This window comes from Paenibacillus lutrae (assembly GCF_009757775.1).
GTDB classification, from domain to species: Bacteria; Bacillota; Bacilli; order Paenibacillales; family NBRC-103111; genus Paenibacillus_F; species Paenibacillus_F lutrae.
On sequence record NZ_RHLK01000001.1, the window covers coordinates 156,121 to 617,493 of the forward strand.

The following is a 461,373-nucleotide window of genomic DNA, read 5'->3' on the forward strand; positions in this document are numbered from 1 at the left end:
GTTGTAGTGAAAATATGGGAGGACCCCGCATACAGGAACGGACAAGTAATCGGCTATATTCTTGTGATTACTGCCGTGCTGATGACGCTCAGGTTCTTATGGGTGTGGGCCACAGACCGGGAGATCCGTTCGGCGCTGCTGACCGCTCTCTCTGGAGTGCGTGGCGCCTTGACACTCTCGGCCGCATTCTCCATTCCATTGATTCTGGCGGATGGAAGCCCGTTCCCCGAACGGAGCCTGATCCTGTTTATATGTGCAGGTGTCATCCTGCTGACGCTAATTTCGGCCAGCGTGCTCCTTCCCCTGCTGACTTGCAGGCCCGAAGAACCCGGTACGGATACCCGGGACCGGATTGAAGAAGAGCGCAGTGCGCGAATCCAGGTGCTTAGTGCCGGGCTGCGCTCGGTACGTGAAGAGATGGACGATGAGAATACACCGGAAGTGCTGGAACTGATTTCCGATTATAGCCGGCGTCTGCAGCAGACGAGATTGGAAGGCAAATCAGACTTCGGGGAAGGCTGGAAAGCAGCAGTCGGCATTCGTTTAGAGGCATTGAAGACAGAACGAAGAGTCGCCGAAGAGTGGCTGCTGGATAAGAAAATCTCACAGGAGCTTGCAGACAGATTCCAATCTTCGCTTAGCCAGATGGAGCTGATCCTGACGAACCGGCTGAAGGTGAAAATCCTGTTGATTCTGGCAAGATCAGCTTTGTCCCGAATGCTTAAAAGGAGCAGAAAAGGGTTAATGACGCCTTCGCATCCAAGCTGGGATACGTTCAAAGCATTGAAATTGGAGGCAATTAACGCGGCCATTGAACAAATGAAGCATTTGGAGACCCAGGACAATAAGGATACGGTACATTCGGTCATTGCTGATTACCGCGATATGGAGCTGCATCTACAGAACGACAGATACCGAGGTTCTTCCAGGAGCAAGCCCAGCTTGAAGAGCAGGGAGCTGGAGTTGAAAGCGATCCAGGCTGAACGGAATGAAATTCAAAGAATGTATGAGCAAGGAGATATCGATCGCAACCTGGCGGGTATTCTGAGAATGAATGTCAATTACCGCGAAGCGAGTATGTTTGCATCCAAAACCGTTCATGCAGAAGCTTAAATCATGGAGAAGTATGCAGGATAGAAGTCCGCAAGTTTAGCTTGCGGACTTTTTTTCATTTTGTTGAAGGCTTCTTCTACCATTATGCTGCCGCCCATCTTTATACAAAAAAAATTTTAGGAAAACTATGGAAATGATTCTGATATAATAAGCTGGTGCGCTAATTTAGAATAACTAAACGGATTAATCCATGTATTAATTACGTGCGAAAGGAAACAAAATCATGGGAATTAAAGCGGTACTATTTGATTTTGACGGAACGTTAGCGGATACGCTGCCACTTTCTTTTGCAGCATTCCGGTCCGTTTTTTTGAATTATGAGAACCGTCAGATGAGCAACGAAGATATTATACATACATTCGGACCGACCGAAGAGGGGATTATCAAACTACATATTACCGATAAAAAGTCCGTACATGCGGCAATCGAACATTACTATGAAGTGTTTGAGAAAGACTTTGAGAATCAAGTCGTCCAATCGCCGGAAATGATGGATCTATTGGAACAATTAGCTGAGCGCGGTATTAAACTGGGGATCATAACCGGGAAGAGCAGAAGATGCCTCGATATTTGTTCCGTTAAATTAGGACTGGAAGGGAAATTCGAGCTGTCTATTACGGGAGATGACGTCGTTAAAGCCAAACCCGATCCGGAAGGAATCTTAAAGGCTATCCGGCAAATGGGGCTTACAAAAGAAGAGGTTATCTTTGTAGGAGACAGCAATGCGGACATGATGGCAGGCAAGTCGGCAGGTGTTGTTACAATGGGCGCCCAGTGGTTCGGTACCGTTCAGAATCAAGAATTGTCACCGGCTCCGGATCATGTATTAACAAGTACGCTTGAGTTGATTAAGCTGGTGAAAACGCTTAGAACATAACCCCGATCCTTTTATTCCCACAAGTAAAAGAAAAAAATGTCACAAAACAGACGAACCATATATATCCAATTCCTGCTATACTAGTCTAGCTTTGAGAAACAGATATACTAGGGGGCAGGAAAAGATTTATGTGGGATGCAATAGGAGCAATTGGAATGTTAGGTTGTCTGGTTCTGCTTGTCTGGGCCGTCATTTCGTTGGTTAAGCGTAACGGAAAGGCTAAAAAAATGTTTGTAGGTTCGGCTGCTTTATTCATAGTCATGGTGATTGGGGCTGTGAATTCATCTTCATCCAAGCAGTTAACGCCTGCGGCTCCGGTTATTTCGCCAACGGCCGTGCCGACGCCGACGGCTGAAGCCGCTGCGACACCAACAGTGTCACCAACCGTGACACCAAGCGCGACACCAACCGCGACACCTGCGTTGGAGCCGGCATCTACCGCAGCCGCGGAGCCAGCTAAGACATCGGCGGCGACGCAGGCGCCGGTACCTACAGAGGCGGCACCTGTACCTGCAGCGCCAAAGCAGGAGTCTCCTAAAGAAGCCATAAAACCGGCTGCAACCGCAGCACCGAAGCAAGCAACGGCCAAGCCGGCACCAACACCTAAGCCAGAACCCAAGAATGCAAATGTGTCTTACAAAAACTGCACAGAGGCCAAAGCGGCTGGAGCCGCGCCTCTTTATGAAGGCGATCCGGGCTACAGTACGAAGCTGGACAGAGACCGGGATGGAGTTGCCTGCGAGAAATAACATCAGGACTTGCAAGTAAATGATAGGCTCCCCTTGTAGTAGGCAGGTTAGATAACATAACCTGCCGCTATAAGGGGAGTTTGTCATGTCAACATTATGGTATGATTTCCACAACAATTTACAAGGAAAGAGGGGATCACTTGAACAAGCGGGAGCAAGATTTTCTTCTTCGTACGGAGAAATTTGTCCAGCAGTGTCTGGCTGGGGACAGCAGCGGTCACGACTGGTGGCACATTCACCGCGTCAGACAAATGACCCTCCGTCTTGCCGCACAAGAGAGAGCAGATTCTTACGTGTGTGAACTGGCTGCCTTACTACATGATGTAGCGGACGAGAAGCTTAACGATTCCAAAGAGGGTGGCCTTAATAAGGTTAGAGTTTGGCTGGAACAAAACCAGCTTGAACCTGATCAAATAGAGCATGTGCTGGAAATTATATCGACCCTGTCATTTAACGGGGGATCCAATCCGCCTATGCGCACGATTGAAGGCAGGGTCGTTCAGGATGCCGACCGCCTGGATGCTTTGGGAGCCGTCGGGATTGCTCGTACTTTTGCCTATGCAGGTTATAAAGGACATATAGTTATTAATCAAATAATAGGAGGATGTAAGCTTGCTCGACTATTTATCCATACATGCACAAAAAGCCTATCGTGAAATCATTAACATCACCGAGCACCCGGATCTGTTATTTTCAAACGACCCCGCTTTGCTTTCTTCTGAATATGCTTACAATTCAACTTATTTATTCGGCTTTAATCGCTTAATCCGTAAGAATCGGATAACAATACCCGTCCTTGCAGCTTCATTGAACGGTTTAATGGATGGGATAGAGAGCTATTTACGCCACTATTACACAGCCAAAGATTTTGTTATAACCGTTAGTGCTGATCCGCTGGTTCCGGCTTTTAAATTGTCCATCGTTTCTTATTATAAAGAACATCATCAGTTAGACGGGCATGTTTCTTTGGATGAAGTTGTGGAGTGGTATAGGATGAATGCCTGCTGGGATGGAATTAAAATCGTGAGTGAAGAAAAGCCTAATGGAATTTTATGTGAAGACATAGAGGAGGCGAAGACGGAAAATATTTATCCTAAACATTTTAGAATTTTAAATTTAACATAATAAATATTATGTAAACAATAACAGATCAAGGAACTCTCCTTGATCTTTTTTTTATGTAATTCACCTGATTGTATCGTTGACAATTAATTGAATACAAATATACAATATTAAACAATACGAAGTAATACGAAATAATAAAAGTGTGGTGTAAATCTTTTGAAATCCATGTTCACGGAAGAGCGTCGAAATAAAATTCTTGAATTACTGAAAAGAGAAGGCAGAGTTCAAGTGAATCAGTTAGCAGGAATGTTAGCAGTCACAGAAGATGCTATACGAAAAGATCTGCGATTTTTGGAAAGTAACGATTTGTTGAAAAGAACATACGGTGGCGCTGTGTTACCCTCCAAACATTCCAGTTTTGTTCCTTATCAGGAAAGGGGGGAACCCGCCCGGAAATTACCTTTTGCAAAAGCCGCCGCCTCGTTGATTCAACCCGGAGAAACCGTGTTCTTGGAAGCTTCCAGTTATACGAATCTCATCTTTAATGAAATTGGCCCCATACCAGACGTTACATTCGTAACGAACGGAATTTATGGTCTTCCTGACCTAATCCAAAAGGTTCGCGTGATTCATCTGGGTGGAGAAATCCATCCGAAAGACGAATCCTGTTATGGCAGTATTACGCTTGACAGTATGGCAAGTATAAATTTTACTAAATGTTTTTTACGGACGTCGGGGATTACTCCAGACTGGATGGTTACGACAAGTTTAAGGGAGAGCCTCGATCTCAAAAAGCTTGCGATGAAAAATTCAGAGCAGATTATTCTTTTAGTTGAAGAGAGTAATTGGAACCAAAGGGATATGTACAATGTTTGTTCTCTTCATGAAGTTGATCTTGTTGTAACCAACACTGCTGATACGTCCATCATTAATCATATGGAGAAAGATGAAATTCCTTATATAATCACCTGATGTAGTTTGTGTAATTATTCTAAATGGGAGGCTGCTTATGCCTGTATACGAAACGATTATATTTGATGTGGATGGCACCTTAATCGATACCGAAACGGCCGTTTTAAGTTCGCTTCAGAAGATGCTGAAAATTGACTACAACCTACATACTGAACTCTCAGATCTAGCTTTTGTACTAGGTATTCCTGGTGCTGCGGCATTGCCTCAATTGGGAATACGAGATATTGCCCGAGCAAATGAAAGATGGAACCGCTACATGAAGGAGTTCTATTCTTCCATACAAGTATTTGAAGGCATCGCTGACTTGATGAGCCATTTAAAGAACGAAGGCGCCGTTCAAGGGATTGTAACTTCAAAAACGATTGAAGAATTGAACAATGATTTTGTCCCATTCGGACTAACCCAATATTTATCACACATTGTTTGTGCAGACGATACACAGCGGCATAAACCTAATCCGGAGCCTTTGCTTAAATTTTTGGAAATATCTAATGCCGAACCAGCCGCCTCCATTTATATTGGAGATACAATTTATGATTATGAATGCGCGCGGGATGCTGGTGTAGACTTTGGGTTAGCTCTATGGGGATGTAAAAACCACAATAAAATACCCGCCCAATACAAATTTGACAAACCGCAAGATCTAATCAAATTACTCAAAGAATGAGGGATCTATTGTGAATAGAGCTATCCTGTTTGATTTTGACGGAACGTTAGCCGATACTTTGCCCATTTGTTTCTATGCTTTTCAAAGTGTCTTTAAAAAATTTGATAATAAAGACCTTGCACAAGAAGAAATAAAGGCCATGTTCGGCCCTTCAGAGATTGGAATTATTCGAGAGAATCTTTCTCATGCGGATCAGGATCAAGCGGTAGAATTGTACTATGAGCAATATTCGGATTACCACAATCAATTCGTTAAGCAGAACAAGGAGATCAACAATTTAATCGGGTATTTGAAAGAGGAAAGAATGAAACTGGGCATTGTGACGGGAAAAGCAAGCAGAAGCTTGGAAATATCTTTGAAAGCCTTGCAAATGGATCATGTATTTGATGTGATCATCACAGGGGATGATGTAAGCATACCAAAGCCCCACCCGGAAGGAATAAATAAAGCATTATCGCAATTGGGTGTACCCCCGAGGGATGCAATTTTTATCGGAGATAGTGATGCGGACATTCAGGCGGGAATCCAAGCGAATGTGTATACGGTAGGAGTAAATTGGCTGCCTGACTACACAGCACCGGAATTTACTTATAAACCTGATTATAGTGTCCATAGTGTATCAGAATTTATAGACTTTGTGACACAGCATACAAGCAAATAGAGAAAAGAGGGCTGCGCCCTCGGGAAATCGCTTAATCTAGTGTTCGTATTCTTACTTATATTTCACTCTCACTGCTGCTGAAAAAGTAATTTCCCCCGGTTCAATAGGGGTAACGGCCGATGCGCTTTGAGTAAAAGCGACCGCTTTGTAAGGGACGGGGCCGCCTGCAAGGGTAATTTCTTCAACCTCACCCGGAACGGGCGGTAAAGAGACACCAAGCGTTCGCGCGATGGTTGCGGCTTTGTGTTGGGCGTTCACAAGAGCGGCTGACAAAGCTTTGTTCTCATAAATTTCCGGCTTGGCTGCGGCAAAACGGATGCTGTTCACGGTATTGGCACCACTGGCGACAGCCGTGTCCACGATCGTTCCTGTCTGCCCGACACGATCCGTGGTAACTTGAAGAAGATGAGTCACCTTGTAGCCCCGGAAAGTCTGCTTGCCGTCCTCGAAATCGTACTGCATATCGATCCGGAAATCTTCTGTCTGAATGTGTTCACCGGGAATGCCTAATCCCTTCAAGGCGTTGATGATACGGGTCATGACGGCGACATTCTCTTGTTGTACTTGGGCGAGCACCGTTCCTTCGGTTATCGCACCCAGCACGATGAGGGCCCGGTCCGGCACGGCTGTCAGTATCCCTTGACCATTAACTTCTATAAGGGGATTCTTGCCCGCTTGAACGGAGTCTGGGGAATGGGGCCAGTAATCTGGATAAGGATCCATACGAGATTGCTCCTTCCTTGGAGTTTTACATCTACTATATGGGGAAGCAAGATTCTTTATTCGGTTCATGGCGTGAAAGCCCGATCAGACAACATTTTAATGAACAGATACGCTAAGCCATTGAATGTGATCGGCTTGGCGTTTCTCTGCTGCTGCAGCGCGGGATCCATGCAGACCGCCAAAAGCTGATTGCGGCCAAATTAGCCATCTGGATACAGCATAACAAGTCTTAACTTCCAATATGGTTTAAGATTTTTTTAGCCATATTATGAAGTCCGTTTGGCAGTGATAGCTCTGTTATCGAGAACACGAAAATATTATCTTTCGCTGATTCTAATCCATCCGGGAGGTCGTCGTAAATTGAGGTTATAAGGAAATTAGGAAAGGCTTTATGGCCGGCAAGCGTTTCACTTATGTTTAAAATCAGTGCATGTGAAACATTTTCGTTAACATATTGGCATCCGAAAGTTGGAGCCCAGTACCAAGATTGGAATAGGCTCCAAGCGTTCTCGCTGTTGCTTTTATCTTTAAACATATGATCGAAAAGCCACGGATTGGTTAGGTATCGAAGATCCAAAATTGTAATAGCTTCACTTGAGAGTCTTGAAATCATTGAATTACTTAAATTTTCAAGGTATCGGTTCCACATTTCTTTTTTATTGTGAATAAAGACATCGTGTTCAAGAAGCCCTTCTTTATTGGAGTTAATCGCAGGGAATTTAGCTGAACCGGTATAAAAATTGGTATAGATATTATCTAGGAATTGCAAATAATTAAGAACAAAAGAACACGAATTAGATAGTTGGTGTAGTGTCATATTCCCTCCGCTATAAAATCTTATAGGATTCTTAGAATTCTATTGTACAACCAGGAAAGTTGATTCCAATAATGTAATATATTGTTAAATTATAAAGCGATACTCTAGTGAAATCAAACCGCAAAAGTCTAAGTACGCTGCTTTACAAGTGGACATGATTCGGCTATACAAGAAAAAGACGCATTCAGCATTTTAAGCTGTGTGCGTCTTTTTAATAAGTGAAGCTGCTTACGGAAATGTTAAGGATCAACCTAGTAATAGGCGGTGATCAACAAGAAATCCCTTTTTAACTTTGCAGGACCATGACCGCCTCGCCGCCGGTATCCTGCTCGCCGGTCAACCGGAAACCGAATGATTCATATAGTTTCCTGGCGGGGAGATTTTCTTGGTGGACACTCAAGTAGATTCGCTTACATGAATACTCTTGGCGGATCCGCTGCAGAAGCAAGGGAAAAATCATCCTTGCATAACCTTTCCCCTGGAAGTGATGATCGATCATAAACCTGTCCAGCCATATCTCGCGGCTCATCAGATCCTGCCCGTACATCGCATACCCGATTAATGTGTCTTCATCATAAATCCCGATGGAAACCCAATTTGTTTCGAACTGGGATTCCGCCAGGGAATAAGCATTGGATTCAATAAAAGTCTGTTGGTGTCCGGCGACGGTCAGCTCAGCTATACCGCGCCAGTTCTCGGAAGTAACCTCTCGGATGCAGAGGCTCATAAATTTCATCTCTCTTCGTTTATTTTTAAAGTAGGTTGCGGGTTCTTTTTTGTCCGGCCGTCATCAAATAGAAAAGTAGGAAACCGGCAAGGAGGAGCGCACTGCTGACCAGATAAATCGTCTTAGGGACGCTGAAGGTATCAGTCAGCACCCCGCCGAGGAATGGACCGACAATCATACCGACGGCGTGGAACATGTTGAAAAGCGAATAAGCGGCGCCATAGGAGCCTGCATTGCCGCCGGAGTCGACAATCGTGCCGAGTGTCGACAAGGTCGGAGACAGCGCGAAGCCGACGCTGGCTCCGACCAGCAGCATGGCTCCCGCCTGCTGCCACATCGTCTGCGAAACCGCGATAAGAGGCATGGATGCGGCCAGGCAGGACAGGCCGATCAGCATCAGATAGCGCGGGTTCCAGCGGTCCGCCAGCATGCCGGACAGGGGCGCCACGGCGCCGTATGCTACCGACATAACGGCGAAGAGCAGCCCGATCATGGACGGGCTGGCGGCCACACGTTCGGTCAGGAACACCGGCAGAATCGGTTCGAGCAGCGTGAGAACCGTTTCGGCCGTCAGGACGACTCCGGCGATGAACAGCACGGACCGGTTGCGCAGCAGGTATAGCGCATTGGTTTTTTCTTCCTGGATACGCGGTGGTTCCCGGAGCAGGAAGAAAACAAGTCCAATGCATACGACCGTCAGCCCTGCTGCAAAGTAGAACGGCGTGGCATAGCCGCCGAAGTCCAGCAGCCAGCCTCCGAATGGGGCGCCGAGCAGAGTGCCGAGGGACATGCCGGTTAAGGCTGTCCCCATAGCTCCGCCGCGCATCTTCGGAGGAAAAAGGTCGGCCAGCAGCGCGAGAGCGGCTGTCCATGTGGCGGCTGCCGCTATCCCCTGCAGGAACCGGGCACCGATCAGCATCCACATCGATTCCGCATAGGCGAACAGCAAGGTGGATAGGGTCATCCCCGCCAGGCCGATCAGAATGGGCTTTTTCCGTCCGATTCTATCCGATAAAGGCCCGAGAATCGGGGTGAAAGCAAACAAGGCGATGGCATAAGAGCTGAACAAAATGCCCGTCATAGTAGAAGATGGCTGAAGCTTCTGGGTTAAATAGGGAGTTACCGGTATAATAAGACTATAGAGCAGCATGTCTATAAAAAGGATAGCAATGACCAGACTGAGGCCAGTCAGCTGGAGCCGGGTCATTTTATAACGCGAAGACATTTCTTTTCACCTCAACGTGTAAAAAAAGCAAAGTGGTATTAACTAGTCTGTCATTGAAAAGGGTCACACTGGAAACTAAAAATGTTTTTATAGTTTTCACAATCGAAAAAGAAAGAATAAAAGCGGATTTATCTTTTATTCTCAGGGATAAGACCATATAGCAGAATATCAACGATAGACAGAAGCGCTTCGGAGACCGTGATCTGATTTTCCTGATAGAAACGCTGATCGAGCGTAGAGTTCGTGCCGTCAATAATCAGTTTCATGATTAAAGAAACGTTGATATCAAGCATTTCTTTCTGTTCAATAGCTTCCGTGATTAAGAGGCGGAGCGCATTCCAATCATCGGTTAATTCGGTGTCGACCTTGCTCCACTGCTGCGGATAATAACGCTTCATCTGGTCGAGAATGCGCAGATCATAGAATTCCCAGTGGATCGGGAGTACCGTAATTACCCCTCTAATCTTCTCAATTAGGGTCAGGTTCTCATCCTGGATGATACGGTCGGTTATTTCATTGCGGTCAGCTATGGATTGATCGATAATCGCATCGAGAATATCAACCTTGGCATCAAAATGTTCATAAAGGGTGCGTTTGCTGATACCAAGTCTTTTGGCGAGATCATCCATTGTAAACTTCATGCCATTCAGATGAATTTCTTCAATAAATGCGGTCATAATCCGGTGTTTCATCTATCAATCCTCCCTTGATCTGGAGAAGAAAACTCAAAATACTATTATAGTTTTCATGTATACAAATCTATTCTAGCTTAAATTACTGCCGACTTCAACTACAGGGTAAACTTACCGGATACAAATTAGTGAAGAAGATGTAAACACTTGAATCAGCGAACAGGAAAATGCCTGTTAACCGCGAATACTCATAATCAAGGCACTAAACCTCCATGTTCGGATATTTCGGCATAAGAAAGGAAGCTTTATCTTCTATGGATACCGTTACACATGCATTATTCGGCTTAACCCTATACGGTGCAATCGACAAAAGCAGAATGTCCCTGCGGGACAAACGCGCGCTTCTGTTCACGACCGTCATCGGCTCAGAAATTCCCGATATTGATGTGATCTCACAGGTGTGGGATACGACCGGCCGTTATCAAATGTGGCATCGGGGACTCACTCATTCCGTATTTCTTATTCCGGTATGGGCGGCGGTGCTCGTGATCTTAACCAAGCTGTTCTGGGGACGTGCGAGCCGGAAACTGTTTGGGATAGGGGCTCTCGCTGTCTTCATTCACAGCACGAGTGATTTGTTTAACGCTTGGGGAACCGGTTATCTTGAACCGGTATCAAGCACAAGAATTACCTTCGGTACGATTCCGATCGTTAGTGTAACCTTCTGGCTCATCATGCTGGCCGGACTGCTGGCTGCACGATTCACCCGGGGAAAGTGGGCGCCGCACCGCATTTTCAAAGTGGTCTGGCTGCTGATCGCTCTTCATGTAGGCATGCAATCCGTTCAAGGCTATATGCTGTACCAGCAGGCTCAGACCAAGTACGAGCAAGTGGCGTTGTCCGCCGACTTTGTGCCGGGCGTGTTTACGATTATCGGGAAAACAGGCGATCAGGTCGAGCTGACGAAAGGATCCACATGGGCCGGCCAGCAGACCGTTGCTTCTCTACAATCAAGCGAGACTGCCGATTTGAATGAGCTGTTTACCGGCAATCCCAAAGCGAAAACCTTGCAGGAATGGTCCCCGTTCGTCGTGGTGGTGGATGACGGGAAACAGCTGGGTATCTATGATCCCCGCTTTTACCGGGATGGCCAGTCCTTCTTGTTCGAAAGCATAGAACGTTCTGCTGCCAAATAGGAAGCGGATAGTATCTGACTAATCTCGAAAATACCTTTCCTTTGTGCTGCAAAGGCGGGGTATTTTTATTTTTTGCCGGCCGGATTGATCTGCTTGTCCGCAATTTATTGAACTGTCTATGCATTCCAGCAGCCCGCCTGAACTAAGCATGAGATTAAGCAGAGAAGGCAGATTGCAAATCAGCTTGCAAATTCAGTTTGGCAAGTATGCGAACACAAAATAAAGTATTTTCCAACCTCACGACTAGGAATACTGGATATTAAAGCTTGCACAAAAGGTTGGGCATGGTGTATAGTCATTCCTAATCATACCAATCATACATAACCCCATATTTGTGGGAACAGGTGCGAAGCCAAACGGCCTAGCTTAAAAGGGAAGTCCGGTGGAATGCCGGCGCGGTCCCGCCACTGTAACAGATGAGCCCGGGTAAAGGCCACTGATCGTTAAGATCGGGAAGGCACCCAAGGACGATGATTCTGGAGCCAGGAGACCTGCCTGTTCTGACAACACTGCTTCACCTACGGGAGATAGGGAGGTGTTAAAGATTCCAACCACTGCGCATTCATACAGAGGGTGTCTTTATCCTTGTCTTATCGGATAAAGATACCCTTTTTTTATTTCATCGGTGTTTCAGATCATTCATAATTCAGGAGGTAACATACATGACTAAAGTTAAGAGCAGCATCCTCGGCTACCCGAGAATCGGGGGCGGGCGTGAGTGGAAGAAAGCACTTGAAGCATACTGGTCCGGCAAAATTAACGAAAGCGAACTTTACAGCCGTTTGGCGGAAGTCCGTCTAGCAAGCTTGAAGCTGCAGCAGGAGAAAGGGATTGATTTGATTCCGGTCAATGATTTCACACTCTATGACCACATGCTGGATACTGCTGCTATGTTCGGATTAGTTCCGCAGCGATTCAGCGGCTATAAGGGCGGTGTGGTTCCGCTCGATATTTATTATGCAATGGCAAGAGGTGCCGAAGGCGCGACGGCCTGCGAAATGACCAAATGGTTCAATACCAATTATCATTACATTGTTCCTGAATTAAACGGAGCGGAGCCCCAGCTTGTCGAGAACAAACCGCTTCTGGCTTACCGTGAAGCCAAAAAACAGCTGGATATTGAGGGCAAACCGGTTCTGGTCGGTTTGTTCACTTTCCTTAAATTGTCCAAAGGCTACAAAACTGCCGAAACGGATGCCTGGATCGACAAGCTCCTTCCCCTGTACGAACAAGTTCTGCTGCAATTGCAGCAAGAAGGGGTGCAGTGGGTACAAATCGACGAACCGGTTCTCGTGACCACACTTTCCGAAGAAGATCTTACCCGAGTAGAGCGTATCTACAAACAGCTGGGAGCGGCAGTTCCCGGAATTAACATTCTGCTTCAAACCTATTTCGAATCTGTGGATGCGTACAGCCGAATTGTTCAACTTCCTGTCGCCGGAATTGGCCTTGATTTCGTACATGGAGGCAAGCAAACGCTTCATTCCCTTGAGAAGGAAGGATTTCCGCAGGATAAGGTGCTCGGAGTCGGGCTGATTGACGGACGGGGCATATGGCGTGCGGATTTATCCGCTAAACTCGGCGTTCTGGAGCGGGTGTTTAAAGTTGTGGCGAAGGAGAAAGTCCTGATCCAGTCTTCCAGCAGCCTTCTTCATGTGCCTGTCTCCACCTCGTATGAAGAGAAGCTGGAGCCTGTCCTGAAGGATGCCCTTGCTTTTGCGGATGAGAAGCTTGACGAAATCACCTTGCTTGCTAAAGCCGCATCGGAGGGAACGGACGCCATCCGCGCTGAGCTGGAGCAGAACGGACAAGCTCTGGCTGCTCTGCAGACATCGGCGGCGCGCAGCAACAAGACCGTGCAGGCAGCGGCGATTCAGCTGAAGCAGCAGCCGGCCGCCCGGCGGGAGAGCTTTGCCGAGCGCAGAACAGCGCAGCGTGAGCGCTGGAAGCTGCCGCTTTTGCCGACTACGACGATCGGGAGCTTCCCGCAATCGCCGGAGGTGAGGCAAGCCCGCGCCAAGTGGAGAAAGGCGGAATGGAGCGACGCGCAGTACCGCGATTTTGTCCGTCAAGAAATTAGCCGGTGGATTCGCATCCAAGAGGAAATCGGTCTGGATGTCCTCGTACACGGCGAATTCGAGCGGACCGATATGGTTGAATTCTTCGGAGAGAAGCTGGACGGGTTCGCTTTCACACAGAACGGATGGGTGCAGTCCTACGGGTCCCGTTGTGTGAAGCCTCCGGTCATATACGGAGATGTGGCTTACACCAGTGCGATGACGGTGGATGAAACCGTCTACGCCCAGTCTCTGACGGACCGTCCGGTCAAAGGGATGCTGACAGGTCCGGTGACGATCCTGAACTGGTCGTTTGTCCGGGATGATCTGTCACGGGAACTGGTCACCTACCAGATCTCACTCGCGTTAAGCCAAGAGGTTCAGGCACTGGAGCAAGCCGGAATCGGTATGATTCAAGTGGACGAACCGGCGCTGCGGGAAGGTCTGCCGCTCAAAGAGCGGGATCACGCGGAGTACCTGAATTGGGCCGTGGATGCATTCCGCAGCTCGACCTCGAATGTGGATGCCACAACCCAAATTCACACGCACATGTGCTACTGTGAGTTTAACGATATGGTCGGGTCGATCCGGGATCTGGATGCGGATGTTATATCCATTGAGACTTCCCGCAGCCATGGCGAACTCATCCACAGCTTCGAGGAACACACGTATGACAAAGGAATCGGTCTGGGCGTCTACGACATCCACTCTCCAAGGGTTCCTTCTGCCACAGAGATGGTCAGCATGATTCATCGCGCTCTGCGTGTCCTTGACCCGGAATTGTTCTGGATCAACCCCGATTGCGGTTTGAAGACTCGAGGCAGCGAGGAAACGATCGCGGCCCTGCGCAATATGGTGCAAGCGGCCGGTGAGTCAAGAGAGAGTCTCACAGTAACGAAGTAGTCAGCCATACACACATGCTAGTCAGCCGTACGGACCTATTTCCGTGTGAAGCCGGAAGCTATGCCTGTGTACGAATAGGTCCATGTAATCCGTTTGGCAAAAAACACACAAAAAAGGGCTTGGATTGTAAGCCCTTTTTTGTGTGTTTCTTTTTACTCCCGGGCAATGCATCCGTTCCCTTGAAATCTCCGGCTGTGCAGAGCACTCCTCCGGATTGGGGTTGTGCCGGTCTGACAAGCGAAAAGAAGACTGCTGGAGCCGGAAGCGGGGAGGGGTCACGTCTTGGAGCGAAGTACACTCTCGATGACTTGCTTCATACGTCTCCCGGAACGGTTCCATGACCACTGGAACATGTCTTTACGGCCCTGCATCCCTTTCCGGCGGCAAAGCTCGGGATTCTCGTAGGCAAGACGCATCTGCTTTCTCAGGCTTGCCAGATCAGCTTCAGCCCACTGTTGTCCCTGCTGTGCGAATAAGAATTCGAATTTTTTCGAAATGGATTGTTTCATGCTGGCAGTCGTCGGACGCAGGTCATAATCAACGAGGAAGGAGTTGCCGCTGTCAACAAAATCCATGTGTCCGCCCCAGCCTGTAGCAATAACAGGAGTCCCGCTTGCCAGCGATTCAAGGAAGGGAAGACCCACACCTTCGCCGCGGGTAGGAAGGACGAAAGCATTTCCTTTGGTATAGATGCCTTTAAGTTTACGCGGATCTGCCCGGCCGTTCATGATATACAAGGGGGATGTTTTCTTAGTAATCCCCAGCTTTTTCTTATAAGCACGAATTTGACCTTGTATGTTCGATCCGCTTGTCTTGATTAATAAAGCCACATGATCAGCCGAGGAGAACTCTTCCCAGTAAGCTCTTAATAAGGTCTCCGGATTCTTTCTGTGCTGAAAAGTAAAGACGGATACGAACACAAATGTTTGCGGAAGAAGAGGGAGTGATAATTTAGGATTTGCAGGTGTAAATTTGTTCGTATGCACGCCATGAGGGACTAGGTATACGGGAACCTTGACTCCGCTGTCCCGCAGAGCCTTCCGGTTCTGGTAAGAAGGAACGCAGACGGCATCAAACCGGTTAATATTCGGGAACCAGCTGCGCGGAATCTTAGTCGTTTCCCAAACCGTATTAAGCAGGAGCACATCGCTGTTTTGACGAGCCTCCTGAATGTTTAACGTGTTGGGATGACCGTGATGAATCAACACGCGTTGTTTACCCTGGGCATAGCCTTTGTGAATTAATTGATCCAACTGATCCGTCGTTTTCCGGTATTGGCCCTTCCCGTGTCTCCGGGACTTGATTTTGACATCGACTCCTTGACGGTGAAGAGCAAGGGCATACTCTCTGCTTGCGGTATTAATTCCGCTGGAATTCCTTACAGCTCCATTCCAGATCACCTGATAACTCTCCACACATACCCCTCCTTTAATTATCTATACACCCGGGAGCCGCAAGAGATGGGGCGCCAAGCTTATGCAGCAGGATGCGGCAGACCGATCTCCTATTCAATCACATCAAATGAAGCGTATGTAGGCTCCATTGCTCCGGCTTAGCCCTATACTATGCACTTGAAATGCCGATGGAAGCGGCGGATGGACTCTCTTATCAGAAGGGGCCGTAAGTACGACGTGATGGACAGAAAAAGGGAAGGAGCGGGGGATTTCCAGAAGGCGCTGCCTAAATGAGATGTAAGTAAGCAAAAGGAAGCAAGGCTGGTAAACAGGCGGATGGAGTCGTTACTTACAGACAGAAAAAAGCCCGCTGATGTATACATCAACGGGCTCTCTCGAACGTATTAGCGGTTCTTGTAGAATTCCTCAGCTTTAACGATAAAGCTTTTTTCTTCTTCGGGAAGCTCTTCATCCCAGAATACGGCGCCTACCGGGCAAGCAGCCTCGCAGGCTCCACATTCGATGCAGGTATCGGCATCGATGTAATATTGGTCTGGACCTTCGGCGATGCAATCCACCGGGCATACGTCCACACAATCAGCCGCCTTCTCATCAATACAAGCAGAAGCAATTACGTAAGTCATTTGAATCCACCTTTCCTTTACGGGTTGTCATTTCTTGATTTTATTGTACTAACAATTCTATAGACAAGCCAACTGTTTAAGAACTTTCTCAGCTAACTCGTCAAATATTTTGCGCTGCTCGGAGTGCTCCGGGTAAACCGAAGATGCCGTTTGCGCTTCGTCAAGCGGGATTCCGCCCAAGGAACGGATCGGGATCTGGGCGAGAAGCTCCGTCTCCATCTGCTCTGCAAGTGCAGCGCCGCCACCCCGGCCGAACAAATCGTGCCGGATTCCGGCCGGGTCCGTGAAATAAGACATGTTCTCAACGACACCCAGGATCGGGTGATTCGTCTGCCGGGCCATCTCACCGGCACGGGAAGCCACATGCTGGGCAGTGGGGTGGGGAGTGGTCACCAGAATTTCGGCGCAATGCGGAATTCTCTGATGCACATCCAGCGCGATATCACCTGTTCCCGGGGGCAGATCTATCACGATGATATCCAGCGGTCCCCATTCTACCTCGCTCAGGAAGGTCGTGAACATCTTCGCCAGCATAGGTCCGCGCCATACAACAGGCTTATTGCCTGCTACGAAGAACCCGGTCGAGATCACCTGGAGTCCTTCACGTTCAATCGGCATAATCCGGTTATTATGCTTCTGCGGCCGCTCGTCGATGTTCATCATGGATGGGATACTGTGCCCATAAATATCCGCATCGATGACACCTACGCGTTGGCCGGATCGCGCAAGCGCTGCAGCGAGGTTAACCGTCACCGTGGATTTGCCGACGCCTCCTTTGCCGCTGGCTACGGCAATAAACTGGATGCCGGATTCTTCGGAGACGATGGAAGCGTAAGCTGGCATCGCGGGTGCTTTTTGTACAGGAGGCTGTGCGGGTTTGTTTATCCTGGAATTGACGATTTCTTGTCTTTCCCGGGGAGAAACTTCTTTGAAACGCACATGTACTTCGGTTATTCCTTTCGGGCTTAATGCTTGTACAATCTGATCCTTGTACCATTCCTGTTTATCGGACATATCCGTACTAAGAGTGACCGTAAGAGCGGCATAATCCCCGCGGGTCATAATGTCACGGATAAGCCCCAAATCAGTAAGAGGCAGTTGATGCTCTTCATCTGTCAGATGAACAATAGCCGAGATAATATCTTCTTTATTCATGGTTTATCACCTTCTGTCAGCTCTGTCCTTGACCGCCCTCCCGATCAGTCTTATACCTGTGTTCCTGCAGTCATCAGATGCAAGACGGCTTCACCCCGATAGTTATTATGAAATAACGGATCGGAATAATCGGGATGTGCTTTCGGACCTTCATGGACTGAAGGCCTTATAACTTTGAGTTTACCACGCTTGCCGGCGCTGTGCTAGGCCCCGCCGCTGTCAAAAAAAGAAAGCAGGTATGAGCGAAGCTAACGAGTATGACCGTTTCTTATGTAAGTTAGCTAGTCTTTTTGTAGAAAGAATCAAGCAGGAACCGCCGGTAGAAGATCCATAACCGGAACCGGATAGACAAGTTCGGAAGCTGATAGGTTAGACCAACCTCCTCCACTAATAATGTAGCATAATAGGGTAATTGTAGAACACTAAAGATTCCCTAGTCAACAACCTAGTAGGGCCGATGACTAATTATTTCCGGTGTGCTCTTGACATCTGGGTTAAGGGTTATAATAATTAATATACGAATATGTATAAAAACTCCCGGAACGCTCTTTGATCCGGTTTCAATTGAATGGAGGTCACAGGCGATGGATCTGTTTGCACAAATGGGAGGGGAACGGACAATTCAACGGATTGTTGAAGCTTTTTACCCCAAAGTACTCGAAGATCCGCTGCTTGCTCCCTTATTTCCCGAAGATATTTATCCCGTAATGGAGAAGCAGACTCTATTCTTGACGCAATTCTTCGGAGGCCCCCCTCTGTATACATCTGAATTCGGACATCCGAGAATGAGGGCACGCCATATGCCTTTTCCTATCACGCCCAGGCATGCGGATGCATGGCTGGACTGTATGAGAAGGGCACTGGAGGAAGCAGTTCCGGATGAGAACCTGCGTCAGGCTCTATTGGAACGGCTGTCCGTCTCTGCGCATTTCTTTGTGAATACGGATGAGCAGGCTACCTGACTACAGGCCCTTCTTGCTCTTAAGGAAAGTCCGTAGCCTAAATGCAGCAGGGATTGTAAAATAAGATTCAAATACAAATAAAGGAGCAATTTCAGATGAAGTTAGTAGGTATTTCAGGCACTATTATCGGGGCCAAAACAGAGATTGTAGTTAGCAGCGTTCTGGAGCAGGTTAAGAAGCACTATCCCGAAGTCGAAACGGAACTTCTGGATCTCAAGAAGTTCGATGTCCAGTTCTGTGACGGACGTGATCCTTCGCAATATACGGGCGACACGAGAGCGGCTATGGATATGATCGAATCCGGTGATTTTTTCTTGATCGGAACTCCGATTTACCAAGCTTCCATGTCAGGCGTGCTCAAAAATTTATTCGACTTGATTCCTGTTACAGCGCTTCAGCAGAAAGTAGTCGGTTTTGTAGCAACGGGCGGAACATACCAGCATTACCTGGTGATCGAGAATCAGCTGAAGCCGATTGCAGGATTTTTCAGATCCTTTGTGGCGCCTAGTTACGTCTATGCCCATGACGATCATTTTAATGAACATAAAGAATTGACAGATCCCGATGTACTCGCAAGAATCGAGAAATTAGCCCATGAGCTCGTATTTATGCAGCAGAGATTGAAGTCCGCGGAATAGAGAGTGGATGCGATGATGGAGTTACAAGGCCGCAGCATCGTTAAAGAAGTAGAGTCGGTCATCGGGGCTTCCGTCCTGGAGCTCGCGAGAGAGCATAAAGTCGACTGGGGTTTTAATTGTACGCGGGGAACTTGTGCACGATGCCGCTGCCATGTTAGTGAGGGCATGGAGCATTTAACGGAACCGGCGGAGATCGAACTCGTCCGGCTTGAGCCCGAAGAGATTGAAGCAGGATTCCGGCTTTCTTGCCAGGCCAAAGTTCAGAGCGCAGGAATGGTTAAAGTCAGGCACCGTCCGTATTTTTAAAGCGAATTAATTAACCCATTATACTTAAACAAGATACACAGGTATTTCAACTTGGTTGAGATACCTTTTTTTGTGCATCCTTGGAGGATGACATCTGCTGCCGATTAGTTTCCAAAACAAAAGGGGATACTGGAAATTCATCCAGCATCCCTTTCGTACATTTTCATGGGACAGCATTCTAAACCGGAATCCGTCTGTTGTGGTGTCAGGCATCAAAAACAGCGGCGAACAAGGTAAGCATGGCGACTGGAACCGTATGAACGGAACCTTACAACGCCTGCAGCCGGATTCGGAAGGTCGTTCCTTGGCCCAATACACTGTCGATCTCGATTGTACCGTGGTGCAGATCGATGATTTTATGCGCAATAGATAAACCGAGACCACTGCCGGAACCCGGACGCTGACGGGCTTTATCCGCTTTATAGAACCGGTCGAAAACATGGGGGAGATCTTCCTCGGCGATTCCTGCTCCGGTATCACGGATCGTTACCGTACAGCCAGCCGCAGTGTCTGAGGATATCCCTTTTTGGATATGGACAGCAAGTGTGTCCCCAGGTTGTGAGAATTTGATGCTGTTGGTGATCAAGTTAAACCAGACCTGATGGAGAAGCTGCGGATCTGCCGTGATGACGACCTCAGGGAGATCAAGATCCAGCACGATCTGTTTCTCCGCCCACTGCCACTCCGTTGTGATCAGAATTTGCCGGATTTGTTCATCCAGTCTAAAGGGTTGGGGCTTAACCAGATTGGTTTGTTTGTCCAGCGCGGCAAGTGTCAGCAGCTGTTTGCTTAGTGACGAAAGCCGCTTGCTTTCTTCCTCAATAATGTGAAGATAACGCGTCTTTTCCTCCGGATCCGCTGTTCCCGTCAGAATCGCATTCGCAAATCCCTGAATCGATGTAAGGGGGGACTGGATCTCATGGGACACATTCGCTACAAATTCAAGACGCATGTCGTCGAGTTTCTTGAGAGATTGGGCCATTTGTGTAAAATGACGGGCCAAATTGCCGATTTCATCCCTTCTTGAGACATCCATTACCATGTCATAATTTCCGCCGACGATCTCATTGGTTGCTTGAGTCAGTTTTTTGACAGGCTTAACAATGTAGCGGGTGAAGATAGCAATAAACAATATGCTGAAAACAAACGTAAACACGAACAGAAGAGCGACAATCACCCGAACTTCTCCAATCTGCTGCTCTAAATTAGGACGTACGAACAGAGCATACGTCGTATCGTCAGCCCGGATTGGAATACCGATACTGTTACGCAGGCTGTTCTCAAAAAAGCCCGTGATCATGAGAAAATTTTCTTCTTCCTTGATGCCGTTGTAGGTTTCACCGCGCAGAACCCGCTCGATTGTTTCCGCCGCCAGTTGAGTGTGTTTGAACGGTTCACCATAGTAGGTTCCCGTCAAGTTCTCATCTACCGTATACAGTTGGAAGCCCAGATTTGCAATCCGGGTCAAATAATTAGCAAGCTCAAGCTGCGGAGACTGCTCGTATAGCTGCTTAATCTCTTTGGAAATGTTCAGGATTTTCCGTTCGTTATAGTCCTTAAGCTGGTACATATAGAAAGCGTTAGCGGCTGCCAGTGCAAGGATGCTGCTAAGCATGGCAATGAAGATATAAGTAATCACGATGCGGATATATAAGGTTTTCATGAAGAGAGGGCCTCCAGCTTATAGCCCAGACCCCGCACGGTGGTGATGACGAAATCATCTCCGCGGTCTGTGAACCGTTCCCTCAATCGTTTGATGTGGACATCGATCGTACGGCTGTCGCCTTCATAATCCGAACCCCAAATAAGCCGGAGCAGCTGTTCCCGCGTGAAAATACGCCCGGGATGGCTCGCCAGCTGCGCCAGGAGTTCAAACTCTTTGAGAGGAATAACTCTTTTGTCGTCACCGCATAGGATTTCATAACTCTTCCGGTCAATTTGTGTCTGGCCTAGCTGGATAACAGCGGATGAAACCATCTGATACCTCCGCAGCAGGGCTTTGATCCGGAAAAGCAGTTCCTTGGGCTCAAAGGGCTTGACCAGATAATCGTCCGTCCCGGACAGGAACCCCTTCTCCTTGTCTTCCAATTCTCCCTTGGCTGTTAACATGATGACGGGGATATCATAAAATTTCCGGATCTCCTTGCACAGCTCCCAGCCATTTTTGGCCGGCATCATGACATCGACCACTGCCAAATGGATTTGTTCTTGTTCCAGCAGGAGCGAAGCATGTTCGCCATCCTCGGCTTCTTTGACGGCATAGCCCTCCTTCTTCAAAAGGAAGCGCAGCAGTTCACGGATATGCGGATCGTCATCCGCGATAAGGATTTGAAGTCTCACCATTCACACCTTCTCCAGTCCAGTAAAGATCCATTTGCAATGAACAAACCTTAAACGAATACGGACGAAATTTCAAGTGAATGAATAGTTCCTGTCTTGTAAGGGAACTCAGTGGCAGGTGGAGGGGGTATTATTTCACCTCATAAAGTCTGTCTTTATATTTTCCGTAATGATCAATGTGGATTTTCACATTAACTTCATTCAGACTATCCTTTTTCAAAGGAAATTCCTTTTTATCATAGATTTTTTTCCATACTTTCGGGTGTTTCCTATATAACGTTTTGCTTAACATATAGATATCGACTTTTTTAAGAATCGCCTTGTTGTAGGTGTTTCGGATTTCATCCTCAATGACTTTCTCCGCGGCTTTCTTAATATCTTCCCCCGATACATTCTCGCGGAGTTCGTTTACATAAGAAGAAAGCTCAATATCAATGTTATAGCGAACTTCTTCACCTTCAATAAGAGAAGTAATGGCGAATTTGGGGTTTTCCATAAAGAGCACGGCAAAAGGTTGTTCGTCCGGCACGTTAATAGGTGACCGTCTTAATTTGGTCTGAAGCCAGCGTGCTCCCAGCAGATCTGAGATCGGCATCCAATCGGTGTATTTCAGGTCGTTAAAGAAATAAGCGCCATCAATATCAAGCATTCCCTTATTCGTCGTATCCTCTGTCCAAACACCATTTCGAATGGCTAGTGAAGGCAGTAAAGTAGAATTACCCGCCTCATTTAGCTGAGCAATGAATTTAAAACCATACAAAGGGAGTATTAATGATTTCTGGTCATAAAATTGCTTCGGTCTTGCCAAGAGAGACTCCAAAGGTGAAAAGTTCAGCAATGATTTGCGGGAGAGAAGCTCGGTCGGAGATTCATTAGTTCCGTAGAAAAGGACATTAAAGCGTATCTGATGGAACCGGTTCATTTCATCGTAAACTTCTCTTAACCCTCTTCTCATCATATTCTCGGTCACAACGACTGCTTTGAGGTGCCCCCAGAAAATCCGTAGTTGGGAAGTGGCATAGAAAGTAGTCATCGCCTCCGTAACGGTGGTTCCTTCACTTTTACCTATCCAGATCGGAACCTCTTGACCAATTTGAGTCGATTCATTCTTGGCGATATTCGAGAAATTCAGAATTTGGGCGTGAATGACATATTTATTATCTACAAAATCCACGACTAATGCGGTCGCATAAGCCATGGTTTGTAGATCTCTGGAGCTCCAGCAACCAGTCATCAAAGAGACCAGAAGCAGGAAAATCGAACCTGTTTTAAGAATTCTCACGGTTGTCACTCTCCTGGTGATCGGGATCTTGAGGATGCAGGTTCGGCGAACGTTTGGTTAACAAAGGCCACGGTAGACGAAGGATTCCAGGAATCATCTGTTTGAAGAAAGGTGGAGAAAACGGCGAAAGGTAGGGAATACCAAACGAGCGGAGTCTGGACAAATAGAAGACGAGCAGCACCGTCCCCATAATGACCCCGAACATGCCGAGAAGTGCACTGCAGAAAAAGAGGAAAAACCGGATAATGCTTACTGTAGATCCTAAATTCTGATTGACAAGCGTAGCGGCGCATACCGTCGTGACGGCTCCTACAACGACAACGGAAGGGGAGACCAGCCCGGCGCGGATTGCGGCATCTCCGATTATGAGACCGCCGACTACCGTTAAAGTCTGACCGATGGAGCTGGGCAGACGTACCCCTGCTTCACGGAAAATTTCAAGCAGAATCAGCAGGACGAATAGTTCGATTTGGGCGGAGAACGGCAATCCCAGTCTGGCCGTTGCAATCGTCGCCAGAAGACGGAAAGGGACCTGGTCCTGATGGTAAGCGGTTAACGCAACCCATAGAGCCGGCAGCAGAATAGTCAGGAACAGACTGATAATGCGAATGATACGTGCAAATGACGTATAAATGAAATTGAAATGAAGATCTTCAGCAGACTTTAGCTGTAGAAAAAGAGAGGCCGGTCCCACCGTAATCATCGGACTCCCATCCACTATAATGGCAAATCTTCCATTAAGAAGAGCATCGACAATAAAATCTGGCCGACCTGTGTTATCCACTAGAGGCACAAGTGAATATTTATAGTCAGCAATTAATTCTTCGATCTGGTTGGAACTGTAGATGCCATCCACTTTAATGTGGTTCAATCTTTGGCGGACTTCATTCAGAATGACGGGGGATATAATATCATCCACATACATCAAACCCACTCTGGTTTTTGTTCTTGTGCCAATGACGAAATTTTCATTGCACAGCGAACTGCCTCGGAGTCTTTTGCGTATTAGAGCCGTATTGATCACTATATTCTCAACAAAACCGTCTTTCGGCCCTTTAATCGAGATTTCCGTAGAAGATTCTTCAGGTGAACGCTGGGGAAGCTTGCTGATATCCATCAGAAAAACGGCATGAATCTCCGGGAAGATAATCATGATTTCACCGAGAAATAAATGATCTGTCATTTTCTCCAGGTCGATCTCGCCTTTAAAATGGGTAAGGGGCAAGCTTGCATAGAGATCAAGTCCATGGAGAAAGAATCCTCCTTCGGACTTGTAAAGTCTTTCCAGAGAAGGGAGAATGCTCATACCGATGATGCTGCTGTCGCACGTTCCTTCACTGAAGACCAGAATCACTTCTGCCGCATTCTCATCGCCGAAGTAATGAGTCATAATGACCAGATCCGCGTATTTCTCGAATAGTCTTTTGAGCTGCTGTTCACTCCAGATTTGTAAATTATTTTGCGACATCTATACCTTCCTCTCCTGCCCGGATTTAGCGAATATAGAAATGAGGAACCAAATTAGTGCGAGTGCGACCATCACATAGAGCGTAATTTGAAAATAGTAATCACTCATAAATTTGTAGAATAAGAGTTGATTGATCGGCACCATACTGATTCCAAAATAACTGATGGCCATACCGATGATGAAACGTTTACGCATTTTTTTGTCAGGCAAAGGAAGCAGGTCCGACAATAAATAGAGCGACAAACTGATCCGGATTGAGGTTCCGGCGAGCCATTGATAGACTGAAAAGAAATCAACATGTTCGATGAAATCACCGACTGTTACAAGCCGCCACTGTTCATAGGGGGATTCCGTCTGTTTCGCTGCTTCAACAGGGCCAAATTCCGTTATAGCGCCTACCAGGGGACCCAGCATGATATGAAGCAGGACAAGTCCAAGAACCAGCAAATACCATAATTTCACCGGTGCTTTTAAATGATGCTGCAGAGCGATCAGTAAGATAAGTTCCGTCAATCCGCCGCCGGCAGTTATCATGCCTTCAAAGACAGGTCCGGGACCGTATTCCAGAAAAGGTCGTAACAATCCCAGTTCTTTCTCCGGAGTGTTGGCAATAGCAACGAAATAACCGAGTACAATTACAAAAGGCAGTAAGATGCCGGCTCCGATTGCAATGGCCCTGATCCCTGAGACAGCTGCATAACCGCAAATCAGGACCAAGACGATGGACAGCACCATTTTGGGCGTAGAGGGCAAATAATTGGTAACGGTCCATCCGGTTGTATGCAGAAGTGTCGTCGCCCCAATCAGATAAACCTGAATATATAACGGAACAACCAGAAGCCAGGCAACAACCGGGTTTGTCTTCTGGGCAAGCCAGGGTTGAAGCTTCTGTTGTCCCGATTTCTTCATAATGTAATACAGCAGGATGCACCAAATGGCTAGCGGAACCGCGATAAAAAAAGGGATGAGCCAAGCGTCCCTGCCCGAAGCGTCCAGGACAACCGGATTGATAATGACGTGGCTTGTCAGCCCGTTGACCAGCAAAAAAATCATAGCCAGCTGCAAAAATGAAATTCTACCGTGCGATGTATGCATGAGAAGACCTGCCTTGTCGGGAGTCTTTTGACAGATGCTGGGGGAAGTAACTGGAATAACATCCCGTTTATTTTTGGATACGTGTTAGATAGGATGTACCAGACGTGGGGATTTTATGAATAAGCCATTGGCATTTCAGTACTCTCAGAACGGATATGCGCAGCCCGGAACGCAAACAAGCAGCCCAAGTATCGGCTGCCTGTGAATGTGATGTATACTTATGACCCGGTCGAACGGTAGTGACGAACCCCGAAGTGCCAGATCGTCAGACAGGGGATGAGGAATAGGAATCCGGCAAGGGGAGCGAGCATGTGGAGGAGATCGTGCCCGTTATTTTTGTCTACGATATATAGAAGAGGGTAGTAGTTGACCAATCCGAACGGGATGATGAAGGTGAAGAATCTGGACACCCATTTCTTATAAATATCGAGCGGATATTGTGCCATTTCTCTACCGCCGTCTGTAAAAATATTCGCAACCTCAAGCCCCTGGATCGTCCAGAAAGAAAGGGTTGCCGCCAGTATAAAAATACCCGAGAAGATGAACACTCCGCTTGCGATCATCAATACCAGAGTCAGCATCTTGAGTAGGGTCCATTCGACAGGCAGCTGACTGACCGCCCACAACAAGACGAGGAGACTCTGAACCAGCCTGCCGAACCGGGTGAATTCAAACTTGGAACCGAGTACCTGAATGACCGTACTGCGGGGGCGTACCAGGACGCGGTCGAAATCCCCGTTCACGACCATGGTCGAGAAGGAGTCGAATCCGCGGGCGAAGCACTCGGCAATGGCAAAGCCCATGTGAATAACCGAAAAGCAAAGGGCGACTTCGGGGAAGGACCATCCCTTGATTTGGCCGAATCGCTCAAACAGGAAGTATACACCGGCAAACATGGAGAAAGGGATCAAAAATTGGCCGAGAGTAAGCAGCCAGAATGAAGTCCGGTACTGCATTTGAGATTTGATCAAAATATTCATATAGCTGATAAACAGTTTCACTGGGTTATCCTCCCTGTACGACGACTCTTCGAAGCGCCCGGCTCATCGCATATTTTCCAAGTACAACTAGGACTGCAAGCCAAACCGCTTGGATGGCGATTCCCACGAAGGCATCCTGCATGAGGATATGCCCGGAATAGACCCGGAAAGGGAAGTCGGCCGTATAACGGAACGGAAGTAAGTTCACAATCGACTGCAGCCACCCGGGCATCAGAGGAACCGGGATTACGGCTCCCGCAAAAAACTCCCCGATTACCGCGAACATAAGTAAAGAACCCATCGGCGACATCGTCACAAAGACCGAAATGTAAATGAGCATCGAAATGGCAATAACAACGAAGAGTCCCATTACTAACGAGACAGCAAAAAGTACAAAAGTGAGAACACCAGGCGGAAGTGTCATCCGGTAAGGCTCCGGGAGGAAACAGGCTACGATGAGTATCGGACAACTGCGTAATAAGGCGCTGGCCAGCCTCTGGGCTAGAAGCTTTGCGTACCAGAACGAATAAATTTGGGCCGGGCGGCATAATTCATACGCGATATTACCGCTTGTGATCAAATGAAACAGTTCGTTATCCCGGAACCAGAGCATGATTAAAGCCAGAAAAGCTTGCTGGAGCCAGACATATGTAATGAGCTGCTCAAGAGAAATGGGCTGCGCTGCGGATGCTTGGCCGTAGAAGGCTTCAAATACCATAATGATAATAAATCCCCAGAAGAATTGGGTTGCGACACCGGCAAGTGCTGCGGCGCGGTACTGCAGGCCTGTGTACAGCCGGAGCTTGAAGACAGAGGTATAGGCTTTCATGACAACTGGTACTCCTTATACAGTTCAACGATCATATCTTCAATGGGCTGGGCATCTACCGTTACATCCAGCAGTTCCACTTGATTGGAGAGACAGGCAATGACGTCCGAAATCTGTGCATGCTGCGTATCCACCTGAAGGACTGCGCGCTCGGGTGACCATGAGATTAGAGAAGCTCCCGGAATCTCAAGGGTGGCAGCATGCGGTCTGTAATCAACGGTAATGGTTTTACGTGTTCCAAACCGGCTGCGGAGTGTATGGATGCTGCCGTCATACAATAAACTTCCTTTACCGATCAGAATAATTCTTTGTGCGAGCGCTTCAATGTCATTCATATCGTGGGTGGTCAATACGATGGTCACGTTTTTTTCTTTGTTGATCGTCTGGATAAACTTACGTACCGCGATTTTGGAGACGGCGTCAAGCCCGATCGTCGGTTCGTCCAGGAAGAGAATACGGGGGCTGTGCAGGAGAGAGGCGGCGATTTCGCAGCGCATGCGCTGGCCTAAGCTCAGCTGGCGTACGGGCGTATGTATAATGCCGGACAAATCAAGCGTTTCTATAAGCAGCGACAGATTGCTGCGGTATTCGGTATGGGGCACATTATAGATATCCTTCAGCAGTTCAAAGGAATCCATCACAGGGACATCCCACCACAGCTGGGACCTCTGTCCGAACACCACTCCGATATGTTTGACGTAGGGGACGCGTTCCAGCCACGGCGTGTAACCCATAATCGAGCAGGAACCTTGGTCCGGTACCAGAATTCCGCTCATAATCTTGATTGTGGTTGACTTCCCCGCACCGTTGGGGCCGATGTAACCGACAATCTCCCCGGGCTCGATCTGGAAGGAAATATCCCTCAAGGCTTCTATTTGTGTATATTCCCTGTGAAAAAGAGCTTTGACGGCGTTCTTCAAACCTGTTGTGCGCTGGGCCACTTTGAATGACTTGCCTAAACCATTTACATGGATCACAGTTAAAATCCTCCATCTTTTTTAGTGAAAGGAAGAAAATATTACCACTCCGGTGTAAGGGCTGTCAATCTTTTTCTGAAGACGGGTAGGAAGATGGCGATTTAATTGACAATGATAATCTTTATCAACTAGAATAGGGTAAACATCTCATAAGGAAGTGGTCATCTATGTTTATTCAAACCCGCAGTATCGTCGTACAAAAAGGTTTTGCTGATCAAGTTGTGGAACGTTTCAGTAAAGAGGGTCTTCTTGATCAGAGGGAAGGGTTAATCGACATTAACGTCATGGTTAACCGGATCAGTAAAGAAAATGAAGAAGTGCTTGTTCTGATCCGCTGGGCGTCTCTTGAAGATTGGAAGAATTGGGAGAAGAGCCCTGAACATATTCAAGGACACAAAGACAAGAAAGGTCAGCCTAAGCCGGACTATATGATCAGCATGAATGTGAATTCCTACGAACTGAAGACAACCAGATTCGGTCCGGCCGGGAAGTAATACATTCTCGTTATTATAGACATAACAGCGTGGACTCTTTTGGGTTCGCGCTGTTTTCTTATAGGCTGGAAGTCCTGACTGTACGGTTCTATACCTTGGTAGGAGGCGGCGGAATTCCGCGATTAACAATGAGAGTTATAAAGTCATCCGGTAGACATCGGCTGGCTTTTTTTGGCTTTACTTTCATCCGATTATTCCCATACAATTAGGATTACTCAAAAAATCACGGAATTTGATACAAATATCCTCTCTTGACCGTCTTACTTATAGCTGCAGCAGAAAGGAGGCTTACCGATGGGAATTCCGGAATCCGATTCATTTCAAACTGTATTTTATGAACATTATCCATCCGTAAGAAGAAAGCTGCTCGGTTTAGTACGTAGCGAGGCGGCAGCCGATGATTTGGCGCAGGATGTGTTTATCAAATTATACCGTAATCCGCCCGAAGATCCTGCTTCGCTGGGAGCATGGCTTCACAGGGTCTTAACCCGGACGGCCTATGATTATATGGATAAGCTTGCAAGAGAACGCAGACTTCTGAATAAACAAGAACAAACGTATGAAATGGTTTCGCCTCCTTCAGGGGAAGAAACGGTTCTAAGGAATATGGACCAGCAAGAAGTACGGGAATGGCTGGAAGAACTGAGTGAAAGGGATCGTCAACTGCTGCTTCTCCGCTACTCCGGTTACAGTTATCTGGAAATTGCGGAGCAGCTGCACGTGCGTCCCCCTCTGGTGGGAACCATGTTGAACCGGGCGACAGCGCGGCTGAGACAAACGGCCGCGAAAGTACTGGCACAGAAAGACTAAACTCACAAGTAACACACATAGAACCGCATTGAATTTCAAGGAGATGATGAGATGTCTGATAATCGTCACAACTCAGATGAGAAGAATAAGACGACGGATGAGGCTTGGAACCGGATCCGCAGCAAACTGGCCGATGAACCCGCACATCCAAGATGGCAGTCCTGGAATCACGAACTGAAGCGGGACCACGAGTCTCTTCACGGACAGGTATCCGGCCAGCCGGACAGCAATGAGGATCATGACCAAGCATTCTCACAATCGATGTCTGAGGAAGACTCTTTCGATCAGCTTTCTGTTCCCAAGGTTCGGCGGACATCGTCCTTCACCGTATCGGGCAGGAAGAAGAGAAACCGCAAGTGGGCGGGATTAGCCGCTGCCGGTCTTCTCTTCGGGGTAATTCTCGCTACACCGACCGGGAATAATGCACTGGCCGCAATACTCGGCCAATTCCGGGTCCAGGAGGTTGCGGTGGTCCAGGAGGAAGATGTGCGAGCGATTTACAACGAATTTAGGGGCCCCGGACAAATGCAGGAAAGTATTACGAAATATGGCGTTCTTAAGACCGATCACGGATCTTTGACAGGGGAATTCACATCACTGGAGGCTGAGAAGAAACTGGGCTACAAGATCGGTCCCAAGGATGCCAAGTTATTAACGGATAAAGTAAACATTAACGCTTCGTCGACTTTCACTTTCAACCTGAATGTCAAAGAAGTGAATGAAGTCATGCAGCGTCTTGGCGCTAAGAAACTTCTTCCCGAGTCTGTGGACGGCAAAGAAATCAAAGTCTATTTTCCGGAGAGTGTCTTTATCCATCTACCCGCAGATAAGGACGGGTCTGCAAGCCTGACTCAACAGAATGTGCCGGTCGTGACTGTAGATCCTTCCCTTAAGCTGGAAGAAGCAGTCGAAGCGATCATCCAGTTCCCGCTCATGCCTGATTATCTCAAGAACAGCTTGAAGCAGAATCAGATTCTGTCGGGTACGATTCCGATGCCGCTCGTCTCCAATCAGAATACGGAGAAGATCATGATTCACAACACACCGGTGACCTTACAGCTCAAAGGACAGAACGACTTTTTCCAGGCGACCTGGATCAAAGACGGCCAGTTGTTCAATTTTCAGGGAAGAGGCTTCTTGAGCGAGAGAGAACAATTAGTCAACAAACTTAAGGAGCTAATTCCTTCATGAGTTCATTAACCGCCGCAATACGATCCGAAGGATTAACGAAGGAATATAAGAACGGCCGCGGCTGCCGTGAGATTACCATTCAAGTCGGTCAGGGGGAAGCCTTTGGCTTCCTCGGACCCAATGGGGCTGGTAAGAGCACGTTCGTCAAAATGATGGTCGGGCTTATATCGCCTTCACACGGTGAAGCTTCTTTGCTTGGCTATCCGATCGGCAGTTTGGATGCAAAACGACAAATCGGCTATTTGCCCGAGCTTTACCGTTATCAGGAATGGCTGACCGGAGAAGAAGTGGTCCGGCTTCACGGCAAATTGTGCGGCTTGGAACGCTCCGCCCTGCAGAAGCGTATTCCACAGCTGCTGGAGGAAGTCGGGATCGGGCTGAGAGGAAAGGACCGGGTCAAGCATTATTCGAAGGGAATGCAGCAGCGTCTAGGGTTAGCCTGCGCACTGGTCGCTGATCCACCTGTTGTATTTCTGGACGAGCCTTCTTCTGCGCTTGATCCGATCGGCAGGAGAGAAGTGAGAAGAATTCTCGCCGGTTTAAAGGACCAGGGCAAGACGATTTTTCTGAATTCACATCTGCTGGAAGACGTCGAGGCATTATGTGACCGGATGGCCCTCCTTAATAACGGCCAAATCTTGAGACACGGCACCGTTGCAGAAATGCTGCAGAAGCGCACACTTTGGCGGTTTAGAGTGGGCGGATTCATACCGGCTGTTCTTCCTTGGCTGCATGAGGTGTCCGGGTGTGAAATCAGACTTAGCACTGATACCGGCACGGCCGATAACAGGAATGCGGTACGGTCCTCCTCCGATTCCTCCTCTCTGGCTGAAACGGTCTGGCTGGAAGCGGAATTGGATCAGGAAGATCAGGCCGGCTGGCTGAACCATTTGATGATGGAGCAGGGAATGACCTTATATGAGGCAGGCCCCGTTAAAGAGCGACTGGAAGAATGGTTTATGGACACCCTGACGGGTCTTAGCCATAGAGGTGAACGGGAATGTACATAATTGCCGCCATGACATGGAAAGAAATGCTGCGCAAGCGGGTACTGCTGCTGACACTGTTAATGACTGTTGCTTTTTTACTCGGGTTCTGGTTTATTGCCGATACCATTAGTATGGATTTAAATGTTAACGAAACAAATGGAGAAAAAATCATCGAGAGATTTGAGCGGGGCGTTTTTATACTCATACTTGGTTTCTTTTTTGGTTCGTTTGTTCTGGCTTTTCTGGCCATTTTCAGCTCGTTTTCCGTTATTTCGGGCGAGGCGGAACTAGGTGTTATGCAGGCGCTTATGCCGCGTCCGGTTCCCAGATGGAAGTGGTATGCGGGCCGCTGGCTTGGTTATGTTACACTTGGGGTTTTGTACGCCTTTATTCTTTTTGCAGCGATTCTATTGATTACCGATTATCACGCTACGGTTCCTCGCCAGACGGGCGTACTCCTGCAATCTTTTCTGCTGTTTAGTTCCGTTGTGCCCCTCTTGATCTCCATCTCGATGTTAGGTTCCGGAATTTTCTCTGCCATCGGCAACGGGGTGTTAATGACTATGCTTTATGGCGGCGGCTGGCTGGGAGGCATGATTGAGAAGGTAGGGGGTATCATGGATCTGGCCGTTCCGGTGAAGAACACGTTATCTAATCTGTCGGTATTGTTGTCGCTTATGATGCCCGCAGACGCGATTCAGAAAAAAATGGTGTATGTCCTGTTCAGTTACAATGAATTCAAAGACCATTTTATAGGCAACGGGAGTATCTTTAATTTATTTATCGGGGGACAAGTACCTTCGACAGCTTTCGTTGTGTATGCCCAAATTCTGACTTTAATTGCTTTTGTCGTCGGGATGATCCGGTTTAACAAGCGGGATTTATAGAAACGGGTTGATTAGATTAATTCCATAAAATGTCAATACATTCCCCAGTATAGTGACTTGCGGACTTCTCTGCTGCTTCACTTTAGGGGATTTTTGCCTTGTTGCTTGCAAACGAACGCTCTGGTAGGCTGAACTTACACAATGTTGACAGGAGGATACTATGAAAAGTAAGCTTGAGCCCCCGAAACTCCCGCAAAACTTACCGGTTTTATCCAGAGAGCTGTACTCGCTGCAGACCAAAGATGAATTCAGTCAAGGCAGCATAGAGGATATCGTCATAGATGGTCAGGAAGCGACAAAAGTCTCTTTTGATCAGTTCGTCTTTAGAAATGTAACCATAATGGAATCGACTTTGATGCAAAGTGAATTCATAGATGTTATTTTTGAGAAATGCGATCTGTCTAATGTGAATTTCACGGATTCAATCATACATCGGGCAGAGTTCATTAATTGCAAACTAATCGGTACTGATTTTACCCGATCGCGATTTCAGAACGTCCGATTTCAAAGCTGCATGAGCGATTATGCTACGTTCCGTTTTGCTAATTTTAAACAAGTCTATTTTGAAAACTGCGCTTTAAATCGTGCTGATTTCTATCATTCTACTGTACAAAAACTATCGTTTGGCACTTGTAAAATGGATGAGGCCATTCTATCGGGTACCCAATTAAGCGGAATAGACTTGAGCGATTGTGAATTCGACAGTTTGCGCGTTGAAATCGAAGACTTGAAGGGCTGTATCATATCGGCATCACAGGCTTCGTCCTTTGCAGGACTTCTGGGTTTATTGATTAAGTAGAACTAGAAGTATAGATTGCCCGGTCAGGAGATCAGGACGTATGCTTGTAACAAAATGAAAGAGAACGTTTCAAGGAGTTTATCGGTTTGTTTCAGCGAGGACTTCCTGCGATCGGCTTATGTAGGAGCCTGCTCAATATTTTTGTAATTTCTTCAAAACCAGTGGCTGTTAAACTGCTGTTTAAGCTGACTCCTATGGTTCTCATTCTGCTGTATGCTTAGCGGCTTGGCTTTGGCAAGGCAGACCCAATCGTCATTCCACGCTTATGCTGGCCGGGGTGTTTTTCTGTATGAAGGGTGAGGCTCCGCCGGTCTGATTTGTCGTCGGACTTACCGCTTTACTTATCGGACATGTATTCTACAAAGCGTTTTTTCTTACACGCCGGCGCAATTTCTGATGGCACTCAGCATCGGGGCTCAGCGAGCATGTTTGAGGTGATAACAAATTTTTCAACAGCTGGCCCTGTAGTTCAAGTGCTATTTAGAATGACAAAGGAAATCGGCAGCCTGATGTATCAGGCTGCTTTTTTACGTCGGTTAGACACGGGAATCTATGAAAGTAATCTCTCTCGGGGAAGAAAATCGGTATATGCATTTAGCTGGTAAAGTAATAAGTGAGCTAATATACAATTGAATCCATTTCTGGATAAAAGTATCCCTGTATAAGAGTAATCTTCCCCTTGTTAAAAATGCTTGTGTACCCAAAACTGAAAGCATAAGAAGTTGAGACGGCGGTATAACCTCCGACTACCGGAGCTTATATACAATTCTAAGCGGAAAGGAGTGAAGGATCGACTATCCACCGTAAACAGGACCATGAAACCAAATAGCGAAAGGAGTTTTTTTAATGCACGTAAAACATGCGTTCGGAAAGAAATTACTCCCCTTCCTGCTGCTGGTCGCCTTAGTTTTCAGTATTGTTCCGCTTAGTCCCACCCCTACTTTGGGAGCGGTTACAAACTGGGCTCCCAATACCGCTTATAAAGCCCAAGACCTGGTAACTTACAACAATGTAACTTACGAGTGTGTGCAGCCGCATACCTCGCTGAATGGCTGGGAACCCCCTAATACGGGCGCTCTCTGGAAAAAATATACGGCCCCGAGTCCGACCCCAACCCCAAGTACTAGTCCCAGCCCGACGCCAAGCACAGGTCCCACACCTACTCCAAGTACCAATCCTACACCTACTCCTAGTACCAATCCGACGCCAACTCCAAGTACGACTCCAAGCCCGACCCCGGATCCCGGCACAGGCCCAGCTGCCTGGAAATCGAATACGGCCTACAAGTTAGGCGATCTTGTGACTTATAACGGCAAAACCTATAAAGTTATCTACGCACACACGTCCCTGCCGGGTTGGGAACCTTCGAATGCGCCAACTTTATGGAAGCTGGAGAGCGGTACCGGACCAGGCACTCCAGACCCGACGACACCATTCTGCGCGCCAGACTGGGTAGCGACCAAGATTTACTCCAAAGGGAAAATTGCAGGCTACAAAGGAAAAGCATATCGTGCTAAATCGGATGTGCATGCGATTGCCCCTGATGATACGATTTATAACCTGTGGGAAGTAGCCGGAGTAGTCAACAACGACCTGTGTCCGGTATCGATCCCGAATAACATTAACTATGGAGAACCTTCCATCGCGACCGGCAATGCCAAATCCGGCCTATTAAATCCGACCGGCTCCATCTCCGCTTCGCATCCGGTGTCGGGAACGGGAAGCGGCGGGGTGCGCGGAGGAATTGATCCGGCCACTGACCCTGGCGGCAATCATCCCGGATTCAATGCGGATACAGGCGGACGCGTATCCAAGCTTGCACCAGGCACACTGCCGCTTCAGCATAATACTTACGACATCACCTCGGGACAGGAGGTCGTTGAATATTTAGGCGACTGGGCCATTTACGGCCGCCGCTTCGATTTCAACAAATTGCCGGTCAAGAACGTGAACCGGCTGGTATACGGCTTCTCGGGAGTCTGCTTCCCGGCCGCAGTGAACACGCAGGACCCCGGACTACCCATTACGGCTCCTGCATCTGTCAACCGCACCTGCAAGCAGAGCAAGCTGCCTGACGGGGCAATGGCTATCGCGGATTTTGAAGCCGCTTTCTTGCGCACGCAGCCGGGTCAGACCGGCGGCAAGGTAACCGGCACCGAAAGCATGTACGATCTGGATCCGAAAGATGTGGCGGGCGTCTTCGGCGTCCTCTATAAGCTGCGCAATGAGAATCCGCATCTGAAGCTGGATCTGTCTGTCGGAGGGTGGACACTCAGCGAGGGCTTCCCTTGGATGGCGTCTGATCCGGTGAGACGCAAAGCTTTCGTCGATTCCATCGTCCGTTTCCTTGAGCAGTTTGAATTCGATGGTATCGACATCGACTGGGAATATCCCGGCTCAGATGGAGCTGTTCCGGGAATGTCGCGTCCCGACGATCCTCAGAACTACGTCCAGCTGCTGAAAGAGCTTCGGGCGGGAATGGATTGGCTCACCAAACGTACCGGCAAAGAATATCGTCTATCCAGCGCGATCCCGGCAACGGAAGACAAACTGAAAAAAATCAATTGGGTAGAGGCAAGTAAATATCTGAATCGTCTCTACGCCATGACTTACGACCTGAGCGGTGCCTGGGAGCGGAATCTTGGACACCATACTCCGCTCTACAGTAATCCGAACTCCAAGGATGCTGAGGGCAAGCCCGTCGATCAATCGCTCGATAAGACTGTAAGGCTCCTGAAAGGATACGGCGTTCCTGCGAACAAAATCATGATAGGAATTGCCAATTACCACCGTGCCAAAGCGATTAAAAACGGGGACATCACAGAATACAAGAACGGTTTGGTCGGTAAATCCACATTCGGCGATCTGAATGCGACAGGCAAAAATCTGCTGCTCGGCATCGCGGGCGTCGGCTCGTGGGAAGCCGGGGTCATTGAGGGTTATGATCTCTACCAGAACTTCCTGGATAAAGATTTGAAGCCTAGAAACGGCTACAAGCTTTATACAGACAAAGCATCCAATGCGGACTTCATTGTAAATCCGGTCGGTTCTTTCCTGACAATCGAGACGCCGCGTACCGTCGCTCTGAAAACTCAGTATGCCAAAGATAACGGCCTTGCCGGGATTTTCGGATGGCAGCTGGAACAGGACAACGGCTACAATCTGAACGCACTTCATCATATTCTCGGCAACAGACTTGTATCGGATATTTCCGATGGCAAACCAAAAGATCAGATAGCGGTGTGCGGTGAGAATGTAACGGCAGCCGAGTGTGAACAACTGAATCAGAGCCTTAAGAAGTAATAACGGGTGCAAGAAGCTCACTCACGAAAGAGACCGTCTCTTCCATTAAATAGGGAGAGGCGGTCTTCTCATTTTTGGAAAGCTGAGGCCGTAAGTTGAAAGCATTCCTCTTCAAGCGGGTTTTTTGTTATAATGATAAAAGCAACGAAAAAGGCTGACGCACGCAGCTGTAAGCGTGTGCACCTAACGAAGACGAGGGAGCATACGGGATGTTGACGATTCGTAATCTTAGCAAATCACTGCAATCAGGCCAAGAGGTCTTATCCAAAATAAGTGTCCAAATCGATGAAGGTGAGCTGATTGGCCTCGTCGGGGGAAGCGGCAGCGGCAAGACAACGCTGCTCAAATGCATCGCTTTGAAAGAAAAATGGGATGAAGGCCAGTTCATTTACGAGGACCGCGATATTACTTCGCTGGGCATGATAGAGAAATTTAAAGTTAAACGAGATTGGGCCTATGTGGAGGAAAAGGCTCCGCTGGATCTCAAGAAATCTGCGGTCAAGAATGTGCTGCAGGGCCGTTTTTATGAGAAATCAGCACTGCGTGTACTCACGGGAACCCATGCCAGAGACGAGCATGTACTTGCGATGGATTATCTGGAGAAAGTCGGCCTGCTGGATAAAGCGGAGATGAAAGCGCAAGATTTGAGCGGGGGAGAGCGGCAGCGTATTGCTATCGCCCGGGCACTCGTGCAAGGCGCGAAGATAGTCATTGCGGACGAGCCCGTCTCCGGTCTTGATCCCGATTCAGCGAACAGCGTGCTCAGCGATCTCCGCGATCTCTGCAAACGCGAGAAGGTTACGGTTATCGCCAGCTTGCACCATCTGGAATTCGCGGAGAAATACGCAAGCCGGATTTGGGGCATTAAGGAAGGCCGAATTGTACTGGATATTGCCGGCCGCCGTTTGACCTCTCTGGAGCGCAATAAAATATTCGATTAATATTTTTCGACATTCTCTCGTAAAAAAGATAGGAAAATTGAGACATACATGATACAATTTCTTTTAATGCAGTAAAACGGTAATGCACTTATCAGATAGAAGCAGGAGGAATCATCAATGGCTAAAAAAGGCATGAGAAGTGATATGATCAAAAAGGGGTTCGACCGGGCTCCTCACCGCAGCTTGCTGCGGGCAGCAGGTGTAAAAGAAGACGATTTCGATAAACCGTTTATCGCGGTTTGCAACTCTTATATTGATATTGTTCCAGGCCATGTACATCTTCAGGAATTCGGTAAAATTGTAAAAGAAGCGATCCGCGAAGCTGGCGGCGTTCCTTTTGAGTTCAATACAATCGGCGTCGATGACGGAATTGCCATGGGCCATATCGGCATGCGCTATTCTCTGCCAAGCCGCGAAATTATTGCTGACTCCCTCGAAACGGTCGTATCCGCCCACTGGTTCGATGGAATGGTCTGCATTCCGAACTGCGACAAGATCACGCCGGGCATGATGATGGGCGCACTCCGTGTTAACATTCCGACCATGTTCGTAAGCGGCGGCCCGATGAAAGCCGGTAAAGACAGCAACGGCCGCTCCATCTCGCTGACGTCGGTATTCGAAGGCGTAGGCGCTTACCAGGTCGGTAAAATCGACGACAAGGCTTTGCTCGAGCTTGAACAATACGGCTGTCCGACTTGCGGTTCTTGCTCAGGCATGTTCACAGCCAACTCGATGAACTGCCTCTGTGAGGCGCTGGGGCTGGCAATGCCGGGTAACGGAACGATCCTTGCCGTAGCTCCGGAACGTAAGGAATTTGTCAAAGAATCCGCGAAGCAGCTGATGAAACTGATCGAGCTGGATATCAAACCGCGTGACATCGTGACGATTGAAGCGATTGACAACGCCTTTGCGCTGGATATGGCAATGGGCGGGTCTACGAATACCGTTCTGCACACACTGGCTCTTGCACACGAAGCGGGCTTCGAATACCCGATCGAACGCATCAATGAAGTGGCCAACCGTGTACCTCATCTTTCCAAAGTCGCTCCGGCATCCGATTGGCATATCGAAGATATCCATGAAGCTGGCGGCGTCAGCGCCGTAATCAACGAACTGCTGAAGAAACCGGGAGCTATCCACGGTGACCGTATCACCGTAACAGGCAAGACGCTTGCCGAGAACGTAGCCGGCTGTGAGATTCTTAACCATGATGTTATTCATGGTCTGGATAATCCGCATTCCGAGCGCGGCGGTCTTGCGGTTCTGTTCGGTAACCTGGCACCGAACGGCAGTATCATCAAAGTAGGCGCGGTTGACGAATCTGTCGGCGGACGCCATGTCGGCCCTGCGATCTGCTTCGACTCACAGGATGATGCTCTCTACGGAATCGCGAATGGCCACGTCAAAGAGGGTCACGTAGTCGTCATCCGTTACGAAGGACCTAAAGGCGGCCCTGGTATGCCGGAGATGCTTGCTCCGACTTCCCAGATCGTCGGCATGGGCCTTGGGGCCAAAGTAGGCCTGATCACTGACGGCCGCTTCTCAGGAGCTTCACGCGGGATCAGTATCGGTCATATCTCTCCTGAAGCAGCGGAAGGCGGCCCGATCGCTTTCGTTGAAGATGGCGATATTATCGAGCTGGATCTCATCAACCGCAAGATTGAGCTGCAAATCAGTGACGAAGAGATGGAAGCGCGCCGTAAGAACTGGAAAGGTTTCGAGCCTAAAGTTAAAACCGGCTATCTTGCACGGTATTCGAAGCTCGTAACGAGTGCCAGCACCGGCGGCGTTATGAAAATTTAATCGGACTTCATCCCTATATACATTAAGCAGAGTCCCGGGTTTGCCGGGACTCTTTTATTTACCCCATCCGAAAAAATCGTTAGAATAAATCTTTACCGTTTTATTAATTGACTGGGAGATATTTGGTAGGCTATACTTCTGTAATAAAAAGAGAAGCAGTTCTTCCGTTTAAACGGAGAACTGAGAGGGAGATTCCATATGTCAATGAAAGACCGCAGTTCACCATTGGTCATACTTATGATCAATATGTTTATCGCAATGCTGGGTATAGGATTAGTCATTCCTGTCTTACCCGATTTTTTAAGAGAGTTTAATGCAGGAGGCAAAACTGCAGGGTACTTGATCGCCGCTTTTGGATTAACCCAGTTCGTTTTTTCACCGATTGCAGGGGAGTGGTCCGATAAATACGGCCGCAAGAAAATGATTGTAGCCGGATTGCTGTTATTCTCCATTTCCAATCTGCTGTTCGCAACCGCATCACAAATTTGGCTGCTCTACGTCTCACGGCTTATCGGCGGTATTAGTGCAGCGGCCATGATCCCGTCCATGATGGCATACATTGCAGACGTTACGACGGAAGAGAAGCGGGGCAAGGGGATGGGACTTCTCGGCGCTGCGATGTCGCTCGGTTTTGTAATCGGGCCGGGTATCGGCGGTTTCCTGGCGGATCTGGGTCTGCGAGCACCCTTCTACGTGTCTACCGCAGTAGGAACCCTGGCATTGATCGGTTCCGCCCTGCTGCTTCCTGAATCTCTTTCCCGGGCACAACTGAAGGAGAACCAGAACAAAGTCGTCGTGAAGGAAAATATTTTCGCACAGATGGCCAGATCATTCTCGGCACCTTACTTCATCCTGCTGCTGCTCGTTTTTGCGATGACGTTCGGCCTGGCTAACTTTGAAGCGGTATTCTCCCTTTATGTCGATAAGAAATACGCTTATTCGATACGTGATATTTCCATCCTGATTACATTCGGCGCTTTGGTGGGAGCTATTATCCAAGGCCTGCTGATTAACAAACTGATTACCAAGTTCGGAGAAAAGAAACTGATTAATGTCACGCTTCTGTTATCCGCGCTCTCACTTGTTATCATGTTGTTCTCAGGTAACTTCTGGTATGTCCTGATCATCACCATGCTGTTCTTCACGCTAACTTCCATCATGCGTCCGGCCATTAATACGTTAATATCCAAAATGGCAGGGAATGAACAAGGATTTGTAGCCGGAATGAACAATGCGTATATGAGTCTCGGGAATATTTTCGGCCCTGCGATTGCAGGAATACTGTTTGATGAACATGTAGACCTTCCTTACTTGTTTGGAGCATTAGTATTGCTCATTTCATTCGGTGTCTCAGCAGCTTGGACCAGAAGAAGCAAGCTAAGCCCTTCTGTGAATGAAGGCTGATCGTATCATACAAATAAGCCGTCCATAGCGCCGGCTGTCTAGTATTTAAGAGCCAATCAGACTAGTTCTGGTTGGCTCTTTTTCATACTAAATGGTGTAAATGTGATTATTTAAAAGAATTTGTTCGAGAAAAAGGGGATTACTGAAATCATATCGAATTAGTACACTGGGACAATTTACCTAATTATGAGGAGAAGACAGTGAACGCAGTTTACATAATTATTAATATGTTAACAATAGTGTTTGAAATTTATGCAAGAAGGGTGGGCTAAGCGATGAATCGGAGTCGCAGCTGGTGGATCGGGACAATCGGTGCCTTTCTCGTTGCCGGGAGTATGCTGGGTTATCTCACCTATACCAAAAGCCTGGATTTCAGATTAAAAGTATCCGATGGGGACTTGCTTACGTTGGAGCATATGGAAAGGACCTGGAAAATCCAGCCTGAATCTACAGTAAAGCTTCTGGTTAGTTCAAAAATGGAGTCGTTATTAATTGATTTTCCTGTGTTATCCGGTTATTGGATACTTAATGTACGAAGCCCTGAACTTATGAAGGGTGAGGTTCGAGCGGATATTTCTGCGCTGAATACCGGAAATCGGTATAGGGATGAGACTTTGAAAGATTGGGTTTATTTTTACGTGAAAGCGTATCCGGAAGTAACGTTTCAACTCGATAAGGTGGAGAATTGGCATCGAAGCTGGATAGAAGGCAAACCTAATACGATGAATATTGAAGGGATATTAACGGTTCGTAATGTTTCCCAGAAAGTCATATTTCCAGTGGAGGTACTGCACCGCAACAATCAAATTTATGTGAATGGAACAAGTGAAATTAATATTCAGGATTTCGGGATTACCAATATTCTAGATCCGGAATCCGAAGAAATCAATGAGACTAAACTCAGTGTACAGTTTGTACTAGGTGAAGGGGATACACTTACAAATGAGGGAACGTGAGACCGTTCTCGCACACATTTTACAGCTTATTGGCGCTTGACCCGTACCAAACTCTAATTTCGTCCATACCGTAATAGTATCAGCGGGGATGGGAGCGATAAAGATGAAGATCGATTTGGGATGCGGCACTCGCAAACATCCTGGCTTTATCGGACTCGATAGAATTGCGCTGCCAGGTGTTGATGTAGAATGCGACTTGAACAATGGGATTCCTCTCGAAGATCATTCGGTCGATTTTGTTATGGCAAGCCGCTCATTGGAGTATATAGAGGATTTGATGGGGATCATGCGTGAGATTTACCGGGTATGCAGGCATAAAGCCATCGTTTGTATTCTGGCCCCCTATGCGCATACCTCCTACCATTTGACTAATCCCTATTTCCGTTCTTATTTTGATGAGCATCTTCCCCGGTATTTAACGGACGAAATGTATTTGTACGACCCTTTACAGGAGAATCAATATTTTATCGAACCTCTTGCCGGCATTAATCGGGAAGGCAACAGCGAGATTGATTTCAGACTTCTTCAATGTGAATTTTATTATATGCCTTCGTACCAGTCCCCCATATATGAGGAGGAAGACAAGCGGGTGCTAAGACAATCCAGTCTCAATGTAGTGGATGAAATCTTGTATTATTTTGTAGCAGTCAAAGAACCGATTACAGCGGAGGAATTGGAGGAATCGGCTCAGCGAACGTATTTGGAGCCTGTGGGTTTAACCGAACGGCGTGCTGGCGAAAGAGAACCTGCGGAATCGGAATTGCACAAACCGGGCCTTTTCCGGCATGATTCCGGCTCTGTGCTTCCCGTGCGGGAAGCGGAATTTACCGGTAGTAAACCGGCACGAATGAACCGTAAAGGAAAGAAGTCCAGAGCGGCGGCTAACAAAGTGAATGCCAAAACGAGAAAAAAAGCGGCCCGCAAGGCATAAAATTGCCGAGGGCCATCTTTTGGTTTTATATGGAAGGAAGATGCCTCTAATCCCTGCGTATATCTTCCTCCAGTATGGCGTAAATATAATGATCCTGCCATTCTCCATGAATTTTGACATTCTTACGGGCAAGGCCTTCCCTCTGGAATCCGGCTTTCTCTAATACTCTTATGGAACCTCTGTTACGCGGCTGCACGCCCGCTTCAATCCGGTGAAAACCGGCTTCTTCGAATGCGAAGTCCACGATTACACGAACGGCCTCCGATACGATTCCTTTGCCGTTATGCAACATGTCCAGACAGTACCCCAGCATGCATTTTTGCAAGGGGCCGCGGGCCACCTCGAATAAAGAAATATCTCCAATCAGCTGATCTGTTGCTGCCGCAAAAATACCGAAAGAATACCGTTCATCCGCTTCTCTGGCTTGTGTCCAGAGTTCGATATTCTTACGCTGCTCTGCCGCTGTATAGTAAGATTCGTTGCGGGTAGGGGTAAAGGGATCGAACAGCTCACGATTGCGAACCATCAAATCACTTAATGCATCCGCATCTTCCAAAACATACGGTCTAATAAAAAACTGACTCCCTCTGTAATACATATAGCTAGTCCTCCCGAACATTCTCAACATGCTGTTTGTTTTTAAATTATTAATAGCATTAATTATATAGGTCATTAATTAAATTCCGTGTATGTTATGCTTCTTCTTTGCGCTTGTCGATGGCTTCTTCCATAGTCTTATCGGTTAAATGCGCATAGATCTGAGTCGTATCGGAAGAGGCATGTCCCAGCTGTTCCTGGGTTTTGTACAGGTCATTCTGCAGGTAATAATCCGTTGCAAAAGAATGCCGCAGCTTATGTACACTCAAGAATGGCTTGCCAAAACGTTTGGCATACTTGATTACCATTTCCTGGATTGCCCGTTTGGTCATGATCTTGCCTTCTTTTTGACCATTTGGAACGGTGAGAAAAAGAGCCTTCTCTTTCTTGGGACAGTTATACCGGGTTTCCCGTAGCTGCAAATAGCAGGCAAGATCATCGACCGCCTCCTGCCGGAAAAACACCCGGGTCTTGAAAGAACCGTCGTTGTTCCCTTTGCGGTACACGTAGACGGTTCTCTTTTTCATATCGAGATCATCAATCGTCAGATTCACGACTTCAGAAACACGCAGACCGGAATGCAGAATAAGACTAACGATGCATGCATCACGTGTTTTATTAAGCTCATAGGCATATAAGGCTTGTTTGTTCTTGGCAATATCTTGTTCATAACCGCTCCGAATATAGTCGATAAAATCAAAAATCTCATTCTCTTGAAGTAATTTTCCCTCAAGTTTACCCGCAAGATCTTTGGCTTTGTTCGTACGTTTGATCTCAATTTTGGCCATCACGTTACGCTTTAACAGCGGATAATAGTGTTCATCTTCCGCAATTTGGCTCAAGTAATGAAAAAGTGAACGAAGGGACGAAATTTTGCGGTTGATCGTGATTTTAGTATTAGCCTGATCTTTCTTCGTTGCCAGAAAAGCCCTGTAGTGATCAACGCTTTCCATATGAAGCTTTTCGAGATCATCCAGAGGGATTTGGGTCATCTTTTCTGCTTGAGTAAGTCCCTCTGCCATCAGCCAGGACAAGAACATATCGTAATCCCGTACATATTCGAGCAGGGTAGAAGGGGAAAGGTCCGGTAATTTATGGTTAATAAATTTTTCTATATACCAGGGCATGGTAGGTATTCTTTTATCGAGTTCTTCTCTGTCTTTTTGCTTTTGAATGTTCATGTGCTGCACCTCAATATAGGAAACTGGATGTACTTGGAAAAGAAAAACGGAGATAATGGATACATAATAATTATTATGTAAACAAGTATCCATGCCTGCATTAATCGAGTTATAGAAACCTATATTCTTATTATAAACGAAATTGCTGTGCAGGGCATTCTGTTTGCAGAAGCTGTATTTCGGTTATTGGAGAGTAGATCTTGGAATGAAGATGCGGCTACAATAAGGAAAGCGGGGTCAATTCTATGGACTACCTGTATATGAGTATTAAATTGCTTACCGGTTTTATCGGCTTGTGGGCCATAACACGACTCCTCGGCAAGAAAGAAATTTCTCAGTTAACACCGTTTGATTTTGTATCGGCTCTCCTGCTCAGTGAGCTTGTGGGCGATACTATCTATGATAAGGAAATTAAATATGTCGAACTGCTGTACACGTTAGCATTCTGGACAGCCCTTTCACTCGTATTCGAAAAAGTAACCCAGCGTTACAAAAAAGTCAGGAAAGCGCTGGAAGGCAAACCGGCCGTCGTGATTGAGAACGGGATTCTTCAGACGGACCGGCTGAAATCGACCCATTTAGACTTGGAACAGCTGCTCATGCTGCTGCGGGAGCAGGGCATATTTTCTATGCATGAGGTTGCCTATGCCATTTTTGAGAATAACGGTTCCATTAGTGTCCTTAAAAAATCTTCTTACGAATCCGTCGTTAGAGAGGACCTCAAGCTGTCTAAAGAACATGTCCAGCTGCCGGTACCTCTAGTTGAAGAGGGGGAGATCAATCACAAGGAATTAGATCGAATAGGACGGGATGAGGCTTGGCTGAGTGAACAGCTTCGTATGAGCGGATACGATAAAATCAGTGAGGTCTTCTATGCGGAGTGGCACAACGAGCACGGCCTTTATGCAAGCGGATGGGGCAGATAAGGAGGAGTCAATCAAGTGAAGTGTACCGGATTTGCACCAGTGATCGATGAGAACAGCTCCATGCTTCTTCTGGGTTCCATGCCTGGAGAACAGTCATTAACGAAACAACAGTACTATGGGAATCCGCGTAATGATTTCTGGAAGCTGCTGGCCGCTCTTTATCAAGAAGAAATTCCTGACCGGTATGAAGAGCGGATGGAATGGGTGAACAGCCTAGGAATCGCATTATGGGATGTTCTGGCTGCTTGTGAAAGAGCGGGGAGCTTGGATTCGAACATCCGAGAAGCGGTCAGTAATGATTTCGAGGAACTATTCTCACGATACCCGCGTATAAGAACCGTCTTATTTAACGGAGCGGCGGCCGAGAAGCTGTTTAATCGATATACAGCGAATGCTGCGCAGCTTAAAGCAGACCGGACTTTCATACGCCTGCCTTCTTCCAGTCCCGCGAATGCGATTGGGTGGCAGCGGAAATTGACAGCTTGGCGGGAGCTTTGGCCCCGCATTCCGGAATAATCGATCAGGCACGATGAGGAGGATCAGATGTCCCTTAACTATGAGGAGCTGCGTACGAAAGCGCTAACGATTGTTGCAATCCCCGGACATTACCAACTGGTCATGGAGGACAGTATCCCCAAGGACAATGAAGTCGAACGTGCGTTTATCTGGGAGAATCCCGCTGCGGACAGCGGCACAATTGAGATTGCACTGGATTTGGAGGCCGGGTACCTGGTTCGGCTGGATATCGAACCGGAAGAGAAGGAAGATATTGAATTTCATCCATCATTTGAGGACGCACAAGCTATAGCGGATGCTTTCGTACGCATCCATGCTCCTGCTCATGCCGTATTCACATGGACAAGAATTGAAGTGGTTCGTAATCATTATTGTATTACGTATAGGGAAGAAGCGGGCGGGCTCCCGCTTCCGGATACGGGCTGCGTCCTGACCCTCAGCGCGGGGCTTAATCTAATCCGGTATCAGCTTCACGGTACACGGAAGCGGGCCGCGCCTAAACCGCAGTGGCCCAGCCGTCTGGCGTGTGAAACTGCCGTTAGGCGGCGAATACTTCAAGATATACGGATGGAACTGACACTGGTTACTCTGCATCCGTCCTTGCACGAAATGAAGGCATCTGACCCCGTTCATCGTCTCGTTTATGAAGCGGTTCCGGACTATCGGTTTATGGATGCCGTTACGGGTTCCGATCTATATGAAATGGATCATTATGTGCTTCCGCCCTGTTATCCTCTTCCAGCCGATGGCCCCATTACTGCGGCGCAGCAGCCTAATCATCCGGATGCCGATTCCCGCCATCTCATCCGTGATTGGGAGCAGTTATTCGGGATCGATCCAGCCCTTTATACGATTCATAAGTCACCGGAAGATGAGGAGCGATTGAGATACTTGTACAACTACAAAGAAGAAGAGGAAGAACAAGATCCCGATATAGATCCGCTTTCTGCCGATGCTTATATGAATCGCAAATGGGGAGATTCCCTGCGTAACTTCGGGGCTTCTTTTATGTTTGAGATAGAGAAATCAACGGGAAGATTGCTGAATTTCCACCGGATGGAGAGGGGAGAAGAAGATGCACCACCGGTACTAAGCCGCGAAGAGTGCTGGGCAAGGGCGCAGAAGTTCCTGCAGAATGCTTTTCCGGATTATGCGTCTTATCTTCAGCTCGAAGCCGGTCCGGATCGGGGCTTAGAAGAGGAGGCGCCCGCACGTGAATTTTTCTATTTGCCGGTTTACATAAACGGGAATGCCGTTAAGCATGAAAGGATCATGATCAATGTAAATGCATCAACAGGGAATATAGGCTTATACATGGGCGTTTCTTATCAGAAATTACGAGAACTGGCTAAGTTTTCTGGCCGGAAAGCAGTCCTCACTCCGGAAGAAGCCTTGCACCGGTATGCACCGTATTTTAACCTTGAGCTTAGATGGTTCTTAGACCGGGACGAGGAACACCCCCTTTACAAACTGCAATATATGGCTACAACCGCTTCTAAGGAAAGAACGTCTTTGGATGACGGTTACAAGCGTAAATTACGTTATGTGGATGCTTGCAGCGGGGAACTGATTTGGGACAAAGAGATGAACATGTATTGAACGAAAGGACAGATACTTAAAAAGCCCGGAGGCTCTGACCTAACGTCAGAAGCTGCCGGGCTTTACTTTGTCTTTTATAAAGAAGCGCGATAAATGGCTAGTACATCTTCTCGGTCTAAACGTTTAAAGTTGCCGAAAGGACCGTTAAAAAGCGTGCGATCCACCATCACATCGAAGTTCTTGTCGTCAATCTTGTAATCCGCCAGTCGGCTTGGAGCGCCGATGGATGTCCAGAAGTCACGCAGCGCCTGGATGCCTTCTTCGGCCACCTGACGATCGCTCTTGCCGGACGGATCAATGTTAAATACATGAACAGCGAATTGTTTGAAGCGGCCGACATTCTCATCCAGCACATGGTTCATCCAGTTAGGGAAGAGGATCGCCAGACCGCCTCCATGCGGAATATCATAAACCGCAGACACGGCGTGCTCCAGATTGTGCGTAGCCCAGTCGCCTTTAATACCCATAGCCAGCAAACCGTTAAGCGCCATCGTTCCACTATAAAGGATGATTTCACGGTGCTCAAAATTCGTCGGTTCTGCGAGCAGCTTGGGGGCTGTTGAAATAACGGTCTTCAGAAGCGCCTCGGCAAGTCCATCTTGAACCGGAGAGTGCGGGGTATGGTGGAAATATTGTTCCAGTACATGGGACATAATATCTACCATTCCATATACGGTCTGATCCTCAGGAACCGTTGCCGTAAATTCCGGATCGAGAATAGAGAATTTCGGGAAAGCATAGGGAGATCCCCAGCCGAGCTTTTCCTGAGTGTCCCAGTTCGTAATAACCGAACCTGAATTCATTTCGGAGCCGGTAGCGGCCAAAGTTAGCACGGTACCAAATGGTAGAGCATCCTTAGGCAGAGCCTTCCGTTTCACGAAGTCCCACATGCTGCCTTCGTACTTGGCACCTACTGCGATGGCTTTGGTGCAATCGATGACACTGCCACCGCCGACGGCAAGAAGCACATCGATTTGCTGCGCTTTGCAGATTTCCACACCGCGTTCCACTGTTCGCAGTCGGGGATTGGGCTCTACGCCTGACAGCTCATGGACCTCGGCTCCCATTCCTTTCAAAAGCCCGGCAACCTGATCGTAGACGCCGTTACGCTTAATACTGCCGCCGCCATAGACGAGCAGGACCTTACTTCCGTATGCCGACAGTTCCTTAGGAAGCTGTTCAAGCTGCCCGCGGCCAAAGATCAGTTTCGTAGGGTTATAAAATATAAAAGGATTCATTATTCCACTCCTTCTGACTATACGAATTGGCGATTCCGCCGGATAAGTTCCCTTCTATTGTAGCGCAACGATGCAGGGGGATTCCAGCAAACGCTTTGGCCGAAGGAGGGAGGGTCATTTACACCGCGACCAGCTCTACATCAATATTGTTGCGGGTCGCCCGGGAATACGGACATACTTGATGAGCTTCCTGCAGCAGCTCTTCGATCTGACTGCGCTCAAGACCTGGAACCGACAGCTGAAGTTTCGCTGCAAGCTGAAGGCTGCCATCGTCATTTTTACCGATTGAAATTTCCGCTGTAAGCTTACCGTTATCTACCGGAATTCCTTTTTTCTTGGCTACCAGTTCAACGGCACTCAGAAAACAAGCGGAATAACCGGAAGCGAACAATTGTTCGGGATTCGTTCCAGGGCCACCATCTCCACCCATTTCCTTAGGCATGCTGAGCTGCAAATCAAGTTTGCCGTCTGGAGTAGCTACCCGTCCTTTGCGTCCATTTTCAGCTGTTGCACTTGTCGTATACATGGTTTTCATGAGAAAAACTCCTTCCGGATAAGGGATTTGGTCATCATAAGTCCTCTATTTCTTAAAGCAACGAAAGAATGTTGAAACTTACTGCGGAGGGCCGGCCAGCTGAGAGTGCAGGAAAATGCCCAAAACACGGGGTGGGGAACGTGTGTTTGTTTTTGCTGTATTTAGAGCTATACCGGAGTTGGACACCTGTCCTGCGTACCGGGCGTTACGGTTAGATATATAGGGCGCAAAGCATGGGTGCAGCAGCGTGATTGGCCTCTGTTCCAGATCAATACGCGGTGCGCAGCATTGACATGATAACCCCCGGATGGGCGTAAGATAGAAGAGACTTCCAGGCAAAGAAGGATCGGATACACATGGGCCTTATCCTTTCGTTCCAGCCAGAATAGGAAGACTGTCTATATTGTTTCAGAAAGTGGAACAATTATGTACGGAATTATGATTGTCACCTAAACGGAGCGTGATGAAACAAAGTGATCGTTATGGCCTCATGTGGGTATAATTATTAATATAAACTCATTTTGGATAAGCTCGATGTAAAGATTTCTCCAGCCCATTGGTGATGGTACGAACAAGAAGTAATTTCCAAGGGAAAAAGAGGGGTAATCTTTTTGCTATTTTGCTCGTATTCAGGCATAATGACACGTGGGACGCTTGATTCAGCACCCAAAATCACAATTTTCTTTCGAATAGTATACTTAATATGAATGAATCAAGCAGGCACGGACGGGGGGCTGTTAAAATGGAACAACGCATAGGGGAGCGGTACGTGCTTTTTGAACCGGTACATCCTTTAGCGGATGGCGTCATGTATGCAGGGAAAGACCTGTCTTTGCATCGGGATGTATTTCTTCTTATGGTTGAGAAAACTGGAGACGATTTTGCTTCGGATTATTTGCGCGTATTGGGACAAGCGGCGCAATTTTCGGACGAACGTTTTTTTCATATTTTAAATGCGGGCGTTACGGATCATCACTTATATGCTGTACTTACCGCGCAGAAGGGAAATCCGCTGATAGCGCGGCTTGGCCGCCATCAGATGAGGGGCAATGAGGTCTTAGCCGCTATTTTCGAGCTGGGTAAAGGCATGCAGGAAGCCATGGAAGAGCAGATCTCGGGATACTCCGTTACAGCAGAGAATATGTGGCTTACCGAACATAACCAGCTTAAGGTGATGAACTACTGGTCACCGGGTAAGCTAGTCCAGCGCGGATCGCTTGGATTGTGCACATTGTTGTATCAGATATGCACCCATTCCAGACAAGCGCCAAGTAATTTTGAGCAATATCAGTCGAATTTGGTACCGAGTCTCGATGGACTTACTTCTGCTCAGAAAGAGGCTTTCCTTGCTTTGGCACGCCGTGTATTCAGGGAAGAGGTATCGCTTTCTTCGTTTACCTTCAATCTGCGCGAGATTATAGCGCTGGAGAAAATCGAAACGGCTCCACGGGAGAAAATCTCCTATGCCGCCGCTCCAATAGTCGAGCGTGAAGCTTCATCGGCAAGGGAGCATGTGCCAAGCGAGGAGAACATGCCTCCGCGCAGAAGTGCGCCTGCCGCTCCGCCTGCTGAGCCTTTGCGCGAAGAAGCGGCGGCGGTGAGAACACGGAGTCCGCAGCAGAGGACTCCCGTGAAGGAGCGGCCGGAGGAGGAAGCGCCGAAGAATCGGATCGCACTGCGCCGGACGATTTGGGTGCTGGGCACAGCCGCCGTGCTATTACTCGCCATTGCGGGGTTTATGTACCTCGGCCTGCCGGATGCGCCCGATCAGCAGGCAAATCCGAATCCTGCGGCAACGCCTGCCCCGCCAGCTCCATCGCCTACGGTGAATACAACATCACCGACACCGGCACCAACCGTGACGCCACCTGAAGCAGTGGCTGGTGAGGTGCCGAATCTTGTCGGGTTATCACAGAGCGCCGCGGAGAAGCTGGCCGTTGAAGCAGGCATGAGATATAAATTTTTCCTGGAGCCAAGCGATCAGGAAAAAGGAAAGGTCTTCAGACAGGAGCCGGGTCCCAATACTCCGGCTGCCAAAGGAGACACGATAACCTTCTGGGTTAGCAAGGGAATTTAGTTCCCAAGACCTGAAATCATAACCGATCTGACATAGGAATAATCGCAAAACAACGGGCTGTCTTCCAGATCAAACGATCTGAAAGGCAGCCCGTTTACTTTGTCCAACCTTTTAAGAGAACCGGAAGCAAAGGATTTTGCCCCTTCAAAAGACATATGAATCCTTTCCGTTTACATGGTAATCGATTACCATTATTGTAAAATAAGGTTAAATAGAGAAAGGACAGAGGCGAGTGGATAAGGAATGGTCGGTATGGGGCAATGAACGCAATATTTTTAAATTGCTTACGCATTCAGAAGGATCCTCTGTCAATATGCTGGAGATCCTTTTGCAGGACAAATTATCTTTCCGTTTAATCGACCATCAAGTTATACCGGGTTCAGAGATACAGCCAGAGGTCCAAACTGTCCTTCAGACAACAGATCCGATTATCCGGCGTGTCAGCGCTTGGATCTACCGGAATGAACTTATTGCTTACCAGCAGCTGCTTGCTCCCGTAAATGTCATGCTTGAATCCCAGACTGAAGAACTGGATGGGGACGGCGAGCCTCTGGAGAAACAAATCGATCATCTGGAAACGCAGAGGAAAATTGTATACACCGGATTTGAATCCAGTCAAACGGCCTCAGAGTACTTGAATCCCATCCGGTTGCCCAAAGATATGTACCCTGTCAAAGAAACGCATCTGATTTCCAGTGGCTCTGTATGTTTTGTACTCAAAGAGCTGTTCGATGCCGAATTAATTCTACGTCAGATAAGACTGCAATTTCGCAAAGAAATTTTTATGTAAGATATCCTATCTTAGGATGAGTACCTGCACAACCCGCTCAATCAGCGGGTTTTTGTTTATGTCGATTTTATTAACGATATCAATTATCCGTGATAGCTCCCGGAAGGTTCGTTTAAGACCCACTCTAACATCATCGTCATATCTTCTAATTTCTCGATTTGTATGTTCAGGATATTGTTCTCTTTATCCTTTTCCAGCTGCTGCTGAATAAATTGTTTCTGTTTAGTTAACTCCGTTAATTTTCTTCTGACTTGATCCGCCGTCCGCATGAATTACCCTCCCATTCTTTCTTCTTGAATTTTATGATACCAAATTATTCTAACATGGCCTAATACGGAAGGGTCAAGGGCAGGCGTTTGTCGTATGAAGACGAATAAACGCATATTTCATAGAAATTTTGCATAATAACTCGCAACCTCGTTTTGAAACTGGGTAAAATAAGGTATGATCATGTAGGGTTCTAATACTGGGATATTCGGGAACACTAGTTTACGGAGGTTAATCATCTTGGAAATTATGCAGCATATCTACTCCTTAATCCCCATACTGAACTTGCTGTTTGCCGCAGCCGTGGTTTTTTTGGAGAGAAAGAACCCGGGAGTAACATGGGCCTGGGTAATGGTTCTCGTTTTTTTACCGGGTTTCGGATTTTTTCTCTACTTGGTTTTCGGGCAGAACCTGAGCCGCAGAAAAATCTACAAACTGAAAGAATTTAATCAAAAAGACATTGAAGCGATTATTGAAGGACAGCGGCAAGGTTTCCGGGAAAGTGAAATTCAATATAAAGATCCGCTTATGGCGGATTATCAAGATTTGATTTATATGAATTTATCCAGCAGTGCCGCCGTCTATACGCAGGATAACGAAGTGGTTACCTATACGGATGGAAACCGTAAATTCAATGCGTTGCTAGATGCCATCCGGAAAGCTACAAATCATATCCACCTCATGTATTACATTGTGAAGGACGATCGGCTGGGACAACGGATTCTGGAAGCGCTGACGGTCAAAGCGAGAGAAGGCGTCAAGGTACGTTTCCTCTACGACGATATCGGGAGTGTCTGGCTGCCTAAATCTTTCTTTCGTCCGCTGCTTGAAGCCGGTGGCGAGGTTGCCGTCTTCTTTCCTTCGAAGATCCCTTATCTAAACTTCCGGTTCAATTACCGCAACCATAGGAAACTCGCTATTATAGACGGGGCAGTGGGCTTCATCGGGGGATTCAATATTGGGGACGAGTACTTGGGGCTTCTCCAGCGCTTCGGATACTGGCGTGATACTCACTTGAAGATTGAGGGAAGTGCGGTTCTCCAAATGCAGGCGCAGTTTTTTATGGACTGGAACCTTGCTTCTTCTAATGCGATTAAGCCTGAAGGCCGGTATTACCCGCGCATTCCTTTTAACGGAAAAGTAGGGGTTCAAATTGTATCGAGCGGACCGGACAGTGAACTCGAGCAGATTCGCAACGGGTACCTCAAGATGATTTATGCAGCCAAAGAGAGCATCTATATTCAAACCCCTTATTTTATCCCGGATGAGAGCCTAATGACAGCTGTTAAAATGGCAGCCTTGGCGGGGGTGGACATCCGCATCATGATCCCTTCGGTTCCGGACCACAAAATGGTTTACTGGGCTACAACATCTTACTTGGGGGAACTGCTGAACCTGGGCGTGAAAGGATTCTTATATGAAAAAGGCTTCCTACATGCGAAAACGATTGTTATTGACGGCAAAGTCGCTTCGATCGGGACAGCTAATGTAGATATTCGCAGCTTTAAGCTGAATTTTGAAGTGAATGCCTTTATTTACGATACGGAAACCGCTGCGCGGCAGAAGAAGATTTTTGAGAAAGACATGCTTCACTGCTCGGAATTTACACCCGCTATGTTCCGGAACCGCTCTCTGCCAGCCCGGTTTAAAGAATCGCTGGCCCGGCTTATCTCCCCGATTTTATAGATCTGTAGATTTAGAATTTCGCGTCTTAAAGATACGGTGATAAGGTGAGCAGGTTAAGTAGAAGCCGTTTATAGGGATTCCAAAGTTAAAAAAGCCATCCTTTTACCCGACAGGGGAAAAGATGGCTTTTTGCTATTGGACGAATGTCTTACGAGAATCAGGTTACCGGCTCTGCTCATGGGTGGAGCGCTCCCATTAAGATTAAACATTAAAAGTCAGGAGAATATCCTCCGCCTATTGACAATAAAGACAATCCCTTGTATGGTTAATTACATGAGTAACTAACCAGCTAACTATCAAGGATTGGAGGATACCCAATGGGCTTTGAGATCGATGACAGCCGGCCGATTTTTGTGCAGATCGCGGAGAAAATTGAAGATGACATCATGGAGAAGCGGCTGCCCGAGGAAGCACAAGTGCCATCAACCAATCAATTCGCCGCCTTTTATCACATTAATCCTGCAACGGCGGCAAAAGGCGTAAATTTACTCGTTGACCAAGGTATTTTATACAAGAAGCGGGGGATCGGAATGTTCGTGGCAGAAGGAGCACGTGGTGTTTTAATGGAGAAACGCAAGACCGAGTTTTATGAACAATATGTCATTACGATGATTAGAGAAGCGGAGAAGCTTGGCATTACAACCGACCAATTAACGGATATGATCCGCTCAGGAGGCAAACGATGATCAATTACGCTGTGGAGGTTAACCGTCTGACGAAGTCTTTCGGCACTGTAACGGCCGTGCAGGATGTAAGCTTCAAGCTTGAGAGCAATAAAATCTATGGGTTTCTTGGCAGAAACGGGGCGGGTAAGACGACAATCATGCAGATGCTCACATCTCAATCGTTCGCATCGTCCGGGGAAGTGAAAATATTCGGCGAAGACCCGTACGAGAACTATAATGTGCTTCGGCAAATATGCTTTATCAAAGAAAGCCAGAAATATCCGGATTCCTTCCGTATTAAAGATGTATTGAAAGTATCTGAGGGAATTTTCCCCGATTGGGATGAGGAATACGCGCTGAAGCTTATCGAGGATTTTCAGCTTCCCTTGAACCGCACGATGAAAAAATTGTCACGCGGTATGCTATCGGCAGCCGGGATAGTCGTTGGGCTGGCCAGCCGTGCTCCGCTGACGATCTTTGACGAACCTTATCTCGGGCTTGATGCGGTTGCCCGGGGGCTGTTCTACGATCTGCTGATTGAAGATTATGCGATGCATCCCCGGACGATCATTCTGTCAACCCATCTGATAGATGAAGTCAGCAAGCTGCTTGAGCATATCATCCTGATCGATAAGGGCCGCCTTTTATTGAATGAAGATGCAGATGCTTTGCGCGGACGTGCCTATACGGTTGTAGGAAGCACTTCTTCTGTCCAATCCTTCATTACCGGTAAAGAAGTCATACACCTCGAACCGTTCGTATCTATGCTTTCGGCTACTATAATGGGGGCGTTAAAGTCTGAAGATAGGTCACTAGCGGCTGAGATGGGCCTGGAGATATCTCCGGTATCGCTGCAGCAGCTCGTTGTCCATATGACGAAATCTAACCTCGACGAAAAGGTGGGGAACGGAAGATGAGCAGAATTCAGGGGGCTTTGAATATCCATCTCAGGCAGATCATCGGGTGGGTATACGTTCCGTGGGGTATTCTATTGGCAAGTTTCTTGGTTAATTACACGATTAGCCTGGCGCTCACCAGCAAGACGGATTTTTACACGGGCGGCATTTCTTCCATTGTTGTCTATATGTTTGTTGCAGGCATTATTGCGGTTACTCAGACTTTTCCGTTTGCTTTAAACTTAAGCATCCGGAGGAAGGACTATTTTCTTGGTACGATTCTCATGATAAGTATGACAAGTTTTTTTACTTCTATCGTTTGGATGCTTTTGTCCGGAGTAGAGGTATGGACGAATTCGTGGGGGACCCAGCTGCACTTTTTTAATCTGCCTTATCTGAACGAGGGTTCCCTGTTTCAGCAAATGATTTTGTATTTCCTTGTCCTGATCAATCTGGGCATCCTGGGCTTCGGTATCGGGAGTATTTATCAGCGGTTTGGCGGTAAAGGAACGCTTCTCTTTTTTGCCGTCCTATTCGTTCTTAGCTCGTTCTTGGTTTTCATAATCTCACGCCAGGAACTCTGGGTGTCCTTATTCCGCTGGTTTGTAAGTCATTCCGCTTTCGAAATAGCTTTAAGTACGATTCCGTTGACACTTGTCTATGCCGCGATTACTTATCTATTGCTTCGCAGATCAGGTGTACGTTAGAGGGGTAACATATTATTTATTATGTAACCAATATTTCATAAGCCACCAGCGTTGGTATGGTGTGGATGAGTCCCGCATCCAATAAAAGGCCCAAGCACTTAAGAGTGCTTGGGCCTTTTAAACTGGCAAACCTACTGGCTGCCGCTTGCAATTTCTTTCTCCGCGCTGTCTTCGATAATCATTTCAACCTTGCGGATCCGGTTCTTGCTGACTTCACGTACGATAAAGTGAAGTTCTTCATAAATATATTTTTTACCCATCTTAGGCTCGGTCATACGGCTGTAGAGCCAACCGCCCACGGTATCAACTTCTTCGTCATCAAAATTCTTCCCGGTCAGATCACTTAATTCATTCAGGGAAACTTTACCGTCGAGCAGGTAGCAGTTTTCATCAAGTTTCTCGATATCGATACGTTCGTCTGCATCGAATTCATCCCGGATTTCACCAACGATTTCTTCCAATATATCTTCGATGGTAATGATACCGGATGTTCCGCCATATTCGTCAACCAGTACAGCAATATGAACCCGCTCTGACTGCATTCTCTTGAGCAAAGACTTGACCGGTGTTACTTCGGACACCGTAAGAACCGGATGAACCAGCGTTCTGAAATCAAGGTCCCGGTTATTCTCAAGTTCGAGGAAGAGCTGCTTGGTGTTAATCATACCCACAATATTATCTTTACTGTCTGTTGCGATCGGAAAACGGGTATATTGTTCCCGGCGGATAATATCCATATTGTCTTGCAGGGATAAATTAGTGAACAAACAGATCATGTCTGTGCGTGGAACCATAATTTCTTTGGCCAGCATTTCATCGAATGCGAAGATACGGCTTACATAACCATATTCGGTTTTGTTGATTTTACCGTTCTGGAAGCTCTCGGAGAGAATGATCTGAAGTTCTTCTTCCGAATGGGCATCTTCGTGCTCTTTGGCAGGCTTCATTCCGAACAATTTAATAAGGGCATTCGCAGATCCGTTAAGGACCCAGATGAACGGATACAAGATTTTATAGAACCAGATGATAGGCCTTGCAACCAGGAATGAGATGAATTCAGCTTTTTGAATCGCCCATGATTTAGGTGCAAGTTCGCCGACTACGACATGAAGATAAGTCATGGAGACGAAAGCAACGGCATAGGAAATCAAATGACTGAGATCGGGACTAAGATTCCACTGCTCGAAAAGAGGTGTCAGTATCTTCTCTACGGTTGGTTCACCGAGTGTACCGATACCCAGAGCGGTCATCGTAATACCAAGTTGACATGCGGATAAATAACCATCCAGGTTGCTCGTTACTTGCTGTACAGCTAACGCGTTCTTTCGTCCTTCGAGAACCAATTGATCGACCCGGCTGCCCCTGATTCTAATGATGGCAAACTCTGTCGCAACAAAAAACGCGGTTAAAAAGATTAAAACGGCAACCAAGAAAAGATTTAACCCTATACTGCCCATACTTCATCGTCACAATCCTTTATGTATAAAATATAAGTTCTTATGAACTAATATAACGAACTTAGCGGGTCCTGACAAACTCAGTTTTACCCCCTCACAGACAATGAAAGAGGATATTTTCTAAAAAATCTGATTATACATCCATTTTTCATGGGATATCTGGTCTTTACAAGCTAAAGGACTAGGCGTATGATAAGTTCATATGAACTTGAAATTAAAAGTACGGAGGACCATCTATGGAATCTTTTACACTGACACGAAAAGAGATGGCATGCCTATTACTCTCATTAGACGGCCGACACCGCCACAAACCCATAGAGGTTTTACAACATGCATGGATGAAAAACCATCGGTATGACATGGAGAAAGGCACAGCGCTGCCTGCCTTTTTATCCACAACATTACCTCCCGTCATTGAGAAACTCATCAAGGGCAACGAGATCAAAGGTTTCTCTCTGCAGGAGATTGCCGCCCTCGGCCAGCTTATCGAATATTCTCACCTGTCCATTACTTCCATGCAGAACTGGGTGAAAAGAGACTTCAAAGAATTTTTTGATTCCCCCAAGGTGGGGAAAAAATATTCATTGAATCAAGCGGCGCTGCTGTTTATAATCGATGACCTCAAATCCAATCTTGATTTTGTCTCTATACGGAAGCTGTTTGATATTATACTCGGCAAGCCCGATCTGGATAGCGATGACTTAATAAGTCCGATGAAACTCTACAGCACATACACGGCTATGTTCGAAGAACTTGACGCCAACAACGACCAACTGCTGGACACAGTGGGCCACGATCACGGTAACCGCAACCATGACTTACTCGCCGAGAATGTGATTCGTTCATCCGCAGAGAAATTCGCGGCTCAGATTATGGATGTGACCGAGAAACAGAAGGAAGAGATACGCAACATCTTGTTTATCGCGGTTATTTCCATTCAAACCTCGTACTTTCACACACTGGCCAGACGCTATTTCAATGCAACCTTATTCCTATAGAAGCATGAATGTGAGGAGTTGTTCTGTTGAACGACTCTTTTTTTGTTGTGCATGTCCGGGGTGACTTTTACACAAACTAGCCACTATGCAGGACGTTCAGCTTCAGGCTGATGGCCGGTGTGTATCTTGAATCCCGGAAGGAAGATCTTCGTGCTCCTTAATCTGTTCTTGGTCGCGCTCCTCATTATTTTGACAGCCTTCTTCGTCGCCACAGAATTTGCTATTATACGTGTTCGTCCCAGCCGGGTCGATCAGCTGGTTCTGGAAGGAAGGAAGAATGCGATTGCCGTTCAAAGGGTAACCAGTAACCTGGATGGGTATTTGTCCGCCTGTCAGCTCGGAATCACCATTACAGCGCTCGGGCTGGGGTGGCTCGGGGAACCTACAGTTGAGAAAATTTTGTTTCCGGTTTTCGACCGTTTCGGGATTAACGTAAACATGAGTCACATTTTGTCATTCGTCATCGCCTTTGCCCTGATCACCTACCTGCATGTGGTGCTTGGAGAGCTGGCACCGAAATCTCTGGCGATTCAGAAGGCCGAACAAGTTTCTCTTCTGCTGGCACCTGTCATTATCCTTTTCTATAAAGTGATGTACCCGTTTATCTGGGTGCTGAACGGTTCCGCGAACGGATTTATTAAAATGTTCGGCGTCCAGCCGGCAAGCGAGCACGAAGAGGCTCATTCGCAGGAAGAGATCCGGATCATTCTGTCCGAAAGCTATCAAAGCGGCAAAATCAATAAAGCGGAATACGGATACGTGAACCGGATTTTTACATTCGATGATCTGCTGGCCCGTGAAATTATGGTGCCGCGCACCGATATGGTGTGCTTATATGCCAATAAGTCTTTTCAAGATAATCTGTTGATTATTAAAAGAGAACAGTATACACGTTTTCCGGTTGTCCTGGAGAGCAAAGACAATATTATCGGGATTGTGAACACCAAACAGTTTTTTCTGCGCTATGATAACAATCCGGACTTGGATTTTAAATCCTTGCTTCAACCGGTTCTAACGGTTCCGGAGGTTATGCCCGTCAAAACCCTGCTCAAAAGAATGCAGCTGGAACAAGTTCATATGGCCCTTCTTCTAGATGAATATGGGGGGACGAGCGGATTAATAACCATTGAAGATATTCTGGAAGAAATCGTCGGGGAAATACGGGATGAATTCGACCAGGACGAGAAAATTGAGATCGAGAAGCTTGGCAACGATCATTACCTGGTTCAAGGCGTTGCTCTTATAGATGAAATCAATGCCATGCTGGGCATTCATCTCGAACATTCGGTTGTGGATACAATTGGCGGCTGGTTCTATAATCATTATCCTGATCTGGAGACGGGTGTGGAGTGGCGGCATGGAGATTGGATTTTTATCATTAGAGAGAAAGACAAACACCGGATACGGAAAATTGAAATTGAGAAGAAGACACAATCCGGTGAGAGCAATCTAATAAAAGAGAAAGACTTATAAGCCGCGGGTTTCATACCTATCTGCGGCTTTTTTTAATGGCAGGTTGAGGTGAGTCCAAGTTGGCTGAGCTTACTTCAAAGTTCCTTCGCATGGATTGGAAAGGTCTTTATTCTCAACCAGCTTTAATAAAGAATCAAAAAATTGCTTGCGTTCATGCTCCTCAAAATTAGCAAGGAGCTTATCCGCAATTTCATTCTGGGAGGAAAGTACTTGATTAATGCTGGCCTGCGCCAATTCTGTCAGCTCAATCAGAGTTGCCCTGCGATCTTTGGGATCCTGAACGCGGATCAGGAGCTGTTCCTGCTCAAGAGCATCCACAAAATCCGTCACGGTGCGTGCTCTAATACCTAGCTTAGAGGCCAATTCGTTCATACGGATGCTGCCTGATTTAGATACAACAGAAAGAAGGCGGAGCCTGGGACCTGTGATTGCATAGGGGGTATCGAGAGCCGAAAGCTGGGTATCAAATTCCCTTTGGATGGCATGGGTAGTTCTAACAAGTAAATGAATCACGTCGATGGACAAGGGATTAGGAGAGTTGTTAAACATATTTTCCTCCTTGACAAGTTAGGTTAAAATTAATAAGCTCTTTAATAGTGAGGAGGCTCACTATATTATATACACTTAATGAGTGTGCTCATTATATTATACATTCATTTAGAGGTTGCAGCTACGTGTTTATACCTGAAAGCTTTATAAGTAGGGGGATCAAAATGGTTGTTGCGTAAAGGATAGTGCCTCTCGTTCAGATCAGTCTTGCACTCCTGATTGCCGTCTTTCACTTGCCCGCCTTACAAAATTATTTCAACATCTATTGACTTGTATTACGAGCTATTACAGGAGGAAGGATCTAATCATGAACGAATCCACTCACACTCAAGGTGATAAATTACTTCGGGTACTTGTGGTAACCTTAATTTTCTCGGTAATGAACGGCACGATGTTTAATGTGGCTTTACCGGTCATCGGTAAAGAATTTGATCTTGCTCCTTCGCAAGTGAGCTGGATCATGACAGGTTATATGGTCGTCTACGCGATAGGATCTGTCGTCTTCGGTAAACTCGCAGATAACTACAGCCTCAAAAATCTGTTGACATATGGGCTTATTCTATTCGCTTTAGGTTCAAAAGTAGGCTTGGTGGCAGCCGATTATTGGATGGTCGTTCTAGGCCGGATTCTACAGGCTTCAGGAGCCTCCGTGCTGCCGGCGACAGCCATGATTATTCCCATCCGCTACTTTGCGCCTGAGAAGCGGGGAAGAGCCCTGGGTACATCAGCCATAGGGCTTGCTCTGGGTAATGCTCTGGGTCCGATAGTCTCCGGACTCATAATGAGCTTGGGCAACTGGAGAGTTTTGTTCTTGCTTTCTATGCTGCCGCTGCTGACATTGCCGCTTTTCCGCAAATACCTGGATGACGATAAGGGAAAGCAGGGGAAGATCGATATCATGGGCGGAGGCATGCTCGCTTCTGCGGTCGCGCTTCTTCTACTCGCTATCACGCAAAGCAGCTGGGTCCTGGCTATAGGCTGCGCAGTTGCCTTTATGCTCTTTGTCAGCAGAATAAGAACAACTTCGGATCCTTTTATCAATCCGGCACTGTTCGCTAATAAGAAATTCTCAGGCGGACTCTTGATTGCTTTTATCGCAACAGCCATGAATTTCAGTATTACGTTCATGACCCCGCAGTATTTGACGGCACTGAATCAGCTATCGCCCGGGAGTATCGGGATTGTATTGTTCCCCGCTGCAATTGCTTCAGCTGTTCTGGGACGTAAAGGGGGTAAGCTGGCGGATGAACGCGGTAATTTCATGCTTGTAAGTCTTGCATCCTTGTTCATGATCCTGTGTTTTTCCCTTTTATCCACGTTCGTCGGAGTGACGGCCTATGCCATTGCCATCATCCTAATTCTAGGTCAAGTCGGACAAACCTTTATGCAGATTGCGCTATCCAATACGATTTCCAGGACGTTGATGAAAGAGCAGACCGGTGTAGGGATGGGGTTGTTCTCCATGCTGAACTTTATCTCCGGAGCGCTTGCAATGAGCGTTATCGGGAAAATGCTGGATAGGAATTCAGCGGAGTTTCATTTGAATCCATTCGTCGGACATGAGCCGGCATATGTATACAGCAATATTTTCTTCATTATGACTGTATTGACCGTTCTTGTGTGGAGTCTTTACCGGTTGCAGTTCGGAACTCAAATCCGTCCTGTCGAAATGAAGCATTGACACATCCAGGCGAAGCTGGTAACTTGTAAGTAATCTCATATCCCTCAAAGGGGAGTAGCTTATAAATGCTTAGTCGTCATTACGTGGCCTATCAGCCTCCGGCTCTGCATTCGACGTCGTTATTGAAGAACGTTGTTAGCGAGACCTTTGCCTTTCGGCATTGGTCTTTTGCAGGTATAGCAGCCTTTGCCGGAACACCGGCGGAGGCTGCTTTTTTGTTTTATTTTCGTACATTCGAGGAAAGGAGGAGGGAAGGAACTGAACCTGTTCTTTCCCGTGATGCTATTCTTGAAGCAAATATGCAACCTATGAACGGAGGGTGACACTCAATGCTTCAATCTTCATCTAATCGTTTGAATGAGAAAGCACTCGACTTAGCGGCTGCCAGGCATCAGGCGATTCTTAGTAACATTGCTAACGCAGATACACCGGGTTATAAAAGTAAATATGTTTCGTTTGAAGAAGAATTACGGAAAGCAACGGGAGACACGAAAGAATTAGAAGGAATCCGATCACACAAGCTCCATTTTCCGATTCCGGGCCGTGAGGATTCAAGCCTTATTCAGACGAAAACTACAGGGCCGTTCGTATTTAACAACAATGAGAATAGCGTCGATGTAGATAGTGAGATGAGCTTGCTTGCCAAGAATCAGCTTTATTATTCCTTTTACGCGGATAGAGTCAGCGGACATTATAAGAAAATGAACGGAATACTCAAAAATTTAACTTAGCTTATTTATTTAATGAAAAATAAGCACCGAAACCCATCCTAAACTAAGGATGGGTTTTTCGAGTGGTTGATCCTTACTTTAAAATGATGTATATTGATTTTACATTGACATTACAGCAGGTCTAAAAAAAGGAGGAGCCATGTCACCACGTACCAAAGAACAAAATGATGCGATCCGGGAGATGCGGATGAACCAAATTATGCAAGCGGCGGCGGAAGTATATTTAGAGAAGGGCATTCAATTGGAAATACGCGATGTTGCGGTCAAGGCAGAGCTCGGCTACGGAACCGTGTATCATTATTACAAAAACAAGCACATGCTTTTGGAAGATTTACTGTGGGATGCCCTGAATCGAACGGAGTCGGCAGTACTGCCCGCTTTGAAGGGGGACGGAGGCAGTTTGCTTAAAGCGGAGTCGTTCGCAAGGCTGCTCCTGCAAAAGTGTATCCAGGATCTTTCCGTATTTATTTTGCTTAAAACGGTTGCGGATAATTTTCATCACTTCCCGGGCAACCGGTTCACCAAACTGTTTACCGACTTTCAGGAGCGGATCTATTTGCCGTTTGTGGAAATGATTCGCGAAGAAATTCGTTCCAAATCATCGGAGGTAACAGCTAATCTCATATTTGGCTCGCTTGTTGGCTGCACTGCATTGAATATCCACCACAATATGAGCAGCGAGATGGACGTGGAAGGGATCGTCGATATGATTTTTTCAGGCGTACAGTCAAAGGAGAGATGAATGGAATGATCATCCTGAAAACAAGATCAGAAATTGAAGAAATGAGAAGAGCCGGCCGAATTGTCGCTGCTTTTCATCAAATAATTGCAGGTATGATCCGGCCGGGGATCACGACGCTCGATATCGAATCGTTTGCGGTGCGGTTCCTGAAGGAGAATGGCGCCAAGGCTTATACGATAGGATACAACGGTTATCCGTTTGCAACATGTGCGTCTGTCAACGATGTCATTGCGCATGGTTTTCCGGACCGGAAGCCGCTTAAGGAAGGCGACATCGTCAAAATCGACATCGTCGCGGATGCGGATGGCTGGATCGGCGATTCAGCTTGGTGTTATGCGGTCGGCGAGGTGCCTAACGAAGCCCGTAAACTGATGCGGGTAACGAAGGAATGCTTATATCTTGGTATCGAAAAAGCTGTCGTCGGAAACCGGATCGGCGATGTGATGCACGCGGTTCAAACCCATGCCGAGCGCAACGGATTCTCGGTGGTGCGCGAACTGCTCGGTCATGGCGTAGGAAGGGAGATGCACGAGGAACCTAGTTATTCCCACGTCGGGAATCCGGGCAAAGGGTTCCGTTTGAAGGAAGGGATGGTTTTTACGATTGAGCCGATGCTAAATGCCGGAAAAGCGTTAATGACGATTGATGCCGACGGATGGACCGCCAGAACCGCTGACGGCTCGCTATCCGCACAGTACGAGCATACGGTCGCCATTACTGCGGATGGCCCGATTATATTGACCGAACAATAGAATTCATATCCTTTTAGAGGTGCATTCAAGCGTGCTTTCAAGCAGCCCGGGGAATCGCCGGGAGCAGACTGTTGTCATCGATTGTCAACACAGCAAGGTGAAACGTATTTGTTATATGTTGAATAAACGAAGATCCGATACCTATACAATCGGGTCTTCGCTTATATAGGATGGTAATGAGGAACGATTTTAAACTGACGGGCCCTAAGACGCGGATCGAGATGCTTGACCCGGACCGATCTGCTGGTGTCGAACAAGGGGGAAGTCCTAAGTTGAGTTATTTATTAAGATTAAATCAAATGAAAAATCAAAATTACCATGAACTATTCCCGGGCGTTTTAACAAAAGGCTATAGAAATGCGGAGTCTGTTTATATTGAAGATGACTTATTTGTCTTTTTAAAACCGGCGATTAAAAACGGATATGAACCTTTCGAATGTTTCCATCGTTTTGAAATTCCAAAGGAAAATTGGTTTCGGATCATAAGTGGATTCGTCCTGATAAGGGAGTATTTATATAATCATCAGACGACTGAACTAACCGAGTACATACAACCACATTTTCAGACACTCACGGAAAGCACCTTAACAAAGTATTTGAAAAATCGGGTGCAGATTGATGAAATGATCCATGATTTGATTACCTGGATTGAAGAACAGTTAATAACAAACAAGTGTATTACCCTCATTGGAATATAGGGCTTCGAAGGAAGAATCCAAAAGCGTTAAGCGAACAATGGAGTAGTCGGCCATTTCGTTCCGGTATAAAGGAGATGTATAGGTGAATATTGACGTGAAGGTTTTAACGGAAATCATTAATAGCTGGGACCCCGTTGGCCTTTTAGCTGGAGGAGCTCCAGAAGACGAATACAGCATTGAAATAAGGGAAATTGTAGCGGGGGGCACTTTTTATACGCGTGAAACGGACCTAGCGAGACTTATTTACACTGTGTTCAACGACAAAATGGGGGTGAAATTAAATCTTCTTGCTTGTTTAAATCAAGCATTTAAATTAACGGAACAAATGAAATAACAACAGCAATTATTGAACTACGGGTTACTGTATCAGCACTGTGCAAAAAGCCCTGTCGGCAAACATGGATATAATTTTCCTTGAAATACACAATCCCAGGATGTTACATTTTGATAGGGCAGTATAGTCACTACCACAAATGGAAAGAAGGCTGATAACATGGGAATGCGCGGATATTACTTTGCTATAGATGACAACCTGTTGCAGCAAATCACAGCAGGCGACATTGCATGTAAGAGTTTGAAAATAGACGATTATCCCGGACTGGACATTGATAGATCCTGGGAGGCAATTCACTACTTGCTTTGTGGAGATATTTCCGATGGAGAGCCCCCTCTTGGCTATGTTGTTCCGCTGACATCAGACAAAGGCATCGATTTCGGCTCGTTCGGGGCGTTTTCCTTACGCGCCGAGCAAGTTGCAGAAGCGCTTCAGGCTATGTCTGAGCTGGATGAAGCGCAGCTTCGCTCGCGGTATGATTTCCCGGCAATGGTTAAGGACGAGGTATATCCTCTTGAGCCTGACACGGTTTCAGACGAGGATGAGGACGCGTTCTTTGCCTACATGCTACAGCATTTTAACGAAATCCATCGTTTCTACAGCCAAACTGTAGCCGAGGGCAAAGGTCTCATCTTCTATATTTTCTGATTCCAATAAATGAATCATCGCAAGCGGTAAAAAAATCATGACATACTTAAGAAACGACCCCGAGCTTAGATAAAGTTCGGAAATATACGAGCCGGAGGAAAAAAATGACCGAAGAAGTAAACACAGCAGGATGGGATGCAATTGAAGAGGAAGTAACGAAGCTATACGGGAAGCAGGAACCGAAGCATTATGGTACCGCGATTCCTTATATGCTTGGTGGTCAAGACCCATTAGATGGCCTCAGTGCTTATAAAGCGGAAATACCTTTTCCACACTGGCATATTATAACTTTTGGTTTCTCGGAGCTCTATGAGAAGGAATCGGAAAATCCTGATTATAGCGGCTATGGGTTTGAGCTTACTTTTCGGGTTGCCCGTAGTAAGGACGAGGAGGAGCCTCCCGCATGGGCATTGAACCTGCTTCAAAACATGGGGCGGTATGTGTTTAACAGCGGCAATATATTCGCTGCAGGTGATTATTTGGATGCTAATGGACCTATATGCCTGGGAGCCGATACAATGCTAACCGCGCTTGCCTTTATACCCGATCCAGAACTTGATACACTGCATACGGCTAACGGACGGGTTGAGTTCCTGCAAATGGTTGGGATTACTGAGGATGAGCTGGAAGCTATGAAGACATGGAATACACGAGATTTACTTGAAGCTGGAAAAGCAGAACTTCCGGGTTATATTACGGATTTATCCCGAAATTCTATTCTGCGAGTCCCTGCTGTGCAGGAGAGTGTTCGAATAGGAATAGAACGTGACGGTTCGAGCACCGGGTTTTTATTTGTGGATCAATTGGCCTGGGACTGCGGTAAGAATGGTTTGTTCAGTAAGAAGCCGTCTATGCTCACACTAGGAGCGAAGCAAGCTGATACGGTTGGAAAGCTGCTGCGCGGCCGGCTGCTTAAGGGTAAAAATTTGATTTTATCGAACAAAGAGATAAGCGTAACATTGGAGCCCGCTTCAACGACGGGAATCGAAATAGATGAGAATAAGGTCCATTTGAAACTGGATGAAGCGGTTGTCAACGAACTTATAGACGAACTTATGCCCAAAGAAGGAGAAATTCGTTTGTCTTCTTATAAAGATTTAATCATACAAGTCGTCAAAACGTACATCAAGGATCAAGATGGAAATGCGGTATCTACCATCGGTTAAATAGGAACTTTACCTAACATAACAACGAATATATGGAGCTTGCACGAGTTATAGAGTGTCTGAATGTTGGATCCGCTAAAAAATGAATGACGGAGACCCAGTGGAGATAGCAAAATAAAAGAAGAGCCCGCTTCCGAAGCGAGCTCTTTCTCATTGTTACCGATAGATTGATCTGCTATTAGGCTTCTCTTAACTGCTTAATTACTTCCTCAGCAAACGGATCGGTAAACCGAATGGTTCCGTGTTCCTGTATAATTCGCCCTTCCTTGATGCGAAGATCAAGCCAATCTGTAATAAAGTAAGCGTCAAATAGCCCACATCTTGAGTACAAGATGTGGGCTATTTGACGCTTACGTTGAATATGAGCGGCTCCTAAACGAGAGCCCTACAATAGCCCTGCTTTTTGAGCAAAGTGGCAATCTAGAATCTGGAAAAGTGTTTAAGTAAAGAAAAGAGCAGTTCGTCCCTCGTCCAATGGCGGGCTATTTCTGTTCTATTAGCTTTTTTCTGATTAAGCTGGTCATTGTTATATGATTATACCGTTTATGACTTTACTTATTTAAAATAGGTATTTCTCCAAGCAGTTTCTTCAAGTTAATATAATCCCACGGCATATGCTCCGTAATACCTAATCCAACTACATCTGTTTCTTCAGATAGTTCTTTAATCAGATTAAGTAGTTGAGGCATTTGCATTGTTCCCGCAGGAGCTAAATTATAAGGTGCTTCAGGGTTGGCGAATAATAAAGAACGAAATGCCTTTGGGTCAAGCACATCTAAATCAATGTGAATCGCTAGGTGCTTTATGCCACTTTCTTTAATCCACTCTTTTATAGATTCAGTATTGTTCATTAACTCTTTAGTCCCAGCAGTTTTTAAACCTAGTCTTTGAATGACTTCTGTATCTTGTTCTGTAGGAGCTTCTAATCCCGCGATAAAGACATTTTCAGGGTTTAGAGGGATTTTCACATGTTTTGCGAACTCTTCATCTCCTTCTCCCAAAAGATTCCCGAGAGGTAATGTATGTCCGTTGTCATACCCAACAATTCTAACTAAATCGCTGTGGGCATCGATCCAAATTAAACCTAATTTCCCGCCGTATCTTTCGTTTAAATAGGCAAATGGGGCTTGTTCGACTAAGCAGTCACCACCGAACATTACAATGCGATCTGGCTTATGAGCATCAATGATATGATGAGCTGCCTCTAATTGTTCAAGTAACTGTCTTCTTCCATTCGTACCGTTCTCGTTTTCAAGCGGAGTTCCATCATAAGCATGAACGGGTACATGAATAAGGGGTTGATCATTGTCCGGAGCTAACCAAGCAAGTAGTTCGGCTCCAAAAGAGTAGTTAGGGTTGTTTCCCCCTTGCCATTGAGGCATTAACAGGCGTATTGTTTTTTTAGTCATTTTTTTCTCTCCTTTACTTGAACGTAAGGCTAGTATAAAATGAGCACAAATAAAAAAAAAGTACGCACTTTATTGATAGGTACTACCTGAAAGGATAGTGTAAATATGAGTATGGCTGAATATAAAGGTAAAGTTAAAAATATTCAAGATACACCTTTTGGTTATACATTGTCAGTTATCGGTGGTAAGTGGAAAATGGTTATTATTTACCTCCTCGCAGAAAACCAACCGGTTCGTTTTAATGATCTGAAAAGACAGATAGGATCTATTACTTATAAAATATTGAGTTCACAACTAAAAGAATTGGAAGCGGATGGAATGGTGAAACGAAAAGAGTATCCCCAAGTTCCCCCTAAAGTCGAGTACAGTCTCACAGATAAAGCGGAAACATTATTACCCGTTTTGGAAGAGTTATGTGAGTGGGGAGTAAAAAACCAGAATAATTAAATCCATCGACAAATGCAGCCATATCCACTGGATAAGATCCAATCATAATTTTAGGTATATTCATTATTAGCTCAACTAGCTTTGTTACTCAAAAGAGAACTCCCTCCACAACACTCCGCATTCTTTGCCAATGTTCAGCCATATTCTCGCGACCACCTGCCTTTTCAATGTAAGTTATTCAGCTATCGTTACCCGTTAGACCAAATTTGAATGAAGGTAGTCCGGACAATAAATTGAAAGCATTAATCGATCCGGAATTGATTAAACAGAGGTGGGGGACAGTCGGCTTCACGACTTGCAAAATCGCGGAGAGAGCGGTTGTGATTGACAAAGAACATATCTGTATCGGAATCATATTCAGAATATTGAAACGATAACTGCCCAAAAAGCGTATAATTTAATGCGATATACCCTTGCTTTTTTTCAAACACATAATCCAAGAGGAGTGAGATGAAGTTGAAGAACAAATTAGCCGTTACCGCAATTGGAGCTGCCATGGTACTCAGTATGGGTACAGGTGTGTTCGCCGGAGCCAATCTCCAGGAAATTAAAGCTTACTTAAACGGGTCCATCACGGTAAAATATAATGGTTCCCCGGTCCAGTTGCAGGACGAGCAGGGAGCTGTCGTGCTTCCGATCACCTATGATGGCAACACCTATCTTCCGGTACGCAGCATTGCCAAAACCTTGAACGTGGCGGTCAACTACGACGGGGCAACTAACACGGTCCTGTTAGGCGAGCAGATTGAAGGCGTCGCACTGGCCAAGAGTTTCAGCGATTCTTCGTATCATACAAAAGATCCGGATTTGACTACATACAAGGGCAAAGACTATAAAGACGTTTATTTTGATAACGCAAAATCGACCCGGGGCAGCAGTTTTATGCTGTATCCGAAAGGCAAATACCAAAAGCTCGTGCTCCAGGCAGCCGCGACGGGCAATGATATCGAAAAATTTTTCGTTCAAGACAGTGACAGGGATATCAAATTAAAAATTACGACAATCGCCGTCGCCGAAGGTTTGAAGACCATTGAAGTTGATATTGCCGGTGTCGATAAACTATTCGTTCATGCAGATATCAAAGGAAGTGGAGGCTTGTTCGTCCCACTTACCACATCGTACTTCAAATAAACCAGTCCGAGAGTAGAACAGGACAAATGCGGAAAATGGCAATCTTCGAGACATCTGTGGAAGGAAGCAGACTATAAAACGCAGATCAGCTAGCGTTAAACTAACGAGGTATCATCACGAATGAAACAGCGACAGTCTAGGACTTATTTTGGGTCCTTGACTGTCGCTGTTCTAGACAGATTAATTTAGATATTTCCCATATTGCGGAACTGCTATAGTATCAAAATTGTCCGTCAATCTCTTCAAGCTATTTGTTAATATTGCTCCGGTAAAGGGAGGACCATGACCAGTAACTGCATTCACCGGGTTTAACTTTTCTAATAACTTAACCGATTCTGCAGCAGCTTTCCAATCTGTGGTTAGATACCGAGGGGGACCGCTTATTTCTGGTGTTTGGGTTACAACACTATACAAATTCTCTTGCTTGACTGTTACAAAAGCATCACCCGCAATAAGCGAACGATCCCGTTCTCTAAATAATGAGACATGACCAGGAGTATGTCCCGGCGTGTGAATCCAGCGCCATTCCGGCATTGCCGGCACCGTGAAGTCGGAGGGGAGCTTTGTCACATGATTGCCAAGATGGATAGCTTCATTTGGAAATAATGGAGACATTTTAGCAACTAATCCACCTTCAACACTCGGATCTGGTTCTGGATAGTCTTGCTTTCCAGTTAAATAAGGTAATTCCAGCTCATGGGCATAAACGGGAACTGCCCAATGTTGTACTAATTCGATGATGGCTCCGACGTGGTCAAAATGCCCATGCGTTAAAATGATGGCTTGCGGTCTGCTATTAGGGCCGAACCGTTCTTCTGATGCTCGAATAATCGTGTCACCGGAATGCGGCATTCCTGCATCCACTACTATCCATTTATCCGAATCAGGCTGACCGACAAAAATGACGTTGACAATTTGAGTTGTTAAACAAAATAAATCTGAGCTGATTTCCTGTCCTACACCACTCTCGGTAGAGGTGACAGGCAAGTAGTGGTAGTCATTCCCATAAGACATTTCTTTATCCATTTCAGTTCGCCTCCTAGTATATCGCCTTAATCACCCTTGCAGCCAGTCAAAAACAATAAAGCCTGCTTAGTAATAAGCAGACTCAATTTCATCCCTAAGCATTCAAATCATAGAGTCCAGGGCTATGTTCATTTGGCATTTCAGGTAAGTAGGGGAGGGGAAACCCATCTGGAGGTGATATTACTTCTAGTTGCCCTCCATTGCGGCTAGGTGTTGTGCCGTTAAAGATCTCACCGATACGTGTCTCATCCAACCGAAAGTTAAACTGTGCATTGTGATATCCGAGATCCACATACTTGCGGCATTCTGGATATTTATTAAGATCGTAATTGGGAACCGGGAACAGCTTGCCCCATTCAACTCCCAGCGTTTCCAAGGCTTTAGCGAAGGCGTTCTGATGCGCGTTATCCCTTACGATTAGAAACGCAAGTGTTTCGCGAAAAGTTTGGTTTGAACTCATTTCATAAATTCGAGATTTCTGCAGGACCCCAGTTGATTCTAGGATTAAATTGTCTAACAAATCACTAATCAGATTGCCATGGCTGTATACATAATTTCCTAACCACGGATTTCCAGCCGCATCGACAGGCAGAGAAGCTTTCGCACCCATAATGAAATGATGCGGATTGGCATATTTAATGGCTTCATCCAATGGGGCTGTATCTGCTCCTGCATTTCCAGGTGAGTTTTCCCCAGAGTCATTAAGCAGTTGGTTAATGGTTTGTTGGACAAGCTCAACATGGCTGATTTCTTCGAGAAACACACCGCGTATTAAATCGCGATATTGTGTAGCGTTTCCGCGAAAATTACTGCTTTGGAAAAAGTATTGCATCATCGTGCGCATTTCTCCAAACTGGCCCCCAAGCGTTTCCTGTAGAACTTTAGCGGCTGCCGGATCCGGTTTGTCTGGTTTAATCCTATTAATTAAATCTTCCTTGTAGAAATACATTAGAAATTCTCCTTTTTATTCAAGGGCATGATTATTCATCATAAGTATGCCTTGTTTTTTGATACAGAAATTACTATTTGTTCCTTCTGAAATAATTATGCAAGCTAGTTTAAGGAGGATAGGATTCAATTGGAGCATAAAACGAAAAAATCCGTCAGAACCCCCCAATGTGGAGATGACGGATTTTTAATTTGTTTTGGATCCAGACAGCCTTTAAGATAACGAAGATGTCCCGTTGGTGATCAATCAACTTCTTGAAGCTTATGGAAATAATGGATTGGCTGTTCTAGTCCAATAGGGATTTGACATGGATTCCTTTTCAGCAAAAAATGGTTAAACAATCCGGCTAAGATTTTTTCCCGATCAACGTGTAGCTCATGGGTAGCTTTTCTTCTTTTTCCACATGGTCGTAAATGCAGGAAATATCATGGGGGTGCTCCTCGTACTCTGTGATATTGATGCCGCTTTGAATAACCGCGTTAAAAATGGAAGCCAGCGTGTGGCTGAAGCTGTAATTGGTTTGAGACTCATAGGTCGTATTCCCGACATAGTCGATACCGGTATTGGCGATCCAGGGATCGCTTTTGAAATATGAAAAGGCGATTTTCAACGGGTCTTCAAATTCAGGCTCATCCTCCATAGCCAGCATGTTCAGTAGTGGGTGCATTTCATAAATAACTAGCATACCGTCTTTTTTCAGCAAGGTAGAGGCAATGCCGAAAAATTTGTGTAAATCAGGCAGCCAGGTGAGCGCTCCGATGGAGATGTACAGCAGGTCATACTGGTTGATATGCGTACTATCAATGTCATAAACATCGGTGCGCACGAAAGTGCAGGGCAATCCGGAAGTTTCGGCAAGCTCTTTGGCTTCCTCTATGACATGATCAGAAATGTCGAAACCGGTGCCACTTTGAGCCCCGAGGTTGACCAGGGACAACAACTCCCTGCCGTTGTTGCAGCAAAGCTGTGCTACACGTTTTCCTTGTAGTCCGAGCCGCCGAAATGTGTCCGTGATGTGTTCGTCGAGGGTAGAGAAGCCTATAGCTTGAAAGGCCTCCTTTAAATTGATCGGATTGTGCTTCTGATGGATCGGATTCACTTCATTCCAGGCTTCACGGTTGGATTGGGTGTACGTTTTGATATTCATTTGAACAACTCCTATCCCATATAGAATGTATATGCAAATAAAAGAACCGCACACCGTCCAAAGACGGCATACGGTTCTGTTTCAATTAGAATTGCTGCATGCCCAGTGTGTTCAGCTTCTCGCCTGTAATATCAATGTTCGCTTTCGCAGCAAGCTCGGTGTAGTGAGCAACGCGGCGGCGAATCCGATTGTCGGTTTCATCGAGGTTGCCTTCCTGTCCACCGTTGATAACCATGATGGTTGTACCGAATCCTGGTACAAGCCCTTTCGCTAGCTGCGCAGCTGTCGGCACATAATTGCCAACGATCACATCGTGAGCAGAAGGTTTAGGATCTTGAGGCGTCATCCAGAAGAGCATCGCAGTCATAAAGCCGAGGCGGCCATCGTCTGCAATTCGGTCTGGATCGTTCAGCAACACGTTTTTATCTCCGTAAATGATAGAGCTAAAGAGTCCGTAGTTATAGTTCCAGCTCAACTGGATCGGACCGCGTCCATGATAAGACTTGCCGGCGACAGGCGCGTAGTCTGTATATTCAGGGGCAATGTAGCCGATTGAACCCGAATTGACATAACTCCGCTCTTCGTTGAAGAACAATCCCCATCTTAGTTCGCCATCCGGAGCTGTCGGCCAACCGCCGCCTGTCTCATGGGCGATGTTAGCGATGAAGGCTGCAAACTCGCGCTTGCGGTCTTTCTCTACACCTTCCTTGAGGAACGTTCCAAAATCGACAATCCGGGTGATCAATGGCTTGTTAATTTCCCCAGGGGCGTTGAAATCCGCTGAACGATGGATCAAAGTTTCGGTTTTGGTTGTTTTATCCAAACGATACAGTTCTCTCACTAACGGGCTGCCTGTACGGTATACTTCCTTGTATTTGATATTGGCTGTATCACGAACTGCTGCGATGAAATTGTCATAGGAGTAATAGTCGCTTAATTCAGCTCTGTAGTAATCTTGATTCTGGGCAATGGCGTGCCAAGCCGGCGTTCCAGCGCGACGAGGAAAGAGTGTCTCGTACTCAGCGCGAGGCAGAATAGATGTAACCGCTTGCGTAGCTTTGTCAGGACTATACTGCTCATTGATGCCCTGCCAGGAATTGTTGATCTGATCCATCGTCAAGACACGGCTTTGGCCAACGTTTAGGACCGGTCCTGTACCTTCACCGGCAGTGGTTTTTACGGACAGAGTCGCACCTGCCGATTCATTGTTTGCGCCATCTACAGCTTTTAACGTATAAGCATAAGTCGTGCTAGGTTGAAGATTGCTGTCGGTATACGTTAAGGATGCAGTAGTGCCCACCTTTACATTGTTGCGATAAATATTGTATCCGGTTACAGAAACGTTATCGGTAGAAGCTCCCCACGTCAGTGTGATCGAGTTTGCCGTTTTGGCTGTATTCGTCAGTGCGGATGGTGCTGTAGGCGCTTGCGTATCTACTGGAGCCGTGTTGACTAATTGCCATGCGTCCGACGAAGAAGGTATGCTGCCATAGGACCACCATTTGGCTTTATACGTTTTGCTTTGGTACGTTACAAGATCGCCGGCTACATATGCCTTATTACTTTGCCAAGCTTGAGCCGCCACAGGGGACGTCGCCATTACCATCGTAACGGGCGCGAGTACCGTTATACTAGTTGCTACAGTTACACTTTTAAACATAAGATTGGTAGACAAAAGCAACTTCTTCATCATAAATCTCCCACCTTTATCCTATAAAATTAGTATTACACATTGATATTATACAACAAGACCAGTAAATTCCATAGGAAGGAAAGAGTCTTTCAATTAAATAATAGATTTTTATCATTTTTGGTAACTATGTGATGGTGCGCGGACTCAGGAAGTAAGTTCTTTCGAATAGTAGATAGAGAGAATGGGGGGAACCGAGTCTCCAATACCGCAAGACCGAATTACAAAATTGTAAGGTAGATGTAAGGCAAATCGATAGCTTAGGCCAGCTTGGCAGGATAAGATTGGAACAAACCAAAATAGAAGGGAGAATTGAGATGAGGCTGTTTGAACTGCTGCTTTTTTTGTCAAACATCGGCTTGTTTGCATTAACAGTCCTAGTAAAAAAAGGACGGCGTAGAATTCCAGTATTCGTTGCAAGCGGGATCGCCGCACTTTTACTGGCCATTCACTGGACGGTGGAAGGATACAGAGTTCAGTTATTTTTCCTATATTGCATAACGATCATTTTTTTAGCCATTTCAGGTTGCAGCTATTTCACAAAAACCGGGCCACGAAATACCCCACGGCTCATGTTAGGTTCAGCTTATACCGCTATAGCGATAATGCTGGTCGTAACAGGGGGTCTCATGTATGCTTTTCCTGTATTTAAACTGCCTGAACCGACAGGCGAATTCAAGGTAGGAACGCAAACGTTTCATTTCGTGGATACAAATAGGGAAGAGATTTTCGACGAAGCCAAAGAGGGCAAGAGAGAATTGATGGTTCAGGTATGGTATCCGGCTCAAGCTGGCACCGGCGAATACGCTCCCTTTGTTCCCGATACTCAGATATTGCCTTATATGGCCGCGGAGTATGGCCTTCCCGGGTTTACTTTTCAACACCTGAAGTATGTATCCAGTCATGCTTATTCGGGGGCCGAAGTTTCTTCGATACAGACTTCATACCCGCTGATCCTTACGAATCCCGGCAATGCCTCTTCCAGGTTCCTCCACACGTCACAAGCCGAAAATCTCGCGAGTCACGGATATATCGTGGCAGTGATCGACCACACCTACAACACATTTGCAACTGAGTTTCCGGACGGGCGAATCACGACCAGCACAACCAATGATTTATTCTCGCCCATCGATGATTACCGGACAAGCAGAGGAAATCGCGACAAGTTGGGAAAAGTTCTAACCGGCGATGTGGCGTTTGCGCTGGACCAATTCGAGCTCATCCACTCGGGACAAATTTCAAGTGATTTAGACGGGAGGATTGATCTCGGTCATGTCGGGGTGTTCGGTCATTCCATCGGCGGAGCGACGGCCTATGACGCTTCATACGATTCGCGAATCGCGGTTGGAATAGACCTTGATGGAGGGCTTTACCGTATGCGTGACAGAGAGGGTCTGCGAAAGCCGTTTTTGTTTATCAACTCGGAAAGCTATTTCAATAAATTAAAAATGGTGATGGATAACCGGGTATACACGGATACAGAGCTTAACCGTATGGGCTCAACAAGGGAGTGGGAGGATCAAGTATCGGTAGATAAAAAGTTGGAGCTTGAACGGATGCGCGAAACGGTCGCCGAAGGGGGCCAAGTCCTCTATATCGAAAATACGGAGCATTTGAATTTTGCCGACGTACAGTTCATTTCTCCGATTTTCAGAATGCTGGGCATTACAGGAAAGATTGCGCCCGAAAGAGTGAACTCCGTTATCAATGCCTATATGCTGGATTTCTTCGATATGTATCTGAAAAATCAAGGCGAAATGAAAGGACCGGATAGCCGCTTTCCGGAGGTGAAGTTCGTAACCTCGCTATTATAAATTGAGATTGAGCTGTAGCCCTCAAAGAAAAGGACCCGACTTTTGTCAGGTCCTTTTTCTGTACCAAGCCTATAATCCGTTCTCCAGAGCGTGAATTATGGAATGTACTGCTGAACGATTTTCACGACCTTACCGTCTTTGATCGTTAAATGGAAAGGAAATGTGCTTACGTCGAGCAGGCCGTTGTTAGGATAAATGTTCAGGAACTTGCCGAGCGTTACTTTTTCGTTCCACTTGATGTCCGTACCTTCGTAAGTGCCGTCACGGTCGTAAAGCTGCATGAGGACCTGGGCGTTCGAATCAATCTCGAAGGTTTCGAGCTTTTGCTGATCGTCAACGATATAGTAGCCGTCGGGGGCGTGTGTCATGTCGCCGATGTCCGTTTCGTGCTCAACGAATTTCCGGTCGGCTTCCTCGCCTTCGTACCATTCGATCCGGTCCCCTTGAAGGGTGAGATCGCCCTTACTCTGCCCGAGGGAGGAGATCATAACGGTTATAGTATCTTCGCCGCGGGGAACGGGCGTATATTCGGAACCGACTGCATGGGCGGAAGTGACGAAAGCCAGCATGGATATCATGAGCGTTGTGAAAAGGACCATCTTTTTCATGTGTGTAACCCCTTTTCGGAAATAATTAGAATAGAATGTTCGTACTGTTTCTTACCCCGCAGGTCTGGTTTAAAACATCCATCCCGCGCTGGTACTCTCATCATAAACCAAATCGAGCATGGAATGGTCACAATGTAGTTACAAATGATCCGTAATCACATATCCCTGCTCGGGTTGAAATTCCACAAAGCCGGCCCTATGGCGGGGTTGACAGGTTAGGGGGCCGTTGCTTCCGGCCAGAAGGATGTTGAGCGTGTCGCGGGCGCTTTCCGAAGGGAGATAAAAAGCTTTTCGCCAAGTAAAAGCTTCGCCAAGCGTCGTGTGAACGGCGCCGATCTGTTTGTCGCGCACACTTTTGCCGAACAGATTCATTAAAAGGACGCCGTCCGTACGGAGTTTGTCCCGGCTAAGGGATCGTGAACTCGGCTTCGGAAATCCAGCGCTGCCGGTAGAAGTCGCGTCCCTTAATGCTGACTTTGTCCTTATATACTTCGACGTAGAGGCCCTCGCTTTCTTCCGGACCCGTAAGTATTTCACCTCCGTTTCCGTTGTCGGTCCAAGGCTGGAAGACGGAAGACGAGTTCACCATCGTAAACTTGTTCCGGACGAGGGTGCCCGGCAGTTTAAGCTCCCAGTGTGTATGACCCGAGAAAAGAATCGCCTGGGGATACGCGGAGAGGATTTTGGTCAGCTCCTCATGCTGGACGATCGCCCGGTTATTGACGCAGCAGAAGCTTGTGCCGGATACCGTGCCGGGAAGCGGCTGGTGAAGAAAGACGAAGACGGGTTTACCGCTCGCGGCTCCTTTGCGCAGGGAAGCTTTCAGAAATTCAAGCTGTTCCACCGAAAGCCAGGCGTCCTCCAGGTTGGACGGGTCCGACTGCCGGTACTGCTCCGAGCCGAGGAAAATGAAGCGGAAGCCATTCACGACCTCGTCGCCGTATACCTTTTTGCCGCCGGAAAAGCGAAGAAACCGTCCGATGGATGCCTGCTCCGTCTCGCCGTTCGGAAACGCATCCGCGTTCCATGAGCCGTCTTTGTCCATCCAAGCTTTATAAAATTCGTGGTTGCCCATCGTGTAGAACACTTTGCGGGGATGCGGGTTCTCCTTCATGAGCTCGCTAAGCTTAGCGTAATCCGCCGGCATACCGTTCGTGAGATCTCCGTTGATCACCAGCGCGTCCGCCTCGGGATCGATCGTCCGGAGGTCGGCCAGGGCTGCCTTGAACTTTTGATGCGACCGGGGGTCCCAGGACTGGATGTGAATATCGCTGAGCACGGGAAAAGTGAGAAGCGGCTTCTCTTCGCCGGGTATAGCGCCGACTGCGGAAGGAATTACTGCGACGGCAAGAAGCGACAGGGACAGGACGGCGGAGAGGAACGTTTTTCTTAACATAAAATCCTCCTCTGTTGATTGAATGTGTTTTACATTCCTTACCATACCTGTCATTTGTCAGAGAAAGATTGGTTCTGTTTAAAGATTTTATGAAAAAGAAGAAGGGGTCTTTCCCAAGTCGGAATATGAATTCGACTTTACAGCTTACCGATGGGCGAGCGCCATTCGTTACATGTTTAGTCGGCATGCCATACAAGCTCGAACTGATCATGATACTATGCAATTCTAATTTTTCTTCAATAAGAACGAATCATTCATCTGAAAATATTTTATAATGAGTCGGAGGAGGGGCACCCAAATATAAAAACACTTTGCAATATGCATTGTTAAAAAAGAATGGCTCACAAGTCAGTGACAAGAACTTATATGGTTCCCCGTAACTGAAGTTATTTCTCAATCATTATGCGGTATGATTCACGTATTATTTAGGTTAACAAGGTTTAATTCGAGTTTCCGAGGGTGATTTCTATCAAAATTTCCATCGAAGTAATAGACCATACAGAAGAAGAGGAGATCCGCATCAGGTGTCACCAAGTAGACGAAGAAATGCATGAGCTCGTTAATAAAATAAAAGCTGAAACGCTCATTATACTTGGTTATCAGGAGGATCGGATCAGCCGCATCAAACTGAGTGATATTTATTATTTTGAAGCTGTTGACGGGAAAGTGTTTGCGTATGGCAAGAACACCGTCCATGAAGTCAAACAAAAGCTTTATGAACTGGAGGAACTTTGCAAAGAGAAACATTGTTTCCGCGCCTCCAAATCGACCATTCTAAATATAGCTAAGATTGCCAGTGTTCATCCGTCGATCAGCGGCCGTTTTCATGCATTATTGGATAACGGGGAAAAGGTAGTCATATCACGGCAGTATGTGCCAATACTTAAACATATGCTTGGATTATAAAAGGGGGGAACTATATGAAGTATTCCGAGCTCATAAAAGAAATGATTAGAGATTTCTTAATTATATTTGCCTCCATCATTATAATCATCGCTATTTTACGGCAAATCTATGCTCCCGATGCAAGTTTCGAATTAAATACGCTTTTTACAATTATGGCTTTCTCTTTTCTGGGCGCTTTGACCGGAATCATTTTATATACGCCGCATGCGATTAGCGAGAATAAAATGCGCATCCGAGTGATTGTTCATTTCTTTTTTCTAGAGATTCTATTAATTTCTCTGGCTGTCCTATTGAATCTTGTATACAGCACTTTCGATATACTAGTATTGGCTTTGGAAATTGCCGCCGTATACGCTATCGTTCGCCTACTGACGTATAAGAATGACAAAAAGGAAGCTCAGAAGATCAATGAAAGATTAAAAGCATCTAAAAACAAGGTTTAGAAGATATACACAAACCGCTCCTAAATAAAGTCGTATTCGCAGCGTAAATGCACTTGATTGCGCTGTTTTTTACAACCTATTGCCTCTCAGCTACAGCTTATCGTTAATGCGTATACACCTGCTCGGCCATTTATTATGATGAACTCATAAAAATTTGGAGGAGGAGCAGAGAAGTCTTATGCAGATTTTAATACTTGTTGTTACGTTGGTCTTTGAGCTGGCAATTGCCGTTCATTCCATTGCAACCAAGCAAAGCCGCAGCAAGATAAAGAGTTGGACGAGAATTGCAATGTTTATAGGATTCGTGATGCTCATCTTGGGGAAAGTTGTCGTATGGGAGTACACTTGGGGGCTGTTTGCAGGCTTGCTTTTTATATTAGCGTTCAAGGAAATTGTTGCACTCCAACGCAAACAAACACACACTGCGCGTTACAAAGTTTTTTCTGCGATATGGAAATTCCTCTTGGTAGCACTGACCGTATTCGTTACTCTTGTTCCTGTTTTCCTTTTTCCACAGTATAGGCAGCCGCAAGTGACAGGTCCGTATGCAGTGGCGACCGCCACTTACAGCTATATGGACAAGAATCGTATCGAAGAATTTACGGATCAAGGAGACAATCGGTTTGTTAACGTGGAATTTTGGTATCCTGAACAGGCAGACGGAACATATCCTTTGCTTGTATTCTCCCATGGAGCTTTCGGTATTAAATCAAGCAACACTTCTACCTTTATAGAACTTGCGAGCCACGGCTATGTCGTCGTTTCGATTGACCATCCCTATCATTCTTTTTATACCGTTTCCGAGGATGGAAAGGTCGTGACGATTAATCCCGAGTACATGCAAGAAGTCAACCGTGCAAATAAAGAAGGGGTTTATTCGCTTGGTGAGTTTTACGAGCTTACTCAAAAATGGATGAAATTGCGAACGGATGATATGGATTTTGTCGTGGATACGATTCTGGAACAAGCCGAGCAAAAAAAAGATTCCATATATGAACGCATCGATATACAGAAAATAGGCGTGTTCGGTCATTCTATGGGGGGAGCGGCAAGCGTAGCACTGAGCAGAGAACGCGATGATATTGACGCCATAGTAAATATAGATGCTCCGTTCTTTAGCGAGCTTATGTATGATAAAGTTACAAACGAATTAACTGCAAAATCCGAACCCTACACCCTTCCGCTTCTTAACGTTTATTCGGATGATGTGTGGATACAGCTCGACAGCAGTTCTTCGTATATCGCGAATAAAATTTCGAATAAAAATTTTAAAGATGCATACAATGTTCATTTTAAAGGCGCAAAACATTTAAGTTTAACCGATCTGCCTTTATTCTCGCCTATATTGGCAAACCTGCTGCAAGAAGGCAGAAAAGCAGATATCGATAAATATTATGTGATTGAAACTCAAAATGAACTTATCCTTCGTTTTTTTGACTATGCACTAAAGAATCAAGGTCAGTTTGCTCCAAAAGCGACGTATTGAGTATCTGTTCCGTATGCAGGAAGAAGAATCTGAAAATCGAAACTCAGTGTAGCCGATCCACAATGTACCGCAGTTTATCGCAAGGGGCAGCTTGCAGAGAACCTGGGACGGGTATCCGGTTCGGGCAGTTGCGATGGTGAAAGTTGGATCGGCTGGGCTTGGAATGTACACATAAAATGTCATAGTGGAGAACGATAGTGAGGAGTTGCCGTAAGGGCAGCTCCTCTTTAATGTTTCAATGAAGTAACTTCCTTAAAAGGCTTAAAAGTCTTAATTGGATGCCGGGACGAGGATAAGGGCAGAACTGCAGTTGAACAAATGAACAAGGAAGGGGTGGCGGTTGAATTAGAAATAATTGATTTGAATTCCCGTGATAGTCGTTGGGAGTAGGATCTTTTCAAGTTCATGAAGGCATGTTAGGTTTAAAAGGAAACTCGTCAGCCTGCCGCATCTCAAAAATGATGGTAAATGTCCAGCAAAGGAAATACGTAAGCGATTCTCGCCAGAAATCATTCAAGAGTTACTGGAAATAAAATGGTGGGATTGCGATATAGAAATCATCAATCAATATATTGGCGCGATCGTAAGCGGAAATATAAATACGCTTAGACAAATGAAACATATATTTTAATACTTTTGGAGGAGGTAGATTTTATGAAGATCACGATAAACGAATATGCAATCGCTAGATCAGATGCGGGGCCTTATGGAATAACCGTTGGAAAAGATGGAGCCCTATGGTATACGGAACAGAAAGGGAATCGAATTGGACGAATAACTGCCAAGGGTGAGATGAATTCTTTCCCTATCCCAACACCGGATGCTGGTGCTATGACTATTGTATCGGATCAATCTGGCGATTTATGGTTTACAGAATATAAAGCAAATAAGATCGGCAGAATATCGCTGAACGGTCTTTTTGCAGAATATGAGCTTCCATCGGCAGACGTTTCGCCTTTTGGCATTATACAAGGACCTGATGGCGCTTTATGGTTTACAGAAATGAACAGTGGCAGAATAGGAAGGATAACACCATCTGGTGACATAACCGAGTTTGACTTACCGAATCGCAAAGCTTTTCCCTCTTTTATTACTCAAGGATTAGATGGAGCATTGTGGTTTACCGAGAATCAGAGCAATACAATCGGTCGAATAACCACAGAAGGTGAAGTTATAGAATATTCAATCCCAACACTTAACTCAGGCCCAGTCGGCATTACAAGTGGACCTGATGGCGCTCTATGGTTTGTACAGAAAAACGGCAATAAAATTGGAAGAATTACAACATCAGGTGAGATGAAAGAATATATTATACCGACGCCTGGCGCCCGTCCTCATGCCATTGTTTCCGGGAAGGAAGGAGAACTCTGGTTCACAGAATGGGGGGCGAATCAAATCGGTCGAATTACAACAGAAGGAGTTATTACGGAGTATGTAATACCAACAAAGAACGCCGAACCTCACGGCATTACGGTTTGTCCTGCAGGAAATGTTTGGTTCGCTGAAGAGTGTAATCAAATCGGTTGTTTGATGGTATTATCGGAATGAATTTTCAACGTGTGTCGCTTGGGCTGCTCAAATAAATAGACTGGCCTGAGGAGGCCAATATTTTCACAGAAAAGCTCGGACCTACCACATTAAACAAACCCCTTATCAGCTCTTTGATGATCAATGTATAAAGAGATCAGAAAGGAAGGGGGAGTATAAATGGATATTTATGAGAGAGCAGAGCTTGCAAGGCAAGGGGAAAGGGAAGCTTTAGTACCATTAATAAGGGCTTACCAGCAAAGTCTTTATGTAAGGGTATAGCTTGGTAAATGATTTAGAAAAAGGCTGGTTAGATGAAATCCCATTTTATAGCGCTCAGAGAGATTGGTCGATATATCAACCTCTAAAACAACACAATAGGTTGCCGAGATCATCGACAGCCTGTTCAGCTAACGGCCAGCATAGCTGCACAATACACTCATAAAATGAAAACATTATCTTTGAATTTTCATAAAAGGGGAGTCGACCGTGGATGAAAAAGTCTTTATATTCGTCTAACCTCATCATTAGAAGCGCAGTCTTCGACGACGTCGACATGCTTCGCGATGTCTTTCGCCGTGCGTCGCTGACATTCGAGGGCGACCGTGATCTCATCGCCACTCACCCTGAGTGGCTCCTGTGGGACGACGAGATGTTGCCGTTCACACGTGTCGCTGTTGTTAACGGGCGGGTCGTCGGCTTTGCGTCAGCACGTCCTTTCAACGACTGCCTCGAACTAGAAGATCTGTTCACTGATCCTGACTGGATGCGCCAAGGCATCGCGAGTACCTTGATCGAAGACATTGCGCGCCACGGTGTGCGTGTAGAAGTGACCGCCAACTCGTACGCGATAGGATTTTACGAATCCGTCGGCTTCGTCGCCCGCGGCTTCACCAACACACAGGGTGGGCCAGCGCCGCGGATGTACCTCAATGTCACGCATACTCGACCTTGAAAAATCATTAGAGATAAAACACTTATAAATCAGTGAATTCCTGGGCTCTATTGAAAGTACTCATCCATTGATGCCAATACAAAAAGGCAGCCTCGTAGAGTTTTGAATCTCTGCGGGGCTGTTTCTTTCTTGTTTACGGCTTTTGATTTGAATTAATGCCTTTATATGTATTGACGTGTATATACATTAAAGTGTATATTAAGTTCATGAAATCAGCAACCTTACAGTTAACGTTACTTACTCTTGCCGAACCCAATCGATTCAACATCGTTGAGTTACTAAGGAATGGGCCCAAATCGGTAGGGGAAATCGTCCAAGCGCTAGGCATCAGCCAGCCGCACGTATCCCGTCATTTGCGGATCTTGAGCGAGGCCGGGATGGTACGCTCTCGCAGCAAAGCACAGCTGCGAATTTACAGTCTCGAATCCGGACCGTTCCAGGAGCTGGATGAATGGTTTGATTCCTTCAGCATTCTATGGGAAGAGCGTCTCGACAATTTCGAGGAGTATATGCTGGACTACAAGAAGAAGGAGGACTTATGACAGGTATCACCAGATTTAACGCGAGCTACATGCTGAATTAACGCAAAGTCTGGAACCAAAGGCTGGATTCCCTTGAAAACTACCTGAAAAGGATGACTGCAAATGATAAGAAAAACAACCGTTCGTAAAAACCGCGATCGCAGAGAACTTACTGTCGAGCGTAACGTTGCGATGCCTGTCCAGTTGGCATGGGAAGGCTGGACGGAGCCCAAGCATATTACAAAATGGTGGGGGCCAAAGGGCTGGACGACAACTGTTTACGAAATGGATGTGCGGCCAGGTGGAGTGTGGCGGTATAGTCTTCAAGCGGATGACAATAGCGGCGAGGCGGCCTTTTGCAGAGCCACATATGACGTAGTAGAAGCACCGGGCAAACTAGTGTACGTAGACACTTTTGCCGACAGCGATTGGAATATCGTTTCGGATAGCGAAATGTACACGACCGTGTTGTTTGAGGAGAAAAGCGGGGGAACGCGAATTAGCATCGTGACGCGATTCGCTTCCAACGAACAATTGGACAACGCTGAAGCAATGGGAATGATTGAAGGATTCACCGATGCTTATGATCGACTGGAAGATTACTTAGAAACGTTAATGGGAGGCAAGAACCCAATGGAAACAGTTATTTCAAAAGATGGGACACAAATCGCTTATACCAAACAAGGGACTGGCCCTTCCATCATCCTCATATCATCGGCAGCGGCTGATTATCAGGATGCTTCACCGTTAGCCGAGCACTTGTCGGTCAACTTCACCGTATACAATTACGATCGTCGCGGACGAGGCCGCAGTACGGATACCTCGCCTTACGAAACCGCACGTGAAGTGGAAGATATCGAGGCTTTAATTGCAGTCGCCGGAGGGCAAGCTTACTTGTTCGGAAGCTCATCCGGAGCCGTGTTGGCGCTTGAGGCCGCGAACTTGTTAGGAGATTCGGTCGCCAAGCTCTTCTTGTATGAACCGCCATTCATTATTAACGACAGCCGTAAGCCTGTACCTAATGACTACGTCGAACATTTGAATGCACTGATCAAAGCCGGGAAAAGGTCTGAAGCAGTTGAATATTTCGCATCCGAGGCTCTAGGCATTCCCGGAGAATACATCGGCTATATGAAATCCGATCCTTCTTGGAACAAGATGGAGTCCCTGGCGCATACGCTTGCTTACGATGGCATCATTATGGGAACGACACAATCCGGAAACCCGCTGCCAACCGGCAGATGGAACGTTACGATTCCTACTTTGATTATGACTGGGGAAAACAGCGAACCGCTTTTCCATGACGCGGCACATGCGCTTGTCGAGCTTCTACCAAGGGCTGCTGCTCATTCGCTCGCCGGTCAAGATCATTCCGCGGTTATTATGGCTCCTGAAGTAGTAGCAAAAGCCATAGTGGACTCCGAACGATAAGGAAATGGGAGCATGACGAATCTTCAACGTTAGCGACTAGCCGGAGTTCGTTGCCGGCGGCAGTAACACATCCGCTTCACTCGTAATATGATGAGTCTAGAAATCTAAAGAGGTGAGCGGAATGGCAGTTGTAAAAGCCAGAGACCAGGATATTGATATGTTGGCAAGGTTGCTTCGAGCCGAGGCGGAGGCCGAAGGCGAAAAGGGCATGTTGCTTGTTGGAAATGTCGGCGTTAACCGAATAAGAGCGAATTGCTCTGATTTTAAAGGAATCCGGACAATTCCTCAAATGATCAATCAGCCGCATGCTTTCGAAGCCTTGCAGCATGGTTTGTATTATCAGAAGGCAAGAGACAGGGATCGTCGTTTGGCTCGCCGGGCCGTGAATGGGGAGCGGAGTTGGCCAGGTAAATTCTCCTTGTGGTATTTCCGACCGGGTTCATTTGAAAGTCCGGGACCATGTCCGCCGACTTGGTATAATCAGCCGTTCGCGGGGCGATGGAAGAAGCACTGTTTTTATGAACCGACCGCCGAAGAATGTGAAAATATCTATAACACGTTTTAAGTTTATAAACGAAAAGAGTCCAGGCGCCACTAGGCTTCACTCATTATGTCCCGATCATATGTCGATTTGTAAGAATATTATCCCATTAAGCGCTGCGTACATCGCGGCTTTTTTTGGTTTTAGTGGAATAAAGCTAGGCCGCGCGGTATTATAAAATTACTAATTAAACTGATTTTCAAAGATGCTGTAAAAACTGGCACAAGCCGGATTACTACCAAAAATTACATATACATATTCATAAAATCCGTATTTTATACACATGTCTAAATCCGCTGCTACGGTCATTTTTAATGATTATTTAAACGAGAATTTTGATAGACTCGCCTGCTTTAACTTATTTAGCGCCTCCCATTTGAGTACGGATTCACTTCCATTTTGTAGACAGTCTGTACACCAGTTTAAATGATTTGTTTGTTACTTTGTTTTGTTCATGGAGATCGAAATCCAATATTTGTTAAAATCTCTTCGTCAATCCCTTTTAATTCAAACAATTCCTTCCATACCTTCCCCACTTTTTTCATATTCCTTAATTTTTGTACTTGGTCGACACCAAACAGTTTTAAAATGTCATTACGAGTTGTTTGATTTGCAAACAATATTTTTTCAAATATCGACCAAGGTGCCTCATACTTATGAATCCATTGGCTCCTTTATGTACTAAGGCCATATATACCTCAGATTCTATCCGTCGATTTCGTTATGCTTACTTCAGCCAACATCCTAAGTTGTTTGACTGGTTAACCCCTGAGGAAGGTGAGCCTCCCCAGGGGCATTGCTTCAGTTCTTCGCTACAGCAGAGATGGAATCGCGGATTATACTCAATATCCCATCGATAATCGTGGCGTTTCTGGGCAGATGCTCCGGATTCAACATATTGAAATGCTCTCCAGAGCCTTGATAAATGCGTTGTGTACCTGCCGTCGCACCCTGCCATAGGCCAATACCATATTGCTGGGAATCAACGGCCGTATCCGAAAGAATCATATGGATGTTCGCCTGGACAAGCCCAGTATTCACCATATCGTTAAAATACATTTGGTAGTTCCTGCGCTTATTCACCGCCTGTGCAATCAGCTTCTGGTTATCGGTGATTGCGTCGTAATACAAGACAACGGCCTCTTCCAACTGCAGTTCAATCTCTTCTTGCGTCTGCTGGCCGCCCCGGTCTTTCTTCCATGCGTCAAGCATGATGAGATCCGCTACGGCCATCCCGCGCTGTTCTGCCAACTGAGCCACCTCAAACGCCAGATTCCCGCCCGAGGAGTAGCCTAGAAACACAAGTTGTGAAGACCTGGCAATGCCGGTATGCGCCAGCTCCTCCAAGTAGCGATCTAGTCGGTCGTCCTGCTCAATGAAGTCGAACCCGTAAACCGTCGCATAAGGCGACAGCCGGTCGGCAAGCTCTTTAAACACAAGCGCGTAACCCGCCACCGGAGGAAAGCAAATCACGGTCAGATCCGTACGCGAGCCTTGCTTTAGCATAATTAGGCTTTGTCTATTGTCTGGCAGATCCATATGCTCAGCTAACTGGCGCACGGTCGGATATTCGAAAAGCATCCGCATCGTGAGCTCCATATGAAGCTCGCGATGAATGCGGCTGATCGTCTCGAGTACTTTTAACGAATTGCCTCCTAAATCGAAGAAACGGTCGGTGACGCCGACTCGATCCACGCCCAGCACCTCCTGCCAAATGCCGGCAAGCTGTTCCTCCACCCAGTTGCCCGGCGGGGTGTATGCCCGAACGGCGTGAGATCCTTCGCCTAGCGCTGCGAGCTTTTTACGGTCGATTTTACCGTTCGCGTTAAGAGGCATCTGATCCAACCGCATAAACTTCGCGGGCAGCATGTAATCCGGCAGTTTAGCCGCTAAAGCCGTACGAAGATCGGCGGGCGACAGCGGCCGGTCCGCTGTATAATAGCCGCTCAGCTCGGCGTGATCCGTCGATTTGCCGGGGAGCAGCAGCACGGCGGCCCCACGAACACCACTCACTTGAAGCAGGTGATGCTCGATTTCCTCCAGCTCGATCCGGTATCCGCGAAGCTTGATTTGGTTATCCGTGCGACCGACATAATCGATCGAGCCGTCCGGTAGCCATCTCGCTAAATCACCTGTCCGGTACAATCGGCCTTCAGGTGAATACGGGTCCGCCACAAAACGGGCCTGTGTCTGTTCCGGCTGGTTGAAGTAACAACGTGCCAGCCCTTCCCCGCCAATGCACAGATCTCCAATCACGCCTTCCGGAACAAGCCGCAGCGAATCATCTACAATGCGCGCGCTTGTACCCGCTACCGGAATGCCGATGCTGACCCGCTTTCTCCCGTTAAGCCGCTGCACGGTGGAATACACGGTCGTTTCCGTCGGTCCATACAAGTTATAGATGTCGGCGTCCGTCGACTGTTCGAGCTGCTCCAGCAGCTCTTGCGGAAGAGCTTCCCCGCCTAACATCACCAGTCTTGCCCGGCGAAGGCCCTCCACGGTTCGCTGATCGCTGAGCAGCAGTTTCATTCGGGACGGGGTCGTCTGTACGATATCCGCAGGAAAACGGAGCAGCAGCCGATTCAACAAGGCCGGATCGCGCTGTTCGTCTTCATCTGCAATAATCGTGTGAAGGCCATTCAACAAGGGAAGCAGCATCTCCACAATATGAATGTCGAAGCATATTTTCGTCACGCAAAGCACCGATTCGTGACGGTCGAACCCCACCATCTCGCGCAGGGAATGATTCAAGTTCATCATGCTGCGATGCTCGATCATGACCCCTTTCGGTTTCCCGGTCGAACCGGATGTGAATATAACGTAAGCGAGCCGTTCCGGACCAATCGCAAGTGAAAGACGATCAGGCGTGTAAGCCTGCAGCTCCTTCAGCCCGTGCTGGAATTTGTGACGCCCTTCCGAGCTGTCAGGGCGAAGCTTGCCGGCTGCTGCTTGCGGGTCGAGCTCCATCACGACGTCGTAACGAAACCTCGTCAGCTCGTTTTCCACGGTGGCGAGCTTATTGCTGAATTTTATATTTGTTATGCCGGGAAGATCGTAGGCCAAATCCTCGAAGAACGGCTTTGCCACGAACCACTCGGACGAAAAATCGGTCTTGACCGTATGATCCGGATGATTCGCTTGATGCAGGCGCAAGGAAGACAACAGCTCGGCCCTCAGCTCCAAATCCATTACATCGCCGATGAACAGCACACCCCGCCCCCGAAGCTTGGCGATGATTTGACGAAGCACCCGCCGTAAATAATTTGGTCCGTGGAAATACTGGATGACGCTGTTCAGGATTACGATATCGAAGTCGGCTTCGTCCAATTCAGCGATCTGGTCGGCCGGCATGCAGTGCAACCGAACATGGTTCCAGCCCTCGGCATCGGAGGCAGCATGGGTTCGTTCAATCATGGAAGGCGACAGATCAATGCCGCAGTACATGCCGACATGCGGAGCGATGCGAAACAGACTGATCCCCGATGCGCATCCGATCTCCAGCACCCTTGCCTCGCTGTGTAAGTATGGCTGTAACTTGTGCAGCACATTGTCCGCGTACTCGTCCATTTCCAGCTTGGAGAAAGGCTTGCCTGTATAGCTGCTGACCCAGCCTCCGCCGCTAATGTCGTCTTCGCCCTCCGTTCGGACATGCTCCCATAAACGTTCATCCATCAAAGCATTTTTCTCGTTCTCTTCCACCTTGTGGGGATCGTCACAATCCAGGCATATATAGCTTTGCAGTTCGGGGCATTCCCATTGCAGATCGTTGAGCGCCTTGAGCCGTGTGCGCGATGAGAGCAGAACGGACAACCCGGCATCGCGCACAATAGCGCCGACTCGATCGGCAGGCATATCGGGATCGATGGGTACGTAGCCTCCCCCTGCTTTCATCACACCCAGCATGGCGGCAGCACTGTCCGGGGATGCATGCATCCAAACGCCGATTAGCTGCTCACTCTCGCCTTTACTGCGCCGGTGCAAGTAAGTGGCGATCCGATTCGCACGCTCTTCCATCTGCCGATATGTGAACGATTCTCCCTTGTAGAGGGCAGCCACACGATCCGGATAGCGGTCGGCCGTCTCTTCGAACAGACCGTGTACGGTTTGATGACTTTTCTCAGCTGCCAGCTCAGGGTTTCCCGCATTCAAGAGATGTTCGATATCCTGCTTTGTCAAAAGCGGTAAATCGGATAAGCGCTGGTTCGGATCGGAGGTGATCGAATGCAGCAGCGTTTCTAAATGGGCGGCCCAGCGCTTGATCGTCGATTCCGCGAACAACTCTGTTGAATATTCGAAGCTGCACCGTAGCGTACCCTCAACTTCCGTTACATAGAGGGACAAATCAAATTTCGCAGTCGGATGCATGTAGGGATATGCGGACATGCGAAGGTCGCCGAGATCGAGCGCTCGCTGATCCATGTTCTGCAAAGCCAATAGAACATCGAATAACGGATTACGGTTTAAACTCCGGTCTACCTCCAGCTTATCGACCAGCTCCTCGAACGGATAATCCTGATGTTCCAGGCTTTCTAATGTCATTTCCTTCGTTTCGTTCAACAAAGAGAGGAACGATTGATCCCTACGCGGAGACGTGCGCAGCGCGAGTGTATTCACGAACATGCCGATGATCGGTTCCAGTTCAGCACTCTGTCTTCCGGCTGACGGCGATCCTATGACGATATCCTCCTGTCCGCTCAACCGGTGAAGAAATGTAGAGAGCGAGGCGAGCAGCACCATGTAGAGCGTACTTTGCGTATCGGAAGCAAGCCGATAAAGCCGTTCGGTAGCCACCTCATCCAATGTAAAAGGAACATGTCCACCCTCATTCCGCATACTGGAGGGACGAGGATGATCCGTCGGCAGCTGCAGAAGCGGCGGCGCAATGGCGAACCGGTCAAGCCAATACTTTTCCTGCAAGCCATACGCTTCGCTCTCAGCAAGCTGCCGCTGCCAAACCGCGAAATCTTTGTATTGTACGGCCAATTCAGGCAGCACTTCACCCCGGTACAACCTGGAAAATTCATCGATCAGCAGTGGGACCGAGGTGCCGTCCGCTATTATATGGTGAATATCGAATAAAAACAGATGAAGCGTCTCCTCCAGCCTGATCAGGCCGACCCGAAACAACGGAGCTTGGTGAAGGTCGAACGCCCTCACGAATGATTGAACAATCGCATCCGTGTCCCTTCCGTCTGCATGTTCATAAAGGAAAGGAAGATCCTGGTGAGCGTGCACGATTTGCACGGGCTCGCCGTCCTGGATGTCGAATGAAGTGCGCAGGCTGTCGTGACGCCGCATGATCTCGCGGAAGGCGGATTCGAACTGAGTAACGTCTACCGTTCCCTCGATTTCAAACATATAGGGAATATTGTAATGATAGTGTGACGTGTCCATTCGATTCAGCAGGTACAGACGCCTTTGCGAATAGGAAATTGGATAGTACGGCTGGATTTCGACCGGTTCTAGTACCGGGCCCTTGACGGTGCTTCCCGCTGCGATCCGCTCGGACATTTGCTCGATCGTTGTGTACTGAAATATATCACGCAGCGTAAGTTCACGATCGAACGCTTTATTAATACGGGATGCGAGCGTTGTCGCTTTAAGAGAATGGCCACCGATCTCAAAGAACGATTCCCGGATGCCGATCGGCCGTTCGATGTCCAGCACCTTCTGCCACAAACGGGCAAGCTTCGCTTGAGCCGAATTGCGCGGGGCATTGTACAGGCCTCCGCTTGCAAACGCAGCGCCGCCCGAGGGAAGTCTTTGACGGTCGACCTTCCCGTTAGACGTAAGCGGCAGATGATCCCATCGTACGAAGCGTGATGGGATCAGAGGCGCAGGGAGCACCCGGCTGAGCGCGTCACGAAGCGAGGCTTCGGTCAGATGGTTTTCCCCCGTCACATAAGCCCACAGCTCGCTTTGTCCGTCGATGCTTTGGGCCGCTACAACCGCTTCTCGTACCCCGTCGATTTGCATTAATCGCGCCTCGATTTCCGCCGGCTCGATCCGATGACCCCGAATTTTCAGCTGCTGGTCGATCCGGCCTATGAATTCGATGCTGCCATCAGGCAGCCACCGGGCCAAGTCTCCGGTTCGATACATTCGCTCGCCGGGGACATAAGGATCCTGCACGAACCGCTCTTCATTCAGCTCTTGCCGATTCCGGTAGCCTCTTCCGACACCAACGCCTCCGATGCACAGCTCACCCGGCACGCCGACTGGCTGCAAGCCGAAGCCCGGATGAACGATATAAGTACGCACGTTAGGGAAAGGACGACCAATGGGGACAGTACCCACGACCGGCAATCGCCGGGAATCAAGTTCGTATAAGGTCGCATCCACGCAAGCTTCCGTGACACCGTAACAGTTGATCACTCGCGTGGAAGGACCGAGCATTTCGACCGCTTGTTCAAAATCGGCGGCATGACAAACGTCCCCACCCGTAATGAGAGTACGCAATGAACGCAGATTCCGTCTGTGTCTGGCCGCATGTCGGACAAGCGGAACGACGACTGCAGGCGTCGCATTGAGAAAAGTAACGGATTCCCGTTCGATCAACCGACACATGGCGTCAACATCTGTCCGTGCTACCTGCGGGCATAAGACGAGCGTGCCGCCGTACGACAGAGCTCTAGCTAGGTCGGCTGCAAAGACGTCGAACGAGAAGCTGGCGATTTGCAGCAAAGTTACCTCGGTCTGATCCAGCCTATAGGTCGTCCGCCAAGCATCCGCCATTCCTGCATAGCTTCTATGCTCGATTGTTACTCCCTTCGGATTCCCCGTCGTTCCCGATGTGTAGATCATGTATGCAGCATGCTCCGGCCGGATGCGCAGCGGTACAGCCAAGCCTTCTTCCATGTGTTCCGTAGCAGCTGCCTTCTCATCAAAAGCCAACGTTCGGCCGGGATAATCGGCCGGCGCTTCTGCCGGACGGTCGGTCAGCAGCAGCTTAGCCCCGCTATCGGTCAGCATGAACCGGATGCGTTCGTCCGGATAATCGGCATCAATAGGCAGGTAGGCACCGCCAGCTTTCCAAACGGCAAGCACGGCGACCAGCATATCGGGAGTTCGTTCAGACCGAATAGCCACGATGTCTTCAAACCCCACCCCCTCCGCCCGCAGTGCATGAGCCAACCGTGTAGCGCGTGTGTTCACCTCGCGGTAGGTCAACCGCTCATTTCCGCTAACGACAGCGATTCGATCCGGCGTCTTCGCAGCCTGCTCCTCGAACAAATGCGGAACCATTTTCGGACACTCTGGATCAGTGATGACCTGATGAAAGCGGGATAGCAGTTCTTCCGTTTCATCCCATGTTAAAAGATCGATCTCGCCCGGATCTACATACGGGTTGTCCAACATGGCAGCGAGCATTTGACGCAGATGTCCCTGCATGCTGCGGATCCCATCCTTATCGTATACGTTCGCATTGTAATGGAAACGGATGAAGAGGCTCTCGCCGGGCACTACCGTGACATTCAAGTCATAATGCGACTGTTCCCGGACGACAACGTGTTCTACCTGCAGCGTATCCGGCATGCTAGATGAGACGCCCTCACCTGTCGGCAGCGGATAATTCTCAAACACAAACAGGTGATCGATCAGGCTCTGCTTGGCCTCAGTCCTCGCCTGAATTTCATACAGCGGATAATAGCTATGCGGTTCTGCTGCCAGAGCGGCTTCCTGCACAGCCTGAGCAATCGCCAGAAAACCGCCCTCCCGCCAGCTAACCCGTACCGGCAGCGTATTGATGAACAGCCCCACCATCGTTTCGATGCCCTCGATCTGCGCCGGTCGCCCCGATACGACGGCCCCGAATATAGACTCATCCTGTCCGCTGTATCGCTGCAGCAATACGCCCCACAACGTTTGTATCAACGTCGCGACGGTTATGCGGGTTGATTGCGCCAGCGCGTTCAACCGGTTCGTCAAGGCTTCTTCCAGTACCAACGTCACCTCTTCCTGGCGGTACCCGGCCTCCGGGCTGCTGCGCCGCCATGGTAGGGAGCAGGCTCCTGCGCAGCCTTCCAACTGCCGGTCCCAGAACGCCGCCGCTTCGCTGCTGTCTCGCCCCGTCAACCAGCGGATATACTCGCCATACGGACGAACACGAGGTAAAGCGACTGGAAGTCCCGCCTCCAGCAAGCGATACGCCTCGAAAAACTCCTTCATCACGATCCCGATGCACCAGCCGTCCATCAAGATGTGATGATGACTCCATACGCAGATGTATCGCTGTTCGCCCGTGCGCAGCAGGGTGAGCCGCAGCAGCATATCCTTGCTCAGATCAAACCCTCTCGCTCGATCCTCACTAACAAAAGATTGTACACGCTCGCTTTGCTCGTTTTCAGACAACCCGCGCAAATCCTCCATGTGAACTTCCGCATCCCGCTGCTTTAAGACTACCTGCTGTGGGCGATTCATTTCAGCAACACTAGGCAAAAAGACGGTACGAAAAATATCATACCGGTTAATCAGCAGTTGAACGCTTTGCCGGAAGGCCTCCTCGTTCAAAATCCCTTGCAGCGTAAGCGTTGTTTGTTCGACATAGGCACGGGCTTCCCCGTCATACAACGTCTGAAACAGCATGCCTTCCTGCATGTAGGATAATGGGTAAATATCTTGAATTTCCGCTTTATTTTTCATCGTCCTAAGTCCCCCTTTCGTTTCTTGGTTCGTTTTCGCGTCTTGGAGCGCTCGGATTGTTGCTATCAGCTCTATAACGAGCCGATCATCGAACGAATGTCGTCCAAAGCAGAGGACGTCAACTCCTTGCCGGTGAAATCGGACGCGGTTTGTTCAGGCTCCTGCTTGTGAACGCAGTGTGCAAGGATGCTTATTAAATGGTTGTGAATTCCTTCCGCAAAGCTGCTCATCGTCTGCTCGCGATAATGATGCCGATTGTAGTTTACCGTCAAGGAGAACCGCCCCCCCACGACTATGCAATTTATCTCAAGCACATGTAGCCGTGTGTTGTCCAAACAAGTGTCAAATGCCCCATGAAGCGGAGAAAATGAAAACACGGGGTTATCCGCCTCCCGGTCGAATTGACCGAGGTAGTTGAAAGCAATGTCCGCCTGTGCCCGTAAAGGCTGATCCGGGACGTGCGCTTGCCTCTGTGACAACTGTGCCAAGTACCTCAGGATACCGTATCCGGCCCCTTGGTTTGGAACGCGCCGCAGTTCATCTTTAACGCTCTTAATATCAGTCCCCAAGAGCAGCGCCTCATCATCTTCAACTGGAGTCGCTAACGTCTCTTCAGGCGCGTCCTCCATTGGTTCCACTTCAAGCAGCACCGGATATAGTGTTGTAAACCACCCGACCGTGCGCGATGCGTCCGCGCCCTCCGGCAGTGCGTCACGACCGTGTTTTTCTAGCTCCAGCCGCATGCGGCCGCTTCCCGTCCAATCTCGAACAGCCCGTGCCAAAGCCGCGACTATAAGCTCCGTCGTTTCTGTATGGTACGCCTTATTCGCCTCCCGCAGCAGCAGCTCCGTCTCCGCTTCGCTCAGCGTCACGCTGACCGTCTCCGAATCGGACCAACGGCCGTTTCCTTCAGCGCCTGCGAAGTCTTTCGGCAGCGGAGCCACTTGCGCTTCCTGAACTCTCTGCCAGTATTGCCGCTCCGATCGGGACCTCGGCCGCTCAGCCGCTTTTGCCAGCAGGCGTGCACAGTCCCGGTATGACGTCGTTTTTGCAGGCAGACTTGGCTCGTCGGGTAATGAGATGTTCTTTATCGAAAGTGTATATAAGGATTGAAAATCCTCCAGGAGGATTCGCCACGACACCCCGTCGATTACCAGATGGTGTACCGCGATCAACAGGTGGTCTCCCTCAGCCGTGCGAAACAGCCCAAGCCGCACCAGCGGTCCCTCGTCCAATCGCATCGCGGCCTGAATTCGCCGCTCCTCCGCCCGAATGCGATCCGCCGCATCCGGGCTTGTGCTAAAGTCCAGCACGTCCATCCCGAAGGAGTCACCTTCGGCCAATCCCCTGTTTCGTTGGCTCCAGCGCCCGTCTTCTTGCCGGAATACAAGTCGCAATGCATCGTGGTGCACAGCCAGTCGCCGGAACGTCTCCCGCACGACCGCCTCGGAGAAGCCATCCTGCCTATACAGCATCAAGGATTGGTTGAAATGAGTCGGTGCCGCCATATCCTGTTCGAAGAACCAGGCTTGAATCGGCATGAGCGGCGCATCTCCTTCTACCGGACCCTGCTCGGCCACAGGATCATGATACGTCAAGGCCTCGGCCAGCGCTTCGAGGGTCGGTTGCTGAAATAGCGCCTTCAGCTCTAGCCCATACCCGTACCGATGCAGGCGCGATGAGACTTGAAGTCCTTTGATCGAGTCGCCGCCCAAGTCGAAAAAGCTATCGTGGATGCCGACTCGCGGCACGCCGAGCACCTGTTCCCAAACGGCGGCGAGCAAGCGCTCCCGCTCGGTCCGGGGAGCGATATACGCCGTGCCGAGCGCCACTCCCCCGTCAGGCACCGGCAGCGCCCGCCGGTCGAGCTTGCCGCTTGACGTCAGCGGTAACGCGGGGATCTGCACGAAGTACGACGGGATCATGTAGCCAGGCAGCATAGCCGCCAGAGAGGTGCGCAGCTCACTGACGAAGAGCACTTCGCGGGAAGTGACGTACGCGCATAACTGCGAGCGGCCTTCCGCATCTTCGCGGGCGACGACGATCGCGTCGTCGACGGAAGGCACGCGCCGCAGCCCGGCTTCGACCTCTCCGAGCTCGATCCGGTAGCCGCGGATTTTCACCTGATGATCGTTCCGTCCCGCATAGACGAGCTGCCCGTCCGGTAACCAACGTGCGAGATCGCCCGTACGGTACATCCGCTCGCCGGGCATGAACGGATCGGGCACGAACCGCTCCGCCGTCAGTTCCGGCCAGTTCAAATACCCTCTCGCCAGCCCTGCTCCTGCGATGTACAACTCTCCCCTTACTCCAACGGGCTGAAGCTGCTGCTGCGGTCCCAGCACATACACCCTCGTATTGGAGATAGGCCGTCCAATCGTGATCTCATTCTGCTTCTCCAGTTGGCGGGAAATGGTTGTCGCTACACTGTTCTCGGTCGGACCGTACTCATTGATCAGCTCCGCCTGAGGGGAGGCTTGCTTGCTAAGTTCCACGAGCGTTTTCGGCATCGGCTCCCCTGCCAGCGTCACCGACCTAAGCGGCAGCTCCTCACCTGTTTCGATTTCTCCCAGGTCTGCTTCCAGAATCGCCCGATATAAGGTGGGTACGACAAACAGTCGCGTAACCCCATGCTTGCGAATCATCTCGACAATGGCGCGAGCGTCGACGGCCTCATCCGCTGTTGCCAGTACGGACGGACTGCCTAACAACAGCGGAGTAAACAAGCTCGTGATGAAGCCATCGAACGTAAAAGAAAACAATTGAAGACTGCGATCCTGTGGCGTAAACCGATATTCCTCCTGCCGCCAGAGCAGTGTATTCGCGACGCTGCGGTGCTCAACCGTTACGCCTTTCGGTCGTCCGGTCGAACCGGACGTATAGATGGCGTAAGCGAGTTGTTCCGCGGCCGCGCTGTGCCGCGTTACCTCCGATTCTTGAATCGGAGGTATAAGATCGGCCGCTAAACGGGCTTCGCTTAGATCGATTATCATACCGGAGAAGTCGTTAAGCGCATTTGCCCGCCGTTCCACCAGCAGCGTCTTAACCCCGCTGTCTTGCAGCACGAAGCGGTTTCGCTCCTCGGGATGATCGGGATCGAGCGGCAAGTAGGCGCAGCCTGCTTTCCAAATGCCCAGGATGGCCGCGACCATTCCCGGCGAACGGTCAACCATCAAGCCCAAGATGCTGCCCGTCTTCACCCCTCGGACGCACAGGTAGCGGGCAAGCCGGTTCGCCTGAGCGTCCAGCTCGCTATACGTTATCACCGTGTCTCCGAATATAAGCGCTGCTTGCTCGGGCGTCTTCTCCGCCTGTTGTTCGAATAGCATATGCAGCGTCGCATCCTTCGGATAGTCCCGCTGCGTTTGGTTGAAATCAAGCACCACCTGCTGCCGCTCAGCTTCCGATACGATGTCGAGATCTGCGGGCTGGGCTGCGGGATTGTCCAAGACGGCATCGAGTACCCGCCGTAAGTGTTCGACCATCCTAAGGATGCCCCCGCTATCGTATACGTTCGCGTTGTAATCAAACGTTAGAAGCAGTTCAGCCCCTGGAACGATGATTACGTTCAGGTTATAGTGCGTCTGCGAACGAGCCGACACCTGTTTAATCCGCAGACTATCGCCTCCAGACTCACCTTCCATATGCTTCGGCAACGGATAGTTCTCGAATACGAAGATATGATCGATGAGATTGTGTTTGGCTTGCGAACGCGCCTGAATGTCGTACAGCGGGTAGTAGCTGTGCGGTTCCGCTGACAACGCGGCTTTCTGGACTTCCTGTGCAGCTGCAAGAAAACCGCCTTCCTGCTGGCGTACCCGAACCGGGAGCGTGTTAATGAACAGCCCGATCATCGTACCGGAGCCTTCAAGCTGGGAGGGACGGCCCGATACGATCCCGCCGAACACCGCCTCGCTCTGTCCGCTGTAGCGCTGCAGCAGGAAGCCCCACGCGGTTTGCAGCAGCGTCGCAATCGTCACACGCGACGTTTGCGACAGCGCGTTCAGGCGGGTCGTAGTCGCTTCATCTAATGTCAATGTCGCCTGCTCTTGGCGGTAACCGGATTCGGGATGACTCCGCTGCCATGGCAGCGGAGCAGGTCCCGGGCAGTCTTCCAGGTACTTATCCCAGTAAACTGCGCCTTCGTCGCGGTTCCTCCCTGTCAACCAGCGAATGTACTCGCTGTAAGGATGAACCCGAGGCAGCTTCACACTTTGTCCCGCTTGCAACAAGCGGTACGCCTCGAAAAACTCCTGCATCACGATTCCGATGCACCAGCCGTCCATCAGAATATGATGGTGGCTCCAAACGCAATTGTATTGCCGTTCGCCGGTTCTGAGCACCATAACCCGCAGCAGCGTATCTTTGGTAAGGTCGAACCCTCTCGCCCGGTCCTCGCTGCGAAACGCTTCCAGGCGAACGATTTGCTCTTCGCCCGAAAGTGTCCGCAGGTCTTCGAAGCGCACATCCGCTTCGCGTCGCTTCAAGACGACTTGGCGCGGCTTGGATTGCTCCGCCACCTGCTGATAAATAAAAATCGTCCGAAAAACATCGTGTCGATCCATCAAAAGCTGCACGCTTTGCCGAAACGCCTCTTCATTCACGTCGCCCATCAGCGTAAACGTAGTCTGCTCGATGTAAGCAGCCGATTCCCGGTCATATAGCATTTGAAACAAAATGCCTTCCTGCATGGAAGAGAGCGGATAAATATTTTGAATGTTGGACAGATCCATTCCGGCTTGCACCTCCACAGTTCTATAGGCTGTTCACAATGGCGGCAATGTCTTGCAGCGCATCCGTCGTTAATTCATCGTCGTCATAATCGCTTAGCGTCGCCTCGGACTCGGGCTTGCTCATGCAATGCCCAATGACGGAGAGCAAATGCTGCTTATAGGAATCGATAAATTGCCGCATCGTAGGTTCCCGGTAAGCCAATCCGTTGTAATGAATGCTGCATAGAAAGCGGCCGTCCTTAATCAACGCGGTCAGATCGAGCTGATGCGCGCGTTCCAATCGGCTGCTGATCGGCGACATCGGCGTCACAGCAGACATCGCAAACACGTCATTGGTCATCTCCCGATCCCATTGCCCCAGATAGTTGAAGCTGATCTCTGGCCGAATTTCTGGAACCCGCAGGCTCTCTTCGGCCCTATAAGCTAACACCCCGTACCCGACTCCCTTGTTCGGCAATCGTCGCAGACCATCCTTGACGGCTTTGATGTCATTCGATATCAGGTTCTCTACTCGTTCCTCTATTGACGTTATCTCCAGAAGAACGGGCACGAGCGAGGTAAACCAGCCGATCGTTCGCGATACGTTCACCCCTTGTCCTTGCAGCATATCTTCCCGGCCGTGGCCTTCCAGCGTGACCCATACGCGTTCCTTACCGCTCCATTTCCGCACCGTCATTGCAAGCGCGCTGAGCAGCAGCTCATTGATTTCCGTCCGGTACGCCTTATTGGCTTCCCGTAACAACTGCGCGGTTGTTCTTTCCGAAAGCTCGATATGGACCGAACGGGCATCTCCAGTCGCATTGCTTGTCACGGCAAGGTCACGAGGCAGCGGCGATGCCAGTAGCCCTACTTGCCGCTCCCAGTATGAACGTTCTTGCTGGAGCCCATAGCTGTTCGCATAGGCTCCCAGCTTCTCCGCATAATCCCGGAACGAAGTCGTTTTCATCGGAAAACGCAGCTCCGTCGGCTTGCTCACAAACGGAAGGCTCGCGAACGCCGGGTCGCGGTTCTCCCGCTCCTGCCAATTCCGATACCCCCAAGCAAAGTCTTCGAGTAAAATGCGCCATGACACCCCGTCCATCACCAGATGATGGATAACGATCAGCAAATGGTCTCCTTCCTGTGCCCTGAACAGGCCGAGCTTGATAAGCGGCCCTTGCTCCAAATCGATGCCGCTCTGCAGGCGAAGCTCGGATTTCCGAATAGCTGACTGCGGATCGGCCTCCTGTGTCACATTGACGATTTCGAGCGATAATCGCATGTCTTCGCTGCCAAGATGATATGCCGTACGATGGCCATTATGCAGCGGAAATACGAGACGCAGAGCATCATGATGCATGGTCAGCGCTTGGAATACACCCTGTACCGCCTCGGGGACAAAACGTTCCTGACGAAACAGCATAACCGATTGATTAAAGTGATGTTCATCGTTCACACGCTGCTCCAGAAACCAACGTTGGACCGGCGAGAGCTCTGTAACGCCCACCACCTCGCTTTGGTCCGCCTCCGGTGCGTGGTGCTCCAATAATCCAGACAGCATGGACACCGTCGGATGCCGGAACACGTCCTTCAACGCCAGGGTAAAACCATGCGGGAACAACTGGGACGCGACTTGCAGCGCTTTAATCGAATCACCGCCCAGCTCGAAGAAATTGTCTTCGATCCCGATAGGTGCAGCACCGAGCACATCTTCCCAGATGGATACCAACAGCCGTTCCGTCTCGTTTCGCGGAGACGCTCCAGGTTCTCCGCTGCCGATATCCGGACGAGGTGCGGGAAGCGCTTTGCGGTCCAGCTTGCCGCTGCCCGTCAACGGCATGCGTTCGATACGCATGAACAGAGCCGGTACCATGTAATGAGGCAGTCGTTGAGCCAACGCTTGCCGCAAGTGCTGGACGTCTATCTCGGGAGCGACCACGTACGCGCACAGCTCCGGCATCCCGCCCGAACCGCTGCGAACGATGACAGCCGCTTCGTGCACGCCCGGTACACGCAGCAGACCGGTTTCAATCTCCCCCAGCTCGATACGGTAGCCGCGGATTTTGACCTGATGGTCCAGTCGGCCCATGTATTCAAGCCGTCCGCACGGCAGCCACCGGGCCAAATCGCCGGTCTTGTACAGCCGCTCGTTGTCCGCGAATGGATGCGGGACAAACCGTTCGGCGGTCGCTTCCGGCCGATTCAGGTAACCCCTCGCTAAGCCGGCGCCAGCGATGCAAAGCTCGCCGGGAACGCCGATCGGACTAACGTGGCCATACGCATCCAACACGTACAAAGAAATATTGTCGATCGGCCTTCCGATCGGTACAGTGCCGCTTACAGTAGCAGCATCTTCCGCTACGCATTCATGAAACGATACGTCCACGGTTGCTTCCGTCGGACCGTACAAGTTTACGAACGCGGTTCGAGGCGGCATTAGCTCGCGGAACAGCCGCACATGCGAAGACGCGAGAGCTTCGCCGCTGGCGAATACCCGGCGGACGCCGGTCAATTTCGCGGATAACGACGGCTGCATCCGCAGCGTGTCCAGAAATGCCTGCAGCATCGACGGGACGAAATGCAGGGTGGTGACGCCTGCCGCTTCGATTGCCGAGGCGATTGCGGACGGATCTTTCTCCTCGCCTGGCGCGAGCAGGCATACTTTGGCTCCCGCCAGCATCCACCAGAACAGCTCCCATACCGATACGTCGAAGCTGAACGTCGTTTTTTGCAAAATCACATCTTCGGCGGTTAACGGATATTGACGCTGCATCCACAGCAGCCGGTTGACGACCGAACGATGCTCGATCATGACGCCTTTGGGCATTCCCGTGGAACCGGACGTATAGATGACGTACGCAAGCGAAGAAGCTTGGACGTGGGCCGATTGTTGTAGCGCCCGGGCTCCTGTAACACGCCAGGACTGTGGATCGTTCAAATCCAGCGTGTATGCCGCTTCAACTTCTGCCGGTCCGCTGCGATCCGTCAACAGCACGGCTGCTCCGCTGTCTTCAAGCATGAAGCGGATACGTTCAAGTGGATACTCAGGATCGATGGGCAGGTAGCCTCCCCCGGCTTTCCATACCGCCAAGAGGCCGACCAGCATGCCGACAGATCGCTCGGTCATCACCGCTACAACCGAATCGGCGCGAACGCCTCGCTGTCGCAGCGCCACGGCGAGCCGCTCAGCTCGGTCGTTCAGCTCGGCGTAAGTGGTTTGCTCATCACCGGCTATAACCGCGATACGGTCGGGGTTTTGCGCAGCCTGTTGTTCGAATAAGCCATGTATCGTTGCATCCTGCGGATAGGCGACTTGCGTCTCGTTGAATGTATGCACGAGCAGTGCCCGTTCTTGCTCTGAAACGAGTTCGATGGAAACAAGTGGCGCATCCGGAAGCTCGGAGACGTACGAGGCCAAACGAACAAGCATGTCCACCCATCGCCGGATTGTCTCCACTTGGAACAGGTCGGTGCGGTACTCCAGTATGCAATGAATCCCATCCTCCGCTTCCGTCGCATTGAGCGTCAGATCAAACTTGGTGGCCGTATGGCGGTACGGATAAGGCGACAGGGAGATAGCTTCCGACTGCCAGTCGGCCTTCTCCATGTTGTGCAGAGCAAACATTACGTCGAATAGCGGGTTGCGGCTAACGTCCCTTCTTACCTGCAGAGCCTCGACCAATTCTTCGAACGGATAATCCTGATGATCCAGCGCGCCCAGCGTCACTTGCTTGACGTTCTTCACATGATCCGCGAAGCTCCCTTCAGGCGAAAGCTTGGTTCTTAGCGCGAGCGTATTGACGAACATCCCGACGGTCTGCTGCACATCGGCATGAGGTCTGCCTGCTGCCGGGGTACCGACGATGATATCCTCCTGGGCCGACAAACGGCCCAGCCACGCCGTATAGACGGCAAGCAGCACCATGAACAGGGTGGCGCCTTCTTGCTTCGCCAGTTTGCGAAGACGTGCGGAGGTAGCCGGATCAATCGTAAACGCCTCGCTGTCGCCTGCGAATGTCTGAACCGGCGGACGAGGATAATCGCTCGGCAGCTGCAGGACGCCAAGATCCCCGGCCAGCGCATCCTGCCAATAGGCCCGCTGCTTGCGCACAGTTTCGCTGGCCAAGTGGCTCTGCTGCCATACCGCATAGTCTTTATAGGTGATCGACGGCTGCTCCAGAACCTCCCCGTCGTACAAACGGGTCCAGTCTCGGATGAGCAGCATCGAAGAGACCCCGTCCGAAATGATATGGTGCATATCGATGAGCAGCACAAACCTTCTCTCCGCCACCCGCAATAACGCGGACCGCATAAGAGGAGCTTGCCCAATCTCGAACGGGCGGAAAAAGGTACCCATATAGGCTTCCACTTCTGGCTCCGTTACTTCGTCGTATTCAAAATCCGCAGGAATATTCGGATGAATCCGTTGCACCGGCAGCCCGTCCTCCAGATCAAACGAAGTCCGAAGCGCCTCGTGCCGCCGGACCAAAGCGTGGAACGCCCGCTTCGCCCGCTGCGGATCGACTTCACCTTCCACTTGCAGCGCTGACGGCATGTTATAGCTCAGCCCGGCTGCATCCAAGTGATCCAGTACGAACAATCTTTTCTGTGCCGAGGTCAGCGGATACGATGCTCGTTCCTGAGCCGGCTCGATTCGTTGGAATGCTTCCGAAGCTCCTCCGGCCGCAAAACTAAGGGATTCGACAGTCGGGTGCTGGAACAGCATACGCAGCGATACATTCAAATTCAACCGTTGATGGAGCAGGCTGATTAACGTCATCGCCGACAACGAATGACCGCCACGTTCAAAAAAGTTATCGCGGATGCCGATTTTCTCCTCGCCAAGTACCTGCTGCCAAAGCTCGGCCATCGCCGCTTCGGTTTCATTGCGCGGAGCATCATACGGACGCTCGTCTCCATCCGTCTGTTGAGCGGGAGACGGGAGACGGCTGCGGTCGACTTTACCGTTCCGGGACAGAGGCAGCCGATCCAGCCGGATGTAATGCGCCGGAACCATGACGGCAGGCAGCTCACCGGTCATATGCTCGCGCAGCCGGCTATTCGCGAGTTCGCTATCCGCGACGTAATACGCGACCAGCGATTTCCCCGCTTCCGTTTCCAGGACGATGACGGTCGCCTCCCGTACACCTTCCAGCTGAAGCAGACTTGTTTCGATTTCGGCAAGCTCAATGCGGTTCCCCCGGATTTTGACCTGCTGATCGATTCGTCCCAGGAACTCGATCGTACCGTCTGCGAGCCAGCGTGCCCTATCGCCGGTACGATACATGATCGTTCCCGGCATCGAGGGATGCGAAACGAAGGTGGCAGCCGTTAAGTCCGGCCGGTGTAAATAACCTTGCGACACTCCTCCGCCTGCGATGCACAGTTCGCCCGGCAGCCCGATTGGTTGAAGCTGACCGGATGTCCCTACAATCAAGACTGTCGCTCCCGTTACAGGTGTTCCGATTGGAATCGGAACAGACGGCGAGACCGCGTCTACGACTGGATAGTAAGTAGCTGCGACGGTCGTCTCCGTTGGTCCGTATATGTTGAACAGCGTTCCGGGACCGGAGAGCGCCAGCGCTTTGTTGACATGGACGGCCGATGCTATTTCGCCTCCGAAAACCACTCTTCGAATGCCAGGGAAGCAACCCGGAGCATGATCGACCAGCAGATTGAACAGCGACGTCGTGGCAAAGAACGTAGTAATCCGTTCCGATTGAATCAAATCGGGCAAGCGGCGCAAGTCTGCCATTTCTTCCTTGGACAGCAAGACGGTCTTCGCCCCGTTCAGCAACGCGCCAAACAAATCGATGACGAACGCATCGAATGCCGGGTTTGAGAATCCCAATAAGGCATCCTGTTCATCCAGACCCAAATATTCCGCATCGGGAACCATGCTAACTACATTGCGATGCGTAGTAACAATGCCTTTCGGTCGCCCCGTCGTTCCCGACGTATAGATGATGTATGCCGGGTCGTCAGGCTCTGTCTGGTCCGTTGTTTCCTCTGTGGCTTCGTCCATGGGTTCGTCGGTCTCGAGGTGCTTGGCATCCCGCCATGCTTCCGCTTCTACCGCTTCATTCTCTTCCACCTCGATGCAAATGATGCTGCTTGGCCATGCCAACTCCGGCTCAAGCTTCATTGCAAGAGCAGATACGGTCAAAAGCATGCCGGCACCACTGTCGGAAAGCATCCACGACCTGCGCTCAGCCGGATCGTCCGGAACTAGCGGCATATAGGCGGCCCCTGCTTTTAATATCGCCATAATGCCAACAGCCAGGTCGATGGACTTCGGCATTAGGATACCGACGACCGCGCCTTTTCCCACGCCTTTGCTGTTCAGGCGCCCAGCCAATCGGTTAGCACGGTCGTTAAGCTCCCGGTATGTGATCCGGTTATCCCTGTCAACGACGGCCGTATGATCCGGCACCCGGCTTACCTGAGCTTCAAATCGCCTGTGAATGGTAGGAACGGGTTCAAGCACCGCCGCAGTGAAATCTCGGTAACCAGTTTGCAAGCTATTCTCCTCATGGAGAATGAGGGGCGCGTCACCTATCGCCGTTCCGGGACTCGAAACCAGATGGCGAATAAACGCATCGAAGTAAGTCACCCACCGTTCGATCGTGTCTTTACGGAATAACGCCTCCGCGTATTCAAACACAAGTGCAATGCCCTCGTCCGTTTCTTCCGCAGACAATAGCAGATCGAATTTGGCTGTCCGGTGCGGAAGCGGGTATGTTTTTAAATTAAGAGAAGGTAACGATACGATAGAACGGTCTATATTTTGCAGGACGAACATCGTATCGAATACTGGATTGCGGCTGACATCGCGCGGGAGATCCAGCTTTTCCACCAGCTCGTCGAACGGATACTCCTGATGGTCGAGAGCCTCCAGCACGATCTGTTTGATTTCCATTACATAATCGGACAGCGGCTTATGGAACTGCGGGAAGGTTCGAATTGCAAGCGTGTTGACGAACATGCCCACCATACGCTCTACATCGCTATGTGATCGCCCTGCGACGGGAGTGCCGACTATCATATCCTCTTGCCCGGTCACCCTGGACAGGAAAGCGGTGTATAACGCCAGAAGCACCATATATAACGTAGCTCCGTTCGCGGCAGCAAGTCTTTGCAAGCGTTCGTGACAAGCCTGGTCAAGCGTGAAGGCGACGGTTTCCCCGGTAAAGCTTCGCACGGCAGGACGAGGTTGATCCGCCGGCAGGTCAAGCGATGGCAATTCGCCCGACAAGACCCCGAGCCAGTAGGCTTCTTGCTCGCGCAAAGCGTCCGAACGCAATCTCTCTTGTTGCCACGCGACGTAATCTTTATAGTGAATATGAAGCTTGGGCAGCTTCTCTCCGGCATAAAGACGGCCGAATTCTTCGATCAGCAGGTTCACGGACATGCCGTCTGCGATAATATGATGCAAATCCACGAGCAGTAAATGCGTCGAGTCGTTCATCCGCAGCAGGCCGACACGCAGCAGTGGAGCCTCGCTAAGCTCGAACGGGCGCACAAAGGCTGCCGCCGCTTGTTCGGCCTGATCCGCCGTCCATGTTCCAGTCAGCTCGTCGATGGTGAAATCGACTTTATCCGCAATGCGCTGACGCAGCTCTCCTCCCTCCATAACAAAGGAGGTACGCAGCGATTCATGCCGGTCGACCAACTCGCGCCATGCCTGTTCAAAGCGTTCGCGTTGGAGTACTCCGGTCATCAATACGGCCGATGGCATGTGGTAACTCTGCTCCGCGCCTTGAATTTGGCTCAAGACATACTGCCTTCGCTGCACGGACGACACGGGGTACGAATCTTGTTGCGGCAGCAGTTCAATAGGCGATTGCTTGATTTGATCCTTGGTCTCTATAGCCAAGGCCAAACCCTCGACCGTCGGGTGGGCAAATATGTCCTGCAGCCGGAGCGCCCTGCCGAGTTGAAGCTGCACCCGGGCCACAAGCAGCGATGCTTTTAGCGAATGCCCTCCCAGCTCGAAAAAATTGTCGTGAATGCCGATTCTGTCTATGGCGAGCAGGTCTTGCCAAATCGAAGCGATATCCTCCTCGAGCTTTGTCCTCGGCAGCGCTGAAGGCGGCAGCTGTGACTGTTCGAAGCGGTGGCGTGACAGCGCCTTGCGATCCGGTTTGCCGCTCACGGTCAGCGGCATGTCTTCGAGCCGTACGATGCGGGAAGGAATCATATAGCCCGGCAGCATCGTTTCCAGCAGGCTGCGCAGCTCCTGCACGTGTAGTTGTTCGGAGGTAAAGAAAGCGGACATTTCCCGTTCGTCGCCTGCTTCTTCTCTAATGACAACCACAGCCTGCCGAACGCCCGGAACCTCCATAAGGCGCGTCTCGATCTCCCCGGGCTCAATACGGTAGCCGCGAACTTTCACTTGGTCGTCCCGGCGGCCCCGGTATTCGAGCGTTCCGTCCGGCAGCCAGCGAACCAGGTCTCCGGTACGGTATAACCGTTCTTCTTTACCTGGCGCATAAAGCCGGGTGAACTGCCGCTGCGTCTCTTCGTGACGCTGCCAATATCCTCTGGCTAAGCCGATGCCTGCGATGCACAGCTCCCCTAGCACGCCGACGGGTACGGGGCGAAGGTTGCGGTCCAGGACGTACACCCGCGTATTGACGATTGGTCGGCCAATGGTGATTACCGGTTGACGTTCAAGGCGGCGAAGAACCGTTGTAGCTACGCTGTTCTCCGTCGGTCCATACTCGTTCACAAGCTCAACGCCTGAACCGAGAACGCGGGCGGAAGCGACCAGTTCATCGCTGACGGCTTCGCCGGCCAGTGTGACGACTCGAAGCGATGCCGTTTCATCAGGATCCATACCGATCAGCAGAGCACGGAACAGCGACGGCACACAAAGCAAGTGGGTAATCTGATAGGAGCCAACCGCTTTGCGAATAGCAAGCGGATCCTTGACCGTCTCGTCATCGAGCAGAACAGCGGTACTCCCGGCAAGCAGCGGAGTGAACAGGCTCGTCACGTAGCCGTCGAACACGTACGAGAACAGCTGCAGGCAGCGGTCATGCTCCCCGAGCGCATACTCCTGTCTTCGCCAATGCAGCGTATTCGCAATGGAGCGATGCTCGATCATGACCCCTTTGGGCGTTCCCGTCGTTCCGGATGTATAAATGATATAAGCCAAGTGATGCGGCTGCACATCCGTTACGACGTTGTGCGCCGTATACGGTTCGACAGCGTCCCAGCCGTGTTGCTTTTTCCATGCGGTCGCCCGGACTTTGCCTTGATCCTCGCTATGTTCTTCCCTACTATGTTCTTCCTCGCGGTCTTCTTTTTCATGCTCTGCTGCACATGGTTCGAGGCTTGAGCATACCGCTATAGTACTCTTGTCGATATGCGCCATGACATCGTATCGGAATCGTGTAAGCTCGTTCTCAATCGTATGCCGCTTGCGGGAGAAGTGCAGCTTGCTCACACTTCCGGTTGCGGCGGCCCAGTCTTCGAAGAACGCTTTGGAGAGAAACAGCTCCGCAGACAAATCTGTCTTAGCTTTAGCATCGGGATACTCTTGTTTATAGGCGATCAGCGACCTGTGCAGCACTTCTTTGCTGGCGAGATCCATGACGTCCCCAATGAACAGCAGGCCGCGATCAGACAGCAGATTAACCGCCTTTGCAAGTACCTGTCTCAAGTAATTATGACCGTGAAAGGCTTGAATAACGCTGTTTAAAATGATGATATCGAACGACTGTTCCTCCAGCGTGTCGATATGATGTGCAGGTATGCAGGCGAGCCGGATGTTAGCGTGACCTTCCTCGTGGATGCGAGCGCGGTTTTTCTCAATAATCACATCCGATAAATCCGTTCCGACATACAAGCCGACATGCGGCGCCATGCCAAACATCGTGATACCGGAAGCGCAGCCGATTTCAAGCACTCTGGTCGAGCTATGCAAATAAGGCCGCAGCTTCTCCAGCACGTTGCTTGCGTATTCGTCCATTTCCTCTCTGGTCAGCAGATCGCCCGTGTAGCTATTCGTCCATCCCCCGCCAGCGATGTCGTTCTCCGCCTCCCGGCCAATGAACTCCCACAGCTCACGGTTCATAAGTCCGTTGCGCTCCGATTCCGGTTCTTCCAGCACATGCCGGCTGTCGAGACAAACGAATGTGCCTAGCGCCGGACATTCCCATTGCAGAGCATTGGCGATGCGAATATGCCGCTTCTCCGTCAGCAAGACAGGAAACGCCGTATCGCGAGCAATGGTTTTCAGCCGTTCCAGTGGAGCGTTTGGGTCCAGCGGCACGAAAGCGCCGCCCGCCTTTAAGACGGCGAGAATCGCGGTCACGCGGTCCGGGGGATGCTCCAGCAGCAAGCCGACAGGCGAATCCGGCTTCAACCCATGCTCGTTCACTAAATAAGAGGCTAACTTGTTCGCTTTCTCGTTCAGCTCACGGTACGTGATTGACATATCCCGCCATTGAAGCGCCACACGGTCGGGCGTACGTTCTGCCTGCTCCTCGAACAGGCGATGCAGCCTATCCGATTCCGAGGCGGGCGCATCCGTATCGTTCCATGCGGTAAGGACAGCATGCGTCTCCTCCAGCGTCATCAGAGAAACGTCACCGATCACTCGGTCTGCATCGCGGGCGATCTCTTCAACCAGTTGCGTGAAGTGACCCATCATCCGCTCGACGGTCGAGCGCCGGAACAATGCGGTTGCGTATTCCAGGCTGAACGTAAGCCGATCGGGCTGTTCCCACGCGAAGAGCGTCAAATCGAACTTGGCCGTCCGGTTTCTGTATGTGCAAGGCGTGCAGCGGAGTCCGGAAAGACGAATTTCGGGCATATCCATGTTCTGCACGACGAAGGAGGCGTCGAACAGCGGATTGCGGCTGACGTCGCGTTCGATACCGCTGCGTTCAACAAGCATTTCAAACGGGTAATCCTGATGCTCGAAAGCTTGCAGTGACGTCGCCTTTACTTGGCGGATCAATGTCCGAAACGTTTGCTCCTCCTGTATCTTCACGCACATCAACAGCATATTGACGAACATGCCGATCATCGCCTGCAATTCGGCTTGATTCCGCCCCGCCACTCCGCTGCCGATCACCAGATCGTCCTGTTCTCCATATACGGCCAGCAGACGCGCGTATGCCGCCAGCAAAATCATATACAGCGTCGTGCCTTCCTCCTTGGCCAAACGGCGTAAACGATCCGTTGTTTCCGGGGAAACGGCGAACTCGTAATGATCCCCTTCGAACGTTTGAACCGGCGGGCGAGGGAAATCCGTAGGCAGCTGCAGCACGGGAATATCGTCCGACACGGCATCCAGCCAAAACGCTTCCTGCCGGGCGAGTGCGCCGCTTTCGATCATGCGGTTCTGCCAGACGGCAAAATCCTTATATTGAAGCAAAGGCTCGGGCAACGCTCGCCCTTCATACAACGCGGCGAACTCGTCGATCAGCACGCCGAGCGAGGAGCCGTCGGCCACGATATGGTGAATGTTCAAATAAAACAAGTAACTCGAAGGTGCCGTGCGGACAACCCCGGCCCGCAGCAAAGGAGCTTTCGCCAAATCGAACGGAAGATTGCACCGTTCGAGCAGGTTCCCCTCGCCCGCATCCGGTTCGTCGGTGAATACGAGGTCCGCCACAACATGATCGTGGATGCGCTGCACCGGCTCGCCGTTCACGAGATGAAAAGACGTTCGCAGCGATTCATGCCGCTGCGTCAACCGGTGGAATGCCTCTGCAAACCTCCGTTCATCCAAGTCGCCTTCGAGCCTCAGCAGGATCGGAATATTATAGCTCGTTCCCGTTTCGCCCCGCTGATCCAGCAGATACATCCGTTTCTGCGCCGAAGACACCGGGTATTCCGCTTGAGGCTCGGCACGTTCGATGACTGGACGCTGTGAACGCTCGGCCTGCATCACATAAGCAGACATGTCTGCGACAGTAGGGGTAGCAAAAATTTGCTGCAAGGGCATCTCAATGCCCCACCGCTGACGCATTTGGGCAGCAAGCTGCGTGGCCTTCAACGAGTGGCCGCCAAGCTCGAAGAAATCGTCCTCCATACCGATGGCCTCTACGTCCAGAAGCTCTTCCCATAAGGCGGCAAGCTGCGCCTCCCACTCGTTGCGGGGCGGCGTTGCTCCCTCTCCCCGTGAGGTTCCCCGTTCAGGCCGGGGCAGCTTAGCCCGATCCAGCTTGCCGTTTACCGTCAACGGCAGCCCATCCAGCATTACCACCTGAGACGGCAGCATAAAGGCTGGCAGCGTCAGGGACAAATTTTTGCGCACGCTCGAAGCCGTTACGGCTTCGGAGGCGACCAGGTAGGCGCATAGCTCCTGCTGCCCGCTCCCGCCATCCCAGGCAAGCACGGCGGCTTCCCGGATGCCCGGTATAGCCAGCAGGCGCGCTTCGATCTCGCCGAGCTCAATGCGATGGCCGCGGATCTTCACCTGGTAATCGGCCCGGCCTCCATACTCCAAAGTTCTGTCCGGCAGCATTCTCGCCAAATCGCCCGTCTTGTAGAGTCTCTCACCCGGCACAAATGGATTCGGTACGAAGCGTTCCGCCGTCAAGTCCGGGCGATTCAAGTAGCCGCGTGCCAATCCGGCTCCGCCAATGTGCAGCTCGCCGGTCACGCCGACAGGCTGCAGCCTGCGCTGCGCGTCCAAAACGTAAGCTTGAAGCGGGCCAAGCGTGCGTCCGATGGGGCTGGCTTCACGTTGGAAATCTTCGGCATTCAGTTCCTTGTACGTCACATGAACCGTCGTTTCCGTGATGCCGTACATATTGACCAGTTTGACTTGAGGATAAGCGTCATACCAGGCCCGAATCCGTGCAGGGGTTAGCGCTTCTCCGCCAAAGATGACCACCCGCACCGGGAGGTCCGCTGCCAGGCCTGCTTCCACGTTCAGCAGCTGATAGAACGCCGTTGGCGTCTGATTCAGCACGGTGACCTTTTCCCTGCGCAGCAGGCTGGCGAACGCTACCGGATCGCGGGTCGTTTCCTTATCGACGACGACCAATTTACCGCCATACAGGAGCGCCCCGAACAACTCCCATACGGAAAAGTCGAAGCTGCACGAATGAAATAACGTCCATGTATCGTTCTCATTGAAATCAAATGGGAAGCCTTCATGGAACAAGAGCTGCACCACGTTGCGATGCTCGATCATAACCCCTTTCGGCCGTCCTGTCGTTCCCGACGTGTACAGAACGTAGGCCAGATGGTGCGATTGTGTCCCCTGCAAATACCCAGAGGAATTCTCCGGGAGCTGTTCCTCTTCGCTCTCCCCTGCACGGCCGACGGTTATTACGCTGCCCGTTGTAAGCGGAATCCGGCCTGCATTTGCGCCGTCTGTTACAACAAGGGTTGCTCCGCTATCCTCCAGCATGTACCGGATACGGTCCTCCGGGTATTCGGGATCGATAGGCATATAGGCGCCGCCCGCTTGCAGAATAGCAAGTATGCCGATCACCATATCGACGGAGCGCTCCATCATCAGCCCTACAATCGTATCCGGCCCTACGCCTCGAGCGCGGAGCTCGAATGCCGTCCGCTTGGCGCGCTTGCTCAACTCGCCGTACGTCAAGCTGTCGTCGCCACATACGACAGCTATGCAATCCGGCCGCTTGGTCGCCTGCTCCTCGAACAGCTCGTGCAAAGTAATGTTGGCAGGATATGCCGCGGCGCTCCTATCGCGAAGCAGTTCATCTAGCATGCGCTCTTGCTCCGCTGCGTCGAGAAGTGTCGCATCATGCAGCTTCGTTTGCTGATGGGCTGCGAGCTGACGAAGCAGCTTTGTGAATTGCCCGCTCCACCGTTCCACCGTTTCTCTGCGAAACAGTGCAGCTGCGTACTCGAAGGTAAATTCGATCCCGCGCTCGGTTTGCGCCGCAAAGAGCGTCAGATCGAATTTGGCCGCATGATGCTCGAGCGGGTATGGACCCACGGTCAAATCCCGGGTATACCGCAGCAAACGCTCTTCCGCCGATTGAAGCACCAGCATCGTATCCAGTAACGGATGGCGGCTGAGATCCCCCCGGACGTTCAACTTTTCAACCAATTGGTCGAAGGGATATGACTGATGCTCGAACCCCTGCAAGACCATCGCTTTGACTTCTCTCACAAACTCGGTAAACCGTTTGTCCCCCTGCGGCTGCAGCCGAAGCGCCAACGTATTGACGAACATGCCGACGATCCGCTGCGTGTCTGGGTGCGTTCGATTGGCTACGGGCGATCCGATAATGAAGTCGTCCTGTCCCGTACTTTTGGCCAAAAATACGGAATAGGCGGCGAGCAGCACCATATAAAGTGTCGCCCCGGTATCCGCACAAATCCGGTTCAAGCCTTCGGAGATTTGGGGCTCCAGTGCGAACGTTACACGATCGCCCTTTCCCTGATACGCGAGACTGCGCGAAAAATCGGCCGGAAGAGACAGCAGCGGAAGATCGCCGGAGAGCGTTTGCAGCCAATACGCTTCATGATGCTTCATCTCTTCGGAAGCAAGCGTCTCCCGCTGCCAAACCGCGTAATCTTTGTATGTCAGTCCGGCAGCAGGCAAGGCAGCGCCCTCATACAAGGCGGTGAATTCTTCAATAAGTACTCGAATCGTTACCCCGTCCGCATGAATATGATGCATGTCGAAAAGCAGCACATGACGCCTCTCCTCCAGACACATCAATCCGATACGCCACAGCGTATGGGCGGCAAGGTCAAACGGGCGGATAAAATTCGCCGCCACACGTTCCGCTTCTTCCGCGTTCACGTTCCACACGGTCTTGTCCAATTGCACGAACCGATGAATCCGCTGCGCGGGCTCCCCATCCTGCAGCTCGAACGTGGTGCGCAGCGTTTCATGCCGCTCTCCAAGAAGCTGCCACGAGAGCCAGAACCGCTCCTCATCGAGTGGGCCTTCCAGCAGGAAAGCCGCCGGCATGTTATAGGCCGTAGAATTCGGCTGCATCTGCTGTAGGATGTACTGTCTCCGCTGGGACGAGGACACGGGGTACGTTTCCGACATCCGCGCCGGAGCCTGCGGAATCGGTTCATATGCCTGATCGCTCCCACGCTCTATAAACCGGGCCAACTCGCCAAGGGTTGAATATTGGAACACGTCCTTGACGCTGACGGATGTTCCGAGACGTTTGTGCAGACGGGCTGCGACCGCCATCGCTTTCAACGAGTGGCCTCCCAGTTGGAAGAAATCGTCGTCGACGCTTACCTTTTCAAGCTCCAGTACCTCGCTCCAAACTGCAGCGATCTGCTGCTCCAGCGGCGTTCGAGGCGCTGCCCGAAGGTGTGATTGCTCGGCTGCATCGTTTACCGGTTTCGGAAGTGCTCTTCTGTCAATTTTACCGTTTGCCGTAAGAGGCAAAGCCTCTACAAGGATGAACGCCGACGGCAGCATGTATGACGGCAGGTAACGGAGCAGCCATGCCTTCAACTCCGACGGCTGCAAGCCTTCCCCAACCACATATGCCGCGATACGGTCTTCGGCTTGGTCGCCCCGAATGGCGATAACGGCGGCCTGGCTCACGCCTGGATGATCGAGCAGCGTTCCTTCGATTTCTCCTAATTCGATGCGGTAGCCGCGAATTTTAACCTGATCGTCATTACGTCCGAGAAACTCGATGTTGCCGTCCGGAAGCCATCTCGCCAGATCGCCTGTCCGATAACAAATTTGCCCGGACCCGCAAGGATCGGGAAGGAATTTGGCAGCGGTTAGCTCATCTCTTACGACATATCCTCTGCCGACGCTATCTCCCGAAATATATAGCTCTCCTGGAACGCCGATCGGCTGCAACAAACCGGTTTCTGACAACACGTATACGTCTGTATTTGCTATCGGCTGGCCGATCGTGGGAACGCCCGCTTCTGCTTCGTCCGGTCCGATGGAAAGCGAGGTAACGACATGGGTTTCCGATGGACCGTAATGATTGTGAAGCCATATGCCGTTGCGCCGCAGGAAGCTTGCCAGGCCTTCAGGAACGACAAGCTGTTCACCGGCTGTCACGAGATGCCGCACGCAGGCAGGGAATCGCTCGGATATCCCTTCTTCCAGAAATAGGAACTTGGTCAGTGCCGTAGGAAACAGCACAACCTCGATTCGCCAGCGTTCGATGAAAGCCAATAGCCGTTCGGAGTCTCTCTTCTCTTCCTCTCCGATCAGAAACAGGCAGCCGCCTGCCGTAAGCGTCGAAAAGATTTCCTGATAACACATATCGAAGCTGGCCGTCGCATACTGAAGGACATTGCCGTCGAAGGGAATCGCCGTATATTTTGCTTGATGGTGCAGCAAGTTTGCCAAGTTGCGGTGCTCCAGCATGACGCCTTTCGGTCGACCTGTTGTGCCTGACGTATAGATGATGTAAAGCAGGTCGCCAGCATAGCTTTCGTTCCGGACGCCATGCTCGCTTCCTGTTTCGCTCGGATTCCGATCGTCATGCCCGCTTCTCGTTTCGCACGAATTCCGATCATCATGCTTGCTTCCGGCTTCAAGCGAATTCCTGACGTCGTGCTGGCGTCTTGATTCGTCCATTTCCCCGGCGTCATCGGCGCTGTCCGCTTCTCTCCAGTTCTGGTTAACTTGTATGTCTTTAGACTCGTAGGGGTCTTGAACCTGGTGCAAATCAAACAGCTCTACATCGGAAAATTCCGACTGTAGACGCTCCACAGACGCCGTTTCCGTTACAAGCAGTCTCATGCCGCTGTCCTTGATCATGTATTGAATGCGTTCGGTGGGATAAAGTGGATCAACTGGAACGAAGCAGCCTCCTGCCTTGATGATGCCAAGTACACCGGCCACCATGTCAATCGACCGCTCGGCCATTAAACCGACGATGCTTCCGAATGTTACACCTCGGGTCCGCAGCTTGTGGGCCAGTCCGTTTGCCCGCTCGTTCAGCTCCCGATAGGTAACTTGACTGTCATCAACAACAAGCGCCGTCCGCTCCGGCGTCCTGGACGCCTGTTCCTCGAACAACCTGTGAAGCGTCTTATCCGGCTTGTAGTCCCCTCGCGTTCCGCCAAACGTCGTAAGCAAACGGTTCCGCTCAGCTTCTGTCACGATATCGATATGGTCCGTTTGGATATCAGGCCTGTCCAATACGACCTCAATTACGCGGCTCAGGTGTTCCGCCATCGTTCGAATCCCGTCACCGTCGTATACGTTCGCATTAAAGTCGAAAGTGATGAGCATCTCTTGTCCCGGAATGATCAACACATTCAAATCGTAATGCGTCTGTTCCAAGCGGGTAACATTGCAAATTTGCAACCCGCTGCGGCTCTCCCATTGGTTCGGTATGGGATAATTTTCGAACACGAAGATGTGGTCGATCAGTCCCTGCTTGACCTCCGTCCGTGCCTGAATTTCGTACAAGGGATAGTAGCTGTGCGGCTCCGCCTCCAGCGCCGCTTCTTGCACCGCCTTGGCCAGCGCCGTGAACCCGCCCTCCGACTTGCCCACGCGCACCGGCAGTGTATTAATGAATAACCCCACCATCATCTCTATGCCTTCGATGGAAGCCGGACGTCCTGACACGACTGCGCCAAACACGGCCTCGTCCCGCCCGCTGTACCGCTGCAGCAGCACACCCCACATCGTTTGCAGCAGCGTCGATACCGTTATCCGTGAAGATTTCGCTAACCTATGCAGCCGTTTCGTCGTCGCTTCGTCCACCTTCAGCGCCACCTGCTCCAGTCTGTAACCGGCCGCTTTGGAACTGCCATGCCGCCATGGCAGTGGTGAAGAGCCTTTGCAACCTTCTAGCTTCCGGTCCCAATAGGCCGCCGCTTCCTTGCGGTCCTTGCTTGTCAGCCAGCCGATATAGTCACCATAAGGGCGAACCTGAGGCAGCGCTGGCTTAATACCCTCTGCCACCAGCGATCCATATAGTTCCAAGAACTCGTCAATCACAATGCCGATGCACCAGCCATCCATCAGAATATGATGATGGCTCCACACGCAGGAATACCGCGCATCCCCCAATCGGAATACGGCTACGCGCAGCAGCATGTCCTTGCTCAGGTCGAAGCCCTTGGCCCGATCCTCGTCGCGAAACGAGTCCAGTCGGGCAAGCTGTCCTTCTTCGGACAGCTCCCTCACATCTTCGAACCGCAATTCGGCTGCTCGTTGCTTTAACACGACCTGCCGGGGCTTAGCGATATCCTGGTACAGGAAAACCGTACGGAAAATGTCGTACCGTTCGATCATCGCCTGCAAGCTTTGACGAAAACGATTCTCATCAAGGTTTCCTTCCAATGTGCACACGGTTTGCTCAAAATAAGCCCGGCCGCCGAGGTCATACAAGGTCTCGAACAGAATTCCCTCTTGCATATAGGATAGCGGGTAAATGTCTTGAATATCTGCTGTTTTCGCCACAGTTCTTTCTCCTTCCGGCTACAAAGCACCCAATGAGCGGGTAATGCTTTCCAGCTCTTCCAAGGTAAGTTCCGCATCTCTGAATTCCGAAGCTGTTTTCTCGTTCTCAGTGCGGCTTGTGCAGTGTTCAATAGGTCGGTAGGTCAAAGCATCCGCTAACTTCTCTATGGTTGGACGACGGAACAACTCCTTCAGCTCCGCCTCGTAGCCGTGGCGCTGCAACCGTGCAGCCACCTGAAGCGCCTTGACCGAGTCGCCGCCGAGGTCGAAAAAGTTATCCCGGATACCGATATTTTGTACACCCAGAACATCTTCCCATACGGCGGCAAGCAGCCGCTCTCGTTCCGTGCGGGGTGCGGCATAGTCCACGCCTAACGCTGCTGTGAACCCTTCCGGCGCGGGCAGCGCCAGCCGGTCGATCTTGCCGCTGGGCATCAGCGGCATAGCGGCGAGCTGCACGAAATGCGCCGGGATCATGTAGCCCGGCAAGAACGAGCTGAGCTCGTCACGCAGTCCGCTTACGGTAAGCGATTCACGCGAGGCAATGTAGGCGCATAGCTGCTGGCTGCCGTCCGCCGCTTGGCGAGTAACGACCGCGGCATCGTCAACGGAACACATGCGCCGAAGCTGCGCCTCGATTTCTCCCAGTTCGATCCGGTGACCGCGAATCTTCACCTGATGGTCGATCCGTCCCAGACACTCGACCGTCCCATCGGGCAGCCAGCGTGCCAAGTCGCCCGTTCTGTACCATTTTCCTGCCGAATTCAAGGGACAGTCTATAAATTTCTCGGCTGTCAGCTCCGGCTTCCCGATGTATCCGCGGCCCACACCGTCTCCGGCGATACACAGCTCTCCGGCGACGCCGGTAGGCTGAAGCCGGCCGCATCCGTCTATAATGTACAATTGCGTATTGCCGATCGGCTTACCGATGACGATCTTCTTTTCTCCCTTGACGATCCTATCTTCCTCATTTCTATTTTCCTCATCTCTTTCTTCCCCATCCAAGCGCTGCACGCTTGACCATACGGTTGTTTCCGTTGGGCCGTACATGTTGTACACCGCACCTATCGCATTCGCTGCTTTCAGATCACGAAGCAGCGTTTGTGGAAAAGGTTCTCCCCCGACAAGCAGCAGACGGGGTCGTTGCAAGCTTTGCGCTGTGGGCGGATAGTCCAGCAGCATCCGCATTCGTGACGGCGTTGCCTGTATCCCGTCCGCTTGCTCAATTAATCGGCTCAGCATGCTGGGGTCCTGCTGCGCTTCCTCATCGGCCAGAATGACCGTGCATCCGTAAGACAGCGGTACTAGCGTCTCCAGCACGAAGATATCGAACGATACGGATGTTAACGCCAGCATCGTTCTTATCTCGCTCATCCTAAGCCGCTCTTCCATGGAGTGGATGAAATTGATGACGTTGCGATGCTCGATGATGACACCTTTGGGCTGCCCGGTCGAACCGGATGTATAGATCACATACGCCGAATCACCGGCCGTGGCGGACGGGGGCAGATTAGAGCCGTCCTTTGCATAAATACCTGCTTCGTCCGTATATAAGATCGTTCCGCCATAACCGCTGCTGCCGTCGGTTTTCTCCAGGAGTTCGGACAAGCTGCGCTGTGTGAGCAGTACGCTCGTTCCGCTGTCGGCCAGCATATAGCGGATTCGCTCCCGAGGATAAGCCGGATCTATAGGCACATAAGCGCCGCCAGCCTTCAAGACAGCCAGCAGGCCGACCAGCAGCTCTGCGGAGCGATCCGTCAGCAGCCCGACAGTCCGGTCCGGCCCCACGCCATGATGGCGCAAAGTCCTTGCCAAGCGGTTGGCCCGCTCGTTCAGTTCGCTGTAGCTTAGCCGCTCTTCCCCGGCGATAAGCGCCGTTTGATCCGGCGTCCGCTCTGCCTGCTCCTCTACGAACCAGTGAACCGTCCGGTCCTTCGGATAAACCATCACCGTGTCGTTGAAGGCAATCGTCAATTTGTTCGTCTCTTCCTTCGTTAGCAGCTCGAACTCGGAGATCTTCGTCTGGGGGACTCGCACCGCTTGTTCCACGATCCGTAAGAAGTACCCGACCCATCGCTCAATCGTTTCCCTTTTAAAAAGGCTTGTTTTGTATTCCAGGGAGCATCGCACGACGCCTTGAGCCGTCTCCACCGCGTACAGACTCACATCGAACTTGGCGAACGGATGGATGTAGTCCGCCGAAGTAAAGCCCAGATTAGACAGTTCTTCCGACGCGGAGCCTTCCATATTTTGCAGGACAAGCATGGCGTCGAACAGCGGATTGCGGCTCCAATCGCGAGGAAGATTCAGCGTTTCCACCAGTTCTTCGAACGGATAATCCTGATGCTCGAAAGCATTCAGGGACGCCTGGTTCACTTCCTGTAAGTAATCGATGAAAGAAAGGCTTCCTTCCGTTCTCGTCCGGATCGCCAGCATATTGATAAACACGCCCAGGACAGACTGCAAATCCGGATGATTTCGACCGGCAACCGGCGTTCCCACAATAAGCTCATCTTGGCCGGATAATCGGGACAGCGTAACGGAATAGACGGCAAGCAGCGTCATGTACAAGGTGCTGTCCGCTGCCGCCGCAAGCTGTCTTAACCGCGTGTTCAGCTCCGAGTCGATGATAAAGTCCACCCGGTCTCCGGCGAAGCTCTGTTCAGCCGGACGGGGATAGTCGGTAGGCAGCATCAATACGGGCAGCGCTCCCTCCATCGCTTGGAGCCAATAAGATTGCTGCAACGTGTACAGATCGGCTTGATTGTGCTGCCAGACGGCAAAGTCCTTGTACTGAATTTGCAACGACGGAAGCTGATCGCCTTCATACAATTGAGCGAATTCCTTCATGAGGATGGACATCGATGTCCCATCCGAGATGATATGCGGCATATCGAATAATAGCAGATGGCGATCCTGCGCAAGCTCAAGCCATCCCACACGCAGCAGCGGAGCCTGGCCAAGATCAAACGGACGTACAAATTCGCCAATGCGCGCCTCTATTTCTTCCCTGCTTGCTCCCCCATGCTCATCATCAAAGTCTACGCTAGGCTTCACACGCTCCACTTCAAAATGTACATCGCGATGTACACGCTGCACGGCTTCGCCGTCTACCAGCTCAAAGCTTGTTCGCAGCATTTCATGGCGGGCAATCAGGCTGCGGCACGTCTCCTCCAGCCGGTTCATATCGAGTGCCCGCTCGATGCGGATCACGCCGGGCATGTTGTAGCTGATTCCTCCACCTTCCAACTTGTTCAGAATGAACAACCGCTTCTGTGCGGAAGAAAGTGGATAATGGTCCCTCTCAGGGGTCACCGGGATCGATACGTAACCTGTCTGTTCGATAGAGGTGAGGTAAGCGGCCAGTTGTTCGATCGTCGGCGACTGGAACACGGCTCGCAGCGGCAGCTGCTTGCCCATCTCCTTGTAGATGCCCGACACCAGGGTCGTTGCCCGCAGCGAGTGCCCGCCGATCTCGAAGAAGTTGTCTTTCACCCCGATGGCTGCAATGCCCAGCACGTCTTGCCAGATTTCCGCCAGCTTCTTTTCCGTCGCCGTTCGTGGAGCCACGTATTCCGCACCGGTCTGAACGCTTCCTTCGGGCGCAGGCAGCGCCCGCCGGTCGAGCTTCCCGTTTGGCGTCAGCGGCAGCCGCTCCATCTGCATCAAGTACGATGGCATCATATAGCCCGGCAGCTCCTCCGCCAGCGCGCTTCTTATGTCGCTTACAGGCAGCGCTCCGTCCGCTACGAAGTAGGCGCACAGGAACTTGTGTCCCGCCTCGTCTTCGCGGGCGATCACCACCGCTTCTCGTACGGAGTCTATTTTCTGCAGTTGCGCTTCTACCTCGCCAAGCTCAATCCGGTGACCGCGAATCTTCACCTGATGGTCGATCCGGCCCATGTACTCGATGTTCCCGTCCGGCAGCCATCGGGCCAGATCCCCCGTCCGGTACAGCCGCTCTCCCGCCGCAAACGGGTGGTCGATGAACTTCTCTGCGTTCAGCTCGGGACGGTTTGCATATCCCCGGGCTACCCCTTCGCCTGAAATGCATAGCTCCCCGGCCACCCCGATCGGCTGCAGCTGGAAGGCTGGGTCCACGATCCATATCCGGACGTTCCCCATCGGTTTGCCGATCGGAACGTTGTTCCGCGTACCTGCTTCCGCATTTGTGGTGAAGGTTGTTGCGTACAAGGTCCCTTCCGTCGGGCCATAAATATTTTCCAGCTTTGCCGTCATCGATAGTTTATGATACTGCTCCACCGACCGGGCCGGAAGCGCCTCCCCGCAGGCGAAAATGTACTTCAAGACCTGGTTTGGAGCACCGTCTCCCAACTGCTCCAGAATCGGCAACCATGCGCCGAACATTGACGGCACAACGTTGACATGCGTGATGCGCTGTGCCCGAATTGCTTGAATTAACGAGGCCGGATCTTTCTCCAGTCCCGGTTGTAAGATCATGAGCCTACCATTGCCAAAAAACCAGCCAAACAACTCCGCAACCGACACATCGAACGTGTAAGCCGTTTTTAACAGGTAGGCATCGCCTTCCAGCATCGGATACGCACGTTCCAACTGCGTCAAGATGTGCACGACCGACCGGTGCTCGACCATAACCCCTTTAGGCTTGCCCGTTGATCCCGACGTGTAGAGGATGTACGCCAAATCACCTGCGGCAGCTGCTGGCTCCAGATTCGAACCGTCTCCGTCGTAGACCTGCGGATCATCCAGATCCACGAGCTTCCCGTTGAAGGGAATGCGCTCTCGCAGATGGCTCTGCGCCACCAGCACCGTTGCCCCCGAATCGTCCAGCATGCTGCGGATACGCTCCTGCGGAAACTCCGGATCAATCGGCACGTACGCGCCCCCGGCTTTCAAGATGCCGAATATGCCGATGATCATCTCCAATGAACGTTCAACCAGCATGCCGACAGGTGTGTCAGCCTGCACGCCTGCAGCCCGCAGCGTGCGCGCAAGCCGGTTTGCCCGTTCGTTCAGCTCCCGGTAGGTCAGCGCCTCATCGCCATACACAACCGCCACCTGCTCGGGTATGCGCGCGACCTGTTCTTCGAACAACGCATGGAGCGTCTTGTCTTTTGGATAATCCGCAGCCGTATCGCCCCATACCTCAACAATCTGCGCTTTCTCTTCCGGCGTTACGATGGCGATGGACGCAAGCTTTGTCTGCGGCTCGTCCACGATGACGTCTACTACTTGCACAAAGTGTTGCGCCATCCGTTCGATCGTCTCCCGCTTATACAGCGCGGTGCTGTATTCGAGACGGCATTCGATCGCCCCCGCATCCTCGGCCGCCGTCAGCGTCAGATCAAACTTGGAAACGCCGGGCTCATTCCCGTACGGCTCAAGCTCCAGTCCTTCAAGACGCAACTTCCCTTGCTCTGTATTTTGCAGAATAAACATCGTGTCGAACAGCGGGTTGCGGCTCAAGTCCCGGCTCACGTTCAGCTTTTCGACGAGTTCCTCGAATGGATAATCCTGATGCTCAAATGCCCTTAGCGCACTTTCTTTTACCTTCTGCAAGTAAGCCTGGAAGGTGCTCTCCCCTTCCGGAACATTGCGAAGTGCGAGCGTATTGACAAACATCCCGATGATCGGCTCCAGATCCGCATGCGGCCTTCCGGCAATCGGCGTTCCGACCACGATATCCTCTTGCCCGCTATATTTACCGAGCAGCGTCGTATAAACGGCGAGCAGTACCATATACAGCGTCGATCCCGTTTGTGCGGCAAGCCGGCTCAGCCCCTCGCTTCGATGCGGATCAAGCGTAAACGTCGCCGTGTCTCCCCGGAAGCTCCTTGCCGCAGGCCGCGCATAATCCGTCGGCAGGTTCAGCACCGGAAGTTCACCGCTTAACACGTCCAGCCAGTACGCTTCCTGCTTTTTCATTTGCTCGCTTGCAAGTCCCGCTTGCTGCCAAACTGCGTAATCCTTGTACTGGATGCGCAGAGTGGGCAGTTCTTCTCCCGCGTACAGCCGGATGAACTCCTCGGTCAGAATGCCCATGGATACGCCGTCGGAGATCATATGATGCATGTCGAACAGCAGCAGATGACGGTCCCGCTCCAGTTCTATCAATCCCACCCGGAGCAGCGGTGCTTGGCCGAGATCGAACGGGCGAACGAACGCGTTGACCCTATGCAAGACGTCCTCTTCCGTTACCGTTCTCGCTTCTCCGGCTGCTTGTGTTTCCGTTTTTCTTACTGTTTTTCTTTCCGTTTTATATTCCGTTTTGCTTTCCGTTCCTGCCGCATTGTTTGCTTCTCCAGCTTCAATCTGTGCAAGCCGCGTGACTTCCAACGCGAACGGCACCTGCTCTTGTATGCGCTGCACCGGCTCCCCGTCCACGATCGTGAACGACGTCCGCAGCGATTCATGGCGTGCGATTAATCGACGGAACGCCAGCTCGAGCCTCTCCACATCGAGCGGTCCCGTAATGGTGTATACGCCCGGCATGTTGTAGCTTAACTCAGCACCTTCCAACTGGTTCAAGATATACAACCGCTTTTGTGCGGAAGAAAGTGGGTAATGGTCCCTCTCAGGGGTCAGCGGGATCGATGCATAGCCGGTCTGTTCAATGTGGTTGAGGTAAGCGGCCAGTTGTTCAATCGTCGGCGATTGGAACACAGCCCGCAACGGCAGCTGCTTGCCTATCTCCTTATAGATGCCCGACACCAGGGTCGTTGCCCGCAACGAGTGCCCGCCGATTTCGAAGAAATTGTCCTTCACCCCGATGGCTGCAACGCCCAGCACGTTCTGCCAGATTTCCGCCAGCTTCTTTTCCGTCGCCGTTCGTGGAGCCACGTATTCCGCATCGGTCTGAACGCTTCCTTCGGGCGCAGGCAGCGCTCGACGGTCAATCTTCCCATTCGGCGTCTGTGGCAGCCGCTCCATCTGCATCAAGTACGATGGCATCATATAGCCCGGCAGCTCCTCTGCCAGCGCGCTTCTTAGGTCGCTTACAGGCAGCGCTCCGTCCGCTACGAAGTAGGCGCACAGAAACTTGTGCCCCGCCTCGTCTTCCCGGGCGATCACCACCGCTTCCCGTACGGAGTTTACCTTCTGCAGCTGCGCTTCTACCTCGCCAAGCTCAATCCGGTGACCGCGAATCTTCACCTGATGGTCGATCCGGCCCATATACTCGATGTTCCCGTCCGGCAGCCATCGGGCCAGATCCCCTGTCCGGTACAGCCGCTCTCCTGCCGCAAACGGGTTGTCGATGAACTTCTCTGCGTTCAGCTCGGGACGGTTTGCATATCCTCGGGCTACCCCTTCGCCTGAGATGCACAGCTCCCCGGCCACCCCGATCGGCTGCAGCTGGAAGGCTGGGTCCACGATCCATATCCGGACGTTCCCCAGCGGTTTGCCGATCGGAACGTTGTTCCGCGTACCTGCTTCCGCATTTGTGGTGAAGGTTGTTGCGTACAAGGTCCCTTCCGTCGGGCCATAAATATTTTCCAGCTTTGCCGTCATCGATAGTTTATGATACTGCTCCACCGACCGGGCCGGAAGCGCCTCCCCGCAGGCGAAAATGTACTTCAAGACCTGGGATGGCGCGTCGTCTCCCAACTGCTCCAGAATCGGCAACCATGCGCCGAACATTGACGGCACAACGTTGACATGCGTGATGCGCTGTTCCCGAATTGCTTGGATTAACGCGGCCGGATCTTTCTCCAGTCCCGGTTGTAAGATCACGAGCTTGCCATTGCCGAAAAACCAGCCGAACAACTCCGCAACCGACACATCGAACGTGTAAGCCGTTTTTAACAGGTAGGCGTCGCCCTCCAGCATCGGATACGCGCGATCCAACTGCGTTAAGATGTGAACGACTGACCGATGCTCGACCATGACCCCTTTAGGCTTGCCCGTTGAGCCCGACGTATAGAGGATGTAAGCTAAATTGCTCGCGGTAGCTGCCGTCTTCAAATTCGAAGCGTCTCCTTCGTACGCTCGCGGATCGTCCAGATTAACAAGCTTCCCTGTAAAGGGGACGCGCTCTTGCAGATGGCTCTGCGACACCAGCACCTTTGCCTGAGAATCCTCCAGCATGCTGCGGATACGCTCTAGCGGAAACCCGGGATCGATCGGCACGTACGCGCCCCCGGCTTTCAAGATGCCGAATATGCCGACGATCATCTCCAATGAACGTTCGACCAGCATGCCGACAGGGACGTCTGCCTGTACGCCTGCAGCCCGCAGCGTGCGCGCAAGCCGGTTTGCCCGTTCATTCAGCTCCCGGTAGGTTAGCGAAGCATCGCCATACACAACCGCCACCTGCTCGGGTATGCGCACAGCCTGTTCTTCGAACAGCGCATGGAGCGTCTTGTCTCTCGGATAGTTGGCCGCCGTATCACCCCATACGTCGATGATCTGCGCTTTCTCTTCCGGCGTTACGATGGCGATGGACGCAAGCTTCGTCTGCGGCTCATCCACGATAACGTCAATGACTTGCACGAAATGCTGTGCCATCAGCTCGACGGTCTCCCGCTGAAACAGCGCGGTGCTGTATTCCAGGCGACATTCGATTGTTCCCGCATCCTCGGCCGCCGTCAGCGTCAGATCAAACTTGGAAACGCCAGGCTCATTGCTGTACGGCTCAAGCTCCAGCCCTTCGAGACGAAGTTTTCCTTGCTCTGTATTTTGCAGAATAAACATCGTGTCGAACAGCGGGTTGCGGCTCAAGTCCCGGCTCACGTTCAGCTTCTCGACGAGTTCCTCGAATGGATAGTCCTGATTCTCAAACGCTCGCAGCGCGTTTTCTTTCACTTTCTGCAAGTAAGACTGGAAGGTGTTCTCCCCTTCCGGAGAATTACGGATTGCGAGCGTGTTGACGAACATCCCGATAATCGGCTCCAGATCCGCATGCGGCCTTCCGGCAATCGGCGTTCCGACTACGATATCCTCTTGCCCGCTATATTTACCGAGCAGTGTCGTATAAACGGCGAGCAGTACCATATACAGCGTCGATCCCGTTTGTGCGGCAAGCTGGTTTAACCTCTCGTTTCGCTGCGCATCCAGCGTAAATGCTACCGTGTCTCCCCGGAAGCGCCTTGCCGCAGGCCTCGCATAATCCGTCGGCAGGTTCAGCACCGGAATTTCTCCGCTGAACACGTCCAGCCAGTACGCTTCCTGCCCGTTCAATCGCTCGCTTGGGAGGCCCGCTTGCTGCCAAACGGCGTAATCCTTGTACTGGATACGCAGAGGCGGCAGCCCCTCTCCCGCGTACAGCCGGACGAATTCCTCCGTCAGAATGCCCATGGATACGCCGTCGGAGATGATATGATGCATGTCGAACAGCAGCAGATGGCGATCCCGCTCCAGCTCGGTCAATCCCACCCGCAGCAGCGGTGCTTGGCCGAGATCGAACGGGCGAACGAACTTGTTTACCATAAGCAAGATGTCTTCATCCGCTAACGTTCTCGCTTCTCCGGCTGCTTGCGTTACCGTTTTGCTTTCATTTCCTCCCGCTTTGTCTGCTTCTTCGGCTTTCGCCTGTGCAAGCCGCATGACTTCCAGCGCGAACGGCACCTGCTCCTGAACACGCTGCATGGGCTCCCCGTCAACAACCGTGAACGTCGTCCGCAGCGATTCATGCCGTGCGATTAATTGGCGGAACGCCAGCTCCAGCCTTTCCACATCGAGCGGTCCCGTAATAATGAATGCGCCCGGCATGTTGTAGCTCAGCTCCGCGCCTTCCAACTGGTTCAAGATATACAACCGTTTTTGAGCGGAAGCAAGGGGGTATTCAGCACGAGCTTCCACTGGCTCGATCCATGTGTGGGGTTGTTGCTCCATCCCTTCCAAAACCAGCGCAAGCCGTTCCGGTGTCGGCAGCTCGAAGATCATCCGCAGCGAAACATTGACGTCCAGTTCCTTATGCATCCGTGCAACGAGCATCATCGCTTTTAGCGAATGCCCTCCAAGGCTGAAGAAGTCGTCTTTCACGCCGACTCGTTTCACGCCAAGCACATCTTGCCAAAGCTCTACCAACTGCTTTTGAAGCATCGTACGTGGCGGGACGTAGGCTTGACCGACCAACGTGCCGGTATCCGGTGCTGGGAGCGCATGACGGTCAATCTTCCCGCTTCGCGTGTGCGGCATTCGCTCCAAGGATACAAAGAACGAAGGGATCATGTAGCCCGGGAGCTGCTGCTCCATATCATGACGCAATGCCGATGCATCGAACTCCCCTTCGGTCACCACATAAGCGCATACATACATATCGCCCCGCTCATCCTGTCGGCCGACGACCGCAGCTTCCTTCACCGCTTGCTGCTCAAGCAGCACGGACTCAACTTCTCCAAGCTCGATCCGATAGCCTCTCACTTTCAATTGATGGTCGGTCCGTCCCATATATTCCAGCGTCCCATCCGGCAGCCAACGGGCCAAATCCCCCGTTCGGTACATGCGCTCCCCGGGATGAAACGGGCTTATGCCAAATTTGCTGGCCGTCAGATCCTTGTCATTGATGTATCCTCGGCCGACGCCTTCTCCGGCAATGTACATCTCCCCAGTCACACCCTGTGGCTGCGGTACCATACGCTCATCCACAACGTAGATGCGCGTATTGCTGATGGGCTTGCCAATCGGGGGCCGGTCGGCAATCTCCTCATTCGGGTGGATCGTTAACGCAGTCACAACATGCGTTTCCGAAGGCCCGTAATGATTATGTACATACATACGATGATCGCGTATATATGCCTTCAACTGGGGGGGGACAACCAAGGGTTCTCCCGCCGTTACCAGATGCTTGACGCATTCGGGAAAACGATCCACATACGTTTTTTCGGTAAATATAAAATGCAGTAAAGAAGGCGGCAAAAACCATACCTCAATATGCTGCCGGGAGATATACTCCAGCAACGGAGCAATATCCCGTCTGAGCTCCTCGTGAACGATATGTAGCTGCCCTCCTGCAAGAAGAGTCGAGAACATCTCTTGATAGCAAACGTCAAAGCTGCAAGCGGCATATTGCAGCACATGAGCGGTGAAGTCGATATTCGTTTTTGTATATTCGAAGTAAAGCAAGTTCACGATATTTCTATGTTCCAGCTGCACGCCCTTGGGTTTCCCTGTCGTACCGGACGTGTAGATGACATAGCACAAGTCGCTTGGAAGATTGACAGAAGAGAGATTGCCGGCACTTTCCTGAAGAATATGCTCATCTTCCAGCCACACAATCTGATGCTGTGACGCCAAGCGGTGACCGGCAAGACATTGCCGCTGACTAACGATAAGCGATGCTCCACTATTGTGTAGCATATGGTTGATTCTGTCGGAAGGGAGATACGGATCAATAGGTACGAACGCGCCACCGGCCTTCATTATTCCAAGAACGGTAACCACAAGCTCTAGGGAGCGCTCCAACATCAAGCCGACAATGCTTTCTCGCTGCACGCCGCGCTTGCGAAGCAGGGCAGCTAATCGGTTTGCTCGCTCGTTCAACTCCCGATACGAAAGACTTTCTTCGCCGAAAACGACCGCTATATGATCGGGCGTCTGCACTACCTGCTCCTCGAATAACTCGTGAAGCGTGCTCCCTCGCGGATAGTCAGCTGACGTATCGTTAAAGTCGGTCAATACCAAATTCGTTTCCTCTTCCGTCATGAGGGATATGTCTGCAATCTGCGCATTCGGATGATGAATAGTTTGGCTTGCGATGAGGAGAATTTGCCGGATCAGCCGCTTCACTTCCTGATTCGTGAACAGCTGCGTGCGATAGTCCACAAACAAGCGCAGCTTCTGTTCGTCTATCATGTCTACCACATGAATGTCACAATCATTGATCGTATGTCCGCAGAACTGCTTGTCAATCTGAAGACCGATTTCATTCATATCCAGCCAGCTCATTGTTCGATATTGTATCGAAACACCGAATAACCGTTCTATATTTTGGTTATTATGCATCTCCCGAAGATCTTGAATTAACGTATTGTAAGGGTATTTCTGGTGGCGCAAAATCGAGGCCTGTTCCTTGCCCACCATCTGCATGAATGGAACTATCTCCATTTCTGGGTTAACGAACAGCCGGGTAGGGACAGTGCTTACGAACATCCCTACCGTATCCTTTTCCTTCTTCGTTGTCCGGTTGGCGTAGATCGTGCCAATGGCGATATCATTTTGCCGGGTTGTTTTATACATGTACATATACAAAGCCGCTAAGAAAAACGTAAAGATACTTATCTGGTGCTGCGCGCAAAATGCTTTTACACCTTCATAAAGATCATTTTCCAAGGTTATGCCTTCACTAATGGCAGTTGTACTGCATGTAAAAGGATTGTAAGACTTTAATCCGATAACCTCGGGCAGACTGCCGAATTTGTCCAGCCAGAACGCGCGGTCTTTTTGGAAACGTCCCGATTTTTCATATTCCTGCTCCGTGCAAATATAGTCGATAAAGCTGTTTGTATCCTGATTCGGTACCCCTTGGCCGCTGGTTAGGCACACATAATTGTGAAGGATTTGATTCGCAATCAGACTCATGGAAACGCCATCGGAGATGATATGATGCATGCTCAGATGGACCCAATACTGGTCATCGTTCACTTTCAGAAGCGTGAATTCGAATAACTTGGAGTCTAGAACGTGAATGGCTTTCGTGCCGTGAAGACGCAGCCACTCGTCAGCACCCGATTCCTTACCGGCTCCGGAGAAATCGAAGATCGGGATTTCCGACTCTGTGTCAGTGTTTAACCACTGCTTCGGCACGCCGTTGTCATGACCGATCTGGATACGAAACGCATCGTTCTGCTGTATTACAAGCCAGATAGATTGCTTTAGCACATCCTCATGAAGAGGTCCTCTCATCATAGCTATTCCGGAGACAATGCCCGCCGTTGTGTTTGGATACAGAAGATCGGTATACCATATCCGTAGTTGGGCTTGTGTTAAAGGCTGTGTTACCAGATCAATGCTACTCATTTGGTTCCCTCCCTATATCCTGAAGGCGTGCTTTTCCTCATAGTCTGTATCCGTAATCGAATTCGTCTCATCCATGATCACAACACGAGGTCGATGAGATCTCGCCTCTTCGTCCGTCATCAGTGCATAAGAAATAATAATAACCTTATCGCCAGGCTGAACAAGTCTAGCCGCAGCGCCGTTCAAACAAATCGTCCCGGAATTTCTTGGCCCGGAGATGACATATGTCTCCAACCGCGCACCATTGTTCACATTGACAATCTGAACCTTTTCGTTCTCCCAAATGTCGGCCGCATCCAAAATCGATTGATCGATCGTAATGCTCCCTACGTAATTCAAATTCGCCTCGGTTACAACCCCTCGGTGAATTTTCGATTTATGCATTTCTCTAAACATCTGCTTCCTCCCTTAAGGTCTGAGTCTAGTTAAGCGCTCCTTGCTCTGAAATTGTAGAATCTCGTAAAATGGAAATGGGCATGAGTATAGGAAGTAAACACTTCCTAACTCATGCCCTTGCGGTAACACGTTAGTTTGAGTGAAGCAAACAGCGAACATATGCGATTACTGATAAGTATATATCTTCCATTATATGAATGTCAATCTAACTATGTTATTATTTACCTTTATTCCGACGTTTCGTGTTCACGGAGAGTCAAGAATGCTTGTTGCTTAACCTGCATAATGATACTTCTAATCGAGACGGTTGATTTACCTCACAGCCAATCCATCGCCGCTTATGAACAGCTCGACGCAGAAATCTAAATTGCCGGTAGATATGTCCTATATATTCGAGACTGCCGTCTGGCAGCAAGCGGGCCAAATTTAGACAACTTTCGCTCGGAGCAGTATGGTTGTCAACAAATCTCGCTGGCATATTTAAGTAACGAGGCGTAATGTCTGCCCTACAACGTTAGTTTGCTGGAAACCATTACCTGCGCTAGCTTCCTTTTAGCGACCTGCTCAATGTTATCCTCATTTATAATGTAGACGTCTCGCAGAGCAGGAGGTTCATCACTCTTGCTCTTTTTGTTTTCATAATAGGCTAATGGCCCTACATCAAGATCCGTCACCACAGAAACTGGCATCATAAGCTATACGTCAGGTTATTTTTCCAGCCAAGCTTCAGATCTGGAGTAAATACATACGTACCTTTTAAATGCCGTGTTACCGATATTGACAATGGATACTCCGTATTTATATAGTGGGCGAATCCATCAGCTTTGCATTCGTGGGCAGAAGCGATAAAGTTCTTGTCACTGACTTATGACAAGAACTTATATCGTTAAAACAAAAAAAGCCGCTGCTACGCGACTTTTAAGCATATATGTTCTTGTCATCCGACACTTTTGTCTTTTGTAAAACTCTTTTTGATTCTAAGATGTCTATGATTCCAAAAGAGTAAACTCATATTCCAGTTAAACCAAAAATTTCGCCGTCGCTTATGATAAGGTTCCCTGTGGATAATACTTCTTTACTCTCGTTTCCCATTCAATAAAAAGAGCGCTCCCGCGCCTTCGCTTGAGCTACGTCCTTCTCCTTGTATTACATTTTGATTGTATCACAATCCATAAGTTACATAGTATTTTGTACATATGTTTATGTGTTATAAGAAAAAATATCAGGTCCCTGTGACATTTAAAATAAAAAAAGCCGCTGCTACGCGACTTTTAAACATCCGACATGGATGGATTTATTGCTGCTTTTACCTAAAGATTTATTGTACAGATAAAGTAAAATTAGCTGCACTTCCTTGTAATCCACCAGCTTCAATGACATACTTTTGTCCTGCTGTCAGATTTAAAGTCATACTAGAATATGTAGTATTGTTATAATCGTCATTCGTTCCTAATAAAGTGTTATTAGCATCATAAATATTAAGAATTGTATCCGAGGGGCTTTGGAGAAAACCTGTTGAGATCGTAACCGGTCCACTTGTCTGTGGAACATACACATACTTTTGCATAGTTCCTGGCGTCAAATTTACTGATTTTACATCACCTTTGGCAATTTGCTGTTCATCGAACAACGAAAGACCGACAACCTGTCCCGCGTGTTCCCTTGTAATATCAGCTCCGCTGCTTATTGTTCCATCTCCTAATTGCCCATTCGAATTGTATCCCCAGGACCAAACAGAGCCGTCATTTTTGATGGCAAGCATGTGCGTACGACTTACTTTACCGGAAATAATTCCTGTTAGTGGTGTATAATGATCAGACAAAACAACTTGTCTTGCTTTGTAATCTCTATCATATCTTACATCCGTGTAGCCAGTCCCGAGTAATCCGGTTTGGTTATATCCCCAGGTCCAAATAGTACCATCTTCCTTGACCGCCAGCACTCTAATACCGTGTTCACTAACGGTCTTTACATTGCTAAGCGATGAAACTTGAGAAGGTATTTTAGTTGGATTGCAACCAGTTCCTTCCCCCTTTGTATCACACCCATTTCCCCAGTGCCACAGTGTACCGTCCTTTTTCAAACCAAGACTTCCTCCAGGTTCGATCATTAGAGCATTAGAAAAGTTAATAGGCGTTGGATTAGGTCTTTTATTGGTTGCACCGCTAGATCCATCCCCCACCTCTCCTTCATAATTCGTTCCCCATACCCATAAATTACCATCATGGGAAATTGCAGCAGTATGCCCATAACCTGTGGAGATTTTTTCAGCATTCGTTACCACAGGTACTCTTACGGGTAAACTGTTGTGCCCTGAAGCGTTCCCAAGCCCCGAAGCATTCGAGATACTTCCCCATGTCCAAAGCGTTCCATCACTTTTTATAGCAAAACTTAAATTGATCTCACCAGTACCAATATCCGTAACATTACTCAGGTTTTTTACTTGAACAGGAGTTTTTCGATCTACTGTAGTGCCATCCCCCAATTTTCCGCTGCCATTGTCTCCCCAAGCCCAGACTGTCCCGTCTGATTTTAACGCCAGCGAATGACTTCCGCCCGCCGAAATTTTAACAACATTATCAAGGCCGGGTACTTGTTGCGGCAAGGGCCTTTTAGTTGTGGTTCCGTCGCCGAGTTGTCCAGACGTATTTATACCCCATGCCCACACGGTACCATCTGCTTTCAACGCTAGTGAAAAGGATGAACCTGGCGCCACATCTGGCGTAACCGTTGCTGCACTCGCTAAGGATGAAGAAAAACTGCTTGTTAAAAGTGCTAATACAGTAACACCCATCAAAGTTCGAAATTTCATAGCCCAACTTGCCTCCCCGTAATTTACACTTCTACTAGTACTTGGTGACATCATAACATACAAAAAAATAAAATAGAATACTTTTCCATAAAATATATTTTATGTTTTAAGATGGATTTTTTTAATTAGATACGATATATCACTAAACTCTTTAAGAATGTTAATTTCTCCGCAGGATGGATAATGTCCGCCTCCTATGGCAGTGAGCATTTAGAAAATGTCATGATTTTCTATATATGCTAAATTTAACTTTACTTTTCTTTTCAATGTGATACGTTTACAGCTGATGAGAAATATGATTTATTATCCTAATCAATTGAGGTGCTGCTATGAAACAAAAACATGTTTTTCGTTTTGGAATGGTTTGTTTAGCTTTTGCAATCATGTTTACCTTTGGTTTGTCAGCCCCCGTACAGGCATTAAACACTACCTATTCGAATCTAATTCCAGGCTCTGTCTATGATCTCCCAGTTCCAGATGAAACAATAACTAATACTGTCTATGATCTCCCTCTTCCAAATGAAACAATAACTAATGCTGTCTACACTTCCCCCAAGGTCACATCCAAGTACCTAATTAAGTTTAGAAATCAAACCGACAAAGAACGTGAGGCTGCCCGTATAAAAAAATATGCGGATAACCGCGCTTTAAAAAAAACCAGTTATTTTGACGAATACAAGTACTTGTCTGTAATTGCTTTAGAATTAACAGAAGATGAGTACGAAGCATATCATAGCCGTCAAGATGTAGAATTCATCGAGCCTGATCACAAAGTCACGTTGCTTGATACACAGCAAAAAAACCATTTATATCCTGAGGATGAAAAAACTTCATGGGGTTATAATTTGTTAGCAGCAGGTTCCTTAGCTGAACAAGGCATTCAAGGCAAAAATGTTCGAATTGGTGTCATCGATACTGGTATTGATGGATCTCATGAAGATCTTCAAGTAGATGGTGGAACATCATTTTACAGTTCATTTAATCAGGATGAAAATGGCCACGGTACCCAGATGGCCGGTATTATCGCAGCTCAGCTTAATGGTATTGGCACAAAAGGCTTGTCTCCTGCTGCACAACTTTTTTCTATCAAAGCGTTGGATCGTTCAGGTACTGGAAATTATAGTGATATCATCGCAGGAATCGACTGGGCGATTGAAAATAAAATGAATATATTGAATATGAGCTTCGGGGGCCAGAATCCCAGTCCCTCCCTACTCGAAGCACTGAGGAAGGCGCGACAAGCGGGAATATTAATTATTGCTCCATCCGGAAATAACGGCACAACACAACTACTTTATCCTGCTGCTTATGCGGCGGTTATGTCTGTGGGATCGGTGGATACTTCTTTAAAACGATCCAGCTTCTCCAACTTCTCCGACCAATTGGAACTAAGCGCGCCTGGCGAATCTATTATCACTTCCAATGCGAACGATCAATATATGACCGTTTCCGGTACATCAGCGGCAGCGGCCCATGCAACAGCTTCAGCTGCTTTGGTTTGGTCTGTTCACCCAAATTGGCACGCAGACGACGTCAGGAAAGCTCTGATTAATACTGCTGATGCGAATGCCGGTACACAAAACATTGGTTATGGCGTTATTCAGCCTATAAATGTTATCCATGAGCAATATAAGCGAAATATTAATTTACGAGCAGATGAAGATAACAGCCTTACGGGATTGCCCAGCGGAAATGTTCATATTCAATCTACTCATCTTAGCAGTGATAAAACGGTGACAACGGTTAAAAGCAGTGTTAGAGTGAGTTTTCGATACGATGACCAACCCCATCCTACCCGAGTAGTCGCAACTGACTCCAACGGGAAAACTGTAGACTTTAAATTTTTCGATTCTGCAATGACCGGCGTTTGGGATTTCATCCCTTATGAACCTGGCATATTTCGAATTCAAGCATTCCCAGTAGACGCACCAGACTACCCAAGCAATACAATTACGATTACCGTAAACCCTGCAGCTCCGCTTGATACTATAGCTCCGGTGGTTGAATTTAACTTGGAAACAAACGACAAAATACAGATCGGTACTGCTTACACGGTTAGTTTTAAAGCCACAGATAATGTGGGTATTGCTAAATTTAGGGTTTTACTTGATAACAATGAGTTCGCAATCGTTCAGGGAACGGCCACTTGGAATCCTACAACGCGTGGTGTCCATCAGTTTACTGTGATCGCTGAAGATACCAGTGGCAATGTTACAGAGAAAAATTTTGACTATACTGTTTTTTCCAGAGGGAGAGTAGTATTGATCCCCGGGGTTACAGGAAGTGAGCTTTATAATAAAGACGAATCGCTGAAACAATTATGGCCCATCCCGTCAAATATCTTTAGTGTCCTTGGTGATTTAAGTATGAATTCGGATGGTTCATCAAAAAAGAATATTGTTCATGGTCCTCCCGTTTTCTTTGTTTATAATCCAATGAAGGTTACACTTGAAAATGAAGGTTTTGATGTCACTGATTTTGGTTATGATTGGCGAGTCGATGTTGCAGATACGGCAAGGCGCCTGCAAGCGCTAGTGGAGACGCTTCCGGAGGAAAAAGTTACGATTGTTGCTCACAGCATGGGCGGGCTTGTTGCAAAAAAATTTGCACAAAGCAATGCCAGTCGAATCAATAAAATCGTTTATATCGGTGTGCCTTTTCTTGGCTCTGCATCATCCTTTCAAGTATCGCAAAACGGCTTATTTGACATTCCCCTATTTGCACAATTATCAATAAATATGACTTCAGCCTATCAACTCTTGCCTCCTGAAGCACATTTTCAGCTGACAAACAGTCCTTATCTCGAAACTAAGTTTACAAGATGGTTTGGCCGCAGGGATATCAAAAAATTAACTACCTATCAACAAACGGTCGATATATTGACTGGCCGCGGGACCAATGGAGCTGCAATTGATTGGTTTAATGAATCTTTGTACCGTAAAGCCGAGCAACTGCATTCATCTATACGTGTCAACCCCGAAGTAGATAGTTACTATATTGTCGGTACCAGGAGCGAGACTCCCGGATTAATTCAGCTCGGTTTCTCAGAAACCGGTCCTTTTTCGAATAAATACTCCTATGACGGAATAAGCGACATCTCAATGCTCGATGGAGATGGTACTGTTACGATAACCAGTGCAACAATGAATTTTTTAACTCCTGAAGCAAAAACGTATTATATCGAGAGAGCCGAACATAAAGCGTTGCCCAGTAAAGACGCGGTAATGCAGCTAACGGCGAATATTTTGAAAAATATTAGTGACTTGCCAAATGGAATCTTAAAGAAACCAAATCTCAATGATAAAAGCCTTAAACTTCTTATTGAATGTCCCGTAGATTTGCATGTCTACGACGCAGCAGGCAACCATGACGGGCGCGTTAACAACTTGGAGCAATATGAAAGTAATATTCCTGGCAGCTCCTACAATGTGTTGGGTGACAAAAAATTGGTGGCTTTAAATGATGGAACATACTCTGTCAAACTCGTAGGTACTGGTTGGGGTAAGATGACCCTCACATACTTTGCTTACGATGAAAAATACAACAAACAGAAAACAATCAAATTTGAAGAAGTCGCGGTCACCCCTTCGACAGTCATGAATACTCAAATAAATATAAATGGTACTCATACTCTCCAAGTGGATGAAAATGGGGATGGTATCATTGAACGAACGCTTCAGCCTAGTGTTGTGCTTGATGCTGAGGGAAGCAATGATAGTATTAATCCGAAAGTATTCTATCAGCTTACCGGAAGTATGGGTCTAAAGGATTGGTATTCGTCCGATGTGACCGTGAACTTAACCGGCTTTGATTCAGGATCCGGCCTCCGAGACATCCTGTATAGCGTTAATAGCGGCGAATTTAGAAAATATGCTGCACCATTTAAAATAAACCAAGATGGAGATTATCATTTCACGGCATTCGCTTTAGACAAAAATAATAATCATTCAGACATCATTGAATTTGATGTCCATATTGATAAGAAGCCGCCGCTCCCCCCTATCGCAACCACGGATTATACCGATTGGACGAATAGGGATGTTACCGTTACGCTGAATTTGGGTGATAAACAAGATCACAATGTAAAATTAGAATATCAGCTAAATGGCGCTGGTGAATGGTATACTTATTCAGGTCCTTTTCAAATATCTACTGATGGAGTGACCTCCATTCTCGCAAGAGCGACTGACTGGGCTGGAAACGGAAGCGCAAAGGTAACCTCTAAAGTTTATATCGATAGAAAACAACCAACCACGCCTATTTTACAAACTACTTCGACAGAGTGGACGGAGGATAATGTCAAGATTACAGTAGCGGCGGGAAAAGATCTGGAAAGCGGTGTGCGAGGTGCTCAGTATAAAGTAGGCGCAACAGGCATATGGAATGACTATACGGTACCATTTGTCGTAACCGCAGAAGGAGAAACTTTTATCTATGGTCGTACGGTCGACAATGCCGGTAATGTAAGTGCTGAAACTATCGTGCCCGTTCGGATTGATAGAACATCACCCATTCCACCAGTCTTGAGTCCAAATATCAATGAATGGACGAATAAAGATACTTTGATTAAACTTCAACACGGTTGGGATGCAGCGAGCGGTGTGAGCAAATCACAGTATAGACTACGTGAAAACGACGTTTGGACTGAATATAGCAGGCCAATAACCATAACGTCTGAAGGAGAAACCAAAATTTATGCCCGGAGTATAGATAAATTAGGACATATCGGGGCTTCAAGTGACATCACGATAAGAATCGATAAGACAGCACCCTCAACACCACTTCTGACTATTAGTAATTCAAAATGGACAACATCCAACGTTCCTTTTTCGGTGGTGTCAGGTAAGGATTTTTTGAGCGGCGTGTATCGGACAGAGTATAAACAGAATTCAGGTAATTGGACAGAATACGTCTCCCCGGTCACCGTAGAAACCGAAGGTATAACTACAGTATATGTACGAACCATTGACCGAGCCGGCAATGTAAGCTTAGAAGTTTCGGGAACCATACAAATTGACCGAACAGAACCATCGCCCACGATCATGCTTAATAATCTGGAGTGGCAAAATACGAAAGCAACTTTCCACCTAAGTACCGGAAATGAAACAGGTAGTGGAGTTGCTAAGCAGCAATATAAAATAGGAACAAATGGCCTTTGGGTTGACTATTCATTGATGGTTCCATTTAACATGGAAGGCATGACTCCTGTGTTCGCCCGGGCAATCGATAAGCTCAGTAATATGAGCCCAGAAAGCGTCGCTTACATTAAGATCGACAAAACACCGCCTTCAATGCCAAACAATCTGATTTCTACCGGCAAAACAACAAATACGATTTCCTTATCCTGGGGAGCATCAAATGACAGCATCTCCTACGTCAAAGGATATGAGATTTATCAGGGAAATACACTTGTTGCATATACCGCAGAAACCAATTATACAGTAAGCGGTCTAGTTTCAAAAAAGAGCCACATGTTTACTATAAAAGCTCGGGACGCAGCCGGCAATGTAGCTCCATCTAATCCCTTGACGGTTACTACGAACTAAATTGTAAGAACAAAGTAAAAAAAAGGAGCCTTCGCCAACCAATTTTGGCTTAAGGCTCCTTAAAATGTTGAACTGTAACTTTTGAAAAGTAACAATTGCCGCTTTACTTATCAAAACTGTCGATGCAACCACAAAACCGGCTATGATCATCAGGATAAGCTTACCGCTCCCTCATTAAAACATAAAATTTATTATGTGAACTATAGCTTATTCACTACAGACCAAACGAAAAAGACGTCCAAATTTCCCGTAATTGAGGATCTTTCTCAATACGCAAAGAGAACGATGTGGGTTAAACGTATTATAAGTTCTTGTCACTGACTTGTGCCAAGCATTTATATCGTTACAAAAAAAGCCGCTGTTACGCGACTTTTAAGCATATATAGCATATATGTTCTTGTCATCCGACATATGACCACCCCCGTTTTATGTGTGCCCAAAAGTTCCCCTTAGGTCTTTAAATTCGCAATCTTTAAAATCATTAAGTCTTCATCGAAATACTGTTCATCAAACTTTAATGCATGTGGTTCTACACCGTAAACTTCAAACCCCAGCGAGACATATAAGCGTTTAGCTGAATTGTTATTAGACACAACCGTCAAATGAATCTGTTCCAACCCTTCACATTCTCTTATTGCTCTTTCAATCAAGGCTATTAGAAGGGCTTTACCTGACCCCCGTCCTCGAAATTTAGGCTCTACGTACATGCCGTAAATATTTCCTTTATGTGCCGTCTTAAGCCTGTTCTCTCGTGAAAAATTGACAATGCCAACTAATGTGTTATTGTCGTCAAAACATCCCAAGGCAAATTGATCTTTGTATGGTGTATCCTTTCTATAATGTGCCCCAGAGGTTTAGTTTCTTCTTGCTCATACGTTGATCCAAATGAATCAGGATCATTTTTCAATGCACGCAACCTTACTTCCTTGTAAACTTGGGCATCAGAGTCATTCAACAGACGAATGTTCATTAGTCACTTCCGTTCATTTATCAAATTGTTTTAAATAAAAAATTGCGGTTTGAAGCAAACTCCGTTTGGTAATCATAAACACCTCAATTTAGAAAGTATCACAACATCAAATATACCACATTTATAAAGGCGTTTCTGCGGACTTCACCAGTTCCTACAGTCACCTGCGCTACTGCCTGGACATCGCGTTTTCTACACTTAATTCACATCGTTCTCTTTGCGGTTTGAGAAAGATCCTCAATTACGGGAAACGATATAAGTTCTTGTCCCAATACGGCAAACGATATAAGTTCTTGTCATCCGACATTAATAATGTATGACATTATTAATTATATACGAAATTATTAAGTAGAACCTTGTGTCACTGATTCCAAGTAGCTACAACTACTACTTTATCCAGTTCTTCAACAATTGCTGTACTTACTACCTCAACTATGTTCTGGTTTGCTCCAAATCCAAAGGCATTCCATAAATAGTTTATAATCGTTGATAAAACCACTTCTAGAAGATCTGGATTTGCAATCGGATCAATCATAATTTCTGGCAGCTGAAGTAAATCATCATCAATTGATTGAGGAGCTGAAATGTAATATGCCGTAAGAATTTCCTATTACTCCACTTGGTAAATATTATCGTTTGCTAGCATTTCTGAATATGTAAGTTACATAATATTTTATACATATGTCTATAATGTTGATTTGTTTTGTTGTTTCCAACCCACTACTATGAGCGGTATAAAAGATTGCATACAATTGATTTTTTCTTTATTAACACATGAATCTGTTCTTGTTATCGCTACTGATTTAATGCACGGTCAGGACAATTCATATTCGGGTTGTCCCTGGTCAACCTCGGCGCTCAAAGCGGCACCGGTTTCGACATTTCCGATCATGTCATCGAGGAAGCCAAAGAGCTTGCCGAGACTTCCGGATTGCCCTGTACTTTCGTGCGCACCGATGTTTATGACATTGATAGTACGCCTATCAACCAGTATGACCTGCTGTACATCTCCATCGGAGCTCTCACCTGGCTGCCTGATTTACACAAATTTTTCGGCATTGCCTCTACCTTGCTGAAAAAAGACGGTATGCTAGTTATTTATGAAATGCACCCACTACTGAACATGCTGGCTATGGAGGATGAACCTGAATTTGAAGACCCGTTGAAAATCGCCTTTTCATATTTCAAAAGCGATCCCTGGATCGCCAACACCGGTATCGACTATGTCGGGAATACAGATCAACGGCAGTCACAGCAAGGGACCAATACTTTCCTCCGGAAAAAGAAGCTCACAAGCTAGCTCAATTTTCTTGTTGTGCGGCCCATTTGAAAATGTACCGTTAATTTATGCAACGGTAGCTCCTCTGCCCCAGATAACAAATGAATCAGCTGGCGCCTAGTCCTAGTCGGATCGGCAATGTCAAACACATCTCGCAACCGCTTATTCTCGCTCACAACAGTCTCCTCCGAAACTTATTTACTGTAATAGACTCCATGGTGTATGAAGGGACAGCCGTTAAATACGCGTCCTCTTTCAAGTTCGCTGCTCTTCGGACGCGGCTTCAGGCAATATTCAGTACAGCGTAGAATAACGGAAGGATCATTCTGTAAATCACTGATCTTTTACATCTCCATTTCACTTCCGCATCACCTTTCCAAAAAAACTATTGACGCCAGGAGCTCCCCCGCTCTATAATTCCTACTAATCGGATAAGAATTTCCGTACATAATCTGTTGACCAGATCGCTGGAGACACTATTTCGTTTACCGAATAGTGTCTTTTCTTCGTTTACTGGTCATGACCAGAATACCAGTCAGCCAAATCCGACCGATCAAAGGGGAGAAAGACATGGAACTGCTACAAAGCTCAGTCCCGCTGTATTACCAGTTGAAAAGCTATATCAAGCAGAAAATCGACTCGGGAGAATGGGCGGCCGATTCGGTCATTCCAAGCGAACGCGAGCTTCAGCGGCTGCTGGGGTTGAGCCGCTCGCCTGTACGGCAGGCCTTGGGAGAGCTCGTCTCGGAAGGGCTGCTCGTACGTAAGCACGGCAAGGGCACATTCGTAACGAGGAGGCAAGCCGTTCCGACGACAACCAGGCTGGTCGGCCTAGTCGAGCAGCTTCACCGGCAAGGACTTGCGCCGATAACCGAAGTCGTGGAATTCGCCGCTTGCGGCGCCCCGCCAGATGCTGTGGATTCGCTTGGCATAGCGCCGGGAACAAGCATGCTGCGCGCGGTACGCCGGGTGTCGGTGGACGGAGCTTGCGTGCTGGCTGACGAGAATTACTTCAACATTAATCTCTCGCCGGTCTTGACCCCTGAGGAGCTTGCCGAAACAACCGTGTTCGAGCTGCTGGAACGAAACGGTGTTCATGTGCAGAAGGGCGCACAGCGCTACGGCGCCTTGATTGCCGATGAACGGATCGCCCGGCTGCTCGATGTTGAGACCGGCACGGCCGTGCTCCTCATCCGCACGCTGCTGTTCAACAATCGCAATCAGCCGCTGCAGTATTCGTTATCGTATTGCCATCCCGACCGCTACGCGCACGAGATTTTATTAAGCCGATAACCAAAGGAGAATGAACGATGAAAGCTTGGAGAAGGACCACCCTGTTGCTTACCGTTGCCGTGTTGATCTTTATGACGGCTTGCGGCAGCATTTCGGATGGCGGAAAAAAAACCGGGAACGCCGGCAACGATGCCGGCAAGGGCGATGAGACGATCGAGCTCACTTTCGCCAACTGGATCTCGACCGAAGACTCCACTAAGGAAGCTTTCGCACAGCTTGTTGCGGGCTTCGAGGCTGCGCATCCGAACATCAAGATCAAGTCGCTCGGCATTCCGTTCAATGAATATAAAGATCAAATGCTTGTCGCCTCCACGGGCGGCAATACGCCGGACGTTCTTATGGCGAACCAAGGGTTTACGCCAGCCTTCGCAAGCGCAGGTATCGCCCAGCCGCTCGAACCGCTGCTCGGCAGCGACGTCATCGCCGATATTTTGCCGCCCAGCAAGTCGGGCGTTACATTCGGCAGTCAAGTCATCGCGATGCCGTGGACACCTCATCCGAATGCCCTTTTCTGGAACAAGACGCTCTTCCGGCAAGCCGGCCTCGACCCTGACAAGCCGCCGAGAACGATAGATGAAATGCTCGAATACGCCGCCGCTATCGCGAAGCTGGGGAAGAACGAGCAAGGAAATCCGATCTACGGCATCGGGGAAACCACGAAGACGGGGGCGTATACAGGACAGATGCTCCTTCGCAATACGCTAGCCAGAGGCGGTAAATTTATTGACGACCAAGGGAAACTGTCGTTCGATCAAGGACCGGCACTGACCGACTCGCTGAACGATTTGCGCGAATTGGCCGTTAACAAGATCACGCCGGTCGGCGCCGAGATCAAAGACCTGCGCGCTATGTTCGGAACAGGCTCCCTGGGCATGCTCGTGGACGGCGACTTCGGAAGGAATAACTTCCGCCAGACGAGCGGCAAAGGCGAAGCGTTCGACCGGGAATGGGGTGTCGCGACGATACCGGCCGGGGTTACCGGCCGCTCCGAGACGGTATTCACCGAGCATCAGCTTCTCATCTCCGCTTCTACGAAACACGCTGGCGAGGCTGCCGAATTCGTAAATTATCTCGTGTCGAAGGAAGCCATGATTCTATACCACAAGCTGAACGGCGTCATGTCTTCTCGTATCTCCGTCGCATCCCTTCCGGAGCTTAACTTGGACGATTACGCCAAAGTGTTCAACGAGCAAATGAAGACGGCGAGCCTGCTGCCCACGGCCAATCCGAAATTCGACCAAGCGATGAAGGAAGCGTCCAATCTCGCCGTACTGGCCGCAACCACGAACGAACCGATACCGGCCCTTATCGACAAGATAATGCCGAAGCTGAAAGCCTTGTATAAATAATAGTTCACGTACCAGACTTTTCATAAAAGGAAGGTGAGGTTATCGTGCCAATCAGACGGACGCGTACCCGCAAAAATCAAGCCCTCGGCATCCTGCTCATCCTTCCGGCCGCGCTGCTCATGTCCATGACGATCCTGTACCCTCTCTCTCGCTCCGTGCTGACGAGTTTTCAGCTGTCTTCCTTACTTTCATCCGAGCGGCAGTGGTCCGGTTTGTCGAATTATACGTCGTTGCTTGCCGGTGGGGAATTCTACCATTCGCTTTCGGTTACGCTCGTCTATGTCAGTCTGACTGTCGCAAGCGAGATCATGCTCGGGCTCGTCACGGCGCTGCTGCTGCAGAGCAATATCAAGTTTCGTACTTTCTTCCGAAGCGTGCTGCTCATCCCGTGGGCGATCCCGACACTTGTCGCGGCGCTCGTCTTTATGCTTATTTATCAAGCCGATTACGGTTTGTTGAATGGTCTACTCCTCCAGAGCGGTCTGACCGGCGAAAAGTTGAACGTGCTGAATGACATGAAGCTTGCGCTGTTCGGCATTATGGGGGTGGCCGTCTGGCGTCAAACGCCGCTCGTCGCGGTTATGACCTTGGCCGGATTGCAGGGCATTCCCCATGACCGTTATGAAGCGGCAAAGATCGACGGAGCGGGCGGCACGCAGACATTTTTCTACATCACACTGCCTGCTTTGAAACCTGTTCTCGCCAACGTAACCCTGCTCATGATCATCGCGAACTTCCAGATGTTCACCTTGTTTTACACGATGACCGGAGGCGGTCCCGCTGCCGCTACCCAATCTCTGGCTATTTTTACATACGAGACCGCCTTCCAAACGTACGATCTTGGCAAAGGCTCGGCGATCGGGGTTCTTTGGATGCTCCTTCTCCTTCTCGTAAGCATTCCGCTGAATCGCCTCGCAAACCGCGGTTCGCAAGGAGGCGACTGATCCATGGTTCTCTTTCAACGCGCGAATCAACGCGCCAAGTTTCAAAGAACGAAACCGCTCGTCTACATTCTGCTCGCCCTCATTCTCGTCCTGTTCCTGTTCCCGGTCTATTGGCTCGTGTCCGTGTCTTTGCGGACGAACGGGGAACTCTTCCAGTTCCCGCCCCGCTGGTTCCCGGCACAATGGACTTTCCAGAGCTATCGGGACATTGTGCTGTCCAAGGAATTTCTGATGTTCTATCGGAATACTGCTGTCGTTGCCGCCGGATCATCCCTGCTCACCATCTTGGTTTCGGTGCTGGCCGGCTATGGGTTCTCCCGGTTCCGGTTCCGCGGCAGCCACCTGCTGCTCGTCTTTTTCCTCTCGTCACAAATGTTTCCCGCGGTAACACTGCTTATCGGACTCTATACGCTGTACAGCAAGCTGCATCTGCTGAACACGCTTCCCGCGCTGATCCTCGCGGCGACAACGACCGCTCTGCCCTTCTCCATCATGATGATGAAGACATTCATCGACGGCATCGGAGGCGAACTGGAAGAAGCGGCCGAAGTGGACGGAGCCACCCGGCTGAGGGCGCTTGTCCATATCATTCTGCCTCTGACCAAACCGGGCATCATGGCGGTAACGATCTACACGTTCCTCGTCGCTTGGGATGATTTCCTGTTCGGTATGACGCTTGTTCGCGACCTGGAAATGCGGACACTCAGTCCGGGCCTGTCGCTAACGTTCCTGGGCGAGTTCAACACGGATTGGTCGGGCGCTACCGCCGCCGCTGTGACCGCTACTACTCCGCTGGTTGTGCTGTTTCTGTTTTTGCAGCGATACATGGTGGAGGGCTTGACTGCCGGAGGAATTAAGGAATAAACAAATGTACGACGACTCGAGAGGAGTTTTTTCATGACAGCACCTGTATGCAAACCTAACATCATCGTCTTTTTCACCGATCAGCAGCGCTGGGACACGACAGGCATTCACGGCAACCCGTTGGGATTGACGCCGAATTTCGATCGCATGGCGGCTTACGGGACTCATGTCGAACATGCCTTTACGTGTCAGCCCGTGTGCGGACCGGCACGTTCCTGCCTGCAAACCGGTGTGTATGCGACGACGTCCGGCTGCTACAAAAACGGAATTCCCCTGCCGGACACGCTGGATACGCTCGGCGACCATTTCAAACGGGCCGGCTACCGGACCGGTTATATCGGCAAATGGCACCTTGCGGCCGAAGAACCCGTTCCGGCGGACAAACGGCAAGGATACGAATATTGGCTTGCCTCCAACATTTTGGAATTCACGTCGGACGCCTACAGCACCGTTGTTTACGACAAGGACAGCAACCCCGTCCGGCTTCCCGGCTACCGGGTCGATGCCCTGACCGACGCCGCGATCCGCTATGTGGATGGGCATCAAGAGGAGCCCTTCTTCCTGTTCGTCTCCTATCTGGAGCCGCATCACCAGAACCATATCGACAACTACCCGACTCCTACCGGTTATGGCGAGCAATATGCCGGACGATGGCTGCCTCCCGACTTGGCGGCGCTCGGCGGGAGTGTGTATCAGCATGCCGGTGGCTATTACGGTATGGTCAAACGGCTGGACGAAGCCCTCGGTCGGCTGCTTGACGCGCTGAAGAGCCTGGATTTGGAGGAGAATACGATTGTACTGTTCACCTCCGATCACGGGAATCACTTTAAGACGCGCAACGAGGAATACAAGCGATCGTGCCACGAAGGCTCGATCCGTGTGCCGATGGCGTTTACGGGGCCGGGCTTCAGCCGGGGACGCAAGCTTGCGGAGCTGGTCAGTCTGATCGATCTGCCGCCGACTCTTCTCGAGGCCGCCGGCATTGAGGCGCCTGACTATATGCAGGGCCGGTCGATTTTGCCGCTGGTCAAAGGAAAGGGCGAAGCGGCAACCGAACCCTGGCCGGAGGAAGTATTCGTCCAAATCAGTGAAAGCAGCGTCGCCCGCGCCATTCGGACACGCAAATGGAAATACGGGGTCGTGGCGGAAGGGAAAGACGGCAATCGGCAGCCAGGCTCGGACGTATACACGGAGACATTCCTCTATGATCTTGAGACCGATCCCTACGAGCTGACCAACCTGGCCGGTTTGGATTCGCACCGTGAGGCCGCTGATGTGCTCAAGGCACGCTTACTTCGGCGAATAGTCGAAGCCGGGGAAATTGCGCCCGTCATCATGAACGCGCCGGCCAGAGCCGGCGGCCAGCGGAAAGTAACGCCGCAAGAAGCAAAACGATAAGAACCCCGAGATGATCATGGTCTGTTCCAATCTGTCCGCAAGTATCGCCGAATTCGGCGATTCGAGTAAGCTCCGGACCGGAGAGACGGTCATTGTGCTCGACAATCCACTCGGGTTCGGCTAGGCACGTCATACTCGCACAGCCTCTGCTATACCTAGAGCGCGCCCGTAAAGTCCCCTATCAAAATGAAAGGGGGTGGTTATGCCTACCCGATAAACAAACGAAAAGAGGAATGGCTGACGCGTCATCTGCAAGGCCTGCTCGGGTTTTGACCGGACAGATTTGAATCCTTCATCACGTGATTCACGTACTGCTCCGATCCTGCAGACGAAACCGATCCGCCTGCATCTGAACCAGGACCCGAGCCCGTTCCTCTTCTATCGTTTATTTCCGCTTTGCCAAGGACTCCTTCCGAGACGGGCGCCGATAGGCTACCCGCCGGCGATGGCCGTTACCGAGCCGACGGTCGCGTTTCTCCGAGATTCGGATAAGCACCGGGATGCTCGATGAACGCTTGACCCCACATCGATTAAAGGAGCTGACGATTTATGTTCAGAAAGACCGTTCTTATTCTCTTCTCCCTCTTCGTTTTTCTCCCCTCGCTTGCGCCTTCCGGCTGGTTGCCTTCTGCGAATGCCGCCGGTTCGACGTATTATGTCGACTGCAAAGCGACGACTGCCGGGAACGGCACATCAACCTCACCTTTCAATCAATTGGCTTCGATTAACGGCGTTACGCTGACGCCCGGGGATACCGTCCTGTTCAAACGCGGTTCCGCATGCAATGGCACCTTCGCTCCGATCGGCAGCGGCAGCGCCTCGTCGCCTATCGGGATCGCCGCCTATGGCACCGGTACCGCCCGTCCGGTCATTCATGCCAACGGACAGGAAGATGCCGTCCGTCTGCGGAACATTCAGTACGTGCACGTGCAGGATCTGGAACTGACCGCTTCCGGCGACAATACGACGGCTCGGCGCGGAGTGCATGTTCTCGGTCAGGATGCCGGCGATCTGTACGGCATCACGCTTTCGAACTTGTATATCCATGACGTCCGGGGCTATATGCCGTCTACGGTGAGCGGCAATTACCACGGCACGGGCAAATACGCGAACGCCTCCGGCGGCATCGTGCTCCAGGTGCTCGGAACGACGGTTCCGACCGCTTTCCATGATGTGCGGATTGTGAACAATCTCATCAGCAGTGTCGACCGGCAAGGGATTTATGTCTGGTCGAACTACTGCCAGCGGACACAACTTGCCGAATTCTGGGGTAGCTTGTGCAGCGGCGCATGGAAGCCGATGACCGATCTCATCGTTCGCGGCAATACGCTGAACGATATCGGCGGCGACGGCATCGCCCCGATGACTGTAGAAGGCGCCCTCGTGGAGTCGAATACGCTGGCGGGCTTCAATGTCCGCTCGAACTCTTATAACGCCGGCATGTGGACGGCGAATTCCAACGCCGTCACATTTCAGCTCAACGATACGTCCGGCGGCAAAACGACTCTTGACGGTATGGCGTATGATGTGGATCATTCGACGAGCAATGTCGTGTTCCAGTACAATTACTCGCACGGCAACGAAGGCGGCTTCTTCCTCCTCTGCCCGCAAGGACGCGGCAAACCGGTTAACTTTACGATTCGCTACAACATATCGGTCAACGATCGGGCCAGAATGTTTCAGAGCTGCAGCGGAGAAGTCGAAGGTCAAATTTACAACAATACGATGTATATCGGTTCAGGCTTGTCACCGGTTATTTATGAAGAAAACACCAGCCAGCCCCAAACGGTCCGATTCCGCAACAACCTCGTTTACAAGGAAGGCAGCGGGAACGTAACCTGGTCTCTGAACGATCCGACCTTCGTCCTGGACCGTAACGTTCTAATCGGAGTTCCCGTGCCGGTCGGCGCCACGAATACGATTACGACCGACCCGTGGCTTGTTCAAGCCGGAAGCGCGGCCACGGATGGTTACAAGCTCTTTGCCGGATCGGCTGCGCTCGGTTCCGGTGCGGTCATTGCCGGAAACGGCGGGCGCGATTATTTCGGCAACCCGGTATCGGCCGGTAGTTCCCCGAATATAGGCGCATTCGGCGGGCCGGGGCTGCTTCCCGCGGTTGCCGCGCCGCTCGCGCATTACCGTTTCGACGAGACGACCGGATCAACCGCCGCGGACAGCGCCGGGACCGCTGCGGCTGCGCTGAAGAACGGTCCCGTCTGGGATCCGGCCGGACGGCTCGCCGGCTCGCTCAAGCTGGACGGCACGGACGATTACGTCAGCGCTCCCGTGGGCATCAGCGCGGGAGCCGGCGACTTCACGGCGGCCGGCTGGGTGAAGCTCGGCGTGTCCGCCGGTACCAGCCAGACCATTCTGCAGCAAGAAGGCACCTCAGGCCGCACGTGGCTGTATCGCGAGACGGCAACGGGACAGCTCGGCACGTTCCTCGGTGGGAGTGCGCTGCTCGGCAGCGGTACGATCCCGACGGGTGCCTGGACGCATGTCGCGGTCGTCCATCGTGCGGGAGTCGTGACGTTGTATGTCAACGGCAGTTCCTCCGGTTCCGCAGGCCGGACAATCGAAGCCCAGACCGCGCCTTTTCGCATCGGGGCTCACAAGTCTCCGACAAGCGCGAACCCGAATTGGAACGGCCAAACGGATGATTTCCGCTTCTACTCGTCCGCTCTGAACTCGGCGCAAATCTACCAGCTCGCTCATCCTTGAATAGGAGATAGCTGTCGATCACAGCGGCCAGCTTCATCTATAGTTAGATACAAAAAAATGTATATTTATGTATATTGTAATCAAAAAAGCTTGATGCCGTCGTTTAAGGGCATCAAGCTTTTTTGATTACTTCGGAGGGATCCTTCTATTTGGAACTTTTCAAACTCGTTTTTCAACCATTGATTATCAACTATCGTGTCACGTTAGAGTAGAATCATTATCAGCAAGTGATTGCACCACAAATCTCTCAATTGCAACAGCAACACCATCGTTATCATTTGATTCGGTAGGTACTATTTCTTTACCAGCCCACCAAACCCTATTTCCATATGTCTGACGATAACACAGGTAATTGAATTTTTTGCTTTTCTACTATTTATGATACGGTTCACCGCGCTGTCTGTAACGGCAAGTTTTGTTTTCTCACGACATACGTAGGTTCCCATTTGCCAGGCTCTCTCTTGACTTAAGTCAATGCACGTAAACATTCCCCTAGTTACAATTAACTTAGGGGATTTTTCATGGGTACTCAAGGAAAGGGTTATTGGATCAGCGGGAGTCTTGGTCGATTCTCTTCTTAATTCTACTTAGTGACTCTGGAGTAATGCCGAGATAACTGGCCAATTGATGTTGGGGTACCCGGTCAATAAGAGAAGGGCGTTTCATTTGCAGTTTCTTAAAGCGTTCTTCAGGCGTAGAAGCGATAAAAGCAGCGAATTCTTCTTGGACCTGACTAAAGTTTTCCTCGATCATCCTACGGGTCATTATCTCCAATTGAGGGTGTTTGTCGTACATGTCTTGTTCTATATTCAGGTCGCCAACGACCATTACAGAGTCTTCAACGCACGTGAACGTGTAATCGGACGACTTCTCTGTTTTGTGATGATTGAAAATGGCGATGGCTTGCTCTTCAGAGTAGAAATTGGAGGTGACCTCTCTTCCCTCTTCATCGATCGAATACTGCCTTACGCAACCTTTTAGGATGAAATAACAGGTTGTAGGAGCATCTCCTTGTTTGAAAAGAACGGTTCCCTTTTTAAATTCTTCTATACGAATCTCGTCCACAATGGCTTGCTGATCTTCCTCGTTAAGGGAAGTCCATCTCGACATATACTTATATAAAATGTCTTCCATTACCACTTTCTTTCATCTCCTTCTCTTCTGTCCTTACTCCAATCCATTTTCTAATGTTAGAGAGCCTTCTGTAAAGGACCATTGCAGTGGATCATAAATAATTTTCATTGTTTGTGATGGTATGTTCTATATAATACGCACTAATGAATAGGAGGGAAAACTCATGAGAGCCATGGTACAAATCTCGTATGGTTCAGCAGAAGTGATTGTCCCGCAAGAAATCGCAAAACCGTCGCCTGGAATCAAGGAAATTCTCATACGAATTCACGCTGCCAAAGTAGGACCTTCGGATATTAGCTTTCGCAAGGGCGATCCGCTTATGATTAAATTCATATACGGGTGGTCCAGACCGAAATATGCAATTGGAGGAGTCGAGTTTGCCGGAGAGGTTGAGGCGGTCGGCCAAGAAGTGAAGCACTTTAAAGCGGGGGACCGCCTTGTGGGGATGAGTGTCAAAAACTTCGGTGCTTATGCCGAATATATGTGCCTCACCGAAGAGAGTCCGCTCTCGGTCATACCGGACGCTATCACCTTTGAAGAAGCCGTCGGCGTCTGTGACGGGGGTGCCACCGCTTTGACATTTCTAAGGGATAAGGCCAAGCTGCGAAAAGGGCAGAAAGTGCTGATTAATGGCGCTTCGGGAGCTGTCGGGATTTACGCAGTGCAATTAGCCAAATACTATGGTGCTGAAGTAACTGGTGTTTGCTCTGCCGGCAATGAAGATTTGGTAAGAAAAGCAGGGGCGGATTTCATTATTGATTATACCCAGGAGGATTTCACGAAAGCGGACAAAGCCTATGATGTCGTTTTTGATGCGGTAGGCAAGCGTTCCTTCTCTGTATGCAGACGCGTACTTGTGCCTAAGGGAATCTATCTTACTACCGCACTTAAGTTATCTATCGTGTTACAGATGATGTGGACTTCCCTGTATAAAGGCAAACGAGCTGTTTTTGCAACAGCCGGCCTTATGCAGAACAAAGCGAATTTGGCGTTTCTCATGAAACTCACAAGAAAGGGAACGCTTAACGCCGTGATCGATCGTCGATATCCTCTGGAGCTCCTCCCAGATGCCCACAAGTATGTAGAGACTGAACGTAAACAAGGGAACGTAATTATTAAGTTCTAAAGTCAGCCGTGACCCTTGCAATAAGTTTGCCCTTATTTAGGGTACGGTTCAGCTTTCCCCCTCAAATGGTGAAAATTTTCGAGCAGACGAAACCAGTTTTCTGATGAAACAACAGCACAAAAAACGGGTTGAAACAATCAGGCTGGACTGAAGCCAAATCGTTTACGAAATCCGGCTTGCTGCAGAAATTTCATGTCGGTCAGTTCTTGAAAAGCAACCTTTAATGCAAAGATTCAAGCCGATCTTTGATCTGTGAAAGTTGAGTTACAAAGTAACCCTTTCTAACGATTTGTTCTCCTTACTGGCTATGGACCGTAAGGATATCACAAATTCGTTTAATTGGGTTATTTTGCCTTGTGACAATTTTCTACAAGAGCTTTTCACTGTCCAGTAAATAATATGTACCATTTTTTATCTCTATTTGTTAAAATTATTATATTCTAAACTATTGGTAATCTATTAAACTTTATTCAACAATAACAAAAAAGGAGCAAGAGATTTGAAAAAATGGTTGGTTGGTATCAGTGCAGCAGTGGTTTTGCTGGCGCCGCAAGGCAGCATCTTTGCTGCAACTTCGAAAAACATGCAGGTTTATTTTAACAAGGTAAATATTGTCGTGAATGGACAAGCTTCGGCTAGTAATACCATTTTATATGACGGCAGTACATATGTTCCGATACGAAACATCGCAGAAATGATGAAGGATTTACCAGTCACTTTTTACCCGAATGAAAAAATAGCCAATATCGGCACAATCCCAGTGGGACAACAAGAGCCAGGCGTCCCTTCTGTGCAAACGGATAACTCCAAGAATGATGTACGGGAACAAAAAAGGGATACGGAAATTAATGCGGTTTTTGACACGATAACGCTCATGGTGAATCTCCAAAAAGTAGAAGCCAACAACTTTTTGTATAACGGACGAACCTATGTCCCGCTGCGAGCCGTTTCCAACATTCTAGGATTAGGTGTTGCTTATGATGATGCTACCGCTACTGCCTATATCGGCACTGTTCCTGAGGGAATAACGATTAAACCTTCAGACTCCTCCAAGTCCCCTGAAGCAAGCGGCATGTATCACGTACCTGCGCATGGGGAGATGAACGGCTGGAACCTGCTGAAAGGACATCCTTACGAAGATATGACGGAGATTTATTATCAAGTCAATGGCAGCATGGTTCTCACACAGGTTAAAGACATCCGCAATATGGACATGGACGAATTGATCACTTGGGTCGACGATGATGGAAGGACAATAAGAAATACAAGGAGAGATATTCACAAATTCTTCGGATCGTTCAGCAACCAATATACGTCGAGCTGGTTTTCCTCCAAATTCGGCGATGTGTATGCAGATTATTTGAAAGTAAGCGCCTTAAATGCGAATAATCTGGTTGATCAATATTTATATGAAACCGGACAGTTAGAAGTTCCCGAAAGCCAGGTTACCCTAAAACCGAACACTCCAACTATCGAGGCAACTCCAGATTCAGGATATAATAAATATGGGGATGGAACCGTCGTATTCTACGCGTATGATCGATCCGGCACTTATAAAGGGGAGTTCATTGACTCAGACGATAAATACTACGTCAAAAATGCAGATGAAAATTCCCACCCCCCCAAGCTGTCCGACGGGTGGATATCTTTAGGAATCCTGCAGAACATCTATCAAGTAAGCTATCAAGATACACAAATCGTAATCAAGCAGGGAACCGAAGAAGTTGTACGTCTCCCTCTCCCATCCAATTGGAATCAAATTGACGTAAGAGAGACCACCTCGAGCAACATACGGATCAAAAAGTATGATACCGGCATCAATAAACAAATTACGGAAGCCTGGATTGATGAGGACACTTTGAAGGAAAAGACCGGGGTTAGATTCGCTTTCACCGGTAAAACAGGCGTTGACGATTATGCCCTTACCGCCCCTCCTACGAAGAATTCCACAGAAAAGCAGATCACGTTGGAATTGAAGCTTCCAAGCCATTGGAATACAAGCTCCTCGGGAGATGCTACGGAAATTAACGGACTGCATATCAAAAAGGAAAACGGGAAACGTTACTTTTTGGTGAAGGATTTAGAGAAATTTAATTTTATTACCCCCATTAAGGAAAGCAAGGACTTCACCGTCTACTTTAAAGTCGATGACTTGACTGCCGCTGGACTTCTTAAATAACGCATTATGCGATTGCTTTCGATTTTGCTTCTAATTCAAAAAGGGGGCCTCTTCTAATAGAGGCTCTTTTGCTGATCTATCTGTCTCGTCGTCACTTATGGTAGGGTTCACCGCGAGTAATCTTAAATTATCCTTCTCTGCAGCACAGTCAGGACATGGCCCGTCGCTCATAGTACGGGTTACGCCTCCTCATTAAAACATAATATTTATTATGTAAACTAGAGTCTCTTCACTACAGACCAAACGAAAAGACGTCCAAATTTCCCGTAATTGAGGATCTTTCTCAGACGTGGGTTAAACGTAGTATATGTTTTTGTCCTAATACGGCAAACGATATAAGTTCTTGTCACTGACATGCGACAAGAACTTATATCGTTAAAACAAAAAATGCCGCTGCTACGCGACTTTTAAGCATATATGTTCTTGTCATCCGACAGTTCATCACATCGCTACTTTGAGCGGTAGTATAAAAGATTGCATATGTTTGAATCCTATAAGACTCGAGTACTGATAAACGGTCGTTTTTGTTAATGTATTTAAACGAGAATTTTGATAGACTCGCCTGCTTTAACTTATTTAGCGCCTCCCATTTAGGTACGGATTCACTTTAGGCACCGTTTGTGCTACTTGGAGCCATAACCTAAAATGATTCAAACAAAAATGTGTTGTGAATTTATTCTGCAGCCAGACGTCTCTAGCCCTCAAACTGCGGTAATGCTACCCAATTGATCTCCTTCACTGAAAACGATTTTCTACCTCCTCACGTTTCCTTGCTCTTTTTTCTTTCAAGTATCTCATTTAACCAGTATTTTAAGCTTTTGTTGAAACGAGTAATTTCATGGATAGCTCCAGTATTTATTCGGATTGAAGCTTTCCGCTTCATTGCATATAATGAAGGTACTACCCTTCGGGGAGATCGTTAAGGGAGGCCGCGATGAACGAGACCGCATTTGACGAACTATTATTTGCAAGCTTGAAGCCGGGCTTAACCTCGTTCTGTTACCGAATGCTAGGCTCTATGGACGATGCGGACGATGCCGTTCAGGAGACGAGTATTCGGGTCTGGCAGAGCTGGAGCACGTTCAGACAGGATTCCTCGTTCAAAACTTGGGTCTATCGGATTGCCTCCAACCTTTGCTTGGACAAGCTGAGACAATCCAAACGCCGCGCGCTTCCCGTTGACCTGTTCGACCCGGCCGTCGCCATCGTCGAGCCGCGCGACACGCTGCCGGACTCTGCCTGGATCTGGCCGTCTCCCGACTTTGGTGGCAATCCGGAGGATCGGCTCGTCCGCAGAGATACCCTTCAACTGTGCTTCATCGCTCTCCTGCAGACCTTGCCTCCGCGGCAGCGTGCGGCACTCATTTTGAAGGATGTATTTGAATGGTCCTCCAAGCAGATCGCGGAGACGTTGGCGATGTCACCGGCAGCGGTGAACAGCGCCTTGCAAAGAGCCCGAGGGACGATGGACCGGGCGCAGCTTCGCTCGGATGAGCTCAGCAGCATGAACGTTCAACCGGAGCAGCAGCTGCTGTCCCGGTATGTGGAGGCCTTCGAGCAATTCGATATTACTGCGCTCGTCGCGTTGTTCCACGAGGAAGGCTGCATGTCGATGCCGCCCTTCGAGATGTGGATCCGCGGCAAGGAAGATTTGTCCGCCTTCTATTCGCTTACTCGCTGGCATTGCGAAGGTTCGCGATTTGTGTCCATTACGGTGAATGGCGGTTATCCGGCGTTGGCCCAGTATATGCCTGGCAAAGAGGGCTCTGGCCTGATACCCTGGGGCATCCACGTCATCGAAACCAAAGAAAATCAAATCCTGCACGTTCAAAACTTCATTCATACGCCATTATTTTCGCGATTTGGGCTGCCTGAGCGAATTGACCAATGAATTTCGTCATTGGCTTACGTCTATATCATTGAACGACGAATATCATAAGAGAGGTGTCTAATGGAAACGAGTCAACCGAAGAAAGTAACCGTGCAAGCCGTCATTCAAGCCCCTGTCGAGAAGGTATGGCGTTATTGGACCGAACCGGATCACATCACGAAGTGGAATCAAGCGTCCGAGGACTGGCATGCGCCGAGAGCCGAAAACGATCAGCGGGTCGGTGGCAAGTTTCTGACACGGATGGAAGCGAAGGATGGCAGCATGGGGTTTGATTTTGGCGGCGTCTACGATGTCGTGAATCGGCATGAGGCGATCGGCTACACCATGGAAGACGGAAGAAGAGTGGATATTGCTTTCGTCGATCAAGGGAATGAGACGAAGGTCATTGAAACGTTCGACGCGGAAAGCTCCAATCCCGTCGAGTTCCAGCAAGCAGGCTGGCAAGCGATCATGGACAATTTCAAAGCCTATACCGAACAAAACTAATCATCGCGAAGAAGACGCCTGGGAAGAAGCCCGGCGTCTTTCTTTTTGAACCCTAGTACGAGCGTGCTCTCCGTTAGCCTTAACTTTGTGCCGCATCTATGTTCATATAGTTAATGGCCCACAGATGGCCGTCCAAGTCCACGAAGCCCCAATGATACATGAACCCATGATCTTCAGGTTCAGCGTGCAATTTCCCGCCCATGGAGACCGCGGTATTCACGATTTCATCGACCTTTTCCCGGCTCTCAAAGGCCAAGGCGATCGTCATCTGCGCATACTTGCTCGTATCGACGGTTTCCTTCTCCGTGAGCGTATTAAAGAATGCTTGATTGATCAGCATGACCTGCAGGTTGTCGCCGATCACGATGGCTACCGAATTCTCGTTCTCGGGGAATTGCGGGTTGAGCTCGAATCCGATTCCGGTGAAGAACGCTTTGGATTGTTCTACGTTTTTTACAGGCAGGTTGAAGCTCGTGAATGCGGACGTTAATGCCATTTTCAAAACACCTCTTCGTAAAATTAGTTTGTGTTCATTGATGCCTTCGTTTATATAGACGACATCCGATCCGGAAATTCATCGGTCTCATGGATTCGGAAGCGTAAATTTTGAAAAATAACTTGGTATTGAGTTCGGATACCCGCCATTCCCGTAAGGTTGCTTATTCTTATTGTGCAGGGATAAAGATTGAACCTCTTTAAAAAGGAGTTCGTCTGAATATATGACAATTAAAGGGTTAGTATCGAGTGTCAGAACAGGGGTTCTTGTTAAATATTCACTAACTACTAAAGAGAAGGAACCTACTTTACGGGAACCTAAATAAGTTCTTGTCCAAATACGGCTATCACTGACTTGTGACAAGAACTTATATCGCTAAAATAAAAAAAGCCGCTGCTACGCGACTTTTAAGCATATATGTTCTTGTCATCTGACAGTTTGGATACAAATCGGTTATCATAAAAGGCTTTATTTTTTAGGAAGTATTCCAACTGCTCTTGCAGCAGCCGCGCTTTTTTCAACAAATGCAACTGGATTATCAATTGATTCCCAGTGGATATATTTGAATGGATTGCTCTGGAAAAGCCAGTGGTTATGAATTGCAGTGATTTTGATACCACGCTTACGTAATTCTGAAACAAAAGGATTGATTTCACTTTCTAATATAACTGTTTCCCCCAAGTTTAGCGTGCGTCCGCGGGAATCAGAAGATTCTACCGATAATGCAAATGGTAATGTTAATGGGGATCTACTCCGTCGACCAAGAATCTTAACATTTAAATTCCGTAAAGTTTGGACAACGCAAGCTGGTTGAGTTGACGCTACCTGGCCACCAATAATTTTTGCTAAACGTGCACACAAAGCTTTGTTAATCATATTAAATACCTCCCCTATTAATTTAACGAACAATATAGATTATGATTACAATTTTATTTTGACAGGATCATTTGATAGGAGATAATAGTATATTATTAAATGGTTGTAAGGCTGTTGTCACGGTGTCAAAAATGGATTGCTTGCCAAGAGGGCGTATCCTTTTCCGTAAGCTGTTTTCATAACAATGTATTGAGAATATTTTCAATTACGGTTAACGATATAAGTTCTTGTCACTGTCTGTGACAAGAACTTATATCGTTAAAATAAAAAAAGCCGCTGCTACGCGACTTTTAAGCATATATGTTCTTGTCATCCGACACGATCCGTCGTTGCTCGGGTACCGGTTTGATTCTCTTTTATACATTATCTGCAGGACGATTTGATTCCGTACATTAGGATCCCCGCCAAGGAGCCAGCTGCACAGAAACATCAACCAGTGCAAAAGCCTGATCAAGTCCTCCTCGGCGAGACAACTGGGAAACCAGAGACGATTACAATCGCCTCTTTGCAAGACCCCGATACCCGTCAAAGCACACCTTCGTTCGCGGTTCTTGGAAGTTGAATGAGGCCTTCAGTTTCCATTTCAAGTCTCTTGAAACAGGTGGGTAACCCCTTACCTAAGAATGAGAAAACGGCATTATAAATTGATTATGGAAGCCGTCACCAAGCGGTTAAATCACGGCTGTTGCGCAGTAAGCGTTGTTGTCATCGTCGACGTACCCATATACGAGCAAGTTGTCCCGGACAGCCAAGGCAGTACGATATCCCTCGGCGATTCGCTTGGGCTCCGAGTCCCAGTTAATGACAAACGTCTCTTCATGAACTTGTCCCGAACGGAAATAGATGGAGCTGCCCTTCTGGTACATCAGATAGACCCTTCCTTTATCATCAAGGGCTACGGACGGAAACATGCCTTCCATGCTCGTTTCGAAGGCTTGATAGTTGAGTGTCCCTCCCGAAACAAGCGCAGTGGCAATCACCATGTTTGAATCAAACAGATTGTTTGAGAAAAAGGCGGATACCATCAAATGTTTGTTGTTTAAGGCAAATCTCGGTGAGATCGCCCTCATTCCCGTCGGCAGGTCGTGAACACTTCCCCACTGTACGACATTCCCTACTATGGAACCGACCAAATAATGCAGCAGCATAAGATGGCTGTCGGTCTGGAAAAGCGCCACTACTGTGCCTTCATTATTGATACGGATACAGGGATTGCCTCCTCCGTAGGTGTCATCATCCATACCAACTCTTATCGATTTCTTGTAGTCGATGCCGTTCTTATTCGCCGTTCCGGTATGATACCACATCTGTGTCGTGAAAGGGCCGTCCGATTCGTGAATTTCAAGAAGCTTGCCGCTTCCGCTTACCGCAATGGACGGATCCATACCGTCGTCGTAAGTATTGGGATTGTCGCTCCACCGGAGCTGGTTATCCGCTCCCGGCACTCCATAGCTGCTCATCAAACTGCTGCTGCGGCGGGCCAACCATGCGGCAACCACCGTGTAATCGGGTGCGATCGCGAGATCAAGGCTTGCTGCTCCGCTTGCAAATTTTTTGGCTTCGGACAAAGAAATAGACATTCTACAAAATCCCCTTAAATTTGAATGGCAACCGTTTTATTCATACATGTAGTTATCACTGGATGAATAAGATATTTATCGGTTTTTTGTCGTAATTTCGTAGATGTTTTTTGTAAAAAACAATTCGAAAGAAAAAGGAGCTCTGTCAGCGGAATTTACTTTACAATAGGAAAGCATAGTTTTCATGCACATAGAGTAGAGAGAATTTTTATGCAATTGATTAAGGTGGGATTCCCCTTATGGAAAAAACGCCGAGCTGAAGAGATATTACTTTCTTCAACTAAGGGATGAACAGGAAGACGATGATAGTAACGATTTTCGCCTGGACGGATGCGGCTGCATCGTCGATCTCGAAGCGGGAGATAACGTCCGCGTCCCCTCAATTACGGGAAACAATATAAGTTCTTGTCCCAATACGGTAAACGATATAAGTTCTTGTCACTGACTTGGGACAAGAACTTATATCGTTAAAAAAAGCCGCTTCTACGCGACTTTTAGGCATACATGTTCTTGACATCCTACAGCAATCCCGGAATGTGTTTTAAGCGTTCGGTTCGCTTGATTCCTATCATGGTTAAAACTGAGATGAATACGGCCACCGCATAATCGTCGCCTGAAATGACTTTGTTAGGGCAAAGGTACCAAAATCGATCCCAACATAACCAGCCCCAAAAGCCTCTGGATAAACTCCTCTTGCTGCTTTGCTTTACTCTTTCTTCGTGCCATTGTAAATCCCCCATAGCGTGCAATCCCTCAATTCGACAGAGGGGACTTTATTCCTGCAAGAAGAAAAGTTACAATGTCATCCTAATTTAAGGTTGAACGAATGAATCCACCATCCACTTGGAAAATGTCTCTTTCTCTTCAAATTGTGGATAATGAGCAGATTGCTCGTATGTTATAAATTCCTTTGAACTCGCTTCAATTTGATCGAAGTATGCTTTGGCCGATTTTGCGGAAGTCATGTAATCATACTGTCCCATGATAAAATACACGGGTACCTCTAGTTTCGTAACGATTGCAGGCAGAGGCTCTGCAAGGGCTTGCTGAATTAAAATGCCTTGTGAGTAAGCTGCACCACGGTTATAACGGATGCGATCTAACAAGTTATACTCAGGTCCAAACCATAACCCCTGTTCCATATCCGCCTCAGCATCGATCAGTCTTGCGGCACCTCCATATTTGTGAACATATTGGCGAGGTACTAACGCCGTGCCGTTTCGGACTTGTTCGGTTAACCCTTGCAAATATTGAACGTCGGTCGTATTACCGCTTTGTTTCGCTTGATCAATCACATAATTCAAACTATCCCATTCACTATCAACAATATTAGACACCTGTCCGATGCCAATATAAGCTTCATATTTATCAGGAGCTTGCTGTGCCGCCTGTATGCCAATATACGTTCCGGAGGAATGTCCGGCGAGGATGACCTTCTCTTGATTCAAACGAGCCGAAATGTAATCCGTCAAAATCAATAAATCCTCCACTAATAGATCTGTCGAAAGATTGGAATATTCCTCTCCAAAGTGATAAGATTTGCCGCTGGCTCGTTGGTCATATCGGACAACCGTAAAGTCCTTCTCCAGCAGGTCTTGGTACTTGGTGGCATAGGGGATTTCTGAAACCGCCGGACCTCCGTGTACAAAAATAACAACCGGATTGCTCTTATCCTGACCTCGTATCAGAAGTTCATGACCTGTGCCATTAATTTCGACTTGCTCAAGTATGCTTATGCTGTTTTTGCCCTCTAGCTTGGGTGTCCAAGTGGGAAAAAACAACGCTAACCCAACAAGCAATAGAATAGCTGCCCCCGAATATACCAACATCCTTCTCACCTTTTTGATAATCTCACCTCATTAATAAGAATAGTTTTCTTAAATCAAATCTTACTCTCATTAACAAAATTTAACATCTGCCTTACGAAGTAAGTCCAGCGAATGATTACTTCTAGGACGCCTTTGCTGCCCTCTCCACCCACTTCTCACGTAAAGCTATCAAGTCCTCGACAAAGAATCTTCGCAGATTGGGTCTTCTTCTCAAGGCCAGCGGGTTAGCTGCCTTCATGTAATCAGCACCAGAAGGACGACAATAATAATCATCGCTAGTACCCCCATATATACGGGGATCTTAATTTGAGAGACCCCAGATCTATCCATTATATAATCTAATGCAATGAGGACGAGCGTCCCTATCACTATTCCCCAGACGGGATCGACGTCGATATAAAAATAAGCCAAGGTGAACACCGCTATAAAGAAAAGAAAGTTTAAAGGATAGCGTACACTCAATAATTTACCTCCTCCCTGGTGTTTAAAATTATATACTAAAATATACCTAAAATTCCTAACGAATGTAAATTCGATGAGTGTTTTTTCTATAACTTAGTAATAAAGCCCGTAACGTTGAAGGATTTCGTCCGGAACTCTGGTTCCTGTCCCATAGTATTGTATCTCGATTGGCGTCTGGTAGCTTGAATTCGAATATCTGACAGATGCGTTCGTGTATTGGTTATTGGAAATTATTTGTGTCTTCGCCTTTGTCGAAGGAAAACAAAGTATTAGACTGACCCTCAAATTAGAAACACCGACAACCTGGACAGGAAAATAAAGTCCTAGACTGTCGCTGTTTTATTAAACTAACGTTTCCCATCAGCTTAGAGATGTGCGAGTTCGAACTGTCACATAAAAGATGACAGAAATTCGAAGATTACCCTCATCCCAAATTCACATGCAGCAGCTTATCCGGATTGCGGATGAGATAAATCCGCTGAATGCGGTCGTCTTTAAACGCTAGGCTGACGACTGTCGGGAAAGGTTCGGAGGGGCTGCTTAGCACAAAGCCAAGCTGCCCGTTGACCTTGACGAGGCGCACGGCTCCTGCCCCGTCATCCTTGGATACAAGCCCTTGAATGAATGCGAGGACGCGCTGGCTCGATGTAATAGGTTTAATCGCCGCCATGACTTTACCGCCACCGTCGCTATAAAGCACGATGTCCTCGGAGAGCATCGCGAATAGCCCGTCCATATCGCCAGTAGCCGTCGCATGGAGGAAACGAAGTACGAGCTGCTCGGACTGGGCGCAGGAAATCAGCTCGGCGGGCGGCTCGTCTTGGATTTTTCGTTTGAGGCGGCTGTAGATCTTGCGACATCCCAACTCCGTCTTGTTTACGAAGTCCGCAATATCGCGATAGTCGTATTCAAAGGCTTCCCGAAGAATGAATACCGCACGCTCAATAGGGGTTAGCCGATCGAGCAAGATGAGGAAGGCGTATGATATCGTATCCTCCAGCACGATCGTTTGGAGTGGGTCCTGTCCCGCCGCAGTGGCCGAGCCTGGAACGACCGAGTAGTCTTGCACGAGAGGCTCCGGCAGCCAGGGTCCGACGTATACTTCTCTTTTCTTTCGCGTGGATTTTAAGTAATCGAGACAGCGATTCGTAACGATTTTGCATAAGTACGCTTTCAGGTTGCGGACGTGACCGCCATCCTTATGGAGGTCCTGCTGCTGTACTGTTTCAAATGCATCTTGTACTAAATCCTCGGCATTCGTGACAGATCCCAACATGCGATATGCGATGGAAAGAAGAAGCGGTCTGTAAATCCGGTATACGGAATCAAGCTCCACGATGTATCCCTGCCTTATCTTGTTCTCTTACGGCTATTATACCTTGAGCGGCATCTTTCGCGCTCGCCAAAGATGCGTTAAGCAGCATACCCTTAGATCCTACCCAATCGCCAGCGACATACAATCCGGGCCGTCCTTCGACCGCAGGTCCCGGTCTGCCCGGGAGGCCGCCGCTCATGGCGGTTACGACGCCATGCGAGACAAGCATTGTCGGCAGGAAGCGCTGCTGAACGACATGCTTGCGCCAACCCGGCTGAATGAAATCGAGAAAGCTTTTAAGCTCGTGTTCATCTTGCTTGGGGTCTGAATTTTGTGAATCCGACAAATACTTCATGACGTGAATGACCATGTGTTCTGGATTATCGGATAACTTGGCCGCTGCAGAATGGTTGGAGTAGTACCACGGATAATCGGCGCCTAATACAAATTTCGTTTTTGGTTGAGGCATCCCGGATACGACGAGATCCAGGCATGCGGCATGGACAGGAATAAGCTGCTCATAGATTGCCGCTTCCGTAGTGGTAAGAGCAGGATTGAGGAGAGCAAGCGTACCCGCAGGTCCGGTAGTGGATATCACGTGACGGGTTGTCAGCTGCGATCCATCTTTTAAGGTAACCATCATTTGGGGGTAACAACCGGCAATTTCTCGAACAGGCGAGCTCGTGCGGATTGACACGCCTGCCTGCTGTGCTTGGTCCGTCAGTTGGCTCACGAGGGATTGCCAGCCTCCATCCACATACAACACCTGGCCTTGTTTGAGCTGCTCGATGACAGCGCCTGCGCTCAGCAGGTCGGGGGCATCGCAGTACGTGGATAAGCGAACCAGCGCAAGTAGGATACTGCGCACGCGCGGACTAGAGATTTGGGATTCCAAGTAAGCTTGCAGACTTACCTTGTGCAGAGCAGAAATGTCTATTTTGCGTAGGTGGCTGTAAAAGAGAAGGAGTTGGGTCTTCTCGTGCCATTTTAGGAACGATCCAAGCAAGAGCTGCGCGAGCGGGAGCGCCTTGTTCGCACCGTCTGCTCCTTCGAACACGAACATGCCTGGAGGCTTCGGTGCCGCCCCGGTAGGTGTGACGCCTATCTCTCGTAAAATAGGGAGCGTGCTTTTGTAGAGAGCATGCGCTCCCAAGTTTACCCGGGCGGCCGCGATCGGGGTCGAAGCGGCACGGCCTCCGAGATGCGCTCCTTTGTCTATCAACAGTACGGTCTGGCCAGCCCGTGCCAAATATATTGACGCGGTTAATCCAGCGATGCCGGCTCCAATAATGACGACATCCCATATCGACTCATTGCGATTCTGTATCATGTATATCAATCCTTTCCGGTCTGATGCATATACGACGATTAACCGAACCGGTTTGTGACATGTTACGAATCTCCGAGAGGGATATTAATGAATAAGGTATGGAATCCGTTTTCAGATACCTTAATCAATTCGTTATTGGAGCGATAAAATGAACCGTACTAAATTCAGAACAGAGAACCGTGATTGCGTTATCTACTCGCTAGCTTAATCCGTAAGCCGAGCGCCTACGATTTCGTATACTCTCCTCTTCCCCTTCATTTGAAAAGGACTAAAGCAACGATTAGCAGGAGCAAAACAACGACTGCAGATATTACCGTTTTTGCCCATCCCGGTGTTGTATAAGGCTCGGTGTTGCTTTTGCTCTCCGGCTGCTTACGCCATCCATACTTCGTCATACCTTTTGGTTTGTACACCGACAAGACTGTAACCACAACCACGATCAACAATCCTCCGCTTGGATGTACGATATGAATCGAATCTTTCAAAATACTTATGTCTTTGCTCGACAATGGTCTTTTTGATGCTACGGATAACGCATGGCTCAGTTCCTGGATGTATGCCACCAACATAAATACGGCTATAACGGTAAACAAAAGTTTAAAAAAGATCCAATAATGACGAAATAACCCCCACCTAGTGCCAAGTGATAACGCAATTCCGGTGAGCAGCGATGCAAAAGCCACGGGTACAACAATAAAATTAGCAATTAAGGACATGATTTCGATAGCGGGTCGTAACATATCGGTATCTTGATTGTTTAGAACATAGACGGCTATGGGGATATAAGCGGCTGCAGATCCGAGCCATCCCATGGTAGTAATCACGTGTATAGTGAGTATTAGCTTACGGAAAGAAGGTGAAAAAGTCATGTGCCCCTCTCCCTTGTCCTATGCTCAGTACTTGGTTTTTTAGCAATATTTTTTTCACTGCAATATCCTCCTGATTCATAAACATGATAGTGTCCCCGGATATTTCTGACAAACGATCAGAATTGGCCGGGAGCCCCCATCTTTTTCCGTCATTTCCTATTTCACTTTTACAACGGGTCTAGGCATCAGCGGAGCACTCCAAGCCTTTTCGATTTGTTCTAGAGCAAACTCTGCTGTGGCAATTTTGAGCTTTCCCTCGGCTGCCATTTCAAAAACGCCTTTAACAGCGGTTAGCATATCGGCTTTAGAGACACTTTTATCTCCGCTTCCTACGAGTTCGATTGTTGATGAACGTAAAATACTCGAAGGTAATTGAATGCTTTCTTGGCCAGATGAAGTTCCGATGCTTACAAAGCGTGTTGCACGATCCGTATTTGTCTTAGCAAGAACAGACATGATGGCAAATGCGCTGTCGCCCCAAAGGTAATCCAATACCACATCAACACCTTCAGCAATAAGTGGCACCAGGGCATCTTCAAATGTTTTTTGTCCGTTGTCGGCTGTCATATCAAATGCAATGGCCTCTTCCGCTTCAAGTGCTTGCAACTTCAATTCGTTGCGTCCCGTTACAATGATCTTCTTGGCCCCCAGGCCCTTAGCAATCTGAACGGCTAAGCTACCTGATGCACCAGTAGCGCCATTGATCAACACCGTTTGACCGGATTGGAAGCCAGCTCGAAAGACCAATGCAGCCCATGACGACATAGCGGGGTTTGCGATAGCTGCAGCAGTGGCATCATCAATATCATCTGGCAAACGTACAGTCAGCTTTTCGTTGACAATGGTTTGCTCAGCCAAGCTGCCATAAGGTGCAGTAGGCAGCACAAAGTAAACGCGCGACCCATCTTCCATAGTTCCAACACCGTCGATGCCGGCTACTATGGGAAAGTTTACTTGGGATGAGTAGTGCATGCCCATTGAACGGAACTTGCTAACTCGGCTCAAAGCTGTCGCTGAAACGTTAATTAAAATTTGTCCGTCTGTCGCAACGGGGGAATCCAGATGACCCATTACGGGATCGGTCCCTCTTTCCTTTACGATGGCAGCCCTCATAGTTATCACACCGTTCTTTCTATTAAAATGTGCGGGCACCAACTCTTGCTTGGCATAAGTTGTAACGCCGATTACCCGGGATGATTTTACTTGAAATGAGCGTTATTTTCCTCATTGTTTGATCGGTTCCGTTAGTTAACTTTTAATAAAGATGTGGCGCCTAAAGTCATGACATGCTGTGGAGGCAAACCCATCAGTACTCTTCCGTATAGCTCTAGTCCAGTCGATGCTGTAGTCAGCGCATGATTGGCCCCGCCTCTAATATCCCGGAATATTTGAGACAAGTGATTGGAGTCGGCAATGACACTCCCCCCGCTCTCTGCCGTTAGCAGATCTACGGCTTCCCAGCATAACATGGCTGCATAGGTTATATCTGTCTGAAGCTGTGCCATTTCTTTTAAACTAAATTGTTCGGCATTTTGAGCGTGACGCTCCAAATTGTCAATTGATCGGCTAATATGAAGATGAGCGGATTCGACCTTCATAGCCGCAAGTCCTACTTTATACTGAATATGACCCACAACCGCTTGAGAAGGGTGAACCGTCATTGAAATTCCCTTATGAGGTGCTTTTTCAACAAAATACTCGATCGCTCCTCTGGCGAGTCCGAGAATCGCGCTTATTCCTGTTGTGATGCTAATGATCTGCTGTGCGTAAGGTCTATATCTATCACGCCCCTTCAGCTGGACAGGCGGCATACCTCCCTGATGCATTTCTTGGGTTATGACATACTGCTCTGGTACAAACGTATTTTTGATTTCCAGACTATTACTCGAGGATCCCTTTAAACTCATCGTATACCAATCGTCAACAATCGTGACTTCACTCATCGGAACAACGGCCAGCATCATCTTCATAGTCTTGTCTTCTCGCATGGATTCTCCGTCCTTCAAGCTTAACAAAGCATGGGTAGCATGCATCGAACCTGAACCGAACCTCCAAAAGCCTTCTTCTATCCAATACCCTCCGTCCACTTTCTTCACGACAGCTTTACTAGCTAGTAATACAGAACAGAAGCGTATCTCCTCTACCTCGTTATAAATCGAATCTAATACACCGGAAGGTAGTGATAGTGCCGCGTTATAGTTATTTCCGTTGATGATTTGAACGACCCAGCCAACAGAACCATTCCCCTTGGCCACCTCGGAAATAATCTCGACCATGGCGCGAATACTCACATCATGACCCCCGTACTCTTTCGGTGTGCCAAGCTTAAACAGCCCCGCATCCGAAATTTTTTGAATCACTTCATCAGGAATGTGTCGTTGTTCATCAATAATCGTACCGTGCTTCTGCAGATAGGGAACTAACTCGGTAGCATAATTTAGCAATTGCTTTTCACAAGCAGTGAGTTGACAAGCTGTACTTAAATTGGTCATTGAAATCCACTCCTTAATTATACATAGGTGTATTTAACTGTATTTGTAGAGTAAATATATAATGTATAATAGGTTTCAACAACCGATAAAATCGCAGATATGTCGAGAAACAATACAAAGGGAGGAATCTGTCATGAATAATAAAACATCCGAAGACCTGCGCGTCAAAAGAACTCATAAGCTTCTATACAATGCTCTAATGGATTTGATGGATAAACACCCGTTCGAGAATATAACGGTGAAGCAAATCTGTGATCTAGCGATGGTACATCGAACTACGTTCTACACACATTTTCAGGATAAATTCGATTTACTTTCACGGGCTATGCAGCAAATTGCCGAAAAAGAATTTAAGGGACTCGTCGATGCTTCCTTTTCTCCATCCGATAATTTTAGAGAATTATTTTCTCTAGCCATGAAACATAAGAAATTGTTTTCCATTCTTTTAGACGAAGAGAGGGATTCCTTGAGAAATTTGTTGCGAAAAGAAATGGGGAGGGGCATGAAGCAGTATTTGATTGAGCATAATTCGATTGAAGAGAATTCCATCGACATGCAAATTAAAATAGAGGCATACATCGGAGCCGTACTTGGCGTGGTTAATTGGTGGATTCAGAGCAATATACCTATCGATGACGAAGAAATATATGCAAAAATGAATATCTTTTCAGAATGGAAATTCGCAGATTAACGTCGTTTTTACTGTTAACTCTATCCCTCTTCATTTTGTTTTTAAGTGGTCCCATTTATAGGGGGTAATCTCTGATTCAAGAACGATCCCATACATCTTCCGTATTTCACCCATGAAAAATCCCCTCCAAGTAAACCATAGTGCGCTTTTCACACACTGTCCACTTAAAGGGGATAATATCAAATATACGGGCGGCCTTTTACACTTTAGCAGCCCATACTTCAATTTCTATTTTTATCTCTGGCAATCCTAATTCAGAAATATAGCCAATCGTCATGGCGGGATAATCATTACCAAACAATTTCTCCCATTCTTCATATAGATTATCCCAATTAATTTTTTGGGTTGCCCATATATTTACTTTGATTATGTGTTCTGATGTTAACTCCTCTGAACGTAAAACGGATTGGATATTCTCAAAAGTAATTTTAATTTGTTCGTCCAGACTATCGGGAATATCCCCATTTTGATACGCTCCGATTTGACCGGAAGTCACATACAACTCTGAATTTCTTGGAATTTTGGTGATATGCGAGTAGTTACCTACGGGGTGATACATATCTACCGGATTTTTTCTGGATATTTCGGCCTTTTCCATCTTTAATTACCTCGCTTTTCAAAAAGGAATTTTCTACCGTTTTACAGTTCATTTTTGGACAAACTTCACCCGTGAAAATGAATTTTAGAAAAAAACAGCAGTGGAGTATCCATATCCAAAAGATATAAACATTAAAGACTTTTTCTTCATGAATTGGATCCCCCTTTCATATTAAACGCGAAGTATTAATTCATTAGAATTATAGTCTAAAAGAAAATTTGATTCAAATAACCTGCCCCTTAACTTAATGAAATATCTTTAAACTTCAGTTAGATTCCAGTAAGATATGTGTCCTTGTCATTCACAAGTGAACGCCCCCCCTATTCACCTCACAATTTCCTGAATTACCGCTACCATATCAGCTATCTTCATTACTAAAAATTAACTCATCCATCTTCGTATTCAAGGAAGTTCATTAACTAGTTAAAAAGATTTTTAAAGTTTTTGTTTGTTTATACATAGACAAATTTTATTTTTGTTTGTAAAATATTAAAACAAGAGGATGATGTGTACATTAATCAATAGGAGGTTGGCACCATATGAAGGAAGAACAAGAAATTATCATATACCCTGCTGTACCACAGGATCGAATGACTTACTTAATGGGGTTGTTTTCTGCAGTCCAACAAATTGGGGTTACACTACATTTTTCTAAGCTGCTCGATACAAACTTATTAAAGCAAGCCCTTCAACTTATAGCAGCCCAAAATCCCATTTTAAACAGTAGATTTGTAGAAGCTGAAACGCCTTTTTGGGAGAAATGTACAGATCGTTCATTCGAGGTCATATTGTCGGTTCAGAATTGTGAAGATAATGAAAGGAAAACAGCAATAGAAGACTATCTGGCGCAACCGATCGATTGGATCGGTTCTATGCTGGAAGTGCGGTTGTTTAGGTCCGATCATGATTCCCTGTGCTTGAAAATTTCGCATCTATGCATGGATGGAGCAGGCGTGAAAGAGTTTATACGGCTATTGGCTGCGCTATACACGCGACTATATGAGAGGGAGTCTTACCATTCGATCCATCAAGAAATGATGGAAGGTGGACAAGGTTTTCGGGATCAAGCCCCTTTGTTTGCGGCGGCAGGAATAACAGATATTTCGTCAGCCTTCCACCAGCATGCAGAGGCTGCTTCCCTCTGGTCTTTTCCATTCTCTTCACTAGATAACCTAAATCCTGTTATAGCCATGAGAAGCATGGAGCCGCATCAAATGGAAAAGCTCACTAACCAAACTAAAGCAGTTGGGGCAACGATCAATGATGGATTGCTTGCGGCGTATTTCCGCTCCATCGCCAAGCAAGCGATCTACATGGAGCCTCGTACCAAGAGAACGGCCATTGGCATGACAATCGATCTGCGCCGATATTTGCCGAGCTTTTCAACCGGTGCACTGTGCAATTTGTCCGGCATGGAGATGCCTGAGATTGAATTGAACGAATGTGAACCGTTTGAGACAACCTTGGAAAAAGTGAAGCGCGCCATGGATACGATTAAGGGGAATAAGCCCGGCATGTCTTCTGCAGCAGGGATGGAGAAAATGGCGGAAATGCCGCTTTCTACTGCAAGAGCAGTGATGGCCAAGCAGCATGAAATGGCCTGTCAGCAGAAAATGACATTGCCGCTGATGACCAATTTCGGCGTCATATCAGAGCATGATATCCAATTTGGAGCTTGCTATGCGGTAAAGGGGGTCATGACTTCGCCGATCATGTATGCCCCGTTTTTCTGTATGGGTGCAAGCTCGTATCGCAATATACTCACGTTGTGTGTAGGCTATCATAAACCCGCTGTTTCAGAACACGAGGTAAACAGACTTCTGGACGATATGATGATGGAGCTGACGAAGTAGACATTCAATACGCCGCAGTGATCCGAAGCTCTCGGGAATATGGGCTCAATTAACATATTAGAGGAATGGAGAACGAGTGAAATGACTGAAAATAACTTATTTTCGCCTAATGATATTGGTCGGGGTATTATTCAATTCCAGTATCAAATCTCAAGTCAATTGCTGGACATTCATCTAACCGGGCTTAGTGAGGAAGAATATTACTGGAGACCTGCAGCACGGGGACTACATCTAAGTAACGATTCGGGAATCTGGCTTGCCGATTGGCCCGAGTCGGAGAGCTATGAAATCGGACCTCCAAGCATCGCTTGGCTAACCTGGCATATTATTTATTGGTGGTCCATGGTCCTTGATTATTCGTTCGGCGACGAAACACTTCAGCGGGAATCCGTCCCTTGCCCCGACAGCGCTAGCGGAGCAGTTAATCGAATTTATCAGCTAAAAGAGCTGTGGGAAGCTTCAATTGCAACGCTGTCCGCTAATGAATACCATGAACGCGCCCGAACCAATTGGCCCTTCAGCGACAAGCCGTTCTATGAGCTTTCCGCCTGGCTTAATGTGGAGCTTATGAAGAATGCTGCGGAAATAGGATATTGCCGGTTTCTGTTTGCTTCCCAAAAGAGGGAAAGCCTCCGGCCCTAGATCCTGAGAACTGATTGATTGTCTCTTCTCTCCCATAGCTAGTGGCAAATAGAGAGTGCCAACCACGACCTTATGAGAAACCTCCTCATTTAGGGTAGGCGCACAATTAAGAGCTGCTATCCAACTGATAAATGAGTTGTACAACGCCTGAGGAGAACGTTCTCGTGTTAACCATTTTTAAATTCAATCTATGCTTAATATCCACAAACAGCGGTTTTCCTTCTCCTAACACAACAGGGTGAACAGATAATCTAAATTCATCAACAAGCCCTAAATGGATGAAAGTTGTAATAAGACTTGCTCCGCCATATAACCAGATGTCTTTACCCGGCTTACTCTTTAATCTATTTACTTCTTCAAGAATATGATCGTTTATAAATGTCGCTGCATGATCAGTCCCTTTTTGTGTCCTGGAAAACACATATTTTTCTTTACTATGAACCAATTCCCAAAGTTCTTTTTCAGAATCCGCATGTTCAATTTCCGGAGTGAATTGTCCCCATAAATCATAGCTTTTTCTTCCATATAAAATTGTATCAATTTGGTTTAAAAAATTTATAAATCCCATCTCAGCGTCCATAATGCACCAATCAACTTCACCCTGTTTCCCTTCAATAAAACCATCTAAAGTAACCGCTAGATCTAAAATTATTTTTCGCTGCATGAGGTGTTACTCCTTTCGTTAATCTACCTACCACCCATTATAAACCTCAAATATGTCACCTTATGTCCTATTATTAAAAGGGAGAATACTTTTTTAACATTGCTGGTCGGTCAGAACGATTCCCTGAAAGCAATACAAGCTTTTCTTCTACGTGGATTCTCATTGATACTACTCATTCACTTAAACGGCCCGTTAGCTCCCGTTAGCTTACGAAGCATGGGCAGCCTAACATTTTATTTTCTCTGTCTGCAACTTTATTTTCCGAGTCCAAGACTTAATTACGCTGCCTAATCCGTTCCACAACGCGATTTTCCTTTGATATGCTTTTATCTATCTATAATGACTTTTTTCTAAGTTATTTAAGTTCTTTCCCTTTGAAAGTATCCATAACCTTAACCCTACTAAATAATATCTTGTATATGAAATTAAATCAGACTATTCTTTATAATTAATCCAAATAAAAAGGACACTCGTATAAGTGTCCTTTTTAGAAATAGAGTTATTCATTGAATTGCTCAAAAACATTTTTCTAAATTCACAACACTGTGACTCAGCGCTCTGTCGACTGCGCCCCTTGGATAATGTCGCGTATGTTTCACAGAGTACTAGACTCTTAAAAGACCTTGCGAATATGACTAATTTTATCATGCCTGAAGATCGGAAATGAATACAGGTTCTTAGCCTTCGACAATAATTGTTCTATGCATCAGTCAAGAGTAGCGGCATAGGCTAGGCAAGGGATGGCAAGCTGCTCTAACCATCCGATGACAGCGGCGGCGTTCCGTACCGCTCCAGCACCCGGTAAATCGCATCCGTGCCGAACCCGATCGCTTCTATGGGAATGCGTTCATCGGCGGCATGAATCAGTTTGGTAAACTGCATGTCCTTGGGCAGCGGCATTGGCAGGAAACCGTAGGTTTGGATGCCGAGCCTCGCAAACAACCTTCCGTCCGTTCCACCGGGCAGCAGCATAGGAACCGGAACGGCCTCCTTATCCGCTTCTTGCAGCACATCGGACAGCAAACCGAACATCCCCATGTCGGGAGCTGCGGCGCACGGGTCATGGCGCAGCACTTCCAGCTCGATCGAATCATGAATCGCGAATCGGCGCAGCTCGTCCATAAATTGCTGCGGAGTAACGCCCGGCAGCGTTCGGCCGTCCAGCTCGACCGTAATTTCGCTTGGATGAACGTTGATCTTCTCGCCGCCGCGAACGACGGTCGCACTGACCGTATTATGCAGAAGCGGGGCGAAAGTCCCGCCCTTTTCCCCCAGCAGCTTCAAGATGAGGCCGCCCAGCCGGGGACGCAGCAACCCCTTCAGCAGCAGTGCCGGCAGCAGCGGCAGCGCGGCGGCCATGCTTTCAATCATCAACCGGGCCGCAGGTGTCACACGTATCGGGAGCTTACTGCTGCTAAGCGATTGAAGCATGTTCCCCAATTGCGCCATACAGCCGGCATCCGGCTTGCTCATGGAGCCGTGGCCTCCGTCTCCTCGAATCGTCGCTTTGAGCCAACACAGCTGCTTTTCTGCCACCATAATCGGATAAAAGGTTTTCCCCAGCGCATGAAACGCGAAGCCCCCGAATTCGCCGAGCGCATATTTTACGCCCGCAAAGTAATCGGCATGCCGCTCTACCAGGAAGGAAGCCCCGAATTCGCCCCCTGCTTCCTCGTCGCTGACAATCGCCAGAATGAGATCGCCCCGCAGCGGCAGCTTGCGGACATGTGCGCGGAGGAAAGCCGATACGAGCATCGCCACGCCGCCTTTCATATCAAGAGCGCCCCGCCCCCAGACGAAGCCGCCCTCAATGTCGCCCCCGAACGGGTCGCGGCTCCAGGCTTGCTTGTCGACACCTACGACGTCGACATGCCCGTACAGCAGCAGCGGCGGTGCTTCTCCGCTGCCCTTTATCTTGGCCAGCAGATTGGGCCGGCTGGGATCAAGCGCACAGATCCGCGTCTTGATGCCCGCATCCTCAAGCAGTTGCCGGATATACATGATGCATGCGGCTTCCTCGCCCGGCGGATTTGTTGTATTAAAGCGGATCAATGCCTGCAAAATCTCCACGGGAGACGGCAGCCGCGCGCAGCGCCCGACTCCATCCTGTTCCAACTCGTTATTGGCAGGCCGGATAACCATGACCCCGCTCCTTCCTGTAATGGACTGCCCGCGGTATGGTCGGTCAGAAGGAGAAACGCCTTGCAAGCTGCGCAGGACGAGCTCACCCTACAGTCTTGCAAGCCGCCGCTCCTGCTATTAGGCAGACGTGGCTTTGGTGCGAAACACCGACATGTTGACGCAAGCAGCCCTTTACGCGCCGGCGACAAGCGTGGTCCAGAACGCTTTTTCCTTCGCGAACAAATCGTCCGCGAGTGCCAGCTCTCTGCCGCGTTCGAAGTCTCCCGTCACAAAGCGGTCCTTCATCAGATCCCATCCGTCCCTCACGGCGCCGAGCTGAACCGACAGCGACTCATGCAGCGCTTCGCCGATCAGCCCCTTCTCCCGCATGGAGCGGAGCAGTGACATGTTGGCGATATGCCGGTTGCAAATGATATTGACGCCGACAAGGCCATAGGTCAAATGAGTTTGCTTCTTCTCCGGGTCGGAATCTACATTCCACATGCCCTCTATTGAAAACTCGCCAAGCTCCCTGACCAGCCGCTCCGCATTTTCCACCACTTCTGCCAGCTTCAATTCGTAGGGCTGAACCTTTTCTTGAAGGTTGTAGACGTAATAGGCAGGCCCCAAATAGTTCGGGTTCACGTTGTATTCCGAGTTCCCGTACGCCTTAAGCAGCCTTTCCTCCGGCACCTCGTGCTCCTCGTAGCCCGCAAGCGTATCGTCAATGACGTAGAAGACGCCGCGCTCCTTGTCGTATCCGTTAATCAGCGAATAATGATACCAATGGAACTTTTTCCAGGCCATGCTGCCCGGCAGCCAGTCATACAAATCGACGTTTACGCTCAAATTGCGTCCGCCCGTAAGCATTGCCCTGATTTCCTCCAGCACTGTCTCCTTGCTCCGGAAATGACCGGGCTCAATATAACGGATCACTTGCGACAGCGGGAATCTGGCCGGATCGTCCAAATAATACAGAGAGTCAATTGTGGGATAGCGGAAGTCCTTGTCCGTTGCGGCCTCCCATGGAAAGTAACGGTAAATGTTCAAATACGCCGCATCGCTGTAGCTGGGCTCCTCCGACACTGCAATGGAAAACGCCTGGTTCAGCATGCAGTTCATCCAAAACTCGTTAAACGGTTTCCTTTTCATCGACAGTTTCATCGTTCCCCGCCTCCTTAGGCTCACTCAGTATGTTAGTTCAAGCAAGCTTTACTTTCCGCAAGCACAGCCCTGATTTTTTTACTTGCTCCGTCTTCGACCATCGCGCGCATAATTGCCGTATAATCATCGGCAAGCGCACGGGCGGTCTCTTCGCGGAAAAGACTTGTCGCATATTCCAGTGCAAAGCCGATCTTGTCACCCTGCTCCGCCGCTTCCAGCGTCAAATCGAATTTGCTGACGCCCGGATCGAACTCCTTGGGGTCGAATTCAATGCCACCCGAACGGTAAGCGACGCGATCCATATTTTGCAAAATAAACATCGTATCGAACAGCGGATTACGGCTGCGGTCCTGTTCGATTCCGAGCTTTTGCACCAAATCTTCAAACGGATAATCCTGATGCTCCAGCGCCTGAAGCACATCCTCATGCAGCTCGGACAAATAATCGCCAACCGTCCGGTACGATTCTGGGAAGCTGCGAATCGCCACCGTATTGACGAACATCCCGATCAGCCGTTCCAGTTGGGCATGATTGCGGCCCGCTACCGGCGTGCCGATAATGATATCCTCCTCCCCGCTCCATTTGCTCAGCAGCATCGAATAAGCCCCGATCAGCACCGTATACAACGTCGTGCCGCGCTCGCGCGCAAACGCTTTGATCTTGAGCGTCAGCTCCTCATCCAGTTTAAAGTTGATCAGACCGCCCTCGAAGTTTTGCAGTTCCTGCCTTGGCAAGGCCGTCTTAAGTTTCAGCGTCGGCAGCTCTCCTTCGAAGGCATCCAGCCAGTAGCGCTCATGCCCCATATAGGCTTCGCTGCCGATTCGTTCTTCTTGCCATACCGTGTAATCCCGGTATTGGATATCCAGCTCCGGCAGCTCACCGCCTCCGTACAAATGGGTTAGTTCCTGCAGCAGAACGCTGACAGAGACGCCGTCGGTAATAATATGATGAAAATCCAGCAGCAGCAGATGGCGCTCTTCGCCAAGTGAAACCAATCCCGCCCGGAACAGCGGGAGACTGCCGAGATCAAACGGACGGATAAAGCGCTCCATCAGCGCGCTGATGCCGCCGAACAATCCTTCGTCTCCGCCTTCCGCGAGCAGCTTGCCCGCCGCCATTCTCAGCCTGGCGCTGCGCTCCAGCGTAAATACCGGCTCCGCATGCACGCGCTGTCGGAACTCGTCCTCCTCGTGATGGAACGTCGTTCTTAGAGATTCATGGCGGCGTATGACCACAAGAAAAGCTTCCTCCAGCCGCTCCACATCGAGATTGCCTTGCATATGCACGGCAAACGGCACGTGGTACATCGTTGCCTCGCCCGAGATCAGCCCCATCATAAATTGACGGCGCTGCGCCCTCGACATCGGGTAATGCTCGCGCTGTGGCTGCTTCGGAATGAGCGCGGCCGCCACGGTTCCGCTAGTGTCCAGATGGGCAGCTAAACCTTCCAGCGTAGGATTCATAAAAATATCGCGCAGCGGCATTTGGATGCCAAAGCGTTCCGCAATGCGGCTGACCATGCCCGCCGCCTTCAGGGAATGGCCGCCCAGCAAGAAAAAGTTGTCCTTGGCACTGATTGCATCCGTACCGAGCAGCTCCTTCCAAATCTCCGCCAGCTTGCGCTCGGTATCCGTTGACAGCGGAACAAGCTCCCGTTCGCCCGCGTCGGCAGGTTCCGGCTTCGGCAGCGCCCTTCTGTCGATTTTGCCCGTTGGCGTAAGAGGAATCGTATCCAGAACGACCATGAAGGCCGGAACCATATAAGAAGGCAGCTTGTCCCCGAGATAATCGCGCAGCTGTGCGGCCAAGCGGCCGGATGGCGTGTCGTCGTCCGGCTCCGCATCCGCAGTGTCCTGCATGACGACATACGCACAAAGCGCATATTCCTCATCCTCTTCCTGAAACGCGGTGACGACCGTTTCCTTCACCTGTTCATGACGAAGCAGCAACTGCTCAATTTCACCGATTTCAATCCGGTGTCCCCTGATTTTCACCTGGAAATCGCGGCGTCCCGCATAGGCAAACTCCCCGTTTTCAAGTCTGCGCCCAAGGTCGCCCGTGCGATACATGCGTTCGCCCGGCGCATACGGATTCGGCACAAAAGCGACATCCCATTCGGGATGGCTGAGATACCCGCGCCCGACGCCCGGCCCGCCGATGCAAATTTCACCCGTCACGCCTGTCGGCTGCAGCTTCATTCCTTCGTCAAGCACCATCATGACGGAACCTTCGATCGGTCTGCCGATCGAAATGTCCTCGCCTTCGGTCACTTCCCGGATTGAGGTCCACACCGTCGTCTCCGTCGGACCGTACAAATTAAACAATCTGGCTCCCGTAGCGGCGCGCAGCCTGCCGAGCACATCGGCCGTCAGGGGCTCCGCGCCGATCATCACTATGCACAGCTTTTGCAAGCCGTCCGTCTCGCCTCGCTGATTCATCCACCATTTGAAGCGTGATGGCGTGATTTGCAGCACATCGACGCCGTGCGCGTCGACCAGGGCTTGCAGCAAGGCGGCGTCTCCCCGTTCCTCTTCGCTCGCGAGTACAATCCGCATACCGAGCGTGAGCGGGAGCAGATTTTCAACGACAAAAATATCAAAGGAAGCCGATGCCATCGCCAGGATACTCTGACCCTTCTTAAACGGAATCCGCTTACGGAATCCGCTGATGAAATGAGCCAACCCGCGATGCTCGATCATGACTCCTTTGGGACGACCGGTCGAGCCTGACGTATACAGCACATATGCCAAATGGTCCGGCTTATGGATAAGCTCCGGATTGCCCCTGTCAGCCGCATACAACCCCGGATCGTCCAGATACCACTCGGCAACGGCTTTCGTTACGACTCCCGCATAGGCTTTTTCCGTCAGCAAAAGCGCTTCACCGCAATCCTCAAGCATCCATTCGATCCGCTCTTTCGGGTAAGCGGGATCAATGGCTACATATGCGCCTCCGGCTTTCAGAACACCCAAAATGGCGACAAGCAGCAGCGGACTGCGGGACGCCATCAGCGCGACTGTGCGCTCGGGCCCCACACCCTTCTCCCGTAAGGAATGGGCAAGCCGATTCGCGCGTTCATTCAGCTCTGCGTACGTAACCGTCTCTGTGCCGAATTGAATCGCCGCGGCATCCGGCGTACGTGCAGCCTGGCGCTCCACTTCCTGTACAAACCCCGTCCATTCCACCGCTACATGCGCAGAAGCCGCCGTGTCTTCTTGTCGGTCCGTCATGTCTTTCTCAGCTCGAATTTCCATTCTATCATTGCTCCCCTCTCCACTCGCGGCCTGTACCGGCATGCTTCCCCCGGCCAACAGAGCCAACAATTGCTCCCGCTCGTTTTCACTCATCAGATCAAGCTCGCCGATCGTGCGACCCTGCGATCTGCACATTTCCCGCACGAGTACGGTATAGCTTTCCGCCATACGGCGCGCGGTTTCCTTATCAAACAAATCGGTTGCGTATTCCAGTTGAAGCTCAATTTCCGCTTCGCGCTCTACCGCTTCCAGAGTCAGGTCGAACTTGCTTGTCCCCGCCTCGAACGGCATTTCGCCAAAGACGAGGCCGCCTTCTTCCATCACCGGCCGGTCCATATTTTGCAAGACAAACATTACGTCAAACAAAGGATTGCGGCTTCTGTCGCTATCTGCCTTCAGTCCTTGGACCAGCTCCTCGAAAGGATACGTCTGGCGTGAAAGCGCCTCTACGACATGCTTATGCAGCTCCGCCATATAGGCCCGTACCGTCTTGTCTCTTGCCGGCCTTGTCCGCAGCGCCAGCGTGTTGACGAACATGCCGATCATCCCATGTGTATCTGCATGCTCTCTGCCGGCGGCCGGAGTTCCCACAATTACTTCAGCCTGCCCGCTGTATTTGGCCAGCATCGCCGCGAAAGCGCCCAGCAGCACCGTATACAGCGTCGTCTTCGCTTCCCGCGCCAGCTCTCGCGCCTCCGCCGTTGTCTGCGCGTCCAGCCGGAATGAATGGCGGCGGCCCTTATAGCTCGGCAGAGACGGCCGCGGACGATCCGTCGGCAGCTCCAGCACAGAGAGCTTGCCTTCGAAGATTTCCATCCAGTAAAGCTCATGCTCCGCATAAGCGGCATTTGCAAAGCCGGCTTCCTGCCACAGCACATAATCGCTGTATTGCACGCGCAGCTCCGGCAGCGCTTGTCCGGCATACAGCTGGGACAGCTCATTCACCAGCAAACCCGATGATACGCCGTCCGTAATAATGTGATGAACATCCAGCAGCAGCAGATGATCATCCTCATTCAACCGCAGCAGCCCCGCCCGCAGCAGCGGCAGCTTGTCCAAATAAAGCGGGCGCTGGAAATCTTCCATCAGCCTCGTCACCCCGGCGCCGTCCGGCGGCGCTCCACGCAGCGCTTCGTCCCCGGTCAACGCTGCCGGGTCCAGCGTCTCCAGCTTGAACGCATACGGCGGATGAACCACTTGCCTGAACTCGTCTTTTGTCATATGAAAAGTCGTCCGCAAGCTTTCGTGGCGGGCGATCAGCGCCGTAAACGCGTCTTCCAGCCGCGCCGCATCCAGCCTGCCCTGCAAGCGGAGCGCAAACGGCACATGATACATGGTGGCGTCACCGGCCAGCATCTGCATCATATATTGGCGGCGCTGAGCATGCGACATCGGATACCAATCACGCCGCTCCGACTTCGGAATCGGCTCCGCCGCCGCAGCGGCGCCGTCCCGCTCCTTCAGCCAGGCGGCCATTTCCGCGATGGAGGTAAGCTCGAATATTAGGCTGAGCGGAACCTCTGCGCCTGTCGCCTGCTGCAGCTTGCCTGCCAGCACCGCAGCCTTCAAGGAGTGGCCGCCAAGCTCGAAGAAGTCGTCGTGAATGCCGATGAGTCCGGCCGTATCGCCCAGCACTTCCCCCCAAATGGCGGCGACGAGCTCTTCCATCCCGTCTCGCGGCAGCTCCGGCGCTCCCCGCTCCCGGAGCCCGAATTCCAGCTCCGGCAAGGCGCGCCGGTCCACTTTCCCGTTCGGCGTCAGCGGTAACGCGTCAATCGTAGAGATATAGGTCGGAATCATCGCCTCCGGCAGCTTGTCTTTCAACTTTCTTCGCCATTCCCGCGAAGAGAGCTTGACCGAAGCGACCACATATGCGCACAGCTCCTTGTCGCCGCTTGCCTGATCGTGGACGACCACAACTGCATCCTCTACTTCGGGAAGGGATATCAATTGCGAGCGAACCTCGTTCATTTCAATTCGCACGCCTCTGATTTTTACCTGTTGATCGGCCCGGTCCACATACATTGCGTTGCCGTCCGGCAACCATTTTGCAATATCGCCGGTGCGATACATGAAGCTGCCCTCTCGGTACGGATGCGGCAAAAAGCGATCGGCTGTCATTTCCGGCTTGTTCACATAACCATCTGCAAGGCCGCTGCCGGCAATATACAGCTCCCCGGCTGCACTGATAGGGGCAAGCTGGCCTCCGTAGCCGAATATATAAATTTCGACATTGTGCATCGGCCCTCCAATCGGCACATAGCCGCCGCGATAAGCACCCGGCTTGTATGCGTACATATTGGAGCAAACCGTCGCCTCTGTCGGGCCGTAGCCGTTAATAATCCGTATCTCGGGATTAAGCTTCGTATACAGCTCCAGCGTTTCGTCACTAATCGGCTCTACCCCAACGAGCATTTTGTCTAGTGTAATCGCGGAATCCGATTGCTCCAGTATCCGCGCAACCTCTTTCAGCAAAGACGGCGGCAAATAAGCGAATGTAATCCGCTCTTCCGCAATCACCTCGGCAATTCGCCGCGGATCAAGCAATTTCGGCTCCGGGTAAAGCACCGTGCAAGCCCCGAACATAAGCGGCATAAACAGCTCCGCTACGCTGACGTCAAACGAAATATTGGTCAGACTGAGGCATCTGTCTTTCTCGCCGTATTGCCCATCGAAAAATGCCCTGAACGAATGTCCGAAGTTGTAAAAGCTGCGGTGCGGCACAATGACGCCCTTCGGCTGACCCGTTGAACCGGAGGTATAGATGACATACATCGGATCGGCTGCGTCCTGCGGCCATGCGGCGGCGGCATCGCCTCCGCCGAAGAACAACGTCTCATCCGCAATGTCCAGCACCTGCGAGGAGGCCGGCAAGACAGCCGCGGCACCGGAACGCGCGCCGTCCGCCAGTACCAGCTTCGCGCCGCTGTCCTCCAGCATGTAGAGGATGCGTTCCTCGGGATAATGCGGATCTACAGGCATATAAGCGCCTCCGGCTTTCATAACGGCGAGCATAGCGGTCAGCATGGGGATGGAGCGCTCCGCCATGATGCCGACTACGCTGCCGCGTCCCACACCTTTGGCGCGCAAGGTTCGCGCCAGCGCATCGGTGCGGCGATCCAGCTCCCGATAGGTCATGGATTCACTGCCGCAAGATACAGCCGGGAGGCCCGGAACGGCTTCCGCCCGTTCCTTGAAGCATTCATGCAGACAGCGCGGCGGCGGGAAGTCCGCTTCGCGTCTCCCCCACGCCAGCATGTGCAGGCGCTCCTCCTCCGTCAGCATCTCCGCTTCGCCGAGTGCGGCATCGGGACGGAGCGTTACGCTGCGCAGCAGCTGCACATAATGCCGAATGAACCGCTCGGCTGTCGCGCGGTGAAACAAATCGGTGTTATATTCCACGACAAGCCGCAATTGCGTGCCTTCCTCTACAGCCTGAATCATCAAATCGTATTTGGCCGTGCCATGCTTAAAACGGTGGTGGCGATACGATAATCCCTCGGACGAAGCATTCGGAATACCCAGGTTTTGCATGATGAACATCGTGTCAAACAGCGGACTCCGGCTGGCGTCCCTTCTGTCCATCCATTGCGCGATTTCCTCGAATGGATAATCGGCGTGGGCGTAAGCACCGGTCGCCATCTCTTTCACTTCGGACAAAAAGGCTCTGAACGGCTTGTCCGCGCACGGATAAGCGCGCAGCGCCAGCGTGCCGGTGAACATGCCCGCGATTGCTTCGAACTCGCGCCTGTTCCGACCCGCAATCGGCGTGCCGATGGCAATGTCCTCGGCCCCTGTATAGTGGGCGAGTAAAGTGTAATACGCCGATAGCAGTACCATAAACGGAGTCGCGGCAGATTCGGCCGCGAGTCTGCGCACAGCCGCCGTCAAATCTGCCTCGACGTATACGTCGAACGTTTCGCCGCGATTGCTTTTGACGGACGGACGCGGGGCATCAGTCGGAAGCGCAAGCGTCGGCCAGTCTCCCCGGCATTGCTCGCGCCAATAACGTTCGGCGTCCCCGGAGAGCGGCCTGCTCTCCTGCCATACCGCATAATCTTTGTATTGCAGAGGCAGCGGCGGCAGCGAACGGCCCCCATATAAAGTCACCAGATCGGACAAAAGAATGCCTGCCGACATGCCGTCGGATGCAATATGATGCATATCAAGAAACAGTACATGGCGCTCAGGCCCCAGCGTCAGCAAGGCTGCGCGGAGCAGCGGAGCCGTATCGAGCCGGAACGGCCGGAACAAGCTTTGCAGCACCTCGTCCGTTTCCGCTTCGTCGGCTTCCATGCGAGTCAGGCGAAAAGGAATGGCTGCGTGAATGCGCTGCCTGATCTCTCCGTCGATGACGTGGAAGGTGGTGCGAAGCGTTTCGTGACGCTCCACGATAGCTTGCAGGACAGCCTCCAGCCGGTCTGCATCAATAGCCCCGTCCAAGTACAGCGATTCGGGCAAATTGTAGCTCCGATCATCCGGCATCGCCTGCTGCTGCAAATACATGCGTTTCTGCGGCGATGAAACCGGATAATGCTCTTGTGGGGCCGCCTTTGGAATCGGCTCCATCGTATCGCCGGACAAAGATTCGGACGCTTGGCCGGTCAACGGTCCGACATATCCGCTGGCCGCTCCTGCTTCTGCTCCGTCACAGCCGCCGTCCGCCGCTTGCCCGATATGACCGATGTTCGCCTCGTGGCCGCCGTTCCCAACGGCCGCCCCTTGTTCATCGTGCCCAGCGTTCGATCTTTGTGCTGTCGCTGCGCCGCTCACCCTGAGCCGCCGCTCGATCAGCGCCGTGAACGAAGGCAGATCGGCATGCCCCAGCAAATCTGCCGCCTGAATGCGGACGCCCGCAAGCTCGCTGAGCCGGTTTACAATTTTGAGCGCAATAATGGAATCTCCGCCCAACTCATAAAACCCGGCATCCGCAGGCAATTCGTCATAACCGAGCAGCTCTCCCCAGACATCTGCGACATGCTGCTCCCATTTCAGGCCGGATCGTTCCCCGGTTAACGCAACGCCGCTACGACGCTCACTCGCCATCCCGCCGCTCTGCTTCAGTGCGGCGTGCCATTTGGCAAACAGCTCGTTCATTTCTTGCTCAAGCTCCCGGGGAATATCTCCACCGAGCGAATATCTGTTCCAGGCCGCAAATGGCGTAGGAAGCGCCGATCCGGAGGGCGTCTCCTCCACCCAGCACAGGTGAGAATCGAACGGATACGTGGGAAGCGGCAGCCGCTTCCGACGTTGTCCCAGGTAGATCGCCTTCCAGTCGATCTCGTATCCGTCCACGTAATGTTGGCCCAGCTCCATCACTTCCATTTCCCGTTCGTTTGGAACGGGTTGCTTCCGGCTATTCCCGGCCGCAGCCGAATCGACCATTCCGAATCGGACGTTCGGCAGCACAAGTCCGGTAAGGCCGTTTTCAGCTGCCGCATGCAAGGTCTGGGCAAGCTCTTCCCAGCCGCTTACCGCAATCGCCAGGCGATACCGATGGGCTCCCCGGCCGACGGCCAAAGTGTAGCAAAGATCGGCCAAGCTGCTGCTCTCATCGCCGCGGTGCTTCAGAGCCCAGTCCCGTATCAGCAGCACGAGCCGCTCCAGCGCCGTTAGGCTGTGCGCGGACAAGCAGAACAGCTCCGCTCTGTCCGAACGACCCGAAGGCATCCCGGGGGGAGCCTCCTCCAGCACAATATGGCAATTGGTCCCGCTCATGCCGAACGCGCTTACTCCGCATCTTCTTGCTTCACCGTCCGTTTCCCATGGTGTCAATTCGTCATTGACATAAACGGGCGAATCCACAAACGAAATGTTTCGGTTCGGCGAGCGGTAATGAAGCGTTGGCGGAAGCTGCTTGTGGACAAGCGACAGGATCGCCTTGAGCAGCCCGGCAATACCGGCGGCATGGTCGAGATGGCCGATATTTGTTTTCAGCGAGCCGATGGCGCAAAATTGCCGTTTATCGGTATATCTCCGGAAGGCGCGTGTCAGCCCGTCGATTTCGATCGGGTCACCCAGCGAGGTTCCCGTGCCGTGCGCTTCCATATACGTCACCGTTTCGGGATCAATGTCCGCATCCTGCCAGGCACGCGCAATGACGTCCTCCTGCGCGAGGGCATTCGGGGCGGTAATGCCGACCGAGCTGCCGTCCTGATTCATCGCGCTGCCTTTGATGACGGCATAAATAGGGTCGCCGTCCTCCTGCGCGCGGGACAGCGGCTTCAGCAGCAGCGCAATCACGCCGTCGCCGATGCCCGTTCCGTCCGCTGAGTCATCGAACGTTCTGGCCCGGTTGTCGCTTGACTCGATGCCAAGCCGTATGCCGGTATCCAGCGGCAGTACGTTAATTTTGACGCTGCCGGCAATCGCCGCCTCGCATTCACCGCTGCGGATCGATTGGCATGCCAGATGGACCGCTACCAGCGAGGAGGAGCAGGCGGTGTCCACGCTGATCGCCGGTCCGCGCAAATTAAGCAAATACGAAATCCGGCTCGGTATCATAGAGCTCAGATTGCCGGGAGCCGCCATGGACAAGGCATCCGGGTCCAGCGCTTCGATGATTCGCTTGTAATCATGGAGCGCGTCCCCGTTATAGCCGACAAAGACGCCTGTGCGCGAACCATGTAGCGCATCTCCGCCGTACCCCGCATTCTCAAGCGCCCCCCAGGCCGTTTGCAGGAACAGGCGCTGCGCCGGACTCATCAGCGAGGCTTCCTTGGGCGAAAGACGGAAAAAAGAATAGTCAAAACCTGAAATGTCTTCAATATATGCACCGTCAAAAAAGGAAACGGAGCCGTATTGCGCCTCCATGCGGCGCAAATACGGCTTCAATTCCTCCTTGCGGGAATCGGGAAACCCGCCTACCAGGTCTTTGCCGCTCCGCAGAAGCTCCCAGAAGGCTTCGTGCGATTCCGCGCGCGGCAGCTTGGCGGATATCCCGACAATCGCAATATCTTTAAGGGAAACATTGGAGACGGAGCCCCCGCTCCGCCCCCTCCGCCCGGATGTGTCTTTTTTGGTATCCAGCAAATCCAGTTGAAACATGGCGCACTTCCCTCCTAGCTAGTAATGGAATCGCTGACGAACTGTTCTTTACCCGTCCTTCCGCCGCTCCCGCGCAGCAGCAGCAAAACATGCGCCGCGATGCCGAGTCCGCTGATCAGGGCTAATAATCCAAGCGTACCGGACTGCCAACCGCCCGCCCACTGCAGCACGATATATAAGGTGCCTGTGCTGCACACATGGGCCGCAAGCGACCCCCAGAGCGAATGCGAACCGGCGCGAACGGCGCCGTATACGATCGCGCCCAGCGCTGCAAATGCGCCAACCGTTACATTCATAAATACCGCGCCGAACAATACGGCCTGGAGCACAACCGTCCACGGAACCGAAAGACGTTGACTTAACGTGTGAAACAGCATTCCTCTGAACAGCCATTCCTCCAGCAAAGACCCCAGCAGCAAGCTGCCGAGCACAAAAATGATCAGGCTGCCGCCGGCGACAAAAGCGACCAGATCCGAAATGGCCGGAAAGGTCGCTTTTATCCACGGAAGACGGGTAGACGCGGCGATAAACAAGCCGAGCCAGACGCCCGTCCCTGCGGACAGCAGCAATGATCCGCCGCGCGCAGGAACAACCCCCAAATCCCTCAGCGAGATTTTTTGCAAGCGCAGCAGCGGAAGATAGACGGCAAGTACGAGTATATTGGCTATAATCAGCACGATGCCGGAATTGCCTGCGATCCAGTCTTTCAACCCGGGATCACCGACCCAGTTGTAGAGCGCTTGATTGACAAGCATCACAATCGCCGCATAAATGACCAAATATAAGACGGTATTTCCCATTATTCGCAAGCCCTTCACGCCGGCTTCACCGCCTTGGGAGACAGAGGCGCGGAGATCGAAGAGCGATGCTTGACCGCAAGGAATATGCCAACGGCAATCATGACGGCCGCCACAGCCATACAGGCAGACATGACGGTGACGTCCGTCGTCTTTGGCCCGTAGTGCCAAAGCAGGTACTGGCTGCCCTGACAGGCGACTTGCGCGGCAATGGGCGCCCAGATGGATTTAAACCAGACATACAAGAGCGCAAATATAACCGCGCCGAGAAAGCCGTATAGCGACAGCGGAATGTCTCCGAGAAAGAACAACGCCCCGTATAACACGCCCTGAATCACAATTGCGGCCCAAACCGGAAGCACGCGTCTGAACTCATTCATCAGAATGCCTCTGAACAACGTCTCTTTGTAAATATTTCCGAGAATCAGGAAAACCAGAAACACATACCATTCCGCGCGGTTCAGATAATCAAACAATTCGCGGAACTGGTACTTGTCCGACGCAATAGCGGGAAGCCGCGAGAAAGCGACTGTAAACAGGCCGGCTCCAAGCCCGATCCATAAAGCGATCGCCACCGATTTACCGCTCATCACGCGGAACTTAGCCGCCTTAAACAGATTTTCTTTGAATATAAACCTCCAGGCCAGCAGCATGAGCGGCAAACCTACCAGATCGTTCAAAATAATGACGGTTACCGTGTTCTGTTCAAACCACGTGCTTCTGGGGTACACATAATCGAAAAATAATGTCGTCACGGTAAAAAACCATGCAAAATACAGACCGATAACAGCGGCCACGCGAGCCAGCATCATTCCCCACGCATTCATGCGGTCAGCCCCCCTTTTGTACTGCCGACGGCGCGTCAGCCGTCAGCGCTTGACCGGCGCGTGCGCCGATGCCGCCGGTGCCGGAGGTCCGCCAGACATAGACGGAACCTCCAATCATTGCAGCCAGACAGAGTGCTGTAATGATATACAGCGAAACATCGCCCAGCTTGTCAAACCATTCGTAGAACCCGATGTATTTAAATAGAAAAATTGTACCCATGGCCGTATTCTGTACCAGAATAGGCGCCCACAGCGACCCGGTGCGCAAATACAGCGACCCGTAAATCAGGCCCGAACCGATGCTGATGACCGCAAGCGCCGCGCTCGGCTGAAAATAGGCGTAAGCAGCGGCTTGCAGTACCAGAGCCACATATACCGGCATAACCCTGCGAAGCTCGTTGAAAATGAGGCCCCTGAACAATATTTCTTCATATGCCGGGCCGATCAACCCGGCGCCCAGAATGACGTACCAGATCGAATCCCCCCTGAGCGTATCGTCGACCAGCGCGGGAATGGACGGAAATTGCCGCGCAATATCGTCAATGACAATAAGGCCGATGCTGAACAAGCTTCCGGCAAGGCCCAGGCCAATCATCAACAAGATGCGCGAGGCGCTCAGCCGTTTGAAGCCCGCTGCGCGGAACAGATTTTTTTCCGCATGGGGCCAGATCCATCCTTTAATACGAAAAATGAGCATGTACACAAGCGTAATCAACGTGAACAGAACGACCATAAACATAGCCGGGTTGCGATCCAGAAACTGGGCGAAGGACAGCGTCACTTCGTAATTATAAGTAGACCGAAGCAGATAGAGCAGCGCATAAAAGACCCCGAGATAAAGCGCGATATTCCCTATCGTCGTCAACACTTTTTTCACAGGAAAGCTCCTTTCTTCTTCTGTCAGTACGTGTTTAAAAAGTCAGACTTTCAGCACCGAAGCTTATGTTTCCGATGGGCGTTTTTACAAAACGCTTCAGTTGGATGAAGCCAGGGACTGAGGAGCGGAGCGTACGTTTTGGGTACGTGAGCACCGGAAGGTCCGGCTGAATTCAAGATTTGATGTCGAATAAGCTCCCGAAATAGCTTCGTGATCAAAGGGGGCTTTTAAAACAAACTCTGTCAGATGTTTTCTCAAGGTAAACACACCCCCGACTTGACCCATGCTACGCCCCCGAGACGGCGCCGTCCGTTGCCGCGCGATATTGTTCGACCACGCCCGACAGCAGATCCAGATAAGCGGAAGCCCACTCCAGCACCGCTTCCTTGCGGAGACGCCGTGCGTTGTACACCCATACCCCGCCTAGTTCAGTCGCTTCCGCCCCGCTTGGCGCGGCAGCCCCATCCATATACAGCACAACATCGAATCGTTCCAATAGCGCCTCCCGCTCCTTGAACCCGTGCTGCGCTGATCCTGCAAATAACGGGAACAAGGCAAAGCCAGCTTTGGCTTGCGGCTGCTTTCTGATTTGCCGCGGGTTATAACATTCTCCCGCGCTCACACGATTGGCGGCATGCAGCAGAAGCGTATCGAAATCACGCACCTCCGCAAAGTCGATTTCCTTCGGTGCAATCAACCCGTTGTCCGTTATTGCCGGAAGCACAAGCCGGCCCATGCCGGACTCACCGCGCCAGAAGTACAGATATACGGCATAAGCCGCGGCTTCAACGGTTACCGAGCGGGATGCCGCTAGTTCCGCAAGTTCTTTTGCAACAACACTGTCCAGTTCGAACTGAACGCTTCCGATACGCTCCGTAGCATAGCCGCTGCTGATGCAGTCGTCTGCCACAGGCAGACCGCTCCAGATCCAGCTCGCGAGCTCGCGATTGCTCGACTCCAGAAACGCCGCAAGCGATGCGATCGTCGGATAGGTGAACAAATCCGTTACGCCGAGAACGCCGGGATACAACTCCTCCAGCCGTTGATGCGCCCGCACCAGCAGCAGCGATTCTCCCCCTACATCGAAGAAACGATGATGGATGCCGAAGTCGTCCCTTTGCAGGATTTCGCGCCATACGGCGGCAATCGCAAGTTCGATATCGCTTGCCGCTTCGACAAACGGAGTCCGGCTATCCGACGCAGGCTCCGGTTCCGGCAGCGCCTTCCGGTCGATTTTGCCGTTTGGAGACAGCGGCATGGCCGGCAGTTCCACCACGGCCTGCGGAACCATATAATCCGGCAGGCGCAGCGCTGCAAAATCCCGCAGTTCCTGAGCGCCCGCAGGTTCGGAGCAAACGATGTAAGCACATAAATATTCGCTGCCGCTTGAGGAGTCCCGCTTCATGACTACCGCTTCCGAAACTGACGGATGGTCAAGCAGCACATGCTCGATTTCTCCGCATTCAATGCGTTGGCCTCTTATTTTTACTTGATGGTCGATTCGGCCCAAATATTCAATCGTTCCATCAGGCAGCCATCTGGCAAGGTCTCCTGTCCGATACATGGGACTGCCCGCCGCAAACGGATTATCGACGAACTTTGCTTCCGTCAAATCGGACCGGCCGATATAACCTCGTGCCAGGCCCGCGCCGGATATGCACAGTTCGCCGGTAACGCCGACAGGCTGGAGCTTCATCGCTTCGCTCATGATATAAAGCGAGATGTTGTCGATCGGTTTACCAATCGGAATCTGGTTCGGAATATCGCCTTCAGAGCAATCGTAATAGGAAACGTCAACCGTCGCCTCAGTCGGGCCGTACAAATTCACAAGCCTGGCATCGAACGGAACTCCAATCCGCTCGCGGAACCGCCTCACCTGATCCGCAGTCAGCGCTTCGCCGCTGGCGAACACATGACTCAGGCTCTCCAGCCTGGCCTCGCCGCGCAGCAAGCCGGGTTGCTCCAGGAACAGGTGCAGCATGGAGGGTACAAAATGCATCGTCGTTACGCCATGCCGCGCTATCGTATCCATCATAAGCGCGGGGTCCTTCTCGCCGCCCGGAGGCAGCAGGACCAGCTTGGCTCCCGCAAAGCTCCACCAGAACAGCTCCCAGACCGATACGTCGAAGGTAATCGGCGTTTTTTGCATAATGACTCCTCTTGCGTCCAGTCCGTACTGCTTCTGCATCCAACCGATCCGGTTGACGACGGAATGATGTTCGATCATGACCCCTTTGGGCTGTCCGGTCGATCCTGAAGTATACAGCACATAAGCAAGCGAACGTGAATCATGCAGCTTCTCCACAGGGATGTCATCTCGCTCCTGCGCCAATGCCTCATGAACGTCCATACATGGCAGGAGCGTCGTCAGTCCTTCGGGGGCTTTGCCCTTCGTCAAGAGGAGCTTGGCTCCGGAATTGTCCAGCATGTAGCGGATTCGTTCCGGCGGCAAGCCCGGCGTAACAGGCACATAAGCTCCGCCCGCCTTCAGCACGCCAAAGATTGCAATCATCATCTCCAGGCTCCGGTCCATCACGACGGCCACGCACTCCTCGCGCTCCACGCCTTGCTTTCTGAGCGCCTGCGCCAGCCGGTTCGACCTCCGGTTCAATTCCGCATACGTCAATGCTCCGTCCTCCGCCGCAACCGCAATGGCCTGCGGCGTTACCGCCGCTTGTCTTTCGAGGTAAACCTCTACCGTATCGCCGCTTGCGTACGGTGCGGCCGTGCGGTTGAACGCTTCGCTTTGCTTCTGAGCTGTCGCGGCGCTCTGCAGCCCGATCCCTCCAAGCGGCCGCTCCGGCTCGGCCAGTGCAAGGCCGACAATACGGAAATACCACTGTGCCATTCTGTGTATGCTGTCTTCTTTAAACAGCGCCGTCGCATATTCGATTGTCAAGGCTGCGCCTTTTGCGCCCTGATCCGCAATTTCGAACGTCAAGTCAAGCTTCGATACGCGAGTATCCGGCACTTGCGCCTCGAATTGCAAGGCATCCGCCGCTTCTCCGCCCTCCATATGCTGCATGACAAACATCGTGTCAAACAGCGGATTGCGGCTCAGGTCGCGTGGTACATCCAGCATCGTCACCATTTGCTCAAACGGAAGCATGCCGTTGTCCAGCGCTGCAAGTACAGTCTCTTTGAGCTGCTCAGCGAACGCTCTGAACGGCAGTTCGCCGGATGGTCTGCTGCGAATCGGCAGCGTGTTGACAAACATGCCGACCAGGGACTCGGTTGCGGGATGGAAGCGGCCGGCGATTGGCGTGCCGACAATAAGATCGTCTTGCCCCGTCATCAGATGCAATAACGTATGGTAGGCGGCAAGCCAGATATGAAATGGCGTAACGCCCCATTGTTCCGCCGCCGCGCCGATCTCCTCGGCAAGCTCTGCCGCAATCGGCAGCGCAAGCTTGGCGCCTTCGAAGCTTTGTTCAGGCGGACGCGGATCATCGGTCGGCAGTTGCAGTACAGGAAGCGTACCCGCCAGCCGGTAAGCCCAGTACTCCTCTTGCTGCTTTCTCTCCTCTGAAGCCATCCACTCCTGCTGCCACACGGCGGCATCCTTATAGTGAATAGGCAGCGGCTGCAAGGAGCCGCCCCGATACAATTGCGCGAAATCGCTCGCCATCACATTCATGGAAACACCGTCGGCGACGATGTGGTGAATGTCCAGCAGCAGCGTGTGCCGACTTTGGCCGTCCGTTGCAAGAAACGCCCGAATTAACGGCGCTTTTCGCAAGTCGAACGGACGGACGACCGCGCGAGCAAATGTATTCAGGTCCGCCGCATCCGTCAAGGCATGCACGGCGAGTTCAAACGAAACCCTCTCATGAATATGCTGTACCGGCTTGCCGTCTGCCCAGTCAAAGCTGGTGCGCAGCGGTTCATGGCGGTCAATCAGCCCTTGAATCGCCTCGCGAAGCTTATCCTGATCAAGCTTGCCGGTCAGGTTCAGAGCGAGCGGAAGATTGTAGGCCGTGCTGCCTTGATAAAGCTGCTGCAGCACAAACAACCTGTTCTGCGCGAGCGACAACGGGTAGAACGGCCGGCTTTCGGCCCGGGCAATGACCGCGGCCCGTTTTGGGGCCGCGTTGTCAATGCGGGCCGCCATTTCCCGCAGCAGGGGAGCGTCGAACACATTCTTCATCGCAAACGTCGCTCCATAACGCTGCTCGATCAAGCCCGCAAGCTGCGCGGCGCGCAAGGAATGGCCGCCCAATTGGAAGAAATGGGCTTCTCTCCCGAACGCTGCGGGTTCGTCCGGCCCATTTGCGGCCAGACCGAGCACCTCCCGCCAAAGCTCGGCCAGCCGCTGCTCTGTCGGCGTAGCAAGCGCCTCGCCGAAAGCCGCCGGTTCAGCGAACCGGGGCTGCGGCAGGTTGCTGCGGTCTGCTTTGCCGCTCGGACTCAGCGGGAACGCTCCCATAGCAACAAAATACGAAGGAATCATATACTCCGGCAGTAGTTCCTTAAGTGCGGCCCGAAGACTCGCTTCCTCCGGAGTCTCCCCATCCGCTGTCACGAGATATGCGCAAAGCGCCGGCTCTCCCGCATGGTCCGTCACCGCCGTCACCACGGCATCGCGAACTTCCGCCTGCAAAAGCAGTGCGTGCTCGATCTCGCCGCATTCAATGCGGAGGCCGCGCAGCTTGACCTGGTGGTCTAAGCGTCCCAAATATTCTATATTGCCGTCCGGCAGCCACCTTGCGCGATCACCGGTACGGTAGAGCTTCTCTCCTGGGGCAAACGGATTCGGCACAAAGCTTTGCTCCGTCAAATCCGGCCTGTGGCGATATCCGCGCGCAAGACCGGCACCCGCGATACACAGCTCGCCGGACACGCCGATCGGCTGCGATCTCATCCGCTCGTCCACAATGTAGAGCCGAATATTATGGATAGGCTTGCCGATCGGAATCGTATTTGCCCCAGCGTCCGGGCAATCGTAATAGCTGACATCGACCGTCGCTTCTGTCGGGCCGTACAGATTAATGAGCCGGCACTTACCGCCGCCGCGCTCCATCAAGCTGTAAAAACCTGAGACATGCGCAGGCTTGAGCGCTTCGCCGCTCGCAAATACGTATCGCAGGGAACCAAGCTCGCCGCCTCTGCCGCTGTTCGCCGTATAAGGCAGAAAGACGCCCAGCATGGACGGCACAAAATGCATAACCGTAACCGCCTGTTCCACAATCGCGCGCAGCATGGAGGGCGGCTCCTTTTCCCCGCCGGGCTCGAGCAAATAGAGCGAAGCGCCTGCAAAGCTCCACCAGAACAACTCCCAAACGGAAACGTCGAACGTAATCGGTGTTTTTTGTAAAATAACGTCGCGCTCATTCAGCGGATAAGCTGTCTGCATCCAGTTCAGCCGGTTGATCACCGCGCGGTGTTCCACCATGACGCCCTTGGGTTTGCCGGTGGAGCCTGACGTATAAATGACATAGGCCAAATGCTCGGGACCTGCTTGAGGCGACAGGGTCATTGCTTCTTCGCCCTTCGGCAGCTCCGATGCGGCGGCTGCCGCAAGCGCCTCCAGATCGAGTGTTTCTCCCTGGAAGGCCGGGAGCGTGTGCATCCACTTGTCCCCCGCCAGAAGCAGTCTGGCCCCGCTATCCTCCAGTATGCCGCGGATCCGCTCGGGCGGATGCTCCGGGTCGATCGGCAAATAGGCTCCTCCCGCCTTGAGCACTGCCATGATCGCAATCATCATGGACAACGAGCGCTGAGCGGCAATCGGTACAATCGTTTCGACTGCAACCCCTTTGGCTCTTAGCACGGCCGCCATGCGTTCGGCGCGGTCATTCAGCTCCCTGTACGTCAGCGAGCCTTCGGCCGACCGCACCGCCGGGAAGTCCGGCCACCGCCTTGCGGACTCGGCGAACCATCCGTGAATCGTCTTCTCCTCCGGGTACGAATGTCTCGTATCGTTCCATGCCGCAACGGCGGCTTCTTCGGCAGGCATCACCATTACGACGTCGCCACAGATCAGGTCGGGCCTGGCAGCCGCTTGCTCCAAAATGTAAAGCAGCCGATCCGCCAACCGCTCCATCGTGCCTTTATGGAACAATCCCGTGTTATACTCCAGCTCCGCCCGCAGACCACCTTCTCCATCGCTGTACAGATCGAGCTTGAAGTCCAGCTTGGATGTTCCATGTCTGACGGGTAAAGGTTCCATACTCCAACCGTCGCCGCGCGCCGTCAGCTTCTCGTCTTCAAACTGGTTGTGAACGATCAGCATCGTATCGAACAGCGGGTTGCGCGACGGGTCATGCGGATGCCGGGTCGCTTCTATCAAGTGCTCGAAACTGACATCGCCATGTTCGTATGCGCCTAGTAAACGCTCATGAGTCTCGCTGACAAACGCCAGGATCGGCAGCTCGTCCGCCACTCGCATCCGAATCGGCAGAAACTGATTGAACATGCCGATCATCCCGGCCGTGTCCGGATGCGTCCGGCCTGCCGCCAAAGAACCGATTGTCAATTCCGACTGATGCGTCGTTCCCTTGAGCAACAGCGCGTAAGCCGCAAAAAGCAGACTGTTCATGCTCGCTCGGGCACTTGCGGCCGTCTCTTTCAGCCGTGCGGCGAGCGCCGCCGGAATGTGGAAGTTATACGTATCGCCCGCAAATGTCTGACGGTCGCCGCGCTGCCGGTCCAGCGGCATATCGAGCGGTGCCGGCGGCTCTGCAAGCTGCTCCGCCCAGAATGCTCTGTTTGCCTCGGTCCGCTCCGAACCGGACTGTCGCTCCTGCCAAACGGCATAATCTTTGTAATGCAGAGCCGGTGGCGCAAGTTCCGCGCCGTCGATCAAAGCGGTCAACTCCTCCAAGAGCAGCTTGACGGATATGCCGTCCGCCGCGATATGGTGGATGTTGAGCAGCAGACAGGCCTCCGCTCCTTCCGATTCGGGCCGGCAATAACGTGCGGCGAGCAGCGGAGCTGCGGCAAGCTCAAGCGGCCGGAAAAACTCGCTCAAGCATTCCGGAAGCGGCGTCTCTGCGAGGTCCGCCGTTTGCAGAACAAAGGCGGCCGAATCGTGCACAATCTGGGCCGGAACGCCGTCGATCCAATGATAGGAGGTTCGCAGCGGCTCATGCCGTTCGATCAACTTCCGAAGCGCTGATCCAATTCTGGTTTCATCCACCGCACCCGAAAGTTTAAGCGCAAGGGGAATATGGTAGGTTAGTCCGATATCAGCCATGTTTTCGGCCAAAAACATACGCCGCTGCGGCGGGCTGAGCGGATAAGAGGCGGCTTTAGGCGCCTCTGCAACAGGCTCGTACGTTTCTTTGGCAGCCCTGTCGATCCAGGCCGCCTGCTCTCTGACCGTCGGCAGCTTGAAAATTTCCTGAAGGGGCATGCGCACCCGGCAATGCTTGTATATTGCCGATGTCAATGCGGCGGCCTTCAGGGAATGACCGCCATGTTCAAAGAAGTGGTCAAGCGCGCCCACCTGCTCCGCATGAAGAACTTCTTGCCACAATCCCGCGACAGTGACCTCGGTATCAGTGACGGGTGCTTCATAGGGGAACGTGCGCTCCGGCACAGGGAGATGTTTTTTGTCCACCTTGCCATTTGCGTTGAGCGGCAGCTTCTCCAAATGCACAAACGCAGCAGGAATCATAAATGCCGGCAGCTTGCCTGTCAGTTGGTGCCGAACGTTAGTTTGCCCTTCAGTTTGCTCCGCAACGATATAAGCGCATAAATACGGCGCCCCGTCATTCTCGATCAGCGTTACAAACGCTTCCTTGACGCCCGCGCAATTCAGCAGCCTGCTTTCGATTTCGCCTAACTCAATCCGGTAACCCCGCAGTTTGACCTGGCTGTCGATCCGGTCCAGAAACTCCAAATTTCCGTCAGGCAAGCGACGCACCAAGTCGCCGGTTCTGTACACGGTTTCGCCTTCACGGAACGGATGCGGCCGGAACTTCGAAGTGGTCTGCTCCGGCAAATTCACATAGCCGGATGCGACACCGTCGCCGGCAATCCACAGCTCCCCCGGCACCCAGTCCGGCTGCAATCGCCCTTGCTCACTTAGCACCAGCGTTTCCGAACACGCGATTGGCGTGCCGATCGGCACGGTGGCCGTTCCTTGTTCGTCCCATGTCTCCGTGACCCTATAGCAGGTAGCGAATACCGTCGTCTCCGTAGGGCCGTAGACATGCAGCAGCACGCCCGGTCCGAGCGCGCGGAACGCTTTGCGGATATGCGGCACGGAAGCCCGCTCTCCGCCAAATAAAATATGGCGCAAACCGCGCAGCGACTCCAACCCATGATCGACCAGCGTATTGAACAGTGCCGTCGTCACAAAGAATACGGTAATGCCTCTGCCCTCAATCAGCTCGGTCAGCCGCACAACATCGGCAACCTCTTCCTCGCCGACCAGCGTCAGCTTCGCGCCGTTCAACAGCGCTCCGTACACATCGAACGTTGAACCGTCGAAAGCATAGTTGGAAAGCTGCAACAGCGCATCGTTTTCCGAAATGCTTACATAATCGGCATGGACAGCAATCCGGGACACATTGCGATGCGTGGTCATAATCCCTTTCGGCTTGCCCGTAGAGCCGGATGTATACATAATATAAGCGAGATCGTCCGCCGAGCCGTCGATGTCAAGATCAGTGCCGGACTCGCCAGCCCATCTCGCATCAAGTACATCCATGCTGATGACATCTATGCTGTCTCCGGCAATCCGGGCGCCCATCTCCATCGTCGCAGCCTCGGTCACGATCACCTGCGCTTTCGTATCCTGAAGCATATATAAAATCCGCTCTTCGGGATATTGCGGATCGATCGGCACATAGACGGCTCCCGCTTTCAGCACAGCCAGTATCGCCGCAATCATATCGGGCGAGCGCAAGAGCAGCAGCGCCACCTTCGCTCTTGGCGCGACGCCGCACCGCACAAGTTCGCGCGCGAACCGGTTGGCACGTTCGTTCAGCTCGCTGTAGGTATACGCCCGCTCACCCATTTCAACGGCAATCTGCTGTGGTGTCTCCACCGCTTGCCGTTCAAAGAGTCTGTGCAGCGACAGCTCTTGCCGGGGTGCGTTGAATGAACGGCCAAGCCGGAGCAGCCGTTCCCGCTCCTCTGCATCGACGGGATCAAGCTCGCCAAGTACCGCATGCGGGTGCGCGGCGAATGCCCGGGCCAGCGCCACATAATGCCGGGCCAATTGCGCGGCGGCCCGCTCATCGTACAAATCCAGCACATACTCCAGCGAAAATGCGATACTAACGCCGTTATCCGTGCATTCCCAGGTAAGGTCGAACTTGGCCGAGCCGCTGTCCATGGCTTGAGGTGTATAAAAGACATCCTTGCTCCGCCATTCAGGCAGTTCCATATTTTGCAGCGTAAACACGGAATCAAACAGCGGATTACGGCCGTGTTCACGTTTCACATTCGCCAGCTCGGTTATTTCTTCATAAGGCACATCCCCGTTGCCGATAGCCGTCAGCACCGCCCCATTGACCTGCTTCACCCATTGATCGAAGCGTAAACCGCTTTGCCCGGTCAGACGGATCGGAACCATGTTGACGAACATCCCGACTACGCTTTGCAGCTCCGGCCTCACCCGTCTCGCGGCTGCCGTGCCGACCACGATGTCGGATTCGCCCGTATATTTCGCAAGCAGCGCATAATAAATCGAAAGCAGGACGGTGTATAACGTCACGCCCTCGCGTCTGGCCAGCGCCCGCAGAGATCCGGCAATCTCCGGGTCCAGCTCGAAGCGCTCAATTGCCCCGCGATAGCTTGGCGTCTGCGGCCTTGGACGGGGGGACGGAAGCGCCGGAGACGGCACGCCATCTCGAAAAATTTCGCGCCAATAAAGCTTCTGGCGCTCCAGCCAGCCGCCGCTTCGGCCCGCTTCTTCCCACAGCGCCATATCCCCGCCATGAATGGACAACGGCTCCGGCGAGTTCCCATCATAAAACTTCGTAAGATCGGACATCAAAATCCCCATCGACGTTCCGTCTGTAATGATATGATGCATATCCAGCAGAAGCACGCTTGACTCGCGCTCCAAGCGCACAAGCTCCAAGCGCAATAGCGGCGCTTGCTCCAGACGAAACGGCTGCAGGAAGCTGCGCTGCCGCCGGGCCAGCGCAGACGCCGGCCAGCCGCTTCCGTCAACCACGGTAAGCGGCGGCTCGACCCCCTGCTCGATGCGCTGCATCACATTGCCTTCTTCCATATAAAAGGACGTTCGCAGCGCCGGATGCCGCTCTGTCAGCGCGCGCCACGCCGAACGGAATCGTTCGATATCGAGCGGGCCCTTCACCTGGACCGCAAACGGCAGGTGGTAACCCAGCAGTCCCGGATTCAGCTCTTCCAAAATGAACAGCCGCTTTTGCGCCGAGGTTGCCGGGTAAACCGTCCGCTCCTCCACTTTGGTCACCGGCGGCATAGCGGCGGCAGTTCCTTCGCCCTCCTGCGCCTTTTGCTCCAGCAAAGCGGCCAGCGAACTTACCGTATCATGCAAAAACAGCTCGGTAAGCGTAAGCCGGGCGCCAAATGCCTCTTGCAGCCTGGCGGCGGCATAAGCCGCCTTGAGCGAATTGCCTCCTTGCTCGAGAAAGCTGTCCTTTGGGCCTATGGAATCCTTGTTCAACACCTCGCGCCAGATGGACATGATCCGCTCTTCCGTCTCCGTGGCCGGCTCCAAAACGACATCCCCGCGCAAGACTTCGACGCCATCCTCATCACACCGCTTAAACGCGGCGGCCGCTTCCAGCTCCGTCAGCTCGGCAAGCGCTTGGGCAAAATCTCCTTCACGCAGCGCTTCCGCCAATATGTAGCGTTGAATTTTGCCTGAGGTCGTTTTGGGAATTCGCCGAACGGGAACAACAAAAGCAACGTCCAGACCGGCCGATCCGTTCAACAGTTTTTTCACCTCGGCCATCAGCGGTACAAATCCGCCTGTCTTGCCGCGATGCTGAATAAAAACTGCGATCGCATCCCGTTTGGTCGTCGCATCCTGAACGGCGGCAACTGCCGTTTTCCCGATTTCGGCCCCTTTCAATCCGCTGATCAACGCCTCCAGATCATGCGGATACACATTTTGCCCGTTGACGAAAATGACGTCCTTCATGCGGCCGGTCACATACAAACGCCCATCCAACAAAAAACCCAAATCTCCCGTATTCAGCCAGCCGTCCGGAGAAATCGTTTGCTTGTTTACATCGGGCCGCTTATAGTAGCCGCTTGTAACGTTGCGGCCTCTAATATGTATGGAGCCTACGCTGCCTGCCGCCGAAGGGTTCCCCGCTTCATCGCAAATGCTCACCTCGCACTCTTGCACGGGGAAACCCAGCTCGACGATCTCGATCGCAGTATGATCCCCGTGCGCGGCTATTCGTACAGGTTGTCCGACAGCGAGCGATTGGCGCTCGAGCTTAACGGTAGTCAGGTGGTCTTCCGTCCCGGGAAAGGTCACGGCCAGACTCGCTTCCGCAAGCCCGTATACCGGGAAAATGCAATTGCCTTTTAAACCGTACGGCTTCATCGCCTCCAGAAAATCACGGCAATGGGCGGCCGATATCGGTTCGGCTCCGTTAAAAATCAGTCTGACGCAAGATAAATCCCATGCCGCCGCTCCTTCTGGCTTCCAATGCTGCAGAAAATGCACATAACCGAAATTTGGAGAAGAGAGACAGGTCACCCGGTGCTTATGTGTGAGTTCCAGCCATTTCATCGGATGAAGCACAAACGTCGAGGTCGGCAAATGCAATTGATTCATGCCGCAAAAAAGCGGCGTAAGATGAAAGCCGATGAGCCCCATATCATGCGTCAGAGGCAGCCAGCTTAGCGAAGAATCCCGCTCTGTCGACTGCGCTCCTTGGATAATGGCACGCATGTTCGACAGAAGATTGCCATGAGTCAGCACAACTCCCTTCGGATCTCCGGTTGAACCTGATGTAAACTGGATAAATGCAGTGTCCGTTTCGGCTGCGTTATACGGCTCTGCCTCGGGACGGCCAGCATCCGCAGCCGCCGCAAGCACTTCCGCAATCGGCATGCCGCCAGACTCGAGCCGGGCCAGCACCTCCGTCTCCCCGTGCTTTAAAGCATAGCCTTGAATTCCCGGCCACAGATCTTCATCGCAGAGAAATGTAGGCGCTTCCAACTGCTTGCATACCTGGATGAGCTTTTTGCGTCCTTCGTCCGTACGCGCCGCCGTTACAGGTACGGGTACAATGCCGCCGAGCACGCAAGCCCAGAATAGAAGGATAAAACGTTCGTTATCTTCCGTCTGCATGACGGCAAAGTCTCCTGGCCCCAGGCCCTGCTCGCGCAGCAGATGGAGCGCCCTACCAGCCCATGCAAGTAATTCGCCGTACGACAAGTAGCGTTCCTGACCGCTTTCGCAAAATAAAATTCCTGCATCGTTTTCCTTGCGCGCCAGCAATGCGCCGGACAAACTACTGATGGTTCTCATAGACGGCAGCCCTCCGTTCTGTCATATCACACCGTTGTGGAATGCAGCTCTTGATAGTCATCCGTTACGATGCGATTATGATCGTCCATAATAACGACATGCGGACGATACGTGCGGGCTACCGATTCCTCCATCATCGCGTAAGAAATAATAATGACGCGGTCGCCCGGCTGCACCAGTCTGGCAGCGGCGCCGTTCAAGCAAACCACACCCGAGCCTCTTGGACCGGTTATGACATATGTCTCCAGCCTGGCTCCGTTATTTATATTGACAACTTGCACTTTTTCGTTCTCCAGGATGTTCGATGCATCCAAAATATCCTCAGCGATGGTAATGCTTCCTACGTAATTCAAATTGGCCTCTGTCACGACAGCCCGGTGAATTTTGGACTTATGCATCTCTCTAAACATGAATACACTCTCCTTGTGGAGTGGGTTGGATTAATAAAACAAAGCTAATTTCTTATACCGAACACTTTTTTTCCAAATATTCTTTCAAGGAACATTCGGATTTTAAACAACCTACATTATTTCTCTGTTTTAAAGAAAAAAATAGCTGGAGCAACTAAGCTGCTCAAAAAAGAAATGCTGCGGCAAACTGGTGCCAATTGGGCTCTTTGTACGGAATAAGCAAGCTCATACTTATGTGTGTGGGATCAAGTTGAATGGATCATTTCATGCGATTGTGAAGGGGACATGATGACAGGCAAGCTCAAGCTAATCAGGCTGTTTTGTAGGATTGTGCGGGTTCTAGTTGATTGAAAATTCTGACAGTAAAAACGAAAAACGTGGCTTATACATCGCAGCAGCTCATCCTACTGAAGGCTCAGTGCTGCGAATGGAGAAAATGAAACCGTGCAACCAGGTGGAGCGGTAATGAATTAAAGTATTGCAGTGCAATACTTATTTCCTTTCCTTTTGATAAGGAAATTTCTTGCAACCTAACCTTATAGTAGTGCTAAACCTTAACTGGCGATAGGGTGATAATCTTACAATAGAGGGAGAAATTCTTTTACTTTTTTGAGCAGACTTACCAGAAATTAAGAGCCCTATGCAAGAAAACATTTCCGCTTTTGCTTGAAAACAGCAGTTTCACAAACAGAAACAGATTAAAAATCGTAACTTTGTAACGAAGGGATTGGCGGCAATAGTGGAGTGCTTTTTTGCGGTTGTAACGGTTTAAATAGCTGAGCGTATAATATTTGCTTGCGATGCCGATGTCAATGTAGGAAAGCTGTTTCGCTTTTTTGCTGACGGAACGGGACTGAGCGACCAAATCCCGGATATGCTCGCGCACCTTGATAGATTTGAAACTAAGTCCCTCGATTTTTTTGTATATTTCCTCGTTGAGATGAAGCGTATCGGGATCAAGCTGCCAGCGGTCGCAGAAGAAGTAGAGGCTGTCGGGAGACTCCCGGTAGACGGAATGAGGTTTGGTTTGCAGTGCAATTCTGTATTTGTCGAAAAAGCGGAGCAGATAGGTCGTATCCTCCCCGAGATAAAAATGTTCGTTGATCAAGCCGACTTCGTCCAGCAGCTCCTTGCGGAATACCATCGTGTTTAATTGAAAAAAATTGCGCGTATGCGACAAAAACGCCTCGAACAAACCTTTCTCGAATACGATCGTTTCTCCGTCATTCCATGTTTCGAACGTTGCTCGCATCGAATTTAGCAAATGCCGCTCAACCTCATTGTCGAAGTTGTAGGAGGTTATATCCCCGTGCCGTTCCACCCATAGCGCAAAACTGATATCCGCTTTCGTAAGTGCATGTGTCTTCATGCTGTCGGCCAAATGGTTGGGAAACCATTCGTCATCGGAATCAAGAAACGCCAAATATTCGCCTTGCGCCGCCAGCATCCCCGCGTTTCGCGCGCCTCCCGGTCCTTTTTCCCGTTCATTGCGCACATAGCGGATCCGCTCATCTTTGCGCCTCCACTCGCGGATCGCCTCTTCCGTATGATCCGTACTTCGGTCATCAACGACGATCAGCTCCCAGTTGGCGTAAGACTGATGCAAGATGGACTCGATCGCGCCGGAAATGATCTGCGCCCGATTATAGGTCGGCATCACAATGCTTATCAACTGCTCCATTCGCTTCCCTCCAATCGTTAATTTAATCATCGTCAGTGTAGATGCGAAGCCGGAAGCCGTCAAGTCTAAAAAACGTGAGCCGGTTTAAGCACGTCCTGCTTATGAGTTAAAAACGTCCTGATTCCCATATGGATATGCCAGCCTGCTCGCAGCCTTCCAAACGTTCGAACACCGCATCGATATCATCGACTTCAATCGAAAGATCAGGTGTAGGCTTATTGGAGCCGCCTTGTGCGGCGAAACTAATTTGAACGTTCTCTTCCCCGAGTAAACCGTATGTTTCAATCCATCCATGATCCATCAATAAATCAAGTTCGAGTACGTCCTGGTAAAAGCTTTTTGCTGCCTGAACATTCTGCGTATTAATAGTGGTAACAATTCGTTTTACTCTCATTTTTCACACCTCGATTCAACTCATTTACTTACTTGATTAGGAATATTTGACCTTATTTTACATTATCATTTCGGGCTGTGTTGTACAATCATTTTCCCTCTACGGACAATTAGTTTTCTTTTAAATGCTCACGTTTACTTTGATTTTGTCCCAAGTTTACAACTTAGCAGATAGCATTTAGGTGGAACGAAGTTGTAAAGGTAATAGTGCTTTTGATAGGAAAAAAAGTCTCTACATAAACCACTCATTTAATTTTCCCGTAGTTCGGCATAATCCCTTGAGAAGCTCGGCTGCTAGGAAGATAAGTTGTACGCAGCAGGAGACAAGACTTACAAACGTTAAAATAAAAAAGCCGCCATCTTGGCAGCTTCTTATGCATGTATGTAATTGAACAAATGATCGAGTTCCAACTCTTGTGCAAGCTGTTGAGATGCCTAACCCATTGAACAAAATTGTTTATTGATCTGCTTCTTCATTTCTTCTAGCGGATAATGCTCGGGGTAAGTGGACATCAAGAGCATCGCTCCGTGAAGTGTGGAGGAGAAGTAAAGTGATCTTAAGTTCGCATCGTCTGCCCCAAGGCTCATAAACATACCGTTCTGCAGTTGATAGTTTTTAGCCATCGCTTCATTGAGCATGCGGCTGTACTTGGAGACGATTTCATCTTCCTCGGGCTGTGTTTGCAGATGCAAATAAAACCGGTACTCTTTGGGACGTTGTCCCACGTTATCAAGTGCGCCATCGATGATATGTTTCAACTGTTCAGTCGGAGAGTTTTGGGCTGCGGCCTCTTGCATTACTTTATTGATCTCTTCGATCCGGCTCCGTACCATATCGGCTAGCAGATCTTCTTTTCCCTTGAAATAGTTATACATTAAGCCTTTAGAAATACCGGCGCTTCTCGCAACCTCCTCTATTGAAGCGTTATGATATCCGCGTTTAACAAAAATCTCCATCGCAGCCGTTCGGATATTTTCTTTGGTGGATTGTCGAATTCGATCATTTTGTTCCCGTGTTCTCGGCATTGTCTTGTTCTCCCTGTATGAAGTTCCGGATGTATTCGGCGAGTTCCGACGCGTGAGTCAAAATAAGCATATGATCTCCTCCGTCAATTTCGGCAAATCGGATTGTGGGAATTCGCTTAAATTGGTCTGCAATTTTAAATAAATCCGGCCATTCTATTGTACCGTGAATAAACAGCGTTCGAACCGCAATCTCCTCTAATCGCTCGATCGCAGCCGGCTCTGGCCAGCGGACTTCGAAGCTTTTCCACTCGGTAAATACCCTGGTCATGTAGTGAGTATGCAATTCACGAAGAAAATCCGCATGTGAGCTTGCCATTGTAGCGCGATAGATGGGTCCGGCTAAAGATAAGTCAACCAGCCGTGAAATATCGGGAGCAGCCGCATTCACCGATGCCATATATTGCATGAATTCTTGCGAATAGGTAAAACCCGTTAATGACGGAGCGATCACAACAAGCCTCTCTACCCTGGAAGGAAATGATAATGTAAAATCCGTAGCGATCTGCCCGCCCATAGAATGGCCGACAAGTGTGACCCGATCCAGCTTCAAATGTTCAAGAAGGTTACGTAAATCCTCCACTAAGGAGATCGGCTCTAGTAGAGCGGGCGAACGTCCGGTACCTCGGCCATCGTATGTAATCACTTTAAAGTGATTTGCTAGATCTCGCACCATATACTTCCACACCCTCGAATCGACGCCCCCCGAGTGAATCAGGACCACTGGCGACCCATTTCCTTGGATTTGGTAAGAAAGTTCCATGTCGTTACCCTCCTTGGTAGACAATCCATAGTCTTTATCCTGATTATATTTATGACTGAATGTACAGTCAATATAAATCTCCTCATTTTCCCTTCGTTCCTTGTACACATGTCCCCTACTAGCACACAGCGAAATATTCATGTACTTATATTCTTGTCACGCATTCACAGCGATTCCACCAGAACATCGCCTTATAGGCGTATTGAATTTCGATCCAATTATTTGGATGGAGCTAATTCATGTAAGCTATCCGTTGCTTCAACTAAAACAGGGAGCAGCCCCGTTGCGGTCTGCTCCCTATTAGGATCGTATGATCGTCCCCCCGCTTAGCTGAACTGATTCGGCCAGTGTTATTTTCCCGTGTCAGGACAGTAGAAGGTTAACACCTCACATGCTTCCGTTTGAAGCCAAGTCTCCCTTTCTCTACAGTCTTTTGAATATTTTCGGCAGCGTTCAGGAACTTGCTTTTTCCCGTGTCACTTGTGACTTCTACCGGACATACTGCCTTCGCTGTTGCAACCGCCTTGTCATGGAGTGGCGAGTAGGAGGTCGCAACTGTGTACATAAAGTTATTCATTGAATATTTCGTTCGCTCGGGAGCATCGTGAACCGTTTCTTCCACTTGTTCAAGCATCTTGGAAAGTTTGCTTTCCGTAAATTCGCTGTCCGGCCGACTTCCCAGCAGCCAGCAATAACAGCTCCAGCCTGCTGACATAATCAAATCTTCGCCACTTGCAATCCACTTATCGGCAACATCTTGCGCAATATCCGCTTCCGATAAAGTGACAGCTACTACATAATCGGACAACATATAAAAATAGGCCGAAGCCAGCCAACGGTCATAATCCGCCTCCGTCATTGAGTTAGGCTCAGCTATGATTCCCGCAAAGTACATGGCGTCGTAATTCCCCGTGGCATAAAGTTGCTCCGCCAAAGGTTGATTGAGCTTGATCTTCTTGAAGATCGGCTTCATTTCTCCCGTTGCCACGCCAAAAAGCGGCTCCCGCGCGCCTTTGGATAGGTACATTTTCTTGAGACAATCCTTGCCGAGAGCCTCAAGCTCTTGCATAACCATTTCTAAATTCATCGTTCTGCACTTCCTTTCTCAAATTATGTAGGATATTGGATACTTCTACCCTAAATGACGGAGGAATCATTTGCATTCGAACAGCAAAGACTTATTTGCTCATCCGCTTAAAGCTGAAAAATCCACCTAGCAATTATGAGTTTATTGAAAAATTCTAACTTTCGCTACAATGGGTCCAAGCACCTGGGGAACGCGTTCATTCAAAATAAGATGTACGTCCTCATTGAAGAGCATCAGTTCCTTGTACGGTGCCTTAATCATCTGGAATATGGTGCGGGTGTATGCCTCCGGAAATAATGGATCGTCCTTTGCCGCAATAACGATGACGGGACATTTAATCCTTCCATCCTGAATAGAGCTCAGATCGGCATTAAATAGACTTGATAAGAAATGGAGTGGATAACTCATAAATCCATACGGATCGTCGTAGAATTGCTGAATAATTCTATTATCTCGCGATATCTTTTTCAAATCCAGATATAAACTTACAGGGATCGGAAAGTTCGGAAAAATCTTGGCCATACGCGTGATTCCAGTAACGAATAATGTATAGTTCTTTCGTAAAAATCTTGGGAATCTTGTAACTACGATGGAATCAGACACTTGTGGAATAAGAATATTATGAGGAAAAACAGCCCGGATACGGTCATCCTGGCCAGCTAGTGCAATAGCCACAATTCCTCCTTGACTGGAGCCCATTACGATAACATTGCTATTAAAGTGCCTAATTGCATAGGTAACAGCATCTTTTCCATTTTGAATAATGTCCTCAAACATGAATATCTTCTGAATACGGGGACTTTTCCCATGACCAACAGGATGACACCAATGACATTAAAACCGTTCTGAGCAAGAGAGCGGAGGAAGCAAAATGGTTGAAATCTTGCTCGCAATGATCTTATATGTTATTGTGATGAAAAAGTTACAAGCGCCTAACAGAAGGGTGATAATGAATGATACAGTCCATAAATAAGGCGGAATATTGCGATACGAATTGCGCGGGTACCACTGTGGATCTGAATGCAGTCAAGGCAGAGCTTATTGATGACCAGGAAGCGAATCAATTGGCCGACTGGTTTAAGGCTTTCAGTGATCCGACGCGTGTCAAAATTATCAGTGCCCTGCTGAAACGGGAGCTTTGCGTGCACGACTTGACAGTGCTGCTCGAAATGGGGCAATCGGCCGTCTCTCACCAACTGCGATATTTACGCAACCTTAGAATCGTTAAGCGGCGTAAGACTGGAAAAACGGTCTATTATTCACTCGACGATGCTCATATTGAGCAAATTTTTCTGCAAACCCTCCAGCATACCAACCACGGATAATGCCGCTTGTGCTGTAAATTACAAGGACTGCCCCTAGCCAGCTTCAATGGCATGCGGACAGTCCTTGTTTGGTTGCTTCCTTATACGCTCAAGTACGATTTTGCGATCCATTCCCCCTGAACATGGCTGGTTTATTCTCACGAATGAACAGCCGCCAGGGTACTCTTTTAAACCAAATTAGGTTGGATCTTCAATACGCGCATCGCGTTCAACACGGCTAGCAGGGTGACGCCCACATCAGAGAACACCGCTTCCCACATTGTCGCTATTCCGAACGCGCCCAAAAGCAGAAAAATTGCTTTGACCAGCAGTGCAAAAAAGATGTTCTGCCATACAATGCGCCGGGTTCTCTTCGCAATATAGATCGCGGAAGCGAGCTTGGAAGGCTCGTCAGTCATGATGACGATATCAGCGGCTTCAATGGCCGCGTCGGACCCGAGGCCCCCCATTGCCACGCCTACGTCCGCTCTGGCCAAAACCGGCGTGTCGTTGATGCCGTCACCGACGAACACGATCTTTTCTCTGCTCGATTTTTGACGGTCGATCTTCTCCAGCTCTTCGACCTTCTGCTGCGGCAGCAGTTCGGACCGAACCTCGTCGACATCCAATTTTTTGCCGACCGCCTCACCCACTGCCTTGATGTCTCCCGTCAGCATAACAATTTTCTTTACGCCGAGATTTTTTAGCAAACGGATCGCCTTGGCCGAGTCCTCTTTGATCTCGTCGGCAATAACCAAATAACCGGCATATTGTTTGTCGATCGCAATATGCACCACAGTACCGAGTTCGGATGGTGCGGCGAAATCGACATTTTCCCTTTGCATAAGCTTCGCGTTTCCAGCCAGCACTTGTTTGCCCTCGAACATAACCTGGATGCCGTGTCCCGATATTTCGTTATAATCCGAAAGCAATTCTTCATTCAATTGCTGTCCGTACGCTTCCCTGATGGACTCTGCAATCGGATGGGTGGAGTGCATTTCGGCAAAAGCGGCTTGGCGTAACAACTCTTGTTCGTTCCCTCTCTTTTGCGGATAAATACCGGTTACTTTAAATGCACCTTTAGTCAGCGTTCCCGTTTTATCAAATACGACGTATTTGACGTCATTCAGCGCCTCCAGATAATTGCTGCCCTTAACTAGGATGCCGTTCTTCGAGGAAGCCCCGATGCCGCCGAAGAATCCGAGCGGGATGGAAACCACCAATGCGCAAGGGCAGGAAATCACTAGGAATACCAAGGCACGGTACACCCAATCCGTGAAAGTAGCTCCACTCAAGAGCAGAGGAGGCAAAACGGCCAGCAAAGCGGCGACAATGACGACAAAAGGCGTATAGTAACGGGCAAACTTCGTAATAAAGTTTTCTGTCGGCGCCTTTTTACTGCTCGCGTTTTCCACCAGGTCCAAAATTTTGGCGACAGTTGACTCCCCGAATACCTTCGAAACTTCAACCGTCAGAACCCCGTTTTTATTGATGAATCCGCTCAGCACATCCTCCCCTGCAGTCACTTCGCGTGGCACGGACTCGCCGGTCAACGCCGAGGTATCCATTGCCGAATTCCCCTCGATGACTTTACCGTCTAGAGGTACCTTTTCACCGGGTCGAACGACAATCAAATCACCGATCTGCACTTCCTCCGGACTCACTCGTTTGATCTCATCGGCTGTTTTCAAATTGGCAAAATCGGGTCTGATATCCATCAGCTTACTGATCGATTTGCGCGACCGGTTGACTGCAATGCTTTGGAACAGTTCGCCAACTTGATAAAAGAGCATAACAGCTACGCCTTCGGGATACTCTCCGATTGCAAAAGCGCCGACAGTCGCGATCGACATGAGGAAGTATTCATCGAACACTTGACCTCTTATGATGTTCTTCAGTGCTTTGAAAACAATATCTCCGCCCACGATGAGATAGGATGCAATAAACAAGATCAGTTCAAGTTCCCGGCTCATGGTTAATGCGAGCGCCGCCGCGCCAATGACAAGACCTGCAATCAGCCGGGCGACGATGATCTTAATGCTTTGCGCCCCATGGTCATGAGTATGTCCATGGCCGTCATCCGCCGATTCGGCACCGTGATCATGGCTGTGGTTATGATCGTGGGCGTGTTTCTGTTCGGAGGGTCCCCTTTTTCGGCTTCCCCTCTCACCGTATTCCACTACTTTTATACCAGGCTCAAGTGTACGAATCTTTTTCTTCGTCTGCTCAAGAATGTCATCCGATCTTTCCGACGCCATCTCTACGGTTAACGTTTGGTTTGCGAAATTCACCGAACAAGTCCGAACCCCATCAATTTTCTGGACCCCGTTCTCGATTTTCAGAGCACAGTTCGCGCAATCCAGACCCTGCAGCACCAATTTTCGTTTAATAGCAGAACCACCTGTTTCCATTTCTTGTCTCACCCCTTCACAAAACTATACATGAGCACTTGTTCATGTATAATATATTCTTGATGTCTTGCACTGTCAACAAAATAGAGGCAGGTTCATCTAAAAACGGAAAAAATACGTTCATTTTCAGCTTGTTCTTTGAAAATTCGTGTGATGAGATTATAATTTCTTCACTATTGACCATGAATGCTTCGTAAAGACTAATGACGCCTGGTGGAATACTTTGGCTGGATGAGTTCAGAGAAAACTGGTACATTATTTGGAACAATAGCACGAGTGTTCGTGTTCGGAATGGGTTATTGGGATAACGTGTAAGTCAGGATATGCTTTAAGGCTCATACTATTTACATGTGGAAAGGGCGTTGGAATGGATAAGAATTCGGTGCATAAACCTAACGTTATAGGCGCTGGCGAGGCCGGCCATGCTATCCCGGTCGACTTGGACAAGAATTCGGTTTATGAAACAAACAGCTTCTATTGGGACACACAGGGAAATGACTTCTTAGGAGCAATCGTGCTGCCTTTGTACGGACAATACGTCTCCGAAGAAAAATGCCGGCTCTTTGGCGATGTCTCGGGGAAAAAGATGCTGGAGATCGGCTGTGGTAACGGTCAATCCTTGCAATATCAGGGGGAACGCCACGCATCTGAACTGTGGGCTGTGGATATATCGGAAATGCAAATCGAAAAGGCATCCCGGCATTTGAAAACATGCGGCCTCTCGGCAAAATTTATCTGTTCTCCCATGGAAGAAGAATGCGGCATTCCCGCAGATTATTTTGACTTTGTATATTCCATTTATGCCATAGGCTGGACCACTGATCTTGAGGGGACTTTTGGTCGGATCGCTTCTTATCTTAAAAAAGATGGTGTCTTTATTTTCAGCTGGTCTCACCCGATACACAAATGTGTTGCTGCAGAAAATGACAGCCTCGTTTTCAAAAAAAATTATTTCGATGAATGTTGTTATTCGTTCTCGCTGGATAAAGGTGAGCTGACCTTATCGGATCGTAAACTATCCACGTATGTGAATGCGTTGGCAAAAGCGGGATTCGTCATAGAGGAAATGATTGAAGAATCGGATGAGGAGATTATACAATCGTGGGGCGATAACAGCGATTTTGCGAGCAAAGCAAGGATGCTCCCCGTAACTTTTGTAATCAAAGCAAGAAAACTATAATACTTGCCGTATCATAATAAGGAAAGAACAAGTGAGTTAAAGCATGAAGATGGTACAATCAAGAAAACCGGTGAAACGATGACTATTATCTCCTAACATAAAAAGCACTTTGCTTATCTACCAAGCAAAGTGCCTTTAATTTTTGATTCTCTTCGATTTTCTTATTTGTTATACGGTAGAATAACGCCGTTACTTCTTGTTTCCCTCTTCGTTCTGAATATTGTTATGCCTCGGGCATTTCGTTGAAGAATGTGGTATCCTCAATCGGCAATCTTACCGTCGGATGTCCCGGCTGCGTCGCCTTACCGATGGCGATAAGCATAACAGGAGCGTAGCGTTCTGAAATATGGAATGCTTCTTTGAACTTGGCCTCGTCATAGCCGGCCATCGGGACCGTATCGTAGCCTTTGGCGCGGGCTACAAGCATGAGCTGCATGGATACCAATCCACCGTCAGTAGAAACGATTCGGCGAATAGTCTCCGGAGGCATGCTCTTAAACATCCCCTCATAGCGTTCTACGAACGATTTAGCCGTCTCGGCAGACATGTAACCCGCATCAACCGCCATACCGTAAATTTTGTCGGTCACTTTATAGCTCTCCATATCTCCTAACACCGCAATGACGGCCGAAGCCTCGATCACTTGCTGCTGATTAAACATGATCGGAAGCAGCTTTTGCTTCAGCTCCGGCGAATCGATCACGAGGAACCTCCATGGCTGCAAATTGGCAGCTGAAGGGGCCAGCGTCGCTTGCTGCAAGATTTCGCTCATGTCTTCCCTCGAAATCTTGAATTCGGGATCGTAACTGCGGACGGACCGGCGATCCTTAATTACATTGAAAAATTGCTGCTGATCCAAAGTTAGAGATGGTTGTGTAATGAACATAGTTCTCTCCTCCTCAATATCTACTGTGCTCAAATCAGGCACAGAATATCTTAAATAATCGTGCGGCCTAACATTAACTGAAACATATTTTATTACAGTATATAACGTTCCGGTTCACATTGCAAGATGGAAATTATACTTGCATCAAATTACGATTTCTCCCAAAGCTCGATCAGTCGACCATCCGGATCTTCAATCCAAATAAACTGTCTAAATTCACTAACCTCTTTTTTCTTTGCCAGAGGCACACCGATTTGTTCAAGATGGTTAATAGTCTCATTCAGGTTATGTACCTGGAAATTTAGCATGACTTGTTGTTCTGTGGGAAAATAACTGTCATTCTCGGTAAAGAATGAAAAGATAGTTTCATTTCCTAATTGGGGTTTTATCACAGTCCCATTCCAATTTTCTATTTCAATCATCAACACTTCACAGTACCATTTTTTTGTAACTTCAATATCCGTGGTCCTCCAGAATATCCCTCCGAAACCTTTTATCATCGTGTCTGGCTCCTCTCTATCAGTAAACATTTGGCTGCTGATTAGGTAAAGATATTCGAGATTTTGTTTTAAAATCCTTTTATATCCATATCGCCCGACCCGCAATAAACGGATGTGACAGGATTCAGCTCAACTCGTTTGGCGCTTCAGCAGCGAACAGCAAAAAGAGGGAGCAATCGCTCCCCCTCTCCTCGTTGTTCGCTTCCTCTCGTTGCCGCCGACTAATCGATCAGACTATCGGTACTTCATAATAAGCACCCTATGCACAATGAAATCCACTCCGGGCTTCATAGCAGGATCGATTCGAATCTGCTCGACATCGCCATCGACCATCATTTCGATTGTTTTGCCGGAGAATACTTTGCTTTTCGCTTCCGAAAATGATTCCCCGGTTCCCCTCCAGAACACTTGAACCTCACCTGCGCCATTTATCGTCAGTTCGATACGCGCATAAGTTTGCTTGGCTCCAGAGGTTACCATGGAAGGACCGATCAAGATCGGGTCATTGGTGGAGGAGGTCCACTTGCTTCCCTTTTTGCTGATGTTGTAAGCCGTCCAATTCTCAAAATCTGTGTAGAGGATTTCCGCAGTTTTCTCTGCCTGGGCCTCTCTCCATTCCAGCTCTCCCTTTTCCCGGTCGAAGATCAATACGCTGTACAAGACAAGGGCGGTAAACAAGACGATGACTCCTGTATAGCCTTTATAAAGCATGTCGATCCGCCTTCTTTGCTCTCTTGTTAACCGCATCATAAAGCAGACTCATTCCGAAACAGAAAAAGATAATCATGTAGGGCATGATCGGGTAAGCATACCGGGGAATCGGCAGCATGATTTGATGCATAATCGTATAAACGACGATAACCAGAGCCAGCCAACCGGTTGAATGCTTTCGCAAAACACTCGCCGTTAACCCCAGCCAGCCTCCCGCAACGAACAAAAGGTGCAGCGGTTCTCGCCATTTTTCGAACAGATGAGCAATCTCTCCGTTTTCGACCCAGGGGATGCTCCAGAAGTAGTTCAGCTTGCCGATCAGAAACCATTCGATAAATGGTGCCTGCTGAAGCTGCGACTGTAACAATTCCTCCGCCTTCTTACCCCACAGCGCATTCCGCTCAAGCTCGGTGGGATTCAATTGATAAATCGATTGGAAAGTGTTTTCCCATCCAATTAAGTACGGGTGAACACCCCACAGTAAAGGATTGTTCCCGGATGTAGAAAACAGCACAGGCTCGCCGTATAACAGGAAATTACGAATCCACCACGGGAGAACGACGATAAACGAACTGAAGCCGACATAAATCAGCGCCCGAAGGACAAGCTTGCGGGACGGAAGCGTAAGCGCAAAATAAAGCGCTAGGGGCAGCACGAGAACCGCCGGCGTCGGCCGCACCATAACGCTGAGACCCAGAAGTATCCCGGCCGCAATCAATGTCGAACGACGGCCGCTTTGTAATCCCTCCAGCAACAACAATAAAAATAAGGCCAGCAGCAGCGTAAACGTAACCTCGGTCAGAAGCAGTCCGTTGGCATAAATAAAGCTTGGATAAACCGCCATGCACGCAGCGCTAATCAAACTGAACGTCTCGCTCAAATATTTTCGGGCAATCCGGTAGACCACCCAAATCGTGAGCACGCTGAACGCGACTTGCGTGAGTTGAAACCCCAGCGGATCGGTACCGAATATCCCATACACGGCGGCAAGAAGCAGCGGAAATCCCGGCGTGACATAGGCATTGGGCTCCGATTGATTATAGCCAAGCATGCCGGTCTCTAGAAACTGTTCCGCCATCTTGCTGTAGAACATGGCATCACCGACCGGAGGGGGGAACGAGTTGCTGAAAATATAGATGAGCCGAAGCGCCAATGCGCTCAAAAGTATAAGATAAATCCATCTGAAGCGCATTCGTCCAGCCTCGTTCTCCATAAAGTTCTCGCGACACGGACTCATGGTTCTTAAGACCGGCAGTCCTGGAGAATGCTATCCACGAGAAGCCGGACGCACTGCTCTGCAGGCTCGTTTTCTGTATCAACCGTCAGTTCCGCTTCCATGGGAGGCTCATACAGCGAGTCGATTCCGGTAAACTGCTTGATGAGGCCGGATCTCGCTTTGCGATACAGTCCTTTGGGATCGCGCTGTTCGCACGTCTCAAGCGAGCACTTTACATAGACCTCGCTGTATTCTCCCGGCCCGAATCGCTGCCGAATCGTGCTCCTGGTTTCCGCCAAAGGAGAGATCATGGGCACCAGAACGATAAATCCGACGCTTAAAAAGAGCGCAGCGATTTCCGCCGCACGCCGCAGGTTCTCGTTGCGGTCCTCATCCGTGAACCCAAGGTCGCGGTTAATGCCCGATCGAAGCTGGTCTCCATCGAGCACCACGCACCGGATGCCTCTCCGGAACAACTCCCTCTCGGTTTCGGCAGCCAACGTGGATTTGCCCGAACCCGACAATCCCGTAAACCACAGCACTTTGCCTTTATGGCCGTTCATTCGATTCCATTCACTTTGTTCTATCATAATATTCCTCCTTCAGTTTCAAGCTTTATGCTCCCGCCCAGCGCCTATCAATCCCAATCGTACTCTTCTCCGATCAACTCGAACAACCGCCGGTTTGGTTCCGCATAGTAGCTCCGCAGCCACTGCATCGTATCTTTCGGAATAGACTCCTTGTATTCGCCTTCATTTAACGAAGCAAAACCGTCCGGCTCCCACAGCGGCATACCGAGAAAAGCCAGCACATTCCGGTAGCTTTCCGCCGCATCTCGGAGCAAGACCTCACTGTTCATAACGAGGATCTGATTCTTGGGAAAATATCGGTACCATCGCTCCAATTGCTCGGCGTATAACCCCCGCTTCAAATATGAGTAAATCGAGCAGTTCTGGCTTGAAAAGCGCGGATCCCGGCTCATGCGCTCATACTCCTCTTCCACCCTGGAACGCTCTGCCTGCAGCGCATCCGGAAATGACATCGGTTCCAGACCTCGCCTGACCATCATCTGATAATGCGAGTAGGCCCGGTGAACAGGATTGCGCAAGAGTGCAATCAGTTTAACGTCAGGCAGCCATTCGCGTACCCTGCCGGGCGTCTGGGGATGGAACATATAGTAGGGACTGGCCTCTCCCGTTATACTGCCTTCCGGCAGATCGGGCGGGAAATTTTTCTTATACCAGTCATAACCGAAGTGATACTGTTCATCGAAAAAATGAACTTCCTTAACTGCGGCGGATTTGATGCCCGGATGCTGCGTGAGATCGTGATACAGGGAGGTCGTGCCTCCCTTTTGCGTCCCGATAATCAGAAAAGCTGGTTCTGTCTTCGCGTTATCGAACAGCTTGGTCCGGGCGGATGCTACCCATTCCACGTCGCGTTTGCTGTTGACGAAATGAACGTGCTGGACAACGCTCTCCATATCCGTGCCCGGCGGTGCGATCTCCAAACACCGAATGGCATCCTCGCCCGCCTCTTCCTGCATCCCTAATTCCAGGTACACGGACGAGCGCAAGATTTTAACGGAAAATTCATTGTAGTTCTTGTCGAGCGATTGATCAAAAAATTTCAAAGCTTTTTCAAAGTCCTTCTGCTGCTGGCTCCTGCAGCCCATCCGGTAATAATATTCCGCCAGATAATCATGGGCAGCCGCGCTCTGTTCATAGGCCATGACTACGTCACGCGTCGGCCCGCTGAGCTTGATTCGGCCTTCCTCAAGCCAGATCGCCTGATCACAAATAATAGTAGCCTGTTCGCCCGCATGACTAACGAATACAATCGTGGTGCCCGCGCTCTTCAGCCGCAAAATCGCATTGATGCATTTTTTCTGGAATTCATGGTCTCCGACGGCCAGCACCTCGTCGATCAGCAAAATGTCCGGAGTCATGTGGATGGCTACAGAGAAGCCCAGCCTCATATACATCCCGGTCGAATAGCCCCGCACCAACCTGTCGATGTCTTCTCCGAGTTCGGAGAATTCGATGATGCTGTCCATCTTTTCATGAATCTCCTTGCGCGTAAACCCGAGAACGGAACCGTTGAAGTATATATTTTCTCTCCCGGTGAAGTCGGCATGAAATCCGGCCCCGAGTTCCAGCAGCGTAGCCACTTTTCCGCTGACCTTGACTCTGCCTGAGGTAGGCTGCAGGATGCGGCTGATCAGCTTCAGAAGCGTGCTCTTGCCGGAACCGTTTTTGCCGATCAACGCCAAACTCGTTCCTTTCGGAATTTCCAGCTCGATATCGCGCAGCACCCACTTGTCCTTCGCTGCCGCAGGCGCGGGCGTCGTCACGATGTCCTTGATCGTATTTCGTTGCCCGCTAAGTTTGTTGAATTTTTTCGATACTTGATGCAGCTCGATTGCGTTTCTCATGTGTCCACTCCCGTTCTTAAGCCCTTCATACTTCCTCGACCACATGCTTCTGTAATAGCGAAAATACAGCCAGCATCCCCGCGTTAACGACGGTGAGAACGAGCAGCATCGGAAGTAGAATGCCAAAGTCCGGCCACTGGCCGTATAAAAATATGTCCCGGTAAGCATTAATGATCGGCGTCATCGGATTGTAGTCGAATACCCATCGGAACGAGTCCGGAATCAGTGATAAAGGAAACAAAACCGGTGTCAAATAGAAACCTACGAGCATGAGTGCGTTAACGATGTGCTCCAGATCCCGCAGGTATACCGTGCCCAGGGCAGCAAGCATCACGATGGGCAAGATAAGCAGCGTCTGCACAAGTAATATGATCGGAAAAGCCGACAGGGTCGATGCGAGTGGAACTCCGCTGAGCCAGAGAGCCGGCACTAAAATAATTAGCGTAAGCAAGTAGTTGACCAGATTGCTCCCGATGACCGATAGCGGAATCACTTCCCTCGGAAAATAAACTTTCTTCATAAGATCCGCATGATTAAGCAGGCTACGGGCGCCGCCCGTGACCGACTGGGAGAAAAAATTCCAAGGCAGCAACGCTACCAGAATGAATAACGGAAAATGGGGAATATCCGCCTTCATGATGAAAGAAAAGACTCCAGCGTATACACCCAGCATTAGAAGCGGATTCAGGAACGTCCAGAGGAATCCTAGCGCCGAGCCCTTGTAACGCGTCCGCAAATCCTTCAATATCATGTTCCGAAGCATCTCCCGATATTGGTAGATGTCCTTCAGCGGATGTATCGAGTCTCTCTCCTGGAGAATGCGAACGGTCAGCTTATACATTGCCTTCAACGCATAGAAGCTCCCGCGCCAAGCAAGATTAAGCAAGAGAGACAAGCTTGCGATGATGACGGCGACGATCGGTACATAAACCAAAGGATGACCCTGAATAATGTCCCACGGCCGGCGCTCGTAAAGCCACTCCATGATCAGCACATGGCTTAAGTAAATATGGAATACAGAGGAGCTCATAAAAGATAGCAACCGCGGGCCGTCTGCAGCTGCCGTGCGGAATCCGAACTGCTTGACTCCAACGAAGACCGCCGCAGCTATAAAGATAACGGGAACAGACGTATATTTGTAAAAATACATATCCGCAGAAGGGTGCGCCGTCAATAGCCAGTGGCTTCCACCTACGATGGCTATATACGACAAGAGACCGAATCCGTAGAGAAGCCGCCTCTTCTCCTTGTTCAACTCTATCCTCGACAATACGTAACCGAGCAGAAAATAACCGATATAGCCGGGCATGCTGAAGGCCTCTATTACGAATCCCGAGCTTTTCCAACCTGCGAGTGCCGATAAATTGGAGAAGGCCAGCCCCGCCGCTCCTGTATAGAAGACAGCGCGCAGCGAAGCGCGTCTCACCAGCACTCGAAGAAGAGGCGTAATCAGATAAAGAAGAATGATCATATATACGTACCAGAGATGGTAGTGAAGCGTCCCCTTGACCAAACCTGTGGCGAACCCGCCCCATTCGAAAGAACCCGATTCCTTGCGAATGTCCCACAAATAATAAATCATGCTCCATAGGACAAAAAGCGGCAGAAGCTTGCCGAGCCTATTGCGATAAAACAACCTAGCCGATTCGTTCCGGCCCGGAGCTAGAAGAAGCATCCCGCTAATCATGACGAATACAGGAACGCTCCAGCGGAACGCGGCGTTAATGATGTGGGCCGTCCACCAATAGTGGATCTCTCCGACGCCGCTTTTGATTCCAATGACCGGAGCGGTTAAGTGTATGAGTACCACTCCGATAATCGCCGCGACTCGAAGAACATCCGTATAGATCCATCTTGAACTTGCCATAAATGTATTTCTCCCAACATAAAATTCCGCCGGCCTCACGAATTAACGGTTAATCAAGCGTTTCAGCAGCTTTTTTCCTTGCCTGATCACATTGCCGGCAACCTGTTCCACGCTGATATATCTTTCGAAATACTCATTGCCAAGAGCGAAGGGGTTGTCCACACGGTACAGAATCTCAGGCGTATCCCGGTAAACGATGCGGGCATCTCGCTGGATCCGCTCACCGCTCCTATAGAAATCGTAAGACCAATTGGTACGGCCAAGATGGGTCTGATCCGCCTCGTGCAGCTCCCGGACGTATTCATCGCGCAGCAGGTACACGACGTTGCTTCGATCCGGTACATACTTGTTTATCATCCCTTCGTTAGCGCCCGAATCAAACCCGGAGTAGTGGAAAAATCGCAATGGCTGTCCGTTGACCAGGCATCCGCCGGCCGCAGCCGACAGCTTGCGCCTGGATAGATTCCACGGCGCCACATTATAGCCCGGATGCTTCAGAATATAGACATCGAAGTAGCAGGGCGCCAGATCGATCCACTTCTGATCGGTGAAGATGCCCCTAGGGATATCGTCAAAGCAGAACATGGCCAGCCGGCTAGCCCACCACTCGGCGAAGCGCACAGCCTCTTCGGATCTGGAGATCGCAAGAAAGCCGAGGTTGAACACGCCGTGCTGCAGGGCGCTTAATTCATTGTCCATCACCGCGTCCATAATGTCCTCGGGATGGCACAGATGCGGCGTCAACACGATCGGATGACGATCCATCGCCTCCGCCAGCTCCGTCAGTTCACCATAGACCTTGATGTCCGGATCCAGATAGACGAAGCGGTCTTCTGCGGTATAGCGCCGCAACAAATAAAGAAACAGTTGTCCCTTAACCGCCGTCGAAGCTTCGACGATCGAATGTTTAAAGATAAACTTCTCGAACTGTTCGAATCCAAGGTCCTTCGCGAGTATGACATCATCGAAATGCTCGCAGCTCTGCGCGGCGGGATGGATGTCCCGTTCCAGCAGACACACGATGAATTGTGCGGCCGGATTCGTCTCCTTCAGCGATTTTGCCAGCACCATTGCTTTCGGCAAGTAATTCGCGCATATGGATGTAGTAACGATCATGAACGAGCCTCTCTTCTACCGGTAGGCAAATGGTTGTATTCCAGCACGTAACGCGCCCGATCCCCCGAAACATAATTTCGTACATGCTCGGAATCGAACAAAAATGCTTTAAGTTCATCTTCGCCGTTCAATATCATACCCAGCTCGGGGTGGGCATCGATGGTCGCGGCAATATTACCGCTGAGCGGCGAGGTCAGGACGGGAACGCCTGCCGCAATTGATTCCTGGAGCGTGTAAGAGTAGCTCTCCGGAACAATCGACCATAGCAACACCAGGTCGATGTCTTGCGAGATCAGCAGATCGGGCGCCCCCATCTTTCCTTCCCGGAGGAAGGAATAGGAATGTACCGTGACCTGATCGGCATATTTCTCTTGCGAGCCTATATGATGGAATTCATACAGGCGTCCGAGCGCTTCATCTTTATATAAGCGCTCCCACAACAACCATCCTTTATTTTCCATTTTGTAACCAAGGAAAGCGAGTCTGATTTTGCGATTCTCCGGCCGGGGCTTGTAAATGATCGTTTGCCTGTCAAAGATCAAATGTCCCCTGACCCGTATTTTATTGGTGATATCCGGATAGACAGCAGCCACCGTCACTTTGACAAAATCAGAAGGAACTACGATTCGATCGGACTGATGAAGCACGGGTTTAAGGGCCTCCCGCCACTCCGCGAGCACTATGCCGTGGGTACAGTTTTGACAGATGGCCGCACCGGTTCCCGCAGCGGAGGCGACATCGGCAATGCAGGAACGTCTTTCTTTGGCTTCTACGATACTCTGGCGGATCTTGGGCTGGTACATCATATGATAGCTGGAACATAACGCGAAAAAGTCGTGCATAAAAAACGTCTGAGGAAGGACGCCCGACTTTTCCACGTTCTGCAGCAGTGCCGTATAATCTCTTATCTGCCAGTTCAACAGATGATGGGTATAAATCTCAGCAAGATACTTATGAATCCGGGAGAGCCACTCCATAATCTCTCTGACCGAATAAAAGCCTCTGAATTGATCGTTCACGACCACTCCATAAAAAGTGTCTTCCTTTGTATGCAACAAAGAGTAGCTCTGACCTGGAAAGATCTGAATGGTACCTACGTTGTTCTGAGACAAATACGAAGCTTGCTCATAAATATACTTCTCAGTACCGCCCATAGATTCCAAGTAGTTCGTGTGGGAGAAGACGAGCGCATACTGCTTATGAGGAAGCCTGCCGGTCAAGCCGGCGTAACGCGAGTTCCGGTTTCTTTGAATCGCGTATCGCTGTAGTAAGCTCTTGGCCTTTTTTTTGAGCCCCCGCTTGGCCCTGCGCCCGATCTCTCTCGCCATTCGGAGCGGCAGGGTTACCTTCCAGGACAGCGACCCCGCATATGCAGCGACATCCCGCCGGTAGTTTTCGATCTCCAAATCCTTTTGTCGAATCAGCAGGATTTGATCTTCCTTCGCCCGCTGCTCTCTTCTTTCTATCTCGGCGTTTAACCGGCTCGCTTCGGCTCGTTGCTCTTGCAACTCAAGGCTAAGAGCGGTGAGCTTCGCCTCGCGTTTCCTGCTATCCTCGCATAGAAGCTCAAGCGTATCGATCTGCTGCTCAATCTGACCGGCGGCCAGTCCAAGCGCTTTCTCCTTCTCGGCATTCGCTGTCAACAGTCGTTCGATTCGCAAGCTGGCATCGTGAAGTGCATAGGACAGAGCAGCTTCGGCAGGGCGCTCAAGTTGAAGGGCCTGAACCACATCTTCGCCTATTCCAAACGAGCAGCTTAGCTCCAGACGCAAGGTCGCGGCCATGCCATGAGGAGGCAAATCTCGAATCACTAGCTGCGACGAGCTGCCTGTGCTTATGCCACTGACACAACCCGCTTCTTCGCCAGGCCGTGTGAAGGGCAGAAACTGCACATAGTCTTTGGCATAGTCGCGAAGAAGATTGACTTCTTGTCCATCATATACAAGACTCAGCTTGGACAACTTGAAGTACGCGGGCTCAGCAAAAAAATCGATTCGTAAAACCGAACCGAGATGTTCGCGAATTTCGACCGTATGAAGATTTTTCTGTCCATTTGTGCTCACGGTGATATACGTCGATTTGTCTTCTGTGAACCTCTCGTCTGCTCCCGCCCAATACATCCGGATTCGATGGGATTTCTCATGGCTCAAGAGCCGATTGAGTTGCAGCAGCTGGTCATAGGAGTTTTGGACACTCTCGTGCAGCTCTTCTTTACACAGCGCATTAGAATCTCTCTCGCCCATCATTCCGAGTTGGAATGTTTGTCGTACTATGGCGGGGACCAATTGATCCTCCCACACATCCTGCATTGAAAAGCTGGCATGCCGCAGGGAAGGCTTTGGCAAACCGCCGACTCTCGCCCGCTCCATAGCGCCGTACGGAATGTCTAGAAAATCGCTGATTTTCCGGCCAGTCTCGGCAGGCTGTTCCAGCAATCGGTCGTAATCAATTACGATTCGCCGCTCATGGCTCGTGTAATACAAGCTGGAGAGGACATACAAATTCCACATCGCGTATGATTTGTCATTCTGGAATTGATCTCTCTTATACAAAGAAGCGGCTACGTTCAAAGGATTGCGCAAGCTGAGAATATATCGGGGTTCAATGTTTAGTTCGTCAAACACGGACTGCCACAGCGGAAGCAGCAGGCAGGTTCGCGGATCCTTGAATCCCCATAGCGGGTGTTTGGAGAAGTCTCTGGCGATAATATCGGTCAGTCTCGCCCGACTCGCCATTCCCGCCCCGGTCAGCCACCACTGCTCCGGCAGCGGCTTGGTGGCATCCCAGGAAGAAGATAGACGAGCCAGCAGCTCATCGTGAACCGCTACGATCTCGGCGTGTTCCCAGAATCCCTCAGGGTTGTCCTCCCTGGGAGGAACCATCTGATGATCATCACCCAAATAGACGCCCAGCGATCTAACCGTTTGAGCCAGCAGCGAGGTGCCGCTTCGATGCATCCCCAGGATTATTACCGCAATTGGTCTATCTGACATGGCTGCACCTCTTTTAGATAAGTAACGAACACGATCTCTACATGACAATGCTCGATTTAATTCGACAAAATCTCGTATGATTCCTTCTATATAAATTCTTATTTAATTATTTGTTCCGTCGCATGATATCTCTCCAGAAATAATTGTAAATCCAGCCATATCTTCATCGTTGTTTTGTTCGGCACCATTTATGAAAGGGTTCAGCTCATTTAAGGCTTTCGCAACGAAAAGAATATCATGCTGCGAGGTTCCCTCACCTATCACTAAACCAGATAATGAAGCAAAGGACTGTCGAATAAAGGATTTTTATGTCGTATCCGAGAATACTACACTTTGCGTAACTGACCACTACCTAATAGGAAGAAAAGGAGCCGAGACTATGAGGAAAGGAAACAAGAAAACAGCCTTAACCTTTTTTTCAAAGAACTTGCTATTCTCTATTTCGGGAATCGTTCTAGCGTGTATGATCATGTCAGTGATTAGTTACTTTATTATGAGTCGTGCGCTTACGGGCAGTTTGGGGGAGCAGGCAACAGGAATTGCAACACTATGGAAGAACAGATTTGTAGCAGAAGAATTGAAAACCGTGCAAACAAATTATTCTTCCGATTCAGCAATTCAGGAAAAACTAGTGTCCTTACTGGATGAATTGTCAGAGGGAAATGCTAATGTAGCTCAAGGGTTCCTATTCGAGCCGGATGTCGTGGATGGTGCAAAAACGAGATTCTTATCTCTCCCTACTCATTTATTGGAAGCGGGTCTTAAACCTGGGGAATTATTTGATCAACCGCCTGAGATGGTGAAGGCATTCCAAACATTGAAGCAAACGAAATCGCCGGTAATCCCTCCTATTTACAAAGATAATATCGGATCCTGGCTCACTGTATTAATTCCGGTTCTAGATCAACAGCAACAGCTCGTCGCCGTATTCGGGATTGACGTGAATGCTTCAGTAATTTCTGAACAACAATACAAACTGATTTGGTCTTTAGTAATCGCTTCCCTGTTGTTTTTGATTGTTGGGGTTGTCGTACAAATTTTTGGTCTGAAAAAGTTATTACAGCCTATTAAAGAATTAATTAGTGGTGTAGAAAAGATCAGCAAAGGCGACCTCACACAGAAAGTGGTTGTCCACTCCAATGATGAATTAGGTCAACTAAGCGAGAGCTTCAATGAGATGGTCCGATCGTTACACAGCACCTTGGAGCAAGTACAAGTTACGATCGAACAAGTGGGGAGTTCTTCGGAACAATTATCAGTGAGCGCCGAAGATTCAACAAAGTCGTCTACTCAAACAGCTGCTATCGTCCAAGAGCTGGCGACCGGAACGGAAATACAGGCGGGAAATATTGATCAAACCAATCGTGCTATAAACGATATATCGACAAGAGTCGGACAAATCGAATCCAACTCCCGGGTGGTCATGGATAAGGTGTTTAGTGCGACAAACCTTGCGACGGAAGGAAATCGAGCCATTGATATGGTTGTCAGACAGATGAATTCGATCAGTTCTACAGTGAACCAATCCGCTGAGTCCATGAAATACTTAGTGGATAATGCCCTTCACATAGGAAGAATTGTAGAAGTCATCAACACAATCGCTAATCAAACGAATTTGTTGGCCCTGAACGCTTCCATAGAAGCTGCCCGTGCTGGAGAACATGGGCGTGGTTTTGCTGTGGTTGCAGGTGAAGTGAGAAAATTAGCTGAACAGTCATCCAACTCGGCCCAACAGATTACGTCCTATGTGGAAAGTATCCAGGAAGGGATTCAAAACGCTGTCCGGTCTATGGAGCATGGCACAAGAGAGGTTACGGAGGGGCTGCATTTGGTGAACCAAGCGGGATCATCGTTTAATGAAATTCACGTTGCGGTTGATGAGGTGTCGGTGAATATCCAAGTTGTATCTACCGCTCTAGAACAAATGACATCTCGCGTTTCCGAGGTTCTATCATCGATGAATCGAATTTTGGATGTCACCAATGAGGGTGTTGGCGGAACACAGAATATTGCGGCCTCAACGGAGCAACAGTTGGCTTCTATGGAGGAGGTTACATCTTCTGCAAATGCACTGTCTAGTATGGCGGAAGAACTTCAAGAGAAAATAAGACAGTTTAAATTGTAGCAGGAACACAATGCCTGCTTTGATTAACGGTCTGACAGAACCAGATAAAAAAGACTACCCCTCAAGTATCGGTTTACTTGGGGGATGGCCTCCTTATCGGGTTGTGTTTGCTGCTGGAAAACCCCGATAGATTCCCTTTAAACTAGTCCTCGATCTAGTCGCCGCTTCTTCATACCCGCTTTTTATACACTCTCATCGCCAAGATATAAGCCACAATCAAAATCCCCATACACCATATAAGAGCAGCCCATATATCATTGCCCACCGGCTGAGCCGACAGCAGCGCACGGATGGCTTCTACGATTGAGGTCACCGGCTGGTTTTCGGCAAAGACGCGAACGGCGGCCGGCATCGACTCGGTTGGCACAAATGCGGAGCTGATAAAAGGAAGGAAGATTATCGGGTAGGAAAAGGCGCTTGCGCCATCCACTGATTTGGCGGACAGCCCCGCAATCGCCGCAACCCACGTTAACGCCAGTGTAAACAGCATGAGTATGCCGGCTACGCCAAGCCATGGCAGCACTCCCGCTGACGAACGAAAGCCCATGACGAGTGCGACGAGGATGATGACGCCAACCGATATGGCGTTGGATACCAGCGAGGTTAGTACATGCCCCCACAGTAAGGTGGAACGTGATATCGGCATGGAATGAAACCGCTCGAATATGCCCCGCTGCACATCGGTAAACAGGCGGAAGGACGTGTAGGATACACCGCTGGCAATAGCAATAAGTAGTATACCGGGCAACAGGTAATTCACATAATTATCCGTTCCGGTTTGAATTGCACCTCCGAACACGTAAACAAACAGCAACATCATCGCGATCGGCATAAGGGTGACTGTGACGATCGTGTCCATACTGCGGGAAATATGGCGCATGGAACGTCCTAGCATAACGCCCAGATCGCTAAAATAATGCTTCTTTAACGCCTCCATTTACTTTCCCCCCTGTCTGCCGACGATGGCGAGGAAGATTTCCTCTAATGTCGGTTGTTTTTCAACATACTCCGTCTTTGCGGACGGGATCAGTTTTTTTAGCTCCTGGAGTGTGCCGCCTGCGATAATCCTGCCTTCGTGCAGAATAGCAATCCGGTCCGCAAGCTGCTCGGCCTCCTCCAAATATTGTGTGGTGAGAAGTACGGTCGTCCCGCCGTCGGCAAGCTCCTTGACAATCTTCCAAACCTCAATCCGTGACTCGGGGTCAAGCCCGGTTGTCGGCTCATCCAGAAAAATGATTTGCGGACTTCCCGCAAGACTCAAGGCAATGTCCAGCCTGCGGCGCATACCGCCTGAGTAAGTAGATACTCTGCGATCAGCAGCGTCTGTCAGGCCGAAGCGGCGTAACAAATCGTCCGCAACCTGGCGCGGATGATTAAGATATCTCAGCCTGGCAATCATGACCAGATTTTCCCGTCCCGTCAAAATTTCATCCACGGCGGCAAATTGCCCCGTCAGACTTATCGCATGCCGCACGTGATCGGGTTTTGACAAAACATCGAATCCGTTGATGGAGGCGGTTCCGCCGTCTGGTTTGAGCAGTGTGCTGAGGATCTTGACAACCGTTGTCTTGCCCGCTCCGTTGGAGCCGAGGAGGGCGAATATACTCCCCTTTTCCACCTCGAAATCTACGCCCTTCAGCACTTGGAGCTGCTTGTAGGATTTTTGCAGTCCTTTTACTTGAATGGCCTTGGTTTGCACGGTTTGCATCGGATTCCCTCCCTTAAATGACGGTAACTTTTGACAAATCGGCTTCCATTCCTTTAAGAGCGGCATAGGTCAGTTTATCCATTGTTGCGCCGTCAAAGCAGATGGTTTTGATCATACGAAAGTACTTCTTGGTGAAGGTAAACCCAGGCTGGAAGGAAACATTTTTAAAGACAGCTCCCTTGAATGAAACGCCGGTTAATGCCGCTTTTTCAAACTTAACGCCGGTAAATGTCTGTCGGTCAAAACACTGCCCGCTAAGATCGGAGTGCTTGAAGTCAACCCCATCAAATAAACAACCTTCAAAAATCGTTTTTCTAAGATCGGTCATCGTTAACGAAACGTCGGTTAGTCTTACGCATGTGAATTTGGCTCCATCAAGACCCGATTTGCTGAAATTGGTTCGTACAAGGATCGTCTTATTGAAGCTTGCATTTGACAGGTCAAGTGTGGACAGGCTGCAGTCCGTCAGATTAGCACCGTCAAAATTGGCTTCGCGTACATCGCTGCTCTTGAACGAACTGCCGGTCAAATCTGCGCCCGAAAAGTCGGAACCGTGCAAGGCGCTGCCGTTAAACTGACCTTTGTGGGCCGTAACGCCTGCAAAATCACTCTCTGCCAGGTTGCTTGCGCTAAAGTTGATCACGACTTGCCGTTCCAGCGAACGGGAGAGATTGGCGACCTCCAGGATTGTTTGTTCGATGTCACCGATACTTTCAATGGTTATCTTAAATGCCGTTTCATCATCCTTGCCATCAGCTTGGAGTTCACGGTATCGCTCCTGCAGATCGGAGAGCAGGTCGGCCTTTAATTCGGTAACGCTTTTAACTCCGCTGTATGGCATAAACACGCTGTTCAGATAATCCGTCAATTTCTGATTCATTCCATCAAATCTCCTTATAATAAATTTTCTAATACGCGTTTTGCATACTCCCAATTGCTTTTGTTGCGGGCGTAAGTTTCCTTGCCCCTTTCGGTAATCCTAAAATATTTGCGCCGTCCGCCCTGTGATTCATCGCCCCAATACCACTCGATGTCGCCGTCTGCTTCAAGCCTCCGGAAGCTGGAGTACATCGTGGCTTCCTTTAATTCATACTCGCCGTCCGATCGTTCGGCAATCAGCTTGACAATCTCATAACCGTAATGATCAGTTTCGGACAAGAGCCGTAAAATCATCGTATCCGTATGTCCGCGCAGCAGGTCGGATGTGATTTTGTTCTCGCTCATGCAATCACCCCTCTATCAGCATAATACGGCATATTACTATGACTGTCAAGGTAGTGTTTTTGTTATAATACTTTGTCTAAAATACTTCCTGCATTCATAAAAAGCAGTCTCATCATTGAAAACAATCCTCCTAGGAACATGTATCGTTAAAACAAAAAAAGCCGCATCTATGCGACTCTTTTACGGCGAAAATAAAGGGCACCCGCTCAGGTGCCCGCTGATTCAAAAAAACCTAGTCGTATTCGCTAATGAAGCCATGATCTCCATCGTACGATAATACGTTATCGCATCTTCGGCTTCGTAAGCGATTATAGTACCGTTTGGAAGTCTGCGTGCACCGGGTACGCATGAAGCCATTTCCGCCTGACCGCTGTGCATGAATTCGATGTTTACTTCAACCGGCAATTTGACTTGAAACGGCGCGAGTTGATCGATTTTCCCCATCGCTTCTTTGGTTCTTGCCGTGAGTTCTTTACGGCTCTGCTGCAGCGATAGGCAAATCGCAGATGTTCTGGACAGTGAATGCTTGACTATGCCAGTCACTGCATCCGGAATAATTCGCTTCGTCTCTTCCGAAGCCTGGTCGTCTCCGGTAACGAGAGCCACCGGGACGCCCAGCAAGCCAGCGTATATCGCATTAAATCCGATCTCTCCGACTTCCACGCCATTGACAGTTATATTCTTGAACCAATACGCATGGCTCAGAACGCCAGGCATTCCATGCCTGGCATGATACCCTACAAAGAAAACAGCCGCGAAGTCGGAAGTTAGACCGGACATCATATAGTTGTCCCGGGGAATACCCGAAATTAACGTCGCCGCGGGATGCAAATGATCCAATCGGAGGTTATTGCCGGAAGAATGGCTGTCGGCAACGATGATTTCAGTTGCCCCTCCTTCCAGGGCGGCCTCGATTACAGCGTTAACGTCATGTTCCATGAGTCTACGTCCATATTCATAATTCGGCTCGCCCGGCAGAAGGAAATCAGGATTCGTAACACCCGTGATCCCTTCCATGTCCGCTGAAATGTATATTTTCATGATTCTTAACCGATCATGCAAGCTGAATGTCCCTGCGTGCCTTCTACGTCGTTTCCTTCCTTACGCCAGTACTCGATGCCTCCAAGCATTTCTTTAACTTTGAAACCGAGACCGGATAAACGGGCTGCTCCTTTGGTCCCGCCATTACAAGCAGGTCCCCAACAATAGACTATGATGACTTGATCTTTGGAAAAACCCGCGGTCGTCTCGGCGCTAATCAGATTGGAAGGAAGGTTAATCGAGCCGGGTACGTGGCACTCCCCATACGCTTGGGCGCTTCGAACGTCAATAAGCAGAAATTCATTGAGGCCGTGCTGCATGTCGTATTTTACGTCAGAGACGTCCGTTTCCACGGAAAGTTTGTTCATATAGTGCCGATGAGTTTGCTCCGGTGAAGCGGCAGGTGTTTCGAGTACGAGTGAAAAGCGTGTTTGAGCTGTCATTTGGGTTACCTCCAGTGGGTGTCTTATTCTTGAAATCAATATAGCACGATCACAGACACCGGAGTTATCGATAGAATTCTATACATTCCATCAATCATTTTGATAATTGACGCTGCTGATAAGTTCCAAGAAACCAAGAAACGCCTTTGACTTCCACTTTTTATTGGAGTAAATCAACTGGGTGTAGAACTTGAATTCAGGATGAACAAAAGGAATCGCGATGATTTGGGCTTTACGGATTTCTTCCGCAACCGCTATTCGGGGCAACAGGGCAATTCCCAGACCGTAGGTTACACATTGCTTAATCGCTTCCAAATTACCGAATTGGTAGGATAGACTGAAATTCACTTGGTTCGCTTTCAATACCTTGAGCAGCAGGGCCCGATAGGTACAGCCATCCTCGGTCAAGATCAGCGATTCGCTCTCCAGATCTTCAACATGGATTTCGCTTAGACCGCTGAATTTATGCTCCGGATTCGTAATAATGACCAGTGTTTCTTCTCGCAAGATGCTGCTGTTAAGTTCCGGATCTTTAAACGGAGGATCGAGAATGATTCCGACGTCCAGCTCCCCTTCTTTGACCGACTCGACAATGTATGGCTCGTTTCCCGGCTGAATGACAACGTTCACGTCCGGATAATCGCGTCGAAATGCTTGCAGATGCTGTGGCAGGTAAAAGGCCGCTAACGTCTCAATCGTGCCGATGGAGAGTGTTCCCTTGGATTGTTTCGCTACAACTTCTTTAGATTCTTCATGGAGCCTGTGAATCTCATTGGCGTATTGCAGGAGCGCTTCCCCAGCCATTGTCAACTTCATGCTTCTACCGTAACGTTCCAATAATGTGGTCCCGTAAGACTCTTCCAGCCTCTGAATCTGCGTCGTGATGCTCGACTGCGCATATCCCAGAGCTTCCGCTGCCTTAGTGTAGCTCCCCCATTTTGCCACTTCACGAAAGGTTTTCAAATAAGTCAGTTCCACGGTTACCGCCTCGATTCGCATAAGTTCCAGACACTTTATCATGTTCTCAAGATTACGGCAAATGCAGATTTTACGATTCAGTTGAAATGAATTAACACTTACCTTTACAACAGTACCTGTAATAAAAGTGCGTACTTACATCATTGAATTATTTTTTTTATACTCAAATTATTAAGAAGGAGGAAAATTCATATGAGAACTCTTGTTATCGTGGCACATCCTAACTTAGAAACGTCTGTAATAAACAAACTGTGGACAGAGGAATTACAAAAATATCCCGACAAGTATACGGTTCACGAATTAAATAAGGTTTACCCCGATGGGAATATTGACATAGAAAAGGAACAAAAATTAATAGAATCACATGGCAACCTTGTCTTTCAGTTCCCTATTCATTGGTTTAATTGTCCCTCACTCTTAAAAAAATGGCTTGACGATGTACTATCCTATGGCTGGGCTTATGGTTCCACAGGCGACAAATTAAAGAACCGCAAAGTTGCACTCGGTGTTTCGGCAGGTATCAAAAAAGAAAACTATAGCGAACAAGGAAGATACCGATATACGCTTGAGCAAATGTTGGTTTCTTTCGAGACGACTTTTCAATATTGTGAAGCAAATTATCGTTCGCTTTTTGCGGTTTACGGGAAAGAAGACAAGGCAGGCGAAAATGTGCCGGGTTCGGTAAGTGAACAAACGGATAGCGAATTGATCAATAGCGCGCAGAATTATTTAAGATTTATCGATAATATGTAAGCTGCCTATAACGCTCTCTAACAATAAAGTATTTCCTCCATAGGGAAATACTTCTTTTACATTCCCCAGGGCAATGCCTATGGCTGTACCCGATTCTTCGGCGCCATGTTTTTCTCCCCCCACTCGCACATCATATTCAGAAGCGGCATCAGGGATAAACCGCGTTCAGATAATGAGTACTCAACCTTTGGAGGTACTTGAGGGAATTCCTCGCGTATAACAATCCCGTCTGCGACCATTTCTTTCAACATGATACTGAGGGTTTTAAAGGTGATCGAACCGATGCATCGCTTTAGTTCGTTAAACCGCATAACTTTATTTTCTGATAGCCAATACATAATGATCATTTTATATTTACCGCCCACAATGGACAATGTATATCCAAATCCGGTGTCATTGAGTCGCACTCCGCTCGGAACGCAGGTATCGCTCATTACATTCACTCTCCATTTCTTTACGCTCGCTTCTGAACTACTCTTCGCTTGGCTTCTAGAATCAGACTTCTTTCTTTATATTATAGATAAGTTGAATGATATTACATTAAAATTATACAACGCTGCACATTTTGCATACTGCTTTCCCGCTTTTAAGCTCCTGCGGCTTCTTTTATAAAATCTAGCAGTCAGACAAGTTTCTTGAGATCACTAGTGTCTCCTTCCACTTGAAGGGTTTCCGGAGGACGGAATGATTAAAGTTCACAACATCGCAACAAATTTCCCATTGTGCATTTTTGCCCATTGGGTAATAATATGATGTATTGGATGAAATTCCGCTCTTTGTAAATGAACTTTAGAAAGGAGGGCGCATGTAACTTGAACCCTAAGCCGACATTGCGCGACAAGAAAAAGGAAGCCACCGCCCATGCTCTGGCTGAAGCCGCCTTTAAGCTCGCGCTTGAGCAAGGCATGGACGGCTTTATCGTCGAAGACGTTGTCCAGCAGGCCGGCTTCTCCCGGCGGACCTTTGCCAATTACTTCTCGTGCAAAGAAGAGGCGGTAGCGGCCTATTTTATTGGCAGTGCCTCCAATGAAGATGAGACGCTGCTGTTTGCGGATCTGCCCCCGGATGCAACCCCTCTCGATGCGCTGTACAGCTTGCTCAAAATGCAGTTTACCTCGGAGTTTCTGTATAAACTACGGCAGTTCGTATCGCTTGCGAATCAGTATCCGTCGCTAGAACCTTATATTCTCAGCGTATTCCGCCGCCTGCAAATGGCCGCGCAAGAAGTGCTCGAAAAATTCTCCCATGGACGATATAGCGAGGGATACACCCATCTTCTTGCCGGTGCCGTTTACGGAGCGTTCGTGCCTATTCTTGACGGTCGGTTGAACGTCCTGCTGCCGGGTGAAGCGCCAGATGATCGCTCGGGTGCCATGTCATTCGATCAGTATTTGAATTCTATGTTTGGTTATTTGCACAACGGCTTCTAATTCAGAGATAAAAAAGGAGAACCATCTGATGTCTACTTTTCTGTACCGATTGGGAAAATCGGCTTATTCTAAACCGTGGTATTTCCTCTTGCCATGGATCGTCATCCTTGGTGTTGTAGGTGCCTTGCTCGGCGCCAATGGCATCCAATCCAGCTCTGAAATGAAAATCGAAGGCACGGAATCGCAAAAAGTGCTCGATATGCTGGCTGAGGAACTTCCAGCCGCTGCCGGCGGCCAGGCTAGTGTAGCCTTTACCGCGCCCGCCGGAGAACGTCTTGACACTCCGCAGCGGATCGCATTAATTCTGAAAGCTATCAATGATGTCTACAACATGGACTATATCATCAACCCCGCCGAACTGGCCGCCAAAGCCGCTGCGGATTCGTCAGCCGCTGCAGGACAAGCAGGGGCGGCCGGACAAGCGGCTGGACAAGCAGGCGCCGCAGGACAAACGGCTGGACAAGCAGGCGCCGCAGGACAAACGGCTGGTCAAGCAGGCGCTGCAGGACAAACGGCTGGTCAAGCAGGCGCTGCAGGACAAGCGGTTGGACAAGCAGGTGTGGCAGGACAGGCCGTTCCTTACGGTCCGCTCTTCGCTGAGGGCGTTCCGGTTCCCGGCGTTATGCTTTCTGCCGACGGCAGTATCGCCCTGTTCCAGTTCCAGTTCACCGTTCAGCAGACATCCCTGCCCGCTTCCGTACCGGATAACGTCATCAAAGCCGTGAGCGAAGTCGAGCAGGCAGGATCGGGCATCACAGCGATTCCAAGCGATTCGCTCAAGAGCACGCCATCCATCGGTTCAACGGAAGCAATCGGTGTTGCCGTTGCCGCGGTTGTTCTGTTTATTACGCTGGGCTCGGTCGTTGCCGCCGGGCTGCCGCTGATTACCGCGCTCCTAGGCGTCGCGATCAGCGTCGGTGGTTCATTCGCACTTTCCAGTATCATCCAGATGAATGATATTACCCCAATTCTCGCCGTCATGATCGGTCTGGCGGTCGGAATCGATTACTCGCTGTTTATCGTGAACCGGCAACGGCGGTTGATTCTCGATGAGAGATTAAGCGCCCATGAAGCGACAGGCCGGGCGGTTGGTACCGCAGGCAGCGCTGTATTTTTTGCCGGTCTGACCGTTATTATCGCCCTGTGCGGTATGTTGGTCATCGGGATTGGATTTTTGTCGACCATGGCTCTGGTAGCCGCTGTGAGCGTTCTGATCACCGTCCTGCTCGCGCTGACTCTGCTGCCTGCGCTGCTCGGTCTGGTCGGCGAACGGATCTGTACATCCAAGGCCCGCGCGAATAACGCAGCTTCCGGAAAGAAGGCTCTCAACGGGTTTTCACACCGCTGGGCGCGCACCACAGTCAAATACCGCTGGGCCATCATTATTATGGTGATCCTGGTTCTTGGAACGGCGGCGATTCCGGTAACGAAAATGGAGCTGGGAATTCCGTCCGGCGCCTCGGCCAACCTGGATACCCCGGCACGCCAAAGCTATGACATCATATCCAAAGGCTTCGGCGAAGGTTTCAACGGACCGCTGCTTCTGGTAGCCGAGGCGACAAAAGAGTCCGACAAAATTTCTCCGGAAACGCTAGGCAAACTGGTTCAGGAGCTGCAAATGCATGATAACGTTACGCTTGTGTCTCCAATGGGCTTCAACGAGACCGGAGATTTAGCCATTATCAGTCTGATCCCGAAAACCGGTCCGACGGATACGAAAACTAGAGATCTGGTGCAGGATCTGCGTGATCCGGGTTCGAACTTTGCATCGGCGAATAATGTTACGCTTGGCGTGACCGGATTTACAGCCATCAACATTGATATGTCCTCCAAGCTTTCCGAGGCCTTCCCTATGTATATTGGCATCATTGTGATTCTGTCGCTGATCATCTTGCTGCTCGTTTTCCGTTCGATCATCGTTCCGATCAAAGCGACAGTTGGCTTTATTCTCAGCGTCCTGGCTACTTTCGGCCTGACTACTGCCGTCTACCAGTGGGGGTGGCTCCACTCCCTCTTCGGTTTTGACACTGGAGGACCACTGCTCAGTTTTATGCCGATTCTAGTTACCGGCATTCTGTACGGACTGGCGATGGACTATCAGGTTTTCCTGGTGAGTTCCATGCGCGAGGCTTACGTTCACGGGCGCCATGGCAACGAAAGCGTCATTCACGGCTACGATCTCGCCAGCCGCGTCGTACTTGCCGCAGGCGTAATCATGGTTTCTGTCTTCGCCGGTTTTATTTTCGCACCTGATGCCATGATCAAACAAATCGGTTTCGCGCTTGCGTTCGGCATCCTGATCGATGCATTCATCATACGAATGACACTCGTTCCGGCCATCATGTCGGTTTTTGGCGACAAAGCCTGGTGGCTTCCGAAATGGCTGGACCGATTGCTTCCGAACCTCGATGTCGAAGGCGACAAGCTGATCGCCAAGCTTCATGCCGAGAACGGAGACAAGAGTTAAAAAGACAGGCATAAATGCCTGCCCCCTGAAACACAAAAAGGAGAGCCTGCGGACAATGTCCGAAGCTCTCCTTTTTTGTGTTCAGTCGAAGATTCCACCTTTAATGAATGCTAAGATTACATATTTCGCTTCTAATACTCAAATGGTTCTTCTCACGAGTAAATCTCATGGAAAAATCCCATATACGGGATATCATCCTCCAGACATTTAATGCGATACGACAGCTCCTCATCGCAATCGGGCTCTTCTCCATTGTTTCGCATCACCTCGAATGAATCTACTATATTTTCCATGAGGACTACTTGGATAAACAATGGCAATTTATCCAACATCGGATTTTCGATCCTCGTCTCGCAGGACTTTACCGCTGTTATAATAGTATTGCGTAATAGGAACTCCTTCCCGATACCGGTAATGATTTTCAGCGAGCATTTTTCCTCTGGCCATTTCAAACAAGCAGACAAAAAAAGTGTGATTATTATAAGTTATCTCTTCCAGCAAATTCCCCTTTAAGGAGCCGATCACATTTGCGACACTGCCGCCATGCTCGAATAAATACCTTATATATTCAACTTCGCCCAGAAAATCTTCCCGGCTCCTGTCATGTAAGAAGGTAATTCTGATGATTTTTGCACCAGCGCCCTCCTTCTCACAGTTATAAGCGACATTCCGCCCACCTTCATGTGCTTCGATTAACCTGATTTCATAGCCTTCTAACGCGTATCCTTCGATACTAATGGAAGTAAATGATTATCCGCAATTGTAACAACCTCGTTATAAGTCATAATCTCTCCTTTAGTTCTCCTTAGTTACAAACGTAGTTAACAAACTCTCTCCCGGTCTCTGCTTCATGTATATTTTACAGAACAGCGCTATTTAAAATCCAAATAAACTTTCTTTATAAGTAAATTCAATTATTAAATTAAAATCGAGCGGTGGTATGTGTGTCCGAAATGACCGGTTGACGCATAAATAAATATTGTATATATTATGTATATACAGTAGTTACTCTATTGACGGCAGTGAGGTTAGACATGAACATTATTATATCCAACGCATCAGGCGATCCGATCTACATGCAGATTTTGAACCAGATTAGACAGAGCATTCTGAGCGGTGAATTGCGAGCAGGTGACAGCCTCCCCTCCATTAGGCAGCTGGCCAAGGATTTGCAAGTAAGCGTAATTACAACCAAGCGTGCTTATGAAGAGTTGGAGAAAGAGAAATTGATCGATTCTGTCATAGGTAAAGGTTCTTTCGTATCCGGAGCCAATAAAGATTTTATTCGGGAGCAGCGCATGAAACGACTTGAAGAGAAAATGATAGACATCATTCGAGAAAGCAGGGAATTGAATATGAGTCAACAAGATTTAATCAACCATCTGACCGTATTGTCCGAGGAGGAAGAGACACCATGAATGCCATAGAATTACGTAATCTGACGAAAATATACCCGGAGTTTACTGTCGATCATGTATCTTTGGATGTGAAACAAGGCTACATTACCGGACTCATTGGTCCCAATGGCGTTGGTAAAAGCACCTTGATCAAGATGATGCTCGGCATGATACGTCCTGACTCCGGGAGCGTCAAAATATTAGGCTGCGATATGCCTAAAGAAGAAGTGGACATTAAGCAGCGTGTGGGTATCGTGTCGGATGACTGCTTCTATTATGAACATCTTACGATTCTTGACTCGAAGAGGATGATCGCACCCTTTTATAAGAAGTGGAACGAAGAAAAGTTTAACCGCTATCTTGAACAATTTGAGTTGTCTCCCAAGAAGAAGATTGGGGATTTATCCAAAGGGATGAAAGTCAAGTTTTCCCTGGCCGTAGCCTTTTCATTTGAGCCCGAGCTCTTAATCATGGATGAACCTACCTCTGGCCTTGATCCTGTGTTTCGAAGGGAAATGCTCGATTTACTTGGGGATATCATGCAGAACGAGAGGAACTCGATTATCTTTTCTACTCATATCACAACAGATTTAGATCGCATTGCCGACTACATCGCTTTCATCAATCGCGGAAAACTTGTATTCAATGAAGCGAAAGATGACTTGCTCGAGAGATACGCAATCGTCAAAGGCGATTCACAACTGCTCGATTCCGATATTCGAAACAAATTTATCGGGATTCGCGAAACGGCTGTTGGTTTTGAAGGTTTAGTAGATAATAGGCAGGAATCCGAACGGTTATTTGGCAATTATGTTGTTTTTGACAAACCATCCTTAGAAGATATCATGTATTTCACCGCCAAGGGAGGACGTGTTCATGCTTAATCACCTGCTTTATAAAGAATTCATCGCTTTAAAAAGCTCACTTTGGATGGGTCTCCTGTTTCTGGCTGTATTCAGTGCCGCTTTTATACCCAAACTTTCCTCGTCTATTCACCTTGTCGGGATCTATACCGCATTTGCCTTAATTAATCACGGGACGATGATCGATATCAAGAATAATAACCATAAATTTCTCGTCACCCTGCCCATTACACGCAAACATATCGTTCAAGCCAAATACATAACGGCCATCATGTATACCCTTTTTGCAGTCCTTGCTTCTTACGGGATACACTGGCTCGTTAAACTAACATTCGTGAAGCTTAATAAGCCAGACTATACCATCATGGATATACTGGTTCCGGCATGCATAGTGCTTATGATAACTTGTGTCTATTTGCCGCTCTTCTACGCACTTAGTAAAAAAGGAACCTCTATTATCAACGGCGTCTTCTTTATCCTCCTACTTGGACTGGCTCAGCCTGTAGCGGTTTTTATGAATATGATTAACGGGAAGAGCTTCGGCAGTGACCCGGCGTTATATCTTATCCTGTTCGGGATCTTATTGTTATGCGTGGCTTCCTATTATATAACGATTAATCTGTTTACTAGAAAGGACCTGTAGGAGGCCGTAATCACTAAGTGCTCTTAGAGACTATTGCCGGTAGTTAGACGCAATAATGCGCGAATACCAAGCTGGAATAACAAAAAGCACCTAATCGGTGCTTTTCATTTCATCTGGAAAGACTTTACATATCTTGCCGAAAATCATCCCCTACTTATCAACATTCTTTCCTCGGCAGGCTGTTCCGCTAAGTCAAGTAAAGTCGCCCATTTCATAATGAGAGCGGCTCACACTTGACGCATTCAGCTCTTACAATATTTCGATATACCCATCTGTTCCATTCACGCGAATTCGCTGCCCATCTTTGATCAGCTTGGTAGCATGCTCCACTCCGACAACTGCCGGCAAGCCATATTCACGTGCGATAACGGCTCCATGGGTCATCAGTCCGCCGACTTCAGTAACGAGGCCTTGTATCGATACAAAGAGCGGCGTCCAGCTAGGATCAGTAAATGAGGTGACTAATATATCTCCATCTTCCAGGTTAGCCTCTTCCATGTTTAAGATGACACGCGCCCGACCCTCTATAACTCCGGAAGAAACAGGCAAACCGGCAAGAGCATTGGCCGGGAGATTTTCTCTTTTGTACTCCCCCGCAATGATTTCGCCATCTGATGTGATAACACGTGGCGGAGTCAGCTTGTCATAAAATGTGTACTCGTCTTTTCGTTTGCTGATGATCCGGTAATCCAGTTGATTTGTGCGTACGACTTCGCGAAGTTCTTCAAAAGTGAGATAGTAGATATCTTCTCTTTCATGAATAACGCCCGCTTGCAGGAGTTGTTCGGCTTCTCTCCGTAAAGCCAGCTTATAAACGAAATAGCGATTAATCATGCCGTATTTGGGGTATTCCCTAAACCCGCTGAAATTTCGGATCAGGTCGATCCTTTGTTTGGTTTCCTGGGCTTTTTGTTCCCCGTCCGGTAAGTGCTTTAATCGCTCTAGCAGCTCTTGTTCTTTGTTCCAGGCTTCCTGTCGCCCCTGCTCGAATTTCCGTTTGCTGGCATTGGGCTCCAAATTTTTGATGTTGCTGAGAATCAAGGGGACAAGTGTAGTTGGTTTTTCGCTCCAACGGGCTTTGGTGATATCGATTTCTCCGGCACATCGCATCCCGTACTTGTCGAGATAAGCACGGATCGCGTCTTGCGTCTCCTGTCCGCCATTCAGCTTAACCAGTTCATCCAGAAAGCTGTCGTCTTGTTCATGCTGCAGATAATTTATAACTTCCGGAAAGGCACGAATCACATCAGCGACATCTAGTAGCGCCAGACCCATTTCCGAAGTAATGTTGCCCGGTACAGATTGAGTAAGCGTATCTGCTGCGTTTTTCTCACCCAGCCACTCCTTCATTTTTTCATTAATCCATGTTGAAGCACCCATAGCGGCCATAATCACACCCAGGCATTGCCGGTCAAATATTATTTTCTTTAATTGCTGGAGATCTTCAAGGATAAAATCAAATAAATCCGATCCTGATTTCGCCTGGATGTTATGCTTTAACTCTTCTATCGATGTTTGACTACGCTTAATATAATCAGAAACAATAGTCGTTTGGTTGTCGAATTGAGCTTGAACGCCTTCAGGCGGCATGCCTTTAGTGCTTTCATCGGGACTGGGGGATAGTTTATCAGGGGATAACGTTTTTATAAAATCTCCTCGCTCGATGATGGTCATAAGCGCGTCTTTGATGAGCGGATCGGATTGTCCCAGAGTATTTAATAAAGTTTCTCTGCCCACAGATGAGGCCAGCATAGAAGTAACATCAACAAACAGCCTTCCACCAGCTTTACGCATGGGTGCAGGAGTCGTTAACAGGTAAAAAGACAAACCCAGCGGTTTTATGGGATCCGTCATCATTTGTTGATGACCGACGGATACGTAAACATGGTTTTCATGATCATCCGCTTCGGGGATCGGATATAAAGTCGTGATCGGCCGACTCTGGACCATATAAAAAGTATTATCGGCCAAACACCATTCGATATCTTGCGGCTGGCCGAAATAAGCTTCGATCTGCCTTCCCAGGCGTGCTAACTGTAGAATTTGCTCTTTAGTAAGTGTTTCAGTCATTTGCTGATCAGGATCGATCTGCCGCGTCTCTGTTCCGCCTTCTTTTCGTCCAAAAATGGCCAATTTCTTGGCTGCTATCCTCTTATCGACAATTTCCTCTTCCTGTACTTTATAACCATCGGCGGATACCAAACCAGAAACCAGAGCTTCTCCAAGTCCAAAACCGGCATCGATGGATAGCAGCTTACGGCTGGAAGTAATCGGATCTGCGGTAAATAAAACTCCGGAAGCCTGCGGGAAAACCATCTTTTGAACGATAACGGATAAATAAACTTGTTTATGGTCAAATCCGTTCTGCATCCGGTAGATTACTGCGCGATCCGTAAACAGGGAAGCCCAACATTTGCTGATATGCTGCAAGATGGCTTCAATGCCAATGATATTTAAATAGGTGTCTTGTTGACCTGCAAAAGAGGCATGCGGCAAATCTTCAGCAGTCGCGCTAGAACGCACGGCATAAGCATGTTCCTCACCAAACCTGCAGAGATTGTCAGTAACTGCGTTCACAACATCGGAAGGAATTCCGGCTTCCATAATGAGCTGCCGGATCTTCCTGCTGATTTCACCAATTTGTTCTCGATCTTCTACTTTTAGCATGGTAAGTCGATTAAGCAGTACATGGTACATTTCGTTTTTTTCAACGGCTTTTGCATATCCCACGGTTGTAACACAAAATCCTTCTGGTACTTGTATCCCTTCGATTTTTGATAATTCCGCTAAATTTACCCCTTTTCCCCCGACGAGCATAAGCTGCGTTTTGTCGATTTCTTGAAATCCGAGAACCAACGAACTCATTCAACATCTCTCCTAACCATTAAATTGAGAAAACATTTGACAAGAGTTTACCGGGGTGGTACAATTAAATTGTAGGATGTATTACCTATGTCTTAGAGTCCATAAGTATTAATGATTTGATTATATCATTCTGTCTGTCTATATGCAATTTAAAGAACCTGGTGGAATACCAGGTTCTTTTTTTATTCCCGCTATCTTACTCGCATCAACAATCTCTTCACGGCTAACCAAACAATAAATCCAGAATCTTTTCATCGGCTCTTCTATTCTTTCCGGTAAAAGGGTAGCAGTGAATATGAATCGCTGGATTGAAATTGAGTTCTATAATGCTGTAATTGGTATCGCCTGCTTCTTCCTCTATTGAATCAATCATCATATCCACCCCGCATATGGCCGCCCCTGCAGCTTTAGCGGATTGAATGGCAAGTTCCTTATAGCTGTCCGGTATCTCATCCGTTAGATCGATACTGTCTCCTCCTGTACTAATGTTCGAATTTTCTCTGAGATAGATGATTTTCCCTGCTGGGGGTCTATCGTTCCAGCTCATACCGTGATTCTTCAAAAACATTTCTTCGGCTTCCCCTAACTGAATTTTCTCAAGGGGAGTCTTATACCCTTTGCCTCTGAGCGGGTCTTTATTCTTCGTATGAACAAGCTGCTCGATCGTATGGATTCCGTCTCCGACTACATTTGCAGGGACACGATGCAGAATTCCTACGACCTCATCTCCCATAACTAGAAAGCGATATTCCCTTCCTGTCATAAATTCCTCAAGAAGGACTGTCCCATCGTGAGTAAAAGCTATTCTAAACGCTTTTTCCATTTCCTCTCTGGAATATTCTTGATTAAATATCGTTATGCCCAGCCCAAAATTGGTTGATTTCGGCTTTATTACAATGGGAGTACCGCGATATGTTTCGTAGGCAAACATAGCTTCTTCCAAACTTTGGAACGCTTTTCCTGACGGCACACGAATCCCATGTTGTTTGAGAACGTCTTTCGTCACAACCTTATTCTCCATAATTAACACCGTACTATAAGAGTCCAGGGAAGTTTTTGTAGCCTGTTTCACATACTCTCTATGATTACCTTGTGAAAGTAAGACAAAATTCTCTTCCCGATCCACCAATTTAAACCGTATGCCTCGTTTGACCGCTGCCTTTAAGAGGAGTTGCGTTGACAATTCGAGATCCTCATATCCTGCAAACCGGTATCCGTTTTGACTACTCTGCCGGGCGTATTTTTTTGCCTTTTCCAAATGGTAAGTCAAATAGGATGATTGATGAATCTCCGTCTTCACTATTGAGGCGACATTTAACTCAGCGTGAAGAATCTTCTGCTTTTCACCGTCCAGGATCTGACCATAATCCTCGTTCCCCGGAAACAAGAGCTGCACCATTTCCTTCATCTTCTCGATAAAAGCAAGTGCCATTTCTTCCATAGTAAACTGACTATATTCAGGCTCGTTTAAATAGCCTTTTATCCCTTCCATGATCATCTGATCCTGGTTGATGTTAGCTATTCTCTGATCTTCCTCATCGAAGGATTCATCTGCTTTAAACACCATAAAGAGAATAAACAAATGAATAAAGTGCATCATTTCTTTGCTTATTCCTATCTTATGAAGTGGATTGATATCAATAAATCGAAGCTCCAAGTATGCTACTCCATCTTCCACAAGCTCTTGGCAGAGGTTGATCCCCTTCGAGGTTTTTAAGCGAATGGGACTGTAAAATTCCTTCACGCTCAGCAATTCATTCTGCTGGATCAACCGGTTTAAATCATGAACATACTCATTGGCCGAGTTAAATGAAACATAATAAGATTTTTCGTTGCGGTAGCCGCATACACTGTTTCGCAGGGAATTCATGATCGGAAAATAATAACTCTTATTATCATGGGAATCGGCTAAACGAACACATTTTTCCATATAAGTATTATCAAAAACAGGACTTGCTCCTGTTAAATAGATGAGCAGCCAACGGTACCTGAGCAAGTTACGGGTTACTTTAAAATAAATCGCATCTTTAAACTCCTTATAGTCTTTATGCTGCTCCTGGATAGCATAGAGTCTTGTAAGAAATTTCTCATCGAACGAAAAATTATAGTGAATTCCGCTTAAAAGCTGTCTCTTTCGACCATACTTATCCGCCAATACACCTCGATAGCTATCCGCGATGGGGTCACTCATTCGGGCAATCGGAATTTCCTTCTCTTCGGGCAGCATGGGAGGATTGCTGCTTGGCCACAAATATTCTCCTTTCAATTCGACAGACACAATGTCATGTAAGGCTTCCATGAAGTGATACGTCGCTTCAATCGAATCAAGGGCGGGGGTTATCATCTCGATTTGACTCTCTGAGAAATCAGTCTGAATATAAGGATTTTCCGTCTTGCTTCCAAAAGCTTTGGGGTGAGGTGTCAGGGCAAGTTTCCCGTCTGGATCGACTCGTACATTCTCCTTTTCCAAACCAAAAAGGCCTCGAAGCAGATCATTCTGAAGTCCATTGTCTATGACAACCTGTAAAAGTTCACGATTTAACAAATTCATGTTTATGACCGTCCTTTATTCGGGTTCATTAAGAAATAGCAGGTGTAATCTGGATATTACGCATAGACTTTCTAAACCAAATGACCAAAATGATGCCCTTAATTACACTGCTTAGCGCAATTGACATCCAAACTCCATTTAAACCAAACGGCTCAGACAAGAGCAAAGCCAACGGTATCCTTAACACCGTAAATAAAATGCTGAACATCGGCGGAATATGTGTTTTACCAATCCCATTAAATGCACCTACTGTCATCAGTTCCATACACATAAACAATTGGGAGAAACCGATAATTCGCATATAATCCGTCCCCAGCTTCAGGCTCGCAGCATCAGATAGAAACAGCGAAAAGAGCTGCTGAGGAAATAAAATGAATACGAGCGAAATGAAAGTACCGAATAAGGAGGTCAATAGCAAGGCTTTCCGGTACCCCTGCTGAATCCGGTCCAATCGCCGCGCTCCGTAATTTTGTCCAAAAAAGGCTGCGATAGCTCCTTGTAGACCCCCTATCGTCATATAGGAGATTGATTCAATTTGAATGCCCACCTTTTGAACCGCGATGGCTTCTGCTCCCCAGCCGATGATGATCTTAGCCATCAGGATCGAAATGATTGTAAAAGTGACCCGTTGAATCGAGATCGGAATTCCCAATCGGATAACTTCTTTCATAAGACGGATACTGCATACCGATGGTTTAGAGAGAAATTCTAATTTTTTTGTTTTTATTACAAACAGGAAGGTTACTAGCAGATTGGCGGTTAGTGTAGCGATAGCGGCCCCGGCAACTCCCCAGCCTTCAAAATCGCCTGCTCCAAAGATGAATAAGGGATCAAGAATGATATTCAAAATAAGACCCGCTGAGAAAATATAAAACGGCTGCTTGCTGTTCCCCATCGCATTCAAAATGGCAGCATACAACGTGTTAGGGATTGAAAATACGGTGCCTGCTATCGAGATCAATAAAAATTGCTTGGTCATCCTCTCAACTTCTTCACTTCCAAGATCGAAGAAACCTATAAGCCAGTCCCGGGTTAAAATGATAAAAACCATGTAGAGCAACCCTAACACCACAGACATTATAAATCCGTTCTTCACATATGACTTGGCTCCTTCGACCTGACCGGATCCCATACAATGTGCAACCTTAATTCCAGTGCCAATCGTTATCATGGTTGATAGAGCGACCGCTAAATTAATGAAAAAGCTTGCCGTGCCAATCGCAGCAACGGGACCGCTTCCCAGCCTTCCGACCCAAATCATATCCACAAGACCATAGGTTGTCGATATAAAATTGGTCGCAATGATGGGCATAGTCAATCTTACTAATGTAGACATAATAGGTCCCTGGGTTAAATCATTTGTGCCCTTCATGATCTTGTTGCTCCTTTTTACTGAAGGCTCTCCATTCATCAATTTTATTTGATGTATCAGTCAAAAAAATTAGTTATTTGTAGAAGGATAGAAAACGCAGCATAGCTTTTCGGATAAGAGTCCCTTGATCTCTTCATCGTTCAATTCATAATAGTTCCATTTCCCGACACGTTCCATAAGTATCAAGTTTGCATCAAGCAGCATTTTTAGATGATAGGACAGTTTCGATTGAGGCAGTTCCAGCATGTCTGTCAGGTCACATACACATACTTTACCGCGCTGATTTAATTCATAGATGATCCTCAGCCGATTCTTATCAGACAGGGCTTTGAACTTTTGTTCATACAGGTTTAGAACTTCTTCTTCTATAAGAGGGACCTTCATGGTGTCACCTCAACCTCCCATCAAATTATTTTGATACATCCATCATAGCAAGTCATTACAAGCGCGTCAATCATCCACTTTTTTGATTGGTATACCCTATCAAATAGTGACTTTGTTCTAAAATATAGACAGCGGCAGCAGGATCGGGAAATTAATTCCCAATCCTCCTGCCGCTCTTCTAATGAACTATCATTATCGGTTAACGATTGTTATCTGACCCGGCACTACCCAATCACCTCCATGGGTATGTTAACAGAAGCCATCGCATTTTTCTTCTGCTCATCATTAATATGCGTATAGAGATCGGTGGTTTCAATGGATGCATGCCCCATAAGCTCCTTCACAATTCGGATATCATGTCCTTTTTTTAGCATCATGGTTGCGAAAGAGTGCCGCAGCTTATGGCAGGATAAATTCATGTCCGTCACCTTTGGATTGTGTTCCTTAAAAGCTGAAAAAGTTTGGTAAGCGATCTTCTGGATCTGTCTGATCGAGAGTCGTCTTCCCTTTTGTGATACAAAGAAGGCGTCTTCTTTGGTGCTATAAGGGGTAAGGCGCTCTTCCAATACTTTACTTAAATAGTCCTTAAGCATATCGGGAAGCGGGATTTCATTCCACTTCCTTCCCTTACCAAACACTTCGATAGTTCCTTTTGCCTTCTTGAAATTCAAGAGGTTCAACCGGTGCACTTCACCCACCCGCAGTCCGCAATAACCCATTAGCAGGAAGATGGCTATATTTCGATTCCGATATTTTCCGTTGATATAATCCAAGCTTTGTACCAGCTCTTCTTCTTCGAGATAGACGGGCTTCTTATTTTTCTCGGTCTTGGATTTTCTCACTTCTAACGCCGGATTCTTCGCTGCCAAATCGAAGTCGATTAAAGCACTATAAAAGGATCTTACTGCTGAGAGTGTCCGGTTTCTTGTAGACTCACCGGCCGTTTTTTGCTTGGAAACAAGAAAGTTGATCACACCTATCTTGCCGGCTTCTTCAATTGGACCGCCTTCTAAAGATTGAAGAAAGCACAGCACTTCCCGGATATATTCTTTTTGCGTAGCTTCTGTATATCCGAATTGTTTCATCCATAATGAAAATGCACGGATCTGTTCTGGATATTTTTCTTTGATTTCATATCTATTCATCAAGGTGCGTTCTCCCCCATCAACAAATGCTCACCGGTACATCTATATTTCTTCTAAGTGTTAGTGCGGTAATAGCAAACGAATTCTTCATCATTTCTTAACTGAAAAACTAACAAAATACATACTTCGAAGACAAAAAGAAGCCCTGCTAGTGGTCGCCTATAAAATAAAAATCGATTTAAAAGGAAAGTGCGCCAAATATGTATTTGGCGCACTTATTATAACACATTTTTGTCTTAGTTGGATCACCTTAATTAGGGTCACCTCAATTATATAGTAATGGTGATTATCTCTAGAGCGAAACCTCAACTGAAACCCGAATGACATAGTCATTGGGATTTTGCTCTGAAAAATAGTTGAGTAAATCCATTGTATACGCATTTCCGCATACCTTCATTCCGTTACGCCCGATGTACTTTTTGATTATGGAGCAAGTTTCTGTTAGGGTCTCGTAAGAGCCTTTATGGTCCATCACAGCATAAACTCCCTTAGGCTTGGTGATCATGTTTTCTCCCGAAATAGGCTCTTTTAGCCGATTGGCTATCCAGCCCCAAGTATAGTCGCCGGATTCAAAACGCTCCTCGCTTATAATCGTCCAAATCGGGAATTCGTGATTAATAAAGTGCTTTTCGCAATAGTCCCGATGTTCACTTAATTTGATAAAAAACTCCTTATCATCGCCTTGTTCCAGCGGCGTCGCAATAAAATATTCCTCTTCACATTCCTCTATACACGGAACATCCAGTAACGCCTCCATGGTTTTCTCCGTCATTTGAATGGCACTTCCCAGGATATCTTGCATTCGTTTAATTCGGAGCAGTTCCACTTCCAGTTCATGCTGCTTCTGTTTAAATAGTTTGACGAGCAAGGGAGTGTTCTGATTCTGGATAAATTCCTTGATTTCTTGAAGGGAGCTTCCCGCCTTCTTGAGTACATTAATAATATCCAATAGGTAAGATTGTCGAAAAGAATAATACCGATAGCCTTTAGCATTAATGAATTCCGGCTTTAAGAGCCCGATCTCGTCGTAATGAAAAAGCGTATGTTTGGTTACCCCACATAGGTTGGCCAGTTCGCTGATCGTAAAATATTGATTCTTAATCTCCGGCATCTTTCATTCCTCCGTCATGACCTGAAAAGTCTGGTACTTGAATTGTATAGGATAAGATAGGTGTTTGTCTATAGGGTAACCCTATAGTTTAGAGTTTAAGTAGAAGGATTCTAGATTAATGAGATAGGGAGGAACAAGGAAAATGACTCGTTTCAAACGCTGGATTATTCTGGCCGTCGTTTCTAGTGCCCTTATGCTCATAGTGATGGATGCGACGATTCTTTATACAGCTTTGCCAAGTTTAACTCATGATCTGGGTGCGTCCGCATCGGAAAAATTGTGGGTTCTGAATGGCTATTCCCTTGTTATGGCTGGTCTGCTTCCGGCTATGGGGACACTCGGAGATCGTTACGGCTACAAAGGAATTTTCTCACTCGGATTGCTTACATTTACGGCAGCTTCTCTTCTCGCCGCTTTTGCCCCAACACCCTTTGTATTAATAGCGGGAAGGGTTCTCCTTGCCGTTGGAGCATCCATGATGATGCCCGCTACATTGTCCATCATCAGGGTAACGTTTACCGATCCGCGTGAGCTGGGATTGGCAATTGGTATTTGGGGCTCTATATCGTCAGGGGGTGCAGGGCTCGGTCCTATTTTAGGCGGACTGCTTGTGGAACATTTCTGGTGGGGCGCGGCTTTTTTGATCAACGTTCCCATTGCGATCACAGCACTAATTTTGACCTTGGTGTATGTTCCTAAACATGAAGGCAATAAGGAAAAGAAGTGGGACTTTACCGGCTCCGTCCAAATTTTGATTACCATGGTAGCCCTCATCTTTGCCATCAAAGAGTTTGCTCGGCGCGAAGGATCTCCGGCGTTTGCAACCATTAGCGCCCTTATCGGGATCGTGGGACTAATCCTTTTTATTCGTCGTCAAATTAGAAGCTCCAACCCGCTGCTTGATCTGTCGCTCTTTAAAATACCTCCTTTTACCACTGGATTTATAACGGCTCTGGTCGGTCTTTTCGGACAATTGGGCATTCAGTATATCGTCACTCAACGTCTCCAATTGGTCGAAGGCTTTGGTCCACTGCAAGCGGGACTTATTACGCTAAGCCTACCAGTCGCTGCTCTTGTTGCGGGCCCGGTAGTTGGGAAGATGTTATATCGCTATGATGTCATTAGTATCAAAAGCATTACACTTCTTATTGCATCCTTGGGGACCGTGATTTATCTCTTTCAATTTAATTCAGGCATTGCGGGGCAAATACTCGGTCTGGCGATCCTTGGGGCAGGCCTGGGAGCAGGCATGACTGCAGCGTCTCACTCGATCATGAGTTATGCGCCGCCTGAAAAAGCGGGGATGGCGGCTTCTATTGAAGAAGTGGCCTATGAACTTGGCGGGGCATCCGGAATCGCGATCATCGGAAGCTTGTCTGGCCTTGTATTTACGTTGTCCATGAAAATCCCTGAAGGACTTCAGGTTCCGGCAAATGTGAAGGACAGTCTGGATGATACACTTCTGGTGGCGGAAAGGTTGTCTGGACAAGCATCCGAGGCATTGAAAGAGGCGGGTCGCACTGCTTTTGATGAGTCCTTTTTCGCTATCCTTGTGGGAGTAGCTTTATTTTTTGGAATCGCTTCGTTAGTCATTGGGATGGCAGGAGCCCGTTCAAAACATAAAAGAATGGACGTTTAAAATCTAAAAAGGCTCATGATTTAAACCTAACCTCGTAAGGCAGTTCGCCAGCGGCTACACGACTGTTTAGCTTAAAGCTTCTTATCGCCCCGACACTTCGAATACTACTTGCGGATTGCCTGACCGTTTTGATATTCAACTGCTTTTGTTAAATGTATAGTAACCCAGATCCTGACGTCATTGAGCTCTTGCCCATCCATTTATGTCATGGCTATAAGAATATTTATCTCAAAGAACAAAAAAACGATAATCACCTATTGTAATTATCGTTCTTGGGTTATCTTATTTTGATAATACTAATTCTCAGCTATTGAATAACTACAGTCTGTAGAAGCTGTATCTAACACGGATTGAATCGTATGCTCCCGCAAATAGTGATATAAATGCTGTTCAGCCCCAGCCATCACCTTTTTAATTTGACATTCCTGATTAGAGCTGTTTTTAGGTTTATCGTGTTCTTCGCCTAATAACTTATGCTGCTGGGAATTTAAATTAGAGCATTCAAACATTCGCTGCCTGCCTTCAATAGCCCAAATAACTTCCAAGAATGTTATCTCTTTGGCTGGACGTGCAAGCTCATAACCGCCTTTTACTCCAGATACAGCTCCGACAATTCCATCCTTTCTTAGTCTAGTCATAATTTTAGACAGATAGCTTTCCGAGACATTAAGCATAGTAGATATTTCCTTAATTCCTACGTTACTAAGACGATCCAAATGAGCTAAGTAAACTAAAGCGTGCAGAGCATAATCGGTACTTTTTGAAAACTGCATGGTTTCTGCTCCTTTGCCCCGCCACTACTGGCAGGGATCAACTCCATAGTAATTGTCTTATTAAATGAATGTGAGATACCTTGTTATTTATTTTTCTGAGCAACAATAACATATACGGGTTGGTTTGCAACTTGTGTTTGTAGGAGTGTGTTTACAACAATTGAAAAACCAGCCTCACGGATTTTTACTTCCATTTCTTCAGCAGATACTCGTGGTCCACTAAATTTCTCCGTCTTTTCTAATTCAATGCATAAAAATAATCCGTTATCTTTCAGTACCCTGTAAATTTCTTGCAAAGCTTCGGCCAAAGGGGAAACTTCATGCAAAGAAATGGAAGCAATGGCTTTATCAAAACTTTCGTTCTCTAACGGGATATCTTTAAAATTTCCTGCAACATATTCGATATTTGTAATGTTCCTCTCCCCGGCTGCCTTTTCCAGGTATTTGAGGATATCTTCATCATAATCAACCGCACATACCGATTGTACTTGCTCGGCAAGAGGGAGAGAAATATAACCAGTACCCGCCCCAAGATCTAATACACGGTCACTTTTCTTAAGAGGAAGATACTCAAACAAATGATCCGGGGGGAATCTTTCAATATTTTCTAAGTTTTTAATTTTCCTTTGTACGTTTGGGTTCATCATTAAAACTCCTCTATCCTGGATATTACAACTCCGTAATAACTATAAATGTTTGTTTAGTTTTTGTAAACAGGTAAGAAGAGTTAAATTTAAGGAGCCCGCAATAGAAGATAGTATGCACCCGATCCATGCTCTGAGTTTTGTATCTTGTTATGCTTTTAGATGCTTTATATCTTGTCTGGGCGGAAAGCCGAACATACGGGTATACTCACGACTGAATTGCGAAGGACTTTCATACCCTACCCGAAATGCGACATCCGTGGCATCTGCCGATTCAGTTAATAATAAGCTGCGGGCTTTCTGAAGCCTCAATTCCTTTTGGAACTGAATAGGGCTCATAGCGGTCAGCTCTTTGAAGTGCCTATGCAGCGACGAGACACTCATATTCACTTTTTCCGCAAGCTCCTTAATACGAAATGCCTGATCATAGTTATTCGTGATATGTTCGATAACATCTTTTATTTGATGAGCGGAGCTACCCTCTATTACAATTTGTTCCAGCCTAGCCCCATCCTGACCTTGCAGAACTCTATACAGAATTTCCTTCGTAAACAGCGGCGCAAGTATGGGGATATCCTTCGGGTTGTCCAGCAAACGAGCTAGCCTCATGACCGCATCTAACAAAGGCAGTTCCATCCGGCTAACAAACATACCTCTCTTTGCATTTTCTTTCGGTCCTGTTTGCATTTCAGAATCTCGCAAAACTTCTACAATTTGAGCCGCCGTAAATTCAAGTTTAAAACCCAAATACGGAGCGTCGTGAGAAGCTTCGGTGACTTGAGCCGTAACCGGCAAGTTGACGGACGCAATAAGATAATCTGCAGGATTGTACTTGAAGCGTTCCTGTCCCAGCCAGACCTCCTTGGCCCCTTGAACCACAATACAAAAGGAAGGTTTGTAAACTCCATGGCGCGGGACGAATGCACTCGAATCACGTATGAAAAATAGTGACGGAATGGCAGTAGCGTGTACACCATCGTTTTGCGCATAACGTTTAATGATTTTGGCAAGTTCATTTTGCTGCTTAGTGATTATGTCTGACATTTGATCCTCCAATTTCCGTCATTCTTTATAGTTAGATTATAGTCCTTATTTACCGGATATAGAAGTGGCCGTGAGAGGATTAGGCAAACATATGACACGAATGGGATAACGGTCTCTTTGTCATACGGTGCATAATAAAGATGTGAAGTGAGTGTCCGCTGCAGATACGATTGTGATGAATAACCTTATCAATCGAGAAACTGGAGGGTTTTATATGCAAAAAGTAACTTTAAACAATGGTATTGAGATGCCTGTACTCGGTTTTGGTGTATTTCAGATTGCTGATCCCAATGAATGTGAACAAAGCGTTTATGATGCTATTATGGCAGGCTATCGGTTGATTGATACCGCAACCTCTTATCTAAATGAAGAAGCAGTCGGCAAAGCGATCAAACGCAGCGGCGTCTCCAGAGAAGAATTATTTATCACTACGAAACTTTGGGTACAGGATACTGGTTATGAACGCACAAAAAAAGCATTTGAAAAATCAATGGAAAGATTACAATTGGATTATTTGGATTTGTATTTAATTCATCAGCCATATGGAGACGTGTTTGGCTCTTGGCGTGCCATGGAGGAATTGTATCGTGAAGGAAAGGTCCGTGCAATCGGTGTAAGTAACTTCCATGAGGATCGCCTGATCGATTTGATCATTCATAATGAAGTAACTCCTGCCGTAAACCAGGTCGAAACGCACCCATTCCATCAGCAGATCGAACCTGCAAAATTCATGAAAGAGAATCATGTTCAGATTGAATCCTGGGCACCTTTTGCTGAAGGGAAAAATAACTTGTTCCAGAATGAGACATTGGCAGGCATAGCCGAAAAATATAAGAAATCCGTTGCACAGGTGGTTTTACGCTGGTTGACACAAAGAGATGTTGTTGTTATTCCAAAGTCTGTCCGTAAAGAGAGAATGATCGAAAACTTCAATATCTTTGACTTCGAGTTAAGCGAAGAGGATATAGAGTCGATTACTGCGTTAGATACGAAACAAAGTCTGTTCTTTTCACATCGCGATCCGGAGATGGTGAAATGGATCGGTACCCGTAAACTCGATATCTAACAAAGCAGCAGTTCACTAGAACGGCTCACAACAAGCAGCGGCAGCCAAGGAGCATTATCAGTCCTTGAGCTGCCGCTGTTTATTCTGTGTCTAATTCTAATTCGCTACCGGTACGAACGACCATTGGCTCGTCCAATAGGTTGCCGGTACACTGCCCTGCTGCACGCTTCCGGTCATATTCTCGGTATGCAGGAACATCCCGGTGCTACGGTTCTGAATCCGCTTGTAGCCTTCCTGGCTTACTTCGCTCCAGTTACTGGTTGTCACCGAGGGCGCAACGCTGCCGTATCCCGCATTTGTCCCCGGCGCTCCGTTCATGTACTCGCCTGTCCAGCGGTTTTTATACCGCGTATAGCCATCTGTCGTTTTTTCTCTCATCCATTGCGAACTCCAATAGGTTGCCGGCACACTTCCGTACTGAACGCTGCCTGTCTTCTGCTGGATATGCATCAACTGGCCGGACTGACGGTTCTTGATCTGTACGAACGGTTCCGGATAGCCGCCGTTTTTCTTCCAGACGCGAACGTAGTCAACAAACCATTTCTTCGGAAATACGTTGTTGTGCTGACCGGAGCCGGCATCCGTGTAGATGCCTAGTATCATGCCCATCGGACTTTGCGGCGCCTGATTGATCGTCTTGTAGAGCTGGTTATCATAGTAGAAATTCAACGCGGTCGGCGTCCATTCCATCCCATAGATGTGAAACTCCTCTGTCGGGCTGCCCGACGGAACCGGGTCCTCGAACCCCTCCCAATACGATAGGAAATCGGGATCGTTCCAGCCATAGGCGGCGATCCTCCACGTTTGCGGCTTGCTGAAGAAGGACTCGATAATGTCGATCTCGGCATTTTTGGTCGTTTGGCCGATCGCATCCGTATCCTCCTGTGTTCCAACCAGCCACCAGGCTTGATGCCCGCCGCCGCCCGCATTGGAGAACTTGGCCCGGATCTCAAAATACCCGAATTTCGTGCTGTAGCCGTTAAATTCGGGTTCATGATGATCATTAGGCATGGAGCCGTTAAACCTGTGAAGCCAATCCCGGTTATACGTCTGAATGCTCGACACGCGAACCGTGCTGTCGTACGCCGGATTCCACGCCGGGGTATCCGCGTCTATGCGTTCGACCAGCGTGCCGTTCTCGATTGTATAACGGGCTGCCGCTTTGGAGCGGTCGCTTGTCCAGTGCGGCAAATAATAGGGCAGCCACTTTTGCGTATCGAGCGTAGCACTGTTGAACTCCTCTTGAAAATCAAGCGTATAACCGGATTTCGCCGTCGGGTTGGCGGGAAAATCGGCAGCGGCTGCCTCTCCTGCCGTCCAAGTGCCAAGCGCAAGACCCATTACCGATATCAAGCCTGCTGTCCTTCTGATCCATTGCTTCATACGTTTATGTTCCTCCTTTGGATAGTTCGGTACTTTCATCCTTCTTAACGCCGTCATCCGTTAACGGGCTTTTCTTCATATCTGCGATTCGCCAGGCATTCCCCTCCTTCACCAGGTCAACGACCCGCTGCTGCTTATAAAACTTGCCGAGCGACAGCTTGCGCTGGGCAAGGTATTGCGGTTCACTAGCGACGAATTCAAATTCGTCCTCTACCTTCGCTTGTGCCAGGCGATAATCGGCGGAGAAGGTGATGTCGTACCAGGCCAGATTTCGCTGTTTAATCTCGATTTGCTGCTGCGCATACAGTTCCTTTAGCCCATCTTGATAGCGCTTTCCAAGATTGCTGCGAAAAGTCTCCGTATAATAAGCAAGCTCCTCTTCCGGCTGTAAGGTCTTGTAGCTCCGGTTATTGATGACATTCGCATGCATGATAAGCAGTTTGCGCACCGCGATAACATCGGGATGATCGTCCGCTACGCTTCCCGCCAGATTTCCTTCTGCATCCTTCACATGCCACAATGTCTGAGCTGCACGTTCGGCTTGTTTCCGCGCTTCGGATATGTTTTCGGCCGGCGTACATCCTGCGAGCAAATTACCGAATAAGACTGCAATCAGAATGATAACTGTTAGCCGGCTGCGCACAGCGCCTTTCGCATGTCGCTTCATTCCCGCTGCCTCCTCCTTTCGCTACTTTAGGTTACATCGTCATTATAGAAGCAAGCCGGGATTATCCCTATATGAGATTTTATCGATTTCTATGGTAAATCCCGTGGTATCCTGTTCCAGCCCCTTTCATAAGAAAAAACGAGCCCTAATCGGGCTCGCCGGTCTTAATTTTTCCATGTAAAAACGGTTATACGGCTCTTGGAACATCACCCTCCGGCTGCGCAAGCGTGGCTGACCGCGGGAATTCCAGTATCACCGTCGTACCCTCATGAAGGACGCTCGTAATCCGAAGCCCATACGGCTCTCCGCAATAGAAGCGTATCCGCTCGTGCACGTTACGAAGCCCGTATCCTCCCGCCGACTCCCGCTCCAACAATGTCGCGCACACAGATGGATCCATACCTGCGCCATTATCTTGAACAGTCAAAACGACTGAATCCGAGGCAAGTTCTGCCCGAATGAGCAGCAGTCCGCCCGCTTCCTCTCGTTCGTCCAGACCGTGAATGATCGCGTTCTCCACGATCGGTTGCAGCACAAAATGCACGATTTCGCAGCCTTGCACCTGTTCGTCAATTTCGTATACAACTTCCAGCCTCTCGCTGTGCATCATCCGCTGGATTTCGATATAAGCTTGAATGTTGGCGAGTTCTTCCGAAACGGTCGTTACCGTCTTCCCCTGATTCAGGCTGGTGCGGTAAAATTTCGAGAGCATGTTGGCCGCCCGGCTGATTTCCGGCGCTTCAAGCCGCACCGCTTTCCAGTTGATCAGTGACAAGGTGTTGTACAGAAAATGCGGATTGATTTGTGCCTGCAGTGCGGCAAGCTCGGCTTCCTTTTCCTGGGTGCGGGCTTCGTCCACTTCCTGAATTAAGGTTCGGATGCGCCGCACCATCTTATCGAAGCTGGCTGTCAATTCCCCGATCTCATCGCTTGATGCCGTCCGGAACGGAACATGAAAATCACCGTTCTCGACCGCGACGATACTGCGCTTAAGCGCATGAATCGGCTTTACGAGCGTCCGCGAGAACAGCCAGATAAGCACGAGCAGCACAATTCCCGACAGCAGCAGCACGGACACCGTCGCCCCCAGAATATCGGAAGAACTGACCAGCACGCCATCCTTCGGCGCAACGTAGTAGACGGTCCACTCCGTTTGCGAAATCGGCACCCCGGACGACACGTACACGCTTCCGTCAACACGGATGGATTGCTGCTGCTTCCCCCCGATCTGTGCCGCTATCGATTCGCTCACGCCCCCGTTGTACAAGAGACTTCCTCTGTTATCCTTGATCAGGTACCGGCCTTCGCCCGCAAGGTCCCCCTCCAGCTTTGCAAATACCTGATCATGATCGAGACGAATACGGAGCACGCCCGCGAAGGTCGTATTGTCGCTCCTCTGGATTGCATGCGAAGCATAGAGAACACCGCTGTCGTCATAGTGCCACAGTGTCTGGTTGCTGCCTTTGGCCTCCCTGTACCAATTCGTTTGCCGCACCTCGTCACTCGGATAAATAAAGCTGCCGATCTGCCGCCCCACATAGTCCGAATAGAAAACAACTTCCTTCAGCTCCCGGTGAATGTTGATATAATACCAAATTGTCGGCTCGATATTCTCGTTCAACTCACGTGTATAGCTGAGCATGTTGTCAAGCTCCCGCCCGGAGACCTTCTTCACAACCGGATGGTACACCATAAAATCGATAAAGCTGCGCACTTTCTCCAATTCCTGATCCACGTTGGCTGCGCTCTGGCGTACCGTATCGTTCATCCCTAGTAGAGCCTGCTTCTCCAGATAGCCTTCCGCCGCTCGATAGGCGAACACGCCGAGCGAGGCAACCGGCAGCACGCCAATGATCAAATAAGTAACGATAAGCTTGTGCATTAACTTACGGTTACGAAAGAAAGAGAGCAGCATATTCACGACGAGCGCACCTTCTCCCGGTATTGAGCAGGCGTCATGCCGAAGTGGTTTTTGAACATTACCCCGAAATAAGACATGTCTGCGAATCCGACCATCCTGCACACGTCGACGATTTTGTAATTGTTCTGATTAAGCAGCTCCTGCGCCTTCTCCATGCGAAGTTGATTTATATATTTCACGATGCTCTGGCCGGTCGTCCGTTTGAAAATATGACTGAGATAGCTGCCGGACAGATGCACATGCCGAGCCAGCTGATCCAGGCTCAGATCCCGGTCAAACTGCTGCTCGATCAGGCGAATAACCTCATGTACCGCCCGTTTGCGGTGCGCTTCCTCCGCGCCTGACGCTTCGGTGTCCTCTCCGGCGGAAGCAGTGTACCGCTTAACCGACTGCGGCTGCGACGGCTGGGGGCGGTTAGACTGCGGCTCGAAATCTGTTGCCAGAAGCCGCATGACATCCAGAAATTCCTCCGGCTCTATAGGCTTAAGCAAATAGTGCTTCACCTGCAGCGTAATCGCCCGGCGGGCGTATTCGAATTCGCCGTGCCCGCTTAGAATAATGATGCGAAGATCCGGCTTCAGGCCCCGGGCCTCCTGAGCAAGCTGTAAACCGTCCATGAACGGCATCCGGATATCCGTCAACAGCACATCAAACTGCATCTCCTGCAGCATTGCGAGCGCTTGCTTTCCATTCTTCGCCTCCGCGATATCCATGGGCAGCCGGTGTTTCTCAATCAAATACCGGATTCCGTCCCGTTCATTCTGATCGTCATCCGCCACAAGCATGCGAAGCATACGTCCTCCCCCTTTACGACTTTATTCTACCAAAATCGACATTCGTTCGGATAGCAAAAACAGTGTTCCGGCGTACATGCCGAACACTGTTTGTTGCATCGGATTGTCGGCGTCAAGGTGTACGGTCGTAATTCAGACGCCGATAAGACGCAGCACCCGCTCTGCCGCCTCATACACGCAGCCATCCGGCTGGACAGGATAATGGTCCGTCTCCAGCGTCCACTCCGCTTCCCAGACAAACCAATCGATCGCCGCCGGTTCGCAGCCATTCTTCAGCGCATTCCGCAGGCTGGCGAAGTAGAGCACCCAGCGCGGCCGATAGAAACGTTCCAGCAGCCCCGACCACTCGCGGTGCGCATAATCATGCAGCACTTCGGCGGATGCTCGCGGACCCCATACCGTCACCAAAGTTCGGGCGTTCCATTCGAGCAACTGCCGCTCCGGCTCTGTTCTGCCAAGGCTTCGGGCTTCTTCCAGCCAGCGGCCCAGCAGAAATTCGGGACGCGTCCGCATCAACTGCTCCTGCGCGTCCAGCAAAGCCAGGAAACGGCTGGCGGCCAGTTCGAAGGAAGCCTGGTCTCCCCGCTCGTAAGCCTCCATAATTTCGGCGTATACCACGCGCGAATAATCGGCGGCGGCTTGCCGGGCAACATCGGCCAGGTCGTAGCGATAGCCGTCCGAAGTGCCGCATGTCTCCCGGCTTGCGAGCAGCAACTGACAGGCTTCCCGAACCTTCGAAGCCTCATAATGCGGCTCCTTCGGCCCCCAGGTCGAAACGTTGGCAATAACTGGCGCCGGTCTGGCGCACAGCAGCGATTCAGCCGCACCCTGCTGCACAGTCTGCGCATCGTAGACGCTTGCGACCAGCAGCAGCCATGCCTGCATCGCCTCATTAGACGCGCTGCCGTAGCGTCGCTGAATATAGCCTTCGAGCCATTCTCCAATATCCGGCGATTCACTCCGCCACATCATATCCGTAAGCAGGTCATACATGACCGGATTCGTGCCGGTGCCTTCCATCGCCATGCCGATCCCGGTCATGATACCGCCTGCAGGATCGTTCAGTGCGGCAATCGGGGCTTGCGCAATGGTGCGCAAATTTCCGAACAGACCATTCTTGCCGCCGTAGTTCTGGATCATGCACCACACCCAAGGAACGCCGTGAAAAGCCTCCGTACTTTTCCATGCCGGCTTGGATTCACACCACAGATCGAGCACTAGCGCATGCTTGCGGTCGACAGCCTGCAGCAGTTCGCGCTTCGGGTTGCCTTCCCATGCCTGAAACACCCATACCGCAGCCGGATTGCTCTTAAGCATATGCAGCTCGACTCCCTTGGCATAGCTGTGAAGATCGACACCCTCGGAGCTTCCTCCTTCATGGAAAGGATCCATGCTGAAATAACGGATGCGTGATCCCGTTAGCCGCTCCTGCTCCTCATAGAAAATCTTGGCGATCTCTCCGAAGGCCGGCGATTCGGGCAGCAGCAGCGAAGGCCGCCGGAAACCGCACCATAGCCCCTGATCCAGCGGCATGCTCCCGCCAGTCGCGATCCGCTTGCCATATTCCGCCGGAACCATGCCGCTATACCCGGGAACGACAGGCTCAATGCCAAGCTCCCGCATCCGGTCATGTATCCGTCTTGCAAGCTTCTCGCGATCTTCGAACCAGCTGCCAGGCAGCGGGCCGCCCCAGCCCGTCAGATTCTGCATCCACTGCCAGGCAAAGAAGGCCGGTCCGCAAATTTCGGCCGCCGCCTCCGCTTCGGTATATCCGAGACGAATGAGTGTATTCCGCCATACGCTTTCTTGTCCGACCAGACTAAGCATCAGATTGATTCCACTGAGCGCCATCCAGTCGAGTTCACGCTCCCAGCGCTCCCACGACCAGAACGCCATGGAATAAGAATAGGTACAGTAATTCAAGTTGTAGCGGAACCGGTACGGGGAACACTCGCTGATTGTGCTCTCCGGTGCCGGAAGCGGCTTCTGCAGGTCAATGCGGCTTCCGCACCAGGATACATGTACACCGCCTACGTGCTTGAGATACCAATGAAACCCGGCTGCGAGGGCGGATACCGTGTTGCCTCTGATTTCGATCAGGCCCGCATCCGAAGTCCCGATCTCAAAACGTTCGGCTTCTTGGTTAGTCCTTATGACTTTAAGAGTAAAGCTATTCGCAAGCTCAGCCCCGATTGTGCGAATCATTAGCGCCCGGACCGCTTGAGCCGCGCGTTCGGCTTCGTCCATTCTCATTCTCTCTCCCCCGCTCATCCTTTCAGCGCTCCCGCCGCAACGCCTTTGATCATATATTTCTGCATGAATAGATAGAACGCCATGAGCGGCGCAATGCCAAGAAGCAGCATCGGGAACAAGCTCGTCCAGTCGACCGAGAACTGGCCGATATTGCGGAATACTTCGAGCAGGATCACATTATTCTCTCTGGATTGCAGGAATAAAAGCGGGTTCATGAAGTCGTTCCATACATTCAAGGTCGTTACGATCGCAACCGTCGCGATGACGGGCTTGAGCAGCGGGAACGCGATCAGCCAGAATGTCTTCGGCACGGAACAGCCGTCCATGAATGCCGACTCCTCCAGTTCCAGTGGTACTGACGATTGAATGAAGCTATGGAACAAGAAGATGGCAATCGTACAACCGCTGCCGATATTAACGAAGATCACGGCGAGCAGCGTATCCATCAAACCAAGTGCATTGATCAGCTTGTACAGACTAACAAGCCCCATTTGAAACGGAACCATCAGCCCGGCAAGGAACAAGTAAAATATAATCCGGTGCAGCCTGTGCGTGCGGCGTGCCAGTCCATAGGCAGCCATCGCGGAGAATATAACGATGCTGGCCACGGATGCAACCGTGACGATTAACGTATTGCCCAGCACGCGGGGGTAGTCCATCGCTTTCCAGGCCGTGGCGTAATTGCCGAAATCAAGACTCGCAGGCAGAGACAGCGGGTGGAGCGCGGCTTCGTCGGGCGTTTTAAACGTCGTCACAATCAAATAATAAATCGGAATAAATACGGCGGCTGCGAGCAGAATTAGGATCGCTTCCATCATCCAGGGGTAGCTGTGGAACTGTCGTTTCTTAGCGTTAGTCAGCGTAGTCATCGTATTTTCTCCCCCCACTTGCTTAAATAACGCATCATAACAAGCGTAATGACCATGACGATGCCGAAGAACACAACGCCGAACGCCGCACCCCGATTATAGAACCCCTCATTAAACGAGGTTTTGATATAAGCGGTCATAATCGTCTGCGTGGCATTGCCCGGTCCGCCGTCCGTCAAGGCCAAAATAATATCAAACACCTTCAATCCTCCGATCATCGCCGTAACCATCACAACATTAACCGACGGTTGCATGAGCGGAAGTGTGATACGCCAGAACTGTTTCCAGCGGCTGGCTCCATCAATATCCGCCGCCTCATATAGATCCTTCGGAATGCTTTGCAGGTTCGCCAGGAAAATAACCATCGCCCAGCCGGTCCATTGCCATAATTGCGTAAATACAATGGAATACAGCGCGATGTCTTTATCACCAAGAAAATTGATTTTGCTAAGCCCCAGTGCCGTAAGGCCCTGATTGATCAGCCCGTAATCGGAGGTAGACATCAGATACCCCCAGAGAAACCCGACAATGAGCGGGCTAAAGACGGCCGGCATAAAAAAGACCGAGCGCAATAGATTGCGCGACGCGAACTTCCGGTCAAGGAAGACTGCGAGGACAAGGCCGAGCGCCGTTTGAAACACGGTCATAAGCACGGCATATAGAATGGAGTTCTTCAATCCGGTACGCAGCAGATTGCTGCCGAACAAATGCTTGTAATTGTCCAAGCCGACGAAGGACAAGTCCGATATTTTGCGGACCGTATAGTCCGTTACGCTGTAATAAAACATAGACAGGAACGGGTATACGGTAAAGAGTACATAGAAGAGAAGCGCTGGTACGATGAACAAGCTATAGTTCAAATCGCGTTTCCACGTTCGTTTATTCATCACGGCCTTACCGACCTTTCTTGGCAAAATAGACGGCAGCCGCCGGTTAAGCGCTGCCGTATGGTTGGTGTTATGAATAAATATCGTCACATGAATGTTGTAAACCGCTTGTGCGGAAGGCTAGGAGCCTGAACTCAATTCGGCGCGTTTCTGGTCCGTGCCTTTGAGCGCATCGCCGATGGAACTGCCGCCGCCGAGCACCTCCTGGAGCCGTTTGCCGTATTCCTCGATCAATGCTTGCGCATTGTCGCCCCAGTTGTTCCATGGCGCATACACATTGCCCGCTTTAACCGTTTCCTTCACGCCCTCGTATTCCGCAGGCATCTCGAATTCCACGCCTTTAAGGTAACTGCTTCCGCCCTTGTTGTCGTTCCAGAACGCCTGCTGGCCTTCCGGTGTCGAGATCAGATCGAGCACCTTCATGACCGCTTCGGCATTCTTGGATTTGCTGCTTGCAGCGAAGCCGACGCCCGGGCCTCCGATCAGCCAGCCGGGACCTGGCTGCGAACCGTAGAACGGAAACATATTGATCTTGATGTTTGGATTTTTCTTCTTGATCGCTTCCATCGCCCACGGACCGGACTCCCACATCGCCGCTTTGCCTGTGGCGAATTCATCCAGTGCCTGATCGTAGTCGATACCGAGCATTTCCTCGTTGAGATAGCCGTCCTTGATAAGAGCCGACCACTGCTCGACTGCCGGCCCCCAACTATCCGCCAGCTTCTTTTCTCCTTGGCCGAACTGGACGTCGAAGTCCTTGTTCTCCGGTTTCGCAAGGAATTCGTTCATAACGTAGCCCATAGAGGACTTCATCATCGGCTCCCATGATTTGGCGCCCATCGCTTGAGGCTTCAAGCCTTTATCCTTCAAGGCTTTGTGGAGCGCCATTTCCTCCGCGAAGGTCGTAGGCGACTTCAACCCGTATTTCTCGAAAATATCGACGTTATAGAAGATGCCTTCAAACCAGCTGATTCCTGGAATCGCATACAATTTTCCGTCTACGGAATACACGTTCTTCCCACCATCGTTGTAGCGGTCAGCGAGCGTAGAGATATCTTGCAGGTAACCAAGCTTGGCGTACTTGGTGCTTGCCGCCGGGCTTACGGACACAATATCCGGTCCTGAACCTGCTGCAAGCTGAGTCGCAATAATATTGTCATACTGTTTGTTATCAATAAATTGATATTCCAGTTCAATGTTGGGCAGTTTTTCCTCAACAAGTGCCAGCAAAGTCTTAACGCTGTCTTCTTTGTTCCAATAGGCGAGGCGCACCTTCACCTTGCCGGCAGTTTCTTTACCGCTGCCTTGAGCGCCATCTTGCACATTACCGTTACTGCCGCCGCAGCCTGACAGCGCCGTTGTCATTGCCATCAGCCCGACAAGGAGCGTAATCGAAGACTTTCTCATGGTATGACCTCCCTTTATCTGCTATTTATCGTATTGTGAACCGGTTCTTGATTAGATTATAGGCGATGGCCGGGAGCGCGGATATCTAATATATTTATGATCATTATGAGAAAACGGCTGTAACAGAGGAAGCGTGCAAGCAAGCAGCTTTGTTTGGCGAGGCGATCTGTCGCTTGTAACAGAGGGCTGCCCACAAGTCTTCAAAGATTTTGTAGACTGATATGAGAAGCTGCTCTAAGGCAAGCACTGACGCTTCTCCTGAATCATCCGGCTTGTCTCGTTTTTGGTTTTCCCTCTCCTTTTTTAAAAACAAAAGAAGCCCTGCTTTGTCAAAATGTTGGCGCCACCAAACACCCAAACAAAAGAGAGACTTCTTTTACGTAGTCCATATACAGAATTTCATACCTGCAGCCGGATGGCCTGCACCTTGAGCTTATGTGGATGCCGCTATCGCTTTCCGTCAGCCTATTGTAAGGTGCAAAACCCTAACTCAGGCATCAGTAACTCAACTTCCGAATACATGTTTTTTTGAATCATGAGAATCCTTTCAAGTCTATATAATTGATCTTTAAGATTATCGTTTTGCGGATCAGCGTCCAGCTGTGCCAATAATGAAAAGTATTGAGGAACTTCCCAAACACTTCTTAAAGCCATGCTTAAATAAAATCCATATCGCATTAACCTCTCATCTCCCTGCCAACCTGCGCTCCGCAGTCCTTCCAAATAAGATGTATATAAGGATCTTTGAAATTCATCATACTGATTAGGCTGAATGATCCCTAGACTCATATTCACCCCAAACAACTTACCCAGATCCTCTCCAATCCCTGAGATACTCAGAAATTGCCAGTCAATCAGTACCAATTGAGAGGTGGAGTTGTCCCTTGCCGTAAGGAACATATTCTTTTGACTCAAGTCTTGATGTGCCAACACACGAGGCAGCCGTTGAAGCGATTCAATAGCAAAATCAAGTTTCCTAATGAGATTCTGATACCAAGCCCATATTGTTCGATAATGATCGTCAGATAATCCTTCCACATATGTATCAACATGGGGTGCATATAGACGGCTGGCTGTCGTCCATGATTTAAGCCAGGCACTGCATAACCAATCATACTTGGGCAGTGTTTTAACTCCGGTAAGATAGGCAGCATTAAAGCGGCCTAACTGCCCTGCAATAAAGGAGAAATGTTCCACTGTATCCGCATGTTTGCCCTGGATATGCTCCATCCATATCCATATGGTTTTGTCAGGTAACTCTTCAACCCAAAAGCATCTTGCAACCTTTATAGAATCCGGCAGCTCGTTCAAAATACCGGAATTAAATACAAGAGCTTCCCTTCGCCAATAATTGTGATGCTCCGCAAAATTTTTCTCCGCACTGTCCGGTTTAATCACTTTAACGATGACACTCCATGATGTATTTTCGTTATTGGCCAACTTTGCCGTTCCGTGCAAACAATAGAGCCCAGATGTCGTGAAATTTGGTGTTTTGTAACCAACATCGTCACAGATGACTTCCAGTGAATCAATTTCTTCTTCCAAAAGGATTTTTTTAACACAGGCGCAGATCCGGTCACTTTTAATTTCAAAATCAACAGTTGTATTATTTTTAATCGTTATATGTACCATCGCTAAATTGATCACCTTTTCTTACTTCAATAAAATTCTCATTATCACTAAGACGAGGACTTACATTTGAAGCCATGTATTCTGGCGAGTAGGCGACTATGCATGAATTTCGTTATTTAGTTATTTGCTTATATAGCTCATCTTCAATTATGTAGTTAAAATCATCTATATTATAATTTTTAGGATTAATTCGTTCCCATTCAATGGTTTTAATTAATCCTTCCTCTAATGAACATATTTCTTCATAGCCAATATCTGATCGAATAAGAGAAGTATCATAAACTAGATTTTGAGATGTGTTTAAATCATGTGGTCGTAGATGTTCGGGTAAATATGTACCGGGAACTTTAATCACTTCTCCATCCCATCCGCTTAATCTTCCAATTCCTGAAATTAAATCAACCATTGTCGGTACATTTAATTGGCCAACATTATACACTTTACCTGAAGCTCTATTGTGCGTTACAGCTAATGTAATTGCTTGTGCTACATCTTCTACATAACCATGTGTCCATCTGAAATTTGAAAATCCTTCTTCCAAAAAAATAAAGGACCGTTTGTCTTCCATTCGCTTTAAATAATTAAAAAAACGATGTTGAGAGTCATTCGGTCCATAAACTACCGGCAACCTTAGAACTGTGCCTGCTATTTCTTTATTGTTTAATATTAGATTTTCTATTGGAATCTTATCGTAACTAATATCACCTTTTTTTCTGTTTGGAAAAAGCGTTTCACGTAACTTGGAGTGTTCAGAAATTAGATTAGGGTCAATTGGACCCGGTTCATTCTTAATAATTACGTCATAGGAAAAATAAACGTCTCCACTACTAATTGCAACAATACGTTTCGTAATTCCTTTAAAGACATTCAATACATCTATTGCATGTTGTTCTTTATATGGAATCATATCTAATACTACATCCGGAGATATTTTTTTGAATTCCTCCAAGTAATTTATCAAATTATTTCTATCTCCAAGTATATGTTTAACGTTTGAGTGTAAATTGTTTATTTTTCCTCTATGAAATACGATAACTTCATGTCCAGATTCAAGCAGATTTTTCACGACATAGGGTCCTATAAATTGAGTCCCGCCAATCAGCAGTATTTTCATTTGAATACTCCCTCTCTGTCTATCAATAGAATGATTTTGGCTCAGTTTTTGGTTCTCGTCAATGTATAAAAAAGCACCGCCCGAAAGACCAGACAGCCAGTTAGGGCTATGCTTCCGCTTTTTCTCTATTCTATAAAAGCCAAGTTAACCAAAAAGAACGCCGCAGATCTTCAGAATATATCTGAATGATCTACTGGCGCTCTATTTGATTTCACGAATTACTTGCTGTTATCGATTAAATAAATCAATTGAATTGTGCTGTCATGCACGGTATAAGTTAAATACATCATGTAATAGCCTTTATCCTCGTTCGACAGATCCACAGTGAATTTGTCCGGATTCTTCGCCCATTCCTTCCTATCAAACATGATTTCTTTGGAAGTTTTGTTGTTTCTGACTCCTGCCATGGTTGGAATCACTTTATTTCCGTCGACCCCTTTAACCGGATTATCCATTTGAGCGATAGGACCGTTTAAGGAGCCCATTTCTACGATCTGCGGGTCGATCATAAGGTTATCGAGTTTAGATAAACCTTGAAGCGGAGAAAAGTCGGTAATCTCGTTCCCCTTAATATCAAGATTTACCAGGTTTGCGGCATACTGAAGCCCTTCCAGGGATCTGGCCCGTCGGGATTCACTGGTTAGCGCGGTCAGCTTAACCATATCCCCGAGCGTGATATCCCCGGTAATTCCCAGCGTCTTTTTGATTGATTCCTTTAAATAGCGGTCTTCAATGGTAATTACTTGCGAGAGATCTATTCGGGTTAATCCATCTTTTGCGGCTTTCAAGGCTGCGGTCACTGCGTCGATTTCACTCTGAACTGCGCTCTGTTTCGTCAGAACCGCTTCGGCACTTGCTATGCCGGCATTTAACGCAGCAAGGCTCTCCGAAGTATATCCTTCCGGGTTGATCGCTTTGGCATCTGCGATGGCTTGCTGCAAATCTGCGGTGTACAGCTTATCCGCATTGGCATAATGCAACTTGGCATCTCCCCAGGCTGCATGGTCGGATCCGTTGCCGTTTCCTCCATCGGTTACGATTAATTTAAGCTCACTGGCGCCATTAATATCCACCTCAATCCATTTCTGCGGATCTCTGGAGTTCATCACGCCGCTGTCGAATTTCTTCTCCCCGTCTACGTACACTTCGAAGCTAATGGAAGCGATCGACCCGTACATTTGCCGGTCCACACCTGCGTAGGAAGTGAAGTAATCAAAATTCTGATCGCTTAAATCATATACGATCGTTGAGGTAGAATGCGCTCCGATGCCGCGAGTGTAGACGGCTTCCCTGTTGCCGGCATCCGTTAATCTTAGTGGATTGCTGCTTACGGAGATATCTTTCTTAGGCGCGGTATAGCTGTTCTGTGTAGATTTCCAGTCAAAATCCGTCAGATGCTTGTAATCGTCCATACTGACAACCGCTATGGTTCTGGTCTTGGCAACTGTATTTCCTTCACTGTCGGTAACGGTGTATGTGATTGGATATTCGCCGGTTCGGCTGAAGTTAACGCGATCTTCACCCGTGACCTTCACCTGTGCCGTGAGATCCCCGTCCTCCGCATCGATTGCGGTATAGTCAGCTTGCAAGGTTACCGATTGACCCACTTTCGTAGATACGGATTTAGGAATCGTTAGCTCTGGCGTACTGTTCAGAATAATAAACTTGGCATCCGCAAAGTTAGCATGGTCCGAAGCGCTTCCGTTGCCTGCGTTATTGACTACCAGCTTTAGCTCACGGACTCCTTTAACGGGAACTCTTGCAAGTTTGGCCTCTGTGCCGTATTTCATCAGTCCGCTGTTATAAACTTCCTTGCCGTCCGCTATTATTTGGAACATCACGCTGGAGTTCGCTTGATCCGGAATGTTCCGATCGACACCTACAAAGGTTTCCAAATATTCATAGTTCGTGTTGGTAAGATTATATACGATTACCGAGTTGGCGTGCGTGCCGATACCTTTGCCGAACTCTTTATTTGCGCCGTTCACCAGCAGCTTGATCGTACTGCCGGAGCTGGCTTTATCTTTTCTCACAACATTGTAGTCGGTTCTTGCGGAAGCCCAGTTCGTATCACTCAGGTAGGAGGCGGCACTGTAGACTACGATATTTCTAGTCTTGGTCACGGAATTGCCATCACGGTCAGTCACCGTAAGTTCGACGGGGTAAGTTCCAGTCTTATGTGAAGTGAACCCCTTCGTGTCGACTTGAAGCTGTCCGGTTAAATTTCCATCTTCCGTATCCCAAGCTTGTACATCTTTCAGCACATCAAACTCGCTGCTTAGCTTCACCAAAGTTGTTTCTTCAGGCAGGGTGATCGTTGGCTTGCTGGAGTTCTTCGTCAACTTGGCATCCGCCCAGACGGTATGGTCCGCCGAACTGCTGTTAATCTGTGCATCTGTGGTGACCAGCTTAATCTCATTGGCCCCCGTAACAGGGATTTGAATAAATTCATGCTCCGTACCCGATCTGAACACATCGCTCGTAAATTTCTTCACTCCATCCACATACACTTCAAAAGCAGCAGAAGAAGCGTTGTTTCCTTTCACGGCTTGATCAATCCCGATATAACTTTCAAAGAAGTCATAACCTTTACCCTTAATAGCATATACAACTTCCGAGTTGGCATGAGCTCCCAGTCCTTTGACATAGGTGGCAGCAAGCCCTTGCCGTGCCAGGGTGATCGTTCCGCCGGAAGGAGATTTATCTTTCCGCAGTTCACCCCAGCCTGTAACGGCTGATTGGGCGCTGAGGTCCGAAACATACGAATAGTCACTCGTAACCGAGACATTCGCCGTTTTGGTTTCGGTGGCCCCGCCGTCTTGGACTTCATAGACGATTCGGTAGTCTCCTTTTTGAGCTATATTTACATCGTTCGATTTGATTACAACCGTGCTTGTAATATCGCTTCCCTGATAGTTAACCGCCTTAATAAAGCTCATAGGGTCAAAAACTTGATTCAGTTTTAGCGTAACATGTTCCTCGACGGACAACGTTGGCTTAAACGCCTTATAGGAAACGGAATTCAGGGCATTTAATTTTTTATCATAGCCAATCACCTTGTACGTATAATTGACAGCCGGGTCGACATTCTGATCGACGAACTGATCAGTCCCGGTGAAGCCTACCAGTTTATCGTTTCTATAAATCTCGTAACCAAGCAGATCCTTCTTATAGACTTGATCCATGCTCAGATTTAACGTGTTCGACTTTGCGGAAGCATTCGCGCTGATATTTACTTGGATAGGAGCCTTCTTATCCTGTATGCCGGTTCTCTCGTAGTTGAGTACGCTGTTATTCAAATACCAAAGCTTAGGGGAAGCCGGATATGCAGCTGTTTTCACGCGGGTCTCCGGATTCACCGTGAAGCCGTGTCTGGCAAAAAAGCCGCTAAGATCCATCCCGAGTACTTCGGATGAGAATTCAACCAGATACTGCTGTTTGGAATTGTCTCCATTTGCAAGCGAGACTTTCCGGTCCCTGTACAGACCGTTAAGCTCCTTCCAATACCCCGGATGAGCCAGCTCCAGCTGCCAGTAAGCCCCCAGCCTTGCTCCGAGCGACTGCTGATCCATCGCCACTTTATTCTCTTCAATGACAGTTTTATAGACCTCAGATTCAAAAGGAATCCGGTTATCCAGCGAATTATAAGCGACCGACATCGCCATCGATAACATGTTGTTGGTAATTTCGCCGTACTCCCTTTCGCCCACAGCCATACGGTGCCCGATCTCATGAGTCAAGCCCCAGCCCGGGTATTGCTTCTTGAAATCGCCTAACATCAAACCAACCTCTCCAAGCTGGATACCGGTATGATCCCCGGCGGCATACATAAATCCGTAAGGCTGCATCAGTCTGATATTTTCTCGGATTTGCTTCGGATCGTGATTCACACTGCGGCCATCCAGACCATAAGCGTCAAAAATGCGCTTCATCCAGAAGTCATAGCCGGTCAAGGTATCCATAGGATTATGACCTAGCGTCACATATTGTTTGTAAGCTTCTGTAGCCGTACCCGTGAAAATAATCCGGTCGCTGGCTATTTCGACCACATCGATGAGCTGCCGGTCTTTCACATTGGGGTGAGCGGCAATATCCTGGTCTAACTTTTGCTTATATGCGGTTAATAACGCTTTAAATTGGGCCGGATCGGTATTCTTGGTCATGAAAGGAATCTGCTGGAGACCTTCAAACCGGATCAGAGGAGCTTTCCCCTGTTCTTCAGGTGTATAAGGATTGACAATGTAGACGGTCCCTCCTTTGGTCACATCATGAGCGTATGCATTACTCGTTGCGATCTCAGGTACGGTTATCGTATTTTTACCGGGGCGTAATTGCACGCCTCTGGTCCAACTGTTCCAGCCGCCGTCCTGCTGCGAGAAAATGAGCGAAGGGAGTTTATCCTTGGATTCCACATCCACGTAGATGTTGATTGTACGGCCCGGCATAGCTGCAAAACCGGTAGGCTGGTTGTTCGTACCGAAGCCAAACCTTAGATTTTGCTGGGCATGCTTCTTCATATCCCCATGCTGCTGCGCGGTGATGACCGTACCTTGGATTCCAACCTCTCCTTTAACCAGCTTGTCAGCCAGGTCCAGCTGTTCCTTCATCAGAGGGTAGAGAGGATGGGTTTTCGCACTTTCCTGCAAAGCCCCCAGGGCAGCCGCACTGTTGTACCCGGGCACTACCGCACTCATTGTTCCATCGGTGAACAGGCCGTTTACGGCTTCACGGATGGGATCTTCTTTGTAAAAAGCGAACTCCGCCGCACTTGCCCATTCTTGATTCGCCTTTTTGAATACAAACTTGACCCGCTTAAAAGTGGCCGGGGCAAATTTAATCTCAACCAGGTCACTGTTAGAGCCTTTATACTCCCCGGAAGCGACCAGCGTATAACGATCACCCGCATCTTCTTGGGAGGCATAGATCTCAAACGCTTGCGCAAATCCTTTGCCTGGGGCACCCGATTGTCTGGCTGCATACAGGATTCTATTCAAGGTCGTCGCTTCATTGAACTGGAATACAACCTCGTTGGTAAATGCGGAGGTGTTCGGCTTGCCCGTCTCCCAATGTGTGTTCATATCCCCGTCGATCGCCTTATTCATGGTTGAACTCCCGTAATTTCCCCCGTTATTCGTCAGTGACTTGATATTGGCCGGATTCATCCGATAGACCGTATTGTAAGCGGGTAAAAGGTCTTTGCCGTACAAATCAAACGGCTCCACGACCGCGAGATCTGTTGGATTCACTCCACTTTCTGATAAAGTTTGCACCTCACTTGCGTTTACGTCAGGCAATCCATTGGCGGCCAGAGCCTGATACGAGCCATCAGAAAGGCTGATTAACAGGGCTGCGGATGTTGCGATGGCTATCCTTTTATACACGTGATTAACCCCCTCATGATTGGTTCTGAATGATCAAAATGCACAAAAAAAGCTACTCCGAAGAGCAGCATGATTGCGCTAAACAAAAAGCGGTATGCACTCTTTGGCAGCTGGCTGACATCATCTCCTTAGACCTTAGTCCCTATAGCTTTGCGTCCCTGCATTTCTGCAGGTTTGCCTATGAAGTTTGAAATATATTACAAACTTTATCACGATTCGACAAATCTTGACATGGATATTAGGGACTATCTATATCTTGTAGAGATATAGGTCTTTAGATGCTCTCACGGCACTCATGCGGTTATTCTAGTCAGGGCAGAAACCGTAATGGAATTAAGTACTGCAGCTGTAACTGTAAAATAACCCAATAAACCAACCCCTCTATTTGGCGGTTGGTTTATTGGGTTAATGCTCCATCGAGATTAGCTGCGGAAATCGTTTTATTATTATCCGCAATCGGCATGTTCCGGCAGCTTTAATTTATATACAAGTTGCTGATAGGCTATTTTCTTGGTTTTGGTTAGCAAAACCTGCTTTTTCATATGGCTATGTTAAATTCTAATGTTGATATTTGACCATAAGAAAACCGCCTTCGTTGAAAAGGCGGTTTATTGCTATCGTGTCCCGTTAGCGCAACGCCCTACTCTGTTGAATTTCGTGTTCCTCAACATAAAGCGGCATCAGAGAAGGCGGATCGTACCTTATCACGGCCTTTAAACGACAAAATGATGCCGATAGCCATAGCCCCATAGCCGCAACGAAATAATGAGCCTAATCCGACAGTGCCCGCATGATGTTGGATTTCGCCTCTGCCGCAATCGCTTCATTCCCGTCATCGACCGCTTGCATTAAGATCAGTATGGGGATGTATACCGCGATCAGCCGCGCCAGCAGCTTCGTTTCCTCGTCCGCTCCTCCGTACGTTTCGAAAAACACGCCGCGAGCGTAAGGTGGTAAAAAGCTATAAGCAACGCTCAAATCGCAAGCCGGATGGCCAACGCTCAGATCGCCCCAATCAATTATGCCGGAAACGATCCCGTTCTCATTCACAAGCATATTTTTGAAATGAAGATCGCCATGTAGAAGTGCATTCTCCGCCTCGACACGGTCCTTTTGCAGCCTGCTAATATACGCTTCGATCACACCGGACTCCTCCGGCGACAAGTGTTCAACCACCTTCGATAGAAAGCCCTCCAATTTCACTTTGCGCGATGCTATGTCCGTCAAGTTTCGATGATCTTGCTGAACTCCGCACTTCAGCGCCGCCTGCATCGGAAACTCATGCAATCTCCGCAAAAATTTCGCCAGCGTCTCTGCCGATAGAGCCCGGCGTTCTTCCGTCAAACCGATTGGGAAATCTCCTGGCACGTAGGCATAGCCAAGAAATGGTGCCGGGTATTCGTCACTTGCTTCGCCATAAAACAACGGTTTCGGATAGGGGATGGTCATATATGCCTCCAGCTTCGGCAGCAGCTTCCCTTCCATACGAATCGAGCCAACTGCAATTGTTCTTCTTGGAAATCGAAACACGTACTCGTCACCGATGAGAAAAACCGTATTGTCCCAGCCCCAGCCCAATCGCTTCACTTGCTTCGATGACAGCTGAGGGAATTGTCTGCCGATCAGCGTCCGCGCCTGCTCTTCGTTAACCTCCCACTCCGCATCCCATACATTCGTTCCTCCCATGAATTGTCTGCCTCCTCGTTCCTTACGTTATTTAGATGTTTACATTCCCTGGAAGTTGCGCATAACTGCCCGTTAGGGAGCTTAACAAGAATAAGCAGAAAGCCGAAGTTTGGTGTTCGTGTCGGTCACAGTAAACAGGCACGATTTGACCAACATATTTTTCTTATTCGATGCGGTATTCTCATATTCCTTGCTGTCTAAGTAACAAAACCACGCCAAGTAATTCTGCAAATACTTTGTTGCAACACCATTGAAGCGATCCATCCATTTCTTCAAGCGGCTGTGGTAGCTGTTTACGTTTTGGATATGGTACACGCCTTTCACACGTTGTTTTCCGTCGGACTTGAATCGGTAATGAGTCATGCCTTTTGAATTCGCATAGGAGCTAAATGCCCTCCATGAATCAGTGCATAACACGTTTGAGTCAGATAGATGACCACCAATCGCTTCGTCTAATTTTATAGTCCGAATACGTCCACGCCCAAGTACGCTAGAGTAAGTCATTTTCTGACGGTCACGGGCAACCAGCACGCACACTTGATCGTGGCTTATACCACGATATTTCGCTTTGCCGCCACGTTTACGTGGCTTGCGTTCGGCAATATTCCGCTTGCCCTTTTCCGAGTAAAGAAAGTAGGTCTCGTCCATTTCAACAATATCTTGAAATGCTTCGGTTGGAATCTGCTTCAGAGCGGAAAGAATCTTATGCCGCCAGTAAAACAAGGTGACATGCGTGACTTCATCGTTTAACTGCTCTGCACATTTTCTCAGAGAAAAGCCCTCAATCATGCATTCGATAAAACAAACCCACATATGAGGTCGCCTCGTTCGTTGCAGAGGGGTGTTCGTAAGGTCATTGAATGTTTGGCGACAGGACTTACAACGGTAACGTTGACGTTTAACCTCTCCAGTGCGTGTTCTTACAGCGTACTTTCCAAATCGAACAACAGAATGGTTTTTGCAATGCGGGCAAACAAGTCCATCTTTATGCTTCTGCTCTTGAATTTCATCAATCGCTCGAACTGGAAGTGCCACTCCCTTGGTTCGGGACTGCAAAAAGTAGATAAGTTCTCGCTTACCATTATCGTCCAACGTATCAGCAAGCTTTTTCAGTTCCTTTAAATCCATGGGCAAATCATCTCCGAACAGTTATATTGTCCTTATTTCAGAACGCTTGTTCGGAATTATCAAATATCAACAACAAAGTTTAACATAGCCTTTCATATAAATAGATCGCTTGCTCGTTTTCTTGTTCTAATGTTATAGATATAACCTTGCACTTAGGGGGATTTTCGTAATTCCTTATCGATCTGAAATCCAAGGCTTCATTTCAATCTAACCAATCATCGATATGTTTTGAGATAAATTGAATCTCGCTCTCATAATGAGCCAAGTGTCCCTCTTCAATCCTTTTTTGAAAGGCAAGATTTCCATCGGCGGCACCACTTCTCAGCGTATCACACAGTACAGTTAAACGTTGAGTAATCCACTGCGGCAGATCATTGGAGACGGGAATTCCATACGATTCAAAAAACAGATGAATTCGCCGGCGGCGCTCTGCGGCGTGTAAATCGGATTGGTAGGCTGCCGTAGTTCCTGATGAATAGTCAGGGGCGAAACTGGCAAGCGGAACTGAAGTATATAGGGTGTACGCAATATCCCACATACGCGGACCAGGACCTGCCATGTCAAAATCAATTAGCGCCACAGGCGCCTCATTTTGAAAGACCACATTATACAACGCAGCATCATTATGACAGATTACTTCGCGCTCGTTGTCATCACCGAAACTAAGCTGCCATTTCCCCGTTGTGAGAGAGAACCCTTCCGTCGCATCATGGAAACGACGCAAAAGAAGTGCCAAACCAACAAGCGTTTCGTCCGACCACATGTACGGTTCAAGTTCTGGATAATTGTTGCCTGGAACTTCTCCAGGAATAAATGACAAGATTTCACGATCTGACTCATCGATTCCGTGGAATCTGGGTGCTCCCTCAAAGCCCCGGTTCTCCAAATGTCTGAGCAGTTCATGCACGCTTGGGCTCCAATAACCTGTAGGGCGGCGAACAGTGTTCGCCATGCGGACAATGTGATTAACATTTCCGCCCTGTAATACTTCTTCCTGAGTCAATAGGATCACCTCGCTTTCCTGTGTTATAAAACTGCTAACCTTAATGGCGTCGTTCAAAAAAACATGCTACTCAAGACTCTAGAATACAAATTAATGGAAATATAAACAAAGGAAATTTTGATTAGAATTAAACTATGCTTGTTTTAAAAACTGCTGTGATCAGATGTTAACTCCTCAGAACTTAACCCCTCTTGGATATTGTCAAAAGTATTCTAATTGCTCGTCCTCTTCACCCGTACAAATGTGGCTGAGTTAGGAACACGAATATCAGGTGCAATCTTGATGCAAACTGTTTGTGAATAATACAGCATGAACTCCCCTATTCCAGCCTGGCGAATTTATAAGCGTTGATTGGAGCGCCGTCTTAAACAGTCGTAACAAATTGAGAAGTTTCACATTGACCACTACAGTACCATATGTTACTTTTAACCTATATTATTGATAACGAGGTGTAAGGATGTCAATCCAATTAGCAATATTAGGCATACTGAGTTGGAAGTCCTCAACAGGATATGAACTGAAAAAGATCTTTGAAGAATCCTCTTTCATGTATTGGTCCGGTAACAACAATCAAATTTACAAAGCTCTAATGAATCTTGAGAACGATGATTTCGTTACCAGTGAGGTGGTTCATCAGGATAACTCTCCTTCCAAAAAAATATATACCCTGACAGAAGAAGGACTTAAAGAACTAAAAAAGTGGCTTGTGTCATCATCAGAAGCTCCCGAGATTAAAAAAACATTTTTGGTACAGCTTGCATGGTCAGATCTGTTAAGTAATCAAGAATTAAGTGAGATACTCTCAAAATATGAAAGTGAAATCAAACTGCAATTGATTATGCAGAAGGAAAAATACAGACGTGCTCTTCATTCACCTAATAGAAGCAGGAGGGAAAGCTTAATATGGGAGATGATTTCAGAAAACATTATTTCAACCTATAATAATGAACTTAATTGGGTCCGTGAAACCCGTCAGAGGTTGTTCGAAAACGAAGCTATGGAGGAGAAAAACAAAATGAACTATCAAATTAGAGAAACAGAGAGTAAAACATATATTGAACTGATTTCTTCTACTGAACCTTTACGTACAGAGAATCATGCACTTGATCTAATATCTTTATGCTGGGAACATGAGGCAAACGCGATTATTATTCACCATGCAGCCTTATCAGAAGACTTCTTCAAACTTAAAACCAAAGTAGCCGGTGATATTATTCAGAAATTTATAAATTATGGTATAAAAACGGCTGCTATTATTCCTCAGGAGATAATTGAAAAAGGCAGATTTAATGAAATGGCTAAGGAAATGAACACAGGTCATCATTTTAGATTGTATGGAAGTAAAGAAGAAGCGGAACAATGGCTTCTGAAATAGAAAAAAAGGCGAGATTTAATGAAAAATATATAAGTCAGAAGCAGGTAAACTACCAAAGCATATGCTCTATGATTGAATGAAACAATAGATGCACTATGATATTCTTTCAGTGTAAAAGTTACAAAGTCGTATTCACTTCGAATTTCTAGGGCCTCATTATATAAGGCTATCGGAAAGGAACAGTTGATGAGTTATACCAAAAACCGGAAATATATAATAGAAAATAAGTTCCATATAGAGGTGGAATGATATGCCTAAAACTGATAATATGTTAGCAATTTTATGGATGCTCCGCTCAGGTGAAAAAATTACTGCACAACAAATTTCAGAAAAGTTAGAGATGAATATAAGGACTGTGTATCGTTATATGGATACAATTTCAACAAGTGGCGTACCTATAATTTCAGAACCAGGACATAACGGTGGATACACTTTATTGAACAATTTTATTGAAGCTCCTCTTTTTTTTGACTTTGAGGAGCAAACTTCACTATTTCACGCTGCTGTTTTTGCAGAAGAAGCCGGATATTATGGAGGTGAAGCACTAAATAGGGCCATTTCAAAACTAAGCAAATACTCAAATCAAGAGCAGGAAACAAAGAGAAACCAACATTTAACTAGTCTTGAAGTAATAAGTCGATTAAGTTCACTCTCTATGGAACCTTTTTTGAAAGAATTGGAGCAGGCCGTAGCTGACGGGTACTCAGTAAAAATGGTTTACCATAAAAGCGGCAAAAAGCAGTTAAATTATAGATCGGTCGATCCGTACAAAATTATCTATTGGAATAATAAATGGTATGTGATTGGATTTTGTCATCTTAGGAATGATATCCGTAGTTTTAGAGTAGATCGAATTGAAAGTCTAATGCTAACCGAAAATAAGTTTAACCGGCCAGAAAATTTTTCAGCGCGTGACCTTTTTATGAAAAACCTCCTTCCAACTATAGAAGATAAGGAAAGGATTACTTCTTTAGTTATTAAGGGGAATACAAGGACGTTGGGAGATATTTGCCAACATTGGTTTTTAGGACATTATTTACAAGAACGGACTTCAAATCAAGCAGTATTTCTTCTTGAAAAGGATATGATACATACATATGTACCTTATTTACTTTTACCGTACGGTAAATCTATTCAAGTTATTGAGCCAAAAAGTCTAAAGAAAAAACTTATTGAAGTTCTGTCGGAATTAATACAATTTCATCAAGTATGATAACTTCCCTGACGTTAGCTGTCAGGGAAGTTATATTATAATTGGCTATATCAATTGTGATTGGGAGTGTTATTGGATGCAAACAAAAAAAGCTTATTTATATGTATTTAACACAATGTCAGACTGGGAATATGGATATTTAATTGCCGAACTAAACACAGGAAGATATTTCAAAAAAGATATCGCACCTTTAAAAGTAGTTACAGTAGGAGCTAATAAAGAAATTATTACTACGATGGGTGGACTGAACATAAAACCAGATATTTCGCTTGATGAGTGTACGCTTGAGAGTAAAGATCTTTTAGTTTTGCCTGGAGGGAATACTTGGGGAGAAGTTATTCATCAACCAATCATGAAAAAAATTGGCGAAGCTTTAAAGCTCGGCACTATTGTTGCTGCAATTTGTGGTGCAACGGAGGCCCTTGCGAATATGGGATACCTGGATTCTAGAAAGCATACAAGCAATAACTTGGAGTACATTAAAATGGTTTGTCCTAATTACAAAGGAGAAAAATTTTATGAGATGGGACCTGCGGTATCTAGTGAGAATATGGTTACTGCATCAGGAGTAGCTCCTCTGGAATTTGCGATGGAAGTACTAAAAAAATTAGATGTATTTGCACCCGATACATTACATTCATGGTATAACCTGAATAAGACTCACAAACCTGAATACTTCTTCCAGTTAATGAATTCAATAAATAGATGAGCTTAAAATCCGCATTTTCCTGACGGTACCCCCTTATAATAGTAGGTTATTTAGCTTGCGAATTAGTATCTTTACAAAGAATTGAGAGAAACAGCTAACGTCATTTAATCAAAAACGTTAGCTGTGTTCTCGGGTTCAATAAACATGAGTGGCCTTCTTTATTCCCTATTTGTCAAATTCGGCAGCAACAATCTTAGTGAAAGTATCCTGTTCGATAGCGGCCCCTAAATAGTTGGTACTGACGGCCAGCGTATGTTTACCTCCTACACTACCGCCCGCAAACGTTGCGAATCCCGGTATGCCTCCGGTATGACCCCACACCGTATCACCGCTTTGAAGGTTGAATGCATAAATTCCAAGTCCGTATCCCTTAATATCCTTTAGACCTGTTTCCACGGGGGTAAGCATTTGTTTCAGTTGTTCTTCTTTCAGTAATTGGCCGCCAAGCAATGCGGAAAAGAACGTATTCAAGTCGTCGGCAGAAGAAATGATATCCCCGGCGGAGCTGGCGACGCTCGGATTATAATAGGTGACATCCAGCGGCTCCTTTCCAAATTCCGGCTGAAAATACCCGCGGGCATGGTTATTACCGGGGATAACCGTTGAATTACCCGGAAGGATCGTATCGGAGAGTTCAAGCGGTTCGAGGATCCGCCGCTCGATTTCCTCCGCGTAGCTAGTTCCGGTTACCTTTTCAATAAGCATGCCCAGTAACACATATCCCGTATTGGAATACGACCAGCCCTTGCCGGGAGCGAAATCCGCGGGCATAGCCAGGCCGATGCTGACGATTTCTTCAGGTGTATACGTTTTTCTGGTTTCCATTAAACTGATTTTATCGGACTTTAAATATTCGCTGATCCCACTGGTGTGGTTCAAAAGCTGCCGCACAGTGATCTCTTTGCCTTCATAGCCGTTTCCATGTACGACACCTGGCAGCCATTTCTCAATGGAGTCGTCGAGGTTCAGACGGTTCTCTCCAGCTAGTTGGAGAATAACCGTAGCGGTGAACGTCTTTGTTACACTGCCGATGCGGAAAAGATAATTGGTTTGCATCTGCTGCTCGGTCGTCAAATCGGCGATCCCTGCGGAATAGGCCCACCTTTTCCCATTCTCGGTACTTTTGACGAGTATACCCGGCAAGCCGGCTTCCATTGCAGTCTGCAAAGCTTTCTTGACGGCACTATGCTTGTGTTTTGCCTGTGTATCTGAGGAAGAAGTTCTAGACGAAGCGGCTTCCGCTTCTACCGCTATACCAGGAACTGCGTTAATTAGGGAGATTCCCGTCATCATAAGGGCCAAGCTGGCGGACACAATTTTAAAAGGCATTTTCATACGAAATCAGCTCCTGGAATAGTTATTGGCGGCATTTTCCCGCCCTTTCATCCTATCCGCACAACTGTCATAACGACTACTTACATAATGTCATCATTTATAGAATGACAAATTTATGGAGGTTTTTTCGTCAACAGGATCAGATTACGCTTCGTCAGCCCAGCCCGCTCCGAAAGTTCGGGGGACCCGTCAATAAAGTATAAGCTTGATTTGTAATTCCCTATAGGGCCTGGCCCATACCTGTTAAAAGTCCGTTGCGTATATTAATGGAGTATACATGGATGGAGGAACTAGAATGCCTATTTTTAATTTTCAAGTCACACCGAGCGGGACTCCTAAGTTCGAGCCGATCATTGCCGTTAACTTGCTCAGCCCGAACATTATGGTGGCTACCTCCGTCTTCATTGCGGGCATTGCACCGATGACAGGTGCCTACCGTTCTTTTGATGGAGGCAACACTTGGGACAATACTATTCTTCCTTTGCCTGCAGGATTTGCAGGGGCAGAAGCTCAGTATATCGCCTATGGTTACCCCACAAGCTTTTTCATCGCAGCGCATGCCTTTACTCAGGATGGATTGAATGGCACAACAGTCGTTTATCGTTCTTTCGATAATGGTCTAAACTGGGAACCTCCGGTAGTGGTAGCTCCCGGGTATGGCGTATATATAAACAATGACGAGCCTGTTATAGAGGTAGACAATTCACAGGCCAGCCCATTCCGTGACAATATATATGTAGGATACAATCACCAAATTAATATTACGGTAAACCCCAGGTCCGTCTTCTTTTTCCAGCGCTCCTTGGATTCCGCAGCCAGCTGGTCACAACCGGTTCTGCTGTCCGATCCGGCGGATGTAATAGAACGTCCGGATATTGCCATAAGCCTTACCGGCGTTATTTATGGCGGATGGATCAATATTAACGGACCCAATACCCGCTTTCTCGTACGAACTTCGTTGGATGGAGGTGCTTCTTTTACGGCCGCCAGCCTCATCTCTAATGTCGTATTAGTTCCCACCGTGCTACCGGTACCCGGCTATGGCTTTCGAGTTCTTACTTTTCCCAATCTTTCCGTTGACCGAACGACACTGAGCACAAGCGGTAGAATATACGCCGTATGGCAAGATTTCCGTCAAGGATATTCAAATATTTTTATTGCGATATCAGTCGATCAAGGCATTAGCTGGTCAACGCCGCAACCTATAACGGGTGCTCCTGCGGGCTCTCAGAACTTTTTTCCTGCCATTGATGTGGACCCGTTAACGGGAGTAGTTAATGTGATTTACTATACGAACCGCTTGGATGGCTTTTTATTAGATGTGTTCACGGCAAGGTCAATAGACGGCGGCATCACTTTCTTTAACCAGCGCGTTACCTCGCAATCCTTTAACCCGAATGAAGGCAGCCCGACGCCTGTTACTTTAATTGGCGATTATATTGATATTAAAAGTATAACGCCCAGTGGTTATATTGGCATTTGGACAGATACCCGAACTGGATCGCAGACGATATTCGTTGGCTTTAACACGGATCCTGTAATCTAAAGCGGAAACACCACATGAAAAGGAGGCCATGTGCGAAAATAGGAATTCCTTTCTCGGTGAAGGAGCTAGTGAACAGGATTACTGTGTACCAGCTGAGCCGGAGCTGCAGCTCGGGGACAGCTCCGGCAGCTGGAGAACCTTGATCGAGTATTGGCGGTATTTGGTTCACGAGATCAAGGATCGCTGAGATGGGGATCTTTCTCACAAACCCGCAAGAGCATTTCGAACAGTGCGTCGTTCTGTTCAAGAAGTATGTGGGTGGCCATCGGCCGGCAGGCACCCTCCTCGGCGTGTCGGGTCTTGCGCTTCCTCATCAACTGATTGAAATCCGCGCCGTCGCACACACCGGCTAACTGAGCCGCAGCTTTACCGGACGGAAAGTTAAAAAGCAAAAAGAAGGGCTTGCGCCCTTCTTTTACTTCCAATTCTCTACTTAGATGGCCGGAACCGGCTCTTCCCAGCGGGTCATTCCCGCCAGATCCGGATGCTCATCCGGACAGGATTCTGTAGGCAGTCTGGTTTTCTTGGAAAGCACACAGCCGCACTTGCCGCAAATCTTCTCAGCTGCACCGCCGGTAGCTGAAGTGGCCGATGACAGGGCGTTGTAAAGAAGCTTATCCGGCTTGCTTTGAATGTGCGGGCAGGCCTCGCAAGCGCTCATCCTTCTCCGGTAAACGTCGTCCTCCACAGTGGCAAAACCCGTTCTCGCCCACTTCCACAAAGCTTGACCAGCTTTCTTCGCCAATTCCGTATTGGAATGCGCAGCGGCAGACCCCCCAGCTGAAGCGGACACCTCTGTTGCTTCCGATGCTGCTGCATCAGATGCACCCGTAACTTCTGCTGACTCCGACTCTCCTGCTGCTCTGGATTCTCCTGTTACTTCTGAAGCTCCGGCCGATCCAGCTGCTCTTGCTCCTGTCGCTCCCAAAGCCTCTGTCTCCCCGGCTATTCCTACCGCGGGAGGGTTGTTAAGCAAATGATTCAGAAACATCTCCGACCTTCGGGCTGCCAATAAATTATGGGCGTAACTGGTATCATGAACAGCCGCAAAGAGAACTTCTTCCGAAACCGGTCCGTTCAAACCCAGGATGATGCCGAATTGCTCACACTGCTCTTCTATAGTCCCCGTGATTGTCCCCAATTGTTTGTCGGCTGATTCCATAGTTAATCTCCTCTGTTGGTTTGATCGTGTCCCAATTAGTTCAACGTAACTTCAGCCGTTGAAGAGTTCGGGTCCAAGGTCGATCCGATGTCTGAGGTCAGCGCTCTGGAAACCGACACCGTATAAGCAACCCCGCGCTCCAGCGATACCTTCAACAACACTGAAGATCTGCTGCTGCCAGGCGTTACATCCCTGATAACCGCACTAGGTTCAAACGAGAAGTCATCCTCATCGGCTGTGCTAAGTGCTTTGACGGATGTGTTGAAATGCAGTTCAACGGTAGAGCCGGCATGCAGCAAGGCGTAGCGCACCTCTTCCGTGAACAGCGTTTTGTTTTCCCCTGTCAGATCCGCGAACAAGAACGATAAATCCGTGGACACTGCGAAATCCGCCGCAATTAATCCTGATGCGTCCACAATATTGTTCTCTTGCAGCAGTTTGAACGCTGTCGCCGCGATATCGGCTGTAATATCAGCCGTCACCAGCGAAGACGCGCTAACCGTCGGCCCGGTTACCTTCGCTCCGGTCACTTTCAAACCGTTCGCTTCCGGACCGCCTATGCCGTTCGGAGGGAAATTCATGCCATTACCTGCTTCAACGGCATCCATTCTAGTTCCTGTAGTTGGCGCATAAGGATCGGTTTCAAAAGCATCATGCAGTGAAATATTAATGTTATTAAATATAACGAGTTGAATTTGGTGCAGCGCGCTAGTCATCAATGGCGCGTAGAGAGTACCAAAGAACATATTTTGCAAGATAACAGGTGTATAATAATCGCTCATGCCCACAGAAGTGTAGCCATCCGCGTTCAGCGGCGCGCTCTTTTGAAGACGGCTGACCATATTTGCGAGAATGAACGCCAGTCCTTCCATCCCGAGCCCTTTGATGCGCGTTAAACCACCTGAAAGAACAACGTACTGTTTGCCGTACTGAGTGAAGGCATAAGCGTTCGGCTCCAAACGTCCGATGTCATGATAGAACGTAATATCCGGGTAGAAGCCCTGGAACAGGTTCACCAGATATTTCACCATGGCATTGCCGATGCTCACTTCCGTAAAACCCCATCTTTCCGCTTTATCATTCACATCAATCGCTTGCAGAGGGCTAAGGAAGGTTGCCGCATTGTCCGGCACAAAAGCCACATTTGATCCGAGTACATAGAATTTGCTTAGCTGCGCAGCCGCTTCAGGACTAGCCGCAACCAATGCCGCGTTCGATTCACCAACATGAGGAGCGCTGAATGACATATAGTTTCCGGCGACCAAGTGCGAGTTTAGCGCTTCGTATTCTTGGGTGCCTACTTTCGGATCATTCCCGTCATTTTCCATCATCCCGCTTGTCTTAAGCTCATTCTGATGAATTTGCAAGTTGAAATCGCCTGAAACCAATCCTTCGGACAACAATAAGTGACCATCAAGTGAACCGTCAAAGGAAACATCCGTAGCGATATGGTGCACCCCGCCTTTGTATTCGCCGATGCTGATTTCGTCAATCACTACTTGCGTCCCGTTATAGGAAATCAACAAATCTTTAGCCGGCACCAATCGGTCGGCCCGCTTCAGTTTGCCGCTTGGCATCAGGAACAGGTGATCCGGAGTGACGATGATACTGCCGTGACCGCCGAACCGGATGTAGATCATAGTGGGTTGATGACTGTGAGGACCTGTACCGTTGCTGAAGTTAAGCTTGGCTTTCTTCCACGTCAGTTGGAAACCTTGTTCGCTCTGCTGCATGCTGGCTGTAATGACTTTATCTCCTACACTAAATTTCTCGATCGCGCGATGACCGTACGGTGTACCGATTTGTGTCCCGTGAGCGAAGCAGGAGCAGCAGCAGTAGCACGTGACCACATTCCAGGTATCTCCCAGAGTCATACAGCCTCTGTTACCCAACGTTGCATGGCTCATATCGGAAGGATTGCTAGTGTTAAAGCAGACCTGCGCCGCAAACGGGTACAAATAATCATGCGGGGAACAACCCGGTACAGGTTTTCCGTTAATATCGGTGCATTGGCACAAGCGGTGTGCCTGAGGCGTAAAATTGACATTATCCTGGCAATGCTCTCCGGGACATACCAGATAAAAGGGTTTTCCGAACTGAAAGTTATTGTTATTAATATCCTGAGGATTCACCTTGGACCAATCTACATCCGTTAAATTTTGGGCCGCGCCCAAGTTGATTTCAAGAGAACCTTTACAATCCATTATTCATAACCTCTTTTCGTTTAGTTGATTGTGCTTGTCTTCGCGAATACATTCGATTGATAGGTGATAATGACGGTAAGCCCCGCTAATACATCCGGATTTAAAGCCCCGTTCAACAGAAGTGCATCCGGTGTATTCGATAAAGAAAACTGCAAAGTGGCGTCTAAGCCGGTTCCCGCGACATTGCTTAAATCGCACGTCCCCGTGTTATTGGTTACATTTATCGGGGTTGCAGGATTATCCCCCAGCTTCAGGCTCAAGAACGGTGTGCTCTTATCCTTATCGGACACCGCTACCAGATTGGACGTAAGGACCAGAACCGTGGCGGACAACAAGCTTACATCCGATAAATGGGTCAGAATGCTGCGGTCCGTTACAGGAAAGCTGATCTGCTGCACTCCCTGGGTCGCCGGCGGATGGAACAAAGCGAACCAATCGCTCGGGAATGCTTGTTTCAAGTCCATAATTTTGGCCGGTGTATACGGATATGGAGCGCTGTCGGCATGCAGCTGTTGTCTCACTTGATTGGCGAATTGAGCTCCGCCGTCTTTGGCTGTGTACTGAATCTTGACGATAATATCCGAGATATTGCCGAAATCGAAGCGATTGGTTTCCGGCGGCAGGTTCAACGTCCACGAAGATACCGCGCCCGTCCCCTCGAAAGGCAAATATCGATCATCTTTAAAATCCAGTACGAACAACCCGGAATCGTTCATTCCTCTGGTTAAGGCAACCTGCTGCGCCACATGATCCTGCCTCAGCACTTCAGGTCCCGGTGCCGGATCTGACGGATTCAAGAGATAGTTGACTCCCGTAATATCGGATTGGATGACAACTGAATTGCGGTTCTGGACGAGTACGGCGTTAATGTTCTGGTAAGGTCCGACCAAAGCCGGTATGGATATCGAAATGGATTTTATTTTGCGGCAATAATGGCCCGGGAAGTCAAAATCGAACAGCTTCTCGTTCAATTCAAAATCAAGTTTGCCTTGAGCCCCCGTACCGCCCTGCATCCCCCCTTTAAATGTTATAAATTTAACCGGGTCCAGATGGAGCAAGGATACGGTTTTCTCCAGTTCCAAATCTCTCGAGTTATTGAACACGTAGGCCTTCTCCATCTGATTCAGGGCCAGCAGCAAGCCTTCCCCGGCAAGAAGCCCCCTGTGGAGGTTATCCCAATAGTCGAATTGCAGGAATTGATCCTGCCGCTCCAGCTCATATTGATAGGTCGCTTGCGCAGCCATCGCCATGTCCACCGCGAGCTGATAACATTGGAAATAGGCCGTCGATAACCGGCTGATCATCCATTGGTACAACTCCTGGCCTGTAAACTTGCCGCGCAGGAACTGTTCCATCTCATCTTGCTGCTTTATGGATTGCTGATGGATGTCAAGTTCCCTTTGCAGCATGGCAGCACGCACATTCCCGCCGGCAATCTGCTCATCCAGCTGCTTCACTTCAGAGGCAGCCACATCCCGCTGCAGCCCCCATTCCTCCCGGCGGCGTACATACTGCGCGCCGGTGTTAATCAAGCCGGCGGCTTTATCCAGTCCGCTTGCCGACCCGTCAGCCATGGCGGCGCCGGCGTTCACCGCATCGCCGAATTGCATCCCGCCGTCGGCCAATCCGAATATGTTCGGAGCCAGATAGGCCCCGATCGACAGCCCGTGAATCGCGATGGATACAGCCTGAAGGTCCGTGGATACACCCCTTAATACCATATCGGTAATTTCCAGCCCGTTGATGTTCTCGTCATACAAGGAGCTGTAATGGTCTTGTCGGAACGCCGCGTTGGCTCTGCTTTCCGATAAGGACGCCAGGGTGGCATTCATTTCCTCCAATTGCTTCTCTTTTATCATGGTCGTAAGGTTAAGAATGTTTTTTTCATGCGTGCTTTGGAGCAGCGACAGACTCTCCGCGTCATTACGTTCAAGCGCCGCCAGCAAGCTTCCGCCAAACTGGGTTAATGTGCCCGCTAAGGATTTGGCTCGCTCCAGCATGAAGGTAAACCGGTAAGGAACGCCTTGATTTTCCGGTTTCAGGGCAGCTAAAGGATTGACGCCAGCGCTAACCATGCGAATCAACTGAGCGGGATCCACCGGCGGTTCGAACAGAGCCAGTGTTTGGGGAATTCCCTGGAGGTTGAGACAATGCCTGATTTTGAACAGGCGATCCTCCACCCGATCCCAATACGCGATAAATTGCTCGTTCTCCGGCACACAGAAATAAGTGTCGAGCGCATTAAATGGAGCGTGGGTCATTAAAGCGCCGCTTGCGGGCGTCTCCTGCTCCAGTGCAATCAGGAATTGCGGGATGCCGTCCTTGAATTGCGCCAGAAGATCGGCGAACGTTTTGGGCGCAGGCTCCGGAGATTTCCCCAGATTCTCTGGTCTTGGTCCCAGTAAATCATAAGCGTAGACGTACATCATCGTTGCCGTCACGATCGCTTCCCAGGTGTACTGCGCAAAGTACGAATCGCCCCACTGCAATAAGTTATCTACATAGGCCATCACGACAGCTTTCTCGTAAGCGCCGATCCGAAGGCCCGCAATCGCGTCCGGATCGAACGGATCCATATTGTATGCCGAGATCTCCTGCGGATTGGTCAATTGATCCTTCAAGGATTCCAGCGTATGGTTCCGGAAAGGATTAAACTGCCAGAAGCGCGCCGACGGATTGCCTAATTTGTCGTTTAACAGCCGGTTTCGGACCGAATCAATCTGTTTATCATCCAGAAAAGCGAACAGCTGGCGGATCGGGGTCGTCTCCGAGAAATCCGCGCTTACCGCACCCGCATCTGTAATAATTTTTTGATCGACCAGGATTTTGTAAATACGCTGGGAACTCGTCAGCCCGATCGTTGAGGTTTGGAAATCTCCCGCACCTATCTGAAAAGGCTGCAAAGTCGGATTAAAGATATACTGATACCACTTCTCCGCGTCTTGATAGCTTTGGTTCGTCTTGAGCAAGTCTGCGATCAAGTAAGGGGCATGGAAGAACAATTCCCAATAGTAAGTCTTGTACGCTCCCCAGAAATCAACCTGCGATCCGTCGGACGCATCGGGGGCGATCACATAATTACTGTCAAACTGGAAGCGCTTGAATAACAGTTCCGCCTCAATCGGAATCTGCTGCGACTCCAGACTGAGAAGCGCATCAACACCGCCTGTGAAGAGTGTAGAGCTGAGCCTGTGCACCGCGGCCGTTGTCAGACGGAAGGCAGAGAAACGGTACTTGATGCTGCCGATGCCGTCCTTGTTCCTGTCCAGGAAACCGACCGATACCGGGAAAGGCCACTGATACAACGTATCCATGACATGCCGGACCTTCAGATCCTCGCTTGGTTGTCCGTCCAACAGTCCCTTGACGTACTCGAGCAATTCATAGAAATCAATATCCGCCAAAATTCTGCCGTTAGGATCTAGATAGCCCGTTTTGATAAACTGCTGGAAGATTAACTGGGAACCGGATGCCTCGATATCAATCGGAGCCGCCGCCACGAAGGACTGTTCTGTAAACATAGGGCTGTTCATCAACACGTTGACGACCGCCGAAGTGCTGGAAACCAGCTGCGGTTGCAAGTATTCCGTCAGGCTTTGCGCATCCGAATCATTTTTCAGAACCCCGTCCCCATCCAAAAATCCTCCTGAGACGAGTAAATTGTAGATCGTCTGGGAGCCGTTTGCGTCAATGTTCACTTGGGCCGAAATAAACGATGCCGGTGTAAAAATGGTATCTGGATTCAGAAGCGCCTCGCTGATGGTAGGCACACGATCTTGTACTTCCGATTCTGTATCCATGAACAGGAATGCTTCTTTATCCCCTTTGAATAAGAATGCAGCCGGATGGTTCTTCACGGTAAGCACTTCGTATTCATTGCCTCTCATATTGCCTGACAAAGACACGGTTCCGATGGCCTGGCTGATCTGCTCCAGTACATATGAAATTTTCGCCGGTATGTTTGCCTGTCCTGTCAGGTAGCCGGCCACGTCTTTTCCGAGTTGGGCAAAGTTCAAGGAACTTTGAGGGTAGCCTCTGTCATTGAGATAGCCTGATTGGACCAGACCGTTGTAAACCGCTGTGGACTGTGCTGCATCTATGCCTAACAGCGCTGAAACGAAGGAAGAGGCGTTCAGAGGTGAGGCTGCAAGAACAGGCGACGGGATCCGGATGGAATCAGCGGCATAGTTATCATACAGAATTGAAGAGGTGTCGATCAGGTTCAGTCTGCCGGAGCTCCGGTCAATTTCGGGACGGAAGTACGTCTCGCTGATGGCTGCTTCTTTGGCCGTAATGATATACTCATCCGGATTAACGATGAAGCCCGGCTGCAGATCATCCTGGATGACGATCGGCTGAAACAAAGGCAGGAAGCCGGTGTGCCCGACTTTTTTGGCCAAAGCAAACTGATGAACCACTTCATACAAACGATTCTCGAATTGCTGCAGCGTATCGTTGGCGGAAACAGGAGCATCCGGCATAGCGAACGCGGATAAACCCCCAATGACAATCATAGGACCAAGGAACAGCACCAGCTTCTCAAACCGGTTGGCGCCGACGTTTGGAGTCAGATAGTTATTTCTCTCGATTTTGAGCGGATAGACCTTGTTCCACCATAGCTGAGAAGAATCGAACTGGGATGCGTTAAAGAGGGTGTTGACCCCGTCCCGTGTAATGAATGTGCTGTTATCCGCCGAGATGACTACATCTTCCGCCAACGTTTGCGGGGGGACCCAGGTGCCGCTGAAATTGTAGAATGTATAACGAATCGCAGCTTTAACCGACTTCTGTTGTGTAGTACCGCTGCCGTTATCTTTGACGACTTTCTGCTCCACCCAGAACAGGAAGAGGCGGTTGAATACATAGACCGGGGACACCGTGTCGGAGTTAATCGTGACCTTGATCTCGTTCCATTCCGACCACACATTGCCCTCATCCCGCGTTAAATAGTAGTATTTGTAGGGCTGTGTCTCCGTCCTGGCAAATAGATACGTGACTTCCGCGTTATCGTGCGTCGGATCCGTAACATGCGTATGATAGGTATCTACCACCTTCAGCTTGGCAAGCTCCGCAAAACGGTCCAGATACTTGCGATACGCGGCTTCCACTGTTTCTTTCGTGATATCGCCCTGCTTCAGCGTATTTTCGAACTCTGTGAAGAGCGCGGTTTTATTCTGTCTGTAGGAAGGGTCGATGTAGTTCTCGGGATACAAGAACACTTGACGGTTCGCTTCCCAAATCCGGTAGTTAATCATCCAGCTCCACCATACCGCCGGGATATCGAAATCAATGACGCCCGGCTCCAGCCGTTCTCTGCTTCTGAGAAGATACAGCTGCATGGCGTTCAGCGCTTCTTTAATATACGAGATCGTTGCGCAACCGCTCATTTCCACGTCGATCAACAAATACTCGTATACATTACGGCTGTTCTGTATCCATCCGAGATCTTCCATTTGAGACAATGCGTTCAGCGCGGTAGAAATTAAAGCCGTTCGCTGTTTCTCCTGTACGGCTCCGTTAACTTGAAGGTACAGAGTCTCCCAATCGTCTCCCCCTAAGCGGGCCCTTAACGCCATTAACAAGTTGTCAGCCGCTTCCACATAATCCGGCCAATGTGTTCCGGCACCGAGACCGGCCACTTTGCTTACATTAACCAAAAGTTTGAAGCTGGCGCCTGTGGACTTCATGACGCCCATGACCTTTTGCAGCAGATAGAGGCGTTCAATTCGCGATAACGAGGGGAACGATGTAAAGAGGGAAAGGATCTCGGTATCCGCAAGCCCCGTTATTTCTGTCAGGGCCGCAGCTTCGTCATAGTCTGTAGAGGCACTCATGTACAGGGAAATGGATCCGTTCACATCATTAAAGAGCACTTTTAGTTCCTGGTAAGCGTACACATCAAGCACATTGGCCGCGGTCAACTTCGCGGTGTCCGTAATACCGAAAGCGGGAAGACTGTTTTTTACAACTGCCAAATCATCGGTCGTCAGTGAAAATTTCCGTGCAAGCACAAGCCACTGCGATAACTGCTTCATCCTGGCTTCAGCCGTTGATTTCTGCTTGGGATCAGTAAATACGGCGACCAGGTCGGTCTCGTTTAACAAATCAATCAAACCCGCTATTTCTACCGTCTGAACATGGAAGAAAGCCGCAATCTGCCCGATCAGTTGTAATGCTTGCTCTTGCAGCAAGGTTGCCGGATCTTGCCGAGATGACATGCTTGCGATGAGCTGTGGGAGGTTGTTCAGCCAACCGTCCAAATCCGCGGGCCGGTAAAGCGGATCGACATAAGCGGAAACGTTGCCGTTCACCACGTAATCCAGTTCATACACATTAAGCCTCGAGCGTTTCAACCTATCCGCGTTCTTCTTCATTAGAGTCCAGGCATCCAGCGTAGGTACCCAGGTCAATTGATCGAACAACCTCAGCAATAAAACAAGCTGTGCCACTGACATTCCCAGCATGTTCCCGAACAAAGAATAGCGGTATAGGGTGGATAGTTTGCCGACGGTTAAAGGAATTTTCACTTGTTCTCCGAACAATGCCGCTGCAAGCAGATTGAGATCGCTCTGACTTAGCTTCAGTGCCGCAGCAATGCGGGAAGCAAGCTTCATATTATCCGCATCCGCCGCTCCTACCGTCCAATACAGTAGTGTATCGGTAAACATTGGATTGAACGAATAGCTGCTCTTCCCATCGTCCGCTGGATGATAAGGAGCGGATTCCGGTCCGTTAAAGAGCTTATCGAATGCGGTATTCGATATCGCGCCATCTCCTTGTCCGTATGTCTTCACATCGAAAATCAGCGCACCGGCCTGCACAATGGACAGATTCCACTGCTCTGTGACGGTTTTCAGCTTGGCCAGATCGGTCAGCGCCACAGAATCCAGCTTCGGCGCTCCGGATGTCACGCATTGCAGCGCCCAGTCCAAATCCGTATAGCTCCAGCCCAGCTTATTGCTCAGTCTCAGGAACCGGTGAATACGGTCCAGCGCATCGTTTGTGAGGTTTACGATAGTCCAGGCTGTATCTTGACTATTCACTTGCAGAGGCTGCGCAAGCCCGTAATTAATGAAGAACGATTTCGTTAAACCCGCTTGAATTTCTGAAGCCGCAAGATCTTGATTAAACAGTGTCTGCAGCTGCACCAGCGTTAAGCCGGTTTGTTTGCAGAAAGTATCTACATCAGACAGCGCCTTCAAATCCGTTACTCCGTAGTATGCTTGTAGCTGAGTTTCATCCGTGGTGGAAGTTGAAATCAGCGAGAATTCCTCCTGGGATAAACCAAGCGTTTCGGCGGTTACGCCTGGAGCGGGTGAACCTAAGACCGTGTACACATCCTGCAGCTTCACATTCAGACGCTTCAGATAAATCCGCATTTGTTCCAGCGGGTATTGGAAAGGCAAGTTAAACGGATAAACCTGCCCGGCCAATGCCTGATATAAATCCCCTTTGATGCTTAACGCCGAACGGACGGCAGCCTCCAGCCGTTCGTTGACGACTTGCAGGTAAGGCAGGGTCGTATTCGTATTCTCACAAGTAAGCGGAATGTTCGCCAGATCCGGACGGCGGGCGGCCAAGGTCATATTGGCCGGAATGGTGCTGCGATTCGGCACCGTAATGTACTGATTGGCGATACGCATCAAATCGACTAGATACGCAGCCGGACCGAAGATGGATTTGCATTCGTCGCACTCACAGTAATTCAGCGTGCCGAAGATCTCCTGATAATCAGGCAGTGCTTCATAATGCTGGAGAATCGATTCCGATATGGAATTAGCGGCAAAATTTCTCGTATGAGGCGCTGACAGCTGAGAGATGGACGCCCATTGATGCATCGCCTGGGCTTCAATATGCTTCGCCTTGGCGTGAATGGCGGCTGCCTGTTCTTCCCCGCTCTCACCCAGCAGCGGCCCATAAGATTGCACAAAGTGAGCGGGATTGATGGCTGCTATTTGAAACGCTGAATGTAAGGAAGGGCTGCCGTCGCCGTTGCCGTTATCGCTCTTGCTGCTGCCAGCCAGCAGGGCGGATGCAGCCTGCGGATCGTCCGTGAGCCGCAGCAGCCGTTGATAGCTGCCAAGCAGATTCAGTGCTTCCGAATGTTGATCACCGGACCCGCTTAACGCTTCCACGGAAGCCGCGTTCGTGAAATTGAAATGGTTTACATCGAAATTCGGGTTATTGGCATAAAATTGCGCCAATGTCGGATGCGCCTCGCTTAAATACGATTGAATATCCATGAATATAAGGTCCTCCTTGTTCCCCGAATGGTTTAATAGCCGAAATGACTATTCAGGCTCTTGGTAGCTTCCGTCTTCTTTTGCTTCTGAAGCGTATCCGCCCGTAAAATATTCGCTTTAAACTTGGTAGCGTAAATCTGCTTATTTTTCAAGTCATATATCTGATAAAAAAATTCATCCGCAATATGGGTCATGGTACCATCAGCCTTCAACCGAACATTGGCACCCACTTTAATGAGCACTTTCTCACCCGTGTTACGGACAAAATCCTTTACCGCAAGTTCTACGCCCAATTGAACAAGGTTGGACCCTTGACTGCCCGCTACCAGATTGTTAGAGGATTCCGCACCTCCCAGACAATGTGCAATGAGATGACACCAGGCTTCACCCAATCCGCCGATTCCGGAGTCGTCTCTCTTGGCGTACAGACTTGCCGGCAAGTTGTTCGTACCGTGGAAGGCGCTGGCTGTTCCCATCGTATCATTCGTAGAATCGCGGCCGTCCACATTGAGGCTGGATTTGGAAACAATTTGTTGCTTCTCAATGTAGTCATGACTGCCAAAGAAAAGACCTCCCTGTACACCGGCCGGGTCCGCTACCTTAAGCGGCAGAGCTTTGCCTGAACTTGGCGGTACGTCAAATTGATCCAGTTCCATTTGCGCTCTATCCGCTTCCTTGTGGAGCATCTTACGGACAGAAATCTGCCGGTCCTTGGTAACCCTGAGTGTCCTTCCCCTCAGCTTTGTAATGGTTTGAGCCTTCGTCTTATCATCACCAGAGGTGAAGCTTGCCAAATCATTTTTCCTCTGCTTAGCTTTCAATTTGGCGGCAATCTTCTTCTGGAGCTTGCTTTTATCTTTTTTCGTCCTCGTCATTCCTTCCGGATCAGAGAACCGGACAGGATTACCGCCGACGAAGGCGTACATGTTCAAACCGTCCACCGTTCCGGCGGGATCGGCGTTAATCCAGCGTCCCAGCCAAGGCGGATAATATCGCGCTCCATAGTAATACAGACCTGTGCAATCATCCCGCTCTTTACCGCTGTACCGATATTCCTTCAGCTGCACCTCCCGTTGGTCCGCACCCGTAATGTAGGACGTTCCTCCGTAAGGCAGGTACTCTTCGTAGCTGATCAGGCTCCCTCCCTCATCCACCTCCATCGTAGATGAGCCCAGAAAATCGCTTAATTGATACCGCATTTGCCGTTTGCCCAGTGTATCGGTTTCACGTCCCGCATCATCCTTGGTCCAGATATTCGCGATGGCCTCGGTTCTCTCATCCTCCATGACCCGATAGGAATGCCGCTGCAAAATCAAGGTCCGCACGTCATTCTGGACGCGTGTAATTCGCTTGATTTCCAACCGGCCTATATATATTTTTTCTTGAACTTCGGTTAACCCGTCGCTGATTTTGCGCTCCAGTATCTTACGAACTCTATGCCCGCTGCTGTCGTAAACGAAGTAAGAACGGTCGGACTGGTCTCCGTCTCTGGCAACAATCGTTGCATTAGCCAGGTTATTCCGGTAATTCCACTGCAAGGACCTCAAGTGTTCGAGCGCCAGGAGATTGCCGTTAGGGTCGTATTGCAGCTGGACCGGTACACCCGTCTGGCTGCCTCCGGACAATTCCTTTAAACGGTTGGAATCATCACAAACCGCAAGTGTTCGTGTCCAACTGGCGGAAGCAGCCACATGGCGCGTTTGGACTTTATTGCCGGCTTCGTCGTATGTGTAGGTTTCCGTATAATTTTCAAGCTTCTCCGCATCATTCAGGTGCGGCGGACTCACCGGCATCCATTGGCTCTGCTTAAAGCCTGCTGCATGCGTGTCAGGCAGAATCCCCGGATGCTGCCTGCCCGAAGCTTGAATCAGCCGGTAGAGCGCATCGTAAGTATAATCGCTTAGAGGCTCCACGATTTGCTGATTCTGAAAGACCGTTTGGAAACTGTAGTCGCGTGACCTCGTTATATTTCCGACAGGGTCCGTCGTGTACGACAGCTCCTGCAGAATCGTACTCCTGGCAATTCCCTTCACATCCGTCGCCGAGCGTGAAGTTGCGATTCCAAGCAGCCTCCGGGTGGTCTCTTCATAGGTAAACGCTGTTGAAGTCCCGTTGGCCCGTGTAATCAGCGTATGCTGACCGCTTGCATCGTACTGGATGTCCCCGATAAACGGCACGTCGGGCTGCTCCGGGAAATCAGCCGCAACTTTCTGCAGCTGTCCGCTCAAATTGTAAGCGGTCCTGTATACCGTTCCATCCGCGGAGGTCTCAGCAATCAATCTTCCCAGACCGTCGTAGGCATACGAGGTGACGAAGGTTTCGCTGCTAAGCAGGGGGTGACTCTCCCCGCCCCAATCCGGCTCCGACGAGTAATCCGCAAGCAGCGTCTGTTCCGTTTGCAGAAGATGGCCCTGCAAGCTGTACGCGTCATTCCGCGTCATACCCGCTTGATCGTACAAAATGTACAGCTTGCCGCAAAGGTTGCGATTCTGGGCATCGGCCACACTAAGACCGGCGCTGTCCCCGTAAATGTACTTTTCAACCGTCTGCCCCAATTGAAGATTGGAAGATGGATCCGTTCCATCCACACTGATCTGCGCGGGGCGTCGCAGCCCGTCATACAAGGTGGCCGTATGAAAGCCCCGGCTGTCCCAAGTATGCACGGGGTCATCGAACATATTGTTCATTCCCAGACGTACGCCGGCGTCCCTGCTGTCTGTACACAATAAGCGGCTGCGCATATCGTAGGTAAACTGCACATCTTTCAGCAAGCTGCCTTGGGGGCTGCCGGCATAATAATTTCTGGCGTTTACCTCGAAAAGAACATTGCCCTTGCTGTCGTATCCCTTATACTCAGGCAGGCAGCTCTGTCTCAGCAGCACCAGAATCTCATCTGCAAAAGGCTGGTAATCTGTTGATACCGTTAGCTGGAATCCGGGAGCATACGGTCGGAACCGCGCTGAAGGTCTCCCGGTTCCCGTGCCGGGATCCGTTAGATCCACATACCCTTGATGAACCAGCTCATTCCATACATCCGATGCAGTTATCGGGCTTCCTTTTAGCATATCGGTGAACAGGTCACTTGAAGTTTCGCCCAAATTATTGTGCAATTGCAGAAAAACACGTCCCATATGATCTTTGATCTGGATTAGCGGTGTGTCTCGAAAGCGGTAAGCTTTGAGCAGCGCATCCTTCTCATCCATCTGACCCTGGTCCGGTTGGGCCGGGTAATCCCGCATAAACCGCTGGTAATAATCGGAATCGGCGATGGTATCGTTCTCATCGAAATGCGTTTCCTCCCAAGGCGTATATAGGGTTGTGGTATAGAAGCCTTTGGGCGAATCCACACGGAAAACGCGGGAGAGCGGGTCATAATGGGTTATCGTTGGCGGTGGCAGCAAACTAACCGTTTTGACCTGTTCTTCATAGGCAGGAACGGTTGAGTAGTAGGGCAAATATTGCTCAACGGGTCTTCCTTTGTGGTCATATACGGTTCTTCCCGAGACCAGCCACCGCATCGCTGTCGTTACCGTCCGCACATCGCCAGAATCGCCGGACGGCAAAGAATCGGATCCCTCTACCGCGAATGCTTCACCGCCATCCGCCCTTTTCTTGGTTTCTATGACCCGGCCAAGTCCGTCCATATAAGTCACATTCATTAGAATCCGGGTGCCCGTGTTACCCGATTCCTCCGATACACTGGTTTCCCGGTATAGTTCCACGGTGCGGTTCGGGCCCATCCCCTGTCCCCAGGCAAAGACATCGTAATAAGTAAAAGAAGAAGCCTGCTGGAGATAACGCTCGGGTCGAGCCAGCACATCCTCGAATGAGGCGTCTTTAACCGGCTGATATTCGGTTAGATCACCGTCTCCTACATGCCGGTCCTGAAGTGTCCCGAATAAAGACGAAGCTGTCACCATGCCTAAGGGATCATAGAGAACTTGAGCGGTATTTCCGTTGACATCCGTCATGCATCCCGGCTTGATTACGTTGTAATCGAGCACAACAGACATGGAAGTGGAAACGGTCTCACTCAAAAATTGGATGGTATTTACCGGAACCAAACAATAGAGATCGTAGCTGAACTGCGTCCTGTGGAAGAGATTCGTATTTCCGGAGTTCCCCATGTTTTCCAGTTTCCAAGGCAGATAGAAACGATCTTCCGTGCTTAATGCATAATGCTGCACTAACCCCTGATTCCACCAGTACCCGTCATGCAAAACATAACCGCAGTCGTCATTCATCATCTTGTCGGTTAACCGTGATTCATAAATCTTGCTGATTCGCTCTGGTGTGGTTACCGCATGCTCGCTGTGATGATGGAGCGCAACACCCGTAATTTGGCCAAGCGGCAGAGCATCCGTCTGCGTTAGATCCCAATAATAATGCCGGTCCCAGGAGAGAAGCTCTGACTGCACCACACCTGCTGTTAATGACGTGCCGTAGGGAATTACATGCGTCAGCGCACTTGGTAGCAGAGATTGCAAATCTATCAGATTGAAATAAGAGGATGCCGGCAGTTCGATACCCGACAAAGCATACGACCGATTCTCGGATTCCATGCCCAGAATACGAAACGTATCTGCAGCATTCACATAGGATTTCACTTGAAGCAGCACTTGGAGCTGATGCTGTTCAGGCAATGACAGCGCAGGCGTTAAGCGGCGCGGATAATGAATTTGGATCTTCTGGGTCACGTGGCCGTATGCATCCGTTTCCAGAACCATTTCATGCTGCATACGCGGATCGTCGGGATTACGTTCGTATTGATAGTCTATCGATTCCCTGGCATGCACGTACAACGAGGCAAAAAGAGCATCTTTGCGTCCTTGTACAAGCTTTACGGTATAATTGGTTTCGTTCACCGTATACGGATGATCGGAGATACCGCCGGGCTGATCTAGTCCGTACACTTCTTCACGCAGCGGATGACCTTTCAAGGCCGCATAACATTGACGAAGCGTTTCCCCGTCCGCACCGAGCAGAGCTGCATCGAGCTGACTGTCAGGCACGACATAAGCGAATGTATCCTGGCTGTAATACTGTTCATGAAAGTGCCGGGATAAAGTGGCTGAATTCAAGGCAGATCCGGTATGATACCATCTTTTCCAGTACACAGGGACGGTCTGGGGCGATTCCAATTCGGTTGGACTCACTTCTGCGTCCCATTGCTCCACGAAACCGAAGCCTCTAAATTCTTTCTCCACCTGATCATAATATCCCTCATGATACTTATAGCGGGTCACAAGTTGGTTACCTGAGCAGGCCTCTGTCAGACGAACCTGTTCCACGACGTGCACTGGAAATGGAAGTACGGTTTCCCACCTGCGCCCCGCCTGTTTATCTTCCAGATAGAACTGAACCGAGCTTGCGTATTGAATATCGGTGATGGCGCCTATGCCGTTATCCGTCCGGGTCAGAAGGTTCGGTTTCTGTCCGCCGGAAAAATCATAGTAATAATGCTTGACCGTATCCGTACTGACTTTGGTAAAGAGCAGACAGTCACACCCGCTGCCGAGTACGTCAGCTAACTGAATACGGTCCCCTTCTCCGAAAGACTCCGGCAGATAGATCGACATCGGCGCACTGAATGCATTCCCGCCTTGGTTGAAGCAGACGTCCGCACGGTCCGGGTATACATATACGATATCCGTTAATCCGGAACCGTTCAGATCACCCAGAATCAAACGGGAAGCATCGAAATTGTCGCCGAAATAAGGCGCTTGCTCCATACGGATGACGGATGCGAACTGCCCGTATCCCAGGTTGGGCCAGTACTCTATACTGCCGTTGCGGATCCGCACCCGGTGTGAAAGCCCGTCGCCGACAAAATCTGCAAAAGTCACGACTTCATTCACACTGTCCGTCGAGCTGAGCGGAAAACTCTCTGAGTCATGTTCAGGATAAAGTGCGCTAAGGGGATCTCCATATCCTTGTTCATACAGAGACGGATATATCTTGATTTGACGATCCTCGAAGATGACCAGATCCGGTACACCGTCCCCCTGCATGTCCGACATCTCTTTGGGATAGGGGCTTTGGAGATATTCAAGCGGGAAGCTTGTGAATGGCTGCAGACCGCTCCAGGAGCGTCCGTATTCCGTTTCGTAGAAACCTGCCCATTGTGAACCGGCAACGATCAAATCCATAACACCGTCGCCATCCAGACTGGTTAGCGTGAATGACCTGGATTCAGCAGCGGATTCCTCCGTTAACGGAAATGATTCAGGAACTTGCGGGCTGCGATAGATTCCGCCCCCTTCCGGTTCCCAGTAAGCGGCCGCATTAGAGCGGACTTGGAGGATGCCGGTCAACCCTTCGCCGTATAAGTCGGTAAACTCATAGGATGAACCATCCAGGTATCCGGGAATCGTATATTCGTCTTCCGTTAGAAGGAGACCAAAAGTTTGCTGTGCGGGCTGAAATGATGTGTATGTAAATTCTAAGGGAGGTGTGGAAAGAGTGATGTAGCTTCCGTCTTTTTGCCTCTGGCATCCGATCATCTCGACCGAGACTAGACGGTTCAGTTGTACAAGCGGATCGATAGAGTAAGAGAATCGTGTCATGCGAACTAGACAAGGATCCGGACCAAGCTCTGTAAATCGATGAAACATCAGAACCTGCCGGCAAAGACGGTGCATGCGCACTTCAAACCCCCCGCGGTATGTGGAGAAAGAATCGAGTCGTGCCGGCATGGAGGTTCGGGGGATGTGTGGTTTGCTGCCGGCCTGACTTAATGAATCTATGGAAGTATCGTATTCACCGTAATCTAGCACAAGCTGATAGGCGAATTTTTCTTCCTTCTGGAGATCCATATAATTACCGTAATCAATACTGTGCAAATAAACGGCCGCTGATGAGGATCGATTATGCTCGGACAGCGTATCCGGTACATTGTCTTGGTTCTCGGCAAAATAGGTGTAGACTCGCTTATTGCCTTTCGCATCGGCATCCTGCTCCAGATACCACTGGTATATCCGTGCAGGACGTTCCGGATCCGCTACACGAGCCGTGGTGCTCTGGCCGTAGACGGAGCATACGTTGCTGCCGGATAGAAGCTTCCAATAGGAAGTCCCGGTGGACTGCCAAAATTCGATCTTCGCAAAAGATCCCTCGGTGCGATGAATATACTCTGTAATCGTCCAAGTCTGTTCCCCGGCTTGCTCTGTCCGGGTTAAAGGCATCAGAGTGCCGGAATCAAGCTTCGGGATGATTTCTTCGCCGTCCAGCAGGAACCGGTCCGTATCATCGTACTTAGGGATGCCGGTATCTGTCCGTCTGGAGATCGAAGAAGAGGATAAGGAGAAGCCAAGTCCAAATACACCGTTACCGCTGCCGGAGCTGTACCCGAGCTGCAGCTCCGGCTCAAATTCCCGGCAAGGTGATGCATAGACGGGGATATTCATATGCATCGTGCCTGTAAATAAATCCGGCTCGAACGTCTCGCCAATTCCTCTGATTGCCCCTCCCCCTTTAGGAAGAGTAAGCTCTGTTTTGGAGAATGACTCTGAGCGTTCATGATCGTCATTCCATGACTTGCTCTGCATTAGTTCCCTCCCATACTGTCAGATGAAACTGTCAAATCAAGTAATAATAGTTACATAATTCGACAAAAAACGAAAATAGGTCACGATTAATATACCAGAAATGAATATTCAGTGTATAGGGGTTTTCTATTATTTCTGGCAAAAAATAGATGTGTATTTCTCCCTCCTTCTGACAAAATGAGCTCCTTTGCTTATGGATGATGACCCTATGAGAAGGTCCACAACAGCGGCCTGACATCATCAAAGTAAAATACGTACGGACTTATATATCCTATTTCAGGAAAAGCCGCTATATGACTCTTATTAGACTACTTTTATATACATCTTTCATTCGACATAGTTCCCCAATTTACGAACAAGGAAGCGCTCCTGCTGCGCATCGCCAAGAACACCTGGATCGATCAACTGCGCAGACAGACGGTTCTCCAACTGAAATCGAGTGGGATATTCTGGTATTTTATAGTCTTGAAAAACGATAGAGCCCACATAGGAATACAAAAGATCACTCGATGGTCAATAGATACCATGAAGTGATCTTTTGTATGATACTGGTTATTGTACCATTAAGTATTTTCTAGTGATCGACTGCTCCGCATTGAAGATCTGCGCCGGTGTGCCCTCGAACACCACCTGGCCGCCCTTGCTGCCTCCGTCCGGTCCCATGTCGATGATCCAATCCGCTTGGCTGATCACCTCAAGATTATGCTCAATGACGATCACCGTATTGCCGGCATCTACGAGGCGGTTCATGATCTCCAGAAGGTGACCGATGTCTGACATATGCAGGCCCGTCGTCGGCTCGTCCATCACGTAGATGCTGCCTTTCTTATGCAGCTCGCTAGCCAGTTTGATGCGCTGGCACTCCCCGCCCGAAAGCGTGCTGAGCGGCTGGCCGAGTGTAATATAGTTCAATCCCACATCACTCATCGCCTGGAGCTTTCGCACAACCTCTTTATGTTGAAAAAAATCCAATGCCTGCTCCACTGTCATCTCCAGCACTTCTGCAATGGACTTGCCGCTTAGTTTGTATGCGAGTACCTCTTCCTTAAACCGTCTGCCTCCGCATACTTCGCATGGCAGCTTTACGCTGTCTAGGTAGGCAAGGTCTGTATAGACAACTCCCAGCCCTTGACAGTTCTCGCAAGCCCCCTTCGAATTGAAGCTGAACAAGCCTTGGCTCACCTTGTTCTCGGAAGCGAACGCCTTGCGTACATCATCCATAATGCCTGTGTAAGTCGCGGGATTCGAACGGGTGGACACTCCCACCGCCGATTGGTCAATGACAATCGCATCCGGATGCTGGCTGAGGAACACATCGTTAATCAGCGTACTCTTGCCCGAGCCGGCGACACCGGTAACGACTGTCAGCACTCCGGTTGGAATATCTGCACTCACATTCCGCAGGTTGTGCAGCGTAGCGTCCTTGATGGACAGCTTGCCGGACATCTGCCTGCAATCTTTCTTCAGCTGAAGCGGCCGCTTCATATGGGTGGCGGTCAGTGTACCCGATTCCAGCAAGCCTTGATAGCTGCCTTCATAGACGATGGTACCGCCGCGGCTGCCTGCGTGAGGCCCGACGTCGACAATATGATCCGCCACTTTGATCACATCGGGATCATGCTCGACGACGATCACCGTGTTGCCCTTGTCGCGCAGCTTCTGAAGCAATTCGTTCAACCGGTGTACATCACGGGGGTGCAGGCCAACGCTGGGCTCATCGAAGATGTAAGTGACATCCACCAGACTGCCGCTCAGATGCTTCACCATCTTGACGCGCTGCGACTCGCCGCCGGACAATGAATCCGTCTCACGATCCAGCGTCAAATAGTCCAGACCGATATCGGCCAGATGCTGCAGCCGCTCCGTCAGCGACTTGGCGATTGGCGCGGCTACGGGATTATCAATCTCCCGGACGATGCGGATGAGTTGTCCGACCTCCATAGATGACAGCTCCGCAATGTTGTATCCATTGATCTTGCAGCTGAGCGCAGCCTGACTGAGTCTCGCGCCGCGGCAGCTGGAGCAGGGACCTTCGGAAATGTACGGCAATACAGCTTTTTGAGTGCGCTCGGACTTCGACTTTACATCCTGCTTGATGTATTTGTTGGTGAACTTCTCCATAACGCCTTCTACGGTAATATTCGTTGCCTTGCCGGCGAAATCCATCTTTACTTTCCTGGCTTTGCCGTACAGCAGTTGTTCCAGTTCATCCTCCGAATAATCACTCAGCGTCTTGTCCGGATCGAAGTCACCCGACTGCACGATCATATTCCAATCCCAGCCGTTAACGGAATAGTCCGGCAGCATAATGGCCCCTTCCTTGAGCGATTTTGACATATCCAGCGCTTTGCTCATGTCGACGCCCAGTTTACGTCCGAGCCCGTTGCACTCGGGACACATGCCTTGAGGATCATTAAACGAGAACATATGAGCTTGTCCGACATAAGGCTGACCCACTCGTGAGAAAAGAAGACGCAGAATGGGAGAAATATCGGTGATCGTGCCCATCGTGGAATGGGAACCGCCGCCCAGACGTTTCTGATCCACAATAACAGCCATGCTCAAGTTCTCGATCGCGTCTGCATCCGGTTGCGGAAAACGAGGCAGAAAGTTGCGGACGAACATGCTGAAGTTTTCATTCAGCAGCCGCTGGGATTCGGAGGCAATGGTATCGAACACGATCGATGATTTGCCTGATCCCGAAACCCCGGTGAAGATCGTAATCTTCCGTTTGGGAATACGCAAAGAAACGTTCTTGAGATTGTTTTCCCTCGCACCCGAGATTACGATATACTCCTGATTAGATTTGCTCATGTTACACACCCTTCTGATCGTGTTAACTTTCACATAGATTCACCTGGTACCATCCTTCGTGCAAAGAAAGTCAACAGGCCGAATTTGCACCTGTACATCTATCCAGGGGAAAGATGCGATAGCTTGCTCTAATAGTTGGTTCAGGTAAAACATCTTCGTACTCCTGAATTTGCTGTAAAAGGCCTCTCAATCTTGCTGTGCCGTTAACTCATGAAAAAGTGTCTCCTCTGACACAATTAACAGACGGTTCAGCCGGCCCTGGTATGAACGGACACGATCTAGTACGTTCTAATGGGAGACAACAAATCGTGCCCTTTCATTCTGTTTATCTGAGCCCGATCTTCTTCCTATTATTATGTTCCATGAACCGTCAACAAACAAGGAATACCATTCGAATGGATATTTGTAATTTGGTCATACGCCTTATTTGGTTCAATTGCATACCCTTCCACATTTATTAACATAAAATAGTTCCATGATAACAAGGTAATGGCGGGATATGAAATGGATGACAATAAGAGAAGCTCCTTTTTGGGAAGTCAAAGTGCGAGTGCAGTAAGTTATCACCGGAATATTTGGGAATGGGAAGCTTCGGCAAAAAAGACACGCTGTCCCCTTGTTGAAGATAGATATGTTACTCCGTTTGATTTCGGCGGTACGGCTGTATACGAACCTCCCAAGGGCATTGAACAAAAAATTCATCCCCATTTAATGCCCTATAAACTCCAGCCGGCAGATGGATATGTTGCTGTTATCCCATCCGGGCGAGTTTGGGGACGCTCAGGCTCTATCCTATCACCGGACGGGAAGCTGATTTTTGACCTTTCACCGGAATACGACGGGCAGGAGAACAGAATGCTGACCCCGGAAGAACATCCCGCTTTGGCCTGGCGGAACGAGCAGCACCTCCGGCAATTTCACGGAACCGCTGCCGCTCTGACTTTTTGCGGTAGTTATAATTATTTTCATTGGTTATATGATGTATTGCCCAGACTGAGTATGCTTCAGACCCTTAATAATCTGTATGACCGTCTGATTATGAATCCGAATCCTTACAGGTCCTTTGTTGAAGAAACGTTGACTATGCTTGGAATACCGGAATCTTCCGTTATACGGACAGACGCAAATTTTAATATTCAAGCGGACCGGTTAATCGTACCTTCCATCATGATGAATTCCCATTATCCGCCATGGACGACTTCTACCTTACGCAGTTTATTAATGCCCAAACGGGATTGCGGCCTTGCCACTCCAGAAAGAGTATATATTTCACGACGAAAAGCATCCGTCCGCCGGATTATCAATGAGGATGAAGTGATTCGCTGCCTAGAGGCATTTGGCTTCGTATCTATTTGTCTGGAAGACTGGACTATGGCTCAGCAGATCCAGTTATTCGCCTCCGCCCGAGCCATCGCAGGACCGCATGGAGCCGGATTGGCCAATCTTGCTTTTTGCCAAGCAGGTATCCAGGTGATTGAAATTTTTCATATTCGACATATCGTGCCGACGTATTGGATGATCAGCAACCATAACAAGCTTGATTATTATATGTTGTATGGACAGGAACTAGAGAGCTCTCCCAATTGTTACCCTGGTTTGGAGGATTATTCCGTGGATACGGAACGTTTAAAGCAAACTCTGCATTTGGCCGGGATGAGTTAACTTTCATACGAGTAATAATAAAAAGAGTTTAATACCTTCTTTTATCAGAAGTGTATTAAACTCTTTTTGTTTAAGGATTTATCAGCTCTATCATCTGACCGCTTCCTTGTAATGGGAAGATGCGATACAAGCCCGCTTGTAAGTTGGTGGTATCGAATTCATAAATTTGGTCGGCATTATCGGGAACAGACATATGAAGTCCATGTCCATCTGCTACTTCTTTATCCAATTCTTCTTTGGTTCCTCTTGCATCATCATAAACCAAATATACGTCATCACCATAATCGACTTTAAATTTAATCACTGTTCCGATAGGAACTTTGATGCTTGTTCCATTAGCCGGGTAATCCAGAAGAGTCGTTTTATTAGAACCGGTTCATTTCATTCTGCGTTCTCAGTTTGGCCGCTCATTAAACGAACCTTCCTTAAACAGCCTGTTGTTTAGGGATTGTTTTTTTCGTTTCAGGGTGATTTTCAAGAGAACAAGCCATTTTCGTATATGATCCATGTAGAAAGTAGAATCCACATTCAATGAAGAGGAGGAAATATTCATGAAGAAGATGATTTGTGTAATCATGACCGCCATGCTCTTGGCCATACCGTTCACCTCTGCTTCAGCTCAAACGAATCCGGATACGGTTAAAGACAAAGCGAAGGTACTGGCCTCGAAGATTGTATCCGATTATGGGGCAAGCGGGATACAGTACGCGATCCGAGATCAAGGATCCGTTGTTTTATCCGACAGCGCCGGTGTATACGATCATGCTGCCAAGCAGCCGGTAACCAAAGATACGATGTTCGGAATAGGCTCGGTAAGTAAAATGTATGTGTCTGCTGCAACGATGAGGCTGGCTGATTCCAATCAAATCGATATTGATAAACCACTAACCACGTATATCAAGAACTTTAAAATGGCGGATCCACGATACAAAAAGATTACGCCTCGCATGTTGCTGAATCATTCTTCTGGTCTTTACGGCAGCCACTACGGGAACAGCATGTTATTGAATGACAATGATACCCGGAATCATGATGAATTATTGGCCAAATTACGATCGGAACACTTAAAGTCAGACCCCGGAGAATTTTCGGTCTATTGCAACGACGGTTTTCAACTGCTGGAGCTCCTGGTTGAAGAGGTAAGCGGGGTTAGCTACAGTCAATTCATTGAAACCTACTTCAGCAAGCCTCTTCATTTAACCTCTACCAAAACACCATTGGATTCGTTTGACAGAAACAAGCTCGCAAAAACGTATGTTCCCGGATTAGATACAGCTTTGCCCGTAGAGAATGCCAATATCATCGGAACGGGAGGCCTCTACTCTACGGCCGAAGAAGTAAGTAAGTTCGCTGAAGTATTAATCGGAAATTCAACGGATATTTTATCGGAGAAGTCCGCCAAAGCTATGCAAAGGGATGAATATAGAAAAGGAGTATGGGTTCCCGAAGAGACCAACACCACGAATTACGGGCTTGGTTGGGATGCTGTCCGTCTGGCTCCGTTTGACGACTACGGAATCACGGCTTTATCCAAAGGTGGAGATACGTTTATGTATCACGCCGTTCTGACAACTCTGCCCGAATATGATATATCTATCGCCGTGCTTTCATCGGGAGGGACTTCTATTCACAACACGATTTTTTCATCGAATGTATTGTTGGAATACTTGAAAACCAAAGGCATCATTAATGAGATCTTGCCTGAAAAAACATTCCAGCCTTCGGTAAAAACGGATATGCCTTCGGACTTGTCGGCTTATTCCGGATTATACGGTACCGTAGGTACAACGATAAATTTGAAGATCACAAACGGTGAGATTGATTTACCTGCTCTGTACGGAGGTTTTATACCGCCTCAAACCTATCTGTATACAGGAAACGGACAATTCAAAAATAGCGAGGGGAATCTGACTTTAAGCTTTGACAAAGCCAAGAATGGAAAAACCTATCTGAAACTTAATGCTTATCTGAATTTCCCGGGATTAGGCCAGATCGTTATGGTCACCTATGAATTTCACAAATTAAATGCTAACTTGCTGAATCCGGCCACAAAAAAAGTATGGGAACAGAGAAACGGGAAACGTTACTTCGCTTTGGATGAGAAGATCACTTCGTTCCAATATCTCAACCAAGCGCTCGTGTCCAAAGAAATCACCGTTGATTCCGAACAGGGATACGCTTCGGGCACTAAAATTGTTAGCGGGAATAAAGCAGTCAATGCAGCCGAGATTCCGGTTATGAGCGGTAGAGACGCTTTTGATTTGAATTTTTATAAAAAGAACCATGAAGAGTATCTAACAATCACGGGACAATCTTTTATCAGCGAAGATGCGATTGAGTCTTTTTCCCAGGGGAACTCCTCTATTCGCCGCATACCATCCAATGGTCAGGCTGTCTGGTATAAGATCGATAAAAAATCGGCTAACCGTGAATTAACCGTCAAAGCGCCGGACAGCGCGGGATTTGCGGTATATGACGCGAAAGGAACGCTGGTGAATTTCTCAAAGATAAGTAACCTTCATTCGGTCATACTTCCTGAAGGCGGGAAAATCGTTTTTGGCGGCAACAAAGGCGATGTATTTAAAATTAATTTAAAAAAATAACTAGACTTGCTGCGACTTTAACGAGCTTGTACCTGGTAGAGTCGCAGTATAGAGCAAAATCAGAACAGCCCTTTCAAAAATGATCGGGCTGTTCTCCTCTCACCCGATCCCTGAGGTTGCCTACGGCGGACAGGAAAATTACCGGAATGTTCTCAGGCACAGAAGAGATCAGGTGAAACCGTCTATCTGGGCAGCATAATATCCATAATGATCAGATCATAACTCTTCTCTTGTAGACACGCAAAAAAACCTGCCGTTTAGACAGGTTTATCTGCACTCTACTAATTGCATGAACGTTTCTCGTTAGCTCACAATGACCGATTAATCGTTATATTCTTGAGTGTCCGGGTCACTTTGGTATTCCAGAAGATCTCCAGGCTGACATTCCAAAGCCTTGCAAATCGCCTCTAAAGTCGATATTCGAATTGCCTTTGCCTTCCCATTCTTCAGTACGGAAATATTGGCCATCGTGATTCCAACTCTCTCCGAAAGTTCGGTAACACTCATTTTCCTTTTAGCCAGCATCACGTCAATATTGATTATAATTGCCATTGTTTTCACCTCAGACCGTTAAATCATTTTCTGATTTTATATCGATGGCTTCTTTCAAAAGCTTTTGAAGAACAGCAGCAAAAACGGCAATTACCAGGGAGGCAAAAATCATAATCATTCCGATCAGGATGATTCCCGGGGCGTCGTCTCTCTCTGCGAGAAGATAGAACAAGGGCAGGCCAATCACATACAAGCCGCTGATCGCGAGCGCACAGGCTTTGATATTCTTCAACACGTTCACGGATAAATCCGAGAAAGCTTGATTCTTATCGATATAGCCGAGTAGTTTGAAAGCCTGATACAGAGCAAAGTAAAAAGGAATCGCCGTTGCATAGAGATCCAGGTAAAACAGGTACTTCAAATAAAGATGATCGGGGTACAATTCCGCCGCAAAATTCGCGATCTCCGGCACCAAAAATATGCACAAGGCAAGAACAGGAATTCCCATCAGAATTACAGCTACCTTTAAAAAGAACGTAGTTCCTCGTTCCATCAAATACACCTCACTTGGATATGATTATCTTGAATTTATCATAAAATTTATCGTAAATCAATATGTTTTGATTGCAATACAATGTGTGTTCACTTTTTTCAATACTACTTCATTTACTGCAACGAAAAAAAGCATTTCTCATTATAAAGAAATGCTCTCTAAAGGATTCTATTCGGTTCATGGGCACAGTTCATGGATTTTCTTGACCAGGTCCTCTGCATTGTTATGGAATACTTCATTCGCATCTGTCCAGGCCGATCTCAAGAAATACGAGGCATGAAACCGCCAGCCCTGGTGTTGCGGATTAAATTCCATTTGAATTTCTCGCCCCGGCTTACCGCGGTATACCCTGGAGCCCGGCTTGCGCCAGCTGCCGATTCTTGTGATCTTGTCCGGATTCTGGCCAGTAATATAAGTGAATCTGTCATTGTATGGAATGTCCTTCAGAAAAAATTTCGGACACCCCACTGCGAATACTCGAACTTGCTGAAAGCCGTACTTTTCTTCCAAATATAGCCCTGCCCGATAAGCAATCACGCCTCCGGCGCTGTGCCCGATCAGAATCAGTTGTTCTGCACCTTCTGCGTGCTCCCGGATGATCCGCGATACGCTTGCTACCCGCCGGGAATGATCACGGGCCAAGTCATAGCTGACCTGTGGAAGCTGCCTGGCCAGAAGAGACATTAAGGAAGCACGTGTAGTACCATTTGCCGTTCCATAGGGAAAGATGACTACGATTTTGGCATTTCGATATTTCCGGACAACTTCACTGACCGCGGCTTCAAAATTATCCCAGTACGTCAGTATACCGGCAAAAAAGAAAACGACCGTGCTGCAATTGGTGGAACAGGTGCTTTGGGAGGATATGAACGTCTCAATCATGATTGTCTGGCCACCTCCTTCATGTTACCCGCTTATCTATTGCGAAGAATGTTCATCGTCCTAAGGGGTCATATGGTCACGGCCTATCCCTACTCGCATTATTTTCTCAACGCTTCAATGTAGATACGTTTAATCCCGGCTACAATGTCCTCTTTGCTGAACCTGAGCGTTTTTTGCTGATACAAAAAGAGATCCGGGCTTAAAGCGGCGACTAAGGTGTGCGTAGTCAACGTAACATTCAAAGGGTCCACTTCCCTCTCCTCTATCGCTTTGGCGTACAGCAGAGAAATAATATCCTGCAAGTAAAGAAAAACAGGATGATTAAATTGTAACAATTGAAGCTCGCTGCTGCGGTTGTACTCGTATTTAATAATAACCAGCATAGTCGCTTGATCGTCTAAATAATCCGCGATTCTGTCAACCACTTCGCTCAATAAAGTAAGGGAAGTTACCTCTAGACCTCTGCTCAGGCGAAAGGAATCCAGGTCCCTCAAGAAATCCTGTGTATTGCTGCTCAGAATCGCCATACAAATTTCGCCTTTGTTGGAATAGCGGCGATAAAGAGTCGCCTGGCCGATCTGGGCCGCTTTGGCAATCTGGTGCATACTCACATTCTCTACGCCATGCTCTTTGAATAAGCGATTTGAAGCGGTCACAATCCTATTCTGATAGTCCGAATCCCGCTTACTTGTTTTGCGGACCTTTATCTCGTCTGTTTCATTTACCCCGTTCTGCTGCTCGGCCATTGCGGAAGCCTCCTTGACTCAGATGCTTTTCATAAAAACATTAAAATTGACAAAGCGGACAACTGTCCGTATTATTGTTTTTGCGGACAGTTGTCCGATTTGATTATATCAAACAGTCGAAATTGCGGTCAATGAGCTTGAAGAATATCAGGAGGAAACTAGAATGGGAAAGAACGACGCAGCAGAAGATTTTAAGCTTAGAAGTATCCTGGTTCCATTATTGGCAATTATCGCAGGGGTATTCATGGTTGTACTCAACAGTACCTCAATGAACGTGGCGTTATCTACCTTATTGGTTGATTTGAATACGGATTTTCCGACCATCCAATGGACAGTTACGGGCTATATGCTCGCCCAGGCATCCGTAATCCCGTTAGCCGGCTGGTTATCCGACCGGTTCGGTGCGAAGACGGTGTTTCTCAGCTCGATTGCGCTATTCACACTGGCTTCGGTATTGTGCGCCCTTCCTGACAGTGCGGGCTGGCTGATCGTATTCCGGGTTATCCAGGGGCTCGGCGGGGGCTGTGTAATCCCTGTTGCCATGGCATATGTGTACAAGCTCAGTCCGCAGAGCAAGGTCGGAACGGTCATGGCCATGATGGGAATTCCGATTCTATTCGCTCCGGCAATCGGGCCCGTCCTCTCGGGCTGGCTCGTAGAATTCTATACCTGGAGATGGCTGTTCATTATCAACATTCCAGTGGGAATCTTGTCCATCCTGCTTGGCTTAAAAACACTTCCCAAAGTAGAGCGGCAGGCGGTGACAGGAATTGACACGCCGGGCATGGTCCTGGCCCCTATTGCTTTCGCCGGCTTGTCCTACGGTGTCATCGAAGGGGCAAGCAGCTGGACCTCGAGTAATACAATCGCCGGTCTCATCATAGGCGGTATCGCTTTACTCGCTTTTATCGCCAGAGAATTAAGCACTCCAGCGCCACTGCTGGATCTTCGGGTCTTCCGCTCCATTGACTTTTCCATAGGAATTCTGGTGCAATGGATTGGACAATTTGCGTTATTCGGAGCGATTTTCCTGCTTCCGCAATTTCTTCAGCAAGCCAGAGGCTTCGGAGCCTTTGATACGGGAATGATTTTACTCCCGCAAGCAATTGCTTCGATGCTGGTCATGCCGATTGCGGGTTACTTGTTCGACCGGATCGGTGTCCGCTGGCTGGTCGTCATCGGGCTGGGACTTGTCTCCGCAGCTACTTACCAATACTCCCAAGTGGATGCGGCAACGGTCGGCAAAGATCTGATCATTCCGTTAATTATGGCCGGAGCGGGTATGGGCATGATGACCATGCCGATGAATACTCATCTGTTCAATAAAGCTCCCCGCCATTTGGTCAGCCGGGTAACGTCATTGACTAATTCCATGCAGCAAGTCGTCAACTCTCTGTCAGTCGCGGCTCTCGTAACGATTCTCTCGGCCCGTGTAACATTCAGAACCGATGAGCTCAAAGCTGCAGCGGCAGCCGGGACGACCGCTCCGACACCTGAGATGATGCAGCAGGCAGCGGCCGAGTTAGCCGCTAATTCATTCGCGGATACGTTCGGTGTTATGGTAGTCGTGGCGATTATAGGAGCAATACTGGGCCTTTTACTGCGCCGCGGCAAAACTTCACAAGAATCTGAGGCATCTTGAATGATTTAAAAAGATCAAAATCCCCTCCAAGTTCACTCCGTCCTCATGGTATCATGAGGACTTTTTTTGAATGTCTACTTGGAAGGGGAAAATGCCACGATTGGCAGTCTTTTCATATTGAACCTAGTTTCCATCACTTTAGCCATATCCTTTAAATTGATTTGAGAAAGGTAATTCTGTGGTAGCCGTATTCAAAGAAATCCTTTTCGAAATTAACCATTTCAAATCCAAGATTTCGATAGAACGATAGCGTTGCTTCATTTCCAGCATGACCTAATGTGTAGAGAATAACCTGCTTATTGCCTAACTCCGTTATTTTATCGCAAACTTGTTTAATCAAAGCGTTCCCTATCCCTTGACGTTGAAAGTGTTGCGATACAGCAACGCCAACTATTTCGTGTAGTCCTAGTTCATCATTAAAAACATACCCTGCATGACCAGTTACTTCACAAGAATTCGCTAAAGTCACATGGTATCCGTGTAGATTATAATCCTGTACTGTCAAAAATGCGTTCCACCGCGGGGGGTATTTGTCTATAATAAACTTCGGGAATTGCAGAGGATGCCCCGCCATTATTTCTTCAACATGAATTTGGTCGTTCTTCTCCAATAAACGAATAAGCAATTCAGTTCCCCTCCTTGCTTTGAAATTGATAATGGTAATAGACTCGGTATCGTATCTAAGAAGCTGTTGGCCTTTCGGAGCGAAGCGGTCTTTTCAAAATCGGGATACTATCGCTTGTAACTCCATTAAATCATCTATAACTATATCTGCCTGAGAAAGTTCTTCTTCTTGTGCAAAATCAAATCTGCATCCTATTGCAACTAGTCCATTATCTTTAGCTGCATGAATATCCGACAGACGATCTCCTACTACTGCTGCATGAGTAATATCATATTTTTTTATAATACTTTGAACTAAATCTGACTTATTTAACGATTGGATTTGCTGGATACTAAATGTTTCTGTAACCCAATTGTCCAGATTATAATAATTCACAATGGCTTTCAAATATTCCGTTAAACCATTACTTGCTATATAAATGGAACAACGATTCTCTTTTAAATAACTGAAAATTTCCTTAACATGCGGATATAACGCACCTTTTCCGCTTTTTATATTTGTAATTAATCTATTCAGAAAATACGCATCCGTTTGCTGCCTTATTTCAATGGTATGATCGGGCAACAAGGTTTCCCAGACTTTGGGTAAAGGTACACCCATTATTTCACGGTATTTATCAATTGGTGTTTCGCTATTCCAACTATTTAATGACCTTAAATAATTGAAAGTATCTTCAAGTGAAACTTCTAAAATCTTATCTGTCTGAAACAGCGTTCCATCCATATCAAAGATGATTGATTGAAGCATTGACTTCTCCCCTTTTCTCCCTACCAATCTGTTCATATCCCTTTTAGCTGGAAAGAGAGTTTTCCTTGTACCACTTTCTAAGCTGATTAATTTGCGCCTGATGATACCGGCTGTGGTCAGCCATATGCCATAAGCCCCAGCGTATAGTTGCACGCTTTTCATTCTCATGCCCAAAATGGACAACGATATCCAGGTCAGCATCTGTTAATCGAATGCATGCATCTTTCAACATTTCCAGCACACCTTCATAGTTAGTGATCAGTGTGCGCAGCGACGTACCTTTGATCATCGGAAGCTTATTATTTGTATCGATCATGGGACCAAATTGCTCTTTCAAAGAAAGAGGAAGGGGCTGTCTTTTCAATCTATAAACCCAATTCAGATCCACATACATAATGTGTTTTATTAACTGAGCTGTACTATTCAAGTTGTTATGGGGACCCTTGTAATCCACTTCTTCTTGCGACATTTCAACCGTGATTAATTGCATCCGCTGGCTGTTTTCTTTGACAGCGGAATATAATATTCCCACAATGGTTGACATGTTTGATTCACCTTGCAAATCGTGTAACATCCTGCCTATTCCTCCTAAGCCCGTTAGCTCTAATCTTTCGAAGTAATTCTTATATAGTAACCGTTATCGATTTTAGATAATGGTTGTCACCAAGCTGGGTTAAGGCGCCCAGACCAATGATGGTGTCACCATTGCTTACTGATATGTAGTTCTCCGGCTCTTTTCCCTTTGTAAAACCTGATACTTCCGTGTAAAATTTGGCGGATTCAGTCAAGTTTTCAACGAATCATTCCATTTTCATAAACAAGCTGCTTATTTCCCCAGTTCGCCTCAGTCTCTACTCTATTATAAGAATCATTAACGATACGAATCAATATTTTATATCCCACAAAATCCCTTATCCCCTTCCAACTTCCCTGGACTTCACCTCCTCCATATCAATAATTGTCTGGCTATGGCGCAGCGATTTTCTTAATCCATCTTTAATACCATAGTTTTCCAATAGTTAGCCATTTAGTAACCTAAAATCATTATGGTATAGATGATACCATTCTTTCTTTGCTTCCATTCTGTTTTTCAGCCAAGGAAGATAAAAACCTTTCAGCCATATGTCATCCGCAATTAAATGAGTATAATAGCCCCAGATAAAATGACTTTCTACTTGCGAGTTATATTTCTGTAAAAATCCTTTATAATCTACGCGACGTGAATAATCTTGTGCTTCACCCTTAAAAAAATGGGATTCGTTTTTAGTTGAAACAGCATCGGGAGCGATGCTTCCAAGTAACAAGGATGTTCTATTTTCTATGGACAGGCTCTCCGCAATTGTATTCGCGATAATCAAGTGCATAATTCTTGAACCCATATTTCCTCACCTCTATAATAATTTCCCTATACATTTTGTCGGGCAGCTTACAGTCTGCCATTCATGACATAAGGGTCAAACCCTCTTTTGGGCCCCAACCTCCTAAATGAAATGAGAACTCCTATACCATTAACCTCCTTCGGGATGAAGGAGGTTTTTTCCTTTTATTAAGGATCTGTAAGTTTGAGGCTGATTTCGGTATTGGGCTGTCCCGACAGGCGCCTTATATATGAGAAAGTGTCTCTCGTACGGTCAGACGCGATGCTTTCCAAGCGGGATAGGCGCTTGCGACGCTGGCCCCAACGATAATTACGGCCAACCAGATGAGTACGACGAATGGTGAAATCATTAGGGGAAGCGGTGCACGGAAGGCCAGCTTGCCGATAAGGCTCCCTACCGATGCTGATAATGGCAAAGATACAATAATCGCAATGCCCCAGCTCAAGATGCCGATAAATATCCCCTCGCTAATGATATTCCGCATCACTGTGCTGGATTTTCCTCCGATTGTTCGCATAATGCCGAATTCCCGGGTACGTTCAACCACATTGGTCGCCATTGTCGACATAAGACCTAAAGCACCTACAATCCCCAAGATCAGAGACATCATGATGAGGGCAAAAATAAGAATATAAACATGCCCTCCGATCGCTTCATTCAGTTTCGCTTCAGATATCTCCATCTTGATGCTGATCCCCGCTTGTTCAAGTTTATTCCTGATTTTTGCAGCTGCTTGACTCACTGATTCCGGACTCCGGTCATTCATCGTAACTCTGACTGCATTGGCGGTACCCGTCTGACCAATCGCTTCCTCATAGGACTCCGGCATCACATAGGCAGTCGCGGGAGAACCTATTTCTTTGGAAATTCCTATCACTTGTAATCGTGCCGGATTACTGTCAATCGTCATCTTAATCATATCTCCTACTTGTGCGGTTGGGTAAAAGGATTGGGCCATATGATTGAGAACAACACCTCCAGTGTCCCCTTTCTGAAGCCACCGGCCTTCCATCATCGGCAATTGAAGCATCTGGCTCTTCGCTGGAGCAGATCGGGCGCTGAAGCTGCCATGGCCTCCATCCGGGTATGTTCGGAGAATTTCCAGCCCGTCCTGGCGCTGTAAACCCGCCGGCACCAGACTCCAGTTCTCCACCTGCTTTACACCCTCGATCTCGTTGATAAGCTGCTTGATCCGGTTTTCCTCCACTGCTTTATTCAAACGGAGTTCCAGATCATATTGACGGTTCTGTGCCGCATCCGCCAAGTTCTTTTCCCAAGCCGTCTTTATATTAAGGCTTGTCATGAACATGCCTCCGGCCGCTGCAAGCAATCCCAGCGTTAAAATTAAGCGGCCTCGCCGGCGGAACGAATTACGCAGCGCTAATATCAGTGTCCGGTCCAGACCGCGGATCTTGCTCAGGAAATGATCCAGCCTGCGTGAGCCAAAAGAATTACGGCTTGTACCAAAATCGCTTATGGCTTCCCGAACCGTCATCCGGGATATTCTCATAATCGGAATGGAAGCTGCAATCAGCGGTACAAGGATTGCTGCGAGCAGCTGGATTACATAGACCCACCAAGGGATGCTTTCACTATATAATGTGAAATTAAGCATCACGCCAACCTCTCTTGCCAGAATTCTGCCGGCAGCAATGCCTGGCAGCAATCCAAGCGCTGCAGAAACGGTACCAATAAACACGACCAAAGCCAAATACATACTCATGATTTGCCGGCTGGTACCCCCGATCGCTTTCATCACACCGATTTGGCGTACTTGCTGTGCAAGCAGCCCGCCAATCATTGCAGCTGTAAGAATGGAACTTAATACGAGAGCCATCAGGCTGAAAATAAGCATCATGACGAGGATAGCTGTCATCTGACTCTGATGAGGGTGTTTGTCTGGAGGAGGAATCCGGATCTCATGTACTTCATGACCCTGCTCATGTAACCATCCTGCTAATCCGCTGATGGTCTCTTCAATCTCCGTCACAGGTGCAGAACGATTCTCTGTCTCTACTTTCAGAATATGCATACTGCCGCTCTCGCCAAGCTTAACGAGCGTTGCCGGAGAGATATAACCGTATGCCATCTGCTCTTGCCAAGCGGGAGCCAGTCCTTGGTCATGAACCGTCCCGGATATCCGTATCTCCTGCAACGAACCATTTGGTGTCTGAATGCCGATCTTATCGCCTACTCGGGATTTAAGTAAATCCATGGCTACCCGTTCAATCAGAATAGAATCTTCAGCAGGCGGCCAGGCACCCGATTCGGGCTGCACTGTATTCATGCGCATGTTCTGAAAATCCCTGACCACGAACAATAACATCGGTACCCATTCATCATGTACCAGAACTCGTGCTGTGAGAGTTGAACTCGCTTCCGCATCGATAATGCCGGGTTGTTGTTTAACTGTCCCTATCAATCCATCCGGCACCTCGTTCATTTCAATTAATGCCGTGGCCGGATTCGTTGTCATGTAGTTGAGATTAATCTCTCTGGTCAGGATCGAATAAGAGCTTAGGATCGTTCCTATTCCGAATATACTGACGGCAATCGCTAACACCATCATGATCATGCGGCCTTTAGTTGCCTTAAGGTCGCTGCGCATCTTGGTCCATCTTGCGCTCATTCTAGACCTCCCCCGTCTTTCAACAGCGATGAGGAAACGACTTTTCCGTCAGAGAGCGTTATCGTTTTTGTAAAATACTGACTCAAATCTCGTTCGTGCGTAACCATCACGACAGTCTTTCCCTCTTGGGCAAGATCCTCGAAAAATTCCATTACACTATCTGTTGCCTGAGAGTCCAAATTACCGGTGGGTTCGTCAGCAACGAGTATCGGCGGATCATTTGCCAGCGACCTTGCTATAGCCGCACGCTGCTGCTGGCCGCCCGACAGATCTGCCGGCAATTTATCGGCCTGTTCAGCAATCCCAACCTTATTGAGCAGATACAGCGCTCGTTCACGTCGTTCACGTGCTGGATACGTATTGCAAAAATCCATAGGCAGCATGACATTTTCCGCAATTGTTAAGGTAGGAAGCAGTTGAAAAAATTGAAAAATAACACCGATGTTCTTACCGCGCCATACTGCCAGCTGTTCCTGATTTAGACCACGAACTGCCATTGAAGCTACATGCACCTCCCCTGAGGAAGGGCTGTCAATACCCGTAAGCACGTTGATCAGTGTTGATTTTCCGCTTCCGGATTTGCCCACGATTGCAATGAACTCCCCGGGGTTAACGTCCAGATTAATATCCTTTAGTGCAGGAAACGAACCTGAGGGAGTTTCATAATTTTTGTATACACTTCGTAGAGAAATGAGGGCGTTCCCTCTTCCAGCAGCTGGATGAGAGGGATTGTTTACTGCATTATTCTTGCTCAAGGCATTTCCTCCTGACATTCTAATCAATAATTATTGAACACAGTGTTCGATATCGATTATAATGTTCAAGATAATGGCTCACAATCATCAACTTTTGATGAAACGTTCATTATGGTACAAATCAGACTATTATGTTTGATAAAGGAGGAAACAATATGGAAGCCGGGAAGAAACCGGATCGCCGTGTTCATCGTACACGTCTTCTTCTTCAAGAAGCTTTGCTTGATTTAATAATGGAGAAAGGTTACGAAGCCATCACCATTCAAGACATCATTGACCGGGCTAACATCGGCCGTTCCACTTTCTACAGCCATTATGCCGATAAAGAGAAGCTTCTTCTCAGTAATATTGAACATTTGAGAGCTGTAATTAAGGATCAAAGCAAGGATTATTTGTCACCACTCAACAGCGGAGAACTCCGTTTCGGTTTCAGTCTGCCGATGCTGCAGCATATCCAGAGCCATCGGCACATTTACCGTGCTGTAGCAGGCAAACAAAGCGGTGTGGTGGTCCAGTTTCATATGAAAAGAATGCTCGTTGACTTGATTGGCGAAGAAATAGACCTATTACTCCCCGACAAGGATACAAAACTCATTACTCGCGAGGTTAGGCTTGAATTCATTGTAAATACGTTCTGGTCCCTTTTGACATGGTGGATGGATAATAAAATGCCGTGTTCCGCCCAAGAGTTGAACACCATCTTTCATACACTGACGTTTCACGGTATCAGCGCGTTCGATTAATAACCACACACGCATCAGTGTTCGGCGCGAATGAGGAATTCAACTACCTACCTCTAATGTCCGCAAAATAGCTGTCAGCAAATAAACAAGCACAGTCCTCCCGGGTTAAGACCGTGAAGGCTGTGCTTATAGGGCCATGCTAGACAATTTTTCTCACTTGCCAGAGCGCCTTTGATGAATTTCATTAATAAGTGATGCAATAATTTGATCCGGTGACCGTTCGGTCATCCAGCTTTGTCCATACTCATCGAAGCATTCCTCTCAGCCCATTTGGCTGTCAGGGTCGGCCAGTTGTCAGGTTATGGAGGAGCTTCCTCATTTGACCGCTGCATTTGGGACACGGGCTGCTGCCTATTCCACAATTAGTTTCGAAGCAAAAGTCTGCGGCGGGTCCGATTTGAGAATAATCCCATCTATCCATACCATGGCTTTCCGGCCTAAAAATTCCTTATTAAAAGTATGATCCGCAGCGGTACTACCGTCAACAATCAACTCTCCGTTTTTGCCCATACTAACCCACATAGCTTCTCTTTTCTCCGTTATGTCTTTTTTCTTTTTATTATCAATGACTAGAATTTGATTCTTTTCTTTATTGATTGCGGTTATGATTCCCGTAATATCAGTTTGAACGGATTCCTCTGGTTGAGTTGAACATGCGGCAATAAATATAAGGATTAAAAACAACCAGGATTTCTTAAACATAGTTACCCACCTCTTTCGTAATTTAATGTTTATGTTAATTATATTGGAAAATGATTTAGAAGAAACCTCTCATTTCTGAGAAAATATAGTCAACAGATACAGGATTCGAATACGAGAGCGCCACAGAAACATAAACAAGCTGCCGCGGAAAGTACCGACAGCAGCTTGCCTCTAACATATTTAACATAATGACCCTGATCCAGGTCTTGGGCCTTGTATCAGTTTCAAATTATTCTGAGCTTTCGGTCAATCGGCTATCTTTCCATATCAAAGTAATACCGAGCCCGATGACCATAATGACAGCAGCAAATAGATAAGGATAGTTGATGTTTACGTCAAACAAAATTCCTCCCATTGCCGGCCCGACAATATTACCTAAGCTCGTATAGGTAGAGTTCATTCCAGCAACAAATCCTTGCTCATTCCCGCCGGCCTTGGACAAAAATGTCGTTAGAGCCGGACGAAGCAAGTCAAATGCGAGGAAGATCAAGCAAGTAACCGCCAGCATTGTCCAATAGCTGGCAACAAAGGTTGACGCTACTGCCAGTATGGCCCCTGCAATTAAACATAACTGGATCAGTTTTTTTTCGCCGAGTATATCGACCATTTTGCCAAACATAAATACTTGTACAACAACGCCGAAAATTGAACTTATTGTAATAATGCCTGCAATATCCTTGGGTGTGAAGCCGAATTTGTGATCCGAGAATAAGCTGAACACCGTTTCATAGGCGGATAAACCGAAAGCAAGTACAAATACGATAATGAAAGCAATAAAGTAAAGCGGATGAAGTGACTTTTTTAAATCGCCTACAAAGTTCGTATGCTTGGAATCCGCAGAAGTTTCCTTCGTTTCCGGCTCTTTTAGAATAAATATGGACGAAATACACGCTGCAAAAGCAATGGCTGCCGCACAATAGAAGGGTAATCGCACGCCGTATTCGGCTATAAAACCGCCTATGCCGGGTCCTATAATAAAGCCCGTGCTGATGGCCGCGGAAATGTACCCCATTGCTTTGGGCCGTTCCTGAACGGTTGTAATATCCGCCACATAGGCCGTAACACCCGGCATAATGAAGGCGGCGCTAAATCCGCCCAGGATCCGTGATAGATACAACACCGGTACGCTAGTGCCCAGACCAAAAATAAGCTCCGAAACACCAAAAAGGAATAAGCCGAGTATGATGATTCTCTTCCTGCCGTAACGGTCCACCCAGCGGCCTGCGAACGGGGACATAATCAGCTGCGCCACCGCAAATACGGCAATAAGGTAGCCCATTGTGCTTCCCGATAAATGCATAATAGTCATAAAAGACGGCATAACAGGGATGACCAGGCCAATTCCCAGAAAGGCGATAAAAAGGTTACTTAGAAGGATAAGCAATACGGTCTTTTGTTCTTTAATTGGTTTCTTCATGTCTGATTCCTCTTTCTGTCTGTATAAATCCTTGATGTGGGTCGGAATTAAGATTTCTCCGGAAAGCAATATTTATTAAAAGAGGACAGCATGTTACAAAAAAGTGATATCTCTTCGGTGGTATAAGTGTCCTTCATTTTCTCTCCTGCCTGTTTGATTATCTGATTATATATGTCATAGTGCCCTTGAATTTCGGGTTTAACCGATAAGTAATAGACTCTTTTATCCCGTTCACTCTGTTTTTTCTCCACAAAACCTTGTTTAATCAATTCACTTACTTTAATAGTCACGGCAGATTTAGATACATGCAGCAATTCGGCAATGGAACTAACCGTACAATTAGGGTGGTAGGCGATTAGATCCAGATATAAAAGACTGTTGTAGGTAAGATTGGGATACAAATCAATGGAGTTCATCATTTTCAGTTCATTGAGCGTCAAGTCATAATAAAGTTTCCCAAAAATACTAGATAACAATAAAACCTTCTCCTTAGTTAACTGGATTTAATTAAATTCACTTAACTATATAGCTGTACGTTTTCCGTGTCAATATGCTGGGCTGAATGATAATCGCATACGCCGTTCTCATCTTTGTACAAAGCAAAGAGCCCTAACCTGTCGGTTAGGGCTCTTAAAGCTTACCGTAGCGGGACTTTCAGCCCCAATACGAACATTTGCTGCAAGCCTGTTTATTGATTTCGGATCATATAATCAAAAGCTCCTAATGCTGCAGTCGCCCCTGATCCCATCGAAATAATAATTTGCTTATAAGGAGTATTGGTGCAGTCGCCTGCGGCGAATACTCCAGGGATATTCGTCGCGCTATGGTTATCTACAACAATTTCACCCATACGCGTACGTTCTACCGCATCACCTAACCAGTCTGTATTAGGAACGAGACCGATTTGAACGAAAACTCCCTCCAGCTCAATGTGCTTCGTTTCACCGGACTCGCGCTCGATGTAACTAATGCCGTCCACTTTGCTGGTTCCCGTGACTTCCTTCACTTGAGCGTTCTTGAGCACGGTCGTGTTAGGCAGACTGTTCAGGCGATCTTGAAGAACCTGGTCTGCCTTTAATTCCGGCATAAACTCAAGTACGGTAACGTGATCCGCTATACCGGCAAGGTCAATGGCCGCTTCAATGCCGGAGTTACCGCCGCCGACAACCGCAACCCGTTTACCGGCGAATAAAGGACCGTCGCAATGCGGGCAGTAAGCCACGCCTTTGTTCTTGAATTCCGCTTCACCGGGCACGCCCAGATTGCGCCAACGGGCACCGGTAGAGATGATGACCGTCTTACTTTTCAGAACGGCACCGTTCTCCAGTTCCACTTCGATCAGATCTTTCTTCTCCAGACGCTTCGCGCGCTGTGCCTTCATAATGTCAATGCCGTATTCCTTGGCATGCTCTTCAAGGCTCGCAGCGAGCTTAGGACCTTCCGTGTACTTGACACTGATGAAGTTCTCAATCCCCATGGTATCGTTAACTTGTCCGCCGAAACGGTCCGCCACAATACCCGTGCGAATCCCTTTGCGTGCCGCATAAATTGCAGCGCTCGCTCCGGCCGGTCCGCCGCCGACTACTAGTACATCGTAGGGCTCTTTATTCTCAAATTCGGAAGCGTCAGAGGTAACCAGTTTGGCAAGAATATCGTCAATGGTCATCCGACCGCTTCCGAAAGATTCGCCATTCAAGTATACCGTCGGCACTGCCAGGATATCTTTGCTCTCCACTTCCGATTTGAACGCTGCTCCGTCAATCATGGTGTGAGTAATACCTGGGTTAAGTACACTCATCAAGTTCAGCGCTTGAACAACGTCAGGACAGTTATGGCAGGACAGGCTTACATAACTTTCAAAGTGAAAGTCGCCTTGAATGCTTTTAATTCGATCGATCACGCTTTGTTCGGCCTTCGGAGCTCTTCCGCTGACTTGAAGCAAAGCCAAAACCAATGAAGTAAATTCATGCCCCAGCGGTATTCCTGCAAAGGTTACACCCGTATCTTCACCCGGGCGGTTTACGCTAAAGCTTGGAGTTCTGGACAACTCTGTCTGCTCTACCGTTATACGGCTCGACATGCTGGACAGTTCATTAACCAAATCCATCAAATCGTTTGATACAGAATCGGTACCTGCACTGACTTTCAGCAGAACATCGCCTTCCATAAGCTGAAGATACTGCGCTAGTTGGTTCTTTATGTCTGCATCCAGTTTCATGTTAATCTCTCCTTAAATCTTACCTACGAGATCCAGGCTCGGCTTCAAAGTTTCAGCGCCTTCTTTCCATTTAGCGGGGCAAACTTCACCTGGGTTATTGCGTACATATTGAGCAGCCTTGATCTTGTCGATCAGTGTGCTTGCATCGCGTCCAATGCCGTCGGCTGTAATTTCAACCGTTTGGATAACGCCGTCCGGATCGATGATGAAAGTAGCGCGGTTAGCCATTCCATCTTCTTCGATCAGCACGTCAAAGTTGCGGGAAATCGTATGTGATGGGTCACCGATCATAATATAAGTAACTTTGCTGATAGCATCGGAGCTGTCGTGCCAAGCTTTGTGCACAAAATGAGTATCCGTGGAAACGGAGTAAACTTCAACACCAAGTTCTTTCAATGTTGCGTATTGATCTTGTAAATCCCCAAGTTCTGTAGGACAAACAAATGTGAAGTCAGCTGGATAGAAGCAAATTACACTCCATTTTCCTTTAAAGTTCGCCTCAGATACTTCAATAAAATCACCGTTGTGAAAAGCGCTTGCTTTAAATGGTAGTATTTCTGTTCCAATCAATGCCATGATATTGTTACCTCCTAGGTTATTGGGATCTAACAATCAGTATAGTGGTTTAATACCCTTCCCGCAATATTTTAGCGGGCTATGCTGATCACTATTTATAATAATTATTATATGCGAATGATTTTCAATGTCAAGCATGTTCAAAAAGTGTTCAATTTTTTCCTTTAACACGCTCTCAATCGTATATCATAGTTCTCAGGTATGTAGGCGCAAAGGCGCAGCTGTTCATTCTATCCTATAAAAGTCTTTCACAGGGTGCCGGAGTTCATTCCGTCAAACTTTGCAAGGCGCGCCCCAATTTGGTCACGCACTCTTTGGAAAACAGCCCACTTCTCTTCATCTGTACCTTGCGCCTTGGCGGGGTCATCGAAACCCCAATGTTCACGACGGACATGCGGAGGAGTCACCGGACAGCGCTCGGCAGCATCTCCGCATAATGTAACAATCAGATCTGCTGTGCTTAACAGGGTCGCGTCAATCACATCTGATGTCTGCTCTGAAATATCTATGCCTGCTTCCTTCATCGCTTTGACAGCGTTAGGGTTCAGACCATGAGCTTCGATGCCGGCACTATAAACATTCCAGCTGTCACCCAGATATTTTTTGGCCCATCCTTCTGCCATTTGGCTGCGGCAAGAATTCCCCGTGCAAAGGAAGTAAATTGTTTTTTTCCCCATGATTGAATGCTCCTTATATTACAAAATGATGGTTAACCAGAGGTACAAACCTAACAAAGTTATAAATAGCGTAGGGATGGTCAATATAATCCCCGTCTTAAAATAAGTGCCCCAGGATATCTTCACACCTTTGGAAGTTAGCACGTGCAGCCACAAAAGGGTTGCCAGCGACCCGATAGGTGTAATTTTAGGACCCAAATCGGAACCAATGATGTTTGCGTAGATTAAAGCTTCTCTTAAGGCGCCCGTTGCACGGGTAGCATCAATCGCCAGGGCATCGATCATGACGGTAGGCAAATTGTTCATTAAGGATGAAATAATAGCCGCTATGAAGCCCATCGACATGGTTGCCGCAAACATCCCCCGGTCTGCCGCGGCTTGAATAACGCCCGCAAGCAGATCGGTCAGACCTGCATTACGAAGCCCGTACACAACTACGTACATGCCTATTGAGAAAAATACAATGGCCCAGGGTGCACCTTTCACAACCTCTTTTATTGGAACAGCGGAGCTTTTGCGAGCCATCAGCAGGAAGAAAATCGCGATGATGCCTGCCACTATAGAGACGGGAATCTTTAGAAATTCACTTACAAAGTATCCGATCAGCAATACACCTAAGACGATCCATGACATACGGAACATATGGGGATCTTTGATCGCTTCGGAAGGTCTTCTTAATTGCGCGGCATCGTATTGTCTCGGAATACCCTTGCGGAAGAACAAGTAAAGCACGAGAACACTGGCCGCGAGCGAGAATAAATTCGGTACAAACATGCGGCCTGCGTACTCCAGAAAGCTTATTCCGAAGAAATCCGCCGAAACAATATTTACCAAGTTGCTTACGACTAACGGTAAAGATGTCGTATCGGCAATAAATCCGCTTGCGATAATAAAAGGAAAAACCTTGCTCTCCTCAAAATTCAGCGCCCTTACCATAGCAAGTACAATGGGTGTCAGAATTAAGGCCGCCCCGTCATTAGCGAATAAGGCAGCTACCATAGCTCCAAGAACCGAGACATAAATAAACATCCGGATTCCATTCCCACGCGCCGCTCTTGCCATATGTAAGGCTGCCCATTCAAAAATACCAATCCTGTCAAGAATTAAGGATATAAGGATGATCGCAACGAAAGCTAAAGTGGCATTCCATACAATTTGCGTGACATCTAGAACATCTTGTAAGGTTACGACCCCTGCGAGAAGCGCTAGAATGGCCCCGCCGCAAGCAGACCATCCGATAGACAAGTTTCCAGGCTGCCAGATAATAAGTACAAGGGTGACCAGAAAAATAATACAGGCTACAATAACCGAACTCACTTCATTAAACCCCCAATTATTTGCAAGTGACTCTCAATCCTTTTTTTGCTAACGCTTCGAATTCATGATTCTGAGAAGGAACATAGCCAATCAGTTTCTCAATCAGCTCGTAGTGTTTATTTTCTCTATTCGTCGAGTAGAAAATCCACTGTCCTCTGCGTTCTTCTTTCACAAGACCCGCATCTTTAAGCTTTCTCAAGTGTTGGCTTATTGCAGGCTGGCTGGTGTTGATGATTTCAACGAGTTCACATACACAGCACTCTTGATGCTCCAGCAGCTTCATCGTTATAAGCCTCGTTTTGTCACCCAAGAGTTTAAGAATTTGAGAAATATCACGGATGTCATCTGTATTTATTTGTTGTGTCATTGAAGCGAACCTCCTTTATACCGCTTTTATCTTGAGATAAGCCGATATATAATTAAATGCTTATATATACATATAAGACTATACCTATTTTATGATTATAAATCAACATCTTTTCTAACCTCTCAATACGCTATAACATCCTTTGCAGTCAATCCCCGATTTACTCTACAAAAAAAGCCGCCAATCTGGCGACTTCTTCCGGCATACTTTACGGTTTTCACGGTTTTCTGCCGTTCTTTACAGCCACCCATTTCCAAAGAGCGGTTATCCTCGCTGCTGCCCGCGCCCGGTAAGACGTACCAGCTCCAAAAGCCACTGCCCACGCTCTCCTTCGGCCTTGGCCGCAATTTTCTTCAGCTTGTCCGTTCCGCCCCAGATCAAATAAACCATATGCTCCACCTTATAATAGGGAAGGTCCCGAGCCTGGTCGAGCAGCAATCGCAGATGCTTCTCTTCTTCCATATCTGCTCTGATCTTCAGCTTCACCGAATCTGTGCTGCGGAGCATGCACTTCACCAGCGTCGAAATCGTCTCTGCGTTAACCCCATGAAGGTCGGCCAATGCGGCTGTGAAGCAGTTCTGAACAGACTGGTGCTCTTCGTCAACCATCTCCATATATTCTTCTACCAGCGGAAAATAGGCCCGATTCGCCAATCCGAGGCCGAAGACTGCATAACTGCCCGGCATGCAGTTCTTCTCCCCTTCCGTATCCGCATACCATTCGAAAGGTTCCATCGCCGCTCGCGCGTATTCCTCCAACAAGGGATGCAAATGCGGATATTCCAGAGCTTGAGCGAAAAATCGGTGTGTTCCTGATTTGGCCAGCCCTTTAATGGGCAGCCATTGTTTGACGCTTGATTTCAGCTTGATTTGATAGCTTTTGGGGAAACCGAGAGTTAACAAGTGAATCAGAAACCGGAGCGCACGACCGTAGCTCTCTTCCGTTTCCTGCTTGATCGTCAGGGTCACCACGGCAAACACATCGTTGGCTGTACCTTCCGCCAGCTCATCACGAAAACTAATATCCTCCTCGGCAAACGCACCGCTGCCCTCCTTCATCATCCGTTTGGCTTTGTCACTTCCTAGCTCAATAGCGCATTTCAACATATCCAGCCCCGTGCTTCTGCTGTAAGAAGGCATGTATTTCAGAATGGAGATTGCGGCATAGAGGAGAAGTTCGATCGGTCCCTCCTCCGTATTTTCCAGCCGGGCACCGTTTTTTTTCTGATAGTTTCTCTGGAATGTTGTCCCTTCATTATCAAAATAACGGGGCAGCCACTGATCCTCCACCCAACTCCGTAAAGCGATAGTCAGATAATTCCTGTGTTCTGCAACATGTTTGTTCCCTTTGTTAACTTGTTGAATGTTCTCGAAAAGGGAAATAATCCGGCCGGCAGCCAAGTCTGGAAACAGATGCTCGTCTAACAGATGCCGGGAGAGGAAGAACGTCTCCAGCGGTTTGGTCGGATAGTTTCCCGGTTCGAGTTTTTTCTCGATATAAAAGAAGATTCGTTCCCTTAATTGTTTCTTCTTCGTCTCGTCGACGTATTCGAGAATACGAATGCAGAGTTCGCCTTCCCGAGTCCGGAACTTCCCATTCAAAGTGAACCGATAATCGATTAACGCTGACGGCAGAGCCTCAAGTGTAATCTTCATATAAGAAGCAAGCTCAGGGACAATCCGCTCTCGCACTTGTTCTTCGGACAGCATTTCTGCATACCCACCGCGGCTGGTCGAGGTACCCGGCATGGTAAAGTCGAGATCATTATCCGTCATGTTCACCTGGCCGTTAACATATTCAAGCAGAGCGTAATCATGAATTCCTATCTGAAGCGGAGTCCGCTTCACGATCTGTTCCGCGTCCTTCTCTCTAATTGAAGCTGTCCATTTATCGATTTGCCGTTTCATGTCGTCCAAAACCGTTTCCAGGTTGAATACTATGTCCATCTAATCTAATACTCCTTTATATTACGCTTTAGATTGATTTTCGATTTGTGTATCACCTTAATTAAGGATATTAACTTATATTACCACAGGATCACATTACGAGGATGATAGACTATGATGAACAATCAGCAAATCCATTAGGAGAACCGTTCATACAGAAAAAGGACCTGCTTGCACAACTTTAATGTGCTTGCAGATCCTTTTCCTATAATAAGATTAATTTCCCGGGGTCGGCATTGAGAATCCCTATATGCAGGCTCTCAATGAAACACGGAGGCAGTTGATTAACGGAATTAGTTTTGGCCGCCTTTGCGACCCGCTTCTTCGCGGCTCATTTTACCATCGCTGTCGCCGCGTGATTCTCCGCCCTTGCTTCCAATTTCCTGATAGAACTCTTTATCGTGAGTTCTTGCAGTTTCTTCTCCGCCTTTGCGTCCTGCTTCTTCTCGTGACATTTTGTCAGCCATGTTGATCCACTCCTTAAGCGTTTTTATTAGGCAAGTTCATACTAACTTAACTGCCTACGCCTATTACTTACCCGCTTGATAACATATGAAACAAGCCGGCTTGTTCCATAGTCGTGTATGAATCCATTTCCACAAAATGTTCTACAGTATCCTTTCCCACTGTAAATCTATCAAAAAAGCTGTAAGCAGCCAGGCTGCTTACAGCTTATAGTCCTATTTTGTTTACCGGTTTAGAAGCCTGCCGTCCATCCGCCGTCCGCGGCGATTATGGCGCCATTTACGAAGCTCGATTCATCGGATGCGAGGAATAAGGCTACTTGTGCGATTTCTTCTGCTTGTCCTACGCGTGGGATAACCCCTTGAGTAACCTTCGTTCTAGAAGCGCCGAACTCGCTTACATTGCTGATCGTTGAAGCGATATTCGTCATCGTAGCTCCAGGTGCGATCGCATTACAGCGAATGCCTTTTTGCGCGAACATAAAAGCCGTGTTTTTAGTTAAGCCGATAACGGCGTGCTTGGAGGCCGTATAAGCGGCGCCCGCATGCGCGCCGCTGAAACCGCCTGTAGAAGCCGTGTTGATGATCACGCCCTTCCCTTTCTCAAGGAAGATCGGAATCGACTTGCGGATCGCGCGCATGACACTTTTGGTATTGACGTCGAAAATAAGATCCCATCTCTCGTCGTTCACGTCACCGGCTGCCGCCATATTATCCATAATGCCGGCGTTGTTTACCAATATATCGAGCGTTCCGTATTCATTAACCGCTGTATCGATCATCCTGATGATATCATTTTGATCCGCAACGTTGGTTTTAACTGCGACGGCTTCACCGCCGTTAGCTTTAATAGCGGCTGCTACCGCTTCCGCGCCTTCAATATTCAAATCGGAGACCACGACTTTAGCTCCTTCTTTCGCATACAATTCGGCAATGGCTTTGTCCATGCCCGATGCAGCGCCGGTAACGACTGCTACTTTATTTTCCAATCTCATAGGATTCCCTCCAAAAAAGTTATTCATCGTGTTCATATGAATGATAGAAAAGTTGATGCGGAATTGAACAATTCCATATGCCCTGATTTATGATGAACCTACCAGCCTCAAGGAAAGAGACGTTAAAGATTGGCCGGGAGCCGAAGCTGCGAGATTACGCTCCAAGTCAAAGGAATCAACGGGCTCAATACAAGGGAATTTCTCCAAGAACGCCGTCAAGACAATGTTCAGTTCCATTCTGGCAAGTGGAGCACCCAGGCAGAAATGCGGCCCGTTGCCAAAGGTTAGGTGCTTCTTGTTATTACGGCGCTGAACATTTAGTTCGAACGGCTTCTCAAACACCTGTTCATCCAGATTAGCCGCACTCATCCACGCGATAACCAGATCTCCTTTTTTTAATTCAACGCCCAGGAGATTGTTATCCTGCTTTACCGTCCGGTGACGCTTGGAGATATGAAACCGGTAACGAAGCATTTCCTCTACGGCATTAGGAACTAGATCCAAGTTATTTCTTAGCTGCGGGTACAACATCTCGTCATCGTACAGCAAAGAATAGAAGATGCTAGATACCATGTGACTTGTGGTTTCGATTCCAGCCCCAAGCAGCAGCATGGTAGTTCTGACAACCTCATCGTCAGTAAATCGTTCACCTTCAACCTCCACATTCAATAAATCCGTAATAATATCCTCCCCCGGGTTAGAACGTTTATGTACGACAATCGGGTACAGGAATTCATAATATTCCTTAGCGGCTATCCGCTTTCTCTCTTCGCTCTCTATCTGCTTCTCTTTACTGACGGGCTGGAACAAGATATCGACCCAGTTTTTGAAACGGTGGCTTTCCTCCAAAGTTATGCCCAGCAAATCAGCCATAACCATCGAAGGCAATGGTCCCGACAGTGACTCTACGATATCGACAGTCGTATCAGGCTGCATCTCTGCTAGCAATAGATGGACAATATTTCGTATACGCGGCTCCCAATCTTTCAAACTGCGAGGTGTAAAAGCGGCAGCTAACAAAGAACGGTTTTTCTGGTGTTTGGGAGGATCAATGCTTGAAAGATTGATTTTGTCCGGAACCGTCCCTTCTTTATTAGATGCCCCAACAACCAGCGTTGTCCTCTTACCTTCCGCTGAGAAGTACTCTTGATTACTGATTACCTGCTTAACATCGTCATATCGGAAAACATTCCACGTATCGGTACCTTCATGATAATAAACAGGGTTGTTGCTCAGCATCCGTTTATACCAATCGAGCGGGAAAAACTCTTCATGCCATCGATAACTCCCCTACTCCATTTTATACGACTCGTCTAAATTATCCTATGCATCATTAGTCCAAATAAAAAAGTCCCCAAATATAGGGACTAAGATTTATACGATTAGTTTATTTGTTCCAAATACCATTCCATCTGGTTTTGAATTCTCCTCGCTTCCGGATAAAAAACGTTCGTTTCGAACTCTCTTTGAAAAGCTTGTAAAACGACTTGCAGCAAGGTACGGTTCGTCTCATCCTGCTGAAGCAAAAAAAGAAGCCCGCGGGTTAGCTCTTTTGTCGTTGCCGGCTCTCTCGACTGTTGAACCATTCGGTCAAAGGCTTGAAGATCCGTTATAAGGGTATTTTTATCCGTTAGATGATGGACCTCTTGGGAACTAATCTGTGAAAGGCTGTGTGAGTCAAAGATATGCTCATGTCTTGCTTGCATGGATCTAAGCAAAATATCCGTATAAACTAATACTTTCGGCACAAGTTCTTTCCATAGCGGCTCGTTAAGACGATAAATCCGATATGTATTTGCGATTTGATAAAGCATGCCGTAACAAAGAATGGCCCCCTCATAGGCATAAGGTCTAATCTCCTCTCCGTACAAATGAACGAGTCGTTCAGACAGCCATTTGAGCTGCATGCCAGCCAGTTCAGCCGAGTCAAACTCACCCGAGTATAAGCCTATCCAGAATAAGACTTGGATGCGCTGCTTCTCAGGCAGAGTCATTGGTACGGCAAGTTGGTCTACCAGCAAATCGAATTCGGAGGCATAGCTTTGGGTTTCAAGATTTTTGCGGATCTGGACATCTTCTTGCATACGTTGTTCCATAATCGCCAGAATACAATCGTCCTTAGAACTAAAGAATTTATAAAAGGTTCCTTTTGACACCCCCGACAAATCCAAAATCATTTGAATCGTCGTATGGGCGAATCCATGTTCTTCGAACAACGCGAGTGCCGCGTCTAATAACAACTGTCTCTTTTTAACCATGAAATCCCCCTCAAATCCCGCTAATAAGGCGATACAAAAAAGAACTCTCCAGAGATGGAGGGTTCTTTGTACATATGAAAAGTGCTGCTTGCATTATAAATATTAACTGTAGGCCAGTTCTTTTTCTCTTAGAGCAAGCGACTCTGCAGTTAAAGAATGAATCTCTTGCAGAAGCTCCGGATTTTCCAGCAGGGATAAGCCATAAGAAGGAATCATTTCTTTAATTTTAGATTCCCACTCATTCATATGCTGCGGGAAACATTTGTTCATTACCTGAAGCATAACATGAACAGCGGTAGAAGCACCTGGAGAAGCACCTAATAACGCTGCAATTGAGCCATCCGCGGCAGTAATAACTTCCGTTCCGAATTGAAGGGTACCTTTGCCGCCAGCTACCGTATCTTTGATAACTTGCACACGCTGGCCCGCTACGACTAAATCCCAATCCTCGATTTTGGCGTTCGGGATAAACTCTCGTAACTCTTCCATACGCTTTTCTTTCGATAACATAACTTGCTCGATCAGGTATTTGGTCAATGACATGTTCTTAGCCCCTGCCGACAACATCGTTACGAGATTATCCGGTTTTACGGAAGTTACGAGATCAAACATAGAACCGGTTTTTAAAAACTTCGGAGAGAAACCTGCAAAAGGTCCGAAAAGCAACGATTTTTTATTGTCAATAAATCGGGTATCAAGATGCGGAACAGACATCGGAGGAGCTCCAAGCTTAGCTTTGCCATATACTTTGGCATGGTGCTGGGCTATAACATCCGGATTCTTACATACCATAAATATGCCGCTTACCGGGAAACCTCCAATATGTTTACCTTCAGGAATGCCGGATTTTTGCAGCAAGTGCAGGCTTCCTCCACCGCCACCGATAAAGACGAATTTTGCATGATGGCGTTCAACGGTACCGCGGTCGTTCCGTACTTTCAATTCCCACGATCCATCGCTGGCACGTTTAATGTTATCAACGCTATGCTTATATTTCATATTGACGTTTTTACTCTTCAAGTGGTCGAACAAGATGCGCGTTAAAGCGCCAAAGTTTACATCCGTACCAGAGTCAATCTTCGTTGCCGCTATAGGCTCGTTTGATGGACGATCTTGTATAATAAGCGGAATCCATTCCATCAGTTTGGCAGGATCGTCCGAAAATTCCATGCCCTGAAACAACGGGTTATTGGACATCGCTTCAAAACGTTTCTTTAAAAACGCTACATTCTGTTCCCCTTGCACCATACTCATATGAGGCAGTGGCATGATAAAGTCCTGCGGATTACGTATCAACTTGTTGTTTACAAGATAAGACCAAAACTGCATAGAAACTTGAAACTGCTCATTAATCTCGATAGCTTTACTAATATCTATAGAACCGTCTGGTTTTTGGGCTGTGTAATTAAGCTCGCACAATGCCGCATGTCCTGTTCCTGCATTATTCCATTCGTTTGAGCTTTCATCACCGGCATTTTCAAGCTTCTCGAACACGGTAATTTCCCATTCCGGTACTAATTCTTTCAGAAGTGTCCCTAGGGTCGCACTCATGATTCCGGCACCAATTAAGATGACGTCTGTTTTCGTTTCTCCGCTACTCATTTTTACCATCCCTATACCGTAAAATTTGCAGAAAGGATGCAGGCGCTTCTGCATAGGCATAACACTTGGCCCAGGCGCGACCTTACACACACCTTTTCTGTTTGAATTACAACTCAGTCGTTACTTAAATTATAGCTAATCTCTTAGTTTTTTGCTATTGATTTTGATGAATACCTCTTTTTTCTTCTATTTCCGTCATCTGATGTAACCAGGTTCTGACACGTCTCGCGTCGATAGCTACATTTCTTTGATCATATTTTCATATTCTAATTTACCACTATTTGTAACGGAATTACATGTTCGCTTACCCTTTTGTAAAAATTTTCTTCGAGCAGCACCTCGATGGACATCTTCGAACTAAATTTAAAACGATATAAACATTAAAGCGGCCAATCTTAAAAGTTTGGTCGCTTATTGGATTAAGGCAGTATTAATGCTCCGGTAAAAGTGATGGCTCCGACAGCATTCGCTGCTCCTGAAAGGGTCAAAGCAGCTAACGAATACGTAACATTGCCGGTTCCGGGAGTTAAATCAACATGGTTGATGCTCGTTGACCCAAACTGGTTATTGCCATCCCCGTCTTCATTGATACTGAAGATAATCGTTGCGCCTCGAAGAATCTGTAATTGAACTAAAGTATTGCCAGACGTGTCTTGCCAACCAACAATTCCGGTTAACCAGATTCGGCTTCCAGCTGTGACCCCGGTTAAAGTGATCGTTTTTAGAGTGGTGACGACAGCACCTATGGGAATTGCGGAACTTCCCGATGTGTTTGTTGTATTCTCGGACACCTGAAATTGTTGGAAAATACCGGTTGCTCCTGTGGGACCGGTTGCGCCTGTCGGACCGTTTGCTCCTGTCGGTCCTGTCGGACCCGTTGTGCCTGTCAGACCGGTCGCACCTGTGGGACCCGTCGCCCCTGTCGCACCGGTTGCTCCTGTTGCGCCGGTTGCACCTGTGGGACCGGTCGCACCGGTCACACCCGTTGGCCCTGTTGCGCCTGTCAGACCTGTCGCACCTGTCGCACCGGTTGCACCTGTCGCTCCCGTTGGGCCGGTAGCACCTGTCAGACCGGTAGCGCCTGTCGCACCCGTCGCACCGGTCGCCCCTGTAGAGCCGGTTACTCCTGTTGGCCCAGTCACTCCCGTCGGTCCTGTTACGCCCGTTGCACCAGTTTCACCGGTTGCTCCTGTCAGACCCGTCGCTCCTGTTGATCCGGTTGCACCTGTCGGTCCTATCGCTCCCGTGGGACCGGTTGCACCCGTTGGTCCGGTTTCACCTGTCGGTCCGGTAGCGCCTGTCGCGCCTGTTGCGCCGGTTGCACCTGTGGGACCCGTCGCTCCCGTCGTCCCTGTTACGCCCGTTGCCCCAGTTTCACCGGTCGGTCCTGTCGTTCCCGTGGGACCGGTTGCTCCTGTCAGACCGGTCGTACCGGTTGCACCTGTAGAGCCGGTTGCACCTGTTGGCCCAGTCACTCCCGTTGGGCCGGTTACTCCTGTGACACCTGTCGCACCCGTCGCACCCGTCGTCCCTCTTGCTCCCATCAGGCCCATTGCGCCCGTCGGTCCTGTTGCTCCTCTTGGGCCCATTGCTCCTGTCGCCCCAGTCGGGCCCTTGTACTCCCTACCTGCCTTTGAGTGTTCGATCTGATTCATACATTTTAGTATCTGGATAAGATTTAGTAAGGAATGGGACACTTTTTTCTCTGCACATTTTATTTCATTCCGTTTTGCGTAAGTTTTAGCTATAAATAATTTCCTTATTACCGCATTTATTTTCCTTACATACTTTTCCGTAATCTCAGATCCACTCAGTCCCTTCCCCCTGCAATGAGGCGGATTCCACTCCCTGCTTCTATTGCTGCAAGCGTCCTTACGGCTAAGAGAAATAAGACTACCAATTATTTTATTCTCTGCACGCTCAAACTCTCCGCGGATTAAGAAAGATCTTGCGTTCCGTAATTTCCGAATAGCGGAGTTAACGGCACGAATACGATACCACCGGCTCATCCTCCATCTCTCCCTATTTGTTCTGACGATGAACCCAAACAGTACTATGCTCCTGCCACATTCTACGCAAATGATCCGTAAAACTACACGGCATTCACCTATCAGAACGAAACAATCACCACAGCAAATAGCCATGACCCTGAATAAAAGACAACTCTGCTGTAGTTGAACTCTTATCCGGGATCAGCGTAATTTTTTTACAAAAAATAAATTCAAGTCGTCATCTACCGTTACTTTCTGCCCATATGAAAGATACTCGCCGTTTTTATAGATTCCTTTTCCGTCGGGGATATAGCCGCGATTTGCGTATAAAATTTGGGCTTCGCCGTAATCACGGAATAAACCCACACCAAGTCCGGCTGCGTCAAATCTTTCACGAATCATTTCCTCACATGTATTCATTAGCATTGTACCTATCCCGCGACGGCGATACTTTATCAACACGTTAAAATCTTGAATTTCGGGTATATGATGTTTTTTAAAATAAGGATAATCTGACTGCCAAACTATATTTGCATAGCCCGCGAAATCACCTTCAACTTCAGCAATTAAAGTCACTTGTTTCCCGTTAATTTGCTCTTCTAAGTAACGAGTGTATTGATCGGATGACTTATCCCAGCCTTGTTCACGAAAGGCTTCGGAAATTCGTTCCGGATCACTCTCTTTCATAATACGAACCGTAGATTTAATCCTAAAGCACCTCGTTTCAATAATTTCCAGTTACCTGGAGAATAGCAACACAGGCTCTTGCCACACATTAGAAGAGGATATATCCTCTGTCCAGAGCAAAAGACAAAACATATATCCTTAAATTATAAAACGTAGTCTACGGATTGCATATCCTTCCTTCCGCTATCGCGCCGCTGTACCCGGAAGTTCCGGCTTCTTCCTCTTCGTCCTCCGGAGGTTGCGATAAAAGAAGCTATGATCGCCCGAATGAGCAGCAGCGAAGAACAATTAAGCTGCCCGCGAACTGCTATCTGCAAAAAAAGGGGCTGTCTCAAAAGGGTAAACCTGAGTGAGACAACCCCATAACATGTGTAAAAGAACCTTCAAAACCACTATAAAAGTGGATCTGAAGGTTCTTTTTTAAACAAATATCACGTGAAAAGTGGGGACTGAATTTTTTGAAATGACTTTTGGGACAGCCCCTTCGTCTCATTCATGTTGTTAAGCAAGGCCGGCCAAATGTCTGACCGTCTGCCTCACTGAACTGATTCCAAGTGTTCGCCCAGACGATCCCATGTCTCGGTGATGCCCTGCAGCATGCCCATATCCAGCACCTGCTTCAAGCTTTCAGCTTCTGCATACTCAGAGACGTTGATAACTTTAGTACCGCCTTCGACCTCTAGGAACGTCAGGGTGCAGATCGTAGCCGGCATCGTTTCCGCAATATTGCCGTCCGCATCGGAGAAGTAGTCCGTATAAACAATCTTCTCCGGTGCCTGGATCTCGCTGTATACCCCTTTGCCCCACGATTCCATGCCGTAGAAGTCTCCTTGAGACTTGGCCTCGCATTTCATGCAATAATGCCAAACGCCGCCGACACGAAAATCAACATGGCATACCGGCATGCTCCAGCCTCTGGGACCCCACCAATGCTTCAAATGCTCGGCCTGTGTGAAAGCTTGGAACACGAGTTCGCGGGGCGCTTTGAATATCCGCTCCAGTGTCAGGGTCTTGTCTTCTACCTTAGAAATGATTGGATTAGTCATGAACATTCCTCCTAATGGGGTTTAATACGGTCCGTCTTGCGATTCTTCCCCGGTGCGCGGGTCCTGCAGCTTCTGTAAATAGTCGTCCAGACGATCAAATCGTTCCTCCCAGATGACGCGAAAGGTCTTCAGCCATTGGTCCAACTCTTGAAAAGGAGCCGGCTGCAGACTGTAAATCCGACGATTCGCATCCACCTGTGCCTTAACTAGGCCCGACTCGCTCAAAACACGCAAATGTTTGGATGCCTGAGGCTGACGCATTTCCAGCAGCTCCGCAATTTCCCCCACCGTGAGCGGACGCTTGCGCAGCAACTCCACGATTCTCAACCGGTTCGGCTCTGCAAGAGCATTCATGACGCGCGTATCCATCGTCACCATCCATTCTCCTGCCGATCTTGCAGGTGTCCGGCATCGTTGTCCGGGATACTACTTTCTGCTGAAATCAATATACCACAATAGGAATATTCCTGTAAAGGAATATTGTATCGCACCAGTTTCACGTCTTCAGCATGAACCCCACGAAGAAACGTACAACTAATCGTAAAAGTAAGAAGATAGAAACCTGTCCTTATTCTACACTCATCTTGCCAGACTTGATGGCGATAAATTTAGTCCACTATTGCCGGGATAATACATTCCTTAATCAGTGTCCATCTATCACGAGGATTCATAATAAATCCGGATGCAATGGCTACGACGAGATCTTGATTCGGAATACAACAAATCACATGACCCCCATCCCCCATTGCCGAGTATGCAGAAACACCGTCCTCTTCATGCAGCCACCATAGATAACCGTAATGGTTGGCATTCATTGCCGTTGATTCATCAATCCATGACTCCGGTATAATCGGTTGATGATCCCAAATGCCACGGTTCAGATACAGTAAACCGAAACGCGCCATGTCACGAGGAGTTAGCGTAAGTCCCCATCCTCCTGTGGAGTGATTGTCCGGGTCCTTAACCCATCCCTTCACATTGTTCCCGAATAAATCTTCAAACCCGAATGATTCCATTGCATAGTCCGGGATTTCTTGCATCCCGATAGGTTTAAATAAGCGTTCGCCCGCAAACTCACGCGCACTTTTACCGGTGCTGCGAGTAAGGATCGCTGAAAGAAGATGTGCTCCTGCGGTAGAGTACTTAAAAGTCCCGATCTTTCCTCCTTGGCCGAGCATATCTAGCGTATACTTGACCCAGTCTGGCTGCATGCACATCTTGTCCAGCGGTTCGTGCCAGTCTTCGAATGGATAGGGAGCCGTCATGGTGAGAAGATGGCGTATGGTGATTTCATGTTTCTGGCTGTCAGCAGCATCCGGAACATACTCGGGGAAAAAATCCAGCACCTTCTGGGCTGCATCCTTGATATATCCCGCTTCTATCGCAATACCAATGAGAGCAGATAGTATACTTTTCGTTACAGATGCTACATGATGTGCATCGTCCGGGCCATAGCCATTGAAATATTTTTCATAAGCGATAATTCCTTTTCTCACCACAACGATACTATTTATATTGCTGTACTCGGATTGTATAATTGGTTCAAGTTCTGCAAGTTTCTCAGAGTCCATTCCCAAGGTTACCGGGTCAGCGGTTTGCCACTGCTTAGTTGGCCAGTCGTTTTTGAACATACTACTTACCTCCTAAAAGAGTTTTTGGGCTGTTTCAGCGAACGTTAATAAAACCATGTCAGATGTGCTGCTTTATCCTCACAGGAAAGTACACTTCGGTAACCATTTCCTCGGCAACGGCAGGACTCGGGGCTGTCAGATATACTTCATAAGGGGATTTCACCAATTCATAACCTTCATTCTCTACCCATTCCCTGAGTTTGGCATATATCGATGTCAGTTCGGAATAGGGACCTGTTATTGAAGACTTCGCACATAGCCCTCCAGGCCATTCTCTCGTTCCCTCTACCGTCTCTTTGATCGGGATAGCAAACTCTGTATCATTGCCTGCCGGATTGTATTCAGGACTGTGATAAATGGTCATGGGCGTACCAAGCACGGTAAGCTTTTCAGTAGCAATCCTTTCATATAATCTGCTGAAATGCTCTCCATATCCCCTGGCATAATCATCACTGCTCATCATTTGACGGATAGAGAGGATTTTCATCGGCTCGGTTGTAACAAGCTGTACTTCTATATGATCCAGATAGGACATAATCGATATGTCCTTTTCTAACTTCAAAATATCCATACTCATTTGATTCAGCGTAAATTCAAAAGCCTTTAATTGAGTCTGTATTTCCTTTCTTTTACGGTTAAGGGCAGAATAAAGCTTTTCCTCCGATTGATCATCCTCCAATTCCAGCATCGCTTTGATTTCTTCCAGAGAAAAATAATAAGATTTCAGACGATTAATAAACAACATCCTTGTGAGCTGCCCGATGGAATAATACCGATAACCGTTTTCAGGATTAATTTCATCCGGATGAAGTAATCCGATTTCAGCATAATATCGAAGCGTTTTTGTAGAAACTCCGCATATTTTTGAGAATTCTCCAATCGACAGCAAGCGGTTACCTCCCTTCTTTTATGCGGATTGATTACATTAGCTATTGAAGCTTGGTTCCATTTCACTGTACGGCTTACCCTAAGGGCAAAGTCAACTCATTGAATTAACCATTTCATACTTTTATCGATCAGATTGGGATTTGAACATACAGCACACCCTCCATCCATTCTCCTGATTCAGCCGTACATTCCCCTCGCGGATTAAAAAGATAACCCCCGCCCGGAAAGTCTTCATCGATCGTACTCCCTGCTTGTGTGGAAACACCAATATATAAGGACTCTTCGGCTGCATATCTCCCTAACTTCTCCATGCAATTACTTCTCCACCAGTTGAAACCAGATAACCAATTCCGGCTTTCCTGTTCCCCATATAATCCTGGAGCCGCGCTTTCAAGTACGATAGAGGCACCTTGGTCAGCATATTCATTAAATATGTTGGGGTCATCTATGTCTGCACACACAGATAAACCGACTGTGACTCCGAGTACTGAGAATACCGGCTGTTGATCACCGGGAGCAAACCAGTCCGCTTCTTCATCTTTAATCGTTATCTTCCGATAGAAACCAAGCAGTTTCCCGTTATGAGCAATAAATTGATTAATAAAGGGCTTGCCCATCGGGTTATGCTCCACAAATCCCGCAACGACACACATAGAGTACAGTTCGCTGTATTTAACGACTTGATGGATCGCTCTGTGATCAAGAGTAAGCACCGCTTGTGGAAGTTGAAAGGGATTAATGTAACCCGTGATGTTCATTTCGGGAAAACAGACGATATCCACTCCTTGCTCTTGACCTGCTACGATGTACTCCTCCATTAAATGGAGATTCCGGTCGATCTCGCCTTTCTCACAGTTCATTTGTACCAAAGCTATTTTAATATGGTTCTTCTCTTTCATTAACATCACCGCCTATTTCATTGATAAGGTAGGGTCTGTAAGGACAAGTTTCTTCCGCTTCCCATATTTGCGTTACTAGGAGATTGTCATGGTGAGCATGAAGCAACTTATTGCCAGACGGGACAAGGAACCGCTTATTGAAATAAATCTGACCTTGGCAGCTGTTACGGGTAAACAAAATCTGCATAAGGCTATCCAGCCCTGCTTAACACTTAAATCCCGCTGTTATTTATGATAGGGTTCACCCTTGCGGGTCTGTCGGCGAAAAGTCTGCCGCGGCGTTATACCGCCAGCCTTCCTGGCTTATTACCGGAACCTCCGCGAGCAGATGGACTGCCGAGCTGGACTACTCACCATTCACAAAAATTTTCCTCGATCAGCACCTCGAATGAATCGGCTATTAACTTGATCTCCCCGGTATCGTGATAACAGATGAATACCATTCCTGACTGATTGATAATAATCGGATCGCCGGACCCATCCATAGAAATGACGTAACTGGTTTGTAAAACCTCTGCGAAGGGATGATCCTTGAATTGCTCTCGGAACCCCAGCGTCAAGTCGACAACCGTTTCAAGTTGACGCCGTGCTCTACCAGCAGCTTTACAACATCCGTTTGCTGCGATATCAGCGCCAGATCGAGCGGACTTAAGGTGGTATACTTGCTAAGTCTGATGCCCTCTTCCATATCCCAGCCAGCTTCAATTGCAGCCTGCAAAACTGGAATATTTACTTTGTAAATGTGCATCGCGATTTCCGGCAGATCCTCGAATTTCCCTAGACCTTTTAAATTTATCGTCCATTAACTACTCCCACTCAAAGTCTTATGTAAAAGTATCATCCTTATGAGGAGCTGCTCCAATCCCGTCAAATGAGTTTAGCCACCTCGATCAGCATTCAGATCATCTGTTATCTTCTGAAATCGCTTAGCACCCTTTCGACAAGAGCCACTGCTTCATAACAGCAAACGCCTGTTGTGCATCCTGATCCTGTTCGTAGAAGATGGCCACCTCTTGCTGGTAGGCATAATTCAATCGTACATAGCCGCCTAATTGCCGGTAGAACAGGTGACAAGCATATTCGGTCTCAATGGACAAATCCGGCGGATAATCCGCTTGGCACATTCCGGCAAGATCAGGCAGCGTAAGCTGGCCCGGCCCTTGTGGCAAACGTAAAAAGAGATGGCTCCGAGTGCCCGTCCACGGTTCATAATAGACGGCCCCCTCTTGACTGATTCCATAGACCTGACGATAGATTTCGTCCAACATCAAGGCGTACATCCCTTCGTCATCCTGCTCCCGTGCTTGCAGCGAAATCGCCTTTATGTGCTCCGCATGCCGAGGCAGCCAGAGCAGCCCAGCCGTCTGGGGATGCACAGCCAGAAAATCACCGTCCACAGTTGTACCTATAACGATACACTCGCCGATCTCTTGCTCCGTAATGGGACTGTCTTCGTCATGCTCCCATAACCCGTATTCGGCAAAAGGTTTAAGCACATCCTTATCCGGAAACTGGACATTCAACCACCCTCTGTACGTCCCTTCGCCGAATCGCTGCAAAAACCGTAAATAGCCCGGTGGATAAACAACAGTACATTCCTTCACAAATGCTTGATTTTGGTCATTAGACAGCGGTTTTGGCCATGATACGATGTACATGTATACTCCCCCTGTTTCCTATCGATCTTTCCTAAACGAATCTCTCTTCAGGCACGACTTAGGTGGAAACGATACAGACCTGCACTCCACTATAGATTGAAGCAGCAAAATGCTAGTCTGGAAGTATTTTACCACAAGATCTTACACTATTTAGTTAACAGATTCCTTCTTCATAGACACTCGACCTCTTTCGACCACCTGCAATGAAACGAACAGAATGATAGAATTCCGGATAGACACTCTACCATTAGCACATACGGGAGCTTGCGCAACAAACTGCCACAAATCAAAGTGATATTCAGTTGTTTAGTTGTAATGTATCTGTGGATTTTAAAATATGTGCCTGATTTTCGGCTACGGCCGCCCTAAGCGCAGGATATAATAAACTTATTCTTACTATGTAGGTGTCATTATGATCAATAACCAGGAACGCAAAGCCGAGTATTATAAAGCACTTATCGAAAAAAGATCCGAATACGAAGGTGTCTTCTTCGTGGGCGTTACGTCCACCGGCGTGTTTTGCAGGCCGACTTGTCCAGCTCGGAAACCGAAGTACAATAACTGCGAATTCTACGAGACAGCGCAGCAGGCGCTTCTGGCTTCCTTCCGTCCTTGTCAGCGTTGCCGCCCCTTGTCACATCCGAATCAAGTTTCGGATATTGTCCGGCTCCTCGTCGAGGCGGTTGAACAGAACCCGGAGAAGCGATGGAAGGGGCAGGATTTCCGGGCTTTATGTATCGACGAATCTACTGCCCGCCGTCAGTTCAAGAAGCGCTTCGGTATGACATTCGTTGAATACGCCAGGTCTCGTCGAATGGGACTCGCCTTGAAGAGCATCCGATCGGGGGAGAAAATTATTAACACACAGTTAGCTTCAGGTTACGATTCCAGCAGTGGATTCAGAGATGCATTTTCTCGCATCATGGGCGCGCCTCCTACGCGTCTGGACGATAGCCGGATTCTCAAAGCAGCGTGGCTGGACACACAACTCGGCCCCATGGTCGCTATAGCGGACGAAAACGAGCTGTATCTCTTGGAGTTCGTAGATCGCAGAGGATTAGAACGCGAAGTTGAGCGGCTAAGGAAACGAATGAAAGCGGCAATTATTCCCGGACAGACATTACCTATTCAGTCGATGGAACGAGAACTCACTCAATACTTCGAAGGTACGTTAACTGAATTCAAAACTCCGCTACATCTAATCGGATCGCCTTTTCAGCAAGGCGTATGGGAGCAATTAAGACAAATTCCACCGGGGGAAAAACAAGCCAGCATTAGAGCTCTAGCCTTAACGAACTAACTGATGCTACCTTTTGTAACATGACAAATAAATGACTCACTTTCCTCTTCAGGAAGTGAGCCATTTATCATAGAGTCATTCATTCTTCAGAAAAGTCTCCAGAACTAATTCTGAGACGCCTTCGACTTGTAATTTCATTATTTCATCTCTTTCGTCTGACGAGTTTATAGCATCACTCAAACTTGCCGTTATTTATGATACGGTTCAGCCTATCATCGCTAAGGCAAAATATACGTCGTTGCTCTGTGCAGCATAACTTACGAGATTCATGGCATAGCCGGTAGTAAACTTGTTAGTTAGAGAGGGAAAGCCGCCAGTCGCATTTTACGTGGCGGCTTATCCTACTTCCGTAAGAGAATTTGGTTCTCACAAAAGGTTACGTTTTATCCACAAACGCGCTTCGCTCGAAGACTGTTATTTAACCACTAACCCATTCTAATATTTCCCAAAACCCTTTTCGCAAATAATGTCCGCCTTGAGAATGTCATACAGGTTTTGCTTGGATTCATCTAATTTTTTTTGAGCAGCTTCAATTTCCGCAATTTTCATTTGTATCAGGCTTACATGATCTTCCTTCGACATTCCGTTTTTCGAGATCATTGATTTAATATCCTGAATTGAAAAGCCAACCGCCAAACAATGCTTTACAACGTTCAGATGATGAATGATATCTGTCGCATAAATCCGATAGTTATTTTGATCCCTCAATACATATTCATCCGTGATAATGCCTATTTGCTCATAATAACGGATCGTTGAAATCGGGAGATCCATACTTTTCGCTACTTCACTTATCCTCATGACCATCCTCCCGTTTTAGCGCTTGCTATAAAGTATACTTTATAGTTTACCATCTTAGTGGTACTGGTGAATAACATTATTTCCAAATTCAACCAAAAAGGAGAGAAACATGTATGAGCATCTTTACAGCCAACTACCAGAAAACAAACGATTTCAACAAAATTGCAATGGAACGCCGCTCCGTTAAAGTTTACGATCCCGAAGTGAAAATCAGCCGGGAAGAAATGACCGAGATCTTAGCGAAAGCTTCCCGCGCCCCATCTGCCATTAACATGCAACCCTGGCGTTTCCTTGTGATCGACAGCCTCGAAGGCAAAAAAAAACTCGCACCACTGGCCTCTTTTAACCAGACACAGGTCTTGACATCTTCGGCTGTTATTGCGGTGTTTTATGACTCCAACAATATTGAATATATGGACGAAATTTTTAATAGAGCAGTAGAACTTGGCTACATGCCCCAGGACATCAAGGATATGCAATTGCAACAGGCAAGGCCGTATTATGCAGGCCTGACTCCATCCGCCTTGCGCGATATAAACATGTTGGACTCGGGTCTTGTGTCCATGCAACTAATGCTTGTAGCTCGCGCCCACGGCTATGACACCAACCCAATGGCGGGTTATGACAAGGATCGAATCGCGGAGGTCTTTCACTTGGACAAGGAGCGATTCCAGCCGGTCATGCTGCTTTCGATCGGTAAAGCGAGCAAAGAAGGCTATCCTTCCTACCGATTACCAGTAGATACGATTACCACTTGGGCCTGATCGGACTTTTAGCAACGCGAAGTCCCAGTACTTCTTGGTTTTCGTACTCAAATGTTCTTAATAGAAGAGCTTGTTCATTAATGTTACTGTTTTCATTTTCATTTGGAACGCACGAGTTAACCAGTTTTTCTAACTCTTTGTCGATCCATTTCTCTAAAATATCGTATTTATCTTCATAATTTAAATAGATTGTCCCCCGACTACTCCAGCCTTTTCTTCAATAAAATGATAAACTGGTTGCACTAATGCTGGTTTATTTTTCTAGAAAAGTGGGGTGACGATATCAAAAAGATATTATCTTTCATGGATTGGGGCGTATTTGCTCTTCGCTTTTACCATTATATTTTGCTGGCAACCCGGCTTCTCACAGAAAGTGAGCTTTCGAATCATACATGGTTAAACGTCATCTGGCTAATGGCCGCGCTTATCGTCCCTCTAATATCATGGTTTCCTGGGAGACGGATGAACAAAGTCTGGTTTTGCATACTGGAGCTATTACTAGGCGGTTCTTATTATGTAAATTCTGTCTTCCATCCGGATCTGACTTCAAAAGCTGACTACTTGCTGCCGAGTCTTGCCATGGGATACTTGTTGACTAAGCAAACGCTCTGGGTCATTCCCGCAGTTGCTTTAATACCGTTTACTTTCCAGTCTTATTTAAGATTATCTTGGGATCAAACCATTAGTTTCGGAACTGACAATCTGTTATTCTGCTTCATCGGCATTTGGGCAAGCTTCGTAGCCAATGCGTATAGTCAGAAAAATAAACTGGTTGCCGAAGTGGAACAGCAGAATAAACTGTTAACCCACTACGCTGCTGAGATTGAGAAGATGACTTTGATGGAGGAGCGCAACCGTATGTCCAAGGAGCTTCATGATACACTGGGACACTCCTTTATCTCACTCATTATGAGCCTTGATGCCTCCATTGCCCTTATGGATCACAAGCCTGCCGAGGTCAAAGACAGGTTAATTCGATTAAGAGCGCTGGCTGAGCAGAATTTGGGCGAAATGAGAAATGTTGTACACGAGATGGGAGAAGAAGAGAATTCGACTCTTTTCCAACAGGTTGAGGCGCTTGTGGGCCGTTTCCGGGAACACACTGGAACCGTCATGACTATGAATATGCTGGGGACAGAGCAGCCGATGCGTTTTGAAGTGCGTCAAGCGATTCTTCGGATCATTCAGGAGTCTTTCACGAACGCACTAAAACATGGAAAAGCGTCTCAACTGCATCTGGAGCTTCGATTTTCCGAGTTCATTCTGCAATTATCCATTCAAAATAACGGAAAACCCATTGACAAGCTGGAATTTGGCTTCGGCTTGACCTCTATGAAACATCGGATTGAGCGGTTGGGAGGCCGCCTGTTTGTGTCATCTAGGGTGGGGACTGCAGCGATCACCGAAGTCAGATGTGAAATCCCGCTGAAAGGAGCGATGGTGCATGGCGAACATTAAGGTGCTGCTTGCCGATGATCAGGAATTAATTCTGGAGAGTCTGCATATTGTATTGTCCATGGAAGAGGATTTAGATATCGTCGGATTAGCCAAGAATGGAGAAGAAGCAATTATAGGCTGTGAGCAGTTTCAGCCGGATCTTGTACTGATGGATATCAATATGCCAGTCATGGACGGCGTTGCAGCAACGGCTGTGATTAAAGAACGGATGCCTGCAATCAAAGTTATCATGCTGACCTCCTATAAGGAAGTAGAATATGTGTTGACGGCACTAAACCATGGAGCAGAAGGTTATCTGCTCAAAGCCATTCATCCTAAGGATCTGGCTGCAGGCATAAGAGTGGTTCATGCAGGAGGGACACTGATTACGCAGGAGATGGCGAGTAAAATGATCAAAAGTATGCACGGTGCCCCCGCCCCGATAAGCAATGAATACGGGCTCAGTACCCGTGAAATTGAAGTGCTGCATAAGCTGGCTTCTGGCTTGCGCAATCAAGACATTGCTGAAGCGCTGTTTCTAAGTGAAGGAACGGTTAAAAATTACATCTCAACGATCTATTCGAAGCTTAATGTGAAGGGAAGGCAGGAGGCTATTCGTAAAGTCCGAGATTCGGGATTCACGGATCACTAAGAAGCCGATACCCAAGAAGCTGGCAGCTTATCATAGTCGCCAGCTTTTTTTGGCATGTTCATATGACCAAATCATGACCAAAGCGTACTTTCTCTTTATGACTTTTTCCGCCTATACTCGGTCTATCAAGTCATAGAGGAGCTGAAGAGGACATGAAGAAAATGTTTGCAGATCAAGAGAAGCAGCATATGGGCGGTAAAATAAGTACGGGGCGTCCATGGTGGAGCTTTTCAATCATCTGGATGATTGTGGGGACCATCGGCATTATTCTCGTGGATGCCCTATTCCGGCCATTAGCAGAGCAAGCACAGGGAGTTGCTTCCCTTCTTTTGACACTAACGGCTGGCATTGTGGCCATCATCGTCTATAGGCTAACGATGAAATACTTGGCTCGTCGGTCAATTCCTGAGTTATCAAGAAAACGTGCAGGAATTGAAGCTGGTATGGGATTACTAACTGGAGCCATCTTTATCACAGTGTCCACTTTAATTATTGTTGCTGCGGGAGGTTACTCCTTTCAATGGGCGAGTACTGCGGACGCGGGTTCTGTTCTAATATCCTCAGTTACACCAGCTTTAAACGCAGCTATTATTGAGGAGCTTATCTTTCGCGGGCTTATGTTTCAAGCCATTAGTAAGTTGGCGGGAAACGGGGCCGCACTTGCTATGACCTCACTATTCTTTGGAGTTGCCCATCTTGGGAATACAGGGGCAACCCTATGGAGCGCGTTTGCCATTAGTGTAGAAGCAGGTATGCTGCTTGGAGCGGCATTCTTGTGGCGACGGAACTTATGGTTTGCCATGGGGCTGCATTTTGCCTGGAATGCGCTTGAGGGTTTACTGGGTATTCCTGTTTCCGGACACCCTGCAGCAGGTCTGTTTACTGTGAAAGTGAACGGTCTAGCCATTCTCACAGGGGGGGACTTTGGACTCGAGGGCTCTATTGTTCCGGTTATGGTCAGCCTTCTAATTGCCATTCCCATGTTAATTGGAGCTGCACGGAAACGGGTATCGTCGTTTGAAAAGCCTTAATGACGGACGGTACGTATTTCAAGGTTGAAAACAGACTGAATACTGAATACTAGTAGGGCTGCTGAGGCCTTCTCAGCAGCCCTGCTTATGATACGGTTCCTTATCCGATCATGTTCAGTCGACACTATTTCAAAGATCGTTTCATGCAATAAATAATCCCCTGATGCACCCCTTCATGCCAAAGGCTTCCTATAAACAGATCGCCTAACGTTTTTATTTTCCTTTCTTTCCCCATGTCGAATTCTTTTGCAGCAGCTTCCCCTAATCTTCCGGAAAAAGTTATTTTCATGCGCTCCATTTGTTCCTGCAATTGATCCCGTAATTCTTTTAAAGAAAAGGGTGTAACAGACCACTCCTTTGGGCTTGATCCCCTTTTGAACATGTCCTGCGTTTTCTCGAAAATTTCTCCAGGCTGATTCATACCAAGGTTATACATGGCCTGCTCCTGCGCAACCAGAATGTGACCGAAATTCCAGCGTAAAGAATTGCTGAAACCAGCCGGAATAACATCCGCTTGTTCTTCCGTTATGAAATTAATGGACTCAATTGTCTCTTCCCTGTAGATATGATACAGATCAAAAATAGCGCTTTCTTGCATGGGTCTTCACTCCCTCATTCGTTATTACTCCAATAAATCATAACATTATCATTCACTTGAGGTTTCTTATATATAAAGAAATCCCCCATCGAAGATAACGGTCCCAAACGGTTTCATTCGCGAACAGGTAGATAGACTCGTATAACGTGCGATCCCTCCTATAGACAAGGAACTTCACTTGACTTTTTGTCAGTTTATTAGTAAATTGATATGGAGTTAAGCGAACGCTCAATCATCACACCGATGTAAAGGAGGCTGCCGGAATGCCAACAATAAACGGACACCACCATATTTCGATGCTAACCAAAAACGCTCAACTGAACAATCGATTTTATCAGGACGTCCTTGGACTACGCCGAGTGAAAAAAACAGTAAATCAAGATAACCCGGCCATGTATCACCTATTCTACGGCGATTTGACGGGGAGCCCTGGAACAGAGTTATCCTTTTTCGAAATCCCGCTTGCGGGGAGTACTGTCCGCGGCACGAATGCCATTACGCGAATCGGCATGCTTGTCCCCTCTCTGGAAAGCTTGACATACTGGAAAAACCGCTTCGTGTCGCTCGGTATAAAGCATGAGGAACTCACGCGTTACGGGGGCCGGGAAGCTCTTTTCTTCGAAGATCCCGAAGGTTTGCGAATGATGTTGATCAACAACAACGGCGAAACGGTTCCCGAACATTGGTCGGCCTGGGAAGACTCGATTATCGATCCGCAGCACCGCATTCTAGGCATGGGAACCGTCGAAATCACCGTGCGCAATTTGCAAAGCATGGCGAATACTTTAATGGACCTATTCGGCTACTCGGAAGCGGGCCGTACGGATGAAGAAGCCATCTATCAATCTGTTGCCGGACAAGCGTACGGGGAAATCATCGTTAAGTATGAGGACGGCCCAGGCGAGAAGCCCGGCAAAGGAAGTGTTCATCACTTGGCCATACGCGTGAAGAATGTGGATGAGCTGCGCTTTTGGGATCAAGTTGTGAAAGAACGCGGCTTTCACTCCACAGGAATTGTGGATCGTTACTATTTCCAAAGCTTATATTTCCGCGAAACAAATGGCATTTTATTTGAAATCGCAACGGATGGTCCCGGCTTCACCGTGGATGCTACCATCGAAGAGCTGGGCAAGGGATTGGATTTGCCTCCCTTCCTGGAAGATCGGCGCGCAGAGATCGAAGCCCGTTTAGTCCCACTAGATTAAGGAGGAGCAATCATGGAACAATATCGTATTTATCCCGACCAAGGTATTGAGTTCGGCTTATATTCGATCGGGGATCATTTGCCTGATCCGCATACCGGCACGATGATCCGTGCAGAACAGCGTATCCAGGAACTCATCGAGGCCAGCAAACTGGCTGACGAAGCGGGGATCGACGTATTTGCCGTCGGCGAAAGCCATCAAACGCATTTTACGACGCAGGCGCATACCGTCATCTTAGGTGCAATCGCCCAAGCGACCCGTAACATTAAAATCGCCAGCTCGGCAACCGTATTAAGCACGGCCGATCCCGTCCGTGTATACGAAGATTTCGCCACCCTGGATTTAATTTCGCAAGGACGCGCGGAAATTGTCGCCGGACGCGGTTCCCGTGTAGGAGCTTATAGCTTACTTGGCTATGATGTGCGCGATTACGAAGAATTATTTGAGGAAAAAATGGAACTTCTGCTGAAGTTGAACAACGAGGAGAATGTCACGTGGGAGGGACAATTCCGTGCGCCTCTCAAAAATGCCTCGATTCTGCCTCAGCCCCGGGCCGGCCATTTACCGATCTGGCGCGCAGTAGGAGGGCCTCCCGCCAGCGCGATTAAAGCCGGACATGTCGGTGTGCCGATGATGCTGACTACTCTCGGTGGCCCTTCCATCAACTTCAAGGTCTCTGTCGATGAGTACCGCGCGGCAGCAAAGCGCAGCGGCTTTGATCCGGCAGCCTTGCCGATAGCGACCACGAGTTTATTCTATACGGCAAAGACGACTCAGGATGCCCTTCGCGAATACTATCCGCATGTGAATACCGGCATGCAGGCTTTGCGAGGCGGGGGCTATCCCAAACAACAGTTCGCTCAAGCTACGGATTATCGCGATGCGTTAATGATCGGCAGCCCGCAGCAAATCATCGAGAAAATGCTCTATCAATATGAATTATTCGGTCAGCAGCGCTTTTTGGCTCAAATCGATTTCGGGGGCGTTCCATTTGAGAAAATTTCTAAAAATATTGAGCTGATCGCCACCGAAATTATGCCCGCCGTCAAGAAGCATACAGCTCAAAAATAAGGAGCGATAACCATGAAAATCGTTGGACTTTCAGGCTCTAACGCAGGTTCTAAAACAAGAACGGCAATGGATCATACGCTCCAGATAGCACGCAAAAAATACCCGGATGCGGAAATTACCTTAATTGATCTTGCAGAATACGAAATGACCTTCAGCGACGGACGCAATTATACCGATTATGAGGGCGACACGAGAACCATAACGGAAATCCTCATGGCCGCGGATGCTATTCTGATCGGCACCCCTGTTTTTCAAGCATCTATACCGGCGGTACTGAAAAATATTTTCGATTTGCTGCCTGTCAACGCTTTTCGGGATAAAGTGGTTGGCATTTTCGTAACAGCGGGGACCGCAAAGCATTATTTAATGGTAGAAATGCAGTTAAAGCCGATATTAGCCTATATGAAGGCGCATATCGTGCCCGCTTACGTATTTATTGAAGAGAAAGATTTCCAGCGCAAAGCGATTGTAAACGACGACGTTCTCTTCCGCTTGGAGCGATTAGTAGAAGATACCGCACTGCTTGTGGATGCCTATGCAAAGATCCGGCAAGCGAAAGATGCGGAATATGATTTTTAACTGGCATCGTGCAGGGTTGCCCGCGCTTGTTCCCAACACCAAACACCTTCAAAGTTGTCCCCTTCTAACGACAGGGAAACATTCTCTTGAAGGTGTTTTTTCGTGCACCCGGGTTTGTATACTTCCGGCTCTCATTCGAGTCAACTTTTTCTCAAAAGCGGGAACTTTGTGGCTCTGTCCAGATGCTCCTATAGCAGCCGAGTCTTGCAAGATCTTCGGCAAACTGGACAAGTCTGCGCGCAATTCCTTGTGCCTCCGTCCTGCCTTAACTTATGCAGGTGGCAATCAGCACATAATGTCGTTGAACTCTTCCCTGCGTCCTGCCCGAATTTCAATATTCACCTGCGCACCTAACCTTTCAACCTGCTCATAAGCTGCGTCTGTGTCCTTCTGTTGTTTGATCATACTCTTTCAAAATGGTGTCGAGCGTGCGCTTAGCATCTAATGCCGTTTTTGAATTTTTTTCGTTCCTGTCATAGGTTATGAGCGCCTTCCACAATGCCCAGCCACGTGCACGGTTCCACGTTCCACCATCGCAATTCATTTCAGTGAACAACGTCTTGCTGCTTTCATCATCAAAGAAAGTCCAAGTTATTGCCAAATCACACGCTGGATCTCCGATCCCCATGGATCCAAAATCAATGACAGCGCAAAGCTTTCCATCCTTCACCAGAAGATTCCCGGGTGCAATATCTCCGTGAACCCAAACTGGGTTCTTAGTCCATTCCGACTGCAGAGCTAGTTCCCAGATTTCAAGAAATCGATCGGTTTCCGGCAAAAAATGCAAGTTCGTTAGGGCAGTCTTAGTTTCTTCATCATAGGTCGATAATGAGCCGCCCCGGTAAAAATTGTGTGCCCCGGCTAGCGGACCCCCAGAAGAATCTATCGCTTGATGCTCCTTTAGGAAATGTGCTAAATCCGCAGCAAATTGGTTCCGGTTCAGCACATTGTCGTCATTTGCCGTTTCCCCCTCTATCCATCTGTTCACTGTCCAAGGCCATGGATATCCTTCACCCGGCTCTCCTTTTACTAACGGAATGGGAATCGGCAAAGAAAGATGGGGCTCCAGCTTCGGCAGCCACATGATCTCTTTTACCGCTTGAGGTGCATAGCATTCTTTACTCGGCAGTCTGACACTCATTTCGGAGCCCAAATGAAAGGTTCTGTTGTCATGTCCGGATTTCTCTACAGGAATAACCGGTAAATCTGACCATTGGGGAAATTGAGATTTAATGAGTCTGCTTACCAGCTCTCTATTAATATCCATCATAATCACCTCAAACCTTACGCTTCTATTTTTCTCAGACGACAAAAATCCGTTCAGCAGCAACGTGATGTACATTTATTGTATCCGCATCCGCAGTTTGCAGGACAGTTACAAATTTTTTATACCGGTTTATTCCATCCCTATACTCCTTTTTCAAAACAAGAGGCTAATAAACAAGAGTCCCCCTTATTGCAAGAAGGACTCGCGTTTTCACAGTCGGCTCCAAAGAACAATCGTGTCATTGTTAAAAGGGTTCATCCTGCGGATGCTTTTACCCGGTACCACTTATAGGATTCAGATAGAATGTCGAGCACTGTAAACAGTCCAATAACCGTAATCATCCACTCGCTTACTCTGTTCCACATGGATATGATAGTATCATATCCCTCTCCACCGGGGGATAAAATCCCCGCCGCCTCTGCCTGCTGGATAAAATGGGAATTCCAGATAGCCGGGTCTGCCAGTATGACGCACACCAAGACCGAAGTCGCCACTGACACCATGATGTGAAGCGCAAGCATTTTGCCCGTTCTTTTGCGTACGATGATACTCATGCTTTCTTTCAAGATGCCAAGTGCGGCAAGTATCCATATAAGGGGCAAATAGCCCTGGAAGACGTCGGCGTTCAAAAACGGAATGACCGTGCGTCCTCCGTCACTCACCCTCCAAATGCCGAGCAGATCAATCGAGTACAAGCAGAGCACGGTAAACAGCACCGTGAAAATAATACCTGCAATCGGTTCGCTCATTTTGATCTGTGTATGCATGTCCGGGATTGGCGGCAGGTCAGCCGGCTTCCAATCCTTGTTCATCCCGTCAGGACCGGTGGAATTTTGCTGCTGGCGGTAACCGATCCATGCGAAGATAAGGGTGACCCAGCAGAAGCTTTGGGCCCCGGCCGAGAACAGGGACACCAGGTAACTTGTGAAATGTTCCAGAATTTCCTGAGGCTTAACGATCGCCTCAATGGCAAACAAGGCGGTTAAGGCGATACCGACGGAAATCAGCACGATTTTGAGAGTTGTCAGGTACGGATCGAATATCAACGGCCCGATCAGATACCGGTCAAAGCCGCGATATTGTGCGGCTAGCGCATTCGGATGACCAAGCTCCTGCAGCACGCTCTCCGCATCCTCCCGGGAGGCCTGACCCGCCGGTGCCCGCTCCTCCAGCATATCCTCAATCAAGCCCTGCAGTTCTTGCTTAATTTCTGCCCTTTGTTGTTCAGGCAGACGCTGCGTTACCGCGTAAATATACCGGTCAATCATCTCCATACCGTTCTCCCCCTTCAGTTTCCCCCATGATTCCTTCCATGCTGATGATCAACTTCCGCCATTCCCGGCACAGGCCCTCATAAACTTCTTTTCCGAACGGACTAAGCAAATAATATTTACGAGGCCTTGCTTCATTCGTATCCCATGTACTCTCAAGCAGTTCCTGTTTCTCCAGCCTCCGCAGCAGCGGGTACAAGGTGCCGGCATCAACGGCCACCCCCTTCTCCTCCAATACGGTGACAAGAGAGTAGCCATACTGCGGTTCAGACAATTGACTGAGCACACCGATGACGATCGTTCCCCGCCTCAGCTCGCTCAGCAGCCCGTTAATTGTTTCGTTCACATCAGCCATGTAATCAACTCCTGGTATCATCATACTGTATGGCGAACACTATTGTAAATACATCACTAATATTATTTTGTGAATATGAGTTGGTGACACCCCACCGCCATTTGACACACCGTTCTTCACGCTGTTAGTGCATGCTGGTAGTGCATATTGAAGGGGCAACCTTTGCGGAAGGGGTTCCCCTGCTTCTACACGATAAGTTTGCTGCTCAGTCAAATCACGGCACGCAAAAAAACCTATCAGCAGACAGGACTGCATGCCGCCCTGCCTGCTGATAGGTTGTATGACTCCATGTATTCCTGCTGAGCGCCCCGCACCTCACTCCACGACTTGGCGAACACCCTCCTTGGAGGCCGCGCGGATGGCATCCATCAGGCGGTGAGTCCGAACCGCCTGGGCGAAACCCGGGAACTCCGCCTCACCTCCGGCGAGCCGCTCTGCGAATACGCCATAGAGATGGGCGACATTGTACCCCGGTCCCGGCGGCGTATTCAGCGTGACGGTCGAAGCGTAAACTTCCGGCGTTATGAGCATCTCGTTATCCCCGGACGGCCGGACGAAGCTAAGTTTCAACCGGTCCATCTGGAACATCAGCCCGTCCCGCGGCGTCACGATCAGTTCGCCTTCGGTTCCGATAATCCGCAGCGTAAATCCCGGTGCTCCGCCGTTGACGAACTGGGCCGAAACCATTGTTTCCTGGGCCAGTTTGCCGGCAACAAGCACATGATCGGGCGCATTCGCCCGTACCGTCTTGCCCGTCTCAAGTACGCGCACATCGGGGAATTGCGTGGCCAATGACGCAGACACTTCAACAAACGGCGCCACCATATATTCGATGGCATCGAGCACGTGCGCCGCTCCAATAGTCAACTGGTCCGCCCCGTTCGATTCATCCAGCAGGTAAACGTGCGACTGATCCACTGTCCCGTTCGTAGTCGGAAATGCAGGCAGCGTGGCAATGACATTCACCGCCAGGACGCGGCCGACGGTGCCCTCCGCAACCAAGTCCCGGATATAGCGGACGGCCGGGTTGCCCCTCGCCTGAAGGCCGACGACGTGATGTACTCCCCTCTCCTCGGCACGCGCAAGAAGTACCTCCGCCTCCGCAGTAGTCCGGGCAAGCGGCCATTCGCTGTACACGTGCTTGCCGGCTTCCAGTGCCATCCGGATCAGCCGATCGTGCTCCGGCACCTTAACCGCGATTATCACCACGTCAACTTCCGGCAGCTTCGCCATCTCCAGCGCATCCGTATAGAAACGCCCGATACCGTGACGCTCCGCCGCCTCCTGTGCGCTGTGCAGACGTGTGCCCGTCACCGCCCTCACCTCGTATGTCTCTAGCGCGGCGAGTGCTGGAATGTGAGCCAGACCGCCCCATCCACCCGCTCCGATGATACCGACGCCCCATTTAAATTTCTTGTCCATGTTCGGTTCCTCCTCCGGCTTGTTGGCCTATCATACTGACAAAGCTGAGTATGAACGATATAATCGAATCAGCAAAGTACGCACTTTTCAGTCATATAGTTACCAAATGGTTACGTTGGAGGAGGGTGGAACCTGACATTGGAGAATGACAAGACGAATTTCGACAGTAGGAGCCTTGACAAAACGTATCATAATCCGACTGAAGCGACGCTGGAGCGGATCGGCGGCAAGTGGAAGACTGCGATCCTCTGTCTGCTTGCGGAACAGGGTGCACAGCGCAATGGGGAGATCATGCGGATGCTCTCACCCGTCACGCAAAAAGTGCTTACCCGACAATTGAAAGAACTCGAGGCGGATGGGCTCATTCTACGCACAGTCTTTCCCGAGGTGCCGCCCAAAGTCGTCTACGAGTTGACGGAGAGCGGGTGGTCCCTGAGGACCGTACTGGATCCGCTCTGTGAATGGGGCAAAAGATTCGTTAAGGCCGATAAGTCTGTATAAAGCACCGCTCACCGGATAGAGCGCCTCTTATGGAAATATGACTTCCCCTCCTTATTTCCCGCTTTATTCGAGCCATTATCATCCGTCACAAGCATAACAAAAGCCCTCAGAATATAGAGGGCTTTTTGCTGATTTTTTATGTTCAAAAGGACTATAGTTCCACGACTTTCGTCGCGATATTGTTGCAAAATTCGCTGTCATGCTCCACAAAAAGAATGGTCGGCGAATGTTCCAGCAACAGCTCTTCGATCTGCATGCGGGAAATGACGTCGATAAAATTCAACGGTTCATCCCATATATGCAAGTGAACGTTCTCGCACAGGCTTTTTGCGATCAACACTTTCTTTTTCTGGCCACCGCTGAAAGAAGACATGTCCTTCTCAAATTGCAAGCGGGAAAAATCAAGTTTCCTTAAAATCGCTTTGAATAAGCTTTCGTCGATCTCATTATGACTGGCATAGTCCGACAAATTGCCTTGTAATTGCGAGGTATCCTGTGATACGTAAGAGATTTTTAACTGGCTCCCTTTGCGGAACGTGCCAGTATAGTCGGTCTCTTCACCGCAGATCAGCTTGAGAATGCTTGATTTTCCGGAACCGTTCGGACCCGCGATCAAGATACGCTCCCCGCGCTGAACAGTTAAGTTTACATCGCTGCAAACCGTCTTGTCACCGTAACGGATCGAGACATGCTCAAGTTCAACCATCTCGTTTTTATGGTAAGCAAGTTGTGAAATTTTCAGACTATCGGAGTTTTCGATATTTTTTAGAAGCTGGGATTTTTCCTCGATAGCGGAATGCTGTCTCTGTTCGATCGATTTGGACCGTTTCATCATTTTGGCTGCTTTGTGACCGACATATCCTTTATCGACTTTCGAACCGGAATTGCGGGTGCCGTTCTTAGTTTTCTCCACCTCGTGCGACCAGTTCCCTGTTCTCTTGGCGGCATCGGACAACCGCTTAATGTCTTTTCGCAGCTTCTCGTTCTCGGCCAGCTCAAAGTGATCCTGCCGCTGTTTATTCTCCCACCAATTCGAGAAATTTCCTTTCTGGACTTCAATATTCGTTTTGTTGATCGACAGAATATGGTCCACACAATTGTCCAGGAATGCACGGTCATGCGAGATCAGAATAAATCCGCTCTTCGTGTTTAGATAATCACCGACCAGCTTACGTGCATGGATGTCCAGATGGTTGGTCGGTTCGTCGATTAACAGAAAACTGTTTTCCTTCAAAAACAAAGCTGCCAGCAGCACTTTCGTTTGCTCGCCGCTCGATAAAGAGTCGAATGGCCGATCCAGCACATCCTCGGACACCTTCAGCAGCGATAGCTCGCGCATGAGCTGCCAGTGCTGATAGTCCGGAACAATGTCTTGGACAACGTCCAAAGTATTGAAGTCCTTGCGGGCGATATGGAAAGGGAAATATTCAAAGCTGACACTGGCCGAAATGCTCCCCTTGTAATCGTACTTGCCGAGCAGCAAGTTCAGCAGCGTCGTCTTGCCTCGGCCGTTTCTTCCCGTGAAGCCCAATTTCCAATCGGTATTGATTTGAAAGCTTACGTTTTCGAAGATGTTATCGTAACTGCCGTCATAGGCAAACGTCAAATTGCTCACTTTAATTAATGACATAACAGGAACCTCCTGTATAAAAATAGAAAAGCTGCAAGAAAGTTACCTTTCTCGCAGCTCAAATAAATAAGGCAAATCCGACCCCTATACAGGGGCGGATAAGGATATATTCGTTGAGTGAAGAGAATAAGTAACTTTCTTGCTTATAAAGAATAAAACAAAAACTGTTTTATTTTTATGTCTTAGCAAGAAATATACATTATTCTCCTCATCTCCCATCGTTAAGTTAAAAGCATTTTATCATACCTGTTTTTACATTTCAACCTGTACGAACCGACCGTACAGTTGATCCTCCGTGATGTCTGTTATTATTTTAACGGTCCCGGCTAATTAAGTAATTTAATACATGCTTAAGAAAAGCCGTATCACGGGGCACTTCTTGCAAGGTTTCCATGGCTTGGCAGTAATGTTCCCACATTTCTTTTCTGGCACCCTCCAGACCAAGAATGGACACAAAAGTCGAATTGTTGTTTTCGACGTCTTTGCCGGTAGGTTTGCCGAGCAAGAGAAGATTTCCTTCCGTATCAAGCAGATCATCTTTGATCTGGAAAGCGATCCCCGCATGATAAGCAAATTTCTTCAAAGCTTCCATTTCCGGCTCTTTAACCTGAGCGAGAATGGCAGGCATAATCAGAGAAGCTTCAAAGGCAATGCCTGTTTTGTAAAAACAGATTGTATTCAATTGCTCCAGGGTTAAGGTTTTCCCTCGGGATTGCAGATCCATTGCCTGCCCCATGCACATATCCCCTGTCTTCTGGGCTGAATAGCGGATCAGGTCAAGCACGGTTACGGGATTGAAGCGGACAAGCGACGATTGTTCTTCAATTGCCTTCTGAATTAAGAACAAACCGGTTAATTCCGCAGTCGCAACATTATGAACCTGGTGCAGAGTAGGACGTCCCCTGCGGGTGGAGGCATTATCTTGGGAAGGCAGATCATCGAAGATCAGGGAAGCCGTGTGCATATATTCCAAGGATCTCAGAAGCGGAACAATTTCGGCCGCCTGCAGGCCATATTCGTTTACGCCCATGACCCAGGTCAAGACAGGCCGAATTCGTTTCCCCGCTCCTTCTAAACTGTAATTGGCAGCCTCTATAAGCGGTTCTTTCATCTGGGGTATCCCCTCATCCAAGGGAATAGGCAAGAACTGATTGATCTGAAGGCGGACTTGCTCAATCGTATCGGAGAATTTCTCCTTTTCTTTCCGGTTGTTCTGCAAGAGGGTAACTATCTGATCCCGGAGCAGTTTATCGAAGAAATCAACATCATCCGCTTTATCTGCCATGTATTGGACGAGACGGTTGAATTCCGGATTTCCGGCCCCCAATACCTCCATCACTTCGTTGTACTTCTCCGCGCCGATCCGCTTCTTACAACGTTTTAGACCGTTGATCGCGCGATCCAGTATCACCTCGCAGGTTCTGGGATCGGAGTGATACACATGATGGATCAGATGACAGATAACCGTCCAATACAATTCGTAAGGGTTTATCAGATCCGGACGCCGGTCGTGGTATTTTAAATAATAGGTATAAGGTGTTACCGCATCGTCTTGCATATCGTCGAACATATCTGCGAAATCATCCGCCAATTGATTGTAAATCCCGTAAAAGAAGGTCCGGTTATCAAAATCCTCATCTGCCTCAGCGCTAATAACGGAACGGACGATAGAACGGGAAGAAGAGGATTTTAAAATGATGGGAATATAGAGTTCTTCATTGGTGTATGCGGTATGAGATAGGTCCTTTACGCGATCCAGCTCCTGGGAATGGAAAAACACATAGGATTGTTCGAAAAAGGCCGGCAGCCTCTCCGGGCGCTGATACGCTTTGATAAACTCATAAGCATTGCGCAGCTCCGAATGGACGAATTGTATAATGTCTTTGTTATTCTCGGCCCAATCCCCCAGTTCAGGTACAGAACCGGTAAGAAGTGAAGTTCGCAGCATATGCGTGAATTGTTCTTTCTCCTGATCAGTTAACACGCCGGAATCAAGAAGATCATCTATGAAAGGATAGGTCAGACCGTAGGAGTACCCCAGCCGGAAGGCTTCGTCCAGTCTCCGGGAACGTTCCTCAGGCGGCGTTGTATCGTCCATCTCCTCGATCACATGCATGATGACCCCGATCATGATCTTAATCAGTTTACGCTGGGCCTGCTCGGCGTTCATTTCCTTCGGTATATGGGCGGATACGCTCTTGAGTTTGTCTATTGCCCAGATCATGGCGGTTTCTATGCCTTCCTTCTGGGCCCACCGGTATAATCCGGCAAGACTCATCGAATCCTGCTGATCTTCCCCGTTCTTGCTGGCGTTATTAACCAGCTTATTCTTAATATCGGCAGCCATGCGCTGTATTCGGGTCCGGGTATCAAGAGAATCCAGGGATTTGCCCAAATCCCTCATGTACATATAAGAAACGCTTCTGTCCAAGTAATCATCCAGTTCACCTGAATAATTCAGCCATTGGATATAGCGGTGATAATCCCGGGTATCGGGCTTTTTCCTGCTGCGTGAAAACAGAGAAAGCCAGGATAGGGGACGAATATGGCGCTTTTTCCATACACGGATATCTTCTGTCAGGGTAGGCACATAACTCTTGTCCGTGACCTGCGCGAACAGCGCCGTGAAATACTGAGCTGCTCTCTGCTCAGCCTGCCGGTATGCTTCGGCTTGATCTTTAAGTTTCTCATTCATAAGTATGGAAGACCTCAACTTTATTACTGATTTTGAATTCATGCCTGTACAAATTCCCCGGCTTATATTCCTATCTTATACGGGAAAGAATCGTTTGGGTTACGGAATTCTCGCGCTAAGGTTATCTTGAGGTAAATAAACCGCCGTTCTTCTTTCCAGACAGAGTCGGTTTCATAAGATACTCAACTATAATTTTATGCAGCAGCATTGCAATACCTCACTTGAACTCATGGGTTTATCATTGCTCGGGTGTACTATCCATTATCGGTCGCCGCTACCAGAACATCCGGTTTGAAATTCAGGCGGCCGGGTAAAAATGGTAAGATCAGGAGATAAACCAGGAAAAAGGAGCTTGTAAAATGGATTCTGCACTCATCCCAAGCTATTCAAGACGTAATTTAGGGTCGGGTTTTCTCTTTGGACTTGGACTTGTAGGTTTTATAGATGAAACGGTATTTCATCAACTTCTGCACTGGCATCATTTCTATGACAAATCAACATCAGACATAGGTCTGGTTTCGGATGGCTTTTTTCACGCTTTTAGCTGGTTCGCTACGATCGGAGCCTTGTTTATGTTTGCAGATCTCCGCCGGCGAAATGCACTTATGCCCACAAGATGGTGGGGAGGCGTATTGCTCGGCGGCGGCATTTTCCAGTTATATGACGGCACAATCCAGCACAAGCTTATGCGTCTGCATCAAATCCGCTATGTAGATAATGTTATCGCTTATGACATCGTATGGAATGTTACGGCAATTGCGATGATCCTGGCCGGTATCGTTCTTATTCTTCAATCAAGAAAATACCCTTCTAAAAGGGATCTGCAGCATGAATCATAATCATATGGATACAGTCGGTTTTTCCTACGATTTTATTTGGATACTGTTGTGTGCCCTTCTCATCGCACTTTATTTTATGGCAGCACGTATATCGAACCGTCAGTATAGATCGTGGCCCCTATCTCGATATTTTTTCTGGACGTTCGGCGTTGCGAGCGCTGCTGCAGCTGTAGGGGGTCCCTTAGCCAATCTCGCTCTCACTGATTTCAAGGCGCATATGGCGGGTCATTTGCTGCTCGGAATGCTTGCTCCACTGCTTCTGGCACTGGCTGCCCCCATGACTCTTCTCCTGAGGACCCTTAGCTTGCGATCATCACGCCGTTTATCACGCCTACTTAAAAGCAGGCCACTGCGCATTCTGAGTGATCCGGTTACGGCTACTCTCCTGAACATCGGAGGGCTGTATATCCTTTATACGACTGACTTATTCTTAAGAATGCATGAATCGTTAACCCTGCATATATTTATACATATTCATGTATTTCTTGCAGGATATCTCTTCACGATCTCGATAATTTATATCGACCCGTCTTCACACCGGACAAGCTATAGGTATCGGGCTGTTGTATGTATACTTGCTTTAGCCGCACACGGCATTCTAGCCAAATACATCTATTCACATCCGCCTGCTGGCGTACCGCTTATACAAGCCGAAACGGGCGCAAAGTTAATGTACTACGGTGGAGATCTGATTGAGATCGTATTCATCACTATTTTCTGCTTCCAATGGTATAAGGCAACCCGTCCCCGGAAATCTGTACAGATGAATAAAGTAACAATAGATGCTGAGTCTCCTTAATAGGAACGCGGCATTTTTTTATAGCTCACTCTGCTGATCCGCCTCTTACCCGCCCGCTCTAGGCAACGTGTACACGGGATATGTCTTGGGCTGAGCTGGATTCTAATAATCGTTAGATAATACATCTCTCGCCAGCCGCATCCCGTATCCTAGACCTTTTTCCAAGTAATAATCCGGTGGTAATGTTGCGTGCCTGCAAAAAAGGGGCTGTCTCAAAATTCATTTCAAGAATGCAGTCCCCACATTTCACGTGATATTCAGTTAAAAAAGAACCTTCAGATCCACTTTTATAAGTGGGTTGAAGGTTCTTTTACGCATATTTTAGGATTGCCTCACTCAGGTTTATTCTTTGAGACAGCCCCTTTATAAGGCCTCTTCACTTCTTATCCTGGTTTTCACCAAAATCTTTTCCTTGCTCACGAGCTGCTTCCGTAGGTTGATCAGCCTGCAAACCCAATCTGCAGCAGGGCAGCACAAGGGCCAGCATGGCAGCGGCATCCTTAGCTTTCACAGCTCTTATCTCCCATGTAGGAGTTTTCTAAAAAGGAACCCAATATTAACAAGCCCCTGTGAGCTCCGGTGAACATTCTGTTGTCAAATGGATTGACGCATGTCCTGTTTGTTACAACAGCAGCTTGCTCAGCACGTTGTCACTGATACGGACTACATTGTTATTATAATTGTTCCAACCCAGGCTGCCGGCCCAATTAACAGAACCGACTGAGAATACCGCACCCCCGCCATGAATATCAAAATAAGTCATGTCCGCCCTCACGAGCGGATTTGTGGTGCCTCCCTGACCTGGCGCAGTATGCAGCAGATCTTCATGCACGAATTGATAGTTATCGTCATGGCCGGTCGAAGTGGCCAGACGCAGTGTGTGCGGAGGTGTTCCGAAACTCAGATCGTAGCGGTCGATCTCGTCGCCAGCGGCTCCCCCGGCGGCATGTCCGAAATCGCCAATAATTTCGTATTCGCCGATACCGTCAAAAATAAACCCGGCTTCCGGCTTGAAACTGTCATCTAACCGGCGGTAGCCGGCAGCAGACCCGCCTCCCAAAGCACTTGTGCCTACACCGACAAGACGCTGCGGCACATAACCATGATGGCGCCAGATACCGCCGGACTCGCCAGTCGTGCTATGGAACAGCTCACCCGGAGGAGAGTCCGAAGCGCGCGAACCGGCGTTGCCGCGCCGCACTTCCAATAAAGACGGCCGGGCCGGATCGAGACTCGTCACCCAGTAAAACCCGTTTCCTCCCAAGTACATTACCCGCCCGCCATTCGCTAAATATTGCTCCAGAGCCTTCATCATCGGACGCGTCCAGTATTCGGGATGGCTGCCGGTAATTAGCACCTTGTATGGGCTGAGTAGGTCAACTCCCTCATGATGCAAATCCTCGTCCGTAGCTACGTCATAGCTCTGCCCCCGATTCTCCAGCCAGCCGGTAATGTACAAGTCGGCCGAAAAGTGGCGCACAGCCCGCCAGTTCCGGTAATGAGGCCGGATGTTGAGAAGAGGTCGCAGACGGGAAGAGAATTGTACGCCGCTGCCGTCGTTATGCAGGTCGTAGATGGAGTTGCCCAGCTCCGGATGTTCATCCAAATAAACGTCCTGCGAAGGAAGGACATAGTCCTCTCCCAAATAGTCTTGGGCCAGTTTAAACAGCCGCTCGTTCCCGTAAGCCACATAAGTATTGGTCGGCGCAAGAAACAGAACGGCTGCACTTGCGGTTCCCTGTACAGGGCGTACAAAGAAAGGGATAAAGTCTACGCTGCCTTCAGCTTCAAGCTTCAGCGCGTATATTCCGCTCGGCAGATCATCCGGGATACGCCAGGTAATGTCCGTTTCCCACTGGGCATCGACAAGATCGTTATCATGAAAATGAACGGCCGCGTATTGTTCAGGTGCGTGCCGGTAGTCCAGCTGCTCACCAGTCCAGTTGTGACTGGTTACCGCTCTTGTGCCCCCCTGATGCAGGGCACCGTGGTAGCCGCCTGCCGACTTATCCTCAAGGTGTGTAGATGCAATATCGGCGCTGAAATCGTAATCCGCAAGGGGAACAACGCCAATCCCGTCTGTGCCAAGCAGCACGTCCGGTAACAGCTCCTCGGTTAGAAGCTCTACCCAGAACCGGGGATTGCCGATTTTACCATTGTAATGATGAAGGGTGCGTCCGGGAGCGGCAGGATCGGAATCCGCAGCGAGCAGGACGCGGGCTAAGGCGACATTGCTGTAATCCAGATTTGCAGCAGCGGTATGAACTTGCAGGCCGTCATCAGCCTTCCATCCGTCCCGGCTGGCGACACAAAGCTTGGCTGCCTGTGTGCTTGCAGAATACTGAAGGACGACGGAATACCAACGATTTTCTTTAAGCGGGATATCGGTGCGGACTGTAACGGATTGCCCGTATCCTCCGGTCAGAGATAACGCCAACCGGCCGTCATTTTCCAGTGCCAGGGCAGCGCCTGCTTGGCCATCTGCAGCGCGTGCCGACCAGACGGTTTGAATATTGTCGTATACGGGAACCGTCGGGTAAATCCACAGCTGCGCCGAGAATTCGCCGCTCTGCAGCCAGTTCCCCGGCAGGGGCAGCTCGGCATAGGAACCTGGAGCCGTGATCTGCCGCCGCCCGGGGTATTGACCCGCACAATCTGCCGTCACCGGTTCCGTCGGCAAAAAAGTCGAGTTGTCCGGATCAGGCATTCCGGCGCTTAAGCGCACAACATTAGCCGTATATACCGAACTTTGGGTATCAATCATAAAGTGCAGATCTTGACCGGGCTGAACGCTGAATTCATTCGTATACCCGACAATGGTTACGGGATTAGGCGCCTGGGGCACGGTCCCGTTCGTTTTCACATCTTCTTTGGACATGTTTACATTCCTCCCGTAGTTCAAAGTTTTTCTTTGTACAACGCGAATCTGTTCTGTAGTGCCTGCCACGTAAGATGAGAACGACAGCTAAATCTGACAGCATTCTTCTTTCACCGCATACAAGTTTTGCAAAAAGAGATTATCCACAAATTGTATGAGATATAATCGATTATAACATGTAAATATTATGGAATGGAGGTAAATTTTGTTTATAATAAACTCTGCCGAATATAGGTCGTTCTATAGATTAGGCCTAAAATTAGCGGGCCGCCTATTCATTGCAATAAAAAATACCATAACCTCGCAGGAATATTTCCCGCTTAGACATGGTATTTGAGTAAACTGACGTCTGGTGGCTGCTGCAATTCAGGGATTCTCCCCTTTGCTCTGAATCACCCATTCCGTCAGATTCCTGACGCTGCTGATCGAATCCAGCGTCATATCATCCTCGTCCATCGTAAAATCGAAGCGCTTCTCCAACTCCGCAAGTAATCTAATCAGCGTCATAGAATCCAGTACTCCGGCAGTGCCGATTAAGACGGTATCCTTATCTACAAACGACATATGAAGCATTTCCTTAATTATGTCCGCAATCTCTTGCTGGATCGCATCACGGTTCATCGTTCATTCTCCAATCTCGAGCCAATTAAATGCTTTGCGGGGTAGCGGCAATTGCAGGATGTAGATCGATTCCAAGTCATCCGAAGCGGATTTTTTGAAACCCAGCATTTCCAATAATAGTCTCGCCGGTAAATTTCGCTCTTTGCGTACCAACCGGCACCGTACGGTTTGCGCCGTCGGCAGTTGTTGTCCCAGCCGTTCTAGAACCGTATACAAAAACGCCGAAGCGATGCCACGGCCTTCGATCCGGCAGGAAATACAGAAGAGAGAAACATCAATCTCCTCGCCGCCCGTATTCACAAAACAGGTTCCGATAAGCCCGTGGGCACCGAACCGATCCTCGAGCTTGGCCACATACAAATAGTGTCCGGCCTGATTGCAATAGGAATCGACGAACGGCAGATCAATTCTTTCTAGCAAGCTGTTCATCTGATTCGTACGATGAGACAATTCAACAACACGGGGGTAATCTTCCTCCTGCGCTAATCGGATCTGCAGCTTCATCCCGCATTCCTTTAAAAATTGCTCACGGCTTCCCTTGTGCTCTTTTCTTGCTTCTTCTCTCCTATATCGCGCCTGCATATATTGACGCCGGTTCTCCGATTCCTCAGTCGCATGACCGGCTTGAAACTCGGGAAACTCTGGCAAATCCAGGTATTGCCGGGCGTCATAAGTGCGCACCTGAGGAACGTAATAATTTATTTCAAACCGTTCGAACGGATCGTTGTCGATCAATGCCAATGAATCCAGTCCGATGTTCAGTTCCTTGGATATGCGCTCTATACTGAGCGCTTTGGAATCATAATGACACTGCGGGTAGAGGAAATATTGACCGACGCCCAGCTCCTCCAGCTTGCTTTTCACATGCTCCCAGTTGTTGCGGCTGGCTATACTCTGGACAATTCCGCGCCGGTCCAATGTATCGAGTACGCTCATGATCCCCGGCAGCAGTTTGATTCCCGCTTCGTCATCTTGGAGCGTACCCTGCCACAACGTATCGTCTAAATCCCATACCAAGCATTTAATCATGGGATCCATCGGGGAATAGCTCCATCGTCAAATGTGTCGGCTTGAAGCCGTATTTCTTATAGAGAAGCCGCATCGGCAAATTGCTTACATGCACCTTACCGACGATTTGCGTGACTTTCTCGCTTTTGCAGTAGTTCATTCCCGCCTCGAATAGTTCATCGACATAGGCGGTGCCCCGGCAGGATTCTGCAATATAAAAACTTTTGAAATTCGCATACGTCTCTTTGGTAACCGAGTTTTTACGCGGGGTTATCCACATCCAGCCTGAGATTTCCCCGTCCACTTCAAGAACAAGCATTCCTTCCCTCTCATAACGAAGCGCCTTTTCCAGTTTTTTCGTATGAAATTGAGGATCGGTAATCGCATCTTCTCCGAATGAAATGGTGGAGATTTCTGTCTCAAATATTGTAATACTCGCAATATCCTTGGGCTCGATTTCTCTAATCGGCATCTTGCTGTAACTCCTATCTGCGTTCTTATGCGTTCTTTTTTTGAATGAGTTCGAAAGTCTCGTAACGGCAGCCCGGGCAACCCTCTTTCTTCAACTGCTCAATCGTCTGCCACTGCATTTGGAAGCCAACTTCGGTCACGCGATTACAGCGTTTGCATTCGTATAAGCGAATCGTACGTTTGACCTCGCCGGTATACAGCGCTTGCCTGTATTCACGCTCAATGCTTTCATGCGTCTCTTCAGTAGATTGTAACACAATCATCTGGCTTGTGTTACCAATAATTTCCGCCCCGATATATTCATTGAAACGAGGCAAGACACTCGTCACGAACAAGCCCATATTGGCAAATTCACGCTGCATCGCCAAGGTGAAATCAGGTGATTTATGGGCGAACGACAGGAAAATAGGCAGCCCAACATCCCGTTTCAACAATTGGATTCCGCGGGAGACGAATAACGACATCCCTTGCTGCGTATAAGGGGGATCGGTGAACACGCAATCAAAGCGGTGCAAGAATTCAGCCGGCAGTTGCTCGCGAAAATCCATTTCGTGACAAACGATCGGCAATTTTTCGGTTTCCGCCAGTTCGTTCACATAGCTGATAATGCGCTGGTCAATTTCGAATACATGAATGCGGGTGTTCGACTTGAATGCATCGTTACGGTAAAGCTGCTTCAGCAAAAATGCCAGCGACACGCTGACAAGATCATCGTCCCCCAGACAAACGATGTCTCTGCCGATTAGAGCCTCGTTACGAAGTGCCAGCACGGCCCGATTCATGCTCGTAGCCAGAGTACAGCGTGACTGGTCAATGGTAACATCGACCTGAGGACGTCCCTCGAAGACGCTCTCCAGCTTGGTCATCATGTCCTTCAGCTCCTCAGGCTGCCACTGCTCGTATTTCAAACGCTGATACAGATCATGATCCAGATGACCGAATCCCATCGTTTGTTCGACAAACCGGTTTCCTCTTGCGGTGCAGTTCACTCCCCGTTTTTGCTCAATGAGACCCACCTTGATTAACTCCTTCTTAATGGCGGACACAAGCGGCAGAGGCAGAAGCGTTTTTCGGGCAATATCTTTAGTGGAGATCCCCGGTTTGAAATAAATATCCAATAGAATATTCTCAATTACTTTTTTTCCGTCCTTAATTGACACTTGCGAGTAAACATAATCTATCAATTCCTTATTCATATATTTACCATCAACTCCTTTTACGAATATATTATCCAGCGTAATGCACAATTGTATATTAATGGTTTACCAACAAGCGCAACCATTATCCTATATTTACCATAAAAAAGCAAGGCATCCTAAGACAGGAGATCACCCTTGTCCCATGATGCCTTGCTTGTATAATGCTGCCTTCTATCATTCCATGACAGAGATTCGAATGAACGGACTTAATTGATGAATCGTACGATATTTGAATAATTGCTGTCCTTCTGCCGATAAACCTTGCTTCTCCATTTCGACCTCAACCCGGACAGCATGAAGGGACGTTCCGCCTAATCGGAAAAAATCATCATCAATTCCGATGCCGCCAATCCCGAGCACACGTTCCCAAATCTGCACCAAGGCTGCCTCTGTCTCATTAGACGGAGCACGGTACGGAGCTCTCAGAGCCGCACTCTCTTCTATCTCCCGCACCGGAATCTGAAGCAGTCTGGGTGCGTTAGAATACTGCAGCGGGAGCAGTTGATGGCGATGCTGCTGATTTTCACGTCCGCTGACGGCCGCGTCCCAGTCCGAATCTTCTAAACTTCGAACCGCCCCGTCGGTGATGTCGGTCTCTCCTTGAATTTCCCTGCCGGAGAGCTGAGGCTGAGGCTGTACTGCCTCTGGCAGAGGTTCGTTAAGGATTTCTATATGCTGGATGGAATCAGGGATATCCTTGACTGCAAGCCGGAAACGCACTCTGCGATCGGACTCCTCCATGATGCTCCACGGGCCCGTTCTCAAAAAGTCGAGCAGCGGCTCATTTTTCCCGGTAATTGTGCATACCGCCTCTATATATTCGGCCTTCCGTTCCAGACAATAAGCCTTCAAGGAGCTGATTACGGCCGACTCGATTCCTCTTCCGAGAATGCGGCAGCTTAACAGGAAGGCATCGAGATGAACAATGTTCTGCTCAATTCGCGTAATAACCGTTCCTGACAGTCCGTAATGGCCGAACCGGTCTGAGGCTTCAATCGCCCAGCATTTCGTATCCGGTTCAGCACGCATGGCTTCCAGTTCGCTCTCTGCCGTTATACTGGCGTTCAGCGTGAACTGATTGGTGCGCTGCATAAGCTGGGCTATGCGTGGCTGTTGTACGGCGGTCGCTTCGTAAATGCCCATTCTAAGCTCTAATTCATTGAGAAAAGCCTGCAGCGAGGAAGCCGAAGATTTAACTTGTCTGCGTTTGCGCTCAGAGACATACATTTCGGTTCTCCGTTTATCCTCTTCTGTGACGCGCAGGCGGTCCGTTGCCCAGACATGTTCCAGGAATGCCGGGATTTGCCGCTCTCCAGGGAGCTGGAGCGTAAGAACTTCCGGACAATTTAACTGCACCTCGGAGCATTCCAGCGAACTGTCATCGATAAAGATGAAGCTGTCCAATCCTAATCGCAGTTCTTCCGCTAATGAGCGTAAGTTTTCGGATTTTGAGCTCCAATTGATCCGCGTTCCTGCAAAGTGCTCTTTTCTAAGCAGCATGTCCGGGTGATTGTCCAGCACCTCCCACACATCTGCTTCATTGTTCTTACTGACCAACACCAGAAGCATACCTTCTTGCTGCTTGGCAAGCAGATAACGCTGGAACTCAAGATAAGAATCGGAAGCCGTTATCCCTGCAACCCCATCCTCCCCGCACACTCCGCGCCAGAGTGTGTTGTCGCAATCCACTGCAATAACCTTGAACGGATGTCCTTGCCAAGCGAGCAGCCTGCGCGCCGTAAGGGTTCCGATAGCCGCATAAGTTTCCGGCGTGAACGGCATGTGCGCAGCTTGATCGGCGGTGGAATCGTGTATGTGTTCAATGCCAAATATTGAGCCAATCTCTCTGAAATCGATAACGTGAACATGGTCAAGCCGCTTCAATTCGCGCTTCCAGCGATTCCCGAGCTCTTCCAGGTAACTCTCCATAACTGGTGAGACTTCCAATGCAGCTGACACGGGGAACACTCCTGCCAGTAGCGGGTTCGGCTTTTGGCCTGCAGATAATGCCTCCAGCAGATCGGCAAGCGCCCTCTCCAGCTTTTTAATCTGCTCGGCCTCCGAAGAACGGTCATCCCGCAGCCAATCTTCAAAGCGGATGAGCAGCAGTCCCGCAGCCTCTTCGGACGAGAAGGAGCTGTCCGGTTTCAAAAGCTCTTGAAACACTTGTTGATACGGTGCAAAAAGAATGTCCACGCGGGCTCCGAATTGCTCTCCCCACCAACTGACATAAGGGCGGATCGGATCCGCAGTAAAAGTAGAGACGGCCGTTACGTTAATAACACGCTCCGGCAGCGAGCTGCTTCGTTTGGCCGCCGCTTCGGCCTCCTGCTCATCGGTAAGCAGCCGGACTTCTCTCAATTCGATAGCCGGATTGTCCAGCGCCAGTTCAATCAGATCCGTAAAATGCCCCATGAGCCCTGCCATGGCACCTTCGGCGAACAAAGCGGTATTATACTGCATGACACAGAGCAGTCCGCCATTATCCGCGTAGCCGATATCGAGTTTGAAATCGAGCTTGGATATTCCTTTCGTAATCTCAAAATTCTCGAAGGTAAGTCCCTCGGCGGTAAGTACGGTCTCTCCATCAAATTCATTGTGAAAAATCATCATGGTATCGAACAGAGGATTACGTCCGCGCGGTAATTTCGCCGACAGCTTCTCGACCATCCGGTCGAACGGGAAGTCTTGATTCTCATAGGCGTTCATCATCGTGTCATTCAGAATAAGCAGTTGGTCGAGAAAACTGAGCCGGTCCTGAAAACGGACCCGGATCGGCAGGAAGTTCGTGAACATCCCTATTAAAGGCTCCACGTCTGCATGCCGCCTGCCTGCCACCAATGAGCCGACTGTAAGGTCGTGCTGGCCGGTATATTGATGCAGTACAATCGTATATAAATGAAACAAAAGCACGTTAATCGTGACATTTTGCGATTTCGCCAAAGCGTTCAACCGGTCTGCGGTTTCCTTGGACAGGCTGATCTTGTGCGCTCTGCCGACAAAGGACTGGAATTCAGGCCTCTTGAAGTCATACGGCATGTTCAGCACGGGGATGTTGTGCCGGAACTGGTTCATCCAATATTCCTCTTGCTTCCGAATAACGTCGCCGCTCAACAGGCGGTGCTGCCATTCCGCGAAGTCTTTATATTGAATGCGCAGAGGAGGAAGTTCTTTCCCGGCATACAGATCGCTGAATTCTTTGATAAACACATTCATTGAAGCGCCGTCCGAAACTATATTGTGCATATCCATGAACAGCACATGTTTCTCGGGCTCTATTCTGACAAAAGCGGCGCGAATTAGCGGGGCTTGGCCCAGGTCGAACGGCCTGATAAACTTGCGCATGATTTTTTTCAAGTCGTCTTCGTCCGCTTCCAGGCGTTCAACGGTAAACGTGAAACTCTCATGGATACGCTGAACCGGTTCTCCGTCTACCATATGAAACGAGGTTCGCATGTTCTCATGGCGGTGAATCAATTTAATGAAAGCCTGCTCAAAACGATCCGCTTCCGCTTTCCCGTGTACCCACAACGCCATCGGCATGTTATAAGTGGTCACCGAGCCGATTTGCTGATGGATGAGGAACGTGCGCTTCTGTGCAGAGGACAACCGGTAGTAAGGTTTGCTCTCTGCCGGTTCGATCGCTAAATATTTATTCGTAGCCATTTGCCCGATATGACGGGCAAGCGCGCTTATCGTCGGCATATTGAATATATCCGACAAAGTCAGTTCCACATCAAGTTCCTTGTGAATCTTGGTAACCAGACTGGTCGCTTTCAAAGAATGACCGCCTATCTCGAAGAAATCCTCGTGAACCCCGATTTCCTCCAGGCCGAACAGATTGCGCCATATGCCGGTTAGCGTCTCTTCCAGTGGGCTCCTTGGTTCCGACAACCCTCTCGGCGTCTCTGCCTGGTCATGCCGCTCCGTTAGGGCACTGGGTTCTGCTCTCTCCCCCGATGAGCCGGAGTGGACGATCTGGATTCCTTCCTCATCGAGCCAGTAACGGCGGCGGTCAAACGGATAAGTCGGAAGTGGAATCCGGTTTCTTTTTTCTTCCCCATAGAATCGGGTCCAGTTTATTTTTATCCCGGCATTCCATAAGCGTCCCACTTGAAGCAGCAGGTGAGCGATATCAGACGTATTCTGCTTCGGGTGACGGATCAGGTTCACAATAAGAAGCTCTTTCTTGGCCTTGGCCGGGCTCTTGGAGAATTCATTATGGCTCTTCGCAAATGCGGTCAGAGCATTGCCGCCGCCAACCTCTACAAACACAGCGTCCATCTCTAGCAGCAGGGTGCTGAGTCCGTCTGAGAAACGTACGGTACCGCGCAGGTGCTGTGCCCAGTATGCAGGATCGATCGCCTGCTCATCCTGAATCCAGGTCCCCGTGACGTTGGAGATGAAAGGCACCTGCGGTGCGCTCAGCACAAGCTTGCCTACCTCGCGCTCATATGGTTCCAGAATCGGTTCCATCATGGCGGAATGGAATGCGTGTGACGTGTGAAGACGACGGCATTCGATTCCTTTCGCTTCCAAGGAAGTGGCCAATGACTCAATCGCTTCGGAAGGGCCTGAAACAACGCACATGGAAGGAGCATTTACCGCAGCCAGCGATATGCCGCCGGACAACAGCGGAAGGATTTCCTGCTCCGTCAGCGGGACGCTCAGCATGTCACCGCTAGGCAGACTCTGCATCAATTGACCGCGCAGAGTAACGAGCCGGATTGCATGCTCCAATGAGAAGACGCCTGCCAGACATGCGGCGACGTATTCGCCGATGCTGTGCCCGATCATCGCTTGCGGCTGCACTCCCCATTGCATAAGGAGCCTGGCAAGTGCATATTCGACCGTAAACAGGACCGGCTGGGCAATGTCCGTCCGGTTAATAAGAGATGAATCCGACTCTTCGGTGGAAGGATACAGAACCCGCTTCACTTCATGGCGGATCTCATCTGGCATCAGCTCAAAGCAGCGGTCCGCCTCCTCCCGGAACACCGGCTCCCGTTCATACAGTTCCCTGCCCATTCCGGTGTACTGCGAGCCTTGGCCGGAAAACATGAATACGACCGGCGGTGCATCGGCTGCGGCAAAGCCGCTTTGAACATCGGACGATCCAGACTGAGCCAGCAGCCCTGCCGCTTCATCCGCATTGCCGCAGACAAGCGTCCTGCGATGCGGAAAAGCCGCTCTTCCTTCATGGAGCGTATACGCCATATCGGCTAGGCATACATCGGGATGCTCCTGCAAATGCAGTGCGATCCGCTCCGTCAATTTGTCGAGCGACGCTTCCGTCTTGGCCGACAGGGAGATAAGCTGCGCTGACCTGCCCGTAGAGGAAGCGGAAGCTGGCGGCGCTTCTTCCAGGACAATGTGGGCATTCGTGCCGCCGATGCCAAAAGAACTGATGCCTGCCCGAAGCGGGAAAGAATCGTTGGACCAGTCTTGCAACCGGTCATTTACATAGAACGGACTGTTCTCAAAATCAATTTTGGGATTCGGCCGTTCATAATGAAGTGTAGGGGGCAACTGCTTGTGAGCCAGCGCGAGCACGGTCTTAATGAATCCGGCTACTCCTGCTGCATTATTTAGATGCCCGATGTTGGATTTAACCGAGCCGATACCGCAGTATCTCTTCTTGTCCGTTTGAAAAGCGGTTTTCAACGCTTCGATTTCGATCGGATCGCCAAGTGTAGTGCCTGTACCATGCGCTTCGATATAGGAGATGCTTTCCGGCTCCACTTCAGCTATATGATGAGCGGCACGGATTACGGACGCCTGGCCTGATGTACTTGGAGCGGTATAACCAACTTTCCGGCTGCCGTCGTTATTGATCGCTGAACCTTTAATTACAGCGTATATATGGTCGCCTTCCGCAAGCGCATCCTCCAGCGGTTTCAGGACGACAATGCCGGCGCCTTCACCGAATACGGTACCGGCCCCTTTCTCATCGAAGGCCCGGCAGTGACCGTCAGGGGAATTAATCATTCCTTCCTGATAGAAATAACCGGCTTTTTTAGGCAGTTGTATCGACACCCCACCGGCCAGCGCCATGCTGCACTCTCCGCTAAGCAGACTTTGACAGGCGAGATGAATGGCAACGAGCGAAGTGGAACAAGCTGTCTGCACCGTAAAGCTCGGTCCCTTCATATTCAGCTTGTAAGAAACAAGCGTGGCCATATAATCGCGCAAATTCAGCATAGCCGTCTCCAGGGTGGCGGATTCCTCCGCTGTCCCCAGCCCTTTGAACGCGCGCATGAACCAGTTGGAGTTGAAAGCCGCGCCTGCATATAACCCGATCGAACCTCTATAGGTTCGGGGATCATACCCCGCTTGTTCAAGCGCTTCCCAGGAGCATTCGTGCATAAGACGGAACTGGGGATCCATTAGCTCCGCTTCGCGAGGCGTATAGTCGAAGAATTCGGGATCGAAGTACTCGAGATCATCGAGTACTCCCTTGGCCTTCACATAATTGGGGTGAGTCACCGCCGACACATCAATGCCTTCCTTCAGCAGCTCTTCGTCACTGAAAAAAGAGATACTCTCCTTGCCGCTGCAGAGATTATTCCAATATTCCCGCAAGTTTCTGGCTCCCGGAAATCTGCCCGACATGCCGATTACGGCAATTTCCGATCCGTTATACTCGCTACCGTTCGATATGCTCATAGCAAGACCTCTCCTTTGCGTCTTTTTTCTTTTTGCTGCTGCTGCCGCTTTCTTCCTTTTGCGGCGGAGTCGATCATTTGATTTTCCATCTCCGCCTCCTCCGCCTCGTCTTCTTCGCTAGGAGTAAGGCGCTGAGCAAGCGCATGAATGCTTGGATAGGTGAACATATCAACCACGGCAATACTCTCATCCAACGCTTCATTTAATTTGGCGGTCACCTGAATCATATCCAGCGAACTTGCTCCCAAATCGAAGAAATTATCGTGGATACCGACCTCGTCAATACGGAAAAATTGTTTCCACACGTCGGCTATCGCTTTTTCGACCCGATTACGGGGTGCCGCATAAGGTGTGGTTAGGTTCGGCCTGCTGAATGAAGCACTGCCTGCCAAATGAGTGTCTTCTTGCTTGCCTGCGCGCCGAATCCATTGATCGATCCGCTTCTGAAGATCACCGGTAGAGACAATAATTTGATTGCTGCCGCATGGGCTGTAGACGTACCGGAACAAATCAGGCGCTTCGGCAGGCGTTATCGCCAATTCGACAAGCGACTCTCCGATCGTTGAGCGGTGCTCTTCCCAGAATTCCCACGCGTCCCAATTGACGCACAACCACTTCGTATCGCCTGCCCGGTTCTGTTTGCGGGCAAAGGCATCCATATATAAATTCGCGGCCGAGTAGGCGCTGAATCCGAGTCCTCCGAGTATGCTGGCAATAGAGGAGAACAGGACGCATATCTCCGCCCCCCTGTCGGCAATAAGCCTGCCCAGCGTCTGCAAACCCTGAACCTTGGCGCGGAACTGCTCATCGGACTGGTCACCACTGATATTCTCGATTGCGCGGAAAGATTCGCCGCCTGGAAGACCCGCCGCCTGGAAGACCCCATGGAGGCGGCCATACTCACAGTCAATGAACTTGAATACACGGTTCATCTGTTCTTCATTGGACAAGTCAGCCTGCAAATAGGTTACCTCAGCGCCCAGTTCTTCCAATTGCAGCACACGCCTGATTTTTCGGGCGAGCGGATGCTCCTCTCCATGTTCGGCAAGGCAGCTCATATAGTCCTCCCTGTCGGGAAAACTTGAACGCCCGGTAAGAATGAGCCGTGCGCCGTAATTCCGCGCCAGGAACTCTGCCGTCAGCATCCCGATTCCTCCGAGCCCTCCCGTAATCAGATACACACCCTGCTGCCGAAATGGAGCCGCCTGGGTATCCGCCTGTCGCAGTCCTACCGGCTTGAAGTTCTGGACCCAGCGGTAATTAGCCCGATAGGCGATGAGCATATCCGGGGACGGAGCCGCTAATTCCCCGATAATACTGTCGGCGATTCGCCGTTTGTGTTTTGCCTCTTGCTGTACATCGATATCTATGCTCACACATGATATTCCGCTGTATTCCTGCTGAATGACCATACACGGGCCGAGCAGCGTCATTTTACCCGGAGACAGCCGCTCCATCCCCGTTACCTCCTGCATCCCTGAAGACACAACTGCTATGCGGACGTCCTCTGCTTCCTTATGCTTGCGCAGCGCCTGAGCCAGATAGATCAGGCTGTAATATCCTTCTTCTTGCTGCCGCCGCAGGGCCGCTTGTGCGGTATCGGAGAATTCACCTTCCTCTTCTTCCTTCGCGGATGAAGAAACATTCCATAGGTGAGCGACTCTGCCGGGAACAAAATCCCGCGTCTGCAGCTCATCCAGGAGCCGGACGTAGTGCTCTGCAGAGCCCGGGACAAGCGTGAACGCTCCATTCTCATGCGAGCTGAACGTGTCACCCGCCTTAACGATCGCAACACGTTCTCCCCCGCTTTGAACACTTGCGGCCAATTCGTCCGCAATGCCGCAATCATCCGTAAATACGAGCCAGTTGTGCCCGTTCTCCTGCCTTTCTTCCGGTTGCTCCTCCAACAGGGCCCGTTCCCAGGAAGGATAATAGAACCAATCCGCCATGTTCGGGTTTTTACCGCTTTTTCGGGCTGCGGAAGGACGTGCTCCCGGTAACGATTGCTGTTCCTCATCGAGCCAATAGCGCTGGCGCTCCATCGGATAGGTAGGCAGTTCGATGCGTCTGCGCCGCTCATGGGCGTAATAGCCCGTCCAATCGATGTTGATACCTGCCAGCCAGAGGCGTCCGATTTTGTTCAACAGGTGCTCGGTATCAGAAACAGATTCCTGAGGATGTCTCAGCATATTGACAACAACCCGGTCACGTGAACCGGCTTCATGCTTACGCGCGAACGTGCTGAGCGAATTGCCGGGGCCCGCTTCTATAAATACAGAGCGGGGGTTACTCAACAGTTCCGCAAGCCCGTCCGCAAACCGCACGGTCGATCGCAAATGCCTGGCCCAATACTCCGCATCCACAGCTTCCTCCGGTGTGATCCAAGTGCCGGACACATTGGAAATAAAGGGTAGTAGCGGCTCATGCAGCTGGATCGACCGCACTTTGTCCGTGAATACCGCCAGTATCGGATCCATCATATGAGAATGGAAGGCATGAGATGTGTGAAGAAGACGGCAGGCACAGCCTTTGTCCTCCAGCAGCTGTGAGAATGCATGGATATCCTCCGATGTGCCAGATACGACGCACAAGGAGAAGCTGTTGACTGCCGCCAGCGCAAGATGGTCAGGCAGCAGAGCGCGCAGTTCCGCTTCAGGCATCGCCACGCTGAGCATAGATCCCTGCGGAAGTCCCTGCATAAGCCGGCCGCGAAGCGCTACGAGCTGAAGCGCATCTTCCAGCGTGAATACACCCGCCAGACACGCTGCCACATATTCGCCGATGCTATGGCCCAGCATTGCTTCCGGCCGGATGCCCCATCGCATAAGCAGCTTGGCAAGCGCATACTCGACCATAAAAAGCACAGGCTGTGCGATATCCGTCCGCGCCAGGAGATCCTCCCGCACTGGGTCCGGTTCGTTAGCATACAGTAAAGCCTTTAAGTCAACCTGCATATAGGGTTCAATGAGCTTGAAGCAGTGATCAAGTTCCTCCTGGAATTCAGGTTCGTTGAGATAGAGCTCCCGTCCCATGCCAATATATTGCGAACCCTGGCCGGGGAACATGAATACGACAGAGCGTGTTTGCGCCTCCGTTTGGCTTTCGGCAATTTTATCGGACCCGGCCGATGCCAATATGGCGGCCGCTTCTTCCGCATCCTTGCACACGAATGCGGCTCTCCATTCAAAAGCCTTCCTGCCTGCTTGCAGCGTATACGCCGCATCTGCCAGATTGACCTGCGGATGCTCTGTCAAAAACGCAGCCAGTCTCAACTTCGCCTCTGTCAAGGCGGTGGGCGTTCTTGCCGACAAGAGCAGCAATTTTTCCATCCGGCCTTTGTCCGACGCCTCTCTTGGGGGGGCTTCCTCCAGAATAACGTGCGCATTCGTGCCGCCGATGCCGAACGAGCTGACTCCGGAGCGCAGGGGATACCCGCTGCTTTCCCAAGGCACCAGTTCCGTATTAACGATGAACGGGCTGTTAGCGAAATCAATATTCGGGTTTCCCTGTTCAAAATGCAGACTCGGCGGGATCTGCTTCTCTTTCAGGGCCAGCACCGTTTTGATGAATCCCGCTGCACCGGCAGCGCTGTTGAGGTGACCGACGTTCGTCTTAACTGATCCGATTCGGCAAAATCCCGTCTTTTCGGTGCCAAAGGCTTCCTTCAACGCTTCGATCTCAATCGGATCCCCCATGCTTGTGCCTGTTCCGTGCGCTTCTACGTACGTGATACTTTCCGGCTCCACATCCGACATCCGGTGTGCCGCACGGATTACCTCGGCTTGTCCCTTGGTACTCGGGGCGGTAAAGCCTACCTTGCGGGTACCGTCATTGTTCAAGCCAAAGCCCTTGATGACGGCGTGAATAACATCTCCATCTTCGATGGCGTCACTAAGCCGTTTCAAGATAACGACGCCGACGCCGTCTCCGAAGACAGTTCCGGCCGCCTGCTCGTCGAAGGCCCGGCAATGCCCGTCCGGAGACTGAATCATGCCGTCTTCATACAGATAGCCGGACTTATCGGGAACGCTGACAGTAGAGCCGCCGGCCAGCGCGATGTCGCACGCGCCCGCCAATAACCCTTGCGAGGCTAGAACGATATTGACCAGGGAAGTGGAGCAGGCGGTCTGCATAGAAATACTGGGTCCCCGGAGATTGAGTTTATAAGACAACTGGGTACTGAAAAATTCCCTGTCGTTAAGAAGCATGGCGCTGAATCGTTCCGTTCCGCCCAAAGCAGCCGCAAAGCGTGAAACCCACTCCAGGTTCGGAGTCGCCCCCGCATAGACGCCGATAAGTCCCGGATAGGTATCGGGATTGTAGGCGGCAGATTCGATCGCCTCCCAGGCGCATTCGTGGAACAGCCGCAGCTGCGGGTCCATTAACTGCGCTTCCCGCGGTGAATATCCGAAAAACGCAGCGTCGAACTGATCGATCCCGTTCAAAGCGCCTTTGGCTTTTACATAGGAGGGATGGGATACAAGCTGCGGGTCAATACCTGCCTGCACCAACTCCTCGTCCGTGTAGAACGTAATCGATTCTACGCCATCGCGCAAATTGCGCCAGAACTGGCCGATGCTGTCCGCACCCGGGAATCTGGCCGACATACCTATGACCGCAATCTCAAGTCCATTCTCCCCGGCGGCTTCACTCCCTGCTTGTTCACCACTTCTCCGCAGATCTCTTTCCCGGACGGAAATTGTCCTCATCCGCTCGGACCGCGCCATTCCCTCGGTAACGACATTCCGGCGGTCTCTGTCCCCTTCAACCGCTGCCTCAGCGGATACAGACCTTTCCTGCCCGTTCTCACGCAAGTAAGCAGCCAGGGTGCGGACGGAAGGGTAGGAATATAAGGTAACCACGGGCACTTCCCTGCCCAGCACTCCCGCTAGCTTGTCAGCCAGCTGGGAAATATCGAGCGAGCTTGCCCCGATTTCAAAAAAGTTGTCATTTATCCCAAGATGCGCAAATCCAAAATGACTCTGGATGAGCTCAGTAACGGTCTGCTCAATAGCTGAAGCGGGCAACAATCGGGCAGCTTCTGGCGGTTGTTTAACGGCTTCGTTCCCTGTCTCCGTTTCTGGACGGCTCGGTCTCCGCAAACCCGCTGCCTCGTGCACGCTACCCAATGAAATTTGTGTGCCCTCTACAGAGTAACGCTGGCGTTCGAACGGATAGGTCGGCAGAGCAACTCTGCGGCGGCGTTCCGAGTCGTAATACTCTTTCCAATCAATCCGCACGCCCGCAATCCACAGTTTGCCTATCTTCTCTAGTAAGAAAGCATCGTCCGCGGTTTGCACCTGCGGATGACGGACGAGATGGAGCACCTCATGCTCCCGCGCCGTATCGGGCTCCTGTTGTTTGCGGATAAAGCTGCTGAGAACATTTCCGGGCCCGATTTCTAGGAAAACGGCCTGCTTTTCCTTAAGCAGCTCGGCCGCCCCGCTTGAAAACCGCACCGTTTCCCGTAAATGCCGCGTCCAATATGCGGGATCAGCGGAGTCTTCGGGCGTTATCCATGTACCCGTCACATTGGACACATACGGGATTGACGGGGCGGATAGGACTACTTGCTTAACTTTGTCCGCATACTGTTCCAATATCGGCTCCATCATGGCCGAATGAAACGCATGCGACGTATGAAGCTTTCGGTGCCCCACCTGCGGCCCTGTAAGTCTGGCTTCAAAAGAAGCGATTGCCGCATGCGGGCCGGAAACGACACATAGCTCAGGTCCATTCACTGCTGCCAGCGCCAGTTCCTCGGGAAGAAGCTCTAATAAACTTGACTCGGAAAGGGAGACACTCAGCATCTCTCCGGCCGGCAGGCTCTGCATGAGCTTGCCGCGCAGCGTGACGAGCTTCAGCGCGTCCTTGAGGGGTAGTACACCCGACAGACATGCAGCCGTGTACTCTCCGATACTGTGTCCGATCATTGCGTGCGGCTTGATGCCCCACGACATCAAGAGCTGCGCGAGCGAATATTCGAACGCGAACAGTGCCGGCTGCGCCGCTTCCGTCTGGTTGATCCTGTCAGCCGCTGCCGGGCTATTCCCCGCCCGGTACAGCAGATCCCTCGGATCTGCGCCGCCCTCTGCTGTAATGATCTCGCAGCAGCGGTCCATTTCAGTCCGGAATAAAGGCTCCTTGCGGTACAAATCGGCTCCCATATTCACATATTGCGAACCCTGCCCCGGGAAGAGGAAAATCACCTTGGCTTGATCTTGTTCCGATTCGCCCGTGTACACGCTGCCTTCGCCGGGAACATCCAGCCGCTCCACAGCTTCACGGACACCGGAGCATACGAATGTTCTGCGCCAGCGGAACCGCTTGCGCCCTGTCTGCAGTGTATAAGCTACATCGGCCAAGTCGGCTTCGGGACAAGCCCGCAGAAATTCGCCGAGATTGCGAGTCGCCCGTTCTAAACCTTCCTCTGTCCGGGCTGAGAGCACAAGCAGCTTCAAATCGCGCCCGGCCGAACTCCCTGCGCCAATCGGAGCCTCCTCCAAGATGACGTGGGCATTCGTACCCCCGATACCGAATGAGCTGACACCGGCTCTCAGCGGACCTTCGGTTCTTTTCCAATCGCTAAGCTCTGAATTAACCTTGAAGGGGGAATTTTCAAAATCGATTTTGGGATTCGGTTTATAAAAATGAAGACTCGGCGGGATTTGCTGATGCTTAATCGCCAGTACGGCCTTGATGAAGCCCGCGACTCCTGCCGCGGCATCCAGATGACCGATATTGGATTTGAGCGAACCGATTTTGCAAAAGCCCTTTTTATCCGTGGCGAAAGCGGTCTGCAAAGCCTCTACCTCGATCGGGTCCCCCAGTACAGTTCCGGTTCCGTGCGCCTCTATATAACCGATGCTCTCCGGCTCAACCTCAGCCATCTGGTGTGCCGCGCGAATAACTTCCACCTGGCCGTTCGTGCTTGGGGCCGTGTACCCTACTTTCCGGCTGCCGTCATTGTTAACCGCCGAGCCTTTGATAACGGCATGAATAACGTCGCCGTCCTTAACGGCGTCTGCGAGCCGCTTCAGCACGACGATTCCGATTCCGTCACCGAACAAGGTCCCGCTCGCGTCTTCGTCAAAAGGCCGGCAGTGACCGTCGGGAGACTGGATCATCCCTTCCTGATACAGATAGCCGGTAGTGCGCGGCAAATTGACCGAAACCCCTCCGGCCAAGGCGAGATCGCATTCGCCGGCCAACAGTCCCTGACAAGCCAGATGAATGGATACCAGTGAGGTGGAGCAAGCGGTTTGCACGCTTACGCTAGGACCTTTCAAATTCAGCTTGTACGAAATCCGCGTCGTAAACGAAGGATTATTCAATTGCAGAATTTGAAAATGATCGCTCGCATGAGCAGCATTCATAACTTGGCTTGCAACCCAATATGTGTTGGGAGAAGCTCCCGCATACACACCGATTAGTTGATCCTCGGATTCGGGAGGATGTCCCGCATGCTCAAGCGCCTCCCAGGCACATTCGTGGAACAGCCGGAACTGCGGATCGATTAGCTCGGCTTCTCGCGGCGTGTAATCAAAAAACGGCGCATCGAACGATTCGACGTCCTCAATCTGAGCCTTTGCTTTTACATACTGGGAATGCTTGAGCATCTCCGGTGCAATTCCTGCCTTCTGCAGCTCTTCATCCGTAAAAAAAGTGACCGATTCCTTGCCGGCACGTAAGTTTCCCCAAAATTCCGCCAGGTTCTTCGCACCCGGAAATCGTCCTGCCATTCCGATAACGGCAATTTCCAAACCGGTTTCTCCGTACTTTTCGTTCTCGGCACTCATCTTGCCACCTCCTTCACGTTCTTTCCCGTTTTTGCAGCCGCTTCTGCAGCCTGTGCTTTCCGTCTTTTATCAGCTCTGTACGGTCTGTCGTCTCTTCCTGCCGAGCGGTTCCCGCTTGCGCTCTTCGCATCAAGGCAGCGAGTGAATAAATAGTCGGATGGCTGAACATGTCAACGACCGACACTTCCTGCTGGAGCGAACGCTGGAGCTTGGAATTCATTTGAATAATATCGAGCGAGGTAGCACCCAGCTCGAAGAAGTTATCATGCAGGCCGACTTTATCAATACCCAGATAGTCCCGCCAAAGCTCAGCTAAAGTCTGCTCCAGCTCGTCTTCCGAAGTCACAAATGACGTACTGACGTCGGGACGTACCGTTCCGGGAGATTTTCCGCTCCTGTCCCCGTCCACAAGGGATTGCAGGGATGAAGTGCGGGCGGCATGCAGCCGCAGACCCAAATCCGTCGTCGATACCGTTACTTGGGGCAGACCGCAAACCAGCGCATACCGGAAAACAGAGATCCCTTCCTCCGGAAGCATCCGGGTCTGCTTGTCCGCACCTTGAGCGGACACTCCCGCTTGCGCCGCGGCGATGGCGACTTCTTGTTCAGCCGCCGCGGCCATTCCGACGGTCCGCCACCCGTCCCAATCAATCGCGACGACATGCGTATCGTCCAGCGCGCGTTTGCGGTAGGCATAAGCGTCGAGAAACGCATTGCCCGCGCAGTACCCCGCTTGACCCAAAGCGCCGAGCACACTGGTCAGAGAAGAGCACAATACGAGGAAATCCAGCTTCTTTCCCGCCAGCACTCGCTCGAGAACACGCGTGCCGTTCACCTTGGCCGTCAATGCACGTTCCTCAATCTCGCGAGTCCGCCGCTGGATCAGCGCTCCATCGGCCGTTCCGGCCGCGTGGATGACGCCGTGAATCTCTCCGAAGCGTTCGAGAGCCTGGGCTACGGCCTCCTCCATTTGCTGCTCATTGCTTACATCTGCTTTGCAGACAAGGACCTCAGCCCCATACAGCTCCAGCTCCTCCAGCTTTTTCAGCTGAATCGCCTTCGTTTCGTCGGCCGTATGTCCGGCGCAGCGGCGCCAGTCGGCTTCGTCCCCTACCCCCGAACGACTAATAAGTACGAGCTTCGCTTTCACGGTCTTCGCCAGATGCTCCGCCAGGGTCATTCCTATACCGCCCAAGCCTCCGGTTATTAGGTATACCCCCTCTTCTCTGAGGCCGGAGTTCGCTTCGACAACGGAAGGAACCGGAATCGGAACGTATGTCTGCACCCAGCGGTTCGGGCCGCGGTACGCGACGAAAATGTCGGCAGACCAAGCGGCTAATTCGGCTTGCAGCCGGTTCAATAGCGCTTGCTGCCTTTGTTCCGAATCCTCCTGCCATACCGAATCTGCAATATCGATGCTTCGGCAGCGCACGTTGCCGTATTCCTGCGGAATGACCAGGCAAGCACCGAGCACCGCTGCTTGTTCCGGCAGCAGCTGCTCTTCTCCTGTCACCTCTTGCATATTGGACGTTAGGACCGTAAGTTGCAGCTCATCCTGCAGTACGCACGTGCCGATCGCCTGAGCCAGTGCAATGAGGCTGTGATAACCTTTTTCCAGTACCCTTGTGCTGTGAGAAGAGGTCCATCCCTCGGTATGTACGCTCTCCTCAGTCAGCCAGGCATGAACAATGCGCTGCGGTATTGTGCCGGCTTCCTTCAAATTCTGCAGCAGCCGTGTATAATGCTCTTGTTGCCCGGGATCGATTCGGTATTCCTGATCATTCAGCCGGGCAAACGAATCGGATGGATATACCGAAACGATGCGGTGACCGGCTTGCTCTAAGCCCGAAGTCAGCCGGGAACAAATCCCCAGCTCAGGCGCAAAAACAAGCCAGGAGCTTGCTGCGCTCATACCGGCACCCGTATCCGCTTCTTCGCTCAACAGGGAACGTTCCCAGATTGGCGTGTACAGCCACTCTCGAACGGCATCTTTTTTAACCAGTCCGGCAGCGCTTTGGGGCTTTGGCTGCTTCGTCTGCTTGCGAACAAGACTTTGCTTGAGAACATCCGTCTCAAACGGCGGATCAACCCAATAACGCCTGCGCTCAAACGGATACGACGGCAAGGCTGTTCTCTGGCGCTTTTCGTTCGCGTGGAATGCCTTCCAATCGGGCCGGGCTCCTTCAAGCCATAGGCGCCCCACCTGCTGCTGCAAATAATAATCGTCGCGTACCTGCTCCTTCACATGCCGAATAAGATTGATGACAGCATGCCGCTCTTTCTTATCAGGATGCCGGCGCACGAATGCGCTTAATGTGTTACCGGGACCGACCTCCACAAACACGGCCTTATCGTCATGCAGCAGCTCGCGGAGACCGTCGCCAAAGCGGACGGTACCGCGCAAATGCCGGGTCCAGTAGTCGGGATCGACGGTTTCTTCCTTCGTAATCCAGCTTCCGCTTACATTGGAGATATAAGGAATGTCGGGTGCCTGCAGCTTCATCCCGGTCAATTTCTGGCGAAAAGGCTCCAAAGCCGGTTCCATCATGGCAGAGTGAAAGGCATGTGAAGTTTGCAGCCGCGTACTTGCCTGCCCCTTCTCGGCCAGCTTTTCTTCCAAAAGCTCTATCGCCTTATGAGGCCCCGATACGACGCACATCGCCGGACCGTTAACTGCCGCAAGCGATAAACCTTCGCTTAGGAGCGGCTTGAGTTCCTGCTCAGGCAAGGGGACGCTTACCATCGCTCCCTCCGGCAGACTGTGCATAAGCTTGCCCCGCAGCACAACCAGTTCCAGCGCCTCTTCTGCTGTCATAACTCCTGCCAGACAAGCGGCCACATATTCTCCGGCACTGTGTCCGATCATGGAAGCTGGCTTCAGCCCCCATTTGATCAGCAGATGTGCCAGCGCGTAAGAGAATACAAACATTGCCGGCTGTGTCACGTCCGTCTGCTTCAATCTGTCAGAGGGATCAGCGGACGCTTCCTTATCGCCTGGATACATCATTTCTTTCAAATCAACGTCCATCAAGGGACGGATAATGTCAAAACACCGGTCGGCCGCTACCCGGAATTCCGGCTCATGGTTGTACAGATCCAGCCCCATATTGACATACTGCGCACCCTGTCCAGGGAACATAAATACGAGCCTCGGCTGTTCATTGCCGCTAATACGGCTGTAAACCCGCTCTGGAGCCAACGTGTCCAGCAGCGCAAGCGTCTCCTCTGCAGTAGAACTTACGAGCATACGCCTGTGTTTGAATGCCCTGCGGCCGATTTGCAGTGTATAAGCCGCATCGGGTAGTGACAGGCCCGGATTAGCGCGCAAATGCTCTCGGAGGCGGGCTGTAGCTTGCTCTAGCCCCGATTCCGTCTTGGCGGACAAAAGGAGCAGCTGTGAGTCTCTCCCCCGGGATCCTTCCGCCTGGGGCGGCGCTTCTTCGAGCACCACATGCACGTTAGTGCCGCCGATGCCGAACGAACTCACTCCGGCCCTTAGCGGGTGAAGCTCGTTCGTCCAGCTCGTGAGCTCCGTATTGACGACAAACGGACTGCTGGCAAAATCGATTTTGGGATTGGGCTTATCGAAATGTAAACTGGGCGGAAGCTGCTTGTGCATAAGCGACAGCACCGTTTTGATGAACGCCGCAACCCCGGCAGCGCTATTCAAGTGGCCGATGTTCGTCTTGACGGATCCGATCCGGCAGAATCCTGTTTTGTCCGTTTGAAAAGCCAGCTTCAGCGCTTCAATCTCGACCGGATCGCCCAGCGCTGTACCGGTACCGTGCGCTTCGATATAGCTGATACTCTCCGGCGAGACCCGGCTCATCCGCTGCGCCGCCCGGATAACCTCCGCCTGTCCCTCTACACTGGGGGCGGAGTAACCCATTTTGCGCGTACCGTCATTGTTCGCCGCCGAGCCCTTGATGACCGCATAAACCGCGTCTCCGTCGGCTAACGCCTGCTTGAGCGGTTTAAGCACAACGACACCCGCCCCTTCGCCGCCGACGGTTCCCTGGGCACTCGAGTCAAAAGCACGGCAATGGCCGTCCGGCGAGCTGACCATTCCTTCCTCGTATAAATAGCCTTCCGTCCGGGGTACCGTTACGGTAACTCCGCCGGCCAATGCTATTCTGCATTCGCCCGTCAACAGCGCTCTGCAGGCCAGATGAATGGCCAGAAGCGAGGTGGAGCAAGCGGAATCGACGCTCACACTTGTTCCTTTTAAATTCAGCTTGTGGGAAATTCGCGTGCTCAAGAAATCTTTGTCCGACAAAGCCAGTGCGGCGAACTGCTCGGCAGTGCTCTCGCTGCGAGAAAGCATGGCCACAAGCTGCCAGTAAATACTCGACGAAGCCCCTGCGAACAGACCGATGGCTCCGCTTGTCTGCTCCGTGTCGTAGCCTGCGTTCTCCAAAGCTTCCCAAGCGCACTCGTGGAAAATCCGCAGCTGCGGATCGATGACTTCAGCCTCGCGTGGCGAATAATCGAAAAAATCGGAATCAAACCATTCCGCATCCGGCACGAGCCCTTTCGCTCTCACATATCTGGAGCTGCGAATCAGTTCGGGATCGACACCTGCGGCCTCAAGTTCGCTGTCGGAGAAGAAGTGAATCGACTCCCTGCCGTTTCTCAGGTTATCCCAATACTCGTCTATATTTCGAGCTTCGGGAAACCGGCCCGCCATTCCGATCACAGCGATTTCCAGACCGGTGGCCGCTTGTGTTTGTCTGCTATTAGTCATCATGCACCCCCTCCAGAATCAGCATCGTCTGCTCCATCGTTTCGAATCCCGCATCCATCTCCTCATTATTGGCCATATTTTGGGGCATAGGCGCTTCCCCTTTTTCCATGCTCTGCAAATATCCGCCGAGCGCCGAAACCGTGGTGTACTGGAACATGACGGGTACTGGAATGTCATGCCCGAAGGTTTCCTTCAGCATATTGACCACCTGCACCAGCTGGAATGAGTTACCTCCCAGGTCGAAAAATGTATCCTTTGTCCCGACTCGGTCTTCGCTAACCGCCAGGACCTCGGCCCAGATCCGGACCAGCGTGTTCTCTATTTCACCTTGTGGTGCCACGTATTCCTTGCCGGTATGAACATGCGCTTTCGGATCGGGCAATGCTTTCGTATCCAATTTGCCGTTTGCCGTAACGGGAAGCTGCTCCAGACGGACAAAGTAGGCCGGAATCATATAAGCGGGCAGTTGTCCGGAGAGATGATCCCGCAGCTTGGCAGCGGAGAGGTGATCCGGTCCGGTATAATACGCGCATACCATGTTCTGTCCGTTCTCATCTTCCCTGATACGGATAACAGCTTCGCGGATGTCCTCATTTCTTCGCAGCAGAGTTTCAATCTCTCCTGGCTCTATGCGGTATCCACGAACTTTGACCTGGTCATCCTGGCGGCCCAAATACTCCAGCGTTCCGTCCTGAAGCCAGCGTCCCAGATCGCCCGTCAGATACAAGCGCTCTCCGGTAGCGAACGGATGAGGTATGAACTTTTCTCCGGTCAGTTCCGGTCGTCCGAGATAACCGCGTGCCAGACCTGCACCCGCAACACAGATTTGGCCTGGCAATCCGGGTGGAAGCAGCTGGAAATTCGCATCTAATATATAAACCTTGGCATTGTCGATCGGCCGGCCGATCGGAATGCCTCCGGTATCCGGCTTAATTTCGGTGAACGTAGTCACGACCGTATTTTCAGTCGGGCCGTAATTGTTGAACAACTTGTAGTTGCCCGGCTTATACCGTTTCAAGCGATCGCCGCCCGTTAACAAGATCCGCAGCGGTGTCTGCTCCCGGTCCGGCAAATCCATAAACTGCTCGCACATCAGTGTCGGCAGGAAGGCGATTGTAATGCCGTTCTCTCTAAAAAAATCATCCAGTTTTTTGGCATCCAGTCTGATCTCGGAAGGTACGATATGAATGCAAGCCCCTGCAAGCAGATAAGGGAACACTTCCCACACGGAAGCGTCAAATCCGAAACCGGCATACTTAATGCTGTTGTCCGCCGTCGTTACACCAAAAGCGCGATTGTGCCAGTACGACAGGTTAACAAGCGAACGGTGCTCAATCATGACACCCTTCGGGCGTCCGGTAGATCCGGATGTATAGATGACATAAGCCAGATCATCCGCCGAGCTCTCTAATGCCAAATCACTTGTTTCACCGGTAAACAATTTCTCATCATCCAGACACAGCATCTTGCGCCCTGTCGTTCTGCCGGTAAATGCCTGCTGCGTCAGCACGACTTGCGCGCCACTATCTTCCAGCATGTACGCGAGGCGCTCGTCAGGATAGTCCGGGTCTATCGGCAGGAAAGCACCGCCGGCCTTAAGGACCGCCATCATACCGAGCATCATGTCGGCGGAAGGCGCAAGCAGCAAGCCCACGATGTCGCCCACCCCGATTCCTTTGGCCCGCAGTATCCGGGCTAGCTGATTGGCCTTCTCATTCAGCTCGCGATACGTCACTTGCCGCTTCCGGTCGGCGATGGCTGGCGCATGCGGAGTCCGTGCCGTCTGTTCTTCGAACAAATGCTGAACGGTTTGCCGATCAGGAAATGCTGCTTGGCAGCCAGCCAGTTGGCCGAGAAGATTTTCTTTCTCCCCCGGAAGCAGGATGTCGATGCGGTTCAGCGGAAGATCCGGATTCGCCAGTGTCTCGCGCAGCAGAAGCATGTAACGCGCGACAAGTTTATTTATTGTGTCGCTGCGGTAGAGCTGCGCGTTATATTGAACCGTACCGCCAATGTGCGCTTCTTTCCTATGAAAAGAAAACAACGTAGTCCATTTCACATTCCGGAAATAACGCTCTTCATGAATGTTCTCCAGCAGCAAGGCCGCCTCGAATAATGGATGCGCGATGGGATCATCCGCCTGAAGCGCCAATTGTTCCGCCACCATCTCCATCGGATAGCTCTGATGATCCACGGCAGCCACAATCGTATCCTGCATGTGAAGAAGACACTGCCTGAACGAAAGTGAATGATCGATCTGAGCTCGCAAAGGCAGCACGGAATTGATGAATTCCGCCTCTTCCTTCTGCTTGTAGATCGGAGTCCCCAGCGAAACCTCACTGCGATTTGACATTTTGGCCAGCAAGGCGGCGAGTACAGCGGATAGGACAACATGAAGTTTTGAATCCGATTCGTTACTAACTTGCAGCAGGCGGTCTGTCAGTTCCTTCGGGAATGTAAATGAAGTTTCTTCAATCGTCACCCCTGTTCCGCGCGTATAATCGCCAGGAAAGCCGCTTTTGTCATATTCTCCGGATAATGCGGACAGCCAGTAATCCCGTTCCCTGCTTTTTTGAGAAGCTGCTACCGCCAGCCGGTCCAAACGATTTTGAGGCCCCATCGTTATTCCTCCCTTTCTTCCCCCGGGTTCGCTCATAGTCCGAAATCCCCCCGGACTCCAGCAAGATAGACAGGCTCGGGCTCCGCTAAATGATGAGCAATCGTAATGTCCCTCAGCTTCTTGTCCGGATTTGCCAGAACCTCGGATATAATATCCTGCATATAACCGGCAAAACGCTCAATCGTGTCCCTCAGGAATAAGCTGGTGCTGTATTCGAACTTGAAGGACAGTCTTTCTCCATCCTCCTCAGCGATTAGAGATAAATCAAAATGAGAAGCGTCATGAACGAACGGGAACGGCTCGAGCGTCAGGCCGGGAATACTCATCTCAGGGTTCTGCATATTCTGGAGCGCGAATACCACATCGAATACCGGATTGCGGCCCAAATCGCGATCCTGTCCCAACTGCTGAACCATTTCCTCGAACTGGTAATCCTGATTGGCGAATGCATCCAGCGTCGTGGCCCGCACCTTCCGGAGCAGAGCGCTGAAGCTCATCTCTTCATCCAGTTGATTACGCAGTGGCAGCATGTTGACGAATTTACCGATAATAAGCTGCAGCGAGGGCTGTTTGCGGCCGATAATCGGAGTACCTACAACGATGTCTTCCTGAACGCAAACTTTGGCCAGCAGCAGATTAAAGACGGCCAGCAGCGCCATGAAGAGTGTCACATCTTCCTTCAGGCAGAGCGTCTTCAGAGCTTGTGTCTGCTCTATGTTCAGTTCAAACGGAACCCGGCTGCCGGCGAAATTTCTGTTCTCCGGGCGAGGATAGTCCGTACGCAGGGCTAAACGCGGCACTTCCTGCAGCTGATTCAGCCAGAAGGCTCCCTGGCGTTTCTGCTCCTCCGTTTCCTTCATCCGGTTCTGCCATTCCGAAAAATCCTTATATTGCAGCACAAGCTCGGGCAATTCACGTCCGGCATACAGAGCCATAAAATCGTTCACGAATATATCCTGCGATAAACCGTCCGACACAATATGATGAAGATCCACCATCAAGACGTGCCGTTCATCCCCGAGTTTGATAAGTCCGGCCCGCATCAAAGGCGCACGGGTCAGATCAAAGGGGCGCACGAACTTCGCCACTGCTTCGCGTATCTTCTCCTCGGCCTCCGCTTCATTCTCAAGCGGTCCGGAGCCGGAGTTATGAAGCGGAAGATCGTCGCTGAAGTCCTCATATTCAAGCTCGAACCCGACGGTTTCGCTGATTTTCTGCATCGGTATCCCGTTAACCAGTTCAAATGAAGTCCGTAAACTTTCGTGACGCTCTATCAGCTGCCGTAGTACCGCTTCCATATGGGCTCTGTCGAGTCCGCCTTTCAAAATACCTGCGACAATTTCGTTATATCCCGTATGTCCCTTCTCCATCTGCTGGATCAGGTACAGACGCTTCTGCGCGGAGGAAAGCTCGTAATATTCACGCGTTTGAGCCTTTTCAATGTCGTGATAGGTGGTCTTTTCCGCCTCATCGATGTAGGCTGCAAGCTGCTGGATCGTCGGCATATTGAAAAAGACGGGCAAGCTGATTTCCACCTTCATTTCTTTATGAATCCCGGTTACGACCGTAATCGCTTTGAGCGAATCTCCGCCCAGTTCGAAGAAGTCATCCTGCACACCGATCCGGTCAATCCGGAAAAACTGCTCCCACATTCCGCAGAGCCTGCGCTGAGACTCCGTTACAGGAGCTATATATTCACCGGACAGCGCGGGACGGGTGTAGAAGCCGCCTTCTCCCTGCGGGAGCCGGGCTTCTTCTTGGGCCGTCCGTTTCACCCACTTGTCGATACGGTCCTGCAAGCTGCCGGTCGATAGGACAATCTGGCTCACTTCTCTGACTGACAACAAGCGCTTCAGCAGCTCGGTTCCCTCATCCGGTGCAATAAGCATTTCGGATATCGAGGCGCCCGCCTGCCCATGAATCGTCTGCTCTTCTTCCAGCTGCCAGCCGTCCCAATTGACACTGGTCCAGGCCGTGCGCAGGCGGCGATTGCGATCGTGTACATAAGCGTCCATAAAATGGTTCGCTGCCGAATAGGCGGTAAAACCTAATCCGCCGAGCATCGGAGACAGCGACGAAGCCAGCAGGCAGAAATCAAGCTCTTTATCAGCCAGCACCTCATCCAAAACATAGAGTCCATATAGCTTTGCTTGGAAATGCTGCTCGCTTAATTCCTCATCTGTCTCCTCAAGCATCCTAAAGGCAGCTTCTCCTGTTATTCCGGCTGCGTGAATAACCCCGTTCAAGGAACCGAACGCCGCTTCGGTTTGCCGGATGGCCTCCTTCATTTGCTCTTGATCCGACGAATTCGCTGTTAGTACAAGCACCTCGGCTCCATAAGACTGGAGCTGTTTAAGCTTGCCGATCTGGACACTGACTGTGTTTTCTGCGCCGTATTCGGCAAGCCACTGGTCCCATTCCCCGTTTGAAGGAAATGGTGAGCGGCTGGTGAAGACCAGCTTCGCCTGTACGCTTCGGGCCAGATGGCCTGCAAGGACTTGACCGATATATCCCAATCCGCCTGTGATCATATAGACGCCGCCTTGACGGAGCCCCGCCGCTTGGGCTTCCGGTTCTGCCACCTTAACCGGTTCATAACCGAGCACCCAGCGTTCGTTATCGCGATAGGCAGCCGCCAATTCGAACCGGGCAGCGCCAAATTCGTCCAGCAGGCGGCGGATCAGTCTTTCCCTCTGCCAGCTCCCCGCTTCCGGCAGGTTCATATCAATACTGTGACAATGAATGTGCGGTAATTCCTGCGGAATAACCCGGCATGGTCCGAGTACAGTCGCCTTCTCAGGGTAAAGGACCGATTCGCCGGCAATAGCCTGCATATTGTCTGTCAGCACCCACATGCGCATTTCATGCCCGGAAGCTTGTTTTTTTAATGCTTTTCCCGTGTACAACAAGCTGTAGTACCCGCGTTCTTGTGTGGACCTCAGCCATGATTCTCCGCCGTTCCGGGAGGTTGGAGCAGAGATTCCCCATGTGTGAAGCAGCAGGTCAGGAAATGTCCCCCCCGCCTTTAGGTCATCAAAAAGCTTCTTATAATGCTGTTCATTTTGCGGATTCAGGGTATATTGATCAGCTGACGCCTGCTCGTAGTGCTCGCCCGCATTAACTACAGTGATTTGTCCTCCACGCTCGGCGAGGGACCCCGCAATGTCGGCCGCCAGGCCGTATTCGTCTGCGAATACGAGCCAATTTCCGGCAATGTTTGCGTTTATGCCGGCGGAGCCTGGAAGAAGCTGCTCTTTTGTCCAGGTCGGCACATAGAACCAGTCGGTCATGTCGGGCAGCTTGCCCAGCTTGCCGGCTGAACTCTGAAGCTTGCTCTTGGCGCTTCCCGAAGGCAGCGAAGTTCCGGCTGATGATTCGATCCAATAGCGCTGTCTGGCGAACGGATAAGCCGGCAGAGAGACGCGCAGCCGCGGTCCTTCTCCATGGAATGCTCTCCAATCGGCGGACTGGCCGTAAAGCCACATTCTCCCGATGCGGTTAACGAGCAGTGAAGTGTCGCGTATACTGCTCTGCGCGGGAGGTACGAGGTTGAGCGCCTGCTGTCCGCGGCCTGTGTCAATGTAGCGGCGCGCCAGGAGTGTTAGATCCTGTCCGGGACCGATTTCCACGAACAGTCTGCCCGGCTGCTCTACAAGCCGTTCAATGCCGTCCGCAAAACGTACGGTATCCGTCATGTGCCGTGTCCAATAATCCGGGTCTGTCGCTTCTTCATCCGTTATCCAGTTCCCCGTCGTTGTGGAGACATACGGTATGGCGGGCGGATTCAACCGCACCTGTCGCACGGCTTCGGCGAACGGCCCCGTCACTTCATGAAGAAGCGAAGAATGTGCTGCCGTCGACACCGGCAATCTCATACAGACATACTTGCCTGCCTTCATTTTCTGCTCGAACGCAGCTATTTCTTCTTCAGGGCCGGATACAATGCAGGAAGGTCCGTTCACGACGGCCAGTGATAAGGACCCGCTGAGAAAGGGCTCTATATCCCGCTCAGGAAGAGGCACGCTGAGCATCCCCCCCGGCGGCACCTGCTGCATAAGCTCTCCGCGCAATATGATGAGACGCATGGCATCTTCCAGAGATATGACACCAGCCAGGCAGGCGGCTGCATACTCGCCGAAGCTGTAACCTATCATCGCCTCCGGCTTCAGTCCCCATGACTGGAGAAGACGAGCGAGCGCATATTCGAGCATGAGCATGGCAGGCTGGATATGCTTGGTCTGATTTAGTTGAAGAGATGCTGCCGCCGAATCCGCTTCTGCGTCCGGATACAGCATTTCCTTCATATCAGAGCCGGTAATGTCCAGATACAGACGCAGGCAGCGGTTCATCTCTTCCCGGAACACGGGCTCAGTCTCATACAACCCCTGCCCCATGCCTATATATTGCGATCCTTGCCCGGAGAACATGAACACGATTGAACCGCGCTCCTCCCCGGACGTGTTGGAAATTACTTTGCGTGTATCGAAGCTTGCCCCGTCGGCTGACGGCGTCAGTGCCGCTGCCGCTTCTTCTAGCGTGCTGCAAGACAGCATGCGCCGGTATTTGAAGGGATGCCGTCCGGTCTGCAGGGTGTACGCAATGTCGGCCAGATTCGCCGAAGGATGCTCTTGCAGATAGGCGCCCAAATTAGCCGTCATCGAATCGAGCGCAGCCGGTGTCTGTGCGGACCATAACAGCACCTGATTGGCCCGGCCCTTCCCTGCGGCTTCCCATGCAGGAGCTTCCTCCATAACGACGTGAGCATTCGTTCCGCCTATTCCGAAGGAACTGACGCCGGCACGCAGGGGATGAACATCGCTGCGCCAATCGGTCAAAGCGGTGTTAACCACGAAAGGACTGTTCGCAAAATCAATATTCGGGTTCGGGGTCACATAATGCAGGCTTGGCGGAAGCTGCTTATAATGAAGCGCCAGTGCCGTCTTGATCAATCCGGCCACCCCTGCTGCGGCATCCAGATGTCCTATGTTTGTTTTTACGGAGCCGATGCGGCAGAAACCAGTCTTGTCCGTCTGGAATGCCTTCGTCAACGCCTCGATCTCGATCGGATCGCCAAGCGTAGTTCCCGATCCGTGCGCTTCCACATAGGTGATGCTCTCGGCCGGAACTCCTGCGGCTTCCTGGGCTCTGGCGATAACATCCGCCTGGCCCTGTACGCTTGGCGCCGTATAGCCGACTTTGCGGCTGCCGTCATTGTTGATAGCGGAGCCTTTGATGACCGCATAAATCCGGTCACCGTCTTCGATAGCCGCATCAAGCGATTTGAGCGCAGCGAAACCGACACCGTCACCGCCTATCGTCCCTTTTGCTTTGGCATCAAAAGTACGGCAATGTCCGTCCGGCGACTTAACCATTCCTTCTTGATAAAGATACCCGGATTTATGAGGGAGTACGATGGACGCGCCGCCGGCCAGAGCCAGATCGCAATCTCCGTTAAGAATAGACTGGCAAGCCAAATGAACAGCTACCAGAGAGGTGGAACAAGCCGTTTGCAGACTGATCGCAGGACCTTTTAAATTCAGCTTATGAGAAATACGGGTGCTGACCGTGTATGAATCGTTCAGCGAATCAACCTCAAACATGTCCGACAAGTTCCCGTGCAGTCGGTCAGACAGCTGCGAGAGCCAGTGGAAATTGTTCGTGACCCCGGCAAACAGCCCGATAGACCCGACATACCGCTGCGGATCGCAGCCCGCGTCCTCCAAAGTATGCCAAGCGCATTCGTGCAGCAGACGAACCTGGGGATCCATAATCGCCGCCTGATCGGGAGTGTAGCCGAAGAAGGCCGGATCGAAGTGGTCCATCTCATCCAGTACACCTTTCGCTTTGACGAACTCCGGCCGTTCCAAGAGCTGACGGTCAAAGCCATACTCAGCCAGCTCATCGTCCGAAAAGAACGAGATCGACTCTTTGCCCTGCTGCAAATTGCTCCAAAACTCCCTAATATTCCGTGCGCCAGGGAATCTGCCGGCCAACCCGATGACAGCGATGTCCCGGCTGCCTTCATTTCTGCGCTTCGCACTGCCCGATTGAGCCGGGGAAGGCTGTTCGTCCTTGCCTGCGGCGGCTGCACCCTCGTTCTTCCGATCTGCCGATCGTTTAGTATCGCCTGCCAAATGCGCAGCCAGTTCATACACGGTGGGGTATTGAAACAGGGTGACGATGGGGATGGTACGCTTGAGTTGTCTTTGCAGTTTGCTCTGCAGTTGAATAAGGTTAATCGAATTGCCGCCTACTTCAAAATATTTATCGTGGATACCGATTCGGTCCAGCTCAAGCACGGCTTTCCAGGCATCCGCGATCAGACTCTCCAGCTCTGTCCTCGGCACCGCCGCTTCCTGAATCTCACGGGGAGGTTCCACAGGCGCAGGCAGCGCTTTGCGATCCAGCTTTCCGTTGGGTGTGAGCGGAATTTGTTCCAGGTAGACAATGTGAGACGGTACCATGTAATCCGGCAATTTCGCAGCAAGATAAGCCCGCAGGTCAGATACGGACAGCTGTCCGGATGCGGCTACGTAGGCGCATAATTCAGTCTGAGCGCCCCGCCGCTGCACCGTCACCGCTGCTTCTTGCACAGATTTGTGCTGCAGGAGCATCGTCTCGATTTCACCGATTTCGATTCTGTGGCCGCGGATTTTTACTTGCTGGTCTATTCGTCCCATATATTCAATGGTTCCGTCTTCCAGCCAACGCGCCATATCGCCTGTCTTGTAGATCATCCCGCTTGAGCGGAAGTGATCGGGTACAAACTTCTCCGCCGTCAGATCCGGCCGGTTCAAGTACCCGAGCGCGACACCGTCACCGCCCACGATCAGCTCGCCCGGAATGCCTATAGGCAGCAGGTTATCATAGCGGTCGACGATATAAGCCGTGGAATTGCTGATAGGCCGGCCAATCGGAATATGCTCATTAAATTCGCAGTCGATACGGAAACAGGTCGAAATGACTGTGTTCTCGGTAGGACCGTACGCGTTCCAAATCGTCAGGCCGGGACATGCTTGCCGGACGGCTTCAATGTGTTTGGGGGAGAGTACATCGCCGCCGACGACCAGGTTCCGGATCCCGGTGAACATTTCCGGACGCTGCTGGGCCAGCTGATTGAATAAGGCCGGAGTCAGCAGTCCGCCCGAGATTGCGTGCGTTCGCAGGAAGTCATCCAATCTGGCATTGTCCAGCAGGGTATGCTTGTCCGCAATATGCAGACTAGCCCCGTTTAAGAGCGCGCCGAACACTTCGAATGTCAGAGCGTCGAAGCCGATTGCTCCTGCCTGAAGGACGCAGTCCCGCGCTTCAAACTGGACGTAGTTCGTATTCCGGACCAGCCGCACGATGCCCCGGTGCCCGACAATGACGCCTTTAGGCTTACCGGTCGAGCCGGAGGTATACATGACGTAAGCAGGCTCTTCCGGCCCGCCCGCCGGAGGCAAATCGGACGCTTCGCCCCGATGAAGCAGCGCTTCATCCAGCTTCAGCACTTGAACATCTTCCGGTATCAGAACCTCAAGACCGGGAGAAGCCAGCACCTTGCCCACGTTGCCATCGGACAGCATATAGGCGATCCTCTCGGCAGGATGGGCGGAATCAAGCGGCAGATAGACTCCGCCCGCTTTGAGAATACCGAAAATCCCGGCAACCATTTCAGTGGATCGGTTCGCCATCAAGCCCACAACCTGACCGCGCTGCATGCCTCCCGCCTGCAGCACACGGGCAATCCGGTTGGCCTGTTCATTCAGCTCGCGATACGTATAAGATTGCCGCTCATCTGTTACAGCCGTGCTCTCAGGAGACAACAGCGCCTGTTCCCCGAAGAGCTCATGAACGGTTTTCTCACTGGGATAATTTGAAGTCGTCAGGTTGAATAACAGAATTTGCTCCCGCTCTTCATGAGTAAGAATGCCGATATCTTTGAGCCTGGTCTCCCGGTATGCGGTAACCTGAGTGGAAGCCTGAATGATTTGCTCAAGAATGTAAAGATAATGGTGAGCAAGCTTCTTGACCATATCCTCTTGATACGCCTGTTTATTATAGGAGAAGGTTATTTCCAGCTTGTCCGTGACTGTAATGCGGATTGTCAGATCGAATTCGGTTTCTTCCTCAATATGATGAGGTTCAATCGTAAGCGGTCCGTCCGTGCTTGTAACGACTTCATCCAGCGGATAATTCTCCACTACAACGAGAGAATCAAACGGACTTCCTTCAGTCCTGAGCCCTCCGTAAGTTTTGATATCCGACAAGGAAGTGTTCGCATGCTCTTCACTCCCTTGAATGGATGCATTCACCTCGGCCAAGAGCTCGGGCAGCATTTTGTCCAGGCCAGCCGTCATGCGAAACGGCAGCGTATTGATGAATAAGCCGACCATGTGCTCCATTCCGGAAATCATCGTATTGCGTCCAGACACAGTGGTACCGAACAATACGTCGTCACTGTTGGTATAGTGCTGAAGCAAGATACCCCACGCCGTATAGAAAAGTGCGGCTTGTGTCACTTCTTCGGAACGGACCCACTGGTGCAGTCCGGCAGTGAAGGAGCGGCTCCGTGTTTCGGTGAATGCAGCCATAACCGGTGTCCCCGAAGCTTTGGCGCTCCTTGTTGCGATGGGCCGATTCTGCATGTCATGCAGGTACTGGCTCCAGTAGTTTTCTTGCGTTTGCTTATCCTGCTGCTGCAGCAAAGAAATGAACTGCTTGAGGGACGGCTTATGCTGCCGCTCCGGCTGTAGCCCCTGCGCCAGCATAAGGTAGGCGCTCCGCCATTCCTTCAACAGAATACCGGTGCTCCAGCCATCGAACAAGATATGGTGAAAGCTCATCAGCAGTGTGTGTTTACGTTCGGACTGCCTGCACAGCGTCAAGCGGAACGGCACCTGATCCAGCTTGAATTTTTCCTTTTTATCGGCGGCAATCCGTTCTGCAATCAGCCCAGCTTGTCTATTCTCGTCATAACCGGAATAGTTCTCGTAACGAATAACGGGATGGTGTTCCAGCAGCACGATTTGAACAGGCTGATTCACCTCTTCCCAGCGGAACAATGACCGCAGCGCCTCGTTGGTCTGCACAACATAGGCCCACGCCTGTTCAAACAAGGAGGGCTCCAGCTCTCCGCTAACGTCAAGCGCGATCAACTCTACATACTGCGTAGTTTCGGGATCTTTCAAGTATTGGAGCAGCATCCCGGACTGCATAGGGGTCAGTGCCAAAATATCTTCAACATTGCTTTTGTCCAGCTTTTGAGGTCCCTTCACGTTTTCACCCATCCTTTCCTATTCGAACTTCCTCCTGCTTCTTCACCGCATATTTGCGAAGTCCGTATTGAGAAATGACCTGCTGCTGAATTTGGCTGGTGCCTTCGATAATTTCCAGCACCTTGGCTTCCCGGAATAACCGTTCGGCAGGGTAGCCGCTGCGGCAACCGTTGCCGCCGTGGACTTGCACCGTATCGTTAGTAACTTCAACAGCGACTTTCGATGTAAAATATTTGGCGATCGCTGTCTCGTCCACCGCTTCCGCCGCCCCGCTTTTGCGCATTTCACCTGCGGCAATGCAAAGCGTTCGCGCGGCATGAACCTTGGTGACCGCATCGCCAATCAGCCCTTTGACCAGCTGGAATTGGTGCAGCTTCTCGCCGAACTGGGACCGCGATATCGAGTACGCAACCATCGCTTCCAGCGCCTCGCCTGCAATTGCCGCTCCTGCCCATGCAATGCTGTACCTGCCGTGATCAAGCGCCGTGGATACAATATAAGTAAAGCCGCCTCCTACGATGCCGAGCACGTTCTCCGCAGGGATCTTGACTTCATTAAGCTGAATCTCCGCAAGATGAGCCGCCCGGTTGCCCAACATGCCGGGCATCGGACTTGTATGCACCCCTTCACGTTCTCGCTCGACGATGAATGAGGTGATTTGTCCGCCCGAATCGGCTGCGATCACGACGAAAAAATCGGCGATAGCGGCGAAGGAAATCCACTTCTTGGTGCCATTCAGAATATAATGGCTCCCTTCTTTGCGGTAGGCGGTCTGTACGCTTTTCGCATCCGAACCCACATTCGGCTCCGATAAGGCGAACGCGCCCAGCTTCTCCGCCCTCGCCATCTTCGGCAGCCAGTATTTTTTCTGCGCCTCTGTGCCGAAACGCAGCATGGTCTCTCCCAGCAGTGAGGTTTGAACGGTTATGAGAGCTCTCGTATTGCAGCATGCTTTGCCGATCTGCTCCGTAAATAGTCCATAGGCCACCGGGTCCAGTCCCAGACCGCCGTATTCCTCCGGCCAGCTGGCCGCCAGATATCCCCGCTGTCCCATTCTGTCAATTAAGCTGCGGGGAAGCTCGCCTGTGACATCAATTTCCCCTGCGAGCGGCCGGATTTCCCGGGCGGCAAAAATTTTAGCCTCCTCTATAATTTGGGCGGCAGAAGCGCAAGTCTGAGCAATCATCGCTTAGGCCTCCTGCTTATGCTTTTCGATTAGCTTTACGATGTTGTTAAGCGTGCTGAAATTGGCGATATCCAAATCCTCATTGCTGACCGTAAATCCGAATTCTTGTTCAATGTAGCTGAGAAGTTTCATCGCGAACAAAGAATTGACGAAGCCCTTTTGAAAAATATGATCATCGTCGGTGAACACGGCCTCATCCTCAAATACAACCAGATTGCTTTCAATAAAACTGCGGATTTTTTGTTTAGTTTCCATCATGTTACCCCTTTCTCCCTGCAACCGTGACCAGCACATCAATATAAGGCGGGAACGGCTGAATTTGATTTAATTTGTTCACGAACAGAATATTGCCTTCGCCATCGTTGGAGACTTCCGTAAAATTGGCGAAACGGTACGTAACATACATCATCTTGTTTCGGTCCGTCTGCTTAAAGTCGGCCCTAAGCACTTTTCCATCGTTTTTCGCCTGCTGCATGATATAGGTGAGCATAACGGTACCAACTCCGCGAGACATCACCCTGCAAGACATAAGCAGCATTTTCAGATGCCAGCAGCTTTCCTGCAATTCGATCAGAGCGAGCCCGATTTTGCCGTAGGAGCCGTACTTATCCGTCAATTCACACACCAGCAGAATATGATTGTCCGATTGTCTGATCCTGTCCAGCTCTTCATAGCTGTACGTATACCCCGTCGCATTCAGCTGATTCGTGCGGATTGTCAGTTCCTCCGCCCGCTTCAAGTCCTCCTCTCTCGCCTCGCTTATGACAAAGCGCATGCCGAGCGAACTTAGAAACGCCTCTTGGGGTCCCGTGAACGATTCTTCTTCGTTTTTGCGCTGTATGTCTTCCAGATACATGGCGCGTCGGCGTTTTGAATCTTCCGTAATGAACCGGGGATTCAGACGCGGGTGACCGAGCAGTGTCTCACATGGCGTCACATCCATGCACTCTACTTCGGGATGAACGCTCAGGACCTCATCCCGTTCGAAGGGCTGATCGTCGATGAACAAAATTGTGTCTATTCCGATATTCAGGTTCTCGCGTATTTTATCAATCGACATGGATTTGGCATTCCAATTGATTTCGGGATAGAGAAAATAGCTGTCGATACCAAACGCCTTCAGCTTGTCCATCGCATGCTCCGTATCATTGCGGCTTGCGATCGATTGCAGAATGCCGCGAGAATCCAGCTCCGCGAGAAGCTCCCGCATGCGCGGCTTCAGCATGACCTCCTCCGACTCCAGCAAAATGCCGTCCCACATCGTATTGTCCAGATCCCAGATCACGCATTTGACTTCCTTAAGCTTTTCCGCTGCTCTATCCATCGCTATCCCTCCCTACTAGCTGTAATCGAAAAATCCTTTTCCTGATTTTTTGCCCAGGTAACCGGCATCTACCATCTTTACGAGCAGCGGGCAGGGCCGGAACTTCGGGTCCTTGTAGCTGTCCTGCAGCACCAGCAGCGAATTCAGAATGGTGTCCAGGCCGATCAGATCGCATGTGGCAAGCGGCCCCATCTTATGGCCGAAGCCCAGACGAAAAATCTTGTCGACATCTTTCGGCTCTGCGACTCCGTCCTGCACGGTCCAAACGCATTCGTTAATCGTCAGCATAAGGACACGATTCGTTACGAAACCGGGAAAATCTCGAACAACTACCGGGACTTTATCGAAAGATTTCAAAAACTGCTCCCCGGTGGCAACGGTCTCATCCGAAGTGTGTTCGCCCCGGATGACTTCGACCAATTCCTTCATCGGAACCGGGTTCATGAAATGCATGCCGATGACATTCTCCGGCCTTGGCATTAGCGAGCCAACCTTCGTAATGGAAATGCAGCTTGTATTAACGGCATAGATTGTATGTAGGCCACATACTTTGGACAGCTCCGTAAACACCTCTTTCTTAAGTTCCCATTCCTCTGTCACGTTCTCGATAACAAACTGGACGCGTTCGAAATCATCATAGCCCGTGGTAAAGGTAATCCGGGAGAGAACGTCTTCCACGGTAAGCTGCTTCGCCTTCGGCTTGACCAGCTTCAGCAGCCGAAAATCTGTACTAATTTTTTCCTTGGCCCGATGCAAAATATCTTCGTTAATATCTTTGAGCACCACTTCGTATCCATAACAAGCCAGATCCAAAGCAACGTCACTGCCCATTACACCCGCACCGACTACTCCGACCGTTCGTATCATCAATTCACGACTCCTTTTTAGTGGACATTTGTACAACAGGGCTGCGCAGCACATCATGGATGAGCGACACTACCTGCTCGGTATGTTCATTTATGAAAAAATGACCTCCTTCGAACTCATAAAGTTGACAGCCCCTGCTGCCATATGAGGCCCACTCCAGAAGGTTAAAACCTTCTGTCGCTTTATCCTCTTTTCCGTTGAGTACGGATATATCACAGTGAATAAGCTCCGCCCTGCTCTTAAAGCCGTGCGTTTCCACCAGCTCCAGATCTCTCCGCAGTCCCGGCAAAAAGAGCCGCAGCAGGTCTTCCCGCTCAAATAATTCGTCATCGGTTCCACCAAGCTGCCTAATTTCTTGCTGAAGTCTTGCATCCGACAGCAGATGCAGCGGAAGACTCCTGCGGGCGTGAGGGGGATAAGTCCCCGAGACGAATAAATGGACGGGCTCGCGCCCCCTCTTCTTCTTGACGGCATGCGCCAGCTCATAAGCGATGAGGGCTCCCATGCTGTGGCCGAAGAACGCAAAATCAGCTTCGTCAATCTGCTGGTCCAGATATCCGTATAAATCGTCGACCATCTCATCCATGCTGCCGTAATGGGGTTCAAGCAATCTTTTTCCCCTTCCGGCCAGCTCAACGGGATGCAGTTCAATATCGCCGTGCAGATGGCGTTTCCATCTCGTATAGATGGTGGCGGAGCCTCCGGCGTAAGGCAGGCAGAACAACTTGCATTTCATTTAGATCACCTCCTCTGCAGAAGTGGGATGAACCGGCCCGGAGCGGCGTTTCGTTGATGGAAACAACCAGACTGCAAGAAAGAAAAGGAACGCGAGCCCGACGAACAGGTAGAGCGCATAGACGAGCCAGATGACCGTCACAGGCGACCATACCGCGACTACCGCAAGCGGCAAGCCCGCAAAAGCAGCCTCGAGCAGCAGCCCGATTCCCCACAAAGAGCCTCCGGTCAGCAATAGCGCAGCTGCCAGGCCGATGAGTCTTCTTCCTTTTGGGGGAACGAAGACGCGCCGCTGACGACGAAGTTGTCCTGGTATTCCGATCGCCTTACCCGCCATCATAAGCATGAAGACACTGATAAGACTCAGCAAGATCATCGAAATGCGATCAAGCTGCGGATAGAAATCCGCTTCAGCGGGCGGAAGCTCCTGCTCCCGCAGCAGGCTCATCAAACCTTGACCGATATGGAACGTATAGGCGGAGTTGATGTTAGCGAGTACTCCTACACCGAGCTGCTCTTGCGGACGCATGATGAAATAGGACGAGAAATTAGGGTTAGAGCCCTGGTGCGAGAGCTCTTGGCCGTCCGCCGTTACAAACCATCCTGCGGCATAGTAGGCTCCGCTTGCGTCCGGTCCTACGCTCGTATCGGGCATATGGGAACGTTCGATGATGTTCCTGTCCGTCTCGGAGATACTCCTCGTCCCGAGTTGGAGCAGCAGCCACTGCCCGATATCGACCGCACTGGAGACTAGGTAACCGGCGGGTGTGTTTCCCCTATAAACGGGCGCTTCGTATAAACGAGGCGAGCCGAAACCGATCTTATATCCCTTGGCGAGCCGCTGCGGGCCTTTCAGCTGTGCGGCAGGCACCGTGTTGTTCATGCCAAACCGCTGCAGCAGCCCGGACATGTAGGCTTCGTATGACATACCCGAGACTTCCTGGATGACCAGTCCCAGGACATCATAATTGATGGTGGCATATTGATATTTATCTCCCGGCCGGCTATCCAGCGCAGTACCCGATAACGCCCGAACCGTCTGTTCCAGCGCCTGTTCTCCCGAACTGATCGGGATGGAAGCGAGCGAAGCGAACGGCACTCCGCTCGTGTGGTGCAGCAGTTGGGCCAGCGTCACCGTAGCCGGCTGTCCTTGATACGTTAGCGAGAGCCACGGAATATAGCGGGTGACCGGATCGTCGAGGCCAAGCGCGTTTTCACGCTCCAGCTCTAACAAGGCTAAGCCTGTGAATGCTTTGGAAGTCGATCCCAATTCAAATAATGTCGTGCTTGATGCCGGAATTCCCGCTGCTCGATCGGCCTGCCCGTATCCCTTCGTATAGACCACCTGATCCCCGCTTACGATTACAACTGCGGCTCCCGGGCTTTGCGCTTTCGCCAGTTGGGCCTGCACGAACTCGTCGACGGCAGTCGTATCTATATTCGTCTGTCTCGGCGGAGAAGGGGCTCCGCCTTCGGCGGCTGCAGCTGGCGGACTGACTAACAGCAGCATCATCAGTACGTAGAAAGCAAGTTTCTTTACCACGATTGTTCGCCCCTTTATTAATTGAAGAGTACGTCAAGTTCTTCTTGTGCGAGCTTGACCGTCTCAAAATCAGCGGGCGTAAAATCAGCCTGTTCCCTGTCTGAGCCTAACTGAATGACTTCAGCCAGCCGCTGCATAAAAACTTGGATGAACGCGTCCATAGTATCCCGGCTGAACATGGCCGTGCTGTATGTCATGCGGACCTGGAGCCTTTTATCCGTAATCATGGCCACAACATCGACCAGGCAGGACAACCTGTTGCTTGGGCATGTATCGCTTCCGGTATCATCCCCGGCAATGGCGAGCACGGGACTGTTCAAATGATTATCGATTTCTCCCATATAATTGAAGCGGAGCAGGCTGTCACAGCTTTTCGGGACGGCTCCCGAACCATATGCCAAGATGCCGTAGTCAATTCCTTTGTTCGGGATTGAGCGAAGCTGCCCTTGGATGCTCTTGATGATCCCCGCTGTTTTTGTTTCCGTCATCAGGAGGTTAACGGGATACAGCGAAGTGAACCACCCCACGGTTCTGGATACATCCATGTTCTCGAACAACTCTTCGCGTCCATGTCCCTCCAGTTCGATCGTGACTTTATTCTTGCCGGTAACGGCCCTTACGGCCATTGCCAGCGAGGCGACCAGCAAATCGCTCGCATGAGTTCGGAATGCGGTATTCGCCTCCCCCAGCAGTTTGCGCGTCTCCTGCTCGGTGAGCTCCTGAACCAGCGTATCGCATACGGCAAGCCGGTTATCATCCGAAGGGAAATCAGCATCGAGGCTGCCTTCTGCGTTCTCTACGATCGACTTCCAGTAGTCGAGATGCTCCATTGCCTTCTCGCTGCTATAAGCGTCTACGGCATCCGACCAGGTTTGAATGGAATGTGTTTTATCCGGCAGAGTCAGGACCGCCCCGGTTAAACCCGCTTTCAGCAGCCGGTCTAAGTCTTCCAGCATAATTCGCCAGGATACACCGTCTACAATCAAATGATGTGCGGTCAGCAAGAGACGTTGTCCGCGCTTTCCTTCATCAACTACAAGCGCTTTGAACAGCAGACCTTGTCCGAGACGTACACTTGCTTTGAAAGACTCGGCTTGTTTCTTCAAAGCCGCAGCCCGCTCACCCTCGGGAATGCCGGCAAGGTCGAAGCGGATAAGCTCCACGTCCTCGCGTCGGGCAGTCCGGTACACGAGGCGGCCGGCATCAACCTGCAGCCTCAAGGCGTCATGATGGCTGATTAACGCAAATAACGCTTCGTGAAGCTGATCCATGGGCACTGCCCGAGTTAGGCGGAGTAATACCGACTGCGCGTAGTAATGAGGATTATTCCATTCTCTTGAAAAAAACCACGATGTAATCGGCAGCGCTTTAACTTCCCCGTAACTCGGCCCTTGCTCAATCGGAGCAGCGGTGTTTATTTCAATGAGCGCAGCCAGTTCACGGATAACCGGATAGCTCATAATTTGCTGCACCTTCAGCTGATAACCGGCTGCCTTTACTTTCGATACAATCTGTATCCCCTTGATAGAGTCGCCACCCAGCCGATAAAAATTATCCTGAACCGTTATTTCATCCAAACGGAGTACATCCTTGAATGTATCCATTAACATCGCTTCGACTCCACTGGTCCGTCCGGTGTCGCTTGTTTCGATGTACGGTTCCGGAGCCGGTAAAAGACGCCGGTCCACTTTACCGTTCGGAGTAAGCGGCATTTGATCGAGACGGACAAAATAAGCCGGTATCATATAGGAAGGCAGCACATCTGCCAGTTTCATTCTCAGCTCCAGAGCCGTAAGCTGTCCCGCAGCGACATAATAAGCGGCAAGCTGCTGATGCCCGTCTTCTCCGGTGCGGTCCATGACGACGGCTTTTTCGATGCCGTCGATTTCAAGGAGCTGATGCTCGATCTCACCCATTTCAATGCGGTATCCTTTAATTTTGACCTGATGATCAATCCGGCCGTAATATACGATGTTGCCGTTCTCGTGGCGCAGGGCCAAATCACCCGTCCGGTACATCCTTTTGCCCGTAAGGAAAGGGTTAGGCAGGAACCGCTCTTGTGTCAGCTCATCCCTGTGCAAGTAGCCCCGGGCCACCCCGTCCCCGGATATATAGATTTCGCCCATCGATCCGTTCGGGACGGGCTCGAGCTGCTCATTCAGCAAATATATCTGCACATTGTCAATAGGTTGTCCGATCGGAACGGATACCCCTTCGTCGCTATTCGGATCATACCGGTAAATCATACAGCCGACTACGGTCTCGGTCGGTCCGTACTCATTGAGGATTTCAATCCCGCCCCGGCTGTGTTCATAAACTTCACGAGCCAGCGAGCATTTCAGGTCCTCACCGCCCACAATGAATGTCCGGACCGAGTATGCGCTGAAATCCATGTCTTTGATGAGCGCCAGATGAGCCGGCGTCAGCTTGATAACTGTGACCTTGTTGTCTTCCACAATTCGTTTGACGATAAAGTCGCTACCGTCATCTTCATAGATTTCGATACGGCTGCCGCTAATTAACGGCGCAAAGATAGAGGTCACGGTCAGATCGAAAGCAATAGAGGAATATAGCGCAAAGACATCGTTGTCCGAGCGGATATACGTTTTGCCGGCCCACCAGATGTAGTTCACCAGTCCCCTGTGCTCGATCATCGCACCTTTGGGATTGCCGGTTGATCCTGAGGTGTAGATCATATAGACCAGATCGTCTGCTGCAATCTTGGCATTCAGATTACTCCCGTCCTGGTCGTACAGACGCTCATCATCGAGTGCAAGAACCTCACCCCTGTAAGACAACTGCTCCCATTCCCTGCCGCTCGTCAGCAGCAGCGAAGATCCGCTGTCCTTCAAAATATACTCGATCCGTTCCTTGGGATATTCGGGATCGATCGGAAGATAGGCCATTCCGGCCTTGATAACCGCCCAGATCCCGACAACGATTGACAGAGAGTGCCGGTCCATGATGGCTGCCGGTGTGTGAGGGCTCACTCCTCTCTCCAGTAAAGCTCGGGCCAGCCTATTGGCGCGTTCGTTCAGTTCGCCGTAAGTAAGCGATTGTCCCCTGAATGAAACGGCCATGCGATCCGGAGTCCGTTCGACTTGTTCTTCAAACAGCTGCAAGATCGTTTTATGCGAGGGATATTCGCAATCCGTTGTGTTGTATGTATACAGAAGCTTCGTACGCTCATCCGGCAGAAGCAGCTGCAATTCATTAAGTGCGGCATCGGGACGGCTCAGGACTTGATCGGTTAAATAGAGAAGGCGGTCATGCATTTCATCGATCTGCTTCTCCGTGTAGTCGCCTTCTTTATAATCGAAATACAGCTCCAGTTCTTCATCCGGTGACCATTCGGTAACGATGAGCTGCAGGGAATACAGCTGATTGCCGTTATTCACTTCGACTTGCTGCATCTTCCATCCAGGACCGAAATTCCGGTCGAATGCCGTATTATAATAGTTCACGCAAATTTGAAATAATTGATCCAATCCCCGCTGCTGAAGCTGAAGATCCTGTACGAGCAGGTTATACGGATATTTCTGATGAAAATAACATTGAATGAGTTCTTGATTAACGGTATGTATGAATGAAGAGAAAGACAACTCATGCTCGATGTCAATGAGAAAAGGCATCGTGCTCGTAAACATCCCGAATGTATTTTTTTCTTTGGCCCCCGTACGATTTAATACAGGAGTGCCTATCAGGAGGCGGTTTTGCTGATTCGCTTTGTGGAGATAAAGGAGCATCGTTGCTACGAAAAAAGTATTCAACGAAATATGATGGGTTTGTGCAAATTCGCGGATGGCAGCGGAAGCAGACCGGCTTATCGAGAATTTTTTGCGGTTACCTGCAGTGCCGATTGCTGTATGATGCAGATCAATGTCATGGATGTGATCGAATTTATTATTCCAATAATTTTTATTTTTCGTAAAGCGAGGAGATGACAAATACTTATGTTCTTGCTCAATATAATCCAGATAGGTTGGACGGGGCTCGTGGCAAACTTCCTCCCCTTGCATCAATTGTGTATAAATTTGGTTAATGTGTGTCGTCATTAATTTAAAAGACCAGCCGTCCGAGATAATATGGTGGAATTTTGTCAGATATGCGCTTTCTGTCTCACTGATTCTGACAAGAACAAAATCATACAAATGTTCTCCGTCCAGTGCCAGCGGTTTGGCGAACTCGGCACTCACCCAAGCATCCACATCCGATTCCAGGGCCGTAAAATCCATTAGCGGGAATGTCCTTCTGCTATACTCCGTCACCGTCTGCTGCACCGATCCGTCCTGCTCGGCAACCCGGATGCGGACGGCATCATTAAGCCGGATAAATTGATTGATCGCTTCCTCCAGTAAAGAAAAATCGACGGGGCCGTAAATTTTGATAAGTCCACCGATGTTATGTATGCTCGTACCCGGGTATATATTTTCTACATACCAAATTCGTTTTTGCGGATGCGTCAGTGGATAGAGCTTGCCTGCCTCCATAGAAATAACCTCCAATCGGAATAAGTTACGAATACTAGGAAACAACCCGATGATCCAGCGCTTTCAAAACCGTTCCCAATATTCGCTTTTCGCTTTCCATGATGTGAGTCATTTCGTCGAGTCCCTGCTTCAGAATGTAATCCTCCCCCGTTAAGGCATACTTCATCAATAAATGACGCAAACTGAATGCTTGCTCTTCTATCGGCTGGAAGCATTCTGCAAAATCCGGTGAAAGAAGGCCCTGCTCGCATAAATAACGGATCCGCAGCCCCATCATTTTCTTGTGCTCCCATAGAATGTGGATGGGCCGGATATCCCGCTTACGTACAAGTACAGGCATGTTACGAATGAGCGCCGCATAAACATTCAGCCCGAATGCAGCTTCCAGCGGGTTCGCCGTTCCCCGGTTACGCAAGGAAATATTGCTGCCCGCTATATACTCTTCCAGTGATTCTTGGACGAACGCTGCATCTAACCGGTAACTTCCCGATTTATTGAACTTATAGAGGTAGATTTGTTCTTCATAGTTGTCCGTCCATTCGAGGTTCTGGAACCCTTGCTCCATTTCATGGTACGGCACCACGGTCTTCTGGAACTGCATCTCCTCATCGTAGCCGAGAACAAGAAATGTTCTGCTCGCATCATCGTAACCGTAAACCAGAATATCGTGAGCATAATGAGTTTGTTGATAGACTCGTCTCCGTGGGATATAGAATTCATCCACATGCAGAGAGACGGTATATTTGGAACGGATACTATTTATCAGAAATTCGGTAATTCCGGGCGGTGAATCCAACACGAAGTCTCGCTCCAGTTTTTGTGTGATCAGCCACGGACAGCGGATAAAATCTTCTCCGTAAAAGGTCATAGGCACAGAGTGTGAAGCGGCTTCTCCCTCAAGGTCCTGATGACAATAGAGATGGATGAAATTGCTGTAAAACCATGGCAGCGCCTCATTGCGGGTGAGTATCGTACAAAGGGGATACGCCAGATACTGATATCCGACAAGAGGCGGGATGCTCAATTCCAGTTCTTTGATACCCAAATTCATACTCACTTCTTTCTTAAATCTGTTATTTTGTAAAATAATGAAGCATCATAGGTTTACCTGTAAATAAATAAATTAACTAATTTATGTAATTTTTTTCTACATCCATACTCCCATAGATGTATTTTATTGTCAATATCTAATATATTTCAAATACATACTTTTTCGATCTCTTAATATGTAAAGCTCCGTCTGATTAAGAATAGACTGGAATGTTCATCTCCTCCCCAAACTAAAAAAGAGCAGAAACAGGACCCCTGCTTCTACTCTTGCTTGGAACGGATTATAACGTGCTTGAAGCTTGAATGACCAATGGCACAAGATATCCGGGCTCAAAAGAATCCCCTTGGCGCAGCTTCATTGTTTTTCTTTCCGGCGGTCCATCGAACTTATCTTCAGGAAGTTCCAATGCAGCAGCATTAAATAGGGTAAAGCTGACTGTATCTTTGGATGTCGAGATCACTGCCGCATATTTGCCGTTTTTCAGAAAATGAGGCTTTTTATACTGTATACGTTCTTGTACATCCGGTATGGCCTGGTGGATAACCTCGCGAAGCTTACTAGCCAATTCTCTCTGCCAAGATTCTTTTAGCGCTTCAATAAATCGCTTACTTCCTGATTCATTTTGCATACTCTCCCTTAGTATTCGATAATATTAAATTTTTTTAACATGCTCATTGGCCCTTCTAAACGTTGCAGGATGCTTGCTTGAGGCAGCGGCTGCTGTCCTAAGCCTTCCCTACTAGTACGTCGGACGGGATACGCCCTAATCGACACGCCTGATCCTCACATTATTCGTCATTATTCCTGCATGCAGCAGCACGGTTCAGCAAAAGCTCCCGCTCACGGGCATTTCGCGTCATAGAAGCCGCCCGTTCGAATTCAGCACAGGCTTCACCGAACCGTCCCAGCTTTACCAGGAGATCGCCTCGAACGCTCGGCAGCAGATGGTAGCCTTTGAGGGAAGGATCGCCGCTAAGCGCATCGACGATTTGCAAACCGAACGCCGGCCCGAACGACATAGATATGGCAACCGCCGGTTTAACTCGACTATCGGTGACGGCGCTGCTCTTGACAGGGCTTCGTACAGAGCTGCAATCCGAATCCAGTCCGTCTCAGCCGCCGTCGGGGCCGTGAAGTGCTCTGATAACAGATCAGCCAGCTGCACCTGGCCGGGGAATTTCCGATAGCTGAATGCACCCGCTACCAGTATAAGGGGCGGCCCATGGCAACTTTGTCATACGTGATTTTTGTACCATCCCGGGAAGTTATTGAATACATGTGAAGTCTCCTTTGCCGTATGACAGATTGTTAGCTCTAGCTTAAAACGAATAACAGTTTTTGGAAAGCCTTTCTTTCGTGAAGACATGCCGCTGTGATGTCCCGGTTCCCCGGGTGAAATCAACCTCTATTAAGACGACGAACCATTGACGGCAATATCGACATAGCGCAAATAAATTTTTGTTATTCAACAGTTGAAAGGACTTTAAACGCTATCGTTTTGATAACATGCAAAAAAAGCCCTTGCGATCGATTTCGCAAGAGCTCTTTTGTTAGACTAATAAATACCTCCACTTATATTTAAAGCCCTTCGGCCAGAATCCGTTTCAAGAACCTGCCCGTGTAAGATGCCGGCACTTGTGCTACTTGCTCCGGCGTACCTTCGGCTACAAGCTTGCCGCCCGCCGCGCCTCCTTCCGGTCCGATATCAATCACCCAGTCGGATTTCCGGATCAGTTCCAGACTATGCTCGACTACGACAACGGTATTTCCTGTATCGACCAGTTTATGGAGCAAGACTTGCAGCTGTTTGATGTCAGAGGGATGAAGGCCCGTCGTCGGCTCATCCAGCAAATAAAGGGTATGGCTCTTGGACGGCTTGCTCAGCTCTTTCGCCAGCCTGATCCGCTGTCCTTCCCCGCCGGATAAGGTTTTGACCGATTGCCCCCATTTCAGGTAACCTAGCCCTACCTCACACAACATCTTGATTATCCCTGCAATTTTGTTCTCCGATTGGAGAACCGGCAAACTTTCCTGAATCGACATATTCAGCAGATCAGAGATGGAGAAGCCCTGATACTGAACCTGGAGCACCTCATCTGTAAATCTCTTTCCTTTACAATCGTGGCACTTCACCTCCAGATCAGGCAGAAAATTCATATCGACGGACAGCACACCCAGACCTTGGCATGTCTCGCAGCGGCCTCCCGGCGTATTAAATGAGAAATGCTTGGAGGTCAGTTTTCCTGCTTTGGCCTCCGGCAAGCCTGCGAACATCTGCCGCAGGTGGGTAAAAACATCGGTATAGGTTGCGACATTCGAGCGCTGGATTCTGCCCATAGGCGTTTGATCAAAGATCACGATGTTACCGACATGCTCCAAGCCCGTTATTCCCTTACAGCCGGTGTGCTCCTGTTCTTGGGAACTTCCTTGCGCAAGTATATCGAATACAAGCGTAGATTTGCCCGAGCCCGAAACACCGGTTACAGACACCAAACTGCCTAGCGGAAAGGAAACGACGGGAATTTGAAGATTCCGCACGTGTGCTTCTCTGATCGTAATATGCTGTCCGCTTCCCTTTCTGCGGATGCGTGCGGGAGATGGAAGACTCGCTTCCTTCAAATAGGCTCCCGTAACCGAAAGCTCACTGGCCATCAAATCTTCCAGGCTGCCTTCCCCTACAACGCTCCCCCCGTAAAGACCGGCACCGGGACCGATATCGATAATATGATCGGCAGCACGCATCATCTCGACATCATGCTCGATAACGAGCACGGTATTGCCCAGATCGCGCAGCTCCTGAAGCACCTGGATGAGGCCCGCCGTGTCCCGAGGGTGAAGCCCCGTCGTCGGTTCATCCAGAATATACAACACGCCGGTCAGTCCTGAACCGAGTAGCGATGCCAGCCGCAGCCTCTGCGCTTCCCCGCCGGACAGTGTTACTGTCTGCCTGTTCATGGAAATGTATCCGAGGCCGACATCCATAATCCGTTGTAGCCGGGTGGGCATATCATGGAGGATCGGCTCAAGCAGATGACGTCCTTCGGCCGGTACCACTGCCAGAAGCCCCCTCGTCCACTCAAATACATGACTGAGTGACCAGTCAGATACATCAGAGATGGTTGCATCCGCTACCCGAATATCGCGTATTTCTTTTCTCAGACGGGCTCCGCGGCACTCCGGACAAAGCTGTTCATGAAAAAAACCGCCGTCTTTTTCCTGCGCGCCAGCCTCACCTTCCTTCTCCTTGTAGCGCCGCCATAAGCTAGGGATAACACCTTCAAATTTAGTTCCTTGGGGTGGTTTCATATCCGGATAATGACGCTTGAATGCCTCACTCTCAACTCCGTAGTACAACAAATCACGCTGAGTTTCACCATACTCTTTCAAGGGCTGATCAGGGTCAATCTCAAATCCGTAATGTTTGCCGGCCGCAACTAAAATACGGATCTGAATATCGCGATGGACACCGTTCAGCGAGGCAACTCCTCCGCCGCGTATGCTGAGCTCCTGATTGAATACCGCCGTTTCCTTGATGCTTGCCACATGCCCAAGCCCGCTGCACACTTCGCATGCTCCCTCCGGTTTGTTAAAAGAGAAATGTGGCATGCCCAGCTTCTCAAGCTGCGTATGACAATGCGGACAGCTCATCATCTGAGAGTCCATGTCCTCGTCTTCCTCCGCCAATAATTCTGCCGGCTCAAAAGAAGGCGGAATGCTTCCGCTGCACGATGGGCATACACGCTCCCCCATCCGTGAAAAAATAAAACGGACATACGTATAGATGTCTGTCACAGTCCCGACTGTCGAACGCGGATTGCGGTTAGTGACATGCTGTCCGACACTAATAGATGGCGACAGTCCTGCAATAGACTCGACCTTCGGCTTGCTGATAGAATCCGACGTCAACCCCATGGATTCCATGTACTGCCTCTGGCACTCCCGCTGAAGCGTATCCATGGCTAAGGTCGATTTGCCCGATCCTGATGGTCCAGTTAGGACAACCAGCTTGTACTTTGGAATCGTCAGAGACAGATTCTTAAGATTATTTTCCCGCGCACCTTTAATAACAATAGCTTCCTTCACATAAATCCTCCTCTTGCTTCATTTTGAACCTATAGTTTTGAACGTATAGTGGAAGGGCCGCACTCTGAGTCTTGGCTTGTTCATAGCGTTATGCTCTGCCCCTTTGCAATTCCGTTATGATTTCGATACAATAAATTTTGATAAAACGTAAGTTGATCTAGTATCTAGAATTTCTAATATCTCGATAATCAAGATATATTACATCTTAAAAGGAGGGGATATCCTTGTCAAGTGATCGGCAAGATCAACCAACAGATCTTCAGGAAAATTTCACCTTGCGCATGAGGGGCCTGGGATCCCGGACGGTCCTATACCAGCAAAATGTAGCTGCTTCTCTAGGCTTATACAATAATGATTTTTTATCCGTAGATATCCTTCGTGAGAAAGGTCCCATTACCGCAGGTGAACTGGCAAAACTAACAGGACTTGCTACAGGAAGCGTTACTACATTAATTGACCGGCTTGAAAAAAACGGTTTTGTCCGCAGGGAAAACGATCCAAACGACCGCCGCAAAGTGATTATTGTTCCTTTGTATGAAAATAAAGAAGAGGTCACCAATACGTACCATCCTCTTCACGCCGCCATGATTAAACTGGCTTCTTCCTATACGGATGAAGAGCTTGAATTCATTACTCAGTTTCTAGATAAAGCAAGTGCGGTCCTGGAAGAGCAGATTCATCATCTCAGCTCCTCGGCGCGCGGCAAAGCCCCTTCCTGAACCTTACATCGGAGCCTTTCAATACACAGACCACCTCGTATGGAACCCTAACAAACAAGGCGGCCGCTGAATGTTGCAGGAGCGAATGCCTTGTTCCACTTTTTTCCTCGCGATTGATCCAGAAATCCATTTTCATTTTATATGTTCAACGCAAAAAACCGCCAAAATTGGCGGCTGCTCGTTCATATCCAAAACTTTCTATGTAACTACAGATTGTTATTTGCAAATCGTTTTAATAGTTGAATCGTATTAAAATGCATGCCTTCGTGATTGAGGCTGAAGTTTAACAATTCTCCAATTGTCTCAAAAGTTAATCCGCTGCCCAAAGTAAATGGTTTTTGTATAGGTTCGCCTAAGCGGCTTTGTAACGTCTGCTGAATACGTTTGGGCTGGTCTGCCAGCAGTTCAAGTAACACCTCCAGTTTTGGCGCTTCCTCATTCCAATCCGCAGGTTTGGTGCCTTTTGCAAATAAACGATCGAAGTTCTCCGGGAGCTGCAAAGGATCTCCAGAGAAATAAAAGGCGAACTTCTCTTGAACCAAGTAAATATGCCCCAAATTCCAAATCACATTGTTGTTGAATCCCTCTGGTATGACAACTAAAGTGTTCTCAGATATTCCTTCAACAGCCTGAATCGTAAGATGACGTACAAATTCAATTTGCTTGAACACGACTTGGTCCATATTGCGCCTCTTTCCTTTTGAAATGGATGACTTGATACGATGGAAAATATAACCTTACCATTAATATTTTAACACAACCTAATTATAACAGGGACAAAAGCTAGATACTCACATGTCGTCCGTGATTCGTCTGGCGCGCCTCCTTCTCCTGTCCGCTTTAAATGGCAGGCATGACGTTGCCTCCGTTGACGGGAATATACGCGCCCGTAATAAAACTAGCAAGATCTGATGCTAAGAACGCTACCACATTGGCGATCTCCTGATCCGTTCCTCTTCGTTGTAACGGTACGTTGCGCTCGTAGGAAGCGCTGTTCTCCATACCTGCAGCTCTGTCTTTCTCACTGATCGTCCAACCGGGAGCAACTTGATTAACAGTGATTTGATGCCCACCGATCTCTTTGGCTAGTGTCCTGTACAGCCCATCCATCCCGCGCTTACCCGCCACATAAGCCGATTGCGTCGGAAAATTCTGCATGGAGCATTCCGTATTAATGCCAATAAAGCGCCCATAATTTCTTGCGATCATAGCCGGCAGGAACGCTTTAGCCAAGTAGACACTTTGCATTACACAGGAGTCGAATTGACTTAGATAATCTCCGGGGCTTTGTTCAAGTACGCTCTTCCACTGGTATTGAATAACCGCATTGGCCACCACAATGTCAACATGCTGCAATTGTCGTTTAATGGCTTCGTGCATGGTCGCGACCGAGCAGCCATTTGTAATATCGGCTTGCACGGCTATCGCTCTTCGTCCCATGGCTTCAATTTCTTGAACAATTTCCCTGGCTTTCATCTCATTCTTATGATAATGAATTACCAAGTCTGCTCCGCAAACTGCCATTGTTCTTGCCATTACCCGGCCCAATTCACCAGTAGCACCGGTAACAAGTACGATTTTATTCGTTAAATTAATTTCCATACAGACGCTCCCCTTATGAATTTCCGCTTATATACGCGTTTAACTTTGATGGTTAAACTCTTATAGTTTACATAATTATTGTTATGTAAACTATAATGGCATTGAAAATGTCATTCTTTTCAACGAACTATCATCTATTATTTCCTCTTCGGTTCCTCCCCAATTAAGCCGAGCAGAAACATTTGAGAAAAAGCGTATCCTTTATACGTTTTGGAAACACAAGCAGGAATTGTCAGATCAAGATCCAGGTAAGTAGTGAGTAGTTGTTGAGTAAATTCTTTTTGGTTCGTTAAGGAATATTCCTGCAATTGTTTGGCAAACTCTCTGCTGACCTTATCTCTACCCCCAAGAGCTTGCTGCAATTGGTATCCCGCCCTATAGAGATCGGCCGCTATTTCTTCATCATCCTTCCGATGTTCTGCTACATAGACCGAAATCCAGTCACGCACCAGGGATGAAGTGTCTTTGTTATTTTCTTTGGCGGCTTGTTGAAAACTATCTTTTAAATCTTTGGATATGCGTATATGCAAATTCGTATCCATTGGTCAGTTGCCTCCTTTCAAGTTAATTCCAGTATAACAAACTGTATATACATCGTAAACACAACATAAATACAAATAAACTTAAATTTTCGATTCCCCTCACTATTAGTAGTAAATTAGCAGTACGTAATGGCTTCTTTGTATACCTACTCCATCTAGCATAAAAAGAGATATTCCAGTGAAGGAATATCTCTTTCGTTTGGATTTCTTCAAGAAAATACCTTTAAAGTATGACCCTTACCTCTGCATCCTTGTAACCTGTTGCTTTTACTTTAAAGTTATACTGCTTACCAGGCATTACAACTCCCATCCACGGGATCATAATTCTCCCTGGAATTGAGAGATTATAAGTCGGCGTTATAGGCTGATTATCCCATTCAATAGCCGTTATTTTACTTCTCCAGTTCGCGTCATCGATGAATGAAAATTCTACCATAAGCGGCGAAGCGAAACCCGTTAATATTGGCGGCATAGATTCTGCCAGGGTGACATTAAATTCTGTATAGTTGGTTCCGCCTTTTCCATCATTTGCGGTCACTCTAACGATAGTTGAACCGTTTAACAAGGGTGTAATGGTCAGGTCTGTACCATTGACGGTTACGGTTGCCTTTGACGGATCGGAAGATACTGCCGTATACGTCAGGGCATCGTTATCCGGATCGCTGAAGACGTTAGACAGACTAACAATCCGATCCCCTGACGCAATAGGAACCATGAGAGGATTAATGATGTTCTGTACGACTGGCGGCTGATTCACCAGCACCGGTATTTTCGATCCCGCTATTACTGCGCGGGCCGATAATGACGTATGGGTTGCCGTGTTAGTCCCTGCATATGAAATTGCAGCCAGAGCACTCTCAGCCGCTACCCGATCTGCCGTACCTGCCGTCAAATCTTTCCCCGCAGCTACCGCATTTTCCAAAGCAATAACAAGAGCTTCCGCTGTATCGGCAGCTGTTAGGGTTGCAGCAGCTGCGTCAACTCGTCCAATAACGGCATTCTTGGTTCCGGTTGTTACATTTGTATAGGAAATAAGAGCTGCTGCCGTATTGGCTGTCAGTCGATCCGCTGCTGCCGCCGACAAATCTTTGGTATCCGCAACAGCTGCCTCTAAAGATCGTACATTCATCTCTAAAGTATCAGCTGTATTCATGAAACCGGTACTCGTGTTAACACGGTTCGTCAATGAGGCTTGCGTAGCGCTATTCAGTCCGGAATAATCAATCTCTGCTAATGCGATATCCGCAGATACACGATCCGCTTTCCCCGGCAGCAAGTTTTTAGTATCCCCGGTAGCATTCTCTAATGCCGTTACCTTTCCCGTTGCCTGGGCCGCTAATGTAAGGAAAGATTGAACCGCATCCAGCCGTAATTGGAATTCGTCTTTGCGGACTGCATCCGTAACAGAGGACACTAAAATTTGCGCGGATTGAAGTGTCTGATTGACGGCGGACACATGCTCTGTCTTACTGAAATCTTTATCTTCAGCCGCCAATTGTTCCGCTGCCATTACGGCAACCGCTACCGGATCAGCTGCCACCGATATTGTAAATGTCCTCTGAATCATTCCGCCTTTTCCGTCGTTTGCCGTAATAGTAATCGAGGCGGCTCCAACTGAAATCGGTTTAATCATAATATTCCCGTCCACAGCTGCTGATGCTATGTTCCCATCTGTGGAGGACACTGTAAACGTTAAAACATCCCCGTCCGGATCGCTGAAATGCGCTGCCGGATTAATGCTGATTGCGGTCCCGCCTGCTGTACCCGTTTGATCCACGATTTCTTGGACGACGATCGGATTCCGATTCCCAGGATCATAGGTGACCACTTCCAAGATCGGCGGTGATACTTTGCCTGTTCCGCTACTAATCGCATCATCTGATTGATAATTAATTTGTATGCGGGCTAAGTAGCCCACTGCCTGAGAAAGTTGTAATTGCACCTTCGGACCTGCTATCCGTACTTCTTGCAGCGGAAGAAGAGCAGCCTGCGGATCATCGGCATCCCTAATAACAAAATCGTTCAAAGCCGGGATCGAATTCGGATCCAAGTCTTCTTGATAGGTAATCACTAGCGTATCGGCACTGGTAAAGGATACGACAGGCTGTCCCATCCGGGGAACACGCAGCTCAAGGACAGAACCGGGCACGGAAACATTCGCGCTGGTATCGACTGCATATACCTTGTACCTTCCGGCCTGAAGTCCTGTCGTCACTATCGCCGTGTGGGTTTGAGCTCCAGTCACCGATGCTTTGTGAGCCCAATTGCCGGATACGAGGAGCTCCAGCTGTTCTTTATTGACCGGACTCTCTGAATCCGGTACGAGATAGACCGTACCCGCCTCGCTGCTAGTCACGATCACGTCATGGCCGATATCGACGGGAGTCGAAGATACAATGCCCACGGTTGGTGCTGTCCGGTCTTCATAGCTGCTTCCTCCGCCGCTGCTTCCTCCAGTGCTTGGGGCTGGCGGTGCAGGTATATTCGGTGTGGGCACGGGTGCCGGCTCCACTGGTTTTGGCGTCTCCGGATTAGACGGAGTTGGATTCGGAGCCGAATTTTTCTGTACTTCTGCCAAGAATTTAACCGCGACGGATGCGACTTGCTCTCTGGTTGCATTCCCTTTGGGATTAAAAGCGCCATTCTCATAACCGACCAGGAGACCGAGTTCTACCGCTGCGCCTACTGCATCCTTAGCGTAATCGGCAATAGAAGCCGCATCGCTGAATTTCAGATCAGCCGCTTTGCCGGTGGTATCGATTCCTAATGCACGCACGAAAATAATGGCCATATCCTGACGGGACAGATTCTGACCGTTCCCGAAAGTTCCGCTTCCTTGGCCTTGGATTAATCCGGCTTTGACTGCCGCCTCTACATATGGAAACGCATAATGAATGACCGGAACATCAGCGAACGTAGGTTGGGCTGGTGCAGCGGATATATCAAGCTGCAGCGCCTTGACCAGTACAATCGCAAAATCTTGCCGGGAAATATTTCCTTGCGGATCAAAGCTTCCATATCCCTTCCCGTCCACTATTCCTTCATTTGCAAGCTTGAGAATCGCCTCTCTGGCAAATGATTTGTCGATGTCACCGAAAGAAGTCGCCGCTTGGGCAGGAAGTGCCAAAGAACAGAACAAGGCGGCGGCAGTGACTACTTTAACCATATTTTTCTTCATCGTTGCTCCCCTTTTATACCTCTGATTCAAATCATATGAAAAATTATAGCTGCAAGGCCTGAACGGATTCTGAACAATAAGTCATTCCCACGAATTTCCCGCTAAAATAAAAAAACCGCGCAGCGCGCGGATCTTGTAAATATTCTTGTCTTCGGTGCAGATAGCCGGCCTCTAATGAACTTTCTTCCTGCCCAACTGTCCCCGGACAAGGGCTAGTATTAAATAATACAGCGGAATGCCATTAATGACTACCCAGAAAGAAATGAAACCCGCCTCTGTTAATTCCTTCTGAAACCAGCTGATATTCTGTGAGTACTGAAAGGCAGCCACGGTTGCTGTTCCTACCAGAATTGCGTTAAGAGGTTTCTTTTCCTGAAGCTTAAGAAGATGTCCTATACAGGCAACCCCAACATAGATCAGGAAAGCATCGTGAATAATCATGGATGTTGCCCATAAACCAATGAAGACGGGATCTGCATGACCGATCAGTCCCGTGAAAGAAGTCCCCCGGATTAATTGAAGAATCGGATACTTGAGTTGACTGCCGTAATGAATCCCGAAATTAAGGATTACGAGAAGCCATGTCACTAGGACTGAGAACGTCACAAGCGTGTTTGATAGCAGCAGATTCCTGAGTGTCTTCTTATCGAAGGGAATATGCGGCGTAATGAACAGAAATATGAACCATTCTCCAATCCATGAGATTACACTCATGACATCATTGAAGACGATGGATGAATCATAATGGGTTAAGAGTGCCGGAAGCATCTGATAATCCGCATCCGCGGAGAAAAGGATTAATAAAAAAACAATCCCCAGAAGGATGATGATAAAAGTACCGTCCGCAATATATACCAGTGTAGTAAACCCCCATCGGGTCGTTACCCATATGACAACTCCAATCATGAATTGAAGCACCCAAGACGGCGTTTCTCTCATATAGAGGGTGCCATAGAATAAACTAAACTGTTCAATATCCAGAGAAACATAATAAACACTCCAGAATACAAGCAGGAGAAGAACTGCCCTGTGACCCCATTTACCGGCGATTTTCTCACCGAAATCAACCCAGGATTGTCCTGCTGTCATTTTGCCTAATTTGTAAGTACCGAGGATTAGCACAATATTAACGGCTCCGCCAATTACCATTCCGATCCACCCTTGGTACCCGGAAGTAGCGATCAAGGGCGGGATCATAAATGCCAGCGGGATTGTAAGCATGTAAATACATGCGAACCGGAAAGTTTGAAACGAAGTCGTATGCATGTTTGCACCATCCCTTGGACATGTGTATGTTGGATACCAATCTAATCCGGATTACATCCAACCGAGTAAATACATAATCAATCGGATGGGATTTGGCCACCATGGAATAAAATTTGCAGCCAAATTCCAGACCAGCATCAGCGAAAAAAACCACCAGAATGCTTTTTGACCACCGGAAGGTTTATCTTTGCATTGTCTCCATTCGAATACAGCTATAACGGCAAAACAAATGGCGATCATGAAGACACATCCTTTCAGTTACATCAAACTTGCGCCTGCTCATTTAAGGCTGGTTGGTGATATGAGTGACATCTATCTTCGCTTTGACTACAACATCGCCTTGGTTCTTGTAATAGTCCGGCCAATCCTCACGGATTTTCTCCCAGTATTGAGGATAATTCCATTCCAGGAGCAGCCCTAATTTCAGAGCATCCGAACCGTATTTCTTCGTCATCCTTATCGCAGAATTCAGGTCTTTCTCAATTTTGGATGCGAGCAGTTTCTCAATCATAAGGGTCCGTTCGGTATCGCTTCGGCGCTTGGTATCTTTGCTGTAGATCAAGTCGCCGGAACCTTCGAGATGGATGGTAAACTGCGGACCTTGCGGTGTCATCTTCACTTTACGGGTTGCCTTGAGTTGATCCAGCAGTACACCCCCCCGGCTTTTCCCTTCATCCCAGGTGACCGAAAAGACTTGTCTCCCCAGCCGCCCTGTAGCCCAGGCGAGTGCTCTGGCTTCTGAGGCTTCCAGAGTTCCCGTCATTTTGAGGCCTTGGTACAGCGCCGCCCCTTGTATCCCCGCCCATTTCTGCAACTTTTCATTCTCGCTGGGCATGGGCTGGTATCGAACCGACATATAATTCGTTCCGAAACCTACCTGTGAGGTGTAAGCCATCAGAGCTTCTTTCACACTGGTAGTGAACATGGTGCGCTGTAAGTTCATTTTACGGATGACTTCGGCAGGCATTTGTTCATAAAGAGGCGTCAATTCCGCTACCTCTCTGGCTTTACGGGGAGCCGTGGCCAGGAAGGCGCTAATATGAAAGCTGTGCTCTTTGGTTATCCAATCAAGCAAATCTCCAATTCCCGATTCTGCATAATCCCGTCCGACGATAATTTCCCGGGTATGACCGAAATTTAAACGACGGGTAAGGTCTTTTTGAATTTGGCGTATGGCATCCGGGATCGTTACATCCGATTTGGAGACCATCGCATAGGATTTCCCGTTCGCACCGCTGCTCCCGGCCTGCTGACCGGCCATCATCCGGTTGGGTAAAGGACTGCTTATGGTAACCTCCACGGTTCCGGGCTCCTTCCCTATATCGACATAAATGGCGAATACGAAAATTTGTTCATCCACTTCAATTTTGGACCAGCATCCGCTTAAAAGTAGGACTGGGATCATAATTATCAACCATTTGGAGGATTTCACTTCGACTTCTGTCTCCTTGGATTGCGTGTCGTGTAAGCAGTTGTTCTCGTCTTCATAACCGGTGCCGGGACCCGGACAAATATATCTTTCCAATCCTTGAAAACTAAAGGAGCCAAGGGCTGCATATAAGGCGCTCCGAAAGCACTCAGATTGGCCAGGTGTCCAAATACGATAAACGTTGTAATAAAGACACCGATCAGCCCCGTCGTTCCCCCAATGATAAGGAGAGGAAATCTGAGGAGACGAAACGCCAGCCCGAGTTCAAAGTGAGGGATAATATAAGAAGCAATTCCCGTAACCGAGACGACAATCACCATAGGTGCGGAGACGATCCCGGCCTGTACGGCGGCTTGTCCGATTACAATTGCACCGATGATAGAGATGGTTTGTCCGACCGGTTTGGGAATCCGTGTGCCTGCTTCGCGAAGCCCCTCAAAGGTTAGCTCCATAATGAGCGCTTCCGTTAAAGCGGAGAATGGGATGTTCTCCCGGGCCGCTGATATCGTTACAAGCAGCTCCGTAGGGATCATTTCGGGCTGGAACGTTGTTATCGCCACATAAAGTGACGGGAGGAGCATCGAAATAGCCGCAAAGAACATTCGGACGATCCGGATCCAGCTGGCAGACATATAACTCTGATAATAATCTTCAGAGGATTGCATCAGAGAGAACAATGTAACCGGCACCAGAAGGGCCGATGGTGTCCCGTCCTGCATAATTCCGACTCTTCCTTCCAGAAGAGAAGCGGCAACTGAGTCCGGACGCTCCGTATATTGAAACTGAGGAAATGGGGTGCGAGTCCCTTTTTTCATCAGCTCAGCCGTATAGCTGATGCCAAGGACTCCGTCAATGGATATCTTATTGAGTTGCTGATCGAGCTCCCGAACAATTGCCGGCTTACATAACCCTTCGATATATACGATATAAATGATCGTTTTCGTATAGGTACCGACTTCATAACGGATGGTTTTCAGGTCGGGATGCTTAATTTTGTGTCTTAGCAGAGACAGATTCGTGTTGATATCTTCAATAAAGGCTTCTTGGGGGCCGATCACAACGAGTTCATTTTTGGATTCGGAAACGGCTCTTTTCTCATATTTCACAAGATCAAACAAGTAAATTCTGTGAGCTTCATTCAAGCACAAGAGGACCTTCCCCTGAACCAGCTGATTCACTGCATCCTCAGTGGTCTGGGCCAGTACGGAAGGCAGTGGAATCAGCGTCCCCTGATCCAGTCTCTCCACCAGATTTTCCTTATTCGCTTGTAAAGTCGATTCTTGGATCAGAATAGCGGCAATTCGTTCCTGCATGACAGGAACATTAATAATGGATTCAATATAAATAAGGACACAGGTATGACCGTGAATGAGAAAACTCTGATAAACAATATCCTCATTATCTGTGAGCTGTTCTTTCATATACTCCATCAATGTTAGGTTCGTAGCCATAAGCTTTCTCTGCTCCTGACAATTCATTCTTGTGTATAGAGTGCCAGAAAATATTAGAAGTTATACAAATAACGAGGTGCAAAGAATACGGGACACAAAGCGGAACAGAGATAAGTCAGGGGTGGGAGAAATTAGCCAAATCGCGGCAAAGAATCATTTATCTTCGAAAAGAAAAAAAAGCCGCGCAGAACGCAGCCTCGAACGGGTATATATCATTCCAATCCTCTGTTATTGAAAAGAAACGAGAAAGGCCGAAATTCCGGTCCAGATCGACGGATAAACTCCAACGGTATACGTATCGTAAGGCAGGTTATAAACATAAGAATAGCTCGTACCCGGACCGCCGTAGGACTGGGCAAAAACCGGCTGGCCGCTGCTATTCGTGACCGATACACTCCAGTAAGGGGACACTCCATGCTCCGGTCTGCCGCCTTCACCTTCGACCACGACTTTTAAAGTCCCTTGTCCGGTAATCGTCTTGGCCGGGTAGTTCGGAGCAGCTGAAGCAGACATGAATGGCAGCACGGCAAAGAGAACACAAGAGATGAGCATAACCGAAATCATTTTTCTCCTCATCGCATTCACTTCCTTTTCAATTGGTAAATTACGGCGACCCGCACCGTACAACTCTATGCCGCCCGCACATTCCCTAGACCCATCTTATTTATGGATGACAAACAGCCCCGGTTACATAACCGAGGCTGCAGGCTGATTGTAGCGGAATGTGGAAGGAATAGCTTCCGTTACAGGGCCTTCCAAGGGGCTGCAAGGATCTCGCTGCTCATGCCGATAGCGGCTAAGGCTGCAAAGAAGCTGGCTGTCCCCCCTGAGCGCCTGCTGCTTGTTCCGCTTATCACTACTGCGCGTCATATTGAATCGGGGTCCACCTTGGCAAGCGCCTTCTTCGCGGGACCCTCGATGACATCCCCCTGGAACGAGTACCTCGAACCATGACATGGACAATCCCATGTCCGCTCCGCCTCATTCCATTCCACCTCACACCCCATGTGAGTACAAGTGGTGTCCACGATATGGAGCTTCCCGCTAGAATCCCGGTAGGCCCCCGCTCTCTTGCCATTCACCTGTACGACCGAACCTTCGTCCGCCGCAAGTTCTCCGGCATCCTTCCGGGTCTGTTCCAGCTTGCCGCCGATTAGCTGCTTGGCTACATTAGCATTCTGCGTCATAAAGGTTTTGATGTCGGGATCGCTGTGAAAACGCTGCGGATTGAACACTTCTTCGTATGGGCTCTTCTCTCCCGCTACAAGCTTCGTATTCAGAATTGCCGCTACGATACTGTTCGTCATCCCCCACTTCCGGTAGCCGGTTGCAAGCAGAAGATTCGGAACACCTGACAGCTGTTGCCCGATGTAGGGCATTTTGTCCAGCGTGTAAATGTCCTGCGCCGACCACCGGTAGAGAATATCCCGGAGCCCGAACGTCTCCTCGCCAAACTTCTGGAGGTGTTCGTAATATTGAAAGGTGCACAATCCCTGGCCCGTCTTATGCCCTTCACCGCCGATAATAACCGCCGGTTCTCCATTCAATAGAACAGACCGCAGCGAGCGCTTGGGATCCTCAGCACTGAGGTACATCCCGCCGGGATAAGGCTTCTCCGTCCGGGCTGCGAGCACGTATGACCGCTCCGTATGCAGACGGGAGAAATACAGCCCCTTGAAATCCATAAAGGGATAGTGTGATGCACTTACAAGGTTATGGCAAGTTATCCGGGGCCCGTGCTTCGTCTTTACAAGTAACGGCTTCTCCAGAGCGGCTCCGACTACCGTTGTCTGTTCGAATATCTGCCCTCCCATCCCGATGAATTCTTGGACGAGCCTGATCAGAAAAGGAACCGGATTGAACTGAGCCTGATTCTTCATAATCACGGCCGCTCTCGTCTCATAGGGCAAAGGCGCTGCATCTGCATAGGCACCCGGGATGCCCAATTTCTCATACGCCTTATATTCGTCTTGAATCTTTTTTATATAGGAATCATCATTTGTGTACACATAGGCATCTTCTTCGGTGAACTGGCAATCGATGCCCAGCTCGGTGACCGTATTTTTTACGAATTGCAGTGCTTCGTCGTTGGCTTCATAGTATAGCCGGGTTTTCTCTTCTCCGAAATGAGAAATAAATTCACTATAGGTAAGATCGTGCTGAGCGGTAATTTTAGCTGTCGTAGATCCTGTGGTCCCTTCCATTATGCGGCCGGCGTCAAGAACAGCCACCTTCAGCCCCTTCTTGGCCATAAGATAAGCCGTAGTAATCCCCGTTATACCCGCACCGACAATAACCACATCGATACTCAAATCTTCCGTTAATTTAGGAAATGCCGGAATGGAAGGGGTCGAGTGAAGCCAGTAGGATTCGGGAAACTGCGGCAAGGTGCTCGTGAAGTCTTCATTATTCTTGGTCAAGTTCATACCTCCTGAATGGGCCATGTCCTGCGTACGTTATTCCCAGAGCCTGAGCTCTAACATCTAGCGATTTGATACCCGTCTGCGGATTTGTATAAAAGCAAAGGCATGACCCGGCAGCTCCTTGAAGGAAACTACCGGGTCTCTTGTTACGGTCCAGTCTAATGTATACTTAGTGGAACGATTTGTTCCCGTTATTGCCAGGCATTTGAGGGCCGACGGCCGCAGGCGTATACGCGTCCAGCATCTGCTGCATGAATGGGGCCGCCAGCTGCGGCACTTGGTAGTAGCCATGCTGGTTCTGGTACAAAAAGATTTCGTAAGCCATTTCTACGAAATTCTGAATCTGGGACGCCAGCACCCGGCGTACAACCGGATTGGTTACTTCCGGTGTAGCCATGGCCAGCAAGGAAGCGTGGGATTTAATCAGACCCAGCATATGTGCGCTGATTCCGGCATCTTTAATATCCGCAAGAGACTGATTCGGTTTTTTGGGCGGTGCCGGATGCATTCCATAGACAGGCTGAGTCATATCCGGGATCAGATAAGTAGCCGTTTCCCGCAGCGGTTTCTGGCCGGTTCTGAAACTTTCGCAAGTGATGTTATAGTACTCCAGCATAAAATTGTACTGACGATCCAGAATAGCTGTCAGCTTCTGATCCTGAATAAACGTGCGGAACAGCATAAACTGATCCAGAACATTGATCTGGCCTGCCAGCACTTCATGCAAATCAAATAATTCATGCGTACCATGATTAAACTGCGGACCGTTTTGCTGATAGCTTTGGAATTGCGGCTGCTGCTGCTGTGACTCCTGCTGCATGGTGGTATGCTCCTTTGAAAGGGGAATATAGATCCTCCTTAATGTGGATGTATAAAGCGAAAATTATGCATGTTCCCCTTCTGCCGGAGACATACTTACCTTACACGCAGAATCGGGAGGGTTATCAAACTTATGCTGCAAGAATGGTTAATACCAGCTACAAAAGGGCTCGGACTCCGCCTCCAAAAGGGACAGGTTATCCGGGTGACGGATGTCGACGGGATGCAGGTGGCTGATCTTGCCGCTTTTAGTGACCGGGACTATACCGAACGCCTTGATCCCGGCGTCACCATGGATGTATTGGGACAGATGTATGTGAGTCCAGGCGATCAGTTATACTCCAACAAATATCAGCCTCTTCTCCGCATTGTTGCGGATACGGTCGGCCGCCATGATTTTATTAATTCCGCTTGCCGGCCCGAAATGTACGAAGTCCTGTATGGCAAATCACAGCATGCCAGCTGCTATCATAATCTGAATGTGGCGCTGGCCCCTTATCATGTGCCGGCACCGGATCAGCACTACCCCTTTAATTTATTCATGAATACGGTCATCCACCCCGATGGCCGAATTACGGTAGAGAAGCCGTTATCCAAAGCGGGAGATTACACGGAACTGCAGGCGGAGACGGATCTGATTATCGCTCTATCGGCTTGTCCTTGTTCGGAGAGCAAATGTAACAATTACGACTGCACCCCGATCAAGGTGGAAATTCGGTAAGTCCTGACTCTCCCCGTTATAACCCGGTTCTCACACAGTAATGAGCCGAATATAATGCCTTGTACACTTTTTTGTTCAAGGAGCGGAGAATATGAATCATTTCATGACCTATTTCTTACTCGGTATATCACTGGCGGCTCCGATCGGTTCCATTAATGCGGCTCAGCTGGAGCGGGGGGCCAGGCTTGGGTTTACACATGCGTGGCTCATCGGACTTGGAGCTATGTGTGCGGATTTGATTTATATGCTGCTGATTTATTTTGGACTGGCTCATTTCCTGACAACGCCCTTTCTGAAAACTTTCCTCTGGTTCTTCGGCAGCTTCGTGCTTCTCTATACCGGCATCGAATCGCTGCAGTCTATGAAAGCGATAAATGGTAATCACAGCAGAGCCCATCCTACTCAAAGCAGTTCTTTCCGGACCGGATTTCTGATGTCCCTGATGAATCCGCTCAGTATTTTATTCTGGCTGGGCATATACGGACCGATCCTGGCGGACAGTATACAGCACGCCGGAGCTCGTAGTATCTTGCTCAACAGCGCGGGTATTTTTACCGGAATCCTGCTTTGGGATATCTTCATGGCGGGGTTTGCCAGTTCAATCCACCGATTCGGGAGCCCGAAACTGTTGCCGGTCATTTCCGCGGTTTCAGGTTTGTCGTTAATAGGTTTTGGTTTATATTTCGGCTATCAGGCGATCTGCCAGCTTGCTATGTAATATTTTATGCTCCTTGCTCCTTGCTCCCTGCTCCCTGACAGACGATCATTTGATGATGTTCAAAACAAAGAGGATTGCTGCCTGCAATCCTCTTTGTTCGTAGTGATATTCATTTGCAAAACCGGGCATTCACCCTCTTTTCATACCAAGCATACCATGCTTTATATGAAGGAGGAGGTTCGAGACATGCCAGGGTTAATGACCAAAAGATGGCTCGACGAACATTTGCCTGAGCTGCCTGACTGGCAGCAGCAGGCGTTTACCGACTTTGGCAGCCGAATCGCCGATCCGGGTAAAACCTACCCTTGTATACTAGGACGCCAAGGGCATCTCACGAATAATCTGCGGTACGGTTTTGCCGCTGATCCCCGCTCTCAAGAAGCGGCGGACGATATTGGCTCGCTTCTCTCGCAGTATAACAAGGTCTCACGGGATACAGGGCCGTATGCTTCGCTGGTTGTCTTCTTCGAAACGCCGGAGCCTCTGCTGCGCAAAACCGCTGTTGAGGACTACGAAAAACTCTTCTGGGCCCTGCTCCGTCAGGTGCATGAGAAAGATCCTATCCCCTGGAAGGAGGGGATTTCACAGAATCCCGAACATTACACGTGGGAGTTTTGTTACGGGGGCGAGCCGTACTTCGCTTTCTGCGCAACACCTGCGCACGAAGTCCGCCTCAGCCGCAGGGCTTCATGCTTCCTGATCGCCTTTCAGCCCCGCTGGATTTTCGAGAAGCTTAATGATTCAACAGCGCTCGGACGCAAGATACAGAAGCTGATCCGCGGCAAACTCTCGGCTTATGACAGCATTCCAGCCCATCCTTCCTTGAAGTGGTATGGAAGGGAAGATAATCTGGAGTGGAAGCAATATTTCCTGAGAGAGGATGAGAGCAGTCCGTCTCAGTGCCCCTTTAGGCATGTCTGGAACCCTTCCAAAGATGCCGAGAAACAATCATGAGCGATGCGGACTTCGCCTTGCCCATACCCGCTTCATGACGAGGGTCAGTGCCGTAATGACACTTACCAGCAGGAGGCTGAACCAGAAGCCGGGTCGTCCCGATTTCTCGGCGAGCGTTCCGCTGACGGCCGTCAAAATCAGCAGGACGGCAATCCAGGTTTTGATTTGTCCCGCATAACCCGGCTTTAGTAATTTCAGATAGGAAACCAGAATAAACAACCATGTGTATAGGATAACCAAGCCTGCAGCAGTAGTCAGATGCCCGTAAATATGTTTGGGCAGCAGCAGGGCTAGCACAATGGAGACACTTAAAGCGGCCGCATTGACCACAATAGCGTAAAGCGGCAGTTTCCGTTTGCCTTTGGTTACGGTCAGCAGCTTGGGTGCGTCCCCCTCCTGCGCAAGTGTCATCAACATCGTCGATACCGCATACAGCGAAGCAACCAGAATGGAGAAGCCCGCAACAATCATCACACCGTTCAGAATTTGAATAAGAACTTCCGCATGGACTGTTTCCAGCGCACTAATTATCGGGGCTTTGTGAGGCGTAATCTTGTCCGGTGCGGTCATCCAGAGAACTAAAGCGAGAGAAAGCGTGTATAGCAAAGTAACAGAAGCCAGCATAACACGCCCCGCTTTGGGAGCATCCTCCGGCTTGCGCAGCTCGGAACCCATAAATCCCATAACCTCAATTCCGCCATAAGCATAAAACGCATATAGGAATCCTTTCCATGCGCCCTGCAGCCCGCTGCTTCCCCAAACCTGAGCTTTGACTCCAAGGGATTGCGTCATTATGGAACCGCGGTAAATCATCATGCCCACAACGAGAATAAAAGCCAGTACAGCGGCAATCTTAATGACCGCAAAAAAATTCTCGGCCCGGTTTACGCTCTTGGAACCGAGAACGACAACAAACAAACCAAGCAGCGCATAACCTGCGGAGAGGAGCCATAGCGGAGCTTGGGACAACCATACTTGCGAGAATATGCCAAGTGCCGTCAATGTGCTTCCCAGAATCAATATCTCCGAACTCCAGTACATCCACCCCATACTAAAGCCGGCCGGACGTCCGAAAGCTTTCTTTGCATACGTACGGAATGAGCCCGTACTCGGGTGTTTAACCATCATTTGAGCAAGTGCTTCATACACAAACAAGGTCGCCAGAGCAGCCAGGATAAACGTAACCAACACCCAGATACCGCTTTGGGCTATGGCAATGCCGGACCCCAGAAAAAAACCGGACCCGATTGTACAACCTACCCCGAATAACGATAACTGCCACCAGTTCAGACGGTTATTGCGCACCATACTTCCCTCCCCAACATGCAGTTAGCATGATTTAGGGAAAGGGATTTTATACAAAAACCTTCTATTTAAATCCGAACGCTATTCATGAAATCTTCCCATCACCACGGTATCATAGTATTTCCCGTCCGATAACCATTTGTCTTTTTTCAAGAGACCTTCTACTTCAAAACCAAACTTTTTGTACAGTTGAATAGCCCTATCGTTCGTTTCCAGAACGCTCAGTGTAATTTTTTTAATTCCGCTTGAATCCGCCCAGGAAATAGATTCTTTCAAAAGATTGGTCCCGATTCCATATCCCCAATAATCTCGGGATACACAGACCCCGAACTCTACTTTGTGAGAAACCCTGGTCAAATCACTTCCTTGGCACCTGGAGAACCCGACAATCCGGCCTTCCGCGACCGCAACCAGAAATAAGCTTCTCCGATTCGCGGAATCCTCTCTGATGATATGTTCAAAACCCGACGGATCTATGTATGCCTCCCCTCTCTCCCTGTCTAAATTCTCGGTTTCCCCGTCAATTTGCACCCTTAATTCCGATAATTCTTTCGCATCTTTACCGTTTGCAGATCTAACCGTATAATAAATCCCTTTTTTATAAAACTCTTGTTTTTGTATGACCATGATCGACTCATTCCTATTCATTAAAATCATCTTTTTCAAAAAAATCAATGCACGAAATTTGGCGCGAGTTTGCTGGATAAAAACTCGGAATATGAAGGTGTTTTTTGCAGGTGACAAGACAACCGGCGTGTTCCATCCTACGGCCTGCCCGGCTAGAAAGCCGAAATTGGAGAACTGCGAAATGGATAAGACGTTGAGGGAGCTCAATCGGCTTCATTCCGGCCAGCCGCCGCTGCCGTCCGCTCTCTCATCCTAATCAAGTTTCGGAGCTGGTTCAACTGCTTGTGATTGCGATGGAAGAAATCCGGAACCATGCTGGACGGATTCCTGCTTCCGGAAGCTGTCCACTCCATATAGTTATTTAGACTCTACTTTGTAGCGAGAGGTCTGGGAACAGTCCCCCCCCCCCGTGCAAACATCGTCATACGCCGGCCTTGCAGCAGCGATCGGTAAACCAGGCGCTTACCGTGCCGTTGCTGAGGCCAAAGGAGTTAACCAGCTTGCCATCGTAATCCCTTGCCACCGGGTCATTAACTCCCGCAGAGAATCCTTCTGATTGTAAAAAATCAATATAGAAGAAAATCAACTATGAATCTTTCGTTCTACTCATGTAGAATTAGACGATCTAGGTATGTGACTATCACGATAGGAGATTAAGAAATGCTAGAAAATAAGAATGATTCTATACCTTCTCCCGGCCAGAACCGCCAGGCTATGCAGGCGGACTGCGAGAACTGCTTTGGCTTGTGCTGTGTTGCCCTGCCCTTTGCAGCTTCAACGGATTTTGCGGTCGATAAAAATGCCGGGCAGCCCTGCCGCAACTTGCAGCCCGACTTCCGCTGCGGCGTTCACACCAGCCTTAGGCAGCTGGGTTTTCGCGGCTGCACCGTGTTTGACTGTTTTGGTGCGGGACAGAAGGTGTCTCAAACTACCTTCAGCGGGCGCGACTGGAGGCAAGAACCCGGATCAGCGAAGCTGATGTTCGAGGTATTCCCCGTCATGCGGCAGCTCCAAGAGCTCCTCTGGTATCTGACCGAGGCGCTGACGCTAGAGCCGGCCCGGGTGATTCATGATGAACTGGGCGCAGCGCTTGAGGAGACAGAACGTCTCACTCATCTTAGTCCTGACTCTCTGATGCAGCTGGACGTGGCGGCACAGCGGGGCATTGTCAATGCTCTGCTTCTGCGGACCAGCGAGCTTGTTCGTGAAGAAGCCCGCCGGCAGCATAAAGGACCGGCCGGGCGGAAGATTCGCCAGGGGCGCGGAGCGGATCTTATCGGCGCCAATCTTAAGGGAGCAGACCTCAGATATGCCAACTTGAGGGGAGCCTACCTTATTGCAGCCGACCTCCGGGGTGCGGATCTGAGAGTGGCGGATCTCATCGGCGCTGATCTTCGGGATGCCGACCTCCGGGATGCCGATCTCACAGGAAGTCTCTTCCTCACCCAGGCCCAGCTCAACTCGGCCAAAGGTAATGCCCGAACTAAAGTGCCGCCCTCCTTTGTTCATCCGGCGCACTGGTCCGCCTAAGAGGAATAACCGGCCAGATACAAAAAATACCAGGACCTTTTACAGGTCCTGGTATTTTACAGTTTTGTACAGTAAAGACTCGAAGCTTAGCCCGCTTCCTCTGTTGATTGGACCACGCTTTCTTCGCTGCGCTCTGCCGTTGGAAGCTCGAACTGCCTGATCCCTTTGGAAATGAACATGAATACTCCGCATAAGGCGGTAATCAGGGCACTGAAGAAAAGAACGTCAGGTAAGGCAAAGCGCAAGGTGAGTGCCCCTCCGATTAGTGCCCCAAGCGGCAGTGCTGCACTTGACATGGTGCTCATAAAGGCTGTAACACGCCCCATCAAGGGCAATGGTGTAATAATTTGAATCAGTGAAGTTTGGAGAACACTGATAACACCTGTAAACAGACCTAACATCATGGCCGCTGACAGCTTCATCCAAATATCCGGCACGATGGAGAACAGATAGATCGCAATTCCCATTGCCACCCAGGAAGCCGCGATAGTAGCGCCGCTTTTTTTCAGAACATTAACCAGAAAAGAGCCCATAAACATACCGATAAAATAAGCAATATACAGCAAGCTGTAATAAATCGGCGAACCGTAGGATACCGCTAGTGAAGGAATTGTAATAATCAGTATCGCTATAGAGAAATTTGTCAAAGCGAAGAACGGCAGCATCACCCTCAAAAACGTATGGTTTTTCACAAAAGTATAACCCTCTTGCAGCTCTTTCAGATAAGGTCTTAATTGAAGCGGGTTGCCGCTGTCTCTTGGTTCCGTTGACCTGGTGTCGATTTGTTTACTGAGCCTGACATAGATCGCGCCCGCAAGAAACAACAGGCCGCTGGCCAGAAAAAAGGTATTTTTCATGCCGATCGCTATAATAATCGAAGCTCCTGCCAGATAGCCCGCGATATTAATGATCTGATCCGTCGATGAAATCACGGAGTTAGCCCGGATAATTAAATCGGGTGAGCGGATCAGCAGCGGGAGCATTTTACTGTTGGCCGGGTAAAACAGCGTTGAGAAGCAGGACGCAATAAAGACGATAAGAAGAACGGCAATCAGATTAATCATCCCGTCTTGAATGAGGAACGGGACGGCCAGAATGAGAACTCCTTGTGCAAATAAAGCCAAACTGGCTAATAGAGCGGGCGAATAACGGTCCACTAACGGACCTACGAGAAAGCTGAAAATAGCTGCCGCGGATACCGCTGTATACGTGAAGCTGGTAAATGCCACAGACTGGGTCGATTGCTGAACGAAATAAAGCAGCACTACGGAGTAAATACTGTCCGCTATATTCGCTGAGGTACGAGATGCAAAGAAACGGACAAACCGGCTGTCTTTAAACAAGTGATTCACATCTTCAACTCCTTAGGTGCAGGATGGTCAGAGCGGACATCTTGACTTTGGGGTACCGTGAGTTTGCTCACCGGTACCCGTGCCTGTATTAGCGGAGAAAGATTCAAATGATGCTGCGAATCTGTTGCACCCGCTATCCAGCCCAAGCCAAGATTCCAGTTCTCTAGTTGATCCTAGATTTCTTACATCAACACTCCATCTTGCTTGTTGCTGCGGAGCCTGCCGAGTTCAGCCTCCAATAGTTCTTTAATGAAGGACTGGTCCTCTTCATAGGGCAGTTCAAGCGATATACGAAGAGCGTCATCCTGATGTTGAACTGTGAAGAAAATGATCGGCTTGCCTGAAGAGATTTTTGCGCCATCTTCCAAATTCTCAAACATCTGCATGTCTTCAAACAACTGTGCTTTATCTGACGACTCACCGAGATAGTTAAACACGATAGGCAGCTGCTGCAGACTCTGCTTCATATACTGCTTAGACAGCGGATAAGACGAAGTCATCTCGTCATTGTAAATCAAGTTCAGGAAGTTCAGGTTTCGTGATACAGCCAAATTCAATTTCTTCTGAATATCCTGGCTTAGGTCACGCTCATCTGTCAGCAGCACAGGAATATGATCAATAAATTCGCCTACGGTATCAAAATATTGTTTTTCTTCATATTTCCTTCCGTAGTTGGTGAGGAGAATCGGAATTTCCGTCATTTGCAAATAGCTGCGGAAAAACCGGGCCGCTAGCTGCAAGGACAAATTCCACATTTGTCCGGCTTCGACCGGCTTGCCCCAATCCGCCAGCTCATAATCCAGCTCGGTAGAGCCCGCACGACTGCGCTTACTCACCGTAAGAGCCAGCTCCTTCATCGCACTTGCAAAAGATGAAAGCCTGAATGCTTCAACAAGCTGCTGATCATCCATTCCTTGAGGTCCCTTGCTAACCTGACGGACATAATCCCGATAGGAATCGGTTCCAGCCACGGGCTGCTCGTTTTTAGCCGCATATTCACGGTACAGTTCGCTTTTGATAACATCACCACTCATCCCGTCGTAAATGATATGCGAGCAAGGAAGCAGCAGCAGATGTTCCCGTAAGTTCAAACGGACAAGTGCAATACGGTACAACAGAGATCCATTCATCTCATAAGGCGTCATGTAGAACTGCGGCAGGATCAACGCGAGCAGCTGTTTCTGCTTGGCCGCCGGATATTCAGATAAATCCAGCACCGGTAATTGGATCTGCTCAGGCACAGGCATCAGTTCCCACACGGTGCGCTCTTGCGTCTGAACCAGTACGCTTCTCAGCAATTCATGGCGATTCAGGAGACGACCCACAGCTGCGGTTAACCTGCCTGAATCCAGCAAGAACGTGTCAAACGGAATCACTCCGCCCGAACACAGCGGGTTCTCCAGATGATACTGCTGGGCCGGCCCCAGGCCATATCTCTCTTCGGGTATTCCCGATAGCAGAGAGACATTCCAGGCTTCGTTCATGACCGCCAGCTGTTCCAGGCACAAGTTCGCCTGCTGCTCCGTTACCGCACCCAGCTGTTCGGCTGATAAATCTTGCACATCCTGTTTGCCACCCGCTCCGGCTCTTCCAACTCCTGCATCTTCAAAAGGCGACACATAGTGCGGATGGAGGTTCGGATGAAGATGAGATTGAATAAATTCATTCCATTCATCTGCCCGTTCCGTAATGAATGGGTCTACCTGTAAGATCAAGCGATCATTTCCTTCAACCGGTGCGGAGTTAAACTGCGCCCGCACACCGAAGGTAGCCTCTAGGATAGCTTCAGCGTCCGTATAATTGTTAACAAGTGTGTCTGCTTCAGACCCCGCACTTCCTATCAATGCTGATAACTGACGGATCGTCTGATATTGGAAGACCTCATTGATTCCGAGTTCGATGCCGGCGCTCTGGGCTTTTGAGACAAACTGGATCGCCTTCAAGGAGTGGCCGCCCAGCTCGAAGAAATTATCATCGATGCCGATCGTTCCCGCTCCCAGAACATCTTTCCAAATATCAATCAGCAGACTTTCCGTCGCATTCCGAGGTGCCGCGTATTCAATGCCTGTCTGAATGTCCCCTTTGGGCGCCGGCAGAGCCTTGCGGTCGATCTTGTTGTTCGGTGTGAGCGGCATCCGATCCAATTGGACGTAATAGGCCGGCATCATATAACCGGGAAGATTCAGAGTCAGTGCCGCTCTAATTTCGCTTACTGTCAGTTCTTTATCCGCCACGAAATAGGCACACAAGTCTTTTTGACCTGATTCGTTCTCCCGGGCCACTACGATTGTTTTCCGGACAGAAGGTATCGCCATCATCTGCGCTTCTACCTCACCCAGCTCTATCCGATAGCCCCGGATTTTCACCTGATGATCAAGCCTGCCCAGGTATTCAATCGTACCGTCCGGCATCCACCGGGCCAAATCGCCCGTTCTGTACATCCGTTTGCCCGGTTTGAACGGATCCGCTATAAATTTCTCATCCGTTAACACTTTGTTCCTCATGTACCCGCGTCCGACCCCGTCGCCGCCAATGTATATTTCACCTGCAACCCCTACAGGCACCAGCCTGTTCTGCGGGTCCATCAAATACACACATTGATTAGCAAGCGCCTTGCCGATCGGAACTGTATGCGTCCATGCTGTTTGTATGTCATCGCCTATGTCATAAGCGGTTGAATCCACACAGCACTCCGTCGGACCGTACACATTCGTCATACTCGGACGATATCCGGGGCGCCTGCTTAAGAACTCGTTAACAAGATGAACAGGCAGAGCCTCCGCTCCAAAAATAAAATGTTTGACGTTTAAATCTGCAACCGGATCTTGCATTTCCGTTAAAAGCTGCAGATGCGCCGGCGTACCGTCCGAAAAATCAATTTGCTCCGATCTGTAATAATCAGCCAGCCGCTCGCCGCTGGTACTAATTGTTCTCGGTACGACGTAAAGCGTATGTCCCAGAAGCAAGCAAGGAAAGATTTGTTTCACCGATGCATCGAATACATACGGGGACAGCCACGCCATACGCATAGGAGCCTCGTACTTTCTGTAGACCTGCCGGGTAAATCCGGTTGACATGTTAATGACATTGGAGTTCTCGATCATAACGCCTTTCGGTCTGCCAGTCGTACCGGAGGTATACATGACATAGGCCAGATCGCCCGGGCTGCATGCAACGGTCAGGTTGGAAGCATTTCCTTGAAGCAGCAGCTCATTGTCAAGCGGGATGATCTGAACATCCGCCGGTACAAGAGAAGAGAACTCCTGCTTCGCAAGGACGATATTCACACCGCTGTCTTCCAGCATAAAGTGGACGCGCTCCTGCGGAAACTCCGGATCGATAGGCACATACCCTCCGCCGGCTTTTAAGATCCCGAAGATTCCGACGATCATCTCTAACGAGCGTTCCATGATCATGCCGACCAGATGATCTCCTTTAACGCCTTTGGCTCTCAACACATGAGCTAAGCGGTTTGCCCGCTCGTTTAACTCGCGGTATGTCATTTCGCTGCCTTCAAAAACAACCGCTGCCTGATCCGGAGTCTTTTCGACCTGTTCTTCGAACAATTGATGAATCGTCTTATCCCGCGGATAGTCCGTCTCCGTATCGCCCCATACCTCCAGAATCATCTTGCTTTCTTCGGGAGTAATAATCTCGATTGCGGAAAGTTTCGTCTTCGGATCGTTTGCAATGGCGCGCAGCAGTTGAACAAAATGATGAGCCATCCGTTCAACGGTTTCACGCTTGTACAAGCTATCCGCGTATTCGATACTGAATGTCATCCCTTCAGAGTTCTCTGAAGCATTGAGCGTCAGATCGAATTTTGCCTCGTTCTGCTCACCGGGGCATAGGCTAACCTGCAAATCCGTAAAGCCCGGCAGCTTATCCGGTTCCGCATTTTCAAGGACAAACATCGTATCAAAGAGCGGATTGCGGCTCATGTCGCGCTTAACATCCAGCTTTTCCACCAGCACTTCGAACGGGTAGTCCTGGTGTTCATAAGCATTCAGTACCAGTTCCTTCACTTCCTGCACGAAGTCGAGGAAAGTCTTCTCTCCCTCAGGGAAGCTGCGCAGCGCCAGCGTGTTGACAAACATGCCGATAATCGGCTGCAAATCCGCGTGTTGTCTGCCTGCAATCGGCGTCCCGACGATCATGTCCTCCTGACCGCTGTATTTGAACAACAATGTCTTGTAAGCAGCCAGCAGAACCATAAATAAGGTGGCACCCGTTTGCAGAGCGATCTGCTTCAGTGCGGCTGCTTCTTGCGGATCAATCGTGAATGCCAGCATACTTCCGGAAGAACTGCGCGTAGAAGGTCTCGCATAATCGGATGGAATATCCAGGATAGGAATTTCTCCGCTCATGCGTTCCAGCCAATAGGCTTCCTGTTTATTCATCCACTCGCCGGCTATATCCGCCTGCTGCCATACGGCATAGTCCTTGTACTGGATTCGCAGTTCAGGCAGCTCCAAGCCTTCATACAACCGAGGAAGTTCATTCAATAAGATGCTCATGGATACACCGTCAGAGATCGTATGGTGCATATCAAACAATAAACGATGGCGCTGAGGTGCTTCCTCCACCAATGCAGCTCGCAGCAGCGGCGCTTTCGCTAAATCGAACGGGCGGATGAACTTGTTCATCATGGCTCCGGCATCGCCGTTTGCCTGCATACGCTCCAGCTTGAAATCGACCTTGTCAACTATCCGCTGAACCAGTTCACCCTCAACAAGTTCAAATGCAGTCCGAAGTGTTTCGTGGCGACGAATCAGTCGGGCAAACGCCATCTCAAGCCGCGCAAGATCTAACTGCCCTTCCATCAGCAGCATTGCCGACATATTGTAATTGTTCATCTGGCTTAAGATATACAGCCGTTTCTGTGCCGTGGAGACCGGATAGCTGTCCCTGTATTGGGCTGCCGGAATCGCTGCATACGGGTTGGGTGATAATTCTTCAATGGCTTGCGCCATCTGTTCAATCGTCGGATACCGGAAAATATTCCGCAGCGGGAATGCAACGTCCAGTGTCTGGTGAACTCTTGCCGCCAAAGTTGTCGCCCGCAGTGAATGTCCTCCAATTTCAAAGAAATTATCTTTAATTCCGACGGACGGGATATCCAGAATTACTTTCCATATCATTTCCAGTTGAATTTCCAGAGTTGTACGCGGAGGCAAATATTCAGCACCCGTCTGATGGTTAGCTTCCGGCGCAGGCAGTGATTTCCGGTCGATTTTGCCATTAGGCGTCAACGGCATATGCTCCAACTGCAGGAAGTACGAAGGAACCATGTAATTCGGGAGGCTCTCACTCAGTGAAATGCGCAGCTGGCTTGAACTTACATTCCCCTTCGCGACATAGTACGCAGCCAGTTGATTCTGACCCTGCTTGTCTGCATGCGCCAGTACGATCGCTTCCTGCACACCATCTACCTTCAGAATTTGCGCCTCCACTTCCCCAAGCTCAATCCGGTATCCGCGTATTTTCACCTGATGATCGATCCGGCCCAAATATTCGATGTTGCCGTCCGGCATCCATCTGGCCAAATCTCCCGTCCGGTACATCTTCTCATAACCCGCCTCGCCGGCAGCATAAGGATTCGCCACGAATTTGTCAGCGGTGAGCTCCGGTCGGTTCCAATATCCCCGTGCAAGACCCGGACCGGATACGCACAATTCTCCCGGTACGCCTACAGGTGCCAGATGACCGTGTCCGTCCACCATATACACCCGGTGGTTGGACACTGGACGACCGATGGAAATGATTTCTCCGGCTCTAGCATCTTGGGATACCGGCCAGAATGAGGTCGCAACCGAATTCTCTGTCGGTCCATACCCGTTGAAATACTCTACATGGTCCTTCCACTTGTACACGAGTTCGGCAGAAGACGCCGAGCCGGCTGTGAGCAGAACACGCAAATTCGGAATCCGCTCCGGATGCAGATAAACGGCATAAGCCGGAGGCAGTGTCGCAATCGTAATCCGGTGCTCCGCCATATACTTTTCCAACTGCTCATAATTCAAGATCGTCTCCGAAGTCGGTACGTAAAGTGTCGCTCCGCATAGGACAGACTGGATAATCTCCGAGCAAGATGCATCAAACGAATAGCTGGCAAACATCAGCACATGATCAGAAGAGTCAATGCGCAGCATTTGATGGAAATGTGTTGTCAGATTACACAGTCCTCGATGCTCCAGCATGACACCTTTGGGCTGGCCTGTTGTTCCCGATGTATAAATCACGTACGCAAGATCATGCGGGCCAGATAACGGCTCCAGATTCGTGCCGTCCTCATCATACACGGACGTGCAGATTTGTTGTTCCGCTTTGCCCGAAACACTTGCCTCCGCATCTTTTTCTCCATCCAGAACTAGCACTTTACCGTCAAAAGCTGCTTTTTCCACCAGATGGTTTTGCGTCAGCAAGATTGCCGCACCGGAGTCATCCAGCATATAGCGGATGCGCTCCGCCGGATAACTCGGATCAACCGGTACATACGCGCCCCCGGCTTTCAAAATCCCGAAGATACCTACGATCATATCTGCGGAGCGTTCAGTCATCAGAGCGACTAATTGATTCTTTGTCACACCCCTGCTGCGTAGGGTACGGGCCAGTCGGTTTGCACGTTCATTCAGCTCATGATAGCTGAACTGTTCTCCTTCAAAGAACAGTGCCGGCTGATCCGGTGTCTGCAGAACTTGCGCTTCCAGCAAGCCGTGAATGGTTTGTTCATGCGCATACTCCGATGTCGTGTCGCCCCATACGCGAAGGATTTGCTCACGCTCACGTGCGGTCACTGCATCGAGTTCACTTATCCGTATGTCCGGGTTAACGGCTACTTGCTCCAGCAGCTGTTTCAGATGTCCCTGAATTTGCACGATGCTTTCGCTGTCAAACGCCTGTGAATTGTAGCTGAATCTCATCCGAATCGTGTCACCCGGAAGAACGGCCATGCTAAAATCATAACCCGTCTGCTCAGCCAGCTCTATTGCAGTGAGATTGAAATTCTCACGGAACGGTTCATTCTTCCCGAGAACCGGATCATGTTCGAACACCATGATGTGATGTATTAAATCCTGCTTAAGCTCAGTCAACGCTTGAATGTCCTCATGCGGGAATGCGGCGTAAACGTTGGAAGCAAGTCCTTGTTGATGCGTTCTCCGCAGCAGATCGGCCAATCCTTCGCCTTCATTCGCCTGAATGCGGACCGGCACCGTATTGACGAACTGGCCAATCATGCCCTCCGCATCCGGAATATCCGCCGGACTACCTACCGCGACGCTGCCAAAAACGACATCATGAGTTCCGTTGTATTTCTGCAGCAGAACACCCCATACGGACTGTATCAGCGTGCGAATCGTGACTTGGAAGTGATTCGAAATCCTCCGGATATCATCCGTCAGGCCATGACCCAGATCAAAATGCAGATACTCCGCCTTACCATTCGCTTTCTGCTGAATTCTGGCTTGCGGCAGCCGGGACGGCTCCTCGAATCCCTGCAGGTAGTTGCTCCAGTAGCGTAAAGCATGTCTGCGCTCCCGATGTACCTTCAGTACATGAGCGGTTGCTTCCTCTGTGAACAGTTCGAGCTCACCGAGTTTCCTATCCGGTTTGGCCGCAAAGGCTTGAGTCAGCCTGACGAAATGACGCGTCATCCGTTCAATTGTTTCCCGCTTATAAAGTGAAGTCGCAAACTGTAACCCGAGCTGAATGCCCTCCTCTTCTTCGCTGGCCTCTAAAGTCAGATCGAATTTTGCCGGAGTCTGCTCCAGGCCATAGGGCCGGAAAGTCAGATTTTCAAGTTTCAGTTCGCTTTCCTCGGTGTTTTGCAGGACAAACATCGTATCAAAGAGCGGGTTGCGGCTCATATCGCGCTTAATATTCAGTTTCTCCACCAATTCTTCGAAAGGATAATCCTGATTCTCGTAAGCTTGCAGCGCAGTTGTTTTCACATCCTTCAGATAACTAAGGAACGTCTGCTCTTCTTTCGGATAATTACGCAGAGCTAGTGTGCCGACGAACATCCCCAGAATCGGTTCCAGATCGGCATGTGGCCTTCCTGCAATCGGTGTACCGACTACAATATCCTCTTGCCCCGTATACTGGTGCAAAAGCGCCGTATAGGCTGCCAGCAGGACCATATACAATGTCGTTCCCGTTCGTGCCGCCAGTTCTTTCAGCTGATCGCTGACTTCTCGCTCCAATTTGAATTCCACCATATCCCCATCCGTACTGCGGACGGCCGGGCGGTCAAAGTCTGTCGGCAGGTCCAGAACGGGCAATTCGCCCCGGAATACATCCAGCCAGTACTTTTCCTGTTGTTTCATCCATTCCTGCTGCGATTCGCTTTGCTGCCATACGGCGTAATCCTTGTATTGAATTCTAAGGGAAGTCAGCTCCCCGCCGCTGTACAACTGGACAAATTCATCGGCTAATACGCCAAGCGATATTCCGTCCGAAATGATATGGTGCATGTCGAGCATCAGCAGATACTGCTGCTCTTCGTCCACACCCTGTAAGCCCAGCTCGATCAGTCCCACGCGAAGCAGAGGAGCCGCTTGGAGATCAAACGGACGTATGAATCCGCGAATCCGCTCTTCTATTCCTTCATGGGGTACCGCTTCTTCCATCGCTTCCTGCTGTTTCGACAGTTTCAAATATTCTATCTCAAACGGCACGGAATCTTGAAGCCGCTGTACCGGTTCACTGTCCACAAGTTCAAAAGTCGTGCGGAGCGTTTCATGACGAGCAATCAACTGATGGAATACTTCTTCCACCCGTTTGACGTCAAGCGGGCCGCTCACATGCAGGACAGACGATGTATTATAGCTAACCTCATCCGGTTCAAGCTGGTGCAGCACATACATCCGTTTTTGTGCCGAGGACAACGGATAGCAGCTGCGGTCTTCCGTTGCCGGAATGGAGGCATAGGCTTTCTGTTCCATATTCTCGAGAACCTCTGCCAGCTGCTCAATTGTAGGTGCTTCAAAAATACTCCGCAAAGGAAGCGGCTTGTTCATTTCTTTATGAATCCTAGAGGCGAGAGTGGTTGCGCGCAGTGAATGTCCGCCGATTTCAAAGAAGTTATCTTTAATACTTATCTGCGCCAATCCTAATACATCCTGCCAGATTTGCGTTAACTTAACTTCTACCCATGTCCGCGGAGCCATATAACCGGACCCGCCCCTATAGACCCCTTCAGGTGCAGGGAGAGCTTTCCGGTCGATTTTGCCATTAGGAGTCAGCGGCATTTGCGCTATCTGAATCAAGTAAGAAGGCACCATGTAATTCGGAAGTTTATCCGCCAATGAACTGCGCAGCTGACTTGGGCTCACCTCACGCTCCGCAACATAGTACGCTATCAATTGATGGTGGTGTCCCTGCCCGTCCTCGTGTGCGAGTACGATGGTCTCTTGTACGTCATCCACCTTCAGAATTTGAGCTTCCACTTCACCTAGCTCGATCCGGTACCCCCGGATTTTTACCTGATGGTCGATCCGCCCCAGATACTCGATATTACCGTCCGGCATCCATCTCGCCAGGTCTCCTGTCCGGTACATTCTTTCGTAACCTGGATCACCTCCAGCGAAAGGATTCGGTACGAATTTCTCGTCCGTAAGCTCCGGTCGGCCTACATATCCCCGCGCAAGTCCCGGACCCGAGACGCATAATTCACCTGCTATACCGATTGGTGCAAGATGCCCGTGCACATCTACCATGTACACCCGGTGATTCGGCACCGGACGTCCGATGGAAATCAGCTCACCGGCTCTCGGTTCTGCTGGCACCGGCCATACGGACGTTGCTACCGAGTTCTCCGTCGGGCCGTAAGCGTTGTAGTAGGCAACCTCACTCTGCCACTTGTTAACCAATTCTGTAGTGGCGGCCGAACCGGCTGTGAACAGGATGCGCAAGTCTGGTATTCGCTGCGGCTCCAGGTATACCGCAAAGGTCGGTGGCAGCGTCGCAATCGAAATCTGGTGTTCCGCCATGTATTGCTCCAGAAGCTCATAGTCCATAATCGTCTCGGACGTCGGCATGTACAGGGTTGCTCCATAGAATAACCCCTGTAACATTTCCCAGCATGCTGCATCGAATGAATAACTCGCAAACAGAAGAACGTGATCGGCTAAACCGATGTTCAGCGTTTGATCGAAATATGTTTTCAGGTTGCATAGACCCTGATGCTCCAGCATTACACCTTTGGGCTGACCCGTGGTTCCCGATGTATAGATCACATACGCCAGATCATGAGGACCGGATACCGGATCCAGATTGGAACCGTCTTCGTGATACACAGGAGTGCAGATCAGACGCGCATCCGTTTCCTCATATCCGATTGCGCTGACTGCCTGTCCTTGCTGCTCGATATCCAGTATAAGCACTTTTCCGTCAAAAGCCGCTTTCTCCAGCAGATGGCTTTGAGCCACAAGCAGATTCGCACCGGAGTCATCCAGCATATAGCGGATACGTTCCTCCGGATAGGCCGGATCAACGGGCACATACGCGCCGCCGGCTTTCAAAATCCCAAGAATCCCTACGATCATATCTAACGATCGATCGGTCATCAGACCGACCAGCTGATCCGTTGTCACACCATTATTACGCAGAGTACGGGCCAAAGAGTTTGCACGTTCGTTCAGCTCGCGGTAAGACAACTGCTTGCCTTCAAAGAAGAGTGCAGTTTGCTCCGGCGTCTTCGCTGCTTGCGCTTCGAACAAGCCATGAATCGTTTGTTCATGTGCAAATTCCGCTGCCGTATCGCCCCAAACACCGACGATAAGCTCACGTTCCTGATCGGTTACTACGTCCAGTTCATCAATCCGAATGTATTGATTTGCCGTTACCTGCTCCAGTAAACGCACCAGGTGCCCTTGTATCTGTTCTACATTTTGGCGGTCAAATTTCTGTGCATTGTAGCCAAAGATGATCCGGATCGAATTCCCCGGCAGAATCACCACATTGAAATCATAGTTTGTCTGCTCGACCGACTCGACTGAATTTATGCTGAAACTCGCTTCTTCCCCATCACCTAACTGTTCGATTTGTTCATCCACCGGATAATTCTCGAACACCATAATATGATCGATCATATCCTGCTTATGTTCCGTCAGCGCCTGAATTTCATATAGGGGGAACGTGTCATAGGAGCCTGATGACAGTGCTTTCTGCTGAGTTTTTTTCATTAACCCGGTAAAAGTCTCCCCTTCTTCGGACAGAACACGAACCGGTATTGTATTGATAAACAGGCCAATCATGCCCTCGACATTCGGAATGTCAGAAGGACGTCCGGATACGACACTGCCAAACACCACATCATTTGTCCCGTTGTACTTTTGCAGCAGAATACCCCATATCGTCTGCATCAGCGTATTGATCGTCACCTGATAATGCTTGGCAATCCGCTGAATTCCAGCCGTCAAATCCACACCCAGATTAAAGTCAAGATGCTCCGACTGATAATCCTGCCGGCCTTGAGACTTGGCCTGAGGCAGCCGAGCCGGTTCCTCATATCCATCAAGGTAACTGCTCCAGTAGCGCGAAGCTTCCTCACGGTCCTGCTGCTCCAGCCATTCAATATACCGGCTGTAAGGTGTTACGGGTGCCAGCTCAGGCTGTTTATGGGCTAGCGCCGCAAAATAACTGGCAAACACTTCGTTCGTTACCAGTGACAAGCACCAGCCGTCCATTACAATATGGTGGAAGCTCCAGATAAAACGATAGGAATCTTCTCCCGTACGCAGAATCGCCACACGCATTAAAGCATCCTGCTCCAGGTCAAATCCTCTCTCTTTATCTTGACGCGTATAGGCGAGGATATACTCGCTTCGTCTCTCCTCCTCCAGATCACGTAAATCTTCGACAAACAGTTCACTGCGCTTGTTCCGGAATACCACTTGAAGCGGTTCATCCTGCATGCCGCTATAGAAATTGGTCCGCAGTACGGAATGCCTCTGTACCAGCAAATCCAGGCTCGCTGCAAAAGCATCCCTATTAAAGTCCCCTATTAGATCAAAAGACGACTGCTCGAAATAGGCAACGGACTCTGAATCCATTAAGTTAAAAAACAGCATTCCCTTTTGCATCGGGGTCAGCGCATATATATTCTCCACTTCCCCGACCGGCCGTGTCTGTTCCACCACTTCGTCCAGCTGCTCGGCTGTCAACTTCTTAAACAAGACATCGCTCGGAGTCAATTCCGGCCGTTCTTTGGACGCGCAGTGATGGATAATTTCCAGCAGATTCTCCTTGAAGCGTTCAGCGAGCTGCTCAACAGTATTGCTATAGAACGCTTTACAGTTATAACGCAGCTCCAGCTCCAGCTTTCCGCCCGTTACCATACCGCCTATATCCAGTACATATTTCATCTCCGTCCGGTCACTTTCCCCCAAACCGGTAGAATAAGGAGAAGTCTTCATGTCGCTATTATGCAGATCCTGGTCAAACTCACCCAGATAGTTAAAGCATATTTGAGGCTCAGCATGATTCACGCCCGCGTGTCCCGACTCACTGAGGTACCTCCAAATGCCGTAGCCAATCCCCTTATTTGGAATATGACGCAGACTTTCTTTGACCTGTTTGATTTGTCCGGAAACATCTGCTGATGTGCCGATGTCCAAAAGCACCGGATACTGGCTCGTAAACCAGCCGATCGTACGCGATATATCCGTATCTGGTAAAATATCTTCACGCCCGTGTCCTTCCAGATTAATCAAAGTCCGTTCCTTGCCCGTCCATTCATACAGCGCCCTACCGAGAGCGGTGAGCAGCAGGTCGTTCACTTCCGTGTTGTATGCACGGTGGGATTGTTTCAGTAGCTGATCCGTCGTTTCTTCCGAAAGTTGCAACGTGACTGCATCCGTATCGGTTATTCTAAATCTGCCGTCATGCTCCATATCCTCAGGTAATGGAACGTAACCTGACACGGCAGCTTCGTTTACATTTTCCCAATAGGACTTCTCGTTCTCCATGGCCGGGCTATTCGCATAAACGGACAGCCGCTCGGACCAGGCTTTGTAAGAATCCGTTTTGTCGGGCAATTGAATCGTTTCCCCGCTCATTGCCTGTTGGTAAGCACTTGCCAGATCTTCGAACAGAATGCGCCACGATACTCCATCAACCACCAGATGGTGAATAACTATCAGCAGATGATCGCCATCCGTGCAGCGGAACAAACCAAGCCTCAGGAGCGGGCCTTCATTCAGGTTTACACGGCTTTGAATCTCACTGGATTTGGCCTCAATAGCCCGTCCCCGTTCAGTTTCGTCTGTTATTTCTTTGAAATCGGTTGCCTCCAGATGATAGAACGCACCTTCGTGAACCCCGCGATTCCACGCCTCGTAACCATGTTCCGTCCGGCGGAATACCGTCCGCAGCGCATCATGATGCTGGACCAGTTTCGTTAGGGCTTCTCTAAGTGCCGGCTCGTTGAAGCCGTCCACCCTGTGAAGCATGACAACCTGATTGAAATGATGCGGTGCCTCCTGATCTTGCTCGACAAACCAGCGCTGGATCGGGGTCAGCGCAACGCTGCCCGTAACTTCACCTTGCTCGGCTGTTTTGAGACCGGCTAATCGGAGATGCGCAGCAAGATCGAGTGCATTCGGATACTTGAACAAGTCCTTCATTTCCAGCTTATAACCCGCCTGAAGCAATCGGGATGAGACCTGGATGGCCTTGATGGAATCCCCGCCCAAATCAAAGAAGTTATCCAGCATGCCTACTTGCTGCACACCCAGTACGGTTTGCCATACAGAAGCCAAAGCTTGCTGCGCGGCTGTCTGAGGAGCTACATATTCGGTTATGCCCAGAATATTTCCTTCCGGTGCAGGCAAGGCTTTTCGGTTGATTTTACCGTTTGGCGTTAAAGGAATCTGATCCAGACGTATAAAATAGGAAGGCACCATATAACCCGGTATTTCTTGTGCCAGCCGAGTTCTAAGCTCTCCAACATTCCACTCGCGGTCAGCTGTAAAATAAGCACACAGGACCTTTTGCCCGAACTCATCCTCCCGTGCAATCACGACTGCTTCCCTTACGGAATCCAGATTGAGCAAATGAGTCTCGACTTCACCCAGCTCAATGCGGTAGCCGCGAATTTTGACCTGCTCGTCCATGCGGCCATGATATTCCAGTGTTCCGTCCTCACGCCAGCGTACAAGGTCCCCTGTCCGGTACAAGCGGTCCCCCGCTGCAAACGGGTTTGCGATAAATCGTTCGTTTGTCAGTTCCGGACGGTTCAAATAACCCCGCGCAACCCCGTCTCCGCCGACAACCAGTTCGCCCCAAGCACCCACCGGCTGGAGGTTGAAATCCGCATCCACAACATACGCTGTAGAGTTTCGGATCGGACGGCCGATCGGTACGGTATCGAACTGTTCCCCTTCAATCAGGTGAGTGGTCGAGAAGGTCGTATTCTCCGTTGGCCCGTACCCGTTAATAATACTCATAGCCGGATTATCCTGCAGCACCCGGTTAATGTGCGGAACGGACAGCTTGTCGCCTCCGACAAGCAAGTGTTTCACGTCTCCGAACAATCTGCTGTCCTGCTGGGAAAGCTGATTGAACAGCGGTGTAGTCAGCCACATCATCGTAATGTGGTGATCACTTATCGTCTTCTTGAGCTTCGCCGCATCCAGAAGATCGTCCTTGCGCACGAGTACAAGCTGTCCTCCGTTCAGCAGGGCGCCCCATATCTCAAATGTCGACACATCGAATACAAACGCACAGGTCTGCAGCATCCGGGTCGATTCATCGAACTGTGCATAATCCGTATTCCGCACAAGACGAACCACACTTTGATGCTCGACGACCACACCTTTCGGTTTACCTGTCGACCCGGATGTATAGATGACATATGCAGCATCGTTCCCGGAACCTTCAAGTGCCAGATTGGAATCATCCGGATTGTAGGATTCCTCGGCATTCAAATCAAGAACCTGCCCGTCAAAATAACAGCGGTCCAGCAGATGGTGCTGTGCCAGAACTATGCCGGCTCCCGAGTCTTCCAGAATGTAACGGATACGGTCTTCCGGGTATTCCACATCCACGGGCACATAAGCACCCCCGGCTTTCAGAATCGCCAGTGTTCCTATAATCATATCCAGCGAACGCTCGGTCAGTATACCGACAGGCTCATCCGTCTTCACTCCCGCTTCCAGCAGAGTACGCGCTAAGCGGTTAGCTGTCTCGTTAAGCTCCTGATAGGTTAGAGATTGCCCCCCCAGTGCAACAGCGATATGATGCGGGGTACGTTCAGCCTGCTCTTCAAACAGCTCTTGAATCGTTTGATCGCGCGGATAGTCACCTGTAGTATCGTTGTATTCCCCAAGAATCTTTCTTTTTTCGGCGGCAGTGACGAGTTCCAGTTCTCCAAGCCGGATATCGGGTTTAACGGCGATTTGCTCCAATAAGCGGGTTAAATGTCCTCCTAACCTCTCAATTCCTGACGGGTAAAAAGCGAGTGCATTATAAAGGAAACTGATTTTTATGCCTTCCCCCGGCATCACTATCACATTAAGATCATAGTTCGTCTGTTCCGTTGCCACGACGTTCGATATCGTGAACGTGGCGTCGTCACCGTCACCCAGCTGCTCGATTTGTTCTTCCATCGGGTAATTCTCGAATACCATAATATGGTTAATTAAGTCCTGTTTTTGATCCGTAAGCGCTTGGATTTCATACAGCGGGAACGTATCATAAGCATTGGAAGCAAGAGCCTGAGCCTGAGTTCTCTGCATCAACTCTCCAAACGTCTCATTCCCCACGGACTGGATCCGGACTGGAATCGTATTAATAAACAGGCCAATGATATGCTCCACATTCGGAATATCCGCCGGCCGGCCGGAGACGACACTGCCGAATACAACGTCTTTGGCACCATTGTATTTGTGAAGCAGAGCGCCCCATACGGTCTGCATCAGTGTATTAATCGTCACTTGATATCTCTTTGCAATCTGCTGGAGCCTATCACTCAGCTCATGGTCCAGGTCAAAATCAAAGTGCTCCGCCTGATAGCCTGTTTGATCCTGAACGTTTGCCTGAGGCAGGCGGAACTGCTCCTCGTACCCTTCCAAATAGGTACTCCAGTAATTTGAGGCTTCCTGACGGTCCTGCTGCTCCAGCCACTCAATGTAATGGCTGTAAGGCGTGACAGGCAACAACTCCGGCTGCTTGTCGGCAAGAAGCGCAAAGTAGCTTTCAAACACTTCATTGGTCACCAGCGACAGGCACCAGCCGTCCATCAGAATATGGTGGAAGCTCCAGATCAGACGATACTCATCTTCGCCTGTGCGTAAAATTGCCACACGCATTAAGGCATCCTTTGCCAGGTCAAAGCCTCTTTGCTTATCTTTGCGCGTGAATTCAAGAATATAATCATTCCGGTGCTCTTCTTGTACATCACGTAAATCCTCAACATACAGCTCCCTGCGTTTATTGCGGTATACCACCTGCAGGGGTTCGTCCTTCCAGCCGCTGTAGAAATTCGTGCGAAGTACCGCATGTCTGTGCACCAACAGATCCAGACTTTCCGCGAAAGCAGCGATAGTGAAATGCCCCTTCAGGTCAAAGGTGGACTGCTCAAAATAAGCACCCGACTGTGAATCCAGAAGGTTGTGAAACAGCATCCCTTTCTGCATCGGGGTCAGCGCATAGATATTCTCCAGCTCTCCGACCGGCCGGGTCTGTTCCACAATCATGTCCAACTGCTCCTGCGTAATATCCTTAATAAGGACGTCACTCGGGGTCAGCTCTGCCCGTTCACGTGATACGCAGTGCCGGATTACTTCGAGCAAATTCTCCCGAAGACGCTCAGCCAAATAAAGGGCGGTTTCCTTGCTTAACGCTTTACGGTTGTACCGGATATCCAGATCCAGCATCCCGTCCGACACCATTGCGCCTACATCCAGCGGGAACTTCATCTCGGTCTGGTCGTGAACGTCCGATCCAGTCGAATAAGGCGAAGTACGCATGTCACTATTGCGCAGATCTTGATCAAACTCGCCCAAATAGTTGAAGTTTACTTGCGGCTCCGTATAAATGACGCTGGTCCGTCCGGCTTCGCTGAGGTATCTCCAAATCCCGTAACCGATCCCTTTATTCGGAATCTGACGCAACTCTTCCTTGACTTGTTTAACCTGTCTCGACACATCGGAGGAGTGGCCGATATTCAGCAGCACCGGATATTGGCTCGTAAACCAGCCGATCGTCCTTGAGATATCCGTATTCGGTAAAATATCTTCACGTCCGTGTCCTTCCAGATTGATCAAGGTCCGCTCCCTGCCTGTCCAGTCATACAGCGTCCTGCCAAGGGCGGTCAGCAGTAAATCGTTCACTTCTGTGTTGTATGCGCGATGTGCCTGTTTCAGCAGTTGACCGGTCTCTTCCTTTGTGAGCTTCACCGCAACTGTTTCTGTATCCCGTATTAAAAATTTGCCATCATGCTCCAGATCTTCAGGCAGCGGAGCAAAATCTGATCCGGCCGCATGATTTACACGCTCCCAGTAGGCACGTTCATTTGCCATTTCCGGACTATCAGCGAAAACAGACAGCCGCTCGGACCAATCACGGAAGGAATCCGTTTTGTCAGGCAACTGAATGGCTTCTCCGGCCAAAGCTTGTTCATACGCATTCGCCAAATCTTCAAAGAGAATGCGCCAAGATACTCCGTCTATAACTAAATGATGGATCACCATCAGTAAATGATCGCCATCCGCGCAGCGGAACAAACCGAGTCTCAGGAGAGGGCCTTCGTTCAGACGAATACTACTTTGAATCTCATTTGATTTGGATTCAATGGCCCGCCCCAGCTGGGGACCTGTGAGCGAAGACGAGAAGTTCACGACATCCAGATCATACAGCTCACCTTCATGCGTTCCACGATTCCACGCTTCATACCTATGCTCTGTCTTGCGGAAAACCAATCTGAGCGCATCATGATGCCGGACCAGCTTCGTCAGCGCCTGGCGCAGTGCCGGTTCATGGAATCCCTGTTCCCGGTGAAGCATAACAGCCTGATTGAAGTGCTGTGGTGCGGCGTGATCCTGCTCCGCAAACCATAATTGGATCGGTGTCAGCGCCACCGTACCTGCTACTTCGCCTTGTTCGGCAGTTTTGTTACCAGCCATGCGCAGATATCCGGCAAGCTCACCGACACTTGGATGCTTGAACAAATCTTTCATGTCAAGCTTGTAGCCGGCCTGAAGCAGACGCGATGACACTTGAATGGCTTTGATGGAGTCTCCGCCTAAATCAAAGAAATTATCCAGCAAACCGATTTTTGGCGCTCCCAGCACGGTTTGCCAAACAATAGCCAGCGCTTGCTGTGCAGAGGTTTGAGGAGCCATATATTCACTTCGGCTCTGAGCGTTTCCTTCTGGTGCAGGCAGAGCTTTCCGGTCGATTTTTCCGTTAGGAGTCAACGGCATTTGCTCCATCTGCAGAAAATACGAGGGCACCATATAGTTCGGAAGTTCCTCGCCCAGTAAACGGCGCAAATCACTGGAATGAATATTCCGCTCCGCCACGAAGTAGGCAACAAGTTGATTCTGGCCCTGCTCGTCCGCACGCGCCAGCACGATCACTTCCTGTACGTCTTCCACTTTCAGGATCTGCGCTTCGATCTCGCCCAGTTCAATCCGGTATCCCCGGATTTTTACCTGATGGTCAATCCGCCCCAGGTACTCGATGTTCCCGTCCGGCATCCATCTTGCCAAGTCCCCGGTCCGGTACATTCTTTCATAGCCTGCTTCTCCGTCAGCGAACGGATTCGGCACGAATTTCTCAGCCGTAAGCTTCGGACGATCCAAATACCCGCGTGCAAGACCAGGACCGGATACGCATAGCTCGCCCGCTACGCCTACAGGCGTCAGATGACCATGCCCGTCCACCATATACACCCGGTGGTTCGGCATCGGGCGGCCAATCGAAATAAGCTCTCCCGCTCTCGGATCTTCCGATACGGGCCAGATCGACGTCGCTACCGAGTTTTCAGTCGGTCCATAGCCGTTGTAGTAGGCGACACGGTCTTTCCATTTGTGCACCAGCTCAGCGGAGGATGCCGATCCGGCCGTGAACAGAATGCGCAGGTCCGGCATCCGTTCCGGCTTCAGGTACACCGCATAAGTCGGCGGTAAGGCGGCCACGGTGATCTGATTGTCCGCCATGTACTGTTCAAACCGTTCGTAATTCAGAATGGTCTCCGACGTTGGCACATACAGCGCAGCTCCGCAGAATAGCGCCTGGAAGATCTCCCAGCAAGCGGCATCAAACGAATAACTGGCGAACAACAGTGCGTGGTCTGACGAACTGATTTGTAACGTTTGATCAAAATACGATTTCAGGTTACACAAACCGTGATGTTCAACCATGACGCCCTTAGGCTGCCCGGTAGTGCCCGATGTATAGATCACATAAGCCAAATCGTCTGGGCCTGACACCGGCTCAAGATTTGATCCGTCGGCGTGATACACCTGCGACTCCTCATCCAGAACAAGAATCTTACCGTTAAATGCGGCCTTATCCTTCAGATGGCGCTGGGTTAACAGTAAATCTGCACCAGAGTCGTCCAGCATATAACGGATACGTTCCTCAGGATACGCCGGGTCGATCGGCACATAGGCGCCGCCTGCTTTCATAATCCCGAAAATCGCTACAATCATATCTGCGGAACGCTCGGTCATCAGGCCGACCAGACGATCCCGGGTTACACCTTGACTGCGCAGAGTACGGGCAAGACGATTGGCTCGTTCGTTCAATTCACGATAAGTCAGCTTGAGATCTTCAAACACAACCGCTACCGCTTCCGGTGTCTGGGCAGCCTGATTCTCAAAGCAAAGATGTATGGTAGGCTCTGCCACATACCCGTTATGAGTGTTGTTGAAATCAGCCAGTATCTGCTTCTTCTCTTCGATTGTCAGGAAATCCAAATCCGCAATTCGAATATCCGGGTTTTGGATAATCAGTTCCATGGCATGACTGAGATGTCCCGCAATACGTTCGATCACCAGTTTGTCATAGACGGCCCCGTTATAACTGAAGCAAATTTCAAGTTCTCTGCCCGGTACAACGATTACATTCAAATCGTAATTAGTCTGCGCAACATCTTCTACTTCGGCAATTTGGAGCGCATTCGGATCTTTAGCGTTAATCAGTTCTTCGGAATAAGGGTAATTTTCAAAAACGATAATGTGACGAATCAGATTTTGCTTCAAGACCGTATGATTTTGAATGTCGGATAAAGACATATACGAATACCGGTTGGATTCCATGTTGGAAGCCTGAACAGATGTAATCAGGTCGGAAAAATGTTTTTCCGCTTCGCTATGGATCCGGACCGGTATCGTATTAATGAACAATCCGACCATATCCTCAATACCCGGAATTTCATCCGGTCTGCCGGAAACAACAGATCCGAAAACAACATCCGTACTGTTGTTGTACTTTTGCAGAAGCACTCCCCAAAGAGATTGAAACAAGGTGCTTACTGTAACGCGATACTGCTTGGCTACAAGCTCCATACCTTGAGTTAATTTCTCTGCCCACTTGTATGTAAACCGTTCCGACTGAAATGCGCGATCAAGAGAACGCGAATACCCGGGCACTGTCGTTTCACTCTCAAAGTCCAGCAAATACCGCTGCCAATACGCTTTCGCTTCATCCTTGTCTTGTCTTTCCAGCCACTGGATAAAGCTGCTGAACGGATAGACGGGCGCTAATTGGATAGGAACCCCATCCCGTAGTGAGGTATAAATATCGAAGAAATCTTTAACTACCGTTCCCATACACCAGCCGTCCATCACAATATGGTGCACGCTCCAGGTCAGCTTGCTTGTCCCATCGGTCCACTTAGTCAAGGCAAGCCGGATCGGAATATCCTTTTCCAGATGGAACCCTTTCTGCCGTTCCCCCTTTAGAAAAGCTTCAAACCGGCTCTTTTTCTCTTCCTCAGGAAGGCCGCTTAAATCTTCCGTATGAATGGCTTCCGCCTGACGCTGCTCCAATACCACTTGAAGAGGCCGCTCGGTTTCCTTGTACATAAAAACCGTCCGGAAAATATCATACCGGTCGACCAGCTTCTGTAAGCTTTGCTGGATCAGATCAGCGTTCAATATTTCATGAAACGTGATGATCGATTGCTCGAAATATGCCTCTGACACTTCATCGAGGATAGAATGAAACAAGAATCCTTCCTGCATAGGGGACAACGGATAGATATCTTTAATTTTTACCTGTTCCAATAAATTCACCTCTCCATTTACACCAAAATTATGCTCAAACTTGCACGTTATTCTTATTTCAACTGCTTTAACAGTTTTTCCGACAAACTGCTCGATAACGTATCAAGCTGGGCGATAGACAACTGCCCGTATGTAAAATCGGTCGGACTTTGCTCTGCCGTGTCCTTCCCGCAGCAGTGCTGGATCAGCTGAACCAGATGCTTCTTATAACCCGCTGTCAGCCGCTCCACTGTCGAAGCTTCGTATTCACGTCCGTTGTATTCAAATACGAGCCGCAGTTTTCCATTCATAATCATCCCGTTAATGTCAAAGGTGAGTGTTTTCTCAGCTTGAAGGCTCGTTTCTGCGCCGATATAATCAGATAAATCCGATGTCCGCCATGGCATATCGCCCCCGGCTTCCTCATCAAACTGTCCCAAATAGTTAAAACTGATCTCAGGAGATGGTGCCGTAACTAGAGAAACCGATGGGTCCTTGCCGGACAAATAGCGTAATATTCCATAGCCTATGCCCTTATTAGGCATTCTCCGCAGTTTATCCTTAACCAGCTTGATCTGATAACCCAGATCCCCGGGGCTGCTCACCTCAAGAACGAATGGATACATCGTGGTAAACCAGCCGACGGTCCGGGAAATATCGATATCTTTCATTAATTCCTCTCTGCCGTGGCCTTCCAGTAAAACAGGAATTTCAGAATGGCCGCACCATTCCCGGAAGGCCAATCCCAAGGCGGTTAACAAGAGATCATTAATTTCCGTTTTGTAGGCGTGATGCACGTGTTTCAACAGGTTTTCCGTTTCTTCCGCGCTCAGATTCACTTCTGACTTCCGCAAATCTTGGACGAGGTTGGTTGAAACTTCGTAGTCTCTGGGCAGCCGGTAAACAGGACGTCGTTCCACGGCACTCCAATAGCTGATTTCCTGCTTAGCCTGCGTGCTTTGTCCATAAAGAGAGAGTTGTGCAGCCCACACTTTGTATGAATCTGTCTTGGCGGGCAGCTGAAGCGGCTCGCCGCCGGCCGCCTGGCGATAGGCGGTGCCGAGGTCTTCCAGCAAGATTCTCCAGGACACGCCGTCTACTACGAGATGGTGAATGATGATCAGCAGATGATCCGCTTCCGCCAGACGGAATAATGCCAGCCGCACGAGAGGTCCGCTTCGCAGATCAAAACGGCTTTGAAATTCCTCCGCAATGCGGCGCACATCTTCCTCCGCTTGCTCCGAATGTACGAAATCATAGCTTTGAAGAGTGAAGTGCTCCCCCTCGCCTACACCTCTGTTGTAAGCCAAAGGACCCTCCTTACTCTCATCAAAAGTTACGCGCAAGGCATCATGATGCGTGACCAGTTTTTCCATAGCGCTTTGCAGCCAGTCTTCGTTCCATCTATCTGTACTCCGGAGCATGACGGCCTGATTAAAATGATGCCGTTCTGTCCGGTGATTCTCAAAAAAGTCCCGTTGAATAGGAGTCAGTTCAAGCGGTCCTTGTACGGCGCCTTGCGGAATGACGCGAGTAACCTTTTTAATATAAGGAACGATCAGATCGATCTGTGGATAACGGAATAAGTCCTTCACTTCCAATTTGAGGCCCTTTGCATTTAAACGGATGGCAATTTGCAGCGCTTTAATCGAATCGCCTCCGAGCTCAAAAAAGTTGTTGCGAAGGCCAATCGGTTTAACGCCTATCGTTTCCTCCCAGATCGAAGCAAGAGTTTTCTCCAGCTCGGTTTGGGGAGCCTCATACTCGATTCCCGTCAATACAAAATCTCTCGGTTCCGGCAGCGCACGACGGTCAATTTTGCCGTTATGAGTTAAGGGCAATTGCTCCAGCGTCATAATATGCGGTGGTACCATATAACCGGGCAGTTCTCTCTCCAGCGCTGCCTTAAGGTCGGATTTGTCTGCCGTACCTGCAACATATGCGCACAAATACTTCTGCCCTGTTTGGTCCGATCTGTCAGTAACGAGCGCCTGCTTTACCCCTTCTTGTTTGAGCAGAACGGACTCTATCTCCCCCGGTTCGATCCGGTACCCGCGAATTTTCACTTGGTAATCGATCCGTCCGATGAAATCGATATGTCCTTCCGGAAGCCAGCGTGCGAGATCTCCCGTACGGTAGAGCCGCTCCCCTTCTGAAAAAGGACTCGGAACAAACTTCTCGGCCGTCAGCTCAGGCCGGTTCAGATAACCGCGTCCCACAGAGGCGCCGCCAATGCACAGTTCCCCTGCAACACCGACGGGAACCGGCCGCAAACTTTCATCCACAATGTATAGTTTATGGTTAGGGAGCGCCTTACCGATCGGCACGATACCGGATGCTGGCAGACGTTCCTTGTTTCCATCGTAAAAACTCGATTCAATTGCCGCTTCGGTCACGCCATAGGTATTTAAAATTCGCATTTTATCGCCGAAGCGCGCCAAAATCGTCCGGTAATCTTCTACACCGAAGCTATCTGCCCCCGTCGTCACAAGCTTCATTGCGCTTAAATCCGTCCCTTGCTCGTACACATAATTCATAAGAAGAGTCAACAGCACCGGAGGAACTTCAAATGAAGTAATGGCTTGTTCTTGGAGAAGTTTAGCCAAAGCGGCAGGATCGTTACGCACATTCTGCGGACAGACGACCAGGGTGCCTCCGTTCACAAATACTTTAGCCAGATCACAAGCAAAAACATCGAATGACATACTGGCAACCTGCAGAAGTTTGACCGGGAAGTCATTAAAGCCCTGAGCGTGCTTGTACCCCAGAGAAGTATTTACATACTGCCGATGTTCAATCATGACCCCTTTGGCATTCCCGGTCGTTCCCGAAGTATAGATGACATAGGCCAAAGCTTCCGGATCGTAGAGAGGGGTATAGAGAGAATGCTCCGTGCTTAAACTTCCTTCAGACTTCAGCAGCAGAGCAGGAAGATCCACTACTTCGCCCCCGAATCCGCTATCTGTCAGCAGACCGGTCAAGGATGACTGCGTAAGGACGATAGCTGCCCCGCTGTCACGGAGCATATATGCAATCCGATCCTTCGGATAAGTCGGGTCAATGGGCACGTAAGCGGCTCCCGCTTTCATAATCCCGAGGACAGCCGTGACCATATCCGCCGATCGATCGATCATGACCGCGATTAGACTTTCGCGCTTGGCCCCCAGGTTCTGCAACGTTTGAGCCAGCCGGTCTGCTCTTTCGTTTAACTGCCGGTAAGTCAGTGTAGTCTCTTCGTAAAGGACGGCCGCCTGATCCGGCCTAAGCTCTGCCTGCGCTTCAAATATGCCATGGAATGTCAGGTCAGGGAACTCGGCGCAAACTCCACTCCAAACATTTGTCAGTTCCGTTTCTTCTTCAGCTGACAGCAGACGAATGTCCTGTAGTGGTATCTCCGGAGAGTACGCAATCTGGACCAGTACATTCTCCAAATGTCCGGCTAATCTTGTCATCGCCTCATCTTTATATACATTTTCATTGT

The 461,373-nt window shown here is 49.2% G+C and carries 295 protein-coding genes, 11 pseudogenes and 2 riboswitches (2 of these 308 cut by a window edge); of the genes and pseudogenes, 108 read left to right on the forward strand and 198 right to left on the reverse strand.

Features of this window, described 5'->3' with window-relative positions; genetic code table 11:
- The 8 genes and pseudogenes from EDM21_RS00720 to EDM21_RS00755 form a co-directional block, all read left to right on the forward strand.
- Positions 1–1,113: the 3' portion of a Na+/H+ antiporter gene (locus tag EDM21_RS00720; protein WP_157331945.1), read on the forward strand. Its footprint begins 885 nt before the window's first position; 1,113 of the gene's 1,998 nt are visible here — the last part of the coding sequence; its start codon lies off the left edge, out of view; it ends in the stop codon at positions 1,111–1,113.
- A gap of 223 nt (positions 1,114–1,336) precedes the next feature.
- The gene (locus EDM21_RS00725; RefSeq protein ID WP_157331947.1) at positions 1,337–1,990 is read left to right on the forward strand and encodes an HAD family hydrolase; all 654 of its coding nucleotides are present in this window, start codon (positions 1,337–1,339) and stop codon (positions 1,988–1,990) included.
- Positions 1,991–2,145: 155 nt separating this feature from the next.
- Entirely contained in the window at positions 2,146–2,739 is a 594-nt protein-coding gene (locus EDM21_RS24695; RefSeq protein ID WP_201280737.1) for an excalibur calcium-binding domain-containing protein, read from the forward strand.
- Positions 2,740–2,840: 101 nt separating this feature from the next.
- Positions 2,841–3,323: pseudogene (locus EDM21_RS00735) on the forward strand (HD domain-containing protein); the annotation flags it as partial.
- A gap of 28 nt (positions 3,324–3,351) precedes the next feature.
- Positions 3,352–3,864 (forward strand): hypothetical protein, encoded by a 513-nt coding sequence (locus EDM21_RS00740; protein WP_157331949.1) that lies wholly within the window; start codon positions 3,352–3,354, stop codon positions 3,862–3,864.
- Between the two features lie 165 nt (positions 3,865–4,029).
- Entirely contained in the window at positions 4,030–4,776 is a 747-nt protein-coding gene (locus EDM21_RS00745; protein WP_157332612.1) for a DeoR/GlpR family DNA-binding transcription regulator, read from the forward strand.
- A 37-nt stretch (positions 4,777–4,813) separates the two neighbouring features.
- Positions 4,814–5,443: an HAD family hydrolase gene (locus EDM21_RS00750; RefSeq protein WP_157331950.1), complete on the forward strand. Its 630-nt coding sequence runs from the start codon at positions 4,814–4,816 to the stop codon at positions 5,441–5,443.
- 10 nt (positions 5,444–5,453) lie between these two features.
- Positions 5,454–6,104, forward strand: a complete 651-nt coding sequence (locus tag EDM21_RS00755) for an HAD-IA family hydrolase (protein ID WP_166541763.1) — start codon at positions 5,454–5,456, stop codon at positions 6,102–6,104.
- Positions 6,105–6,155: 51 nt separating this feature from the next.
- On the opposite strand, the gene EDM21_RS00760 is transcribed toward EDM21_RS00755, so the two are convergent.
- The 5 genes from EDM21_RS00760 to EDM21_RS00780 form a co-directional block, all read right to left on the reverse strand.
- Positions 6,156–6,827, reverse strand: a complete 672-nt coding sequence (locus EDM21_RS00760; RefSeq protein WP_157331952.1) for an SIMPL domain-containing protein — start codon at positions 6,825–6,827, stop codon at positions 6,156–6,158.
- Positions 6,828–7,056: 229 nt separating this feature from the next.
- Complete coding sequence (locus EDM21_RS00765; RefSeq protein ID WP_157331954.1) at positions 7,057–7,644, reverse strand: hypothetical protein; 588 nt, start codon at positions 7,642–7,644, stop codon at positions 7,057–7,059.
- 286 nt (positions 7,645–7,930) lie between these two features.
- A complete protein-coding gene (locus EDM21_RS00770) occupies positions 7,931–8,371 on the reverse strand; it encodes a GNAT family N-acetyltransferase (RefSeq protein WP_157331956.1) in 441 nt (146 codons plus the stop codon).
- 25 nt (positions 8,372–8,396) lie between these two features.
- Complete coding sequence (locus EDM21_RS00775) at positions 8,397–9,596, reverse strand: MFS transporter (protein WP_157331958.1); 1,200 nt, start codon at positions 9,594–9,596, stop codon at positions 8,397–8,399.
- A 128-nt stretch (positions 9,597–9,724) separates the two neighbouring features.
- Positions 9,725–10,288, reverse strand: coding sequence for a TetR/AcrR family transcriptional regulator (locus tag EDM21_RS00780; RefSeq protein ID WP_157331960.1), 564 nt, complete (start codon positions 10,286–10,288; stop codon positions 9,725–9,727).
- Between the two features lie 254 nt (positions 10,289–10,542).
- On the opposite strand from EDM21_RS00780, the gene EDM21_RS00785 reads away from it, so the two are divergent.
- On the forward strand, positions 10,543–11,424 hold the full coding sequence (locus tag EDM21_RS00785) for a metal-dependent hydrolase (protein ID WP_157331962.1): 882 nt from the start codon (positions 10,543–10,545) through the stop codon (positions 11,422–11,424).
- A 325-nt stretch (positions 11,425–11,749) separates the two neighbouring features.
- Positions 11,750–11,937, forward strand: a riboswitch (cobalamin riboswitch).
- Positions 11,938–12,086: 149 nt separating this feature from the next.
- The gene (metE, locus tag EDM21_RS00790; protein ID WP_157331964.1) at positions 12,087–14,384 is read left to right on the forward strand and encodes a 5-methyltetrahydropteroyltriglutamate--homocysteine S-methyltransferase; all 2,298 of its coding nucleotides are present in this window, start codon (positions 12,087–12,089) and stop codon (positions 14,382–14,384) included.
- A gap of 275 nt (positions 14,385–14,659) precedes the next feature.
- Here the strand turns inward: metE and EDM21_RS00795 are convergent, their stop codons facing one another.
- The 3 genes from EDM21_RS00795 to EDM21_RS00805 form a co-directional block, all read right to left on the reverse strand.
- The gene (locus tag EDM21_RS00795) at positions 14,660–15,799 is read right to left on the reverse strand and encodes a glycosyltransferase (protein ID WP_166541764.1); all 1,140 of its coding nucleotides are present in this window, start codon (positions 15,797–15,799) and stop codon (positions 14,660–14,662) included.
- A gap of 383 nt (positions 15,800–16,182) precedes the next feature.
- On the reverse strand, positions 16,183–16,422 hold the full coding sequence (locus tag EDM21_RS00800) for an indolepyruvate ferredoxin oxidoreductase subunit alpha (RefSeq protein ID WP_157331966.1): 240 nt from the start codon (positions 16,420–16,422) through the stop codon (positions 16,183–16,185).
- Positions 16,423–16,479: 57 nt separating this feature from the next.
- Entirely contained in the window at positions 16,480–17,577 is a 1,098-nt protein-coding gene (locus EDM21_RS00805) for an Mrp/NBP35 family ATP-binding protein (RefSeq protein WP_157331968.1), read from the reverse strand.
- Positions 17,578–18,161: 584 nt separating this feature from the next.
- Between EDM21_RS00805 and EDM21_RS00810 the strand changes: the two genes are divergently transcribed.
- The 3 genes from EDM21_RS00810 (at position 18,162) to EDM21_RS00820 (ending at position 19,483) form a co-directional block, all read left to right on the forward strand.
- Positions 18,162–18,539: a globin domain-containing protein gene (locus EDM21_RS00810; protein ID WP_157331970.1), complete on the forward strand. Its 378-nt coding sequence runs from the start codon at positions 18,162–18,164 to the stop codon at positions 18,537–18,539.
- Positions 18,540–18,634: 95 nt separating this feature from the next.
- A complete protein-coding gene (locus EDM21_RS00815; RefSeq protein ID WP_157331972.1) occupies positions 18,635–19,177 on the forward strand; it encodes an NADPH-dependent FMN reductase in 543 nt (180 codons plus the stop codon).
- A 12-nt stretch (positions 19,178–19,189) separates the two neighbouring features.
- On the forward strand, positions 19,190–19,483 hold the full coding sequence (locus EDM21_RS00820; RefSeq protein ID WP_157331974.1) for a 2Fe-2S iron-sulfur cluster-binding protein: 294 nt from the start codon (positions 19,190–19,192) through the stop codon (positions 19,481–19,483).
- Between the two features lie 268 nt (positions 19,484–19,751).
- On the opposite strand, the gene EDM21_RS00825 is transcribed toward EDM21_RS00820, so the two are convergent.
- The 8 genes from EDM21_RS00825 to EDM21_RS00860 form a co-directional block, all read right to left on the reverse strand.
- Positions 19,752–21,146: a sensor histidine kinase gene (locus EDM21_RS00825; RefSeq protein WP_157331976.1), complete on the reverse strand. Its 1,395-nt coding sequence runs from the start codon at positions 21,144–21,146 to the stop codon at positions 19,752–19,754.
- Positions 21,143–21,826 (reverse strand): response regulator transcription factor, encoded by a 684-nt coding sequence (locus EDM21_RS00830; RefSeq protein WP_157331978.1) that lies wholly within the window; start codon positions 21,824–21,826, stop codon positions 21,143–21,145. The genes EDM21_RS00825 and EDM21_RS00830 overlap by 4 nt, the downstream gene beginning before the upstream one ends.
- 127 nt (positions 21,827–21,953) lie before the next feature.
- Positions 21,954–23,105: a Ger(x)C family spore germination protein gene (locus EDM21_RS00835; protein WP_166541765.1), complete on the reverse strand. Its 1,152-nt coding sequence runs from the start codon at positions 23,103–23,105 to the stop codon at positions 21,954–21,956.
- Positions 23,092–24,573 (reverse strand): spore germination protein, encoded by a 1,482-nt coding sequence (locus tag EDM21_RS00840; protein ID WP_157331980.1) that lies wholly within the window; start codon positions 24,571–24,573, stop codon positions 23,092–23,094. The genes EDM21_RS00835 and EDM21_RS00840 overlap by 14 nt, the downstream gene beginning before the upstream one ends.
- Positions 24,574–25,668, reverse strand: coding sequence for an endospore germination permease (locus EDM21_RS00845; protein ID WP_157331982.1), 1,095 nt, complete (start codon positions 25,666–25,668; stop codon positions 24,574–24,576).
- 218 nt (positions 25,669–25,886) lie between these two features.
- Positions 25,887–26,648 (reverse strand): ABC transporter permease, encoded by a 762-nt coding sequence (locus EDM21_RS00850; RefSeq protein ID WP_157332618.1) that lies wholly within the window; start codon positions 26,646–26,648, stop codon positions 25,887–25,889.
- 25 nt (positions 26,649–26,673) lie between these two features.
- The gene (locus EDM21_RS00855; protein ID WP_157331984.1) at positions 26,674–27,477 is read right to left on the reverse strand and encodes an ABC transporter permease; all 804 of its coding nucleotides are present in this window, start codon (positions 27,475–27,477) and stop codon (positions 26,674–26,676) included.
- Positions 27,474–28,454 carry an ATP-binding cassette domain-containing protein gene (locus EDM21_RS00860; RefSeq protein ID WP_166541766.1) on the reverse strand — a complete coding sequence of 327 codons (981 nt, stop codon included), beginning with the start codon at positions 28,452–28,454 and terminating at the stop codon, positions 27,474–27,476. The genes EDM21_RS00855 and EDM21_RS00860 overlap by 4 nt, the downstream gene beginning before the upstream one ends.
- Before the next feature lie 167 nt (positions 28,455–28,621).
- Here EDM21_RS00860 and EDM21_RS00865 point away from each other — a divergent pair, with 167 nt between their 5' ends.
- The 12 genes from EDM21_RS00865 (at position 28,622) to EDM21_RS00920 (ending at position 42,962) form a co-directional block, all read left to right on the forward strand.
- On the forward strand, positions 28,622–28,948 hold the full coding sequence (locus tag EDM21_RS00865; protein ID WP_157331986.1) for an antibiotic biosynthesis monooxygenase: 327 nt from the start codon (positions 28,622–28,624) through the stop codon (positions 28,946–28,948).
- Between the two features lie 294 nt (positions 28,949–29,242).
- Entirely contained in the window at positions 29,243–29,758 is a 516-nt protein-coding gene (locus EDM21_RS00870; protein WP_157331988.1) for a sigma-70 family RNA polymerase sigma factor, read from the forward strand.
- Positions 29,759–29,809: 51 nt separating this feature from the next.
- Positions 29,810–30,949: a hypothetical protein gene (locus EDM21_RS00875; RefSeq protein ID WP_157331990.1), complete on the forward strand. Its 1,140-nt coding sequence runs from the start codon at positions 29,810–29,812 to the stop codon at positions 30,947–30,949.
- Positions 30,946–31,959, forward strand: coding sequence for an ABC transporter ATP-binding protein (locus EDM21_RS00880; RefSeq protein WP_157331992.1), 1,014 nt, complete (start codon positions 30,946–30,948; stop codon positions 31,957–31,959). Before EDM21_RS00875 ends, EDM21_RS00880 begins: the two co-directional genes overlap by 4 nt.
- Positions 31,950–32,825 (forward strand): ABC transporter permease, encoded by an 876-nt coding sequence (locus EDM21_RS00885; RefSeq protein WP_157331994.1) that lies wholly within the window; start codon positions 31,950–31,952, stop codon positions 32,823–32,825. Before EDM21_RS00880 ends, EDM21_RS00885 begins: the two co-directional genes overlap by 10 nt.
- A 160-nt stretch (positions 32,826–32,985) precedes the next feature.
- Positions 32,986–33,624: a pentapeptide repeat-containing protein gene (locus tag EDM21_RS00890; protein ID WP_157331996.1), complete on the forward strand. Its 639-nt coding sequence runs from the start codon at positions 32,986–32,988 to the stop codon at positions 33,622–33,624.
- Positions 33,625–34,470: 846 nt separating this feature from the next.
- Positions 34,471–36,927: a glycosyl hydrolase family 18 protein gene (locus EDM21_RS00895; RefSeq protein ID WP_157331998.1), complete on the forward strand. Its 2,457-nt coding sequence runs from the start codon at positions 34,471–34,473 to the stop codon at positions 36,925–36,927.
- A 209-nt stretch (positions 36,928–37,136) separates the two neighbouring features.
- Positions 37,137–37,868 (forward strand): phosphonate ABC transporter ATP-binding protein, encoded by a 732-nt coding sequence (locus EDM21_RS00900; RefSeq protein ID WP_157332000.1) that lies wholly within the window; start codon positions 37,137–37,139, stop codon positions 37,866–37,868.
- Between the two features lie 117 nt (positions 37,869–37,985).
- A complete protein-coding gene (ilvD, locus tag EDM21_RS00905; RefSeq protein WP_157332002.1) occupies positions 37,986–39,671 on the forward strand; it encodes a dihydroxy-acid dehydratase in 1,686 nt (561 codons plus the stop codon).
- A gap of 198 nt (positions 39,672–39,869) precedes the next feature.
- Positions 39,870–41,075, forward strand: coding sequence for an MFS transporter (locus EDM21_RS00910; protein WP_157332004.1), 1,206 nt, complete (start codon positions 39,870–39,872; stop codon positions 41,073–41,075).
- A gap of 275 nt (positions 41,076–41,350) precedes the next feature.
- Complete coding sequence (locus tag EDM21_RS00915) at positions 41,351–42,031, forward strand: YceI family protein (RefSeq protein WP_157332006.1); 681 nt, start codon at positions 41,351–41,353, stop codon at positions 42,029–42,031.
- A 103-nt stretch (positions 42,032–42,134) separates the two neighbouring features.
- Positions 42,135–42,962 carry a class I SAM-dependent methyltransferase gene (locus EDM21_RS00920; protein ID WP_157332008.1) on the forward strand — a complete coding sequence of 276 codons (828 nt, stop codon included), beginning with the start codon at positions 42,135–42,137 and terminating at the stop codon, positions 42,960–42,962.
- A 46-nt stretch (positions 42,963–43,008) separates the two neighbouring features.
- On the opposite strand, the gene EDM21_RS00925 is transcribed toward EDM21_RS00920, so the two are convergent.
- Complete coding sequence (locus tag EDM21_RS00925) at positions 43,009–43,560, reverse strand: GNAT family N-acetyltransferase (RefSeq protein WP_157332010.1); 552 nt, start codon at positions 43,558–43,560, stop codon at positions 43,009–43,011.
- Positions 43,561–43,654: 94 nt separating this feature from the next.
- Entirely contained in the window at positions 43,655–44,740 is a 1,086-nt protein-coding gene (gene xerS / locus EDM21_RS00930; RefSeq protein WP_157332012.1) for a tyrosine recombinase XerS, read from the reverse strand.
- Positions 44,741–45,000: 260 nt separating this feature from the next.
- On the opposite strand from xerS, the gene EDM21_RS00935 reads away from it, so the two are divergent.
- Genes EDM21_RS00935 through EDM21_RS00945 form a run of 3 tightly spaced genes read left to right on the forward strand, consistent with a single transcriptional unit; the run spans position 45,001 to position 47,781 of the window.
- On the forward strand, positions 45,001–45,666 hold the full coding sequence (locus tag EDM21_RS00935) for a DUF421 domain-containing protein (RefSeq protein WP_235917964.1): 666 nt from the start codon (positions 45,001–45,003) through the stop codon (positions 45,664–45,666).
- Between the two features lie 15 nt (positions 45,667–45,681).
- The gene (locus EDM21_RS00940) at positions 45,682–46,182 is read left to right on the forward strand and encodes a DNA-deoxyinosine glycosylase (protein ID WP_166541767.1); all 501 of its coding nucleotides are present in this window, start codon (positions 45,682–45,684) and stop codon (positions 46,180–46,182) included.
- Positions 46,183–46,209: 27 nt separating this feature from the next.
- Positions 46,210–47,781, forward strand: a complete 1,572-nt coding sequence (locus tag EDM21_RS00945; protein ID WP_157332016.1) for a YcdB/YcdC domain-containing protein — start codon at positions 46,210–46,212, stop codon at positions 47,779–47,781.
- Between the two features lie 74 nt (positions 47,782–47,855).
- Here the strand turns inward: EDM21_RS00945 and EDM21_RS00950 are convergent, their stop codons facing one another.
- Both EDM21_RS00950 and EDM21_RS00955 read right to left on the reverse strand, forming a co-directional pair.
- Positions 47,856–49,019, reverse strand: coding sequence for an iron-containing alcohol dehydrogenase (locus tag EDM21_RS00950; protein ID WP_157332018.1), 1,164 nt, complete (start codon positions 49,017–49,019; stop codon positions 47,856–47,858).
- A gap of 118 nt (positions 49,020–49,137) precedes the next feature.
- Positions 49,138–49,554, reverse strand: a complete 417-nt coding sequence (locus tag EDM21_RS00955; protein WP_157332020.1) for an organic hydroperoxide resistance protein — start codon at positions 49,552–49,554, stop codon at positions 49,138–49,140.
- 742 nt (positions 49,555–50,296) lie between these two features.
- On the opposite strand from EDM21_RS00955, the gene EDM21_RS00960 reads away from it, so the two are divergent.
- Complete coding sequence (locus EDM21_RS00960) at positions 50,297–51,631, forward strand: Stk1 family PASTA domain-containing Ser/Thr kinase (RefSeq protein ID WP_157332021.1); 1,335 nt, start codon at positions 50,297–50,299, stop codon at positions 51,629–51,631.
- 232 nt (positions 51,632–51,863) lie between these two features.
- A complete protein-coding gene (locus tag EDM21_RS00965) occupies positions 51,864–52,421 on the forward strand; it encodes a hypothetical protein (protein WP_157332023.1) in 558 nt (185 codons plus the stop codon).
- An 83-nt stretch (positions 52,422–52,504) separates the two neighbouring features.
- Here the strand turns inward: EDM21_RS00965 and EDM21_RS00970 are convergent, their stop codons facing one another.
- Positions 52,505–52,690 carry a hypothetical protein gene (locus tag EDM21_RS00970; RefSeq protein ID WP_157332025.1) on the reverse strand — a complete coding sequence of 62 codons (186 nt, stop codon included), beginning with the start codon at positions 52,688–52,690 and terminating at the stop codon, positions 52,505–52,507.
- A gap of 247 nt (positions 52,691–52,937) precedes the next feature.
- On the opposite strand from EDM21_RS00970, the gene cls reads away from it, so the two are divergent.
- The 4 genes from cls to EDM21_RS00990 all read left to right on the forward strand — a co-directional run bounded on the left by cls (position 52,938) and on the right by EDM21_RS00990 (position 56,642).
- Positions 52,938–54,374, forward strand: a complete 1,437-nt coding sequence (gene cls / locus EDM21_RS00975; protein WP_235918000.1) for a cardiolipin synthase — start codon at positions 52,938–52,940, stop codon at positions 54,372–54,374.
- A gap of 317 nt (positions 54,375–54,691) precedes the next feature.
- Positions 54,692–55,060: a GntR family transcriptional regulator gene (locus tag EDM21_RS00980; RefSeq protein WP_157332030.1), complete on the forward strand. Its 369-nt coding sequence runs from the start codon at positions 54,692–54,694 to the stop codon at positions 55,058–55,060.
- On the forward strand, positions 55,057–55,956 hold the full coding sequence (locus EDM21_RS00985) for an ABC transporter ATP-binding protein (RefSeq protein ID WP_157332032.1): 900 nt from the start codon (positions 55,057–55,059) through the stop codon (positions 55,954–55,956). Before EDM21_RS00980 ends, EDM21_RS00985 begins: the two co-directional genes overlap by 4 nt.
- A complete protein-coding gene (locus tag EDM21_RS00990; RefSeq protein WP_157332034.1) occupies positions 55,953–56,642 on the forward strand; it encodes a hypothetical protein in 690 nt (229 codons plus the stop codon). The genes EDM21_RS00985 and EDM21_RS00990 overlap by 4 nt, the downstream gene beginning before the upstream one ends.
- A 131-nt stretch (positions 56,643–56,773) precedes the next feature.
- Here the strand turns inward: EDM21_RS00990 and EDM21_RS00995 are convergent, their stop codons facing one another.
- Entirely contained in the window at positions 56,774–58,099 is a 1,326-nt protein-coding gene (locus tag EDM21_RS00995; protein ID WP_157332036.1) for a hemolysin family protein, read from the reverse strand.
- 236 nt (positions 58,100–58,335) lie between these two features.
- On the opposite strand from EDM21_RS00995, the gene EDM21_RS01000 reads away from it, so the two are divergent.
- Together EDM21_RS01000 and EDM21_RS01005 are read left to right on the forward strand one after the other, a co-directional pair.
- The gene (locus EDM21_RS01000) at positions 58,336–59,097 is read left to right on the forward strand and encodes a DUF1836 domain-containing protein (RefSeq protein WP_157332038.1); all 762 of its coding nucleotides are present in this window, start codon (positions 58,336–58,338) and stop codon (positions 59,095–59,097) included.
- 150 nt (positions 59,098–59,247) lie between these two features.
- Positions 59,248–60,570, forward strand: a complete 1,323-nt coding sequence (locus EDM21_RS01005; RefSeq protein ID WP_166541768.1) for a CNNM domain-containing protein — start codon at positions 59,248–59,250, stop codon at positions 60,568–60,570.
- A gap of 69 nt (positions 60,571–60,639) precedes the next feature.
- On the opposite strand, the gene EDM21_RS01010 is transcribed toward EDM21_RS01005, so the two are convergent.
- Positions 60,640–61,119, reverse strand: a complete 480-nt coding sequence (locus tag EDM21_RS01010; RefSeq protein ID WP_157332042.1) for a MarR family winged helix-turn-helix transcriptional regulator — start codon at positions 61,117–61,119, stop codon at positions 60,640–60,642.
- A 307-nt stretch (positions 61,120–61,426) separates the two neighbouring features.
- Between EDM21_RS01010 and EDM21_RS01015 the strand changes: the two genes are divergently transcribed.
- The 8 genes from EDM21_RS01015 to EDM21_RS01050 all read left to right on the forward strand — a co-directional run bounded on the left by EDM21_RS01015 (position 61,427) and on the right by EDM21_RS01050 (position 67,871).
- Complete coding sequence (locus EDM21_RS01015; RefSeq protein ID WP_157332044.1) at positions 61,427–62,800, forward strand: MFS transporter; 1,374 nt, start codon at positions 61,427–61,429, stop codon at positions 62,798–62,800.
- Between the two features lie 329 nt (positions 62,801–63,129).
- Positions 63,130–63,531, forward strand: a complete 402-nt coding sequence (gene flgB / locus EDM21_RS01020) for a flagellar basal body rod protein FlgB (RefSeq protein WP_157332046.1) — start codon at positions 63,130–63,132, stop codon at positions 63,529–63,531.
- Positions 63,532–63,670: 139 nt separating this feature from the next.
- Complete coding sequence (locus EDM21_RS01025; protein WP_157332048.1) at positions 63,671–64,273, forward strand: TetR/AcrR family transcriptional regulator; 603 nt, start codon at positions 63,671–63,673, stop codon at positions 64,271–64,273.
- A gap of 5 nt (positions 64,274–64,278) precedes the next feature.
- Entirely contained in the window at positions 64,279–65,025 is a 747-nt protein-coding gene (gene map, locus EDM21_RS01030; RefSeq protein WP_157332050.1) for a type I methionyl aminopeptidase, read from the forward strand.
- A gap of 272 nt (positions 65,026–65,297) precedes the next feature.
- Positions 65,298–65,723 (forward strand): hypothetical protein, encoded by a 426-nt coding sequence (locus EDM21_RS01035; RefSeq protein WP_157332052.1) that lies wholly within the window; start codon positions 65,298–65,300, stop codon positions 65,721–65,723.
- An 82-nt stretch (positions 65,724–65,805) separates the two neighbouring features.
- Positions 65,806–66,057 (forward strand): hypothetical protein, encoded by a 252-nt coding sequence (locus EDM21_RS01040; protein WP_157332054.1) that lies wholly within the window; start codon positions 65,806–65,808, stop codon positions 66,055–66,057.
- Positions 66,058–66,216: 159 nt separating this feature from the next.
- A complete protein-coding gene (locus EDM21_RS01045; RefSeq protein WP_157332055.1) occupies positions 66,217–66,705 on the forward strand; it encodes a YfbM family protein in 489 nt (162 codons plus the stop codon).
- A gap of 104 nt (positions 66,706–66,809) precedes the next feature.
- Complete coding sequence (locus tag EDM21_RS01050) at positions 66,810–67,871, forward strand: suppressor of fused domain protein (protein WP_157332057.1); 1,062 nt, start codon at positions 66,810–66,812, stop codon at positions 67,869–67,871.
- A 551-nt stretch (positions 67,872–68,422) separates the two neighbouring features.
- On the opposite strand, the gene EDM21_RS01055 is transcribed toward EDM21_RS01050, so the two are convergent.
- Complete coding sequence (locus tag EDM21_RS01055; RefSeq protein ID WP_157332059.1) at positions 68,423–69,280, reverse strand: arginase family protein; 858 nt, start codon at positions 69,278–69,280, stop codon at positions 68,423–68,425.
- A 105-nt stretch (positions 69,281–69,385) separates the two neighbouring features.
- Here EDM21_RS01055 and EDM21_RS01060 point away from each other — a divergent pair, with 105 nt between their 5' ends.
- Complete coding sequence (locus EDM21_RS01060; RefSeq protein ID WP_157332061.1) at positions 69,386–69,727, forward strand: winged helix-turn-helix transcriptional regulator; 342 nt, start codon at positions 69,386–69,388, stop codon at positions 69,725–69,727.
- A 450-nt stretch (positions 69,728–70,177) separates the two neighbouring features.
- Positions 70,178–70,858, forward strand: a complete 681-nt coding sequence (locus tag EDM21_RS01065; RefSeq protein ID WP_338043903.1) for a stalk domain-containing protein — start codon at positions 70,178–70,180, stop codon at positions 70,856–70,858.
- Between the two features lie 180 nt (positions 70,859–71,038).
- Here EDM21_RS01065 and EDM21_RS01070 read toward each other — a convergent pair whose 3' ends face one another.
- The 4 genes from EDM21_RS01070 to EDM21_RS01085 all read right to left on the reverse strand — a co-directional run bounded on the left by EDM21_RS01070 (position 71,039) and on the right by EDM21_RS01085 (position 75,673).
- A complete protein-coding gene (locus EDM21_RS01070) occupies positions 71,039–71,884 on the reverse strand; it encodes an MBL fold metallo-hydrolase (protein ID WP_157332065.1) in 846 nt (281 codons plus the stop codon).
- A 94-nt stretch (positions 71,885–71,978) separates the two neighbouring features.
- Positions 71,979–72,833, reverse strand: coding sequence for a manganese catalase family protein (locus EDM21_RS01075; protein WP_157332067.1), 855 nt, complete (start codon positions 72,831–72,833; stop codon positions 71,979–71,981).
- Positions 72,834–73,179: 346 nt separating this feature from the next.
- Complete coding sequence (locus tag EDM21_RS01080) at positions 73,180–73,980, reverse strand: class I SAM-dependent methyltransferase (RefSeq protein ID WP_157332069.1); 801 nt, start codon at positions 73,978–73,980, stop codon at positions 73,180–73,182.
- 85 nt (positions 73,981–74,065) lie between these two features.
- Complete coding sequence (locus EDM21_RS01085) at positions 74,066–75,673, reverse strand: glycoside hydrolase family 19 protein (RefSeq protein WP_157332071.1); 1,608 nt, start codon at positions 75,671–75,673, stop codon at positions 74,066–74,068.
- A 314-nt stretch (positions 75,674–75,987) separates the two neighbouring features.
- Between EDM21_RS01085 and EDM21_RS01090 the strand changes: the two genes are divergently transcribed.
- On the forward strand, positions 75,988–77,484 hold the full coding sequence (locus EDM21_RS01090) for an alpha/beta hydrolase family protein (protein ID WP_157332073.1): 1,497 nt from the start codon (positions 75,988–75,990) through the stop codon (positions 77,482–77,484).
- Between the two features lie 95 nt (positions 77,485–77,579).
- Here EDM21_RS01090 and EDM21_RS01095 read toward each other — a convergent pair whose 3' ends face one another.
- The 3 genes from EDM21_RS01095 to EDM21_RS01105 all read right to left on the reverse strand — a co-directional run bounded on the left by EDM21_RS01095 (position 77,580) and on the right by EDM21_RS01105 (position 79,488).
- Positions 77,580–78,092 (reverse strand): hypothetical protein, encoded by a 513-nt coding sequence (locus EDM21_RS01095; protein ID WP_157332075.1) that lies wholly within the window; start codon positions 78,090–78,092, stop codon positions 77,580–77,582.
- A 138-nt stretch (positions 78,093–78,230) separates the two neighbouring features.
- Positions 78,231–78,464, reverse strand: coding sequence for a hypothetical protein (locus EDM21_RS01100; protein WP_201280738.1), 234 nt, complete (start codon positions 78,462–78,464; stop codon positions 78,231–78,233).
- A 34-nt stretch (positions 78,465–78,498) separates the two neighbouring features.
- Positions 78,499–79,488: a metallophosphoesterase family protein gene (locus EDM21_RS01105; RefSeq protein ID WP_157332077.1), complete on the reverse strand. Its 990-nt coding sequence runs from the start codon at positions 79,486–79,488 to the stop codon at positions 78,499–78,501.
- Between the two features lie 459 nt (positions 79,489–79,947).
- On the opposite strand from EDM21_RS01105, the gene EDM21_RS01110 reads away from it, so the two are divergent.
- The 8 genes from EDM21_RS01110 (at position 79,948) to EDM21_RS01150 (ending at position 87,322) form a co-directional block, all read left to right on the forward strand.
- Complete coding sequence (locus tag EDM21_RS01110; protein ID WP_338043904.1) at positions 79,948–80,394, forward strand: LytTR family DNA-binding domain-containing protein; 447 nt, start codon at positions 79,948–79,950, stop codon at positions 80,392–80,394.
- 14 nt (positions 80,395–80,408) lie between these two features.
- Complete coding sequence (locus EDM21_RS01115) at positions 80,409–80,837, forward strand: DUF3021 family protein (protein WP_157332079.1); 429 nt, start codon at positions 80,409–80,411, stop codon at positions 80,835–80,837.
- A 178-nt stretch (positions 80,838–81,015) separates the two neighbouring features.
- On the forward strand, positions 81,016–82,323 hold the full coding sequence (locus EDM21_RS01120) for an alpha/beta hydrolase family protein (protein ID WP_157332081.1): 1,308 nt from the start codon (positions 81,016–81,018) through the stop codon (positions 82,321–82,323).
- A gap of 654 nt (positions 82,324–82,977) precedes the next feature.
- Entirely contained in the window at positions 82,978–83,871 is an 894-nt protein-coding gene (locus tag EDM21_RS01125) for a Vgb family protein (RefSeq protein WP_157332083.1), read from the forward strand.
- Between the two features lie 472 nt (positions 83,872–84,343).
- On the forward strand, positions 84,344–84,805 hold the full coding sequence (locus EDM21_RS01130; RefSeq protein ID WP_157332085.1) for a GNAT family N-acetyltransferase: 462 nt from the start codon (positions 84,344–84,346) through the stop codon (positions 84,803–84,805).
- 206 nt (positions 84,806–85,011) lie between these two features.
- Positions 85,012–85,347: an ArsR/SmtB family transcription factor gene (locus tag EDM21_RS01135; protein ID WP_157332087.1), complete on the forward strand. Its 336-nt coding sequence runs from the start codon at positions 85,012–85,014 to the stop codon at positions 85,345–85,347.
- Between the two features lie 102 nt (positions 85,348–85,449).
- Positions 85,450–86,757, forward strand: coding sequence for an alpha/beta fold hydrolase (locus EDM21_RS24800; protein WP_235917966.1), 1,308 nt, complete (start codon positions 85,450–85,452; stop codon positions 86,755–86,757).
- Positions 86,758–86,878: 121 nt separating this feature from the next.
- The gene (locus EDM21_RS01150) at positions 86,879–87,322 is read left to right on the forward strand and encodes a cell wall hydrolase (RefSeq protein WP_157332089.1); all 444 of its coding nucleotides are present in this window, start codon (positions 86,879–86,881) and stop codon (positions 87,320–87,322) included.
- 777 nt (positions 87,323–88,099) lie between these two features.
- Here the strand turns inward: EDM21_RS01150 and EDM21_RS01155 are convergent.
- The 6 genes from EDM21_RS01155 to EDM21_RS01180 all read right to left on the reverse strand — a co-directional run bounded on the left by EDM21_RS01155 (position 88,100) and on the right by EDM21_RS01180 (position 135,167).
- Positions 88,100–95,941, reverse strand: coding sequence for a non-ribosomal peptide synthetase (locus EDM21_RS01155; RefSeq protein WP_157332091.1), 7,842 nt, complete (start codon positions 95,939–95,941; stop codon positions 88,100–88,102).
- Positions 95,942–96,012: 71 nt separating this feature from the next.
- Positions 96,013–100,674, reverse strand: coding sequence for a non-ribosomal peptide synthetase (locus tag EDM21_RS01160; RefSeq protein ID WP_157332093.1), 4,662 nt, complete (start codon positions 100,672–100,674; stop codon positions 96,013–96,015).
- 22 nt (positions 100,675–100,696) lie between these two features.
- The gene (locus tag EDM21_RS01165) at positions 100,697–119,020 is read right to left on the reverse strand and encodes a non-ribosomal peptide synthase/polyketide synthase (protein WP_157332095.1); all 18,324 of its coding nucleotides are present in this window, start codon (positions 119,018–119,020) and stop codon (positions 100,697–100,699) included.
- Between the two features lie 18 nt (positions 119,021–119,038).
- A complete protein-coding gene (locus tag EDM21_RS01170; RefSeq protein ID WP_157332097.1) occupies positions 119,039–131,959 on the reverse strand; it encodes a non-ribosomal peptide synthetase in 12,921 nt (4,306 codons plus the stop codon).
- A gap of 12 nt (positions 131,960–131,971) precedes the next feature.
- Positions 131,972–132,355: an aspartate 1-decarboxylase gene (gene panD / locus EDM21_RS01175; RefSeq protein ID WP_157332099.1), complete on the reverse strand. Its 384-nt coding sequence runs from the start codon at positions 132,353–132,355 to the stop codon at positions 131,972–131,974.
- 1,318 nt (positions 132,356–133,673) lie between these two features.
- Positions 133,674–135,167: an RCC1 domain-containing protein gene (locus EDM21_RS01180; RefSeq protein ID WP_166541769.1), complete on the reverse strand. Its 1,494-nt coding sequence runs from the start codon at positions 135,165–135,167 to the stop codon at positions 133,674–133,676.
- Between the two features lie 329 nt (positions 135,168–135,496).
- Between EDM21_RS01180 and EDM21_RS01185 the strand changes: the two genes are divergently transcribed.
- Positions 135,497–140,713, forward strand: coding sequence for an alpha/beta fold hydrolase (locus EDM21_RS01185; protein WP_157332103.1), 5,217 nt, complete (start codon positions 135,497–135,499; stop codon positions 140,711–140,713).
- 449 nt (positions 140,714–141,162) lie between these two features.
- Here the strand turns inward: EDM21_RS01185 and EDM21_RS01190 are convergent, their stop codons facing one another.
- Complete coding sequence (locus EDM21_RS01190) at positions 141,163–141,516, reverse strand: GNAT family N-acetyltransferase (RefSeq protein ID WP_235917968.1); 354 nt, start codon at positions 141,514–141,516, stop codon at positions 141,163–141,165.
- 528 nt (positions 141,517–142,044) lie between these two features.
- On the reverse strand, positions 142,045–142,218 hold the full coding sequence (locus EDM21_RS01195; protein WP_157332105.1) for a hypothetical protein: 174 nt from the start codon (positions 142,216–142,218) through the stop codon (positions 142,045–142,047).
- Between the two features lie 291 nt (positions 142,219–142,509).
- Between EDM21_RS01195 and EDM21_RS01200 the strand changes: the two genes are divergently transcribed.
- Positions 142,510–142,983 carry a class I SAM-dependent methyltransferase gene (locus tag EDM21_RS01200; protein ID WP_338043911.1) on the forward strand — a complete coding sequence of 158 codons (474 nt, stop codon included), beginning with the start codon at positions 142,510–142,512 and terminating at the stop codon, positions 142,981–142,983.
- Between the two features lie 14 nt (positions 142,984–142,997).
- Here EDM21_RS01200 and EDM21_RS24805 read toward each other — a convergent pair.
- A pseudogene (locus tag EDM21_RS24805) lies at positions 142,998–143,138 on the reverse strand (transcriptional regulator); the annotation flags it as partial.
- 394 nt (positions 143,139–143,532) lie between these two features.
- Between EDM21_RS24805 and EDM21_RS01210 the strand changes: the two are divergent.
- From EDM21_RS01210 to EDM21_RS01235, 6 genes are all read left to right on the forward strand, one after another.
- Entirely contained in the window at positions 143,533–144,255 is a 723-nt protein-coding gene (locus tag EDM21_RS01210) for a GntR family transcriptional regulator (RefSeq protein WP_166541770.1), read from the forward strand.
- Positions 144,256–144,272: 17 nt separating this feature from the next.
- Positions 144,273–145,604: an ABC transporter substrate-binding protein gene (locus EDM21_RS01215; RefSeq protein ID WP_157332111.1), complete on the forward strand. Its 1,332-nt coding sequence runs from the start codon at positions 144,273–144,275 to the stop codon at positions 145,602–145,604.
- Positions 145,605–145,648: 44 nt separating this feature from the next.
- Positions 145,649–146,548 (forward strand): ABC transporter permease subunit, encoded by a 900-nt coding sequence (locus tag EDM21_RS01220; protein WP_157332113.1) that lies wholly within the window; start codon positions 145,649–145,651, stop codon positions 146,546–146,548.
- A gap of 3 nt (positions 146,549–146,551) precedes the next feature.
- A complete protein-coding gene (locus EDM21_RS01225; protein WP_157332115.1) occupies positions 146,552–147,412 on the forward strand; it encodes a carbohydrate ABC transporter permease in 861 nt (286 codons plus the stop codon).
- A 33-nt stretch (positions 147,413–147,445) separates the two neighbouring features.
- Complete coding sequence (locus EDM21_RS01230) at positions 147,446–148,810, forward strand: sulfatase-like hydrolase/transferase (protein ID WP_157332117.1); 1,365 nt, start codon at positions 147,446–147,448, stop codon at positions 148,808–148,810.
- 549 nt (positions 148,811–149,359) lie between these two features.
- Positions 149,360–151,531 (forward strand): LamG domain-containing protein, encoded by a 2,172-nt coding sequence (locus tag EDM21_RS01235; protein WP_157332119.1) that lies wholly within the window; start codon positions 149,360–149,362, stop codon positions 151,529–151,531.
- Positions 151,532–152,080: 549 nt separating this feature from the next.
- On the opposite strand, the gene EDM21_RS01240 is transcribed toward EDM21_RS01235, so the two are convergent.
- Positions 152,081–152,665, reverse strand: a complete 585-nt coding sequence (locus EDM21_RS01240) for a Crp/Fnr family transcriptional regulator (protein WP_157332625.1) — start codon at positions 152,663–152,665, stop codon at positions 152,081–152,083.
- A gap of 163 nt (positions 152,666–152,828) precedes the next feature.
- On the opposite strand from EDM21_RS01240, the gene EDM21_RS01245 reads away from it, so the two are divergent.
- Positions 152,829–153,791: an NAD(P)-dependent alcohol dehydrogenase gene (locus tag EDM21_RS01245; RefSeq protein WP_157332121.1), complete on the forward strand. Its 963-nt coding sequence runs from the start codon at positions 152,829–152,831 to the stop codon at positions 153,789–153,791.
- 74 nt (positions 153,792–153,865) lie between these two features.
- Here the strand turns inward: EDM21_RS01245 and EDM21_RS25435 are convergent.
- Positions 153,866–154,024, reverse strand: a pseudogene (locus EDM21_RS25435) (IS4 family transposase); the annotation flags it as partial.
- A 266-nt stretch (positions 154,025–154,290) separates the two neighbouring features.
- Between EDM21_RS25435 and EDM21_RS01255 the strand changes: the two are divergent.
- The 3 genes from EDM21_RS01255 (at position 154,291) to EDM21_RS01265 (ending at position 158,347) form a co-directional block, all read left to right on the forward strand.
- Positions 154,291–155,970 (forward strand): copper amine oxidase N-terminal domain-containing protein, encoded by a 1,680-nt coding sequence (locus tag EDM21_RS01255; protein WP_157332123.1) that lies wholly within the window; start codon positions 154,291–154,293, stop codon positions 155,968–155,970.
- A gap of 934 nt (positions 155,971–156,904) precedes the next feature.
- Positions 156,905–157,861, forward strand: coding sequence for a sigma-70 family RNA polymerase sigma factor (locus tag EDM21_RS01260; protein ID WP_157332125.1), 957 nt, complete (start codon positions 156,905–156,907; stop codon positions 157,859–157,861).
- Positions 157,862–157,921: 60 nt separating this feature from the next.
- The gene (locus EDM21_RS01265; protein WP_157332127.1) at positions 157,922–158,347 is read left to right on the forward strand and encodes an SRPBCC family protein; all 426 of its coding nucleotides are present in this window, start codon (positions 157,922–157,924) and stop codon (positions 158,345–158,347) included.
- 79 nt (positions 158,348–158,426) lie between these two features.
- Here the strand turns inward: EDM21_RS01265 and EDM21_RS01270 are convergent, their stop codons facing one another.
- The 10 genes from EDM21_RS01270 to EDM21_RS01315 form a co-directional block, all read right to left on the reverse strand.
- Positions 158,427–158,843: a VOC family protein gene (locus tag EDM21_RS01270; RefSeq protein ID WP_157332129.1), complete on the reverse strand. Its 417-nt coding sequence runs from the start codon at positions 158,841–158,843 to the stop codon at positions 158,427–158,429.
- 468 nt (positions 158,844–159,311) lie between these two features.
- On the reverse strand, positions 159,312–159,719 hold the full coding sequence (locus EDM21_RS01275) for a DUF1259 domain-containing protein (RefSeq protein ID WP_157332131.1): 408 nt from the start codon (positions 159,717–159,719) through the stop codon (positions 159,312–159,314).
- A 671-nt stretch (positions 159,720–160,390) separates the two neighbouring features.
- The gene (locus EDM21_RS01280; protein ID WP_157332133.1) at positions 160,391–161,299 is read right to left on the reverse strand and encodes a hypothetical protein; all 909 of its coding nucleotides are present in this window, start codon (positions 161,297–161,299) and stop codon (positions 160,391–160,393) included.
- A gap of 812 nt (positions 161,300–162,111) precedes the next feature.
- Positions 162,112–163,146 (reverse strand): alpha/beta fold hydrolase, encoded by a 1,035-nt coding sequence (locus tag EDM21_RS01285; protein ID WP_166541790.1) that lies wholly within the window; start codon positions 163,144–163,146, stop codon positions 162,112–162,114.
- A 216-nt stretch (positions 163,147–163,362) separates the two neighbouring features.
- Positions 163,363–163,590, reverse strand: a complete 228-nt coding sequence (locus EDM21_RS01290) for a hypothetical protein (RefSeq protein ID WP_157332137.1) — start codon at positions 163,588–163,590, stop codon at positions 163,363–163,365.
- Between the two features lie 424 nt (positions 163,591–164,014).
- The gene (locus EDM21_RS01295) at positions 164,015–164,926 is read right to left on the reverse strand and encodes an RNA polymerase sigma-70 factor (RefSeq protein ID WP_166541771.1); all 912 of its coding nucleotides are present in this window, start codon (positions 164,924–164,926) and stop codon (positions 164,015–164,017) included.
- Entirely contained in the window at positions 164,916–166,235 is a 1,320-nt protein-coding gene (locus EDM21_RS01300; protein ID WP_157332139.1) for a phytoene desaturase family protein, read from the reverse strand. Before EDM21_RS01300 ends, EDM21_RS01295 begins: the two co-directional genes overlap by 11 nt.
- A gap of 254 nt (positions 166,236–166,489) precedes the next feature.
- A complete protein-coding gene (locus tag EDM21_RS01305; RefSeq protein WP_157332141.1) occupies positions 166,490–167,104 on the reverse strand; it encodes a hypothetical protein in 615 nt (204 codons plus the stop codon).
- A 156-nt stretch (positions 167,105–167,260) separates the two neighbouring features.
- On the reverse strand, positions 167,261–168,175 hold the full coding sequence (locus EDM21_RS01310; protein WP_235917969.1) for a quinone oxidoreductase family protein: 915 nt from the start codon (positions 168,173–168,175) through the stop codon (positions 167,261–167,263).
- A gap of 173 nt (positions 168,176–168,348) precedes the next feature.
- A complete protein-coding gene (locus EDM21_RS01315) occupies positions 168,349–169,596 on the reverse strand; it encodes an acyl-CoA dehydrogenase family protein (protein ID WP_157332145.1) in 1,248 nt (415 codons plus the stop codon).
- Between the two features lie 133 nt (positions 169,597–169,729).
- Here EDM21_RS01315 and EDM21_RS01320 point away from each other — a divergent pair, with 133 nt between their 5' ends.
- Positions 169,730–170,287, forward strand: coding sequence for a TetR/AcrR family transcriptional regulator (locus tag EDM21_RS01320; RefSeq protein ID WP_157332146.1), 558 nt, complete (start codon positions 169,730–169,732; stop codon positions 170,285–170,287).
- A 199-nt stretch (positions 170,288–170,486) separates the two neighbouring features.
- Here EDM21_RS01320 and EDM21_RS01325 read toward each other — a convergent pair whose 3' ends face one another.
- Positions 170,487–170,885 (reverse strand): RidA family protein, encoded by a 399-nt coding sequence (locus EDM21_RS01325; protein ID WP_157332148.1) that lies wholly within the window; start codon positions 170,883–170,885, stop codon positions 170,487–170,489.
- A gap of 539 nt (positions 170,886–171,424) precedes the next feature.
- On the opposite strand from EDM21_RS01325, the gene EDM21_RS01330 reads away from it, so the two are divergent.
- Complete coding sequence (locus tag EDM21_RS01330; RefSeq protein ID WP_157332168.1) at positions 171,425–172,738, forward strand: condensation domain-containing protein; 1,314 nt, start codon at positions 171,425–171,427, stop codon at positions 172,736–172,738.
- 81 nt (positions 172,739–172,819) lie between these two features.
- The gene (locus tag EDM21_RS01335; RefSeq protein ID WP_157332170.1) at positions 172,820–173,380 is read left to right on the forward strand and encodes a DinB family protein; all 561 of its coding nucleotides are present in this window, start codon (positions 172,820–172,822) and stop codon (positions 173,378–173,380) included.
- Between the two features lie 106 nt (positions 173,381–173,486).
- Here the strand turns inward: EDM21_RS01335 and EDM21_RS01340 are convergent, their stop codons facing one another.
- The 15 genes and pseudogenes from EDM21_RS01340 to EDM21_RS01410 form a co-directional block, all read right to left on the reverse strand.
- Positions 173,487–174,044, reverse strand: a complete 558-nt coding sequence (locus EDM21_RS01340; protein ID WP_157332172.1) for a dihydrofolate reductase family protein — start codon at positions 174,042–174,044, stop codon at positions 173,487–173,489.
- A 753-nt stretch (positions 174,045–174,797) separates the two neighbouring features.
- Positions 174,798–176,186, reverse strand: a complete 1,389-nt coding sequence (locus tag EDM21_RS01345) for a M20/M25/M40 family metallo-hydrolase (protein ID WP_157332174.1) — start codon at positions 176,184–176,186, stop codon at positions 174,798–174,800.
- Positions 176,187–176,357: 171 nt separating this feature from the next.
- Positions 176,358–177,329 carry a cysteine peptidase family C39 domain-containing protein gene (locus EDM21_RS01350; protein ID WP_157332177.1) on the reverse strand — a complete coding sequence of 324 codons (972 nt, stop codon included), beginning with the start codon at positions 177,327–177,329 and terminating at the stop codon, positions 176,358–176,360.
- Between the two features lie 32 nt (positions 177,330–177,361).
- On the reverse strand, positions 177,362–187,630 hold the full coding sequence (locus EDM21_RS01355) for a non-ribosomal peptide synthetase (RefSeq protein ID WP_157332186.1): 10,269 nt from the start codon (positions 187,628–187,630) through the stop codon (positions 177,362–177,364).
- A gap of 251 nt (positions 187,631–187,881) precedes the next feature.
- Positions 187,882–188,430: pseudogene (locus EDM21_RS01360) on the reverse strand (CPBP family glutamic-type intramembrane protease); the annotation flags it as partial.
- Positions 188,431–188,444: 14 nt separating this feature from the next.
- Entirely contained in the window at positions 188,445–189,254 is an 810-nt protein-coding gene (locus EDM21_RS01365; protein ID WP_157332191.1) for a CPBP family intramembrane glutamic endopeptidase, read from the reverse strand.
- Between the two features lie 4 nt (positions 189,255–189,258).
- Positions 189,259–190,131, reverse strand: a complete 873-nt coding sequence (locus tag EDM21_RS01370; RefSeq protein ID WP_166541773.1) for a CPBP family glutamic-type intramembrane protease — start codon at positions 190,129–190,131, stop codon at positions 189,259–189,261.
- A gap of 286 nt (positions 190,132–190,417) precedes the next feature.
- Positions 190,418–202,564 (reverse strand): non-ribosomal peptide synthetase, encoded by a 12,147-nt coding sequence (locus EDM21_RS01375; protein ID WP_157332193.1) that lies wholly within the window; start codon positions 202,562–202,564, stop codon positions 190,418–190,420.
- Positions 202,565–202,590: 26 nt separating this feature from the next.
- Positions 202,591–202,974, reverse strand: coding sequence for an aspartate 1-decarboxylase (gene panD, locus EDM21_RS01380; RefSeq protein ID WP_157332195.1), 384 nt, complete (start codon positions 202,972–202,974; stop codon positions 202,591–202,593).
- A gap of 619 nt (positions 202,975–203,593) precedes the next feature.
- The gene (locus EDM21_RS01385; protein ID WP_157332197.1) at positions 203,594–204,655 is read right to left on the reverse strand and encodes a glycosyltransferase family 2 protein; all 1,062 of its coding nucleotides are present in this window, start codon (positions 204,653–204,655) and stop codon (positions 203,594–203,596) included.
- A 106-nt stretch (positions 204,656–204,761) separates the two neighbouring features.
- Positions 204,762–205,049 (reverse strand): VOC family protein, encoded by a 288-nt coding sequence (locus EDM21_RS01390; protein WP_201280739.1) that lies wholly within the window; start codon positions 205,047–205,049, stop codon positions 204,762–204,764.
- Between the two features lie 434 nt (positions 205,050–205,483).
- Positions 205,484–206,074, reverse strand: a complete 591-nt coding sequence (locus tag EDM21_RS01395; protein ID WP_157332198.1) for a TetR/AcrR family transcriptional regulator — start codon at positions 206,072–206,074, stop codon at positions 205,484–205,486.
- Positions 206,049–206,834: an alpha/beta fold hydrolase gene (locus EDM21_RS01400; protein WP_157332200.1), complete on the reverse strand. Its 786-nt coding sequence runs from the start codon at positions 206,832–206,834 to the stop codon at positions 206,049–206,051. Before EDM21_RS01400 ends, EDM21_RS01395 begins: the two co-directional genes overlap by 26 nt.
- 379 nt (positions 206,835–207,213) lie before the next feature.
- Positions 207,214–207,921: a DNA alkylation repair protein gene (locus tag EDM21_RS01405; RefSeq protein ID WP_157332202.1), complete on the reverse strand. Its 708-nt coding sequence runs from the start codon at positions 207,919–207,921 to the stop codon at positions 207,214–207,216.
- Between the two features lie 141 nt (positions 207,922–208,062).
- Positions 208,063–208,725: pseudogene (locus tag EDM21_RS01410) on the reverse strand (serine aminopeptidase domain-containing protein); the annotation flags it as partial.
- A gap of 149 nt (positions 208,726–208,874) precedes the next feature.
- On the opposite strand from EDM21_RS01410, the gene EDM21_RS01415 reads away from it, so the two are divergent.
- Positions 208,875–209,246, forward strand: a complete 372-nt coding sequence (locus EDM21_RS01415) for an ArsR/SmtB family transcription factor (protein ID WP_157332206.1) — start codon at positions 208,875–208,877, stop codon at positions 209,244–209,246.
- A gap of 167 nt (positions 209,247–209,413) precedes the next feature.
- Here the strand turns inward: EDM21_RS01415 and EDM21_RS01420 are convergent, their stop codons facing one another.
- Entirely contained in the window at positions 209,414–211,636 is a 2,223-nt protein-coding gene (locus EDM21_RS01420) for a heavy metal translocating P-type ATPase (protein WP_157332208.1), read from the reverse strand.
- A 367-nt stretch (positions 211,637–212,003) separates the two neighbouring features.
- On the opposite strand from EDM21_RS01420, the gene EDM21_RS01425 reads away from it, so the two are divergent.
- Positions 212,004–212,816, forward strand: coding sequence for a class I SAM-dependent methyltransferase (locus EDM21_RS01425; protein WP_157332210.1), 813 nt, complete (start codon positions 212,004–212,006; stop codon positions 212,814–212,816).
- 223 nt (positions 212,817–213,039) lie between these two features.
- Here EDM21_RS01425 and EDM21_RS01430 read toward each other — a convergent pair whose 3' ends face one another.
- From EDM21_RS01430 to EDM21_RS01470, 9 genes are all read right to left on the reverse strand, one after another.
- The gene (locus EDM21_RS01430; RefSeq protein WP_157332212.1) at positions 213,040–213,702 is read right to left on the reverse strand and encodes a nitroreductase family protein; all 663 of its coding nucleotides are present in this window, start codon (positions 213,700–213,702) and stop codon (positions 213,040–213,042) included.
- Positions 213,703–213,851: 149 nt separating this feature from the next.
- On the reverse strand, positions 213,852–214,202 hold the full coding sequence (locus EDM21_RS01435; protein WP_157332214.1) for a VOC family protein: 351 nt from the start codon (positions 214,200–214,202) through the stop codon (positions 213,852–213,854).
- Positions 214,203–214,436: 234 nt separating this feature from the next.
- On the reverse strand, positions 214,437–214,913 hold the full coding sequence (locus tag EDM21_RS01440; RefSeq protein WP_157332216.1) for a hypothetical protein: 477 nt from the start codon (positions 214,911–214,913) through the stop codon (positions 214,437–214,439).
- Complete coding sequence (locus EDM21_RS01445) at positions 214,903–216,105, reverse strand: ArnT family glycosyltransferase (protein ID WP_157332218.1); 1,203 nt, start codon at positions 216,103–216,105, stop codon at positions 214,903–214,905. The genes EDM21_RS01440 and EDM21_RS01445 overlap by 11 nt, the downstream gene beginning before the upstream one ends.
- A 50-nt stretch (positions 216,106–216,155) precedes the next feature.
- Positions 216,156–216,719, reverse strand: a complete 564-nt coding sequence (gene cysC, locus EDM21_RS01450) for an adenylyl-sulfate kinase (RefSeq protein WP_157332220.1) — start codon at positions 216,717–216,719, stop codon at positions 216,156–216,158.
- A gap of 47 nt (positions 216,720–216,766) precedes the next feature.
- Positions 216,767–218,563, reverse strand: coding sequence for an ATP-binding cassette domain-containing protein (locus tag EDM21_RS01455; protein WP_157332222.1), 1,797 nt, complete (start codon positions 218,561–218,563; stop codon positions 216,767–216,769).
- A gap of 25 nt (positions 218,564–218,588) precedes the next feature.
- Entirely contained in the window at positions 218,589–220,430 is a 1,842-nt protein-coding gene (locus tag EDM21_RS01460) for an acyltransferase family protein (RefSeq protein WP_157332224.1), read from the reverse strand.
- A 42-nt stretch (positions 220,431–220,472) separates the two neighbouring features.
- A complete protein-coding gene (locus EDM21_RS01465) occupies positions 220,473–221,546 on the reverse strand; it encodes a glycosyltransferase (protein WP_157332226.1) in 1,074 nt (357 codons plus the stop codon).
- Positions 221,543–224,539 carry a sulfotransferase gene (locus EDM21_RS01470; protein ID WP_157332228.1) on the reverse strand — a complete coding sequence of 999 codons (2,997 nt, stop codon included), beginning with the start codon at positions 224,537–224,539 and terminating at the stop codon, positions 221,543–221,545. The genes EDM21_RS01465 and EDM21_RS01470 overlap by 4 nt, the downstream gene beginning before the upstream one ends.
- 379 nt (positions 224,540–224,918) lie before the next feature.
- On the opposite strand from EDM21_RS01470, the gene EDM21_RS01475 reads away from it, so the two are divergent.
- Positions 224,919–226,664: a methyl-accepting chemotaxis protein gene (locus EDM21_RS01475; RefSeq protein ID WP_166541774.1), complete on the forward strand. Its 1,746-nt coding sequence runs from the start codon at positions 224,919–224,921 to the stop codon at positions 226,662–226,664.
- Positions 226,665–226,833: 169 nt separating this feature from the next.
- On the opposite strand, the gene EDM21_RS01480 is transcribed toward EDM21_RS01475, so the two are convergent.
- The 7 genes from EDM21_RS01480 to EDM21_RS01510 form a co-directional block, all read right to left on the reverse strand.
- Positions 226,834–227,601 (reverse strand): ABC transporter permease, encoded by a 768-nt coding sequence (locus tag EDM21_RS01480; protein ID WP_157332232.1) that lies wholly within the window; start codon positions 227,599–227,601, stop codon positions 226,834–226,836.
- Positions 227,602–228,372 carry an ABC transporter ATP-binding protein gene (locus EDM21_RS01485; RefSeq protein ID WP_157332233.1) on the reverse strand — a complete coding sequence of 257 codons (771 nt, stop codon included), beginning with the start codon at positions 228,370–228,372 and terminating at the stop codon, positions 227,602–227,604.
- A 13-nt stretch (positions 228,373–228,385) separates the two neighbouring features.
- Positions 228,386–229,252 carry a pentapeptide repeat-containing protein gene (locus EDM21_RS01490; protein WP_157332235.1) on the reverse strand — a complete coding sequence of 289 codons (867 nt, stop codon included), beginning with the start codon at positions 229,250–229,252 and terminating at the stop codon, positions 228,386–228,388.
- 14 nt (positions 229,253–229,266) lie between these two features.
- On the reverse strand, positions 229,267–229,596 hold the full coding sequence (locus tag EDM21_RS01495; RefSeq protein WP_157332237.1) for a PadR family transcriptional regulator: 330 nt from the start codon (positions 229,594–229,596) through the stop codon (positions 229,267–229,269).
- A 222-nt stretch (positions 229,597–229,818) separates the two neighbouring features.
- A complete protein-coding gene (locus tag EDM21_RS01500) occupies positions 229,819–230,637 on the reverse strand; it encodes a M55 family metallopeptidase (RefSeq protein WP_157332239.1) in 819 nt (272 codons plus the stop codon).
- A 5-nt stretch (positions 230,638–230,642) separates the two neighbouring features.
- The gene (locus EDM21_RS01505; RefSeq protein ID WP_157332241.1) at positions 230,643–231,080 is read right to left on the reverse strand and encodes a rhodanese-like domain-containing protein; all 438 of its coding nucleotides are present in this window, start codon (positions 231,078–231,080) and stop codon (positions 230,643–230,645) included.
- A gap of 90 nt (positions 231,081–231,170) precedes the next feature.
- A complete protein-coding gene (locus EDM21_RS01510; RefSeq protein ID WP_166541791.1) occupies positions 231,171–232,058 on the reverse strand; it encodes a LysR substrate-binding domain-containing protein in 888 nt (295 codons plus the stop codon).
- 192 nt (positions 232,059–232,250) lie between these two features.
- Between EDM21_RS01510 and EDM21_RS01515 the strand changes: the two genes are divergently transcribed.
- Entirely contained in the window at positions 232,251–232,811 is a 561-nt protein-coding gene (locus EDM21_RS01515; RefSeq protein WP_157332245.1) for an NAD(P)H-dependent oxidoreductase, read from the forward strand.
- A gap of 77 nt (positions 232,812–232,888) precedes the next feature.
- On the opposite strand, the gene EDM21_RS01520 is transcribed toward EDM21_RS01515, so the two are convergent.
- The gene (locus tag EDM21_RS01520) at positions 232,889–233,245 is read right to left on the reverse strand and encodes a winged helix-turn-helix transcriptional regulator (RefSeq protein ID WP_157332247.1); all 357 of its coding nucleotides are present in this window, start codon (positions 233,243–233,245) and stop codon (positions 232,889–232,891) included.
- 378 nt (positions 233,246–233,623) lie between these two features.
- Between EDM21_RS01520 and EDM21_RS01525 the strand changes: the two genes are divergently transcribed.
- The 5 genes from EDM21_RS01525 to EDM21_RS01550 all read left to right on the forward strand — a co-directional run bounded on the left by EDM21_RS01525 (position 233,624) and on the right by EDM21_RS01550 (position 239,611).
- Positions 233,624–234,241: a TetR/AcrR family transcriptional regulator gene (locus tag EDM21_RS01525; protein WP_235917971.1), complete on the forward strand. Its 618-nt coding sequence runs from the start codon at positions 233,624–233,626 to the stop codon at positions 234,239–234,241.
- 28 nt (positions 234,242–234,269) lie between these two features.
- Positions 234,270–236,708 carry an MMPL family transporter gene (locus EDM21_RS01530; protein WP_157332251.1) on the forward strand — a complete coding sequence of 813 codons (2,439 nt, stop codon included), beginning with the start codon at positions 234,270–234,272 and terminating at the stop codon, positions 236,706–236,708.
- Between the two features lie 1,034 nt (positions 236,709–237,742).
- Positions 237,743–238,126 carry a GntR family transcriptional regulator gene (locus EDM21_RS01540; protein ID WP_157332253.1) on the forward strand — a complete coding sequence of 128 codons (384 nt, stop codon included), beginning with the start codon at positions 237,743–237,745 and terminating at the stop codon, positions 238,124–238,126.
- Positions 238,123–238,989, forward strand: a complete 867-nt coding sequence (locus EDM21_RS01545; protein ID WP_157332255.1) for an ABC transporter ATP-binding protein — start codon at positions 238,123–238,125, stop codon at positions 238,987–238,989. The genes EDM21_RS01540 and EDM21_RS01545 overlap by 4 nt, the downstream gene beginning before the upstream one ends.
- On the forward strand, positions 238,982–239,611 hold the full coding sequence (locus EDM21_RS01550; protein ID WP_157332257.1) for an ABC-2 transporter permease: 630 nt from the start codon (positions 238,982–238,984) through the stop codon (positions 239,609–239,611). The genes EDM21_RS01545 and EDM21_RS01550 overlap by 8 nt, the downstream gene beginning before the upstream one ends.
- A 249-nt stretch (positions 239,612–239,860) precedes the next feature.
- On the opposite strand, the gene ppsA is transcribed toward EDM21_RS01550, so the two are convergent.
- From ppsA to EDM21_RS01580, 6 genes are all read right to left on the reverse strand, one after another.
- Complete coding sequence (gene ppsA / locus EDM21_RS01555) at positions 239,861–242,476, reverse strand: phosphoenolpyruvate synthase (protein ID WP_157332259.1); 2,616 nt, start codon at positions 242,474–242,476, stop codon at positions 239,861–239,863.
- Between the two features lie 223 nt (positions 242,477–242,699).
- On the reverse strand, positions 242,700–245,027 hold the full coding sequence (gene gshAB, locus EDM21_RS01560) for a bifunctional glutamate--cysteine ligase GshA/glutathione synthetase GshB (protein WP_157332261.1): 2,328 nt from the start codon (positions 245,025–245,027) through the stop codon (positions 242,700–242,702).
- Positions 245,028–245,055: 28 nt separating this feature from the next.
- Positions 245,056–246,399 carry an MATE family efflux transporter gene (locus tag EDM21_RS01565; protein ID WP_157332263.1) on the reverse strand — a complete coding sequence of 448 codons (1,344 nt, stop codon included), beginning with the start codon at positions 246,397–246,399 and terminating at the stop codon, positions 245,056–245,058.
- Positions 246,400–246,468: 69 nt separating this feature from the next.
- Entirely contained in the window at positions 246,469–246,783 is a 315-nt protein-coding gene (locus tag EDM21_RS01570) for an ArsR/SmtB family transcription factor (RefSeq protein WP_157332265.1), read from the reverse strand.
- A 224-nt stretch (positions 246,784–247,007) separates the two neighbouring features.
- Positions 247,008–247,928, reverse strand: a complete 921-nt coding sequence (locus EDM21_RS01575) for a tyrosine-type recombinase/integrase (RefSeq protein WP_157332267.1) — start codon at positions 247,926–247,928, stop codon at positions 247,008–247,010.
- A 292-nt stretch (positions 247,929–248,220) separates the two neighbouring features.
- A complete protein-coding gene (locus EDM21_RS01580; RefSeq protein WP_157332269.1) occupies positions 248,221–249,039 on the reverse strand; it encodes a MerR family transcriptional regulator in 819 nt (272 codons plus the stop codon).
- A gap of 142 nt (positions 249,040–249,181) precedes the next feature.
- Here EDM21_RS01580 and EDM21_RS01585 point away from each other — a divergent pair, with 142 nt between their 5' ends.
- A complete protein-coding gene (locus tag EDM21_RS01585; protein ID WP_157332271.1) occupies positions 249,182–250,678 on the forward strand; it encodes an MFS transporter in 1,497 nt (498 codons plus the stop codon).
- A 296-nt stretch (positions 250,679–250,974) separates the two neighbouring features.
- Here EDM21_RS01585 and EDM21_RS01590 read toward each other — a convergent pair whose 3' ends face one another.
- From EDM21_RS01590 to EDM21_RS01600, 3 genes are all read right to left on the reverse strand, one after another.
- On the reverse strand, positions 250,975–251,451 hold the full coding sequence (locus EDM21_RS01590) for an RrF2 family transcriptional regulator (RefSeq protein WP_157332273.1): 477 nt from the start codon (positions 251,449–251,451) through the stop codon (positions 250,975–250,977).
- Positions 251,452–251,534: 83 nt separating this feature from the next.
- Complete coding sequence (locus EDM21_RS01595) at positions 251,535–252,095, reverse strand: class I SAM-dependent methyltransferase (protein ID WP_157332627.1); 561 nt, start codon at positions 252,093–252,095, stop codon at positions 251,535–251,537.
- A gap of 150 nt (positions 252,096–252,245) precedes the next feature.
- Positions 252,246–253,139, reverse strand: a complete 894-nt coding sequence (locus EDM21_RS01600; protein ID WP_157332275.1) for an AraC family transcriptional regulator — start codon at positions 253,137–253,139, stop codon at positions 252,246–252,248.
- A gap of 214 nt (positions 253,140–253,353) precedes the next feature.
- Between EDM21_RS01600 and EDM21_RS01605 the strand changes: the two genes are divergently transcribed.
- Entirely contained in the window at positions 253,354–254,205 is an 852-nt protein-coding gene (locus EDM21_RS01605; protein WP_157332277.1) for an aldo/keto reductase, read from the forward strand.
- A gap of 96 nt (positions 254,206–254,301) precedes the next feature.
- Here EDM21_RS01605 and EDM21_RS01610 read toward each other — a convergent pair whose 3' ends face one another.
- From EDM21_RS01610 to EDM21_RS01680, 15 genes are all read right to left on the reverse strand, one after another.
- Complete coding sequence (locus EDM21_RS01610) at positions 254,302–255,588, reverse strand: glycoside hydrolase family 16 protein (protein WP_201280740.1); 1,287 nt, start codon at positions 255,586–255,588, stop codon at positions 254,302–254,304.
- A gap of 4 nt (positions 255,589–255,592) precedes the next feature.
- Positions 255,593–256,255 (reverse strand): hypothetical protein, encoded by a 663-nt coding sequence (locus EDM21_RS01615; RefSeq protein ID WP_157332279.1) that lies wholly within the window; start codon positions 256,253–256,255, stop codon positions 255,593–255,595.
- Positions 256,256–256,442: 187 nt separating this feature from the next.
- A complete protein-coding gene (locus EDM21_RS01620) occupies positions 256,443–258,170 on the reverse strand; it encodes a cache domain-containing sensor histidine kinase (protein WP_235918005.1) in 1,728 nt (575 codons plus the stop codon).
- Between the two features lie 2 nt (positions 258,171–258,172).
- Complete coding sequence (locus tag EDM21_RS01625; RefSeq protein WP_157332283.1) at positions 258,173–258,970, reverse strand: response regulator; 798 nt, start codon at positions 258,968–258,970, stop codon at positions 258,173–258,175.
- 132 nt (positions 258,971–259,102) lie between these two features.
- Complete coding sequence (locus tag EDM21_RS01630; protein WP_166541775.1) at positions 259,103–261,223, reverse strand: alpha-N-acetylglucosaminidase; 2,121 nt, start codon at positions 261,221–261,223, stop codon at positions 259,103–259,105.
- 14 nt (positions 261,224–261,237) lie between these two features.
- Complete coding sequence (locus EDM21_RS01635; protein WP_157332287.1) at positions 261,238–262,092, reverse strand: carbohydrate ABC transporter permease; 855 nt, start codon at positions 262,090–262,092, stop codon at positions 261,238–261,240.
- Entirely contained in the window at positions 262,089–262,979 is an 891-nt protein-coding gene (locus EDM21_RS01640; RefSeq protein WP_157332289.1) for a carbohydrate ABC transporter permease, read from the reverse strand. The genes EDM21_RS01635 and EDM21_RS01640 overlap by 4 nt, the downstream gene beginning before the upstream one ends.
- Positions 262,980–263,099: 120 nt before the next feature.
- Positions 263,100–264,386, reverse strand: coding sequence for an ABC transporter substrate-binding protein (locus tag EDM21_RS01645; protein WP_157332291.1), 1,287 nt, complete (start codon positions 264,384–264,386; stop codon positions 263,100–263,102).
- 103 nt (positions 264,387–264,489) lie between these two features.
- The gene (locus EDM21_RS01650; RefSeq protein WP_157332293.1) at positions 264,490–264,744 is read right to left on the reverse strand and encodes a hypothetical protein; all 255 of its coding nucleotides are present in this window, start codon (positions 264,742–264,744) and stop codon (positions 264,490–264,492) included.
- 107 nt (positions 264,745–264,851) lie between these two features.
- Positions 264,852–266,033 (reverse strand): phosphotransferase, encoded by a 1,182-nt coding sequence (locus EDM21_RS01655; RefSeq protein ID WP_157332295.1) that lies wholly within the window; start codon positions 266,031–266,033, stop codon positions 264,852–264,854.
- A 97-nt stretch (positions 266,034–266,130) separates the two neighbouring features.
- Entirely contained in the window at positions 266,131–267,132 is a 1,002-nt protein-coding gene (locus EDM21_RS01660; RefSeq protein ID WP_157332297.1) for an NAD-dependent epimerase/dehydratase family protein, read from the reverse strand.
- A 218-nt stretch (positions 267,133–267,350) separates the two neighbouring features.
- On the reverse strand, positions 267,351–272,513 hold the full coding sequence (locus EDM21_RS01665) for an NPCBM/NEW2 domain-containing protein (RefSeq protein ID WP_157332299.1): 5,163 nt from the start codon (positions 272,511–272,513) through the stop codon (positions 267,351–267,353).
- Between the two features lie 102 nt (positions 272,514–272,615).
- Positions 272,616–272,702: riboswitch (cyclic di-GMP riboswitch) on the reverse strand.
- Between the two features lie 582 nt (positions 272,703–273,284).
- On the reverse strand, positions 273,285–274,199 hold the full coding sequence (locus EDM21_RS01670; protein ID WP_157332301.1) for a phosphotransferase: 915 nt from the start codon (positions 274,197–274,199) through the stop codon (positions 273,285–273,287).
- 81 nt (positions 274,200–274,280) lie between these two features.
- Positions 274,281–275,327, reverse strand: coding sequence for an IS1595 family transposase (locus tag EDM21_RS01675; protein WP_157332303.1), 1,047 nt, complete (start codon positions 275,325–275,327; stop codon positions 274,281–274,283).
- A 202-nt stretch (positions 275,328–275,529) separates the two neighbouring features.
- Positions 275,530–276,279: a phosphotransferase gene (locus EDM21_RS01680; RefSeq protein WP_157332629.1), complete on the reverse strand. Its 750-nt coding sequence runs from the start codon at positions 276,277–276,279 to the stop codon at positions 275,530–275,532.
- Positions 276,280–276,787: 508 nt separating this feature from the next.
- On the opposite strand from EDM21_RS01680, the gene EDM21_RS01685 reads away from it, so the two are divergent.
- The 3 genes from EDM21_RS01685 to EDM21_RS01695 all read left to right on the forward strand — a co-directional run bounded on the left by EDM21_RS01685 (position 276,788) and on the right by EDM21_RS01695 (position 279,627).
- Complete coding sequence (locus tag EDM21_RS01685) at positions 276,788–277,705, forward strand: DUF4180 domain-containing protein (protein ID WP_157332305.1); 918 nt, start codon at positions 276,788–276,790, stop codon at positions 277,703–277,705.
- A 250-nt stretch (positions 277,706–277,955) separates the two neighbouring features.
- The gene (locus EDM21_RS01690; protein ID WP_157332307.1) at positions 277,956–278,918 is read left to right on the forward strand and encodes a helix-turn-helix transcriptional regulator; all 963 of its coding nucleotides are present in this window, start codon (positions 277,956–277,958) and stop codon (positions 278,916–278,918) included.
- Between the two features lie 76 nt (positions 278,919–278,994).
- Positions 278,995–279,627, forward strand: a complete 633-nt coding sequence (locus EDM21_RS01695) for a type 1 glutamine amidotransferase family protein (protein WP_157332309.1) — start codon at positions 278,995–278,997, stop codon at positions 279,625–279,627.
- A 165-nt stretch (positions 279,628–279,792) separates the two neighbouring features.
- Here EDM21_RS01695 and EDM21_RS01700 read toward each other — a convergent pair whose 3' ends face one another.
- Positions 279,793–280,962 carry a serine hydrolase domain-containing protein gene (locus EDM21_RS01700; RefSeq protein WP_157332311.1) on the reverse strand — a complete coding sequence of 390 codons (1,170 nt, stop codon included), beginning with the start codon at positions 280,960–280,962 and terminating at the stop codon, positions 279,793–279,795.
- 295 nt (positions 280,963–281,257) lie between these two features.
- On the opposite strand from EDM21_RS01700, the gene EDM21_RS01705 reads away from it, so the two are divergent.
- Positions 281,258–282,508, forward strand: a complete 1,251-nt coding sequence (locus EDM21_RS01705; RefSeq protein ID WP_157332313.1) for a sialidase family protein — start codon at positions 281,258–281,260, stop codon at positions 282,506–282,508.
- A gap of 117 nt (positions 282,509–282,625) precedes the next feature.
- Positions 282,626–282,861: pseudogene (locus EDM21_RS24815) on the forward strand (RidA family protein); the annotation flags it as partial.
- An 80-nt stretch (positions 282,862–282,941) separates the two neighbouring features.
- On the opposite strand, the gene EDM21_RS01715 reads toward EDM21_RS24815, so the two are convergent.
- The 5 genes from EDM21_RS01715 to EDM21_RS01735 form a co-directional block, all read right to left on the reverse strand.
- Positions 282,942–283,670 (reverse strand): hypothetical protein, encoded by a 729-nt coding sequence (locus EDM21_RS01715; RefSeq protein ID WP_157332315.1) that lies wholly within the window; start codon positions 283,668–283,670, stop codon positions 282,942–282,944.
- A 35-nt stretch (positions 283,671–283,705) separates the two neighbouring features.
- On the reverse strand, positions 283,706–285,874 hold the full coding sequence (locus EDM21_RS01720; protein WP_157332317.1) for a Hint domain-containing protein: 2,169 nt from the start codon (positions 285,872–285,874) through the stop codon (positions 283,706–283,708).
- Positions 285,875–285,894: 20 nt separating this feature from the next.
- Entirely contained in the window at positions 285,895–294,117 is an 8,223-nt protein-coding gene (locus EDM21_RS01725; RefSeq protein ID WP_157332319.1) for a Tc toxin subunit A-related protein, read from the reverse strand.
- A gap of 32 nt (positions 294,118–294,149) precedes the next feature.
- Positions 294,150–301,664 (reverse strand): SpvB/TcaC N-terminal domain-containing protein, encoded by a 7,515-nt coding sequence (locus EDM21_RS01730; RefSeq protein ID WP_157332321.1) that lies wholly within the window; start codon positions 301,662–301,664, stop codon positions 294,150–294,152.
- Positions 301,665–302,216: 552 nt separating this feature from the next.
- Positions 302,217–304,478, reverse strand: a complete 2,262-nt coding sequence (locus tag EDM21_RS01735; protein WP_157332323.1) for an ATP-binding cassette domain-containing protein — start codon at positions 304,476–304,478, stop codon at positions 302,217–302,219.
- Positions 304,479–305,009: 531 nt separating this feature from the next.
- Between EDM21_RS01735 and EDM21_RS01740 the strand changes: the two genes are divergently transcribed.
- Positions 305,010–306,140, forward strand: a complete 1,131-nt coding sequence (locus EDM21_RS01740; RefSeq protein ID WP_157332325.1) for a glycosyltransferase family 61 protein — start codon at positions 305,010–305,012, stop codon at positions 306,138–306,140.
- A gap of 70 nt (positions 306,141–306,210) precedes the next feature.
- Here EDM21_RS01740 and EDM21_RS01745 read toward each other — a convergent pair whose 3' ends face one another.
- Complete coding sequence (locus tag EDM21_RS01745; protein ID WP_157332327.1) at positions 306,211–306,444, reverse strand: hypothetical protein; 234 nt, start codon at positions 306,442–306,444, stop codon at positions 306,211–306,213.
- Positions 306,445–306,691: 247 nt separating this feature from the next.
- Between EDM21_RS01745 and EDM21_RS01750 the strand changes: the two genes are divergently transcribed.
- Complete coding sequence (locus EDM21_RS01750; protein WP_157332329.1) at positions 306,692–308,743, forward strand: serine hydrolase domain-containing protein; 2,052 nt, start codon at positions 306,692–306,694, stop codon at positions 308,741–308,743.
- A gap of 321 nt (positions 308,744–309,064) precedes the next feature.
- Here the strand turns inward: EDM21_RS01750 and EDM21_RS01755 are convergent, their stop codons facing one another.
- The 4 genes from EDM21_RS01755 to EDM21_RS01770 form a co-directional block, all read right to left on the reverse strand.
- Positions 309,065–309,295, reverse strand: coding sequence for a helix-turn-helix domain-containing protein (locus EDM21_RS01755; protein ID WP_157332331.1), 231 nt, complete (start codon positions 309,293–309,295; stop codon positions 309,065–309,067).
- Positions 309,296–309,305: 10 nt separating this feature from the next.
- Positions 309,306–309,788, reverse strand: coding sequence for a DUF2975 domain-containing protein (locus EDM21_RS01760; RefSeq protein WP_157332333.1), 483 nt, complete (start codon positions 309,786–309,788; stop codon positions 309,306–309,308).
- Positions 309,789–309,965: 177 nt separating this feature from the next.
- Positions 309,966–310,670, reverse strand: coding sequence for a lipase family protein (locus EDM21_RS01765; RefSeq protein WP_157332335.1), 705 nt, complete (start codon positions 310,668–310,670; stop codon positions 309,966–309,968).
- A 98-nt stretch (positions 310,671–310,768) separates the two neighbouring features.
- On the reverse strand, positions 310,769–311,416 hold the full coding sequence (locus tag EDM21_RS01770; RefSeq protein ID WP_157332336.1) for a TetR/AcrR family transcriptional regulator: 648 nt from the start codon (positions 311,414–311,416) through the stop codon (positions 310,769–310,771).
- A 163-nt stretch (positions 311,417–311,579) separates the two neighbouring features.
- On the opposite strand from EDM21_RS01770, the gene EDM21_RS01775 reads away from it, so the two are divergent.
- Positions 311,580–313,058: a DHA2 family efflux MFS transporter permease subunit gene (locus EDM21_RS01775; protein ID WP_157332338.1), complete on the forward strand. Its 1,479-nt coding sequence runs from the start codon at positions 311,580–311,582 to the stop codon at positions 313,056–313,058.
- Positions 313,059–313,209: 151 nt separating this feature from the next.
- On the opposite strand, the gene EDM21_RS01780 is transcribed toward EDM21_RS01775, so the two are convergent.
- The 6 genes and pseudogenes from EDM21_RS01780 to EDM21_RS01805 all read right to left on the reverse strand — a co-directional run bounded on the left by EDM21_RS01780 (position 313,210) and on the right by EDM21_RS01805 (position 319,193).
- Positions 313,210–313,683: a GNAT family N-acetyltransferase gene (locus EDM21_RS01780; protein WP_157332340.1), complete on the reverse strand. Its 474-nt coding sequence runs from the start codon at positions 313,681–313,683 to the stop codon at positions 313,210–313,212.
- Between the two features lie 93 nt (positions 313,684–313,776).
- Positions 313,777–314,445: pseudogene (locus EDM21_RS01785) on the reverse strand (HAD hydrolase-like protein); the annotation flags it as partial.
- A 28-nt stretch (positions 314,446–314,473) separates the two neighbouring features.
- Positions 314,474–315,004 (reverse strand): DinB family protein, encoded by a 531-nt coding sequence (locus EDM21_RS01790; RefSeq protein WP_157332344.1) that lies wholly within the window; start codon positions 315,002–315,004, stop codon positions 314,474–314,476.
- A gap of 445 nt (positions 315,005–315,449) precedes the next feature.
- Entirely contained in the window at positions 315,450–315,809 is a 360-nt protein-coding gene (locus EDM21_RS01795) for a zinc dependent phospholipase C family protein (protein ID WP_166541776.1), read from the reverse strand.
- A gap of 223 nt (positions 315,810–316,032) precedes the next feature.
- Complete coding sequence (locus EDM21_RS01800) at positions 316,033–318,438, reverse strand: ABC transporter permease (RefSeq protein ID WP_157332346.1); 2,406 nt, start codon at positions 318,436–318,438, stop codon at positions 316,033–316,035.
- The gene (locus EDM21_RS01805; RefSeq protein WP_201280743.1) at positions 318,435–319,193 is read right to left on the reverse strand and encodes an ABC transporter ATP-binding protein; all 759 of its coding nucleotides are present in this window, start codon (positions 319,191–319,193) and stop codon (positions 318,435–318,437) included. Before EDM21_RS01805 ends, EDM21_RS01800 begins: the two co-directional genes overlap by 4 nt.
- 155 nt (positions 319,194–319,348) lie before the next feature.
- Between EDM21_RS01805 and EDM21_RS01810 the strand changes: the two genes are divergently transcribed.
- Positions 319,349–319,936 (forward strand): TetR/AcrR family transcriptional regulator, encoded by a 588-nt coding sequence (locus EDM21_RS01810; RefSeq protein ID WP_201280744.1) that lies wholly within the window; start codon positions 319,349–319,351, stop codon positions 319,934–319,936.
- 351 nt (positions 319,937–320,287) lie between these two features.
- Here the strand turns inward: EDM21_RS01810 and EDM21_RS01815 are convergent, their stop codons facing one another.
- The 24 genes and pseudogenes from EDM21_RS01815 to EDM21_RS01930 form a co-directional block, all read right to left on the reverse strand.
- Positions 320,288–320,638: a DUF3221 domain-containing protein gene (locus EDM21_RS01815; RefSeq protein ID WP_157332352.1), complete on the reverse strand. Its 351-nt coding sequence runs from the start codon at positions 320,636–320,638 to the stop codon at positions 320,288–320,290.
- 229 nt (positions 320,639–320,867) lie between these two features.
- Positions 320,868–322,091 carry an MFS transporter gene (locus tag EDM21_RS01820; protein WP_338043912.1) on the reverse strand — a complete coding sequence of 408 codons (1,224 nt, stop codon included), beginning with the start codon at positions 322,089–322,091 and terminating at the stop codon, positions 320,868–320,870.
- 11 nt (positions 322,092–322,102) lie between these two features.
- Complete coding sequence (locus EDM21_RS01825; RefSeq protein WP_157332356.1) at positions 322,103–322,531, reverse strand: MarR family transcriptional regulator; 429 nt, start codon at positions 322,529–322,531, stop codon at positions 322,103–322,105.
- A gap of 212 nt (positions 322,532–322,743) precedes the next feature.
- A complete protein-coding gene (gene ahpF, locus EDM21_RS01830) occupies positions 322,744–324,273 on the reverse strand; it encodes an alkyl hydroperoxide reductase subunit F (protein ID WP_157332358.1) in 1,530 nt (509 codons plus the stop codon).
- 12 nt (positions 324,274–324,285) lie between these two features.
- Positions 324,286–324,849, reverse strand: a complete 564-nt coding sequence (ahpC, locus tag EDM21_RS01835; RefSeq protein ID WP_157332360.1) for an alkyl hydroperoxide reductase subunit C — start codon at positions 324,847–324,849, stop codon at positions 324,286–324,288.
- Between the two features lie 248 nt (positions 324,850–325,097).
- Complete coding sequence (arsC, locus tag EDM21_RS01840) at positions 325,098–325,526, reverse strand: arsenate reductase (thioredoxin) (protein WP_157332362.1); 429 nt, start codon at positions 325,524–325,526, stop codon at positions 325,098–325,100.
- 18 nt (positions 325,527–325,544) lie between these two features.
- Positions 325,545–326,843: an ArsB/NhaD family transporter gene (locus EDM21_RS01845; RefSeq protein WP_166541777.1), complete on the reverse strand. Its 1,299-nt coding sequence runs from the start codon at positions 326,841–326,843 to the stop codon at positions 325,545–325,547.
- Positions 326,844–326,859: 16 nt separating this feature from the next.
- The gene (locus tag EDM21_RS01850) at positions 326,860–327,210 is read right to left on the reverse strand and encodes an ArsR/SmtB family transcription factor (protein WP_157332364.1); all 351 of its coding nucleotides are present in this window, start codon (positions 327,208–327,210) and stop codon (positions 326,860–326,862) included.
- 264 nt (positions 327,211–327,474) lie between these two features.
- Entirely contained in the window at positions 327,475–329,157 is a 1,683-nt protein-coding gene (locus tag EDM21_RS01855) for a DUF6138 family protein (protein WP_157332366.1), read from the reverse strand.
- A gap of 293 nt (positions 329,158–329,450) precedes the next feature.
- Positions 329,451–329,624 (reverse strand): KGG domain-containing protein, encoded by a 174-nt coding sequence (locus EDM21_RS01860; RefSeq protein ID WP_157332369.1) that lies wholly within the window; start codon positions 329,622–329,624, stop codon positions 329,451–329,453.
- Between the two features lie 230 nt (positions 329,625–329,854).
- On the reverse strand, positions 329,855–330,616 hold the full coding sequence (locus EDM21_RS01865; RefSeq protein WP_157332371.1) for an SDR family oxidoreductase: 762 nt from the start codon (positions 330,614–330,616) through the stop codon (positions 329,855–329,857).
- An 87-nt stretch (positions 330,617–330,703) separates the two neighbouring features.
- Positions 330,704–331,855, reverse strand: a complete 1,152-nt coding sequence (locus EDM21_RS01870) for a cytochrome P450 (protein WP_157332373.1) — start codon at positions 331,853–331,855, stop codon at positions 330,704–330,706.
- A 143-nt stretch (positions 331,856–331,998) separates the two neighbouring features.
- Entirely contained in the window at positions 331,999–332,874 is an 876-nt protein-coding gene (locus EDM21_RS01875; protein ID WP_157332375.1) for a TetR/AcrR family transcriptional regulator, read from the reverse strand.
- Positions 332,875–332,976: 102 nt separating this feature from the next.
- Positions 332,977–334,476 carry a malate:quinone oxidoreductase gene (locus EDM21_RS01880; RefSeq protein ID WP_157332633.1) on the reverse strand — a complete coding sequence of 500 codons (1,500 nt, stop codon included), beginning with the start codon at positions 334,474–334,476 and terminating at the stop codon, positions 332,977–332,979.
- Positions 334,477–334,895: 419 nt separating this feature from the next.
- On the reverse strand, positions 334,896–336,149 hold the full coding sequence (locus tag EDM21_RS01885; protein ID WP_461824327.1) for a collagen-like domain-containing protein: 1,254 nt from the start codon (positions 336,147–336,149) through the stop codon (positions 334,896–334,898).
- Positions 336,150–336,668: 519 nt separating this feature from the next.
- Positions 336,669–337,154, reverse strand: a complete 486-nt coding sequence (locus tag EDM21_RS01890) for a GNAT family N-acetyltransferase (protein ID WP_157332379.1) — start codon at positions 337,152–337,154, stop codon at positions 336,669–336,671.
- 536 nt (positions 337,155–337,690) lie between these two features.
- Entirely contained in the window at positions 337,691–338,200 is a 510-nt protein-coding gene (locus tag EDM21_RS01895; protein ID WP_157332381.1) for an SRPBCC family protein, read from the reverse strand.
- A 21-nt stretch (positions 338,201–338,221) separates the two neighbouring features.
- Complete coding sequence (locus EDM21_RS01900; RefSeq protein WP_157332635.1) at positions 338,222–338,569, reverse strand: ArsR/SmtB family transcription factor; 348 nt, start codon at positions 338,567–338,569, stop codon at positions 338,222–338,224.
- 239 nt (positions 338,570–338,808) lie between these two features.
- The gene (locus EDM21_RS01905; protein WP_157332383.1) at positions 338,809–339,831 is read right to left on the reverse strand and encodes a serine hydrolase domain-containing protein; all 1,023 of its coding nucleotides are present in this window, start codon (positions 339,829–339,831) and stop codon (positions 338,809–338,811) included.
- Between the two features lie 58 nt (positions 339,832–339,889).
- Positions 339,890–340,720: a MerR family transcriptional regulator gene (locus EDM21_RS01910; protein WP_157332385.1), complete on the reverse strand. Its 831-nt coding sequence runs from the start codon at positions 340,718–340,720 to the stop codon at positions 339,890–339,892.
- Positions 340,721–340,847: 127 nt separating this feature from the next.
- A complete protein-coding gene (locus EDM21_RS01915; protein WP_157332388.1) occupies positions 340,848–341,618 on the reverse strand; it encodes a carbon-nitrogen hydrolase family protein in 771 nt (256 codons plus the stop codon).
- A 350-nt stretch (positions 341,619–341,968) separates the two neighbouring features.
- Complete coding sequence (locus EDM21_RS25325; protein ID WP_338043905.1) at positions 341,969–342,178, reverse strand: SMI1/KNR4 family protein; 210 nt, start codon at positions 342,176–342,178, stop codon at positions 341,969–341,971.
- 14 nt (positions 342,179–342,192) lie between these two features.
- Positions 342,193–342,366, reverse strand: a pseudogene (locus EDM21_RS01925) (ankyrin repeat domain-containing protein); the annotation flags it as partial.
- 178 nt (positions 342,367–342,544) lie between these two features.
- Positions 342,545–343,276 carry a hypothetical protein gene (locus EDM21_RS01930; protein WP_157332391.1) on the reverse strand — a complete coding sequence of 244 codons (732 nt, stop codon included), beginning with the start codon at positions 343,274–343,276 and terminating at the stop codon, positions 342,545–342,547.
- A gap of 412 nt (positions 343,277–343,688) precedes the next feature.
- Between EDM21_RS01930 and EDM21_RS01935 the strand changes: the two genes are divergently transcribed.
- Positions 343,689–344,576 (forward strand): bifunctional transcriptional activator/DNA repair enzyme AdaA, encoded by an 888-nt coding sequence (locus EDM21_RS01935; protein WP_157332393.1) that lies wholly within the window; start codon positions 343,689–343,691, stop codon positions 344,574–344,576.
- 435 nt (positions 344,577–345,011) lie between these two features.
- On the opposite strand, the gene EDM21_RS01940 is transcribed toward EDM21_RS01935, so the two are convergent.
- Positions 345,012–345,377: a helix-turn-helix domain-containing protein gene (locus EDM21_RS01940; RefSeq protein ID WP_235917972.1), complete on the reverse strand. Its 366-nt coding sequence runs from the start codon at positions 345,375–345,377 to the stop codon at positions 345,012–345,014.
- Positions 345,378–345,490: 113 nt separating this feature from the next.
- On the opposite strand from EDM21_RS01940, the gene EDM21_RS01945 reads away from it, so the two are divergent.
- The 4 genes from EDM21_RS01945 (at position 345,491) to EDM21_RS01960 (ending at position 349,261) form a co-directional block, all read left to right on the forward strand.
- Positions 345,491–346,141: a nitroreductase family protein gene (locus EDM21_RS01945; protein WP_157332397.1), complete on the forward strand. Its 651-nt coding sequence runs from the start codon at positions 345,491–345,493 to the stop codon at positions 346,139–346,141.
- Between the two features lie 462 nt (positions 346,142–346,603).
- Positions 346,604–347,599, forward strand: a complete 996-nt coding sequence (locus EDM21_RS01950) for a sensor histidine kinase (protein ID WP_235917973.1) — start codon at positions 346,604–346,606, stop codon at positions 347,597–347,599.
- A complete protein-coding gene (locus tag EDM21_RS01955) occupies positions 347,586–348,230 on the forward strand; it encodes a response regulator transcription factor (RefSeq protein ID WP_157332401.1) in 645 nt (214 codons plus the stop codon). Before EDM21_RS01950 ends, EDM21_RS01955 begins: the two co-directional genes overlap by 14 nt.
- Positions 348,231–348,382: 152 nt before the next feature.
- Positions 348,383–349,261, forward strand: coding sequence for a CPBP family intramembrane glutamic endopeptidase (locus EDM21_RS01960; RefSeq protein ID WP_157332403.1), 879 nt, complete (start codon positions 348,383–348,385; stop codon positions 349,259–349,261).
- A 124-nt stretch (positions 349,262–349,385) separates the two neighbouring features.
- Here the strand turns inward: EDM21_RS01960 and EDM21_RS01965 are convergent, their stop codons facing one another.
- On the reverse strand, positions 349,386–349,859 hold the full coding sequence (locus tag EDM21_RS01965; protein WP_157332406.1) for a DinB family protein: 474 nt from the start codon (positions 349,857–349,859) through the stop codon (positions 349,386–349,388).
- A 263-nt stretch (positions 349,860–350,122) separates the two neighbouring features.
- Here EDM21_RS01965 and EDM21_RS01970 point away from each other — a divergent pair, with 263 nt between their 5' ends.
- Genes EDM21_RS01970 through EDM21_RS01980 form a run of 3 tightly spaced genes read left to right on the forward strand, consistent with a single transcriptional unit; the run spans position 350,123 to position 352,714 of the window.
- Entirely contained in the window at positions 350,123–351,064 is a 942-nt protein-coding gene (locus tag EDM21_RS01970) for a ring-cleaving dioxygenase (RefSeq protein ID WP_157332408.1), read from the forward strand.
- A 12-nt stretch (positions 351,065–351,076) separates the two neighbouring features.
- Positions 351,077–352,135, forward strand: a complete 1,059-nt coding sequence (locus EDM21_RS01975; protein ID WP_157332411.1) for an LLM class flavin-dependent oxidoreductase — start codon at positions 351,077–351,079, stop codon at positions 352,133–352,135.
- Positions 352,136–352,147: 12 nt separating this feature from the next.
- Positions 352,148–352,714 (forward strand): NADPH-dependent FMN reductase, encoded by a 567-nt coding sequence (locus EDM21_RS01980; protein ID WP_157332413.1) that lies wholly within the window; start codon positions 352,148–352,150, stop codon positions 352,712–352,714.
- Positions 352,715–353,081: 367 nt separating this feature from the next.
- Here the strand turns inward: EDM21_RS01980 and EDM21_RS01985 are convergent, their stop codons facing one another.
- The 4 genes from EDM21_RS01985 to EDM21_RS02000 all read right to left on the reverse strand — a co-directional run bounded on the left by EDM21_RS01985 (position 353,082) and on the right by EDM21_RS02000 (position 357,029).
- Positions 353,082–353,984 (reverse strand): aminoglycoside phosphotransferase family protein, encoded by a 903-nt coding sequence (locus EDM21_RS01985; protein WP_157332637.1) that lies wholly within the window; start codon positions 353,982–353,984, stop codon positions 353,082–353,084.
- A gap of 251 nt (positions 353,985–354,235) precedes the next feature.
- Positions 354,236–355,255, reverse strand: a complete 1,020-nt coding sequence (locus tag EDM21_RS01990; protein WP_157332415.1) for a hypothetical protein — start codon at positions 355,253–355,255, stop codon at positions 354,236–354,238.
- Positions 355,242–355,607, reverse strand: coding sequence for a PadR family transcriptional regulator (locus EDM21_RS01995; RefSeq protein ID WP_157332417.1), 366 nt, complete (start codon positions 355,605–355,607; stop codon positions 355,242–355,244). The genes EDM21_RS01990 and EDM21_RS01995 overlap by 14 nt, the downstream gene beginning before the upstream one ends.
- 315 nt (positions 355,608–355,922) lie before the next feature.
- Positions 355,923–357,029, reverse strand: coding sequence for a Gfo/Idh/MocA family protein (locus EDM21_RS02000; RefSeq protein WP_157332419.1), 1,107 nt, complete (start codon positions 357,027–357,029; stop codon positions 355,923–355,925).
- Between the two features lie 138 nt (positions 357,030–357,167).
- Here EDM21_RS02000 and EDM21_RS02005 point away from each other — a divergent pair, with 138 nt between their 5' ends.
- Positions 357,168–357,530, forward strand: coding sequence for a winged helix-turn-helix transcriptional regulator (locus tag EDM21_RS02005; RefSeq protein WP_157332421.1), 363 nt, complete (start codon positions 357,168–357,170; stop codon positions 357,528–357,530).
- Between the two features lie 151 nt (positions 357,531–357,681).
- Here the strand turns inward: EDM21_RS02005 and EDM21_RS02010 are convergent, their stop codons facing one another.
- Together EDM21_RS02010 and EDM21_RS02015 are read right to left on the reverse strand one after the other, a co-directional pair.
- A complete protein-coding gene (locus EDM21_RS02010; protein WP_157332423.1) occupies positions 357,682–359,160 on the reverse strand; it encodes an Lsa family ABC-F type ribosomal protection protein in 1,479 nt (492 codons plus the stop codon).
- A gap of 313 nt (positions 359,161–359,473) precedes the next feature.
- Entirely contained in the window at positions 359,474–361,855 is a 2,382-nt protein-coding gene (locus EDM21_RS02015) for a polyprenyl synthetase family protein (RefSeq protein ID WP_157332425.1), read from the reverse strand.
- A gap of 359 nt (positions 361,856–362,214) precedes the next feature.
- On the opposite strand from EDM21_RS02015, the gene EDM21_RS02020 reads away from it, so the two are divergent.
- A complete protein-coding gene (locus tag EDM21_RS02020; RefSeq protein WP_157332427.1) occupies positions 362,215–362,694 on the forward strand; it encodes a DUF2243 domain-containing protein in 480 nt (159 codons plus the stop codon).
- Positions 362,684–363,493 (forward strand): cytochrome c oxidase assembly protein, encoded by an 810-nt coding sequence (locus EDM21_RS02025; RefSeq protein ID WP_157332429.1) that lies wholly within the window; start codon positions 362,684–362,686, stop codon positions 363,491–363,493. The genes EDM21_RS02020 and EDM21_RS02025 overlap by 11 nt, the downstream gene beginning before the upstream one ends.
- A 376-nt stretch (positions 363,494–363,869) precedes the next feature.
- Here the strand turns inward: EDM21_RS02025 and EDM21_RS25185 are convergent, their stop codons facing one another.
- The 22 genes and pseudogenes from EDM21_RS25185 to uvrA all read right to left on the reverse strand — a co-directional run bounded on the left by EDM21_RS25185 (position 363,870) and on the right by uvrA (position 416,038).
- Complete coding sequence (locus EDM21_RS25185; RefSeq protein ID WP_268893037.1) at positions 363,870–364,004, reverse strand: hypothetical protein; 135 nt, start codon at positions 364,002–364,004, stop codon at positions 363,870–363,872.
- Between the two features lie 111 nt (positions 364,005–364,115).
- Positions 364,116–366,371, reverse strand: coding sequence for a N,N-dimethylformamidase beta subunit family domain-containing protein (locus EDM21_RS02030; RefSeq protein ID WP_157332431.1), 2,256 nt, complete (start codon positions 366,369–366,371; stop codon positions 364,116–364,118).
- Between the two features lie 366 nt (positions 366,372–366,737).
- Entirely contained in the window at positions 366,738–366,992 is a 255-nt protein-coding gene (locus EDM21_RS02035; RefSeq protein ID WP_157332433.1) for an acyl carrier protein, read from the reverse strand.
- Positions 366,993–366,995: 3 nt separating this feature from the next.
- Positions 366,996–368,030: an HAD-IIIC family phosphatase gene (locus EDM21_RS02040; protein ID WP_157332435.1), complete on the reverse strand. Its 1,035-nt coding sequence runs from the start codon at positions 368,028–368,030 to the stop codon at positions 366,996–366,998.
- The gene (locus tag EDM21_RS02045; protein WP_157332437.1) at positions 368,014–368,472 is read right to left on the reverse strand and encodes a GNAT family N-acetyltransferase; all 459 of its coding nucleotides are present in this window, start codon (positions 368,470–368,472) and stop codon (positions 368,014–368,016) included. The genes EDM21_RS02040 and EDM21_RS02045 overlap by 17 nt, the downstream gene beginning before the upstream one ends.
- A 25-nt stretch (positions 368,473–368,497) precedes the next feature.
- Positions 368,498–369,667, reverse strand: a complete 1,170-nt coding sequence (locus EDM21_RS02050) for a bis-aminopropyl spermidine synthase family protein (protein WP_157332440.1) — start codon at positions 369,665–369,667, stop codon at positions 368,498–368,500.
- 177 nt (positions 369,668–369,844) lie between these two features.
- Positions 369,845–376,336: a type I polyketide synthase gene (locus EDM21_RS02055; protein WP_157332442.1), complete on the reverse strand. Its 6,492-nt coding sequence runs from the start codon at positions 376,334–376,336 to the stop codon at positions 369,845–369,847.
- Positions 376,333–384,135, reverse strand: a complete 7,803-nt coding sequence (locus EDM21_RS02060) for a type I polyketide synthase (protein WP_157332444.1) — start codon at positions 384,133–384,135, stop codon at positions 376,333–376,335. Before EDM21_RS02060 ends, EDM21_RS02055 begins: the two co-directional genes overlap by 4 nt.
- Positions 384,136–384,148: 13 nt before the next feature.
- Entirely contained in the window at positions 384,149–388,882 is a 4,734-nt protein-coding gene (locus tag EDM21_RS02065; RefSeq protein ID WP_235917974.1) for a type I polyketide synthase, read from the reverse strand.
- Positions 388,872–391,499: a non-ribosomal peptide synthetase gene (locus tag EDM21_RS02070; RefSeq protein WP_235917975.1), complete on the reverse strand. Its 2,628-nt coding sequence runs from the start codon at positions 391,497–391,499 to the stop codon at positions 388,872–388,874. Before EDM21_RS02070 ends, EDM21_RS02065 begins: the two co-directional genes overlap by 11 nt.
- Before the next feature lie 32 nt (positions 391,500–391,531).
- Positions 391,532–400,759, reverse strand: coding sequence for a non-ribosomal peptide synthetase/type I polyketide synthase (locus EDM21_RS02075; protein ID WP_338043906.1), 9,228 nt, complete (start codon positions 400,757–400,759; stop codon positions 391,532–391,534).
- A gap of 4 nt (positions 400,760–400,763) precedes the next feature.
- Entirely contained in the window at positions 400,764–401,945 is a 1,182-nt protein-coding gene (locus EDM21_RS02080) for an acyl-CoA dehydrogenase family protein (RefSeq protein ID WP_157332449.1), read from the reverse strand.
- A gap of 3 nt (positions 401,946–401,948) precedes the next feature.
- Entirely contained in the window at positions 401,949–402,200 is a 252-nt protein-coding gene (locus EDM21_RS02085; protein ID WP_157332641.1) for an acyl carrier protein, read from the reverse strand.
- Between the two features lie 4 nt (positions 402,201–402,204).
- Positions 402,205–403,269, reverse strand: a complete 1,065-nt coding sequence (locus EDM21_RS02090) for an HAD-IIIC family phosphatase (RefSeq protein ID WP_157332451.1) — start codon at positions 403,267–403,269, stop codon at positions 402,205–402,207.
- Positions 403,270–403,284: 15 nt separating this feature from the next.
- On the reverse strand, positions 403,285–404,136 hold the full coding sequence (locus EDM21_RS02095; RefSeq protein WP_166541778.1) for a 3-hydroxyacyl-CoA dehydrogenase family protein: 852 nt from the start codon (positions 404,134–404,136) through the stop codon (positions 403,285–403,287).
- A 4-nt stretch (positions 404,137–404,140) separates the two neighbouring features.
- Positions 404,141–404,872, reverse strand: coding sequence for a thioesterase II family protein (locus EDM21_RS02100; RefSeq protein ID WP_157332455.1), 732 nt, complete (start codon positions 404,870–404,872; stop codon positions 404,141–404,143).
- Complete coding sequence (locus EDM21_RS02105; RefSeq protein ID WP_166541779.1) at positions 404,873–406,414, reverse strand: serine hydrolase; 1,542 nt, start codon at positions 406,412–406,414, stop codon at positions 404,873–404,875.
- A 17-nt stretch (positions 406,415–406,431) separates the two neighbouring features.
- Positions 406,432–410,904: an amino acid adenylation domain-containing protein gene (locus EDM21_RS02110; RefSeq protein ID WP_235917976.1), complete on the reverse strand. Its 4,473-nt coding sequence runs from the start codon at positions 410,902–410,904 to the stop codon at positions 406,432–406,434.
- 34 nt (positions 410,905–410,938) lie between these two features.
- Positions 410,939–411,955 (reverse strand): BtrH N-terminal domain-containing protein, encoded by a 1,017-nt coding sequence (locus EDM21_RS02115; RefSeq protein WP_235917977.1) that lies wholly within the window; start codon positions 411,953–411,955, stop codon positions 410,939–410,941.
- 280 nt (positions 411,956–412,235) lie between these two features.
- Positions 412,236–412,576 (reverse strand): annotated as a pseudogene (locus tag EDM21_RS02120) (DUF1801 domain-containing protein).
- 167 nt (positions 412,577–412,743) lie between these two features.
- Positions 412,744–413,093: pseudogene (locus EDM21_RS02125) on the reverse strand (RNA polymerase subunit sigma-24); the annotation flags it as partial.
- A 440-nt stretch (positions 413,094–413,533) separates the two neighbouring features.
- Positions 413,534–416,038, reverse strand: coding sequence for an excinuclease ABC subunit UvrA (uvrA, locus tag EDM21_RS02130; protein WP_166541780.1), 2,505 nt, complete (start codon positions 416,036–416,038; stop codon positions 413,534–413,536).
- Between the two features lie 281 nt (positions 416,039–416,319).
- Between uvrA and EDM21_RS02135 the strand changes: the two genes are divergently transcribed.
- A complete protein-coding gene (locus EDM21_RS02135) occupies positions 416,320–416,757 on the forward strand; it encodes a MarR family winged helix-turn-helix transcriptional regulator (RefSeq protein WP_235918008.1) in 438 nt (145 codons plus the stop codon).
- Positions 416,758–416,963: 206 nt separating this feature from the next.
- Here EDM21_RS02135 and EDM21_RS02140 read toward each other — a convergent pair whose 3' ends face one another.
- The 12 genes from EDM21_RS02140 to EDM21_RS02195 all read right to left on the reverse strand — a co-directional run bounded on the left by EDM21_RS02140 (position 416,964) and on the right by EDM21_RS02195 (position 429,468).
- A complete protein-coding gene (locus EDM21_RS02140; RefSeq protein WP_157332463.1) occupies positions 416,964–417,440 on the reverse strand; it encodes a DinB family protein in 477 nt (158 codons plus the stop codon).
- 157 nt (positions 417,441–417,597) lie between these two features.
- Positions 417,598–418,359, reverse strand: a complete 762-nt coding sequence (locus tag EDM21_RS02145; protein WP_157332465.1) for an SDR family NAD(P)-dependent oxidoreductase — start codon at positions 418,357–418,359, stop codon at positions 417,598–417,600.
- A gap of 137 nt (positions 418,360–418,496) precedes the next feature.
- Positions 418,497–418,901 (reverse strand): hypothetical protein, encoded by a 405-nt coding sequence (locus EDM21_RS02150; protein ID WP_157332467.1) that lies wholly within the window; start codon positions 418,899–418,901, stop codon positions 418,497–418,499.
- A 223-nt stretch (positions 418,902–419,124) separates the two neighbouring features.
- Entirely contained in the window at positions 419,125–422,079 is a 2,955-nt protein-coding gene (locus EDM21_RS02155; protein ID WP_157332469.1) for an S-layer homology domain-containing protein, read from the reverse strand.
- A gap of 171 nt (positions 422,080–422,250) precedes the next feature.
- Positions 422,251–423,345, reverse strand: a complete 1,095-nt coding sequence (locus tag EDM21_RS02160) for a GerAB/ArcD/ProY family transporter (RefSeq protein WP_157332471.1) — start codon at positions 423,343–423,345, stop codon at positions 422,251–422,253.
- 51 nt (positions 423,346–423,396) lie between these two features.
- Entirely contained in the window at positions 423,397–423,585 is a 189-nt protein-coding gene (locus EDM21_RS02165) for a hypothetical protein (RefSeq protein ID WP_157332473.1), read from the reverse strand.
- A 43-nt stretch (positions 423,586–423,628) separates the two neighbouring features.
- Positions 423,629–424,777 carry a Ger(x)C family spore germination protein gene (locus EDM21_RS02170; protein WP_166541781.1) on the reverse strand — a complete coding sequence of 383 codons (1,149 nt, stop codon included), beginning with the start codon at positions 424,775–424,777 and terminating at the stop codon, positions 423,629–423,631.
- Positions 424,774–426,225, reverse strand: coding sequence for a spore germination protein (locus EDM21_RS02175; RefSeq protein ID WP_157332477.1), 1,452 nt, complete (start codon positions 426,223–426,225; stop codon positions 424,774–424,776). The genes EDM21_RS02170 and EDM21_RS02175 overlap by 4 nt, the downstream gene beginning before the upstream one ends.
- A gap of 228 nt (positions 426,226–426,453) precedes the next feature.
- On the reverse strand, positions 426,454–426,801 hold the full coding sequence (locus tag EDM21_RS02180; protein ID WP_157332479.1) for a hypothetical protein: 348 nt from the start codon (positions 426,799–426,801) through the stop codon (positions 426,454–426,456).
- Positions 426,802–426,912: 111 nt separating this feature from the next.
- Positions 426,913–427,095: a hypothetical protein gene (locus EDM21_RS02185; protein ID WP_157332481.1), complete on the reverse strand. Its 183-nt coding sequence runs from the start codon at positions 427,093–427,095 to the stop codon at positions 426,913–426,915.
- Positions 427,092–428,645: an FAD-dependent oxidoreductase gene (locus EDM21_RS02190; RefSeq protein ID WP_235917978.1), complete on the reverse strand. Its 1,554-nt coding sequence runs from the start codon at positions 428,643–428,645 to the stop codon at positions 427,092–427,094. The genes EDM21_RS02185 and EDM21_RS02190 overlap by 4 nt, the downstream gene beginning before the upstream one ends.
- Positions 428,646–428,817: 172 nt before the next feature.
- Complete coding sequence (locus tag EDM21_RS02195) at positions 428,818–429,468, reverse strand: spore coat protein (protein WP_157332485.1); 651 nt, start codon at positions 429,466–429,468, stop codon at positions 428,818–428,820.
- A 132-nt stretch (positions 429,469–429,600) separates the two neighbouring features.
- Between EDM21_RS02195 and EDM21_RS02200 the strand changes: the two genes are divergently transcribed.
- The 3 genes from EDM21_RS02200 to EDM21_RS02210 all read left to right on the forward strand — a co-directional run bounded on the left by EDM21_RS02200 (position 429,601) and on the right by EDM21_RS02210 (position 431,860).
- Positions 429,601–430,188 carry a DUF1989 domain-containing protein gene (locus EDM21_RS02200; protein ID WP_235917979.1) on the forward strand — a complete coding sequence of 196 codons (588 nt, stop codon included), beginning with the start codon at positions 429,601–429,603 and terminating at the stop codon, positions 430,186–430,188.
- Positions 430,189–430,279: 91 nt separating this feature from the next.
- Positions 430,280–430,906, forward strand: coding sequence for a LysE family translocator (locus EDM21_RS02205; protein ID WP_157332489.1), 627 nt, complete (start codon positions 430,280–430,282; stop codon positions 430,904–430,906).
- Between the two features lie 186 nt (positions 430,907–431,092).
- The gene (locus tag EDM21_RS02210) at positions 431,093–431,860 is read left to right on the forward strand and encodes a YqcI/YcgG family protein (protein WP_157332491.1); all 768 of its coding nucleotides are present in this window, start codon (positions 431,093–431,095) and stop codon (positions 431,858–431,860) included.
- Here the strand turns inward: EDM21_RS02210 and EDM21_RS02215 are convergent.
- Together EDM21_RS02215 and EDM21_RS02220 are read right to left on the reverse strand one after the other, a co-directional pair.
- Complete coding sequence (locus EDM21_RS02215) at positions 431,855–433,168, reverse strand: amino acid permease (protein WP_157332493.1); 1,314 nt, start codon at positions 433,166–433,168, stop codon at positions 431,855–431,857. The two genes, EDM21_RS02210 and EDM21_RS02215, sit on opposite strands and share 6 nt — an antisense overlap.
- A 78-nt stretch (positions 433,169–433,246) precedes the next feature.
- Positions 433,247–433,792 (reverse strand): GNAT family N-acetyltransferase, encoded by a 546-nt coding sequence (locus EDM21_RS02220; RefSeq protein WP_157332495.1) that lies wholly within the window; start codon positions 433,790–433,792, stop codon positions 433,247–433,249.
- Between the two features lie 69 nt (positions 433,793–433,861).
- Here EDM21_RS02220 and EDM21_RS25615 point away from each other — a divergent pair.
- From EDM21_RS25615 to EDM21_RS02230, 3 genes and pseudogenes are all read left to right on the forward strand, one after another.
- Positions 433,862–434,150, forward strand: a pseudogene (locus tag EDM21_RS25615) (Ada metal-binding domain-containing protein); the annotation flags it as partial.
- A 51-nt stretch (positions 434,151–434,201) separates the two neighbouring features.
- On the forward strand, positions 434,202–434,348 hold the full coding sequence (locus tag EDM21_RS25335; RefSeq protein WP_338043908.1) for an MGMT family protein: 147 nt from the start codon (positions 434,202–434,204) through the stop codon (positions 434,346–434,348).
- Positions 434,349–434,452: 104 nt separating this feature from the next.
- Positions 434,453–435,322: a pentapeptide repeat-containing protein gene (locus tag EDM21_RS02230; RefSeq protein WP_157332497.1), complete on the forward strand. Its 870-nt coding sequence runs from the start codon at positions 434,453–434,455 to the stop codon at positions 435,320–435,322.
- Between the two features lie 86 nt (positions 435,323–435,408).
- Here EDM21_RS02230 and EDM21_RS02235 read toward each other — a convergent pair whose 3' ends face one another.
- The 3 genes from EDM21_RS02235 to EDM21_RS02245 form a co-directional block, all read right to left on the reverse strand.
- Positions 435,409–436,674 carry an MFS transporter gene (locus EDM21_RS02235; RefSeq protein WP_166541782.1) on the reverse strand — a complete coding sequence of 422 codons (1,266 nt, stop codon included), beginning with the start codon at positions 436,672–436,674 and terminating at the stop codon, positions 435,409–435,411.
- Between the two features lie 182 nt (positions 436,675–436,856).
- Positions 436,857–457,913, reverse strand: a complete 21,057-nt coding sequence (locus EDM21_RS02240; RefSeq protein WP_157332499.1) for a non-ribosomal peptide synthase/polyketide synthase — start codon at positions 457,911–457,913, stop codon at positions 436,857–436,859.
- Between the two features lie 53 nt (positions 457,914–457,966).
- Positions 457,967–461,373: the 3' portion of a non-ribosomal peptide synthetase gene (locus EDM21_RS02245; RefSeq protein ID WP_157332501.1), read on the reverse strand. 1,225 nt of this gene lie beyond the right edge of the window; the window shows 3,407 of its 4,632 coding nt (coding positions 1,226–4,632); its start codon lies beyond the right edge, outside the window; its stop codon occupies positions 457,967–457,969.

What these genes read in the sequence shown, in the direction of transcription:
- EDM21_RS00725 (WP_157331947.1), top strand. Translation starts at nt 1,337, where the DNA reads ATGGGAATTAAAGCGGTACTATTTGATTTTGACGGAACGTTAGCGGAT.
- EDM21_RS24695 (WP_201280737.1), top strand. Translation starts at nt 2,146, where the DNA reads ATGTTAGGTTGTCTGGTTCTGCTTGTCTGGGCCGTCATTTCGTTGGTT.
- EDM21_RS00745 (WP_157332612.1), top strand. Translation starts at nt 4,030, where the DNA reads ATGTTCACGGAAGAGCGTCGAAATAAAATTCTTGAATTACTGAAAAGA.
- EDM21_RS00750 (WP_157331950.1), top strand. Translation starts at nt 4,814, where the DNA reads ATGCCTGTATACGAAACGATTATATTTGATGTGGATGGCACCTTAATC.
- EDM21_RS00760 (WP_157331952.1), bottom strand. Translation starts at nt 6,827, where the DNA reads ATGGATCCTTATCCAGATTACTGGCCCCATTCCCCAGACTCCGTTCAA.
- EDM21_RS00765 (WP_157331954.1), bottom strand. Translation starts at nt 7,644, where the DNA reads ATGACACTACACCAACTATCTAATTCGTGTTCTTTTGTTCTTAATTAT.
- EDM21_RS00770 (WP_157331956.1), bottom strand. Translation starts at nt 8,371, where the DNA reads ATGAGCCTCTGCATCCGAGAGGTTACTTCCGAGAACTGGCGCGGTATA.
- EDM21_RS00775 (WP_157331958.1), bottom strand. Translation starts at nt 9,596, where the DNA reads ATGTCTTCGCGTTATAAAATGACCCGGCTCCAGCTGACTGGCCTCAGT.
- EDM21_RS00780 (WP_157331960.1), bottom strand. Translation starts at nt 10,288, where the DNA reads ATGAAACACCGGATTATGACCGCATTTATTGAAGAAATTCATCTGAAT.
- EDM21_RS00785 (WP_157331962.1), top strand. Translation starts at nt 10,543, where the DNA reads ATGGATACCGTTACACATGCATTATTCGGCTTAACCCTATACGGTGCA.
- metE (WP_157331964.1), top strand. Translation starts at nt 12,087, where the DNA reads ATGACTAAAGTTAAGAGCAGCATCCTCGGCTACCCGAGAATCGGGGGC.
- EDM21_RS00800 (WP_157331966.1), bottom strand. Translation starts at nt 16,422, where the DNA reads ATGACTTACGTAATTGCTTCTGCTTGTATTGATGAGAAGGCGGCTGAT.
- EDM21_RS00805 (WP_157331968.1), bottom strand. Translation starts at nt 17,577, where the DNA reads ATGAATAAAGAAGATATTATCTCGGCTATTGTTCATCTGACAGATGAA.
- EDM21_RS00810 (WP_157331970.1), top strand. Translation starts at nt 18,162, where the DNA reads ATGGATCTGTTTGCACAAATGGGAGGGGAACGGACAATTCAACGGATT.
- EDM21_RS00815 (WP_157331972.1), top strand. Translation starts at nt 18,635, where the DNA reads ATGAAGTTAGTAGGTATTTCAGGCACTATTATCGGGGCCAAAACAGAG.
- EDM21_RS00820 (WP_157331974.1), top strand. Translation starts at nt 19,190, where the DNA reads ATGATGGAGTTACAAGGCCGCAGCATCGTTAAAGAAGTAGAGTCGGTC.
- EDM21_RS00825 (WP_157331976.1), bottom strand. Translation starts at nt 21,146, where the DNA reads ATGAAAACCTTATATATCCGCATCGTGATTACTTATATCTTCATTGCC.
- EDM21_RS00830 (WP_157331978.1), bottom strand. Translation starts at nt 21,826, where the DNA reads ATGGTGAGACTTCAAATCCTTATCGCGGATGACGATCCGCATATCCGT.
- EDM21_RS00840 (WP_157331980.1), bottom strand. Translation starts at nt 24,573, where the DNA reads ATGTCGCAAAATAATTTACAAATCTGGAGTGAACAGCAGCTCAAAAGA.
- EDM21_RS00845 (WP_157331982.1), bottom strand. Translation starts at nt 25,668, where the DNA reads ATGCATACATCGCACGGTAGAATTTCATTTTTGCAGCTGGCTATGATT.
- EDM21_RS00850 (WP_157332618.1), bottom strand. Translation starts at nt 26,648, where the DNA reads ATGAATATTTTGATCAAATCTCAAATGCAGTACCGGACTTCATTCTGG.
- EDM21_RS00855 (WP_157331984.1), bottom strand. Translation starts at nt 27,477, where the DNA reads ATGAAAGCCTATACCTCTGTCTTCAAGCTCCGGCTGTACACAGGCCTG.
- EDM21_RS00865 (WP_157331986.1), top strand. Translation starts at nt 28,622, where the DNA reads ATGTTTATTCAAACCCGCAGTATCGTCGTACAAAAAGGTTTTGCTGAT.
- EDM21_RS00870 (WP_157331988.1), top strand. Translation starts at nt 29,243, where the DNA reads ATGGGAATTCCGGAATCCGATTCATTTCAAACTGTATTTTATGAACAT.
- EDM21_RS00875 (WP_157331990.1), top strand. Translation starts at nt 29,810, where the DNA reads ATGTCTGATAATCGTCACAACTCAGATGAGAAGAATAAGACGACGGAT.
- EDM21_RS00880 (WP_157331992.1), top strand. Translation starts at nt 30,946, where the DNA reads ATGAGTTCATTAACCGCCGCAATACGATCCGAAGGATTAACGAAGGAA.
- EDM21_RS00885 (WP_157331994.1), top strand. Translation starts at nt 31,950, where the DNA reads ATGTACATAATTGCCGCCATGACATGGAAAGAAATGCTGCGCAAGCGG.
- EDM21_RS00890 (WP_157331996.1), top strand. Translation starts at nt 32,986, where the DNA reads ATGAAAAGTAAGCTTGAGCCCCCGAAACTCCCGCAAAACTTACCGGTT.
- EDM21_RS00895 (WP_157331998.1), top strand. Translation starts at nt 34,471, where the DNA reads ATGCACGTAAAACATGCGTTCGGAAAGAAATTACTCCCCTTCCTGCTG.
- EDM21_RS00900 (WP_157332000.1), top strand. Translation starts at nt 37,137, where the DNA reads ATGTTGACGATTCGTAATCTTAGCAAATCACTGCAATCAGGCCAAGAG.
- ilvD (WP_157332002.1), top strand. Translation starts at nt 37,986, where the DNA reads ATGGCTAAAAAAGGCATGAGAAGTGATATGATCAAAAAGGGGTTCGAC.
- EDM21_RS00910 (WP_157332004.1), top strand. Translation starts at nt 39,870, where the DNA reads ATGTCAATGAAAGACCGCAGTTCACCATTGGTCATACTTATGATCAAT.
- EDM21_RS00915 (WP_157332006.1), top strand. Translation starts at nt 41,351, where the DNA reads ATGAATCGGAGTCGCAGCTGGTGGATCGGGACAATCGGTGCCTTTCTC.
- EDM21_RS00920 (WP_157332008.1), top strand. Translation starts at nt 42,135, where the DNA reads ATGAAGATCGATTTGGGATGCGGCACTCGCAAACATCCTGGCTTTATC.
- EDM21_RS00925 (WP_157332010.1), bottom strand. Translation starts at nt 43,560, where the DNA reads ATGTATTACAGAGGGAGTCAGTTTTTTATTAGACCGTATGTTTTGGAA.
- xerS (WP_157332012.1), bottom strand. Translation starts at nt 44,740, where the DNA reads ATGAACATTCAAAAGCAAAAAGACAGAGAAGAACTCGATAAAAGAATA.
- EDM21_RS00935 (WP_235917964.1), top strand. Translation starts at nt 45,001, where the DNA reads ATGAGTATTAAATTGCTTACCGGTTTTATCGGCTTGTGGGCCATAACA.
- EDM21_RS00945 (WP_157332016.1), top strand. Translation starts at nt 46,210, where the DNA reads ATGTCCCTTAACTATGAGGAGCTGCGTACGAAAGCGCTAACGATTGTT.
- EDM21_RS00950 (WP_157332018.1), bottom strand. Translation starts at nt 49,019, where the DNA reads ATGAATCCTTTTATATTTTATAACCCTACGAAACTGATCTTTGGCCGC.
- EDM21_RS00955 (WP_157332020.1), bottom strand. Translation starts at nt 49,554, where the DNA reads ATGAAAACCATGTATACGACAAGTGCAACAGCTGAAAATGGACGCAAA.
- EDM21_RS00960 (WP_157332021.1), top strand. Translation starts at nt 50,297, where the DNA reads ATGGAACAACGCATAGGGGAGCGGTACGTGCTTTTTGAACCGGTACAT.
- EDM21_RS00970 (WP_157332025.1), bottom strand. Translation starts at nt 52,690, where the DNA reads ATGCGGACGGCGGATCAAGTCAGAAGAAAATTAACGGAGTTAACTAAA.
- cls (WP_235918000.1), top strand. Translation starts at nt 52,938, where the DNA reads ATGCAGCATATCTACTCCTTAATCCCCATACTGAACTTGCTGTTTGCC.
- EDM21_RS00980 (WP_157332030.1), top strand. Translation starts at nt 54,692, where the DNA reads ATGGGCTTTGAGATCGATGACAGCCGGCCGATTTTTGTGCAGATCGCG.
- EDM21_RS00985 (WP_157332032.1), top strand. Translation starts at nt 55,057, where the DNA reads ATGATCAATTACGCTGTGGAGGTTAACCGTCTGACGAAGTCTTTCGGC.
- EDM21_RS00990 (WP_157332034.1), top strand. Translation starts at nt 55,953, where the DNA reads ATGAGCAGAATTCAGGGGGCTTTGAATATCCATCTCAGGCAGATCATC.
- EDM21_RS00995 (WP_157332036.1), bottom strand. Translation starts at nt 58,099, where the DNA reads ATGGGCAGTATAGGGTTAAATCTTTTCTTGGTTGCCGTTTTAATCTTT.
- EDM21_RS01000 (WP_157332038.1), top strand. Translation starts at nt 58,336, where the DNA reads ATGGAATCTTTTACACTGACACGAAAAGAGATGGCATGCCTATTACTC.
- EDM21_RS01010 (WP_157332042.1), bottom strand. Translation starts at nt 61,119, where the DNA reads ATGTTTAACAACTCTCCTAATCCCTTGTCCATCGACGTGATTCATTTA.
- EDM21_RS01015 (WP_157332044.1), top strand. Translation starts at nt 61,427, where the DNA reads ATGAACGAATCCACTCACACTCAAGGTGATAAATTACTTCGGGTACTT.
- flgB (WP_157332046.1), top strand. Translation starts at nt 63,130, where the DNA reads ATGCTTCAATCTTCATCTAATCGTTTGAATGAGAAAGCACTCGACTTA.
- EDM21_RS01025 (WP_157332048.1), top strand. Translation starts at nt 63,671, where the DNA reads ATGTCACCACGTACCAAAGAACAAAATGATGCGATCCGGGAGATGCGG.
- map (WP_157332050.1), top strand. Translation starts at nt 64,279, where the DNA reads ATGATCATCCTGAAAACAAGATCAGAAATTGAAGAAATGAGAAGAGCC.
- EDM21_RS01045 (WP_157332055.1), top strand. Translation starts at nt 66,217, where the DNA reads ATGGGAATGCGCGGATATTACTTTGCTATAGATGACAACCTGTTGCAG.
- EDM21_RS01050 (WP_157332057.1), top strand. Translation starts at nt 66,810, where the DNA reads ATGACCGAAGAAGTAAACACAGCAGGATGGGATGCAATTGAAGAGGAA.
- EDM21_RS01055 (WP_157332059.1), bottom strand. Translation starts at nt 69,280, where the DNA reads ATGACTAAAAAAACAATACGCCTGTTAATGCCTCAATGGCAAGGGGGA.
- EDM21_RS01060 (WP_157332061.1), top strand. Translation starts at nt 69,386, where the DNA reads ATGAGTATGGCTGAATATAAAGGTAAAGTTAAAAATATTCAAGATACA.
- EDM21_RS01065 (WP_338043903.1), top strand. Translation starts at nt 70,178, where the DNA reads ATGAAGTTGAAGAACAAATTAGCCGTTACCGCAATTGGAGCTGCCATG.
- EDM21_RS01070 (WP_157332065.1), bottom strand. Translation starts at nt 71,884, where the DNA reads ATGGATAAAGAAATGTCTTATGGGAATGACTACCACTACTTGCCTGTC.
- EDM21_RS01075 (WP_157332067.1), bottom strand. Translation starts at nt 72,833, where the DNA reads ATGTATTTCTACAAGGAAGATTTAATTAATAGGATTAAACCAGACAAA.
- EDM21_RS01080 (WP_157332069.1), bottom strand. Translation starts at nt 73,980, where the DNA reads ATGAATATCAAAACGTACACCCAATCCAACCGTGAAGCCTGGAATGAA.
- EDM21_RS01085 (WP_157332071.1), bottom strand. Translation starts at nt 75,673, where the DNA reads ATGATGAAGAAGTTGCTTTTGTCTACCAATCTTATGTTTAAAAGTGTA.
- EDM21_RS01090 (WP_157332073.1), top strand. Translation starts at nt 75,988, where the DNA reads ATGAGGCTGTTTGAACTGCTGCTTTTTTTGTCAAACATCGGCTTGTTT.
- EDM21_RS01095 (WP_157332075.1), bottom strand. Translation starts at nt 78,092, where the DNA reads ATGAAAAAGATGGTCCTTTTCACAACGCTCATGATATCCATGCTGGCT.
- EDM21_RS01100 (WP_201280738.1), bottom strand. Translation starts at nt 78,464, where the DNA reads ATGAATCTGTTCGGCAAAAGTGTGCGCGACAAACAGATCGGCGCCGTT.
- EDM21_RS01105 (WP_157332077.1), bottom strand. Translation starts at nt 79,488, where the DNA reads ATGTTAAGAAAAACGTTCCTCTCCGCCGTCCTGTCCCTGTCGCTTCTT.
- EDM21_RS01115 (WP_157332079.1), top strand. Translation starts at nt 80,409, where the DNA reads ATGAAGTATTCCGAGCTCATAAAAGAAATGATTAGAGATTTCTTAATT.
- EDM21_RS01120 (WP_157332081.1), top strand. Translation starts at nt 81,016, where the DNA reads ATGCAGATTTTAATACTTGTTGTTACGTTGGTCTTTGAGCTGGCAATT.
- EDM21_RS01125 (WP_157332083.1), top strand. Translation starts at nt 82,978, where the DNA reads ATGAAGATCACGATAAACGAATATGCAATCGCTAGATCAGATGCGGGG.
- EDM21_RS01130 (WP_157332085.1), top strand. Translation starts at nt 84,344, where the DNA reads ATGAAAAAGTCTTTATATTCGTCTAACCTCATCATTAGAAGCGCAGTC.
- EDM21_RS01135 (WP_157332087.1), top strand. Translation starts at nt 85,012, where the DNA reads ATGAAATCAGCAACCTTACAGTTAACGTTACTTACTCTTGCCGAACCC.
- EDM21_RS24800 (WP_235917966.1), top strand. Translation starts at nt 85,450, where the DNA reads ATGATAAGAAAAACAACCGTTCGTAAAAACCGCGATCGCAGAGAACTT.
- EDM21_RS01150 (WP_157332089.1), top strand. Translation starts at nt 86,879, where the DNA reads ATGGCAGTTGTAAAAGCCAGAGACCAGGATATTGATATGTTGGCAAGG.
- EDM21_RS01155 (WP_157332091.1), bottom strand. Translation starts at nt 95,941, where the DNA reads ATGAAAAATAAAGCGGAAATTCAAGATATTTACCCATTATCCTACATG.
- EDM21_RS01160 (WP_157332093.1), bottom strand. Translation starts at nt 100,674, where the DNA reads ATGGATCTGTCCAACATTCAAAATATTTATCCGCTCTCTTCCATGCAG.
- EDM21_RS01170 (WP_157332097.1), bottom strand. Translation starts at nt 131,959, where the DNA reads ATGAGTAGCATTGATCTGGTAACACAGCCTTTAACACAAGCCCAACTA.
- panD (WP_157332099.1), bottom strand. Translation starts at nt 132,355, where the DNA reads ATGTTTAGAGAAATGCATAAATCGAAAATTCACCGAGGGGTTGTAACC.
- EDM21_RS01180 (WP_166541769.1), bottom strand. Translation starts at nt 135,167, where the DNA reads ATGAAATTTCGAACTTTGATGGGTGTTACTGTATTAGCACTTTTAACA.
- EDM21_RS01185 (WP_157332103.1), top strand. Translation starts at nt 135,497, where the DNA reads ATGAAACAAAAACATGTTTTTCGTTTTGGAATGGTTTGTTTAGCTTTT.
- EDM21_RS01195 (WP_157332105.1), bottom strand. Translation starts at nt 142,218, where the DNA reads ATGATTGATCCGATTGCAAATCCAGATCTTCTAGAAGTGGTTTTATCA.
- EDM21_RS01210 (WP_166541770.1), top strand. Translation starts at nt 143,533, where the DNA reads ATGGAACTGCTACAAAGCTCAGTCCCGCTGTATTACCAGTTGAAAAGC.
- EDM21_RS01215 (WP_157332111.1), top strand. Translation starts at nt 144,273, where the DNA reads ATGAAAGCTTGGAGAAGGACCACCCTGTTGCTTACCGTTGCCGTGTTG.
- EDM21_RS01225 (WP_157332115.1), top strand. Translation starts at nt 146,552, where the DNA reads ATGGTTCTCTTTCAACGCGCGAATCAACGCGCCAAGTTTCAAAGAACG.
- EDM21_RS01230 (WP_157332117.1), top strand. Translation starts at nt 147,446, where the DNA reads ATGACAGCACCTGTATGCAAACCTAACATCATCGTCTTTTTCACCGAT.
- EDM21_RS01235 (WP_157332119.1), top strand. Translation starts at nt 149,360, where the DNA reads ATGTTCAGAAAGACCGTTCTTATTCTCTTCTCCCTCTTCGTTTTTCTC.
- EDM21_RS01240 (WP_157332625.1), bottom strand. Translation starts at nt 152,665, where the DNA reads ATGGAAGACATTTTATATAAGTATATGTCGAGATGGACTTCCCTTAAC.
- EDM21_RS01245 (WP_157332121.1), top strand. Translation starts at nt 152,829, where the DNA reads ATGAGAGCCATGGTACAAATCTCGTATGGTTCAGCAGAAGTGATTGTC.
- EDM21_RS01260 (WP_157332125.1), top strand. Translation starts at nt 156,905, where the DNA reads ATGAACGAGACCGCATTTGACGAACTATTATTTGCAAGCTTGAAGCCG.
- EDM21_RS01265 (WP_157332127.1), top strand. Translation starts at nt 157,922, where the DNA reads ATGGAAACGAGTCAACCGAAGAAAGTAACCGTGCAAGCCGTCATTCAA.
- EDM21_RS01270 (WP_157332129.1), bottom strand. Translation starts at nt 158,843, where the DNA reads ATGGCATTAACGTCCGCATTCACGAGCTTCAACCTGCCTGTAAAAAAC.
- EDM21_RS01275 (WP_157332131.1), bottom strand. Translation starts at nt 159,719, where the DNA reads ATGATTAACAAAGCTTTGTGTGCACGTTTAGCAAAAATTATTGGTGGC.
- EDM21_RS01280 (WP_157332133.1), bottom strand. Translation starts at nt 161,299, where the DNA reads ATGTCTATTTCTTTGTCCGAAGCCAAAAAATTTGCAAGCGGAGCAGCA.
- EDM21_RS01300 (WP_157332139.1), bottom strand. Translation starts at nt 166,235, where the DNA reads ATGATACAGAATCGCAATGAGTCGATATGGGATGTCGTCATTATTGGA.
- EDM21_RS01305 (WP_157332141.1), bottom strand. Translation starts at nt 167,104, where the DNA reads ATGACTTTTTCACCTTCTTTCCGTAAGCTAATACTCACTATACACGTG.
- EDM21_RS01310 (WP_235917969.1), bottom strand. Translation starts at nt 168,175, where the DNA reads ATGGGTCATCTGGATTCCCCCGTTGCGACAGACGGACAAATTTTAATT.
- EDM21_RS01315 (WP_157332145.1), bottom strand. Translation starts at nt 169,596, where the DNA reads ATGACCAATTTAAGTACAGCTTGTCAACTCACTGCTTGTGAAAAGCAA.
- EDM21_RS01320 (WP_157332146.1), top strand. Translation starts at nt 169,730, where the DNA reads ATGAATAATAAAACATCCGAAGACCTGCGCGTCAAAAGAACTCATAAG.
- EDM21_RS01325 (WP_157332148.1), bottom strand. Translation starts at nt 170,885, where the DNA reads ATGGAAAAGGCCGAAATATCCAGAAAAAATCCGGTAGATATGTATCAC.
- EDM21_RS01330 (WP_157332168.1), top strand. Translation starts at nt 171,425, where the DNA reads ATGAAGGAAGAACAAGAAATTATCATATACCCTGCTGTACCACAGGAT.
- EDM21_RS01335 (WP_157332170.1), top strand. Translation starts at nt 172,820, where the DNA reads ATGACTGAAAATAACTTATTTTCGCCTAATGATATTGGTCGGGGTATT.
- EDM21_RS01340 (WP_157332172.1), bottom strand. Translation starts at nt 174,044, where the DNA reads ATGCAGCGAAAAATAATTTTAGATCTAGCGGTTACTTTAGATGGTTTT.
- EDM21_RS01345 (WP_157332174.1), bottom strand. Translation starts at nt 176,186, where the DNA reads ATGGTTATCCGGCCTGCCAATAACGAGTTGGAACAGGATGGAGTCGGG.
- EDM21_RS01350 (WP_157332177.1), bottom strand. Translation starts at nt 177,329, where the DNA reads ATGAAACTGTCGATGAAAAGGAAACCGTTTAACGAGTTTTGGATGAAC.
- EDM21_RS01355 (WP_157332186.1), bottom strand. Translation starts at nt 187,630, where the DNA reads ATGTTTCAACTGGATTTGCTGGATACCAAAAAAGACACATCCGGGCGG.
- EDM21_RS01365 (WP_157332191.1), bottom strand. Translation starts at nt 189,254, where the DNA reads ATGAATGCGTGGGGAATGATGCTGGCTCGCGTGGCCGCTGTTATCGGT.
- EDM21_RS01375 (WP_157332193.1), bottom strand. Translation starts at nt 202,564, where the DNA reads ATGAGAACCATCAGTAGTTTGTCCGGCGCATTGCTGGCGCGCAAGGAA.
- panD (WP_157332195.1), bottom strand. Translation starts at nt 202,974, where the DNA reads ATGTTTAGAGAGATGCATAAGTCCAAAATTCACCGGGCTGTCGTGACA.
- EDM21_RS01385 (WP_157332197.1), bottom strand. Translation starts at nt 204,655, where the DNA reads ATGGAGCAGTTGATAAGCATTGTGATGCCGACCTATAATCGGGCGCAG.
- EDM21_RS01390 (WP_201280739.1), bottom strand. Translation starts at nt 205,049, where the DNA reads ATGAGAGTAAAACGAATTGTTACCACTATTAATACGCAGAATGTTCAG.
- EDM21_RS01395 (WP_157332198.1), bottom strand. Translation starts at nt 206,074, where the DNA reads ATGCCGAGAACACGGGAACAAAATGATCGAATTCGACAATCCACCAAA.
- EDM21_RS01400 (WP_157332200.1), bottom strand. Translation starts at nt 206,834, where the DNA reads ATGGAACTTTCTTACCAAATCCAAGGAAATGGGTCGCCAGTGGTCCTG.
- EDM21_RS01405 (WP_157332202.1), bottom strand. Translation starts at nt 207,921, where the DNA reads ATGAATTTAGAAATGGTTATGCAAGAGCTTGAGGCTCTCGGCAAGGAT.
- EDM21_RS01415 (WP_157332206.1), top strand. Translation starts at nt 208,875, where the DNA reads ATGATACAGTCCATAAATAAGGCGGAATATTGCGATACGAATTGCGCG.
- EDM21_RS01420 (WP_157332208.1), bottom strand. Translation starts at nt 211,636, where the DNA reads ATGGAAACAGGTGGTTCTGCTATTAAACGAAAATTGGTGCTGCAGGGT.
- EDM21_RS01425 (WP_157332210.1), top strand. Translation starts at nt 212,004, where the DNA reads ATGGATAAGAATTCGGTGCATAAACCTAACGTTATAGGCGCTGGCGAG.
- EDM21_RS01430 (WP_157332212.1), bottom strand. Translation starts at nt 213,702, where the DNA reads ATGTTCATTACACAACCATCTCTAACTTTGGATCAGCAGCAATTTTTC.
- EDM21_RS01435 (WP_157332214.1), bottom strand. Translation starts at nt 214,202, where the DNA reads ATGATAAAAGGTTTCGGAGGGATATTCTGGAGGACCACGGATATTGAA.
- EDM21_RS01440 (WP_157332216.1), bottom strand. Translation starts at nt 214,913, where the DNA reads ATGCTTTATAAAGGCTATACAGGAGTCATCGTCTTGTTTACCGCCCTT.
- EDM21_RS01445 (WP_157332218.1), bottom strand. Translation starts at nt 216,105, where the DNA reads ATGCGCTTCAGATGGATTTATCTTATACTTTTGAGCGCATTGGCGCTT.
- cysC (WP_157332220.1), bottom strand. Translation starts at nt 216,719, where the DNA reads ATGATAGAACAAAGTGAATGGAATCGAATGAACGGCCATAAAGGCAAA.
- EDM21_RS01455 (WP_157332222.1), bottom strand. Translation starts at nt 218,563, where the DNA reads ATGAGAAACGCAATCGAGCTGCATCAAGTATCGAAAAAATTCAACAAA.
- EDM21_RS01460 (WP_157332224.1), bottom strand. Translation starts at nt 220,430, where the DNA reads ATGGCAAGTTCAAGATGGATCTATACGGATGTTCTTCGAGTCGCGGCG.
- EDM21_RS01465 (WP_157332226.1), bottom strand. Translation starts at nt 221,546, where the DNA reads ATGATCGTTACTACATCCATATGCGCGAATTACTTGCCGAAAGCAATG.
- EDM21_RS01470 (WP_157332228.1), bottom strand. Translation starts at nt 224,539, where the DNA reads ATGTCAGATAGACCAATTGCGGTAATAATCCTGGGGATGCATCGAAGC.
- EDM21_RS01475 (WP_166541774.1), top strand. Translation starts at nt 224,919, where the DNA reads ATGAGGAAAGGAAACAAGAAAACAGCCTTAACCTTTTTTTCAAAGAAC.
- EDM21_RS01480 (WP_157332232.1), bottom strand. Translation starts at nt 227,601, where the DNA reads ATGGAGGCGTTAAAGAAGCATTATTTTAGCGATCTGGGCGTTATGCTA.
- EDM21_RS01485 (WP_157332233.1), bottom strand. Translation starts at nt 228,372, where the DNA reads ATGCAAACCGTGCAAACCAAGGCCATTCAAGTAAAAGGACTGCAAAAA.
- EDM21_RS01490 (WP_157332235.1), bottom strand. Translation starts at nt 229,252, where the DNA reads ATGAATCAGAAATTGACGGATTATCTGAACAGCGTGTTTATGCCATAC.
- EDM21_RS01495 (WP_157332237.1), bottom strand. Translation starts at nt 229,596, where the DNA reads ATGAGCGAGAACAAAATCACATCCGACCTGCTGCGCGGACATACGGAT.
- EDM21_RS01500 (WP_157332239.1), bottom strand. Translation starts at nt 230,637, where the DNA reads ATGAAAATATACATTTCAGCGGACATGGAAGGGATCACGGGTGTTACG.
- EDM21_RS01505 (WP_157332241.1), bottom strand. Translation starts at nt 231,080, where the DNA reads ATGACAGCTCAAACACGCTTTTCACTCGTACTCGAAACACCTGCCGCT.
- EDM21_RS01515 (WP_157332245.1), top strand. Translation starts at nt 232,251, where the DNA reads ATGAGAACTCTTGTTATCGTGGCACATCCTAACTTAGAAACGTCTGTA.
- EDM21_RS01520 (WP_157332247.1), bottom strand. Translation starts at nt 233,245, where the DNA reads ATGAGCGATACCTGCGTTCCGAGCGGAGTGCGACTCAATGACACCGGA.
- EDM21_RS01530 (WP_157332251.1), top strand. Translation starts at nt 234,270, where the DNA reads ATGTCTACTTTTCTGTACCGATTGGGAAAATCGGCTTATTCTAAACCG.
- EDM21_RS01540 (WP_157332253.1), top strand. Translation starts at nt 237,743, where the DNA reads ATGAACATTATTATATCCAACGCATCAGGCGATCCGATCTACATGCAG.
- EDM21_RS01545 (WP_157332255.1), top strand. Translation starts at nt 238,123, where the DNA reads ATGAATGCCATAGAATTACGTAATCTGACGAAAATATACCCGGAGTTT.
- EDM21_RS01550 (WP_157332257.1), top strand. Translation starts at nt 238,982, where the DNA reads ATGCTTAATCACCTGCTTTATAAAGAATTCATCGCTTTAAAAAGCTCA.
- ppsA (WP_157332259.1), bottom strand. Translation starts at nt 242,476, where the DNA reads ATGAGTTCGTTGGTTCTCGGATTTCAAGAAATCGACAAAACGCAGCTT.
- gshAB (WP_157332261.1), bottom strand. Translation starts at nt 245,027, where the DNA reads ATGAATTTGTTAAATCGTGAACTTTTACAGGTTGTCATAGACAATGGA.
- EDM21_RS01565 (WP_157332263.1), bottom strand. Translation starts at nt 246,399, where the DNA reads ATGAAGGGCACAAATGATTTAACCCAGGGACCTATTATGTCTACATTA.
- EDM21_RS01570 (WP_157332265.1), bottom strand. Translation starts at nt 246,783, where the DNA reads ATGAAGGTCCCTCTTATAGAAGAAGAAGTTCTAAACCTGTATGAACAA.
- EDM21_RS01575 (WP_157332267.1), bottom strand. Translation starts at nt 247,928, where the DNA reads ATGAATAGATATGAAATCAAAGAAAAATATCCAGAACAGATCCGTGCA.
- EDM21_RS01580 (WP_157332269.1), bottom strand. Translation starts at nt 249,039, where the DNA reads ATGCCGGAGATTAAGAATCAATATTTTACGATCAGCGAACTGGCCAAC.
- EDM21_RS01585 (WP_157332271.1), top strand. Translation starts at nt 249,182, where the DNA reads ATGACTCGTTTCAAACGCTGGATTATTCTGGCCGTCGTTTCTAGTGCC.
- EDM21_RS01590 (WP_157332273.1), bottom strand. Translation starts at nt 251,451, where the DNA reads ATGCAGTTTTCAAAAAGTACCGATTATGCTCTGCACGCTTTAGTTTAC.
- EDM21_RS01595 (WP_157332627.1), bottom strand. Translation starts at nt 252,095, where the DNA reads ATGAACCCAAACGTACAAAGGAAAATTAAAAACTTAGAAAATATTGAA.
- EDM21_RS01600 (WP_157332275.1), bottom strand. Translation starts at nt 253,139, where the DNA reads ATGTCAGACATAATCACTAAGCAGCAAAATGAACTTGCCAAAATCATT.
- EDM21_RS01605 (WP_157332277.1), top strand. Translation starts at nt 253,354, where the DNA reads ATGCAAAAAGTAACTTTAAACAATGGTATTGAGATGCCTGTACTCGGT.
- EDM21_RS01610 (WP_201280740.1), bottom strand. Translation starts at nt 255,588, where the DNA reads ATGAAGCAATGGATCAGAAGGACAGCAGGCTTGATATCGGTAATGGGT.
- EDM21_RS01615 (WP_157332279.1), bottom strand. Translation starts at nt 256,255, where the DNA reads ATGAAGCGACATGCGAAAGGCGCTGTGCGCAGCCGGCTAACAGTTATC.
- EDM21_RS01620 (WP_235918005.1), bottom strand. Translation starts at nt 258,170, where the DNA reads ATGCTGCTCTCTTTCTTTCGTAACCGTAAGTTAATGCACAAGCTTATC.
- EDM21_RS01625 (WP_157332283.1), bottom strand. Translation starts at nt 258,970, where the DNA reads ATGCTTCGCATGCTTGTGGCGGATGACGATCAGAATGAACGGGACGGA.
- EDM21_RS01630 (WP_166541775.1), bottom strand. Translation starts at nt 261,223, where the DNA reads ATGAGAATGGACGAAGCCGAACGCGCGGCTCAAGCGGTCCGGGCGCTA.
- EDM21_RS01635 (WP_157332287.1), bottom strand. Translation starts at nt 262,092, where the DNA reads ATGACTACGCTGACTAACGCTAAGAAACGACAGTTCCACAGCTACCCC.
- EDM21_RS01640 (WP_157332289.1), bottom strand. Translation starts at nt 262,979, where the DNA reads ATGAATAAACGAACGTGGAAACGCGATTTGAACTATAGCTTGTTCATC.
- EDM21_RS01645 (WP_157332291.1), bottom strand. Translation starts at nt 264,386, where the DNA reads ATGAGAAAGTCTTCGATTACGCTCCTTGTCGGGCTGATGGCAATGACA.
- EDM21_RS01660 (WP_157332297.1), bottom strand. Translation starts at nt 267,132, where the DNA reads ATGAAAATACTGCTGATTGGCGGGACTCAATTTATAGGACCCTATGTC.
- EDM21_RS01670 (WP_157332301.1), bottom strand. Translation starts at nt 274,199, where the DNA reads ATGGGAGGAACGAATGTATGGGATGCGGAGTGGGAGGTTAACGAAGAG.
- EDM21_RS01675 (WP_157332303.1), bottom strand. Translation starts at nt 275,327, where the DNA reads ATGGATTTAAAGGAACTGAAAAAGCTTGCTGATACGTTGGACGATAAT.
- EDM21_RS01680 (WP_157332629.1), bottom strand. Translation starts at nt 276,279, where the DNA reads ATGGCGAACACTGTTCGCCGCCCTACAGGTTATTGGAGCCCAAGCGTG.
- EDM21_RS01685 (WP_157332305.1), top strand. Translation starts at nt 276,788, where the DNA reads ATGTCAATCCAATTAGCAATATTAGGCATACTGAGTTGGAAGTCCTCA.
- EDM21_RS01690 (WP_157332307.1), top strand. Translation starts at nt 277,956, where the DNA reads ATGCCTAAAACTGATAATATGTTAGCAATTTTATGGATGCTCCGCTCA.
- EDM21_RS01695 (WP_157332309.1), top strand. Translation starts at nt 278,995, where the DNA reads ATGCAAACAAAAAAAGCTTATTTATATGTATTTAACACAATGTCAGAC.
- EDM21_RS01700 (WP_157332311.1), bottom strand. Translation starts at nt 280,962, where the DNA reads ATGAAAATGCCTTTTAAAATTGTGTCCGCCAGCTTGGCCCTTATGATG.
- EDM21_RS01705 (WP_157332313.1), top strand. Translation starts at nt 281,258, where the DNA reads ATGCCTATTTTTAATTTTCAAGTCACACCGAGCGGGACTCCTAAGTTC.
- EDM21_RS01715 (WP_157332315.1), bottom strand. Translation starts at nt 283,670, where the DNA reads ATGGAATCAGCCGACAAACAATTGGGGACAATCACGGGGACTATAGAA.
- EDM21_RS01720 (WP_157332317.1), bottom strand. Translation starts at nt 285,874, where the DNA reads ATGGATTGTAAAGGTTCTCTTGAAATCAACTTGGGCGCGGCCCAAAAT.
- EDM21_RS01725 (WP_157332319.1), bottom strand. Translation starts at nt 294,117, where the DNA reads ATGGATATTCAATCGTATTTAAGCGAGGCGCATCCGACATTGGCGCAA.
- EDM21_RS01730 (WP_157332321.1), bottom strand. Translation starts at nt 301,664, where the DNA reads ATGCAGAGCAAGTCATGGAATGACGATCATGAACGCTCAGAGTCATTC.
- EDM21_RS01735 (WP_157332323.1), bottom strand. Translation starts at nt 304,478, where the DNA reads ATGAGCAAATCTAATCAGGAGTATATCGTAATCTCGGGTGCGAGGGAA.
- EDM21_RS01750 (WP_157332329.1), top strand. Translation starts at nt 306,692, where the DNA reads ATGAAGAAGATGATTTGTGTAATCATGACCGCCATGCTCTTGGCCATA.
- EDM21_RS01755 (WP_157332331.1), bottom strand. Translation starts at nt 309,295, where the DNA reads ATGGCAATTATAATCAATATTGACGTGATGCTGGCTAAAAGGAAAATG.
- EDM21_RS01760 (WP_157332333.1), bottom strand. Translation starts at nt 309,788, where the DNA reads ATGGAACGAGGAACTACGTTCTTTTTAAAGGTAGCTGTAATTCTGATG.
- EDM21_RS01765 (WP_157332335.1), bottom strand. Translation starts at nt 310,670, where the DNA reads ATGATTGAGACGTTCATATCCTCCCAAAGCACCTGTTCCACCAATTGC.
- EDM21_RS01770 (WP_157332336.1), bottom strand. Translation starts at nt 311,416, where the DNA reads ATGGCCGAGCAGCAGAACGGGGTAAATGAAACAGACGAGATAAAGGTC.
- EDM21_RS01775 (WP_157332338.1), top strand. Translation starts at nt 311,580, where the DNA reads ATGGGAAAGAACGACGCAGCAGAAGATTTTAAGCTTAGAAGTATCCTG.
- EDM21_RS01790 (WP_157332344.1), bottom strand. Translation starts at nt 315,004, where the DNA reads ATGTTACACGATTTGCAAGGTGAATCAAACATGTCAACCATTGTGGGA.
- EDM21_RS01795 (WP_166541776.1), bottom strand. Translation starts at nt 315,809, where the DNA reads ATGGGTTCAAGAATTATGCACTTGATTATCGCGAATACAATTGCGGAG.
- EDM21_RS01800 (WP_157332346.1), bottom strand. Translation starts at nt 318,438, where the DNA reads ATGAGCGCAAGATGGACCAAGATGCGCAGCGACCTTAAGGCAACTAAA.
- EDM21_RS01810 (WP_201280744.1), top strand. Translation starts at nt 319,349, where the DNA reads ATGGAAGCCGGGAAGAAACCGGATCGCCGTGTTCATCGTACACGTCTT.
- EDM21_RS01815 (WP_157332352.1), bottom strand. Translation starts at nt 320,638, where the DNA reads ATGTTTAAGAAATCCTGGTTGTTTTTAATCCTTATATTTATTGCCGCA.
- ahpF (WP_157332358.1), bottom strand. Translation starts at nt 324,273, where the DNA reads ATGAAACTGGATGCAGACATAAAGAACCAACTAGCGCAGTATCTTCAG.
- ahpC (WP_157332360.1), bottom strand. Translation starts at nt 324,849, where the DNA reads ATGGCATTGATTGGAACAGAAATACTACCATTTAAAGCAAGCGCTTTT.
- arsC (WP_157332362.1), bottom strand. Translation starts at nt 325,526, where the DNA reads ATGGGGAAAAAAACAATTTACTTCCTTTGCACGGGGAATTCTTGCCGC.
- EDM21_RS01850 (WP_157332364.1), bottom strand. Translation starts at nt 327,210, where the DNA reads ATGACACAACAAATAAATACAGATGACATCCGTGATATTTCTCAAATT.
- EDM21_RS01855 (WP_157332366.1), bottom strand. Translation starts at nt 329,157, where the DNA reads ATGGACATAGTATTCAACCTGGAAACGGTTTTGGACGACATGAAACGG.
- EDM21_RS01860 (WP_157332369.1), bottom strand. Translation starts at nt 329,624, where the DNA reads ATGGCTGACAAAATGTCACGAGAAGAAGCAGGACGCAAAGGCGGAGAA.
- EDM21_RS01865 (WP_157332371.1), bottom strand. Translation starts at nt 330,616, where the DNA reads ATGAGATTGGAAAATAAAGTAGCAGTCGTTACCGGCGCTGCATCGGGC.
- EDM21_RS01870 (WP_157332373.1), bottom strand. Translation starts at nt 331,855, where the DNA reads ATGCTGAGCAACAACCCTGTTTATTATCATGAAGGTACCGATACGTGG.
- EDM21_RS01875 (WP_157332375.1), bottom strand. Translation starts at nt 332,874, where the DNA reads ATGGTTAAAAAGAGACAGTTGTTATTAGACGCGGCACTCGCGTTGTTC.
- EDM21_RS01880 (WP_157332633.1), bottom strand. Translation starts at nt 334,476, where the DNA reads ATGAGTAGCGGAGAAACGAAAACAGACGTCATCTTAATTGGTGCCGGA.
- EDM21_RS01890 (WP_157332379.1), bottom strand. Translation starts at nt 337,154, where the DNA reads ATGAAAGAGAGTGATCCGGAACGAATTTCCGAAGCCTTTCGTGAACAA.
- EDM21_RS01895 (WP_157332381.1), bottom strand. Translation starts at nt 338,200, where the DNA reads ATGACTAATCCAATCATTTCTAAGGTAGAAGACAAGACCCTGACACTG.
- EDM21_RS01900 (WP_157332635.1), bottom strand. Translation starts at nt 338,569, where the DNA reads ATGGATACGCGCGTCATGAATGCTCTTGCAGAGCCGAACCGGTTGAGA.
- EDM21_RS01905 (WP_157332383.1), bottom strand. Translation starts at nt 339,831, where the DNA reads ATGTTCAAAAACGACTGGCCAACTAAGCAGTGGCAAACCGCTGACCCG.
- EDM21_RS01915 (WP_157332388.1), bottom strand. Translation starts at nt 341,618, where the DNA reads ATGAAAGAGAAGAACCATATTAAAATAGCTTTGGTACAAATGAACTGT.
- EDM21_RS01930 (WP_157332391.1), bottom strand. Translation starts at nt 343,276, where the DNA reads ATGTACATCGTATCATGGCCAAAACCGCTGTCTAATGACCAAAATCAA.
- EDM21_RS01935 (WP_157332393.1), top strand. Translation starts at nt 343,689, where the DNA reads ATGATCAATAACCAGGAACGCAAAGCCGAGTATTATAAAGCACTTATC.
- EDM21_RS01940 (WP_235917972.1), bottom strand. Translation starts at nt 345,377, where the DNA reads ATGAGGATAAGTGAAGTAGCGAAAAGTATGGATCTCCCGATTTCAACG.
- EDM21_RS01945 (WP_157332397.1), top strand. Translation starts at nt 345,491, where the DNA reads ATGAGCATCTTTACAGCCAACTACCAGAAAACAAACGATTTCAACAAA.
- EDM21_RS01950 (WP_235917973.1), top strand. Translation starts at nt 346,604, where the DNA reads ATGAACAAAGTCTGGTTTTGCATACTGGAGCTATTACTAGGCGGTTCT.
- EDM21_RS01955 (WP_157332401.1), top strand. Translation starts at nt 347,586, where the DNA reads ATGGCGAACATTAAGGTGCTGCTTGCCGATGATCAGGAATTAATTCTG.
- EDM21_RS01960 (WP_157332403.1), top strand. Translation starts at nt 348,383, where the DNA reads ATGAAGAAAATGTTTGCAGATCAAGAGAAGCAGCATATGGGCGGTAAA.
- EDM21_RS01965 (WP_157332406.1), bottom strand. Translation starts at nt 349,859, where the DNA reads ATGCAAGAAAGCGCTATTTTTGATCTGTATCATATCTACAGGGAAGAG.
- EDM21_RS01970 (WP_157332408.1), top strand. Translation starts at nt 350,123, where the DNA reads ATGCCAACAATAAACGGACACCACCATATTTCGATGCTAACCAAAAAC.
- EDM21_RS01975 (WP_157332411.1), top strand. Translation starts at nt 351,077, where the DNA reads ATGGAACAATATCGTATTTATCCCGACCAAGGTATTGAGTTCGGCTTA.
- EDM21_RS01980 (WP_157332413.1), top strand. Translation starts at nt 352,148, where the DNA reads ATGAAAATCGTTGGACTTTCAGGCTCTAACGCAGGTTCTAAAACAAGA.
- EDM21_RS01985 (WP_157332637.1), bottom strand. Translation starts at nt 353,984, where the DNA reads ATGATGGATATTAATAGAGAGCTGGTAAGCAGACTCATTAAATCTCAA.
- EDM21_RS01990 (WP_157332415.1), bottom strand. Translation starts at nt 355,255, where the DNA reads ATGGAGATGATTGACCGGTATATTTACGCGGTAACGCAGCGTCTGCCT.
- EDM21_RS01995 (WP_157332417.1), bottom strand. Translation starts at nt 355,607, where the DNA reads ATGGCTGATGTGAACGAAACAATTAACGGGCTGCTGAGCGAGCTGAGG.
- EDM21_RS02000 (WP_157332419.1), bottom strand. Translation starts at nt 357,029, where the DNA reads ATGGACAAGAAATTTAAATGGGGCGTCGGTATCATCGGAGCGGGTGGA.
- EDM21_RS02010 (WP_157332423.1), bottom strand. Translation starts at nt 359,160, where the DNA reads ATGTCATTAATTAAAGTGAGCAATTTGACGTTTGCCTATGACGGCAGT.
- EDM21_RS02015 (WP_157332425.1), bottom strand. Translation starts at nt 361,855, where the DNA reads ATGAATGAGAAACTTAAAGATCAAGCCGAAGCATACCGGCAGGCTGAG.
- EDM21_RS02020 (WP_157332427.1), top strand. Translation starts at nt 362,215, where the DNA reads ATGGATTCTGCACTCATCCCAAGCTATTCAAGACGTAATTTAGGGTCG.
- EDM21_RS02025 (WP_157332429.1), top strand. Translation starts at nt 362,684, where the DNA reads ATGAATCATAATCATATGGATACAGTCGGTTTTTCCTACGATTTTATT.
- EDM21_RS02030 (WP_157332431.1), bottom strand. Translation starts at nt 366,371, where the DNA reads ATGTCCAAAGAAGATGTGAAAACGAACGGGACCGTGCCCCAGGCGCCT.
- EDM21_RS02035 (WP_157332433.1), bottom strand. Translation starts at nt 366,992, where the DNA reads ATGAACCGTGATGCGATCCAGCAAGAGATTGCGGACATAATTAAGGAA.
- EDM21_RS02040 (WP_157332435.1), bottom strand. Translation starts at nt 368,030, where the DNA reads ATGGATCCCATGATTAAATGCTTGGTATGGGATTTAGACGATACGTTG.
- EDM21_RS02045 (WP_157332437.1), bottom strand. Translation starts at nt 368,472, where the DNA reads ATGCCGATTAGAGAAATCGAGCCCAAGGATATTGCGAGTATTACAATA.
- EDM21_RS02050 (WP_157332440.1), bottom strand. Translation starts at nt 369,667, where the DNA reads ATGAATAAGGAATTGATAGATTATGTTTACTCGCAAGTGTCAATTAAG.
- EDM21_RS02055 (WP_157332442.1), bottom strand. Translation starts at nt 376,336, where the DNA reads ATGAGCATATCGAACGGTAGCGAGTATAACGGATCGGAAATTGCCGTA.
- EDM21_RS02060 (WP_157332444.1), bottom strand. Translation starts at nt 384,135, where the DNA reads ATGAGTGCCGAGAACGAAAAGTACGGAGAAACCGGTTTGGAAATTGCC.
- EDM21_RS02065 (WP_235917974.1), bottom strand. Translation starts at nt 388,882, where the DNA reads ATGATGACTAATAGCAGACAAACACAAGCGGCCACCGGTCTGGAAATC.
- EDM21_RS02070 (WP_235917975.1), bottom strand. Translation starts at nt 391,499, where the DNA reads ATGGGGCCTCAAAATCGTTTGGACCGGCTGGCGGTAGCAGCTTCTCAA.
- EDM21_RS02080 (WP_157332449.1), bottom strand. Translation starts at nt 401,945, where the DNA reads ATGATTGCTCAGACTTGCGCTTCTGCCGCCCAAATTATAGAGGAGGCT.
- EDM21_RS02085 (WP_157332641.1), bottom strand. Translation starts at nt 402,200, where the DNA reads ATGGAAACTAAACAAAAAATCCGCAGTTTTATTGAAAGCAATCTGGTT.
- EDM21_RS02090 (WP_157332451.1), bottom strand. Translation starts at nt 403,269, where the DNA reads ATGGATAGAGCAGCGGAAAAGCTTAAGGAAGTCAAATGCGTGATCTGG.
- EDM21_RS02095 (WP_166541778.1), bottom strand. Translation starts at nt 404,136, where the DNA reads ATGATACGAACGGTCGGAGTAGTCGGTGCGGGTGTAATGGGCAGTGAC.
- EDM21_RS02100 (WP_157332455.1), bottom strand. Translation starts at nt 404,872, where the DNA reads ATGAAATGCAAGTTGTTCTGCCTGCCTTACGCCGGAGGCTCCGCCACC.
- EDM21_RS02110 (WP_235917976.1), bottom strand. Translation starts at nt 410,904, where the DNA reads ATGGAGGCAGGCAAGCTCTATCCACTGACGCATCCGCAAAAACGAATT.
- EDM21_RS02115 (WP_235917977.1), bottom strand. Translation starts at nt 411,955, where the DNA reads ATGAATTTGGGTATCAAAGAACTGGAATTGAGCATCCCGCCTCTTGTC.
- EDM21_RS02135 (WP_235918008.1), top strand. Translation starts at nt 416,320, where the DNA reads ATGAGGGGCCTGGGATCCCGGACGGTCCTATACCAGCAAAATGTAGCT.
- EDM21_RS02140 (WP_157332463.1), bottom strand. Translation starts at nt 417,440, where the DNA reads ATGGACCAAGTCGTGTTCAAGCAAATTGAATTTGTACGTCATCTTACG.
- EDM21_RS02145 (WP_157332465.1), bottom strand. Translation starts at nt 418,359, where the DNA reads ATGGAAATTAATTTAACGAATAAAATCGTACTTGTTACCGGTGCTACT.
- EDM21_RS02150 (WP_157332467.1), bottom strand. Translation starts at nt 418,901, where the DNA reads ATGGATACGAATTTGCATATACGCATATCCAAAGATTTAAAAGATAGT.
- EDM21_RS02155 (WP_157332469.1), bottom strand. Translation starts at nt 422,079, where the DNA reads ATGAAGAAAAATATGGTTAAAGTAGTCACTGCCGCCGCCTTGTTCTGT.
- EDM21_RS02160 (WP_157332471.1), bottom strand. Translation starts at nt 423,345, where the DNA reads ATGCATACGACTTCGTTTCAAACTTTCCGGTTCGCATGTATTTACATG.
- EDM21_RS02165 (WP_157332473.1), bottom strand. Translation starts at nt 423,585, where the DNA reads ATGATCGCCATTTGTTTTGCCGTTATAGCTGTATTCGAATGGAGACAA.
- EDM21_RS02175 (WP_157332477.1), bottom strand. Translation starts at nt 426,225, where the DNA reads ATGGCTACGAACCTAACATTGATGGAGTATATGAAAGAACAGCTCACA.
- EDM21_RS02180 (WP_157332479.1), bottom strand. Translation starts at nt 426,801, where the DNA reads ATGAGGAGAAAAATGATTTCGGTTATGCTCATCTCTTGTGTTCTCTTT.
- EDM21_RS02185 (WP_157332481.1), bottom strand. Translation starts at nt 427,095, where the DNA reads ATGACGCGCAGTAGTGATAAGCGGAACAAGCAGCAGGCGCTCAGGGGG.
- EDM21_RS02195 (WP_157332485.1), bottom strand. Translation starts at nt 429,468, where the DNA reads ATGCAGCAGGAGTCACAGCAGCAGCAGCCGCAATTCCAAAGCTATCAG.
- EDM21_RS02200 (WP_235917979.1), top strand. Translation starts at nt 429,601, where the DNA reads ATGCTGCAAGAATGGTTAATACCAGCTACAAAAGGGCTCGGACTCCGC.
- EDM21_RS02205 (WP_157332489.1), top strand. Translation starts at nt 430,280, where the DNA reads ATGAATCATTTCATGACCTATTTCTTACTCGGTATATCACTGGCGGCT.
- EDM21_RS02210 (WP_157332491.1), top strand. Translation starts at nt 431,093, where the DNA reads ATGCCAGGGTTAATGACCAAAAGATGGCTCGACGAACATTTGCCTGAG.
- EDM21_RS02215 (WP_157332493.1), bottom strand. Translation starts at nt 433,168, where the DNA reads ATGGTGCGCAATAACCGTCTGAACTGGTGGCAGTTATCGTTATTCGGG.
- EDM21_RS02220 (WP_157332495.1), bottom strand. Translation starts at nt 433,792, where the DNA reads ATGGTCATACAAAAACAAGAGTTTTATAAAAAAGGGATTTATTATACG.
- EDM21_RS02230 (WP_157332497.1), top strand. Translation starts at nt 434,453, where the DNA reads ATGCTAGAAAATAAGAATGATTCTATACCTTCTCCCGGCCAGAACCGC.